This window comes from Rhodospirillaceae bacterium, from assembly GCA_040219235.1.
In the GTDB taxonomy this organism is placed as follows: Bacteria; Pseudomonadota; Alphaproteobacteria; order Rhodospirillales; family Rhodospirillaceae; genus WLXB01.
Map to the genome: position 1 here is coordinate 170,092 of JAVJSV010000016.1, position 424,719 is coordinate 594,810.

Consider the following 424,719-nt stretch of genomic DNA (forward strand, 5'->3'; position numbering starts at 1 on the left):
CATCGCGTTACGCTGGATCGGTTGCATATCTCCGGGTTTTCCGAGGATCAAACTCCTGCAAAGGTTCGTGTTCGCATTCCAGGCAGCCATGGGGTGCCGCGCGTTGGTCAGAACATCGAGGTTCGCTCAATACTACGTCCTCCTGGACGTCCAGTTGCGCCCGGTGCGTTTGATTTCCAGCGGTACAGCTATTTTCGCCAGCTTGGCGGCGTTGGTTTTGCAGTTGGCCAATGGCAGTCCGTGTCTGACTTGGGGGCAACGACGTCTGTTTGGAAAGACCGTGTCTTAGAGTTGCGCGCCGACGTCGGGGGCAGGCTCTCAAAGAGCTTGCCGGATGAATCTGGTGCTGTGGCCCGTGCGCTCATAACTGGCGAAAGAAACGCCGTGCCAGAAGATCTACAGGAAGCCTACCGTCAGGCTGGGCTGGCTCATATGCTTGCGATCTCCGGGCTACATATGAGTCTTCTAACGGGGCTGGCTTTTCTGTTTTTCCGTTATGGACTGGCCCTCGTGCTCCCCATAGCGGAACGCTTTGATATCAAGAAGCTTTCAGCCGTAATTGCCCTTGGCGCGGCATTGTTTTACCTGGTGCTGTCGGGGTCGAATATTCCCGCGCAACGGGCGTTTATTATGGTGAGTGTTGTCCTGGGTGCCATCCTTATAGATCGCACAGCTTTGTCATTACGAACGTTAGCCTGGGCGGCGATGCTTGTTTTGCTGCTTCAACCTGAGGCATTAGTCGGCGCAAGCTTTCAGCTCTCTTTTGCGGCTGTTGTTGCGCTGATCGCCGTTTACGAGCGGGTCCATTTGAGAAGTCGACTTTGGAATCGATATGGAAACTTTCAGCCTCTCAAAGCTTTGGCGCTTTATGCTCTGGCGGTGTTGGTGACAGACTTGATTGCAACGAGCGCAACTGCGCCATTTACAGCTTTTCATTTTCATGAAATCCCGAGCTACTCGTTATTGGCAAACCTTTTGGCTGGACCCGTTATGGGATTGTTGATTATGCCTTTTGGCTTGATCGCGCTCTTGCTCATGCCTTTTGGGTTAGAATCTATCGCCCTTATCCCCATGGGATTTGGTATTGATCTTGTTGACTCCATAGCCCGCTTTGTATCTTCTCTCCCAGGCTCAATCCTTGTTACTCCACAAGCAGAGCTCTGGGCGCTTATCGCTGTCTCTGTTGGTGCTCTCTTTCTCGCCTTGTGGCAGGGGCACCTGAGATGGTTAGGCACAATTGCTATGGTAATTGGATTATTGCAACCCTGGAATTCTGTGGGGCCAGATATCGTGATCGATGAAGACGCTCAGCTGATTGCCTTTAAAGGGGAAGATGGAAAATTGAGCCTCCCATCAGGTCGTGCGGACGGTTTTACGCGCGGCGTATGGAGCGAAATGTGGGGAAGATCGAACGTTGCTCAGAAGGACATCGACGGGCTGAACTGTGATGCCATCGGCTGTCGATATGCCAAGGGTGGTCTTATTATTTCTATTGCCAACACAGAAGCGGCGGTGTTTGAAGACTGTGGTCAGTCAGATGTATTAGTTGCGCGTGTTCCAACGTGGCAGATTTGCAAACAAGATCAGAGCATTGATCGCTTCGATGTCTGGAGGCATGGCGCTCATGCAATTTGGCTAAATGGGGGCGAAGTTAAGGTCGAACGGGTGTCAGATAAAACTGGCCGCAGGATTTGGAACAGATCCACTTGGCGTTAATTTCCTTGCCAGATGACTTTACGCTCTTAGTACTGCCTTAAAAGACCAACCAGTTTACCTTGGACCTTTACCCGATCAGGCCCAAAAATACGGGTTTCATACGCCGGGTTGGCAGGCTCTAAGGCTATGGATTCACCCTTGCGGCGTAGTCGCTTCAAGGTTGCCTCTTCGCCATCAACTAGGGCAACCACAATGGTTCCGTTTTCGGCCCGATCACTGTGCTGGATGATCACGGTGTCTCCATCCAGAATTCCAGCATCAATCATGGAATCACCTTCAATCGTGAGGGCGTAATGGTCGCCGCTTCCGCCCAACATGGAGGGGGGGACGCCAATGTGCGACGCGGGATCACTCAAGGCTTCAATGGGCATACCGGCAGCGATCTTGCCATACAGAGGAACCTGCATGTGACCATCCGCATCGTTGGCCGGGACGGGGTCTGCTTTACCAAAATGGGCAGAAACGACATTCGAGGAAGCTGGTTGGACTCCTGTGATTGTGGTGTTCTCAGGCAGTTTCATAATTTCCAGAGCGCGGGCGCGATGGGGAAGACGTCGCAAGAACCCCCGTTCTTCCAAGGCCGTAATGAGACGATGAATCCCAGATTTTGACTTCAAATCCAGAGCGTTTTTCATTTCATCAAAGGACGGTGCAACGCCGTCACTTTGCATTCTGTCATGAATAAACATCAGCAGTTGGTGTTGTTTTTTCGTCAGCATGCCAGCCTCAGTGTAAGGAACAAAGGGTAAACACAAATGTTCTACTTTAGTTCTAATTCACCGTCAAGTTGTCTTAAAGCGACCATAAATTGTACGCAGGGCTATTTACTTTCTCTGAGTGGACACGCGCAGTGTTATGAGGGCATTTGTAGTTGATAGATACGCGTTTTAGATGTATCGCAAAACGTGATTTAACTCTATTTCTTGGGGAAACCATGGGGCCTTTATTCTCTAATAAACTATCATTTTCTGTATCAATATTTGCACTCACAATCGCTGTCACTTCTGTTTCAGGCACAGCTGAGGCGCAGATGAAAGCTAAGTATTACAAAGAATGTTATGCGCCGGTTGAGCAGGCGCGCGCAATGATTCCGGAGCCAAAAGCTGATGTTGGTGATTCTGCAGGTAAACTCGGGTCGGCAGCGGGTGCGCTCGGGAAAATTGGTGGGTTCGGGGGCTTTGGTGGTCTAGGCAAAGTGGCTCAAACGGCAGCGACGATTGAGCAGTATTCTGGATATGTCGCATCTGCCGCAGCGCTGACTGAAAAAATGCAGTCCGATTATCCTGATCCGGCAGACCGGATTTTGGCCTATGGCGAGCAGCTTGGGGAAGACGCGAATAAGATTCAAACAGGCGCGGAAACTCTAGAGGCTGCGCAAACCTGCTATGACGACGCTTACACCAAACTTGTCGCGGATTTTGAAGCGGGTGAGATCAAAAAGAAGGAGGCCAAAAATCAGCATCGCGAAATCCAAAAAGGGATGATTGAGATCAATGCCGTTCTGGCAGATGCGCAACAAGTAATGGATACAAACCTGCAAAATTACAATGAAGCCTTGACCACAGAAACAACCGGCATGGGGCTCAACCTTGGTGACATGGCGCAAGCCGCGTCCCTGGCCCAAGGTGCAGCCGGATCTGCAGGGATCGGCAGCGTCGGTTCTTTTGGTGGGACTGTCACAAGCCGAACGGCTGGATCACAGGCCATCCTTCGTCAAGGTGCCGCGTATCGCGCACGCGCCATGGGCAACCTCGGAGCCATGCAGGCGTCACAAGGTGCGGTGCCAGCGGCAGCGAACGTTTCGCCAGCCTCTTTCGGTATCATGAACGACTTCGCAATGATGGGGAATATCAGTGCGCTGTCCAATATGAGCGGCACTGGTGGGGCGATTGTCGGCAGCCAGATTGGCATCGGCGCAATACAATCCGCGATAAACAATCGCAACGATGCTCAAGCAACGTCCGGAGTTGCTCCGACTGCTCAGCCGGTACTAGAAGAGCAACCTGCGCCACCACAAATTTCACAAGAGATGATGGCCAGTCTTCAGGCGGCGGGTGTCAGTAGTGCAAAATTCATGGAAAGTTACGGACAGGTTGCGTTAACAACTGAGCGCCAATTTGAAGTCACCGGCAAAGTCGGACAAAGCGCGGGCTGGTAGTCTTCGCGGCGAAAAGACTTAAAGGAGGCCGTCCAGGAGCAACACCGGGACGGCCTCGCCTGTTTTGGTTGCCAGGGCGTTTACCGGTCGGATAATCAAAGCATCTGAATTCGCCAATGCACCGATCATACTCGAGTCCTGGGTAAATATTGGCGTGACGGTGAGGGTACCGTCATCATTGCGAGAGGTGACAGCCCGCATGTAATCCTGTCGGCCTCCATTACTTGAGAGGTCTGCACCAAGGGTTAGAAGATGAGACTGTGGTGATGCTCCTGGAAGTCCAAGCAAGCGGTCAAGAGCAGGACCCAAGAATAGTAGCGCGCAGACCAAAGCGGAGACCGGATTGCCGGGCAGGCCGAGCATGGGCGTGCCATCCAGTGTGCCGAACATCAAGGGCTTGCCGGGGCGCATCGCAATCTTATGGAAACCGACGTCTAAACCGGCGTCACCGAAGGCTGTTCTGACGAGGTCTTTATCACCGACAGAGACTCCGCCTGAGGTCACCACCAAATCGCAATCTTTTGCGGCGGTGGCGATGGCGGTAAGGGCATCTTTATCGTCTTCAACCACACCTAGGTGAACAGGAACACCGCCTTTCGCAGCAACGAAGGCCGCGAGGGCGGGACCATTGGCGCTGACAATCTGATTGGGGCCACGGGGTTCGCCTGGCAGAACAATCTCATCGCCGGTGGACAGAATCGCGACGCGTGGTTTGCGGTATACCTGAATCCAAGGTTTATCCGCTGCGGAAAGCAAGCCGATATGCCTGGGCGAGAGTCGTAACGGAGGCATAAGGATTGTATCGCCTTCGGCAAAGTCCTGCGCTTTTGGACGAATATGACGACCGGGTTCGATTTCCCGGATGCTAATTTTATTCCCCTCCCGATCCACATTCTCTTGCAGGACGATTGTGTCTGCGTTTGCGGGGACATGGGCACCAGTGAAAATACGGACGGCTTGCCCTTTACGAAGCTCGCCTTGAAAGGGATGCCCGGCGGCTGACTCACCGATGACGGTTAATTCACTGGGAATAGTGGGCACATCATCAGATCGCACGGCGTAGCCGTCCATGGCGGAGACGGTATGCGCGGGATGGGCAATGCGTGCTTTCGGTGTTTCGGCTAGTACACGCCGCAGGGCCTGGGACAGAGAAATCGTTTCAGTGCCAAGCGGTTGGATGCCCTCGCGAATAATCTTTTGGGCCTGTTCTACGGGAATCATCACTCGGACTCAAAGGTGCCAGACTTCCCACCGGTCTTTTTGACAAGACGAATGTCAGTCAGATGCATGCCTTTGTCGATGGCTTTGCACATATCGTAAACGGTCAGCGCTGCCACAGAAACGGCTGTCAAAGCTTCCATTTCCACACCTGTTTTGCCCGTAATTTTTGCCGTTGCCGTGATATCGACAGCCTTGCGGTCTGTGTCACAGGTCAGTTCGACTTTCACCGACGATAGCGCAAGAGGGTGGCAGAGCGGGATCAGGTCTGCGGTCTTTTTTGCGCCCATAATGCCGGCAAGTTGTGCAACGGAGAGCACATCGCCTTTCTTGATGCCATGCCCCATAATTGCACTGATGGTTTCCGGCTGCATCAGGACAGACCCCTTGGCCGTTGCCTCGCGCGTGGTTTCCGTTTTGTCGGTAACGTCGACCATCACGGCATTGCCGTCATCATCAAAATGGGTGAGCTTGTCGGTCATGTTTTATGCTGCTTCCGGCGCTGGATTTGCGAGAAGGGCGGAGGTGGCCGCAGCAACATCAGGCTGACGCATCAACGATTCCCCTACCAAGAATCTTCGGGCACCTGACTGCGCAAGTTGCGCTAAATCGCCTGGTGTTTTTAAGCCACTCTCAGCAACCAAAGCACGATCAGCTGGGAGGCGCTTGGCCAAGCGCTCTGTCGTGCTGATATCAACTTCTAAGGTTTTCAAGTTGCGATTGTTAACGCCGATGAGCGGCGAACGCAGCGCAAAAGCGCGGTCTAATTCTGCTTCATCGTGGACTTCAATGAGCACATCCATCTCATGATCCAGAGCACAGGCTTCAAGCTCCAGCGCCTGGGTGTCTGACAAACAGGCTAAAATGAGCAGGATGCAATCCGCCCCTATGGCGCGGGCTTCAACCACTTGATAGGGATCAAGCATGAAGTCTTTGCGCAAAACGGGCAGGGTGCAGGCCGCGCGGGCCGTCTTCAGATAGTCATCAGAACCTTGAAAATTGTCCTGCTCGGTCAGAATTGAGAGGCATGCCGCGCCGCCCGCTTCATAGGCTTTGGCGAGTGCAGGTGGATCAAAGTCAGGCCGGATCAAGCCGGCTGAGGGTGAGGCTTTTTTAATCTCGGCAATGAGGCCGTAGCCGGTTTCTGCGGCACGCGCCAACGCGAGACCAAAGCCACGCACGGGGGATGCGTTGCGCGCTTCGGCTTCGATTGCGCTGAAAGGCCGTTGTGATTTGATCCTCACGTAATGTTCCAGGCGGGCCGCACAGATGGCATCTAAGACATTACCCATCAGGACTCACCGCGCGTAATGGCAGCGAATTTTCCCAAAGTCGCTTTTGCTGCGCCGTCATCAATGGCGGCTGCCGCCAAGGTTACGCCCGATTTTAGATCCGGCGCTTTATCAGCGATGACCAACGCTGCGGCTGCATTCAGAAGCACGATGTCGCGATAGGCTCCGGGAGCACCATCCAAAAGTGCGTTGAGCGCTTTGGCATTGTGTTCTGGTTCGCCACCTTTAAGAGACTCTGGCGTGTGACGTGACAGGCCAGCATCTTCCGGTGTGATCTCAAAGGATGAGACAAGTCCATCCTTGAGTTCAGCAACGTGAGACGGGCCAGTGATGGTTAACTCGTCTAACCCGTCTGATCCGTGAACCACCCAGGCGCGTTCGGACCCAAGCGCTTTGAGTGTTTCTGCCATTGGCACGACCCAAGCCTCTGAGAAGACTCCCAGCAACTGGCGCTTCGCACTTGCTGGATTCGAGAGGGGACCAAGCAGATTGAACAGGGTGCGTATACCGAGTTCGGCCCGCACAGGGCCGACATGCTTCATGGCGCTGTGATGCTTTTGGGCGAATAGAAAGCCGATGTTTGCTTGTGCGAGTGCTTTCTCAACACTGTCGGGTGTTGCATCTAGATTGATGCCCAAAACTTCCAGAACATCTGCGGTGCCTGATTTAGAGGAGGCCTTGCGATTGCCGTGCTTAGCGACCGGCACACCACAGGCCGCAACTACAATGGCGACGGCGGTTGAGACGTTGAATTTCCCCGAGCCGCTCCCGCCCGTGCCGCAGGTATCGATGGTGCCGTTGGGCGCTTTTACGGTTAGGGCCTTAGATCGCATGATGCGCGCGGCACCGGTAATTTCAGCTACGGTTTCACCACGCACGGCCAGGGCGGTGAGGAGGCTGGATATCTGAACCGGAGAGGCTTGACCCGACATGATCAGTTCAAATGCCTCTTCGGCTTGCTGCTCCGTCAGGGAGGTGCCACTGGCGGCAATAGCGATAAAGGGTTTGAGATCTGACATGCGGACGATGCCTTATGCCGCGACAGAGCGGTCGGGAATATCAGGCGCATCTAAGCCAGCTGAGCGCAGAAAATTGCGTAAAACACGATGGCCGAACTGAGAGGCGATGCTTTCAGGATGGAACTGAACACTGGTGATGGGCAGAGACTTATGGGCAAACGCCATGATCACGCCGTCGTCGGTTTCAGCCGTGATTTCCAGATCATCTGGCACAGAGTCACGCGCGACGATCAACGAATGATAGCGGGTGGCTGTAAACGGTGAGGGGATATCTTCGAACATCTTGTGATTTGTATGGCGTAGGGCGCTGACCTTGCCGTGCATGGGTTCTGCCGCACGGATAACCTGACCGCCAAAGGCTTGCCCGATGCTTTGATGACCCAGGCAGACCCCAAACAGCGGCAGGCTTGATTGCGCGGCAGCTTCCACAAGACCAAGGCAAATGCCCGCGCGATCCGGGTCGCAGGGACCGGGGGAGAGAATAATGCCTTGGGGTTTCCGCGCCAAAGCCTCTGCCACCGTAAGCTGATCATTGCGCTCAACCTCAACGTCCGCGCCCAGTTCACCCAGGTAGTGCCACAGGTTGTAGGTAAAGCTGTCGTAGTTATCGATGAGCAGAAACATGCGGAGTACTCAGGTTGTTCGGGTCAATATTTAAGGCGCGCATTGTGACCAGTGTTTGAGGCAGGAAAATGCCCTTTTCCGGGGTTGCAGGTCAAGGATCGTAGGCAAAACCCATCACGTTGTTATACTACGTTGCACAACAGGGAGATACAGATGTTCCGCAACACACTCACCGCAGGTTTTTTGAGTTTAACATTGATGACGCCTGTGTTGGCCGATCACCCGTCGACCTATGCCGGTGTGGCTGGCGCAAAGGTGCTGGACAGCGGCGTGATGGTGGTGACAGGAAACCCAGATTTTGCGCGCGAAGAAGCCTTTGAATATGTGCAACGGCCCGATGGCGGGATCACGCTGCTGAACACAATTTCTGCCGGAAATGGCAGCTTTCGGGTGCGCGCCCGGTTTGATCTGGATGCGGATTGGCAGTCGTTAAGCGCCAGCGGTTTAGGGCTGTACGCCGGTGTGCCGGTGGTGAGTTATATGGAGCGGGTTGGAAGTCAGGTGGAGATACAGGTCCACAGCCTGAGCGAGGGTGACGGCGTGCATCTTGCGTCCACAGCGGTGTGCGACCCGGATTGCTTTATCAACATGAGCCCCAGTTCCGTGGCGATGTTTGTCATGACCCGGCACTACGATTTGGAAAAAGGCGGCGTGCAGACGTTTCAATGGGCGGGGCAAGACCTGGACAAGGTAAGAACGTTATCCGGCGGCAAAGCGAACTTGGTTTATCAGGGCGAGCAGGCGGTGAAGCGCGCCGCCTTGCCAGAGGCAGAGGCCGAAACTGTGATGCTGCGGCACTTCACGTTTGTTGAAGAACTGCCCATGCCGAACGGCGGTGTGTTCAAACTGGACTTTGATTTGTGGACGGACCTGGATCACTGGCCCATGGGCTTTCAGGTCAGAACGCCCGGCACAGCCGGTGCCACTCTGGGCTTTCGTAAGGGCTGGGACGACGTGCGGGGGCAGGTGGCGCAGTAAACACTTGTTCTGTCTCGAAACCTAATAATTCTGCTGTTTTAACGTTTGATTCAGAGAAAACGGGTCAGGTTCTTCTCAACGTTCGACGTGAGATCGGACGAGTTGAGATGAGGTGACAAGTTATGTTTCAGCCCGACAATAAGACCGCCGCAGATCTGATGGCTGAGGTGGTTAAGACAGGTAAAGCCGAAAAGGCAAAAGGTCCACAGATTGCTATGCGGTCTGTGGTGGCCAATGAGAATCGGCCTCTCCCGTCTCAAGCCCTAAAAATCCCCACCTATGATGCCCCAGAAGCCCGCAATATTGCCTGGGAAGACGACGACTATTTTTACGTCGTTCAGGATTAAATCCCGGAATTCTTGGCTCGACCTCGGTTCGAGATTTTTTGATTTGGGCGCCCCCCTCGGAACGAGATTTTATTTTCCGGGCTCGACCTCGGTTCGAGCCCATGCACGCCACCCTGTTTTCAATAAAATCAATGGGTTAAGGGGACGTGAAACGAGCCCATGCACAACATTATTGCAGAAAGCCGTAATTTTCTTTCGCACTGAAACCCCTATATAGATCAAATGCTTAAGAGGTGTGGCGCGGCGTGGTTGTGACGGTCGCCCGTGTTTTAAGCCAATTTTTGGATTCTGGGAACGTCGATCCGCTCATGCGCTTCTTTCTTGCGTTTCAGTCCTGGCTTGCCGGGACCTTTATTGGTCCGCGTGGCTACACGGTCTATGCGGATGGTCGGCTGGAGCGCGGCAGGGCGCCGGGCCGGGACCAAGACCTCCGCGCGGCAGAGATCGACACAGCCCAGTTTAACGCGTTGTTTGGTCCCGGCAGCAGCAAAGATGGCCGCACATTCTTTGTGCCCCGCTTGCCCGCACGGCATGCGAACGCGAGCCAAGACGATAACGTCATCCCAACAGAGGGGGCCGGCGAGGCCGAAAGTTTCGGCGGTATGCAGGGCTCCTTCCATCGTGAGGCGGGCGAACTGGTCGCCGTGGCCGAGTTCGTGTGGAACCGCGCCGGGGTAAGGCTCTCCCTGACGTATGTGTGGATCTGCCTGGGTGCGGCGATGCTGGACGTCCTTGCGGGGCTGATCACCCTGGCGCAAGGCGATATGACGATCGGGCGGGCGATTGTGATCGGACTCACCTTGATGATGATCGTGCTGTTTATGTTTGCACCCCGGTTGCTGAACGAGGGGCGTGAACACCTCAGCAAAACGCACCGCGCACCGTTGTTGGCAAAACTCTCGGCCTTCGTGCAGTTTGCCGGACGGAGTACCTAAGCACCCTAGTCCTGTGGCGTATCGCCAACGGCATTCAAGGTTTTGCCATAGCAGGCCGGGTTGAGAATGCAGGGCTGGGTGATGCGCGCCAGATCAGAGCGCGTCATGGTGGTGTCGATGGAGAGATCATCCGACAGTGCGCCGGTGCCGGTGGGGGCGGCAGGCTCGGGTGTCACGCTGGCGTTAAGGACGATGGTGTATTCCAAATCTGAGTTGGCGGCAGCTGTTTCCAAAGCAATTTCGGCCCGGGCAAGATCGCGCATGTAATTGATAACGCGGGGTTCATCCGCGAACATGGCCGGGGGTTGGGTGAGAATTGGCCGTGCACCGCGCCCGCTGTGGCGGATGATTTGGGTGACCTCAGCCGCCTGGGCGGCTTCAACCAGAGTGCGCATGTAGCGCCAATAGAAGCTGTCGCCATCATCCAAGCGAATGCCGGACAGGTTAGACGCATCGATGATCACGGCGGGCTTGGCCTCCAGCACGGCGGCCTTTACGGCGGCGGCGTCCATGAGATCGGCGATCATCACTTCATAGGTGCTGCCTTCGAGGCGCTCGAAGGTCGAGGAGGGCCGCGCCAGCACAATCACCCGCTCGCCTGCGGCGGACAGCTGGTTGACGTGATAGGAGCCCAGTTGCCCGGTGCCGCCGATGATGAGAATGCCCGTGTTGGCCGCCAAGGCGTTGGGGAACGGCAGGGCGGCAACGAATAGTGCTAAAGCGAACAATGTACGGAGCAGAGTCATATTAGTCCTCATAGAGAAGTGTCATGGCTGAGATTATCCGTGACGTCAGCGCGGTTTAATCCGCCGCGAAGCAATAGAACTGCCCCGCACCGCCGGTGGCCACCAGATTTTCCTGACTGCACCCAACGCTGGCGTGGGCATCGTTCCACGACATGCTGGTGAAGGTGGTCAGGCGATCATGGTGGCCGACGTTGACGCTGCCGTCCGGGCTGTTGCTGGTGTAGTTGCGGCAGGTGCGATCGAGCGTATCGGTAAAGGCCGTGCCGTCGATGCGCGTGCCGGTGATGATGTCATGCTGATTGCGACCTTCTTGTCCCACGACTTTGATTTCTCCGGGAACGCGTTCGCCGGTTTCGTCCAGCGCCGTGTTGATGTTGAGGATGTTGCCATGACGCGCTTCGTCCAGCGTGTCGCCATGCAGATCACTGAGGTTGCGCGCAATGCGCACGCCTTTGAAGTTGTACCACGGGCCATTGCCAATGCGGTCGCGCGCGTTAATGCCGGGGGCGTCCGTATAGGTTTGTGTGCTGAGATACGCGCGCCAGGTTTTACCGGCGGCCCCTTCTGCGCCCGAGGCTGCGGCAAGGGATTGGCAATGGGCATCTGCCCCAGCCAGACCGCCCAAGTTTGCCCCATCGCCTAGGCCGACACTGGTGATGAAGAAACTCATCTGGCCTTTATCCGGGCGCGGTGGAATTTCCGGCACGCCGGTGGGAGATTGCGCGAGGGCGAAAGCAGAGGAGGTCAGAAGAAAGAGCGCGGCGAGGGGGGTGGTTGTTGCGGTTTTCATGTGGTCGGTTCTCCGTTCAGCGTACAAACTGATGTTCATCTCATGCCATAAGGCCATATTTTTGAGAGCAGGTCACTTAGGAAAAAACACTGTGAAGGTTAGGCGGGGGCCTGTAAACGGTTTAGGGTTTTGGCCGCGAACAGAGGCCCAAAGTCAGAGAGCGCAGATATGAGTGATAATCCCAACTACGTCCCGGCGCCGCCGCTGCCCGATGGCACGCGCAATCAAAATCCGGCAGAGGGCAAACTCAAAGGCACCACCTTGCGCATTAAACGCGCACTGGTGTTTGTGACCGACCTCAAACGCTCGATCGATTTTTATGAAAATGTGATCGGCCTGGAAGTGTATGCGGTGGACCAGGTGTACAGCCTGGATCAAAGCACCATGGGCAACAGGTTGTTTAACACGACCGAGGGCACGCGGCGGCGCATTGCGCAATTGAACACCTCGAACGAGACACGCGGCATTGCCCTGCGCGAAGTGGATACGCCCTTTGAGGTGCCGCAAAACCCGCGCGTGAGTACGGTGCTGTTTGAAGCCAGCGACATACTGGGTATTGGCGAACGTGCGACCGCCTATGGCAGTGAAGTGATCGGACCGATTTTGGCCCAAAAAGAAGCGACGACAAAAGCAGGGGATGACGGCGAAGTGAAAACGCCGCGCCTGCGCTATATGGAACTAGGTGTGGTCGACCCCGACGGCCATGTGATCGCGTTTTTTAAATACTATGAAGACAACCCCGAAGACGACGCGGAGTGGGACAAGGCGGCGGAGCGGTACCGGGTGGAAGTGGAGTTGTAGGGGGGAATCCTTTTGGGAAGTGTGGGCGGTGTAATGGAATTATGTCGCGTTCTTGAATAGGTGACAGGCGTCGCTTGGGTGTTTGCATGAAATTCGTTTTAAATGCTGAAGGCGACCTAAAAGGATAAGTCTATTTAGTGCAATTCAGCTCACTTTATGGTATACGTATTGGTGTATATACCATCCTGAGTTATGGTTTAGGCGAGTAAACTAATTTAAAGTTTGGATTTCATATTGTCAGACAGCACATACTCTAAAGCTTGTGAGAATTTATCGAATATAATTGAAGATTATAGGCAGGATGAATTAGCCACGCTAACGCCTGAGCATGTGGAGCGCTGGGCCAATCAATTCGAGGAAATGGATCGACATCAGATCGTAACAGAAACCGCTAATATCCTTAATAAGACATACGTAAGTGAGAAAAAAGTCGATGGTTTTCTGAAGAGTGTGCTGAATGATTCAAATTTTACTGCTGGGGATCCCAAGAAATTTTGGCAGAATGTAGGATTACTTGATATCCAACCTAATAGTCGTAGCCAAAAAGAGTTAAATAGAAAGCTATGCGAGCTTTGCAAACAAGAATATGGCGTTGATATTGCTGTTAATTCCTCAAAGAACAATGTTTGGATTTACTTAGACGATGGAATTTTTACAGGCCATCAGATGACGGTCGATTTAAGTAATTGGATCGAAGCCAATAACGTTGAAAACGTAGAAATTCGAACTGTGGTTATTGGCGCTCATAAATTTGGAGAATATGAATTAAGTAAACTGGGTATTAAGGTACAGAAAGAAAGAAGCATAACTGTAAAACCTTGGGCAGTTATTAGACTAGAAAATAGAAAAACTTACCGTGCTAATTCCGACGTTCTCTGGCCGACATTTATACCAGATGGTGGTATGGTGGAAGAATGGCTTACCAAAAGAGAAATGAAGCTTGATCATTTCCATAGCCGGAGCGGCGAAAATCTTGGAGATGCTAATTTATTTTCAACTTCTTCTGCAAGAGCAAAGCTAGAATATGCATTTATGGAACGCGGTGCATATATTTGTACTTTAGGAGCTTCAAATAATCGAATGATGAAACCTTTGGGATATTCAACATTTCGAAGTGTAGGTTTTGGTACACTTTTCTGCACCTACCGCAATTGCCCAAATAACGCCCCCTTAGTTCTTTGGTGGGGCGATCCAAATGGCAACCAGACGCTTCGTAGATGGTACCCATTAATCCAACGAGCTTCACGTGAGTTTGCAAACTAACACACTATGGAACATGTAATTTTAAATTCCGATGCTAAATCAAAGCCTAAACTTGAAGAACGTGTTTACGAACGTAAGAAGTCTGTAATTTTTAAGAAAACGCGTGAAAAATGGGGTGGCTTATCGAATATGGCTGCTGGTTATCCTATAGAAATTTCAGGTATCAGACTGCGGACATCTGAGGCGTTGTATCAATCTTGTAGGTATCCCCACCTTCCAGAGGTTCAGGGAAGTATAATATCTGAAAAAAGCCCAATGACGGCCAAAATGAGAGGCAAGCCGTTTCGTGATTCAACCAGACCAAAATGGGACCAGATAAGAATTCCAATTATGAAATGGTGCTTAAAGGTTAAGCTAGTTCAAAATTGGGATAAATTTGGAAACTTGCTATTAGAAACTGGCGATAGTCCGATCGTAGAAGAGTCTAATAAAGACCCATTTTGGAGTGCAAGACCGGAGAGCGCTGAAATACTAAAGGGAACAAATGCTCTTGGGCGCTTATTGATGGAGTTGAGACAACAACTTATTGAAACTCCTAACTCTCTTGAGATGGTTGAACCTCTGCCGCTTGAAAAATTTTTACTATTAAATAAACCAATTGAGACTATTTATCGTGATTCAAATAATTATGCTTTAGATCACGATAAAACGGAGTCTAATTTGGAAAGTGAGACAGAATCTAAAAGAAATATGGCATTTGGATTTTAACTAGCTCACTTCCCCAAATGAAGCCAAGAACCCTTGTCGGCCAGTGCGTCCGCGTCGTCGATCTGGGATTCCTCGCCGAAGGCGTCTAGCAAGATGCGATGGATGTGAGGAAGGTCCGTCTGTTCGAACGGACGAATTGCCAGTCGGTCTGTTGTCAGGATCATTGCTCGTGCCGGACCTCTCTCTGACGTGTCACTTCCCCGGCACGCCCTTCAAATACTGCCCCGTGTAACTTGCTTTGATTTGTGCGATCTCTTCTGGGATGAGGATGGCGCGCTTGCTTTTTTTCGTTCGGATCAGTCACGCCTCAAAAAAGTGACAGAGATTATGGATTCGCCGGTCAAGCCGGCGAATGACAAAAATAATGCATGAGATATTATGACATAAGAAATAGGGTATGACCCGCAGCGTTGCGAAACGGTTATCGTTTTTACGCCGCACTTTTAACAGGGCGGGCGCGCTCGATCCGTTTGCGCCGCTCCGGTGTGTTTAAGGCTTTCCAGAGGTCTGTTCGGGTTTGAGAATTCAGCCAGAATACGGGCGTGTTACCAAACACGCGCGCGAGCATCAGGGCTGTATCGGCGGTTACGGCGCGGCGGTCGTTGCACAGTTCATTGACCAATCGTCGCTCGACGCCGCTCGATATTCATGGGGTGGCCTCGGCCAGGGCTGTCTGAGTCAGGGCCGTCTGAGTCAAGCCCAGCGGTTTGATAAACTCTTCGCGCAGCATTTCACCGGGCGTTGCGCGCCTGCGTTGTGTTGTTCGCATCAGTCACACCTCAGAGATTAGCGGACACTGCTTTCTCCAGAACTTCTCTGATAAGGCGTTGATACGGAATGCCGCGTGCGGCAGCTTTCGCTTTAACCGCCTTGAGGAGCGAGTCCGGCAGCCGCATGTTGACGCGTGCGGCCTTGGTTTCAAACTCGAAACGCATGGGCGTCGCGCCGGACAGGTCGTACTCTGACAGATCGGCTTTATCGACGAAGTCTTCTGCGGCCTTGTCGGTCTTAAAGGTTGGAATTTTCTTTTTCATAACGGTGAATTTCTTTCCGGTGCATGTAGCGGGCAGAGATGGGGCGAATGTAAGTTTGTCCGTTGCGGTTCCTCAACGTGAAAACAACGAAGACATAGCGATTGGCCACGGCCGGCTGAATATTGGTTTTACCAATGGCGCGGAACCGCTGCTCGCCAATCGAATGATCGGGGTCCGGCAGAACCATGACCGTTCCATGAAACACGCTTTCAATCTCTTCTAGCGTTAGCCCGTGTTTGCGGCATTTTTCGCGGTTGGCATCGTCCCACTCAAAGCCGGTCACGGGGCTTGTCATATCCCCTGTCTCACAAAACCAGTATGTATAAATGTATGTACATTTGTCAACATTATTGGTGTGCGTATTGTCCCTGGATTCGCCGGTCAAGCCGGCGAATGACAGGGGTGGGAGATGGCTTGGCGCGTTCGTATGTTACCGCTTCCCCAAATACCCTTTGAGATACTGCCCCGTATAACTCGCTTTGATTTTGGCAATCTCTTCCGGTGTACCGGTGCCGACAATGTGGCCGCCGCCGGCGCCGCCTTCGGGGCCGATGTCGATAAGGTGGTCGGCGGTTTTGATGACCTCTAAATTATGCTCAATCACGATGACCGTGTTGCCCTGATCGACCAGGTGATGCAGCACTTCTAATAACTTGCGCACGTCTTCAAAGTGCAGGCCGGTGGTCGGCTCGTCGAGGATATAGAGCGTGCGCCCGGTGGCGCGCTTGGAGAGTTCTTTCGCCAGCTTGACGCGCTGCGCTTCGCCGCCGGAGAGGGTGGTGGCCTGCTGGCCGAGGCGGATGTAATCGAGCCCGACCTGTTGCAGCAGCACCATTTTATCGCGGATGGCAGGAACGGCCTTGAAGAAGGTCACGGCTTCCTCGACGGTCATGTCCAGAATGTCGGCGATGGATTTACCTTTGAACTTCACGTCGAGGGTTTCGCGGTTGTAGCGCTGGCCGTTGCAGACATCGCAGGTGACATAAACATCGGGCAGGAAGTGCATTTCGATTTTGATCAGGCCGTCGCCCTGGCAGGCTTCACACCTGCCGCCCTTGACGTTGAAGGAAAAACGCCCCGGCTTGTAGCCGCGGGCCTTGGCTTCGGGCAGTTCGGCAAACCAATCGCGGATCGGCGTGAACGCCTGGGTGTAGGTGGCGGGGTTGGAGCGCGGGGTGCGGCCAATGGGGCTTTGATCAATGTCGACGATTTTGTCGATATAGGTGAGACCGTCGATCTTTTTGTGGGGGCCGGGCAGATCGCGTGCGCCATGCAGGGTTTTGGCCAGCGCTTTATAGAGAGTCTCCAGCACCAGTGACGACTTGCCGCCACCGGACACGCCGGTGACGCAGGTGAAGGTGCCGAGCGGGAAGCTGGCATCGACCTTTTGCAGGTTGTTGGTTTCCGCACCGATGACCTTGATGGCCTTGCCATTGCCGGTGCGGCGCTGTTTGGGCACGTCGATCTTTTTGACGCCGGTGAGATAGGCGGCGGTGAGGGAGTCCTTATTCATCATCACCTGGGACGGCGTGCCCTGGGCGACCACATGGCCGCCGTGGACGCCCGCGCCCGGACCCATATCAATCAGGTGATCGGCGGTGCGGATGGCGTCTTCATCATGCTCGACCACAATGACGGTGTTGCCGATGTCGCGCAATCGACGCAGGGTTTGCAGCAGGCGTTCGTTGTCGCGCTGGTGCAGGCCGATGGACGGTTCATCGAGAACGTACAACACGCCGGTGAGGCCGGAACCGATTTGCGAGGCGAGGCGGATGCGCTGGCTTTCGCCGCCGGACAAGGTGCCGGAGTTGCGCGCGAGGGTGAGGTATTCCAGGCCGACGTTGTTGAGGAAGCCGAGGCGTTCGTCGATCTCGCGCAGGATGCGGCGGGCGATTTCGGTGTCTTTGGCGGAGAGTTTTGTCTCCAGCGCCTGGAACCAGGTGTGGGCGTCGGAGATGGACAGCTCGGACACTTCGCTGACGTGCTTGCCATCAATTTTGACCGCCAGGGCTTCGGGCTTGAGACGGTGGCCGTCGCAGGCTTCGCACTTCTGGCTGGTTTGATACTTGGACAGTTCTTCGCGGATCCAGGCGGAATCGGTCTCGCGCCAGCGGCGGGCGAGGTTGTTGATGACGCCTTCAAAGGGTTTGCGGGTTTCATACTTGCGGTTGCCATCGTCGAACTTAATCAGGATGGGCTCGTCGCCGCTGCCGAAGAAGATAGCCTGCTGTACTTTCTTGGGCAGTTTGCTCCATGGGGTGTCAACATTGGCACCGTTGATCTTTGCCACGCCACGCAGCGCCTGGAGATAATAGGGTGACGGCGGTGAGGCGCTCGACCAGGGGGCGACCGCGCCTTGGGCCAGGGTTTTGCTCTGATCTGGCACGACGAGATCGGGATCGAAGGTCATGCGCACGCCGAGACCATCGCACGAAGGACACGCGCCAAAGGGATTGTTGAAGGAGAACAGCCGGGGCTCGATTTCATCAATGGTGAAGCCGGACACCGGGCAGGCGAACTTGGCGGAAAAGACGGTGCGGCTGCTTTCGTCGCTTGCTTCAGCATCTGCATTTTCAGCAAAGGCGATGCCATCGGTCAGCGACAGCGCGGCTTCCAGGCTTTCGGCCAGGCGGCTTTCCAGCCCTTCGCGGACGACCACACGATCGACCACCACTTCAATATCGTGCTTGAGCTTTTTGTTGAGCGGCGGCACGTCATCGATTTCATGCAGCGTGCCATCGACTTTAACGCGCTGAAAGCCCTTCTTTTGCAGGTCGGCCAGCTCTTTGCGGTATTCGCCCTTACGCCCCCGGACGATGGGGGCGAGCAGATAGAGCCGGGTGCCGTCGCCCATGGCCATGATGCGGTCGACCATCTGGGACACGGTTTGGGCCTCAATGGGCAGGCCGGTGGCGGGGGAATAGGGCACACCGACCCGCGCCCACAGCAGGCGCATATAGTCGTGAATTTCCGTGACCGTGCCGACGGTGGAGCGGGGGTTGCGGCTGGTGGTTTTCTGCTCAATGGAAATGGCGGGCGAGAGGCCATCTATAGAGTCCACATCGGGCTTCTGCATCAGTTCCAGGAACTGACGAGCATAGGCGGACAGGCTTTCAACATAGCGACGCTGGCCCTCGGCGTAGATGGTATCGAACGCCAGCGAGCTTTTACCCGAACCGGACAGACCGGTGATCACAACCAATTGATCGCGCGGCAGCTCAACCGTGATGTTTTGCAGGTTGTGCTCGCGCGCGCCGCGCACGCTGATGACAGAGCTGAGGCCCGTCCGCGCTGGCGGTGTGGCGGTCTTTTTAGAAACGCTGGCTTTTGCTGTTGTTTTTGAGGCTGATTTTGGCGTGGTTTTGGCTTTTGCGGGCACAGTATGTTCTTCTTATGTTCTTGTTTAGGTTCGGTTTAAACCCTTTGTACGGTCGAGGCAATCTCGGGGATGTGTTGATGGGCGAACTTGATACCTGAATCAGGCGGCGAATGGCATGTGAAAATGCCGTGAACGTCCTGCTTTGGCCTGGGTGGCTCAGAAATTTAAGGGCGCGTGAAATTGAGAGTAATTTTAGGGACACCGTTAGCTCATATTCCGAGCATTTGCTGCAATCCCCTGACCGATATGTGGTCATGCCTTTAAACATGGTTTCCGATTTATGACGTAAGCACAGATTGTATGCAGGGTTATTACTAAATCTATTCGTATAATTTATATCAGTTTTACTTATCGGTTCTCGCAATCGGTTTTCCTGGGGAGGATACGCCAATGGCCTACGGGTCACATTCATCACTTAAAAGAACTGCTGCGTCTTTAGCCGTTATTGGGGCGTTGACCGCTGTTGATGCCGCGCCGGTTTTGTCACAGGTTTCTCTTGAAGAAATCGTGGTGACCACGCGTAAGCGATCAGAGAACCTGCAGGATATTCCGCTGGTGATTAAAGCCTTTACGGCAGACACGCTTGAGCGCAAGGGTCTGAACAGCATTGAAGACATCGCCCGCCTGACTTCGGGTGTGACGGTTGACCAAGGGACTTTTCCGCAGGATGTGCGGGTGACCATTCGTGGTTTGGCCCCGTCTCGTGGCCGTCCGAACGTGGCGTTGCTGTTAGATGGTGTCGATGTGTCCAGTGAGTCCGTGCAATCCGCCGGTGGCTCACTGCTGATTAACTCGCGCCTGTTTGACCTTGAGCGCGTTGAAATCGTCAAGGGGCCGCAAAGTGCGTTGTATGGCCGCTCGGCGTTTGCTGGCGCGATCAACTATGTGACCAAGAAGCCCACCAATGAATGGGAAGGCAAGGTCTCGATCAATGGCGGACAGCGTAACCAGGCGGAAGCGTCTGTCGGTCTGTATGGTCCGATTGTGGAAGACAAATTCCTGATTGGCGTTAATGCCTCGGTGTGGAACTTTGATGGCTTCTACGACAACACGGTGACCGGCGCAGATGTGGGCGACAGTGATGGCTACGGCCTAGCGTTGTCTTCGATCTGGAACTTTAACGAAGATGTTTCCTTCACGACGCGTGCGGAATACACCGACGATCATCTGGGTCAGTCCGCCTTTGCTTTTGTCGGGCAAAATACGCAACTGCCGATTCCAACCTCGGCCTTCCCGACGATTCCTTTTTCCGGGAATGGCGTTATTAGTCCGGCTGTGGTCTCTGTTGGGGGCTTTGCAGGTGTCGTGCCGGATGCGGCAGATATTCCAGGTCTTACCATTTCCGAGGACCCGATTACGGGCGAAGAGTTCCGCGGCAGTGAGCGACAAATTTTCCGCATTGCTGGTACCCTCGATTGGGACCTCGGCTTTGGCTCCTTCACCTCGGTGACGCATTACGCCACCGCTGATGTGTCTCAAGCCAGTGAAAATACGCGACAAGGCAGCTTCGCAACTCGGACGAACGGCACATTGTTCCGGGTGGCATCAGAGACGGTGTTGTTTAGCGAAGAAATCCGGTTGCAGTCCAACGACGAAGACCGCTTCCGTTGGATGGTCGGCGGCCTATATTGGGACGAAGATGTTGATCAGGATTCAAACAATATCGCCTGTACCAACAATCAATTGTTCCCAGGCTTGCCGTTTCTGCCATGTGGAACTTTCTTCGGTATCATCGGGGATAGTGATCCCAATAAATGGGTGAGGGACACCAAACACCTGTCTGCTTTTGGTATGCTGGAGTATGACATCACCGAGCAACTGACGTTGCATGTTGAAGGCCGTTATACGGACGAAGAACAGTTTATTTCTGGTCCATCCGGTCCGCGCATTGTTGATGCCTTTGGCTTCTCTGGTCCGCCAGGCACATTGCCATCATCTTCACCGAACATTGATGCAGAATCTTCGGACAGTTTTTTCACGCCGCGGTTCTCGCTTGAGTACACCACCAAGAACGACATGCTGGTCTACGGCTCTGTTGCAAAGGGCGCGAAGCCAGGAGGGATCAGCACCGTGGGTGCCGGAGCCTCCGGATTTGATCCAGACGGGTTTGCTTTTGATCGTGAAAGCATGTGGGTCTACGAGCTAGGCACCAAGACGACCTGGGCTGACGGCAAGGTTCTCTTGAATGCGGCTGTCTACTACGAAGATTTCTCGGGTAAGCAGACGTCTTCTCAGATTCAGCTCCCAAATGGCCTGGTGGGCACCCGCACCGTCAACGCCTCTTCGGCTGAGGTCAAGGGGCTTGAAATCGATGCCGCATGGGCACCGGTAGAAGGCATGAACCTCTCCGCCGGCTATTCCTACATTGATGCCACCTACGGTGACTTCAAGACCAATAGCAGTGGCGCTGCCACAATTGCTGCGGTTGGCAACTGTACGGTGGTTACGGTTGGTACGTCACTAAGCTGTGAGGTTGATCGTACGGGCAATCGTTTGGAAGACGTCTCCAAGCACTCTCTGGTTCTCGGCGCCAGTTATGAGCGTCCTCTCGTTGATGATATCAATTGGACGATTAGCACGGATGTTCAATACCAAAGCAATCGCTTTGACACGGCAGATAACATTGCCGAGTTGCAGGGTTATTGGATGGTTGATCTGCGTTTAGGTCTGGTGTCTGATAATTGGAGCGTCCTGGCATTTGCTGACAATTTGTTTAATGATGACACCGTGAAGCAGGCGTTTAACACGACGGACTTTGGCACGATTAACTTGGCCTTCTTCCCGCCACCGACCACCTTCATTCTGGAAAACGCGTTGCAGGCTCAATTGCCCAACAAGCGCCAGATTGGTGTGCGGACATCATTTAATTTCTAAGCTAGGTAACTTCTAAGCTTTCTTGGTTTAGCCGAAACAGAAAAGGGCGTCCTGCTGGACGCCCTTTTTTAATATCTGGAAAGTGAAATTTAGTTTGTCAGACGATGATGGTCTGATTGCCAATGTCGTGGATCGGTTCGCTGCCGTCTTCGGTGATGAGGGTCAGGTCTTCCAGATGGGCCGAACCTCCAACGCCCGCTTCGAGCAGCGGGCAATCGACGCTCAGAATCATGCCTTTTTCCAACACCGGATTTTCTCGGAACGCTGCTGCGCCCGCGTTGCCAACATGGTCGGTGTGATAGAGGCCAACACTGTGTGGTGTGAACGATATGGTGTAATCCGCGTCGATCTTTTTCAGGGCGTCTTTTCCGGTTTGCATGATGTCGCGGAAGGTGATGCCCGGGCGTAAAGACTCGCGCACGATATCCCATGCCTGTCCCATAGCGGTGGTGGCTTTGGCCATGGCGCGGGTAGGTTCGCCAAGAAAGACCGTGCGTCCGTAATCGCCATGGTATCCGTGTTGTTCGCTGACGGCGTCAATGAGAAATGCCTGACCGTCTTGGAAGGGGGCGTCGTACAGTTCTGAACTGACCCGGTCGATGACCATGAACACACCGCGATTTCCGCGGCGGGCGGCTTCGGCATAAAACACAGACCGCAGATCCCGATAGGTGGCACCGGCGCGCACCGCACGGACGGCAGCGAGCGCGGCGTCCGTATTGGCGGCAGACGCTTGCCGCATGAGGTCAATCTCGAGCGCAGATTTGACAGGCCGGATGCGGCGCAAAGCTGTGTCGGCGTCGATCAGTGTCGCCTGCGGTGCGGCCTCGGACAGCAGGGCTAGCACGTTGGGGTGATCCGTGGCGATGGTTCCTTTGTCGACGCCAAAATCTTTGAGGGCTTTCGTCATCGCATACTTGGCACCGGCCTGCGCCGCAATTTCTTTAGCCGCAGCGGCCGCGAGGCTGGTGCGGCGTATTTCAACGCGGTCCAGCTCAGCTTGTTGCAGATCGCGAAAGCCTTGGACCGGAGCCGCGATGGGGTTGCCGTTGTCATCCACTTCACCGGTTGGCGCGGTGAAGAGATAGACCGCAAAGTCGTCGCTGCTGTGCACGTCCGACAACTGATAATAATAGTTGAAGGCCGACATCACTGTTGCCACAGGCTGGCTATCGTTGCGCGTGACAATGGCGAAGGCGGCGGGCGCGTGGCCCATGCGCTGGGTGAGGGGCCAAAAGCCTGTCGCGTGATAAAAGTTTATCCCTTCACCGAGGACGAGGGCGTCGATGTTCAGCTGGTCCATCACTTTATAAGCGTGGGCCATGTTCATGCGTGGCCCGAGCCCCGGAACCGTTCTATCAACAGCGGTAATTGAGCTGGCTGCTCCGGCAGTGTTTGTCGCCGCGACAGCGGCTGATGTTTTACCAAAGGTGGCAGCGCCAGCGGCAGCCGCGAGCCCCGTAAGTGCAAAACGGCGGTCAATCATGGCATTTATTCCTCAAGGTGTTGGGAAGTTTACTCTTGGTTCTCAATAAAACTGACCAGTGGCACCCAGTCGGTGGTGATGAGTTCATTATAGGTGGCTGCGCGATCAAAAATCGAGAGGCCCTGGCACGCCATTTCGCTGTAGGCGCTGCGGTCTGCGAGGCGTGCAACCACTGGATGTCCGGCGTTATCAAGGAACTCTTCCAGGCGGGCGGCGGCACGGGTGTTTGAGCGCATGCGGTTGCCAACGATGGCCACTTGCTTACGGCCTTTGCGAATGGGTTTTAGGGTATCGATTTTTTTAAGAAACGCGCCGGTTGCGCGTTCGTCAAACACGGACGGAAGGACCGGCATGACGACGACATCAGCCGCTTTGAGCAGCATGTCGAAGCTCTTTTTATCAATTCCAGCACTGACATCAATGACCAGACGTTGCAGACCTTTGACGGTCTCGCCTTCATTTTTGAGCCAGTTTAATCCGTATATTTTTGCTTCTTCTGCCGGGCGGAGTTTGAGCCAGGTGAGCGAACTCTTTTGCGGGTCAACATCGGCGATGGCTGTTTTGAGTCCGCCGTTGGCAAAGGCGGCGGCCAGATTGGTGGTGATCGTGGATTTGCCGCATCCGCCTTTGGGGTTGGCGACCAGAACTGACAACATCAGGTGTGTTTCCCGTGCATCTAAGCGGGCAGCCAGAAGGGCTGGCTTTTGGCAAAGGCTGTCCAGAGTTCAACGACATTTTCGTTTGCATCAGTGGCCGCGCGCGTATGCCAGCCGAGGACTTTGCCGGCCCCCATGCGCAACGTTTCGCTTTGCTTTGTTCCGCTTTTGGCAGTGGTGACAAGCGTGGCGGTTAAGGTTTCTGCTGTCGCGACATCATTCAACGCGCCGAGGGCATTTTGCAAACCACGCATGGCTGAAATGTAGGGGCGGGTGAGGGCCGTTGGGTAAAGGGTAGAGAAAAACTCAGCCGTGTAACGAACTTTCTTCAAGGCGATGCGGACTTCATGGCGTTGATCTGTACTCAAGGTTTTGAAGTTTTTGCCCAGTTTCATGACTTTGCGATGGCGCTTGGCAAGGAGCGTGCACGACACGTCTTTTATGCGCGCATCAAGATCATGAGTCCTATCTTGTTCACGCCAAGCACGATTTTCAATCCAGGTTGCTGTGGCGAGCATGGCATCGGTATAGCGCCGGGAGGTGAGGGCTGATTTTACTTTTCGATAGGCTGCGGTGCGCGCTTTTTCTGCGGCCAGAAGAACGGCTGATAAGTCTTTGTCATCAGGCCGGTCTTTTGTAACAGCGGGCAAGACCTCATCAATAAAGACGTCGAGGTCGCGAGCTTCTCCCAACACATTGATCAGCCAGCGTGTTTCGTTTTTTATTTTTTCAGCATCGGGGCATGTCAGGTAATCCTTAAAGACCGACAGCGCAGATCGAATGCGGCGAATGGCAACGCGGGCTTGGTGCACCCCTTCGATGTCCTGCCCAAGCGCTGCAGCAGCGCGATTGGCGAGAAGGTGGCCTTGTGAGGATTTAAGAATTTCAACAATGGCTTCTTCAACGGAAGCCGCATTGGGCAGCTTGATTTTTGGGGCCATCACCGCTTGCGGATGTGTCCCGTAACATAAGTCAAAACCGCGACTGACTTTACTGTGTAGGTTGAGCACCGTGGGAGCAATTCTGGAAATGACCTTCGCCAGATCCAACAAAGCTTTAGGTGAGCCAGACACGAGCTCAAGTTCGAGCTCTGAGATCTCATCGGTTTTTTTTCCGGCAACGATACGCCCTTGATCAAAGGCCAGTTCTATTTGAGCGGTTTTACCCAAGGGTGTTGTGTGATCAATGATCAGGGTGGTGCGTTTGACGTCCGTTTTAAACAGGGGGCTGAGTTCTTGCGGCAGAATCAGGCCCATGCGATTGCGTACTGAGGACGATTCAATGGCGCTCAGGTCGGGTTTTTTACCCTCCAGCGGCGTTGTCCATTCCTGCCGGGCAAACATGCCGGAGGATTCGGTCCCCGCGCTTTTAACGGTCTGTACGCGTTTGCCGTTTTTTTGACGCACGCGCAAGGTGAGGCCACGGTTACGCAACCGGCGATCAGGGGTATCGAAATAGGTTGAGACAATGCGCGTTATCTTGCGGCTAGATTTAACAGCTTCAGAAGATGCGCTGAGTTGGGTGAGCAGTTTGGATAGATTCTTCGGATTCGTGGTGAGCTTGAGTTCAATCTCAACCACGCCATTGGGATCGTCTTCCAGACTCAAGGAGGCGTGCGCATTTTCCTGCGGAGACGTCATATCCACGTTAGCTGCATCCCTATAATAGTTTTTTAGCGGTTGGTTTTTACCAACTCTGTCTCCGTGCGACTTTGATCAGGATTAAACACCAGTGGCGAATAGTTGAGCAACCATTATCGGAGCGAAAACAATGTAAAAACAATAAGTTATCCACATTATCCACAGGCAGATGCCGGCTTCAGGCCAAACTTATCGTTTGAGCCGCAGCATAATGCTTGCCTCGCGTGCCGCGCTGAGTATCGTGTGGCATCACTAGTTCATAGGAGTTCCGGCATGGCTGGCAGCGTAAATAAGGTCATTCTCATTGGTAATCTGGGGCGTGACCCTGAAGTCCGTTCAATGCAAAACGGCGGTAAAGTTGCCAACCTCAGCATTGCGACGTCTGAGAACTGGAAAGACAAGAACACCGGGGAGCGTAAAGAAAAGACGGAATGGCATCGGGTCGTCATTTTTGGAAGCCTGGCAGACATTGCGGAGCGCTATCTCAAAAAGGGTTCTAAAGTATATGTCAGCGGGCAATTGCAGACCCGCAAATGGACCGACCAGAGCGGCACAGAGAAATACACCACGGAAGTGGTGCTGCAGGGGTATGGCGGCGAATTGACCATGCTGGATGGCCGTGGTGACGGTGCTGGCGGCGGCGGCGGTTATGGCGCATCCGAACCTTCTGGCGCTGGCGGTGGAGATGGCGGCGGATGGGATTCAGGTCCGTCCGGCGGCGATATGGACGACGATATTCCGTTTTAAGTTATCTCAACACCTACGCTAAATAGCACGCTATTTATACTGTATTTTAGGTCTCAGAGACCCCGAGTCTGTCCACTATATGTAGTGGATGACGGCGTGTGCGTGTTTTCAGCTGACCATGCAATTTCCGGCCAGACTCAGGTGCAGGGAAAAGTGTTGTTAAGTATCTGTAATATATAGATTAATTATAATACTGCGGTGTCGAAAAGCCGGTCGCCCAATCCGCGCGGCCCAGGGGTTATGATGGTTGGATTTATGTCACGCTGTCTGGTACATTTTGGGATCGGAAATTAACAATACCAACGTTTTAGACCCTCTGAGCAGGGCACCAATTCTTGAGCATGGATAGGCTGATATGCTGAGCGGCATAGACGCCCCGGATATTGGTCAGAATTGGCTTACCTTTACCACCGAGTAGTATTTTGAGCGAACCCACAGAAGACCCCCCCATCTACGATATTTCCACCGTCACCATCGAAGACGAAATGAAGCGGTCCTACCTGGATTACGCCATGAGCGTGATTGTCAGCCGGGCTTTGCCAGATGTGCGGGACGGCCTGAAGCCGGTTCATCGCCGTATTTTGTTTGCGATGAAAGAAAGCGGCTACGAATACAACAAGCCCTTCCGCAAATCAGCGCGCATCGTCGGGGATGTGATGGGTAAGTATCACCCCCATGGTGACCAAGCGATTTACGACGCCATGGTGCGTATGGCGCAGACCTTCTCGATGCGGCTGCCTTTAATCAACGGTCAGGGCAACTTTGGGTCCATGGATGGCGATCCCCCGGCGGCCATGCGTTACACCGAGGCGCGGCTGCAAAAGGCAGCGCACAGCCTGATTGACGACATCGACAAAGAAACTGTTGATTTTCAGCCCAACTATGACGAAACCGTTTATGAGCCTGTTGTTTTGCCAGCCCGGTTCCCGAATTTGCTGGTCAACGGCGCGGGCGGCATCGCTGTGGGTATGGCGACCAATATTCCGCCCCATAATCTGGGCGAGGTGATCAACGCCTGTTGTGCGTTGATTGATGACCCGAACACCACTGATGAAGCCTTGATTGACTTGGTGCCAGGGCCAGATTTTCCCACCGGGGCGATTATTTTAGGCCAAACCGGCGCGCGGGCGGCTTATGCCACGGGCCGGGGGTCGGTGCTGATCCGTGGCCGGGCCGAAATCGAAGACATGGGCAAGGACCGCGAAGCCATTGTCATCACCGAGGTGCCATATCAGGTCAACAAAGCCTCCATGGTTGAGAAAATCGCCGAGTTGGTGCGCGAAAAACGCATTGAGGGCATTTCTGACCTGCGCGATGAATCCGACCGCAATGGCGTGCGGGTTGTGGTCGAGGTCAAACGCGACACGCAAGCCGATGTGGTGTTGAACCAGCTTTATAGATTTACACCGCTGCAAACCAGTTTTGGCATGAACATGCTGGCCATTAATGGTGGCCGCCCAGAACTGCTGAATCTGCGGCAAATTCTGACGGCGTTTATCACCTTCCGCGAGGAAGTCATTCGCCGCCGGACGGTGTTTGAATTGGGCCAGGCCCGCGACCGGGCACACGTATTGGTTGGCTTGGCCATCGCGGTTGCCAATCTGGATGAAGTGATTGCGTTGATCCGGGCGGCGCCTGATGCACAAACCGCCCGTGAAGGCTTGATGGCAAAGGCCTGGCCAGCGGCTGATGTTGAGCCATTGATCGAAATTATTGATGAGCCGGACCGCAAAGTTATTGATGGGGCGTATACCCTCTCTGAAACCCAGGCCAAGGCGATTTTGGATCTGCGTCTGCACCGTTTGACGGGGCTGGAGCGCGAAAAGATTCACAATGAACTGCGCGAGTTAGGCGATCAGATCGTTGATTTCCTCGATATTCTGCGGTCCCGTGAGCGCCTTTACAGCATCATGCGCCAAGAATTGGTTGATATGAAAGAAGAGTACGCCACCCCGCGGCGCACTGAGATTTCGTACAACGAGTTTGAGACTGACATCGAGGACTTAATTCAGCGCGAAGATATGGTCTGTACGGTCACCAACGCCGGCTACATCAAACGTGTGCCGCTCTCGACCTATCGCGCCCAGCGGCGCGGCGGCAAGGGGCGAGCCGGGATGTCCACCAAGGACGAGGATTTCGTGACGTCCTTGTATGTGGTGAACACTCATACCCCGCTGTTGTTTTTCTCGACCACAGGCATGGTGTACACGCTTAAGGTTTACAAACTTCCCCTGGGTACGCCGCAAGCCCGCGGTAAGGCGATGGTGAATTTGCTGCCTCTGAGTGAGGGGGAAACGATTTCCACCGTGATGCCATTGCCGGAGGATGAGTCCGCCTGGGCTGATTTGAATGTGATGTTTGCCACCACATCGGGCAATGTCCGGCGCAACGCGCTGTCTGATTTTACCAATGTGATGCGCAACGGCAAGATTGCCATGAAGTTGAACGACGGTGACCGATTGGTCGGCGTTGCGGTGTGTGACGACTCAAAAGACGTGCTGCTCTCAACCCAATCCGGCAAGGCCATTCGGTTCCCGGTTGGCGATGTGCGGGTGTTTGCCGGACGGTCTTCGGTTGGGGTGCGCGGTGTGCGCCTGGGCAAAGACGACACCGTGATTTCCATGACGATCCTGCATCACATGGAGTTCGACACGGAAACCCGCGATGCCTACCTCAAGCAGTCGCGAAAATTGCGGGGTATGGACGAGGACGAAGCTGAAGCCGCCGAAGAGGCAGGTGACGCGCCGAACATCAGCGACGAAGATTTCGCGCGTATGTCAGAGGGCGAGGAGTTTATCCTCACAGTCACGCGCAAAGGCTACGGCAAGCGGACATCCGCGTATGAGTACCGCATCACCAAACGTGGCGGGCAGGGTGTGACCGCCATTGCCACCAATGCCCGCAACGGCAATGTGGTGGCTGCGTTTCCCGTTGAGTCTGACGATGAAGCCATGATGATTACGGATGCGGGCAAAGTTATTCGTATTCCGGTTGGGGATATCCGGATCGCCGGACGGGCGACGCAGGGGGTGACCTTGTTCTCAACAGCGGCTGATGAAGAGGTTATGTCGGTCGCACATCTGCGCAAGGACGAAGACGAAGAAGAAGAAGACGAAGAGGACTCGGCTGGTGATGCTGCTGAGGCTGAGGCTGGCGAACAAGGTAGCCCGGACGATGAGTGATCCTGAGGCGCAACTTTTAATTGGCGTTTATCCCGGCACCTTCGATCCCATCACGAATGGGCACCTGGATATCATCACCCGTGCAACAAAGGTGGTTGATAAGCTGGTCGTCGGCGTTGCGGCCAATGCGGGGAAGGGGCCGCTGTTCACGCTGGAAGAGCGCGTGGAGATGTGCCGCACACAAATTGCGGCGTTGCCCTCCGAAATAGTCCGTGTGCCTGTAGAGGTGGTCTCGTTCGATATGCTGCTGATGGATTTTGTTACGAAAATTGGCGGGCGGGTTATCGTACGTGGTCTGCGCGCTGTGTCTGACTTTGAATATGAGTTTCAGATGGCGGGCATGAACGCGCGACTGAATCCGGCTGTTGAAACGACCTTCTTGATGGCGTCTGAGCGCAATCAGTTTATCTCGTCGCGCTTTGTTAAAGAGATCGGCAGATTTGGCGGCGATATTACTCATTTTGTACCGAAGGTGGTGGCCGAGCAGGTGGCCAAAGCCTTCAAGGACAAATAGCCGCCACACTTTATCCTATAATCGAGACTTGAGCGCCGCAGCGCGATTGGGTAAACCGGCATCGGAAGCCGAACTTCCTCAGGAAAATTTTGGAGACTTTGGCATGAAATCTTTGATCAGTTGGGTAGCGGGGGCCCTTTTTGCAATGACAACAGCAGCAAATGCGCAACCGACAGACCTGGATCCGGAAAACACAATTTATATGGACCTGGAATATGGCCGCGTGGTTATTGCGCTGCGCCCGGATTTGGCGCCCAACCATGTGGAGCGTTTTAAAGAGCTCTCCCGCTCCGGTTTTTATGATGGTCTAACCTGGCACCGCGTGATTGAGGGCTTTATGGCTCAAACCGGTGATCCTGTTGGTGACGGAACGGGGGGGTCAAACCTGCCCAACTTGAAAGCTGAGTTTAACGACGAAAAGCATACGCGCGGTGCGCTTTCCATGGCCCGGGCGTCTGATATCAACTCGGCCAACAGCCAATTTTATGTGGTTTTGGATGATGCAAATCACCTGGATGGTCAATATACCTATTTTGGCCATGTGGTTGAGGGCATGGAATTCGTTGATCAGATCCGCAAGGGAAATCCGGCGCGGAATGGCACAGTCACCTATCCCGACCGCATTATTCAGATGCAGATCATGGCCGACGCCGAGTAACAGACCTAAGTTTTTAGCAGGCATTCCCCACAGAATGTCTTAGATGCTTGACCGGCCCGAGGGTGCTGCCTATGGTGCGCCGCACTTGGGGCCGGATCAAGCTGGTTATACAAGTTAAGAGCCCATAGCTCAGGTGGTAGAGCAGCTGACTTTTAATCAGCGGGTCGCAGGTTCGAGTCCTGCTGGGCTCACCAATACTTTTATATCCGATCAGTACGATGGCAGGACGGCGTTATTCACCCTGAACCTGCGTCTGTTTTTTGCTCGGCTTCGCGCAGAGGCGGTTCGAGTCCGGCTGGGTTCACCAATTCCTTTATATCCGATCAGTACGATGGCAGGGCGTCGTTATTCACCCTGAACCTGCTATTTATGTTTGCTCGGCTTCGCGCCGAGGCGGTTCGAGTCCGTCTGGGTTCACCAATTTCCTCATATGTGATCAGCGCTGTAATCGTCCACCTGCGCTGGGATAATTCGCCAATGGTGGACCTACCGTGCCACTTTCACCCGTTGCGTCTGCCTCAGCTCGTCATCAAAGTCACCCGCCAGAAACTTGGCGATATCGGTGTTAACAGGGTCTGGGGCTTCGATGTAGGGGTAGTGGCCCAGACCTTCATACTTCTTGAGAACGGTGGGCGCGCCGGTCATCCAATGCTCAATAACATCGGCTTCCAGATGTACGACGGTTGGGTTGCTCATGCCCCATATCAAAAGGGTTGGGGCGTTGATTTTAGACAGGATTGTTTGCGGGTCGCCGGTTTCAAAAAAGTACTTTGAGGCGGGCGTCGTGTTGCCACGTCGATTGATGTCGAAGGCAAGTTCAAGAAACCAATCCGGGGCATCGGCGTCGGATGGAAAGTTGCGATTGACGTTATAGGACCAGTACTCAAGCGGTTTGACCGGCATATCGTCCCACTGGGCGGTATCGCCACGGTCGCGGTTAGGGTCGGTCGAAGCGGTGCGCGGCATGCCCGCGGAATTGATGAGGACGAGGCGTGTTACCTTTTCGGGATGTTGGGCGGCGTACCGGAACCCAACACTGCCGCCGCTGGAGGTTGCGATCAGGTCAAAAGTGTCGAGGTTCAGTTTTTCAACGAAGCCTTCCACAATCTCGACGTTGCGCCCGATGAGGTCAAACTTGCCGCCTGGGGGGTCTTTCGTTTCAGGACCGCTGAGTCCGACATTTGGAAAATCCAGGCGGATGACCCTGTAATTCGGGATCAGAGTTTCAGCCAACAGATCCCACGCTTTCAGATTAAAGAACGAGGCATGAAGCAGCAGGACCACTGGCCCTTGTCCTTCATCGCGATAATGAATCTCCGCCCCGTCAACGTCGATATAGCGGGTGCCTTCGTCGGCGTATTTTTCGCGAAGGTCAGACAGACTTATTTGCGTTAAATCGTCTGCGATCACCGAGAAGTTGGTCACGAGTAAAGCAAGGACGAGGGCGAGATGTTTCATTTAACCACCTTTAGTGAACCGTAGAGCTAATGCTTTGGTAGGCACAATCATGAACGAGTGCAAGGGTGATCGTCATTTACTGCTGTTCAGATTTTGCCATACCTAGCCATAATTCCTTACAGTCTTGAAATGATGTGGTTTCTGGCGAAATTTTGCCTTCTTTCCTGTGCCCATGGGGCTTGAAATCGTTTATGACTGCTGCCAAATCTTCCGCTGTATTCCGGTTTTCGGGCTGTCGGCGGCAGGCTTAAAGGAGGCACGCAGCATGGAAAGCATGGTCGAACTAGACCAGATCTCAAAACACTTCGGATCGTTCGTTGCGGTTGATGGTATCAGCTTGAACGTGCAGCGCGGCGAGGTGCTTGGATTTCTGGGGCCAAACGGGGCTGGAAAATCAACCACCATGCGCATGGTGGCGGGGTTTCTAACGCCAACCTCCGGTACGGCTAAAGTCTGCGGCTATGATGTTGCGCTTGAACCGGTCAAAGTGAAATCAATGCTGGGGTATATGGCGGAAGGCTCGCCATCATACGACGACATGACGGTGCGCGCGTTTTTGACCTTTATTGCCGATGTGCGGGGGCTGACCGGCGCTGCGGCGCGATCACAGATTGATGATGTGATTACCAAAGTAAGTTTAGAGCCGGTGATTGACCGGCCCATTGATGTGCTGTCCAAGGGTTTCAAGCGGCGCGTTGGTTTGGCACAGGCGATTTTGCATGATCCACCGGTGCTCATTTTGGATGAGCCGACCGATGGCTTGGACCCTAATCAGAAGCACCAAGTGCGCTCATTGATTCAAGACATGGCCGCCGAGAAGGCGATTATTGTCTCGACGCATATCCTGGAAGAAGTTGAAGCTGTGTGCACCCGCGCGGTGATTATCGGCAGTGGGAGGTTATTGGCGGACGGCACGTCGGACCAGTTATTAAGCATGTTACCTGAACATAACGCGATTTGTGTAGTGCTGCCGTCAGGGACAGCTGAGATTGCGACGCACCAGTTAAAGACCTTGGCCGGTGTGGCTGATGTGACGCAAGTCCCGTTGACCAATGGCGAGGTTGAGTTGCGCTGCTTACCCCAAAACGGTGCGGTCCTCATTGAAGGCGTTGTCGGTAATTTGCGCGCCAACGGCGTTGCCTATTCGCAACTCTATGTCCATCGCGGCGACCTTGATGCCGTCTTCCGGCAAATCACAGCGGGAGGATCGCACCATGCGTAATCTTTGGATCATTGCGAAACGTGAACTCTATGGCTACTTCACAACGCCGATGGCGTTTGTTTTTATCGCGATCTTTGTGGCCTTGACGGGTGCGTTTACATTTTACATCGGGCGTTTCTTTGACAGGGGGCAGGCCTCGTTAGAAACATTTTTCAGCTTTCACCCCTGGCTCTATTTATTGTTGGTGCCGGCAGTGGCGATGCGGCTGTGGTCGGAAGAGCGCAAGAGCGGCACGATTGAGCAATTGCTGACACTACCCATCACCACAGCAGATGCGGTGCTTGGTAAATTTCTGGCCGCTTGGATTTTTTGCGGCATCGCCTTGGCGTTAACGTTCCCCTTGTGGATTACAGTGTCCTACTTGGGTCAACCGGATCATGGCGTGATTGCGCTGAGCTATGTGGGCAGCTTTTTGATGGCGGGCGCTTTTTTGTCTATCGGGGCCTGCATGTCCGCCTTAACCCGAAATCAAATCATCGCCTTCATTGCGGCGGCGGCGGTGTGCTTCGTGTTCACCATGAGCGGGTTGGACCTGGTGTTGAACTTCTTCCGCGCTTGGGCCCCAAGTTTCTTGGTCGATGTGATTGCAGCGTCGAGCTTCCTGGTGCGATTTGAATCCGTCACCCGGGGCGTTATGGAATTTCGCGATGCCGTGTTCTTTATATCGATGATGGCGTTTTGGCTGTTTGCAACCACGGTTGCGGTCGACGCCAAGAAAGCGGCTTAGGGAGGGCATGATGACAAATACAGATAAAAGCCGTTTGGCCATTTTCGCAGTCATCGTCGCGGCAGTGTTGTTCCTGGCCGTCAATATTATTGCCCAAACCACGTTCAGTGCGGTGCGCTTGGACGTTACGGAGGGTCAGGTTTATACGCTGACGGAAGAAACCATCCCGGTTTTTCAGGACATCAAAGAGCCGATTATCGTGCGAGTCTACTTTTCGCAAAATTTGGCGGAAGCAAGCCCGCGTCATGGTGTTTACTTTCAGCGCGTGCGCGATCTGTTGAGTCAATACCAAGCCTTGTCGGGGGGCATGTTACAAGTGCAATACTTTGACCCCGAGCCTTTTTCAGACGTGGAAGACCGGGCCGTCGGCTTTGGGTTGCAAGCGGTTCCGTTAGGGAACCTGGGCGAGGTCGGTTACTTCGGGTTGGCGGCGACAAATTCGACGGACGACCAGGAAGTGATTTCGTTTTTTAACCTCGAGCGCGAAGCATTCATCGAATACGACCTGACCAAGTTGGTTTATACGCTGTCTAATCCTGAGCAGCCAAAAATTGGCCTCATCACCTCACTGCCCGTTGAAGGGGGCATGAGTCCCGGTATGGGGGGGATGGGCGGTACGCCAACACCACCGTGGCAGATTATGGATCAGATGCGGGACTTCTTTGAAGTGGAACGTCTGGACCTGACCCTGGATCAAATTTCAGAGGACATTGATGTGCTGGTGTTGGCGCAGCCGGACGGATTGAGTGACACGGCGGCTTACACCATTGATCAATGGGTTCTGGCAGGTGGTAAGGCAATTGTCTTTGCGGACCCGAACTTAGAGTCCGGAAACCCGCCCGCAGGCGGTATGCCGGCTCCGGCAGATTTGGCGGGCATCAAAACCCTGCTGGGAGCTTGGGGCCTGTCCCTCGAAGAGGGGGTGCTTGCGGCAGATATCAAAGCAGCGGTGCGGGTGAACACGGCGGCTGGTGGACGGCCAGAGATTTCTGATTACCCGGCGTGGATGAATCTGCAAGCTGATGCCTTAAACCAGGAAGACGCCATTACAGGCGATTTGAAGAACCTGACCATTGCGACGGCGGGGGTGTTGTCTGTGTCTGAGGACTCGGGGCTTGATATTAGACCGCTGATTCAAACCGGCACGGAGTCCATGGAAATTGACGCCGACAAAGTGATCGGTCTGCCGGATGTGGTCGCGATGTTCCGCGAGTTTGTGCCGTCAGGTGAGAGACTGCTGCTAGGCGCACGGGTGAGCGGGTTAGCAAAAACCGCTTTTCCTGATGGCCGCCCGGATGATGATATCACGCCAATGGACGGTGAAGCGCAGGCTGAGCATAGGGGTGAGGCGACTGATCCAATCCAGGTGATTGTGGTGTCAGACGCGGACATGCTGGCGGACCGGTTTTGGGTTCAGGAAAGCAATTTCTTCGGACAGCGTATGGTGGTTCCCACAGCAGACAATGCCGCGTTTCTGATTAATGCCTTGGAAAACCTGACCGGAACACCGGCCTTGTCGTCCTTGCGGGGCAGGGGCCAGATCAGTCGTCCGTTTACGGTGGTTGAGGAATTGCAACTGAGTGCCGAGCAGCAGTTCCGCGCCAAAGAAACAGAATTGCTGTCTCGATTGGAGACCCTGGAAAGTGACATCAGCGCCATTCAACTAAACCAGAATGGACAGGGTGAGGCGGCGATCTCCGAAGATGATCAACTCACCATCACCAACTATCGATCCGAAATTCTAGCCACGCGCAAAGAATTGCGTGAGGTGCAGCGCGGCCTTCGGGAAGACATTGATCGTCTTGAAGGCACATTGAAGTTCCTGAATATCGCCGGGGTGCCGATTGTGTTTGGGGCTTTGATGATTTTGGTGGCGGTGTGGCGGCGCAAGCGTGCGGCGGCCTCCACCACATCAACAGCTTCAGCTTAGAAAGGAGGAGCGATTATGAAGTCTTCTCGATTTACAGCGCTCGTCGGTGTGACCGCTGTTGCCGTTGTGCTTGCAGGGTGGGCCATATTGAGCCGCCCGGCCATGGAATCCTCTGACTTTGATGGCGCGGTTGTGTTCCCTGATCTGTTGGACTCGCTCAGTGATCTGGATCAGATTGTGGTGCGTCACAAAGACGGTGTGGAAACACTGGAGGCCACAGATGATGGTTGGGTTTATGTGGAGCGCGATAACTATCCGGTGCAAAGTGACAAGGTTGGCGAATTGGTGGTGAAGCTCTCGCGTCTTGAGAAAATTGAGCCCAAGACCAAGCTTGCGGAACGCTATGATCGCCTCGACCTGGCTGATCCCGACATGAAAGAAGATACACGCGCTAAAGAAGTCACGCTGACCGATTCAGAGGGTGCAGAAATGGCGCAACTGGTGGTCGGGAAGCGCAAGTTTACCTTGGGTAGCACTGAAGGTGGCACTTATATTCTATTGCCCGATGATCCACAGGCGTGGCTTGTCACCGGCGAGCTCAACCCAGGCTCGCGCGCGCGCGACTGGTTGGTCCGCGAGATCACCGATATTAAAGATAAGGATATTCAACGCATTCGGATCGTGCATCCCGATGGCGAGGAACTGGTGGTTTACAAAGAAACACCGGGACAGGCCAATTATGCGGTTGAGAATGTTCCGGAAGATATGGTGTTGCGCCGTGATAGCATTGCGGATGATATGGGACGGGTTCTGTCCAACTTGCTGCTTGACGATGTAAAAAAAGCGGCTGACGTAGATTTCCCGGCTGATCAAACCATTACAGCAACTTTTGAAGGGTTTGACGGTTTCACGATTAACGTGGATCTGATTGAAAACGGCGATGAGAACTGGCTGCGCTTCCGTGGCACGGTAAATCAGAATGCGCTGGCACCTGAAGAGACTGGAGAAGACGCTAGACCGAACTGGGCCAACGTCATCGCAGAGCTTAACGCAAAGACGGATGGTTGGGTCTATCAATTGCCCGGCTACGAAGTTGCACCCTTGAAAAAACGCATGACAGACTTGGTGCGAGAACCTGATGAAGACGGCGCATAGACGTTAGTCTTAAATCCGCATTTTTTATGCGGCAGAACAGGACTATAGTTTTGCGGCGTTTCGCGCCATGATGCGGAAGCGAAGCGAGATAAGCCGGGGGGCGTCATGATCAATTTTTGGACGATTCAAGCCTTTTACTGCATCAGCGGCATTGGGTTCTTTATTCAGGATTTGTTTTCTGAGGTGCCGATGGGCGATGCCATGGTCCGGGCCTTTATCTGGCCCTATGCCCAATGGGATCGTATTTCAGCCTTTTTCACTGAGACGATGATGGGCTATCTGCAAAGCGGATGGGCGTCTGTGATGGGACTGTTTTAACTTTTACCCGGTTCTTTATTCCTCATTTTCTCGAGGGCGCGGGCGATCCGTTCCCGTCTCAAACGGCACCCCTCGCAGGGAAGAATTGAGGCAAGAATAAACAATACCAGTGGAACGCCGATAATAAGAGCCGCAAAGACTTGCCACTGCGTCACTGTTCTGTCTGTGCCTCTGTTTTCCGGCGGGCAACTTCGGCTTCGATTGCGGCGATAATGTCTGGAATCTGTTCATCGCTGAGATTGTTGTAAAGACCGGCCGCCTGGATTTTTAGATTTGGACCAACTTTACAATTGTTCATGCAGGGGCTGCGGATGAGCTTTGCAGGAATCGATTTCTCCAAGAGAAGCGCTTCAATTTTGTCAGCAAGCTCGCGGCTGCCGCGTCCACCGCAAGATGGCATTTTATCTGTGTTCAACCGTTTATTGGTGCACAGGCGCACATTAAACAGCGGTTTCTCAGATGGAATGTAGTCAACTTCAAACATAGGACTATGTAGGCAGATTATCAGGAAAACTCAATCATGCTGTGCGAGCTTAGTCATCGCTTCTTTGACGATCCGAATGGTTTCCGCCCATTCTACATGGTCTGAGATATCTGCTGCAGGCACCCATTTGATGGCATCGGCATCGCCGCCAGGCACAAGAGCGCCAGCTACATACCGTGCGCCATAATCAATCAGGGTATAATGACGGGTCAGGGTTCCATGTGAGTCACGGCGGATCAGGTCCACGACATCGACAAGGGTCAGGTCGGCTATTGTTACACCCGTTTCTTCCAGGATTTCGCGATGCGCTGTTTCGGCTAGTGTTTCGCCGGCTTCCTGCCGGCCTCCGGGAATCGTCCAAAGACCTTTGTTGGGTTCTTGGCCACGCCGTATCAGCAAGACCTCGTTCTGTTTATTGATGACCACAACGCCGACCCCCACCTGCGGTAGATTGGACATGGATACATCTGTCATAGTCTGTGCATAGGTTATCGCCGGTAAATGAGGTATCTAAGTCGAGTCCAGGCTTTATAGGGGTCGAACATGAATGACGCTAATGATCAATCAGGTGCAAACGAGGGCTTAGGTCTGATTACGCCAACGATGGGTCCGGCCGCGCGGTTACGCAACTATTTTCTGACCGGCATCCTGGTCACGGCGCCGCTGGTTATTACTTTTTACGCTGCCTATGTGGTGGTGTCGTTCATCGATAACACGGTGACCGGGTTACTGCCGGACACTTATAACCCCAACACCTACTTGCCGTTCAGTGTGCCCGGTGTTGGATTGATCGTTCTGTTCACGACGCTGGTGGTCATCGGGTTTCTGACCGCTAATTTCTTAGGGCGTCTCCTCATTAAATGGGGAGAAATGTTGCTGGAGCGTATGCCGGTCATTCGCAATGTCTATAGCGCGATCAAGCAAATATTTGAAACAATACTGAAAAGCCAGTCGACGGCGTTTCGTGATGTTGTTTTGGTGGAATACCCTCGCAAAGGGTTGTGGTGTATTGGCTTTGTTTCAGGCACAACCAAAGGCGAAGTGCAAAATCTGACAGCGGATGAAATGGTCAATGTGTTTTTGCCCACAACACCGAACCCAACGTCGGGATTTCTATTGTTTGTGCCGCGCAAAGATATGACCAAGCTTCACATGACGGTCGAAGAAGGCATTAAAATGGTTGTCTCCGGAGGTATCATTACACCGCCAGATAAGCGCGTTCCTTCTGAACGACAGGATGACGTGATTAAACCGGCCTAAAAGGCTTAGCCTGATCTCAGGGTTTGGATGGCGGCATCTTGCTCGAAAAGATAAAGCAGCGTTCTGAGGGCTTTGCCACGTTCGGTTTTTAAATCAGGGTCGCGTTCCAAAATGAGTTTGGTATCATCCCGTGCCATTGTTAGCAGGTCGGCATGTGTGGCTAAGTCGGCAATACGAAATTCGGGCAAGCCACTTTGTCTTTTGCCCAGAACTTCACCCGCCCCACGCAGGCGCAAATCTTCTTCAGCGATCAGAAATCCATCTTCCGTGTCGCGCATAATGTTAAGGCGCGCTTTTGCCGTTTCCGTCAGCGGGGCGTTATAGAGCAGCAGACACGTTGAGGGTTTGTCGCCCCGGCCAATGCGCCCGCGCAGTTGATGCAGTTGAGCCAGGCCAAAACGCTCAGCATGTTCAATGATCATAACTGTGGCTTCAGGCACGTCGACACCAACTTCGATGACGGTTGTCGCCACCAGCACCTTTGGGCCATTTGGGTTTTGCGTGTCGGCAAAGGCCGCCATGGCCGCGTCCTTCTCGGGGCCTTTTAAACGGCCATGAACCAGAGCAACGGTCTCGCCAAGAATTTGAGTGAGATGCCGGTGGCGTTCCTCGGCGGCGGCCAGATCGGAGGTTTCAGACTCCTCGACGAGGGGGCAAACCCAATACACCTTAGCACCTGATGCGATTGCCCGTTGCACCGCTGCTATGGTTTCAGCAAGGCGCTCCAGATTTACCAGGCGCGTATCAACGGGCTTACGGCCTGGCGGTTTTTCATCCAAACGCGATACGTCCATATCGCCATAGGCTGTGAGTGTGAGGGTGCGTGGAATGGGCGTGGCGGTCATCACCAGCATATCGATAGCGCGGCCTTTTTGAGCCAACTCCAAACGTTGATGGACACCGAAACGGTGCTGTTCATCGACAATAGCGAGCATCAGATCCTTAAACGCAACGTCTTTTTGGAACAACGCGTGAGTGCCAATCAAGATAGACGTGGTGCCATTGGCGACATCGTTCAGCACCTCATCGCGGGCTTTGCCTTTGACACGTCCACTCAGGAAGGCAATGGAGACACCGCAGGCCGCGCATAGAGGTTTCAGCGTGGCCAAATGCTGTTGTGCGAGCAACTCTGTTGGCGCCATCAGCGCGGCTTGTCCACCGGCCTCAACAGCAGAGAGCATGGCCATCAGCGCAACCACGGTTTTGCCGCTGCCCACGTCACCCTGGAGTAACCGCAGCATTCTGTGCTCGGACGCCAGGTCTTTATCAATCTCGCCAAGGGTTCTGGTTTGTGCGCCTGTGAGAGTAAAGGGCAGGGCAGCACTGGCTTTTTGTCGAAGCTGGCCGTCGCCCTTAATCATTCGACCTGCCAATCGACGCGCTTTGCTTCGGACGATCGCCAGCGCCAACTGGTTGGAGAGCAGTTCATCATAGGCCAACCGTTGCCGCAGGGGGCTGGTGAGGTCGAGTTCTGCACCGGTGTCTGGATGGTGGATCGCGCGCAAAGCATCTGCCCAGTTGGACCAGTTGTCGCGTTTAACTTGTGCCGGGTCGAGCCATTCAGCGAGCTCCGGTAGTTTGTCTAAAGCGCCATGAATTGCTTTAACGAGGGTTTTTGGGGAAAGTCCAGCGGTTAACGGATACAACGCTTCTACACGCTGTATGGCTGATTTTTGATTTTCGGTGACGATATGATCTGGGTGCGCCATCTGGCGTTGGCCATCGTAGACTTCAACCTTGCCGCTGATGACGCGGTTTTCACCAACGGGGAGGGTGTGGCTGAGATAATCTCCTTTGGCATGAAAGAACGTCAGGGTGATCCGGCCTGTGTCATCGCCACAGATCACTTTGTAGGGCAGACGGGAGTTGCGATTTGGCGGTGGGCTGTGCGACAGAACTTTCACTGTTAGCGTGCAAATGCGGCCAGCTGGCGCATCCCCCACTTTAGGGGCAAAGCGGCGATCGATAATGCCGTTTGGCAGATGCCAAATGAGATCAATGAGCCGGTTGCCTGCTAGCTTTTCTAATAACTTGGCGATGCGGGACCCGACGCCGGCGAGGGTCTCGACGGACGCAAACAGTGGATTCAAAATGGTGGGGCGTAAGGCCATGGTATGGGATGAATATCCGAGATTTGCTCAATTGCGAAGCTGTTCATAGACGGTTATACCCTGCCTCGGACCGGCAGCCTTGGGAATCTATACCTCATATGGCTTGAGCCGGAGTTTTGGATTCTGAGGCTGTGATTCAGGTATGGACCGCGCAATACAACGGAAACGCCTGATCTATCGTGCCACACATCGTGGCACCAAGGAGGCTGATGCGATTATCGGCGGTTTTGTTGCACAAAATGTCGCAGCGATGGCTGGTGAGGAGCTTGATCAGCTGGAAGACCTTTTGAACCAGACCGATACGGATGTGATGGACTGGCTGCAGGACCGCAAACCGCTGCCAACCGGAAAGATGGCGGCTGTCCTGAAACGCCTGAAAGCCTATCACCAAAGCTTGTTAGCGGATTGATATAATGAACGACGTTGCAGCCCTCACCCGTCGCGTCATTGCCGGAGTGCCAGAAGGCGTCGATGCCTTGGTTTTGGCCGGTTTGGCGCGTAAGAGCGACAAGGGTCATTTACATGTGGTGAGCGACGACATTCGTTTGGCCACCTTAAAAGATAGCCTGCAATTCTTTGCTCCGGATGTCACGGTCTACGATTTTCCGGCTTGGGATTGTGTGCCCTATGACCGCGTCTCACCGCATGCGGACGTTGTGGCGCGACGTATGGATGTTTTGTTGCGTCTCGCGGCGGTTGGTCAGGACGCGGAGATTGGACCCAAACTGCTGATCACAACAGCAAGCGCCATGTTGCAGCGTGTCCCCCCCGTGTCTGCTTTTCGGGGCATGGTCCGGGAGATCAAAGCCGGCTCCAAGCTGGATGTGAATGCGTTAGCGGGTGAACTCACCAGCACAGGCTACCAGCGGGCTGAACAGGTTATGGAGCCGGGAGAATTCGCCATTCGTGGTGGCTTAGTGGACCTGTTTCCGCCGGGTCATGATGATCCGGTGCGGATTGATCTGTTCGGTGATGAGGTAGACAGCCTGAGACTTTTTGAGGCCGTGAGTCAGCGTACAACAGGGACTCTCAAGATACTGCGACTTAAGCCGATGAGTGAGGCGGTGCTCTCTCGTGAGGCCATTGAGCGCTTCCGCACGGGATATCGGCAATTGTTCGGTGCTGTTTCCAGCTCTGACTCACTCTATGAGGCAATATCGAATGGTCAGAGCTATCCGGGTATGGAACATTGGCTGCCATTATTTCATCCTGGTTTAGATACGTTATTTGCCTATCTTCCGGGGGCCACTGTGTCCTTAGATCATCAGGTGGGAGAAGCCGTTGCTGGTCGTCTCGACCTGATCAGGGATTACTATGAGAGCCGTCGCATGGCTGATCCGGCCAGCGGTGGGACCAAAATTGGCTTGGAAGAGGGTGGGTTTGCTTATCATCCCGTACCGCCCGCACGTTTGTTTTTAGATGAGGCAGAGTGGTCACGTGAACTGACTGCTCATGTGGCGATTGATCTGCGACCCTTTACGCGCGCTGACGCGGATACAACAGCCACGGATGCGGGCGGGCAGCCGGGGCGGGATTTCGCCGATATCCGGGCCTTGCCTGAAGGCAATGTTTATAATGCCTTAAAGAAATACACTGTTGAACAACGCGCGGCTGGCCGCAAAGTGATCTTGGCGGCGCAGTCTGACGGATCGCGACGCCGGCTGCTTGGGCTGATGCATGAGCATGGTCTCGCCACCGCAAAAAGTATCGACAGCTTTGCAGAGATTTCAGAGAACGATATCGCGTTAGCCATTGTTGTTCTGCCATTGAGTCGCGGTTTTAAAACGGACTCCTTAGCCCTGGTCACAGAGCAAGACCTTCTTGGTGAACGTATGGTGCAACGTGTGCGCCGTCGTCGTAAGGCAGAAGCGTTTATCGCAGATGCTTCTCAGTTGGGAGAAGGTGATCTGGTCGTTCATTTGGAGCATGGCATCGGACGTTATGGCGGCTTGGAGACTCTTGATGTTGGCGGCGCGCCGCACGACTGCCTGAAAGTCTTCTATCATGGCGATAATCGACTCTATGTTCCGGTTGAAAATATCGACGTGCTGTCGCGCTTTGGCGCGGAGCAAGAGGGCGCGGTGCTTGATCGCCTTGGCGGCGTAGCCTGGCAAGCGCGCAAGGCCAAGCTGAAAGAACGCATCCGTGAAATGGCGGAGCAATTGATTCAAATTGCTGCGCAACGGGAATTAAAAGCCGCAGAAGTTTTTGCCCCGGCAGAAGGAGCTTACGATGAGTTTTGCGCGCGCTTTCCCTTTTCCGAAACCGATGATCAATTGCGTGCCATTGCCGATGTGATGGATGATTTCGCAAAAGGCCGCCCCATGGACCGGCTGATCTGCGGAGATGTGGGTTTCGGCAAAACGGAAGTTGCATTGCGTGCTGCGTTCGTTGCGGCGCTGACGGGCGTTCAGGTCGCCGTGGTTGTACCGACAACCTTATTGGCCAGACAGCACCATGCTAACTTTAAGGCACGATTTGAAGGGTTCCCGGTCAAAGTAAAGCAACTTTCGCGCCTTGTTTCAGCTAACGACGCCAAGGCCGTCAAGGAAGGTTTAAAAGATGGCAGCGTTGATATTGTCATCGGAACTCATGCGTTGTTGGCTAAGTCCGTCGCGTTCGCCAATCTTGGCCTACTCATTGTTGATGAAGAACAACACTTTGGTGTGGGCCACAAAGAGACATTGAAGCAATTGAAGGCCGATGTGCATGTGCTGACTCTGACCGCGACACCGATTCCAAGAACACTGCAAATGGCACTCACCGGTGTCAGAGATTTGAGTTTGATTGCCACACCCCCGGTTGACCGCTTGGCCGTGCGGACCTTTCTTTTACCCTATGACCGGGTGGTAATTCGCGAAGCCCTGATGCGGGAGAGATTTCGCGGAGGGCAGTCTTTTTATGTGTGCCCACGCTTAGTTGATTTAGATAAAGTTGCGTCTGAACTCCGCAAGCTCGTGCCTGAAATCACCTTCACAATGGCCCATGGGCAAATGGCACCCGCAGCACTTGAAGACGTCATGACCGACTTTGCCGATGGTAAATATGATGTGTTGCTGGCCACAAATATCATTGAATCCGGCTTGGATCTGCCACGTGTGAACACCATCATCATTCATCGCTCTGATATGTTTGGCTTGTCTCAATTGTATCAACTGCGCGGTCGTGTGGGCCGTTCCAAAACCCGGGCATACGCTTATTTAACCGTACCGGCGAATAAAAAGCTGACCGCCTCGGCAGAGAAACGCCTGGACGTGATGCAGACATTGGACAGCTTGGGCGCAGGTTTCTCCTTGGCCAGTCATGACTTGGATATTCGCGGGGCGGGGAATCTGTTGGGCGACGAACAATCCGGCCACATCAAGGAAGTTGGCATCGAACTTTACCAGCAGCTTCTGGAAGAGGCTGTGAGTGCAGCACGTGATGGTACTTCTGGGGAACCAATTGAAACTGAGACGCGTTTTTCACCACAGATCACACTTGGCGCGCCGGTCTTTATTCCGGAGACGTATGTGAAAGATCTGGGCGCCCGTTTAGCATTGTATCGCCGCGCTGCTGATTTGGCGGATCAGGCAGAGGTTGATGACTTTGCTGCCGAGTTGGCCGATCGCTTCGGTAAAATTCCGGATGAAGTTGAGAACCTTCTGACGGTTGTTGCGATCAAAGCACTGTGCCGCTCAGCTCATGTTGAGAAGATTGATGCTGGACCAAAAGGTGCAGTTTTGACCTTGTTTAAGAACGAGTTTCCCAATCCGGCTGGATTGGTTGAATTCATCAGTCAACAAGCCGGATCAGTTAAAGTGCGGCCCGATCATAAAATTGTCATCATTCGCACATGGTATGGTGTCGATGAACGAATGTCTGGCCTTAAGCAGATGTTGGCACGATTGGCGGAGTTGGCGGCTATTCCAGAGTAGGTAAACAATAGACTAAATTTTAGTTGCGGGTTTCACTTGCGTTGTCCTTGGAAATGCGCTCATTTTGTAGCGGGTGGGACGCTTTTAAAAGTGTTCTAAGGAAGGTTACCGTTCGTGTTGAAGTGTCTTTTTGTTAAAGCTAGACGCCGGTTAAGTAGATGCAGCGGCCTCTTTGTAGCAACGAGTATTTTTGTTCTTACGACAGTTTCGAGCAACGCTCAGGCGCAAGGTTGGAACCTTGATGCGCTAGAGTCAGCTTACGACGATTTTTCTGATTACCTTTCGGAAATGGGAAAATTCTCGGATGAGGATTGGCGTGTAAGAGTTGGTGCAGCGATCGGAACGACACCAGATTTCTCTGGTTCTGATCGCTACGAAATAAGAGCGCTGCCGGTATTTCAGATTCGCTATAAAGATGATGTGTGGATTGATCCGCTGGGTGTTCGCGTCAAAGTTTGGAGCAATGAGTGTTGTCGGCTTCTTGCCCAAGCCGGAATCTCTACGGGGCGGAATCCGCGTGTAGACAGCAAGGCTTTCCGGCTTCCAGATATCTCGACGGGCGCAGATGTGGGGGTCACCTTTGAAGGTCGTGTTGCCCGATTTGTAGCCTTCAGACTTCGAGCCCGGCACGAAGTCGCTGGGGGGCATGGGGGTATGGGCTTATCAGCCGCAGTCGGAACCATTATCCGGACAGGTCCTTTTGAGTTTATTCCAGAGATCGCAACGGAATGGAAAAACGGAACATATATGAACGCCTACTATGGCGTTCCTTTGAGTGCCACCGCGGCGACAGGGTATAACGCATATAGTCCAGGGGCGGGCTTTGAAGAAGCGGCGGTGCGGTTGACCAGTTTTTACGACCTGTCCGAGAAGTGGCAGTTGGTGGTGCGTGGAGAGGCAAAACTATTGCTTAGTGAGGCGAAGAACGCTCCTTTTGTTGAGCAGGATGGCGACGATTTTCAAGGTTTGTTTGGTATGGGTATTCTGTACACTTTTTAATTTGTGTTCAGGCCGCGCTCTCGCATTGTAGGAAGTGTCTTAAAATACGTATTTGATAAGTTGGACGCTGGTATCATTTAGGCGCTCATGACGGTGGGCGGTTGCACCTAGGGATTCAAAATAGGCTGTCGTCTTTGCTTCACGATCATTGCCGACATCTAACAAGGCGTAGCTGCCAGGTTTCATCTTTCTAAATAACACATCGTAAGTGTCGGCGTCGTAGAGATAGCTGCAAGAGCGAACTGATACAACTAAGCTCGGCGTCTCCATCTCGCCTGAATAATGGTCCACGAACACAGCACTGGAGAGACCGTTCTCTAATATTAATTGCTCAACTGTGCTTTTAACGCTTGGATCTATATCTATAAAACGGGCCGGAATATTGCTCCTTGAACCCTTGAGGTAGGTGCTGTCGAATAAACCGCACCCACACCCAAGGTTTACATAACCATCGACTGTGTCTGGCAGATAACGTTCAAAGTCAATGAGATCGGTCGCAACCCACATAGCGGCATATACATCTCCTGGCACAACATCAGGACAGGGCATCCCATTCAGTTTTGTTTCGCACAGATGCTGATAGCGCTCAATTGCCGTTTTCATGTTGGCTTGAAAAGTCGGTGATGCATCTTTCCAATTTTTAAGAAACGAGCAGGTGCTTGGGCCGTAAGTAATGGAGAGCGGTAAGTTTTTTGTAAACAGAGAAAGATCAATGGTAATGACATCATCGCCTTGGATGCGTCGGATCAGTGTTTTTTGAAGTCCGTATTGTATCGCCATCTCGCTGTGCACCAGACGAGCCGCAGCGCTGTTGTCCAGTATTTCGAGGATGCGATTCTTAGCCGTTTCAAGCAGATCAAGATATGTGTTTGTGGCATCAACATAGGCTTTTGCATCAAAGGCTTTGGTCGCGGCGAGATATTGCGTTTCAAAATTCATAATAAAAACAGACCATCGATAAATCAGTGAGACATGCTCTTAATTTTGCACTGCACCCTAAGCTATACTGCGATCTCTTAACAGTCATTTGGAAGCCGTTTTCCTTTCACCACTGCGTCTTGTCGAAAGGGGCTTTGGGCTGGAAAAATATTATCGTAGGCTCTGTCTATAGCAGATGTGAGCGATCGGGAGACGCGGCATGTTCATTAACTTTTGGTACGCAGCAGGGCGGAGCGACGAGATCACCAATCAAGCGCCAACCAAGGTGCGGATGCTAGGGCTTGATTTCGTTCTCTTTCGGGACTCAAAAGGCCAAGTCCACTGCCTGAATGACACTTGTGTCCATCGGGGTGGCTCGTTAGGAAACGGCAAAATCAAAGGCGATTGCGTCCAGTGTCCCTATCATGGCTGGGAATTTGATGGTGCAGGCACCTGTCAGAAAGTGCCGTCACTTGGTCCAGGCGGTAAGCCGCCAGCACGGGCGCGCACGGACACCTATCCGGTTGAAGAACGCTATGGTTTAGTGCACGTCTTCCTCGGTGATCTGCCAGAGGCGGAACGGCCTCCGATTATGGAGATTCCAGAATATGGAGCGCAGGGGTGGCGCGCCACCATCCAGCACTACGATTGGGTGATAGATTATCAACGTTCGGTCGAGAATGCGCTTGATCCGGCCCACAATGAATTCGTGCACCCCACCCATGGCTTTTCAGGCGAAGACCCGGACTACCACGTGCCGCCTTTGAATATTGAAGATACGGAATGGGGGACCGGCTTTTTAGTGGAGTACAAAGCGCCGCCACTCAAAGACGATAAGATGCGCGAAGGCACGGGCCGGGATCATGTGGCGCAAATTACGGCCGGCACCTGGACTCATGGGCCGACGTGTAACGTGACGCGCATTAATCCTATGCCCGACAAACATATTCATCAGTACAGTTTTAAGACGCCGGTTGATGACACTCATTCGCGTTCGTATCTGGTCAATCTGCGCAATTTTGTGATCGAACCAGAGAACGATCAGCGCATGATGGGCCGCAATGATGTGGTGGCCGGGCAGGACGGCGTGATTCTGGAAGCCATGAACCCGTTGGTAACACCGCCGACCAATACCAAAGAAATCTTCGTACCGGCCGACGGGGCGATTGCCCGCTACCGCGAAATCTTAAAAGGCTGGGAAGCGAAAGGCTGGAAGATCGACCTTGATAAGGTCGAAGCCGACCGGAAAAAGATCGCCTACGCCATTCCAAGCCCCGCGCGACGTGATGCTAAAGGTTGGGTTATAGACGAAGTGCCGATGATTGACCCGACGGATGCTGTGGGGAAAGTAAAACGGGCCGCAGAATAGACAGTGAACGGTTGATTTTAGAATAACTTAAAACAGCACTTCACAAAACTTTCTGCACTCAATTGTTGCATTGCAGCATAAGTCCTTTATGACTGCGCATCACATCTGACACGACCTCCACTCCCATCAAGCACGACACTGGAATTTACGTGACGCGAGCGACACTGGCCTCCTTAATGGAGCGCCTACCTCTTGGCGATTGGAAAACCAATGGCCTTTCAACTTTTACACCCATCCTTATTAAGACCGAGGTTCTGGCCGGTTTAACCGTGGCGCTGGCCTTGGTGCCTGAAGCCGTGGCCTTTGCCTTTGTGGCGGGGGTTCATCCGCTGGTGGGACTTTATGCGGCCTTTATTGTGGGGCTGATTACAGCCATTGCGGGCGGACGACCGGGTATGATTTCCGGTGCCACTGGAGCTTTAGCCGTAGTTATGGTTGCGCTGGTCGCCCAGCATGGCGTGGAATATCTGTTTGCCACGGTAGTGTTGATGGGCATTCTTCAGCTGCTGGCTGGTGTTTTCCGGTTGGGCAAGTTCATTCGCTTGGTGCCCCATCCGGTGATGCTGGGTTTCGTCAATGGCTTAGCCATTGTCATTTTTCTGGCGCAGTTGAGTCAGTTTCAGGTGGCAGGAGAAGTTGCCGGGGAAGCGAAAGTTTGGATGAGCGGCTTGCCGTTGATGATGATGCTTGGGTTGGTGGCTCTGACTATGGCGATTATCTGGCTGATTCCTAAAGTCACAACGGCCATTCCAGCACCGCTTGCCGGGATCGGCATTGTGGCGGCTGTGGTGATCGGCTTTGGGCTTGATGTGCCGCGTGTCGGTGATTTGGCGTCGATCGAGGGTGGATTGCCTTTATTCCACGTCCCGATGGTGCCGCTAACCTTAGATACCATGGAGATCATTTTTCCTTACGCCGTTATTCTGGCTGCCATTGGTTTGATTGAAAGCCTTCTCACCCTCAACATTGTCGGTGAAATGACCGGTAAACGGGGCGGGGCGTCGCAAGAATGCGTGGCTCAAGGTGTAGCCAATACCGTGACTGGTTTTTTTGGCGGCATGGGTGGCTGTGCCATGATCGGACAGTCGATGATTAACGTGAAGTCTGGTGGGCGCACACGCTTGTCTGCCTTATCCGCCGCTCTGTTTTTGCTGGCCTTTATCCTCGTGGCCTCGAACCTCATTGAACAAATTCCATTGGCGGCCCTTGTGGGCGTAATGTTCATGGTGGTGATCGGTACTTTTGCCTGGCAGAGCTTGCGGATTATGCGGAAGATTCCGCTCAATGATGCCATGGTGATCGTCTTGGTGACCGCTGTTACCGTGATGTACGATCTAGCAATTGCTGTTGTGGTTGGCGTTATTGTGTCGGCTTTGACCTATGCCTGGAACAATGCCCGGCGGATTCATGCCCGTATTGATGAAACGACTGAGGGCGTGAAGGTCTACGAAATTGACGGTCCTTTGTTTTTCGGTTCGACCGATGGTTTTGCGGAACTGTTTAAACCAGAGACAGACCCGGACATCGTGATCGTTGATTTTCTGGACAGCCGGGTGGTGGATCAGTCTGCCCTACAGGCCATCGAAGATGTGGCCTCCAAGTATCAGACCAGAGGCAAGACTCTCCAGCTTCGGCACCTATCGCGCGACTGCCACCGGCTATTGAACCGGGCCGGGCAACTTATGGTCGATTCAGATGATGATCCTGATTATGGCATCGCGGTCGATTACTCTGTTCAAACAGGAATACTGGGTGGTGATCATTAGCTGTATTTATTGCCTAAAAATAAGGCATAAATTACTTTTGCCTATATTTTATGCATTAATACGAGCGATTCTTCCAAAAACAATTGAGACCCTTACGATGCTTAGTCCTACACCATTGTTTTTATTGTGTAATCTAGCGTAATCGCATCCCTGTTGCGTCGCAGCAATTTGGCACGTGGTTTGCATTGCTCCCTATCAAAGAAGGGTAATGCTGGCTTCATGCCGGTCGAGGGAGTGATGGCAATGACAAATTTAATGCGCAACGGAACGGTTTTTGGGGCTTCTGCCGGTATTGCTGTGCTGGCTGTTACACCTGCATTTGCTGCTGTGTCGGAAGAAACCGCATACGTGTTGAACACGTTTTCGTTTTTGGTTCATGGGGTTTTGGTCATGCTCATGGCCGCCGGTTTCGCAATGTTAGAGTCAGGCTTAGTGCGGACTAAAAACACCGCCTCCATTTGCCTCAAGAATATCGGACTGTATTCAATCGCTGGATTGGTCTTCTACCTTATCGGCTACAACATCATGTACACGGATGTCGGCAGTTACTTTGGTAGTTTTAGTTTTCTATATAACTCTTCAGGGGCGGAACTTGCTCTGATCAATTTAGAAACCGCGACAGATGAGCAAATCGCAGACGTCGTTGGCAATGGCTATTCTGTCATGTCTGACTGGTTCTTCCAGATGGTGTTCGTAGCGACAACGGCCTCAATTGTGTCTGGGACGTTGGCCGAGCGCATTAAGATCTGGCCGTTCATGATCTTTGTGGTTCTTTTGAGCGCCCTCATTTATCCGATCCAAGCGTCTTGGACCTGGGGTGGCGGCTGGCTTTCTGAAATAGGCTTCTCTGACTTTGCCGGTTCAACCCTTGTTCACAGTTGTGGCGGGTGGGCTGCGTTGGTGGGCGCGCTTATTTTGGGGGCGCGTAAAGGCCGGTTTACGGCAACCGGTGTCCGGCCCATACCAGGCGCGAACCTGCCTTTGGCTACGTTGGGGACGTTTGTTTTGTGGTTTGGTTGGTTTGGATTTAACGGCGGGTCGCAATTGGCCATGGGTAGTGCTTTGGATGCGACCGCGATTTCGATTGTGTACGTGAACACAAACCTGGCAGCGGCTGCCGGAGTTGTAACGGCCATGGTTTTGACGCAAGTGCTATACGGTAAAATTGATCTGACCATGTGTCTTAACGGCGCATTGGCCGGTTTGGTCGCTATTACAGCTGGGCCTGACTTGCAAAACCATATGTTGGCGATTGTGGTAGGGGCCATTGGTTCTGCGTTGGCGATCTTTAGTGTTCCATTGCTGGACAAAGCCAAGATCGATGATGTGGTTGGTGCGATTCCGGTTCACTTGGTTGCAGGTATATGGGGCACCTTAGCTGTCGGTATCTTTGGCTCGGGAAGCATTGTGACCCAGGCGATTGGTATCATTTCTGTCGCTGCTTTCGTCTGCTTCGTAAGCGCCATCGTTTGGTTTGCGCTGAAAATGACGATAGGCATTCGTGTCTCTGAGGAAGACGAAGAAATGGGCCTCGATAGGGCTGAACTCGGTTTGGAAGCTTATCCAGAATTCGGACGCGGTTCTCAGAAACTCTAAACTTACACTAAAGATTTATAGTCCAGTCCAACTCACCCGGTGGTGCATCGCATCACCGGGTTTTTTCAGAGTTTATATCACGTCGGTGTTCCGCCGGTTCCATCCGCAGCCTGCTTGAAGCGCTTCAAATAGCCTTCGATATTGTACCAAGCAGGCTTTTCACTGGTCCATGCATGCGAATTGGGTTTGACCTTGGCTGCGTTATCAAGGCCCCCAAGTCGCACACGGATATGATCAGGCTTTGCCCTCTTTTTACCGTTTACAGGAGAGCCGCATTCAGAGCAAAACGCCCGAACGTTTCCAGGAGAAGATTCATATGCCGTGATCAAGTCTTGTCCAGTGAGCACTGTGTAGCTGCTTGAGGGAACCGCAACATTGGCTGAAAAAGCTGTACCGTTAGCGCGCCTGCATTCATTGCAGTAGCAATAATTGGTTTCGCCGAGATGATCGTCTGGCACATCAATTTGATAGGTGACTTTGCCACACAGGCATTGGCCGTGGATCATATTGGACGCTCCTAGGATTGAAATGCTTTCATCATATCTGCCCCAGGTACAACAGGGCGGATGAAGAAGTCTACTAGATCCGTCCAGTTGTCCATCCAGGATTGAAGCTGCGCTTCATCTTGGCACTCTACGATTTGGTAACAGCGGGAGAGGTCAACCGTGACCCAACTGTCTAAATAGGTCATGCCTTCTGGCATCATGCGGCCCTGATCGAAGTACCGCTCGTATACCGCTTTTGCATTATCGTCTTTGAACTGCTCGACCACCATATACAGCATACCCACTCCTGCATTTTAATTCGCAAGCGCAATCCTACGCTAGAGAGGGCTCCGAGTAGTGTTACAGAACGACGACAATCGTCCCTGAGCATATGACTTTGGCGGTTGGAGTGATCTTTTGAGATACGAGGACGAGTCATCAATGATGACCCATCAATGATGACTCATGTATGCGGGTGAGAAGGGGATTGCGAACTGGGGTGTTGCAGTGACAGGATGATCAGGGGGCACACATGCTTCGGAAAGTACTGTTTCAAGTGCACTTATGGTGCGGTCTGGTCATTGGCCTGTTTTTGGCCTTTCAGGGACTTACAGGTGCGGCTGTAGCCTACCGGCATGCGGGAAACCATTGGCTGCATGCAGAAGAAATGCTGATTGAACCGCAGAATAAGCCGTTTCTGGCCATCTCGGCTGTTCTGAAGTCCTTCAGTCAAACTTTTCCAGAGATTCCCCATAATGTACTGAGCATCGTTTTTCCGCAAAAGCCTAACGAAGCCTATTTTATTCGTGTGTGGGACAACGCGCCGGCACCAAATATGTATGTCAGCATGAATTCCTACACAGGTGAAATTACAGGATGGGGGAGTAAATATGAGTATCCTTTTGAGCTGATGTTCAGACTTCATGAGCAAGTTTCTGCCGGAACACCGGGCATCAATGCCGTTCATGCGGGTGCGTTGATCATGATGCTAATGAGTGCGTCGGGATTGTATTTATGGTGGCCTCGCCGTGCAACTTTCAAGCAGGCGTTTGCCATAAAGAGAAGGCCGCTACGCCGTTTTTTATTCGGCCTCCATCGCGTCAGTGGCGCGTATGCATTTCTCTTACTGTTTGTGGTGGCCTTGTCAGGAAAGATGATTTTCGGATTGCTGACGATGCCTTCGATTGCATCCGATGACTCTGCCGGATTTGGTGTTTTCGCGGCAACAGGCGCATCGGAAAATTCTTCAGGGGAACCTGTTCCCATTGATTCCTTAATTGAAATTGCGCGTGAAAGATTCCCCAATGACCCCATTCGCGACTTAAGTTATATCCGCTTAGCAAGGAGCATTGTAGTTGTGACCTTTTTGGATACGGATAATGCCAACGTCCGTGCCTTGAACCGTGTTTTCTTCGAGCGCCATACGGGCCGCGTGACTGCGATCAGGAACTCCGATGAGTTGGTTGGGTTAGCCCTTGCGGAGGATTGGGCTTTTCCCATTCATTCCGGAGAAGTATTGGGGAACTTTGGGCGGTTTATCGTTTTGTTGTCTGGATTGATTATGCCGTTTTTGTTTGTGACCGGAGCTTGGCTGTGGTGGAAGAAGCTGGCCTTGAACAAAACTAAACCGGCTCCATAGCCCGATGCGGTTCAACTGGTAATTCAACGCGAATAGTATCGTTCAGAAATACGTCGCCTCCAGCAATGACAGTCGACATAACACCCGACTTGCGGACGATTGTGCCATCGGGCTTCTTTTCGATAGTCGCTTGCATCAGCCTATCTTGAATGGTGTTGAGTTGTTTACATGGATTTCTAAGACCGGTCAGTTCAACAATGGCGTCATTGCCAAGATGCAGGCGCGTGCCAACGGGAAGGGATAAGAGGTCAACACCGCGGGTCGTAATGTTTTCACCCATTTGGCCTGGTCCTACGTTAAACCCTTTTGTTTTCAACTCATCATGCAATTCCGCGTGAATGAGGTGAACCTGCCTCAGATTCGGTGCCTCTGGATTGCGTGCAGCATGAGAGCGGTGTTGATCTGTTTTTCCAGCATGGGTGTCTCCCTCAACTCCCAAGCCTTCCAGCAGGCGGATAGAATGCTCTGGGGTTTTAGTAAACGTATGAGCCGGGCATTTAGATAGGGCGATGATGGTTTGTGACATAGCTTGGTTTCCAAAGGTCATTGAATTTTTCATGCCTGAAATGGCGCTTTAACGCCAGTACTTAAGGTCGCGGCTATGTTGAGCGTGGATTTATGGGCTTTAGAACGCGCCCGGCAGCTGGGTATTTAACTATTATTTATCTGTTGGGGGACTCGAATTGGGGCCGTATTCTAAATCTTGAGACTATCACGACAGTCTATAACTTTGACTCGGGAGTATGAGGATGCAGTTTGGTTTAGGGATTTTAGTATCGACGACAATAGCACTTGTCGCCACCTCAGCAACGGCTCAACCCGCGTTCATTGAACCGGCTGATCGTAAACCCGGCATTGTAAAAATTCTTCGTGGCACGACCGAGTGCCGGGAACCGATGAAGAATAATGCGCCATGCGCCTCGGAGTATTGGTCGATGTACGTCCATGATGATGGATCCCGGTACATGCATGTCGTTTCCGACAACATTCGAGCCGGTGAAGCACGCCACGCCGTGATTTGGGTCGATGCCGACGGAACTGCTCGAGAGGCTTACATGAACAATTGGTCGCGCAAAGGTGTGCTTGGCTCTGCTTATGTTGTGAAGCGGGAAGAGTCAGCGTCGGTCGCAGCTTCCGACCTCATGTTCAAACGCGCGGGTGAGGGGATTATTGTTGAAGAGGTCGAGGCGTTTGACGGCTTGGACTCGTTGGCGACGGGGCCAGCGTCAGCAGATGGCTTGCACTTCCTGAAATACGATTTCGACGCCCCTGGTGAACAGCCACACGGTGTGTATTGGATGGGTGGTTCGCGGCACGAGACGATGATTGGAAATATCGTTACATCTGAATACACATACTTAGGTGAGGAAGAGTTCACCTTACCTGATGGCACAAAGCTGATGGCAGACAAGTTTCAGATGCTCAGCGGTACGGAGGTGTTGTTAACTAAGAAAGACCGGGCCTTGCTGAGGATGAATCTTAAATTTGGCGATGTGACAGGGTCTATATTTGAAACCGTGAGTTTGGATATTGTTGAGATAGGGCAATAAGTATGGTCTCGCGACGAGATGCGGCGACACTCATTGGCGCGTTAGGGCTTGGCGCAAGCTCCATTCCCAGTTGGTCTCAAACTGCGACCGCAAAAGTCTCGGTGCTGCCAGAGTCACCGGAGAATCAAGTTAAAGCCAAAGTGCGTATTTTGGGCCGTACGGATGAGGGTGAAAGTGTTTGGCAATCTTCAAGCAGGTTGTTTGCGTTAACCAATGACGGCGTTGTTCCCCTGTTGCAGACACGTGGTGCTCAAAGATCGTGGTGGCGCAACGAGGGTGAAGGCGTGTATCGGCGTTTTCCATCGTCATTGAATTATTTTGTTGATCCGGTGACGGGTGAGTTTATCGATGAGTTCATCAATCCCATCACCGGCCGGACAACGCCATTGGTATCTACAATGCAGCGGCGCCAAGATGGTGAGGTTTTTACGCCCATGGGCAGTTACTTTCCGATCTCGCGCCAGCGGTTTCCAGAGATGTACGAGGAAAAACCGGTTTCGCTGGATTGGCGTTTGGACAACGAGACCATTCGTCTGTTTCTCACGGAAAATTTTGCGCCTGTGGCACCCAAACCAATTTATGAAGTTCACACTTACTTCGCGCCGGCAGAAGAAGCTCTCAGCGAGGCTCATAAAAGTGCGCGCGCGACATCATCGGGCTGGTATACGGGTAAGTTTAGCCGGTGGCTCGATATGGCCGATGTGGATGGTTATTTGATCTGGCATTTTGAAGGCACAAAGCTGAATTCTATCGATGATTTAGATGATGGTTATATTGAGCGGGCCCAGACCTTGAGTGATGTATTCGATGTTTCTCCAGAGTTTGATCAGGGACTGAGTTATATCGATTCGGTTCAGAAGCCGGTTAAGACTGAAAACTAAGACCGTCAATGTTCATAATGTGAGCTTTCTAAGGTGAACGTTCACACTGTTATCGTAGAGATGGTTACGCTTGAAAACGAGTACACTTTTAAAAGCTGCTGGGGGCACGTCATTGAAATTATTACATTTGGGCGTTGCCCTTCTTATGCTTCTAACGTCAACGGCAGCTGCGGAAACTGTCCTCATTACTGGCGCAAACAGTGGGATCGGTCTTGAGTTTGCAAAACAATATGCGGCGAGGGGCGCGAATGTGATTGCGACGCACCGCCGGATGACGACACCAGAAACCCTAGCAAGCTTGAAACAAAGCTACCCAAATACCGTAACGGTGGAGCGTATTGACGTTCGTGATTTGGATATGATTCAGGAAGTCGCCGATAAGTACCGCGGTACAGCCATTGATATTTTGATCAGCAACGCCGCAATTGTTGCAGACTTGGCCGATCCAACTCCACAGATGTTTGGGTCATTAGATTACGAACTCTTTAATGTGTTTATGGAGACGAATGTTCGCGGTCCTCTTAAGATGGCTGAAGCGTTTCATGAGCATGTCAAACAAAGCGATATGAGGCGGATGATTGCGATCTCGTCATTATCTGGATCGTTATCTGAACCGCCAACACGACTTGGTGGGCGCGTGTATTACAAGACCAGCAAGGCCGCCTTGAACATGGCAATGATTACCGTCGCCCGCGCAACTGCAGCAGACGGTGTAATTGTCGCAAGTCTTCACCCGGGTGGTGTAAAAGTTGAGAAACTAGAAGAATTTAATGTTCCGGGCTTTATGTCGCCATCGGAGAGTGTTGATGGCATGATCACTGTTATTGACGAATTGATCCCGGAGCAGAGTGGAGCTTTCCTCGATTGGAAAGGGCGTGTTCAGTCATGGTAGTTCTGAGAATCCTTTTTCGTTCAATTTTAGGCGCTGGTTTGCTTTTCTTCGTTATGGGGGACGTGCCCATTGTCGCGGCTGAAGTAAATACCTTCAAAGACTGCGAAACGTGCCCGGTGATGATTGAGCTGCCACCGGGCAGTGTGACCATAGGGGCCGATCAAGAGGAAGGCCGACGATGGCAAATGCTTGATCGGATGTCTGCGAACGAAGGCCCACGGGTTGAGGTGGTTTTTGCATCGCCATTCGCCTTAGGGCAAATGGAAGTGACCTATGGTCAGTTTGCAGAGTTTATTGAAGACACTGGTTATAATGTTAAGCCTGGATGCTTTCATCTGACAAGTTCAGGTTGGTCGGTACAACCAAAGTTAAATTGGCAGGATCCAGGCTTCGAGGTGACTGATGATCATCCTGTTGCCTGTGTGCGCAGGGCTGCCGTTCTCGCCTATATCAACTGGTTGTCCAAGAAGACGGGACAGTCTTATCGTCTTCCCAGCGAGGCTGAGTATGAATACGCCGCGCGTGCCGGACAAACATCGGCAACCCAGGCCACGTTTTGGGGTGAGGAATGGACGAATGCTTGCACCTATCAGAATGGTGCTGATTTGAGCTTTGTTCCCAATGTCCCAGATATTCCATATGGTCAATATGCAGATTGCGATGATGGCTATGTCTTCACATCACCGACAGCAAGCTTCGCGCCAAATCCATTTGGTTTCTATGACTTGGCAGGCAATGTCTCTGAGTGGACCGCAGACTGTTATGAAGAAACGCATGAAGATATTCCCCGCGATGGCCAACCCTCTTCAAAGCGCAGTTGCCGCGCTTGGGTTGCTAAAGGCGGTTCTTGGGCGGGCTTTCCTGGATTGCTGAGACCTGCGACGCGTCTGCGTATTTTAGCCACCACCACTGGAACTGGCTTTGGCTTCCGTGTGGCACGAGATATCGAAGACTAGTCTTCAAAGCTTTCTGGGCTGCGATCTAAGGATGAGACAGGGTCAGAAGCTATCTCAGGGTGATAGCGGTGCATGATCTGCTGCAGTTCATCCGGAATATCCTCAAATTGAAATGCCTTGCGCGCCACCAATCGTGTCACCTGACTGCCTGGATACCCCTCCATGACGAGCCAGCCTTGCCAGCTTGAGATAAGATGGAGTGTTGCACTGGCCGGCGCGCTTATTACATCTGAGTCAAGAATATCGCTGACCTTAGCATTAAAGGTTTCCAGGTCATTGATCCGGAATCGTTTTTCTTCTCCGTCTCGTGACCGCGTGACGATGGCAGATGAGTCAAATGAAAACCAAAGATCATCACCAACAATAGTCGCGGGGCCGAGTGTATGTTTACGTTTAATGTCGAGCCCGGGCAGGGGGCTGGATGCAATGCTGCTGCCATCACTCAGAAAAGTTTGTGTTTCTGGCCCCATGAGTTGACCTGGAACGGGCAGTCTTTGATCCGTGTAGAAATTGTACCAATTTTCCAATACGTCACCGGTGTCAGGATCGGTGAGGTAGACGGCTTCGAGTGAGGTTACATCAAAACGATCTGAACGATGCTCAAGAACGCGCTGAACAAAAAACACCCACATATTCCACATAGCCTTGGCTTCGCCATTGACCACGCCATATTTTGTGCCCCGTTTCCACCAATAGACCGGGCGATCATCTAGCGCGTACAGAATTTTGCGGTGAAGAAAATCCAGGTGGGCCGGATTTTCTGTCTCGATCACTTTCGGGGTGGGCAAAAGTATCATATGTTGTCTCTTTGGTTAGCAGCCAACTATCTGAAACTTATCAGTTTTTCTTGTTTGAGGTCGTGAATTGAGGTGTTGATTATTCGCGCGTTCACACTATGTACGTTTGTCCATCCAGATTGGTCGCGCAAGACTATAAATGGCGCTATACTAGGAAAAACGTGAATAGGGAGATTTCTTATGTTGGAACGCCGCACTTTGTTTGGTGCCGCCGCTGGCTTGACGACAGCCATTAGCACCGCGCTAACGGGCCGGAAAGCCGCTGCTAAAACGTCATCATCAGTGACCTTACCGGATGTTGAAAAGCGTGGAGCTCTGGGTCGTTTAGAGCGCCTTCCGACTTTGGATGCTGAAGGGCGTGATGACTTTCTCACAGGGTTTCGCAATTGGCGGGGTTCGACGGTACAACGTGCCGCAAAAGAACGATTTGAGAAGGTTCTTGCTGCCAGTGGACATGATCCTAGCGAAGAACTGCCGATGGAGAAAATTCACGAGATCATCGGGGATGATCATGTGGTCGGCACTGAAGGGTTAATACGGGTTTATAGCCAGCGCTTCGCGCATAAGAATTTCTATAACGCCTTTGCCGATGATGCGGATACCTATCTGGATGAGATGGCAGATTACGACAAGATTGGACCGGGTTCTTTAGAGCTTAATCCTAATCTCGATATTCCCACTTACGCTAAGCATGAGATCCACATGCAACCGGGAGGTTATGTAGGGAACCCTTTCGCCGGGCATTTGTACCACTATGGAACGAATGCCTTTTATTCAGCTCGGGCCACAGACAATTATCAAGACCAGCATCATGCACGCCTGGCTGAGCAACTGCCCGTTCCTGAAGACGGTAAAGAGGTGAAACGTATTCTAGATATTGGCTGTGGCTTAGGGCAATTCGCCGTGGCTCTGGCTGAGCGGTTCCCGAATGCAGAAGTCTGGGGCGTTGATGTCGGAGGGCCGATGTTGCGCTATGGACATATGCGCGCCGTTGATCAGGGTGTTGCGGTTAACTTTGCTCAACGTCTGGCAGAAGATACCAAATTTCCTGAAGGGCACTTTGATATTGTGGCGAGTTACATTGTTCACCATGAAGTGCCTGCTGACGTGTCCCGTGCGATTTTCAAGGAAGCCAATCGTATACTTCGCCCAGGCGGGATATATTTCCCCATTGATTTTTACACAGGCGGCCGCCGAGGCGTGCCTGGGGCTTACTCACAGTATCAAGAATGGAAAGACCACCGCTGGAATAACGAGGTCTGGCGGATCGAATATAAAGATATGGATTTCGCTGGTGATATGGAGCGGGCAGGCTTTGACGTGAACAAAGAGGGCTCACCCGCTTGGTACAGCAATCGCAATATTTATGGCACCAAGCCTGTATAAACCGGAGACTAGATATGACTGACCGCCGCACTGTGTTTTCTGCGCTTGCTGGGTTAGGGGGCATTGCGTCCTCAATGCTGAAAGGTCGATCCGCATCCGCCGCATCAGGTGCTTTTGACTTCGATAACGAACCTCGAGGCACGCGCGGCCGGCTGGAGCGCCTCGCGAACTTAGATGTCGAGAGCCGAGATGACTTTCTCACGGGCTATAGAACCTGGGGTACTGCTCGAGCTCTACCCGCCGCAAGAAAGCGCTTCGATGACTTGATGCTTAAGGCCGGAATCGATCCGGAGTCTCCTGATACACCCATGGAAGATATCTTTGCCGCCATTGAAGGCGATCATATTTTAGGCATGGAGGCTCGCTATAGAACTGGTGTGCATGATGTCATGCATCGCAACTTTGATACTGAGTTTAAGAGTAATGCTGAAGTCTACTTGGCAGAAATGGAAGCCTTTGATGGGCACGGTCCAGGGACCTTGGAATTGAACCCGGACATGGATATCCCAGATTACGCCCGCTATGAAATTCACACGCAGCCCGGTGGTTATGTCGGTAATCCGTTTGCGGGCCATATTTATCACTACAGCACGAATAATTTCTATAACGGCCGTAAGCTGACAAATTATCAGGATGAATTGCATACCCGGTTAGGCAGTCAAGTGCCGGAACCCCCAGACGGTAAAGTGATGCGCATCCTTGATATTGGATGTGGTATTGGGCAGTTGGCTGTCGCACTCAAAGAGCGTTTTCCAAACGCTGAGGTGTGGGGCATTGATGCCGGCGGGCCTATGGTCCGCTACGGACACATGCGCGCCGCAGAGTTAGGCATTGATGTAAATTTTGCACAACGCATGGCAGAGGATTCAAAATTCCCCGACAATCATTTTGACATTGTGGCATCTTACATTCTTCATCATGAGTTGCCGGAACAAATATCAAAATTAGTCACGACCGAAGTCCATCGTATTTTAAGACCCGGTGGCGTTTTCTTTCCCATTGATTTTCTGACTGGTTCTGCGTCTCCTGCCAACTCAGCTTACATTCGTTACTCGCAGTGGAAAGATCATCGCTGGAATGAGGAAGTCTGGCGTGAAGAGTATGCCCGCTTTGATTTCCCCAAAGTTATGGCTGATGCGGGTTTCGAGGTCACACGCGAAGGACCGCCTGCCTGGCGTAGTCGTTATAATTTGATGGGCGTTAAGAAAGCCTAGGCCATCAAAATTTAAAGGCGTCTCCTATGCCGGATCAAGGTGTAGCTGTTCTGAGTGATATTTCTGCCTTGGTCCGGACGACTCAAGGGGAAGAGTCTCGCCAAGCGTTCGTGAGTGCCCTACGAAAACACGTCATGGTGACTATGTCCGCCACCATGCGGCAGGATTACGAAGATCATATAAAACCGCGCTATTTTAAAGAATATGGCGAGGAGCCCTCGACGCTCCGTGACGTGAAGAAAGCGATGGGCCAAAACATGCTTTACCGCATGTGGAGTTCTATTCGATATAATGCGCAAGAAATGGTCTGGGCATCTGTCCAAGACAGTGTTGAACGGGCTTTGCCGGAGATGATTGAGGTGGCACGTGTTGCCGCCGATATAAACCCCGCAGGTGGTTCCCTCAGACTCAATCCCAACCTTGAAATACCCAGATACGTTTCTGCGATGGATGTTCACCTCATGCCAGGCTGTTTTCATACGGAGCACACGTCAGACGACGTGGCGCAAGGTGCCGTGCAAGTCCTCGGCGGAGATGTCTTTCGCGGTGGCTTTCGGCACCGTAAAGGAAATCCAGGCGGTGTCGGACAGTCCATCGCCCGCTATCTCAAACTGAAACACCCAGAGTTCGCGCCAAAGCATATTCTTGATCTAGGCTGCAACACGGGGAAGAACCTGTTTCCATACTTAGATGAGTATCCTGATATTGAAGCCTATGGCATTGATGTCGGTGCACCGCTTTTGCGTTTCGGACATGCTGTCGCCTCCTACGAAGGGCGAGCTGTACACTTTTCTCAGCAGGATGCCGAGCATCTAGAGTTTGATGACAACAGCTTCGACATCGTCACCTCAAGTTTTTTTCTACATGAGTTGCCTGTTAAATCGACCAAGGCCATTTTTGCAGAGGCCCGCCGTGTCTTACGCCCAGGTGGACTGATGATACATATGGAATTGCCACCTAACTCTGAAGTCGACCCGTATTATGGGTTTTATTTGGATTGGGATACTGGTTCTAACAACAACGAGCCGTTTTATGCGGAATTCCGCAATCAAGATATCAAGGCCCTATGTGTAGGTGCTGGATTTCAATCAGATAAATATGTTCAGGCATTTATTCCGAATTACAGTTCATTCGGTGCAGATAAGTTTGCAGCGTTTATAGACGGTAGGGTTGATGCGCCTAAGCACGGTAATGGCGCAAGCTGGTTTGTCTTTGGAGCTTGGGTTTAGACCAGCCGTTATCTTGGTTTTGGCACTGCGGCGACCATGACTGTGAAGTCCATAGCTTCTTCACGCAAAGCGTTCACTTTTGTGAATTCTGGATCAGATAAATAAGATTTAATCGCCGCTACGCTCGGCCATGAGGTGATCTCAATCGAATACTCAGGCTTTGGCCCTTCCAGAACAGACATATCGTCTGGTCGTGCGAGGGCGATTAAACGCCCTGGAGCATTTGAAGAAAAGTCTGATGTTGCTTCCATATAAGCCTGCGTTTTCTCAGGGTCTTTAACGGTCACCAAGGTAAACATAAAAGCTGGTTGAGTGCCGCCTTCGGCCGTATATGGTTGTTCTCCGGTGCCGGCGAGGCCCACCACGTCAAAGGTGCCGGCGCCTTCGCGTAAGGGAAATACGGCCCGATAATCGTCCGACCACCAGAACGTTTCGACGTCTTTCAAACTTTTGAATTCTGCGAATATCACAGACTCATGCTTGGCGGAGCCAGCCAGAACCTCTACGCCACGACCGATGCCACCAAAGATTCTATAAACACCATCGTATTTTGCATAAACGGGGGGGAGAGCACGGCCATAAACGCCCAGCTTTTCAAAGTCGGTAACTGTGGCGTTGACGAATAGAAAGCCAGGCTTTTCCTGAGCTTGTGCCAGAGTGGAGAGACCGAGCAGGATACTGCAAATGGTGACGAGGAAAATGTGACTTAAATTCTTCATAGCTCAGGTGTCCATCAGCGTTAAATACGCCCTGACCATGGAACAAGTATGTTTAAAAGCCAAACCCAAAATCCCTTCTTTTGAGCTTTCGCTGCGGCTTTGGCTTTGATCGAGTTACGTTTTTCTTTGAGTTCTTCTTCATCAACGTCATCTAACCATGACTTGGGCTGACTAAAGGGTTGCTCAACGACGTCGCCACGCAAGGCCGCTTCAATCCCTTTTTTTAACCCTTCTGTAGACACAGGCTTACGCAGAAAGGCACCGACTTTCTGACGCGCCGCCCGTCGAAAAATGCTGGGGCTATCCAGCATTGTAATGACCACCGCCGGCAGGTTTTGGAGTCTCTTGTTCTTGTGCGCACGAAGTTGAGCCAGAAACTGAATCCCATCCATGCCGACAAGAGCCAATTCAAGGACGACGACATCTGGAAACATTTCTTTATCTGTTGCGAGCAAGTTCAGTGCGCCCTCTGCATTGGTTGCGACATTCACTTTGGTAATGCCGAGCGTTTGGAGATTCTGTTTCAGGATTTCAGTGGTATCATCATCATCTTCAATCAATAAGACTCGTTTGTTTGCAACAGAAACCGGAATCGTATCACCGTTCTCTTCAAGCAGGCACTCGTGTTCATCAAGACCTTGCTCGATTGAATATTCATACTCAGTTGGGGAGTGGTTTTCAGCCAAGGGCTCATTTTCAGTATGAGATGAGTCAGAGACCACATGATTTGACTCAGGTGAATGTTGAGCGCGGTATGCCTCCGTAACTTCATCGGCATCAAGTTTTTCTGAAAACGGGTTTGTCTCGGAGTCAGAGACAGGCGCATCAGCGGATGAACCGGCCATATGAGCATTTTGCTCATCGGCGACATCAGGTGTTCTGGGATTTTGTTGCATTATAAAAATATCTGATCTGATTGATCAGCGTATATTGGCCGATAGAGAGATAGCAGATCAAGATAGATCCGGGTTAGTAATTCCAACGCGATTCAATTTCGTCTGAAAACGATTTGTCTTGATCGAGCCGGCTGATCACTTAAAGTTCTGTCACATAAATTAACCCGTTATGAATGAGACGACAGCTTCTACCCATTCTTCTGGCTTTTGATCCGTAATATCGATCATGCCACCTTCAATCTCTTTAAATTCAAAATCTGGTCTCATGGTGTGTGCTTTTTTTGCGTGCTCGTAGACAAGATCGCCTGTGTTAATCAGAATTAATGTTCGATGCGTAATTTTGAGTAGCGTGACATTATGGTCGTAAGCGAAAGCTGCATTATGGCCGTACCAGAAAGGACCATAGCCTTGTAGTTGCTCGACCACATAACGAGTGACCAATGCGGGATCCGTTCCTGGTAATGCCCACTGCCACCGACGTGCAAAGAGTTCCTGCAAATGTGAACCATCTTCCTTATGGACGAAGCCTTTTTCATGCTCGTCGACAAAGGCATTCCATTGCACAACTTCCTCAGGCGTGAAGGGCGAGGGGCCATTGAGAATTAGATTTTTGATACGATCAGGAAATTGCAAGGCTACTTCAGTGGCGATCATTGCCCCGGTGTGATGGCCAACGATATTCGCTTTTGGAATACTTAAGGCATCCATTACAGCAGGGATTGCTGTGGCGTATTCTTCAATCGTTGGAACATGATCTGGTTCATCGGACAGTCCGAAGCCTGGTGTATCAATACCAACGGCACGTAGGCCCTTCGCCGCGAGCAGCGGATAGACTGTGTCGTACTGTCTTGAGGTGATTGGCGCTTGATGACAAAGGATTAAAGGTTCGCCATCTCCCCCTGTATCTTGATAGTGAATCTGACCAAAGGGTCCATCTGTATATCCGCGGCGAGGTCGGGTCATCATACTATCTCCAGTTATCACTTCTCTTTCTGATGGCCACTATACCCATTTTCTTGTAAGCGTCAGCAGATGATGGAGGGTTTTGTATATCTCTAAGCGTAATATTTGTGTGAGATGACTTCCGATCACTCACCGCTCTTGTGATTTGATCTGTTAAGCGTTCAAATCATTTTATAATAAGCGATAGCTAGGTTGCCCGTGACGTCTCCCATCCCAAGTCCGCCATTGAATTTACCCACCAGCGGCGTATTGCCCCTAAAAGTCAGCGTAACTTTATTTTACGCGGTGATGATCATGACCGTCGGGCAGGCTTTTCTCTTTACGATACTGCCCCCCATCGGCCGGCAAGTTGGCATGGCTGACTATCAAATTGGCTTGGTCATGTCCGTTCATGGTTTTTTTATGCTGTTTACTGGGCCGATGTGGGGCGCGCTGAGTGAAAGCTGGGGCCGTCGGCGCGTTATTGTTATTGGTGGTACTGTTTTTGTGGTCTCCGTGGTGATGTTTGGTCTGATTGTGGATGCCGCGATTAGTGGACTAATCACCGGCATAACGATGCTGTGGTTGCTCGTTGGATCCAGAGCTTTATTTGCCTTGGGAGCAGGGGCTGTGACGCCGTCTGCCATGGCGTTGGCGGCGGATATGTCGTCCCGGGAACGCCGGCTCCGTGCCATTTCAATGTTAACGGCAGCCACCAGCACCGGCGCAATTATCGGCCCTTCTGTATCGGCCTTTTTTACTGGATTTGGTTTGTCGGCACCCTTTTACATCATTGCAGGCGCCGGATGCGTCGCTTTAATATCATCCCGAATATTTTTACCGAAAACCCGGTCCAGTGCTGCCAACATAGCCGTAAAATACCGCCATCTTCTTAAGGGGCCTATTCTGCGGATTGCAATCAGTTCTGTGTGTTTCATGTGCGGAACCTACGGTACATTCTCTGTCATTGGTTTTTTTGTTCAGGACAGATTTAGTCTTGAACCCATTGCGGCGGCTCAGGCCATGGGGTTGGGGTTGATGTGCGCTGCGGCTTCAAACGTATTCGTGCAGGCATTTCTTATACGGCGGCTGAAACAGAGCGCTAAAACCTACATTGTCATGGGCGTGAGTATTACGCTTGTCTCGATCGGGCTTGTTTGGTTTGGAACAACTCAAACCATGTTCGTGTTTGCGATGATCTGTAATGGATTAGGACAGGGGTTTTCTATGCCAGCAATTAATACATCGCTATCTTTAGCAGCTGGCCCAGAGGCACAAGGACGATTGGCTGGTATATCGACCTCTAGTCAAGCGATAGCCTTTCTATTAGCGCCAGCAACCGGGGCGGCTCTGTATCAATTTATACCTTGGCTTCCCTTTGCCTTTGGGGCCACAGTGACGGTGACGGCACTTGTGTTGTTTCTCCGCACACCCATTACGGACGTAAGACAAGCACTGGCTGATAACTAGATGATGACGGCATCGTTATGACAGAGACTGGGGCCAGCTTGCCTGGTCACGCGGGGCCACCAACGACAAAAAGTGTCAAGGTGACTGGATTGGTGAGTTTTGCGCATCTTTACAGCCATTTTTTCTTTTTTGTGCTGCCGCCTTTGTTTCCGCTTCTTCGCGATGACTTATCGGTGACGTATACCGAATTGGGCGTTCTGATTGTGGTTTTTAACCTTGTCAGTGCCGCAACCCAGTTGCCAATGGGGATGCTCGTTGACCGGCTTGATGCGCCAAAGCTGTTGACCGGAGCAGTCGCCTTGCAAGGTCTGACCTTGATCGTGATGGGGCTAGTGCCATCGTATTGGGTATTACTTGCCATGATGGTTCCAGCCGGCCTGGCGAACGCAGTTTATCATCCGGCAGACTACTCCATCCTTAACCGCGCTGTTGCGCCTCATATGATGGGGCGGGCCTTTAGCATGCATACGTTATCGGGATTTGGGGGCAGCGCGCTAGCGCCACTGACTATGGTGGCTTTGGCTGCATCGTTAGGATGGAACTTCGCTGTGATTTATGTCGGCGTCGCGGGGCTTCTGGTGGCTGGTGTATTACAGATGAATAGGGCTTTGCTTGCGGAGGAGATTGTAGAACATGAAAACGGCAAGCCCTCTGTGAAAACAATTCCGTCTCTGAAAAGCACAGCGATCCTGTTGCTATCGCTTCCGATCCTGATGGGCTTTGTCTTTTGGCTTTTCATCTCTGTGGCCCATGTCGGCGTGTCCTATTTCTCTGTTTCGGCATTTGACCAAATGTATGAGATGCCTTTGGCAACAGCTAATCTAGCGCTTACGGCGTTTCTTGCTGCAAGCAGCGCCGGTATTCTGATTGGCGGAATTCTAAGCGATAAAACCTCCCGTCATGATTTAATCGCGATCTGGGGTACTATCGCGGCTGGCATAGCGATTCTATCTATGGGCTTCTTTGACATGACGATTGTCATGATCATTTTCGCGATGTGCGTCGCTGGTTTGGCTTCAGGCGTAACGGCGCCGTCGCGGGACCTGCTCGTACGTTCGGTGACGCCGAAGGATGCGATGGGGACTGTCTTTGGGTTCGTGTCTACAGGGCTTAATGTTGGTGGTGTTATCGCGCCATTTGTATTTGGCTGGTTATTGGATGGAGGCCAAGCAGCTCAAGTCTTCTTGATAGCAGGTGTATTCCAAATTGCGATTATTGTGACGGTCATTGGCATGAAAAAGACTTCACGATTTTAAGCAATGCGCCTAAAACTATTCAGGCGCTGACCCAGCCTTTAAGAACGAGCGGCAGATACCTAGTTCACTAAATTTCTTGATCTTTTCAATGAGAGAGTCGTTTAAAACAGTTCCCGTTGCGAGGAGAAGTTCTTTATTCTCTCCCTGTATCTCTTCCGCCAGCACCATACCTGGCAGCAGATCCTTGAGCCAAAAGGATCGAATATTGTCTATTTGAGCTGGCTGTACTGGCGGGGCAGAGGCATCTGCGGCGACTCCGTCTTTTAAAGAGCGGATCAGTTCCGCTTTCTCTTTTTCTTTTGCACTCCACACAACTTTTGCATTTGGCGTTGCGTGCTTTTGTTCAACAGGCAGTTTTTTCTTTACCGGTTGCGGCAATTTTACGTCGGCATAAACGCCCGGCTCTTGAGCTTCCCGTTGCCGTTTTAGAGCTGCCGACAGCGTGTTGTTTACGCTGGAAACGGTTACAGGAATAGCGATGAAACCATCCAGGTCCAAAGCTTTGGCGAGAGTTAACATGGCCCGATTGGGCGGTGGGGAGACGAGAATCACACGGGTATTTCTTGGCGTGCGGGGCACGCCACCAATTCTAATATCTTGCAGAAAATGAAAGCCGCTGGTGGGTGGGTTTTTAACACCCAAAATCACACAATCAAATTGTTCCACGCGGTCAGACATGGCCGAACGGGCTTCAGCCAATGATTTTGCGATCATAAAACGCTCTGGCCGCAATTCCTCAATCAAACTGGCGAGCAATGACCGGTTGGTCTTGTCCGGTTCAACCAGCAAGATTTTAGAACTCGATGCGAACGAGTTAGATTTCAGCATAGAGTTAGAGGGCATATGCTTCTATTGGCCAATCGCAAGAATCTATGACGTTTAAGCACACTAACCGCAATTATGTAATGGATTATTAATTAAGGCCACAATCAACCATTGGTCTAAAATTAATCCACTTTTCTAATTTATATAGTGAACCTTGTATTATCCATCAATTCTTGATTGAGGATCAGCGAACTCTTTTGGGTATTGTTCCTTCATAAGCTTTTGCCATGATTCTGGCATCGCTGACATGCTTGCGACTTTTCGGCCAAAACCACGAGAAACGTAGTTGCCTGGATGATCTCCCATGTTGAGCCAGGCGGGCCAAGTATTGATGTCATTGAAGTTTTGAGTTGCCTGTGCACTTTGTACGTCAGGGTTTGACACCTCAGAGATCGAACCATGGTAGGTGAACCAGTCGTTCACTTGTGTCGGTTGCGGACGCTCATCATTTGCCTCGATACGAAACCCGGTGTCTGCCTGACACCAGACATCATCGCCAATCACCCAAGCCGGTCCGATATCACCATATTCTTTCATATCCACACCGGGGCGCGGGGGGCGCGCTTCGAGTCCGGTTTTGTTGTGCGCTCGGGCTGAAACGCTAAGAGTTGGTTGGCGAACGGGAATCTTTTGACCGGTATAAGGATTATCGAAGCTATCGATGAGTTTGCCGGTTTCGAGATCTGTATAAAAAATAGCACTCATGGTTTTGACTTCGTATCGCCTGTCATCTAAGTCGCGCACAGATGCAATAAAACCGACGTCCATTTTCCAGAATGGTGTGAACTCGCTGTCGACCAAACCATTACGAACAGCTTGTATATACCAAAACACTAAACCGTTATCGAACCTATAGTTCAACTTGCGATGAATGACGTAGAGATCATCAGGATTGTTCGGATCGAGAAGAGTGTGTGTTGCAGCTGCGGGAAGGCGTGAATGAAGCAAAGTTGCAGAAGCCCCTATAATAACTGGGGCTACCATAGACTTTAGCAATGTTCTTCTTTTCATTTTGGTATTCCTTCCTGTAGCGCAGTCTGACGTTGAATAATTGCAACGCAATTTATCAGGTTATAGATTTTTTGGGTGCGAAATGAGCTGTGTTATCGCCTCATTCGTGGCTGGCTGATTGGCTGGCGGACGCTTTCCGAATGCTAGGGTATTCTGGTTATAAGATATCGTATCTCTAGGGAGAGCAATATCCTCTCGTCTTCCGCTCAAGCTATTCAGGAGTATTAAACAGTGATCGATCCATGGCGCGCAACCTGCATGCAAGTCTACACTCACATCCTCAACCGCGTATCCACTCGCGATGACGCGATGGCGATTGTCCACAAAAGTCTGGATCGTTGGACCGAGCTTGTGGATGCCGCCGGTCGCAGTGGAGAAAAGCAACTCATGCTTTTTCCTGAATTCGCGCTTCAGGGATTTCCGATTAAGGAAAGCGCCGAAGAATGGATTTCTAAAGCGTGTTTTGAAATACCTGGACCGGAAACTGAGCGGCTTCAAAAACTTGCGCAGGAGAAGAAATGTTACATCGGTGCTAACAGTTATGAGAAAGACCCTGACTGGCCCGGGCGCTACTTCAACTGTTCGTACCTAATAGATGACAGCGGAGAGATTATTCTCAAGTACCGCCGCATTAATACAGCGCATGCTGCGTCCCCGCATGACTTTCTCGATAAGTACATGGAGAAACATGGCTTAGAGGGGCTATTCCCTGTGGCCAAAACGCCGCTTGGAAACATCGGTATGATGCCGTGTGGGGAGATCATGTATCCAGAAGCTGCGCGGGCACTGGCGTTTAGAGGTGCCGAGGTGATTTTGCATCCTACGTCAGATTATGGCGCAGATGACAACTGGAGTTGGCAGTCAGCGAAAAAGGTCCGCGCTTCAGAGAACATGGTTTATCTGATCTCGGCCAACGCCGGTGGCATGCCAGAGGCATATCGCGGGATCAATGACATAGCAGGGCAATCTCGCATTTTCGACTGGGAAGGTCGTGTTTTAACGCAAGGCCCAAGCCCAGGTGAGTCCTTGCGCTGTTCGTCACTGATTGACGTTGAGGCTTTACGGCGTGTTCGTTCAACACGGGGTGGATTTAACAGGCTTGCTCAGTCTCGTCCTGAAGCCTATGCGGCGCTTTACGCTTCCACCAGTTTGTATCCGGTTAATCGCTTTGCTGATAAGCCCATGGAATCCAAAAGTATGATCAAAGATCTCTTAGATGAAGCCTTAGATAACATGGCCAAACAAGACATGATTCCGCCACGCAATAAAAAATTGAACTGAAATTAGAATTAGGAGTTCCTTTCATGGTGCAGCCTTGGACCGCAACGTGCATGCAGGTTTACACATATACGGTAAATAGCGCGACCACGCGTTTAGAAGCGATGGAAATTGTTCACAAGAGCCTTGACCGTTGGGTCACATTGGCTAAAGCCGCAGCGCGAGGAAACGGTCCTCACTTACTGCTCTTTCCTGAGTTTGCCTTAACAGGCTTTCCACTCACAGAAAGCGCCGACGAATGGATTGAGAAAGCGTGCATTCAGATACCAGGCCCTGAAACAGAAAAGCTTCAAAAAGCGGCACAGGAGATGAAGTGTTACATCGGAGCAAACAGTTATGAGACAGATCCTGACTGGCCAGGGCGTTATTTTAATTGCAGTTATTTGATTGATCCGTCGGGAGACGTGATTCTCAAGTATCGCCGCATCAACACGGTTCATACAGCTTCGCCTCATGATTTTATGGATGCCTATCTCGACAAATACGGCTTAGAGGGCACGTTCCCGGTTGCCAAGACACCGCTTGGAAATCTGGCGATGATGCCGTGCGGCGAGATCATGTACCCTGAAGCGGCTCGCATGTTCATGTTCCGCGGCGCTGAGGTGCTATTGCACCCCACATCCGATCATGGGGCTGCTGATAAATGGGCCTGGGAGTCGGCTAAAAAGGTGAGGGCATCCGAGAACATGATGTACCTCATCTCAACAAATGCAACTGGCCAAATCGGCACGTTTATCCCAGAAGGTCAAACACTCGGCCATTCCAAGATTATCGACTTCCATGGTCGTATCTTGGCCGACGTTGGCGGGCCAGGCGAAAGCACGGTCGCATCTGCTACGATTGATGTTGAAGCCTTGCGCCGGGAGCGGCGTATACCTGGCGCTGGTAATCGTTTGCTGCGTCAACGGATTGAAATGTATCGACCGCTTTACAACGAAACCTCTTTTTATCCGCCAAACGCATTTGCAGATGCACCGATGGACTCCAAAGCTAGGATAATGGAACTACAACAGGAAGCTTTAGAGAAAATGGCGAAAGCCGGAGTCGTCAACTAGGGGCTTACCTTAGCGAAAGAAACGCGTTCAGCCCGTACTTTGCAGTGTGGGCTGTTCCGCTTCCTCTGCCGCGGTCATATCTAACAAACGCAGAATGATATCTGGTTCCTGCGCTCCAGAGATCGCCTTGCTTTCATTAAAGATGTAGCAAGGCACACCTGTTACCCCAAGCCGATGCATGCGTGCATTTTCATTGAATACTGAATTGAGGTCCCCATCACTCAGCATATGTGTCGTCGCAGCTTGCTTATCCAAGCCGATTTCAACAGCAAGCCGAATTAGAACTTCAGGGTCTCCAATATCCAGGCCACGCTCGAAGTAAGCCGCAAATATAGCATCTACGGCCTTGCTTTGTGCCCCGATGGTTTGGGCGAGGCGCACTAGACGATGGGAATTAGCGGAGTTGGGCGTGCGGTCAATTTTTTCCAACGCAAAGTCTATACCTTCGCCTTTGCCGGTATGCACTAAGGCCTCAACAACACGATCATACTGTTGTGAGGACCCAAATTTACGCTCTAGGAACTCACGCCGATTAACCCCGCCGGCGGGAAGATCTGGGTTGAGAAGAAAAGAGCGGTATTGAATCTCTGGAACAATATTTGGCCGCTGAGCTAAAGCCCGGTCAAACCGGCGCTTACCCACATAACACCATGGACAAACGGTGTCGAAAACAATGTCTATACGCATTGTGATGCTCCATCGTTGAGATTGCTCATAAGCTTATAGCATAGGGGCCGTTTAGCGCGATGATTTGAATTGTCACTCAGAGGCCCATACGAGTTGAAAGACCTTGCCATTGATATTTCGCAATCATCCTTAAAAGCCGAACCTATATGCTCGATTTTCACCAACAGGATAGCGATCTTTCAGGTAATATGTTGGAACGGCTATTGCGGAAGCGCTAACAGCACGTTTAGGCTGCGACTATATTAGGATTGCAAGCGTTTGGACACGCACTCATGCAACCCAGGCGTTTGTACCAGGAGGAATAAATGAAATTTTCGGTGATACTTTGGGGCTTGGTACAGGCGCTAAGAATAGCCACCCGCGTTTATCCTAAATTTGCAGCGCGTGTGAAAGAGAAAAATATCATCGCGCAGTTCAAATTGCAGGATAACTCGGCGGGCCGTTGGATCCAGTTTGAGAACGGAAAAATTAAGTCGGAAAGTGGCATTCATGATAATCCGGACGTTGCCATCTTCTTTCAGAACGCCGCAATTGCCGCAGAGTTTTTAACCCCCCCATTCGACCAGTTAACGCGAATTGATGCCGCAAAGAACTTCAAAGTTGGCATGCAAGGGAATGACGCACTTGTTGTGTGGTTTGCATCCACCCTGACGTACATGACAACCGTAGGCTGGAAGGCTGGCACTGATATGGGCAACGGTGTCACGCGTTACACTAACGGCACCAACGGTGGCCCAATCTTCGTCTACGTTAAGGACGGTAAGATAGTAAGAATTACGCCTATGGAGTTTGATGATGATGATGCTGAGTCCTGGTCCATAGAAGCCCGAGGCAAGACATTTACACCACCACGTAAAACAACTTTAGCGGCGCACGGCCTGGCGCTTAAATCGATGGTCTATTCAGAAGACCGTATTTTGTCGCCCATGAAGCGTGTTGATTTTGACGTTGATGGCGAACGTAATATTCAAAACCGTGGGAAGTCTGAGTTTGTCCCCATCAGTTGGGACGAAGCGCTTGATATCGTCGTTAAAGAAATAAAGCGCGCTAAGGCTAAAGGCCGTGGCGCGATCTTCGCCAATTCAGGGTCACATCACCAATGGGGAAACTTTGGGCACTATTTAAGTGCCTTTGGCCGTTTCACCAATCTCCTGGGCTGCACCAAGATGATGGGCAGTCCTGATAGTTGGGAAGGCTGGTTCTGGGGCGCAATGCACCATTGGGGCAATAGTATGCGCCTTGGGACGCCAGAATTTTACGGGACTGTAGAAGACTGCCTTAAAGAAACTGAGATGATGGTGTTCTGGTCGAGTGACCCAGATAAGACCTATGGGTATGAGGGAACCATCCGCCGCGCGTGGGCCAAAGAACTTGGCATCAAGATGGTGCATATTGATCCATATCTAAACCACACAGCTGCGCTTATGGGGGGAAAATGGTTTGCCCCTAAGCCCGGCACTGATGCGGCGTTCGCGCAAGCGTTATGCCATGTCTGGATCACGGAAGAAACATACGACAAGGAGTTTGTGGAAAAGAGAACCCAGGGTTTTGAGGAATGGAAAGATTACATCCTCGGCCTCTCGGATAACACACCGAAGTCCCCTGAGTGGCAAGAAGCAGAGACTGGTATTCCCGCACGTGAAGTGCGGGCACTTGCCCGTGAATGGGGGCGAAAGAAGACGTATCTTGGTGCCGGCAGCTGGGGCTGTGGCCTCGGCGGTGCAGGGCGTGGCCCAATGGGCGCGCAGTGGGCACGGATGATGGCGATTCTCGGCGCGATGCAAGGATACGGTCGTCCCGGTGTGAATTTCGGCAACCTGCAATTCGGGGCGCCGTTGGATTTTTCCTTCTATTTCCCTGGTTATGCGGAAGGCGGCATGTCGGGCGAGCTTACACAGAGCGCAAATGCAGCGAACAACTATCAGCGTATGCCGCATATTGTCACGATGAGTACAGTGCGCCAGGCCATTCCACGGAAGTTTATTCCTGAGGCTATTCTTGAAGGTAAGGCATTTGGTCACTTGACTGATGTGTCGACAGTTCAAGGCCAGTTTATGAAGGTCGGTTACCCGGCACCCGGGCACGCCAAAATTGAGATGATGTACAAATACGGCAGTTCATCCATGGGCACTCAGATGGACTCCAACAGATATGTAAAGATGTATCAATCTGAGAAACTCCCCTTTGTCGTTAATCAATCGATCTGGTGGGAAGGGGAGACAAAGTACGCTGATATCATATTACCTGCCTGCACTGTATTTGAGCACGATGATATCGGGGAATGGTACAATGTGGGTGCCGGTTATGTGCATCATATGTATTCCATGAACAATCACCGCGTCATATCTATGCAGCACAAATGCATTGAGCCTCGGGGTGAGTCAAAATCTGATCACGACATCTTCCTTGAAATAATGAAGCGCCTCGACATGGGGGCAATGTACTCCGAAGGTGGAAATACCGAACTTGATTGGTGCAAGCGCGCTTTTGATTCCTCGGATATGTCAAAGCACATTACGTGGAAGCATTTCCTCAAGAAGGGCTATTATGTGGTACCACCTGTTTCCGAGGGTGCACGGGCAAAAACAGGAAACCGCTGGTTCTACGAAGGTCGCAAGAAGGACACACCGGAACCCTACCCACTCCCGGCGGATTACACGGGTAACTTTGGCGAAGGTTTGCAAACCCCGTCCGGTAAATTCGAGTTTGTTGCCACGACGTTGAACAACATTGATGACTCTGGACGTCCGCCCCTCAATAAATACATGCCAACATATGAGAGTCACGAGAGAGACCCTCATCTGGCTGACTACCCCCTTCAGCTTCTCACACCTCACACCCGTTATCCGTTCCATATCATGGGGGATGAGAAGGGCTGCACCATTAGAGATATTAAGGATCACCGCGTCCGTGTGGATGGTCACGAGTATCTTGTGGCCGTAATCAGCGGATTAGATGCAGAAGAACGCGGCATTAAGAGCGATGATCTCATTCGCCTCTGGAACCATCGAGGCTCGGTTGTCTGCGCGGCTTATGTGACTGACCGGGTTCAGCCTGGTGTTGTTAGCGCGCCAACAGCCTCGGCTGAATATCGGCCCGCTGGCGAACCTGGGAACTCAACGGACCTGGGTGGATGCGTGAATATGCTCAATTCGAGTGACAATATGACAGAGCAGACCCACAGCATTAAACCCAATACAACACTGATCCAGATGGAAAAATGGACGGGCGTTGATACCTGGCAGCGCGCGGAGGCCGTGTGATGAGTAAGAAATGGAATCTAATCGTCGATGTTGCGCGCTGTGATAATTGTCGAAACTGTTTTCTAGCGACAAAAGACGAGCACATCGGCAATGACTTTCCGGGCTATGCGGCGCCGCAACCCGAGAAAGAACACAGTTGGGTTGATATTAAACAGAAAGAACGTGGGCATTATCCCATCGTAGAGGCTAACTTTATGCCAGTGATGTGTAATCACTGTGATGACGCGCCCTGCATGAAAGCCGCAAAAGACGGCGCTATTACGAAACGTGAGGATGGCATTGTCATCATTGATCCAGAGAAATCCAAGGGGCAGAAAGCAATTGTCGACGCATGTCCCTACGGTGCTGTGTATTGGAACGAAAAACTGCAGATTCCACAGGCATGGATTTTTGATGCTCATCTTCTCGATACCGGCTGGAACAAACCCCGTGTTGAGCAAAGTTGCCCGACTGATGTATTCCGGGCGCTGAAAATTGAAGATTCAGAAATGCAGCAGATGGTGGAAGACGAAGAACTAGAGGTTTTAAACCCTGAGCTCGAAACAAAACCGCGCGTTTACTATAAAAATCTGCATTTGATGTCTATGTGCTTCGTTAGTGGATCAGTTGTGGAAATGATCAATGGAATTGATGAATGTGCAGAAGGGGCCGATGTTGTTCTAAAGCAGAATGGCACCGAGCTTGCCCGCACCACAACGGATGTCTTTGGAGAGTTTAAAATAGATAAACTTATGCCCGGGAGTGGGGCCTATGAAATCAGCGTAAGCTCAACTCGCGGCGGAAGTTACGCAACGCAATTAACTGTTGAGAACGACAGCCTGTATCTTGGGGTGATGAACCTGACGCGCTAAAAGAATGGCGGATGGGGTGGGATTCGAACCCACGAGACGCTTTCACGCCTGCTGGTTTTCAAGACCAGTGCCTTCAACCGCTCGGCCACCCATCCGCATGAAGTGTTGCGATTTAAGTCAGAGCACGCGGGATACTAGAGGGCACCCGATAGGTCAAGATAGCTTTCCGTGTTTTGAGGGCTGTGGCACACTTCTGCCTCACATTTAGGAGCAAAGCATGGCGCATCCTGGGACTTCGCCTATCATTGGCATATTAGGCGGATCTGGCTTGTACGACATTGATGGCCTGACAGAAACGGCATGGACGTCAGTTGATACGCCGTTCGGAGCGCCTTCCGACAAGTTGCTGACAGGGATTCTTGAGGGGCAGAAAGTGGTTTTTCTCCCGCGCCATGGGCGCGGTCATAAGCTGTCTCCGACAGACATTAACTTTCGTGCCAACATCTACGCTCTTAAGTCCGTGGGCGTAACTGAAATTCTATCTCTTAGTGCATGTGGCTCTTTCAAAGAGAATCTCGCACCGGGTACTTTCGTGCTGGTTGATCAGTTTATTGATCGCACGTTTGCCCGTAAAAAGTCGTTTTTTGGGGATGGCTTTGTCGCTCACGTCTCAATGGCTCATCCTACGTGTAGCCGCCTCGCAGAGGATTTGGAAACTGCGATAAAGAAACTTCGCATACCTTTTCAGCGTGGCGGTTGTTACCTCACCATGGAAGGGCCGCAGTTTTCGACCTTGGCAGAATCTAAACTCTACCAATCTTGGGGCTGTGACATTATTGGCATGACCAACATGCCGGAGGCCAAGTTAGCTCGCGAAGCTGAGATGTGTTACGCGACAGTTGGCATGGTGACCGACTATGACTGCTGGCACCCTGACCATGATGCTGTCACAGTGGAACAGATTATTCAGACGCTGATGTCAAACGCTGATAACGCACGATCTCTGGTCAAGGCCGTTATCCCGCTGTTAACGGACCGCCAGGAAAACTGCGCGGCGGGATGTCATACCGCACTTGAGCATTCCATTATTACATCACCCGATGCGCAAGACGCAGAAAAGATCAAAGCGCTTGGCCCAATACTTGAGCGGGTATTAGGATAAATCAGAAAGCGTGATTATGAACGTCGATGGCAAATCATACAGGTCAATTTGGACAGCTGAAGACGATCGAACAGTCCGTATTATTGATCAGACCAAACTGCCCTATGAATTTGTTATTGAAGAGCTAACGTCATTAGAAGATACGGCATTAGCGATTAAAGACATGCTAGTGCGCGGCGCTCCTCTCATTGGTGCGACAGGCGCCTATGGTATGGCATTGGCCATGCGACAAGACCCTCGCGATGCAAACATTGATCGAGCGTTTGATTGTCTTATTGCGACACGTCCCACCGCCAGTAATCTTGCTTGGGCTTTAAAGCAGATGGCAGCGGCGCTCAGAGCTCAAACCAATTCAAACCGTGAAGTAATCGCGTATGCTTTAGCCGCACAGATCTGTGAAGATGACATAGCAACGTGCCGTACTATCGGGCAACATGGCGCCGGAGTCATGTCGCAGATATGGCAGCAAAAGGGGAAGCCTGACTGTTTCAATGTACTAACACATTGCAATGCCGGGTGGCTCGCGACCGTTGATTGGGGAACGGCATTGTCCGCAGTTTACGCGGCTCATGATGATGGAATGCCAGTCCACGTGTGGGTTGATGAAACCCGACCCCGAAACCAAGGAGCGAGCTTAACGGCCTGGGAACTGGGTAAACATGGCGTCCCTCACACCCTCATCGTCGATAACGCTGGCGGTTATCTCATGCAGCATGGGCAAGTCGATATGTGCATTGTCGGGACAGACCGAACCACTGCAACTGGCGATGTTTGCAATAAGGTGGGAACCTATCTGAAAGCGCTGGCAGCTCACGCTAACGACGTGCCATTTTATGTCGCATTACCTTACTCGACCATAGACTGGGGGGTCTCAGATGGGGTTCAGGAGATTCCGATTGAAATACGTGCGCCGACCGAAGTAACTGAGATTAGGGGGGTGAATGCCACCGGTTTAGTCGAGACGGTGCGTATTGCCCCAGAGGGAACTAAGGCATTGAATGTCGCGTTTGATGTTACGCCAGCGCGCTATGTGACGGGACTCATTACAGAACGTGGCGTGTGCGAAGCATCGAAAGAGGGATTGCTCGGCCTTTATCCAGAAAGAATGGCATGAGCAGCAATCATGAGTTAGAACTTCGGTGTGCGCTTATCGAAACCTGCCAAGAGATATCGAGAACAGGTTTATCTTTTGGCACATCGGGCAATGCCAGTGTGCGGCTTGATCGTAATTCTCTTCTCATCACACCAAGTGGTATGAGTTACCACACGCTAAAACCTCAAGACATCGTGACACTAAAATTTGACGGTTCCTACGCAGGTCAGAGTCTTCCCTCATCTGAATGGCGTATTCATCGTGATATTCTCCAGGCGCGTTTAGACGTAAACGCTGTTGTCCATGTGCATTCACAATCGGCAACTGCGCTTGCCTGTCAGAACAGGTCGATCCCAGCGTTTCATTACATGGTTGCGGTTGTAGGCGGGAACTCAATTCGATGCGGGGCTTATGCAACGTTTGGAACCCAGGAATTGTCAGACGCCACGCTTATTGCACTAGAGGCTCGTCAGGCATGTCTGATGGCAAACCATGGCCAAGTTGCACTTGGAACTGACTTACGGTCAGCATTCAACTTGGCAGGAGAGGTTGAAAACCTGGCAGCTATGTATCTGTTAAGTTGCCAAGGGCAAGAGCCAATACTTCTCAGCGATGGTGAAATGGCTATCGTGGCAGAGAAATTCAAAAGCTACGGACAGGGATAAAAAGCTAAGCCGTGGTTTCTGAATCGATTGCACTTTCATGCCAATCGCACAGCAGGCGATGGGAAACCCAATTGAGAATCATATAAATTCCATAACCGGCAATGCTGAGTAAGACAAAACAGGCCAATGCCCGGGAAAGTTCAAGGCGATAACTGGCTTCCAGCAGGCGGGATGCTAAACCGGAACTTTCTCCGCTGGTCCCGGCCACCATTTCAGCAACAACCGTTCCAATGAGAGCAAGCCCCCCGCTGATTCTGAGACCTCCCAAGAAATAGGGCAGCGCTGTGGGGATAAGGAGGTGCCGTAAAACCTGCCAGCGACTGGCATTGTAAAGCCTGAAGAGGTCTTTCAGGTTCTGATCCGCGCTTTTCAGCCCCAATAGCGTGTTCGAAATGATCGGAAAAACTGCGGCCATCCATGCCAAAATCAATAGCACGATAAAAACACTATCAACCCAAATGATGATAAATGGCGCCACGGTCACAATGGGTGTGACTTGAAGAAATACGGCGTAGGGAAACACCATACGTTCAAGCACCGCCGACTGAGCCATCGCAACGGCTAAGCCAACGCCGGTAACACAGGCCAACAAAAGCGCCAATACTGTAACTTGCAACGTAACAGCAAGCGCAGACAACAGGTCTGGCCCATCAATCCACAAAGCCAGTGCAATCGCACTAGGACCTGGCAGGATGTATTCGGGTATTTCCCTAAAGGTGACAGTGAGTTCCCAGAGACCAAGTACGATAATTCCAAATAAAATTGGCAAGACGGCGCGGTTAAAAAACCGGATCATATCTGTGCCGCCATGGCATGCCTCAGATAATTTGAAACGGATGCGCTGAAATCAGTAAAATTATGCTGATCGCGCAGCTCTGCATTTCGAGGATATGCAAAGGGTACAGCAACATCTGCAACGACGCGGCCTGGACGAGGGGACATCACAATAACGCGCTCAGAGAGAAACGCCGCTTCGCGAATGCTGTGTGTAACAAAAACGACCGTCCATTTCTGATCTTCCCATAACCTTAACAGATCTTCATTCAATTGGGCCCGCGTAAACTCGTCGAGCGCCGCAAAAGGCTCATCAAGCAGCAGAAGATTTGGCTCAGTTATGAGGGCTCTCGCGATAGAAACCCTCATTTTCATTCCACCGGACAATTCGCGTGGATAAGTTTGGTGAAACTCTTCTAATCCGACCCAAGCTAAGACGGTCTCGATACGGTCATGATCACCGCGCGCCCACCCTTGAAGGCGCAAGGGTAGAGAAACATTTTCATAGACGGTGGCCCAAGGCATTAGGGTCGCTTCCTGAAACACGAACCCAACATCTCTTTTTTGGTCATGGTGTTGATGGTCAATGTGTCCTGATGTTGGTGTAATCAGGCCAGACATGAGACGCAGCAGAGTCGATTTCCCGCAACCCGAGGGGCCGACTAATGAGACAAACTCGCCGTGCTGTATTTTTAGGGTCGTTGGCGCGAGTGCAACTGTTCCAGACCGGTACGTCTTTTCGACCAGGTTTAGATTTAGCGAAAATTGAGAATCTGAAGCCGACATAGAACGTTAGTCGGCACCTTGCCGAACAGCCTCCATGCCAACTTGCCGACCAACAAAACTTGGCGAGAAGGCTTTGGTGTAATCCAAATCAGCTGGGTAGACGTTGTCTTGAACCATTACGTCAAAAAAGGTCTTCCATCGTGCTGGTGTCATAGCGCCAATGCCATATTTTGCTGCGTCACCACTATCCACAAGACCATACCGTCTCAACATTTCGTGTCCATAATTCAGTAACTCATCCGTCATATCTGGGTTATCTTTTTTGATAAGGGCGTAAGCGGGTGAGGGGTCTGAATACAAAAAGCTGTACCAACCTCGAATACTAGCGTCGACAAAGCGTTGAACGAGGTCTGGATTACTGTTCACCAACCTCTGTGAGGTTTGGATGATAGCCGCATAACTGGCGTAGCCTGAGTCAGCCAGTAAAAAAACATTCGGTTCGATGCCTGTTTCTCGAATGATGAACGGTTCACTTGTCAGATATCCCTGCTGAACAGCAGTTGGGTCTGCGAGAAAAGGGGCAATGTTAAATGTATACGGCGCGATTTGCTGATCCTCAAAGCCGTAGCGCACTTTTAGAAAGCGCCAAAAGCCGATCCGCGTATCGGGAGAAATCATGATTTTTTCAGAACGCAAATCCGCTAATGATTTATGACCCCGTGCCGCATGTGAAATAAGAACGGCAGGATCCTTTTGAAACATCGCCGCGACAGCAACCACGGGAATGTCTTGGTAGGCAAAGTTAAGAGGAATGAAGGAATTGGGTGCCATACTAAAGTCGAGCCTGCCTGCGGCAAGCAGTTGCGCATGATTAACCTGCGGGCCGCCTTGCCGGATGGTAACGTCAAGCCCAGCATCTTCGTATAGGCCGAGCGCCTGTGCTTGATAAAAGCCACCATGTTCCGCCTGAGCGCGCCAATCTGTGCCAAAGCTAATCTGATCAGCAGCGTATATTGGCAGGGAAGGGAAATAGGCGAGCAGTAAAGTCAACCCGATCAACGTCACTTTGGCGAGGGCCGACCGTCGCTCCCAAGTCATTTTTATCTCGCCTGATCCGTTAAATCTTGAAGGTATTTCCACCGCCGCCCGTATTGCCACCACCCGCCGCAGGGGCTTTGGCTTTTGTGCCGCCGCCACTACTTCCACCAGCGCTCGGTGTTGAAGCCCCCTCAAGTGGGAAGACTTTAAACAACTCGGGCGGTTGAGCGATATTTTTCATGGGTAAACGCCCGACACTGACGAAGTGAGCCGGAACATTATTTTTTGCTTCTGACTGGATCGCGTCGGAGACCATAATTCCATCCGCATCGGCCTTTGGCTCAATGCGGGCGGCAATATTCACACCATCACCAAACACATCGTTCCCGGTAACCATAACTTCCCCCATATGGCAACCGATACGAACGTGAAACTGGTCATCAGGGGTTTTTGTTTTGTTGTAATCGCCAATCGCTTTCTGGATATCCATAGCGCACTGGACAGTATTGTTGGCTGAGCGGAACTTCACCATGAAGGCATCACCGATTGTCTTAATCACAGTGCCACGATTGCGGACAATTTGATTTCGCACGATGTCGTTATGGATTTGCAGCTTTTTGTACATGCCAGCTTCATCGGCCCCCATGGCCTTACTAAAACCAACAATATCCGTCATCATAATCGCGGTCTTTTGTCGTTTGGGGTCTTTTGCCGTGCCAACTCCAAACGCGTCGTCAATTTCTTCAAGTTCAGAGTCGCTTTTTCTCAGTAAATTCAGGAGTTTAAGCGGGTTTATGTAGGCCAACGCTGAACCAAGACCGACGGTGAGCAAGGTGGTGTATATGGCTTGGAGTACCTTAGACATCCCCCAGACCAAGATCACCGCGAACAAGAAGGCGAACCACATGGCCTTGCCCGTCATCAGCCAACCTTGCTCCGTTGTCTCAATCACATAAGCAGAGTCAGAGAACAAAGCATACGATTGAATAACGGAGTAGATGTACAGGCCAGCGACGGCGAGCGTTTTGATGGGATCATCAAAGTAGATACGAACGATAACCAAGCCAGCCAGAACACCAAGATACAGCAATAGGAACGTCGGTGATTGAATCTGAAGATCCATGGTCGCCGCGAACATATTGAAAAACCAATCGTTCAAGACCCCGCTGCTTTCAATGGTTTGAACAGCGACCTCTTCTTGACCTTCCATTAGATATCTTCCCCTTACCGCTCAAAAATCCGAAATAGAATTCAGACTGTGATTTCCACTTTAAAACCCCTGTCATGGGCCGAGTTGACCCGCAACGTTCTGAAATAGAAGCGATTTTGCGCGACGACGCAACACTGAACAGTGTATCTCAGAGGTTAATTCAATGCCACGCGGAAGACCCCAGATGGAGACGTTCTGGTGATGGCTTTTAAGATGAGAGATTTGAATGGCGAAACAAAAAATAAATCTAATCATTTCAATACCTTGGCTGCACTTTTCGCGGACAGTGTTTGTTTTTCTGATGCTTGGGTTCAGTCCTTTTGCCTCCGCGCAAGAAATAGCCCCCGAGATTGAAAAAGAATCATTCGATGAATGGCTTGAAGCCGTCTCAAACGAAGCAAAGTCATTAGGGCTCAAAGACTCCGTTGTCGATGAAGCCCTCGAGGGCGTTGAGCCAGTTCCCAGAGTCATTGAATTGGACCGCCAACAGCCGGAATTTACTCAGAGTTTTTGGGCGTATCTCGATGGACGAGTGTCAGAAAACCGTATTTCAGAGGGAAAGAGACTGTTATCGGAGCATGCCCAGCTTCTGCGAGAGATTGAACTGAAACACGGTGTCCAAGCTAGATTCTTAATCGCCTTTTGGGGACTTGAAACAAACTTTGGTAAGTTCCTTGGCGGTTTTCCGGTCATAGAGTCCCTTGCGACACTGGCTTACGACGATCGCAGGAGTGCATTTTTCAGGTCTGAATTGTTTGACGCGCTTCGAATCTTAAATGGTGGTCATATTGAGCGGAAAAACATGATGGGGTCTTGGGCCGGAGCTATGGGACAGCCTCAATTCATGCCATCGACCTTTACCCGTCACGCGATTGATGAAAATGGCGATGGCCGCATCGATATATGGGGCTCTCTGCCCGATGTCTTTGGCTCGGCTGCCAATTACCTCAGTAACGTCGGCTGGAATAATGAATATACCTGGGGCAGGGAAGTAAGCTTGCCATCTGATTTCGATCTGGACCTTGTGGATCTCAGCAAAAAGCGACCTTTGGCCGCATGGCAAGAGGCCGGTGTAAGACGGATTGATGGGCGAGACTTGCCTCAAGCCGACATTACAGGGGCTCTTGTTCTGCCTGCTGGGCATAAAGGCCCCGCTTTTCTGGTCTACGGCAATTTTGATGCCATCATGAATTGGAACAGGTCTTTACTTTACGCGATTTCTGTCGGTCATCTTGCTGACCGTCTCATAGGTATGGGGCCTCTAAAGTCGGACAGACACACGGAGCGCCCGCTTTCCCGTGACCAAGTACTTGAATTGCAGGCTATTCTAAATAGGCTGGGCCATGAGTCAGGTGAACCTGATGGTCAAGTTGGCCCCAGAACACGAAGTGCAGTCCAAGCCTTCCAAAAAGAAAATGGTTTACCTGCCGATGGCTACCCGGATGGCTTTGTCTTTGAAACCATTCTGTCTAAGGCTGATATACCCCCTGGTTGAACTATGAGCAATTGTTGCGGATAGATGATTAGCCTCATAAAATACGATATACTGTGTCATTGGGTCGAGGAATATACCATATGCTGAGTTCAACTGGGCAAACGCGGCTTGTCGCCCTGACTATGATGAGTGTGCTGCTCGCTGGATGCGCTGGTCGACCGCAGCAGACTCAGAGCGTTGACCAAGATTTTCCATCATATATGGAGCTTGGTCGCGATACCCGCGGTAATCTGGTCACGAGCTACAAAATCGGTAATCCCTATCAGGTTGCTGGAACTTGGTACTATCCCGCCGAAGACTATGGGTATCGGGAGGAAGGCATTGCCTCGTGGTATGGACCGGGCTTTAACGGCAAACGTACGGCCAACGGCGAAGTTTACGATATGAATGCCCTGACGGCAGCTCATAAAACTCTGCCGATACCAAGCGTCGTACAAGTCACGAACCTAGAAAATGGGCGAACGATAAAGCTCAGGATTAATGATCGCGGCCCTTTCGTTGAAGGACGAATTATCGACCTATCAAAACGAGCGGCGCAATTGCTGGACGTCGAGCGGGCTGGCATAGCACGGGTGCGTGTAGAACTTGTTCCGGAAGATTCTTTGACCCTGCGGAACATCGCCCTTGATGCAGGAGGCCAGCCAACTCTTTCAGAAATGCCTGGCGTGATAGCCTCTCCTCGTGTTGCTGTCGTTTCGGAAGCCTTAGCCCCCCCCTCAGTATTGTCGGCACCACTATCGTCAGCACCAGCACCTCCAACTGCAATTGCCTCAACGGCTTTGCCGCCTCCAGTCACTCCACAGCCAATTGGCACGGCCGGTATAGCAACCGCCAGTACAATAGAGAGTGGCGTCTTCATACAAGCAGGCGCCTTTGCGGATGTAAGCAATGCCCGGCGCCTTGAAGCGCAGCTCTCCAGCATGGGAGAGGTTAGCGTTGCCATGGCTGATATTGAAGGTAGCGTGTTCCATCGTGTGCGCATTGGTCCCTTGGCCAATCGCAGTGCTGCAGAACGGTTACTTTCTGATATGCTGGACCAAGGATTTGAAGGTGCCCGTATTGTTGAAGACTAAGTGATCTTGCCATCCTTGTACTTGCCATGCTTGGGCCGCATTGTGAGGCATACAATTGAATGATGACCCTAAATATGAAGAATTCTATCGCGAAACTCTTTGCTGTTTTTATATGTATCGTTGTGTCTGCGCCAGCAGCCAATGCAATCGATATTGCAGCCCGAGAATTCATACTCGTTGATTTTCAAACGGGGACGGTGCTGAACAGTCAAAACAGTGATGAGGCTATGCCACCGTCGTCGATGTCCAAATTGATGACCGCCTATATGGTTTTTGAAGCCATTCATTCAGGCGCTTTGTCCTTAGATGACGAATTTATGGTTAGCGAGAACGCCTGGCGCGAGGGCGGAGCTGCCTCTGGTGGCTCAACAATGTTTCTGGAGCCAAACTCTCGGGTGCGAGTAGAAGATCTTCTGCGAGGGATCGTCATTCAATCCGGCAATGACGCCTGCATTGTCGTGGCAGAAAATATGTCTGGTAGTGAAGAGGCTTTCGCTCAACAAATGACGGAGCGAGCCAAAGAACTGGGGATCACGGGCAGTAACTTTACCAACGCCACGGGATTACCAGACCCCAATCACTACATGACTGCAGATGACCTTGCTTTGCTAGCGCGACGCATCATCACTGACTTTCCGGAATATTACTCACTCTATGCAGAGACCGAGTTTAGCTACAACGATATTAAGCAATTTAATCGCAATCCCCTGCTTTATCGACCGGGTGGTGCAGATGGCCTAAAGACCGGCCATACGGACATTGCAGGCTACGGTTTAACAGCTTCTGCAATGCGTGATGGCCGCAGGCTTATTTTAGTGGCAAACGGGATGGCCAGCACTCAAGCTCGCTCCGAAGAGACGGCTAAGCTGATGGATTGGGGCTTCCGGAATTTCACAAACAAGGACCTTTTCCGCGCAGGAGAGCAGGTCTCAGATGCCGAGGTCTGGTTGGGCTTAGAGCTTACAGTCCCATTGATTATTGAACAGGACGTGACGGTAACAATACCGCGTCAGGCATGGCGGACACTTGAGGTGAAGGCCGTCTATGACGGACCGATCGCCGCACCAATTGAACAAGGCACGCAAATTGCGAAGCTTGTTATCAATGGTGAAGGTATGGATCCTATCGAATATAATCTCGTCTCGGGTGCTTCAGTCAAACAGCTCGGTTTTGCGGGTCGTATACAAGCTGCCGCTTCACAGATTCTGTTCGGCTTTTCCAGCGCAAATTAAAATCTGACTACGTCCAACAAGAAGGACACATCTGTGTCAGCAGGGTTATTTATTACGCTTGAAGGTGGCGAGGGGAGTGGTAAGTCGACCCAAGCGAAGCATCTTAAGCTGCGTCTAGAACAAGCTGGGCATGCCGTCGTGCAAACTCGTGAGCCCGGCGGCTCGGAAGGCGCTGAGGATATCAGAGCTCTGCTTGTCACCGGCGAGCCTGACCGCTGGGATGGGATGACAGAGGCGCTTCTTCTATTTGCTGCGAGACACGACCATTTAGAGCGCATTATTAAACCAGCGCTAAAAGCCGGAAAAATTGTGCTCTGTGACCGTTTTACAGACTCAACCATGGCCTACCAAGGGTATGGTCATAATCTCGGGCGGGAAACTATTGAAAAGCTAAACGCAGTCGCACTCGACGGTTTTGGACCTGACCTGACTTTGATCCTTGATCTGCCTGTGGATACAGGCTTGTCACGGGCCATGTCTCGTGGCGATGGAGAACAGCGCTATGAAGATATGGATATCGCATTTCATCAGCGCCTGAGAGACGGCTTTCTTGATATCGCCAAACGTGAACCGGATCGATGCAAAGTGGTTGATGCCTCAGGGTCGGAAGAGGATGTTGCAGAAAAAATTTCAGGCGTCGTAATGCCGTTGTTGGCCACAGGCAAAGCCTGTGGCTAAGAAACCGGCTAAAATTGAAGAAGACCTTGTCCCGCATCCGCGCGCGAATGCGTATTTCACCGGACACGATGCAGCCGAAGCCTCGTTTCTGGAGGCATGGTCCTCAGGACGATTGGCCCATGCCTGGCTGATTTGTGGGCCACGTGGGATCGGAAAAGCGACGTTCGCCTATCGCCTGGCGCGCTTTGCGCTCTCTCAGCCGACCGCTGGAGCATCAGAAAGCAGTCTATTTGGCGCTGCAGCACCGACTGAGATGTCCTTACAGATATCTAAGGAACATCCGGTCTTCAAGCGAATTGCGGCCTTGGGCCATGGCGATTTTCGCGCCATTGAGCGTGCGTGGACGGACAACAAGCAAAGCAAAAAAAAGGCATCCATCACCGTTGGCGAAGTCCGCGGCATTGGCAGCTTCTTAAGGTTAACGCCGGCAGAAGGTGGTTGGCGTGTAGTGATTATCGATGCCGCCGACGAGATGAACCGTAATGCGGAGAATGCGGTTCTGAAGGTACTTGAGGAGCCGCCAGAAAAAGCTCTTATTTTCCTGGTCGCGCACAATCCGGCCAGGCTTTTGCCGACTATTCGTTCCCGCTGCCGCAAAATTGATTTATCGCCACTGCCGTCAAATACAGTCTTAGCCTTGGTAAATCGCTACCGACCGGACATCACAAGTAAGGATATTAAGGCATTGTCAGTCCTGGCAGATGGCTCGATTGGCCGCGCCATAGAATTGGCCGATGCTGGTGGATTAACCTTATTCCGAAATCTTATCGGTGTTCTAGCATCCATGCCTAAAATGGATATTGGGATGGCCCATAGCTTGTCTGATGCTGCGTTGAAGGGGGACGGATTCCGCACCATTGCTGATCTATTAAGCTGGTGGCTGGCACGGATGGTGTCTGTGACAGCCCGGGAGGGATGGGCCCAGACAGAGGAAATCATACCTGGGGAACACGCCATTGCGGATCGCCTGTGCGCCTCGGCTGGCCTTGATCAATGGGTGGAGGTATGGGAAAAGATCGCCCGCCTGTTCGAACGCGCTGACGCAGTGCATCTCGATAAAAAGCGGACCGTTCTCAACGCGCTTCTTGCCATCGAACAACGGGCTGCAAGTTAGTCTTCAGATCCGAGCCATGGCATCGCGCCGGAGTTATTATGTCAGCCGGATCAGATAAGACCTATTACGTTACGACGCCGATTTATTACGTTAATGACAAGCCGCATACCGGGCATGCGTACACAACCATAGCCTGCGATGTAATGGCGCGTTTTAAGCGACTGGACGGCTATGACGTTAAGTTCCTGACCGGAACCGATGAGCACGGCCAGAAGGTCGCAAAGGCAGCAGCCGAGAAGGGGGTGACACCACAGGCATTTACTGACGAAGTATCTCAGACCTTTAATGATCTGACCGATACGCTTGATGTCACCAACGATGATTTTATCCGTACGACGGAAGAGCGCCATACAAAAGCCTGCCAGGCGTTGTGGACACGGATTGCCGGGAAAATCGCCCCGGACGGCAAACCCTGGATTGTTCTGGATACCTATGCGGGTTGGTACTCCGTGCGTGATGAGGCCTATCACACGGAAGACGAGTTAACGGCTGGTCCCGACGGCATCAAACTCGCCCCCAATGGTAATCCGGTCGAATGGGTCGAGGAAGAAAGCTACTTTTTCCGCCTGTCAGCTGCGGCGCCACTGCTCATAGAGTATTACGACGCTCATCCCGATTTCATCGCCCCGAATAGCCGCCGCAACGAAGTGACCAGCTTTGTCAAAGGTGGGCTCAGGGATCTTTCCATCTCTCGCACAACGTTTGATTGGGGGGTGCCCGTTCCGGGTGATGATAAACATGTGATGTATGTGTGGATTGACGCGCTCACCAATTACCTGACGGCGACCGGCTACCCTGATGAAAACGCCAAGGAATACAAAGCCTTCTGGCCTGCTGATCTGCATATGATTGGTAAGGATATTATCCGTTTTCACTGCGTCTATTGGCCTGCTTTTCTGCTCGCGGCCGATCTGCCACTGCCAAAGCGGATATTTGCCCATGGGTGGTGGACCATTGAAGGCCAGAAAATGTCCAAGTCCCTGGGCAATGCCATTGATCCGAACGCTTTGATTGAAGATTACGGCTTGGATCAATTGCGTTACTTCCTGCTGCGGGAGGTTCCGTTTGGGAACGACGGCGATTTCTCCAAAGTCGCTTTGATCCAACGGGCAAATGGCGAATTGGCCAATGAATTCGGCAACTTATCCCAGCGTGTTCTGTCGATGATTCATAAGAACTGCGACGCAAAAGTCCCGAGCCCCGAAGAATTCAACGAAGATGACGCTGAAATCCTAGGCATGGCAGCGGCTCTGTTGGAGCCTGTGCGTGACGTGATCGACCGTCAGGCATTTCATGAGGCGCTCGAGATCATCTGGACCGTTGTCAGAGGCGCCAACGCCTATGTCGATCATCAGGCACCCTGGGTGCTGCGCAAGGAAAACCCCGCGCGTATGGCGACAGTGTTGTACGTGCTGACGGACGTGATCCGCATGATCTCGTTGATTATGCAGCCGTTTACGCCCCATGCAGCCGAGGACATCCTCAATCAGCTATCCATTCCAGACTCACAACGGGACTTTGAGGCGTTTGCGCCAGGTCATGCGCCGGTGCCGGGTGAGGATTTGCCGAAGCCAGAACCTGTGTTCCAAAAGCTGGAACTGCCCGAAGAGAACAAAACGGAGTAGGGGCATGTTGGTCGACAGTCATTGCCATTTGGACTTTCCTGACTTTCAAGATGACTTAGAGGGCGTGGTCGGCCGCGCCAGGGAGGCTGGCGTAGGGCACTTCCTGACCATCTGCACCCATATCACTAAGTTTGATCAGGTTCGCGCGGTTGCGGCACGTTTTGATGATATGCACTGCACCGTTGGGATTCACCCCCATGAAGCTGAACACGAACCGGAGGTTGATCAGGCGCGGCTTCTAGAGATCGCGACAAATGACCCAAAAGTCGTGGCGTTTGGTGAAACCGGCTTGGACTTCTTTTACGATCATAGTCCGCGTGAGATTCAAGAACGGCAGTTCCGCACGCATATTGCCGCAGCCCGTGAGGCCCAACTTCCGATCGTCATCCATACGCGCGATGCGGACCCGGAAATGACGCGTATTCTGGAAGAGGAAATGGCTTCTGGCGCGTTTCCGGGGGTGATACATTGCTTTAGCTCTGGCCCGGAACTTGCTGAAAAAGCAGTAGAATTAGGTCTTTATATTTCCCTGTCCGGCATCGTGACGTTCAAAAAAGCCGAAGACCTCCGTGAAACCGCCAGGCGTGTGCCTTTGGACAGACTGTTGGTCGAAACAGATTCTCCCTACCTGGCACCTGTGCCTAAGCGCGGTAAACGCAACGAGCCTGCCTTTGTGGCCCATACGGCCGCCTGCGTGGCTGAATTGCATGGCCTAACCGCCGCGGACTTAGCCACCAAAACCACTGAGAACTTCTTCACCCTATTCAGCAAAGCAAAAGCCTGATCTGACAAGGTGATATCGTAAGAAGTATTCTTGTAACTCTCTAACTACTGATGATGAATACCGCAGACTTGGGTCATATTAACCAGTGAATTAAAACTGGAGTTTTGGATGCCCTGTCCAACAATTGCTGTGTAGGTACTGCCTTGAATTAGCGGCTCAAAGATAAGGTTGGCATGTTGTTGATTGTTGGACGGAATCCAATCTACTAGGTCTTCAAAAAATGACATAGGTGAGGCATAGGATGTGTTCGCGGTTGTCGCAATATTGACTACACCCTGCACGACGCCAGTGCGAGAGTCAGTTATTGTGACTTGGTAGTCCCTATCACTATTTGCGTAGTTATGTAGAAAAACGAGTGTCGGATAGCCCGAGAGAACGGACGTATGCACGTTGACGAGAGCTGAGTTGATGATTGAGTAATCGAACGTAGGGTCGAAAGTGCAAACGCTCATATTCTCAAAAAAGCCATTGGTTCCGTTGTAAATGACGTGCTGGTAGCCAACGTAATTCCCTGCACTTGGACTTTTGACATAAAATGAGTACCCCGTGTCACCAGTCAACAACGAGCCGGCTCCTGCCTCACTCAGTATCTCGTCCATCGAATATTGAGGCGACGCCTTGTCCGGAATATTGAACGTGGCAGTGCCATATGTGATGGCAGAAACAGAACCGACTACTGACAGATCTATAGTGGTCGGCGCTCCGCTCATATTGATAAATCGGAAGTACGATAAGTTACCGTCAGATCCATCAAACGTCGGTGCAATGACCGTGTAAACTGTTCCGTTGAGAGCTTGTTCGCCCTCCCGGTTTCTCTCTGCGTTAGGGGGTGGGGCTAGCTGTAAGGCTTGCGGTGCATTGAACCCGGCTGGCGCACGGCCAGTCACATATTCTTCAGGCATTTGCACAACAGAGGTATCCGCAAGGGTGGCGTTTTCTAGAGCGAAAAAGCCAAACACGGATAGAGCAATGCTAAGGCTTGCGTATAATTTAACTTTAGAATTCAATGCCATAGCAGTACTCATCGTGGAATTAAGAGAGCAACCCATAATACAAATCATAAAATTTCATTTAGTGTAACTAGAAAATATAACAATTTTAACGAGCTAATTTCTACTTTGACCTAATTTTGAGCTTGGATTTAGCATTTGCCAGCAGCCTCAGACCTCAGTGACCGCACTTCCCGCGACCTAACCGTAACGATCCTGGGCTGCGGTGGAGCAGGGGGCGTGCCCACGGTTTCAGGAGGGTGGGGCGCCTGCAACCCCACCAACCCGCGCAATGACAGGCTGCGCGCCTCGGTGCTGGTTGAGCAGGGAGAGACACGCCTGCTCATTGATGCTTCGCCAGATTTACGCGCCCAATGCCTTATCAATAACATTATAACGTTGGATGGCGTTCTGTTTACCCATGACCACGCGGACCATACCCATGGGCTCGATGATCTAAGGGAGATCAACCGTGTCATTCATGGCCCGCTGGATATCTGGGCCGATCAAGACACCCTAAACGGTCTTATGAGCCGCTATGCTTATGCTTTTGAAGGTATACCCGAAGGGCAGCCTATTTTCCGCCCCTGGCTCTCACCACATCTGATTACAGCACCCAAAGCGTTCGACTGCGCCGGAGTAACAATAACGCCGTTCCTTCAGGATCATGGCTTTATGGACACGCTGGGCTTTCGCATCGGGAGTTTCGCGTACTCCACAGACTTGGTGCATCTGCCGGATGCCGCAAAGGATACGTTGCAAAACCTCGATCTTTGGGTTGTCGGAGCCCTGACCAATGACAGTAACCATCAGACCCATGTCAGCTTGGACACGGCCTTTGAGTGGATCTCAGAACTGAAACCAAAACGCGCGATCATCACGCATATGGGGCCGAGCCTGGATTACGAGGCCGTAATGGCCAAATGCCCGGTTGGCGTTGAGCCCGCCTATGATGGATTAATGACGCAGATCAAGAGCGCGATATGAGTGCCCTTAACCTTGCTGATAGGTCTTCTTCAGCGATTGAGACTGGACGGTTTGGAGATAAACCCCTTGCCATGCTTTCCGTCGCGTCCACCGAACCATAAAAACAACCATTTGTACTTATTCGCGACCGCAATGTCTGAAAACAGAGTTGGGTAATAATTATAAAATCCATGGTTCAGGTAAGGGGTCATGGGAAGCACATGAAGCATCGCCCCATTCACCTTGCAGTGGTGTGCGCATTCTCAAAAACAGAGCGCTGGTCAAAGATATGCTCACTGGTGCCATTGTTCACGACGAGATCAAACGTTTCGTCGAGCCCTTGATCCGCTGCCAGTGATTGATTGAGGTCGTAAATTTCGGCACCCAGGTGCGTGTTTACGTCGATGGCGAGATAGCGCTCAAAATTCAACCATCGAATATCTGACTTCCAAAGTCGAGAATACTTTTGTGGTCTTTCAGATTTTTTACCACTTCTGACGCCGCCAAGGCGGTTAAGGGATTAAACATGCTCTGCGTATCTCCGTCTGGGCGTTTGCCAGCTTAGTCTGATGAACTGAACATGGCGAATATCTCAGGCCCGGTCATGTTCTGCGTTTCATTGGCAAAGCTATAATAACTGGGTTTTTCATCGACAAAGACTTGCGTGGTAAAGGCGAGGGTGCCCTCGTCGCACTCAAATAAGCCAACAGGCATCATGTGTTCTTTCGTTTCTTTGATGCGATAGAACAAATGCGTGCCGCATTTCGCGCAAAAACCGCGCTCGGCCCAATCCGACGAACTAAAGACGGAGATATTCTCCTGGCCCGCAAATGAGACCTCTGTGCCACAGTTAATCTCGACGTAAGGTCCGCCACTCCAGCGTCGGCACATGCGGCAATGACACGCACCAACATGATTGCTGGCGGCCTTGGCGGTTATGCTGACAGCACCACACAGGCATTTGCCGTATTTTTCTGAAACGTCTGACATGGTGGTGATCTCCTGTGACATAAAATTATTCTCCTAGTGCCGATATCATATCGTGCATTGGGATGTGCCGTAATTATAGAATTGTGATTCTGAATATTATTAATCTAAACAGAGACTTAGGAGCACTTTCATGACTAAAAACCTTAAGTCTATTGCTATAGCTAACGTATGATATAGAAATTCAAACTTGAACGGACCAAGCGTAATTTTAAGATAGATATACTTAGGGATCATGACGCTGCACACCCGAAAAAGCGCTAAAGCTGCCATATAAATAAACATCAAAAATACCCATAATATACATTATGCGACAAATGGGTTTCAGATGTTCTCAATACGGGTCACTTCGCCTCTAACCAATTAAGTGACCTGATACCCAGTTTTAACTGGTGCGCTCAAACAAAAGGACGACCGTCATGAACGGCCGTCCTCCAAACCCAGACCAGAACATCTGTCGTGTGACACTCGATCTTCCATGGGAGATCGCAGAAGTACTCGCTGAGCATGGACCACAGCTCATAGCCGTGATCCAGGAAGCTGTTGGGCAAAGGTCTAAAGAAACTGAGCGCTGTGCACAGGTCGCTGAAAAGGTTTCTGAGACCGCAGAAGCTAACAAAGCCCGTTGGGCCGCCCTCGCCGATATTTGCCATCGTGAGATCGACAGACGCTCTAACGGTCCAGGTCAGAAAGATTCAATCTTAAAGGCTTTGGCCTCTGAGCTTGGTCACGACTTTCAGTTCCTGAAATCTGTATGTCGCATTTACGGAACCAAAATTAAGAAAAACCTTAAGGCTGACCGCGATGCATCGGTCATCGAGCTTTACTTCGATGGTCTTTCAAACAGCCAAATTGCTGAAAAATTGGCAATAGCGCCTGGGTCCGTTTCTCGCATTCTCAGTGGTCAGAAGAAAAAAATAGCGGAAATTAGGGCCCAAAGACCGCCTCCAGGCCGATCTGGTCCGGTGAACGGCGGTGTATCGTGAAACACCAGGTAAAGCCGGTCCCGGCGAATGAGGGACGCCAAGCCCCTTCCTTGCCGAGCAATGAAGGTTCTTTTCCGGAAAAACACAGAAAGTGTTCGACTGATCAGTCACCAAGTCGGGGTCGGGAGCGTATCGGCAGGAGCGGAAACGCGCCGGAGGCGCGTACCGCCCTGCCCGATAGCGACGGCCCCTCTTCTAGACTTGATAAGGGGACGATTTGTGACCTGAGGGATATCAAACCGCAGTATGAAGCATTTCGGCTCCTGCTACGTGACTACGGTCAAGGATTAGTAGAAGCCACGATAACCGTAAATACGAGTTCTAGACCCAATACTGATCTAGTCGGTGACCCGCCAAAGAAAACGCCAGAACAGGTGCAGGAAAATAAAGCCCGCGCTTATCGAAGAGCCAAAACAGCTGTGCGGCAATCAATTATGGCGGCAAAGCTAGATCACCTTTTGACACTTACGTATCGGGAAAACCAAACAGACCATGCGTTAGCGTGGAAACACTTTGGACGATTCATGCGCCTTGTCAGAAAGCATCATCCTAAAGGTTATCCGTTTGTGGCAGTTTTAGAGCGCCAGAAACGAGGTGCAATGCATGTCCATGCAGCAGTCCATGGTCGCCAGAATGTAAAACTTTTGAGGCGTTTATGGCATCAAGCCATTGGTACAACGGATGGAAATATTGACGTTAAGTACTTCCGGGGAAAATTATCCACCCTCTCCCGCTATCTGAGTAAATACATCACTAAAGACTTGGATACTGAGCACACAGAAGGCCAGCACCGTTATAAACGTTCACGCGGAATAGAGGTCCCTGCCCTGATCGTCATGTTACCTTTCAACGTTGCAGTAGAAGCTGAAATAACTCAGCTTTTTCAAAGCTGCTCAGCCACTGTCGAGTACTTAGATAATCATCTTGATGACGAAGGCCCTAAGTGGCTTTGGGCTTGTAGTTGGTAATTGAATAACAACATCTATAAAACCCTCAATCCGTTACTAAGTCTGGGTTCCGTATAACTTTTCTTCAATCTTTGCCAACTCTTCAAGAGTAATATTAGGGTTGTTTTTAGACATGGAGAGAAAGAGTTCGCCATGTCTAAGTATTACGTTAGCGAATGCGCCTTTTGTAAGACCTGAAGAACTTAGACCGATATCCTTCCTGATGGCACGAATAAAGTCATCCATAAGATAGAGTGTCCTCGCATCTGGAACGCCTTTTTTCATGTGGTTTGACCAAGCAAAATATGTTTTTAGTACATTGCTTCCACCCCAAATGATCAACTTTTGCTGCCAATTTCTTAGGAATTTGACAAGTTCTTCATCTGCTACTGTCTCGTCAGTATTATTTTCCGTGTCAGTAGAATTGGTCGGAGCCATTAACTTGAAGAATTCAGTTAAGAATGCTTCATACATCTCAAGCTTGTCGGCTCTAAAATGTGATTCTATCTCTTTTTTTCGCTCGTAATATCTACCGAGCATTACTGTCAACGTGGCAGCAAATATAGTTGTAATAGCAGTTAATGCGCCAACAGCAAGTGTTTCATTGGTACTTGATAGAGCACCCCAGATACCAACTATCGCTTCATACACAAGCCATAGAATTCCGCCCATAATGGCTAGGAATAAAATGCTAGAAAAAAAGACCTTAGCTTTTTGCCTCATAAGTTTCAGATGCCAAATGTAATGAATGATCAGCAAATCTACTTTAGATAGTAATTAACGCATAGCGCTATTATTCATTAATATATTTTTTAGTAGACTTTGATAATCTACTAGGTCATGGTATTTCAAATACTACTGATTGGCTGGTTATGACAGAACGACTCACCGATAAAGAACTACACGATAAAATACAGAGTTCGATTAAGGACTTTTCCGGTTTCACACCAAGCCTGGAAACCGCTATTGGCGCACTTTTTATCGGAAAGGCCATGGGTTGGGAGGTGCTCTACCTTATCCATAGCCAAGCCACGATACGCAAATACGAAAAAATTCTTGGCATTAGATACAAAGATCAGATGGACGCGAGCACCGAATTGTCACGCAAGAGTTATGTGTGGGGATGGACTAAAAAATTTAATGCTTTTTGGAACGTCGTCCGCGGTCAAGAGAAACGAGTGGATAGGACCAGACTCGAAGAAAAACCGGTCGATGAGTCTGATATTCACGAGGAAGGAAACAAAAAATGAGCATCAGGTACTTCGTGGCTTTTTATAACTGGGATGACCCAGAGGTAAACAACGAACATACGCCCGACACTTTTCAAGATGAAGGACCGCAAGAATCTGAGGTTGCTAGAGCTCGTGTTGAAAAAGAGGCATTTAACTTGCTCTCACAGTGCCAAGAAATATGGAGCGTTGGTTTGCTCGAATTATTGATTTCACCAAACGGCTATGACGAAGCGGAGGAGACGGGAACGGTTACATCACTTGAAAAACACTATGATTTTAACGGCGATTTTAAAGAATTAAAAATTCGCTTGAGCAAGGAGATCAACGCATACCTATCTCGTCGATCCCGAACAGAAGAGATGCGGCTAACAATAAGAGATACAAGATTTCCTAAATATGAAACGGCTCAGATCGAAATGACCTGAGCCGTCTGCATTTGAGATAACCGTAAAGCTGTTGGAGCAGCTTTCACCGAGGCATAGGAGGTGCCATATCGATGACGTCATCTAATGATGGTAATGATAATGACTCAGGTGGACCTGAGCAACTACCGCAAGTCCGTCGAGACAAAACAAATCCTGTCCATGATATCCAAGCTTCGATAGCTGGCGAGGAAAGCGTCGATGTGTGGCGTCAAGCCTGTGCTGTATTTCAAGGCAACCCTTCAAGGCAGATATTGGTTTTTGGCTTAACTCACTCAGACGGTCTAGAGCCGTTTATGGAAGAGTTCGCTTTTGCGATCGCAAAAAAAGTCGTCGCGATACAGGACAACAAATTGCCTTTGCCCCCAGAGCCAAAGAGCTTTGCAGAAGCCTCAGATAACAAACAGATCAACAGGATAAAGAGCCGCAACTTGGTTACAGGATTGTTGTTCGCTTCCTTTGTTCGTCGTTGGAAAAAAAGCGGTCTTGAAGAGGTGATTGCACTCACCAATCTCGCCCAGCTTTATTCACGCCCAAAATCAGAAATCAAACTGCTAATCAAATACGCTGCAAGTCTTCGATGGAAGCGCATCGAACAAATGAGGGCGACGCTAGTGCCGAAATGGGAAGCCCAAGGTTGGACAGCCCGGGAGATCGGTCGACGGTTAAACGTGACACGGCAATATGCCAAGCGATTGATGAACGAGCTTAAATGGGAAATGGAGGAAGCAAAGTGAATACCTACCCTCACCTGCTTAGTTATGAAACTGAGCGGTCAAGATTTTATACATTATGCGACAAATGGGTTTCAGAAATGAAGCAATCGTAAGGGGCTGGATTTGGATTAAGAGAATATCAAAAGACCTAAAGCAATCAGGAGGCCAAGGCCGATCTGAACAGCAGCTAAGATCGAGCGTGTGTTCCCCCGGCCAAATCTCTCCCGTAATTGCTGCAAATGCGCCTTCCTGATTTCCTTAAGGTCAACGACATACTGGGCTTGAGCGATCGCGACAAAGGCCCTCAACCCAGATCGGGCCTGATCAGGATCAAGGGCCTGGCTTCTGTAATCCTTAAGGGTATCTGCGAGTTCCCTCAGAAAAACGACACCCTCTGGCTTGCCTTTGGGAAATTCAGCCTCCCCAACAAAACAGATCAATGATTGAATTGATGCTCTGGGAAAAAGGTCCTGGGCAATCCGGATATGCAGTTTGTTCTGCATAATTGGATTCTGAAATTTGAACTTAAAACGACCAAGTTTCTGGGTCCAACGCCCCTCACCAGCCTGACCAAAAATTGCGCCCGCGTAATTCTTAGTCTCGATTATCACGAGATGACCTGCGATGAGGACAGCATGGTCGATCTGAGTGAGACGATCATTTTCATCCTGAAGATAGGCATCATCGACACATTCAAACCCGTGGCGCTTAATTACCGACTTAACGAGACGCTCGCCAAACCACCCTTTAATTTTTGGTTTGAGATATTGAGCAATGCCCGATCCGATGAGCATGAACGGAATAAGCCAGAAGAGGTTTTGAAGCGCGGCAAACAAGGGCGCAAAAATAGTCACAAAAACCCCACCACACATAATTGTATGATGGGGAGAATAAACCTAAAAAGAGGTTCGGCAAGCAAGAGAGCGCGAGGTAAATCTCGTTGGAGGCATTACCAAGTGCCCTGCTCCATTTGATTTGCTAGTCTCAAAAAACCAGCTTAATCACATTGGAAATTTGCTATGTCCCTCGGTGCTTTCTCGCTCAGCCTTTCGGTCAAAGATCTCGCTGCGTCGAAAGACTTTTATGCCAAGCTCGGGTTCAGCCCGTTTGGCGGCGATGAAGCCCAAGGCTGGTTGATTATGAAATCGGATAGCTGCGTAATCGGTTTATTCCAGGGCATGTTTGAAAAGAACATGCTGACGTTTAATCCGGGCTGGGGCGAAAATGCACAGCCTCTCGGTAACTTTACCGATGTGCGTGACCTTCAGAAGCAACTTAAAGCCGCTGGAATTGCTTTAGAAACGGAAGCCGATGAAACCACATCAGGCCCGGCCAGTTTTGTGGTTCATGACCCTGATGGAAACCCAATATTGGTGGATCAGCACGTTTAAGTCGGACTGAACTCGACGCTCTCAAACGTTGTTCTCGTCCTTATACCGCCAAACTGAGTTGGTTTTTATCGACCGCCTTGGGCCGGTCAAACAACGACTTGGCCACTGGCTCGATCACCAGATCATCCCAGTCATAGGGCTTGCAGATGTTCCGAAGATCCGCAGGGCCCGCTTCAGCTGACAACCACGTTTTAAGGCTCGCATCGTTTAATATGACGGGCATGCGGTCGTGAATTTCAGCCGCCACTTCATTTGGCTCGGTTGTGACCACCACAAAATGACACTGTTTGGTCTTAGAGTTGAACGTGTGCAGGCCGGCGATGGCCATAAAGCAGCTAGCGCTATCATTTTTTCGCGAGATCTTCCACGGGGTGCGGGTGCCGTCAACCGCCCTCTTCCACTCGTAGTATCCAGATACCGGCACCGCACAGCGTCGCGATTGGAACGCATCACTGAACATAGGCATCACATCCAAGGTTTCGCATCTGGCGTTTGTGACCGGGGTGATCCGGCCCTTAGAACTGGGAAAGCCCCAAATTGCCAAATCTAGAAACCGGCCGCCTACTCCTTGGCGAAGTATCGGGTGGACGGCGTTTGACCGGATGACCGCAGAGGGGGTGAAGGCCGGATGAGTTCCGGTATCAGGGCTATCGGCATCAGAATGAAGGCCGTAATACTCCCGCACTTCCTGCCAGGTTTTATAAGCGGCCAATGCAACGCACATGGTGTTTCAGATTCTTTCCGGTGCGGGCCGGGTAAATGGCATATCCGATTACGGCAAGCAGGCCGCACTCCAGCAGATCACGACACGCCCGGGAGAGCCGGCTGCTCCGATCGCTCCGCCCGTCGCTGCAGTTCCACGATCTGTATCTCCGCTGTTACCTGGTGTAGCACCGTTGCCAGTGTTCTGTGATGTGGAAGTAAGATCAGAACCTAAAAATCCAGAACCACCACCGCCGCCACCTACGTTATTACATGGGGCCGTTCCGCAGTTAACATCCTTACCGCCGCCGCCGCCGCCGGTGTAGCCGCCGCCGCCGCCGCCGCCGCCAGTCGTAGCCGCTCTAAGTCCACCGCGACCGCCATTGCCGTAACCATTACCAGCCGGACCGCCAGTGCCGTCTGCGGCCTCGCCATCACCACCGTTGGCTCCTCCTGCTGTCACTCCTTGACCAGCACTACCACCACAAGCACCACCTGTGCCGCCGCCAGCTTGAGTACCAGATAAGGGATCACATGGCCCGACCGCTGGTGTTGTTCCACCATTGCGGACTTCACCTGTGGTGCCGCCTCCTCCATATCCAATTGTCGAATTGGTGCGAGCAGAGCCGCCTCCACCGCCACCGCCAGCAACTGCGATGAGCGTGGTAGATCCATTGTCAAACTCAACGGCAGAACCGCCGCCACCACCACCGGGCGCATTATCGTTTGTTCCAACTTGACCTGCGCCTGCAGCGCTAATTATGAGGTCGTGGCCAGAAATACTAGCAGCGCTCACTGTGGATAAACGACCCGACACGTAACCCCCACCACCTCCAGCTTTACCATCAACGCCTGTCCCTGCGTTTTGTCTTCCACCGCTGCCACCGGCGCCCCAAACCTTAATCTGCACTTCAGTAATATCCAGGGGCAAATTAATGGTATCAGACGTTTCTGCAGATCCGGTGCCATCCCAGACGCACTTGAACGGGTCCGGTGGGACTGAGGTGTCTTCATTGCCCGGGCAGATATCCGCCGCAAGGCTTTTGAACGGTGATTTAAAGCCAACGAAACGCCCATCGGTTATGGCGTAGTTTTCAGCGGGGGTGTGAGAGTCCGTAGCGGTTGCACTGGCAAAGTTATCTTCATCTAGGCGCAGCTGGAGATCCAAACCGGTTGAATCGTTAGCCACGCGCGCATTGAAACTGCTGGCGATGTTCGAGCTGCCCCGGGCCGCATCCCATAACCGCATTTCCGAAAGTAAAATCCGCCCGCCGGTGTTGTTGACGATGGCAACGGTTTCAGTGGCAGTCGCAATGTCTGTGCCGGGCAGAATGTCGCAGGCCACAGTATCTGCGGTGCCGGTTAACGAGCCAAAGGCGTAAAGGCTTCTGTCAGAGCCCGAATTACAGTTGAAAGATTGATGCCGCCAGAATGTGGTGCCGTAGGTCTGGCTGGTGGCAACTTTGCTGCCGGTTGATGTGTCGAAATCAACGAACGAGAACTCAAACTCTGAATTGACGACGTCTGCCTGAATAAGAGATTCACTAGAAGAAACTCCATCATCAACCGAAAAGAGAGAGGTCGTCCCTGCGTTTGTATCCCGCAGATAAAGCCAGCCCTCGCCGGTAAAACTGGTTTCACTAGCGAAATTAGCCAACGGGGCAGTCGTGTTTGCCAACTGGCCACCGTTGTCCAGTTCCAGCGCAATGCCGCCCTTGGCAACGAGCAAATTATCGAGCCTGCTGACGGCGCCGGCTGCTGCCGTGTGGAGAAAGATAACCTGATTGGGCGTCGAGAGATCAGACGTATCTGTGGTGAAAACTGTCGCTTGATTGGAGGTATCTCCAACTTCCGTGATGCGTGCCCATAAATTATCACCGTCGTCAAAGCATTCCAGCTCATAGGTTTCACCCAGCGTAAGTGTGTAAGTACCCGCACTTGTTGCCAGGGTGCCAGAGCTATCATTGATTTCGATGGTCTGCGCATTGGCGGGCAACCCATCACTAAAGAATTCGCAGGTGATGCCATCAGTATAGTTGGTTGTGCTGCCGGCACGCGTGGTTCGATCTGCCCGGGTGATAATCGAAAAGCCGGTGCTTGTTGCAGCCGCTGTCGGCGTCCACTCAATTCTGTTGTAGAGCGGCGTCACATCCGGTGTGAATATCGTCGATGAGGTGGAGAGCTCAACATCGGCGGTGACGGTTAAGGTTCCACCACCGAGCGAGGAGGACCCGCCGCCGCCTCCACCGTTATTCGTGACAACCAAATCAGAGGTGACCGAGGTCCCGCCAAAGCCTTCTTCAACGAACTCGAGTTCACTTTTTTCATTTTCTGCAAAACGCTCGCATTCAGTCTGAAAGTCAGCGGATGAAGATAACAATACTTTATCGTCGAAATGGCTCGTCCCTCCGCCATCATCTTCAAAGGGTCCGGTATCAATAAAATTTGCAGTCGGAATTGTGCAGCCAGCTCCGTTGGCGCAGTTGTCACTTTCTTCTGTGCTCGTTGGGTTACTTTTTACATTGCCGTTGCTGTCAAAAGCTCCGAGCCCATTTTGGCCCTGACTCACGAGTGCATATAGATATGTAGAGCCTGGCGTTGTTTCACCCGCAAACAATGTGCCCGCATTTACAGATCCGGTGGGAACACCGTCTAATTCGTGGCACGCTCCTATAGGACCGGCACTAACCGCATATACAATCTGGTTGCCGTAGGGGTCTGTTGCATCTTCTTCGCTCAATCCAAGTGTCTGCCACGGCACAGTGCCGACATTGTTTGTTGTGTTGTTACAGGCCCCAATGGAAACGCCGTCGCCGGCCGCGCCTGAGGCCGGGCATGGCAACAGATAACTCGCATCCCGAATAGCGTGCAGAACAATCGCATCTCGTATTTTTTGAAGTTTGGTGCTGTTCCCCTGAATGTTCCTGATCTCCGGGCGGGGGCCGACTACATCTAGCAGCATCGCACCCGCCACAGCCGCGGCGAGCGCGGCAGTTGCGACCACAGTGATCAGAAGAATAACGCCTGACTCGTCGTCTCGCGCACCTCTGAAAATATTGATTAGATACTTCTGCAAGCGGCCTAACACGAAAGTCATCCCCCGTTGCCAACTGCAACTATGGTATTAGCCTGTGCATATCAGCGTAAAATATAACACTGTCAGGTTATCCAAAGTTATTCGGGCCTCACATACCGATACGTTACTACTGATAGACGAGGAACGCTATAATCTAGCGTTGAGCGGATAAGTCTTTGCTTATCCCTGGTTTTTATACAATTTATTGATCCCAATGCCTGCACAAGGTAAGTCCTTAGCTATGGAAAAACGACCGTCTGTTAGCGATTTACTCGATATTATGGCGCAACTCAGGCATCCGGACACCGGTTGTCCGTGGGATGTTGAGCAGGATTTTAAATCTATAGCGCCCTACACCATCGAAGAAGCTTACGAGGTGGCCGACGCGATTGCGCGTGGCGACATGCCCTCCTTGAAAGATGAACTGGGCGATTTGCTGTTCCAGGCCGTGTTTCATGCCCGTATGGCCGAAGAGCAGAAACTCTTTGACTTCGGCGATGTTGTCGAGGCGGTGTGTCGCAAGATGATCCGGCGGCATCCCCATGTCTTTGCGGATGCAGTGATTAGGGATTCAGACGCCCAGACGGAGTCCTGGGAGGCCATCAAAGCTAAAGAGCGGGCCGACAAAAAAGCGGCTGATTCTGGTCACAGTGCGCCAAGCATTCTCGACGATGTTCCGACGGCCCTGCCCGCACTGAAGCGCGCGGAAAAACTTCAGAAACGCGCTGCGCGGGTTGGGTTTGATTGGCCCGATGCGACGCCTGTGTTTGATAAAATCCGAGAAGAACTCGACGAACTCGAAGCTGAAGTGAAGGCCGGAGCAACGCCGCAGCGTGTTGAGGATGAATTAGGTGACCTGCTCTTTGCTGTGGTCAATCTTGCACGCAAGGTAAATGTTGAGCCTGGCTCTGCATTGCGCCAGACCAACCTGAAATTCGAACGGCGTTTTCACTTTATTGAAGGCATGCTAGCCGAACAGGGCAAAATGCCTCAAGATGCGACCTTGGATGAAATGGAAACCCTCTGGCAGCGCGCCAAAACGGAAGCGGTTAAATGACGGTGTTTGTAAAAAACGTGAAGCGCTTCATTGCAGTGGTGATGGTGCTCCCTCTGGCATCCTGCTTCGTGCCGGATGAATACAGCGCCGAAATTCGCCTGACTAAAAGTGGCGGCTATGGCATTTCCTATGTCGGCCAACTTACGTGGGCTCCTCTTTATGGCCAACTGACCCGCGGAGAGATCGATAGAGAAGCCGCCTCGGAACAGGCTGCGGCCTTTCTGGCCGGTTTAAAAGCAGATCGCTATTTTGAGTCGGTCACCAGCCTTGGCTCTGGTCGCTATCAAGTGCGGTATGATCGTCAGGGTCAATTTACAGAAACACAGCTATTAAGTTTTGTGCGGCGGAACGCACGCATTTTCCAAATTCGCGCAGGGGAAGACGGCACAGTTAACTTCTTTGGTACGGGGGCTGGGAAAAACCAGGCGGACCAACTTGAGGCCATTGGGTTAAGAACAAAAGGTCTTGTGCGCGTCGTCACCGATGCTGAGGTTTTGAGTCATAACGCTATGTCGGTCCGGCGAGCACCGACGCCTGGATACACAATCTATGATTGGAATATGACCTCGTTCCGTCAGCCGGTGCCTAAGCTAACTTTACAACTGACGGCCAAGAGTTTGCCAACATCGCCCGGTGTCTAATCATGTTAGGCTAGGTTTTCTCCTAAGTTTTAGACTCATCGGCTAAAGCCCGTACGGTGTTCCAAATCTCTCGTGACGGTGCACTGAGAACACCTCGATGTTTCCATTCTGTTGGCTTGTAGGCTGTTCCATCTAGCAGGGCTGAATGACCACCTGCCTCCTGATGGATAAGAACGCCTGCCGCGTGATCCCACGGCATCAACCTGCTGAAACTCGAGACATGCGTCGTACCGGTGGCAACGCCCCAGTATACGTGAGCCGCGCTGCCGATCAGCGTGGTTGAGCCAAAGTCGGAGACAGCGGATCGAAAGGCTCGATGGTACAACGCTGCTGTCATCGACGACACGTCAGCAGGCGACTCCGTCATCGCAACGGTCACGTTCTGAGAGTCCACCCAAGCGCCCTGCCCTTGCGCGGCCCAAAGGGTTTTAGATTCAAGTGGATTATGAATCCAGCCCATGACGGTCTCGCCATTCTGCATTAGGGCTATGATCACACCAAATGCGGGCTTACCTGCAACAAAGTTTGCGGTGCCATCAATTGGGTCAATGACCCAGGTCAGCCCTGGGCGGGTTAAGCGCTCTAACACAGAGGGGTCAGCTGCAACGGCTTCTTCACCAACTACGGCAGACCCTGGCAACAATTCTTTTAAACCCGCTGTCAGATGCAGCTCAGCTTCTTCATCAGCAATGGTGACCAAATCACCTGGACTGGATTTGGTCTTAATCTGATCTTCGGAAAGAGTCTGGTAACGTGGCAGAATTGTCTTTTCAGAAACCGATCTCAGCAGCTCATCAACGGCGTTTCGATGATGAAGAAGGTCTACTACAGCCGTCACAGAACTCGCACAGCGTTGTTGGCCGAGAGCCGGTCCGCATCTGCGTGATCAAGAAGAACCGTTAGGGTTGTTTCATCATCACCGTCTTTACGAGCGATAACTTCTCCTTTGCGATACAGCCAGGCGAGGGTTTTGCCATCGGCGACGGGTACCGCAACGCCAAGCTCACGACGCCCGCTCGATATAATGCGATCAATCGCGGCCAATACATCATCCGTCCCCTCACCGGTTAAACCAGACACAAACAACGGCGCAGACGTGCTTTTTTCTTCGGTTTCGATCAGGCTGCGGGCAGAAGCATTAACTAAGTCAACCTTATTCAAAACTTCAAGAATGGGGTGATCATCGCTCGATACAATATCCATGCGGGACAAGACTTCTTCCACATCCCGCTTTTGATCTTCGCTTTCTGCATGAGAGATATCGCGTACATGCACAATAACATCTGCCTCAGTGACTTCTTCCAGGGTTGCCCTAAACGCGGCGACCAACTCGTGCGGCAGATCAGAAACAAATCCCACCGTGTCAGACAAAATCACACGACGACCTGAGGGTAAGACAACGGCGCGCATGGTTGGGTCCAATGTCGCAAACAGTTGATCCTTGGCATAGACTTGAGCATTTGTGAGTGTGTTGAAAAGTGTCGACTTACCAGCGTTGGTATAGCCAACCAAGGCAACAATCGGATACGGCACCCGTTTGCGCGCTGCCCGGTGCAGGTCACGTGTGCGTACAACTTTCTCGAGTTCTTTTTTGAGACGCGTGATCCGATCCCCAATAAGTCGCCGGTCAATTTCGATTTGGGTTTCACCAGGGCCACCAAGAAACCCAGAACCACCGCGTTGGCGCTCCAAGTGAGTCCAACTGCGGACCAGGCGGCTTTTCTGATAGGTCAGATGCGCCAGTTCCACCTGAAGTTGACCTTCGCGGGTTCTCGCCCGCTCGCCAAAGATCTCTAGGATCAATCCAGTCCGATCAATAACTTTGGTTTTCCAGGCGCGCTCTAGGTTACGTTGTTGACCCGGCGACAGACTGTGGTCGGCAATAACAAGGTCAACTTCCAAACCCTCTATTAGATCAGCAAAGCGCTCAACCACGCCTTTGCCGAACAACGTCGAAGGGCGCGGTTTTGAGACAGCCAAGTGTTCAGCGTGAACAATCTCCAAGTTAATTGCGAGCGCGAGACCGCAGGCTTCATCCAGACGCGCCCGCGCATCCTCAGCGCCCGCTCCTTTTGAAAAATCTGGATGAAGGATGATGGTCCGTGTTTTAGCAATCTCAGTTGAGTAGGTGTCTGACTTTTGATCGTTTGTGGTCACTTAAATCTGCAAGCCTATTCGGCTGCCTCTTCTGACTTGCCGGTCTCGTCGTCGGTCTCAGGTTCAAATAACTGAAGAGGACCAGACGGCATTACGGTCGATATGGCGTGTTTATAAACAAGTTGGGTGTGTCCATCCCGTCGCAGAAGCATCGAGAAGTTATCAAACCATGTAACAATTCCCTGAAGTTTGACGCCATTGATCAAAAATACAGTGACTGGGATCTTATTCTTGCGAATTGTGTTGAGAAAGACGTCCTGAACGTTTTGTGATTTTTCGCCAGACATTGTTAAGCCCTTGTTTTAATTTATTTATTGTCCAGTGGCGTTGTCGCTGCACGGACTTGCCCCCGTATCTAGAAGGTTTCGCGCGATCGGGTCAACCACAGTTGGAACCCAAGTATACTCTACCTTGGGTTAAGAGAGCTGAGAATCAAGTATTTCAAGGCTTTTAAGTCGGCAACGCGATGGTCTGGAGATGAGTCTGGATAGCCATCTCCGACCAATATTGTGGTGCAATTTGCAGCACGCCCACAGGCCACATCGATATCATTATCCCCGATAAACCAGATGTTTGGGTTGGGCCTGAGGTTTGCTGGCCGCAGGGCATCATACACCGGATCCGTTGCTGGTTTGTCCTGGGCGCTATCACCGGAACCGATCACAGCTCCAAAGTTATTTTGCCAACCGAAGTGAGTGACTTCTGTTCTCAGGTAGTGTCCCGTCTTGTTGCTGACCAAAGCCATATAAACAGGCTGAAGATTTAACGAGACCAGTAATTCTTCAGCGCATTCCTTTTCTTTAATGCGTTCAAGGTGCAACGTGCCATAAGACTTAAGATAAATGTCCCGGGCCGCTTCCCAGTTATCGCCAAACTCTTTCGGAAAGGCATCGCGCGCAGACAGTCCTAACCAGTTTTCCCATTGTTCATAGGTCCAAGGAGTTCGCCCAAAAGCTTCAAGCGTATGGTTCATTGCTGCCGCTAATACCGGGTGCGTATCAACCAACGTGCCGTCCCAATCGAACAACAATGCTAAGGGTTTAGGTAAGGGGTTAGGTGACGGCTGCACGTTGAGTTCACACACCCGACCAACTGGTAACGCGATCCAATGTAAATAAAAAAGACTGATAGCGATCTCGCAGGTCGCGGGCGATTTCACCAGGATGACCATTGGCCACGATGCTGTCATCAATTTGAACCACAGGGAGCACGAAGGTGGTCGTCCCTGTTAAGAAAACCTCTCGTGCTTGCAGGACGTCGGCAAGGGTGAAGACAGCTTCTTTGACTGGATAGCCGGCTTCTTCGGCCAGTTGCATGACGCGCAATCTGGTTACCCCACCCAGAATCTCAGGCCCAAGGGGCCGTGTCACTAAAACGCCCTCTTTATCGACGATCCACACATTGGCAGCACTGGCTTCCGTAACCGTGCCATCTGGGTCAATCAAAAGCGCCTCAAACGCTTTGGCCTGTTTTGCTGCTTGTTTTGTGAGAACATTGGGCAGCAGACCGACAGACTTGATATCCCGCCGTTTCCATCGCAGGTCGTCTTGAACCGTAAGGGAGACCCCCTGCTCTGCCTGAGCATTACTTGGCCCCAGGCCATGGCGGACGGTCATCACAACTGAGCATTTTACGTGATCACCCGGAAATGGGTGATTGCGCGGTGCCGTTCCACGATTGATCTGTATATAAAGTATGCCGTTCGTCACTTTATTGCGCCGCAGGATTTCCCGGCTCACAACAGTCAGTGCCCGTGTAGAGGGAGGGTTGGGAAAGAGCAGTTCTGCCATAGACCGTTCCAGACGGTCCATGTGCGGTTTGAAATCAACAGCGCAGCCGTTCCATATGGCGACAACTTCATACACGCCATCAGCGAATTGGAAACCACGATCTTCAATGGAGACAGACGCGCTATTTTGCGGTTCGTATCTTCCGTTTACATAAGCGAGACGAGTCATAGCGTTCTAAAAATATTCCAGCTGAACGGAAAATAGTTTCTCGATCCTTCTAACAGCTTCAGTCGCCGCAAAGAGAATGATGCGATCACCACCTTCGACCACAGTTTGCGGGCGTGGCACGATGATTTGACCATCCCGAATAATGGCACCAAATCTCGCCTTACCCGGAAGATCAACGTCCTTCAGCGGCTTACCAACAAGCGTTGACGTTTCCATAGCGTCTGCGACGATAAGTTCACCAAAGTTTTCCTGTACGGAATACGCCGCATGCACCCTCCCCCGCCGCACGTGAGACAGGATTTGAGAGACAGTAATTGAGCGAGGATTTACAACAACATCAATGCCAAGCGGCCCCATTAAAGGGTTATAGGTCGACTTATTTACCAATGTAATAACGCGCTGTGCTCCGAATTTCTTAGCCAGAAGCGAAGACAATACGTTGGTCTCATCATCTTCAGTAACGGCAATAACCGTTTCCGCTTTATCGACACCTGCCTCGTAAAGAATTTCAGGTTCCAGAATACTCCCGTTCAGCACGACAGTATTCTTAAGGTGAGAGGAAATGACCGATGCTCTATTTTTGTTTAACTCAATAATTTTGAGATTGATTTCAGGGTGGGCACGCTCCAATTCCTGAGCCAGAAAAAGGCCAATGTTACCGCCGCCAAAAATAACTGCGCGTCTTGTTTCTGGCTCCTCATGACCAAAAGCAGCCATGGCGCGCTCACATTGATCAGAAGCCACCACAAAATACACATCATCTCCGGGGAACATTTCGTCCTCGGCGTGCGGTATGATTGACGTATCGCCGCGCTTAATCCCGACAACGATGATTTGCATTTCAGGAAACAAACTTGTGAGCTGTCGGAGCGGTGTGTTGATCAGCGGGGTGTCTTCGGTCATGCGCACACCGATCAGTCGCACTTTATCGTCGGCTAAGGGAATAACGTCCATAGCGCCAGGAACTTCCAGGCGGCGTGTGACGGCTCGTGCAATCTCAATTTCAGGGGAAATCACGACATCGATTGGAAGGTTGTCCCGAGAAAAGAGGCTGGACCACATCGGCGCGAGATAACTTTGACTGCGAATGCGTGCAATCTTTGTCGGCACTTCAAACAAAGAGTGGGCCACCTGGCAGGCGACCATATTCACTTCATCCATCAGGGTGACAGCAATAATCATGTCAGCATCTTTGATACCGGCTCGTTCCAGAACATCTGGATGAGCGGCATGGCCCACCATGCCCTTCACATCAAGAGATTCTGATAACTGTCGAATGAGTTCGGGGCTGCGGTCTACAACCGTAACATCGTTTGCTTCAGTTGCGAGATAACGGGCAATGTTAGAGCCAACTTCGCCAGCACCACAAATGACCACTTTCATTGTTTGTCTCCGTCCTTGTGCTGGGTGTCACCTGACTCAGCTTCGGTGACGTTCACATCGCGGCGGAGGCGCACCTCGGTCGTAACCCCAAGAGACTTAAGTTTGCGGTGCAATGCGGAGCGTTCCATGCCAACAAATTCTGCGGTTCTGGATATATTTCCGCCATACCGGATGACTTGCGCCATAAGGTATTCCCGTTCAAACATTTCGCGCGCTTCTCTTAACGGCAACATCATGATTTCGTCGGAACGTTCCAGGCGCAGCATTTGTGGTGCGTCAGTTGACAGATCAGCCGGCAACATATCCGCACGAATGGCATCGTCCGATGTCCCTGGAGCCATAATAAGCAACCAGTCAATGACGTTGCGAAGCTGGCGTGCATTTCCAGGCCACGGGTGTGTTTGCAAGGCGGCAATAGCGTCTTCAGCTAAACTGCGAGGAGGAATACCTGCCGTGTGAGCGCCTTTCTCCATAAAATATCGAGCCAGTGCGGGAATATCTTCTCTTCTGTCCGATAACGACGGGACTTCAATAGGGACGACAGCCAATCGATAATAGAGTTCTTCGCGAAACCGTCCTTCTTTTATTTCGCGCTTTAGATCTCTGTTCGTGGTGGCAATAACCCGCACATCGACTTCAACTGCCCCTTGTCCATTCCCGCGCTCCAAGCGTTGGTCTTGTAAAATTCTTATAATGCGGCTTTGGGTTTCAAGCGGCATATCCGCGACTTCATCAAGAAGAAGTGTCCCGCCGTCTGCTTGATCAAACAGTCCGCCACCCGTGTCACCCGCTCCAGCACCAAACAGAAACTCGTTCAGGCGATCAGGTTGCAAAGATGCACAATTGACAACAACGAACGGGGCAGCAGATCTCTTTGAGTTTCTATGGATGAGTCGCGCTACAATTTCTTTGCCTGCGCCTGCAGCGCCGGTGATTAAGACCCGTGATCCCGTCGGACCAACGCGCTCTATTGTACGACTAAGATGAGCGATTGCATTGCATTTACCAATAAGGTCTTCGGGTTTTCCAGCCCGCGTTTTTAGTTCAATGTTTTCGCGGCGAAGTTTGGCTGACTCTATGGCACGTTCAACGAACAGCAAAAGCCGGTCAGATTGGAACGGTTTTTCAATAAACTCATAAGCACCGAATTTCATAGCTTTAACAGCCGTTTCAATGGTGCCGTGTCCACTAATCATAATCACTTGAGTTTGTGGACGGAGCGTTTTTATAGCTTTGAGCAAATCCATTCCATCCATGGAGCTGCCTTCCAACCATATATCCAGCAATACGACTGCGGGAGACCGTGATCGTACTTCTGACAAGGCTTGATCAGCAGTGCTAGCCTGGCGGGTCGCATACCCTTCATCTTCAAGTATGCCCGATATCATGACCCGGATATCAGGCTCATCATCAACTATGAGAATATCTGCTGACATATTTACTTAAGCACTTTCTGCAATTGAGGCTGAACTAGAGATAGGTGGACTCACCTTTTCATCTATTGGATTTTTCTTGCCCCTGTTTGCGGTGTCTATGACCAGCGGAAAGTGGAACACAATCCTGGCGCCACCATTGGCCGCATCTTCCATTAACAACCGTCCCTTGTGATCCTCTACGATTTTCCAAACAATCGCCAAACCAAGTCCGGTGCCTTTCGCGCGGGTCGTTATATAGGGCTCAGTCAATCTCTGGCGGACCTCATCTTTAGGCAAACCGACACCGTTATCAGTAATCTCAAGGAAGCACGTATTATCATCAACCCCTATAGACACATCGATCGTGCCTGCCCCCTTATCGCGTCTCCCACCGGTTTTTGCGTCAATGGCTTCAACAGCATTCTTTAACACGTTAGAGAGCGCCTGCCGGATTTGCGAAGCATCACAGTTAATCAGCACCGGGTCTTTAGGAGCCGCATAATTTATCGTAATGTGGGGATAGGCTGTCTTGGGCAACACAATTGCACCTGAAGTCAGTTCAACCAGATTTGTAACGGCCATGTTTGGCTGTGGCATACGTGCAAAGGATGAAAATTCATCGACCATTTGTCCGATGTCGCTAACGTGACGGATAATCGTATCCGTACAAAGTTCAAAAGCGCCCGTATCGTCTCCCACTTTAGAGAGGTAACGCTTTTTCAATCGCTCAGCGGAAAGTTGGATAGGTGTGAGAGGATTCTTAATTTCATGCGCAATGCGTCGCGCCACATCTGCCCAAGCCGCTTTGCGCTGTGCGGTCTGAAGCTCGGTGATGTCGTCAAAGGTGAAGACAAATCCGAGAATTTCACCCTCATTTTGTTCTGCTGTTAGACGTACCAGAAAAACACGACTGTGCCCTTTAGCTGTGACCCTGGTTTCTTGCTCTATGGTCCGGTCCGGATACGATTTAACTTCCTCTATTAACGGGGCAAACTCTGGGACGTAATTTATCAATGGCTTGCCAACACTGTCTAACAAGGCGACGTTCAAAAGGTCGGAAGCGGCGCGATTTGGTAATGTTATGTTTCCATCTGGATCCAAACCGATAACGCCTGCAGTCACTCCAGATAAAACGGCTTCCGTAAAACGCCGACGCTCGTCCAATTGCGCATTTGCTTCCACGAGAGCCTCGCGCTGCGTGGCCAAACGACTGGTCATACGGTTAAAGGCGCGGCCCAAAGAGGCCACTTCATCACTCGCCGCTTTTTCCTCAACACGAACGGTGAAGTCTCCCTGACGCACCCGCTCAGAGGCAGAAATTAAATCCACAATTGGTTTTGCTAAACGCGTTGCCAGCGTCAATCCGAACCACACCGATGTCATTAGAAGCAGCAACGCCACAACAATAAAGAGCAGTGTAAAGCTAATCTCGATCTCAGAGCGGCGGCCTTCCAGCATCAGATATTCATCTACCGCGTCTTGCGTACGGGAAACGCGGTTTAAAACCTTGGCATCTATGAACCGCCCGACATACAGGTAACTGCCAGGTAAGCCTTCCAGCCTCACCAGAGCGCGGACACGGTCTCCAGCCTCGCCGGTGACCACGCCGACCTCCCCCATGTTTGCCTGGGCGATAACGCGCATCGGAATTTGTTCACCGGACTGCAGAGCAAAGGTGTATCCCGCTTTCGCAATCACCTGCATATCATCGCGGAAGATAACCGCCTCTGTTAGCCCCCTCAGTGCAGCTTGAGTTGATAAAAAGCGATCTAAAACACCTTCCGATCGGTTGAGTTGTGGCCATTGACGATTGATATCACTGGCCACGGATAAAGCATCTGCGCGGATAACCTGGATGTGTTCAGCAAGGTAAGCTTCTGCGACTTCCGTTGACTCTACCAACGCGGTTCTCACGCGCTCACTGAACCAGCTTTCAACACCCAATGTGAATAAAAGTGCGGCGAAAATCATCATCACGATGGCAGGCGTTATAGCGACGACGCCAAACAGCAACGCCAATCTCACATGAAGGCGGCTTCCGCTGACCCCGGACCGGCGGTTACTCCATAACTTTGCAACGTGACGCGTAATTAAAACGCCAAGCGCTAATAATAAGAACAGGTCGATGTTCAGAAGAATCAGAACCGTATTTGCACTTGGTCCGCTCTCGCCCCAGGATGAGAGAGCTGCAAACGTCGCAACCCCAGAGACAATCGCCGCTAGCGATAGAATCATCACTAACGCGTTCACCAGTCTCATACGGCGCGCCCACACAAAGAAGCGAAGCGTAAGCCGCCGCAAAGACAATGGGCGATGCACTATATCCATATGCCCTCGACCGCATGCAACACCGGTAAAATTGACGACAATTCTGCCGGTTGATTAACGAAGGCCACGGACAACATTGATATCCAATTCCTTGATTTTCTTCCGCAACGTGTTGCGGTTCAGTCCTAGGACTCTCGCGGCCTTGAGTTGGTTACCCGCGGTCGCGTTTAAAGTTAAAGAAACCAATGGGCGTTCCATCTCATGGAGCATGCGATCATAAAGGCCTTCCGGAGGCAGCGCTCCGCCATGTTGTGAGAAGTAGCGTAGGAGATGTTTTTCAATCGCCTCACTAAGATTTTCCGATGCATCTTCATTATGAATAGCTTCAGTCGAAACCGTATTCAGTTCCATTTCCACGGCTTCTACACCGATTGTTTCTTCAGCATAAAGCGCGGCAAGCCTTTTAACCAAATTCTCAAGCTCTCTGACGTTGCCGGGCCAGCGATAAGCTTTCATCTTGTCGATCGCAGAGGGCTCTATCCTTTTCTCTGGCAGTCCCTCTTCTACAGCTTGATCGAGAAAATGCTGAACCAATTCCGGAATATCTTCCACGCGCTGCCGTAAAGCTGGAAGCCTGACCGGCACAACGTTCAACCGGTAGTATAGGTCTTCTCGAAAAAGGCCCATTTTTATCATGTCGGCCAAGTTTCTATGAGTTGCCGCGATGATTCTCACATTTGCTTTAACAGAGGTCTGACCTCCGACACTGGTGTACTCGCCTTCCTGTAAGACGCGCAGCAGTCGTGTTTGAGCTTCTGCGGGCATATCGCCAATCTCATCAAGAAACAACGTACCGCCAGCCGCCTGTTCAAATTTTCCAGATGTTCTTTGGGAAGCTCCTGTGAATGCCCCCTTTTCATGACCAAAGAGTTCGCTTTCAATCAACTCCCTCGGAATAGCCGCCATGTTAACAGCGACAAAGGGGCCAGAGCGCCGCTGTCCATAATCATGCAATGCGCGGGCGACTAGTTCTTTCCCAGTCCCAGACTCCCCTGTGATCATCACAGTCAGGTCAGATTTAATCAATCGGGCGACGGAACGGTAGACTTCTTGCATGGCTGGCGAACGGCCAATAAGGGGAAGGTCTTCTTCATCAGGCGTAGCCGTTCTTATTTGTGCGCCAACTGAAGTTGTATCCAGGGCACGTTTGACTACGGACACCAATTCGTCAAGATCGAAAGGCTTCGGTAGGTATTCAAAGGCGCCTCGCTCAGCAGCCTTCACAGCCGTTAATAAAGTGTTCTGAGCACTCATCACAATAATGCGTAGGTCGGGACGCTTTTTTCTGATGCGGGGGATCAAGTCCAGCCCATTTTCATCTGGCATAACGACATCTGTGATCACGAGATCACCATCGCCGGCCTCAATCCAATTCCACAGCGTTGAGGCGTTATCGGTCGCGCGAACAGTATAACCCGCTCGCCCCAAAGCCTGATTAAGGACAGTGCGGATACCTGTGTCGTCATCAGCGATAAGAATAGAGGCTTCGGCCATCAGTCCTCCCCTTCGCTGAGTATTGGTAGCATAATCCGAAAGACCGTGCCGCGCCGGTCAGATTCAAACTCTATAACACCGCCATGGTCTGAAACAATTTTAGACACCAGCGCTAATCCTAAGCCGGTGCCATTTAACTTGGTTGTGACAAAAGGGTCAAAAAGGTGCGCTTTTAAGTCTTCCGGCACACCTGAACCATTATCGGCAACAGAAACAACGAGTGGCAGTTGAAGTCGCTTGTTAGACCCAGCGACTTTCAAACGCACGCCCGGTTGGTATGATGTCGAGAGAGTGATCTCGCCACCTTGCTCAGGAGATGCTTCTGCCGCATTTTTTATCAGATTAAGCAATACCTGAATCAACTGGTCTTTATTTCCGAAAACCGGCGGCAAGGAAGGATCATATTTTTCAACGTACTTGATCCCCTTCCCGAACCCATTTTCAGAAATGCGCCGTACATGTTCGAGAATCGTATGAATATTAACACCTTCGCGCGCAAGCGGACGGTCATCTGAAAAGACCTCCATGCGATCGACCAAGGCAACAATGCGATCAGCCTCTGCACAAATCAGTTTTGTCAAAGTAACGTCATCTGGGTCAGCATTTTGCTCTAAAAGTTGTGCGGCACCGCGAATACCCGACAATGGATTTTTAATCTCATGGGCCAGCAAGGTCGCCATAGCCGTTACAGAACGCACGCTGTTACGATTTTCTAACTGTTGGCCAATTTTTAGCGCGCGCGTGTGCTCTTGTAACGACACAACAACCACGTCTTCCCGGTCAATCAAGGGGGCTCCGTACGCCGACATCACGCGTATTCCGGTCTTCGGCGTGTCCAAAGTGAGTCCATACTCAGAAACAGGAGCACCATCTCTCAAGACCTGACCAATGAGAGCGTAAACAGCCCCATCAAAAGGCAACACTTCAGCGAGATCATGCCCGATAAGGCCACTTGAACTGGTTTGAAAAAGCTGTTCAGCAGCTCCATTCGCATAACGAATTTGATAGGTGCGGTCGACCACAAGCGTTGCCGCTGCCAGCGCGGACAATACTTCGTCAGGTTGTATTGGGTACTCTAGCTTAATGACCGAGGAGAATTGCGCCATCAGGCTGCTTCCGCGATGGTTAAATCATCCGCCTCAAACAGCTCAGTGATCAATTTGATAACGCGATCAGGATCAGACTCAGTATTGATGGCTGTCCGGAATTGATTTGCGCCATTGAGACCGTATGCAGACCAAGCCAAATGTTTACGCGCGACGCGAACGCCTTTACCAGAACCGTAATGACTTAAGAGAGAGTCATAGTGAGACAACAAAGCCTCTCTGCGCTCCTCTCGTGTGGGGTCGGAAAGCTTTGATCCGGTTGCCAGGAAATGTGCGACTTGCGACGGAAACCAAGGCTTGCCGTAACAGCCTCGTCCAACCATCACACCATCCGCCCCAGATTTTTCAAGCGCAACGACCGCGTCCTCTTCTGATGTAATGTCACCATTAACTATGACAGGTACAGTGACAGCATCTTTAACCGGTGCAACGGCACCCCAATCCGCCGATCCGTTATACATTTGCATACGCGTACGACCATGCACTGTAATCAGTTGAATTCCAGCGGCTTCAGCTTTACGTGCAAGTGACGGCGCATTTTGGTTGTCGTGATCCCACCCAAGGCGCATCTTCAGTGTGACAGGAACATCGACGGCCTCAACCACAGCTTCGATAATGCGTAAAGCGTGATCTTCGTCCCTCATGAGGGCGGACCCTGCCCAGCCTTTAACAACTTTCTTTACGGGGCACCCCATATTGATATCGATGAGCATTGCGCCACGTTGCTGATTCAGCAGAGCCGCTTCGGCCATCACATCTGGGTCACAGCCTGCAAGTTGCACAGCCATAGGGCCTTCGTCGTCACAAGAGGTGCTCATGCGTAAAGTATCGCGATGAGCACGAACCATTTGCTGACTGGCAATCATTTCAGAGAAGACTAACCCAGCGCCGAACCCGCGCACCAAAGCCCGAAACGGTTGATCTGACACTCCTGACATGGGGGCCAGAAGTACAGGGCTATCAAAAACAATGCCGCCGATGGCGAGGGCCATGAGAATCCGATGATCAGAGGTGCCTAATTCTTAGGCATTTGCGACTCAAAAAGCTTATAAATCAAGATGTTTTATTACTGAAAAACATCACTAAATCACCTAACCCCATGAAATCTGCCATTTTGCAAGAACACGCTGTGATGCAAAAGGGCAACTCTGGTTGCTCATAATACCACATGCTATGGCACGTCTGACAAAATGAATCCTGCCGAACGGAATCTCAGCCAAGCTATGACAACGATTGCAGCCCTTATTGTCGCCGCTGGCCGTGGCACACGGTTTAGATCGGTTTTACCCAAGCAGTACGCAATGCTGGCTGGAAAGCCTGTGATACGGCACGCGGTTGATGCGTTTAAAGCCAATTCTCAAATAGACTTCGTGGTAGCTGTTATTCACCCTGATGATCATCTCGAATATGCAACAGCGACCGACGGAGCTGAGATGCTTCCCCCTGTTTATGGGGGAGCGACCCGCCAAGAGTCCGTCAAGCGAGGACTAGAAGCGCTTGCCGAACTCAAACCCGATTTTGTTCTGGTCCACGATGGGGCGCGACCAATCGTGAGCAATGAGATTAATGAACGGGTCATCGGCGCGCTTCTCAATGGTGCAGATGCTGTTTTACCTGTGCTGCCGATTGCTGAGACTTTGAAACGCATAGATGAAACGGGTCACGTCACAAATACCATTGATCGAACAAATGTAACTCGCGCGCAAACCCCTCAAGGGTTCAATTTTCAAAAGCTTTTCGACGCGCACCAGAAATACCAAGGCCAATCTCTGACCGATGATGCCGCCGTCTTAGAACAGGCTGGACTTCGCATCGCCACCGTTGCGGGAGACCCACAAAACATCAAAATCACGGAGCAACACGACTTGTACGCAACAGCCCAACTCCTCATGGAAACACGCATCGGCTCAGGCTTCGATGTCCACCGGTTTGGCGAGGGTGATGGCGTGACCTTAGGCGGCGTTTTGATTCCAATGGATAAGTCGTTACTCGGTCATTCAGATGCCGATGTTGTACTTCATGCGGCGACAGACGCCATACTAGGGGCCTTAAGTGATGGCGATATTGGCGTTCATTTTCCACCTACGAATGTTGCATACAAAGATGCCTCTTCCGACCGCTTTTTAGCGTTTGCTATAGATCGTTTGGATCAGCGTGGAGGTTCGCTCGTCCATCTCGACATAACCGTCATCTGTGAAATCCCAAAGCTGTCCCCCCATCGCGATAAACTTCAGAAGTCCATTGCCGCCATTGCTCGTGTGCCCGTGTCACGGGTCAGCATTAAAGCCACAACAACTGAAGGGCTTGGATTTACCGGTCGTAAAGAGGGGATTGCCTGTCAGGTAACCGCGACACTCAAAGTACCTGCAACTTGATCTTTGATTACTGCGTTTGTTCGACAATCCAACTTAAATAAGCGGGTAACCCTCCCGACATATCGTAAGACACAACACATGGGATGTCATAGGAATGACAGTCCTTGAGACGTGACATTGCTGCGTCCCGCTGTCCAAGGGTCGTCTTAGCGATCAAAATAGTCTCTTTCGCTGACTCTATCTTATCATTCCATCGATACACGGATGTTGCGTTTTGAATAATGTTTACGCACGCCACCAGACGTTCGTTGACCAGTATTTCAGCCAAGGTCTTGGCTTCTGCTTCATCACTTGCTGTCGCGTAAATCATGCAGGTTTCCATGCGTTTTAACCTCTCAACAACGGTGCTATGGATTTGTTAACCAGGACCCTACATTATAATTGTAAAAACAAGTCCAATGGACTGGGGATATCCCATGGACGCTAAGTTACCAAAAGCACAACGCCTTTCTTTGGCGCAACGTAAGTGGCTGAACCGCGGGTTAACCCAACCCGGCGGAAAACTTCCGTTGTTTGACGAAAATGGCAAGAAAATCAGCCCGCAAGTTGTCAAAAAATGTGTCGAAGCGGGATGGGCTGAGCCATGGTTCTCAAACCAGCTTAAGCCCAACTGGCTGGTGTGTAAGCTCACGCCCGATGGACGCAGCATTTTAAATCAATCGGACAACTAAAAAATTAGGCTTGCAGTTCCAGCGTTTCGCCACGGCTAGCAAGAACGTTTGAAGCGGCTACGGCCAGTTCTGCGTAGCGGGAAGTGGCTGTCACAAAGTCTTGGGGAAGTGGTGTCACGCGAGCAGTCTCAGTCTTGTTTTGAGCCGCTTCAGCATTTCGCCGGCTTGTGGCGAGATATGCAAAATTCGCGTCTGAATTGGCGATAACCGATGCTGACTGATGATCTGGCGTTTTTTCAAGGCGAACAAATTGTTCCGCGCTAACTGCCGCTGGAGTTCCAGACAGTGTTTCAGCAGACTTAAATGGTTTAGAGTTTGCCTGGTTTAGGCCAGCAAGCGTGCTTTCCGAAAGCAATGTCTTAAAAAGAGACTTGGTCTCTCTTTGAGAAGCTTGACTGTTTTGCTGCTGGCGCTGATCGTCTTGTTGGCGTTCGGCTTGACGTGCTGGAGCCACAGCAGGTTTCTTGGTCACTGGCCCTATAGGGGGCAGACCAATCTGCTGTATGCCAGAATAATCAGCTTGCACGAACACGGCGTTGCGTACTTTCTCAGCCAAAAAGAATGTTTACACTTTATAAACTTTTTGGGCGCCCGGCAACACTAACTGAATCACACCTCGTGCAAGACGTGAGTAAAAAGACCTAAGTTTCTGTTATTTATGGAAAAATGGTCGGAGCGGCGGGATTCGAACCCACGACCCCCACACCCCCAGTATGGTGCGCTACCTGACTGCGCTACGCTCCGACCGGCATAGCCTGGGTGAGTTTTATTTGGGGTGCCCCAGGCTAAGAGGCGCGGACTATAACGGCGCGCTTCGTTCAACACAATGAACAAGAATTAGGAATTAAACCAGCCGTATTATCTGGCTGCCAGGGCCGTTCTTAACGTATCGCGAAGACTTTTTAGGTCGGACAAAACGGCAGAGAGGTCAATGGAAGACGACCCAGAGCTTTTCGGTTCCCCCGCAGCCTTATCAGCCGGTGTTACCGGTCCGCCTTCTCCCTCAAGAACAGTCTTAAGACCATGGTCCTTGAACAGTTTTTGAACGCCCTTAATCGTCAGTCCGTCGTCATATAACAGAGCCCGAATCCGTTTGAGAAGAACGATGTCCTCCGGGCGGTAGTAGCGCCGCCCTCCACCCCGCTTGAGTGGTCGAACTTGGCTAAATTTTGATTCCCAAAATCGAAGAACGTGCTGTGGCACGTCCAGTTCTGAAGCGACTTCACTAATGGTTCTGAATGCGGCTTCTGACTTGCCCGACCGCGAGGCTGATGCATCGCTCATGTCTCTGAGGAGCTAAACCCGGCGGGGCCAACAGGTGGCTTTTGCGGTGCAGGTACGTCTTCGTCTTCGTCCGTCATCCCGGAAACGTCTTCACCACGAATACGCGCCTTGAGTAATTGCGATGGCCGGAACACAAGAACTTTGCGCGGCAAAATTGGGACCTCGTCGCCCGTCTTCGGGTTGCGCCCGATCCGCTCACCTTTTTGACGAACAGAAAAACTACCAAACGAAGAAATTTTAACCGTTTCCGAATGGACAAGGGCTGTTGAAATTTCTGCGAGAACCATTTCGAGAAGTTCAGCGGACTCGTTACGCGACAAGCCAACTTCTTGATAGATTGATTCGCTCAATTGAGCGCGGGTCATGGTGCGGGTCATGTCGCACTGTCCCCCTATTCTGCGGTGCGCTGATCAATGACGTTAGCCCGGTTTTCGTAACCAGGTCAATACAGGTTTCTTTTCAATTGCAATGCGTTAGAGGCTGTTTCGGAGAGGCTATCAAAGCCTGACGAGCGCGGACCCCCAGGTAAAGCCGCCGCCCATAGCCTCCATTAAAACCAGATGTCCCGGTTTGATCCGTCCATCATCGACCCCATCTGCCAACGCAAGCGGAATGGAGGCCGCAGAGGTATTGGCATGGCGGTCAACGGTCACAATGACTTTATCACTCGAGATCTTCAGCTTCTTCGCAGTTGAATCGAGAATCCGGCGGTTGGCTTGGTGGGGCACGAGCCAATCCACTTCATCTATACTGATTTCATTTGCGGATAAGGCTTCCTTCACGGCATCTGCCAGATTGACGACCGCGTGGCGGAAGACTTCCCGTCCTTCCATCCGGACATGCCCGGTGGTTTGGGTGCTGGACGCACCACCATCCACATATAACAGGTCGTGGTGACGGCCATCAGAATGTAAATGGGTTGAGAGTACGCCCTGATCCTCGATGGTTCCCTGCCCCGTTTCCGCCGTCAGTGCGATCGCGCCAGCTCCATCGCCAAACAGCACACAGGTGGCGCGGTCATTCCAATCCAGAATACGAGAAAAGGTCTCCGCACCAATAAACAGGGCAGATTTAACCTGTCCACATTTCATAAAATTATCGACGGTTGCGAGGCCATAAACAAAGCCGGAACAGACCGCTTGAATATCGAAAGAAGGCACACCAGGCCGCCCCAGCGCCGCTTGGACCTTGGCGGCAGTTGCTGGAAAGGTGTTATCGGGCGTGGCCGTGGCAACGACGAAAAGATCGATATCCTCGCCCTTCAAGCCGGCGCGTTCCAAAGCCTGACGACCGGCGGCAATGGCTAAGTCCGAGGTGTTTTCACCTTCGGCTGCAACATGCCGCTGTTTGATACCTGTTCTTTCCTGAATCCATTGGTCGGATGTATCTACTTTTTTGGCCAACTCATCGTTGGTAACGACGTTTGACGGCAGATAGGATCCTACGCCTCTGATCACGGATCTTATAGTCATAGGGTCGTCGCTACCTGTTCAGGTTCAGCAACGTCGAAATTTAGGTGCGTCAGTTGCTCTCCGATACTGCTGTTCAGGTCGCGATCAACCATATCGACGGCCACGCCAATGGCATTGGCAAATCCAAGGGCGTCCGTTCCACCATGGCTTTTCACAGCCACCCCATTGAGCCCTACAAATAAAGCGCCGTTGTATTTTCGTGGGTCCGTGCGGGCCATCACTTGGCTGAGTACAGGCTTTATAAGCAAATAGCCAAGCTTCGCCATCATCGAACTCTTGAATGCTGACTTAAGAAACTGCGTGTAGAGCTTAGCCGTTCCTTCTGCTGTTTTTAAGGAGACGTTGCCGGTAAAACCGTCTGTGACCACCACATCAACCGTTCCAAGAGTAATATCGTCGCCCTCAACAAATCCTATAAAGTCCATATCCAGGTCTGACTCTCTTAGGAGTGCGGCCGCTTCCCGCAATACATCCGTGCCCTTCAAATCCTCGGACCCAATATTGAGCAAACCAACCCTAGGAATCTCTAATCCTGTGATTGCACGGGTGAAGCAGGCCCCCATCACGGCGAACTCGACCAAGTTGCGCACATCACATTGCGCGTTGGCCCCAAGATCCAACATCACAGTCTCGCCAACCTGATTGGGAAATAGTGAGCAAATGGCCGGTCGATCTATGCCTGGGAGTGTGCGCATGCTCAATTTCGCCATGGCCATCAGCGCGCCTGTATTGCCGGCAGAGACAACGCCATCAGCTTCACCGGTCTTCACGGCGTTGATCGCGTTCCACATACTCGAATTACGGCCCTGGCGTATGGCCTGCGAGACCTTTTGCTCACCGGTGACAACATCATCGCAATGGCGAATGTCGCAACAGTCTTGAAGGAGGGCGTTTTCGTCGAGATATGGCTGAATTTCGTCGCTACGGCCAAAGAGGAGATAACGGGTGTTTGGATATCGCAGACGCGCCTCTGCTATGCCATTCATGACAATGGCTGGGGCGGCATCGCCACCCATAGCGTCCACAGATAGGGTGATTTCTTTTGTCACCAACAGCCCCCGATCCCTTCACGGACGGCGCAAACAGCCCCACTTTGTGCGGGAAACGGGTTTATCCCGTTCAGCCATTAAGCCTGTAAATGCGCCTTTATTTGGCGCAAAGACCTTATAATACGGCGTCTGCGGGTTCTACCACATCACGGTCATTATAGGATCCACAAGCCTGACAGACATGGTGAGGACGCTTCAGTTCCCCACAATTTGGGCATTCCTGATGAACGCTGACACTCAGCGCATCATGAGCGCGGCGCATATTCCGCTTGGATTTTGAGGTTTTCTTCTTAGGTACGGCCATTGTTCTTACTTTCTAGGAATCTCGGGGTTTGGACCGCTCCGAGTAACCGGGCACCAAACGACGGCGTGTACATACCCAATACAAGGCCCCGGGGCAAGACCTGAGAGCATTAGTCTCAAGTCTTCATTTGCCTTTTTTGAGACGAGATAAGGCGGCAAATGGGTTGGCTGGTGTTAAGTCCTCATCATCCGGGTCATTATCAGACCATTCTTGCTCATTAAAACTGGCTCCATCCGCTCTCGGATAAGGATTCAGATTCAGAATGAGGTATTCCGCAACCAAAGCGCCAAAGTCGATCTGCCCGTCCTCGATAGGCTCGGGAAGATCCTCATCGTCCGGGACGAGATCTATTTCTTTACCTAAATCCGAAGGCTTTAAAGTGTATGTTAACGCAATATCTGCCTCAACGGACTCGGTCACTGGATCTAATGTTACACTGCAGGCTTGGCTCACATCTGCCGATATATGTCCCTGAACCGCGATCAGTGCACCGGCGCCTTTGGTGACGTGGAAGGACGCTTCTAAACGGCTGATGCTTAGAATACCGGCTTGTTCTGATAGAGCCACCTTCTCTGCATCGGTTGCGATGATGCGAACTTCCCTGCCTTTACCCGACAGCGAAGTAACTGGAAGCAGATGAGATAGGGTCGGCATCGAAATTAAGCCGCAGGAGCCTGCAATTCTGCCACCGTAAAGCTGATGTCCCCCGTCAAAAGGCGGTCAATGTCTTGTGCATTCAGAGCTTGATCTAAGGTCAACGCATAGTCTGCCAAACGTGAAACCTGCTCGGGGGACTGTTCAACAGAGCGATATACCGTCTCTTCAAAGGCGCTCATAAGTTGAACTCGGCCAGAGTCCATGCCCTCTTCCCAGGACTCAGAGCGCCCATAAAATGCTTTTGCCATTTTCTTCACTTGTTTACCGACGCTTAAATCCCCGACCCCCATCTCACGCAGGTTCCGATCCATGTCAGAGAACATATGATTCAGAACCGATTGGCTCATCTCCGCTGCCGCTTTGCCGTTCCCGCGCAATCGACGTATCAATAGCATGATATGTAGTATGATGAGGTCGAAGCGCCCATCGACCGAATCAGGCACGCCAAACTGGGTAAAAAAAGCGGGGCTGCGGGCTTGTTCAACAGCTTGAACGTAGAGTCTATTTGAAACATCGTTGGCGCGACGCGCCTCCCGAAATCTGTCGAATAGTCCCATAATTCTGCCACTCTTCTCTGCGATGTCTGCCAAGGTGTTATTTGGCCCGGATCATGTTTGAAGTCAACGTGACACCCCACCAGATCATATCCCGTCTACCACCCTTCAAACTGTTCTGATATAAATCCGGCCATGATGAAATTCAAAACACACTCCTTTGCTCTCAAGTCGGCCCTGGCTCTTGCTGTGTGCGCTATTGCTATGGCTCTTGGCGGCTGCGCTAAAGACATCAACGCCAGGGGCAATCTGCCGCCAGAAGAGGCCCTCGCCCAACTGATTCCGGGTCAGCAGACCAGGCAAGATGTGCAGCTGATTCTCGGCACCCCCTCTACAGTGTCCTTGGCTGGAGAAGAAACCTGGTATTACATCAGCGCGCTCACCACGCAGTATGCCTTTTACTCCGTTGAAGAGCTTGAACGGGATATCTACGCGCTCAAATTCGATGAACGCGGTATTTTGCAAGAGGTTGGTAAGCTCGGGCTTCTAGATGGCGAAGACCTGCAGATTGTTCAGCGGGAAACGCCAACCATGGGACGTGATTTCAGCCTCATAGAACAGCTCATTGGCAACCTTGGGCGCTTCGACCGTGGCGCACCTGAAGCCGGTCCGTAACACTAATTTACGCTCCTTTTAAGAACTGATCTTCGCGCGCTCAATCGCTTCACTAATGCTCTTGCGCGCGGCGTCAGCGTCCATCCAATCGCCAATCTTAACCCACTTCCCCGGCTCTAAGTCTTTGTAGTGCTCAAAAAAGTGCGCAATCTGCTTCAGTGTGATCTCAGGCAGATGCTTATAGTTCGTCACACCGTCATATCGCTGTGTAAGATGAGCAGAGGGCACGGCGATCACCTTTTCATCAATACCTGAGTCATCTTCCATCATCAGCACACCAACGGGACGCACGTTGATGACACATCCAGGAACCAACTGCCGCGTATTACAGACCAAAACGTCGATGGGATCACCGTCTTCCGACAAGGTGTGCGGCACGAAGCCATAGTTGCCTGGGTACGTCATCGGGGTATGAAGAAAGCGATCAACCACCAAAGTCCCGGCGTCTTTATCCAGTTCATATTTGATAGGTTGGGCTCCAACTGAAACCTCAATGATAACGTTCACGTCCTCTGGCGGCTTATGACCAATGGATATGGCTTCGATACGCATTCAGAATTTCCTTGAGCAAAGATGAAATATTTATTGAGGATATAAAAAAGCCCCGGCTCTGTGCCGGGGCTTTTTAACTTATATGCCTTGCGGATTAACCAGCAAGGATGGCCAGCAACAAAATGGCAACAATGTTGGCAATTTTGATCATCGGGTTGATGGCTGGACCAGCGGTATCTTTGTAGGGGTCACCAACGGTATCGCCCGTCACAGCCGCTTTGTGAGCTTCTGAGCCCTTACCGCCGTGGTTGCCATCTTCGATGTACTTCTTGGCATTATCCCAAGCGCCGCCGCCGGAGGTCATTGAGATGGCAACAAACAAGCCAGTCACAATGGTTCCCAACAACATAGCACCAAGTGCGATGAAGCCTTGGGCTTGGCCAGCCGTGAGGGCGACCACAAAATACAAGGCGATAGGCGCCAAGATTGGCAGCAAAGAAGGAAGAACCATTTCTTTAATGGCTGCCTTGGTCAGCATATCAACCAATACACCGTATTCAGGCTTTTCCGTGCCCTGCATGATGCCTGGCTTTTCTTTGAACTGACGGCGCACTTCAACCACAACAGCGCCCCCAGCACGGCCTACAGCTTGCATACCCATTGACCCGAACAGGTATGGCAGCATGCCACCGATGAACAAGCCGATCACGACGTAGGGATCTTTCAGAGAGAAAGCGATCCCTGCAAGTTCTGGGAAGTAGAACTCAAGATCAGACGTGTAGGCTGCGAACAGCACTAAAGAGGCCAAACCGGCTGAGCCAATGGCATAGCCTTTGGTCACGGCTTTTGTGGTGTTACCCACGGCATCCAGAGTATCTGTGATGTTTCGCACTTCTTCAGGCAACTCGGCCATTTCAGCGATGCCACCGGCGTTATCGGTAACCGGACCATAGGCATCCAGGGCGACAACCATGCCGGCCAAAGCCAACATCGTCGTTGCTGAAATCGCGATGCCGAACAGGCCCGCTTGGATAAACGCCGCAATGATGGCTGCGGAGATCAAAAGCACAGGAAGCGCTGTCGATTCCATTGAAACCGCCAAGCCTTGAATGACGTTTGTGCCATGACCTGTTGTCGAGGCTGCGGCAACACTCTTCACGGGGCGATAGTCTGTGCCCGTGTAGTATTCCGTAATCCAGATGATCAGGCCCGTGACGATCAAACCGATAAAGGCACACACAATCATCTGGGTACCCGTGATCACACGACCGTCATTCATCACAATATCTTCAGCAAACATGACGTTCGTGATGACAACGATCAGGACTGCAGAAATCACAGCACAGACGATGAAACCGCGATATAGCGCGGCCATCACTTTGCCGCCGTCCTTAACGCCGGCAAAAAACATGCCGACGATGGAACCGGCGATACAAACGCCGCCAATGACCAGCGGATAGAGCATCGCAGTTGTTTGCGCTGCCCCATCAAAGAAGATGGTGCCGAGAAGCATGGTTGCGACAACGGTGACGGCATAGGTTTCGAACAAGTCAGCAGCCATACCCGCGCAGTCGCCGACGTTGTCACCAACGTTGTCAGCAATGGTTGCCGGGTTACGTGGATCATCTTCAGGGATGCCAGCTTCGACCTTACCGACCAAGTCGGCTCCAACATCAGCACCTTTGGTAAAGATCCCGCCGCCGAGACGGGCAAAGATAGAGATCAGAGACGCCCCGAAGGACAAGGCGATCAGCGCTTCGATCAAGTGGCGTTCCCCAACACCCATGGCTTGAAGTGTGAAGTAATACCCGGCAACTGCAAGAAGGCCGAGACCAACCACAAGCATTCCGGTCACGCCGCCTGACTTAAAAGCAACATCGTGTGCGGCACTCATGCCGACAGACCGTGCAGCTTCTGCGGTTCGCACATTCGCGCGGACCGAGACATTCATGCCGACATAACCAGCTATGCCGGAGCAAACCGCCCCGATGACAAAACCGATGGCGGATAAGGCGCCAAGTGTTAAAGCCAGAATGATCGTTACGATCACGCCCACAACTGCGACCGTCTTATACTGGCGATTGAGGTAAGCTGCTGCGCCTTCCTGAATGGCGGTGGCAATCTCGACCATGCGGTCTGTGCCAGTGCCAGTCTTCATAAGGCTTTGGATAGCGAAAATTCCATAAGCGATAGCGATAACGCCGCTGCCCAGGACAATGTATTCGAGAGTGCTCATACCCGTTCCATTCGATTCGTTGATAAGACCCTATTTCAGGGCCACCCAACCGGCAAAAAAGCATTGCAGGTCAATGAGATACGTCTTTTCAGCGCTCCCCCGCCCGGGAAAGCGAACGGAAAGTGCCAGAATGGGCCTTGTCGTGCAACAACAGAGTCACAAAGAGTGAGGTAAACCCTGGGTTTGGCCTTCAGACAAGCGGTCTTTCTACTGCTCGAATACGGTGATGAGCAAAACATCTGAGACCATTTCGCCATAAACTTGCTGCGCCGCCGCCACCATTTCACGCTTAATACCTCGCAAGTCGGGACGCCGATATCTGGCAAAATGGGTTTGGAAGTAGACGATAAGGCGCTCATTCAGAGCACTCTCCATACGCGGCATGCCATTTTCCACGGCCGAACGATTCCCTTGAGCAATCTCTATGCGTGCCGTGATGTAAATGCGTTTAGCAATTCGAGCGTCTAAAATGACGGGTATAACTAGGTCTTCCAATGGATAGAGGATGGGTGCTCTTTCCGGCGGGATAAACCCAGAATTGCCTTGAGACTCTTTGCCGCCCGCTTCGCCTTCAGCCACCTCTTCGGGTTCAGCAAAGGGATTGGGCACAATATCGAGCACCATGAGCCCGGAAATCGCGCTTCCGGCCACCAACAGCATGATCGTAACAATGACAATAACGCGCTTCATAAGTAATAGCCTGCACCTAAATTACTGTGGGGTAAACAGCCCATACGTGGCTCTAAACGTGCTGATATCCCTGCCGATGGAACTCTAAAGCTATACCGTTGTTATCGACCACATGAACACCAGTCCCTGTGGTGAACTCACCAATGCGGGACACACTAATGCCCGCCTGCTTTGCCACAGCTAGAATTTTATCATCTGCGTCTGACGGCGCGGCAAACAGTAATTCGTAATCATCACCACCTGTGAGTATCGTCTCTATATGTTGATAGTTGATTAGCAAGTCAGTCCGAGCAGCCGAGGAAAGCGGAACAGCAGGTTGCAGAATATGACAGGCCAAACCAGAAGCTTGTGCAAGATGCGCGGCATCAGAAATCAATCCATCGGAAACATCGATACAAGCACTCGCAACACCAACAAGCGCCTTGCCAAGTGCAAGTCTTGGTTCAGGCACGCGATACCGGGCGATAATGTGACTTTGTTCCTTAGTGGATAAATGCTCCAGCTCGCCACGCGCCGCTAATAACCCAAGGGCTCCATCGCCAATTGTGCCAGAAACCCAAAGGTGATGACCGGCTTCAGCCCCATTCCGGCGCAAGACGCTTCCATCTTTCACTTTGCCAACGGCTGTTATACTGACGATGAATGGCCCTGGATGGCGGATGATATCGCCACCCATGAGGGGCACATCAAAATGCTCAACGTCGGTTGTTAAACCTTCGATAAAGTCTCTTAAAAACCCCTCAGACGTCTCCTGCCCTAAACATAACGCCATAAAAAAGCCGACCGATTCGGCCCCCATTGCCGCCAAGTCTGACAAGTTGGTGCGCAGTGCTTTGCGCGCCATATCTCCCGGCGGATCATCTGATAAAAAATGCACGCCTGCAGCCAAAGCATCTTTAGTGATGACCAAAACTTCACCCGAGGATACAGCTGGCAGAACCGCCGCATCATCCGTCAGCGCGAATGCTCCGGGCGCTTTGCGTGCGAGCGGCTTTAGCAGTGTATCAATTAGCGCGAATTCAGAGAGACCGGACATTACAAACTCCGGGCGTGGGTTATGAAGTAAGTTATAGCTTGGGTCAGGATGCTGCCAGGTCTTGGCCGTGCAAAGCCCGAGCAATTTTATCTAGAACGGCATTCACCATTTTAGGTTCCGTTCCACTATAAAATGCGTGTGTAATATCAACATATTCTGAGATGGTGACTTTCGCTGGCACCTCAATCGCCCCCAGCAGCTCTGCAATCGCGGCACGTAAAATAGAACGCACAATCAATTCCAAACGCTCTTTCGGCCAGCCCGCACTCAAATTGGCGTCAATCATATCATCGATATCGTCCTGCCGGGCAATCGCTTCTGACACAACACTTGTGAATGTCGCTTGATGCATCTCCGCGAGCTTAACAGGAGTTTCAACTTCAGTGTCCGGATCTTCCGAGATCGCAACTCCGCCCAACCGGCCATGCAAAAAGTCGCGGACCACTTTGGTATAATCCGCCTCACTTGACGCAACCTGGTACAGCGCCTGGACCGCAGCTAATCGCGCGGCGCTGCGCTCCTGTTTCAGATTGCCGGGGCGTTGGTCTCTGGTCCCATCAGATGCGGTCACGCTTCCACCCCGAGTTGTGCGCGAACTTCAATCAATCGAAGACAAGCTTCAGCCGCCTTCCCACCGAAGTTTTTTCGCTTTACGTCTGCACGCTCCTCAGCCAGGGGCCGGGTCGGACATGTCAGAATACCGTTGCCAACTGGAAAACCATGAGCCAATGCAACGTCTTGGGTTCCGCGCATGGATTCCGTGCACACGTGCTCGTAGTGGTCGGTCTCGCCTTTAATGGCGCAGCCTAAAACAACGCCCCCGTCAAACATGCGGCCCGTGTCAGGATTCCCTTTGCCTTCAATTGCAAATTGCAGGGTTGCTGGAATCTCAAGGATGCCCGGCACAACAATGCGATGAACCACACCGCCCGCGGCTTCAATGGCAGCGATAGCGCCTTGGGCAAGCTGATCAGAGATGTCTTCGTAAAAGCGCGCTTCGATCAGCACAATATTTGGTGTGTCAGTCATATCTATAATGTTCAATCTTCCAGAGGAATGGCGCGTTGTTCGGTTACTTTCAGTCCATAACCGTCAAGTCCGATAATTGTGCGTGGCGTATTGCTGAGGAGGACCATGTCTTTGATTCCAAGATCAACAAGTATTTGTGCCCCAACACCATAATCGATAAGCCGCGCCGGTGGCTCATCACCATTCACCTGCGCTTTGATCCGTTCAGAGACGTCTGGAGATCCCATTTCTCTTAAAACAACTACCGCGCCATGACCATGGGCCGCTACGGCAGACATTGCCCGGTGCAACTCACCAGTCTTGGTGCTGTCCGCATCCCAAAACATATCACTGAGAACATTGACCTGATGCATCCGCACCAGAACAGGGTCTGGTCCGCTCAAGTTACCTTTAATCAACGCAAGGTGCTCAACCCCAGACAACAGATTTTTATAAATACGAAGCGTCCAACCGCTGCCAAACTTGGAATTAAATAGCCGCTCAGCCGTCATCTCAACGTACTTTTCCGTGCGGCGGCGATAAGCAATCAAATCAGCAATGGTCGCAATTTTAAGGCCATGTTTCTGTGCGAAGGGAATTAAGTCTGGCATGCGCGCCATATTGCCATCGTCGTTCATGATCTCGCAGATTACACCTGAGGCCGTTAGTCCCGCCATGCGGCTAATATCAACTGCGGCTTCCGTATGACCGGCCCGCACCAACACACCGCCATCACGCGCCATCAAGGGGAAAACATGTCCCGGTGTTGCCAAGTCTGATTTGCCTTTCGTCGGATCAATAGCGACTGAAATCGTATGGGCACGGTCCGAGGCCGATATGCCCGTCGTCACCCCTTCCCGTGCCTCAATGCTAACCGTAAAAGCCGTCGCCAGCCGAGATTGGTTGTGCGCTTCCATCAACGGTAAATTGAGTTCTTCACAGCGTTGTTGCGACAACGCCAGACAAATCAAACCCCGGCCGAACTTTGCCATAAAATTAACGGCATCCGGCGTGGCCATTTGCGCTGGGATAATAAGATCACCCTCATTTTCACGATCTTCATCATCCACCAAGATGAACATCCGACCGTTCCGGGCATCTTCAATGATGTCCTCAATTGGCGATAAGTATTTGGAATGTGGCACGGACGCTCTCAGGTTTGGTTTAGAAGGCGCGCAACATACCGCGCGAGCATATCGATTTCTATGTTCACGATATCGCCAGGTCTCAGTACCCCAAAAGTCGTAACAGCACAGGTATGGGGAATGATGTTTACGCCAAAGTTGTCTGGCCCCACTTCATTGACCGTTAATGAGACACCATCGACAGCTACCGAGCCTTTTTCAGCGATAAACCGGGCGAAATCCTTGGGAACTCTAAAAGTGAACCTTACAGAGTCTCCGTCTTCACGCCTCTCAGCCACCTCGGCAACGCAATCAACATGGCCGGATACCAAGTGCCCGCCCATTTCATCACCCAATTTGAGGGACCGCTCAAGATTGATCCGCCGGCCAACCGACCACTGGCCCAGGGTCGTGCGATCCAAGCTCTCGCGGGACACATCCACCAAGAACATGTTGGCATCCATTTCTACCGCCGTAAGGCAACATCCATTGCAGGCTATAGAAGCTCCAATGTCGACCGTTTTCAGATCATAGCTAGTCTTTATTTTTAGGCGAGCACCACCATGATGCGCATCAACAGCAGCAACCTCACCCAAATCGGTAATGAGTCCTGTAAACATGATTAAACAGTGGGCTCACGATCAAGAATTTCAAGAATATCCGGGCCAAAATAACGCGTTTCAACCCGCTGAAAACGCGGTGCATCTGACAGCTGGCTCAGTTCTAACCCTGCCATCGCTGGTTTGCCATCCCCCCCAATAATCATCGGAGCTCTGATTGCATAAATGCGGTCGACCAAATTATCATGTAAAAATGAGGCCGCAATATGCCCACCGCCCTCAACCAGCACCCGGGTCAAACCCCGTTCTGCCAATACGGATGCTGCCGCGCGGGCAAAAGCATAATCGCTAGGATCAGCAGCGGTCAGGACAAAAACGCCATAGCTTTCTAGTATTCCGACCTTATCCGCATCCGCAGCTGCACTGGTCACCACCCATGTTGGTGTCTCGTGCGCTGTCTGCGCCAGCGTGCATTCTGGATCTATGCGTAAACGCCGGTCCAGAACAACGCGAACAGGCTGTAAACTCGCCTGGCCTTCATACCCTGGTAAACGACAGGTCAAACTCGGGTTGTCCGCAACAACTGTGCCTGATCCGACAACAATCGCATCATGAGTAGAGCGCAGATAATGGCCATAGCGACGGGACGCTTCCCCAGAAATCCACTGACTTTCGCCACTCTTTAAGGCAATACGGCCATCCAGGCTGGTTGCCGACTTCAGCGCAATGAACGGCAGTCCGTGGCGCTTAGCTTTAAAAAATCCAGCATTACTTATTCGCGCCTTATCTTCTAAAACGCCGGTAATAACCTCTATGCCAGCGTCCTCAAGAGCAGCGAGTCCGCCCCCATCAACGCGGTCGTCAGGATCAGACGTTGCGACGACGACCCGCGCAACACCGGCAGCAATCAATGCGTCTGTGCAAGGTGGCGTTTTACCGTGATGACAGCAGGGCTCCAAAGTGACATAGGCTGTCGCGCCCCTGGCAGACTCGCCAGCGACAGATAAGGCCGCAGTCTCCGCATGTGGCCTGCCACCCGGCTGAGTCCAACCCCGTCCAATAACAACCTCATTATTAACCAGGATGCACCCAACGCTGGGATTAGGGGCTGTCGTGCCCAAACCCCGCGATGCTAAATCGAGGGCATTTTGCATGAACGCCAAATCTTGCGCCGTAATGGCCGTCATGTGTCTCCGTCCGCGACAGCGGTCATGTCTCTAAACCCGCAGCAGCGGTCATTCGTGTTGTTCCTGATCATCAGAAATAGTCTCAACAAAGCTCTCGAAGTCTTTGGTTTCTCGAAAGTTTTTGTAAACCGAGGCAAATCGGATATAGGCCACTTTATCAAGACCTTCCAAGGCCTCCATGACCATTTCCCCGATAACGTCTGAGGGGATTTCGCTCTCCCCCATACTCTCCAAACGGCGCTGAATGCCGTTGACCACCCGTTCTATCCGTTCTTCTTCAACCGGTCGTTTGCGACAGGCGATGTGAAGCGACCGCGCCAGCTTATCGCGATCAAACGGAACTTTCTGACCATCCTTTTTGGTGATGACCAGATCTCTTAACTGAACCCGCTCAAACGTCGTAAAACGCGCAGCGCAGGCCGGACAAAAACGACGTCGGCGAATAGCCGCGTTATCTTCAGTCGGCCGTGAGTCTTTAACTTGGGTATCAACACCCCCGCAGTAGGGACAGCGCATGGTTCCCCCTCCTCTAAGCCGTCATGAATAAATTGGGAATTTGCGGCACAGAGCTTCCGCGCGTCCCCTCACATCTGCTTCAACCGCAGCTGTATCGTCAGGATTGGCCGCCATGGCGTCCAAAACTTCACAAATCAGCTCGCCAACATGACGAAACTCATCAACCCCAAATCCACGAGTGGTGCCAGCCGGCGTGCCGAGACGAACGCCTGAAGTGACCATAGGTTTTTCACTGTCAAAGGGGATGCCGTTCTTGTTGCAGGTGATCCCGGCACGTTCTAGGGCCTTCTCAACCGCATTACCCTTCAAGCCTTTGGGGCGAAGATCCACGAGCATGAGGTGCGTATCGGTGCCGCCAGACACAATATCCACGCCACCTTTAACCAAAGTCTCAGCCAAAGCTTTTGCATTTTCAACAACTTGGGTGGCATAGGCTTTAAATTCCGGCTTGAGCGCCTCACCGAAGGCAACGGCCTTGCCAGCGATCACATGCATCAGCGGACCACCTTGCAATCCTGGGAAAATGGCCGAATTCAGCTTTTTAGCCAGAACTTCGTTGTTGGATAAAATCATACCGCCGCGTGGGCCGCGCAGCGTTTTATGGGTTGTTGTTGTGACCACGTCAGCAATGGGCAAGGGGCTGGGATGAATCCCTGCGGCAACCAATCCTGCGAAGTGGGCCATATCGACCATCAGATAGGCGCCAACACTATCAGCAATCTTGCGGAATTTTTCGAAGTCTATAATCCGGGGATACGCAGATCCCCCCGCCACAATCAGCTTTGGCTTATGCTCTTTGGCCAGGCTCTCGATCTCGTCGAAGTCCAGCAGGTAGTCTTGCCGGCGCACCCCATACTGAACAGCGTTAAACCACTTACCGGACATGTTTGGCGGCGCACCATGGGTCAAATGACCACCTGCGTCCAAGGACATCCCCATAATGGTATCGCCGGGCTTAATGAGAGCGAGGAAGACGGCCTCATTAGCCTGCGCCCCGGCATGGGGCTGAACATTGGCGTAACTGCAGTTAAACAAGGCTTTTGCCCGGTCTATCGCCAAGTTTTCAGCAATATCAACGGCTTCACAGCCGCCGTAATAGCGTTTTCCCGGATATCCCTCGGCATATTTGTTGGTCAGAACCGTACCGACAGCTTCCAGGACCGCCTTAGAAACAATGTTCTCAGACGCAATAAGCTCAATTTGATCTTGCTGCCGCTTAAGTTCCTGGTTGATCGCGTCCATAACATCGGGATCGCTCTGGTTCAGAGACTCTCCAAAAAAGGACGGTTGGACGGCGTAGTTCATCGCTCAATAACCTTTCTCATGCGTATGCCCTGGGGTTTTAGCCCAGATTAAAAGGAGCTTAGCCCCTGATTAGACAAGCCCCAACTTCTCAACACGCCGGGTGTGACGCCCCTCTGCAAACGGAGTGGCAAAAAACGTCTTTAAACAGGCTCGAGCCGTGTCCTCGTCCACAACGCGCGCGCCAATGGCCATGACATTGGCATTGTTATGCTCTCGCGCCATCTCAGCCGTCATTTCATTATGGACCAAAGCCGCTCTAACGCTCGGGATGCGATTTGCGGCGATGCTAATACCGATGCCTGTGCCGCAGACCAGCACGCCTGCTTTAACCTTACCGCTATCAACCACCTCAGCCAGCGCGCGCCCGAAATCCGGGTAATCAACAGAATTCTCGTTGTCGGTTCCCAAATCAACGACGTGGAATCCCATATCCTTGAGATCATTTTTAAGGACTGTTTTAAGCGCAAATCCGGCGTGATCGCTTGCGATAGCGACACTTTCGCCCTTTGCTACAAAAGAACTGTCCGGCATTTGGAATCCGCCCGGGAATAGGTCTGCGCACGGCGCAAACTTTGGTACTCAATTAATACGTCTCGGATACCACATATGGCAGAGCCTTGCCAATGGACCACAAGCCCTTTGGTTGAGCTTAGCGCACTGTGAAATGCGCTATTTACCCTTAAGCGTTGCCAAAACGGGCGTATTGAGACCCAAGACCTCAAAAGCGGCCTCGCTGTGGGGCGGTGCACTCAGAAAAATAGCCGGATCATTCGAGATTCCATAGGGTTCAGACGGCAAGCCAAGAAAGTTCTTGTCAAAGTCACCGTCCATATCCTTGTCGTGATAAATCGCGATCGCATAAACGCCTGGGTGCTCAATGGGGATGCAGATGTTGGTTATCTCAGCTTCCGCAGGGGCTCGAACGCGCCCAATGCGTCCTAGCCTTTTTAGAAAACCTTCCGGATTATCATCATGCAGATCGACCGTGATTTGGCCCCGGGACTTCCTTACATTATGGACCTCAAGCGCGATTGAATACGTTTCGTTGCCATTGCACACCGCAATGATCGGCGTGGGTGTACCCTCTCTGGTTTCAGGTTCGGACTCTGCTACGGGCCCCCTAATCGGCAAGAGCAACATCACAGCAGAGAAGAAAATCATCGATTTCAGATATTGCACGTCTACCTTCTCCCGATCCGTATTAAAACGCACGCAACTTAAGACATGTAAACTCGAGACGTTATCAAAACATCTTCACCTCTAACCCTCAATCTACTATCAGAAAAAAGTTAACGCAGCCTGTTACCGTTATTTGGCACATCCTTCTTCAGAGTCGTTCAACATAATCAGCCAACATCCATCTTTGCTGCAATCAGCAATGGAGGCTCTGCCGACTCAGTATCGTCTTCCCGGTACAACCAACATTTACTCACAACATGAGGTTTACCATGAATATCCCGTATCTGCTCGAGATGACGGCAGTTAGTTTAATCGCACTGCACACAATAGCGGTCGAAGCGCGGGATGTTGCGACGCCATACGCTCAGCTCTCTCAGGCATCATCGACACGTATCACCATTGGCCAGGCCATCTCCATCGCCGAAAAAGAAGCCAACGGCGAGGCCGTTGAAGCCGAGCTGGAAAAAGAAGATGGCCGGATGGTTTACGACATCGACGTGTTAACGCCTTCTGGGAAGATGGAAGTTTTCATCGATCCAGAGACCGGCAGAGTATTGAGCGTCCACCCTGACGATTAGAGAATTGAGTCAGTCATGCTCAATCGGTTTACTCAAAGACTATTTGCTCAATGCTTATGTTTTCTGCTGCCGTCCATACCATTGCACGCCGGTGTCATTGAAACACGCGACCTCACAGTTCTAAGCCTGAATGTGGCTGGCCTACCGTGGCCTGTCATGACGGAAAGACGGTTAGCCCTCGAACAGATCGGAGCGCAAATCGCGCTCTTGTCAAAAGCAGGACCAGCAATTGATATCGTGCTTGTTCAAGAAGGTTTTAATGATGGGGTACTCAATCTGAAAGAATCCTTAGGCTTCGCAGAGCATGTCGCTGGCCCGGCCAGGGCGCTACGGCATAACTTAGGGAAAACAGAAACATCTGATGTAAGCCGAAAATGGTGGAAAGGGGAAGGCGTCGGCACATGGCTCGGCAGCGGTCTTCATATTTTCAGTGCACATCCCATTATCGGTATAAAACGTCATGCATTTGGCAGCGCCGCCTGCGCTGGCTACGATTGTCTCGCCAATAAAGGCGCTCTAATGGCCCGCGTATTAATCCCGACTCTACCCACGCCGATCGACGTGATCACAACCCATCTCAATTCAACACGATCTGCACAAGTGCCAGAAATTGAAACCCATAAAGCGCATCAACGGCAAACGGCACAGCTTGCCGGTTTTTGGCGAAACAGCACCGTCGCTGAGTTCCCCACCATCCTCGCCGGGGATCTTAACGTGCGCAATTCACATGAGCGTTTCATCCCCTTAGCAAAGCAATTCAAAGAGGCCACGTTTGTTAAGAATGAATGCGCCCTGAACCCGGTGACCGTCGATTGTCACTTACAGTTGCACACCCATACACCATGGCTGAGCAGTCAGGACATCCATGCCTATAAGTCCGGAACAAAAGTCCGCATCTCAGTGCTTGAAGCCCGCAGCGTACTGAATGAGCCAATCAACGGAAAAAAACTCTCTGACCATGATGGCTATCTGGTGCGGTATCAACTGATTTGGGTATCAGAACCGGCTATCGAGACCCTCGCTCTGAAATTCAATCGCAACGGCGAGTTTATCCCCGCTTCAGCAAGGCCATAAAACCGAAAGCACGAAAACGCCGCCGCAGCACGGTTTCGAATTCCTGAAACGGCGTTTGCCCCGAAGCTTGATCGGTCTTGATAAAAAGAAAGACAGAAAGTCCGAAGAAAATCGCGTAACTGCCCCATAAAAAAAGTCCGGCTGGTAACTGAGAGACAGCCGCGACTTTCGTCCCGAACTCGATTGTTTTTTGATAGGCAAGAATGCCAATCAAGCCGAGTACAAGCCCCACGTATTTGTTTGAACGTGGCGACCCGATCGCCAGAGGGATTGCCAAAAAGGGCATGACCAATATTGAAAGCGCGTAAATAACGCGCCCATGAAATTCGGCGGCCAAAGCCGAAAAAGGAATGGTATCGGCCAAAATTAAAACCGCAGACTCAACCTCTCCCGGGTCAAAACCCATGGAACGCATCACCCCCCGTCCATAGGCGATCATCAATTCGTGCAATGTGAGTTCCAACTCTTCGCTGCCTCGGTCCGGGTATGGAAGACTGCCATTGATTTCCAGGGGCAACTCTAGCTTTGTAAAGCCGACGCTGACTCTCTGAGCGCGCTGATCTTCCCATGACACCTGCTCCCCATCGAACAAAACGACTTTGCGGTCGCCACCTGCTGTCACCTCCATGATTTCGCCTCGACGCGCGGTAAGTGTTTCGACTTTGCCATCAGTGCGTTCGCGGTAACCAAAAAAACCGTAAAATTCCATGCCAGCATTTACGGACCGATCCACACGCACCGTAAAACCACTCGGTGTATCTATAAAAATGCCCTCGCCGATTCCCGCTTCAATTACGCCGTTTGTCACCTGATGATGAAGCGTGTGATAGACGTACCGCCCCAGAGGTTCGATATATCCGGTAAGCCCCAACCCCATAATGGTTACGGTTATGGCCAACATGCGCGCCGGAGCTGCGAGGCGAAACAAACTAAACCCACCGGAGAAAAAAGCATGGAGCTCAGATTGTGTTGAAAGGCGCCGGAAGGTAATAAATACTCCAAGAAACAGCCCCAGCGGCAAAACGAGCCGTATATAGTTAGGAAATAGGCTGACAATCATCTGCAAAACAACAAAGGACGACACCCCAGAGCCCACGGTTAGGTTGAGGAGCTGCAGCATTTTTTCAAGCAGAAGAACAACAACGCTGATAAACAGCGTAATCAACATAATTGGCACAATCTGCTTTAGAATGTAGAGGTCTATGCGTCCCATGACGTCATCCTAGTGAAACCGGCTTCGTGAGGAAGACGGCGCAGAAACTAGGAAGCCTCTATCACGCATTTCTAGTTTGCATATGCGGCAATCACATCTCTGGCAAAGGTTTGCTGGTTTAAAACACGCCACTGTGAGATATTCGGCGACTGGGGGGAACAAATGAATATGATTAAAGAAGTAAGAAGCGAAGAAATTCGCGTCGCTGTGATTGGCGTTGGAAACTGTGCGAGTTCTCTGATCCAGGGCATACATTACTATAAAGACCGTCCCTTAGATGACTGCTCCGGCGTCCTCCATGAAAAAATTGGACCCTACAGCATTTCAGATATCAAAATCGTTGCGGCGTTTGATATCGACGACCGCAAGGTCGGTCAGGATGTCACAACAGCAATCTTTGCACCACCTAATTGCACAACAGTATTTGCCCCAGACCTCCCGCCCAGTGGCGTTAAAGTCAGCATGGGGCGTCTGCTAGATGGTGTCGCGGATCATATGGCCGAGTATCAACCCGCCAGAACCTTTGTTCCGGCTGACCTGCCCGAGCCAACTGAAGAGGATGTCGTCGCACTATTAAAATCCTCACGAACACAAGTCTTGATCAATTATCTTCCAGTTGGGTCTCAAGACGCCACAGAGTTCTATGCCCGATGCGCCATAAAGGCCGGTGTCGGTTTCGTGAATTGTATTCCAGTCTTTATTGCGAGTAACCCTGAGTGGCGCGCCAAATTTGAAGCCCGCAAACTCCCGATCATCGGCGATGACATTAAGGCCCAAGTTGGTGCCACCATTGTGCATCGTGTGCTGACTAATCTCTTTCACAAGCGCGGCGTCAAACTCGACCGTACCTATCAAATCAACACCGGCGGCAACACAGACTTCTTGAATATGCTGAATCGCAAGCGTCTGGCCTCAAAGAAGATTTCCAAAACAGAGGCCGTTCAGTCAGTTGCCGGCACGCGTCTGGATGAAGACAATATTCATATTGGCCCGAGTGACTACGTGGCCTGGCAGAACGACAACAAAGTCTGTTTCTTGCGCGCCGAGGGGCGTCTGTTCGGCGACGTTCCAATGAACATCGAGCTACGCCTGTCTGTTGAGGATTCCCCCAATTCAGCCGGTGTGGCCATTGATATGATTCGCTGTTGCAAAGTCGCCTTAGATTGCGGCGTCGGTGGTGTCTTGGAAGGCCCTTCGGCCTACTTCTGTAAGCACCCCCCCAACCAGCACGAAGACGATATTGCTTATGAGATGACGGAAACGTTTATTGCAGATATGAAGCTGCAAGGCGTCGCTTAATGAGAGCCATCATTCTGGCTGCCGGCCAAGGCACCAGAATGCGCGCCATCGGCCCCAGCAAACCAATGGTCTCTGTTGAAGGCACCGCCCTCCTCGAGCGCGTGATCATCAATGCGATGCACGGTGGCGTCAGTCATTTTACAATCGTCACCGGCTACAATAGCGCCCCCTTACAGCGTTACATTCAAAACCTTGCCCCACAATTAGACTGCAAGATTGAATGTGTTGAAAATAGCGAGTGGCATCTTGGCAATGGACGCTCCGTGCTTGCGGCTAAGCCATTGATCGACGAACCGTTCCACATTCTCATGGCGGATCATTTGGTTGATCCGCAAATTCTTCCCATCGTCCGTCATGCCCCCCTACCCAACAACGGGGCGCGGTTGGGCTTGGATTTGCGATTGCAAAACCCCCATGTCGATATTGACGATGTCACCAAGGTGTTTGTGAAGGACGGCCTCATTACCGACATCGGAAAAACAATCACGGGTTTCAATGCGTTCGATACGGGTGTGTTCTGGAGCACACCGGGATTATTTGACGCCTTGGAAAAAAGCATTGCGGAAAATCATGACGACTCTCTCTCCGGCGGAATTCGCGTTCTGGCGGCCGCAGGGCTCATGACGGGCTGCGATATCGGCAATCGCACCTGGATTGATGTCGATACGCCCGCGTTACTCTCACTCGCCCAAGAAGCCATGGTCGAGAAACACAATACGGCGCGATAACAAAAAATGCCGCCCCACCAGTCACACGAAACACCTCATGACTGAAGCACCTGAAACAACGGCTGCAACCGCACTCCGAAAGTTAGACATCGAAGAAGCCACCAACCGGCTTTTTATCCATCGCATCAGCATGGCTCTGATTCCCTTTTTTATTCATTTGGGCATCACACCGAACACTGTTTCAATCATGGGGGCGCTCTCGGGGGTCACCGCAGCCTGGTTTTACTTCGAGTACCAAAGCACCCTCGCCTGCATTCTCGGCTTTGTCTGCATGGTCGGGTGGCATATTTTTGATGGCGCAGATGGGCAACTGGCCCGACAAACGGGGCAAGTCTCTGCCACTGGTTTTGTTATTGATGGTGTGTGCGACTACGTCACATTTGTTTGCGTCTACGTGGCTCTCGGAATCGCCCTCAGCACCTCTTTTGGCAATGAAGTTTGGTTCGCGGTCTTTGGGGCGGGTGCGTGCCACGCCGTTCAAGCCGCGGCATTTGAGATGCAACGCGAATTTTACATCCGCTGGACTCGCGAAGGTGGTGTTGCGACAAGCACCCAAGTTTTAGACTCAAAGGCTGAAGAGTTAAAGCAACCCGGTATCGCCGGTCTTGTCGCCCGTGGGTATAAAGCCGTCCAGGAACCATTCCGCCCGATCCCTTATGCGTTGGAGCGCGAACTTATTTTAGAGCATACCGAGCAAGTCGCATCTGGTTCAGTATCCCGCGCCTATCGAGCGCACTTTCGCAGCCTGGTTCTGAATTGGTCGATCCTCAGTGCCAATAACCGCACCATTGGTATTTTCATCTTCTGTCTTTTGGGCGCACCCGTCGCCTATTTTATGTACGAGATCATTGTCCTTAATCTTGTCCTGTTCTGGCTCTTGAAGCGCAATCGCAATGCTGCGATGGCTTTCAAAACACAAATCAAAGCATAAGCTGTGCTGCCGTTCAGCATACGAGTTCACCAATGACCCAGTTTGATGATACCCCGGTGCCATCGGGCTTGGAGCGTCTTGACCAGGACAAAAAAGACATCAAACGCGGCTCAACCCTCAGTATTCTAGGGTTTCTTGTCAGGCTGTCGGCGCGCGTCCCTTTTCTTTTGATCGCGGGACGCCTCTACGGCACATCCACCTATGGCGAATATGTTCTGCTGACAGCGATTGTTGAAACCGTCGCGCTGTTGTCGACCTTTGGTCTTAAAAGAACCATTTTTCATTTCATGTCAGAAGGTGACGACCAAAAAGGCACTGCAATAAAAGACAATGCAATAATTGTGCGCCACGCCCTGATTCTCGGCTTCGGACTCTCCCTGAGCCTGGTGGCTTTGGTCCAAATATTTGCGCTTCCTATTCTGTCTTTTTTTGATGCTGAAGATATTCTCTCAAGCCTGATCCTCTTATCTTGGGCCATCCCGTTCATTTCGCTGACCGACATCTGCCTCTCGGCAACCTTGTCCAAGAGACTGATGCGGTACGAAATAATTGTGCGTAGTTTTGTTGAACCCATCGCGCTCACGGTTCTCAGCCTCTTCTTTTTCTATGCTGGATTTAAAGAATCAGGTCTGGTCTACGCGTTCTTTTGTGCGTTCGGATTGGCCGCTCTTTGTTCGCTCATGTTTTGCCATTTTGTGTTCACCTGGCGCAGTATCGTTCTTGGCCCCATCGCCCTCTCTCGCCTTATCATGATGGCTAAAAGTTCGGCCTATACCTGTCTCCATGATCTGGTCCGTGTTTTAGTCAGTCGTATTGATACTTTTGCGGTTGGGTATTTCTTTTCAACCTCTGCCGTCGGAATTTACGGCATGGCACAACAATTCCTCACTATTGTCGAGAAGATTGCGCTCAGCTTCTACCCCATGCTCATGCCCGTTGTTGCGTCAGCGGTCCGTGACGGCGACCGACACAGATTGCTGCAACAACTGTGGTCTGCTGCCAAACGCTTAATCATGCTTCAACTTCCCATCGTCGGGCTCTTTTTCTTTTTAGGAAAAGAGATCTTGGCACTCATCGAGCCGGAGTTTGTGAGTGCATGGCCTGTCCTGATGATTTTATCGCTGGGCTGCTTGATCAACGCCCTATTGCAATTGGTTGAGGTCCCGTTGACCTACATGCGCCCCCACATCAATGTCATCGCAGGTGTTGGAGGAATCATCCTCTATCTTCTGGCAATCACAAAGATGCAAACGGCCTTTGGGGTCAACGGCATCGCCTTAACGTCCGTCACTGCCACGTTTATGGCAAATATAGGATTGATGATCTTGTTCGCGCGGTCGCGCTTGAAAGAAAAAAACGGACCCCAAGGGAAACGCTAAGCCCAGCCAAGCTTAAGCCCAGTTTGAATGCGACGCTTTGTATTCTTTTTCTTTTTTGGCGATGACATACTTCAGTTTGCGAACCGCATTCATCTTGAGCGAAAACAGACTCATCTGAGGCGACCCCACCACAACAATCTCTATGCCAGTGTAGGGATCAATAACGGTAACCCGCATGATATTACCCACTTCGCGAATCTCGAAGAGGTATTCCTCGACATCGCGTCCGTCATCGATTTCATTTTTCATGGATGGAGTCTCTTCATTCACAACAGTGTCACGATATCATGGGGTAAAACGGCTTAAGAAATCCTATATAGGAACGCTTTTCTGGCGCAAGGACACTAAATAATTATGATCTGGCTGAAGCGCATAACCCTACTTTTTATATGCCTGGTTGTCCTTGTCATCGGATCAGCCGCCTGGTTGACGTGGCAATCCCTTCCCCGTGTTTCGGGCGACGTCACACTTCCCGGACCCGAGGCCAGCATAGACATTACGCGCGCGCGCAATGGGATTCCTTACATTCAGGCCCAGAATGAAGGGGATGCCTATTTTGCCCTGGGTTACGTTCATGCCCAAGACCGCCTGTTTCAAATGGAATTCATGCGCCGGCTTGGCGCCGGGCGTCTTGCTGAAATACTGGGGAAACAGGCCCTAGGCTCGGATCAATTCATGCGAACCCTTGGCTTATATGGCTATGCTGAACAAAACGTCACAGCCCTGTCCCCTGAAACACACATGGTCCTTGAACGCTATGCGGCGGGCGTAAATGCGTGGCTTGCAACGCGCCAGCAACCGCTACCGCCAGAATTTCAGCTTTTGCACTTCACGCCCGAGCCGTGGCGTCCCGCAGACAGCATGGTCTGGCAAAAACTGATGAGCCTTTCCTTGGCGGGAAACTGGCGTGATGAATTACTCCGCGCCAGATTGCTAAAACTTCTGCCGCCGGAACGGGTGGCAGAACTGTGGCCGGATTTGGTGGCAGGCTCACCAACCACCCTTGCCGCTCACGATTTTAATCCGGCGCAGGTTGCCAGCACTTTAATCGAACTTATTGATGCCTATGCCCCGCCCACTTTAGCTTCAAATATCTGGGCGTTGAGCGGCGAACATACGAGCAGTGGAAAACCGTTGCTCGCCAGCGATCCGCACCTTGGCTATCAGGCCCCAATCATTTGGTACTTGGCCCGCTTGGAGTGGCCCGGTCAGTTCAGGGGTGAGCTTGGGCGCGAGGTCAGAAGCGGAGCCACAACGCCAGGTGTCCCGTTTACGATTATCGGTCACAACATGCACACGGCTTGGGGCATGACCACCACCCATGCTGATCTGCAAGATCTGTTTATAGAAAAACTCACAGCCGATGGCGGATATGAAACCCCTTCCGGCAGCGCTAAGTTTGAGGAACGAACTGAAGTCATAAACGTGAGGTTCTCAGATCCGGTGACCCTTCGCGTCAGACGCACTCGCCACGGCCCCGTTGTGAGCGATCTAGCCGCCTTTCAAAACGCTGACGGCTCGCAAGATACAGTGCTCGCCCTGGCGGCAACCATGCTCAGAGACGACGACCGCACCGCCAACGCTGTCTATGACATGTCGAAAAGCAGGTCTGTTGGCGACACCAAAGAGGCTTTGCGCCAATTCGAAGGTCCACAACAGAACTTCATGTATGCTGATCGCTTTGGCGGGATCGGCTTCAGCGCTCCGGCCCTCGTCCCCATCCGCGCCTCAGGAGACGGCACCGTGCCGGTTCCTGGCTGGTCAGGAGATTATGATTGGCAAGGCTGGGTGCCTTATGAAGAACTGCCCCATAGCATGAACCCAGCCTCTGGGCGTTTGGTCAATGCCAACAATCGGCCCGTGCCTGAAGACTATCCGCATTTGATTGCGGCCAGTTTCCCGGTCGGGTATCGCGCCGAGCGCATTGACCGGCGGTTGAATGAACTCGCTCAAAAACAAGCCAACTGGCAGGATATGCTTTCTATTCAAACCGATGCCGTATCCACCGCGGTTCATGATATTCTGCCGCGTCTGCTAACTGTAACGAGTTCAGAAAACCAGACCACAAACGCTGTTCTTACGGCCCTTCACGCCTGGGACGGCACCATGGATCGCGCCCGACCTGAGCCATTGATCTTCTTAAGCTGGATCGATTTCCTCAAAGAAGGATTGCTCAAAGACGACCTGGGCGAAGCCTATGCGTCTTTTAGAGGTGTCAATCCTGTTCTCTTGCGCAACATCCTAACAGGGCAATCAAACTGGTGTGACGATGTCTTGTCGGCACCAACGGAAGACTGCGGACAGATTGCGTCTCAAGCACTGGAAAAGGCGCTCAGGTGGCTGTCTGATAGAGACGAAACAACAGGCGCTGATCCGCTCACTTGGCGTTGGGGCGACTTTCACCGGGCTCAGTTTGCTCACCCGCTCTTTGGCAGGGTGCCCGGACTCTCCGCGCTCACCACCGTCGAAATTGAGGCCGATGGCTCGGATAATACGGTCAATCGTGGCGGTTACCGGTCTGCCCGTGGTCGCGCACCGTTTCTCAACACCCATGGTGCCGGGTTGCGCGCCATTTTTGACCTGGAAAATTTGGATCAATCCCGGTTCATAACGGCGGTCGGGCAATCTGGGCATCCGGCGTCTCCCCATTATGATGATTTGAATGACTCCTGGCGCGATGGGGGCATGCTGACCTTACCTCCGGCACACACCCTCACCAACGCAGAAAAGCTAACATTGTTGCCACTGGCCAAAGCAATTGAATAACCTTAGTATTCAGGCTCTTAGTTCAGAGTTGAAGGCACTTTATACTCCATGTCAGATCGCCCGGAGTTCGGCTCGGGTGGTGGTGGTGGCGCCGGCGGCGGCAATATCATCATCGTCAAGCGCATCAAGAAAGGTGGCCATGGCCACCATGGTGGCGCGTGGAAGGTGGCCTACGCTGACTTTGTAACGGCCATGATGGCCTTTTTTCTTCTGCTCTGGCTGCTCAATTCTGTGTCTGAAGACACCTTGAGCGGCATTTCAAATTACTTCACGCCCATTGCAGCCTCCAGCAACAGCAGTGGTGCAGGTGGTATGCTTGGCGGGTTGACCATCGGCGAAGGCTCCCAGCAAAGCCAATCCGGCAGTGTTGCTGTCGTCCCGCTTCCCCCGCCCACTGTTGGCGCGGGCGGCCAAGACCTCACTGATCCCGGTGAAGGTCCCTCACGTGACCCGACGGAAGAAGATATTGATGAAGCTTTGAGGGAACGCCAGGAAGCACAATTTGAACAAGCCGCTGATGAACTTGAGCAACTTATTCAAGGTATCCCTGAATTGGCGGAGCTCTCAGAGAGCCTATTGATTGATTACACACCCGAAGGTCTGCGCATCCAGATCGTCGATCAAGATGGCCTGCCCTTATTCCCTTCGGGCAGTGCGGCCATGTATGGCTACACCCGGCAGATCATCAGTCTGGTGGCCCGTGTTGTCGCAAAGCTGCCGAACGAACTGAGCATCACCGGGCACACCGATGCCACACCGTTCAGCGATCCGTCTGGCTACAGTAACTGGGAACTCAGTGCTGACCGTGCCCTTGCTACGCGCCGTGTATTGGAAGACTTTGGCGTGGTCGAACAACGGGTTGCTAAGGTCACTGGTCAAGCTGCCAATGAGCCGCTGTTAGAAGACGACCCCACAGCCCCGCAAAACCGCCGCATCAGTATTGTGCTGCTGCGCGACGATGGTTCTGCGGCAGAAGCCTTTGATCGTTTGCCTGACTTTCTGCAGCCGCGTGCACCAAACTAGTTCAATCCGCCTGCGCCCTAACCGCCACACACCGCGCAAATTATAGCTTTTCCAGAAATTCCCCCCTTGCTAACCCTCTCTGGGCTATGCAATGTGGAGCATAGTCCTGTTACACAAGATTTAGTGGTTCATGGAATATACAGCCCTTACGCGTCCGCAGTTCTTCTTCACCACCGCTCCCTTGCCGTGTCCCTATCTGCCTGACCGGTTAGAGCGTAAAATTGTCACCGAATTAAACGGCCCAAAATCAGACACCCTTCACGAGATGCTGGCCAAGGGCGGTTTCCGTCGCAGTCATTCCATTGCCTATGCGCCTGCCTGCCCTGGCTGTAAGGCTTGCGTGCCGGTCCGGGTGAACGTTGCTGATTTCAAATTGCGCCGTAGTCTCGCCCGCACCTGGAAAGCCAATGCAGACATCACAGCCCATGTGGTTCCTGCCCGAGCCACCACAGAACAATTCGAACTGTTCAACCACTATCAGCGCTCCCGGCATGCGTCCAGCGATATGGCACACATGGGGTTTTACGAATACAGTGCGATGATCGAAGACAGCCCTATAGAGACCTATCTGGTAGAGTTCAGAACACCAGAGAGTGAATTGATCGCGGTCTGTCTGACCGATCAAACCAATGACGGCTTATCAGCCGTCTACAGTTTCTTCTCGGCAGATCCAGAATATGCCGGTTTAGGTAACTTCGTGGTGCTGTGGTTGATTGAACACGCCCGCGCGCTCAGTTTGCCCTATATTTATCTCGGCTATTGGATCGAGCAGAGCCCCAAGATGGCCTATAAGAAACGCTTCAAGCCACTAGAAATTCTTGGCCCAAATGGCTGGGAATCACTTACCTGACTGCCGGGCGTGAACGCTACACGTTATATCTGCGTGAACGCCATAACCTTGCCCATCACGCGCCTCTAGAACCAAAAAATGCAGACAAAAAAAGCCCCGCCGAAGCGGGGCTTTCTCTATTTCAGTCTAAGACCTCAAACTACATGCTGTATTTCAGAGTGAGTTTGTAGGTCTGTGGCGGACGGGCCACGAAGCCACCCAATCCACGCGAGCCAGTTGCGAACAGTTCGTTGTCTTCCAGATTGGAAACCGAGAAGCGTGCGGCCCAGGTTTGATTGTATTCAATCTCGGCATAGGCATTGATGCGATCATAGGACGCCGACAGCACTTCGTTGGTTGCCGAAGTAATGAAGTCATCGGTGTAGTACATATCTGCACCCACCTTGATCGCGGCATCAACACCACCCATGACGAAATCACGCGTGTAATCAAAGCCAATCGCAAAGGCATAATCAGCTGTTTGCGGTGTCTGTGCGACTACTCCAAAAGCAGTCAGCGAATTTGCCGGCGCTGATGTTGGATCCAAATCACGGAACTTGCCGTCCAGAAGTGTGACGGTTGTGAACGCATTGAAGCCTTCAAACAACGCGGCATTGGCTTCAATTTCGATCCCTTGAATGGTGGCCGAGCCCGCGTTCTGCACGGGGAACGTCAGGTTGCCATTCACCAACACCTGGGCGTTGAGCGTCAGGTCACTGATGCGGTTGTGGAAGTAGTTGGCATTGAAGCGCAAGCGGTTATCGAACAACTCGCTTTTAATACCGGCTTCATAGGTCCAGTTGGTTTCAGCCCCGTAGTTGGATTGCGCAACGCTGGTATCGAAGATGTTGATGCCGTTAAACCCACCCGCCTTGAAACCCTTGGCGGCTGAAACAAACAGCATCACGTCGTCATTGACGGCATAATCCAGGCCGACCTTAGGCGTCCAGGAATTCTCTTCAATTGCATCGACAATGTTTTCAGAGGGGACTGGGGCAAAGAAATAATCAATGTTGAAGTCCCAGTCTTTTTCGTCGCGGGTCCAGCGCAGACCAGCGGTCATGCTCAGTTGATCCGTAATCGCATAATCAGCCTGACCGAACACTGAATAGGAGTCTGTGCCTGTGTCATAGCCACTGCGTGAGGTTGGGCCAAAGAAGTACCAGTTGATATCTTGGGTGGCGCGTTCATTGAGATAGAACGCACCTACGATGTAGTTAAGTTTATCGTCAAAGCCCGTACCCGTCAGTTGCAGCTCCTGCGTCCATTGATCCGAGTCCGTTTCAATGGCCCCTACAATTACGCCGGCACCCGAGAAGTCCGTGGTGAAATAGTCTTTGGTGTTCACAAATGCGGTGATGGATTTCAACGTCGCAGTGTCAAAATCATAAGACATGGTCCACGAAGCAATAAGCTGCTCGGTATCGCCGCGCGGTTGGTCGGTGATGTTCAGCACCCCACCGCCGCTGTAGTCCTGGTTGGGCACAAAGTTGTCGTAGAGTCCGCCAAACGTCGGAACCAGGTCTTTCGTTGTGTATTGGGCGTTGTTCGGAATGCCAGGTGTTGTTGCATTGACCATTACGTTGGAATCGTTGCGGCTGTCTGCGTAAGAGACATGAGCAATGGCATCAAAGTTCTCACCGCCGGTGTAGCGCAATTTCACGCGACCGGCCCAGTTCTCTTCTTCACCGATGTTTTCACCGGTGGCAAGATTGGTGCCGTATCCATCGCGGCCGTTTAACTGCAACGCAACAGAGCCTGAAATCGTATCACTCAGGGGTCCACCTGTGCTGACGGACGCTTCATAGGCATCGTAATTGCCATAACCTACGGAGCCGTCCAGCCACATTTCATCGCCTGGGGTCTTACTGATGAACTTCAACGCACCGGCCAGGGTGTTCCGACCGTACAGTGTGCCTTGCGGGCCACGCAGAACTTCGATGCGCTCGACGTCAGCCAAGCGTGTGTTGTTGCCGTTCAAGCGGCCAACGTAAACGTCATCCACGTAAATCCCGAACGGAGACTCAGCCACCGCCAAAGACGCATCCTGCTGCAACGAGCCGCGCATGGACGGTGACAGGTTGGTCGGCTGGGTGATGTTGTTGGTCATTTTCAGGCTGGGAACATAACGCTCCAGATCCTGGCCTTCAGAAATCTGACGATTTTCGAGCTGCTCAACGCTGAACGCGGAAACCGGAACGGGAACCGTCTGCAGGTCCTGCTCACGGCGCTGTGCCGTTACAACAATTTCTTCGAGGGTAATGTTTTGGGCCAACACATCATTGGCGGACATCAGACCAACCACCATCCCTGAGGCGATGATTGACGTTGTGTAAAGCGTGCGCTTCAGCATGAACTCTCTCTCCAGATATCTAAATAATAGATTTTTGTCGACTTGATTAAGGATCAAGTCATCCCCTTGTAATTCCAACGGAATATAAGTGTCACAGAGCTGACAACAAGCGAAATCGGTACTAAAACGGTCCGGGATAGAGTTTTAATACGGTAGTGATGCACCGCTGCATCACCCACACCATAAAAACACAGACAAAAAATGGGATTTGTCCGTTACAGCGGACACTCTTTGGTATGAAAACTAAGGCGTGTTGATGTTGGGGTTATGATTGCGTGGCGCATAGCCGAAGATATTATTTTCCCAGTCAGCTATGTAATAGATTGAGACATCCGCCTGAGACGACGTCCATTTCTCAATAAGGGGGCTGTTTGCTTCACGTGCACGCCGCACCACGTCTTCCAGGTCCGTGGTTTCAAAAATTGCGACCACCCCCTGTTGTGTCCGTGACTCTTTCGGGCCGCCCGGCTGCGTGTTCGGATCCATACGCACAATCTCAAGGGAGCCGCCGCCGTCTTCATGGTAAAAGATGACACTGCCACGGGAATTGACACGATTCACTTTCATGCCCAGCGCAATGTAAAATTCAGACAGCGTGCCAGGATCCGGTGTTCGCAACAGAATTGTCGGTGTCGCCGTAAAGAGCGGCGCTGTTGTATTCTCTTCCGCCCGAACGGGCATAGATGTTGCAATCACGCAGGCAATCGCCAGTCCTGTAAGTCCGTGTAAGAGTCGCATCTTCACCTCCTAGGGCACTTTAACGTTTGGGTTGTGATAACGTGGGGCAAACCCGAAAATATTGTTTTCCCAATCCCCAACGTAATAAATCGAGTGGCCGCGCTGAGACGACGTCCAGCGCTCAATCAGCGTCGCCCCCGCTTCTTTTGCGCGCCGCACCAACTCCGCTTGATCCGTGACTTCAAAAATGGCCACGACCCCTTGCTGGGTGCGCGTTGTTTTAGGGCCACCAGGCTTGGTGTTCGGGTCCATTTTCAGAATCTCTAATGAGCCTTGCCCGTTTTCCAGATAAATGAACGAACCGTTTTCACTGCGTCGCGCGACCTTCATGCCAAGCGCTTCATAGAACTTGGTTAGGTTTTCGGGGTCTGGCGTGCGCAACAAAATCGTCGGCGTTGCCGTAAATAAGGGCGGTGATGTGTTTTCTTCGGCCCGCACCACAGAGTGACCCGCCCCACCAACAGAAATGCCCGTTGCCAACAGCGTCAGCACCAATAGTTTTTTCAGCATCTTTATACGCCCTCTCATAATCAACACCGATTTCCTATGATGACTGTGACCTATTCTTTGCGTTTAAAAAAGCCTGCCGCGCACATCTTCCGGGGTCATGTTCGCCTGACGCATGGCCCGCAGCGACAACGCTCCATCGCGTTTTGACAGCCGTTCGCCCTGGTCATTCACAATCAACTTATGATGCTGATAGACCGGCGGCTCCAAATCAAACAGCGCATAGAGCACCGCATGCAGTCCTGCCGCCTCGCGCAGGTCGTCACCCCGAATGACATGCGTTACGCCTTGGGCCGCATCATCCAGAACCGATGACAAATGATAACTGGTGCCGATGTCTTTACGGCCCAACACCACGTCGCCAAACTGTGTGGCATTTGCAGGGCGTTCCTGCACACCGTCCTCAGTCACCTCTTGATAGGTCAGCGTTTCAAATGTAGGGCCAAGTTCAGCCTCAACCGCCTCTAAGGACAACCGCCAGGCAAAAGGTTGACCCTCTGCTAGGTTGTCGCGTTCCTTCGAGGCCGCCAGAGGCCCGCTGCGAAACACGGGTGCATCAACCTCTGAGCGCTGATGCGGCGCACCCATCGCCTCTTCAATGTCTTTGCGGGTTTTAAAACAGCGGTAAACCAAGCCGCGCGCGGCTAAGTTTTCCAGATGCTCGGTATAAATTTCAAAACGGTCTGACTGTCGCCAAACGTCAGCATCCCAATGCAGACCAAGCCACTCTAAATCTTCGTAGATCGCAGCCTCAAATGCAGCTTTACATCGCGTCACATCAATGTCTTCGATGCGTAAAAGAAAGCGCCCCCTCGCCTTTACAGCAGCGTCAAAATTCAGGAGTGCCGAATAGGCATGACCAAGATGAAGCAGCCCCGTGGGTGACGGCGCAAACCGTGTGATGAGCGTGGACTTGGCAGATATAGACGTGGCAGATGGAGTGAGCATGGCGCAAAGATAACGCATTTAGGCAAAGCATACGTATTCAAATTCACACTCTTCATGCGTCCAAAAAAACTTACTTCATTTTTTGATACCCATCATCATTTGCCTCTATAAGCCGCAAGGTCATCCCAAACTCGAATACAGCGTTGAAAACACAATCCCTAAAACACAATCCCTAAAACACAATCGCACCAGGCTTAAACAATAACCTTTCGGTAAAGATGCCACGTCGCATGGGCCAACACAGGCATCACCACGACCAAGCCAACCAAAGCCATCAGCGCGCCAACCATCATGCTCCCGACCACAATCAAACCCCAGACCGACATCGTTACGGGGTTTTTACGAACGGCCTCGACGGATGAAGCGACGGCCTTGCCCGTGCTCACGTGGCGGTCCAGCAACATCGGAAATGAGACAGCGCTGATCGATAAAACAACGACAGCAAAAATAAAACCAATCCCATTCCCGGCCACAATCATGGTCCAGCCCGCTTTGGTGGTAAACACGCGGTCTATAAAATCGCCGAGCGATAAAATCGGCTCGCCTCCGACCGTCAATAAAAACAGAATAGCGGCGGCGCTCATCCACAACAGGAACAACGCCAGCAGTATCCCGCCTAATTTCAAAATTTCTGGCCAGGCCGGCGAGGCCGTAACGGCAAAGGCATCGCGCCAAGAAATATCTTCGCCTAATTCACGCTTACGGCTCAATTCGTACAAACCAATCGCGACGAACGGGCCAAGCAAGGCAAAGCCAGACACTAAGGGAAAAGCAAACGGCAACAGCTTCTCATTCAATGTCACACCCAGCGCCAGCAGCATTGCAAAAGGATAAATCAATCCAATAAAAAGCGGATGACTTGGTTTTGCATTAAAATCTTCAAGACCTTTGGCGATGGCATCGGTCAGGTCTGTAAAATTGATAAACCGGACACTTGGGCCAAGAGACGCCCGCGCCGGCGCAGTGCCTTCATCTGATACTGAAAAGTTAGAATTTGTGGCTTCATGTTGCATGGTCGGTCCCTCACCTTGGGGCCAGCCGCCGCAGTTCAACGTTTCTCAAACTTATCTGGCAACACACATGAGCGGTGGCCGGCGAATGATTCGAAACGGGTTAAGTGTACACTTTTAACCCGCGCATATCCATGCCGTAGCTCTGCTATTTCTAAGACCCACTCCTCATGTGTCACCCTCGGATTTATTCCGAGGGTCCAGGGTTCTTGGCAAAAGAAGGGGCGTCCCCCTGGATGCTCGGGATAAACCCGAGCATGACGGCATGTGTTTTGCCCGAGGTGGCTAGTAAGGGGGACCAAAGCTCTGCTCTTAGCAGCAAGCCCCCTAACCTGCCACGTTCAGAGCCAAGTCAAACCCCAAATGTATCACTGCCACCAAAGGAGCCGCCCTACATCAGGCTATCTTCACCAGGAAATCGATTTCCACTCACCTAAACGTATTGGTGGTTGAAAACCCGCGTGGCGCGATGCGTCCCGCCTGAGCCCGCTTGCCAACCCACGCCCGCAGGTCTTCCTCGGTGCGCTGGCGACCGCCGGTCATCCAGGTCAACCCGTCTTTCAAGACAAAAGTTTTCACGTCCGACAAACCGCCGTCTTTATAGCGCTGCAAAAACACGCCACGGCCGCGGGTCATCTCGGGCACTTCATCCAATGGGAAAATAATCAGCTTGCGGTTCTTGCCCACCACAGCCACGTGGTCATCATTTTCTTCAACAATAAAACAGGCCGCCCCCTTTTCGCCTTTGCCGAGGTTCAACACCTGTTTCCCGTTCTTGGTTTGGCCGGACACATGCTCTTCGGGCACAACAAACCCGCGCCCCGCACTGGAGGCCACCAACAGCTTGCCCTCTTTCTCCCACACCTTCATCTCAAGCACGTTGGCATCGTTGGGCAGATCGACAATCAATCGCAGCGGCTCGCCAAAGCCGCGCCCTTGGGGCAAGCGGTCTCCGGGTATCGTATAAAATCGCCCATCCGAGCCAAAGAACAACAGCTTGTCGACCGTGGTGGCCTGCAAGGAAAAGGCCCAGTCATCGCCGTCTTTGAATTTCAGATCAGAAATATCTTCGCGATGGCCTTTCAGCGCCCTGATCCAGCCTTTGTTGGACAGCACAACGGTAATCGGTTCTTTCTCAACCAGCGCTTCGATCGGCACAATCACGGCGGACGGTGCATCGCCCAATTCGGTCCGGCGTTTCCCCAAAGGCGTACCCTGGCCGAATTCCTTTTTGGCCTCGCGCAATTGCTCGCCGACGCTGGCCCATTGCTTGGACTCATCTTTCAACAGCGCCGTCAGCGCTTTTTTTTCCGTGCTCAGGGTATCGTGTTCCCCTTTGAGCTGCATCTCTTCCAGCTTGCGCAAAGAGCGCAGACGCATGTTTAAAATGGCTTCCGCCTGCACATCCGTCAGCTTAAAGCGCTTCATCAAAACCGGCTTGGGTTCATCTTCTTCGCGAATGATCTTGATCACTTCATCCAGGTTCAGGAAGGCGATCAAATAACCTTCCAGTACCTCTAGCCGGTGATTGATTTTCTCAAGGCGATGGTTCGACCGGCGCACCAGAACAACTTGACGGTGGTCCAAATAGGCTTGCAGCACCTCGCGCAGGTTTTGCACACGCGGCACGCCATCGGCACACAGCACATTCAGGTTGAGGCCAAAGCGGACTTCCAAATCGGTCTGCTTGAACAGTTGCTCCATCAGCATTTCAGGATCAACCGTGCGGCTTTTCGGCTCCAGCACCAAGCGCACATCTTCTGCGGACTCATCGCGCACATCCGCCAGGAAGGGCAACTTGCGTGCTTCCATCAGCTCGGCAATGCGTTCGATCAGTTTTGCCTTCTGCACCTGGTAAGGCATTTCGGTGACAATGATATCGAACTGCCCGCGTCCCTGTTCCTCGACTTCCCAGCGTGCCCGCACCCGGAAGCTGCCCCGACCGGTGCGATAGGATTCCGCAATGGACTCTTTGTTCTCGGCCAGAATACCGCCCGTAGGGAAATCTGGTCCCGGAATATATTTCAGCAGCGTGGCGTCCAGAATTTCAGGGCGTCCACCCTCTTGCTTGGCCTTACTGGGGTCTTTCTTGCGCACATCGCACATGTGAATCAGCGCATCGCATAGCTCGCCCACATTATGCGGTGGAATGTTGGTGGCCATGCCCACCGCAATCCCGGACGAGCCATTGGCCAGCAGATTGGGTACCGCCGCCGGCATCACGATCGGCTCGTGTTCTTCGCCGTCATAGGTGGGGCGGAAGTCAGAGGCATCTTCATCCAGGCCATCCATCAGGGCAATGGCGTATTTGGTCAGCCGCGCTTCCGTGTAGCGCATGGCGGCGGCGTTATCGCCGTCGATGTTACCGAAGTTGCCCTGCCCCTCGACCAGCGGATAGCGCACGGCAAAATCCTGCGCCAGCCGCACCATGGCGTCATACACGGCCACATCTCCATGGGGGTGATACTTACCGATGACATCCCCAACAACCCGGGCGCACTTTTTAAAGCCCTGATCCGGGTTCAGCTTCAGTTCCCGCATGGCAAACAGTAAGCGTCGATGCACCGGCTTCAGGCCATCGCGGATGTCGGGCAGCGAGCGCGACACAATGGTCGACATGGCATAGGCCAGATACCGCTGGGACAAAGCTTCCCCAAAGGGCGCTTCGACAATGGTCTCCACAACATTGGATTTTTTCGGGGTACGGGATCGAGCCATAGGTGTTTCTAACCAGGAAGCTTAGGGTGCGGCACGCCGCGAAAAAAGGTGCAGCGCAAGACGCTACGGCCTCGCAAGATGCAGGGTGTTGGTGCCCCTGTAAACCCCAATATGTGGTGTTTTGAGGCCAAAATTCACGCCTTGAACCCGAAAAGACACTCGTTCCTAGGGGAGCAAAACCCGTGGTCCATGGGCTCGTTCCACGGAACGCTCTTTTTGGGGCGTGCATGGGCTCGTTTGAGCGGAACCAGTCGTGCATGGGCTCGTTCCACGGACGAGCCCCAACAAGAAATTCTCAATCCGGCATTTTTATCAATAAAAGCCTTCTTTTTTTCAAATCAGACTCTTCTCTGTCCCGCAGAAAACCTGGAACTCAGCACGCAAAAAGCGAGATTACAGTTCTATTTACAACGCAACCACAACCTATTTTGTCGCGTTGTTCCTGTGCAGAGTCGCATCAAGAAAAGCCGCTTTTGCCTATCGCTGCGTGCGCTAATCCGAGCAGAGCAGCAGCGTGAGGACGTGTCCCGTTTTTCCCTTGCCCGGGAGCGGGGCACGTCTGACGCTTTATCAGATTTCAGCTTTGTACCAAGGCCCTCAGTCTTTGCCGGGCATCAGGGAGTGTTTTTTGATGCGGCTTAAAAACGTATTGCTCTAGAAAGTAGCCGGTCAGGTCTAGCCCGGCGGCCACATCATTGTTTCCCGGCTGAGGGGTATCATCCGCTTTCAGGAACGGGGGCAACACCAGCAGCTTGCCTTTGTAGGGCAGCCCAGCTTCACGACTGACCGCCCGGCCGCTTTTGGGTGACACGTAAATCAGATCGTCTGTTACCCCTGTCGCGGCGCAGGAGGTCAGATCCAACCCAAACCCGAGATCGTTCAGCAGATGCATTTCCCACAGCACATAGTCCGCCGCCCAATGAGGCTCACCGAGCGTTCCAAGCAGGTGACATGCCTGTTCATAGGCCAGAGGATGCGCTTCCCGTTCCGGCAGGACGGCTTCGGCCATCGCGCACAAGGCGGTCATTGCAATCAGCATATTACGATCATGCAAAGCACCCGCGGCAAACATACGGTCCGGTTCACAAACAAAGGTTCCCAGATGATCCGCGAGCCTGGCCCGCCAGCGCATGTGCAGGCGGTTTCCCGGCTGATACAGCCCCCGGCCCTTGCGTCCACCGCCGCCTTTGACCACGCCCGCATGATGCCCGTGCTGTTCGGTCAGGGCATGCAATATGACATCGTGCTCACCGTACTTACGCACGGAGAGGACCAAACCAAGATCGGTCCATTCAACAGCCATGAAAGAGGTTTACCTGAAGTCGGGCAGAAAGATGAGCGCCAATCCGGCAATCATGGCGGCAATGCCGCTGAACAACAGCACATGGTCGGGCCAACGCCGCCGCGTGTTGGTTCCACGCCGCCATACGACAACGAAGAGCGCCATGGCGCCCCCCCAAAAAAGAACCACACCCCAACGGTCTAAGTCCAAACCAAGAACCTCGCCTAATACGCGAATTTGACGCTAATAAAGCTTACTCAGGCGTCGAAGTCGAGCCCCCAAGCCGTATAATTTGAACGGCGTTCCCGCCATTTTGGCTCTACTTTCACGTGTAAAAATAAATGCAGGCGGCGCTCGAGAAGGTTTTCCAGCTCGCGCCGGGCCTGTTCGCCGACCGATTTGATTCCAGCACCCTTTTTTCCCAGAACAATCGGCTTCTGACTGTCACGGGTCACATAGATCGTCTGATCAACACGGGCGCTCCCGTCTTTATTTTCTTTCCAGGACTCGGTTGCGACCATGCAGTCATAGGGCAGTTCCTGACGCAGGGCCATGAACAGCTTTTCCCGGGTGATTTCTGCGGCCAGCAAACGCTGCGGCATGTCAGAGACATCATCCTCCGGAAACAGCCACGGGCTTAGCGGCATCATGCCCGCCAGGATATCCAGAATGCGATCCGTGCCGTCGCTGGTGAGGGCAGAGACCATAAAAGTGTCCGTGAATTTAACCACGTCATTGAGATTGGTGGTCAGGCTCAGCAATTTTTCCTTATCGGCGACATCCACTTTATTCACCACCAGCATCACTGGCGTTGACCTGGTTTCCTGACGTTTCGCCAAGGACTTTAGGAGTGCTCTGGTATCCGCCTCCAAACTGCGGGCACCATCCACCACCAGCAGCACGGCATCAGCGTCTTCCGCACCGGACCACGCCACCGAGATCATGGCCCGTTCTAGACGCCGTTTTGCCCCTTCAAAGATACCAGGTGTATCGACGAAGACGATCTGACTCTGTTCTTTCAACGCGATCCCGCGCACGATGGTCCGAGTAGTCTGTACTTTTGGCGACACAATCGAGACTTTGGTGCCCACCAAAGCATTGACCAGAGTCGACTTCCCAGCATTGGGAGCCCCGAGCACAGCAACAAACCCGCACCGCGTGTTTTCAGCTTCAGAATTCAAATCTGTCATGTAATGACCTTTAGCCCTGTCATAAAATGACCCTCAGCATGGCTTCGGCAGCCGCTTGGGTGGCAATGCGCTTCGACGCGCCGACGCCTTGGACCCTATCATACCCCTCAACGTGTACTGTCATTGTAAACTCAGGCGCATGTGCTGGCCCGGTGCGTTCCAGCAGCGTGTAAACCGGCAACGGCAAGCCTTGGCCTTGCACCAGTTCTTGTAAGGTCGTTTTTGCATCTTTAGGGGCTGTGACAGCCGCCTCCATGTGCGCCTGCCAATGATTCACAACAACGCGCTTAGCCTCGTCGAACCCCGCATCCAGATAAATTGCCCCAATCAGAGCTTCACAGGCGTTCGCAGCAATACTATCTGTCTTTTGGGCCTGATCTTCGCCCCCACCACCAACTTCTATGTAATTTTGCAAATTAAGTGAGGCTGCCACTTTGGCCAAAGTCTCCCGGCTGACCAGGGTGGCAAGCCTGCGGGCTAAATTGCCTTCTGGCTCATGTGGAAAGTTTGTGTAGAGCAAATCAGCAACGGAAAGCCCTAAAACACGATCTCCCAAAAACTCAAGGCGCTCGTTCGTGACTTCAGGGACAACAGCCGCGCTATCGACTGTCGCACTACGATGAGTCAACGCGAGATCTCTCAGTGCGGGGGTACGAAAACGATGCAGAAGACTGTCGTCTAACGGACTGCGGTCTTTCATGGGAAGACTCAACGCAGAGAGTCTAACAGCCGACTAAAACGAATGGCCGTCGGCCACTTCCAAAATTCAAAAATAGAAGCTGTGCCGTCAGTCGAGAAAAACAGCACTTCTGCACGACCAACCAAATTCTCAGCTGGCACAAAACCTACTTGGCTGCGGCTATCCTCTGAATTATCGCGATTATCACCCATCATAAAATAGTGACCGTCGGGGACTTTGAATTCTCGCGTGTTATCAAAACGACGGTTATCGCCCTCTTCAAGAATGAAGTGCTGTTTGCCACCTGGCAGCGTTTCAATGAATTGCGCCACTCTGACTTGGCTGCCATAGGGTGTGCTGTAGGTGAAGTCGTCAATACGCTCCCGTGGCACCAGCTCACCATTGATGAATAACCGGCCATCTTGAACCTGGATGCTATCGCCAGGGAGCCCAATCACGCGCTTGATATAATCAGTCTTATTGTCACGGGGCAGTTTAAAGACGGCAACATCCCCTCGCTCTGGTGGATCAAACATCATCCGACCGGAAAAAGGCATAAAGCTTAATGGAAAAGAATGCCGACTGTAGCCATAGGAAAACTTGGATACGAAAAGATAATCTCCAATTAACAGTGTCGGGCGCATAGACCCGGATGGAATGTTAAATGGCTCAAAAGCAAAGGTTCGAATAACCAGGGCGACCAGAATGGCGTAGAAAACGGTACGAATGGTTTCCCAGAACCCATCGTTTTTCTTTTTTGACACGGTTCCAGTATTTTCAAGCACGATGGTCCGCCTAAGCAATTTCAACAAAAAGAACCGGTTATACCAGGAAGGCGCGACCGAATGCGGGGATAAAACCGGGCCGCTTCCCCGCTGTCAACCTACAGACCTGTAAGATTAACCAGAAACATCTATTTTGGGTACTGCGGTTATGATCACCATGGCCTCGGCAATCGGGTATTCATCTGTTATCGTGAGGTCAACGCGGGCTTCCATACCCGCTGGAACCAGGCTGCTTAGGTGCTTTGCAGCACCGCCAGTCATTTTTACGGTCGGTTGCCCAGACGGTAAATTTACAACGCCAAGATCACGCCAATAAACCCCCCGTCGAAACCCCGTCCCCAAGGCTTTTGAAGCCGCTTCTTTAGCAGCATAGCGCTTGGCATAGGTCGCGGCATAGGCGGAGCCAGCACCTTTACGACGCTCAGCCTTGGCCACTTCAACGTCTGTAAAAATACGAACAATGAAGCGCTCACCGAAGCGCGCCAGGGTCTTTTCAATGCGACGAATATCAATAAGGTCTGTGCCTATCCCTAAAATCATGCAGAAGCCCTCGGCGCAATCGCTCTTGGCACAATGTCTGGTTCACCCTGGCCGCGAGCTTGATCCATGAGGTGCCGCATGTGTTGAATAGAATTGGCAAAACCCGAGAAAATCGCCTCCCCGACCAAAAAGTGTCCAATGTTTAGTTCTTTTAAGGTTAAAATAGCCGCTATAGGACCAACAGTGTCAAACGTAATTCCGTGACCCGCGTGACATTCTAATCCGATTTTTTCTGCATGGGCAGCAGCAGCAATGATCCTGTTGTAGTGATGCTGTCTCTCATCCTCATTTCTGGCCTCACAATAGGCCCCAACATGCAATTCAATGACTGGTGCTCCCAGTTGGGCAGCCGCATCAACTTGTCGCAAGTCTGGCTCGATAAATAACGAGACACGAATATCGGCACTCCCCATTTCACGCACAAATCGTGCCAAGTGATTGTGACCTCCTGCGGCATCCAACCCCCCTTCTGTTGTGCGTTCTTCTCGCTTCTCTGGAACGATACAAGCCGCAAAAGGGCGATGACGTAATGCTATGGCTAGCATCTCATCTGTTGCCGCCATCTCAAGGTTTACAGGCAAATCAATTTCGCGGGCCAATCGTTCGATATCAGAATCCGATATATGTCTGCGGTCTTCGCGCAGGTGAGCGGTGATGCCATCAGCACCAGCCTCAGCCGCCATCACTGCAGCACGGATCGGATCAGGGTGCAGCCCACCACGCGCGTTTCTGATCGTAGCCACGTGATCGATATTCACCCCGAGGCGTAGTGTATTTGCCATAGTCATGCCTGCCCAGCCGAATCAGAAGTCGCACCCAACTTTGATTTATTTGCATTGGCGATCGCAAGAGCTTTAGCCAGTCTGCGCATGTTCCGACGCCGTTGGTAGACTTCAACCAAGCGGTAGAACACACCATAAACCAAAGCCCAGGTAAGTAATGCCGACGGAATACTGCCAACGATCATTGGCCACAATACGGGCCAAACGCGATCTATAAACAAGGCCCCATCCATTTCGATCATGGACTTAACCAGACCACCGAACATATCGCTGAAATTCAGAACCGTTTCACCTGTGGGCATTCCGTTTCCAATGAGAACATTGCCAATATAGTACGTGGTGATCCAAATCACCGGGAACGTCCAAGGGTTGCCAACAAGAGTACCGAACGTTGAGGCAAGAACGTTACCGCCTATAAGCCAAGACAGAGCACCGGCAATAAAGAAATGTGTGCCGATAAAGGGTGTAACAGACACTGCCGCCCCACTGGCCAACCCGGCGGCAATCGAGTGCGGCGTACCAGGAAGCCGGTTCAATCTATGCCAAAAGTAATGACCTGCCCGACTCCAGCCGGACTTAGGCCATAAAAATATTTTGATCAGGGCAAGTGTGCTGGGACGGACGCGACGGCGGAACATTATATAGTTGCTCTTTAGCCGCGCGCGCGCTCAACGGAATTAACCGCTGAAGACGCCCGAAGCGCAGCAATGATATTCGTCAAGTGCTTCACGCTCGTCACTTCAATATCAAGGTCCATCTCAAAAAAGTCACTAGAGCGGTTGACCATCTTTAGGTTCGAAATATTTCCTTTGTTCTGTGCAATCACCATAGAGAGTGCACCAAGACTGCCAGGCTCATTAAGGACAATAAGATTAATGCGCCCCAAATGCATTTCTTCCACGCCACTCAAATCCCATGCAATATCAAGCCAGCGGTCAGGCTCGTTAGTAAGTTCAATAAGCGCTTCACAGTCTATTGTATGAACATCAACGCCTTTGCCATGTTGAAGTATTCCAACGATACGATCCCCGGGCAAAGGGTGGCAACATTCCGACAAATGAACAGCTAATCCTGGTGTTAGACCTTTAATTAAGATCGCAGTGTCTTGCTGTCCTGATGCTTTTTCCCGAGCACGAGAAATATTCACTACTTTGGAATCAAACTCAGTCTTTACACCTGGGTAAATTGCTTCAAGCACTTGTCGTGCCGCAAGGCGCCCTTCGCCGATCGCTGCCTTCACATCCGCAGAATCTTCAAATCCCAGCTTTTCGCAAGCTTCGTGCAAGCCTTCAGGTGTAAGGTCATAGCCTTCTTTGGTAAACATTTTAGCTAAAATCTCGCCGCCCAGCTTGGCATATTCCGCGTGGGCCTCAGACCGGATGCGCCTGCGAATATGAGCGCGGGCCTTCCCCGTAGTAACAAAGCCCTCCCATTCAGGGGATGGTTTCTGAGCCTTAGACACAACAATCTCAACCTGATCCCCTGTGTGCAGTTCAACGCGTAGCGGAACAATCCGCCCATTTACTTTCGCTCCAACACAGGTGTTTCCAATCTCGGTATGCACAGCGTAAGCAAAATCGACCGGGCTCGCTCCTTTCGGCAGGGGAACCAATTCCCCTTTCGGGGTAAAACAGAACACCTGATCTTGGAACATTTCCAATTTGGTGTGCTCAAGGAATTCTTCAGGTGACTGTGCGTGCTCCATGATATCCAAGAGTTCTCTTAGCCAGTTGTAATGGCTATCTGCCATATCGCCCAACTCGCCCTTATAATGCCAATGGGCGGCGACACCGAGTTCAGCAATATCGTGCATTTTCTGTGTTCGAATCTGGACCTCGATACGGTGCTTTGCAGGTCCGATCACGCTGGTATGAATAGACTGATATCCATTGCGCTTGGGGGTGGAGATGTAGTCTTTAAAGCGCTCGGGCACCATCCGGTATTTACCATGTATGATACCTAGCGCCCGATAACAGTCTTCCGGCTGATCGACCATAATCCGGAACGCCATAATGTCAGAAAGCTGTTCGAAACTAACGTTCTTCCTCTGCATTTTATACCAAATCGAATACGGTGTTTTCTCACGACCAGACACGTACCCTTTCAAGTCAGCATCTTTAAGGGTTTGGTCTAATTCATCCATGATTCGACCGACCAAATCTCCGCCTTCGCGTTCCAAAAACCGAAGGCGCATTAAAATCGATGCTCTGGCTTCAGGATGAAGCTCAGCAAACGACAGGTCTTCAAGTTCGGTCTTGATTTCTTGCATGCCCAGACGCTCTGCCAGTGGCGCGTAAATCTCCATAGTTTCCAGAGCAATGCGTTTGCGCTTTTCAGGCTTAGGGACATAATTCAGCGTGCGCATGTTATGAAGACGGTCTGCGAGTTTCACCAACAGAACGCGAATGTCTTCCGACATGGCCAGAACTAACTTACGGAAATTTTCGGCTTGCTTGGATTCAACATTCTGGACTTGAATGCGAGTCAGCTTTGTCACGCCATCGACAAGCTTACCGACTTCATCTCCAAACAGGCTCGTGATCTCTGCAATCGTTGCACCGGTATCTTCAACAGTGTCGTGAAGCAAAGCAGTGACAATAGACGCCGTGTCTAACCGGTAGTTTGTAAGAATACCGGCGACTTCAATAGGATGCGAAAAGTAAGGATCACCCGACGCTCGCATTTGCGAGCCATGCATCTTCATTGCATAAACGTAGGCGCGATTGATGGCCTCTTCGTCCGCATTCGGATCGTAAGATCTTACCCGTTCAACCAATTCAAATTGGCGAAGCATCGCGCAAACCGTCTCCTATGTTACTTTACACATAGTATCATAAGGCGATTACGAAAAGAGCGTGTTGAAAACAAAAACCGCGCCTCAACAGATCCTGGGCGCGGTTTAAAGCTGTAGTCTCTCTAAATTTTGAAACTAGCTGCCCTTTTGAAACACACCAGCTTCTTCGCTGGTGACGTCTTCATAACTGACCTGTGGGTGCGGGTCATCACCATCGCTGCTTTCAATACTCATGCCTGAAGCAGCGGCAACTTCGTCGGTATACTCTTGACCATCACCGGAAAGATTGCGGCCATCAGCAATAGCATCAAAGCCATCTTCTTCTGGCTCATCCACTTCAACGTGGCGCTGCATCCCCTGGATAACGCTGTTTACAAGTTCATCGGCAACGACTTTTTCTTCAGCGATTTCCCGCAAGGCCACCACCGGATTTTTGTCATTATCCCGGTCAAGCAGAGGTTCTCCGCCAGCAGAGATTTCCCGAGACCGTTGAGATGCCACAACCACCAACTCGAAGCGGTTACGGACCTTATCAATGCAATCTTCAACAGTGACGCGTGCCATAGTGAATTCCTGTACTTTTAAAGCTGACGGAGGGCACTTTGGAAACGCAAAATGCTGCTATCGTCAAAGAGTGTGATTCGATTGATAGTGTATTTAGTGAGGAAAGGACTGAAAAACAAGGCTTTTCCTCGCCCGCGTTGCTTCTCTTTTGTGAATTTTACGCCAATTCCTCGGTTATCTTCTTGACCGTCGAGACATTTGAAACAGCGGAAATGAGATCATCAATCCCCTGCCCCGTCACAGGATGACGCCACTTTGGGGCCACATCACGCAAAGGCAGAAGAACAAAACCGCGATCCTGAAGCCTGGGATGCGGCAAAATTGGGCTATTTTCAGAAACTTCACCGTTAAAATCCAGGATATCAAGATCCAGAGTTCTTGCCGCATTTCTCTCAAGTCGTTCGCGACCAAATTCATCCTCAATAGATAGCAAGGTATTTAGAAGGCTAATGGGGTCTTGTTGGGTTGAAACCAGCGCCACAGCGTTAACGTAATGCGGTTGATCTGAAACAGGCACAGGGGTCGTCTCATACCAATTGGAGAGCGCCTCGACTTTAATCCCCTTTATCGGAAAACGTTCAAGCGCTTTATTCAACGTCACCAGCGGTTCGCCGACATGACTTGGCAGATTTGCGCCTAGAGCAATGTAAATCACCCGCTCAACGCCACTGTTAAATCCCATTTTGCTGTGGTCATAATGATTATCTTTATATGACTGATAATAGCCATAAATCACTCGCGTTGCATTACAACGCATCCCAAATTCTAACTTTTACACAAAATCCATTTTCCAGGAGACCAGCATGTTATTTTATCCTCACGAACGTATGGCGTTATTTATTGATGGTGCAAATCTTTATGCCGCAGCAAAAGCGCTGGGTTTCGACATTGATTACAGGCGCTTGCTAGAGCTTTTCATAGACAAGGGCCAATTGGTTCGCGCACTGTACTACACAGCGCTCATGGAGGATCAAGATTATTCCCCCATACGCCCCCTGGTCGATTGGCTAGATTACAATGGTTTTACCATGGTCACAAAACCCGCAAAGGAGTTTACAGACCCACAAGGCCGCAGAAAAATTAAAGGCAATATGGACATTGAGCTTGCCGTTGATGTGATGGAAATGGCTGACCATGTTCAACACGTTGTTATTTTTTCTGGAGATGGTGATTTTCGAAGCTTAATTGAAGCCGTTCAGAGGAAGGGAGTCCGTGTCTCAATTGTGAGTACCACCAAATCACAGCCGCCGATGGTGGCAGACGAACTGCGCCGACAAGCTGATAATTTTATCGAACTTGCCACGCTGAAAGACGTGCTCGCGCGCAAATCTCAGCATTCATCAGACAGTGATTCCCCTCCAACCAGCGGTTATGATGATGACTTTGATGAAGACAGCAACTGATTATGACATCCGAATTTGTTGACCCACCCCACGATTGTAACAAATGCCCCAGACTGACGGATTTTCGCACTGCCAACAGAAAGGCTCACCCTGATTGGTTCAACGGACCTGTGCCCGCATTCGGACCAACTGATTGTAAATTGCTGGTTGTCGGGCTTGCGCCGGGACTCCAGGGTGCAAATCGCACAGGCCGGCCTTTTACGGGCGATCATGCCGGCGATCTTCTCTATCCCACACTTATTAAATTTGGATGGGCTAAGGGCATCTATGGTCAATCCATAGATGACGGACTATCTCTAAAGGGGTGTAGAATAACCAATGCTGTTCGGTGCGTGCCACCGCAAAACAAACCCGTCGGCGCAGAGCAAAAAGCCTGCCGGTCTTTTCTGGTTGATGAACTGAACAACTTGCCCGAGTTAACAACCCTCCTTGCCCTTGGCCGTATTGCGCACGAGGCTGTGCTCACGACTTTAGGATTTAAAAAATCTGCATACGCTTTCGCTCATGCAGCACATCATGATCTCGGTGATGGACTTACTTTGGTCGATAGTTATCACTGTTCCAGATACAACCTGAACACGCGCCGACTTACCCCCAAGATGTTTGAGGACGTGTTCAGGTCGATCAGTTAAAGCCGATTCTTTTGAAGCGGTTAGTTGAGGAGTGCAGCTTCGACTGCTCCAATCAACTCTTTGCTCATAGGCTCGACACGACTTGGAAACGCCTCAACCAAAGTCCCGTCCGGTCCGACAAGATACTTATGAAAGTTCCAGCGTGGTACATTTTCATCGCCCTTTACGTCTGCGGCCCACTTGTAAAATGCATGCGCATCACTGCCTTTTACGACTTCTTTTGCAGCCAAGGGAAAGTCGACATCAAAATTGGTTTCACAGAAATCTTTAATTTCTTCCGCAGTGCCGGGTTCTTGCGCACCAAAGTCATTAGACGGCACGCCAAGAACAACCAGTCCTTTGTCTTTATATTCGCTCCACAACGACTGCAGTCCCTCGTACTGTGGCGTATATCCGCAAAATGAGGCTGTGTTCACGATCAGAACCGCTTTGCCTTTGTAGTCAGACAGTGGCAAGGCTCCGCCATCGATAGATGAAAAAGAAAAATCATGTGCCGTCTCAGCCATCGCTGCGACACTCCCAAGTACTGTAAAAAATGAAGTCACAATTGCTGCAAGTGAGATTTTCTTCATGGCTGCCCTGCTCCGTTTCTAATCTGCTGAGGTGTTCGTCTATGATGTTTTTCAATATCGCGGTTTAGAATTAGATACACACTACGTTAGTATGGTCTATCCTGGTTACGGAAAAAAGAGTGGGAGTAGATCACACGATGGATGTTCAAGCTGCTCAATCGACAATCTTGCGCATCACGGGTCAAATTCTCCCGGCACGCTGTATCGCAATCGCAGCAGAACTGGGCATTTCAGACAAACTAGCGCAAAAGCCCATGACGGCAGAAGAACTAGCCAATGCGTGCGGCGTGCACGCTCCCTCGCTTTTTAGATTGCTCAGATTTCTTGCCTCAATTGAGATTTATCACCAAGACAAAACAGGCCATTTTCGGAATACCGACGCTTCTGAAGTGCTGCGGGATGATGTGGCTGGTTCTGTGAGATCTCTGGTCAGAACTGCATGGCAAGATGTCATATGGGAGACCTACAAAGAATTGCCAAAGGCCATGGAAACAGGCCAAACCGCCTTCACACTTGCGCATGGCTCAGCCTTTTTCGACAAGCTAGCCGCCGAGCCAGATTTAGGAACTTTGTTTGATGCGTCTATGGCACTCATGTCGAACGCGGAAAATACCATCATCGCGAATGCTTATCCCTTCGGCGAGTCAACAGATGTGATCGACATCGGGGGTGGACGGGGCGGACTGCTTGCTGAAATTCTCAAACAACACACTAACCTTAAAGGCATCCTGTTCGATCAAAGTCATGTGCTCTCTGACCCACAGTTTATCAGAGATGCAAATTTGATGGACCGCTGCGCCCTAGTCGCTGGAAATTTTTTTAATGACGTTCCTGCTGGCCATGACATTTATCTACTTAAACGCATTTTGCACGACTGGAGTGACAAGGATGCTGTGCGAATTCTGAAGAAAGTGAAAGCCGCGCTTAAACCTGAATCGCGTATCGCTGTAATTGACGCCGTCATTGAGCCCGGAAATGCATCAGATCCAAATAAATATTTGGACGTCGGTATTATGGCATTGCTTGACGGTCGGGAACGAACGGCTGAAGATTTTGAATCTTTGTTTACGCAGGCAGGTTTGCAGGTTCTTAGAATTCTTCCCCCAGTTTCACCATCAACGATGTCTGTTGTTGAGGGGGCGTTGGCTTAAGCGTAACGCTCTTCTTTCCAGGGGTCTCCCACATCGTGATAGCCCCGTGCTTCCCAATAGCCTGGGGCATCTTTATCCATAAAGGTCAGATGCCGAAGCCATTTGGCTGACTTCCAAAAATAAAGTTTGGGAATCACCAAGCGAACAGGGCCGCCATGCTCTCGGCTTAACGGCGTTCCATTCCAGGTATGCGCCAGTAAAACGCCATCATCATCCAGCCAGTTTAAAGGAACATTTGTGGCATACCCGTCATAACTTCTAATCATTACAAAAGCTGCTGTCGCACGCGGTTCAATCTCGGCCAGCAAATGCTTTACACTTACGCCCTTCCATCTGTTGTCATATCTAGACCAGGTGGTGACGCAGTGAATGTCAGACGTAAATTCCACCTGGGGCTGCGCCATTAAATCATCGAAGGTCCATTTAATTGGTCGATCAACCTGCCCCGCAACGGTGAACGACCAATCTTTCGGCAGCATGTTTGGTTGCGAACCAAGATCAAGGACCGGAAAGTCTTTAACCAACCTTTGTCCTGGCGGTAGTCGGTCTTGTTTTGGGCTAGAAACTGAGCCTGTTAACGCCCGTTCGTCACGCGCCCATTGCTCTTTGGTGCGGATCAATTTTTCGTTTTTTGAAGACCTATCCGACACTTTAGCCCCGGTCTCGAAGCACACGCGACTTCTGACGATTCCAATCGCGTTCCTTAATCGTCTGGCGTCGATCTATATCGGTCTTCCCTTTGGCTAGACCAAGTTTAAGTTTCGCGATTCCACGGTCATTAAAATATACCGACAGCGGAACCAACGTCATGCCCTTGCGCGAAACACCTGCCGTCAGCTTGTCAATCTCACGCGCATGCAACAACAACTTCCGTTTCCGACGGGCTTCGTGGCCAAAATGCTTGGCACCTTCATACTCCGGAATATAGGAATTTATCAGGTAGACGCCACCGTCCTCAACTGAGGCATAAGACTCTTGGATGTTGCCTCTTCCCAGACGCAAGGATTTAACCTCTGTCCCCATGAGCATCATTCCCGCTTCAAAAGTTTCCTCGATTTGGTAATCGTGGCGTGCCTTGCGGTTTTGGGCAACTGTGCCCGTGGAGATCCAACCCAACTTTGTCATGAAGCTTTCTATCTATTCAAAAAGACCAGCATCGCGCATGGCTTCTTCAACGCGGGCCCCCCCTTTAGGCGAAAGCGGCACCATAGGAAGACGAACATCGGGGAGACATTTACCAATCAAGCTGCAACCATACTTAACAGGCACTGGATTGGGTTCACAAAAAATGGCTTCGTTTAAAGGATATAAAATATCGCGAATGCGCCAGACATCTTCATACTTTTCATTGCGCCATGCGTCGTGCATCTCGGCATTCAGACGCGGTGCAACGTTGGAAGAAACCGAAATACAACCAAAACCACCCTGGGCCAAATAGGCAACGGCCGATCCATCATCACCAGACAACAAGCAGAATTCTCGCCCTATTTCTATGCGCGTCGCAAGCGGACGGCCCAGATCACCGGTGGCGTCTTTAACCCCGACGATATTAGGGTGCTCTGCCAGCTTAGCCATGGTTTCGACGGTCATGTCGACAACACTCCGCGGCGGAATATTGTAAATAATGATTGGCAGGTCTGCGGAATCTGCAACCGCTTGAAAATGCGCCAACATGCCCGCTTGACTGGGTTTATTATAATACGGCGTCACCACCAAAGCGGCATCAGCCCCCGCTGACGCGGCATGCCTTGTCAGGGCAATCGCCTCTTCGGTCGAATTCGACCCGCTGCCAGCAATAACGGGGATTTTCTCTTTGGCAACTTCGATGCACAGTTCAACCACCCTCTTATGCTCTTCATGACTTAGAGTTGGCGATTCACCCGTGGTTCCGCACGGTACAACCGCATGAGTTCCCTCATCAATTTGCCATTGAACAAAGTCCTGAAACGCCTTCTCATCAATACCACCATCTCTAAATGGGGTAATGAGTGCGGTGATCGAACCAGTAAACATGAAAGCGTACTCCAAGGATGCACGGGACTAGGGCCATATCGTTTATGGTATGCATCAGGCCATCATAAGTGTGGGAACATACCGCCGACATGCAATAGCGGCAAGCAAAGGACTTTAGTTCCGGGACAAGACTTGATAAATTATTGTTTTACAGTCGTTTATGGTGTTTCACGCTAATGACTCTGGTGCTCTATCGTCACATCGCTTTGGCCGCTGGAATGCTCGTCGCTTTAGCCTTGCCCTCTGCCAATTCCTTAAATGCCACCCCTGTTCTCCCGGAGGTCAAGCCGCTTGTTGTAAAACTTACGGTATCCGGGCCCCCAACCGTCCTCCCAACGCGAAAACCCCGCTATTATGGTCCATTCGGTAATGACTATGCGTATCTTCTAAGTCTTGAAGACCGGTCATTATTTGCTCAGGCCCTGTCAGCCGCAAAGTCCCGGCGATGGTCACAAGCAGTCGATTTTGCCAAAAAAATTAAAGAGCCACTAGCTGAGAGCGTCGTAGCCTGGCTGTATTTGCGTCAAACGGGCGCTCGCACTCCGTTCAAGGCTCGAACAGAATTCATTCGTCAGAATTATAATTGGCCGCAAATCGAGAGTATTCGCAGGCGCGCTGAAGAGGTCGCAGACGACGAATCATTATCCACGGCGGAAATTATTAAGTGGTTTGAAGAGTTTCCGGCTCAAACCGGACCAGGGCTAGCGACTCTCGCCATAGCTTACCGAAATGCTGGGCAAGAAAAAAAAGCGATCGAAACCGCCCGTCAAGCATGGCTGACAGGCACCTTCAATCGGTCGCAAGAACGCACTTTTCTGTCAGAATTTGAAGACCTCTTTAAGCAACAAGATCATGCCGCGCGATTGGAACGCCTCCTGTGGGATGGTCACACTAATGGCGCGCAGCGCATGCTTAGGCGTGTGGGTTCAGATTATAGAAGGCTGGCAGAAGCGCGTATCGCGCTCATCGACGATTCGTACGGTGTTGATTCATTTATTGCAAAAGTCCCGGCCGCGCTTCGTGATAACCCAGGGCTCATCTATGACCGCTTGAAATGGCGCCGTAACCGTGGACGTTACGAAAGCGCAGCCGAGCTTATTCATGAGCCGCATCAAGATGCAGAGCGCCCAGAGTTATGGTGGAAGGAACGCCACATTCTGGCACGAGAAGCCTTATCAAATGGTGATGTTACCGAAGCCTATAAAATCGCGTCAGAGCACAAGGCTAGCGATGCTCTGTCAGTCTTTGAGGCGGAATGGCTGGCAGGTTGGATTCAACTCCAGTTTTTAAAAAACCCTGAAGCCGCACTGCCGCACTTTTATCGGGTCTACGACGCTGTCGCTTTTCCTGTCAGTCTGTCACGCGGTGCCTATTGGGTTGGCCGTGCCTTAGAAGATGGCGGAGATATAGAATTAGCAAAAACCTGGTACCAAAAAGCAGCTCTCCATATAACCACCTATTATGGCCAGTTGGCATTAGCAAAATTAACTGGCGACACCTTGCCTCAATTGCCGCTTGACCCTCTTCCGACAACCAGCGAGCGCAATTCTTTCCACGAGAGCCGATTGGCGCGTGTTGCCCGGATGATGGCGGAAGTAGATAATCTTGATTATCTGAGAACATTTGTCCTCGCTGCTGCCAGCGCATCAGACTTTGCCACGGAGCGCCATTTGGCAGCCGAAATGGCCAGCAAATTCAATCGTGAAGACTATGGGGTCTGGGTAGCCAGACGCGCAGCCCAGGATCATATCACCCTGGTTAAGTATGGTTTCCCCGTTCCTAGATTCGAATATCCCAACGTTCCGGAGAAACCCCTACTATTGGCCATCAGCCGACAAGAGAGTAACTTCGATGTTTCGGCGCAAAGCCACGCTGGAGCTCGTGGTTTAATGCAACTCATGCCGGCGACCGCGCGTGCGGTTTCTCGGCAAATCCGCGCGCCTTATGACCGCGATGCACTCACGATTAATCCGGCCTACAATATCGCTTTGGGATCTAAGTATTTGGGGGATCTCATCAATGATTTTGAAGGCTCCTACATTATGGCTATTGCTGGCTATAACGCAGGCCCTAATAGGGTGAAACGATGGGTCAGAGAGTTCGGAGACCCTCGCACAGGAGAAGTGGATCCAATTGATTGGATTGAGCAGATCCCCTTTAATGAAACACGCAACTACGTTCAGCGTGTTATGGAAAACTTGCAAGTTTATCGCGCCGTTCTAGCCAATCAGCAGCAACTGGCACAAACTCTTCCTGATGACCTCAGCCGCTCAGAAAATTAGAACGAAACAAGTCTTACCAAAAAATAAAAAAAGGCAGCGTTTTCTCTGCCCTAATTATTTCGCTATGACTACAGCGCCTTAATCATATCTCAGTAGTATAATTATGAGGCCGCAGCCTGGGGTACGATCTCTGCGTCATGACTTGAGCCATTGGCAGACGTTTTAACGGCGACGGGTTCTGGCTTAGCCGCAGGAGACGGGTCTGCAACAATGCGCTTGCAGTGCCCTTCCATGAAAGCGCCAGGTTCAATAGCCAAACTCTCGTGCTCAATGTCTCCAGACATCTGCGCGGTTGACGCCAAAAACACTGACTTCGCTTTCACTTGGCCTTTAATAGCCCCGTGAATACGAACTGTTTGCGCTGTTACCTCGCCACTGACAGACCCCTTAGTGCCAACAATCAGCGCTTTGCAATTGATGTCACCTTCGACATTGCCATCCACTTGTATCTCTCCATTGCTAGAGAGATTTCCGTGAACGTTAAGGTCGATGCTGATGATCGACGGTACAGATTTCACCTGGCCTTCAGTCATACGTGCGACCTGCCCTTGGGGTTGTCCGTTATTCTTGCTCGAGAACATCGCTTCCCGCTCTCATAAATTTTAACGGGTTCAACTGCTTACCGTTGTGCAGAACCTCCAAATGCAAATGAGGTCCCGTGCTACGTCCACTGTTGCCGAGAAGGCCGATCTCGGTCCCACGACCGATATACTCACCCTTCTCTACCGATATTTTTGCCATATGACCAAAGCGAGACGTGAGCCCCATTCCATGATCAATCTCTACAAACCGACCATAGCGCCCTCGCCAGCCAGCGTAAACAACCTTTCCTTCACCAGGACTGTAGACGGGTGATTTATAAGGTGCCCCAAAATCGAGGCCCAAATGGCGTGCATACGTCCCCGTAAACGGGTCCTTACGGACCCCAAAACCACTGGTAATCCGGTACTTTCTGAGAGGTTTATCAAGCGGCATAACGTCCGTTAAGTTTTGAAGCTCGGTCAAACGCTCCACTTGAAGATTTAATGACACCAAAGAATCATGGAGTGGCCCTTCATCTCCGGCTACTGAATTCAAAGGAATGAACGGTCCACCACTACCAGATTCAGTACGCCGAAACGCCAAGAGTTCGTCCACATCAAGGCCCGTGCTGGAAAGTGATGTTTGAATATGATCGATTTTTTCATCAGCCACTTCAGCAAATCGATGGAAAAGAAGAAGCTGAGTGCTCTCCATTTCGCTCAATTGATCTTCCAATTCAGAAACACGGTTTAAGAGTCCGTCTCGCTCAACAGAAGCCAAATCGCGTTCAATGACCAATTGCCGCAGTTCTAAACTCTTTGGATCAATAAAATCCGTATTCTGGTGGACCTCAGTAACATCTGTCATATCGGACTTGAGATTATCCAACTGATTATGCAGCTCAGTCCGCGCTTCAGCGACACGATGGCGTTCGAGCTCAATGCGTCCGATCGCAACTTCAATTTGCTCTGGATCAGAGGCGAGCCTTTGCTCCTGGCGAGTGAGTTCAGCGTCGGGTTTGCGCTGGCGAGCAGCGGAGGCCAAAGCGCCTTCTGGCGTTTTCAGATCAACGAGAGAAACCTGACGGTCAGCAAGCCCAATCATACGTTCTGTATTCTCGTTCAGTTCATCAGTGATTTCATCTATGCGACGCTTGTAGACCGTCAACTGCGCCAGGAGCTGTTCGTAACCTGAGCGCGCATCTGTAACTTCAATATTCTTGGCGCGAATGCGATCACTATGGCTAACAACGAGGCCAGAACTGACCAGAAGCCATCCACCAACGACTGTGATTAACGAGGCCGTAACAGCCTGACGCATCGTCGTGAGGCGCAGCGTCCGCATGCGTTCTTCAGTACGCAAAATAATTTGACGTTCTGGAAAAAAGCGCTGCAGCCACCTTTGAGCTTTCGAAAGACTTCGATCATGCGGATCAAACTTTGACATGTGCTTCCCCGAGACACGAAAAAAAAATTACGCAGGCCCGACCCCAAGCTCACCGGCCCCGCGTATTTAAGACAAACAACCTCTTAGCCAATACCTGGTTTGCCGCAGGTTTTATATCGGCTTTTCATTAACTCACTATTCTTTTTAATCATAACCGTCTGGTCAAAAAAATCTTAACCAAAGGGCGTAGAAGTAATATCGAATTGGATTGTGGCGATTTTTTCTAGGTTTTTCAAACAGAAAGACGCCTTTTAACCTCAAAAGAACAGTTTGACTCTCAGCTGAATTTTAAGCTTTCTGGTCATTGTCGCGATGTTAAAAGCTGAAATAACCTCGCCAAATGAACCTAAAACTTGAACAGCACCTACATTTAGGCGACCAAGAATGAGAAATATCAACTTAGCGTTGCTATCTTGGTTTGGTTCAGGATACAGCCCAAAAGCCCCTGGAACGGCGGGGTCCTTGGCCGCACTGCCCTTCGCATGGGTTATATCATCATACTTCGGTGCGACTGGTCTGGTGATCGCAGCCATTTTGATAACCCTGGTTGGCTGGGCTGCCGCCGCGGCCACAGAAGAAGCTAAAAAGGATCCGGGCTGGGTTGTCATTGACGAAGTTGCTGGCCAATGGCTGACTCTCTCGATCGTGCCACCTGATATAATACTTTATATCATTGGATTTTTAGCATTTCGGTTTTTTGACATTTTAAAACCTTGGCCTATTCGCACCCTGGAACAGCGTATTCGTGGCGCATTAGGCGTTATGGTAGATGATATCGCTGCCGCGGTTTACGCTGGTATGGTTTTGTACGCGGCGGCTCAGTTAATAGGTGCATCATGACGGCTACGCTGCCCGACGACCTAACCTCGCTTGCAAAAACTGTCATTCAGGAAGCCATTGCTCAAGGTAAAACACTTGCAACAGCAGAATCATGCACAGGTGGACTGATCTCCAGTTGCTTGACGGCGTCTTCAGGATCATCTGCCGCATTTCTCGCCGGCTTTGTAACCTATGCCGATGAGTCTAAATCAAAACTGTTGGGCGTTCCTGCGGATGCGATTAATGAATTCGGAGCTGTCAGTGACGTGGTAGCCGCTGCGATGGCTGAAGGTGCAATCGCGTATACAGATGCTGATCTCGCCGTCGCTGTCACCGGTATTGCGGGCCCCGGTGGTGGCAGTAAAGAAAAACCCGTTGGATTAGTGTTCTTATCGCTCGCGGAGCGCGGCCAAGATGCTGTAATCAAACGGTATGTATTCGCAGGAACTCGCGATGACGTCCGGAGATCTACAATCGGTGCTGCCCTCGAATTGGTTTTAAGCCGACTGCGAGAGATTGAGGAAAAAGAGCCTCCTGACTCAGCAAACTAAAACCGCAAATTGGCGTTTACTTTTTGCTGTAGAGGTCTTCAGCACGTGCCTCGAACGCAGATACCATGCGCCGAACCGCCTCCTCGAACAAAACACCAATGATTTTTTGTAGCATTAGAGAGCGGAATTCAAAGTCGAGATAAAAGTCGACCACACATCCTTTACCGTCCTCGGTCGCACTAAAAGTCCACGAATTTGACAAGTGTTTGAACGGACCATCCTTATAAACAACTTCAACTTTATCTATTGGATTTAAGACCACCCGCGATGAAAACTTTTCGCGGACCATTTTAAACCCAATGGCGAGATCGGCATCGAAACCGTTCTCATAAATTTGCGTTTTTCGACAGGCCACACACCATGGCAAAAATTCAGGGTAGCGTTCTACATCCGCAACAAGCTTATAAACCTGCTCAGGTGAGTAAGGCAGTATACGTTTTTCAGTATGAACGGGCATGGCGAAACGTTGCGTCCAAGCCTTAAACCGCTCGTGCGAGCTTCTTTTCACGGGCCTCGCGCAGACGCTCAAAATCAGCATCCGCATGATAGGAAGAGCGCGTGAGTGGACTCGCCGATACCATCATGAAGCCCTTGGCCCTCGCCATTCTCTCATAGTCGGCAAATTCATCAGGGGTTACAAATCGATCAACGGCAGCATGTCTTGGGGTTGGCTGCAAATACTGACCAATGGTTAGAAAATCAACGTCAGCCGCGCGCAAGTCATCCATCACCTGGAGCACTTCTTCTTTCGCCTCACCCAAGCCAACCATAATACCGGACTTTGTAAAGACGGTCGGCACGACTTCCTTTACACGCTCTAACAACCGTAAGCTGGTGAAGTATCGTGCCCCGGGCCGAATGGTCCGGTATAATCGCGGCACCGTCTCGAGATTATGATTGAAAACGTCAGGATGCGCTTTCGCCACCAAATCAGTTGAACCAAGTTTCTTGCGGAAGTCCGGTGTTAAAACTTCAATGGTTGTTTCCGGGCAAGCTGATTTAATTGCTTCAATAACAGCGACCCAGTGCGCAGCCCCGCCGTCTTCAAGGTCATCACGGTCAACAGACGTAATCACAACATGACGTAGTCCTAATTTGGCGACAGCCTCACCCACGTGCGCTGGTTCATCGGCATCAATCTTGCCGGGCTTACCAGTCTTAATATTGCAGAAGGCACAGGCCCGCGTGCAAATATCGCCAAGGATCATCATGGTCGCATGTTTTTGCGTCCAGCATTCCCCGATGTTGGGACAGGCGGCTTCTTCACAAACGGTGTTTAAGTTCAAGTCTCGCATCAGTTTGCGTGTCTCGGCATAGGCCGGAGACGTCGGGGCCTTTACCCGCAACCAATCTGGTTTCGGGACACGGGGTTGCGGCGTTTTTAGGGGCGTGATCTTGGTCATAACTTAGATATGGATAACCCGGTCGTAAGCATCAAGAACTGATTCATGCATCATCTCAGAAAGAGTTGGATGCGGGAATACGGTTTCCATAAGCTCTTTCTCGGTCGTCTCCAAGGTTTTTGCAATCGCATATCCCTGAATCAGCTCGGTTACTTCAGCGCCAATCATATGCGCCCCAAGCAGTTCGCCCGTGTCCGCATCAAAAACCGTTTTAATCAGGCCCTGGTCATCACCCAGGGCAATGGCTTTACCATTCCCGATAAAGGGGAAGCGGCCGACACGAACCTTGTGTCCCGCCTCTTTGGCTTTCGCCTCCGTCAGACCAACGCTGGCCACTTGCGGATGACAGTACGTGCAGCCCGGAATGCGCGATGTATCAAGCGGGTGCGGAGACATCCCGGCGATTTTCTCAACACAGATCACACCTTCATGACTGGCTTTATGCGCCAACCAGGGTGGCCCGGTAAGATCGCCGATGGCATACACACCTGGCTCATCCGTCTCGCTGTATGGACCGGTCACCACGTGCGTTTTTTCGACTTTGACGTTTGATTTCTCCAAACCAAGGTCTTCAACATTGCCGACAATACCAACAGCTAAAATCACGCGATCAACCGTCAGAGATTCCGTTTTTCCACCAGCCTCAATACTGGCCGTCACGTTGCCCTTGCCCGTCTTTAGGCTTTTAACTGATGCGCCGGTCATGATCTTCATGCCCTGCTTCTTAAACGCCTTAAGTGCAAACGCTGAAATCTCTTCATCTTCCACCGGCAGCACACGGTCCATGACCTCGACCACCGTCACATCGACACCCAAGGTGCGATAGAAACTGGCAAACTCAATGCCAATTGCGCCAGAGCCAATCACCAGCATCGACTTTGGCATACTTTCCGGAATCATTGCCTCTTTATAAGTCCAAATCAGTTTCCCGTCCGACTCTAATCCCGGCAATGTCCGCGCGCGCGCGCCGGTTGCCAGCACGATATGCTTTGCGCTCAAAGTTGCGGAAAGCTTACCGTCTTTCGTCACGCTGATTTTGCCTTTTCCAGCCAAGGCACCTTGCCCGTCAAAGACCTCTATCTTATTCTTCTTCATCAGCATACCGACGCCACCGGATAGCTTGCCGGCCACTTTACGTGAACGCTCGACGATCTTTTTTACATCGAAGCTGACATCTTTGACCGAAAGGCCAAAATCCTCGGCATGCTTGATCAGATGATAAACCTCTGAGGTCCGCAACAACGCCTTTGTTGGAATACAACCCCAATTGAGGCAGATGCCGCCAAGGTGCTCGCGTTCAACGACAGCGGTCTTCAGGCCAAGTTGTGCACCACGAATTGCCGTGACATAACCACCAGGGCCACCACCAACGACAACCAGATCAAAGTTTTTATCAGCCATATCAATCGCCCTCTACAGCAACAATTTCAGGGGATCTTCAATTAGCGGCTTAAAGGCTGCGAGGAACTCAGCACCAACCGCGCCATCAACAATGCGGTGGTCGCACGACAACGTGCACGACATAACAGTTGCCACGGCCAACGCACCATCTTTAACAACTGGGCGCTGCTCTCCGGCCCCAACAGCCAGGATTGCGCTTTGTGGTGGATTGATGATCGCGGAAAATTCCTTGATGCCATACATACCCAGATTAGAAATTGAGAACCCGCCCCCTTGGAATTCTTCAGGTTTGAGCTTGTTGTCACGCGCCCGGGCCGCCAATTCCTTCATCTCGTTAGACAAAGTCGATAAGCCTTTTTGATCGGCATTGCGGATGATCGGGGTGATTAAACCGCCATCAGTGGCAACAGCAACAGACACATCAACATTATCGTAGAGACGGATAGCTTCATCTGTCCACGTACCATTCACCATGGGTACTTTACTCATGGCCATCGCGCTGGCCTTGATCACAAAGTCATTCACCGACAGTTTATAATCTGCGCCATCGCGCCCATTCAGATCTTTACGCAAGGCCAGCAAGTCATCAATGATGCACTCAATTGTCAGATAGAAATGCGGAACCGATTGCTTAGACTGCAGCAGACGCTTGGCGATGATCTTGCGCACCGATGAATTTTCTTTGGTCGTGTAAGATTGACCGTAATCAGGCACGTCGCCAGCTGCAGAAGAAATACTGGTTGGCGCGGCTGGTGCTTTGGCACTCGATTTTTCTGCTCCGCCGGACATAGCTTTCTCAACATCCGTCTTCACAATACGCCCGTTTGGACCACTCCCGGAAATTGACGACAGTTCGATGCCTGCATTTTCTGCAATACGCTTGGCCAACGGACTCGCGAACACCCTGTCGCCCGATTTATCATGATCCGATTTTGGTTTTTTCGACGGAACCTCAGATTTGGCTGACTGTTTGCTCTTTGTTGGTTCTGAGTCTTTTTCCTCAGACTCTTTCTTGGCGGGTTTAGAGGAGGAGTCTGACGACTTATCTGACGACTTATCTGACGACTTAGAGGATGCATCAGAAGACGAATCATCCATGTTACTTTCATCTTCTCCTTCTTCTAGGAGAATACCAATAGGCTTGTTCACTTCGACGTTTTCAGCACCAGCCTCTACAAGGATTTTACCAATCTTACCCTCGTCGACGGCTTCGAGCTCCATCGTTGCTTTGTCTGTTTCAATCTCGGCGATGATGTCACCTGATGAAACTTCGTCGCCTTCTTTAACCAACCATTTGGCAAGCTTGCCCTCGGTCATTGTTGGCGACAAAGCCGGCATTAAAATCTGAATAGGCATATCTTATGTCCTCTTTCGCGCTACGTTATTCTAGTCGCGATAACATGCGGCTTTCGCCGCTTCTACAATGTGCTCAACTTGTGGCAGGGCGAGCTTTTCCAAATTAGCAGCATAGGGCATCGGCACATCGACACCTGTGACACGCGCCACAGGTGCATCCAACCAGTCGAAAGCTTGCTCCATAATCTGCGCTGAAATCTCCGCACCAATTCCCGAAAACGGGAAGCCTTCTTCACAAGACACACAGCGATTCGTTTTCTGGACCGACTTAATAATCGCCTCCGTATCAAGCGGCCGCAGACTGCGTAGATTAATCACTTCAGCAGAAATACCATCTGCCGCGAGTTGTTCCGCCGCTTCCAAAGCTTTGCCAACCATAATGCTAAACGCCGTGATCGTGACATCAGAACCTTCACGTTCAATTTTCGCTTTGCCAATTGGCAGTACATAGTCATCGCTGGTCGGCACGTCGAATTTCGTTCCGTACAGCAGTTCATTTTCGAGCACAATGACTGGATTTGGATCTCTAATTGCAGATTTCAACAAGCCCTTTGCATCTGCGCCAGACCAAGGGGCAACAACCTTATGGCCTGGAATATGCGAGTACCACGCGCCATAACACTGGGAGTGCTGGGCTCCAACTCTCGAGGCTGCTCCGTTGGGCCCACGGAAAACTATCGAGCATCCCATCTGACCACCAGACATATACAGCGTCTTAGCAGCAGAGTTGATAATTTGGTCAATTGCCTGCATCGCAAAGTTAAAGGTCATGAACTCAATTATGGGCTTGAGCTTACCAAAGGCCGCACCCACACCAAGCCCTGCGAAACCTTGCTCCGTAATTGGCGTATCAATGACGCGCTTGCTGCTGAACTCTTCCAGCAACCCTTGGCTGACCTTATATGCTCCCTGATATTCAGCGACCTCTTCGCCCATTAAGAAAACGCTTTTGTCTTTGCGCATTTCTTCAGCCATGGCGTCGCGCAAAGCTTCTCTGACGGTAATTTCTGCTGTTTCACCAAGCTCAGGCTCGTCTGCATCAATCACGGCCTTTGGCTTTGCAGGACGATCAGGCTTCGCCGCTTCTTCATCAGGTTTTTCATCGGACGATTTAGACTCGTCATCGGCTTCTTGCGTCGATGTATCGTCAGTTTGTGGTTCTTCAGGTGACGAGGTTTCTGCGATGTCGTCTGCGCTTTCCCCCTCTTCCATGATTACAGCTATGGGCTTGTTGACCTTAACACCTTCCGTGCCGGCGCTAACGAGTATCTTGCCCACCGTGCCTTCATCCACGGCTTCAAGTTCCATGGTCGCTTTATCTGTTTCAATTTCAGCGATGATATCACCGGCTGAAACCTTATCGCCCTCTTTGACCAACCACTTCGACAGAGTGCCCTCTGTCATAGTTGGCGAAAGCGCAGGCATTAGAACTTTCGTTGACAAGGATAGAGTCTCCCTAAATTGTCCCGTTGCCGGGCTTCGCGATGTCAGGCATGACAACCATGCGAGACACTTGGATTATGAATTCGCAGTTTATGAATTATGCTACGTCGCGAAGGACGTCTGTATATAGCTCGCTTGGATCAGGTTCAGGTGACTCCTGGGCAAACTCTGCCGCTTCCGTGACCCGCGCCTTGATCGCCTTATCCATTTCTTTGAAACCGTCTTCGTCAAGCACGCCCTCTTCGATTAACTTATGGCGCAGGCGATCAATAGGGTCATGTTCACCACGCATTTTTGCTAATTCTTCTTTGGATCGATATTTAGCCGGGTCAGACATGGAGTGACCGCGATAACGATAGGTTTTCATTTCCAAAATAATCGGACCTTTACCACCGCGCACATGGGCAACAGCGTCTTGTCCAGCCTGATAAACTGCGTTCACATCCATGCCATCTACCACCGTACCTGGAATGCCATAAGCTTCGCCTCGGCGATATAAATCAGCTGAAGCCGAGGCCCGCTCGACAGACGTTCCCATACCGTACTTATTGTTTTCGATAACGTAGATAACAGGGAGCTTCCATAACGCAGCCATATTGAAAGCCTCATACACCTGGCCTTGGTTGGCGGCACCATCGCCGAAGTAACAGAAGTTTACGCCGCCATCCTCATTGTACTTATGAGAAAAGGCTAAGCCTGTCCCGATGGGGACAGAGGCACCAACAATACCGTGGCCGCCGAAAAACCCTTTTTCTCGACTAAACATATGCATTGAGCCGCCCTTGCCGCGGGAATATCCATCAATGCGGCCCGTCAATTCAGCCATCACCCCTTTTGGGTCCATACCACAGGCGAGCATATGGCCGTGATCCCGATATGTTGTGATCACCGTATCAGCATCAATCATATTGCCCTGGAGACCGACGACGACAGCTTCCTGTCCAATATAAAGATGACAAAAACCGCCGATAAGCCCCATGCCATAAAGCTGACCCGCGCGCTCTTCGAAGCGACGGATCAAAAGCATGTCTTTATAAAACTGAACCTGCTGCTCTGTACTTGGAGGCTTAGCGTTAGATGATTTCTTTTGAGCCGATTTGGCTGAAGATGATTTAGCGGTGGCAGACTTCCGAGCAGCCATGCGAGATCCCCATTCATAAGTTCTGTGCCATTTATAAAAGATGGCTTATTCGGTCTATCTACAGACCGAGTTATCGCAGCGACGCGAAAATGACGCAAGTGAAACAACAGTTAAGCCTTTGTTTGCACTGCACAAATTATTGATAAACCAAAAAGCAGTTAAACCTTTGAAAGCAAGCCATTTACCCGTAATGCTCTTTCGTAAAATCGGCTTATTATTTCAAAATATAAGTCATTTAAGATATATTTATGAAATCAAGGTCACAAAAAAGACGTTTCATTAGCGCCAATTAAAACGCCAAAACATCAGTAATACTCTGGTATATTAATCGCATCGAGGGCTGACCAGGCTGTCGCCTAGTTGGTCGGAATAATCAGCAACTCATTGGGTTGTATAAATGCAAGCACGCGCCGTGTCTGTTCGTCCAGCATATCCCGGTCCAAACTGCCGGGCTGGAGAAGTGCTATTTTATGTTCAATATTGACCCGTTCGCCCTGGATGACAGCCAAATCAGTCTGAGCTGCTTCCAATTGATGCCGAAGTTGCCACCACGCAAGCAACCCGCGATCACCCTGAACAGCGTGGTAGGCAAAATACGTCACCAGAGCGACACCTAAGAGTGGCGCAAGGATTTGTTTTGCCTTCTTGCTATGTTCTGAACCTCTCTTCATAAACAGATGGAATCACGCCCGAGTCTTATGGTCAAGCCTTCTAAACGAGATTCCTTCAATAGATTCAAGGATGTGGCAAATCCGACTCACTTTGATTCGGATCGAATCATTAGCCAATAGCAAAATATGAAAAACGTGATGGATGCCTTTAAAGTGGGCCTTTGTCCGCCAGGAAGTCCGAAGCGACCTCCTGGTTTACGGCTTGCACCAACATCAGGCACTGTCCCATCCGATGAAACGCTAGATGAAGGTCGAAACCAATGATCACAATTGGGTATCTGATAATCGCCGCAGCTGCATTTGCCTGTCTGATCTGGTGTTTAAGGGCGTATATGGCGCAAAAGACAACCGTGCTGTTGCTCACGCTTATCCCCTTGTTATTCCTGTGGTTTGACTCTTTTGCAGTCGCAACCGGTCGTTTTATAGGTGAAGGTCCGATTATGCTGGGCGTCACATACCTACGGTATGCGTGGCACTGGGGCACCCTGCCCCTACTGATCATCGTTGCCGGCATACTGTTAAGACGCGCGGGCTTTCAGTTTGCCCAGAACAAAATCGTCATGGGCCTGTTCTGTGCCCTCGCTGTATTCTTTATCGTGTATGATTTCAGATACATCTTTATCGTTGATTTCTATCCGGCCTGTTTCGCTGAAACGCTGCGCTACGTCACCAAAGTTTCTGAAACCCAAGCTTGCTCGCCTGACATAGCTGGTGTCGGCATGAGCGTTTCCCCGGCTGCAGCTATTCTGACAAACCTCATTCTTATGGCCGTCGGCATTGCCATCTGGATCCGGCACAAATGGCCCTGGCTGGCCGTTGGCTGCATGATCATGTTTGCGGCGGCGGCAGTTCCTCAAAGCCTCGTCGGACCGATCGTTGGAAATATGGGTGAACCCATCTTTAACTTTGCCGTCGTTGCTGCCGCCATTCGCTATGGGGGTCGTAAGCAACAAGATTCCCCTGAGCAGGAAGGTTTAGCCGCCTAACGCTTAGGAGCAGAGATCGGTCGCAGATGATCACAAGCGGGGCCAAGTTCAGCGAGCGGGGCAAATCTGCGACAGCGCCAATGGTTGTACTCAGGCCAAAGCGTGTCATCCGTCGCATGATAAATCTTGCCGTAGCACCCACTGGTGCCAACACAGCGAGTCATCAGGACGGCGAGGTCGTCATAGGTAATGGGTCCAGTCACATCCTGATTCTCAGTGAAGTACCCCCGGCCAGTACCCGGCGGCGGCTCACGTCCAAATTCAACCAAAATCGAGCCACTGCGAATGATCGTGTAATTGAGTTTGCTGCTGCGTAGCGCCGTTTCAACGAGGGCCTTCTCTGCCAATCCCTCAGCAAAGAGATCAAAATTGATATCTGGATAACGCGTCCGCTGAGCCACAGTATCCGGCCCGGCACCGACTGAACTGAGATAGATGAATTGAGACACCCCGCTTTGTTCAGCCAATCTTACAATTGCCACTTCGGGCTCTCCGTGTGGGCTTGGTTGCCCCCGGCGGCTTTGCAAAACGGCAAAAACAACATCTGGCTTAGCCTGTTCAAATGCGGCTTCCACGCTCTCAAAATCAAGCACGTCTCCTAAGGCATATTGTAAATCAACTCCTGTCAGCCTCTCTCGCTTAGAGGACGGACGCACAAAGGCGGTCACCTGATGTCCTTCGGCAGCCAACATTTTGCTGATGCGTGACCCAGTATGACCGGTCGCACCGAGCACAAGTACGTTCTCCGCCTGAACCTCACTTGACGGGCTAAACATCAAAGCAATGGCAAGGAATACGTGAAACCGTTTCATTATGCCCCCTTTCTCGTCTCTTAGAAATGCACCTAAGCCCTCTATAATGAGGCATATTCGCCAAAATCAGCATTTAAAATGACCAACTGGCGGGAGGGGTTGATTATTCCCCTCGTCCACGGCCATGCTGACTTTTATACCAGAGGTTGGGTCGAATTTAGTAAGGGGAACGTCATGTCCGCACTGATAAAGGGCTTGGCCGTGTTGGTCATTATTACTGCTGGTGGATTTGGCATCTGGCTTTGGATGCTCACATCTGGTGGGTTTGACATTTCACTGGAAGACCTCCGTGCCAAATACGAAATTCCTGAATCTAAATACATCATGCTTGATGGCATCGAAGTCCATTACACGGATGAAGGCACTGGGCCTGTTGTTGTTCTTTCTCATGCTTCCTTTCACAGCTTACGAGCATGGGACGGGATGGTCGAAGACCTAAAGAAAGACTTCCGCATCATCCGGTTCGATTTTCCAAATGCGGGACTAACAGGTTTCGATCCTCAGCAACGCTATTCCGTAGAGCAAAATCAAGAGATGATCACGCAGCTCACAGAAGCGCTAGGCGTCGACCGATTCCATCTCATCGGCACATCGTCAGGCGGCACAGTGGCGTTCAGATACGCGGCCAACTACCCTGAAAAACTTGACCGCCTCATTCTTATCAATTCGGCTGGTATGCCCAGAACAGCACTTACCAACCCCAACCGGGAACGTGGCACAGCTTTTGGTCGATGGGTGCGATCTTACCACCAATCTAAAGATTGGTGGCGGCAATCTCTAACACTAAACGTCACCTCAAAGCCTCCTTCTGAAGCGCATATCGAAATGAACTACGATATGAATCGCCGCGCAGACCGGGCGGAACCAGCACGTATTTTTAGACGGAACTATATTACAGGCGACCCATCTGTTGTTCTCGATGATATTGAAGCGCCAACGCTCATCTTGTGGGGCATGGAAAATCCGACCGTGATGCACTTGGAAGCAAACATCATTCAATTGTGGATGACCGGAGCGCCGACCATTGTCAAAAAGTATGACCGCCTTGGTCACTATCCTTATATTGAAGAACCAAAATTGGTTGCTGATGATGTGCGTGCGTTTTTATCGGGTGACTGGGATGACCAGTTACGCCAAACACAGCGGGTCAAATCAGAAGATCTCGTTTTGTTAAAAAAGAACTGAGATAAATACCTAAGCGTTCTCACCATTAAGGCGTTTGCGATTCACCCGCACCAAACGCTTGCCAATGTTCGTGCCTTTAAATAGCCCGATAAAAGCATCAGGTGCGTTTTCTAAACCGTCGATAATATCGTCACGGTATTGCAGTTTGCCATCGTTCATCCAGGCGCTCATCGCGGTGCGTCCAGCATCGTACTCTTCGATATAGTCGTGAATAATGAACATGGGCTTATCCATCTTCCACGTCCACGGCGTGCCATCCTCTTCTAACGTATTATATTGCTCAGTTGACCCCACATAGGTGACTCGCCCGCCCGGATTTAACTGAGTCAGAATCGCCTCGGCCATCGGGCCGCCGACGTTATCGTAATAGATATCTACGCCGTTTGGACACGCGCGCTTCACGGCCGCTTTAATGTCATTCACTGCCTTATAATTAATGCCTGCGTCAAACCCCATCTCTTCAGTAAGGAAGCTAATTTTTTCTTCCGATGATGTAATACCAATAACTGTCGCCCCGTGGATTTTGCCAATCTGACCGGCCAAATGCCCAACGGCGCCAGCAGCAGTGGACACCACCATCACATCTCCCGGTTTGGGCATACACTCGCGCATCACAGAGAAATACGCAGTCATACCAGGGCGACCCAACACACTTGCAGCCGTATTGAGAGGACCAAGACTTTCATCAACAACCCGCAAGCCAGAGCGATTGTGGATATAATGCCCAGTCCCTCTGGTCAGGGCATAATTTTGCCAGCCCAAAACACCGTTCACCACATCGCCATCTTTAAAATCTGGATGATGTGATTTTACAACCTCTCCAACAATGTCGCCGAGCATCACGCCATACAACGGCACGACTTCAACATTACGCGGCGTCGCATTCATAATCAGGCGCTGAAAGGGGTCAACAGACAGATAGAGGCTGCGCACCAGCAATTGACCTGGCGCAGGGGCAGGCACGACATCTTCGACCATCATGAAATCATCAACCGATGGCGCGCCACTTGGGTGATTGGCCAACAACCATCGCTGATGCGTTTCTTCCGTCTCGGGTTGCCACCCTTTAACGATGACATCACTAACCGGCTTTTGCATGACTCCTCCCTAAACCTGTTAAGGTGAGACTCTTGCCGTACCCGTAACAACTGGCAACCCTCTGGGATAAAAAAACGCCGGCCACTAAGGCCGGCGTTTTGGTAAGTCATTATCTGTTAGTGTTGAATTAGGTTACTCAGCCGCCTCTCTTACTGGCTCGGCCTCTGGCAGTGCCCGATAGACCGGTGCGGGATCAAGCACCCAGGCTTTGCTGTCGCGACGATAAGGACAAGGTATCGCTGTTACAACATCACCCTTCGCTGTCAGCGCATTGATCGCTTCATGATCCAGGCGCCAGCCTTTTTGTTCCCATTCTTTGAGTTTGCCGCGGTACTGAACAACCACGCGGTCATGGGGCATAAGCACTTCTTTAGTCGTGGTTGGCGGAGTCATTTTTGGCTCCAGCTTTTCAACAACAACGATGTCTTCACTGGCCACAAACATATTCCGCTCTTTGATTTTCTTATCGAGAAATTTATTGAGCCACTCACGCTTAGTGATCGCCATGTTACGCAAATTAACCAAGAAAATACGTGTTTTAGCCTCATCAATAGGGGCTTCAAACATGTACTGATGCATGTGCATTTTTTCGGACAGATGGATATAGGTCCACATGTGGTTAGGGCCGTAGGTGCCGGAGCCCGCCTGCATTTTTCCGCCTTCTTTACGGAACCGTTTCATCAACCAGTTCTTCAAAGGAGGCGCATCAAAGGTATGCATAAACCCAAAACCCCAGTCATTGTTTTTGTAGGGCTCCAACTCATTGACTTGGTACTCTTCTTCTCTCTCACCCTTATAACCGTGGGTAGAGTGCACATACTCGTTGTGGGCTGGGTCTAAGCCGTTCTCAATGGACCGCTCGTAGTTGTAATCAACATCAAAAGTTTGAATGGTGGCCCGCCAGCCGTCAGTGTCGTATTCATCAATCGGCATGATGGGCGGACGCTCCGCTTCGGGAAGATCCCCAATAAAGGCAAAAACCAATCCGTACTTATCCACTGTGGGATAGGCATCAACACGCGCCCGGGCAGGAATTTTACCGTTAATCCCTAGCGATGGTATGCGTGTGCACACGCCATCTTTGGTAAAGCGCCAACCATGATACGGACACTGAACAGTGCCATCTTCTTTGCAGTTTCCGCCCGAGAGCGCACCGCCACGATGCACACAGGTATCCGACAACAAAGCCGGGTTTCCCTCGTTATCGCGAAAAGCCACAAAATTGTGTTTCAAAATTCGAACGCGGACGGGCTTGTCTGTCAGGTCATCGCTCACACAAACCGGATACCAGAAATTCACATACATGCCTTTTGTCTCCCACTCTCGCTGCTGGCCAATCATAGCCTATTCGAAAATTATACGTCATCTATGAGACGATTAGATGCTTTCCGGTTTGATCCGGATCAATTTTATCTCCGTTTATTGTTGGCAGAGTGAATAACCGCAGTATATTTTATAACCCACTGTTTTTAATAGGTTTTCAGATCAAATTAGACGCCCAACACCTAAACCGAAACCACAACTATTGAGAAGAAATTCAATTCACACACCATCTCATAAACGCGCAAAAGGCCGCAAATAATCGCTGTTTTCTGTCTTTTTTCCTGTACATCCGCAGTCATCAGCACTCATAACACGCCGGTGGCCATTCTACGGTCAGCAACAGCCATCCCCCCCGAATTGGTGATCGGACCTACTTATTAAAACCGTAAGCATCACGTTACCGACACAGAAAGTTTTCGAATGACAGAGACAACCAGCCCCGTCACACCTGCTGTTCCTCCATCAGCGACATTACCCAGAATCACTGGCTTGGTCCTCGCCTATGGCATGCTGATCAGCGCCATCGGTAACAACTTTCTCATCACCATCCTGCCTCCTTTGGGCCGGGATATGGGCTTCTTGGAATGGCAAGTTGGCGTGATTCTCGCCGTCGGTGGCGCTTTCATGCTGATCACGGGGCCGGTGTGGGGCCGCATCAGCGAAGACTGGGGACGCAAGAATGTGATTCTGGTTGGTGCTGTGGGCTACGTCATTATGACGGCAGCTTTCGCCTTCACAATTGATCTGCGCCTTGCTGGAACAATGAGCGCATTCACATGCTTCCTTCTCCTGGTCGCTGTGCGTGGCTTGTACACGTTGTCGTCTGGCGCAATCTACCCAGCAACAATGGCCATGGTTGCAGATATGACCAGCAAGGAGAACCGTGCCGGTGGCTTGGCCATGATCACCGCAGCTTGGGGTTTTGGGTCTGTTGTCGGCCCCGCTATTGCAGCCATGTTTTCATCTCTGTCGCCAACCGCCCCCTTTTATATTGTCACCGTGATGGGCTTCGCGGCTGTCGCGTTATACATTTACTGCCTGCATGAGCCAGAACGCCACAAGCGATCGGACAAAGTCGGTTTCCGCCACATTATGACCCCGGCGGTGCTCAGCATCGCCGGGGGTTTTATGGTCCTTATCCTCGGTAACGTGACCATGGTTGTTATCCTCGGCTTTCACTTCCAGGACACATTCGGACTCAGCACGGCAGAAACAGCGCGTGGCGTTGGCATTGCCCTGTTTGTCTCAGCCATTGCACAGATCATCATTCAAATTGGAGTTATTCCGCGTCTAAAATGGTCGCCGCGCCGGATGATAAATGTCGGCATGCCAGTCGCTTTTGTCGCGGTTCTACTCATTATGGTCGCTCCCAGCTATTGGGCGCTCATTGGTGCTATGGGCCTCTTTGGATTGGGCGGCGGCGTTGGTTGGCCAGCCTATATGACGGCGGCTTCTCTGGCTGCCGGACCAGAAAACCAGGGCAGCATGGCTGGTCTGACCGGGGCCTTCCAAGCGGTAGGCTTTATGATCGGACCTATTGTTGGCACCATCGCCTATCAAATCGCCCCCGCCTCTCCCTTTATTATTTGTGCATCCTTGCTCGTTATCTCAGTATTGATGGCCAACTTCTTACCAATGCCCGCACCGCATGAAGATTAGCTGACACAGGAAGGTAATCTATGAACCGCTCAGGTCTTTTTTCCATATCGCTGTTTGGTCTTCTCGTTTCCGTAACGGGCGCCGATGCCGCAGACGGCCAAACCGAGATTACAGACACCTTCTGCACTAAGGTTCAGACAACGATCATGAGCAACACCATTCCAGCGCAAACAATGGTGCACCCGGACTTTGACGCCTTCGTGCTCTCTAAAGCCTCTGTCGATCCGCTCCGCAATGAGCAGTTCACCACCACCGGTCCAGATGGCGCCCCCCGCATGGTCTCGTGTAAAATGAAGACGCCGGATCACATTGCCGAAGTCTATGGCGAAGACAAAGTGAACCCAGAGGCACTTTCCTGTGAAGCCATTAACCGGGCCAATGTGTCAGCAGTTATTGCTGCGCTGACGCCAGAAGAAGCGGCCAACCGCGTCTTGTCAGATGCCCAAATTATATTTGATGAAGATATCTCGGTTATGATGGGCACATCTTGGACCAAACCCTTTGATTTCGCCTATCGCGGCAAGTCAGGCGCGCTGCATATACAAAGCAAACGCATGCAAATTGATTGGACCAGTCTGCTGTTTAAAATGGCGCCCGACCGTTTCAAAGGGGCATTGTATTGTCACCTCATCGCACCGGAATACGCAAAAGCGCTCATCTTGGGGACCGAGCAAATACCTGCGCCGACAGATGGTTAGCCCCTTTGCTACCGTAAGCTAGAAACGGCGAGAAATCTCTAAACCGAAGGTCCTGGGTCTCAGCGGCGTAAACTGTGATGTCGCGCTCAGGCTAAAGCTATTGCCGTACGCAAAGGTATTGCCGCGATTATTAAAGAGATTAGAGACGCTGATCTGCGCCTGCCACTGTTCAAATCCTAAACCAGTCCGCAATCCGACCCGATGGAACTCGCCCATTTCAGGCGACACATCCTGATCAAAGAACAATCGAGAGGCCCCGACATACCGGTAATCTCCACTCATATTGAAAGACATACGAGCATTTATTGGCTTCGAATAGTAGAACCCCAGACTTGCCGTGAAAGCTGAAACAGCCGGCAAACGATCCCCCTTCTCTGCATTCAAGAACGCATTGGCTTGTGACAATGTCGGGTCATTCCATATGCCAACGGCTGTCACAGTGAGATGATCGGAAACCTTTGCAGTGAGTTGCATTTCAACACCAAAGTTCGTGGCGTTTCCGGCGTTGGTTACAAATAAGAACCCTGTCGGAAGAATCTGGTCTGACTGAATATCATCCCAACGCACATAAAATGCAGAGACATCAATGCTCAGACGATCTTCGAACAACCGTGATTTGAAACCAAGTTCGTAGTTCCACAACGAGTCATCCGTAAATGTTTGCGTTTGAATCGCTTCGTCCGGGTCTAGACCAGGGTCAAACAAGGCAGAAATCGGCGTGTTGATATTGACGCCGCCAACACGGTATCCCTTGGCCGCTTGTGCATAAATCTGTGTCGACGCGGATAGTTCATAACGAAGTGAAGCCCTCGGGGTGACTGCATTCTCTTTATTAGGCAAATCGGTCTCTTCAGCGCGCCCGCTCAACAGTCCCGTTGTGAGCGATGATACGTCTAATGTCGCGCGATTCCATCTCATCCCCAAGGACAGTTCAAGCCTTGGCGTAAGACGGAACGACACATCGCCAAAGGCGGCGATCTGTTGAACATCATCATCCCTGTCCTCGGCAAAAACCACGTCATTTGGGAACCCGTCTTCAGCAAACGCAGCTCCAGCCCCAGGCACAGAGAAAGTTGTTTTGACGTTTTCATTCCGATCCAGATAGAAGCCACCAACAAGCCAATCAAAACGGCGACCGTCGGAATACAGCCGCACCTCTTGCGCAAGAGTTGCGATCTTGTTGCGCGATGTGAAAGGGCTCGACCGAAGCGACAAGTTGAGAAGATCAGGCACGGCAAGAGACGCATCTGATTGGTTTTGAATGCGTCGCCGAATATGCGTTGTCGCTGATAGAAACTTCGCCCAGCCAAAATCTCCATCGATAACCAAACCAGCCTGATAGAACTGATCTTGGCGGGGTTCCGCGATATAGTTATTACGCACCAGCAAGCCTACATCGGGCGCGTAATATTGCGTGTCGTCGAGGCTGATCTTTTGCGCATTTCCCGTCAGCAGGGCTGACCAACGTTGTCCAATATCGGTTTGAAGGGAGACCCGCCCGCCAAAAATATGAGCTTCATTGACATCCTCTTCGTCCAAACGCACGTCATCAATAAAGCCGCCGTATAAGTCATTAAACACGGCGAGCCGGAGTGCAGAGCGCCCCGCAACTAAGGGCACATTGATCATCCCATCCGCCCGATAACTGGGACTGCCGCTGTTCGTAAATGACCCACCCAGACTGACCTCTCCCAGAGTTTCAAAGGAATCAGGTTTTTGTGTGATAATGCGAAAGGTGCCGCCTAAAGACCCGGCCCCAAAAAGGGTGCCCTGCGGACCCCGCAAGACTTCTATACGCTCCACATCCACCAACCTGAAATCAGGATTGGTGTCACTGAACACCAGCGGGGATTCATCAATGTAAAGACCAACGGTCGACTGGGTTCGGTCGGCCAACGGGCCATCCGATTGACCGCGTAAAAAGACCTTGTTCCGCCCTGGCCCTTGATTGGTCGAACTCAAACCAGCCACAAGGCCGATCAAGTCTTCCGTATCACGCACCGCCATGGCCTCAAGCTGCTCTGCCCCAACGGTTGCGACACTAACGGCAATATCTTGGGGGACACGCCTTCTCTTCGTCGAGGTCACAATAACCTCCTCCAACCCCGAGCGCGCATCCCGCGTTCTGCTATTGATCGGTCGTCGGCTCGGCGTGACAGCTGCTTTTTGAGCCCGCGGTCCAAGGTCAGGAAACACACGCACGGTCTGCGAGTCTATGAACGCATATGTTAAACCACTGTCGCGGAGCAAAATACGCAACCCGTCGCCTGCGGAATACAACCCACTCACCCGTGGTGCGATGTAAAACACACCCTCTGGGTTCGACACACCGACAGACACGTTGCCTTGTAAGGCCAACGTAATGAGCGCCTCTTCAATCGGTGCCGACGCAATTTCAAAAAATGTCAGTCTGGGGCGTGCTGGCACTTCAGAAGAAACGACAGCCGCGCTTTGATCTTGCGCCCGAAGAACATCTGTATAGCTGGTCAGACAGACTACAAATGCGGCAAACAGCAAGCCTCCTAGACGAACCACTACGGACGTGCTTGAAGGCGAAGACCGCCCCCCTCTTCTGTAACAACCGACAGTTCCAATAGACCCGCCAACCGCTGCGTCATAATGTCAGCGGATTCTATGGCGAGAACACCAGTAAACGTGAGAGCTTCAAGGTCAGGTGATTGAACAGAGATTGTGGTTTCAGAATACCGGTTGAGGTCTTCAAGAACTTTGCCGAGGCTTGCATCCTTGTAAATCAGCTGTCCTCGCCGCCAGGATGCTGCTTCAGCGGCATCAACCGCATAGGACGTAATCGCCACGACCTCAGTGTTGACGTTTGCCCCTTGATTGGGCGTTAAGACCACCGCTTTGTTCGGCACCGGCCCATCAACATCCGCGCTTACGGAGACCCGCCCTTCCAGAACCGTGACCGCAAATCCGTTTTGTTGGCGTAGCACATCAAAGATCGTGCCCAACACTTCCACCGCGCCGCCATCCATACGCACAATAAAAGGTCGGGCGGAATCTGGCTGAACATCAAACAACGCCCCGCCACGCGACAAAGACACAATCCGCCTGGTCTTTTGAAAGGAGACGTCAATCATCGATCCCGTATTCAAGGTTACAGTTGAACCGTCCTCAAGAGTAACATCACGGCGTTCCCCAATCGCCGTCGCAAACTGAATACTGTCAATGTTCACGTCCTCGACTGGTAGCAAGAACAACACAGCAAGCAATAAAACGCCGCAGACAACAACCACCTGTGCTCTCCAAGCCGGCGCTAAGGTCGACGGCCAGAAAGATTTCGACACCCCGTTTTCTCGAGCTTCGGGACCAAAGCGGGCGCGAATGGAGTCCCTGGCATCCCCGGCCGCAATCCAGGCCGCATCAAGGTCTCTGAACGCTTGCGCGTTCATGGTATCCGCCTCCATCCACGACAAATAGGCGTCCATTTCCTCATCAGACACAGACTCAGCGTTCAGCACTTGGACCCAGGCCAAGGCTTCCCGTTCCCGTCTCTCTTCTGCTGTTTCAAACATCTGTCGTCGCCCGTAGTAATTCAGCATAAAAGCGCTTCATCACAGCGCAATCTGCCTCACAGGTGAGACGACACCAGGTCAGCCCCACCTCCACAGGTTTCAACACTTTTATGTGACCCCGCTTCATTTCAACGCCTCAGCCAGTAACCGCAAAGCTTTGATCATGTGTTTTTCGACAGTGCTTTTGGATAAGCCCATTAATCTGGCGACCTCAGCATAAGAGTGGCCGTCGATCTTATGCAAAACAAAGGCTTGCCTTACTTTGGGCGTCAAAGTCTCCAACGCATTGAGCAAGCATGCAAGGTCTTGGCGACCAGCCAATTGCCGCTCCGCGTCTGGCGTTCGATCAACAAAATCCTCCCCAGCGGTGTCCGTGCGCAAGCCACCGTAGGCGGAGTCCCTGGCTTTGGCACGTGTGTTCCGCCGAATGAGATCAACAGACAGATTCCGCGCGATGCTAAACGCCAATGCTTTTACATTTTCGATGTTTTCTGACTGTGCAACGTGATGGAGCTTGATAAACGTCTCTTGCACAACGTCATCCGCATCGGCTTCATTGCCAAAACGTGCAGTCAGGAACCGCCGCAATTGCGGCTGCACGGCTATAAAAAATCTCTGAACCTCTCGCTCATCATTCATGCGCGGAGTAACCCCACCCCATAAGCCTTGTCCGTAACTATAGGACAGAGCGTCGTCTTGCGCGAGGCCCGCTATGTGATGGAGGTACGACGGCGTCCGAGACGTCTTATCCGGAGAGCAGAACTCTTCAAAGGGACAATGACAATGATGGCTTTATGGTCAGAAATTTGCGCTAAACAGAGGGGCTGGTGCTCATTGAAAGAAGGATACCTTCTGGCCATTGCGCTTAATCTCAGCGGCATTTCAGTTATTGTGGCGGCAATTATCGCTCTCATTCTGAAAGCACAGATCAGCCTGACCTAATTCGGCTCGAGCACATTCAGATGGTCATGAGTGAATCGGATTTCTCCTCCTCCGTTACTTCATTTAAAACAAAAAAAGAGCCCCGTCACGGTGGCGGGGCTCTTTAATCATTTCAGGGTATTTAGAATCTCTTACGCAGGTTTGGTCGCCATAATTGCACCATGACCGCGCCGCGCCGGACGAATACTTTCGTCTACGTCAAAGCCGTGGGCCCTAATCACATCGCCAAAATCACGCGAGGCATATTCAACACGCCACGGCTCGCCGTTAAATTTATGGTCCTGCCAAATTGAGAACGAACGGTACACATTGCTCTTCGGAGCCTGCTTACCGGTTTGGAAATCCATCGGGAAGAACACGCCGCCAGGCCGCAGAATACGTTTCGCTTCAGCGATAATTTTATCCTGGGCTTCCGACGTGACCTCATGGAACATGATGTACGCCGTGATCAGATCAAAGTGGTTGTCCGGAAACTTAGTATCTTCCGCCAGACGCTGAACATAATGAACGTCTTTGCCCAAATCGACGCCACGCGTATGAGCAAAGCGCACCATCGGTCCGCCAACATCCAGGCCCCAAACTTCGGCCTCAGGGAAACGATCCTTCATGGCAAAGGTCAAACGACCAGTGGCACAGCCAAGGTCGAGAATACGCTCAACCTTCTTGCCGTCGCGTGGGGTTTGCACACGTTCCGCAATAGCGGCCTGGACTTCATCGTCGTAATTGCTGCCGCCGTAGAAGTTATTGACGCCGTAGTAGTTGATGTACCCGGCAAACGGGTCTCCCACGTAGCCACCAGGCTGAATATGAATTTCATGCTTGGTGTACTCAGGTATATCCAGATCAGGGTTTAGCTCCAATGATCCAGGTCCGATGTTGTCCGCTGATTCCATTTCCGCCAGATACAAATCCGCGTTGGCATGAAAATGATCTTGCACCTGCTTCCAGGTCAGTTGCTGGTTGGAGACCCAGCCCCGCACACTGCCCATGATAATGTGATCATCTTCAACCATCTCCAAAATCTCTGACATCGGCAGATCATCGTCCGCCGTCAGGCCGCGTTCTTCCATCAAAACCGCAAAACGCTTTTGCGCCGCCTGGCGCATGTCACGGTTTACGAAGTTGCGAAAGCCGGTCAGAAAATCCTGGCTGCTTTCCAGATCAAGCTCGGGAAGACGCTCTAAGCGTCCGCGTGTACCGCGCCACTCCACATCCTGAAATGCTCCGTCAGTGGATGTTTTGGCTTGAGCCGAACGCCCCTTCACCAAGGATGACAAAAAAGCTGTTGTCGCGGCTGTGGCACCAAATAAAGTACGGCGGTCAATCATGTGAAGCCTCCCAGGAGGTTGGTCAAAGGTATTACACGTATGACCTTATGATGAACCCATGGGAGCAAAAAATCAAAGGCTTTGCAGATTTTGGATGCTAAGCGAACGGCAGAAATCTGCCGAAAAAACCTAGGCCGGTTTGAGTCCCATAAGGTTTTTTCGGCCAATCCAGGCCGCTGGGCCATCCTCTGTGGTGTCAAAACCGGCGGTTTCCATGACCCCGAAGAGGTCGAGGTCATCGTATTCATCCCACCAGACTTCGTTGTTCCAGCGATGATCCCACCAATGGCGGAACTTTTGATTTGCACTGGGAGTCGGCTTGTTTTCTCCCGTATAGAAGTCAATCGGGAAGAACACGCCGCCCGGCCTCAAAACACGGAACGTCTCAGCCACGGTCTGCTTGGAAATTTCAGCGGGCATCTCGTGATGCAAAATATAGGACGTGACGATATCAAAGTAGCCGTCCTCAAACTTAGTATCTTCCGCCAGACGTTGGGCAAAGTTCACATCAACGCCCAAATCAACCGCACGCATATGGGCATACCGAAGCATCGGCGCGCCGGCATCAATGCCCCACACTTCGGCATCGGGGAACCGTTCTTTCAGCGCGATAGAGTACTGCCCGGTGGTGCATCCGACTTCCAGAATGCGAAGTGGCCGTCCGCCGGGCTGTGGTGAGGTTGGAACCGGCACTCTGCTGGCAAAATCAACCTGCACCTCATCCTGATCATTGCGACCGCCGTAAAAATTATTGTTGCCGTAGTGATAAACGTAACCACCCAGGGGGTCGCCAACATAGCCGCCCGGCATGATGTGAATTTCATGCTTTACGTGATCCGGCAGCACCATATCCGGGTTTAATTCCAGAGTACCGGGTCCGGCAGAGTCAGCGGCTTCCAGTTCCGCCAGATATTTGTCGGCGTCCTGATACAGGTGGGATTGAATGGTCCCCCACGTCATTTGCTGAAGACTGACCCATGTGCGGCAGTGCATGCCCAACACCGGATCGTTCTCAGCAATCTCCAGGATGGTTTCCATGGGCGGATCGCCATGAGGGTCCAGGCCCCTGGCTTCAAACAACTTGGCCATGCGCTGCGCGGACGCGCGGCGAAACCCCTGTCCGGTAAAGGTTCGAAACCCAGTCAGAAAATCCTGCTGGCTTTCCAGATCCAAGTTCGGCAGACGCTCAAGCCGGCCCACGGTGCCGCGCGGATCAAGATCACCTTTAAAGCTTGGTGGCGCCGCTTCAGCCTTACGTCCCCCGATTAAAGCCCCAGCTGTGGCTCCAACTGCAGCACCAAGTCCGGTTAAAGCAGGAAAAAGGGTTCTGCGATCAAGCATAGCGAAGCTCCAGTCAGTATGGACGTTAAAGCTATTAAGGCCCGTATTAGGCGGGTTTGATTCCTAACAGGTTTTTCCGCCCAATCCAGGCAGCCGGACCATCTTCGGTGGTCTCAAATCCGGCAGATTCCATTTCCCCGAAGAGATCCAAATCATCATATTCGTCCCACCAGACTTCGTTGTTCCAGCGGTGATCCCACCAGTGGCGGAACTTCTGCCCGGCACTGACACTCGGTTTGTTTTCACCGGTGTAAAAATCAATCGGGAAAAACACACCACCGGGGCGCAGAATACGGAAGGTTTCTTTTACCGTCTGTTTTGAAATCTCAGCGGGCATCTCGTGATGCAAAATATAAGACGTGACGATATCGAAATAGCCGTCTTCAAACTTAGTGTCTTCCGCCAGGCGTTGTGCAAAGTTCACATCGACGCCAAGGTCGACGGCCCGCATATGTCCATAACGGACCATTGGTCCGCCAGCATCGATGCCCCAAACCTCAGCATCCGGAAAACGCTCTTTCAGGGCAACTGTCATCTGTCCAATGGTGCAGCCCATTTCCAATATACGCAGAGGACGACCGCCCGGCTGTGGTGTCGTGGGAACTGGCACGGAATCCGCATAAGAGATATGCAATTCATCCTGATGATTATTGCCACCATAGAAATTGTTGGTCCCGTAATGGAAAACATACCCGCCAAGAGGGTCACCCACATAACCGCCCGGCATGATGTGAATTTCATGCTTCACATGATCGGGCAGATCCATATCCGGATTCAGTTCCAGCGTTCCTGGTCCGGCTTTATCAGCGGCTTCCAACTCGGCGAGATATTTATCAGGATCGCGATACACCAGTTCTTGCACCGTGCTCCAGGTCAGCTGCTGCATGCTGACCCAACTGCGGCAATGCATGCCCAGAACTGGGTCATCACCAGCGATTTCAAGCACTGTCTCGATTGATGGGTCACCATGCGGGTCCAAACCCTTAGCTTCAAACAATTCAGCCAAACGCTTCGACGCGATGCGATTGAAACCGCGCCCCGTGAACCGCCGAAACCCCGTCAGGAAGTCCTGCTGGCTCTCAAGATCAAGCTCAGGAATGCGTTCTAATCGACCTTGTGTACCGCGTGGTTCAAGATCACCGGCAAAGCCGCCTTTGGTATTTGTCGCAGCTGTGGCCTTGCGTCCACCAAAGAAAGCGCTGGCAGCTCCGCCAAGAGCTGTGAGCGCTGGAAACAACGTGCGACGATCAATCATCTTTAAAACCCTTCAAATACACAGTAACGAAACTGCCACCGTGATTGGTTACTCAGATAGCTTTAATTTATTTATAGAATATCTGGCGTATAGGCTAAGCGTCCAATACCACCGATGACACTAGCAATAAATTTTACGCATACCTATGTGGTCTTGTTTGAGCTTGAGATTAAGCTCAGGCTTGCTTCACACCCATCATACTCCCTCTAAACGCGCCCCGCTCCTGGGGTGTTTTATCATCAACTTCAAAGCCCGCCTCGGCCAGCAACTTAGGATAATTGTTGCTGCGATGGTCTTTCTGCCAGACCTCATGATTCCAGCGCCAAATCCAAAATCTCTGATACTGCTGAAACGGCGTTTGCTGGGGCATCTTATCCCAGTCCAACTGATCCCGCGCAAAAAACACCCCCCCCGGGCGCAGCACACGATGACCCTCGGCGATAATCTGCGCGGCGGCCTCAGCACTCACCTCATGGAACAGCAGGAAGGATGTCACCAAATCAAAGTGACCGTCCGGGAATTTGGTATCCTCGGCCAAGCGCTGCGCGAAATGAACGTCTACGCCTAAATCCACGGCCCGCATATGTGCATAGCGAACCATGGGTCCGCCGACATCGATGCCCCAAACCTCGGCATCCGGGTACTTTTCTTTCAGGCGTAAGGTCAACTGTCCGGCACTGCATCCCATATGCAGAATGCGTTTTACCTTGCCGTCCTTGGGTGTCGGAATAGTATCCACCAGCTTGGCGTGCATTTCATCCTGGTAGTTACGACCCTCCCAGAAGTTATTCGTACCATAGTGATACATATGGCCTGCAAAAGCGTCTCCCACATAGCCGCCCGGCTGCATGTGAATTTCGTGTTTGGTATATTTTGGTAACACCATATCTGGGTTGAGTTCCAAGGTGCCCGGCCCCGCATTATCTGCGGCTTCCATTTCCGCCAGATAGGCATCGGCGTTGCCATGAAATTCGTCGTACAGATTTTTCCACATGATTTGCTGAGCGCTGATCCACGCCCGACCACTGAGACCAACAATATGATCGCCGCCAATCAGTTCAATGGCCGCTTCGTCAGACATCTGGGCGCGCTTATCAAGCCCGGCGGCCTCTAAGATCCGGTCCGCGCGTTGCGCCCCAGCGCGGCGGACATCGCGGTTTACCCAAATCCGGAATTGGGTCAGGAAGTCTTCGCGGCTTTCAACATCCAGCTTTGGTAAACGCTCAAGGCGGCGATCCGTCCCACGTGGCTCAACATCAACGCTTTTCGGCAATTTGGCTTGGACTGCGCGCCCACCGACTAGGGACGAAAGAGCAGCACCAATCGCTGTCGTCGCTTTGAACACCGTTCTACGATCCAACATAGCTGTCCCTCCCCAGAATTTCAGATGACTTGCTATAGTGAGCCGACCTTAACAGCCTGGCAACAGCAACCCGATTAGCGGTCGCGATGCGGGCATACCTCTTAAAATACAGAGAAACCGCGCTAGGCTAAGCGCCTCGGGTGCGTTAATGTTTCATAAAATAGATGCTCAGGGAGGTCTTAATGACCAGGAAAACCAAGTTTCACAGCCCATTGTCACAGAACATCAGCAAGCGGCAGTTCTTGTCCGCCGCAGGTGCCGCAGCCGCCAGCGCGACGCTAACCACTTCGCAACCGAGCAAAGCCGCAGACGATGCCTGGGATGCCATTATCATCGGCGGCGGAACGGCCGGCCTTCCCGCAGCGATTTTTGCCGGTCAGCGGGGCGCTAAAGTCCTTATTATCGAAGCCGCGCCGGTGATTGGTGGCACCATGTTCCTCTCGTCTGGCCAAATGAGCGCCGCCGGCACCAAGCTGCAGAAATCAAAGGGAATCACCGGCGACAGCCCGCAATCCCATTACGACGACGTCATGCGCATCAGCAATAATACCGCGGATCCTTATATCCTGCGTCTGGCCACTGAAAACGCCGCCCCCGCCTTTGATTGGCTGACTGATAATGGCTTTGAGGTCTATCCTCATCATCCCGTGACCGGCACGACCCACGAGCCCTACAGTCACGCTCGCTACGCCTGGCACAAGGAAGGCGCCATGGGCATTCTTGCGGTTTTCGAGAAGCTTCTTGAGCCTCTCACCGCGTCCGGTGCCGTCACCATCATGACCAGCACCGAAGCGTCTGAGCTTATTCAAGACGATAATGGCAACGTGATCGGCGTCGTCACCGTCAATGCCGATGGAAAGACAGCACGCTATATGGGTAAGAATGTGGTTCTCACCAGTGGCGGCTATGCCTCCAACCCAGAAATGTTTGAAGAACTCGAGGGCGCACCAGATTATTCTGACGTGTCTTATCCCTACAGCCAGGGCGCGGGTATCACCCTCGGCACCTCGGTTGGCGGCTATGTCCGCTATGGCGAACACCACTTGCCACTGTTCGGTGCCATCCTTGCCGACGAAGATTATCCAGCCCCTATGGTCGCGGTCGCCCGCCACTTCCCTGGGGACAGACCCCCATGGGAAATCATCGTCGATGCGCAAGGAAAGCGCTTCCTGCAGGAAGATATTTTAAGTCACGCCGCCTATGAAGAAGCGCTGGTCGAACAACCTGGCGAACAGTGCTGGACGGTCTGGGATCATGAAATACATACCCAGGCTCCACGCCTCATTTCAGGCGGCTTCATGGGTATGATGGAGCCAGATGACATCGCTGAAGCTTTCAACGAGGGCTATCATAACTTCTTTAAGGCCGACTCCCTTGAGGAACTGGCCGTGAAGATGGGCGTCGATAAAACGGGCCTGTCCAGAACTGTTGCTGAGTACAATAAAGCCCAAGCCGGAGAGACCAAGGATCCGCTGGGCCGGACCCATATGCCCTTACCGATCGAAAAAGGACCGTTCTATGGTGTGCGTCTGCAAAGCTGGTTCCTGACCACCTTCGCGGGCATCGCCGTTGGCGAGGGCTTGCAGGTCATTCGCCAGGATGGGTCAAAAATCGGCGGGCTTTACGCCGCTGGCGAAATCCTCGGGACAGGCGCTACAAGTGGTCGCGCCATCTGCGGCGGCATGCTCGTAACCCCAGCTATTGCTTTCGGTAAGCTATTGGGTGAACAGTTTTTACAGTTCGACGCCTAATATGACTTAATGGACGTCCTCGATCTGCGCTTCAAGATCGAGGAACGTCTGTTGACTCACCTGAAACAGTCCACGCCTTGGACGATCCAGGTCAGTGATCAGCATGATCACCACTGAGATGAGCACAATCATCACCAAGGTTGGAACGAAATTGCGTTTTTTTGCCAGTCCACATCCGTACCCGATGAGACCGAAAGCAAAAATTGCAACGATATAAAGCACAAAAAAAACGATTTCCGGAACCCGGTGCTCTAAGGCAGCCTTGCGCGTGGCTTGAAGATCAATCACATCGTTTAAGCTCTGGGCAAATAAGCTCATTGTCACCGTGGGAGGTAAAGAGCCTGTCATATCAGCCGTAAGGGCCCACAAAGCATTTTGTAAATCGACTGAATTTTGGTCTGACTGACTCAGGGCATTTTCATCAATTCCCGCTTCTTGAAACGCCACCCGCGCACCAACGTATTGTTTAAGCAGGTCTTCTGCCTCATCTGCATAGGGCGGTGGCAGCAACTGAGCGCGCAGCAATGCCGTGCCAATGGCGTTGGTTTCCTGAACCACCAAATCCCGCCGCTCATCGAAACGGCCTGCCGCCATGGAAAATGTAAAACCAAGCAATAGCGCCAGCATACCAAGGGAAGCCGCTTGGAATGATGTAACTTGAGAAAACCCATGCTCTTGCTCGTCATCGGGATAACGGACACCAAATCTAAAAGCGATGGCGTTGATAGCGATGAGCATCAAAACAAGGGCAACAAAGATTTGCCATTCGTCGATCGTGTAGAGAAAAGTTTGGCTTATCATAATGATAAAATCACTAATCATGTGGCGTGTAATATGAGTAAGAGAAAAACAACGCTATGCCACTATTGGCAAAAGGTCGCGGTGTATACGCCCAAAGCTGATGAACGAAAAGGGTTTTTACTTCGGACAATGGCTTTCACAACATTCAGCTTATACTGAGCTTATGGTCATAAAAACGCGAATAAATCTGAGCTAGATCAACCCTAGATGTTAACCACAATAGGAACCATAACATGCCCCGTCTGATCAGAGGTAAAGTCAGTTATTGCCACAATCCAGTCGGAAAACAGGTTACTGAATTTGGTCGTGAATTCTTTAGCGTCAGTATCCAAGCCAATGGCTTGCGCACGTTGCGCGCCGTGTGTGAATTTGACGATCTTGGGCTCACCCGCGATGTCACCTACACCGTAGGACCGGATTGGCGACCGGTTGAATGTTATGTGCGTCTTGCCGAAGAAGGTAAAGCGCTCGGCAGCGGCTGGTTCCGGTTCAGTCCGTCTTTGGCAGAAGGTGAATCCCAAACCGTTAACGAAGGCCGATTAAGCCAGCGGATTGCGCTAGACGCTCCGCTGAATGCTTTTGGCACCCACCCCATCTGTTGCGATATCTGGAAACTGGCTCATATGAAACGTCAGCACACAGACAGCCCTCAGATTTTAGAGAATTGTTTGAATTCATCCCCCCTGCCCGCCGGGGAGTCAGGCCCCATTATGGCGCGGCGCACCTACAGCTACATCTACCAGGGGGAGGAAAATCTCACCGTAGACGCCGGAACCTTTGCCTGCCACCGGTTTGACTGGCCCGTGCGAGCAGGCAAAACGCTGTGCATGTGGACCACCGAAGACGACTTTCTGCCCGTCCGGATGACCTTTCCGGAAGGAGACAAAATCTATGATCTGGTGGACCTTGAGGTCAGAGCATAATGAGGGCCTGATCCATATGAATCCTATATGCAAAATCAGAAGGGAGTTGTATAGGCCCTGAAAAAACACCTGATCATATGGGTGGTGCGCCCGGAGTTTTAGGTCAATAGTCAAATGATTAAAAGTAATTGCAAAAAATAAGGTCAGGCTTTTGGCAGATCCGGTGCAGAGTCAAAATCAAACACGTTACGTTCAGCATCTTCACGCGTTTCGCGGCTTTGCAATCATCAACATTGCTGCGATCCATTGCTGGGGTAACGTTATTCACTACACTGGGCTTAACCCATGGTCACCGTCAGACAACTATGTAGATGCGCTGAACGAGGTCATTTTTCATGATTCAACGCTCTATTTCACATTGATCTCGGGGCTGTTGTTTTCCGTTATCCAGACCGGCCGGTCTTGGACCAACTTCTTTCAACGGAAACTCAGTAATGTGGTCGTGCCCTATCTCATAATTACCATTATTTTTTCACTGTTTTTCCAGCGCTTTGGCCTGTTCGATACGGACCGGCTTTTTTCCGACAGGGTCATGGAGTTCGCAGACCGCTTGGTCTCTAATTTCCTGCACGGCAGTACGGTGTATCACCTGTGGTACATCCCTGTTCTGGCATTGCTTTTCCTTGCGACGCCTTTCATCGTCTTTGTGCTTAAGTCACCGAAGACACGCTGGCTTATCATTCCCCTTATATTGGCTCCATTGATCTCACCACGCGCATGGCCGGAGTTTAGTTGGAACACGGTTGTATACTTTCTCGGTGCTTACAGCGCCGGTATTTATCTCGGCCAGGACTACCATCAAAAGCTGCGCCGGATCGCCGCATGGAAGGTCCCTCTAATGGCCGCCGTTGCGGTAACCACCGCCATTCTCATCTATGCGTACATAACAGAGACCGGAAGAGTGGCAGGACTCCCCTTCCGTGAAACACTGTTTTACATCCAAAAGATGTCCTTCGCCCTGCTCGTTCTGCTTTTTCTAAAAGCCAACGAAGCCCGTCTGCCGCGCTGGCTCGACCCCTTGGCGACCTATGCGCTGACCATCTATTTCCTGCATGCTGCGGTGCTGATTGCTCTCATTTCCTCGTTTAACGCTTTGGCTGTGCCAGCCCCAAGCGCACTAGGAACAGTTGCCCTCGGCGGCTTATTTCTCATCATTGCCATCGGCGTAAGCCTCGGCATCGGTATCGCCGTTAAGCGGCTGACAGGAAAATGGTCACGCTTCCTTATTGGGACATAATGAAGGACATGAAAGAGACATAGAAATGGGCCAACTCGTTGCAGAGCTGGCCCACCAACATTGTTATGAAGAACGTGCTGTTAGGACATCTTGCCCAGAATACGTTCGACCTCAGCCATCACATCTTCCAGCGGTGGGCGATCACGATAACCTTCGAGGGCCAGTTTGCCCTGCACGGTTCCAGCTGGATCAATAATGAAGATCACGGGTTGCGGCACACCGTAGGCCATAGACTCTTCACCATACTGCGGATCACGCACGTCAAAGGCATCAATAACCTTGGAGCCTTCGTCCGACAGCAAGGTATACGTAATGCCCTGCTTCTTCGCGAATTGATCCAGCACCTTCGGCTCGTCATAACTTAAAACGGCCAGTTCATATCCGCGTTCTTTGAGATCAGCGGCGATGTTCTGCAGGTCTTTCATCTGTGACTGGCAAAACGGGCACCAGCTGGCGGATCGTACGAAAGCCAAAACCAAGCCCTGCGCGCCTGCAACGTCCGCATAAGTCCGTTCAGTGCCATTTGCATCGCGCACATTGAAAGCATCAGGAATGGCTGAGCCGATTGCCGGGCCAACATCAATTATTTCCGTTGCTGAAGCCGGGCCTGAAGCCCAGACGCCCAAACCGGATAAGATAACCAAGCTCGATAAAATGGCGCGCACTGCGGCCTCCTCAGTGGTGACAGATCACGCACTGTACCACGCTCAAACATCTGGTTAATGCCCCGCCTGATCACATCAACGCGAGGTCAGACCAACGCGAGACAAAAGATTTCAACCACGCCCCTCATGAAAGGGGCTTTAAATTTAAACTTAAGTGGAGGGTTTACAGGTATTGATGCCCAGCATGTTGTAAACCCAGCAGTAAGCGAGAACGCCAGACGCAACTAGAGATAGACCCAGTAATCCCGCCACAATTTCCATCAATTGACGTACCCAATCGCCGTTTGTGGGAATGGTAAATGGAATGGCGACCAAGGCGGCCCCTACAAGGATGCGGATTATGCGGTCAACGGCACTGACATTCGGTTCCATCCTGATATTCTCCTTAAACGCTTAAGTGATGAGGTATTAAACACGTATACGTAACGACGCACCAAATCGTATCACTGAAACGAAGGTGATTACAGATGTGTCTAAAAACCAACCTAAACATCCCGCTTTACGTTGACCCTCCTCACGCGCGGTTCTACTGTGAAAACACCAAAGGGGAGCCCCACCATACGGGGTTGAGAGGTTAAAGGGCGCCAGCTAAGCAGCAGATAGGCGCGGTTTAACGACCCTAAGAACCTGATCCAGGTTGTACTGGCGTAGGGAATGGTCTCCGGCATAAACCCCGCAACACCTTTCCCTCAAAAAACCGCCAGACGCAGGATCATCATAATTCACGCGCCTTAGCGTGTGTAGGAAAGGCCGCCATGAACCACGTCAGCCCATCAGCAAAACCTAAAGTCAGCACTGGCCCTTTGCCCGCCTCTCAGAAGGTCTACAAATCTGGGATTTTGCATCCTGAAATCCGCGTGCCCATGCGTGAGATTGGCCTTCACCCCACCGCGAATGAGCCGCCGGTTACGGTTTACGACTGCTCTGGTCCTTACACGGACCCAGCGGTCGAAACAGACATCTCCGCCGGACTGCCGCGCCTCCGTGAATCCTGGGTCACCGCGCGCGGCGACGTCGAACAGTATGATGGCCGCCCTGTGACGCCTGCCGACAATGGCTTTGTTTCAAAAGACAAAATGGCGCCAGAATTTCCGAATTTGAACCGTCCGTATCGAGCCAAAGACGGTAAAGCCGTCACCCAAATCGCTTATGCCCGCGCCGGTATCATCACACCGGAAATGGAATTCATTGCCATCCGCGAAAACCAAGGCCGGACTCAAGCCGCTGAAGCTTTGGCCCGCGATGGCGAAGACTTCGGCGCCGAGATTCCCGATTACTGCACACCAGAATTCGTCCGTGACGAAATCGCCCGCGGCCGCGCCATCATTCCGTCCAATATCAATCACCCAGAAGCCGAGCCGATGATTATTGGCCGAAACTTCCTGGTCAAAATAAACGCCAATATTGGCAATTCCGCCGTCACCTCGTCGATGGAGGAAGAAGTTGAAAAGCTGGTCTGGGCCACGCGTTGGGGGGCCGATAATGTTATGGACCTCTCAACCGGTCGCAACATTCACAATATTCGCGAATGGATCATTCGCAACAGCCCCGTCCCCATCGGCACCGTTCCCATTTATCAGGCTTTGGAAAAGGTCAACGGCGTCGCCGAAGATCTCAACTGGGACGTCTTCCGCGAAACGCTGATTGAGCAAGCTGAACAAGGTGTTGATTACTTTACCATTCACGCCGGTGTGCGCCTGCCCTATGTGCCGCTCACAGCAGAGCGTACAACTGGCATTGTGTCACGCGGTGGATCGATCATGGCGAAGTGGTGCCTGGCTCATCACAAAGAGTCCTTCCTCTACGAGCACTTCGAGGACATTTGCGACATCATGCGCATGTACGATGTCAGCTTCTCTCTTGGCGACGGTCTGCGCCCGGGCTCGATTGCGGACGCCAACGACAAAGCTCAATTTGCAGAGTTGGAAACCCTTGGCGAACTGACCGAAGTCGCGTGGAAAAAAGACTGCCAGGTCATGATCGAAGGCCCGGGCCATGTGCCCATGCACAAAATCAAGATCAACATGGAGAAGCAGCTCAAGGAATGCGGCGAAGCGCCCTTCTATACCTTAGGTCCACTGACCACTGATATCGCTCCTGGTTACGATCACATCACCTCTGGCATTGGTGCGGCTATGATCGGCTGGTTCGGCACCGCCATGCTTTGCTACGTCACGCCAAAAGAGCACCTAGGCTTGCCAGATCGTGAAGACGTCAAAGTCGGCGTAATCACCTATAAAATCGCTGCCCATGCCGCTGATCTGGCCAAGGGGCATCCCGGTGCGCAAGACCGCGATGATGCCTTGTCTCGCGCCCGCTTTGAGTTCCGTTGGGAAGATCAGTTCAACCTCTCGCTTGATCCGGAAACAGCGCGGCTATACCACGATCAGACCTTGCCAAAAGAAGCGCACAAAGTGGCGCACTTCTGCTCTATGTGCGGACCTAAGTTCTGTTCCATGAAAATCTCTCAGGATATCCGTGATGAAGCCGCCAAGGGTGGCTTCGGAGATGCTGAAAAAGGCATGGCAGAAATGGCGGAAAAATATCGCGCCGGCGGCTCACTTTATATGCCAGCAGAGGACGTTAAAGTCGAAGCCGCAGAGTAAACGCTGCACGAAAGGCTGTCCGACGCCCCTTTGCGGGGGATGAAGAAACTGGTGTACCCTCGGACTCACGTTAACCATGTGACTGTCCGGGGGACCACACCATGCTGAAACATCTCACACTCGCTACCGCCTTATTCATTACGCCAATTGCAGCACAGGCTGTCGATCTCAACGGCGGCACAGAAGCCCAATACGCCGCCGTACAAAAATTCCACGATGACACTGTGGCGCGCTTTAATGCCGGTGATCTTGAGGGATCCGTCAACGACTATCTGGAGCGCTTGGTTGTTGCCCACACCAAACGCATGGAACTCACCGGCCGGGATGGCCTGGAGGAAAGTTGGGGTAAAGCTTTCGCGTCCTCTACCAAACCCTATCTGGTGTCTGAGATCATCGCCATGGAAGTCAACGGCGACGACATCGGCGACTGGTCCTACATCATTTGCGACTATGCCTCTGTTGGTGTCGATAAAGAATCCGGCAAGCAGGTTGGCGAACCTTCCAATGGCCGCTACATCGCGCTGCTGGAAATGACAGCCGACGGCTGGAAAGTCCTGCTGGATATCGACAATGGAGCCGCCGGTGCGGCCCCACACCTTGAGGAACAACTCCTCAAACAGTTAAACCTGTGATGCGCGCAGCAGGCACCCTCGCCCTGCTGTTCAGTCTGGCGGGCTGTGCCTCAGGCCCTCCCCAGGTTGGAGACAGTTTCAAGGACTGTTCAGACTGCCCAGAAATGGTGGTTATCCCGGCTGGCCAGTTCGAGATGGGCGCACCGGACGATGAACAACATCGCGGCAGTGATGAGGGACCTGTCCGCACCGTCACACATTCAAAACCCTTCGCCATTGGCAAATACGAAATCACGCGCAAAGAATTTGCGACCTTCGTTAATGCAACAGGCCACTGGGGCAACGCCCGCTGTCTGATCTGGAATGGCACACAACTTGCCTTTGAAGACGCCAACTCCTGGCTCGATCCAGACTACAGTGTGAGTGACGACCACCCGATGGTGTGTGTCTCTTGGTGGGATGCCGTTGCTTACGCGGACTGGCTCACAGAAGTAACGGGCTACACCTATCGTCTTCCAGCAGAAGCCGAGTGGGAATACGCCGTGCGCGGGGGCACCCAAACCGCTTACTCTTTCCCCGGCGGTGAAGATAATGCCTGCGAATACGCTAATATCTCCGATCTCAGCGCCAAGGCCGACGTGCCAGCGTGGAATGCGGTAAATTGCGATGATGGTGTCGGCTTCGGCACCGCCCCTGTCGGCTCATACCTGCCCAATGGCTTTGGCCTGTATGACACCATCGGTAATGTTTGGGAGTGGCAGGCCGATTGCTATCGTGACTCTTTTGAAGGCGCACCCACAGACGGGTCTGCCTGGGGCGATGGTGGCCTATGCAACGCGGTGCTCGATCGTGGTGGCGGCTTCAGCAATATCTTTCCGGGACACCTCCGCGCGGCCAATCGCAGCAAGGCGCCTTCACCACATGTTGCCGTGTATTCTCTTGGCTTTAGACTTGTGCGCGAGCTGGAGTCAGCGGAGTAATATCGTCAGAGACTAAAGCCCCCAGCGCAGCTTCAACTCTGGACCAGCAAACCGCGCCGATTGATCAAGCCCCTCGGCAATGCGGATCAACTGGTTGTACTTGGCCAACCGGTCAGACCGCGACAATGACCCGGTTTTGATTTGACCACAGTTTGTGGCCACCGCGAGATCAGCAATGGTTGAATCTTCTGTTTCGCCCGAGCGATGCGACATCACCGCCGTATAACTCGCCTTGTGAGCCATCTCGACGGCTTCCAGGGTTTCCGTCAGTGTGCCGATCTGATTGACCTTCACCAGTATGGAGTTGGCCACCCCCTTCGTAATGCCATCACGCAAGCGATCCGGATTCGTGACAAACAAATCGTCGCCCACCAACTGCACCCGGCGCCCAATGGCATCGGTCAAAGCTTTCCAGCCGTCCCAGTCGTCTTCGGCCATGCCATCTTCAATCGAGACAATAGGATAGCGTGAGATCAGATCTTCATAGAACTTCACCATGCCACCGGCGTCGAGCTTCTTGCCTTCACCCGCCATGTTGTACACGCCGTCTTTGTAGAACTCCGTAGAGGCGGAATCCAACGCCAGCACGACATCCTCACCTGGCTTGTATCCAGCAGACTCAATCGCTTTCATAATGAAACTCAAAGCAGACTCCGCGCTGTCGATGTTCGGCGCAAAACCGCCTTCATCGCCGACATTGGTGTTGTGGCCAGCTTCAGTCAGTTGCTTTTTCAGCGCATGAAACACTTCGGCGCCAACGCGAATGGCGTCAACACCATCATCCGCGCCAACCGGCATCACCATAAATTCCTGAATATCGATAGGATTGTCCGCGTGCTCTCCGCCATTGATGATGTTCATCATCGGCACCGGCAACACATGCGCCGCCGCACCGCCGACATAGCGGTATAAATCCAGTCCGGCATCATCCGCCGCCGCTTTCGCCACCGCCAACGACACCCCTAGGATCGCATTGGCCCCGAGCCGCGCTTTGTTCGGCGTGCCATCCAGATCAATCAGTGTTTGATCGATATGGCGTTGTTCATCGGCATCGAAACCAGACAGCGCCTGGAAAATTTCACCGTTCACGGCTTCAACAGCTTTGATTACACCCTTGCCGTTGTAGCGTGATTTATCGCCATCGCGCAGCTCAACCGCTTCATGCGCCCCCGTTGATGCACCCGACGGCACCGCCGCGCGGCCACTGGCACCCGTGTCGAGAATAACATCCACCTCAACAGTTGGATTGCCACGGCTATCCAAAATTTCACGAGCAGCAATATCAATAATGGAACTCATGGGAATCCTCTTCGTACACAGCTAATTTAAATAACGACGGGTCTGGCCTTGGCGATTTCATCAAACGCTTTCAGGGTCGCCAAAATCTCAGGCATGTCGTGTAGGTGAATCATATTTGGCCCGTCAGAGGGGGCATTGTCTGGGTCCGCATGTGTTTCCATAAACACCGCTGCGACCCCAACCGCGACAGCAGCGCGGGCAATCACCGGCGCAAACTCGCGTTTGCCGCCCGAGCTTGTGCCCTGACCGCCAGGCTGCTGCACCGAATGTGTGGCATCAATCACCACGGGATAGCCGGTTTGTGCCATCTGCGGCAGAGCGCGCATGTCGGTTACTAACGTATTGTAGCCAAAGGATACACCGCGCTCCGTGAGTAGAATTTTCTCGTTACCTGTTGAGGCCACCTTGGCGGCCACGTTTTTCATATCCCAGGGCGCAAGAAACTGGCCTTTCTTGACATTGATCACAGCCCCCGTTTCACCTGCCGCGATCAGCAAGTCTGTCTGACGACAGAGGAACGCCGGAATCTGCAACACGTCAGCGACCTCCGCCACAAGGGCGCAATGGTCTTTTTCATGCACGTCTGTCAGTGTTGGCAATCCCGTTGCTTCACGTACATCCGCAAAAACCTGTAAGGATTTCTCAAGTCCCAAGCCGCGCTGACCAGCAACGCTGGTGCGATTGGCTTTGTCGTAGGAGCTTTTGTAGATGATCGGGACGCCCGCTTTCTCACCCATCTCTTTGAGTGCACTGGCGGTTTCCAAGGCGTGTTCCCGGCTCTCGATCTGGCATGGCCCGGCAATCACCACAAACGGCAAATCATTCCCGACAAAATACGAGCCAACGGCAACATGCTTCGGAGGGAAAGCGGATTGGTTCATGACAACACGACTCTTCCGGTGAGCGGCTAAACCAGCCGCGATTGGGCCACAGCGGCAGCGATGAACGAGGTAAACAAAGGATGTGGATCAAAGGGCTTGGATTTCAATTCCGGATGGAACTGCACGCCAATAAACCACGGATGATTTTCATACTCGACGATCTCAGGCAACACACCGTCTGGTGACAACCCTGAGAACGTCAAGCCCGCCGCCTCAAGTTTGTCACGATAGGTAATGTTAACTTCATAGCGATGACGATGGCGCTCTGAAATTGACGACGATCGGTAAATATCTGCAACGCGTGTGCCCGGCACCAAATCACAGGGATACGCCCCCAGTCTCATGGTGCCCCCCAGATCATCCTCCTCACCGCGCTGCTCAACTGAGTTGCCTTTGGCCCATTCCGTCATCAGGCCAACCACCGGTTCTTTGGCATGACCAAATTCCGTCGAGGTCGCGCCAGTAAGGCCGGCAATATTGCGTGCGGCTTCAATCACCGCCATCTGCATCCCAAAGCAGATTCCGAAATACGGCACATCACGTTCACGGGCGAACTGAGCCGATTTAATTTTGCCCTCAGCGCCGCGCTCGCCAAAACCACCCGGCACCAAAATGCCATGGACATGTTCCAGGTGCTGCACCACATCTTCGCGTTCGAAGATTTCAGCATCAATCCAGTCCAGCTTAACACTGACATTGTTGGCGATGCCACCATGGGTCAGGGCCTCGGACAGCGACTTATAAGCATCCGGCAACTGTACATATTTTCCAACCACCGCAATGGTCACCTCGCCCTCTGGGCGTCGCACTGCACTGACAATGTCGTTCCAGATTGTCAGGCTTGGTTTTTTATCGATCGGTAAGCGGAAATGACGGCAGACGACCGTATCCAAGCCCTGCTCGTGATAAGCCATGGGCACCGCATAGATGGAGTCAACATCCATCGCCGGAATGACGCAGTCTTTTCTGACGTTACAGAACAACGAGATTTTGCGCCGTTCGGCATCGGGCATTGGCTGTTCCATCCGGCAGATCAGCACTTGTGGTTGAATGCCGAGGCCCAGAAGTTCTTTCACCGAATGCTGCGTTGGCTTGGTTTTTAACTCACCCGCGGCCGCGATATACGGCACCAAGGTCAGATGCAGAAACATCGACCGTTCAGGCCCCAATTCATTGCCCAATTGACGAATGGCCTCCAAAAACGGCAGGCTCTCGATATCACCCACTGTGCCGCCAATCTCGCACAGCACGAAGTCCTCACCACTCAAATCAGCTTGCACAAACTCTTTAATGGCATCGGTGACGTGCGGAATAACTTGAACGGTTGCGCCCAGATAGTCGCCGCGACGTTCCTTGGCGATCACATCAGAGTACAACCGCCCGGTCGTAACGTTATCGCTCTGGCGAGATGGCACCCCGGTAAAGCGCTCATAGTGGCCAAGATCCAGGTCGGTCTCAGCGCCATCATCCGTGACATACACTTCACCGTGCTGAAACGGGCTCATCGTCCCGGGATCAACATTCAAATAGGGGTCTAGTTTGCGCAGCCGAACAGAATAGCCCCGCGCCTGCAACAGCGCTCCAAGCGCAGCGGATGCGAGACCTTTTCCAAGGGAAGAAACCACGCCGCCGGTGATAAATATAAACCGCGTCATGGAGCGCTAATGTATCTAGATTTTCCTGCGCTGCAAGCACAGAGGTCGCTGTTCCGGCTATTTATCATAGTCCGGTCAGTCCTGGGGACATCCATGATGCAAAATACGCTAGTTTTCGTTGGGAACAGATGGAATGGAGGGAACGCTCGGCACACTTGGCACCATAGGCACTTGAGCACCACCCTCTTGTACCGGCGTGGTCTCAAAGATGGAGGTTGGCGCATCTTGAGGCTTGGCTAACAGCGCGAGGCCCAGGCTTGTGCCAAAGAAAACAATACCCAAAATTGTCGTCCCGCGAGTCAGAGGGGTCGCACGAGACCGCGCCTGGCTCATCCCCGTCACAGAGGCACCACCGGTCAACCCACCGCCCATGGCACCGCCTTCGCTCTTTTGCAGCAAAATCATGCCAATCATAACAATGGCAATAATCAAATGTATGACGAGAAGTACAGTAGCCATGGAATCTCTGATCTTTATGAATGATGGAGCAGACTTAAAACCAATCGTCTACCCCGTTCTATTGAAAGGGGTTTTAGTCATCTTTGCGGCCTTTCGCTAGGGGCAACTTGCAATAATTCCCCAGAAGTCACTCACGGTCAGACTTGCGCCGCCCACCAGGGCCCCATCGACGCCATCAATCGCTAGGATATCCGCCGCATTGCCGGGTTTAACCGACCCCCCATAGAGAATTTTAAGCTCATTCCCTAATCCATGGCTGGCCTTGGCTCTGGCCCGAATAAAACCATGAATGTCTGCAATATCCTCTAAAGATGGGGTTTTTCCGGTACCAATTGCCCACACAGGCTCGTACGCAATCACCACGGTCTCAGGAGAACCACCAGGTGGCAGAGAGTCATCAATTTGCGCCCCCACAATAACCTCAGTCTGCCCGGTATCGCGCTCAGCCTCAGTCTCTCCCACACAAACAATAGCGGTCAGTCCAGCCGCCAAAGCCGCACTCGCTTTGGCCTGAACTTGGGCATCGGTCTCGCCGTGATCGGCGCGACGCTCGGAATGCCCGACAATAACATAGTGGCAACCGAGGTCAGCGAGTAAGGCCGCACTCACGTCTCCTGTGTGAGCGCCGGCCTCCTGGGCATGACAATCTTGCCCGCCGACGCTAATGCCACGTGATCTAACGGCCTCAAGAACAATCGGAATCAAAGGTGCGGGCGGGCAAATCGCGACATCAGCCAATCCCCTATGCGACGCCACCTTATCGGCGAGCTCGTCGGCAAACGCTATTGCGCCATCCCTGAGCCCGTTCATTTTCCAATTGCCTGCTATGAGTTTACTCATATGTGCCTCGATTATCCGCCGCTGAACCAGATAACTTAGCTAACATAGGCCAGAGGGGGTTTCCAGGCAGACTCGCCCGCCCCATATTCCCTCAAGCGTTTCCTTATGTGGGTCCCAAGCAAGCCACAGTTAAGTCACGGTTAAATCATGGGCAGATCAGTGGCAAAGGCTTGCCCGCCTTGGGTTTGACGCGTAAAACGCGCACAAGATATCCATGCGTGAAACGCGCAAACGATATGCAAACAATATACAAGCGTGGCGGACCGCCCGAAAACCGAGGTTATGAGATGATTCAAGGACTAACCAACGCCATCAAAGAGAGCTGGATCCTGAAAGGCTTCCTCGGAGTCCTGATGATGAGCTTTGCTGTCTGGGGCGTTGGCGATGCCATTAATCCAGCCGTTGATCCCAACGTGGTGATTAAGGTGGATCAGGTTGAAATCAGCACCAATGAGTTGCAGCGCCGCTTTACATCAGAAGTCGATAAATTGCGTAACGCTGTCGGGCCTGACTTCACGGCACGCGATGCTGTCGATCTGGGCATCATGGAAAATCTGGTGGCCCAACTCAGCCAGCAAGCGGCTCTTGATATGGCGGCGCGTGACATGGGCGTCTCGATTCCCGACGAGACTTTGCGCCGGGCTGTACTCGAACAAGATTCCTTTAAAGATGAAACCGGCAATTTCAGCCGGATGATGCTGAATTCGGTCTTGGCCAGCAACAATCTGACAGAACAAGGTTTTGTTGATCTTTTGCGCAGCGACGTGACGCGTCAGTTCCTGCTCCGTCCGATCGCCACCAGTTCCGGTGCGCCTGATATTATGGTCGATGCGCTGTTTCAATATCGCGCTGAACAGCGGATCGCAGATGTTCTTTACATTGCCGATGAAACGGTTGAACTGACAGAGGAACCAACAGAAGAGCAACTCCGCAGCGTTTATGACGAGAACATAGATCGCTTTACGGCCCCTGAATCACGCAGTGTCGAAGCCATCGTCATCCGGCCAAGAGACCTCGTCCCAGAGGACAGCATTACTGACGCAGAAATTCAGACCTTCTACGACCAGAATATAGACCGTTACCGCACTCAGGCCACCCGCACCGTTCGGCAGATTATTTTCCCCACGGAACTGGATGCGCAATCCGCTTACGACTCCCTTGAAGGGTCAGATTCTCTTGTTGAACTGGGTGAGCGCACAGGCATGGGTGCCCCGATCGACTTAGGAGAACTCAAGGCCAATGATAACTTAGGCTTTGATCTTTCAGCCATTTTTGACCTCACCCAGAAAGGCATTACAGAACCTGTACAGTCTGATTTTGGCTGGCACTTGTTTGAAGTCACAGACCTTACTGTCGGCAGCATCAGCGCCCTTCCTGTCGTGCGAGACGACATTGTCGAATTTATCATCTCTGACCGGGCCTTCGACGAAATCTACGAAGCGACCATCTTTCTTGAAGATCAGCTTGCGGGCGGTATTTCCATGGAAGAGATCGCTCAGACACCAGGATACACGCGGATCTACTTTGAAAACGTTGATCGCGATGGACGCGACAGCAATGGGTCTCGTTTAACGTTCCCTGTCGAGCGCGAACGCTTCCTGCGGCTGGCCTTTGCCACTCAGCCAGGGTTGGAATCTCAACTGGTTGAAACCAACGACTACGCTTATATCCTGCGTGTCATCTCAATCACTGAGCCTGCACCCAAGCCTTACGCCCTGGTTGAAGCGGATGTGCGCGCGCTGTGGGAAGCACAAACCCGCTCGGCGGCCACTCAAGCCAAAGCGCTGGAACTGATCAACGACATCGGCCCTGGCAGTGATTTTCCAGCGATTGCAGAAACCTCAAGCGATGTCGAGTTCGCGAACCTCGGTCCGGTCACCCGCTTCGGGAACAGCCTGCGGATCGACAATATTGTCGCAGCGCGTCTGGTAAGCCCAGCCCTGATGGACCTGATGTTCCAGGCGAATATTGGCGACGTTGTCGAAGCCCGGGTTGCGGCTGGCTATGTGATTGCGCGTTTAAAAGAAATTCTGCCGCCGGATGAAACCGACTTGGCAGAAGTCAGACAGCAGGTGGTCACAGCCGTCAAAAATGCGCTCGCGGATGATCTGATTGCAGGCTTCACACAATCCATTACCCGGGAGTTTGATGTTGTCCTCAACCGCGAGGCCGTCAATCAACTCACCCCCGAGCAATAAGGGTGTGAACCGGTAACTGTGCCATGGATGTTTTTCCACCTCTTCCTGCCTTTAGCCAAACCTATGCTTCAGGCAAAGCCCAAGTTGCCTGGACCTCGCTGGTCGCTGACTTAGACACGCCGGTCTCTGCCGCCATTAAACTCGGCACAGAAGAGAACTTTGTGTCCCTGCTTGAGTCCGTCGAAGGCGGCGCAACCCGTGGGCGCTATTCCTTTATCTCCTTAAAACCAGACCTGGTCTGGCGCTGCAACGGCCAGACCGCTGAGATCAGTCGCGATCCAACCGGCGCGCATACAAGCTATGAAAAAGCAGACACACAGACGCTCGACTCTCTGCGCGCACTGGTCGACGAATCGCGCATCGACTTACCGCCAGAACTTCCGCCCATGGCCGCTGGTCTCATTGGGTATATGGGCTACGACACCATTCGTTTGATCGAAGACATTCCGGATGACAATCCTGATACGATTGGCATTCCGGAAGGTCTATTCATGCGGCCAACAGCGATGGTCATTTTCGACAACATTGCCGACACCATGACAATTGTCACCCCGGTCCGCCCGGCGGCAGATATCTCTGCCAAACAAGCCTACGCTGCCGCCCAGAGCAGATTAAAATCCGTAATAGACGCGCTTGATCGCCCCCTGCCCCGGCGTCCAATTTCCGGGGCCAGTCAGGCCGATGATATGGTTGAAGCGGTCTCCAATGTCGGTCGCACGGGCTATCATCAGATGGTCGAGAAAGCCAAAGAGTACATCCTGGCCGGTGATATCTTTCAGGTGGTCCCGTCACAACGTTTGCGGCGGCCCTTTGCATACCCGGCGTTTTCTTTGTACCGCGCGTTGCGACGATTAAACCCGTCACCGTTTCTATTCTATTTAAACTTTGACGGCTTTGCCATCGTCGGTTCCAGTCCGGAAATTCTGGTCCGTGTGCGTGATGGTAAAGTGACGATCCGGCCCATCGCTGGCACGCGTCCACGCGGCGCGACCAAAGCTGAAGATGAACAGCACGCCCGCGATTTGCTGCACGACCCTAAAGAACTGTCCGAGCACCTGATGCTGCTGGACCTCGGCCGCAACGATGTCGGTCGCGTCACCAAAACCGGTACCGTTAAAGTGACCGAACAAATGGTCATCGAATACTACAGCCATGTCATGCACATTGTGTCCAACGTCGACGGCATGTTGAGCCCCGACTATGACGCCATGGATGCGCTTATGGCGGGCTTCCCAGCGGGCACGGTCTCTGGCGCGCCCAAGGTCCGCGCGATGGAAATCATTGATGAATTAGAACCGGAACGGCGTAGCTTTTACGGTGGTGCCATCGGCTACATCGCCGCCAATGGCGACCTCGACACCTGCATCGCCCTGCGCACGGCGTTGGTCAAAGATGGTGAACTCATTGCCCAGGCTGGCGGTGGCATTGTTGCGGACTCAGACCCGGAATATGAATTCCAGGAAAGCCAGAACAAAGCGATGGCCTTACTCCGCGCGGCGGATGAAGCCGGTCGCTATGGTGGCAACGGATAACGGCGGGAACGGATAACGACGCAACCAAAGTCGAGTGCGTTTATCCCCGTCCGGCAAGTCTATTTTTTGCAGCTTGACGTCTTAGCACTTCCGTAATCGGTACCAGCCCAATTTGCTTTGCCTCGAGTGTCGCCAGCCAGGCTTCCAGGGCTTGACGCGTTGCGTCCCTGGGATGGCCAATGGCAATCGCATAGCCCTGGCGGCGCGCCACCGCTTCAACCTCAGACAGTTGCTTGGCAATCGCTGTCACATCGTCTTCGTTGTCTAAAAATACATCACGGCCAAGATGAGGCACACCCATGGCGGCGGCTGACTCTTCCCCAACGGTGGTGGCAACGGTGCGTGAATCCAGCCACATCAACCCCCGTTCTTTGAGTTCTAGCATCACCACGTCCATAGCCGCGCGGTTTGCCGTCAGCTTGCTGCCCATATGATTGTTAATGCCCACATATCCTGTCCACCCGTTGAGGAACCGGTCCAACTGTTCACGCAAATCTGCGGGACTGGCGTCAGTCATCAGCGCCCCCGGCCCTGGATCGGCAGCGCCCACTGGCTCCATAGGAATATGCGCCATCACTTCATGACCCGCGTCGATAGCGTCCTGCGCTTGACCATTCAGATCATCCGCATAGGTCAGATAAGACAACGTCAGGGGGCCAACTGTGGCAACCATCTTTTCTGACCGCGCTTTATCCAGCCCCATGTCATCAATCACGATCGCAACCACAGGCCAATCCAACGGCACATCAACGGGCGCGGCATTCAGTGCGAGCGGCGCTAAAGCTGGTACGGCGTCCATACCCACAGTTTCCGCTTCTGAAAGCGCGTCTTCCTCAGGGCGATCAAAGAAGGACTGTTGCTTGGGCACGTCGATGCGCGGTGGTGCAACATTCGGGTCTGGCCGCGCAGGCCCTTGTGGCTGTGTTTGAACTGGAACGGGGTCAGGACGACTGACCACGTCAATCACGACCCCAACGGTAAGACCCAGCATCAACAACACAATACCAATGATAATCAGCACCGCAGGCCGTGGAATCGAGGACGTTTCCTCAATTGGCGCATCAACCTTCTGGGTTGGCGTTCTCGAGCTTGCACTCTTCTGTTTACGGGGCTTTTTGGCCATTCGCGTGATGCCTAAGAGTTGATACGTGATGCAGGGCGTTTACCGCGCCCCTGGCAATAGATCAACACATAGTGGTTAAAGTGAGGTCGTCATGATGTGGCGGTCAGGGCGTGGCGGTCAACCGCCGCGATCACTTCACCCGTTTTGAGACGTCCAGCATCCGCTCGCTCAGAAACTCAATCCAGAATTTCAGAAACGGGTCCGCAGCGTCCAGCTTTTCCTTCAGCACCGCTTGGCTGATAATCAGCACTTCGCAGCCCTCTTTGGTCAAGGCGTGAGCCGAGCGGCGGTCTCCGTTGAGCAAGCTCATCTCGCCGAACAGCTCGCCTTCCTTGAGTTCCCGGAGCTTCTTGTACTTTCCATCGACGGTTTTGGTAACGATATCGACTTTGCCGCGGGTAATCACATAAGCCTTGTTGCCATGATCGCCCTCTTTAAAAATGACCGAATCAGGCCCAAAAGACTCACGGTTTAAAACCTTCTGGTAGGTTTTACTGGACAACATGCTCGACGTGCTCATGCGTTATAGTCCCATATCTGGAAAATGAGTTGCGCCATAGAAACGTTAACTGATCTGTTTACTGCTCTACCTATAATATTCAACGAAGTGCGATAATAAATCTAGCTTGCCTTGTGTAGCGAGCCAAAACCAGTCAAATTTAGGTATAGCAATACGATACAGCCGCCCAGAAAACTCTATTAACGAGATCATCGCGCGGACGCCAGTATCAATATTGCAGTGATGCGAGTGGGATAAATTGGGGGAGACGTCAACGTGACGTCTGGGAACCAACACTTCAGGGCTTTCATTAGCTATAGCCATCGCGACAAACGATGGGCAGCTTGGCTTCACCGCGCCTTGGAAACCTATCGCGTTCCAAAACATCTGATCGGTCAGGAAACCGCGTTTGGCCCTGTCACCGCCCGGATTGGCAAGGTTTTCCGTGACCGTGACGACTTGCCCGTCTCCGCTGATCTGTCGGGCGAAATCAATGAAGCCCTCAAAGCCACACAGTTTCTTGTGGTGTTGTGTTCCCCCTCCTCGGCCAAGTCCCAATGGGTCAATCAGGAGATCATCAACTTTAAACGGTTGAAGGGTGAAGCCAGCATCATCTGCATCATTGTAGATGGGGAACCTTTTGGCAGCCTAAAACCCAGTCAGGGGGATCAGGAGTGCTTTGCCCCAGCGCTTCGCTTTCAGGTCAAAGCCGATGGCACGCTGTCCGATGATCCAGCGGAACCCATTGCCGCAGACCTCAGGCCGCATGCCGACGGAAAGCGCCTCGCCAAACTCAAAATCATTGCCGGACTGCTCGGCGTTAAACTTGACGATTTGGTTCAGCGTGAAAATCAACGTCGGCAACACCGCCTCACCTGCCTCGCCGCAGCCTCCGTTGTCGGCATGATGGTGATGAGCGCCCTCACCTATCAGGCCATTACAGCGCAAAATCTCGCCGAAGATAGACGGGTAAGTGCGGAGGGGTTGGTTGAATTTATGATCGAAGACTTAAGGCACCCACTTGAGGAAGTGGGCCGCCTCGATGCCTTTGAAAAAGTGATCGATAAAACTGTCGCATACTATGAAAGCCAAAACCTACACAGCGCGCCCGATGATACACTTGGGCGGTGGGCAAGAGCTTTGCACTTTGCCGCAAACACTCGTTTTCAATTGGGAGACAACGTAGCCGCGCGAAAGGATGCAGCTGAAGCGCACACAATCACGGCGGAACTGGTGGCACGGGCTCCAGATAGCCATGAGCGGAAAAGTGAACACGCTCAGAGCAAATTCTGGCTCGGACAAATAGAATACGCCCAAGGTGACTACCAAAACGCAGCGATATCAATGTGGAGTTACCTCAACATCACCAAAGAACTCGCGGATTTAGAACCCAAAAACATGACCTATCTCACCAACGCCAGTCGCTCTGCCTACAGCTATGGCGCAGTCCTAACAAAATTAGGACAAACCGAAGATGCGATTGATCAATTTAGATTGGCGCAATCCTATTTTCAAAATTTGGATGCACTCGTACCTGGTAATGAAGACGTCGCGTTAGACCGCGCTTATACGAACAGATGGCTTGCTGATGCCTATGAGGCAATAGGTCAGACAAGGGATGCTTTGGCTCTTCGACGAAAGAACGTGGACGAGTTTAGGCAGTTTCATGAAGCCTACCCGGCAGACAAACATTTTGAATTCGACTTGGTGAAAGCCCTGCGACTGCTCTATGAAACTGAAATAAGTATCGAGAGTTCAATCGCAGCATTTTCTTATATCGAGGAAGCCCAAACCAGAATCAAAAGCTTAATCGCCTTTGATAAAACCAACCAAAGTTGGAGCGAAGAAGCACTTAACTTATCAAAGCACACTTTAGCAAAAAGTAATTCCGTAAACATTTCTGCCGAAATGACAGGCAACGAATAATAAAGCAGTCTGCATTGATCCACTTAAAAAAGGACTTAAGGATATGGCTAAAAAGATATTTGTCTTTGTTGAAGATGAAGGCGGTGCATATCTGCCCATATTGTCGCCGGAACATATGGATGGAATCATGCCATGCTACAAATGCAAAAAACAAAAAAGGGTCGTCTTTAAGATGGCTGATCCCGATTATGTATTTGTCGGCGCATCATGGGACTATGAGTCCAATCTGGGAGGCAACTACTCTGGACATTATGCCAATGCCGTTGCCACTAAACCAAATGGCAAAAAGATCGTTATCGATTTTGGCACAGCGCCGACCGAGAATGTGGTTTTCAGTATTGTCGTTAATCGGGATCCAAATGCAGACCCAGACCCCGCCGACCCTCCTGAAATTAAAGCAGACTTTCCACAGGCGCCTTTTCACCCCGGCCATGGCGGCGGTCGACTGCGCTATTAAACACCAGCAAAATGAGCACACACCTTTTAAGCTTTCAGGAACTTTCAAGATCAAGGCACAAAAAAATTATGGCCCTATCAATTGAAAATTTATTGTGTGCTCAGAAGTTTGAACGCAACGCGTGTCCAGTACGATTCTAAGCACATCCCGCACTGCTGAAAAAAGCGGTGACCTGCTCAAGGCCTATGACATCCTCATGGACGGTTTGGCGGAAGACCCAGACAATCGGGTTTTCCGCTACCGTGCGGTGCTGGTTTTAGCACGGGCCGGAGCAACAGCGCGCGCGCTCCAAGAATATGAGCGGCTTGGGCTCAATCAAATTGCCGATGATGACCAAATCATCTCTCTCGGCGGACGGCTCTTAAAAGACCTCAGTCAGTCCTCTGCGGACCGGCACGCGCGGCAGCGCTACGCCCTACAGTCTCAAACCCGTTATGGTGAAGCTTACGCTTTGCACGGTGCGCCCTACCCAGGCATCAACACCGCGACCATGGCTTGTGCCGCTGGCGATAACGCCACAGCCACAACCATTGCCAAAGAAATTCTCGAAACACTGGTCCCGACAGATGAATCAACGGCCGAGGGTGCCTATTACGCCTATGCCACCAAAGCAGAAGCGTTGCTGTTGTTAGATGACATTGAAAAGTCTTCTACGGCGCTCGGAAAAGCGCTGGCCCAAGACCCAAAAAACTACACCGCGCACGCCACGACCCTGCGCCAGTTCGATCTGATTTGCACTGTCCAGAACAGATCACCCGATTGGCTAGCGCCTTACCGGCCTCCCATTGCCCTGCACTATTGTGGACACATGTTCGATGATGTCGCCCCTGACTCTGAAGTCGCTGCGCTCACCACAGCGCTCACCGGCGCGGTAACGGCCTTAAACCCCGGCGCAGGCTTCGGGGCCCTGGCGGCTGGGTGTGATATCCTGATGGCCGAGGCCCTGCTGACCCATGGCGCGGAATTGCACGTGGTATTGCCTCTGCTCGAAGAGGAATTCCTTGATCAATCCGTACGCCCCTTCGGTCCATCCTGGGAGCAGCGCTATCGGGCCTGCCGCGATCAGGCCACCTCGCTGCGCTTCGCCACTCTGGAATCAAATATTAAAGATGAGTCCGTCTTCGCGTTTTCCTCTGAATTCGCTATGGGGTTGGCCATTGCCCATGCCGGTCGCCTGACAACATCAGCCGCACAATTGGTTGCCTGGGATGGTGTCGAAACGCAGGGACGCGCTGGCACTGGAGCCGATGTTGTGCGTGGCCGGTCCTTTGGCCTGCCGCAAACCCTGATCGACTTCCCGGTCGCCCTGAGACGTAAGACGAGCGCCTCTAAGGCACACCCGGAAACAGCAGCGACGACCATCGCCATGCCGCGTCTCCTCAAAGCAATGCTGTTTGCCGATGTGCGCGGGTTCAGCAAAATCAAAGAGCAACACATCGGCCCCTTTGTGCACTCAATCCTCACGCCACTTGCGGCCGCGAACGAGGCTCTTCCGGTTCCGCCAGATTTAGTCAACACGTGGGGCGACGGTCTGCACTATGTTTATCCACAAGTTGAGGATGCCGCCGAAGCTGCACTTGCCCTATTGAACGCTTTTGAGGCAATCGACTTAGAAGCTGCTGGATTGCCAAGCCACCTGGCTTTGCGGATCGGCGGCCACTATGGGCCCGTCTCGCCCTATGCTGACCCTTTCCTGCATGCGGACAGTTTTTTTGGCACGCATATCACCATCGCGGCCCGCATCGAGCCTGTCGCCGTGCCCGGCACGATTTACATCAGCGAGCCCTTCGCAGCCTTGTTAGCCCTGCGTGCGAATGAGCGGTTTGCGTCAGACTATGTGGGACAGACTGAGCTTTCCAAAAAATTTGGCCGCATACCGCTCTTTAACGTAAGGCGACGTTAACATGAGACGGCGTTAATCCAACTCTTTCACCAAACGCACGCCCAACGTCGTCGCACGGTAATCCGGATATTCCCGGCTGCGGCCCGCCGGACGCATAAACCAGTTGCGGGCGTACCATCCGCCCCCACGCACAATCAGCCGGTCACAATTATTGGCGTCATACCGCGCTGAGCCATCGGTCGGCGCCCCCTCATAACCAACAATGAAGCAGTCCTCGACCCATTCCCAGATGTTGCCGACCATGTCGTGCAGGCCATAGGCATTGGGCGGAAACGCGCCCACGGGCGACGTGTACACAAAACCATCCCGGCAGTTGAAATAACGCGTCGGGTTTTCGACAAAACCGCCATGCACGTCCGCCCGGGTCAGGTCAGATGTGTTGGTAAAGCGGCACATATCCTCCATGGTATCGCCCCAGGTGTTCAGCGTGGCCGTGCCACCGCGCGCGGCATATTCCCATTCCGCTTCGGTGGGCAAGCGATAGCGATCGCCTGTCAGCTCGGATAGCCACGTGCTGTAGTCGCGCACATCCTGCAAGTCTAAACAGCCTGCGGGGTGATCTTCTCCCTGATAAAATCCCGCATTGTGCCAGGACGCGCCTTCAACCACACCCCAGGTGTTGGTGGATTCCGTCCAGGTCGTGCAACTCTGAGGGTCTGGGCGATGGGTCGCCTCCACAAACGCACGCCACTCGCCAATGGTGACCTCGTATTTCCCGATCGCAAACGGTTGAGACAGCGTCACCGTGCGCTGGGGCCATTCCCGCCCTGCATCCTGATGCCGCACCTTGGCCATGGTCGTCTCATCCGGGCTCGAGCCCATCACAAAAGACCCTGCGGGGAGCACCACCATCTCTGGGCAGTGCTCACAGTCTTTAAAATTCGTGCCGGGGTGCACGGCGTCTTCAGCTTTCACAGGGGCCACGACACCAGCAGCGAGCCCCAAAGCAAACCATGCACCAAGCGCAGAATGAGACAACTTTACAGCCATAAATTTTCTCCTCCCAATTTTAGGGCGACAGTGTAATGGGTCGCCAGTCCATAAACAAACCATGTCCTGTAAGCTCACTCGGCTGGCGGCTATATGTTCATTCTTCTATGCCTTGCATGCGACCGTGAATGTCCGTCCGGCGATTAAGCAATATGATAAGGCATAGGCGCTGCAGCCATTTCTGCGCTAGGCTCCAGAGCAATTATTCATCGGGGGATTTCCTATGACTCGTCTCATCATCGCTCTGTTGTTTTTGATGCCATCTCTGGCGTTCGCCCAATCCCTGGCTCCCGGTGCTGAATTTTCAGACTGCGCCACCTGTCCCCAAATGGTGGTTATTCCGCCTGGCACGTTCCAAATGGGCTCAGACGAAACCGACGTCATGCGCGGCGACATACCACGCACCCGCGGCCCCATTCGGACCGTCACCCTTGCCGAGCCCTTCGCCGCTGGCAAATACGAAGTCACCACCGCCGAATGGCGCGCCTTTGTCGACGCCACAGGGCACGAGGCTTCTGACTGCCGCGTCTGGGGTGGCGAACGCCGTCAGATGGGCTTCACCTGGGAAGACCCGGACTACGGCCGCCCGGTCGCCGACAACGACCCCGTAGTTTGTGTCTACTGGACCGAAGCCGTCGCTTATGTGAACTGGCTCAGTGCTGAAACCGGCGAGATGTATCGTCTGCTGTCCGAAGCCGAGTGGGAATACGTCGCCCGTGGTGGCGTCACCAGCACCTGGTTCTGGGGCGAAGACGAAAACCAAATCTGTGAGTACGGCAACGTGCTCGATCGAACCGCCGCCGCCGATCCCGCCCTCATTGCCGGCAGTGGCACCGACATGTCTATGGCCGCCACCTGCTCAGACGGCTACGCTTTGGTCGCCCCGGTCGGGCAATTCAAACCCAACGGATTTGGCCTCTACGATACCATCGGCAATGTCTGGGAATGGGTGCAGGATTGCTCGCTCGAAGATTACCCCGCAACGCCGGTTGATGGCAGTGCGGTTGAAGTCGATGGCCCCTGCGATAAGCGCGCGGTGCGCAGTGGCAGTTGGCGCAGCCGTGTCATCCGCCAGCACCCCAGCTTCCGTGGCCGTGACCCCGAGGCCACGTCCTACCACCTTTTCGGCTTTCGGGTAGCGCGGGAGTTGGAATAACGTCTGTTTCCTAGACAAAAGTTATTTTCTTATATGACTTCCGGTCCAATATCTTTCCGGATACTCCTACACAAGCGAACTATTGCTTCAATTGTTTCTTTGCTGTCATCGGCACAGTTTTTGATAGACGCATTATCCAGCGATAACTCAGACAAAAAATCAGCAATGAGAAGTGCGACTATTTCTATAGAATCAACAATCAATCTTTGTGTGAATCCGTTAACGCCCGGTACTGGATGCTCCAGTTGATTCCTTATACTGCTTAGGTCTGTGATTGTTTCTCTAACAGCCCGCATCTTTGCCTTCAAATCGCTATGATTTTTACCATCCTCTGCGAGAAAATCTTCAAGTAGAAGACTAAACACTTTTACACGGACGCCCTCGTGAACAATATGCGGGTCGGCCTCAACCCTTTTTCTCGATCTTTTATCGAGTACCGATGTATCAGATTCTGAATACGCAGAAATCATTAGAACTGTATGCAGAGCAAGATGTGCGGTAGACGCTGCATACAATAAACGCACTTTATTTGATTTTGACTCTTCAAGGTGCTTGCAGCATTGACGGATGTGGGCAATCGCTAGCTGCTCAATAGTGAATACGATCACACTAAAACGTCCTGATCATTCCCCAACCGCTTTTTGGTAAGGGGCGACGCTAATCTCATCCGCGCGGGATCGCATGGCATGACTGTCAAATAGCGCCTGCATACGCAGCATCGTCTCCATATTCAAGCCAAAGGCTTTTTCAAGCCGCAAGGCCATCTCAGGTGAAAGCGCGGCTTTCTCATTCACCAAATCAGAAACCGTTGCCCGACGCACACCTAAAACTTCTGCCGTTTTCGCGACTGACAAATTGAGTTCTTCCATGATCTCTGCCCGAATAAATTCGCCGGGATGACTGGGCCGCATACCTATGCTGCTGGGTGTTATAGTCATCAGTGATAATCCTCATAATCCAGATCGTGTATGTCTTGCTCGTTCAGTCGAAAGGTCAGACGCCAATTTCCTGACACTGAAATCGACCACGCACCGGCTCTGACTCCCTTGAGCTGATGGATGCGCCACCCCGGAGGACCGGCAACGGCTCCCATATCCGGGGCTGACAACAGCACGGATATTATATTGCGGAGCCTTGGAACATGATCGGACGGCAAACCACGTGCGTCATCCGTTTCAAGAAACCGCAGCAATGCCTTATGGCGAACCGACCGGATATTCATAGAATTAACTGTACGGCATAACCGTACGGATTTCAACTAGCACTCGCCTTTGTGAAGAGGATTTAATTCAGGAAACTACATCAGACTTATATCTAGCAAAGCGAGGGCTCTCACACACTTTCTCGTCAGTCACCACGCCCCCATGGACAATCTCCAAATTCCGACACACGTAGCATTTAGGTTACTTTCTTGATTCTAATGATACGTCAGCGACCAATCAGTCGTTTTCACCCAACATTCGTCTTTTGGAATATCATCGGAACGATGCAAACGTCTCACGTTTTTCCAGCCACCACCTTTAAAACCTGCCACCAAAGCCGCCTCAGACTCTGCATCGCGCAGACCCATGCATGGATAAATTTGGGTGGGAGACACCCATGTCGCAGAAAAATATTTTCCGTTTCTTTGAATTAAAAATATTGCGCCTTTTGTCATCGCGTGACCGTCATCGGTTGTGAAACTTACAGTCAACGGCAGCACAAGACGTCCACCATCTTTGAGTGCGTCCAGCCAGACATTTGCCGGTCGGGTCGCTCCAGCATTCACGAGAATAACATCTGCCGGGTCAAAAGCGATCAAAGATCCATCCCCCTGCATCACATCTACATAGCAATAACCTGCAAGATTATTTTTCGCACGGCTTGCTAAATCTTTCTCAAACTCAACGGCGCAGACATGCCCAGTATTGCCCACCACTTCAGCCATGATTGCCGTATAATAGCCGACACCTGCTCCAACGTGGACAACCCTGTCACCAGGATTCAGCCGTCCTAACGAAATGAGAAAACAGAGGAAAGAAGGTTGCCCATTGTTTAAGCCTTTATCCGAGTTTAATGCGCACAGCTTATCTTGATACAGATAAACAGGATCATCTGAAGGCGTTTCATAATAGCCATCAGGAAATCTAAAAAGTTTCCATGGACCTGGCCCAACAAAATCTTCCCGACGGAGCGTGGCGAATGCTTGCTCAAGACTTCTATCGCTGACACCAGCTTCAGCTAGAATCTGTTTGGCATAAGCCCTGCGGACCGGATCAAGCTTTGAGTCGTTCATTCACCCTCACTGCCTCAATCTATTAGCTATAAGAAAATTAGCGCCCCCTCTTCTTCACCAACGGCAACATCCGGTGCAGCACATTGTCTTTGACAACAAAGTGGTGATACAGCGCCGCCAGCACGTGCAGGCCCAAAACAAAGCCGCCCACATACCAACAGTAAATGTGGATGTCGCGGTACAGGCGGAAGGTATTAAACGGCGGATCGAGCGACCGTAGAAAATCCAGTCCAACCATTTCCAGGCCGAAGAAGTTAATCGGCACGGGAAACTGTTCGCTGCCGATCAAACTTGAGCCCGCCCAGCCCGACAGCGGAAATACAATCATCAAAGCATACAGCGTAATGTGAGTCAGATGCGCCAGTGCTGTTTGATACGCCGGTGCGGGTGGCGCATCGGGGCTGATGTGCGATAACCGCCACGACATACGCACGGCGGCCACAAACAGAATCACAAAGCCCATGCTGTGATGGATTTGTTCCAGCCACAGCAACAGCCAGTCATCGCCAGTGATGCGCGCCTGCGGTGCCGCGCGAGACAACCAGAACCCAATCGGCACCTGCACCGCCACCAGGGCGGCGAACATCCAGTGCAGGGTGATGGAGACTGTGCCCCAACGCTCAGACGTATTCTGTCGCAATTTTGGACTGCCCGTATTCGAGACGTTAACCGCCCGCCTGTTCTTTGTAATAGGCGTTCATGGCCTGGAACTGCGCCAGGGTCGCGGCATCATGCTCGCCGCCACTGGCCAAGCGGTTCACAAAAATACCGAAAATACGTTGACCGTCTTTATCGTAGAACGCCACTTGGCGGCTGACGCCACCTTCGCGGGACGGCTCTTCGATGATGTAAATTGCTTCCATATTCTTGGGCTGAAAATGTCCGCTCAGGCCCTCCATGCTGTTCAGATTATAAAACCCTTGCGAATATTCTCCCATGGGAATTTTGGAGTGCACTTCAATCACCGTTCCAGCAACAATGGTAATGAACAGCGGGTTCTCCCACTCGGTTAATTTTCCCCAGACTTCGTCAAACTTATCCGCATCAATCGGCACCCGGTAGTTGGCCAGCAAGGCCGCCGTTACTTCGTCTTCTGAAGCGCCTGTGGCCTCAGACAACCACTCAACTGAATGACCGCTGTGTTTTTTAATCGCCTCTTCCAGGCTCATGCCTTGAGCATTGGCAGTGAACGGCAGGACCAGAAAAACCAACATTGAGAAGGATGCAAAGGAAATGGACGTAAAGGAAATAGATACAACGGGTTTCCGCATGGTTCGTCTCCAATGTTAGGGAAGTTGCATCACATTTAATGCCCCTTGAAATATTAAGGCTTAGTTTAGTGTAGTGAAAGGGCTTTTAAAAGCACTTCAGGCCCCAAACTCACTTCGGGCGGACCGGCACGCCCGACCCGACATCAATCCAGCGGACAAGTTCTAGGCCCCCAATCTGCGCGGTTTCTTCACCGTATCCATAGGCTTTGTCGATCTGATTTAACCACACAATGCATTGCGCATCTGGCGTATTCCGCCTTAGGGGAAATCCTAAACTGCGCGACCGCATCAGAGCCCCACTGGCCGAAACAACCTGACCTTTCATTTCAACGCCACAAGGTTGCGCGATCATCTTAAACACCAGGTCAGACAATATTTGGCCATCTGACGCTGACATAAAATCGAGAATGTTTTCACCGGTCGGGTCCGTGCCGAAATTCTCAGCCAGAGCGGTTCCAATCAGACGGCTTCTGATGTCGCTGGGCGAGATCGCATCGACAATGTTCACGTGTGGCTGCAGGCTCGAAATTGGGCGGTTCAAAAATGTCGACAGTCGTGGAACACCCTTGTCTACCTGCATCAGCCGCCAATGATCTTCAAAAGTTTTGAACATATCGCGCGGCGCAACCACTTCAACTTGCTCATCGAAGGGCTTGGGCGCCATTTCTATAGCCGGAACCCCTGCCCCAATATCAATCCAACTGCTCTCCGTATACCCGGTGAGTTGATAGACATAATCATCATCATCGAGTTCAGAAATGCAGCGATGAAAACCAACAATGCACGGGGGACTGCTGGTGCCCGATTGCAACGGCAGAGAAATGGACTCGATATCAATCGTTTTCCCTTTTGCGGTTGAGGCCGTCTTCATGTTGTAGGTGCCGCAGGGGTGCGCCAGCAGAACCTTAGAAAGTTCCAGAAAGCTGCTTGTGCTGCGCGGAATGGTAAACGCCTGCAACACATCGTTGCCGGTCTGATCAGAGCGAAACAGATCAACCAGGGCCGTGCCGAACAATCGGATCGGCATACGCGACGTTCCAACAATGTCGGTCAGCATCACGTTGGGCTGAAACTCTGGGGCCGGGTTCTCCAGAAAGGCTTGTATGCTTGGCAACAGGCCCCCGTCGCGCAGAGACTCCCAATGTTTCAGAAAGGCGCGACAGCGTTCAGAGGTGACTTTGGACATGAGTTACCGAAACCGGAAGAGAAGAAAAACGGCGAAAGTTCTGCGGATCATAGTCCCTCCCGGCCAGCCAGTATTGAAGGACTTAAAGGACTATAATTTCCATCTTAGGTGGTAATACCTAAGAGTGCAAAAGCTCCATATAAGACGAAAATAATAACAATTTATTTTGTATTTGTCAATCTAGACATAAGTCTAACTCTTATGAACAGGGGCTTTAAGAGGTTTTAGGCCCAGAAGACCTTGCATGCATGGGCTCGTTCCAAGGGGGGGCGTCGAGGCGGTTCCATGGGCTCGTTCCTCCGATCATACGTGCATGGCCTCGAATGATTGGAACCAGTCGTGCATGGGCTCGTTCCACGGACGAGCCCACAAACAATAGTTCTCGAATCAAGGTGAGAGCCCACCAACGTAAATCTCGAACCGAAATACACTCTGACCAAAAAGCGAGTCTGGGGATCTTGACGCCCCCGTCTTTCTCTAGCCAACATCCTTAGATCACCTGGAGATACTTATGTTCCGATCACTTCTGGCCCTGTGCCTTTTTACAACGCTTTCCGGTGGGGCGTTTGATGCTGTTCACGCTCAATCTGTGCCTGGGACGGTATTTCGTGACTGTGCCAACTGTCCCGAGATGATCGTTATCCCGCCCGGCAGTTACACTAAAGGCTCGCCTCCCGGCCAGGCGGTCAGCATCGGCACACCCGAGCGCGATGCCCGCAACGAAACACCTCAAAAAGAAGTGACGGTAACCAATGCCTTCGCGGTCTCAATTCATGAAGTCAGCCGCGCGCAGTTCGCAGCTTTCGTTGCGGATGCCGGTTATGATCCAGACTGGGAATGCATCACCTGGAACTTCGAAGACAACGTCTGGGGGGCGCGAGACACCATTTGGTCCTGGGATAATCCCGGTTTTGAACAAGGCTTTGATCATCCCGTTGTGTGTGTCAGTTTCACCGATGCCAGTGCCTATGTTGACTGGCTTTCACAGCAAACCGGACAGTCCTATCGCCTGCTAACCGATATCGAATGGGAACTGATCGCCCGTGACTCCACTCAAAGCATGCGCCCCTGGCCCAACGGTGAAGATGTCAGCGCGGCCTGCGCCTATGCCAACGTCACCGATTTAGACGCCGCAGACATTTTGAAAATTGATGCCGGCGATCCGGAAAACTATGTCTTTCCTTGCCGCGATGGTTTTGCCCTGACAGCACCCGTCGGCAGCTTTCCGGCCAACGGGTATGGTGTCCACGACATCATTGGCAACGCTTGGGAATGGGTCGAGGGCTGCATGTACACGGTTCCAGAGGATGGCAGTGAAGCTTTTGAAAACTGTGATGAACGACTCATCCGGGGGGGAGCCTGGCAAGCCAAATCCTGGTATGTTCGGCCGGCCAAAAGGGATTGGGCCCCCTTCTGGCTGCGCAGCGCCAGAGTGGGTCTGCGCATCGCCCGAGACCTCTCGCCGCTTTAACAGTTTTGTTGCACTGCCTGTTTAATGTTTTTTGTGCACTGCCTGTTTAATGTTTTTTGTGCACTGCACAGTCATTCATTGACTTTCATGCGGAAACCACTCATATAACGGCCATCCTTCCAGTCGGCTTGTTTTTGCCAGCGTTGGTCCCACACTTGGTTGACCCGCACTATCACCACAATCCGATAGAAGATGACGCTGTTTTTATGGCGCTCACCTTGATGCCCGGCTTCGCCGGTGTGTTCGCGTGTGCGCGCGATTCAAATCAGGTCACCTATCACTTCATGGTCTGTCCGGCGGAAGGCGGTACGGGCCAAAACACATAGAAAGTTATTGTTTTGACATCACCTATTAAATCGTTTTCCGATCTTCCGTTAGTTGAGCCGTTACAACGCGCCATCGCGGCGGACGGCTACACAACTCCAACCCCTATTCAGGCTCAAGCCATCCCAATGCTGCTGCAAGGCCGCGATCTGATTGGCTGCGCCCAAACCGGCACTGGCAAAACCGCAGCCTTTGCGCTGCCGCTGCTCCAGCGTCTGTATGACAACCCCACCGCCGTTTCATCAAAATGCGCGCGCATTCTGGTGCTCAGCCCCACCCGGGAACTGGCGACCCAAATTCATGAGTCCTTTGGCTCCTATGGCCGTTTTCTGAACCTGCGCCGCACCACAATCTTTGGCGGTGTTAGTTCTCAAGGCCAGATCAAAGCCATGGCACGCGGTGTTGATGTGCTTGTCGCCACCCCTGGCCGTTTACTCGACCTGATGAACCAGGGCCGCGTCTGCCTCGATGAAGTCGAAGCCTTCGTGCTTGATGAAGCCGACCGCATGCTCGATATGGGCTTTATCCCAGACATTCGTAAAATTGCGGCCAAAGTGCCGGAAATCCGCCAAACGCTGATGTTCTCCGCGACCATGGAACCGCGCATTGCCAAGCTGGCCAAATCGTTATTGCGTAATCCAGCCCGTGTCGATGTCGCCCCTGAGTCCACGACAGCGGAAACCGTTGAGCAAAAAATCATGTTCGTCGACCGGGCCAACAAAGTTGGCACGCTGCTCGAGCTGCTCGACAACGGCATCTACAAAGCCATGGTATTTACCCGTACGAAACACGGTGCCAACCGGCTTGATGCACAGCTTCACAAAAGTGGCGTTAAAGCCATGGCCATCCACGGCAACAAATCCATGAATGCCCGTAAGAAAGCACTGGAAGCGTTCCAGAAGGGTCATTTGCAAGTGCTCGTGGCAACAGACGTTGCCGCACGTGGTCTCGATATCGACGATGTGACTCATGTCATCAACTACGACATGCCGGACCAACCTGATGCCTATGTGCACCGCATTGGCCGCACCGGCCGCGCCGGGGCTGATGGTATCGCCATCTCCCTTGTTGATGGCAGTGAACGGCATTTGCTGCGCGCGATTGAGCGCACCATTAACCAGAAACTTTCGAGCGAAGTTGCACCTACTCCGAAGCAACGGCCCAAGCCACAGCATATTGCGCCCCGTGACGTGAGCCCGGAAGACGACATCGTTCAGAACCAAAGATCAAACAGTCAAAGAGACGGAAAACCGTTTCACGCCAAGAAAAAGCCCCATCGTGGGCCTAAGGGACCGAATGGTCGTCGCCCCGATGAGCAAAAATCCGGTGACCGGAAGCCTTATGGCGATAAAAAGCCATGGCATGCCGCTGGTAAGGGAGATGGCAAAAGTGATGGTTTCAATAAGGGAAAAAGTGACGGCGCTGATCAACAAAAGCGTCACCGCAAACGCCGTAGAAAACCGACAACTCAGCCAGACCTGCGTAGGGCTGCAGCCTAACCAATACCTCGCGTGAGCAACCAAGCGGACCCTGAAAAGGGTCCGCTTTTGCACGTTTGAATTAGTCTTCTAAGTCGAGATCAAGGTCTAGGTCGAGATCGACTGGCCGACCCAGCGCATAGTTGAAGTCTTCAGCTTCAAGTTTGATTTCATCGTCAAAATCAAAGCTATCCAAGGTGGCGTCAATATCGACGTATGCCCGTCCCGGGCCATCTTCGCTGTTGAAACGATCCAACATGACTTTAGCTCCCAAAAGAAAACGATACCTCACGTTCAGGAGCCTGCGTGGCGAAAGTAAACAGTCCGTTAACTCCGCCTATAATTTTATTTCAAAATTGAATTGTCTGACCTCACCTAACGGTCGAAAGCTTCGGGCGGTCCTTCCAAGCGGGCTATAAAGTCCTTCGCGACCGCAGGGTGATTTACCTTCAAGAGCGACAATATACGCGGGTGAATATCGTCGACATCAAAGCACTTCGCCCCACTGATCCGGGTGATCAATGTGCCTTCCCGGTCCCCCATGTTCATCCACGGATGCCAGCTTTGAACGATGTGAACCGTAATTGTGGCCGGCGCACTCACCACGTCAGGATTTAAAACGTCCGAGACCTTGCCGTGATAAGTAGAAAGATCATTTGCTCTAAACTGTTGCTGCCCCGGACGATCCACAAGCACATGTGAATCGGATAAGAGCCAGACATCGTCGCCCGCAACCTCTGCAGGCCCTAAAGCTCCTCTTCTTAGAATTTCCGCCCCGGGTAGAGCAGACTGACTGACAGCACCTTCATCGGTAAACCGGCGGGTCAGAGGCCCCATAATCACCGGCTCTTCCTCATAAACCTCACCGTTGTAGGGGTTACGCCAAGTCGTTAAAGGCTCATCCGTTTCAACATCAGTCTTATAAACAACCTCCATAGACTTAGCATCAAAACTGCCGTCTTGATTATGTTTCACAGACTTGAAGAGAATGACATTCAGAGTCCACAGTGGCGTTAACTCACCGTTGATCGAGCCATACTTATTGCCGCGGATCCACCAAATCAGGGGGCGGTCGTCCATCGCATAAATGAGCTTTTTCTGCAGTAACCCAAGATGAGACCGATCCGCTGGGTTTAACTTTATTGGTAGCACTTCAGAAGCTCTGGACGGGCGAACAAGTGAAGCGGATAGCGTCGTTGCTGCTAATCCGCCAAGTAACGTGCGTCTCTTCATCATCGCTCTCCCAACTGATTACGTTTGGTGCTGCTCAACTGCCCCACAGATCGTAACCTTCAAGGGCTTGGCCTTTGGACGGTGGATTAAGAATACCGTCATCGACCTTCTTTTTGATAACCTCAATCAGCGCATCCTGAATGCGTTGTTTCGAGTCCATGGGTTTGTCGGCCCACAAATTGACCGGATAAAACGCCGCCTCATTAAACACAGGCGCATACGCTTCCGCTCTGAGACGCGCGAGGCGGTTCACGCCGAACGGACCTGTCGGCGTACAGCGTGCCCGGCGCAAAGCATCCATATCAATCACCGCCGAGGCATTAATGCTTTCGCCCGCGACACCGCTTTCGACCATCAACTGGCCTTGGAAATCGATAATTTTTGAATTACCGGCGTGGGTATCATTTGGGGGAGAGCCAATAATCTTACCCGCATTTGCGGATACAAAATAAACCATGTTCTCGGCCGCCCTCACTCGTTTGGAGGACTCCCAGGCCATTTTATCGGAGCATCCATGATCAGAGGTCGGATGCAAAATCACTTCAGCCCCACGCAGCATGAGGCAGCGCGCTGTTTCAGGCCACAGAATTTCCCCACAGGGCATCATCGCAATATTGCCGATTTCGGTCTTGGCGACAGGCCATAAGCCTTCAATCCCGTGTTTATCGAGATATTCGTCGAGTACATCGTGGGGCGATGCGGCTTGGGCCGTTGAGACGCGTCTATACTTGAGGATCACCTCACCCGATGGATCAATCAGGAAGGAACAGTTGAAATAGCGGCCTGGCCACTCTGGCGGTGCTTCATACGCATTGGCGCCGAGGTAGATTCCGAATTTCTGGGCAATTTTTTGCAGGCGTTCCACCGGGGCACAGCCTGGGATTTGGAAGCAGGCTTTTTCAATCCATTCATCTGCCGTTTCGCCCAAAGGAAACCCTTGCAAATTAAACTCAGGGAAAACGACCAGGTTTTTCATGCCACCACCACGTCCCGCGGCCCACATGATTAGCTCTTCCCAACGATCAATGCTCTTATTCACAATCGCCATCGCGTCTTCACGGGTTTTAGCCGCGTTAACGATCACGTTATTTGTCTGCATAGCAGTCGCTTTCCAAAGCAGAGCCATCGGGGGTATCCTTCCTCTTCTCAAAACAGATTGATCATTGCACTATAAGGGTGGGAGGAGGACTGAGCCATGACCTGTTGGACTCGTACGATCACAGCTTGGACGTTTGCAGCGTCTGTGTTGTTATATTCACCGGCCTCTATCGCCGTTGCTCAACAACCATCAGACCCTCTGGCCACACCAGATTGGGGTGATTACCCTCTTCTGATGAGCCAGTTTGGCGAACTATGCACCATGTGCGAAGCCTATGTTCGTTGCACTCCGAATGCAGACCAAGAAATCAGCTCGAAGCTCTACTATTTCAAAAACAAGACCTTCTGGGGACAGATCGCGACCATCTGGTTCTATTTTGCAAAATGGTTTGCGCCGATTACAAACGAAGGCAGGCCCGCAGCCATTTACACCTTTAATCCTGATGGTTCCGCAGAGAGCATGATGCCAGCAGAGGCTTACCTGGATGTCGCAGAGGCCAAGATAGAAATTGGTGGCACTTGGATTGACCGCGATACAAACACCTGGTTCGCTCTGGACAATACGACACTGGGGCAATGTGTTCGCCTCGGCATTCCCGAATCCATGAAAGCAATCGAAGATGCCGCCCCTTGGCAAATAAAAGCAAATATGGGGGATGCAACCCAATGACAGATGAAGTGATTAAAACCCAGAATGAGTTTTCTTGGTCGAGGTCCTGGATCAAACAAAACCCTCTAAGGTTTACCGGGATTATCTTGAACATTCTTTTCCGTTTTCTATTCGGCCTCTTCTTCCTGCTCGCAGGTGTAAATAAAATCATCAAGGGCTGGCTCACCACAGATCTTCTTGAAGCTGTTTTTTTACAACGACTGACAGAATTAAACCCCTCCTCTTTTGCATATAGCTACTTAACCGAATTCGCCCTGCCGCTTTATCCGTTGATATCTTGGATTGTCACGGTGGGTGAAGTTATCGTCGGCCTTGGCTTAATTCTTGGCATCGCAACTCGCCTCTCAAGTATCGGTGGATTTTTCATTCTGTTTAATCTCGCCATTGGTGGTTATTACGATGCATCGCTTCTGCCATTCTTCATTCTCAATATTATTTTCATCATCTACCCTTCAGGACACTGGCTTGGGTTCGATGGCATGCTGAAGCGCCGCTATTCAAAGCATGGTTGGGCACTCAGCTAGGGAGTAACTCTTAGGTGCTGATAAACTGGCTGCACAGCCTTTCAGGACTTGGCGGCCTGATCGCGCTCGCCTGGCTATTCAGTGAAGACCGCAAGGGCGTCGCCTGGAAATGGGTCTTCACAGCCCTCGCCATACAAATCGGGCTCGCTCTGATCATTCTCAACGTCCCGATCATATGGTCTGTGCTTGGCTTTCTCAGCAAAGGAGTCGCAGCCCTGGAACAGGCCGCACGAGATGGCTCTGCCTTCGTGTTTGGCTACGTTGGTGGTGGCCCCGCGCCTTTCCCGCTCCCGGGAGATGGCACCTCTGTTGTGGTCGCCTTTCAAATCCTTCCCATCGTGATCGTGACTTCAGCTTTGGCCGCCTTGCTCTGGCATTGGAAGGTGTTGCCCACCCTCATTCTCTGGTTGTCTGCGGCACTGCGCAAAAGCCTTGGCATCAGCGGTGGGGCAGGCTTAGGCGCAGCCTCAAACTTATTTTTTGGCGTAGTCGAAGCGCCGCTTTTCATCCGGGGCGTTTTGAAATCCTTGAGCCGCGCGGATTTGTTCATGGTCATGACCGCGGGATTAGCCACAGTCTCAGGCGTCGTGTTAGTCCTTTACGCAACAATCTTGGAGCCAATTGTACCAGGTGCCACGAGCCATATTATCACCGCCTCTGTGATCTCGCTCCCCGCCGCGCTACTGATCGCACGTGTGATGGTTCCAAGTGTTGCGTCTACTGAGACTCTAAATGATGACATGTCAACGCTGTCCTATGACAGCAGTATGGATGCGATTGTTCAGGGTACAATGGACGGTCTAAAACTGTTTCTGGCCATTATCGCCATTCTCATTGTGGTGTTTGCTTTTGTTTCTCTAGCCAATCAGATGTTAGGCATTTTTCCAGATGTTCGGGGCACAACGCTGACGGTTGATCGCATCTTTGGTTGGGTCTTTTCCCCCCTTGTTATCCTGTTCGGCATTCCGCCAAGCGAAGCACTCGTCGCAGGGCAGTTGATGGGCACCAAAGCTGTTCTCAATGAGTTTGTCGCTTACCAGGCCCTCGCAGGTTTAGAGCCCGAACTCCTTTCGACCCGCTCAACGTTGATCATGACTTACGCGCTGTGCGGATTTGCCAACCTCGCCAGCGTTGGGATGCTGGTTTCCGTCATTGCCACACTCGCACCGGATCGCAAAAGCGATGCATTGGGCTTAGGCATGAAAGCTTGGCTTGCTGGCAACCTAGCAACGGGTATGACAGGCGCGGTCATTGGTCTTGTCGGGTAACTGAGCTAAAGCTTGTTAGGAAACCGAATTAAAGTTGTCTGATCAATTTTGATTAGGCCAATCTTACGCGTCTTTCCAATGCTTGCGAATGTCATAGCGTATGAGTGCGTTATCGACGGATTTAGACGTGATGCCACGCCAAAACCCTAGAGCTTCCCATTTTTCAAAGGGCCCAAAAACTTCTAAGTCTTGACCAAGTGCCAGATCCTCAAACTTTGTGTCGGCATATTCTCCACCCACAACCCAATAGACCTTGCCATTGATTTCATCCTCGGCTTTAAGGACATACCGGACCATCGCATTGTCGATCGTCTTGCCCGTAATAGAGCGCCAAAACTCCTTAGCCTGCCGCTCTGGAAATGGGCCATGGACTTCTGGCTCTCCGCCGCCGACAATCTGTTCAAAGGACGTATCGGCATACTCCCCGCCAACCACATAAAAATTCTGATCTGACATTCCTAATCCTTCACAATGCGCCCGTACATACTAACACCCGAGTCCTCGACTGTTGAGTACTATTGAAGACTCTGGACAGACGTCCCGGACCCCGCTATCCCCCACAGCATGATAGAAAATCCAAAACCGATTCATATTGTTGGCGGCGGTCTCGCAGGCTCTGAAGCCGCTTGGCAGATTGCTCAAGCCGGCATTCCGGTTGTCCTGCACGAAATGCGGCCTGTACGCATGACCGATGCCCATTCCTCAGATCGCCTGGCAGAATTGGTCTGCTCTAATTCATTTCGATCAGACGACTCTGACTTCAACGCGGTGGGGCTGCTCCACCACGAACTGCGGGCACTCGAGTCCTTGATTTTGAAGTGCGGAGATACCCATAAAGTCCCGGCAGGCTCTGCCCTTGCGGTTGATCGTGACGGCTTTTCTGAGGCCGTGCACCGGGCAATTGAGAATAGCCCCCTGATCACCATCGCCAGAGAAGAGATTGCTGGCCTCCCGCCTGAAGACTGGGACAGTGTTATTATCGCCACCGGCCCCCTCACCTCACCAGCCTTAAGTGAGGCGATCTGTGGTCTGACCGGGGAAGACTCTCTCGCCTTTTTCGATGCTATCGCACCCATCGTCACCAAGGATAGCATCGACTTTGAGAAAGCTTGGTTTCAATCCCGCTACGATAAAGGCGAAGGCTCTGATTACATCAACTGTCCGATGGATCAGGCGCAATACAACACTTTCCTCGACGCTCTGATCGAAGGTGAAAAGACCGAATTTAAAGAATGGGAAAAAGACACACCCTACTTTGAAGGTTGCCTGCCCATTGAGGTAATGGCGGAGCGCGGCCGTGAAACACTGCGTTATGGCCCGATGAAGCCAGTGGGCCTGACCAATCCTCACCAACCCGATGTAAAAGCCTGGGCCGTCGTTCAGCTGCGTCAGGATAATGCCCTCGGCACGCTCTATAACATGGTCGGCTTCCAGACGAAGTTGAAGTATGGCGCGCAGAAAGAGGTTTTCCAGTCTATCCCCGGGCTAGAGAAAGCTGAGTTTGTCCGCCTGGGTGGCATCCACCGCAACACCTTCCTCAATGCACCGCGCCTGTTGGACGATACCTTTCGTCTCAAGGCCATGCCCCGTATTCGTTTCGCCGGCCAAATTACCGGGTGCGAAGGGTATATCGAGAGTGCGGCGGTCGGTCTTTTGGTCGGACGCTTTGCCGCCGCCGAACGGTTAGGGCAAACCTTTACCCCTCCGCCCCTGACAACCGCGCTTGGGGCTCTAAAAGGGCATATCACAGGCGGCGCTTTGGAAGAGACGTATCAACCCATGAACATCAATTTTGGTTTGTTCCCCGATCTGGAAGGAACCGAAGGACTAAAAGAAAACGGACGCAAACTTAAAGGGCGGGATCGTAAGGGTGCTTATGCCGCCCGAGGGAAAAGAGATCTGCAATCCTGGTTGAATATTCCAGCAGAAGCTGCCGAATAACGCTCAGTAAGTTTTCCGCCACGCATTCCACCACAGCCTTGCGACCGGCGCCTTTTGTAATGCCACGCGAGGATCGGCAATCTTGTATTCCGCGTCTTTCAAGGTCTTCAGATAAGCCGTTGAAATCGTCGCGGGTAATAAAACCGGTAGACCGCGCAAATCAATCGCCCGGCTTTTCTCACGCGCGATCTGCAGGTGATGATGGGCCAGTGCGCAAATATCACGTATGATACCCTGGGCCGGGCCAAAGGTCTTCGGGTCTTGCAGGTCCTGGATGGCCAAACCATGCGCTGTTAAGGCTTCTCCTGGTAAAAAGGTCCGTCCCGCCGCCGCATAAAAATGAACGGCGCGCGCTATGCCCGTTAGCGCCCAGGCAATACCAACATTTTCTGCCGCAAAGTGGGTTTTTTCATCCTTCACGTCCAGCGCTTCCAGCGCCAAGTGGGACAGAGTTGCAGACGTTCCCCGGCAATACTCCACCAGATCATCGAGGGTGCCGGGCGGCTCATCCGCCATATCCTGTTCCCGGGCTGCCAATAAATCATGAAAGTAAGTGGCAGAGAGCTTCATCCCCTCAACTAAGTCCGCCAAGGATTCCGCGACAGGGTGCCCCTTTGGCGGTCCTTTTCCCTCTGAAATGGCCGTCAAGGTGTCCCGCCACCACTGCAGACGCATCTGGCCGATCATGGGCTCGGTCACGGTTTCGCGGATGCGCGCTATCTCCACATTAAAGGCATAGAGCGTCATTAAGCGCTCCCGCACAGTGATCGGGGCAAATAAGGCCGTCAGGAATCTATCGCGGTTATGGCGCTCTACAAGTTGCGCACAGTAAGAAAGTGTCTTGGTCGCTGGCATCGATCTCTATTCCCTGCTCATATCCTCGCCTACACTACAGGCTCACCTTCGTCTACAACGCATCCATGGCCCAAACTAAAACACGACAGACAGAGAACTTCCCGGTCGGCAGCCTGCTCATCCCCAAGGACCTGAGAACAGACGTGCACGCCTATTATCGTTTCGCTCGCCGGGCGGATGATATTGCTGACTCCCCGACCATTGAGGCCGCAGAAAAAATGGCCCGTTTGACCGCAATGGAACAGGTGTTTCGAAGCAAAGCCAATCCAGTAACAGCTCCCAGCCCTGATCAACAAGAGGATTTGAACAGCGCAAATCATCTAAAAGATCACATAGAAAACCGTGGCCTGGACTGCAACCTGGCGACTGATTTGTTAGAGGCATTCAAACACGATGCGCTAAATAAGCCCTGCCGTACCTGGGGTGACTTGCTAAACTATTGCCGCTTTTCTGCTTGCCCTGTCGGTCGGTTCCTCATCGCGTTACATGGCGAAGAGATCGATACAGCCAGCAGTGATGCACTTTGCAGCGCCCTGCAAATCACCAATCATATCCAAGATGCAAAGCAAGATTGGACCAGTCTCAGGCGCCTTTATCTTCCGAACGATTGGATGACCACAGACGGCACCTCAGCAAATGATCTAGAAAAGCCGTCCATAACTGCTGGACTGCGGACCACACTGGACCGCATGCTCGATCACACCGACATTCTGCTCGAACGCGCTCTGGAACTACCTATCGCTCTGCGCCATCGAGGACTGGCAGCCGAAGCCGCCATCTGTATTAAACTTGCGCGCCAACTGTCGTATCGCCTTCGGCATAACGACCCCATCGCCGCCAAAGTGTCCCTCACCAAGGGAGACTGGATGCTGGCTGGTGGCGCTGGCGTAAAAAGGTTTCTGCGACTGTGAACTTAGACTTGGCCCATGCAGAAATTGCCAAACGCGTCCGCACGGCCAGAAGTTCGTTCTATTGGCCCATGCTCCTGCAGTCTAAATCTCGTCGCCAAGCGTTATTCGCACTTTATGCCTATAGCAAAGCGCTGGATGACATTGCCGATGGATGTTTAAGTAAGACTGCTAAACTTTCTGCCCTGGATGAGTGGCGGATGGTTGTCGAGAAAAGCTTCAGCAAAGACCAAGACGAATTGCCCAAGAAGGACCCACTGGTCCTTGGATTAATGGACGTAATCCAGCGCTGCCATCTCTCCAAGGATTCTCTTATTGCGTTAATCGATGGGATGGAAGCCGATGCAAACGGACCTATAGTCGCGCCAACATGGGCAGAACTGACGGCCTATGCAGATCAAGTCGCAACGGCGGTCGGGGTCCTTTGCTTACAGATTTGGGGTTGGCGTGGACCAGAGTCTGCCGCCTTCGCCCATGCCACAGGACAAGCCCTGCAATTAACAAATATTCTAAGGGATTTGGAAGAAGATGCGGAAAATGGACGCCTTTACGTTCCCAATGAGGCTTTAGTCGCTGCAGGTATCACTGAGCGAAAGCCTATGGACGTCATCCGGCATCCCAGTTTTCCAAAGGCTTGCAGTCTTATTGCTGCGCGCATTCAAAATCACTTCGCCACAGCAAAGAAACTTTGGTCTCACAATCCGCCAAAGTCAGCGCGCCCAGCATGGATTATGCTTCGATCCTATGAAGCCCTGTTCGATAAAATTCTTCGATATGGCCTAGGAAGACAGGGGGCGCGCATTCGACTTACGCGCATACAAAAAGTCACAACACTCTGCCGTGCATACCTGAGTGCGCGATGACGGGCACAACGCATATTGTTGGCGCTGGACTTGCCGGGTTGGCGGCGGCGGTCTCGCTGGCAAAGGCCGGCAAAAAAGTCGTCGTCTATGAAGCGACGAAGCACGCCGGCGGACGGTGCCGGTCTTTCTTTGACGCATCCCTTGATCAGACAATCGACAACGGCAGCCACGCCGTGCTCGGCGGAAATCCGAATGTGTTTAAATATCTTGACCTTATTGGTGCGGAAGATGAATTGGTGCCTGTCCATACGTCAGGCCATATTCCATTTGTTGACCTAACAACTAATGATCGGTGGACACTTCAGCCAGGCGCAAATCGCTTGCCCAATTGGATTTTTAGTCCGTCACGCAGAGCGCGTGACACCTCAGCCTGGGACTACCTGCGCGGCCTTATTTTAATATTTGCAGGACCGGCAAAAAGCGTTGCTGACTGCCTGCCTCAGACTGGAAATGGATGGCGTAACTTTTGGGAGCCCTTGTCGACCGCAGTTATGAATGCGCCGTCTTCATCGGCATCCGCCCATCTCCTCGGTCGTTCGCTAAGTAATATACTTTTGTCGCCAACTGGAGGATTGCGCACCTATATCCCGAGATCGACCTTAGGCCAGACCTTCGTCAGCCCCGCCCTAACGCGTCTCGAAAAGTTGGGAATGGCAGTCTTGTTCGGGTCCCCCCTACTCAGAGTGAGAGGCGGGACTCGGGCAGAACACCTTGAATTTCGCGGATTAGCAGTCAGTCTGAAACCCGAAGACACAGTCATCCTTGCCATCACACCCTGGTCACCCGCCGTTCAGTGCTTTCTGCCACAACGTTTTTCACCTTCACCGTCTCCCATCGTGAACGCCCATTTTCACTTTGATACAGGGGAAAAAGCTACAAGTATGACCGGAGTCATCCGGGGATGTGCACAATGGGTTTTCACTCGGCCAAATTTGGTAAGCGTCACGGTGAGTGGCGATACCGCACTCGCCGCTCAATCACAGGAAGACATTGCTGAGACCCTATGGGCGGACGCACAAAAGTCCTTAAACATCGCAAATGAACCTCTCCCCCTGGGGCGCATCATTATCGAACGGCGCGCAACACCAATTCAGGATGCCGCCTTCGTCAAACATCGGCCAAGCGCAGAAACCAGTCTTAAAAACGTCTTTCTCGCTGGAGACTGGGTCAATACCGGACTGCCGTGCACGTTAGAGAGTGCAATTAAGAGTGGATTTAGGGCCGCGGAGCTAGCCGCTAAGGGCCACTAAACCCTTGATTCGCTTTCGGTCTTCGTTGCGGAGATGGCAAAAATCAGTAAGATAAGGTTGGACGACAAATCTGTAGGACGGTTGCGTCCGTCTATCACAACATAAGGGGAGACAGATGGCTTCTATTCTTCAATCATTGCCCAAGACAATTATTGCCGGTTTCATACTGACAATCCTGGTCTTTCTACTCAACGGATACACCACGCCAGATATTATCTTCTGGCAATTCCTTTTCCGCTGGCTCCACGTTTTGAGTGGCATCATGTGGATCGGCTTACTTTGGTATTTTAACTTCGTACAAATTCCGAATATGCCGAACATTCCAGATGAGCAAAAACCAGCCATTGGCAAGGTTATTGCACCAGCTGCCCTATTCTGGTTCCGCTGGGGTGCAATGGCCACCATCATTACCGGCCTCATCCTGGCCATGATCAGTGGCTACCTCATTGACGCGATTATGGTAAGTGGTGAGTCAACAATCATCGGAATTGGCATGTGGCTTGGAGCCATCATGTGGTTCAACGTTTGGTTTGTAATTTGGCCAAACCAAAAGAAAGCTCTTGGGATGGTTGAAGTTGATGCAGAAACCAAAGCAAAGGCCGCACGGACGGCAATGCTGTTCTCACGCACCAACACATTGCTTTCAATCCCAATGTTGTTCTGCATGGTTGCCGCACAGAACTTCGTGTTCTAGCAACACTTAGATATTATGAGGAAAGGGACCGGCTTGCCGGTCCCTTTTTTTATCTCGCATACGGGCCTGATGTGGGCGGAATCAAAGCCGCCATAACCGCTCGTCCTTCGGCCAGTAGAACATTAAAGGTGCGGCAAGCGGCCCCCGTATCCATAGGTTCAATACCGATCCCTAGCCGACGAACAGCTTCCCGGATATCCGCTGGCACCATAGCCATACGGTCTCCACAGCCCAGCAAACAGAGATCAATCTGACCAGAATGAGCCATGATCGGCTCAAAGTCACCGAGAGTCAGGGCATCGAATGAGGTGACAGGCCAGCTTAGAGATTCTTGTGAGAACACCAAGACAGCGCCAGGAAACACAACACCAGAAACGGTAAAACCATCAGCGCTGTACTTCTGAATATGCTGACGGTCCGTCGGCTCCATGCGTGTTAGGTCCATGACAGCGCTCAGTTTTAAAACTGCATAAAGAGGTTAGGCTCGTTCGCTTTCTGGCACCTGGGACAGATTGCGGTCTGTACTGCCATCGAGGTCTTCATGTCGCAGATCAAAGTAGATCAGCACAGGCATGGCCACATAAATCGATGAATAGGTTCCGATAATAACGCCCCACATCAAAGCCGTACTGAATCCCCGCAGAACCTCGCCACCGAATATGGAGAGCGCCGTTACAGCCAAGAGGGTCGTGAAACTTGTCATCAAGGTACGTGACAACACTTTATTGAGCGCCAAATTCACCAAATCCGGTAAGGCTAACTTCTTATACTTCCTCAGCTTTTCTCGCACACGGTCATAAGCCACCACAGTATCATTGATGGAATACCCAGCTATGGTCAGCACCGCTGCCACAGTGGTCAGATTAAAGTCCAACTGAAAGATCGAAAACAAGCCAAGCGTAGCAATAACATCATGGGTCAAAGCCAATGTGGCACCCACAGCGAACTGCCACTCAAATCGCAACCAGATATAAACGCAGATCGCGAGCAGCGCTAAGCCAACAGCTAACGCACCATCAACCACCAGTTCTTGACCGACTTTCGGTCCAACCAGTTCTGTGCGTCGATACTCATATCCGTCGCCTAATGTTTCCTGAACCAAGGCAAGAGCAGCCGTCTGAGCATCCTCTTCGCCATCTTGACGCTGAATACGGATCAACAGGTCACGTCCCTCATCCCCGAATGTGGTTATAGACACATCACCAAGTCCCAGCCCGCCAACCTGGTTGCGCACAGTGCTCACTTCAACAGGCTGCTCAGCTCGAACTTCCATCAAGATACCGCCAGCAAAATCGATGCCGAAATTCAGTTTCTGAGTCGCCAAGGAACCTAGCGAGGCAACAATCAGGAGTGCTGAAAACACGATTGCAATCGAACGCTTGCCAATGAAGTCGAAGCCAAATTCCTGCGGCATAGACAAAATTAACGGCTTGAACGGGCCCGTTTTTGCATGCTCACCGGGAGACATTGGTAAGGTGGTTGGTTTCTTGCGTCTCACCCACAATACGATGATAAGCCTTGAAACCATTGTCGCCGTAAACAACGTTGACAAAATGCCCAGACCAAGCGTTACAGCAAAGCCCTTCACCGGACCACTGCCGAACCAAAACAGCAACATCGCCGCGATCAGTGTTGTTAAGTTTGAGTCGATAATGGTCTTGAAAGCTTGTTTAAAACCAGAATCTAGAGCGTTGAACAGTGTGCGTCCGGTCTTAATCTCCTCGCGCATCCGTTCATAGATCAACACATTGGCATCGACCGCCATACCAACGGTCAAAACGATTCCTGCGATGCCTGGCAAGGTCAGTGTCGCTCCAATCGCACTCAGCGCCCCCAAGATAAGCAGGAGGTTCGCCCCCAGTGCAATGACCGAAAATGCGCCGAACATGCCGTAGACCATCACCATGAAGATGGCGACCAGGATAAGCCCTAGTACACTTGCAAATTCACCAGCCTCGATAGAGTCAGCGCCAAGTCCTGGCCCAATAGTGCGCTCTTCCAGAATGGTAAGCGGTGCAGGTAAAGCACCAGCGCGCAGCAGCAACGCTAAGTCTTGCGCGCCTTGAACGGTAAAGCCCCCCTCAATAATGCCGCTCCCACCCGGAATCGCACTTCGAATGTTTGGCGCGCTGATCACTTCGTCATCAAGCAGAATTGCTAGGTTTTGCCCTACATTCTGTGATGTGATGGCCCCAAAGCGTCGCCCACCCTGGGTGTTGAATCTAAATGAAACAACGGGTTGTCCTTCTTGGAAACTAGGTTGGGAATCAACCAGCATCTCTCCTGGGACCGACACCCGGCGCTGAACCACATAAACACCGCCAGACCCTGCAGCGTCAGGGACAGCCATAGCACCTGCCGGAATATCAGTGGCTGATGGGACCGGGCCGGAATATCCAGGTGCCATGAGATGGAAATTTAACTTGGCTGTCCGACCAATGATGTCTTTGACCCGCTCAGGATTATCAATACCCGGCAGTTCAATAATAATGCGGTCCTGACCCTGACGTTGAATGCTTGCTTCCGATGTTCCAAATTCATCAACCCGCCGACGCACAATCTCGATGGATTGCGTCACAGCCGCCAATTGGCGGTCCAACAGCACTTGGTCGGACAAGGTGATGCGAAGACGCCCGCCTTCTTGGTTTTCGAACTCGACATCCTCAGAACCTGCCGCAATGGCCCGTCGCGCATCGGCTATGCGGCTAGGGTCTGGCAAGGCGACGGTCACGGCGTCTTCCCTAACCGCCAGATTACGATACCCAATCTTGGCGTCTCTCAGAGCTTGCCGCGTGGCTTCTTGTAGGTCGGTAAACTGCTCTTCACGGACCGCGTTGATATCAACTTCCATCAACAGGTATGACCCGCCACGTAGATCAAGACCTAAGTTGACCGGTTGCCACCAGCTCGGCAGGTCTTCTTTCAGATCACCCTGCAGCACGTTGGGTACTGCAAAGAAGGCACCCAAGAGCACCACAAAAATGACGGTTATGATTTTTCCGCGGCCAAAATCCAGCATGCGAGTTCTTCAAGAGGGGCAGCGTTTAAATTGCCACCATGCCTCCTGACCTTTTCAGTGTTTGAAGTGACTAGTCTTTATCTTTGTCGTCATTAGCAGGAACCGGGTCTGTCTTACTGACAACGCTCGACAGCATGTCTTGCTTGACACGGATTCGAACATTTTCTGCGATCTCAACTTGCAGTTCACGCTCCTCTGTCAGCACCTTCGTCACCGTGCCAACGATGCCGCCGTTGGTCACAACTTTATCACCACGACGCACAGCATTCAGCATGGCCTGATGATCTTTCATCCGCTTCTGCTGAGGGCGAATAAGCAGAAAATAAAAGACCACAAAAATCAGGATAATTGGAATGAAAGCCGTAAATGCACTTCCGGCACCGGCTGCACCGGCGGCCTGAGCGTAGGCTGGAGTAATTAACATGCAGAAATCCCTCGGTTTTAATTGAATTGCCGGGACTATACCCACGCCCAACAGGGATGCAAATGATCTTCGACCCTTGCAGCCTTGAAATGAGTTGGTAACGTTTTCACGAGAAACAAGATTCTCATAGCAGATCAGGTAAAAAATATGACAGATGACGCGCTTTTGGCCCAAATCACGCGCCTTGCCGATGCCCTAGACCGCCTCTCGCCGCCCAAAAAAGAAAGTGAAAGCTTGCAAGACGGTGACGCCTTTGTTTGGGATCCAAACAATGGGACTCTCAAACCTGTTGCAAAGGTGAATCGGGTACCGCTGGCGCTGCTTCAGGGCATCGACTCCCAGCGGGAGACACTTTTAAAAAATACCCACAATCACGCTGCGGGACTTCCCTCCAATAACGCGCTGCTATGGGGCGCGCGCGGCACCGGCAAGAGTTCCATCGTCAAAGCCATACATGCCGAAGTAAACAGTCTGCTATCTAAAAATCACGCACTGGTCCTGATCGAGATTCATAGGGAAGATATTCCGACCCTTCCGAAATTACTGGATATCGTGCGCCTGCAATCCCGGAGGTTTATCGTTTTTTGCGATGATCTGACGTTTGAGGGCCTGGACGACGGATACAAGGCGCTCAAAGCCGTTCTCGAGGGCGGATTAGAAGGGCGACCAGATAATGTGGTCTTCTACGCCACATCCAACCGTCGCCACATGATGGCCCGGGATATGATCGAAAATGAACAGGCGGTCTCAATTCATCGAGGCGAAGCCGTTGAGGAAAAAGTGTCCCTGTCAGATCGGTTTGGTCTGTGGCTCGGTTTTCATCACCTGGACCAGGACACCTATTTCAAAATCGTGTCAGAATATGCGAGGGCTTTTAGGATCAACATCGCATCAGACGACTTAATCGCCCAGGCAAAAGAATGGAGCGTCACGAGGGGTTCCCGCTCGGGCCGGGTCGCCTGGCAGTTCATTCAACATTTGGCCGGTGAACAGGGTATTCCTATTACCCTTCCAGACTAGACCTTAAGCGGAATCATCCGCTGACCAAGCAACCGACCAAAGGTCAGCGCGGGGGTAACCCCCATTCCGTTGGTTAAGGCATTCCCAGCAGTGGTTGCATTCCCAGTGACCTCACCTGCAGCATAAAGGTTAGGAATAGGCGTACCGTCTTCGCGGGTGACCCGAAGCTGGGCATCAACGCCCAATCCCGCATAGGACATCACGTTCCAGCCCTGCAGCCGAATGGCGTAATACGGCGCTGTTCCAACCGCAAGCGGACGGTGCTCACGGCCCATGGGGTCCGTCGTACCCGCCGATAGGCTTGCATTATATGCGTTGATATCGCGCTCAAGATTGTAAGGGTTGATCCCAGACTTGACGCCCAACTCGCCTAAAGTCTCCGCTTTGGCAAACATGGGATGATCAACAAAAGCGTCATCTAACTGTTCGCGAGACCAGCTTGGGATAAGCGGCGGCGCCGTATCAAGAATTTGCTGGTCAAAAACAGCCCAATGGCGGTGACCCGGTTGTTGACCGAGCACATACTCGCGGTGGGCGACGCTAGGATGATCTTCCCGAACGAACCGCTCGCCATGCATATTAACAAAAACCTCCCAGGGTGGACGACGCTCAACCCCAAGAGCTGCACCAGCAGCAGCCGGTGCTGGGTAATAATCACTCTCCAAAATGGTGCCAAATAGTGTTGCGTACTTTTCTCCTCCACGGACATAGCCGCCAGCGCCAAGACCTAACGTAATACCCTGGCCCTGACTAAAGGGGTACGCAATCTCCCGGAATAAGGGCACGCCATGGAGATCTTGGAACATCCGGGGGTTGGCCATGCAGCCACCACTGGTCAGCAGCACGAATTTGGCCCGGTAATCAACGCGTTCGCCGGTATCATTCTCGGTGACAACGCCGCGCACAGCGCCAGTTTCGTCTTGAATCAAATCCACCGCACCGGTGTCGAGCAGCACTTTAAGGTCTTTTGACGCCTGCGCTTCCACCATCATCGGGTCCATGATGTTTTGAAAGGCTTTCGCACGATCCTTGCTCCACTGATAACGGCGCGTCGTGAATGGCTCATGGCCGCCACCCATCACCGGATGGTTGTCCATGATCGTGTAGCCCCGAGCAGCGAACCAATTGAGGGTATCGCCTGCATGATCGACCAACAGCCGCGTCAGAGCCGGGTCAGAGGTATTGCGGTTGATCCGCATGACATCATCATAATGAGCGTCCGGGGAATCTTCGATCCCCTGTTCTTTTTGCCAGACGGTTCCTGATGCGGCGACCTGTCCGGTTGAACGGTCCATGGTGCCACCGAGTTGTGGCGCCTTGTCGATCACCAAAACCTTGGCTCCACGATCTGCGGCAAATAGAGCTGCTGGCATCCCTGCGGTTCCACCACCAACAATAATTAGATCCCACTCGCTGTTTTGCGCCATGGCACTGCGCATTCCAAAAGTCTGAGTGCTTAAAGCCGCGATTGCTGCCGTGCCGGCCAAAAATGTCCGCTTAGATATGCTTGTATTAAACATCACACCTTTTGAACCACTGCCCATGAGAAGCCTCCTCTCCAGAATTCCTATGTTGCCACCGTGACACTAAAACATCTGAAAGTCAGGCCAAACGGTACACAGCCGGTTAAGACGCGAACACTTAGCTTCCAAACGTTGAAAGATATTCCAAGGGATTAACAGCCTTTGTCCCGCGCCTTAATTCAAAGTGTAATTGCGGTGAACGCACATTCCCACTGCTGCCCGCTCTGGAGATAACCTGGCCTCGGCCAACCGTATCGCCGCGCCGGACGAGCAACTCGTCGTTGTGCGCATATGCTGTCATCCAACCGTCAGCATGTTTTAACAGCAGTAAATTACCAAATCCTTGGAGTTCGTTCCCGGAATAGGCCACCACACCGTTTTCGGCCGCACGCACCGGCGCACCGCGCTCTGTCTCAATATTGATTCCATCGTTATGTAGACCCTGACCGCTGGGACCGAACTTCGAGAGCAGCCTGCCTTCTAACGGCCAAACAAAACGGCTGCCGGCGCGCACGGGCGGCGCTGGTGGGGCTACGGGTGGCGGTGCTGAAGCCACTGGCGCAGGGCTCGACGGACCACGACGAGACTGATCAGATGAACCCGAAGAGCTTGTAGGCATTGATGCTGAACTGGCAATCACTGTTGAACTGCCAGGCATTGCCAACTGCTGTCCTGGATAAATTGTATAAGGAGATACTAGTCCGTTCTTTTGCGCCAAGGCCCGCATGTCTACGCCATACTGACGTGAAATCCCATACAAGTTATCGCCCTGTCGAACGGTGTGTAACCTCGGTTGATCTAATTTGAGAACCTGTCCGGGATACAAAACGTAAGGCGGCTGAAGACCGTTTCGCTCAATGATGGACTTCATCGGGACATTAAAACGCCGCGCAATGAGATACACACTATCGCCGCGCTGAACCGTGACGGTTTCCGGTACCCCCTGACCAAGCAGAAGGCCACCGCGATAGCCAGGCGGCGGGGTCCAACTTGGGGCACAAGCGACCAATCCCAGAAAAATCAGGGCTATTTGGGTGATTCTAAATAAAACGTTTCTCATGGCGGGGAACGATACGAACGGAACTCGCCTTTCGCAAGATAATCAATTCTCGCGGCGACTGCGGCCATCGGGTACACCTTCAACCAAAGGCACAAACCTGACTGGAAAGAGCGGCTCTGACTCCAATCGTCCTTGGTTCTTAGTAACCCTGACCACCATTTGATCGTCCGCAGACTCACCGCCGACCGGCAGTATCATGATGCCGCCCTTGTCAGACAATTGGGCCACCAAGTCCTGGGGCACCACAGGCGCAGCGGCAGTCACAAGAATGCGGTCAAAGGGGGCCTGTCGTGGCCAGCCTTTCCAGCCGTCGCCAGACTGCGTGGTAATGTTGTGCAGAGACATGGCTGTAAAACGTTCTTCGGCGATAGCCAATAAGTCACTATGCCGTTCAATCGTATAAAGGCGACGGCACAAGCGCGAGAGAATGGCTGCCTGGTAGCCAGAACCGGTTCCAATCTCAAGCACTTTATGTCGATCAGACAGTTTGAGCGCCTGCGTCATTAACCCGACCACAAGCGGCTGGCTTATGGTCTGACCACAAGAAATCGGTAAGGCGCGATTGGCCCAAGCTTGGTCTAAAAAGGACTCTTCCACGAAATTTTCGCGAGGAATACGTTCCATCGCTGAAAGCACAGCCGTATCCGTGACTCCAGAATTACGGAGGTCCATGATCAAACGAATGCGGCGGGAGTCCTGGCTCACTCGAGAACCCGCTTCAAAGCTGACAGGGTGTCGCGATCCGTCAGATCCACAGACAGGGGCGTAACCGCAATGTACCCGGCGGCTGTCAAACTCAAGTCTGTGGTTTCATCCTGGGTGTCATGCACACGCGGCGGGCCTATCCAGATATAGGGCCGACCCCTGGGGTCTTCGCGAACGATCAATTCATCACCCAGCTTGTGTTTGCCCTGAATGGCGAGTTTAACGCCTTTCACATCATCAACCGCTAAGTCCGGAAAATTAATATTAATCAATGTATTACGACCCCAACTTGCCTTGCAAACTGAGCGGATCAGGTCGGCCGCATAATGCTCCGCTGTCTCCCAGTTGGGGCTGCCGTTCATGATTTGGCTAAAGGCAATGGCCGGGATATCCTGCAACGTCGCTTCCAGAGCCGCAGCCACCGTGCCGGAGTAATGAACATCTTCGCCCAGGTTTGCGCCCATGTTGATGCCGGACAGCACCAAATCGGGTGGAAAGTCCGTCATGATGTGTTGAGCGGCCACCAGAACGCAATCAGTCGGCGTACCGTCTATCATGAAACGTTTTTCGCCCAATTGCGTGGGCCGCAAAGGGTGATGCAGAGTTAAGGAGTGCCCGGCTCCGCTTTGCTCTCTTGCGGGCGCAACCACCCAGACATCATCCGTAAGCGTGCGGGCTATTTTCTCTAAAATTGCCAGACCTGGTGCGTCTATACCGTCGTCATTGGACAGAAGTATTCTGCTGCCCGAAAGATCATCGACCGGCGTAAACATAACTCTAACTACCCCTGAACTGGCGGTATGACCTCTAAACCGCCCATATAACGCTTAAGGACCTCTGGTATATGAACGCTACCGTCTTGGTGTTGATAATTCTCTAAGACAGCCACCAGGGTCCGGCCGACGGCCAGACCAGAGCCATTTAAGGTGTGTACCGGGCGCGTTCCCTTGGCACCCTCTTCCGGCTTATAGCGCGCGCCCATGCGCAGCGCCTGAAAGTCCAGGCAGTTCGAACACGATGAAATCTCGCGGTACAGATTTTGACCAGGCAGCCAGACTTCGAGATCATAAGTCCGGTTTGCTCCAAATCCCATGTCACCGGTCGATAACGCCATGACTCTGTAAGGAAGCGCCAACTTTTGCAGAATTCCCTCAGCACAGGCCGTCATGCGGTCCAGCTCATCCGCGGATTGCTCCGGCTCAACGATCGAGACCAGCTCGACTTTTTCAAACTGATGTTGCCGGATCATCCCCCGGGTGTCTTTGCCCGCAGCGCCAGCTTCCCGGCGGAAACATTGTGTGAAGGCTGTAAACCTGAGCGGCAATTCGCTGGCCGTTAAAATGCTGTCGGCAACAAGATTGGTTAGAGAGACCTCGGCTGTTGGGATCAACCATAAATCATCCTGGGTCTTGTAAAGGTCATCAGAAAATTTCGGCAGTTGGCCGGTGCCAATCAAAGCTGGGTCTTTCACCAACAACGGCGGAATAACCTCAGTATAGCCGTTCTGTTCTGTGTGCGTGTCCAGCATGAATTGAGCAATCGCCCGCTCTAATCTGGCCAGTGGCCCCGTCAAAACCACAAAGCGCGCGCCGGACATTTTAGCTGCGGCATCAAATTTCATCCCACCCAGGCCCTCACCCAGGGCGACGTGGTCTTTAACCTCAAAGTTAAAAGCGCGGGGTTCTCCGACTTTACGCAGTTCAACGTTGTCGTCTTCGCTTAGGCCGTCTGGAACGTCATCATGCGGCAAGTTTGGAATCCCAAGCAGAAGGGATCGGAGATCGTCCGAAACATGCTTCTGCTCTTCTTCCAGCCGGATCATTTCATCTTTAAGTGCTGCCACGGCGGCCATAATCTCAGAAGCGTCTCCCCCCTGTTTCTTGACCTGGCCGATCTTCTTGGAACTCTCATTGCGCTCTGTTTGCAGCGTTTGGAGCTTGGTCACAGCCTCACGGTTGCGCTCGTCCAACGCCAAGATATTACCAGACAAGGGGTCTAGGCCACGACGTTTGAGGCCGCTGTCAAAGGCTTCTGGATTGTCTCTAATCCACTTTAAATCATGCATGGGAGGTCTAGCCGCTGAGGTGAAGTATTATGGACGCGGGTTATACGGAACCCAAGCCGCAGCGTCCACTGGCATATCCAGATGGCATAACCAGACGGGCGCCGGGCTATCTGAGATCAGGCCTCGTTGAAGTCCGTATCTTCGAACTCATCGTCTTCTGCATCTTCCGCCCAAGCCTCTTCGCGTTTTCGCTCGATAATGCGGCAGGCATAGATGCTGATTTCATAAAGAACCATCATCGGTACAGCCAAGCCGATCTGGCTGATCACATCAGGCGGCGTGACAATGGCGGCAAAAACAAACACCCCGACAATGGCGTACTTGCGTTTCTCGGCCAGTCCATCTGCTGAAACAATGCCGACCCGGGCTAGCAGAACCAGCAAGACAGGCATTTGGAAGCTAATCCCAAAAGCCAGGATCAACTTCATCACCAGCCCAAGGTATTCCCCCACCCTGGCTTCCAGCTCAATCGGCAGCACACTCTCGTCCGCGCCGGTCTGGAACTGCAGTAAGAAACGCCAGGCCATCGGCATGATGAAGTAGTAAACGAAGGAGGCTCCGGCCAAAAACAGGACCGGGCTGGCCACAAGAAACGGCGCAAGCGCGCCCTTCTCGTGCTTGTAAAGCCCGGGCGCGATAAATAACCATAGCTGGCTGGCTATAATTGGAAAGCTGACAAACGCCGCTGCAAAAAAGCCAACCTTAATCTGGGTAAAGAAGGCTTCCGTCAGTGCTGTGTAGATCATGCGGTTGGTGCCGCCGACCTCCAACATAACCTCGGCCAAAGGCTTGACCAAAAAGCCATAGATCGGTTGCGCGAAATAGAAGCACACAAAAAAGGTGATCAGAAACCCCAGGATGGTCCAGATCAGACGGTTCCGTAGCTCCATCAAGTGATCGAGCAACGGCATCGTATGGGAATCAGGATCCTCTGCCATGGGAGCTAGGCGTTACCCGCAGACGCAGAAGATTCTGAAACTTTGGCTGTGTTTGCTGGCGCTGTGTTTGCTGGCGCTGTGTTTGCTGTCACTTCTGTTTTGGCTGCTGGCGGCTCGATAGCTGCAGGGGCCGGTGTGGTGGTGGCCGGTGTGGTGGTGGCCGGAGTCACCTTGGACGGTCCCGGCAGGGACGCCGGGGTTGGCCCGGCTTCGGTTTTGATATGTGAAACCTGCTGTTTGGCATCATCCAGGGTCGATTTCAGGTCCGACTGAAGCTCACCCTTTGGATCAACGGCCTGACTAATCGCGGCTCCGATATCATGGTTTTTAATGGAATTTACTGTTTTTCTGACGTCGTCTAGGTCCGCTTCCCGAACCAAATCATCCATATGGCCCTGGAATTCAGAAGCCAGCCGTCGCGCTTTTCTCATCATGCGGGCCATTGTGCGCATGGCATGAGGAAGTTCCTTAGGCCCAAGCACAAGGATCATCATCAAACCCACAATAGAAAGTTCCCACCAGCTCATTCCGAACACGGTGTTCCTACCTTACTCGTCGCGACAGAAAAATTGCCTGCATAGTGACCAAAAGGTCTAAAAAGTTAGGCGCGCGAAGACGCTTCGTCTTTCTCCTTGGCCATAGCGGTATCGTCCGAAGAGTTTTCGTCGATGGCCTTCTTTACATCTGCTTTTTCGTCATCATCGTCTTTAAGGCCCGATTTGAAAGACTTTATGCCTTTTGCCACATCGCCCATCAGCGCCGGGATTTTACCCTTACCAAAGAGCAGTAATACGACGACAAGAACGACGACCCAGTGCCAAATACTAAATGATCCCATGTCTTTGATTCTCCATGCTTTTTTGCATAAGTTGTTGCTATATCATCGCAGAAACTACGGCTTGCTGCAATGGCACCGAAGCTAAAGTAACTTTCATTCAAGTACTTAGGGCTGAATATCACCCTTCGCAAGGGAAACCAGCTTTCGACCAACAGCTATTAACCTCGATTTGCTTCTTCATCCTCTTGCTGGTTGTCAGCTTCAGAGCCTGTATCTCTAACATTTTCAGCGGCATCTTCGTCTTCATCAATAGAACCATCTTGAAGTTCTTCATTAGCAGCTTGAGGGCTCTCATCAATGCCGTTTTCGACATTTTCTCCGATCTCAACGGCAGCGTCCTTTTCCTCACTCTCTTCGGCGAAATCCTCTGCCATAGCCTCTTCTGAAGATGGCGTTTCGTCGCCTCCCTCAAGAGGCTCAAGCATTTCGTCAGACTCCTCAGTATCAAAGAGTAAAGTGTCGCTGTCATTGGCGCGGGCATTGTATGCCGCAAGGCCCTGCCGACTATCCAGCAGACCCGCTGCTTTTAACTCATCGATCCCCGGCAAATCATTTAGCGATTCCAGACCAAAGTGGTCGAGGAACGCGTCTGAGGTTCCCCATGTGACGGGACGACCTGGTGTATGACGTCGGCCTTTCGGCTTAATCCAGCCTTCTTCCAAAAGGATGTCTATGGTCCCCTTGCTGATCACAACACCGCGGATTTCTTCAATTTCCGCGCGGGTGACTGGCTGGTGATACGCGATAATGGCCAGGGTTTCAGTACCAGCACGAGTGAGCTTTCTCGGCACCATTTTCTCTAGCTTTAAGCGATCGCCAAGATCGGGCGCTGTCCTAAAAAACCAGCGGTTTCCGGCCCGGGTTAACTCGACGCCACGGCCTTTATACAGTGCCTTCAACTTGCCGAGAATACTGGTCACATCGGCAGACTCATCAAGGCGTTCCTTGATGCTGCGCTCAGTCACCGCTGTTGCAGAGGCAAAAATCAGAGCCTCAACCAGACGCATATCTTCATCAACGGTGATCTGCTCAAGTTCATCATTGATGACTGCCTCAAGTTCATCATTATTGGCAACCAACTCGACCACGTTCTCATCAGATGCAGCTTCGGAAACAGTCATTCGGACTCCACAAGTTCAGGCCGGTTTGCCGGCTTCAGAAAAATTGGCGAAAATGCCCCACCGTCTTGACGAACGTCGGCTTTACCCTGCCGAACCAGTTCTAATATCGCCAGCAAAGTGGTGCTAATCGCAGATCTACGTTTAAACGGTGACATACCTTCTTTTGGCAGAAAGGCGGCAAGATTGGTCCAGTCGGGCACATTCGGAAGGATATTGCGCAGGCGTTCGATCGCATCATCAATCGAATACAGGTCAATGGGTTCTATTTCCAGCGCCTTAGGCGGCCCTTCTTGACGCGACCGCGCATAGCCGCGGAGCAAGTCGTAGAGTGAGATATCGTAGACTGAGGTGTACGACACTGGCAGCCCTTCCGGATCTCCACGTGTGAAGAACGCCTGCCCCTTACGCGGCAGTTCCATGAGCTTTTTGCCCGCTTCCTGCATGGATTGCAGACGCAGAAGTTGCCAGCGCAAGGCATCGGCCATTTCTGATGCAGAGGGCTCATCTTCCTCCTCACGCGGCAGGAGAATCTTGGATTTGAGATAGGCCAGCCACGCCGCCATAACCAAATAATCTGCAGCCAATTCCAGGTTATGGATGCGCGCAGCATCCACAAAAACCAGATATTGCTCGGCCAGTTCCAAAATCGAAATGTGGATCAAATCCACTTTCTGATCGCGCGCCAGCGTCAACAGAACATCGATCGGCCCTTCAAAGCCGCCAAGGTTCAACACCAAATCATCCGGATTGGTGGCCGTTTCTGCGGCTATCGACCGCTCATCTTCTTGAAAAGGTGGACGTTCGTCCATGATTAGGGCGATCTCCTCAGATCAATCCAGCGAGATATGCAATTCCGGTGATGACGGCCTCTACGATGGGCATAATCACCCACTCGAAAGGCCGTATCGGAACATCGATCATAGATCCCAGCCAAGGCAGTCCGAGAAGCAAACCGATGATCAGGAACATGCCGTATTTTTCTAGCTGCGCCAAGCGTCGTGCGAGGGGTATTGGAAGTAATCCGACTGCGATCCGTCCACCATCTAAAGGCGGCAAAGGAATTAGGTTAAAAACAAACAGTATCACATTGAGAAATAAGCTATTTCTCAATGTATCGAACGTCCATTGGCCGGCACCATCTGGCACTTCAGGGACCAGATAAATCAACCGTGCGGAGAGCAGCGCCAGAAACAAATTAATCGCAGGCCCAGCCGCCGCCACCCAGACCATATCCCGACGTGGATTCCTTAACCGGCCAAAGTTCACCGGAACCGGCTTTGCCCAGCCAAAAACAAACGGGGCGCGGCTTAAAATGAGAAGGGCGGGTAATAAAAAGGTACCAACCGGGTCAACATGGCGAAACGGGTTTAAAGACACCCGGCCCTGATCCTTGGCCGTTGGGTCGCCAAAATACATGGCCGCATAACCATGCGCTGCTTCGTGCAGTGTTATCGCCAGCAAAGCAGGCAGAATCCAGGTTGAGGCTGTATAGAGCATATCTTCTGCTTTAGGCTGCGGCGTCTAGGAGAGACGCGACCTCGAAAGAGACCGTATTCTTATCAATACTGAGTTGCGGCTGACCACGATAAGCATCCAGCTTTTCCACAGCCTGGTGTGTATTCTCAGAGAGCGCAGAAACGCCTGGAGCCATTTCTTCCATTTCTGAGAGAACGCCGCTGCAATGAAGCGCCACGTCACAGCCCGCTTTAAGACAGGCGTCAGCAAGATCTGCAAACGAACCGCTGAGAGCCTTCATCCCCAGATCATCGCTAAACAAAAGACCTTCAAAGCCGAAGTCTTTGCGGATCACGTCAGAAATGACCTGCTGAGACAATGTTGCAGGCTGGGACTCATCCAGGGCGGAATAGACCACATGGGCAGTCATTGCAGTCACAGGAAGTCTTGAGACCGCCCGAAACGGCACAAAATCAGAAGTTTGGAGATCGATCACCGGCGTATCAACAACCGGCAACGCAGCGTGACTGTCGACCCCTGCCCGACCATGGCCAGGCAAATGCTTAATCACGGGCACAACACCAACGTCCATCAGGCCCTGACAAGCCACCTCTGCCATCGCGGCGACAACACTGGGGTCATCAGATAACGCGCGATTGCCAATCACATCATGGGCCCCAGGTACAGGCACATCCAAACAGGGCGCACAATCGACATCAATGCCTAATTCTGCAAGTTCAGCCCCGATCAACTGCATGTTAATCCTCAGGGCCTTGAGTGCGCGCTCAGGATTCTGAGTATAAACATCGCCAAACACTCTGAACGGCGGTGCAGATCGCCAGTGAGGTGGCCTTAAACGCTGAACGCGGCCACCTTCCTGATCAATCAAAACCAGGGCATTTCTGCCCACACTCTCCCTGAACTCAGTCACCAGACGTCGAACCTGCTCAGGCGACTCAACGTTTCTGGCAAACAGAATAAAGCCAAGCGGATTAGCCGTTTTAAAAAAAACACGCTCTGCGTCCGTCAGCGTGAGCCCTGAACATCCATAGACTGCAGCGGATATAGGGCCGACTGGACTACTCATTGCGAACGACAAGGCAGCCGATGTTTTCCGCCGCCAAAGCCGCACATAGTTCATCCGCTGCTGGGCGTCCGTTTACGGGGCCTGCGCGTAATCTGAAGAAAATGCCCCGCTCGCCAAGATCGGCGCGCACGATTACAGGCCGGTATGCCGCGAGCAAACTGGCATAGCGGCTGCTGATGCGCTGCCATTCCGCTTGGGCCGCTTCTTCTGACCTCAAGGCTGCAATCTGAATAAGATGATCTCCCGACAGCGGATCACGTGTTGCGGATGATGAAGCGGCTGTTGTTGGTTCTGCTTGTGGTTCTACTTGTGGTTCTACTGGTGATGCTGGCGTGGCTGTTGCAACAGGCGCAGCAGGTGTCTCAGCCGCAGGAGCGGGCGGAGGGGGTTGCAGTGAGTCAGACTCCGCCGGAACAGTCGCAGGCTCTGCAATAGGCGCGGCTGCAGACGGCGTTGGCACCGCAATCGGAGCCGTTACACTTTCTGGTGCCGTGTCAGGTGCAGATTCTGGCACAGGCTCTGGGGCAGGCGCTTTGGGCGCTTCAGGGGGTGGTAAAATGTTTTCAGCCCCTGCCGGTGGTGTCGCACCGCCGACACGCTCGTAGACCAACTTGTCTTGGTTCTCGACCTGCATTCCGCCTGGGTCTTCTGGGCGGGCTTTGTAGGGCTCAGGATTGGCGACAATCAGAGGTGTTCGTGCCGTGTCCTGATTTGCCCCAGGACCAAATACGGTCCACGCCGCCGCGCCGGCAATGATCGCGCCAACGACGACACCGACAACCAAACCAATGGTGCGGCCTTTACCACCGGCCTGGTCCCGACCGTAATAGTCATCGTCGAACACCGGGTCCGTAAATGACCCGCGCTCGTCTTTACCGTCCGATTGACGCAACGGGTGTCTTAATAACTGCCCCTGGTGAGACATCATCTCATCTCCTCTACGGGCTCAACGCCAAACACATCCAAACCTGACGCTATCACCACAGCAACAGCGCGGACAAGCGCCAGCCGTGCGACTGACTTATCAGGTTGATCCGGTAATAAAAATCTCAGTTCTGCATTTTCGTTGCCACGGTTCCATAAGGCATGGAGTTGCGACGCTAAGTCATACAAATAGAACGCTATACGATGTGGCTCGTGAGCGATCGCTGCCGCCTCGATGATGCGCGGCCAGGACGCCACCATGCGCATCACGGCCAATTCATCGTCGTCACTGCAAAGGGACAAGTCAGCCCCCGCCAAGGCACCGTCTGAAATATCGACGCCCGGCAAAGCCTCGGCGGCATGACGGAACACCGAGTGAATCCGTGCATGGGCGTATTGGACGTAAAAGACCGGGTTGTCTTTAGATTTCTCAGTCACTTTGGCAAAGTCGAAGTCGAGCGGCGCGTCATTCTTGCGGGTCAGCATAATGAAGCGCACAACATCTTTACCAACGGCGTCGATAAGATCGCGCAGTGTGACAAACGTGCCGGCCCGCTTGGACATACGGACCGGCTCGCCGTTGTCGAACAACTTGACCAGCTGGCAAAGCTTAACGTCCAGCGCTGCTTTGCCCTGAGAGAGAGCTTTGACGCCAGCTTGCATACGCTTTACATAGCCGCCGTGATCTGCGCCCCAGACATCAATCATATCTGTAAAACCACGGTCAAACTTGTCGCGATGATAGGCGACATCTGAAGCAAAATAGGTCCATGAGCCATCAGACTTCTTGAAGGGCCGGTCAATATCGTCGCCAAATTCTGTTGACTTAAACAGGAGTTGCGGCCTTGGTTCCCAGTCTTCCGGGACCTTCCCCTTTGGCGGCTCCAGAACGCCGGTGTAAACCAAGCCTTCTTTTTCCAAGTCCGCTATCGCGGCCTCAACCTGCCCGGCTTCAACAAGCCCTCTCTCAGAGGTGAAGACGCTCTGTTCAATGCCAAGGGCAACTAAGTCATCGCGGATCATGTCCATCATAGCTTTAATGGCAAAAGCCCGGACCGGCATCAGCCAGGTCTCTTCCGATGCATCGGCCCATTTGTCACCATCGCGCGCGGCCAATGCAGAGGCGGCATCTTTCAAATACTCACCGGCGTATTCCACCTCACCGGCCTCAAACGCGGCATCAAAATCCGCCTCGGTTTTATGCCCCAGCGCCACGAGATATCTAAGGTGAACAGCGCGTGCGAGGGAGTCCACCTGCGCCCCGGCATCATTGACGTAGTATTCTTTGGTGACGGCATAGCCGGCTTTTTGCAACAGCGCCGCCAGCGCGTCGCCAAAGACAGCGCCCCGGGCGTGGCCCACATGCAGCGGCCCGGTGGGATTGGCAGAGACATACTCGACATTCACCGGCTGCCCCTGCCCCAACGCACTGCTGCCAAAAGCAATCCCGGTTTTCAGAACGTCACGGACCACGGACTGCCACAGGCTTGGCTCAAGTTTGAGGTTGATAAATCCAGGCCCCGCAATGTCAGCCGATGTGATGCCGTCCAAGCCTGAGAGTCGGACGACGATCTTTTCAGCCACATCACGCGGTTTCATGTGCGCCGGTTTGGCCAGCACCATGGCTGCGTTGGTAGAGACATCGCCATGGCTGGGGTCACGCGGAGGCTCAGCCGTGATGGCATCCAGCGTTAAGCCGGCAGGCAAACCACCGGCAGAAATCTCCGCCTCGATGACCGCCAGAATTTTCGTCCTAATCTCTGCAAAAACATTCATATCAACAAACCGGGGCCAAATAGTCGTGTGTGTTCTGCCAAGGCAAACCGGTCGGTCATGCCTGCAATGTAATCCGCCACCCGCCGCGCTGTTTTTACTCCACGAGGACCGTCCATCTGCCCCTGCCAATCCAATGGCAGCTTATCTGGCTCCTGATGGAGGAGCTCAAAAAGGTCGTGAACAACGCGTACAGCTTGGTCCGCCATCCGGGTGACGCGGTGGTGCCGGTACATATTGGGAAAAAGAAATCCCTTCAAGGCTTTATCGTTGTGCGTCATATCTACGGAGAACCCCACCAACGCGGCCTTAAGACTATGAACGTCTTCTGGCCGCTCAGGTTTTAGGTCTGCCATGCGACGCTGGGACTCAAAAATAACGTCATTCACCATCGCACCGATCAGCCGGCGGACGATTTCATGGACACGCCTTGCGTCGTCCAGGTCGGGATATTCGTGCGCCACATCTTCAACAATAGGGCCAATCAGAGGGACCGATGTGAGGTCAGAGAGGGAAAACAGCCCGGCTTGAAGGCCGTCGTCGATGTCATGGGCATTATAAGCAATATCATCAGCAACAGCTGCGACCTGCGCCTCAGCGGAGGCAAACCGGTCCAACTCCAGGTCGTGCCCGGCGACATATTCCAGGATGGCCAGGGGCACAGCCTCAGTCACACCTCCGCCCGACAGCGGTCCATTGTGCTTGACCAGACCTTCCAAAGTTTCCCAGGTCAGGTTGAGCCCATCAAAACCCGGATAGCGTTGTTCAAGCTTGGTCAAAATACGTAGCCCCTGGGCATTGTGATCAAAACCATTGAAGGGCGCCATACACTCTTGTAGCGCGCCCTCTCCAGCATGGCCAAAGCAGGTGTGGCCCAGGTCATGCGCCAGAGCCAGCGTTTCGGCAAGATCCTCGTTCAGGCCCGTAAAACGGCTGATGGACCGGGCAATTTGAGCAACTTCCAGGCTATGAGATAGCCGTGTCCGGTAGTTGTCGCCTTCATGATAAACAAACACTTGAGTCTTGTATTTCAGGCGGCGAAAGGCGCTGGAATGAATGATTCTGTCCCGATCACGTTGGAATGCGGTGCGCGTTGCCGCTTCCGGTTCCGGATGCAAGCGCCCCCGGGAGTGCGCCGGGTCCGCCGCAACGGGCCCCATACAGTCTCGATATGTGGACAAGTTCGTGATCATGCCGGGCAACCTACCGGAGGCCACAGTTGCAAGCAATCTGAGGCTTAGAGCATTTTCAAAGATTCATTTAAAAGATAGCCGTGAAAATGCTGTAGCTTGAAGGTTGGATGTAAGAGCCCTAGATTAGACACAGTATTGAATTTATAAGGTCATATGGACCCACAGCTATGAATAACATCAGCCCAGAAGCAGGCGTCATTTTGACAGAGCGTGCCGCCGCGAAAGTTGAGAGCCTCATTGCCGAAGAAGGCAATGACAGCCTGATGCTGCGTCTTAACGTGTCTGGTGGCGGGTGTTCTGGCTTTTCCTACGGCTTCAGTCTCGATGCCGACACCACAGCCGACGATAAAGTCTACGAATTCCATGGTGTGAAGCTGGTGGTGGATGAAATGTCGCTTGATCTGCTCGGCGGATCTCAAATCGACTATGTGGAAGATATGATGGCGTCGTCCTTCCGGATCAGTAATCCAAACGCCACGTCTACTTGCGGCTGCGGCACGTCGTTCTCCCTCTAACGCACGCGATAGCGATCCCACTCTAAACACAGCTCCTGCAACGCACCGTAGTTGTGGTCCGTGTCTATGGCGCCATTTCTGCGCCGCTGTTCCTGCTTTAACGCATCCATCATGGGTTGAACCCGCTGCTGCAGGTCCGCAACAGCTCGCCTTGCCCCCATATTAACTGATGGTGCAAACAGGGGCGCAATACGTCGCAATTCATTCTCCAGGGATTGACGCAGGCGCGGCCCATAATCCTTGACGATCTCGAGGTTGATGGCCACATGCTCATTCTCATGATCCAGGATGGTGCGAAACTCGCAACTGCCACGCGGGTATTCCCGCCCCACATAGACAGACAGACGATCCAGGCCAAACTTGGCATTCACCTCATCCAGATAGACACAGTAGCCACCGCCTGGGCGCGGCAACGAGCGTGTGGACGCAGACAACCCCAATGAAATTTCGGCGTAGGTCAAGCCGATGGCATTTTCATGGGCACGGCTGATGCGCTGCCCGCGCACCGTGTAGAGCTGACGTACATCTTGAATTGAGAGGTCTGTATTGTAGGTGGGCTCGATCAACTGAGTATCGAAACGCAATCGCACAGCGTTTGAATAAGGCTCACAGAGATCACCTTGGGCGCGCACGACTTGGGCGACAGCAGAACCAGCATGAAAGGCAAGCAAACAAACAAGAATGCGAAACAACATGCCTCAGATCGTAAACGCTGATCTCTGTTAAGCCTAGTACACAAAAAAGTCCTGAAACCATAAGGCTCCAGGACATAAAAAGCGGGCCCGAAACCTTGCGGCTTCGGGCCCAGGGATCCCCTCCCCTGTGACAGGATCCTAGAACTCTAAGTTGGTACGAATACCAAATGTCCGCTTCTGTTGCGGCACCAAGCCAATACCCTGAAGACTAAAGGACAGGTCGCCTTGTGACGAGAAATCGACGCCCCTTGAGCCGTTAACCCAGGAATCATCGTCGAACAGATTGCGCACGAACACTTCAACTCTCAAGCCCTCGCGCTGGACACCCAAAAAGGCATCAATCAGAAAGTAATCTTCGATGCTTGCTAGGTTCTCGAAATCAACCCATTGCTCGCCCATGTAAGAGACGTTGCCGCGGACGTACCAATTCCATTCATTGATGAGGATGTCTTCATACGTCGTCGTCAAGTTACCCATCCATTCAGGGTAGCGCGCCTGCTCAAGACCCTTGTAGTTGTTGGATGGATAGAACGGAGCTGACGTCGAACGGAACTCGCTCCACTCGTTTTGGTTCCAACTGGCATTGAACTGCATTGAGAGGTTCTCAGTCGCTTGCCACCCGCTCTCAAGTTCCAGGCCCCACAGCTTCTGCTTACCAGAAACGCTAACCCCTAAAGTGTTCGGGAACTGATTTGGCAGTCTGTCACGCAGGTTCGGGTCATCGGCATCACGCACATAGCGAACCTGAACACCTGACGGTAGATTTTTCCAAGTGTAGTAGTAGCCTGTTAGATTAAAGTTCAAAGTATTATCGAAAGCAGACTGCTTCCAGCCGATCTCCAACGCATCAAGTTTCTGAGACGGCGTAGACCCCTGCGATTCACCACTTGGGAACTGACGCGCCAACTGGTCACACTCAGAAATAGAGATAAATGTGCCTGGGTTTAGAGGATCTTCATAAGGTTGGAGGAATGTCTCGTCGGAACAAATCGCCACCAGACCGTTGGTAACTCCTGGCAAACTGCCGCGTGAGACTTGCGCGTAAACTGTGGTCTCGTCGGTAGGACGATAGGTCAGGATAAAACGCGGTGTCCACTGCTTATATGTTGCTGCAAAACCTTGGACAAATGATCCGGCACGAATTTCGGACGTACGTTCGTCCTCAAGATAGCGCACTTCAGCATCGAAAGTGAGTTCTTCAGTGATGTCGTAAGACACTGAACCGTACACACCCCAGACCTCTGCAAGATTACCGCCCGTGGCTGGCAAACCAAACAATCCGGGACCAACAGCGCAAGTGCCAAAGCAAGAATTAATTGCTAACCCGCCGGCACCCGACGTTACAAACTTCTGATTATAGTAGGTCGCTCCGCCCAACCAGCGAAGCCGTTCTTCGCCGGGCGAGGAAATACGTGCCTCGACTGAGTAATCTCGGCTGACTTGCGGATCGTTCGTGTACCAACTCTCAATCGGGGTCCGGTCAAAGTCGAGAATATAGTTAAGATCGGAGTCATTGTAGCCCCCGGTCATATTGAAGTTGTATCCGTCGGCAAACTCCCAATCGAGATTCAGAGATGTCCGGAAGGTTTTCCGCACCAGCCCCATATGATCGATAGATGGCGCACCTTCTACAAATGGAGGGCCATTTACAAACGTATCGATTAGATAGTCAGGACGAGCTGCAGGGGGCAAAAAACCGCCGTTAACACCGTCGAAAGCTGGACGAACAAGCGCGAAGAGTCCAGGTCTGAGACTCGTATTCAAGTCCACCGGCGGCGCACCCGTTTCTCCTACACCAGGGACCACACCGCAATAGTAAGCACCAAGAGTGAGTGTCGCAGGATTACCATCATCGTCAAGACGGTCACGGGTTTGCCCCAAACACGTCGGCGACAAGGTTTGCGCACGGAAAAACGCACTTACCGGATGACCATCGTCATCCTCTTGGTAAAAGACGCGCGCTTTAATTTTAATATCCTCATTAGGCTCCGCATAGATGACGCCGCTAATAGAATTAGATTCTTCTTCACCCAAGCCGCCTCCATCAGTTGCGGTATACTGGGCCCCACGTGCATACATACGCGCGGCAAGCTGAACCGCCATCTTGCCTTCCACGAGAGGTGCGCTTGCGATCGTGCTGAAATCGAATATTCCTCGCGTGGCTGCAGTCGCATCGATGACCATCTCATATTCTTCGAGGCTGGGTGTGCGCGTGATGTAGTTGATAGCACCCGCAAACGTGTTGCGGCCGAAGAACGCAGACTGTGGGCCTTTAATGATTTCAACGCGTTCAAGCTCGTTCAGGGGGAGCACGTTTGCACCACCCAGAGAATAAACACCGTCAACAAACAGTGAGACCGGTTGAATATGCGGAAGTGACCCGCCCGTCGCAACGCCGCGAATTCGAATCTGTGAATTAATGCGGCCACCGGTCCCGCTGGAAGCACGGGGGTCGAATGTAACACCACTAGTCTGCATCACGATGTCGCCAAGATCCCGGAACCCTTGCTCGCGGATATCTGCAGCGCTGAAGGCTGCGATTGATAACGGAATGTCCTGCAAGCGCTCTTCACGTTGCCGCGCTGTTACGACAATTTCTTCAACAGCGAGCTGCTGGGCTGACGCCGGTGAAACGACAGATTGCCCGCCGAGCATGGTGGTTGCGGCGACCGTGCCGAGCAGTAAGGTTCTGGCAGATATAAAACGCATTGATGTGTTCTCCCCCAAGAATGATAGCAGTAGTCTTCATGCAAACGTGAGGGAAGGAAAGCTTCATGAAACCGCAATCACAGAAATAACCCTAGTTTCTTTTTGTTTGTTGCAGATTTACAACGTGGCTCCGCTTCCACCGGGTGCACACTTAGGCTAAGACAAATGCGGTATGACCTTTCCCAGACTTCCCCTCGCTTCACAGCACACTTCGCAGCAGATAGGCATCGCCTAACATGATCAAAATTGCGACCTGGAACGTCAATTCCGTGAAAGCCCGTCTGCCAAACGTCTTGGCCTGGCTGAAGGACTTCGCCCCTGACGTGGTGCTGCTGCAGGAAATCAAAACTGTCGATGAAGCCTTCCCCCGCATGGAAATTGAAGACCTGGGCTACAACGTCGAAACCCACGGGCAGAAGACCTACAACGGCGTTGCGATCCTCTCAAAATCCCCCATCGAAGATGTATCCTGCGGCCTGCCGGGTGATGAGGAGGATGTTCAGGCGCGCTATATGGAAGGCACAGTGTATGGCTGGCTGCGCGTGGCCAGCATCTACCTGCCCAACGGAAATCCTATCAATACCGAGAAATTCCCGTACAAGCTGGGCTGGATGGATCGCCTGGTCACGCACGTCCAAAGCCGCTTGGAGACAGAAGAGGCGTATGTGTTTGGCGGCGATTACAACGTCATCCCTAAAGACGACGATGTTTATGATGCCGCCGCCTTCGCCAAGGATGCCCTGACCCAGCCAGAAAGCCGGGCGCGGTTTCAAGCCCTTAAACACCTTGGACTGACGGACGCCTTCAGGAGCTTCAATCATGCGCCGCATCAATATTCCTACTGGGATTACCAGCGTGGGGCCTGGCAAAAGAACAACGGCCTGCTGATTGATCACCTGCTGTTATCGCCCCAGGCCGCGGATCACCTGAAGGATGCCGGCATAGATAAAGACCCCCGGGGCAAGGAAAAAGCCTCGGATCATACGCCGGTCTGGTGTGTGCTCGACGAGAGCTAAAAAACTCATAAGGGGCCCCCTTGGGTCGAGGTTTTCCTAGAGGGCTCTCACTTTGGTTCGAGATTTTTCTAGAGGGCTCTCACTTTGGTTCGAGCCCATGCACACCCACATTTTTATTAATGTGCTTTGTTATAAATTAATAACAAGTAATTGATATATATTGTTTTATTTAATTTATAAATATTGAAATGGTGGACTATACGCCAATGGCGTATACTTGGGGTTAGAGGGGTTGTTTAAACGCGCCGGAGAACCGTTATGCGCCGTCCTGCATCGCCTCAAAAATCCCCTAAAACGCCGGACCCACAACTTGCCTTCATCACCTCAGCCATCCGCAAGGCCGACAAGATGCTGCATTGTTATCACCCCTTCCAGGTGAGACAGGTCCGGCAGTCTGTTGGCGGCAGCCAGCGGGAGTTCGCCACACGTTTTAGCCTCAGCCCGCGCACCCTGGCGAGCTGGGAAAGCGGACGGCGCGGCCCTGACCGGGCGGCCACGGCCCTGCTGAAAGTCATCGCCTATGCGCCGGAGGTGGTGGACGCGGCCCTGAAAGCCGACCCGGACCTGGTTGGCCGGGCTGCTGAGCAGGCTGAGCACCCTGAAAGCGATGAACGCGATTAAATCGCCGTAATCGTCGCACGCTTGAGATTGACGCCTAAGCGAACCACGTACAGAGTCTGAGAACGAGATCACAGTTCAGGACATGCCGCTATGCCAGCACCATCTATGCCAAAAAAGCCTCTCACGCGCCGGGCTTTCAGCGCCCTCACCGTTGCCGCAACGGCGGCAGCCGCTATAACAACGCGCCCTACCGCCTTGAAAGCACAAGAAAAAATGATGACGCGGCCAATCCCTTCGTCGGGCGAAGCCCTGCCGGTGATCGGCCTTGGCACGTCCAGCTCGTTTATTGTGGACCGCAGCGATGCCGAGGCCATGGCGCAACGCAAGGCGGTGATTCAAACCCTTCTGGACAACGGTGGCGCGCTGATTGACACCGCGCCCTCCTATCGCGGCTCCGAAGCCATTGTGGGCGATCTGGTGAAAGACCTGGGCGTACGGGACGCTGCGTTTCTGGCCACCAAAGTCCGGGTGGAAGGCGAGCAGGACGGTCTGGAGGAGCTGGAAGCCTCGTTTGATCTGCTGCACAGCGACAGCATCGACCTCATTCAGGTTCATAACCTGGTCGACACCGACCGCAAGCTCGGCACCATGCGGGAATGGCGCGCAGATGGCCGCTATAAGTACATCGGCATCACCCACTGGCGGCCCGAAGCCCAAGAGGCCCTTGTGCCTGTTATGGAGCAGGAAAAGATCGATTTCTGCCAGTTTCAGTACAACATCGAGGAACGCAGCGCGGAAAACCGCCTGCTGCCGATCGCCGCTGAGCTTGGCGTCGCCACCCTGATCAATGTGCCGTTTGGCCGGGGCAGCCTGTTTGAGCAGACAGCAGGCCGGGACATCCCGGACTGGGCCGCAGAGTTCGCCTCAAGCTGGGGACAGTTTTACCTGAAATTTATTCTGTCTCACCCCGCCGTCACCTGCATCATTCCGGCCACCAGCAAGCCCAAGCATATGGTCGACAACGCGGGCGCAGGCATGGGGCGCTTGCCCGATGCCAAAGAACGCCAGCGGATGATTGAGTACGTGGAGCGTATTTAAACGTTTAGAGCCTGTCGTCAGGACGCATGTTTGTCCCGACCATGCTCCCCCGCTGGCACAAGACGCTGGCACAAGCGGCCTAAACGTTAAGCCGCTGAATGCGGGTAATGAGACTATCGCTTTTGAAAAGAAAAAATAGCAGGCTTTTGAATTACGCCCGCATCAATGTTAATGGCTTTTCGGATGGTTCATTTTTTGCCAACTGGCAAGGTCGTCCATGACCGTTGGTAAATGGACAATGAGGGCCGCCGAGATGGCCCGCGATGTGCTTTCCCATCATGTTCAACCTGAAAAATAACTTTAAACGTAATACAATACGTATTACGTTTAAAGCATGGAATCAGCAATGTCGTTTGAATGGGATGCGGATAAAAACCGTGAAAACGTCACAAAGCACGGAGTTCGCTTTGAAGATGCTGTGAAAATTTTTGACGGTTTTACGGTCAATCACCTCGATGTTCGGTCTGAATATGGCGAAGACCGCGAAATTAGCATTGGGATGATTAGCGGCGTGGCCATCTTGGTTGTTGTTCACACAGACAGGAACGGCGTTTGCAGAATTATCTCTGCCCGCCCTGCAATTAAATCAGAAAGGAGAAGATATGAGCAAGCGATACGAGAAACCTTTGACACTTGAGCAGATAGCCAACGTGCCAGATAATCAAATAGACACAAGCGACATTCCCGAACTGGATGAAGCCTTTTGGGCTAATGCGAAGGTCACTCCACCCCGCACAAAACCGAACGTCAGCTTGCGGGTTGATGAGGCTGTCGTGGCCTATTTCAAAGCAGAAAATCCAAAGGGATATACGGCCCGAATGTCTGCTGTATTGGCGGCCTACGTTCAGGCACACCAGCCAAAATAATCAACTTTAAAATATTATTGTGGTGTCCATGGCTCAAAAACAATTTAAGGCGTGAACCTTTAGCGGCAGCATATCTTTTGAGTGCCTTCATTGTGGGGCGGGTTGTGCAGCCTTCCAGTTTGGCAATATAAGATTGGGATGTTCCCATTTTTTTGGCCACATCTTCTTGCGCCATGTCCTCATGAGCGCAGGCACGGGCCGCTTGCCCGATGCCAAAGAACGCCAGCGGATGATTGAGTACGTGGAGCGTATTTAAACGTTTAGAGCCTGTCGTCAGGACGCTAAATGGCAGGTGCCTTACTTCCGCAGGCCTTGCTTCCAGGTCATCTTTTTCTTGCAGTTGCTGCACACCCTTTCCCCGGCCCATTCACTCGGGAATGAGTCTTTACACACCAGGCAATCGCGGTTTTTTGGATTGTGTAAAGGGTCTATGGCAGGAGACCGTTTCGGCTTCGTGATGTAGCTCATGATTGTTTTTCCGCCGCGTCAGATAAGCGATGAAGATCCGCAAACACGCTTGCTATCAGCAAATTGCACTGAGGGGCTTGCACTTGCGCCAACTTCGCGTAGAGCTCCAGATGGTGTTTCACCTTACGCATTACGCTTTCCAGGGAGTCTGCTTGCGAATTCAGAAGGAGGCTTTCGAATTCATCTTCGCGTGTGCGATGCGTTGCCGCCCCTAATTCACAGTCAAGTTCATGTTCATTTTCATGATGACGCGCGCGGCGGCTTTTTATCGCGGCCCGATTGGAGTTAGAGCGGTAACTGTCGAGATCAATTGGAAAAAGCAAAACTTGAACCTTCTTTTAGACGTCAAACCATGCGTTCGGCTTTTGGACGGCAAAACGTGCTTTTAGATATCAATCCCGCGCTAAAACTTTGCCATTAGCCCTATCGGAGGTCGGCTATAACGGCGTATCTCGTTCCAACGCTGCGTCCAGATCCTGTGGTAAAATGATCAACGTCCGGCTCCTGCCTTTTTTAACAGTCCCGGTTGGAACATGAAGGCGGATCTCTGTTCGCCGATAAGCTGGAAAAGACATACCCAACAGAAGTTCTTCGTCGGTTTCTACATCGTACGTGCCGGCCGGAAGCTCGTGTTTAGAGTCTCCCAGAAAAAAAGGACTTGCAAAGGTAACCGTCGTCTGAGTTGTGCGTGTCATCACAGGCCCTCGCGGACTGATCCAACGCTAGACTGAAGTGAAGAGACTCAAGACCAGCGTCGGATACTGGTGGGGCCAGCGGCTAGTCTTTTTTAGCCGGTGGCTTTTCTGGTTGTTTTGCTTCAGACGGTTTTGGAGCTGGTGCTTGGCCTGCAACAGAGGTTGGTTTTTTAGGACCATCACCTTGATCTGTCTTTTCAATAGAATCTTGTTTTGTGGAGAATGATTTGTAGGACATCAAATATCCTTAATATGTCACAGGAATAATCTCCTGCTGTTTATTACGTGGTGTCTCAATAGATGATAATCAATAGATCAGTGATTATTATAAATATAAGAAATTTTATTATCCTTATATATCAAGGTACTCGCTTTTTACTTGCAAAATACTATAATTTGTTTATACTCTAGAAAATTGAGGACCATTGCTAAGTGAATTCCTGGCCCTCCATAATGAAGACTTGCGCACCACACGCAGGGCTTGGTTAGAACGAGAACCAACGCTGCACTTGCACTTAGATTCTTGCAGCCCCCAGATCCTGCGCTGCAGTGGACCTGGCTTCCGCGCTACTGCTGATCCTGTGGAAACAACAGCAGCTGTAACCATGATCAGTTTGGATCGTTTTTATAAAACGCCGGTCATCTGGACTACTTGGCCAAAATACGAGCGCTCATTCAGCGCAAACCAACATAGAAATAGAGAGATTAAGTCTTATGACTTCACCCGCGCATAGCTTCAGAGCAACCTTCTTTATTCTGATATCCGGGCTATTTGTTGCAAACACCCTTGGGACCGCGCACGCGCAGCCTGCTGCAAACACAATCCCTGAGAATGCGGTTGAGAGAAGCTACGGACGCGGGTGGGACTGCAGTCCAGGTTTTAAAGCCAACGAAGAAAGCTGCGTTAAGGTTGTCGCCCCGGACAATGGGTATCTCACCGGTAGCCTCTCTGGCACACAATGGAACTGCCAGATTGGATATAAGAAAGCTCAAGACTCTTGCGTTTTCATCGACCTTCCGGACAACGCCTACCTCACAAACAAATCATACGACAACGGTTGGGAGTGCGGTCGCGGATATCGTAAGTCCGGTGACACTTGCGCTGCCATCGTATTGCCTGACAACGCCTACCTTACCAATGCCGCCTACGGCAGTGGCTGGAAATGTGAGCGAGGGTATAATGAAAATGCTGAGGGGTGTGCCGCGTTAACGCCCCCCGCCAACGCCACGCTGACCGGCACATCTTATGGGCGCGGTTGGGAGTGCATGCGCGGTTATCGCCGCACGGGAGAGTCCTGCGCGCCTATTGAGGTGCCGGCCAACGGCTATGCAACAGATACGTCATACGGCACTGGCTGGCAGTGTGATCGGGGCTATAAATCCAACAACGACAGTTGCGATGCCGTTATACTGCCTGCAAATGCCAATCTGGATTACTCAGGCAACAATTGGGAATGCAGCCCGCCGTACCTTCGGGAAAATGATCAATGCACCTTAACGCGTTAAGACCGCTAAATCAGAGAGCCTAAATATCCGCGTACATATGGGTTTCAGCCTTGCCGCCCGGATGCGTGACCGCACCGTCCTTGGCATCACCAACGGTTTGGGCGTATTTCCAGATCGCGCCCGACTGATAGTCATGGGCACGGGGCGCCCAGGCTGAGCGGCGTTTGGCCAACTCTTCCGGATCCACTTCCAGATCAATGATGCCTTCAACCGCGTCCAGGGTGATCATGTCGCCATCCTGAACCAAGGCGATGGGACCGCCAACTGCGGCTTCCGGCCCGACATGGCCGATACAGAACCCACGGGTTGCGCCAGAAAAGCGGCCATCGGTGATCAGGGCGACTTTGTCACCCATGCCCTGCCCGTACAACGCCGCCGTGGTGGACAGCATTTCGCGCATGCCCGGGCCACCGCGCGGGCCTTCATAGCGGATGATCAACACATCGCCTTCTTTGTATTCACCCTTTTCAACCGCCTTAAAGGCGTCTTCTTCACAGTCGAAGCAGCGCGCCGGACCCCGGAATTTCTGGTTTGCCATCCCCGCAACCTTAACAATAGCCCCATGAGGCGCCAGCGTGCCTTTCAGGCCCACCACGCCACCCGTGGCTGTGAGTGGGTTAGAGGTCGGGCGGATGACGTCCTGGTCTTCCGGGAATTTCACATCGGCCAGGTTCTCCGCCAGAGTTTTGCCACTGACGGTCATGCAATCGCCGTGCAGATAGCCGCCATCCAGTAGCGCCTTCAGCAGCACAGGCACACCGCCGATATCGTAGACATCCTTGGCCACATAGCGCCCGCCGGGCTTAAGATCGGCGATGTAAGGCGTTTTCTTGAAGATTTCGCAGACGTCATCCAGATCGAACTTGATGCCCGCCTCATGGGCGATGGCCGGAAGATGCAGCCCGGCATTGGTGGAACCGCCCGAGGCCGCGACCACAACAGCGGCGTTTTCCAGAGATTTGCGGGTCACGATATCGCGTGGGCGCAGGCCAGAGGCGATCAAGCGCATCACGGCCTTGCCGGACTCTTCGCCATAGTGATCGCGGGATTCATAAGGCGCAGGCGCTCCGGCCGAGCCGGGCAGCGCCAGGCCCATAGCTTCTGACACACAGGCCATGGTGTTGGCCGTAAACTGGCCACCACAGGAGCCCGCCGACGGACAGGCCACACATTCCAGCTCAAACAGGTCTTCGTCCGACATATTGCCCGCCGAGTGTTGGCCAACGGCCTCAAAAACATCGGCGACGGTGACGTCTTTGCCTTTAAACGTGCCGGGCAGGATGGAGCCGCCATACATAAAGACAGACGGCACATTCAAACGCACCATGACCATCATCATGCCGGGTAAGGACTTATCGCAGCCCGCCAAACCAACAAGCGCGTCATAGCTGTGGCCGCGCATGGTCAGTTCAACAGAGTCCGCAATCACATCCCGGGACACCAGAGACGACTTCATCCCGGCATGGCCCATCGCGATCCCATCCGTCACGGTGATGGTGGTGAATTCACGCGGACTGCCGCCCGCTTCGGCGACGCCCTTTTTAACGGCCTGAGCCTGACGGTTCAGCGAGATGTTGCAGGGGGCCGCTTCGTTCCAGCAGGTGGCGACCCCGACAAACGGACGATGAATCTCTTCTTCGGTCATGCCCATGGCGTAATAGTAAGACCGGTGCGGCGCGCGCTCCGGGCCTTCCGTCACATGGCGTGAGGGCAGCTTGGATTTATCGAATGTGAGTTTTTGACCGTCGTCAGGCATGGAAACGTCCCTTAAGAAATCGAGTGGTTTATGGCTTCTTCATAGGGCGACAGCCGCCAAAACGCCAGGATTTTGGGCGGCTCACCGCTTGTTTTGGGCGGTTCACCTCTGGCTTAGAAAACCTAGGTCAGATAGCCTTTAAACGCTCTAGGGCCTCAAGCACCTTGGCTTTGGCGTCTTCCGCCGCTTTCAGCCGGTCCTGATTTTCTTCCACCACCTCCGGCGGGGCTTTGGCGACGAACCCAGCATTTCCTAGCTTTTTGGAGATTTTAGTGATCTCGCCGTCGTGTTTGGCGATCTCTTTCGTCAAACGGGCGCGCTCCTGGTCGAGATCGATGACATCGGCCAAGGGCAGAACCAGCGTCATCGCACCGAATACCGCTTGCACTGCGCCTTTAATGCTGAGATCACCCTCCACGGCGGTAATGGAATTCAGCCGGGCATTGGCCTGAATCAGAGCGCGATGGGCCTCTAAACGGCCCCGCGCCTCAGCGTCCGCATCTTTGACGCTGATGTCCAGCTTCGCCCCGGGCGGCACGTTCATCTCGGCGCGGACCGACCGAACCGCTGAGATCAGGTCCACGACCCAATCTATGTCCTTTATGGCCATTTCCGCTTCCGCATCGGGGGCAGACAGACCGGCATAGTCGGGCCAGTGCCCGTTGATCAGCGCACTGCCCCGGTTTTCATCGGTCCGGCGCCATAGGTCTTCGGTGACGAACGGCATGAGTGGATGGGCGAAGATGAGAATTTGATCCAGCACCCAGGCGGCGGTGGCGCGGGTTTCCGCTTTGGCGGCTTCGTCCTCGCCCATAAACACGGGCTTGGCGAATTCCAGATACCAGTCGCAGAAGCTGTGCCAGGTGAAGTGATACAGCGCATCGGCGCTTTCATTGAAACGATACGCCTCAATGGATGCCCCGACCGCGTTGCCGGCCTCTGCGGCTTTGGCGACAATCCAGCGGTTGAGCGTGCTGGTGACCGACTTGGGATCAAAAGCTGCCGAAGACACACATTCGTTCATCTCGCAGAAGCGGGCCGCGTTCCAGATTTTGGTGATGAAGTTGCGATAGCCCGCAATGCGCTGCTCCGACAGCTTAATGTCGCGCCCCTGGGCGGCCATAGCCGTGAGGGTAAAGCGCACAGAGTCCGTGCCGTATTTGTCGCACAGCTCCAAGGGGTCCATGACGTTGCCCTTGGACTTGGACATCTTCTGGCCCTTCTCGTCGCGGACCAGAGCATGGATGTAGACCTCGCGGAACGGTACTTCGCCCATAAAGTGGATGCCCATCATCATCATGCGGGCGACCCAGAAGAAAATGATATCGAAGCCGGTGACCAGCACATCACCAGGATAATAGCGGTCCAGTTCCGGTGTTTTATCGGGCCAGCCGAGGGTCGAAAACGGCCACAGACCGGAGGAGAACCAGGTGTCCAGAACATCTGGGTCTTGAACCAGGTCTACGTCTTTGCCGTAATGTTTGGCAGCAGCGGCTTTGGCGGCGTCCTCGGTTTCTTCCACAAACACTGCGCCATCTGGGCCGTACCAGGCGGGAATGCGATGGCCCCACCACAGTTGCCGGGACACACACCACGGCTGGATGTTGCGCATCCATTCGAAATAGGTGTTTTCCCACTGCTTGGGCACGAACTTGGTTTTGCCTTCTTCCACCGCTTTAATGGCGGGCTGGGCCAGGGTGTGGGCATCGGCGTACCATTGGTCTGTCAGCCAGGGCTCGACCACAACGCCAGAGCGGTCGCCATAGGGAATGACCATCTGGTTGTCTTCAATCTTGTCCAGCAGGCCCAATTCTTCCATGGCCGCGACGATGGCCTTGCGGGCCTCGAAGCGGTCCAGGCCCTGATAGGGCTCGGGTGCGTTTTCATTCAGCGCCGCGTTCTCATCGAGCACGTTAATACGTTCCAGATCGTGCCGTCTGCCGACTTCAAAATCGTTGAAGTCATGGGCCGGGGTGATTTTCACCGCGCCGGTGCCCTTCTCCGGATCGGCATACTCATCCGCAACGATCGGAATTTTGCGACCGACCAAAGGCAGCACACAGTTTTTGCCCACCAAATCCGTATAGCGCTCGTCCTCGGGGTGCACGGCCACGGCGGTATCACCCAGCATAGTTTCAGGCCGGGTGGTGCCGACCGTGATGAACACGCCGTCCTGGCCTTCGACCGGATATTTGAAGAACCACATCTTACCCGTGGTTTCGCGCTGCTCGACCTCCAGGTCGGAGATGGCGGTGTGGAGTTTGGGATCCCAGTTAACCAGGCGCTTGTCGCGGTAGATCAGACCTTCTTTATGGAGGTGCACGAACACCTTGGCGACGGCCTTGGACAGACCGTCATCCAGGGTAAAGCGTTCCTTCTCCCAGTCTGCCGACGCGCCAAGACGGCGCAGCTGACGGATGATGGTGCCGCCGGACTCAGCCTTCCAGTCCCAGACTTTTTCAATGAATTTCTCTCGACCCAAATCCCGGCGATGAATCCCCTGTTCGGCCAGCTGGCGCTCGACCACCATTTGGGTGGCGATACCGGCATGATCGGTGCCCGGCTGCCACAGAGCGTCGCGATCTTTCATGCGGCGATAGCGGATCAGCACATCCTGCAGGGTGAAGGTCAGCGCGTGGCCGATGTGCAGGCTGCCGGTCACATTCGGCGGCGGCATCATGATGGTGTACGGCGCTTTGTTGGACTCGGTATCGGCGGCAAAGGCACCGGAGCGTTCCCACTCCTCGTAGAGCTTTTCTTCAACGTCGGCGGGATTGTAGGTTTTCTCTAATTCTTGAGCGGGCATAGGTCTGAACTTTATGTGTAGAAGTGTGGGAGTGGGTTTACCGTTGCCGGGCTTGAAGCGCAATGTTTGCCGCGTTTTCAACCCTAAGGCCAGGGTTCACGCGGATGTGTTCTCTGCTGTCCGGTTTTCGTTGTTTATACGCTTGAGCCAAGGCAAACTCTGGCGAATTTAAAACCAAATAGGTGCATTCATGACCAACTTGAAGTCGACTGTGACAGCCGGACTGGCTTTCGTGCTGGCCACTTTTTCCGCCCCCACGCTCTCCAGCGCCAACGAAGGCGTGCTGGTGTTTGGCGGCACCGGCCAGCTGGGCAAAGAAGTTGTGATGGATTTGGTCGAGGCGGGAGAAGACGTGACCGTGTTTGTGCGCCCAACGTCCAACCGCTCTGAACTCGAGACAATGGGCGTGTCTTTTGTCACCGGCGATGTACTGACTGAAAGCGATGTGGAAGCGGCGCTGAAATCCGGACCGTACAAAGTGGTGATTGACGCCCTGGCCCGTGACGGCGATGTCAACCCGGACTTCTACATCGACAGCATGATTTACATGGCCAAGTGGGCCAAGGAAACGGGTGTCGCGCAATTCATCCTACATGGCTCGGTGGGCGCCGGGCTGAGTCGCCCGATTTATCCTGAAGACAATTGGAGCCGGATGGGCAACACAATCACTGCCAAAGATTTTGGCGAGCGGCACTTAATGGAAAGCGGCGTGCCCTACACCATCATCCGGAACCTGGTGCTGTTGCCGGCGGACCTGAAAGAGTCGGGCAAGGCCGCCATCACCACCGATCAAACCAAGCGCGGCGGCGTGACCCGGGATGCCCTCGCCCGGCTGACCTTGGAATGCATGGGACAAGACCGCTGCCTCAACGAAATCTTCCACGCCTATGATGACGAGGTTGAGGTGCCGGAAGGCCGGTATCGCGACACGCTGGATGAATTCAAGCGTATGGAACAAGCCGCTCAATGAGGTCTTTTCTCTCAAGCCTAAAACTTGGCCTGCTGCTGCTGACACTTGCAGCGCCAGCCTCTGCCCAAAATGGCGTGCTGGTGTTTGGCGGGACCGGTCAGTTGGGGCGGGAGATTGTATCGGCCCTGGTTGAGGCGGGTGAAGACGTGACCGTGTTTGTGCGGCCAACGTCGGACAGATCAGCGCTGGACCCTTTGGGCGTGACATTCGTGACCGGCGATGTGTTGACCCAAGCCGACGTGAACGCGGCGCTGAAATCTGGGCCTTACAAAGTGGTGATTGACGCCCTCGCCCGTGACGGCGGGGTTAAGCCTGGGTTCTATATCGACAGCATGAAGTACATTGCCGCAGCCGCCAAAGAGACCGGCGTTAAACAGGTCATTTTGCATGGCTCCGTCGGCGCGGGCCTCAGTCATCTGAGTGACCGCGACCCGGGAGGTGAGTTCAGCGACCTGATGCTCGCCAAGGGTCTAGGCGAGCGTTACCTGATGGAAAGCGGCGTGCCGTACACCATTATTCGCAACTGGGCGCTGCTGCCCGCGCGTTTGAAAGAAACCGGCGCGGCCTTTCTGACCGAGGATCAATCGGCGCGTGGGCTGATCACCCGCGATGCCCTGGCCCGGCTGACGTTGGAGTGCATGGATCAAGCGCACTGCCTGAATGAAATTTTTCATGCCGTAGATGATGCCACAGATTTCCCAGAGCCGTTTAAAAGCCGGCTAAAAGCCCAACGCGATTGGGAAGCCCAGAACCAAAAGGATCGGGAGGCCCAAAACAGATGACGCGTTACTTAATCGCTTATGCGGCAACGGCTGCTGTGTTTCTGATCCTTGATGCGGTGTGGTTGGGTGTTATTGCGACGGACTTTTTCCAATCCCAACTCGGGCATTTGTTGAAAGACGAGATTGATCTCGGTGTTGCCGCTCTCTTTTATTTATTTTACGCCATTGGCATTGTGATCTTCGGAATCCGCCCGGCCCTGACCACAGGCCGTTGGCAAACCGCCGCCCTGTTTGGTGGGCTGTTCGGCTTCTTTGCCTACGCCACTTATGACATGACCAATTACATCACCCTGCCCGACTGGCCGCTGAGTGTGATTGCGGTGGACGTGAGTTGGGGCACGGTTGCGTCAGGGATTTCGGCGGTGTGCGGGTTTATCGCGTGCACGAGAATGAAGAATGGGGTCGCCGCCCTTCAGTGAAACCCACTTCTCAAGAAACGTCTTTGCCGCCTATGATTTCATTTACGTCACGATCAAAGCTACGCCATTGTGGGAACGTACATGTCACCACAGTGCCCGCACCGAAGACACTATCAATCCTAAGTTCCCCACAGTGCAGAGTCATGAATTCCCGTGCAATGGATAATCCTAGGCCGGTGCCATCAGCTCTTGTTGAACGGCTTTGACGGGATTGGAAAAACGGCTCAGTCACCTTTTTCAAATCCTGCTCCGGAATGCCCTCACCTGTATCTCTGACAATGATGCTCATTGCTCCTGCGCTATCAACAGTCGCGGAGATCGTCACTTTGCCGCCTTCACCGGTGAATTTCATAGCATTTACGAGCAGGTTAATGAGCACTTGTTTGATTGCGCGTGGATCGGCAGAGAGTAACGGGAGATTTTCTTCAAATTCTTCTTCTAGGGATAGAAACTCTACCTCTGGCCGAAACCTGACCTGTTTTATGACGTCATGAACAATCGCACGAACATCAATAAGAGTGGCTTTAATTCTATACTTGCCGACATCGAGTTGAGAATAACTGAGGGTATCATCAATCAGTTCTAACAAGTGTCGTGAACTGCTGTTGATGTCCGCGATGTATTCCAAGTATTTCGCGTTGCCAATCGGGCCCAGCTTTTCCTGTTGGACAAGATCTGAGAAGCCGATAATCGCGTTGAGCGGCGTGCGGAATTCGTGGCTCATGTTAGCGAGAAATTGAGTCTTCGCGGTGTTGGCCGCTTCCGCTTCAAATTGCTTCCCTTGAGCGAGCGTCTTCGCAGCTTTTAGATTCAAATAAGACTGACGAGACAGTGTCGTGAAGACGTGGGTGATCGAGCCGATGAATATTATGGCGAATAGTGCTGACCCAAAATAAACCATAGGGAGCTGATCTTCCGGGATCGGTGACGCGATGGGATAACCGCCCACGACCAAACCAACCATGGCGAGCAAGCCGAAGACCAGTGCGCCCAAGACTATGATGCGGTCACTCCCTCGTAAGTAATAGTATGAGAGAATTGGTACCGCACCGAACCACGGCCAGACAGGAGATGAGAAGCCACCAAAATTGACGGCTGTGGTGAACAAAATCAATTCCATCCACAAGAAACAGATAACCGCTAGCGTCGTAAGGGCGAGTTTAGTTTTGAGGAGCAGCGGAAAAGGAAAGTACATGGCCGTTAGGCACATGAGGGTAATAAGAGGCGCCGTGAACGGAACGCCGTGAGCATAATAAAACCCGAAGGCCAACAGTCCGCATGTCCCACCGGAAAAACATATTATGGTGAAATTTCTGCGGCGGACGGCGTCGTTATCATCAAATTGGTAAATCTTATCGTTCAAGGTCCAACACCGCATATAACTTATAGATGGGTCTCATTTTTCTATTACGATTATTAGACATAATAAACACAACTATTAATAGTGAGCGACCAACTAACGAATGTCCCCCAAGCCTACCCCTCGTCCATCACGATGCTGGGCTCGACTTAAAAAATATCACCCTGCCCGACTGGCCGCTGATTGTGATTGCGGTGGACCTGAGTTGGGGCACGGCTGCGTCAGGCGTATCGGCAGTGTGGGTTTCTCGTCTGCAGCAAACACAAGCGCATGAGTTGATCTTCCGACAATAAAAAAACCCCAGACCGAGGTCTGGGGTTTTCTAATTAGCGAGATGTGACAGCTTAATAGCTGTAGCTGATGTTCACACCGAAGTTGCGACCGCGATTCAGGTTCGCAAGCTGAGCGTAGGGGAACGAAAAGCTGTTGTCGGTTTGATCAAAGCGGGTGAACCTCCGCAGATCGCGGAAGCGGAAGGACCCCGCCAAAGACCGGTCATCCAGCACGTTGTTGACGTACGCGGTGAGCTTCCAGTTGTCGTCTTGGATACCGGTGCGCAGGTTCAGTTTATATTCCCAGCCGATGTACGACAGGTTGTAAATTTCTGACCAGCGCTTGCCGGTCATATTCATGTCGGCCCGGGCGAAGAAGTCCCAGTCGTTCATAACATCAGGCTGAACAAAATCAGCTCCGATTTGAATTTGCCAATCCGGATAACGATACGGCTCGTTGCCAGAAAGATCAGACGGAACCCCCAACTGAGGGGCAAAGGTCGGCTCTAAGAATGTTTTGAATTCAGGATCAGCATACGCCACCGAGCCCGAGAAGGTCAGGTTTTCTGTGACCACAAAGGTGCTTTCCAATTCAACACCATACACTTCCGTCGCACCGGCGTTGGTCGAGATGGTTGAATCTTGGCCTTGGGCATCCAGGAAGGTCTGACGGATTTGCTGGTTGGTCCAATCGATATAGAAAGCCGCGACGTTCAACAGAAAACGGCCGTCCAGCCACAAGGTCTTGGCCCCCAACTCGTAGTTCCACGCGGTTTCTTCAAGAACTTCAGGCGCCACACCAAGGTTGGCGGAAACCACCGCATTGTTGAAGAAGCCCGGCTTGTTGCCACGTGAGACAACACCATACAGCGTCATGTCATCATTGGGTTTGTAATCCAAAATCAAACGCGGCAGGAAACGCTTGAAGCTGGCGGTATCAAAAGCCAGGGCCGCGATGTCCTCATTGCTGCCCAGCTCCGGGACTTCCGCGAGCGTTTGGGGTTCAAACTCAGCTGTCGACTCCCGCACGTTATCTTGCTGATAACGCGCATCAAAGCCGATGGCGAACTGCTCATTCAAGTTATACGTGATGGACCCAAAGACGGAGTAGTTATCAATGTGACGGGACGAGCCCACTTGCCCAAAAGGACGCGCTGCGGTTTCGCGCAGGTTGCGGCCAAGAATATCATGCTCGTAGTAGGCCACTCCGGCGAACGCATTGAGGGTCTCTGACGCAGGGGATGTTATTTTAAACTGCGCACTCTTGTCCTGAAACTCATCGGTTGAACGGTTAGCTTCAACCAATCCGGTTGTGCCAAAAACCAATCCCCCGGTACCACCGAGTCCGTTCGACAGACCAATACTTTCGCCATAGCTGGCATCGACAATGGAGTCTGTCGACTGCTTGTTCATGCCGCCACGGAGTTCGAGGCCCCAGTCATTGCTGGTGGTGTAGTTGACATCAGCCGTATACCGTTCGCTGATTTGAAATTGACCAACAGCCTCACCAAAGCGCTGAGCGACGCGCACGTTATTTTGCTGCACAGTTTCCACTTCCGGCAACTTTCCGCAGGTGTAGCCGAGCGGTGTTGTAGAATTATAGAACAGGCAGTTGTTCAAGTCTGACGGCAAGCTGGTGGTCGGTGGTGCACCGTCGTCGTCTTCTGCATAAGACGCAGACAGGCTCACCGACAGGCTTTCGGTTGGATCCCAAACCAATTTACCAGAAATGGCCTTGGTTTCTTCCTGGCCAATGGTCGCGCCGTTCTCACCGATGGCCGTATTGGTCCATTCCCCACCAAACTCATAATAGCGGGCGCTCACCAACCCTTTAACTTTATCCGAGCCAAAGAGCGGACCCGACACCGTCACCGCCGCGTCATAGCGGCTGTGCTCAGAGATATCGACATCCACATCGGCCTGGAATTCATTTGTGGGGGACTTGGTGATGTAGTTCACCGCGCCGCCAAAGGTCGCGCGCCCAAACAGGGCAGACTGCGGGCCTTTCAAGACCTCGACGCGCTCGATGTTGTTGAACCCGAAAGTGGCGGCTGAGCCCAGAACATAATGCCCGTCAACGAAGACGGAGGAGTTCTGACGGTCAACTTGCCCGGTGTTCACAACCAAGCCACGGAAGTATGGGTTGGAGGAACGGCCTGCAACGGTTTCCGTGTAAAAGCCCGGTGTAAAGTCCGCCAGGTCATTCAAGTTATCGACACCACGATCATAAATGTCGTCGCTGGTCAGCGCCGTCACGGTGAGTGGCATGGATTGCAGGTTTTCCTCACGCTTACGGGAGGTCACCGTAATTTCTTCAATGGCGAGCTGCTGCGCATAAGCACCCTCTGCCATTGTGAAGCTGGCTAGGGCCGTAAAGGCCATAAGTGAACGCCGAAATGACATAGGTCTCTCCCCAAATAAATTAACGTTTACGCCTGAATTCCTAAACGTCATATCACCATAACCAATCTGAAACGCGCAAGATGTGATTCAGATCAAGGGTCTCTATCGGCAATATCTGTGGGGAAAATGCAACAGTGAGCCGCTTGAACGGGCGTCCACAAAAGAAAAGGCCGGCCCCTTCGCAGGGACCGGCCTTCACTGTGAGTTAGAGTAACTCGTGTTTAGAAAGAAGCATTCAAGCGAATACCAACTTCACGCTTTTGTGGAAGTTCGGTAAAGACCTTACGGCTCAAGCTTGGACCGAACGTCGTGCCACCGTTGGTGGTGAGCGTCTTGTCTTTGGTCAAGTTCTTGGCCCACAGTTCAATGGTCGCCGTTTCAGTGACATCAACACCAACACGGGCATTGATTTTGAAGGCGCTTCCGGCCCGATTGTATTCGGAGTAATCGGCCCAGTATCCATCGGTGTAGATGAAGTCTGTGCGGAAGAACCATTCACGATCGCCAAACTCACCTGTGATTGTCGGGCTTAATGAGGCCGTCCATTCCGGTGTGTTTCTGGAGTCATTGCCGTCGTTCAGAACAGACAGCGAGCCAGAACCGAGCAAGAAGGATTCGTTAGACCCACGTGAAGCATAGCGGATCGATTTTGCTTTGGTGTAAGCCAATGTACCGTTCAGGTTTAACCAATCGGTTGGGGCCGCATTGAATTCAAAATCGAAACCCTTGTAGTCGGAGTTACCGTTGCTGGCGAGTGAGGTTGTGCCCACTGGCAAGACGATAACAGCCGCAAACGGTTGGTTGATCCACTCGGCATAGAACACGGCCAAGGTGAAGTTCCACCAATCAGCCTGCTGTTTCCAGCCCCATTCGTACTGGGTGTTTTCTTGGATCCCGGTGAAGAACCCAATATCTGCCAGCGCAGAGGCAGGAAGCACGTCCGGGGCCACACTGTTCACGAAGCCAGCCTGGGTTGGAATACCCAACAAAGAACTTTCCGAATAACTGGCGTAGGTGGAAGCCCCTTCAAAGACGTCATAGCTCAAAATCACGCGAGGAATGAAGTCGTTATAGGAGTTCTCTTGTTGGCAAACCGGCGTGAATACACCGCAGCCAAGGCTTGGATTGCCCTGAAAGATCTGCGTTGACGTTTCATCGGTATACCGGCCTTCAACAGACAGGGTCAGCTCTTCGGTGATGTCATAATCAATAGAACCGAACACGGCTGTTGTCGTGTTGTCCTGGAAGTCCAGAGTCGCCGTTGACGTTGCCAAAGTGGCTTGAGCTGGCGATGTCGGTGAGTTGGCCTGACGATAGCGCTGGGTGTAGTCGCTAACCCCAATCAAATAGCGCAGGCGATTGTCTTGCGGCGACGCGATACGGGCTTCGTAGTAGCTTTCCCGCATGTAGGTGCTGCTGCCGGTAATACCGACTTGGCCAAGAGGCAAACCGTAGGAGAAGTCACGCACGTTGTTGGTGCCGGTTTTGGCACGTGAAGCCTGGAACGACAGGGTATGATCTGCAATATCATAGTCGCCGCTTAACTGCAGACGCCCAGTTTGGTTATTCGAACCCAACTGGCCATCCGGATCGCGAACAAAGCCATATTTGGCGATGAAGGGGTTCAAACTCTCAAGCGCGACGAGGGCTTGATCACCCTGCGTATTGTCACCAGGACCAGGACGGACTGTGAATGGCGTTTGAACATTCTCACCATCTGGGAATTCTCCACACCATGTGGCAAAGCCGAGCTGGCTAAAGTCACGTGTAAACGGTGTGGTTTCCATGGTCGCGTTGTTGTAATACAGGCCCTCATAGACGAGGTTACATTGCCCCGCTGGGACACCGTAAACGCTGGCATCAATGCCGGCATAAAGACCGTTATCATCAGCCTTAGTATAGTAGCCGGTGACTTTAAGGCTGAGATCTTCCGTGGGTTGGAAGGTCATTGTGCCGCTGACCGAGGTGTCTTTGGTCACGCCATAGGGGTCTTGTTCACGCACGGTGTTGTAGTCGCCACCGTCTCTTTCGTAGGACGCCCAGACACGCACACCAACTTTATCGTTGATCGGACCGCCAACACCAGCTTCGATGGTGTATTCGTCACTCTGTGAAGGAGAGTAATCAAGTGTGACATCGCCTTCCCACTCGTCGCCAGGCAGCTTAGGAATAATGTTCACAGCGCCGGAGAAGGTGTTACGACCAAAGTAAGCCGTCTGTGGGCCTTTGATAACTTCAACACGCTCAACATCGCCGAGCGGCAAGAAGCCCGTACCGGAGCCAATATAGGAGCCATCCCAGAATACAGCGCCAACCTGCGTGGCTGGTGTAATGATCTGCTGGTTAATCCCACGGAAGCGGATGGTTGGGTTTTCACGGCCACCGGTTGAGGTGGAGCCCTGGAAATCAAGACCCGCAACAAGATCAGACAGTTCTTCGGCATTATCGATGCCGGCACGGTCCAGTGTTGTTTGCGAAACGGAAGATACGGAAACTGGAATTTCAAAAATGCTTTCGTCGCGCTTACGAGCAGTGACGACGATTTCTTCAAGCGCAAGGCTTTGCGCAAAGGCGGCATGATACTGTGGTGCAGCCACTGGCAGGGCCACTGACGCCATAAGCGACGCCAGCATAATATTACGGGTTTTCATTTAGTTACTCCCCTAGAGCAAATTAAACCAAGAACCGATGAGCGGTTCCGGGTTGGGCGAAAAAAGTTCCAAAAAATGCTGCTTAAACCCCTTTAGGCAGCACTTAATTTGGCAAATTGCCTCTGAACACTTTGATTTACAACGGTTAAGAGACTCTCCTGTGACGCTTTATGGACATGCGGTGCAAATTTGCATCATTTAAGATTTTAGGCGCTCACTGTATGGGCAAGGCATGCGGCGACCGCGCGCTCTGGGACTACGGAAGGATATATTGAAGTGCGTATGCCTCAAGGCATCAAAAACAAAGTGAACACAACAGAAACATTATGCAATCCGGCAACTCCATACGGTCTTTAGAGCGCGGCTTAAGTGTATTGCGCACTCTCAGCCGACTGGGTCCGTTGACCATTTCGGAAGCCGCCCAACATACGAAACTGCCGCGTCAGACCGTCTCTAGAATACTGTTTTTCCTCACAGACCTTGGTTACACAAGCCGCCGGGATTTAGATAAACGGTTTGAGGTGGCTGAAGCCGCTTTGCGTCTGACAGATCGTGTCCATCAATCCAGTTGGCTGCGTGGGACAGTCGTTCCCATTATGGAAAAGCTCTGCCGGCATGTTCTCTGGCCAGTCTCCATTGCGCAGCCACGTCGTTTAGAGATGGAAATTCTATGGGAGACGGATGCCATAAGCCCGCTTGTCATGCACCCTGCCCCTGTTGGCCTGCGCTTCCCGTTGGTGACTTCCATAGACGGCAGAGTGTTTCTCGCCTTTTGCGATACAGAACAGCGTGAGACTCTACTCCAGGCGCTACTTGCGGAAAGACCCGAAGCCCTGAATGATATCGATCTCAGCCAGGACATGCTTGAGAAACAATTGCAGGCTATTAAAGTACAAGGGTTTTATTGTGACAGCATGCCCCACAAAGGTCATGGCAGTCTAGCCGCCCCGGTGTTCGACCAAAACGGCCTGCGCGGCGTGTTAGATATACGCTTTCCGTCACGCGCTTTAAGCCTCAAAGATGCCGTTGCAAAGTTTGCTGACCCCGTCATGCAAAGCGCCGCTGAAATCAGCGGCGCTTTTTCATAAAAAATAATAAAATCAGTTACTTATAAATACACTCTAAGACTTTACATCTTCTCAGACCGGCTCACAATCCGTTCGATTTCTTGTCTGACAATACGTTCCACCATGTACGGCAGATTATGGTCGAGCCAATGCTTGAGAATTGGCGTGCAAATCTCGCGGACGAGCTGCTCAATGGTAATGCCCTGGTTGCCCATGGTCAGCGCACGCTCTTGGGCGACGGCTTGGGCCAACTGAGAAATGTGAACACCCGCGACTTGCTCGACCTGATCCGCAACTAGACCTTCCTGCCCATAAGGCTGGTACTTCTGTTCTTCGGGAGCCTGTTGCTGGGGGCGAGCTGGCTGAGCGGCCATGGTAGAGGCAGCGGCGGCGGCCGCTGCAGCGAGTTCTGGCGCAGGTTCCGGCTCAAATTCTTCTTCCTCCCCTTCAACCAGCATCTCATCTGTCAGCTCTAAAGCTGCATTGACAGGCTCTGGTTCAGGGTCCTCGAACGCGGCTTCGTCTTCTTCATCACTTTCTGCCAGGAGCGCAGCGAGATCCGGACCGTCATCCTCTTCAGGCTCGGGTGCCGGTTCTGGCTCAGGATCGGAAACGGGTTCAGGGGCATCGTCCGCAGCTGTTTCGGCTGCGTCGCCGCCTTCTTCTTCGTCTTCCGATAGAATCTTTCGAATAGAGGCTAGAATGTCCTCCATCGAAGGTTCTTGTTGACCTTCTTCACTCATAGCGATTGGTCCGCTCTTATTCCCCACGACAATGAGGAAGAAGGTACCCTAAAAGGTTAAAGAATTCTATAACATCATAAAAATCTGAGGGTTAGGAGATATTTTTTAGCCCTGTGAAAGTGCTCTAGCGCCCAGATGCGTCGGCATTGGCCGCCTTGGAACTGCCAAAAAACTTGCCCTTAACGTCATCATAGTGCCCTTCAGCGTCGTAAACATTGACGTTGAGGTCTATGTTTTCAGCGGTTAAACGACCGATGGAAGAGAGAACCTGCAACGTCGCAACCAGCTGATCCCGTTGCGCCGTGACCAAACTCACCCGGGCATCCAGCAGCTCCTGCTCGGCGTCCAAAACGTCAAGAACAGTCCGCGCCCCTACCTCGGCCTCACGCTGAACCCCTTCAAGGGCGATTTCTGAGGCCACAATTTGGGTCTCAATAGAGGCAATGCTAGCCTTTGCTGACTGATAAATCTCCCATGTGGATGTTGCAGCTTCTTTGGCATCAAGCCGGGCTTGATCGGCTTCCAGACGGCGCTGCCCAGCTGTGTGCTTGGCTTGACGCAGACGCGCATAGACCACACCACCCTGATACAGCGGCACGGTCAGAACCGCGCGCGCAGAGGCGGCCTCAGATGTGGATTGGTCGGCAATTGTGTCCCAGCCCTTAGAAAGCTGCCCCTCAAGGCTCACGCTTGGTAAGAGATCACCGCGGGTCGACTTGATGTTTTCAAGCGCCGCTTCGGCGGTAAAGAGCGCTGCGACCAATGTTGGGTTCGCTTCAGCAGCCGCGGCCAAAGCCTCATCGCGCGTTGCGGGCAAACTGCCGAGTGGCTCTGGAGTCACGAGATTTTCGGGTTCTTTGCCAATCACGCTGACATACGCCGCACGAGATTGTTGCAGATTGCCTTCGGCCAAAATACGGGCCGATACAGACGCGGAGCGACGGGCTTCTGCTTGGGCAACGTCGGTACGGGTGATCTCACCGACACGAAAACGATCCTGTGTTGCTTCAAGCTGCCGCGACAACACTTGAACGTTGTTGGTTCTGAGTTCCACCACCGCGATATCGCGCAAGACATCAAAGTAGGCCGTTGCAGCAGCCAAAAGGACCTGCTGTTCAGACGATTTCAGGCGTGCCCGCTGCGCTTTGACACTGGCTTTTGCTGAAGCCGTATCGGCCATCGTGCTAAAACCCCTGAACAAAGGCTGGGAAATACCGATCGACGCTGATTGAGAGGTTCTCAGCGTCGTGCCGCCTGTAAACTGGGCACCACCGGTAATCGGACTTTCAATCACACTTTCGTTGCGCGCACGGGTCACGTTGCCATTGACCGTGACACTCGGACGCCATCCGGAAAGGGCGATGGGAACGGTCTCGTCTGTCGCCCGGAGTTGAGCACGCGCTGCAAGAAGCCCGGGATTGTTGGCATAGGCCAGGGCCAGCGCCTCTTTAAGAGTGTCCGCCTGAACAGCCTGCGTGGTTGACAAGAGGCCAACGACAGCGGTTGTCGCCCATAACCATTTCAAACGCTTCATTGTATTTTATCCTCGACACAGTGCTACTCGAGCTTTTGACGCTGTTTACCTAACCGAATCACGGTTAGATTGCCACCGCAAAAGGTGTAACGGAAGGTAACTAAAACTGCAGGGCTTCAGGAACGCTTCGTATTCTAAAGACACAACTCGTCTACGAAAACTGAGCCTGTTTGGTTTGCTTTGTATGCGACCGCGAGAACCTCACAAGCCTTAAAAAACAAAAGAGGGCTTTGCTGTAAATTCAGGAAGTGTTGGCACACTGGCGTCAAACTCCGTCCGCCGTCCAAATGCCGCGCCGGTGCGTTGAATGAGCGTGGCCCGCCCAACTGGCCCGGATTGAACCACAGCAACACAGCGTCCGCCATCAGCCAACTGCTCCATAATAGACACAGGCACATCTGAAACTGCCCCGTCGAAGACAATAACATCAAACGGAGCCTGGCCTGGGCATCCATCGGCAACCGTTCCAGAGACAACGGCAACGGTATCAGCGCCTAAGTCCGAAAGCAGCTTAACCGCACCATCTTTAACCGGACCATCTGCTTCGACAGCAACAACAGACCCCGCCATGTGCGCAAGAACTGCGGCGATATAGCCGCTGCCGCAGGGGAGCACCAGCACATGATCGCTGGGCTGGATATCAGCGAGTTGTAGCAACCGTGCCGCAACCATGGGCTCCATGAGCCAACGCCCGGACGTAATCTCGAAGTCTTCATCAATATAGGCAAGATACTGACGGGCCGTCGGCAAAAACCGCTCCCGTGGCACCTTGCCAATCGCGTCAATAACAAGTGGATCAGTGACTTCATTGGTCCTGACTTGACTGGCAACCATGTTGCGCCGTGCGAGTTCAAAATCCATAGGGGATCTCTTTCAATTAGGAAGGACAAAGCCCGCAGCTCACGAAGGATGTCCGGTGCCCGCTTATACCCAACCGCAGTCCTCAACTCAATCATGCTAAACACAGCAAACGACAGAAGAAACCTAGGAACTAGGCCGCACGGCCGATTTGTTTATACTCCAGGGTCTATGGGCGCTTGACCGACATAGCAGGCGCTTCTATAAAACGCCGCTTCGCGGTACGTTAAACCGCGATGAGGCTAAGCGAAATTAGGTGGTCTCGGGCCGAGTGGCAGAGTGGTGATGCAGCGGACTGCAAATCCGTGTACGTCGGTTCGATTCCGGCCTCGGCCTCCAAGCAGTGGTCCGGCGTAGCTCAATGGTAGAGCATTCGACTGTTAATCGAAGGGTTGTAGGTTCGAATCCTACCGCCGGAGCCATATTTCTGGTCCTGATCATCAACACCTGCGCGGGTAGGCCGCAGCTTAATTCCCGAGGCTTTCATACAGCCCAAACAAACCCGTTTCGACCGAAATCTATAACTATAGAAGTTTGACCGGTCGCCATTCAGCAGGATATAAAGCTAGTCGAAAGTTCGGGTCTATCGTTCGCGTTTTGCGAGCGGTCTTGGGGAAGTTTTAAGTGATCTACAGAAAAGTTATGTTCATGGCCACGGCTGCTGTGGCGTTGGTTTCTCTTCAATCGCCAACCGTGGCGGCGCCACTGATTGATGAGCTCTCGGATCTGGTCGCAAACCACCCCCTGATTCAATCAAACCGGTTTCAAGTAAAATCCGCAGAACAAAATGTGCGGGCTGCGTTTTCACCTTACCTGCCCCAGCTCGACCTGACCGCAGATGCGGGCCAGCAACGTGTCAGCACTGCCGCATTGCGGTCTACGCCAGACGGACCACTTGAGAGCGGCACGGAAACATGGGGACTGTCCCTCACTCAAAATGTCTACGATGGTGGTCTGAAGTCGTCTAACCGCATTTCGTCCAAACTGCAGCGTGATATTGCCGACATCACCCTCACCAGTGTTCGCCAATCCATCATGTTTGAAGGGGTGACCTCTTACCTGGATGTGCTGCGCCAATCTCAATTGTTAGATCTGTCGAGTCAAAATGAAGACAACATCCGCCGGCAGTTGCAGTTAGAAGACGAGCGTGTTCAACGCGGTTCTGGGATTGCGGTAGATGTCCTGCAAGCCAAATCGCGATTACAGATCGCCTTAGAGCGTAAAGTATCCGTTCAGGGTGCGCTTCAAGATGCCCTTAGCCGATACTTGCAGGTCTTCAATCACCCGCCTCAACAGGCGGCGATGAATTTACCGGCACCACCGAATGCGCTGTTGCCGAAATCTTTAGACGATGCCATTGGCATTGCTCTGGCAGAAAACCCGGCGGTGAAATCTGGCCAGCGTCAGATCGAGATTGCCGATCAAAACCGTGAAGGTGTTCAGTCAGAGTACTTGCCAACCGTTGATGTCGTCGCCGAAGGAAACTACGAGGACGACTTTAACGGGGTGCCTGGCATTCGCCGCGACTACTCCCTCAAGCTGCGCGCCAACTGGAACCTGTTTAACGGGTTAAGCACCAAGTCTCGCACCAAAGGCGCAGCATACACCTATCAGGCGCGCCAAGCGGATTATGTACAGACCCGGCGTAAGATTGAAGAACAAACCCGCCTTGCTTGGCAGTCCTTGATGACGGCCCGAGAGCGCGTCGCGTTACTCGATAATGCGGTGAATATTGCCGCCGAAGTTTTTGATGCGCGTGAACGCTTGCGGGAAAATGGTCAAGAAACAGCGCTCAATGTGTTGGATGCGGAGAACGAAGTGTTCAACGCCCGGATCAACTATACATCAGCACTTTTTGATGCGCGGGTTGCGGCGTATCAGTTGTTGATCGCGATGGGACGTCTTGATCAAGTCATCCCGAACTCCTAAGCGCTTCAACCTGAGCGGCCACGGAAACCTGATATATTTTTAGCCGCCAGCGCGGATTTGCAACGATAATTCTATTTGCTGGTGGCAACGAAGACGCCGTCCCAATCTGCTGGTGGTGGGTCTAATTTGTACTCTTCAATCCGCGATTCATACAGAGCATAGAGTCCGGTCAGCTCATGAATATAGCCCTGCCCTGAGGCCCCAGAAATCAGCTGCCGCGCCTCGTCCATTGCGGCCTTGGCACCGTCCCAGTTTTGTTTGCGGTACTCAACCAGGACCCGGTCATGAATTTTCTTAAGGGCTTTAAATTCTTCGCTCTTGGCAAACGCCGGATCGCCCATCAAAGCAAAGATGCGAACCGCTTCTGTTTTACCCTTCACTTTGATCAAGTCGAGTTCAACAGACGCATAATCTGATGCCAATCGCACCGTGTTATCGCCCAGCACAATCGTAACACCGTAAGCCTTCGATTGCCCTTCCAAGCGCGATGCAAGGTTCACATTATCGCCGAGAACGGAATAGTCGAAGCGCTGTTCAGACCCCATATTCCCAACACACGCTTCGCCAGAATTGAGACCAATCCCAATTTTGATAGGCCGATGCTCACGCGCTTCTGCTTCAGCTTCCAAGCGCAACTCTTCGTTTAATACTTTTAGACCTTCGACCATCAACAAGGCCGACTTGCAGGAATCTCTGGAGTGATCTTCGTCCAACAATGGCGCATTCCAAAACGCCATAATGCAGTCGCCCATGTACTTATCGATGGTGCCGCTGTTGGCCAGGATAATATTGGTCATGGGGGTCAGGAATCGGTTGATCAGGCGCGTCAAACCCTGCGCATCAAACAGTTCTGAGATCGACGTAAAGCCACGGATGTCGCAGAACATAAATGTCATCTCACGCATCTCGCCGCCGAGGGCAAGCTGATCGGGATCATCGGCCAGTTTCTTAACGAGATCGGGAGACAAATATTGTCCAAATGCGGAGCGCACCTGCTTTTTCTGGGCCTCTTCCCGAATGAACGCTGCGTAGGTCAAAAAGCCGTAAAAAATGATCGCAACCATAACCGGGAAACCGGGATCCCAGAGTTCGAGGCGCGTGGAAAATGCGTTCCAAGAGAACCAGATCGCGAAAGAGGTTCCCGCCAGGAAAAACAGCATCGAAATACGCGCACCCAGAAGCGGCGTAACGATAATCATCACCAAGCCGATGGCGATGGCCGCCAGAACTTCATAACCATCTGCAACCGCCGGACGGGTCAGCTGGGTACTATTTAAAATGTTTTCGATCAGATTCGCGTGGACTTCTACTCCAGGTAAAACAGGATCAAGCGGCGTCGCACGAACATCGAACAGGCCCTGGGATGAGGTTCCGATGAGGGCAATCTTGCCTTCGAATCTATTGTCTGCAACGCGCCCGCCCAGCACGTCCGCCGCAGCGACGTAGTTGGCGCGATACTCGCTGTTCGGTGTGTAGTAAACCCAGATCCGGGCCGTGCGGTCGACGGGAATCTCGATGTTCTCTCGTACCGGACGCAGTTTTTGAAGAATGATGCGTTGCAGTCCATCGATTTCATCAGTTTCAACAATGACGTTGCGGGCACCGAGATGAACCCGGATGGCCTCCAGGGACAGCGACGGAAAGATTCCGTTAGGACTAGCCACGATCATGGAGACGCGCCTGACAATGCCATCAATCCGGTCTTCCGCCACGCTGAACACACCCCGCCCTTCTGCGGCCCGGTCCAGAACTTCAACGTTGCGGAGAATAAAGGGGTGATCTTCCAACCACGGTCGGGGATCCGACCCCAATTCGCCACGGATCGAAGACCGCGTATATCCGGGATCAGAGCGCACCACAGACAAAGGCGTGTGCCCCATCACCACGCGCCCACTCTCCTTGATGGCCGCCGCAAAGAGGCCGTCATTTGTCGGTACGGCTTTCAGCGTGTTGCGGGTTTCTTCCGTAATCCCCGGAATACCGTCCGCCAACCCGGCGATAGAGGTTGTGTCCTCTTCAGGAAACACGATATCGAAAACGACGGCACTTGCCCCAAGTTCGGTTAACTTTGTAACCAGCTCCGCCCAACGGGTGCGGGGCCAGGGCCACTGACCATATTCATCAAGGCTTTTTTCATCAAGATCGACGATCACAACCTGTGACGCGCCGCCCATAAACTCTCTTGGTTTTATCTGCTGATAGGTATCGAATGTCTTGGCACGAATAAGACGCAACAATTCCGGATCTTCATTTCGGATCCAGATCAGGCCGACAAGCCCGAGCAGCGTGGTCAAACGGCCGGTTTGAATAAGTGATTTATTGAACCACCGCCACCACCAACGGATTGAGATAAAACGGCCAAGTTCCATGCGCGCAAGCAGACGCCGCCCCCTCGCCTTTGGCGTGGCACCATCTTTCCGAGAGGTGTCATCTTCCTCAATGACCGTATCGTCGCGCACGGCAGCCCCCAAGACGCCCCATTAAACTTATAGAGTCACCACACTAACCGGTCCGTGCACGACAGAACAGGAAATTTCCACATTCCCTTTCACATCCTTCTGGCAACATCTTCCTGGTCACATCTTAATAACGGCCTGCTATGCTTCACCCCAGAAAAGGGATAAATATCAGGCATGTCTGAGACAAAAGATACTGCACCCACGTTTCTGGGTGGCCCCAACCGCGTGTGGCTTAAGGAGTTCATTACTCCGCTGCGGCCTATGTTTAAAGAGGTTCTGGCGGTTTCTTTGTTCGTGAACCTGCTGGCCGTCGCGGTCCCAGTATTCGTCCTTCAAGTCTATGATCGCGTCGTTTTTCATGCCGGAATGACGACTTTGCAGGGCTTGGTCATTGGCATGGCTGTGGTCATTGCCTTTGACTTTGTCCTGCGTCAGACGCGCGCGAAGGTGATGCAGAACGTCGCCTTGCGCCTTGACGTGGCTGTCGGCCGACGCCTTTTTGAAAAGGTCATGGCGCTTCCCCTGCGCAGCCTCGAAAGCCGCCCAGCTTCCTATTGGCAACTGCTATTTCGGGATGTCGAGGCGGTCAGGTCAACGTTGTCTGGGGCCTCAGCCATTTTATGTGCTGACCTGCCGTTCGCGATTCTCTTTCTCACCGTTGTCTTTCTCATCGCCTGGCCTGTGGCCTGGGTGCTGGTCATTGCCTTTGTCATTTTTGTTGTGCTGGCCTGGCGCTCCGGAAAGATCGTCGCCGCGGCAGCCGAAGATGAAAAAACAAAAATGCTAAGTCGTGATGCGCTGGTGTCTGAAATGATAATGGGACGCGGCACGGTCAAAGCGTTGGCCATGTCAGATCACCTGCGCCCCATGTGGGAAGATCGTCAAGCCGACACCATTCAGCAGTCCATCATTCGTGGAACCAAAACAGATTCCTTTGTCAACGCCGGGCATGGACTCACAATGTTCACAACCGTCGCGATGACCACAGTTGGCGCAGTCGCGATTATGAACCAGGAACTGACCATTGGCGGCCTGATCGCTGCGAATATGTTGAGTGGTCGGCTTCTTGGGCCACTCAATCAGCTGGTCGGCGCTTGGCGCAATTATGTCTCCTTTGGTCAGTCTGTTGATCGGCTTGGGAGTTTGTTTGCCGAGGCAGATGATAAACAACACAGCAGCATCACAATGGACCGCCCGAAAGGACGGATCACGCTCGAGGATACGTCGTTCAGATATGGTGAGCGGACGCCGCCCGTTGTTGATGCCATCAAACTGGATATTAACCCCGGCGGTGTAACCGCAATCATGGGCGCCAACGGCAGTGGTAAATCGACACTGCTGAAGTTGATTCTGGGGCTTTACACACCGGTCGAAGGCCGTGTCCTGCTCGACGGTGCAGACGTCAAACAATTTGCCCGTAAGGACCTGGCCGGTTGGATCGGCTACGTCCCACAAGAGTGTGTGCTGTTCAATGGAACCATTCGGGAAAACATCGCCCAATCTCATCCGCACGCCACGGATGCTGAGATCATTCATGCCTCCAAGCTGGGTCAAGCGCATGCTTTGGTTGTCGATCTTCCTGAGGGCTACGGTACGGCTGTCGGCGAAAGCGGCACGTTGTTATCTGGCGGTATGCGCCAGCGCATCGCCATTGCCAGAGCCCTCGTCGGCGACCCGCCCGTGATCGTTATGGACGAGCCCTCCGGCAGCCTCGACAAAGACGCGGAGACAAACTTGCGCAACACGCTGGCTGAGCTTGGTAAGAATCATACGGTCATCGTTGTTACACACAGCCCGGTTCTGCTGCAGGCCTGTAACAATGTCGTTATCATGGACCATGGCCGCATTCAGGCGGCTGGACCAACACGACAGGTTATGGAAGCGATGGCAAAAATACGCGCTGAGGCTGCATCCCAAGACACGACCACTCCGCCAGCGACACGCGGCAAAGCGGCCCACCTCAAAGCTGTTCAGCCCCTTACGGAACCCAAAGACTGATATGAGCCAACTCGACGATCTTATAGAGCATAGTGAAGCCCCAAACTGGCGCCTCGTAACCTATTTAATTATGGGTCTTCTTGGCCTGTTCTTGCTGTGGTCTGCCTTTGCCAATTTAGATGAAGTGGCCATTGCCCCAGGTGAGGTTGTCCCCCAAGGCCGCATTAAAACCATTCAACATTTGGAAGGCGGATTGATAGATGACCTGTTCGTCAGAGACGGAGACACCGTGCGCGAAGGCGCACCGCTGGTTCAGCTCGACCTCGCTGGCACTGTCACCAATCTCGAAGAACTCCAAATCAGACGCGATGGGCTTTTGATACGCAAAGCCAGGCTTGAAGCAGAGGCCAACGGCACACCTCTCACACTGCCATCCAATATGGCGGGTGGCATGGACAATATTATCGAAGCCGAACGCCAAGCCTATGATGCGCGGCTACGCGAACTGAACAGCACGCGATCCGTGTTGGAAGGTCAAGCGGTGCAACGCACCCAAGACGTGCGCGAAGTTGAGGCGAGACTCAACGCCTTTCGTACAAACCTTGGTCTCGCGCGACAACGCCTGACCATGTCGGCTGATCTCCTAAAAGATAAGCTGCAATCGCCGATGGAACACTTGCAAATCGAAAGCGAAGTCGAGAGTTTTGAAGGCGAAATTGCCTCGCTGAACGAAGCCTTACCCCGTGCCCAGGCCGCATTGGACGAAGCTTTGGAACGCATACAGGAGCTTGATTTACGGTTTGCACGGGAAGCCCGCGAACTCTTGGGCGAGACTGAAATGAGCATTGCCCGCACGCGGGAATTGCTAACCACCGCCGATGATCAACAGACACGGACGACAATCCGCAGTCCAATTACGGGCGTTGTGAAAAACATGCGCTACACCACAATCGGTGGCGTTGTCCGGCCTGGTGAACCAATTCTGGATATCGTGCCCTCGGAAGACACACTTGTGGTGGAAGTCAGGCTCAACCCAATGGATCGCGGTTTTGTGCAAGAAGGGCAAGCGGCAACCATCAAAATAGATACCTACGATTTTGTCCGTTACGGTGGCATCGAAGGAGAAGTTATTTCCGTTGCTCCGGACTCCACAGTGCCTGAGAACGCGCCACCGTATTTCAAAGTCATCGTGAAGACCGCACAACCTTGGCTCGGAGAAGAAGAAGACGGGTACCTGATTTCACCAGGGATGGGCGCAACGGTCGATATCCACACCGGAACCAAATCCGTCCTGGACTATCTCATCAAACCGGTTCTGAAATTAAAGCACGAAGCTTTTAGAGAACGCTGAATTGCTTAAAAGCTGGTAATTGAGTCTCGCTCAGGTTCCGGGCGTTAAAATCATATGTTCGCGGGCAACCAGAGTACCATCCCACATTTCGCGCGCCTTGATTTCAATGTCCCTCATGAAATCATCATTATGGTCTGGGTCGTGATGGAAAATCGCCAGTTGTTTGACACCGGCCATTTTACAGAGCCGCACACCTTCTTCCCAGGTTGAATGACCCCATCCAATTTTTGCTGGGAACTCTTCATCCGTATAGGTGCAGTCATAAATCACCAGATCCGCCCCTTCGATCAGGGCCAGAACGGTCTCATCTGGTTTACCAACCACATGTTCCGTATCGGTAACGTAGCAGATCGATTTACCATCATGCTCGATGCGGTAGCCGGTGGCTCCATTGGGATGGTTCAAAGGTTTGGTGACCAGCTTAATGCCCGGATAGGGCTCCCAGTTTTCGCCCGCATGAAAATCGATAAACTCAAGCTCGGCTTGCAAAGCCTCCAGCGGAACCGGAAACGTCGGGTTTGCCATTTGATTGGCTAAGACATTCTCGATCCCGCCATGATCCGACAAATGCCCGGCATGAATAGAAAAATGATTGTTGGGCATAAACGTCGGACCAAAAAACGGGAAGCCGTTGATGTGGTCCCAGTGGGTGTGCGTGAGCAAAATTATGCCCTCTTTGACACCATCCCGAATAAAATCTGAGCCGAGCTGGCGGATGCCTGTGCCCGCATCAAGAATGATACGCTTATCTCCAGCGAAGACTTCAAGGCAACTTGTATTACCGCCATACACCACATGCTGTGGTGATGGACATGCAATGCTGCCGCGAACCCCCCAAAACTTTACAGCCAATGTCATTCGTTATCGATCCAGTCAGGCTTGCGTTTTCTGCCCGTTGGGTTTCACTATGCCTTACCTGGCGCTCTTACCCTATCCGCAATGTGTAACACTTTGAGGTCATTCACCAATAGATAAATACTGATAAGATTTCGACTCAATAGTCAATTAAATCATTACGTGTATTTTTCAACCATAAATTATATTGTAAGAAAATATCTCTCATATAATCTCAGGCGCATGTTATTGTGAAGGATCAAGCAGCTTTATGCTGCTCCTGTGCCGGACCTTAGCGGACCAGCTTCAGTCTGATCGCGCACTTTAAATCACGAGAATTTTAGGAGGACGCGCTCTCACCACGGTTTTTATTCGAGCCGACATAGGCTTGCGCGCAATGTTCTGCACAATAAGGCTTGGTCTGAAAGATCGGCTTTCCGCAGAAGTGAAAATCTTCTTCTTTTGGGTCGCCATGGGGCCAGCGGCAGGTCTGGCTGTTTAAAGTCGCCAAGGTATAGACCTGTGTTTCTTCCTTCTTGACCTCTGGCTTCTTGCCCGCACGGCGAATGGGGGATGGCCTGCTTTTGAGACCAAGGCGATGGGCCTTGCCAACAACCGCATTCTTAGAGACGCCTAAGCGCTTTCCAATTTCGCCTGTGGTTAACCCATCAGACCAGAGCTTCTTGAGTTTTCCGATACGGTCATCTGTCCAGACTTCAGGCATGAGAATCCTCAGAGTTAGCGGGTCAAAAAAAGGTAACACCATGGAAGGCCCGGGAACATACATATCCCGCGGACTTGTGTCTAGAATAGGAACGCATAAGATCGCAGTTGGTTCGCTCGTATCGGAGATAGGGTGTGAATAGACGACCTGCGCTTGGTTTAATCCTGTTATTCTGTTTTACACTTTTAGGCCCGGTCCAAGACGCCCAAAGCACTGAAACGAAACGCATTATTGTCCTTGCCGCCGCCAGCACCACAACCGCCCTGAATGACATTGCAGAAAAATACCAGAGTGAAACAGGAATAAGCGTTCGCGTGTCGATTAGCAGTTCAGGCACTCTTGCCCGGCAGATCATGCAAGGTGCCCCTGCTGATATCTACATTGCAGCCGCACAAGACTGGATCCGCACGCTCACCGCCGCAGGCTATATCGAACCAGATTATACGCGAATTCTAGCCCGAAACCGCTTGGTTATTGTGAGTCCAAAAACTGAAAATGCGACCCGGTTGCTGAATACGTCGAAGCCTGTGGAGGTCTTGCGCCGGCTGGATGGTGGGCGTCTAGCCATTGGCGATCCAGCACACGTACCCGCTGGACGTTACGCGCAACAGGCGCTTGAAAATCTCGGTCTATGGGCGGCGGTCCGTGACCGCTTGGCACGCCAGGTTAATGTGCGCGCTGTGCTCGCAATGGTCGAACGTGGCGAAACGCCGCTTGGTATTGTTTACGCAACCGACGCGGCCTTAAGCCAAAAAGTAAGGCTGGCGGCGATCATTCCACCTGAGTCTCACACCCCGATTATTTACACAGCAGCGGTGATAACCGGGCGCGCCTTGCCTCCGGTATTAGATTTTTACAACTATCTTTCCACTGCAGCAGCCCAGAGCATCCTTGAATCGCATGGATTTGCCGTGATGCGCGATGTTGCCGCTGATCCGGGTTCCGCAGATCAGACGCTCATAAATCAAGAGCCCACAGATCAAACCGCCACAACAGGGCCTGAGAGACCATAATTCGCTTTAGGGTCTTCAACCTCAACCACCCATAGGTCCGCGTCATAATGGGCTTGGCGCTGAATATAAGCATCCGCCTCGGATTCAGGCACCAGATCGGATCCCGTCCCCGCAAACCACGCCAACTGCCCGTGTTCATCTCGAATCTGGCTATAGACTTGGCAGCCCAGCTCTAACCGATTCACCTTAATCAAAACCGCTCCGGCATCTTCATCGCCACGCCGGATCAGAACAGCCATATACCCCTGCCCTTCGGTCCGTCGCAGGAAAGCTTGTATCCAGATGCGCGTTTTAACCCGAGTTTCCAAAGCTCTACCCTTGCCAGCACGAAAGAATTGACCTTTGATAAGCCATTGAAATGGTATAGGTAAACTGACGTCTCTTGCTCAATCTGGGCGGCGACGGGCCGAAAACCGGCAGAGGGGGAACAGGACAGTTCATGCGTGGGATTATTGGCATCGTTGTCGTCTTGGTCTGTGTTTTCGGTGGCTACACGGCCTCCGGTGGTAAATTTGACGTTATCCTTAAAGCACTTCCGTTCGAGATGACTATTATTTTTGGTGGGGCCATGGGGGCGCTCATCATCGGTAACACTGGCAAGGTCATCAAAGGCACATTCAGCGGCATTAAAAAGACCTTCGGTGGCCCAAAGTGGAAGCAGCAAGACTTTCTGGATATTCTCTGCCTGCTCTTCACCATCACCAAGATGATCAAATCAAAGGGCATTTTGGTGATCGAAAGCCATATCGAGAACCCAAAAGAAAGCGATATCTTCCAAAAGTATCCCCGTATTCTTGCAGATCACTTTGCTGTCGACTTTATTTGCGACACCCTGCGCATGTTGTCGATGAATCTGGACGACCCGCATCAAGTCTATGATGCGATGGAATCTCAGCTTGAGAAGCACCATCACGAAGCCATGAAGCCGCAAGAAGCGCTACAGACCATGGCAGATGGTCTTCCGGCCATCGGGATCGTTGCCGCCGTGCTGGGCGTGATTAAGACCATGGCCTCGGTCACAGAACCCCCTGAGGTATTGGGAAAACTCATTGGTGGTGCCCTCACGGGGACATTCCTGGGTGTGTTCTTGGCTTATCTCCTGGTCGGCCCTTTTGCGACACGGTTGAGCCAGATTTTGGATGAAGAACACCATTTCTATCTCATCATCCGCGATGTGCTCGTGTCACACCTCAACGGCAATGCCCCTCAAGTTTCTGTGGAAATTGGGCGTGGCAACGTGCCTTCAAGCATGCAACCGACCTTTTTCGAGTTGGAAGAGGCCCTCAACGCCGAACCAGCTCCAGCTTAAAAGCCTATAAAACTAAGGCTTTACAGCCGGTTCATGCTTTGAGTGGCAATCCCGCTAACACCTTGTTTGCAGTGGTACAATTGTGCGGGTCGTAATAGTATTGAGACGAATAGAATGCGCCCGGCGTAGGCAACTTCGCGCGTGCATACAACTACTGTTGGTTGATGTTTGATCCGTGTGCTCGCAGATTCTTAGCCCGATTGTTGATACCGACATGGACTCCCTGTTCGTGTTGCCGCTCAGCATTCTACCGTTCAAAACCAATGGACTGCATCGTGCCCGGTTGATTAAAAACCATCATTTAATGGGCGTGATCGAGCTTTTTTCAGAACGGGAGACTGGCAGTGGTCAGATCAACGTTGAGGATTTGCCTGAGCATTTCCATTGGAAGGAAGGTCTTGGCCATCCGGACCTGCAAATCCTCAGTAAGATCGCCCCTCTTCCCAGCTTCGATGTGTACAGCCTGCGCCGCTCTTTTCGCGAACTAGGAATCGCTCTCGCTCCGGATTCAGAATTACAACTGTCAGAGCAAAAGAACAAAGAACTGACAGCCTACATGTCGAAGTTTACGCTGCCTCTGATCAAGCAAATCTATGGCAGTGATGACCTCGAAGTGAGCAACTTCGGCGACCTCGTGGGTCTGTTCAAAGACCCCGATGTCAAAAAAGCCCTCGGGAAACTCAAGACCATGGCTGAAACACTCAACATCAAGTTAGACCAAATCCCGAGATTCCTGGAAGACTACGGCGACATCTTTTTATCGCTGTCTTACTACCGCAACTGCCTTGATCGTTTACAGCCTCTGCTCGACAGTTTCGTGCATTCAATGAATGAACTGAAAAAGAACTATCAGCTCCGACAGGACAAAAACCTCATAGAACAAATCGACCGCATTGAAAAAATGATGCTCGGCTTTGTCGAATTCTTGCGGCGTCTCTTTCTGGATTTCGACAAACAAACTCAAAATCTATGGGATAATTTGTCGGCCAAGCGCTTCGAAGAAGTCAAAAAACTGATCTCGGATTATCACACAACCATCGGCGGCGTGCTCTGCGGTCTCACTGTTAAAATGAACGCTTGGGCCACGCGCTACCCCAATCCAAGGTCAGGCAGCCCGATCAGCAAAGGTGAGTTTCTGATGACTGATATTCGCCAAGGTCTCGCCAGTATTCGCGCGGTTGCATCAGGGAGAGCGACCTAAAAACTGTTGATTAAGCCGCCTGGGCTTCAGGTGTGCCGACTAAGTCTTCTTCCTGTTTTATGGTGCGTTTAATCCAAACATACGCCAGTGCAGACACCAAAACAGTCGAAAGTGACATGGACAAAAAGACACCTTGAATACCGCCAAGCGCAGCCCCCGCATAGGCCAGGGGGACTTGGAGTAGCATTGATTTCGCCGCGCCTATCACCATCGCAGGCATGGGCTTGGCCAGAGAATTAAAGGTTTGCGAACTGATCGCGATCACCGACAAAACCGGGTAGCTGAGCGGGACAACCAACAGGTAAAAGGCCGCCAGCCTGACAACATCTGCATCATCGCTGAAAATTCGACCCACTTGCTCGCCAAACGCCGCCAGTACAACCGCCATCATCAGGCCATACGCCGCACTTGCCTGGAACGTGAAGCGCAGCGCTTGCCGCACGCGATCTATGCGCCCCGCCCCGGCGTTTTGGCCCACGAATGGCCCCATCGCAATTGAAGCTGCCATCATGAAGATCAAAGCAAACATCTCGACCCGAGTGGCGACACCGAAGGCTGCGACGGCAACAGCGCCAAAGGAAGCAATCAACGCCGTCAAAACGCCTGATGAGACTGGTACAATGAGTTGTGTTGCGGTGGATGGTAAGCCGATATTGAGAATTTGACTCCAGTTGTTGCGCAGCCGGTTCAGCGTAGGGAACTCATACGTCAACGCGTTCATCCGGAAATGCAGCACGCTCAAGGCCGCCACAAACGTCACACCACGCGCCAACACGGTCGCCAAGGCTGCCCCTTCTAATTCCATGCGTGGCGCGCCAAACAATCCGAAAATCAAAATCGGATCCAAGATCATATTCAAAATCGCAGCCGTCATCATGATCATACTGGGGAATTTCGCATCGCCATGGGCGCGGATCACCGCGTTCCCGATCAAGGGCACGATCATAAACGCGATGCCCATATACCAGATGTCCATGTAATCATGGATCAACAGCAATACTTCACCTTCCGCACCAAGCAACGTGAATACGGGGTCAATGGTCATAAAACCGATGATGGAAAAAACGCCCGTAATCAGAACGGCAAGTATTAGGCTGTCGGTGGCAATGGCTTTTGAATCCTGGCCTGCGCTTGAGTCTCTGCTCCCGCCACCGACAAAACGGGACACAACTGCGGTCACACCTGTGCCCAATCCGATCGCTATGGCGTGGAGAATCATCACCACCGGAAAGGTGAAGGCCATGGCCGCAAGCTCGGCGGTTCCCAATTGCGCCACAAAATAAGTATCGACGACCTGAAAGGTCATTGAGGCCACAGCCCCCATCGCCATATAGGCTGAAAGCTTAAGGATATGCCGGTGAACCGAGCCGGTTGTCAGGTCTTTGCCGTTGCGAGAACCGTGGTGGCCAGGACCACCCTGTCCGGGCGCTTGCAGTCCGGGTTCTTGCTGGCCGAGGCCCTGTGTCGGGCTTGAACGTTTATCGCTCGATCGGTTTTGTGTCTCACTCACAGCTTGCCAAATACCTGTATTAATCTCTTTGCGACTTGATCCGCATCAATGCACGGCTCCAATACAAAATTATCACCGTTATATGTCAGCACATTAGCGTTATAGTGCCATTGCGGTATTTGGTTTAATACCTTTGTTATATCTCTCCAAAGGAATGCCCGACAGATGCCTGACGGTCTTCAAGATGGAACACGTGTCAAAGAGACCTTCCGCGCGAAGGGCATAACCAAGGTTTATGAGACTGGTGGCCTGCGTGTCGAAGCCTTACGCGGCGTCGATCTGACGCTGTACGAAGGCGAGTTGGTGGTCTTATTGGGGCCGTCCGGCAGTGGTAAATCGACCCTGTTGAACATCCTGGGTGGCCTTGACCTCCCTACGGACGGCACACTTTTTTTCAAGGATTTGGAGTTAACCGCCTGCTCGGCCCATGACCTAACCATGTATCGCCGGGACCATGTCGGCTTTGTCTTCCAGTTTTATAATCTGATCCCGAGTCTCACCGCCCGCGAGAATGTCGCGCTGGTGACCGAAATCGCCGTAAATCCGATGAGCGCGGCCGAAGCACTGGAAATGGTTGGCCTGGAACATCGCCTGGATCACTTTCCCTCTCAGCTTTCAGGTGGGGAACAACAGCGTGTAGCCATTGCCCGGGCCATTGCCAAACGTCCTGATGTGTTGTTGTGCGACGAACCCACTGGCGCGCTGGACAGCAACACCGGCGTGATTGTTCTCGAAGCGCTGGAACGCGCCAACAGGGAACTGGGAACAACCACGGCCCTCATTACGCACAATGCCGGCATCAAAGACATGTCTGACCGCGTTGTCCGGTTTGCCGACGGTCAGATCATCAGCGTTGAAGAGAACCCCGTAAAAAAACCACCGCAGGAGCTGACATGGTAATCCATGTCAGTGCCCTTAATCGCAAACTGATGCGAGATCTGTGGCGGATCAAAGGTCAGGCCGTGGCGATCTCAGCGGTTGTTGCCTGTGGGATCGCGCTCATGATCTCTTCTTTTGGTACTGTCAACGTGCTGGAAGAAAGCATGGAGGCTTTTTACGATCGCACCCGATTTGCCGATGTGTTTGCCGCGCTCAAGCGCGCACCCGACAGTCTGAAAGCCGACATTGAACGCATCCCAGGCGTTTCCATTGCAGAGACGCGCATCACCGCCGCCGTCAACCTCGACCTGCCGAACATGGCCGAACCGGCGACCGGTCAGTTGATCTCTTTGCCAGAGCGCGGCACGCCACTGCTCAACGATGTCATCATTTTATCGGGCCGTTATCCCTCGCCTCTGCGGCCTAATGAAGTCGCCGTTACTGACTCTTTTGCAACGGCCCATGGCCTGAACATCGGGGATAGTTTTAAAGCCATTATCAATGGCAACAAACGCAGCCTTGAGGTGGTCGGTCTCGCCCTCACGCCCGAATACATTTATGCCCTCGGCCCTGGCTCCCTCATGCCAGACGACCGCCGCTTCGGTGTGATGTGGATGGGCCGCAAAGCCCTCGCCGCCGCCTTTGATCTGGATGGCGCGTTTAACAACGTCACTCTGGCTTTGCAGTTAGGCGCGTCTGAAGACGAAGTCATCCGCCGCCTGGATACCCTGTTGGAACCCTATGGAGGGGTCGGCTCCTATGCCCGCAAAGATCAGCTCTCGCATTTTTTCCTGACCAATGAGCTGGTTCAACTCAGAGCCATGGGGGCGATCTTTCCACCCGTGTTTCTGTTGGTTGCGGCTTTTCTCTTGAACGTCGTTGTCTCCCGCATCGTCGCAACCGAACGCGAACAGATCGGGCTTCTCAAAGCCTTTGGCTATAACGATCTGGAAGTCGGCTGGATTTATCTCAAGCTCGTGATGGTCCTGGTGCTGGGTGGTTTGGCCATTGGCGTCGCGCTTGGCTTGTGGATGGGCGGCGGCATGATCACCATGTACACCACCTACTACAAGTTCCCCTTGCTTGACCTGGGCATTGACCCTGCTGTGTTTACGGCTGCCGCTGGGGTAAGCCTGATGGCCGGATTGGCGGGCGGCCTTGGCGCGGTCCAACAAGCCATCAAGCTTTCTCCGGCAGTGGCCATGGCACCGCCGGTTCCCACATCCTACAAAGAGGGAGCCCTGACGCGCTTTCTGGCGCAGTTTACGATCAGCCAGCCGACGCGCATGATCTTTCGCCACGTCACACGCTTTCCGGTGCGTGCCGGACTCACCATTATTGGGGTCGCCTTCTCGGTGGCCTTGATGATTATGTCGTTGTTCTTTCTCGACTCTGTTGAACGGGTCATCTCCGTTTATTTTTTCCAGGCGGAGCGTCAAACGCTGACCGTCGCATTTGTCGAACCGCGTCCCGCCACCATCGAACACGAAATCCAAAACCTTCCCGGAGTTTTGAAAACTCAGCCGGTGCGCAGCGTCGCCGTGCGCCTGCGCAATGGCCATCTGTCAGACCGTAAATCCATTCAAGGCATTGTCTCAAATGCCGATCTCGCCCGGCTGCTTGATAGTAATCAAAAGGTTATCGAGCCGCCGCCCGGTGGCCTCGCGCTTTCAGCTCATATTGCGAAAGACCTGGACTTAAAGGTGGGCGACATGGTCACAGTCGAAGTGCTGCAAGAGCGCCGACCTGTTGTGCAAATTCCAGTCGTGCGATTGGTTGAGGAATATCTGGGCTTTCAGGCGTACATGCATATCGACGCCGTCAACCGCCTGATGAAAGAAGGCCCGACCGTGACCAGCGTGCATGTCCTGGTCGACAGCCGCTATGCGGATGAATTGTACGCCACCTTGAAAGACACCCCCGCGGTTGCCGGCATTGCGCAACAAACCGCGACCTTGACCAGCTTTAGAGAAACCATGGACAACACGATGAATGTGATGATCGGATTCTATGTTGCTTTGGCCAGCCTGATTTCCTTCGGTGTTGCCTATAACGCCGCGCGCATTGCCCTTTCGGAACGGTCCCGGGCCTTAGCGAGTTTGCGCGTGCTCGGGTTTACCCGTGAGGAGGTCACTTACATTCTGCTGGGCGAGTTGGGCATTTTGACCCTGGTGTCCCTGCCGGTCGGCTGCATCCTCGGCTACTTCATGGCCTTGGCCATGTCGCCCATGCTGGCCACCGATATGTATAATTTCCCGTTCGTGATCGAAAATGCCACCTATGGATACGCGGTCATCGTTGTGTGCGTGTCTGCCCTTATCTGTGGGGTCATCACCCGTCATCGGATTTTTGGGCTCGACCTGGTGTCAGCTTTAAAGACACGCGAGTAAGGTAAAAGGAGTTGTTGAGTGCCTAAGTTGTCCCGCCGAACGCTGGTGATCGGAGCCATTGTCCTTGTGGTTGCCGCCCTCATCGGCCTGTCCCTGCAACCGCAACCGGTTGGCGTGGATGCTGCCGCTGTCGTGCGGGGAGACTTGCTGGTCACCATCGACGACGAAGGTCAAACCCGTCTGAAAGATGTCTATGTTGTGTCCGCCCCCGTGGCAGGACGCGTACGCCGTATTGATATCGAAGCCGGTGATACGGCCATTGCAGGTGACACGGTTCTTGCCCTGTTTGAACCCTCCGATCCCGCCATGCTGGATGTCCGCAGCCGCACCGAAGCGGAAGCCTTTGTTAAAGCGGCTGAGGCCGCTGTCGGATTGGCAGAAGCTGAACAAAACCGCGCCCAGGCCCAGTTGGATTTCGCAGACGCGGAACTGAGGCGCGCCATTCCCCTGGCCGAGCGTGGCACCATTTCGCAAGCCACCCTTGATCAACGCCAACTGTCGCGGCGCACAGCCCAAGCTCAGTTGGCCCAGGCCACCGCCAGTTTGCGCAAAACCCGCGCTGATCTCGAGTCCGCCCGTGCCACCCTGATCACAGCGCGGCAAGTGGACAGCGGCGATGACGCCGACAACAAAGACCTCATCCCTGTGCGTGCTCCCATCAACGGGCGTGTCCTGCGCGTGCTGCAAGAAAGCGAAGGCGTTCTGGCGGCGGGCACCCCGCTGCTGGAACTGGGAGACCCGGCAAAGCTTGAAATTGTCGTCGATCTTCTGTCCACCGATGCCGTTAAAATCAAGCCGGGCGACCGCGTGATCATCGATGACTGGGGCGGTGAAACCCCCTTGGAAGGCCGCGTGCGTTTGGTTGAGCCCTTTGGCTTCACGAAAATCTCAGCGCTGGGAATCGAAGAACAGCGCGTCAATGTGGTGATTGATTTTGTCTCCCCGCAGCTTGAATGGCAAAGTCTGGGCCATGGCTACCGGGTTGAAACCCGGGTTGTCGTGCAAGATCGAAAGGACGTGCTCAAGCTTCCCATCAGCGCCCTGTTCAGGTCGGGAGAAAGCTGGGCCGTCTTCGTGAATGAGGACAGCACCGCCCGATTGCGCAAAATCTCCCTAGGACAACGCAACACCCTTGAAGCCGAAGTGACAGAAGGTTTGTCAGAGAATGAGCTGATCATCCTGCATCCGTCCGATGCGATTGTTGACGGCGTCAGCGTAATGCAGCGCGGTGCGGGTTAAAGTACTTTTCCAGGATTCAAGATGCCCTTGGGATCGAGTGTCCGCTTGAGGGCGCGCATCACTTCAACTTCAGCCCCGGTGCGGCTCCAGTCCAGGTAGTCCCGCTTCTCGGTACCGATGCCGTGTTCGGCAGACACCGACCCGCCAAGCTCGCGGATGATGCCATACAAAATATCATTCACCTTGCGGTGGGCCTCATCGGAGCCATCGCCGACCGCGACCACCGCATGCAAATTGCCGTCGCCGAGATGACCTAACACCAACGTCTTCGCGCCGGGAAACACGGCTGCAATGTCCGCCATCGCGCGCGTGCCGAAACCTTCCATGGTTAAAATGGGCATGGAGACATCGTAGGTGAACATGGGCGAGAGGGTGCGAAAACCCTCACCAGCCCCTTCCCGAATGGCCCAGAGGTCACTGCGGTCGACCTCCGATTGAGCAATTACCCCGTCCTGGACTAAACCCTGGGCATGGGCAATTTCCATGATATTTTCAAAGCGCTCGGCATCGCCGTCCGGGTCAGCCCCCAGAGCATCGGTCACCACGTAGAAGTTATACTTTGGCTCCAAGGGCGGCTTCAGCGATGGGCAACGCTCACAGACGAAGTCGTAGTATTCGCGCCACATTACTTCAAAGGCTCCAAGCCCCCCGCTGAGCTTTGAATCCAATAGCGAGAGAAAACCGATCACCGACTTAAAATCGTTGATGCCAACAAACGCGGTTGACGTGGTCAGCGGCTTGGCTTGTAAGCGCATCACACAGCGCGTGACCAGACCGAGCGTGCCTTCCGAGCCGATAAACAACTGTTTGAGATCGTAGCCCGCGTTGTTTTTCAACATCCGATTCATCGAACTCAAGACGGTGCCATCGGCCAGCACGGCCTCCAGACCCAGCACCGACTGACGCGTCATGCCGTAACGAATGACCCGGTTACCGCCCGCATTGGTGCTGATCAGCCCGCCAAGGGTCGCACTGCCCCGCGCACCTAAATCCACAGGCAACACAAAGCCAGCCTCATCAGCCGCGCCATGGGCGGTTTCCAGCACAACCCCGGCCCCCGCCACCATGGTCCGGCCATGGGGGTCAATCTCTTCGATCCCATTCATACGCTCAAGAGACAGAACAACGTCGCCATCGCCCGGTGCACCGCCGCCCACCAAGCCCGTCATACCGCCCTGAGGCACAACAGCGCGCCCGGCATCATGGCATAGCTTGAGAATGGCCGACACTTGCGCGGTGGTGGTCGGGCGCATCACACAGGCCGGAACACCTGCCGCGCCATGCCCGCGTGTATCCGTATAGCGGTGACCAATATCATCGCCCGTGAGCATACCCGAGGCATCAACTGTCTTGGCCAAGTCCGCCAGCAAATCGGCCATCTTAATTCCTAACCGGAAACCGTTTTGGGCAATACGTCCGCCAGATCGTTCCAGACCTGTTGATCCACAATCAATCCATCGCGAAAAACAAAACGGTCAATGTAACGCACTTCGCTGATGGCCGACCCATCAAGAGCTTCACCGTTGAGCATGCCGGTATTGTAGACCACGGTCTCATCACCTGCTTCAAACACATCGAAGCCCTCAAAGGTTTTGGTGACGGATTTATAACGGCCTTTTGACCACGCGATCAGTTCCTCCAGAGACGTCATAGTTCTGCCGCCCGGGAAGGTCATTTTAAAATCCGGTGCGAGAAACTGGTGGGCGCGTTCTAAATCACGCTCCTCCATGGCCCGCAGGTACTCTTTAACTTTATCTGCACTCATCAGGCCACCTCGGCATCTTCTGTTACGGCTGCATAAACCTCCGGCGCAATCGTTATGTCGCCATGGGCGTTATCCACCACGCACGGACAGTCAAAATACTCGATGCGCAAGTCCCTGCCATAGGTGCCGGTGATAAACGCTTCCCACGCGGGCGTGTAATAGGCTTTGGCATGGTCCATGGATTCCCACTCGTACCAGCCGCCCGCACGATTTTCATTTCCCATAAAATATTTACGGATCAGACCCGGAATTTTTTGATACTTCGGTGCTGTCGCTTCATATAACGCGAGCTTTTCCGACGGAGTCATTTCGGCCCGGCCTGGGTTAGGGACAAATGTAACGAGCGCCGTAATCATCGCGGTTTCCTCCTAGGACAACACGCCGTCTTTGCTCAGGCGTTCCAGCACCTCCTGCTGACGGCGGACGAAGAACGCACGGTCCGGCGTGACCACCTTGCCGTCCTCCATCATGGCGTTGGGCTCAACAAAGGTATGACTGCCGTACTCGCCGGCGTAAATACCGAACGGCTGGCGCGACAACAGGTTGGTCATGCCGGAGTGTTTACGCACTTTACGCAGGCTGTCCATGTCCAACATGGCGCTGGCGCAGAACGTCTCGCCGGTATAAGCCTCGGCCAGCACCAGACCCTTGTAGTCGACAATCTTCGACATGCCGCCCGTGGACTCAGCCGGAATAGAAATGCCCTTGATGCTCGCCGTGTTGGACGACACCACGTAGCACATGTTTTCAACGGCCCGGGCGCGGCGGCAGATTTCCTTCGGCGTCAGCATGGGCGCGCCCACTTCAGATGTGGAGTGACATAAAATCTCCATGCCCCGCATGGCCAGACAGCGCGCAATTTCCGGGTACAGAATTTCCTCGGAGGCGACACAGCCGATCTTGCCAATCTCGGTTTCTGCGACCGGAAACACCCCATCCGCACCATACAGGTCTAAGTACTTATCCCATACGTCATAGGGACTTGGGGCAAACAACGACACCAACCGGCGATAGCGCAGAATGACATCGCCGTTAGGGCCGATGACAAAGCAGGTTTGAAAATAGAGTTCTGGAAAGTTCGGGTCATTCTCATACACATTGCCCGACAAAAAGCATTTGCGGCTTTGCGCAATCTTGCCCATCGCCTCGTATTCCGGCCCATCCATATCAATCGCGCCCAGTTCCTTCCAACGGGGAATGGACTCCCCCATGGGGAAGCTGGAGAGAAAATACTCGGGCAGTACAAACAACTGAGTTTTGGTGCCGCTGAAGCCCATGGTGAACAGATCAATGCTGGTGATGTTGGTGCCCAGATGTTCGATCTGTTTGAGCATCTGCGCCGAGGCTTCCGCGCGGTCGGCACAATGATTGACCGCGTGGCAATCCACTTGCAGGGCCGTTGCTGTAAACGTCGTGTTTGGATCCGACATGCGCGGCCCCTTTGTTCTTCTATGGGTGTGTTCGCCCTATGGGTTCGATCGCCTATGGGTTTGATCGCCTTTGGGTTTGATCTCCTTTGGGGTTTTACGTCCCAGAGTGTACCCTCCGGTGTAACAAGGGAAAGAAAGGCGGGCAAGAGGCCCGGCCTTTGAAAACCGCGGGAGCGTGCCATGAAACGACTTTTCATCCCTCTGCTGTGCAGTTTTTTCATGACCACTCACGCATTTGGCCAAGCGCCACAAACCACCTGCGACCGTTTGGCCGCGCATCCCTCGGATACTCAAAAAGCCGCCGCGGGTGTGGAGCAAGAGGATTTCGACATTCCCGCCGCCCGCGCCGCCTGCAAACAAGCTTTGGACGCCTACCCCGGCGAGGCGCGGTTTTCCTATCAGTATGGCCGTTCTTTTTTCTATGAAGATAACTACGACGACGCTATGCCTCACTTCGAACGCGCCGCCGCTTTGGGCTCGGCGCAAGGGCAATTGGTGTTGGGGCTGGTGGTCATGGGCGGCTTTGTGGGGGAGCCTGACGTCTGCCGCGCCGGAGACCTCTGGCTCACCGCCGCTCGTCAAAACCATCTCTATGGCAAAATTTATCTGCTGCAAAACTGGCTGGATGGCATGTTTGAAGATTGTGGCTTAGATCTGAGCACCGCCGAAGCGGAAGCGATGGTTGAGTCCGCCATGGCTTTGGCCAACACGCCACAAGCCCAAGATCAGGCCAAAGATGATGTGGCCCAACTGCAAGACAGCTGGACCCAGCGGGCACAGAATTAAGTTTTGCGCTGCGCGCCGACAACCACCACCAGCAGCACCGCCACTTCATCCGTTCGGTTCTGCCAGGTGTGATTGTTTCCCGTTTGCACCAGGGTATCGCCGGACTTGAGCACAACCTCATCCTTATCGGTGACCAACACGATCTCACCGCGCAGAACAGCGATGTAATCAATGCTGTTGGACGTGTGCATAGGGATCTGTGGTGCGTTGGCCCCACCCGGTAGTTCCGCCGTGTAGAACCGCGTGCCGCCAAACTCAGCCGCCGGCAGCCGGCCCAGGCCGCCATCGGTAACATCAGTGCGCACGGGAATCTCCGCCGGCACGTCATCGGTCTGCCACAGCCGCACCATGCGCGCGCCGTTCAAAATCAGCACATCATCCGGCTCGCCATCTTCCAGCACAAACGACGTGCCTTCCTCATTCTCAACGGTCAGAACGCGGCGGGTGGTGTGCACAAAGGGATCGTTGTCGGAGTCCACGACTAAATCCCCATAATCTCGAAGGCCGCGCGTTCGCCGGATTCCATTGCGCCTTCCATGCCCCGGTTCGACAGGGCTGTATGTTCGCCACAGAAATGCACCCGGCCATGGACTTTGCTGGTGGCATGGAGAAATTCGGTCACCTGGCCCGGTTGCCACACCGCATAGTCGCCACCCGCAAAGGGGTCACGCAGCCACGACTTAATATGCGGCGCCTCCAGCTTGCCTTTGGCGGCGGGGCGCATACGTTCCATTTCAGAAATCACCCAAGCCTTGGCCTCCTCCGGATCAATTTGATCCAGCCTGTGGGCCATGAACCCGCGCGACCACGCCGTCAGACTGGTGACGTCGGTGTTGTCGATGTTGTGCCGGTTGGCGATGATATGCCCGGCCACCGTGTCGGTCCACATGTCGGGCGACCATTCATCGTCTTCCCAGAACGGCTCTTTGGCCACCAAATGCACCTGAGTCATGGGGAAATAGGGTACCAGAGCAATAGCCTTGGCCTGCACCGAAGACAAGAACGGATCAAACTTGATGTAGCGCATCACCGGCAGCGGCAGCGAGCACACCACGCGGTCGGCTTTGTAGGTTGAGCCATCCTGGCAGACGACCTCGGCCGCGTTGTCGCCGCTGCGGATACCAACGACTTCCTTGTTAAGATGGACTTCGCGCGCGAGAGTCTTGGCCATCATCTCCGGCATCGACATATTGCCACCGAGGGCCGAGAGTTGCGTCGGCTCCCCGCCCTGCATGGAGGCAACCCAGCCATCATTGAACCACATCATCAGCGCCGAGATATCGTGCGCCGACGTGCCATAGGGCACATTCAGATTATAGGTCAGATCAATCTGTTCATCGGTAAACCCGGCGTCTTTGAACACCTTGTAGACAGAGATGTCATAAGGTGCTGACTTGGCGTCGTACCAGTCCTCAAACGACTCCAGCGGATTGGTCCGGTTCAGGAGAACCAGCGGCACCAAACGCGGGCTGAAACTTTTCCAGTCGTCCGGCAGGATGTTTTTCGGATGCGTCGGCCAAGCCTCGTTGGAGATTCGCTCGCCATCCAAATACAACTCAAACGGGGTCAACCGCTCCCGGCCTGCGGAATTCAAGACCGGAATGTTCAGCCGGTCGATGACATCAATCATGCGGCCATACCCGGCGCCGATGCCGTTGCCACCCGCTTCCGGGTTGCCAGGGATATCCCTGAGCGAGAGTAAGCGGCCGCCAATGCGGTCCCGGCCTTCGATGACCTGCACCGAATAGCCCTGCTCCTCCAGCAGCATCGCCGCATTCAGACCCGACAGCCCGGCCCCGATGACAATAACATCTGTCTTATTTTGGGCTCTGAGCGGACGGGGTTTCAGTCCGGTCGCGGCTACCGCTGCGCCGGTGACAGCTAAAGCTGTGCGCCTTGAAACAAAGGCACTTGAAACAATGGGACTTGAAACAAAGGTATTCGCAACCGAATTAGATGGCATCCATCACCTCAAAAGCCACGCGTTCACCAGACTCCATGGCGCCTTCCATACCCCGGTTCGACAGCGCGGTATGCTCGCCACAGAAATGCAGGTTACCATGGGGTTGCGACATTTTAACGATGAATTGTTTGATTTGGCCCGGTTCCCACACCGCCCAGTCGCCCGACGAGAACGGATCGTTGTACCAGGATTTAAAGCCCGCCACCTCAAGCTTGCCCTTGGAGGCGGGGCGTTGCTCGGCCCAGGTGTCCAGAATCATCTGCTTAGCGTCGTCTTCCGGCAGTTGGTCGACCTGCTGGGCCTTCCAGCCACGATGCCAACAGGTGATGCTGGTGACCTCTTCCGGCGTCTCGCCAAAATGCTGCGCCATGACGTTGCCCAGAACCGTGTCCGAGAACATGCCGATGGGCATGCCGTCTTCTTCCCAGAACGGGTCTTTCGCGACCAGATGCGATTGTGTCAGCAATTGCTTGCCCAGCGTCTGCACGGCATGAGCCTGCGCGCCTCGCAAGCCCGGCTCAATTTTCATCGTCCGCAACACAGAAAACGGAATCGACGAGACAATGCGTTTGGCACGATAGACTGTGCCGTCTGCGCAATGCGCCTCGGCCCCGGTTGCATCACTAGAAATACCGATCACTTTGCGGCCCAAGTGCACTTCGTTGTTCAGCGCAGCGGCCATGGCTTCCGGAATACGCTGGTTGCCGCCGACTGCGGCATAGGTGGCACGCGGCTGAATGGACCGCTGCATCATGCCCCAGGCATAGGTAAACATCAGCATCAGGGCCGACACATCATACGACGAATTGCCGAAATCTGAATTGATGTTGTAGGCCAGATTGATCTGTTCGTCGGTGACGCCCCTGGATTTGAACCAGTCATGGACGGATATATCCAACGGCGCACTTTTGGGGTCGTACCAGTCTTCGTACGACTCAAGGGGCATGTTCTGGATGATGAAGATGGGCACGAAGGACCACGGCATCATCGCCTTGTATTTTTCGTCAAAGACGTTGCGCGGATGCGCGGGCCAGTCTTCAGCGCTGATCATTTTGCCGTCCAGGAACAGGCTCCTGTTCAGAATAAGCGGCGCGCGATCCAAAATATTGTTCAGTTTGGCGCCAAACCGCTCGGCCGCATCAATCACCCGGCCATAGCCAGCCCCGATGCCGTTGCCGCCCGCTTCCGGGTTTCCCGGAATATCACTCAGCGATAAAATCCGGCCCCCGATGCGGTCCCGTCCTTCAATCACTTGGACGGAATAACCCTGATCTTGAAGCACATGCGCCGCCGAGAGGCCGGACAAACCCGCACCGATGATCAAAACATCAGACTGTGTCTGAGACCTTACGGGCTTGGAAGGCATGCCAACGCTGACACTGGTTGCCACAGCCGCAGCTCCGGCACTTTTTAGGGCTGTCCGTCGGCTAAAATGGTGTTTGGTCATGGTCTGAAGTTCCCCTTGTGCGGTCCCGATCGGTACCCGTTTGAGCATCACAGTTTGCGGCGAATGGTGAGCCACCGTAAAGCCCCACGATTCTTGCGGAAACCGTGGGTTGCCCAATGTCCACGGTGCGGTAGGATGCGGCAGATTCGCACTTACTCACAGAAGACACGACAGGCTAGCCATATGACTCAGACCGTACACCGCAAAATTGTTCTCAACGCCTATCCCGAAGGCATGCCCAAGCGCAGCGACTTCCGCATGGAAGAAGGCCCCATCCCTGAGCCTGGCGAAAATGAAATGCTCATTCGCACGCTCTTCATTGGCTTGGAGCCGCGCATTCGCCTGATGCTGAACCCAACTGACGATGAAAACAAAGCCATGCGGCCCCACGGTCCGATGACCGATATCGGCAAGGTCATTCCAGGCACGGTTCTTGGTGTGGTCGTGAAATCCAACAATCCAAAGTACAAAACCGGCGATGTGGTTGAGGGCTTCCTCGGCTGGCAAAACTATGTTGTGACCGATGGCGAACCCCACCCCACCAACAATCCGGAAGGCGTGGCGATCTGCGATACGGACCTGGCAGAGCCCATCGACTTTATTGGGCCGATGGGTGCCCCGGGGTTGACCGCCATTCTGGCCCTCAAACACGAAGGCAAACTGCAACAGGAAGAGTCCGTCGTCATCACCAGCGCCGCCGGCATGGTGGGCTCTCTCGCCGGTCAGCTGGCGCTGCTATTGGATGCCTGGGTGGTTGGCGTCACCAGCACCGATGAAAAATGCGCTTATCTGATGGACGAACTCGGGTTTGATGCGGCCATCAACTACAAGAAAACCAAAGACCTGGCGGCTGACATCAAAAAGGCTTGCCCGGACGGGGTCGATTACTTTTTCGACAATACGGGCGGCGTGATGGCCGACATCATTTCAACGCAGATGTCTAAAAATGGCCGCATCACCCGCTGCGGCATCATCTCAAATTATAACAAGCGCGGCTGGAACCAATCGCAACAATTCGACGGCCAGTTCTCAGTGCATAATCACGTCAGCGAATATGCCGAAGCGCGCCAAACCATCAGTGACCTCCTCAAAGACGAAGGACTGGTTTACGAACGCAAAGTATTTGAGGGATTGGAAACCGCGCCCATGGCCTTTATTGGCCTGCTCAACGGCGAGAACATCGGCAAGTGGATTGTTCAGGTGTCATAACCTGAACAATCCAGCCGCGGCTTTATTCGCTTAGCCTTATCACCCTTGAAAGAGCGCTTTGTGCTCTTCAATGAACTGTTCCAGAGAGGTCGCCGGACGCCCTAACAGCTCGCTCATGGTGTCGGTCTTATAATCCAGGCCACCTTCTTCAGACATTTCCTGCATCAGTTCCACCACACCCTCAATGTGCCAGTCGCTTTTCAGCACCCGTGCCAGGAAGTCATGGAAGTCTTGTAACGGCTGCGGGGTATAGGTGATCTCACGACCCAAGGTTTTGCTGAGCTGCTTGGCCACATCATACATCGAGAGAATATCAGGCCCGGTCAGATCATAGGTTTTACCAATGTGTGGCGCACCCTCGGTCAAAATAATCGCAGCAACTTCACCCACATCACGCACATCACACATAGAGGCTGTGCCGTCCCCGGCTGGGAAGGTAAAGGAGTCGTTGGCTTTGACCTGAGCGGCAAAGCCCAGCACATTCTGCATAAAGAAGTTGGGCCGCATGATCGTCGATCCAACCGGTGAAGCTTCTGCCGCTTCCGCGACTTTTACATGGACCTGGGGAATCCGGCGTGGATTCTCAGGATTGGATTCCGTCGATGACATGTAAACCAGATGCTTTACGCCAGCCGCTTCCGCCGCTTTGATGATATCCAGCTCCCATTTGAGTTGATTGGGGCCATTCGGCAAGGTCAGCATCACGCCTTCAATGCCTTTCATGGCCTTGGCAACAACATCGGCATCGCCGATATCACCAACCACCAACTCAACGCCCTGCTCTTTCAAGGGAGCTGCTTTTTCTTCATTGCGCACAATCGCGCGCACTTTGGCGCCCCGCGCCAACAAGTGTTTAACGGTTTGTCCGCCGGTTTTTCCGGTCGCGCCAGTGACAAGAAACATCAGGAGATCTCCAATTCAGATAATATTTGAGACACCCGCAAAATGCACAGAGGTGAGGATATCTCTTCTGCCGACACATGCCAGGGTTAAACAGCTGGCGCAACCCCCAGACACACCAGACGAGTCCCCTAAAAACTGTTGCGCCTCAAAAAGACTTGTCGCAGGCTGAGACTATGATTGATTTTACATCGGCTTCTTGCCGTAAGTTTTATGACCACTGGGCGTCCCTGCGCGGCGCATCAGACATACCTGAAAACTCCGTCTTTTTTGACAACGCGCACCCAGATTACGCCCCTGGCACGTTCATGCTCGAACTCATTAATGAAACGGCGGTCGTCCGTCTCATGGGGACCGGACTGGTCGAGCAATGGGGCCATGACCAGACCGGTACAATCATTGGCACTGCGCAAAGTGAAGGGCTGGAGAAAGCCTGGTACGACAATGCCTTCACTATCGTGACACATCCGTGTGGCATGCTCGTCAATTCATACTTCAAATCGACACAGGGGCGACTGTCTATGATTGAGACCATTGCTCTGCCCCTGGTATCGCCCAAGAGTTCAAACAAACGAGTGGTCTCGTATACTGAGATGATCGATGATCTTGGGTATAAAGAATTTCCCGAGGTCTGGCTGGAAACGCCGAAAATACTCTGGGTGGATATCGGCCATAGCTGCCCAAAAGAGCCGCCGCTGTCACAGTGAAACAACAGCAATTTTTATATTGATGGGATGAGCATGGCATGGTTTGGGGTTGCCCGGGTGGGCAGACCGTCCCAGACTGAGTCATCCCGCCTTGAGGATTGGTCCCGGCTACAGGCCAGCTAAAGGAAAGTGTCTCGCCGTGTCTCAGCATCACTCCATCAGCGCCAGCACGCTTGCCAGAAAAATCGTCCGCAGAGAGATCACCTCTGAAGCCTTATGCGAAGATCTGTGCAACCGGATTGAAGCTCACGCTGATCTGAACGCCTTTGCCACTTATGATCGCGCAGCGCTGCTGGCGCAAGCCAAAGAAGCTGATGTGGCGATGTCCCTCGGCAAGAACCGTGGACCCTTGCACGGTGTGCCCGTGCTTTTAAAAGACAACATCAACACCTCCGCCATGGCCACCAGCGGCGGCACCCCGGCGCTCGTCGGAAATATCCCAAACGTCAATGCGCCCATCGCTGCGCGTCTGTTTGAGGCTGGGGCCTTGCTGGCCGGCAAAGCCAACATGCATGAACTGTCATCCGGCGGCACCAGCGCCAATCATGTCTTTGGTCCCGTGCGGAACCCCTTTGATAAAATGCTGGTGCCGGGCGGGTCTTCTGGTGGCACCGCCGCCGCCATCGCCGCCGGATTGGCCCCCGCGGGTTTAGGCACTGACACCGCAGGGTCCGTGCGTGTTCCTGCCGCGCTTTGCGGTGTTTTTGGCTTCCGGCCTTCAACGGGGCGCTATAGCGATGCTGGGATTGTGCCGCTCTCCCGCACGCAGGACACGGCAGGCCCGCTGGCAGCAGCCATGGAAGACATCATTCTCCTAGACAGCCTTTTGGCTGTCGGCGGCGCACACCCCATAAGGCACAAAGGCACAAACTTGCGCATTGGGGTCGCCGAACATTTGATTGAAACTGCCAGCTCTCAAATCAGCCGTACCATTGACGACACCCTGCAGCGGTTGGCGAAAGCCGGGGTTACTTTGGTGCCTGTCGACTTATCTGCTCATACCGACGTGCGCCGTGCTGCCACGGTCGGTGTCATCGACAGCGAGTTTCCAGGCGTGATGCAGGCGTACTTAACAGCGCATGCCCCTCATCTCACCTTAGAAAGCTTGACCGCGCAGATCGCTTCGCCCTCGGTGAAAGCCTTCACCGAAGACCGGTTGCGTAAAGTCCACGACCAGGCAGCCTATGCCTACGCCATAGGAGACGGGCTCAAGGCTTATCAGGCCGTATGGGCAAGTCTCTTCACCGACCACACCCTGGATGCGATCGCCTTTCCAACCACACCAGAGGTCGCGCTGCCTTTAGCGGAAGATGACAATGTCATGCGCAACGGAGAGTCTGTTTTATCTTGGTTTTATTTTAGCAACACCGGTCCCGGCAGCGCCGGACAACGGCCGGGGATCAGCCTGCCGGTCGGGCTGAGTAAACCTGGGCCGGACCAATCTGGATTACCCGTTGGCTTGGAACTGGATGGACTCCCGGGAGAAGACGAACACTTGCTGGGCGTCGCTCAAACCGTCTCTAACATTTTAGATATCTAGCTATTAAAATAGCGAAGATGGTTAAGCGGCTGGCCCAGTGTAGAGGCAGCCTTCGCCGCAAGAGCCGCGCCGGATGACAACTTTACTCAAGGCCGGAAACTTTGTGGCCAGCTTATCCCAGACCCACACAGCGATGTTTTCCAGTGTTGGATGGTCGAGCCCTTCAAGGTCATTGAGATAGCCATGATCCAAGTCCGCTTTAAGGACCGCAATGGCCTCATCGACGTCCGCGAAATCCACAATCCAGCCCGTATTTTTGTCTGGGTCTCCCGCCAAATAGACTTCAGCTGAAAAGGAATGCCCATGCAGGCGCGCATAGCGGTGGTCTGGCGAGACATTAGGCGCCAGATGGTGAGCGGCTTCGAATGTAAAACTCTTAAAGATTTCCATGGATCGTCTTAATTATTTGTCGGTTGAACGGCGCGGACTATGCCATCAACGCCACAAAAAAGCACGGCCTGATAAACCACTCTTGTTTTGTTCATCGTATTTTCAATTATCATATGAATATCAATTACTTAAAATTCTTTCTTGACCTATTCTCTCGACTGGTCAAAGTGCGCCCATTATGATCAAGACCGCCTCAACTCCGTCTGCGTTGGTCCTCTTTTCGGGAGGACAGGATTCCACAGCCTGCCTGGCCTGGGCCTTGGACCGCTACGACACTGTAGAAACCATCGGCTTCGACTATGGCCAGCGCCACCATATTGAACTGACCTGCCGGACTACGGTCCTCGACCAGCTGCGCACCAAATTCCCAGCCTGGGGCAACCACCTGGGCGCAGATCATACCGTTGATCTCGGCTATCTCAGCGCCTTGGGAGAAACGGCCATGACCCATGATACGGCGATCGAAATGGGAGACGCCGGGCTGCCCACCACTTTTGTACCGGGGCGCAATCTGGCGTTTCTGACTGCTGCGGCGGCCCTGGCCTATCGGCGCGGGATCAGCGTCTTGGTGGGCGGTATGTGCGAAACCGACTATTCCGGCTACCCGGATTGCCGCAGAGACACCCTGGATGCCATGGAACTGGCGCTCAGCCGTGGCTTGGATCGACCGGTCTCCATCGTAACACCGCTGATGAAACTGGATAAAGCGGCCACCTGGGGCCTTACAGAGACCCTCGGCGGTGATACCCTCACCGACCTGATCATCGAGCACACGCACACCTGCTATCGCGGCGACCGCACGCACCGGCACGCCTGGGGCTATGGCTGTGATGACTGCTTTGCCTGCGACCTCCGATCAGCAGGTTATGCCAAGTACAAGGCCACACCATGACCTACGCACCATGACATACGCCGTTAAAGAGATTCATTACACCCTGCAGGGCGAAGGCGCTCATACCGGACGTGCGGCTGTATTTTGCCGCTTCACGGGCTGCAACTTATGGTCTGGCCGGGAAGAAGATCGCGCCACGGCCCAATGCCAGTTCTGCGATACAGATTTCGTCGGTACCGATGGCGCAGGCGGCGGGTCGTTTAAACAAGCAGATGCCCTTGCCAATAAAATAGCTGGCTATTGGCCTAACACTCAAAACGGCACACGCTATGTGGTGTTCACCGGCGGCGAACCTCTGCTGCAGCTCGACGCCCCGCTGATTACAGCCCTGCACGCCCGGAACTTCGAGATCGCCATTGAAACCAACGGCACCCTGCCAGCGCCCGAAGGCATTGATTGGATTTGTGTCAGCCCGAAAGCCGGGACAGCGCAGGTTCAACGCAGCGGCAACGAACTCAAAATCGTCCACCCGCAAGAGGGGCTCGACCCCCGGGACTTAGAAAGCCAGGATTTCCAGCATCGCTTTGTGCAGCCCATGGATGGCCCCACCTATCAGGAAAGCCTGAGCGCCTGCATTGCCTTTTGCCGGACCAATCCCGCCTGGCGGCTGAGCCTGCAAACCCACAAAGTGCTGGGGATTCCTTAACCGAAAAACGCTTACCACAAATCCTTAAATGGATAAGGCTTGGCATAGTCTTTCAGGTGCTCGGGCAACGCCGGATTGTGCGCTGGCGTGTAGGAAAACGGGGACGGTTCCGATGAAAACGTATTTTTCAGCGCGCCGCCGTAAATGCGGATGAACAGGTTATAACCAATCTCACTGCCCGCCGGGCCATGCATTTCGTTCTCGCGCCACCACGCATACCCGCCCGGACCCATTTTCCCCACGTCGCCGAACACGTACTCGCCAGACAGCACAAAGACTTCCTCAATCATCGGATGGCCAAACTTGCCCTTCATAATCGGCGGCGGCGCATGATGCGGCAGTGCCGCGTAAAGGAACGTCTGTTCCTGGGTATCCGCGTCCACCCGCAGCTTTTTGGTAAAAATGGTGGGCGACAACGGCTTACCGGTCACCGAGCCCGCCGCGCCCGTCTGCCAGTCCATGTCATACACATTCAACTTACGGATCAACTTGTCTTCGCGGAAATGCCCGTCTGCTGCCGCACCCAAAATAGGGTGGTGAAAGCCCCCAAACAACGCCAACAAAACACATCCATGCGCTGAGGCAGTTGTATCGCGCACATAGCCCGACGGCCAATAACCATAGGTGTCTTTTCCGTAAATCTCGCCGTTGACTTCCAACGCGCCCTCGAGCAAGAAAATTTCAACATCGCAGCGAAAATGCACCGGCCCTGGCCGCGAAAAACCCGGCTCTATTTTCAGAATGGCCGTGAAGGCACCGGTCTCTTTGTCATGGCTAAGCGCTTTGCTTTGTAAAGGAATTTCCGGATTTCCAGGCACGCCATCCGCCCACGGAATGTCCTGGGCCTGAACAAAACAGGTATGCGGTCGTGCCATGTGTTTCCCCTTTGCCTCTTAGTCCTCAACCGGCCGGAACTCAGCCATGTCACTCCACACCCGCATATCGACAATTTTGTCATGGGCGATCTCAAAGCGATCAATGTAACGCACGCCTTCGTACGTGGTGTCGTCATTCCACGTGCCCGCCATCGAACCGATGGCATAGACCACCGTGCAATCGTCGCCCGGCATGGCCTCGTAGGTATCCGTTGTTTTGCGCGCGCTTTTGTGGCGTCCCTTGGAAAAGGCGGCAAAGTCCGCCGGTGTGGTAAACACATGACCGCCGCTGACGGTCATACGGAATCCAGGACCGAGCAACGTGTTGACCGCGTCCATATCGCGCCGCCCCAAAGCCTCCAGGAATGTTTTAACGGTCTCTACAGCGTCGGACACGCCTTTCTCCTCATTCTTATCTCAGTAAAGCGTACGCCGAACCGGGGCCTTGGCGTAAGGCTTTAATGCATCGGGCACGACAGGCTTATAGGGCGCATCGTAATCAATCGCGAGGCCCTCCTCGCCAAAGGCGTTGGCCAATTTACCGCCGACCGTGCGAATAAACATCATAAAACCGGTGTGCGATCCGTAGGGCCCATGAAAGTTATTGGGCTCCCACCAGGCATAAGAGCCCGGGCACATCACGCCCACATCGTTGATGGCGTACTCCCCGGACAACACAAACATCTCCTGCACGGTCGGATGGGTCCACTGTTTTTCCATGTATCGGAATGGCAGCGCCGCATACAAAATACTGATTTCGCCCGTATAGGGGTCTTCGCGCAACGGCCGCACGCCGGTGCCCATGAGATAACGGGTGTACGGATTTTCCGTCCAACCTTCCAAGCCATCGGGGGCCACGTCGATCTGCTCGACCAGCAGCTTGTGATCGAACATCGCGCCCGGTGCGGCGGCCTCAACCTCCATCGGCGCTGCTGACACCATGGTCAGCACAACAGCCCCACGCGGCGCAGAAAAGGACTCACGCACATACCCTGCCGGAAGATTGGCATAGGCATAGGGTCCGTAATCTTTGCCGTTGAGATGCAGGGTGCCTTCCAGCACCAGAAATTCTTCATGGCAGGACAGATAGCGCGCGCCACTTTGCTGCCAGCCTGCGGGATAACGCACAATGGTTGAACTGCCCCCAGTCTCGGGATCAACGCTCAAAACTTTAATGTCGAGGCTTTGGCGCTCCCCCGCTGCCCCCGCACCCGGGAAGCCCTGCCGCCAGGGCTGATCTTGCGCCTGGATAAACATGCAATGTGGTCGTGGCACCAAAGTCTCTCCTGAATAATAGCCTGAAGTTTAGCCAGCAACGTTAACGAAGAACACCCCAACCAATTCACGCCCTCTGACATTACCCCTCACATTACCCCTCACATTGCCCCTGGCGTTGCACCTCGCACTCTGGTCGGTCATGATCAGGCCACAAAAAGCACTCAAGGGGGACTTCCATTATGGCGCGGCCACATATTCTTTTCATTCAGGCGCAGGATATTCATTGGCAAAAAGGGCTCTATGCGCCCGGGCGCGATGACGTGGATATGAAAATCCTGTCCATTGATGACGCCGGCACCGACTCAACCACTGTCATCCGCTACCCCGCAGGCTGGTCGCGCACCGAGCCGGAGTTCGTCACCGCCCATGAAGAATTCCTGGTGCTGGAAGGCGCCATCACCATCAACGGCCAGACCTACACCACCCATCAGTATGGCTTTCTGCCCGCAGGCTATACGCGCCAACAGGCATCATCCGAGCTTGGCGCGGTGTTGCTCACCACCTTCGCTGATCGGCCCGAAGTGAAACCCGGCGCAGGCCCGGACTATGACGAGAAACTGCTGATTCCGTTTGTCGATCCGCTCACCATGGACTGGGACGAAGGACTGACCGATCCCAAGTTCGCCAGCGGCACCGCCATCAAGCCGCTGCGCAATGACCCCTATACCCAGGAAAGCTCGTTCCTGTATTGCACCCGCCCCCATCGTGTGCCGGCGGGCATGATGAAGCCGCAATGGACTCATCCGATGATTGAAGAAATTTACGCCATCGATGGCGAATACGTATGGGGCGATTGCGGTCGCATGGGGCCGGGCGGTTACGCCTGGTGGATCGACGGCGTGTATCACGGCCCGGCCGGCTCAGAAGTCGGCTATCACCTGTGGGTGCGCACGGTGAATGGTCCATTGGCCAACGACATCGGCGAGGAGAAAAAACCCTTCACCTGGGAGCCCCCGTTTAATCCGTCCCTGCCCGATGATCTGAAAAAAATCGCCAAGCCCTATGTGCGGCCACCGAATTATTGAGGCTGTATAGGCGGCCTGCCGTTGCCAACCGCCAAAGACTCAAAGCAACGTTTTAATTTTATGTTTCATTAAAATGTCCAACAATCGTCCAAATCCCGATGATGATAAATCCAGCACCGGCAATCAGCTTGATCGGCACGGTCGTCATCAGTCGCTCCGCATAGGTTCCCGCCAGTACGGCGAGTCCCGTTGAGCAGATCAACGCTAAAGACGCGGCAGCGAACACAGCCCAGGGTCCAAGTTTTTTATCGGCTGCAAAGAGCACAGTTGCAAGCTGGGTTTTATCGCCGAGTTCAGCAAGAAAAACCGTGAAGAATACCGCAATCATATCCATGATGTGATGACCCGCCTTTTATTCTCATTTCAACTTGGTAATCCAGAGCGACCTTTAAATGGCACGCGCTTTGTAATAAGTCAGCCAGTGAAATGATCAAACGGTAAATGACGGACGAGCTCATGCACACCACAGACCTCAGCAAATGGCAGCACGATCACACCTTCGGCCAGGATGAAGTCAAAGCCGGGGAACGGGCGACAATTCTCGTCATTCTCATAACCAGCATCATGATGGTTGCCGAAATCGTGACCGGAACCCTGTTCGGTTCAATGGCATTGCTGGCGGATGGCCTGCATATGGCCTCTCATACGGTGGCTCTGGGCATTTCCGTATTCGCTTATATCTATGCCCGGAAATTTTCGTCAGACCGGCGCTACAGTTTCGGCACCGGTAAAGTGAATGCCTTGGCCGGGTTTAGCAGTGCGATTTTGTTATTAGGATTTGCCTTAACCATGGCCGTGGAAAGCATCGACCGTTTTCTGAATCCGGTTGAGATTGCCTTTAACCAAGCCTTGTTTGTGGCAGGCATCGGCTTGGTTGTAAATGTGGCCAGCGCCTGGATTCTTGCTTCTTCCGGCACTCATTCTCACGATCATGGTCACGCGCATGATCACGAACACGCGCCAGAGAATGACCTCGCACACGAGCACACCCATCACGCTGGGGAAGAAGATCACAATCTCAAGTCAGCGTATTTTCATGTCGTGGCTGATGCCCTTACCTCTATTTTGGCAATTGTCGCCCTCATGGCCGGCAAATGGTACGGCTTGAATTGGATGGACCCCGCAATGGGAATCGTCGGCGCACTGCTTGTTTCTCAGTGGTCCATCGGATTGATACGGAACTCAAGCCGCACACTGTTGGACTGGCAGGCTTCAGACTCAACACTTGCCCACTTACATGACGCCATAGAAAACGACAGCGATGACAAGGTCGCCGACGTTCACATGTGGAGCATTGCTCCCGGCAAATATGCGGCCGAGATCGTTGTTGTCAGCCATGAAACCCATGAGCCCGATTACTATCGCGCGCGTATTCCAAAAAGCCTGAACATCGCGCACGCGATCATCGAAATCCGGAAATGCCACGCCTCATAACGTTGATCTAGGTTATGAGGCGCAACATAACCACGCAAAAAGTAGTTTGGTTTCTGCGGTCAAACTACTTAGTCCTTGCAGAGTGCTCTAAACCACTTCCGGTAAGGCGCGATTGATGGATAGCGGCTCAGTTAACCGCGCATCGGTCTGACATATTGGCCGTGAGTTCTGGCAAGTCGTGCTGTAGGGCTTGCCCGACTGTACCTTCAAACCCGGGTTCGAGAACCATGTTGAAGTAAAATTCGGTACTCTCAGGCTCATATCCGAGCCTTTCAAATATCTCTGCCGACTCTAATACGATTGTCGTTGCGGGTAGAATGGGGGTTTCTGTAGTCACCTGGCCAAGAAATGTCCCATCCCTAAACGAATATGCCGACAACGTAGGTGATGCCTCCCGATCCCCACCATTGTGTACGAGAACTAAGGGCTGGTACCCAGCAATGAATCGGGTTGTGGGAACATTCATCAAAACCCTCTGATCGGAAGTCACGCCTGCAACACAGTTTGTTGCATCCATCCAAATTCCACTGATCTCATTCCGAATTATATGCGAGACAAAACCTGCAAATCTAGAATTCACTATTGTTGTGTACGTTGATTCTCCAGGTGTCATTATTCCCATTACGTTTTCTAAATCCGGAACACCAAATTCGAATGAGGCTTTGCCTCTGACATTGGTGGTGTAGCGGCCTAATTCTTCACCTGTTAAATCATCTACAAATGTGAACGTCACTTCTGCAGATTCATCCTCGGCGTTGAACACACGCAGGAGAGATATATTCCCTAGTCCATTGTTTGATGTTTGCACACCTAATAGCCGCGTGCCTGAAGGTGCAACATAATCATCAACCAGGTTCAATACTTCTCCTAATTTTAGATTAGGAGTTTCCCATGACCAGGCAGCATTGGTGACTGGTTCTGATGAATACCGCAGTGCATATTCAATTTGCTCAACGGTTGCGTTCGGTCTGGCCTCACGGATGAGTGCGATGGCGCCAGCCACAAATGGTGCCGCCATGGATGTGCCGGAAGAAAATGAATAAGTAGATGGTGGAAAGGTAGCTGAGAAAACTATGTCACCCGGCGCTAAGAAATCTACAATTTCAGCGTGATTAGCGAAGCTTGATGGCACACCAAAAGAAATCGAGGACACGGCGATTGCCGCTTCCACGCAAGCTGGTTGAGAAACGGCTCCTATTTCTCCTCCATTTCCAGCAGCAATGGTTGTAAGGACACCTAAATCCTTAAGGTCTTCGATAGGCCCGACAAGCAAATCATCGTAACAATAATTTGAGTATGACCCACCACCCAAGCTCATGTTGACAGAGACTATATTGTGCTGGCTGGTCGCAGTCTTGAGCCATTCCAAGGCTTCAAATTGATCAAGGGAAGAACTGCGATAGCATGGCGGAGTTTCGTCGCCGCAGATTATTGAATTGGTTATTCTTACAAAGACTTGCACAGGAATAATCGACGCATTGTAAGCAACCCCGTCAAGTTCGAGTACCCCGCCTACTGGATCATTCCCAGCAGCGATGCCAGCAACATGCGTTCCATGCCAGCATACTGAAGTGCTGGTTTCTCCATTACAAACAGATGCAGCTCCTGAACCTACAAATCCAGATAGTCCTTGTGGACATAAGGATTGAACACCAATTGAACTGACAGAGGTCGAAAAGCATGCCTCTTCAACGATTTTACCACCGGAAAACGCTTCATGACTGGCAAAAATTCCGTCATCAAGAACAGCAATAACCTGGCCAGTTCCAGTATAGCCCGTATCCCAGAGCGTATCTGCCTCCACTACACCCGTGTCAATAAAAAGGCTTTTACCTTCTCGGTCTTGCTGGATTTTATCAAAGCGCTCAACGTGCACATCCCGAATTTCTTTATCGCTGATAAGCTGGTTTATATCATCCGGGCCAACTCGTGCACGTAAAGCATTGGAGCTGTTGAGCGCTCTTACAACTTCAATTCCTGCCGATGACAAGCTCGAGGCTTTGGTTGATAGTCTCTCAGTGCTGGAAAGCTCAGTTGAAGATTTGCCCTCACGTTTTGTAATTGAGGACTCAGGAGTTCGATAAAAGATCAGCACGCCAACTTTATTGATTAGGTTTGAGTCTGCTCCGCTGCTCTGTGTCTCCTCAAGGCTGTTCGCATAGCTGGTTAAGGTGTCACGCAGTCTGGACGCCCATTCCGGCTCTTTTTCCTTCTGATCTATTCCCCCGACCCTTACTAATCGAAAGTCCTGAGCAAGGGACTGTTGTGTAGCTTGAACCAAAAAAAGAGCGGTCACGCCCAAAGTCAGCCGTTGTAAAAACTTAGAATAGTTTGCGTTTAAAAGCCCACTGATTGCCACTGACAATGCCCCCGACCGAGTCCGAAAATGACTTATGGGTGAACATTGAAGCATTCACACTTTTTATGTCAACTCTGTATGCGGGATTATTTAGTCATTCACACCTTTAACGAAAATAATTATGAGCGACAGTGTGTGCCCAACCATAACAAAACCCCCGTCCGGAAACCCCGGGCGGGGGTTGAGCTTCTTTAGTAAGGCGGCTGATAAAACCAGGTCGAAATTTGCCCCGATTTTATCTCACCCCGACTTTACGCTGCGTCGAAGCGGTCCGCCGTCATCACCTTGTTCCATGCGGCGACGAAGTCAGTGACGAACTTTTCTTTGGTGTCGCTCTGGGCATAGACTTCACTGATCGCCCGCAGTTGTGAGTTTGACCCGAAGATCAAATCCACACGGGTGCCGGTCCATTTGACCTCGCCCTTTTCACGGTCCACACCTTCGAAGGTATCGCCCGCATCCGACGTCGGACGCCACACGGTATCCATGTCCAACAGGTTGACAAAGAAGTCGTTGGTCAATTGCCCCTGACGTTGGGTGAACACACCGTGCTTGGTGTTGCCAGCACCCAACACACGCAAGCCACCAACAAGGGCCGTCATCTCTGGCGCACTGAGTTTTAACAACTGGGCTTTATCGACCAGCATTTTCTCTGCCCTCACCGTGTAGTTTGCTTTCTGGTAGTTGCGGAAACCATCCGCTTCCGGCTCCAGCACGGCGAAGTTTTCAATGTCGGTTTGCGCTTGGGTCGCGTCCATGCGGCCGGGCGTAAACGGCACCTCAATGTCTTGACCGGCATCCTTGGCCGCCTTTTCAATGGCCGCAGCGCCACCCAACACAATGAGATCAGCCATGGAGACTTTCTTGCCACCACGGGCGCTGTCATTGAAGTCTGTCTGAATCTCTTCCAGCTTCGACACCACTTTGGCCAATTGGGCCGGTTGATTGGCCGCCCAATCTTTCTGAGGCGCCAAACGCACACGCGCGCCATTGGCACCGCCGCGGTTGTCAGAGCCACGGAACGTCGAGGCCGAAGCCCAGGCCGTGCTGACCAGTTCAGACACCGACAGGCCGCTATCCAGAATTTCCTTTTTCAGGTTGGCAATGTCCCGGTCACTGATCAGCTTGTGATCAACGGCGGGGATTGGATCCTGCCAGATCAAATCTTCCTCCGGCACTTCCGGCCCGAGGTAACGGGTTTTCGGTCCCATGTCGCGGTGCAGAAGCTTAAACCAAGCCCGGGCAAACGCATCGGCAAACTGGTCTGGGTTTTCGTAGAAGCGGCGTGAGATTTTTTCGTACACCGGATCAAACTTCAACGACAGATCGGCCGTCGTCATCATCGGCGGGGCCAGTTTGGACGGATCATGGGCATCCGGAATCAGGTTCTCGGGTTTTGGATTGATCGGCACCCACTGTTGCGCACCGGCGGGGCTTTTGGTCAGCTCCCAATCGTAGGTGAACAGCATTTCAAAGTAGCCGTTGTCCCACTGGGTCGGGTTTGGTTTCCAAGCGCCTTCGATGCCACTGGTTGTGGTGTGCACGCCCTTGCCACTTTCGAATCTGTTGGTCCAGCCAAGGCCCTGCTCTTCAATTGAGGCCCCTTCAGGCGCGGGACCAACGAGCGACGGATCACCCGCACCATGGGCTTTACCGAACGTGTGACCACCAGCCACCAGAGCAACGGTTTCTTCGTCGTTCATGCCCATGCGACCGAAGGTCTCACGCACATCACGGCCAGACGCCACCGGATCAGGGTTACCGTCCGGACCTTCCGGGTTCACATAGATCAAACCCATTTGCACGGCGGCCAGCGGGTTCTCGAGGTCGCGATCACCACTGTAGCGGTTGTTGGCCAGCCACTCGGTTTCCGCACCCCAGTAAATGTCTTCCTCAGGCTGCCAGATATCGGCACGGCCGCCGCCAAAGCCAAAGGTTTTGAAGCCCATGGACTCCATGGCCACGTTGCCCGCCAGGAGCATCAGATCGGCCCAGGAAATCTGGTTGCCGTATTTCTGTTTGATCGGCCACAGCAAACGACGCGCTTTGTCCAGGTTGCCGTTGTCGGGCCAGCTGTTGACCGGGGAAAAGCGTTGATTGCCAGTGCCGCCACCACCACGGCCATCGCCGGTGCGGTAGGTGCCTGCACTGTGCCAGGCCATACGGATAAACAGACCGCCGTAGTGACCCCAGTCCGCCGGCCACCAGTCTTGGGAGTCGGTCATCAAATCGCGCAAGTCTTGCTTCAGCGCGTCATAGTCGAGTTTGCCAAACGCTTCGGCGTAGTTGAAGTCTTCGCCCAGGGGGTCGGATGCTGGCGCATGCTGATGCAGAATGCTCAGATTGAGCTGCCCAGGCCACCACTCATGGCCGGTCAGCGCGCCGCCAACGGTTGACCCCGTGGCATCGTCCATTGTGGCAGCGTGTGCCGAGCCGGATGTGGCTGCAGCTGCGGCCAGGGCCGTTCCGGCCGCCAGCATAGTGCGGCGGCTGGTACCGGTGTGCCCAAGTGGGCATTTAGATTGATTAGACATGCGATTTTCCTTCCCTCGGTCTCATGACCCTATATTTATACGAAAAACGTCTTAGTCGTTTATTGATCTGCCTCAACAAACACTATGCGGCAGCTTTAACTTTCTCGAGCACATTCTGCGGAGAGGATTCACCGTAAGGATCTTCACCACAGTTATCTTCGTAGCCGGGCTCCTCGAACCAGTGTTTGACCACACCGTTTTCAATCACGGCGGCATAGCGCCAGGAGCGCATGCCAAAGCCGAGGTTATCTTTACACACCAGCATACCCATTTTGCGGGTAAACTCGCCGGAACCGTCGGGAATGAGTTTGATGTTCTTCAGGCCCTGTTGCTTGCCCCAGGCGTTCATCACAAAGGCATCATTCACGGACACGCAGTAAATGTCGTCGATGCCCTGCGCTTTAAACTCAGGAAATAATTTCTCAAAATCTGGCAGCTGATACGTCGAGCATGTGGGCGTGAAGGCCCCGGGCAGTGAAAATACAATCACGGTCTTTTTGTCGAACAATTCATCGCTGGTCACGTCCTGCCACCGGAACGGATTAGGCCCCTCAATACTTTCATCACGTACACGGGTCCGGAAGGTCACTTTAGGGGCTTTCTTGCCAATCATCATTTCGTCCTTTTGCAGTCTGATCTTAAAAACTTGTTTTAAAGCGGGGCTGTGATCACCACCGCTCTGTTGAGCAGTGATCCACTTTCACCTCACTGATAACAGTTTAGAACTGTTATAGATTAGAATTATTATAGTTTGGAATGATTGTAAAGTAGATAAAGGCGGATATTGAGATCGGCGGGACACATCTTGCATGGGCTCGTTCCAAGGAGGGTCACCATACGCGGTCCATGGGCTCGTTCCCCTAATCATACGTGCATAGGCTCGTTAATAAGGAACCAGTCGTGCATGGGCTCGAACCAAGGGGAGAGCCCCAACAAGAAAATCTCGAACCAAGGGGAGAGCCCCCACAAGAAAATCTCGAATCGTGGTCGAGCCTGAAAAGGACATTAAAAAAGCGGGCCCCGGAAGGTCCCGCTTTTTATATTTGTGTTGAGAGATTTTTACTCGGCGGCAGAGGTCTCTGCTTTGAGGTAGGCGATCAGAGCATCCCGATCAGACTCTTTCCTGACCCCGGCAAAAGCCATCTTGTTTCCGGGCAGGAAGTCCTTCGGCTTGACCAGCCATTCCTCTAGAGTTTCCGCAGACCAGATGATGCCAGACTCCAGAACCGCATCAGAATAGCGGAAACCGTCTTTAACTCCGGCCTTGCTGCCGAACATGCCATGCAAGTTGGGTCCAACCTTGTGGCGGCCATCCGCTTCAAGGGTATGGCATGACCGGCACAGCACAAAAACGCGCTTGCCGCGGTTCATCAATTCTTCGTCTGTCATCTCCTGGGCAGCACTTGGCATAGACGATCCAGCGACCAGCGCTGCGATGGCAAAAAATAGGCTAATCAAACGCGTCATTATCAGTCCTCGTGTGGCGAAAAATCGAGAGAAAAACTAGTCACTTTCATGGCGTTGTAAAGTAGCAATATGTCTAACTCAGGGCATTTTTGGGCAGAAATATACCTTCTCCTGCTTCCGGCCCCTTCACGACAGACTATATAGTGCCGTCACAAACCGTTACCAAACTTCAATAGCGCTGTCCCCGTATGTGTGGCATCGACCCCTTTAAGATCATTTTTTGGCCCTAAGAGTGCTTTGATTTGGGACAATTCCAGAGGCAGTTAAAACGTATAGCCATAAAAGATATACGAAGGACTCAAGCGAAAGACTGATCCACCCAGAGATTGTGGGCGTATCAGCAAGTACATAAGTTCGGTCACGTTAAATTATTAGGCATTGAGCATGAACAAGGCGCAAATCGCAGCTATTGCAATCTTCCTGGCCGGAGTGGCTTGGATTGGATCTGGTATGCTCACCGGGCGCGGTACTGACACCCCAAACGCCAGCGCTGATCAGCAGGCCGCGGAGGCTGAAGCCGCCATCCCCTCGGTTCGTGTTGAAGAGTCCGTGGCTCAATCCTTTCAGAGCGATATCATTCTGCAAGGCCGCACAGCTGCTTCGCGGATGGTTGAACTGCGGGCTGAGGTGTCTGGCCGGGCCGAAGAAATTATGGTCATGGAGGGCCAGCCAGTTAAGGATCAGGCGGCCATCTTAAAAATTGCGATCAATGATCGTGCTGCGCGGCTGGATCAAGCCCGCGCCGCCCTTGAGCAGCGCCGCATTCAGGTGGAAGCCGCCCGCCAGCTCGCCAAGCAGAGTTTTGGCACACAGGTGCGGCTGGCCGAGGCTGAAGCCCAGTTTCAGCAGGCCAAAGCTGATGTGGTGCGTTTTGAGTTAGATTTGGCAAACACAACAATCCGCGCGCCCTTTGATGGCATCTTTGATACCCGCAACACCGATGTTGGTGCCGTTCTCAACGTTGGCGATATAATCGGTACCGTGGTCGACCTCGATCCTCTGAAAGTAACCGGTCAGATTTCCGAGCGTAATGTCAGAGACGTTAAAATCGGCATGCTTGGCAAAATGGTGCTGTCTGACGGCATGGAAATACAAGGCGAAATTAGTTATGTCGCCTCTGTCTCTGACCCAAGCACACGAACATTCAAAATAGAGCTTTTGGTGCCCAATCCTGACTCAGATGTCCTCGCAGGGCTTGCGGCCCAGCTGCGCCTGCCCGCTGGACAGCAAATGGCCCATAGCGTTTCGCCCTCGGTTCTGACCCTTTCCGATAATGGCCAAATTGGCATCAAAACCGTTGATGGCGATAACCGGATTAAATTCTGGCCTGTCGAAATTCTGGATGATGGCCCGCAAGGCACGTGGGTTGCAGGTTTGCCGGACCGCGCGACAATCATTGTCGTTGGTCAGGATTACGTCGGTGTTGGCCAGAAAGTCACTCCTGTAACCGTTACCCTGGGTGCTGATCAGTCGTAAAACCCTATCCTAGAGCCAATAGAGGCCTGGAAATCACCTGACCACCAAATGGACGTGTTACGCTCCGTTACCAGTGCTTGCTTGTTGTAAAGCTGGCATCACGCCACTCTTTCTATTGAATTTATTGGCCTCCGTCATAGCCCAGTTTGATGCTGACTTAGACGCTCGCGCCATTCGTCATAGAAGAGTTGATTTGTCGTCATGAACACAATTATTTCAGCCGCACTCAGCAGATCCCGCATGGTGATCTCCGCCTTCGTTGTGTTGTTTCTCGCAGGCACCGTCTCCTACATTGAGATTCCCAAGGAGGCTGAGCCGGAAATCACGTTTCCCCTCATCTTTATCTCCGTGGTGCTCGACGGCGTGTCCCCAACAGACGCGGAACGCCTTCTCATCCGGCCTGTCGAAGAGGAAGTACAGTCCCTTGCCGGCATCAAAGAAATCCGCGCCACGGGATTTCAGGGCGGTGCCAGCATCACCCTAGAGTTCGAGGTCGACATTGATTTGCAAGACGCGCTGGCTGATACCCGCGCCGCTGTGGATCGCGCCAAACCCGAGCTTCCGGTAGATGCGGAAGAGCCATCGGTCAGAGAGTTTGATAGCTCTGGCTTCCCCATTATGTCGGTCACCGTGTCTGGCCCCCTGCCCGAGCGGACACTGCTACAGTTATCGCGTGATCTCAGAGATCGTGTTGCGCAATCTGGTAATGTTTTGGAAGCCACGATCTCCGGCACCCGCGAAGAGCAGGTTGAAATCGTGATTAACCCGCTCATGGTCGAGCACTATGGCCTCAACAACACCGAGTTGTTCCAGTTGTTCAGCCGCTCCAACCGGTTGGTGGCAGCGGGGAGTCTCGACACCGGACAGGGTAAATTTGCGGTCACCTTGCCCGGGCTTTTTGAAAATATTGATGACATTCTAACGCTGCCGGTGAAAGCCGATGCCAATGGTATTGTGCTGTTCTCAGACATCGGGGAAGTGCGGCGCACCTTCAAAGATGCGACGACATTGGTGCGCGTCAATGGCAATCCAGCCATCACGCTAGACATTAAAAACCGCCGTGGCACAAACGTGTTTAATACTGCCACAGACGTCCGCCGTATTGTCGACAATGAAATCAAAGATTGGCCGACAGGTGTAGATGTACGGTTCATTACCGACCGCTCGATCAATGTACGCGCGCAACTCGACAGCATTCAAAACGGAGTTGTGCTGGCGATCTTCCTGGTGATGACGCTGTGTATGGCTCTGCTTGGGATTCGTTCTGGTCTGCTTGTTGGATTATCAATTCCAGGAGCTTTTCTGACCGGAATTTTCCTCATGTATCTCCTGGGTATGTCCATCAACTTCGTGGCGATCTTTGGATTAATTCTGTCCGTTGGTTTGCTGGTTGATGGCGCGATTGTTGTTGTTGAGAACGCCGACCGGCGCATTGCCGCAGGACAGAAACCGTCCCTCGCCTACAAGGATGCCGCCAAACGCATGGCGTGGCCGATCATCACATCTACGGGTACGACAATGGCGGCTTTTGTACCCCTGCTCTTCTGGCCGGGCATGATTGGACAGTGGATGGGCTTGCTGCCCACAACCATCATTCTGGTCCTTAGCGCATCCTTGGTGATGGCGTTGATTTTTGTTCCCACCATTGGGGCTGCCACACGGCGTAATGACATCGGCTCAGAAACCGTCGACGATGAATCCTCAATGATCAATCCGGAGACACAAACCGGCATCACTGCGTTTTACGTAACCCTTCTTCGCCACGCTCTAAATCATCCTAGCAAGGTTATACTCGCAACGTTTGCATTGCTATTCATCGTGCCCGCAACATTTATGACGTTTGGCCCTGGCATGACGCTCAATCCGCCCGAGGAGCCAAGGGCCGCGATGCTGGAAGTCAAAGCACTCGGCAACCTTTCCATTGAAGAGCAAGACAAACTGGTCGGTGAAGTCGAGCGCCGTATTCTTGACCTGGATGACTTTGAGAATGTCTATGTGCGCACGGGAAAACCACCTGGCAGCAGCAATAGCGATGCCGACCTCATTGGCGAAATTCGCTTGATCTTCAAGCAATGGGGAGATCGTCGCCCCGCTGATGCCGTACTCGCAGACGTCACACGCCGCACACAAGATATTGCTGGCGTCAAAATTGAAGCCAAGAAGCAGCTTCACATGACGAACGATACTGCGATTGAGCTGATTCTGAGCTCAAAATCCTCAGCCGCACTGATCAGCGCCGCCACACAAATTCGTCAAATTTTCGACAACGTCGAGGGTTTGCGAAATGTCGATGACACGCTGCCCCCGCCCGGCATTGAATGGCAACTGTCCGTGGATCGCAGTGAGGCTGCAAAATATGGTGCCGATATTACTTTGGTAGGGGAATCAATCCGCCTGATCACCAATGGACTCCGCCTCGGCACGTACCGGCCCGATGACAGTGAGGACGAAATTGACATCGTTGTGCGATATCCCTCTGAGTACCGCACGGTACGGCAATTAGATGACATTCGCATTGAAACCCAACGCGGTCTTATTCCGATCAGCAACTTTGTCAGTCGCGAGCCTGTTCAGAAAGTGGCTGAGATTGAACGCACAGATGCCCGGCGCACCATCACCCTGACCGCCGGCGTTCTGCCAGGGGTTTTGCCCGGTAACAAGGTGCAAGAGATCAAAGCTGAGATCGCCAAGCTTGAGCTGGATCGAAGTGTTGAGGTCACCTTTAAGGGCGAAGAATTGGATGCTCAGGAGAACTCAAACTTCCTGGTCAACGCCTTTGCTCTGGCGATGTTCTTGATGGCGATGATTCTGCTGGCACAGTTTAACAGCTTCTATGCCGTCGCTTTAATTCTAAGCTCCGTGATTTTGTCGACTATTGGCGTGTTCTTGGGTCTGCTGATTACTGGAAGTCCCTTCATCATCACCCAGTCTGGCGTTGGGATCATCGCCCTGGCCGGGATTGTGGTGAACAACAACATCGTACTCCTCGACACGTACTTCCTGTTTCGAGGTAAAGCGGTGTCCGCTTACGACGCGATCTTGCGAACGGGCGTCGAGCGCTTGCGACCTGTGTTTTTAACGACCGCGACCACAGTGCTTGGTCTTGTCCCTATGGCACTTCAAATAGGGGTGGATTTCTTTGATCGATCCATTGAACTCGGCTCCCCTGCCCTGCAATTTTGGCGGCACCTGGCCATCGCCATCGTCTTTGGGTTGATTTTTGCAACCCTTTTGACCCTGTTCGTTACCCCCGCAGCCCTGATGGCTCAGCGTAATTTTCTTACGTGGTATAGGGGTTTAATGAATAAAGATGACTCAGAGCCAAGAAATGCGCCCTTAAGCCCGGCAGAGTAAGGCAAAGCCTGATCTAACGGCGGCTCAGTAACGTAAACACACTAATAGCGCCATATAGGCGGTTCTTTATTTGTTTCAATGAGTTGGGGCGAGAAACGCCATTATGAATACCTTGATTGCTGTCGCCGCGCGGCGTTCTAAAATTGTCTTCTCTGCTTTTGTCGTGCTGATCCTAAGCGGCGTCACAGCCTACATGAGCGTTCCGCGTGAATCTCTGCCTCAGCTGGCGATTACGGTGATCTTCACGTCTGTTATTTTGGAAGGTGTCTCTCCGGAAGACTCTGAACGCCTGCTGATCCGCCCCCTTGAAGAAGAACTTCAAAACCTTGAAGGCGTCAAAGAACTACGTGCAACCGCTTATCAAGGTGGGGCCAATGTGGTGCTTGAATTTGATGCGGGCGTTGGCGAAGAGGAAGCCCTGCAAGACGTGCGCGCGGCCGTTGACCGGGTTAAACCAGATCTGCCTGAAGAAGCTTTGGAACCCCAAATCAGCCAGGTTGATTTTACCCGCCGGCCGGTTCTAACTGTTGCCCTTTCTGGTGATCTACCTGAGCGCACGTTGTTAACCCTCGCGCGTGGACTGCGCGACGAGGTTCGCCAAATCCCATCTGTCTTGGATGCCACCATCTCTGGAGCGCGCGAAGAGCAAGTCGAAATCATCATTGATCCGCTCTTGGTCGAGTACTATGGCCTTAATAAAGACGAACTTTTCCGTGTCTTTAGCCGCTCAAACCGCCTGGTCGCTGCAGGTAATTTGGATACCGGGAGCGGTCGTTTTGCCGTTACTGTGCCTGGATTGTTTGAAACCTCACAGGACATTTATAATTTACCCGTAAAGTCTACAGAGGATGCTGTCGTTACTCTTGGTGATATTGCGGACATACGCAGAACTTTTAAAGACCGTCAGACGTTCGTTAGCATTAACGGCAAGCCGGCTGTCACCGTCGATATCAGCCGTCGTCCCGAAGCCAATGTGGTCGATACGATTGCAACGGCCCGTGCTCTGGTCGAGCGTCTTCAACCAGCGTGGCCGGAAGGTTTATCTGTGTCGTTCCCTGTTGATGATACCGAAAATATCACATCGCGGTTCGACAGCCTGCAAAACAGCGTTATCTCCGCCGTTATCATCGTTATGGCCATTTGTATGGCCGTCCTTGGGTTCCGCTCAGGACTTCTGGTGGGCATCGCCATACCCGGCTCGTTTCTGACCGGCATTTTAGTGCTGGCGACAATGGGCGTCACACTCAACGCACTCGCCCTTATTGGCTTAATCTTATCTGTGGGGATTTTGGTCGATGGCGCGATCGTCGTCGTTGAGAATGCAGAGAGTCTAAAAGAAGAAGGTGTTTCTCCCAAAGACGCTTATGTTATGGCTGCCCAGCGGATGGCTTGGCCTATTACGTCTTCAACTGCGACGACCTTGGTCGTGTTTCTGCCCTTGCTGTTCTGGCCAGGCAATACGGGTGCCTTCTTTAAGTACCTTCCGATCACATTGATCAGTGTTTTATCAGCCGCTCTTGTGATGGCCTTGATTTTCGTCCCAGCCATAGGTGCGAATTTAAAATCATCATTGCAAAGCACCAATAAGAAGCCACGGGCTTCAACTGCACTTTCAGTCTGGTATTCAAGTGTTCTCAATAAGTGCCTAGACAACCCAGGCAAGATCATCGTCGGGACCATAGTTTCTTTGATATTGGTTCAAGTTCTCTATTCTAACTATGGCAAAGGCGTTTATTTTTTCCCGCCTCAAGAACCTGATTCTGCCACTTTATCCATCCATGCGCGCGGCAACCTCTCCTTGGAAGAGCAACACCGCCTTGTCGGTGAAGTTGAGAACCAAGTTCTTGGTTTGGATGGAATTAAGTTTATTTACGCCACGACTGGTCGTCCACCTGGTGCAGGCGCAAATGCGCCAGCACCTGATTTTATCGGCGATATCAAAGTCGAGATGATGCCCTGGAACGAGCGCCGTCCAGCAGTTGAAATTCTGGCAGATATCGAAAATCGCGTCAGCACAATTGCTGGTATTCAAGTCGTACTAAAAAAAGAGGGGCATGGACCAACAACAGGGCAAGCCATTCAGATTGAAGTCGCGTCAAAAGACTCTGCAGCGCTCATTAATACAGTCGACCTTATCCGGCGCGGCATGGAAGACGTCGGTGGATTTACGAGTGAGTCCGATAACCGGCCCCTGCCAGGAATTGAATGGCAGCTCAAAGTAGATCGTGCCGAAGCGTCAAAATATGACGCAGACGTCACAGTTATTGGTCAATCGATTCAATTGATTACCAACGGCCTTAAACTTGGGGAATACCGGCCCGATGATAGCGAAGAAGAAATTGATATTGTCGTTCGCTACCCCGAAAACCTGAGGTCTATCCGCAGTCTTGATCAGGTTAGAATTGAAACAGGTCGCGACCCGGTACCTATCAGCAACTTCGTCGACCGTGTACCCGTTCAACAGGCTGGCGAGATTGCCCGTGTCGATGGCGTGCGAACCATGAAAGTTGCCGCCGATGCAAAGCCGGGGTTCTACTCTGGACTGCAGGTGGTGCGTCTAAAGCAATGGCTGGCCACTCAGCAGGTTCCAGACAGTGTGGCGGTGAACTTTAAAGGCGAACAAGCTGACTCGGAAGCCAGCAGCAGTTTCCTGACAAACGCCTTTCTCCTTGCCATCTTCATGATGGGTATCATTCTGCTTGCACAGTTCAACAGTTTTTATTCTGTGTTTGTTGTGCTGACAGCTGTGTTGTTCTCAACGTCAGGTGTGTTCCTAGGGCTGCTGGTTACAGGTTCTAGTTTCAGCATTGTGATGTCAGGAATTGGAACGATTGCCTTGGCCGGGATCGTGGTCAACAACAACATCGTGTTGATCGATACCTTTAATTCGTTCAACGATGGCACCAGATCACTCAGAGAGGCTGTAATGAAGACCGGTATAGACCGCCTTCGCCCGGTGCTCTTAACGACTGGTACAACTGTTCTCGGGTTGGTGCCAACGGCGACACAGTTCAATGTCGACTTTTTCAATCGGACGGTTACCATTGGTGATCCGGCAACAGAGTGGTGGGCCTATATGTCTCAGGCCATCATTTATGGTTTGGTGTTCTCCACCGCCCTCACCCTTGTATTTACGCCGTGCATGCTGATGGCCAGAGAGCGTGTGTCTCTATGGCGAACAGAAAAAGTTGTGATGGTTAAGCGTCTTGTGCGTAAAGCGCGGGGACAAAAAGACCCGGAAGTTGTGCCACCGCTTCCCGCCGAGTAAAAATCTAGAAAGCGATCACGCAGATTCAGTTTCGAATTTGCGTGACCGTTCTTTCAGATTATCTCTCAGATTAGACAACAGGCCGCACGCAAACAGACCTTCTACGACAAGAAATCCAGGCGCCATAAAAATTTGTAGGATATTGTCCGTCAGTGCTGGCCGCCGACCTTCAAACATATGACCGATCAGTTGTAAGACCCAACCACTGACGAAACATGACCCAGTGACAACCCATGCAAAGCCTGCCTCTCCTTGCGCAAGACTTTCTGCATACCAGAGCATGGGGATATGGATAACTGTAGCCACAATGCCCATCATCGGAACAGCCACCAGATACACCAGCATGACGAAGGCAAGAAACACAACCGCCAGCGTTACGTTTATGCTTCCGATCTGACCAAACGAAATAAACGAAAATGCGATAAGAATAGAAAAGACGATTAACGGGACGCCGAAGAAATGCGTCGCACAGTTTCTCGTATCTTGGTGATAAGCTGTATACATCGCCATCTGTTCATAGAACCAGCTCCGCATAACAGACTCCTCGCCGCCATTGATAACAGCAAACAGTATGCAGCATGCTCCCAGCGACACAAAGCTGAACTCAAACTCAACTTCGCGATGGGGGTAGCTCTGCAGACAAATTGCCCGCTATGCTGGGCTGATTAGAACAATTTCTAAGCGTCTTTCGGAACATCAGCCAATGCAGAGCGCCAGCCGTTCACCGGCAGCGAGGCATCATTGACGATCCGAAGCGTCTTCATCAACGCAGCAGAGTTTCTGACCGCTTCCGCCATAACCGCGCCGACATCTTCACGAGATATAACACCGGTTTTAATCTCGGTTTCAGGCTGGAATTGAATACCCTGGGTGCCGCCTTCATAGTCGCGCAGTCCACCTGGGCCAACAATGGTGTACGCTAGGCCGCTATCGCGGAGGTAATGTTCAGCCTTATTCTTCCATCCCATACCTCGAAAGCGCTCGGCCAGCTCGGGTTCTGAATCCACGCGTCCCGCTGACAACGAGGTGATCATCACCAGTTGCTGAGCACCTGTGGATTTTGCCAAGTCGATGAGATTCACATTGCCCTGATACTCAACCGCCTCAGGGCTATTGGGACCAGTCGTCTCAGTCGCTCCTAAAACGGATATCACACGGTCAATACCCTTAAATGCCTCAATAAGGCTAGAAGGATCACGTACATCACCCTCGACCCATTCGGCATCGGGCGCACGCTCTTTGGCACGGTCAGGACTGCGGGTTAATCCGCGCACCTGCGTGCCAGAGCGGATTAAATCTGCGACAACAAAACGACCGGTTCGCCCCGTTCCGCCGGCAACCAGTACTCTTTCACGCGATTGGGCAGCCCCATATTTTGGGGCCGCCCCGGTCGCCGTCAGTCCAATCGCTATAGTGGCTTGGACAAACCGTCTGCGTGTTGTCATTCGCCCTGACCAGGAGCCAATGGCGGCGCTTGTGCTGCGTCGGCCGGTAAAGCGGCAAAATCATCACGCCAACCATCAACTTCACCTTCTGGATCGCCTGCAATCTCAATAGTTTTGTTGGCCGCGTCCTTGTTACCGACTGCGGCAACCAAAACTTTGGCAACGTCAGCCCGTTGAATAAAACCGGTTTCTAGACCGCGTGGTCCGGCCATCTTGATCCCTTGCTTACCGCCTTCGTCTGTACCTAGTCCTCCAGGGCGCACAATGGTATAGGGCAAGTCGCCGTCACGGAGGTAGTCTTCTCCAAGCCACTTCCACATCTGGACATTGTCACAAAACTGGTTCAACGGTTGGTCCGGTAAGCCAGCCCCTATGGAGGATGTCAGAACAAAGTGCTTTATGCCTTTGTCCTTAGAGATGCCGGCCATATTGACCACACCCTGAAAGTCTACGTGACGCGCAGAACTCGGGCCACCTGGATCAAAGCAGGATCCGCCTAACGTAGAGATCACATAATCCGCACCATCAAAGGCTGCCCGAATATCATCAAGAATACGAGCATCCATCTTGATCCAGGTGAAACCATCTTCGCCTTTACTCTCTGTTGCGCGTTCGACGTTCGTTGTGGTGGCGCGCACTTCATACCCTTGGGCAACGGCTTCTTTAACCGTTTCCCAGCCGGTCGCTCCGGTCCCGCCAACAACAACCACCAAATCAGCGGCCCAGCTGGACGTTGTCATGGCCACGGCAGCCAATGCCGATACTGAAAGTGTTTTAAACATGTGTTTCTCCATCCCTTTACTTAGTTGAACTTACTCTCGTAGTTTGAAAATAGACCATAATTTACTGAGCCGCAGCGGGCTGTGTAATGCCGTCCGGGTTGTCGGATTGGCGCTTTTCTGCCGTCTTGCCAAGCCAGATGGAAACACCACACCACACCGCGGCGACACCGGACCCAACCAGCGCGATTTGCGCCAGCCCAAAGCCGGCCGACCTCAAGCCATTCTCAATCCAGATATTAACCAGATCAGCACCCCGGTAAACGGAGGTATCGATCACGTTCTTGGCTTTATACTTGCGGTCGCGATCAACCACCGTCCACAACATTTCGCGGCCCGGACGTGTCAGCGCGAAGTTGCCTGCCCTGCGAATAACCTGGAGTGACAGGATCATCATTAAGACCGGGAACGCGCTGAGCGAGAAGAAGGCAAAAATCATAAACGCGGGCATGCAAGCCAAAAGGAAGACCAGGCCCCAACGCCCGGCTAGTCGAGACGTGACAAACAACTGGGTAAAGATCGCGAGGCCGTTGACAACCCCATCCACAATGGCATTTACGGCATAGCGTGCTTCGCGTGTTTCAAACGCGGCCCGCACCAAATCAACCTGTGCCACGTAGAAGATGGTCGAGATGAACGTATACAGACAGATAAAGACTGCAATCGCCAATAAGTAAGGGTCTTTTATCAGTGTGGAGAACCCAGACCAGGATGAGCCGCCAAGCTTTTCCTTGGATGCTTTTTGGCTGAGGTCTTCGGTATGTCCGCTATCGGTGTGATGGGTTAAGTCGCGGATGCAAATGAGGGTAATGGACAGAACAATTGCCGCAATGAGCAGCATGTTATCTACGCCGACATTGCTCACGATTGCCGCCGTTGCCAGCGGACCGAGTGCTGCACCGGCGCTGCCACCAGCGGCAACAAAACCAAACAGGCGTTTTGATTGCTCTTTGCTGTAACGATCTGCAAGGAAACTCCAGAACACTGAGACAACAAACATGTTAAAGACGCTGAGCCACACGTAATAGACACAGGCCACGACGGTACTAACCTTGACCTCTCCGAGAACGACCGGCCAAACATTCATTATCGGGGCCGTCATTGTGTCCGCGCTGCCAAGCGGATATTCGCGCATCAAAACGTAGAAAATGCCAATATTGAAGATGAAAAATGCGTAGATCCACGGCAAACAGGAAGAAATTTTATATCGTGAGACAACCCAGCCGAAAATGACCGCGGCAAGCGTGGATGCGATAAATGTACCCGTCCACAACCACTTCAAATCCTCAGACGCGACCTCGGAGGCCAGCGCATCGCGCAACGGCCGCATGGTGTAGTAGCTGGCCATGAGACAGAACAGGTACACAAAAGAAACGAGAACTGCCCGTAGCTCGTGGCTTTCAATTTTGGCAGTCTTCTTGAAAAAGTTATCTAAGGCTGAAGTCATTGGAAAGGCCCAAACAGTCTGAAAAGTTCGTTCGAACTATAGACAGATTGAGCCCCTCAGCACGAGCCCCTTTTGAGCACAACCATGGCGTGGTCGCGCTTTTTTTGATCCAGCTTTGGAGGCCCTTTTTAGGCTTTTGCGCGGTCTTTGCCCGAAAGCCGGGCCAGCGCCCATATTCCGGCCCATACAATACCCCCAATTAAGAAAACCAGGAGATACTCGACCAGAGGCACGCGCGGGACTTCTTCAATGGTTTGCCATCCGCGGCTGCCATAAACGACCCCGATCGCCCCCAGATAGGCCGCAATAAAAGCCCACCTAAGCCAGCGGCTGAGACCTAAACCATGCATCTGAGTGATGATAAACATGGCCAGGAACCCAAACATAAACTGCCCCCACTGGCCGTTGGCATTCATCAGAGCGACAATTGTGCCGTGAATGACGACAAAAAATTCCAGGCTTGTCGTCCAGTATTTGTTCACATGAGCTCGGGTAAACATCAGGCTGCCCTGCAGCATGATCATGCAAGTGTAAAACGTACCTACGAGATGCCCCACACTGGTTTCCATGGGGTGATACCAGAACGTGTAAATGGCAGCCCATGCAAAAATATAGCCGTGATACTTGCGCATCGCCCGGCCCGGCTCATTCAAAAAACTGACTGATTTTCCAAAGGCGATGCCGCGGCGCTTGTTTTCCATGATGAGAACCATCACTAGCAGGAGAATGACTGATCCTTGGGACGACATGATGTGAGTGTCTTGTGCTGTGCCATCATACCAAATGTGCGTCTGCAACAGATGCAACAACACAAAGCCAGCGTTGGCCGCCATCGCGATCACATTAATGGGGTGCAGACCTTTGGTGTAAGAGAGCTTATTATTTTGGGCGTAATAAATCATGCCCCAGATCGTTACTTGATGGAGAATGTAACCGCCCCAAGCCGTCGCCCGTGACCAAAACGTTGGGTCTGGAAGTTTCCAATAATAATGAGCAAATCCTGTATCAGGGGCAAAATCAATCTCGGGTAACAAGGGCTTTAGGATATAAATCAGAGCCGTATACGCGACACAAAAAGCGATACCCAGTGGCAAACCCCAAGAACTATTTAAAAGGCCACTTGATTTGCCCGGAAGTTGATCTGGCGTGGTTTCAGTCATCGTCCAACCTTAATGTCAGCCCATACAGCCCTCAGTGTTGCTCGGGCGGGTTCAGAATTCTGAATTCTATACTAACCCACAGCAAGGGGTCGTTGCAGGGACGCTAACGAAAACCTAACCATCAGGCGGCTAAGATGGCGTCAGGCCACACAGAGGCAACCGTGCCACCTCGCCGCTCACAGCGCATACCCGGCTCAGAGCCAAGCACATAACCTAGAATTCAAGCCGGGCGCGTTATTCTATCGATCTCTTGGTCCACCTCTGGTGTTGGACGCCATTCAGCTGCTTTCACGTTCGCCTCAAGTTGCTCCGGACGCGAGGCTCCGGCAATGACGCTGGCGATATAAGGTTTGCTCAACAACCACCCGAAGGCAAAGTCGAGCAACTCGGCACCAGACGACTCAGCAAGGTCGCTCAGTTGCTCAATCTTGGTAAAGCGCTCGTCGTTCAAAAACCGCTCAGCGAGATCTGGTGACCGGGCTGAAAACGCCGCCATGCGCGTACCCTCTGCGGGAGCCTCGCCGCGCGTGTACTTGCCGGTGAGCGTTCCGCTTTCAAGGGGGAAATAAGGAAGCACGGTTTGGCCAAGCTCCACACAAGCCGGAACCAGTTCAGCTTCAATACCACGGGTCAGCAGGCTGTAATGGTTTTGCGCCGTGACATAGCCGGCCAATCCTTCGTCTGCTGAAATTTTGGCGCACGCGCGGGCCTCTGACGCATTGAAATTTGAGTGGCCGATATAACGCACTTTGCCCTGTTGAACGAGATCATCCAAGGCCCGCAACGTCTCCTCCATCGGGGTTACGCCGTCAGGGCGGTGATACTGATAAAGATCAATAACATCCGTGTTGAGACGGCGCAGGGATTGTTCGGCGGCATACATGATCGCTGCACGTGAGCCACCGCCGTCTGGCGCCGGGCCACTGCCCATTGCCCCGCCGAACTTGGTAGCAATGAGCACGTTGCTACGTCGCGCGCCCAATGCCTGTCCGAGGTATTCCTCCGAGGCCCCGCCACTATAAACATCAGCCGTGTCAAACAAGGTGATTCCCAGATCGACCGCTGCATGCACAACCCGTTCCGTGGCCACAGCGTCGAGCCGCCCGCCGAAATTATTACAACCAAGCCCAACGGCTGAGACCACAGGTCCGCCTTTTCCCAGTGTCCGGTTTGTTTCAGCCGCACGAGGGGCTTTACTAAACGCGGGGATAACGGCAGCAGCGGCGGCAATTTTGATAATCTGACGTCGTGATGTACGGGGCATGGTGAACCTCTCCTGAATTACATTTATGGCAGTTTATCGCGATTGAGCCACCCTGTAACGAATTTTAGAAGCTGTGTGCACGCTAATGCCTATGCGGAAATGCTTCCACGAAAAGCACTAGGGCAGATTGCAAATTGCCCGCAGACAATGGCAAGTTAAAGGGATATCAAACTGATAGATTGAGTTTCATCATGATGACTTTCTGGAAAACCTGTAGCCAGATAGCTTTCGCCGGCTCGGCTTTATCTATGCTTCTGTTCCTATCTGGGCACTCAGTTCTTGCCAGCAACAACTCACCTGAGGAGGTTTATGAGGGGCGTTCGAATAACCTCCAAAGTCTTCCCGAGAGTGCGATCAGCACAAAACAGATCACACTGGTCGTCTCCTTCAATCTTGAATACGACCCCAATAGCATTGAAGCCGAGCAGTTTCTGAGAACCTGGTATGAAGCGATCTCCGCCCTTCCCGACGATGTTGATCTTGAAGTCTTCAGACAGGTCGCTCCGAGCCAATTTCAATACGCCGTATCACTCACATTTAACAATTGGGAAGAGTACAGGGCGTACGAATCCAGACCGGAATTTCTGCAATATTACTACGAGCACTGGAAGCCTCACGTGATCGAAGCGGAGGAACGGGTTTACCTAGGTGAAACACTTAACAACTAGCAAACTATCTCAAATCACTTGGAGCTAATTTGAAGGTTTTAACGCGGTGAACTCTTTACAAACTCAACTAGTTCGCTGTTAAACCGTTCGGCTGACTCAACAAACGGAGAGTGTCCAACACCTTCGAAGCGAGAAATGATTGTCTGTGGCAATGTGGTTTGGAAAGCGGCTGCCATCGGTTCAGTAACCGATCCGTCATTCACGCCATAAGTAAGCAAGATCTCTGTGTCACTTAATGATCTAGCGAGATCCTTATTATCAATCTTTCGTCCAGCAAGCGCCCGGCGTACATAGGACGGTGTTAGCATCGTTACCATCAGGGCATCCTCCTGCCAGGTGTCTCCCAGGTCAGCTTCGGTCAGAAGGGGAACAGAGAATCTTACGGATGCTAGGTTTTCTTCAATATCGGGCGACTGTTGACGAGATTGGTTGGTAATCATTTGCCGCATCAGTTCTACATCGCCTGGTTTTGGATCTTCAATACGGTCAATAAGGGCAGCCGTGTTGGCAACCAAATTGATGGCAGGGATGTTATCCGTGCCGTAGTGACGCACATAATCCAGCAAAACAAGTCCGCCATAAGACCACGCCACGATGACTGGTTTCTTTAGCTTTTTCGCGGCGATAACTGCGGCGACATCATCCGCCCAGAGTTCACTGTCGTTATAGTCTTCGACCGTCCAGGGTTTGGCCGAATTGCCATGGCCGCGCAAGTCGAACGCCACCATACGAAAGCCCTGCATTTCGTCCGCGTTAAGCTGATCCCGCCAGCTCAGGTAGCTTTGGCTGACACCATGAATAAATAGAATTTCTGTGCCGTCCTTAGACCCGGCTTCGACAACATTGAGAGGTATACCTCCACCGCCAGTAACTTCGGAAAAAACCAGGTCTGCCGCCTGTGCCAAGGCCGCATGGGTGACGAAAAAAAATGTGACAAGAATGGAAATCATGTACGTCATAGGTCTTCGTTTTCCTGGCTCAGGCTTAGGCCCATGCCCATGCCCATGCCGCGTATGAGTGTGTTGGGGATGAACGAATGGTCCCACTTGTCGGTTGTAAGTCCCAGCCGCAGGATCACGAGGTCGAGCGCGGGGCTGACCCACATGACACGGTTGCTGCCGCCTTCCATAAAAAACATGTCCTTGGCCAGAAACGGCTCTGATTGAAAATGACCAATGCCCGTGCCTTCGTAAACTTCACGAATGCCTGCGCCATTGTTGCCGGTCCAGATATGCAAGCCATACGGCGGATAGTGTTGTCCTGCCGCTGTCATTTCTTTAACCCAGCCCGCAGGGAGAATCTGCTGTCCCTGGAATGCGCCGTCGTGTGCCAGCATGTACCCCAAGCGCGCCCAGTCTCTGGGGGTGGCACGGAAACAACACTCCATGTGTGCCCGGCCGCCAGCATGTTCGGCATAAAAACTACTGAATGTCGCACCCAATGGCTGCCAGAGGCGTTGATCAAAATACTCATGGGGTGGCACGCCCGTGGCGCGCTCCAAAACAAGCGCCAATACAATCGAATTAGCGTTTGAGATATTGAAAATCGTTCCCGGTTCATCGGCCAATTGAAACGACACGGCTGTGGCCGCGATATTCGGCCCCCATGCCAGCCGGGTTTGTTTGTTGAGTGGGCTCGGACCAAAGGGCGGATTTTCCAAGCCGCTTGTGTTTTCCAGCAGATGGCGTACCAGAATGCCGGAGCGGGCATCATTTCGCCATTCCGGCACGTATGTGCTCACCGGCTCATCAAGGGAAACATCACCGTTCCCGACCGCAAAGCCGTACAGTATGCCGATCAAAGACTTAGTCATGCCCCGTCCGCTGTAGGGTGTGTTTTCATCAATGCCGTTCCAGTACTGCTCAAGCAGAACACGGCCTTGGTGCACCACCACCAACGCTTCAGTGTTTCTCATCCCGGCCCAGGCCGACACGTCTTCTAAAGCGCGCTCAGTTTCAGGTGACAGGTTTGGCGGAATGGGAGGAAAAAAGTCAGTCGGCTCACGCTGAACGTCGTACGTCGGGGTGTAGAAAGAATCAGGCCACTCCCCAGCATTCTCTGGCTGATTGAGAAACCGGTCGATATAAACCCATTCATCAGATGCAACGAGCGCAATCCCGAGAACGGAGAGAAGTATACCTACTGGCAGCAGGACGTACTTTTTCATTAATTGTTGGTCTCGCCCCTTAAAACGCCTTCGGGATTGTCCAGAATGTCAGGGTGATGAATGCTGGTAAGGCGCAACCATTCTTCGGGCATCTCGCTCAAACTGTTGCAGGTGGCGCCGATCCCACTGGACATAGTGTGTCCTTGAACGTCGCCCATTTCCATCCAGGGGCGCCAGCTGGTCGCCGCGGTATAAGATAGCTTTGCAGAGGCGGCGGTGACCTCAGGGTCTAAGAGTTCATCCAGTTCACCCTGCCATATGGCTGATTCTTTATAGAAAATCCGGGCTGCATTAGGGTCTGTGGGGAAAACCCGGCCATATTCTTCTGTCTGTATCCAAACGGTGTTGCCGTCGATCACGGCAGGTCCGACGGATCGCTCAAGCTTGACGTCTCCCTTAGGGGCGAAGGCGGCAGTGGTTTCTTCGCCCTCTTCACTGACAACGCCTTCTTCACCGGTCGCCAATTCTGATATGGCGGTTTTCGCACCGATTGTCACAACGGCCGGCCCCGCCCGGTAAAGCGGCACTTTGACAATCTTGCCGGTTGCCGGCATCGCCAAGGTGTCGAGAAGTTTACCGGTTTCCACGTCAAGGTAATAAGTGATCTCAACAAGATTGATATCGAAGGTGCCGTCGCCGTTGTCGCGTGATGTGCTGATGCTTCCCGCCAACAGAATAAGCAGCGGCGTGATCTCTCCGTCAATGTACGAAAATCGTTTGGCTTCAAGCCAGCCGCTTCTCAGCCCGCCGTCCGTACTGGATCGCATCTTTCTTACTGCTTTGACGAGTTCAGCATCACTGCTCAACATATCTGGGTTAGGCATTTGTGCAGACGCTTGATTTGAAACGCCGACTAAGCCTGAACCCGCGAGACTTAATGCGCCGAAAGCCCGTCTGCTAAAGGGTTTGTTTGGGGGGAATTCACTCATCGTTTTGGCGCCCTTCTAGACAGCTGTCGACCAAGAAGGCAGCACGCTTTTTTAACGATAGCGTTTTCTTTATGCCAGCCGCGGCCGGTGATGGGAGGGAAAGTGGGTGTGGAAGAGATGGCCTCTTCCACACCCGTGTTCCAAGTTTTTGTGCGTACTTCTGGTTTTAGAAGTTCGCGGACAACGTCACACCGAAGGTGCGTGGCTCTGGCAAGGTAAACTGGAAGCCCAGTGTACCCGTCAAGAAGCTGCCGGTGGTGCGCTGTGCAGCCAGCACAGAGTCATCATTGGTGGCGTTCTCAACCCAAGCGGTAACGCTGTAGCGATCATTGCGCCAGCCACCGCGAAGATTGTGCAGCACTGCAGACTCTGTTTTGGCCAGGTTGACCGTCCACGTGTAGGTTGAAGACTGATACCACGCATCCCAGCGTGCGAACCACTCGCCATCCCCACTACCTAAGTTGTCGGCAGGCATATTGAAGTCCACAGCAAATGTCGCCGAATGTTTCGGTGAACGCGGCACTTTGAACCCACTTGCATCGGCATCGCCGAAGACTCTGGCATTAACAGCATCTTGATACACTTTGATATCGGTATCGAGATAATTATAGGTCGCGCTGACAAGCCAGTTGTCGGTAAGCGCATAGTTTGAGGCTAACTCAAAACCTTTAATATCGGTGCTGCCGTTGCTGTCGTAGTCAATCTGCCCACCGAGACGGTCAGACCCCAGAATGAACACGCCATCACCGTTACTGTCGACGTTTCTGGTAAAGCCACGGAAGCGTTGATTGCCCCATTCCATGTAGTAGATGGCACCGTTTAAGGTCCCTCTACCATCTGGGAAGCTGTACTTGGCACCGATCTCATAGGCATCAAGAGATGCCTGCTCGACCAGGTAACCAATGCCTTCCGCAGCGAAAAACGCCGGGAAAGCAACAGTGGGCTCCATCTGGATGACTTCAGGATTAAAGCCGCCCGGGTTGTTGCCCTTTGCATAGCTGGCATACAACAAGGTGTCGTCATTCATTTTGTAGTCAACGATCACACGTGGCAGTTCAGCTTTGAATTTGCCTTCCACGTCAATTGAGGCCCCGCCAAACTGCTGACGTGTCCCAATCGGATCATTCGGATCAGTCGGCATCGCTTCCTGAATCAGTGCACCACCGTTCGCAAGCGTTTCTTCTTCATAGCGGAACTCGGCGCTGACGGTCAGCTTTTCGGTAATATCATAGGCCAAGCTGCCAAAGAGGGCTTTATTTTCGACCTCATCGGTCACGCCCGGATTAACGCCAAACAGGCCAGGGCCGCCTCTTCCACTGCCGAGGCAGAATGGTCCGTTACCTGGGCAGGGGAAGCCAGAAACGCCATCCTTGTTGTAGGTCACGTCGAGATAGTAGGCACCGATCATCCAACGCAGACGATCTTCATCAGGCGAAGCCAAACGCAGCTCTTGGGAAAAGGACTCATCCCGCCATTTCAGATACACCAGAATTTCATCTGAGAGGAGTTCACGTAATTCTTCTGTGCTTTCGGTGTATTTGCCCGTTATTGAACTCAAGGTGTAACCAGAGCCACCAAGATCCCATTCGATATTCAGGCTGGTGAAGTTGGTATCGCGATCAAGGCCCAAATCACTCTTAATTGAGGTGTCTTCCAAGGGCGATGTATCGATGGAAATGCCGTTGGTGACCAGGTCACGCGACAGACTTCCGCAGTAGTAGGTAGCCGTACCAGTGCCAAACGGTCCACAATTGTTGCTCTCGCCTTTGGCCAGAAACTGAACAGCCAAACCATCGTCATCTACGGTCGTGATATGGTGCAGTTTGATCGAGATGTCTTCCGTCGGTGTGGCGTACAGCGTGATGCCACCGGCAGTTGTTTGCTGAGCACCCAGGTCACCGCCTGAGGGATGCTCGTTTTTCCAGGCCCCATCGTAGGTGTAGTACCGACCGGACGCGCGGATGAACAGCTTGTCCTCGATGATTGGACCTTCCATGCTCAGCCACGTATCTGATCGGCCATGGTTGCCGAGAATCGTGCTCACTTCGCCGCCCCAGTCATTGCCGGGTGTCTTAGAGATAAAGTTGATGGCACCGCCAAAGGTCGCCCGGCCGAAGAAGGCACTCTGTGGGCCTTTGACCACTTCCACGCGCTCGATGTCATTCATAGATAGCCACTGGCTCGTGCCCGGCAAATAAACGCCGTCGACGAACGCAGAGGATGTTTGCTTGTTACGCTCACTTGACGGTGGGTCGATGCCACGGAAGCGGATCGCCGGATTGTTACGGTTCGCCGTGTGGTTGCTCATCTGCACACCAGGGATGAACTGAATGATGTCTTCAACATCCGTGATCGCTTGGTTTTTCAATTGATTGGCACTGAAAGCCGTGACGCTCAGCGGAATGTCCTGAATTGACTCAGCGCGCTTACGCGCGGTGACCACGATTTCTTCTAGCGCAAGGTTTTGCGCTAATGTTTCTCCGGCAAAGGCCGTTAATGCGACTGCACTTGTAAGTGTAGCGAAAATATTCTTGCTAAGCATGCTTAGCTTCCTCCCCAATGGTTTTTGGTCTTTAAAACAGATCGGCAGTTAACTTTAGTCGTATAACGAACGTAACATAACGTTAAAATCAAAAAAATGTGATTATTTATCCAATGCTTTCTCTAGGACTAACTATACAAGAGTTTTATATTAGATTTCCGCAGCAGTGCGCCAGGCCGCTATAAACGCCAGTTTATATCATATTTTTCATCTATCCTCGGCACAGTACGCACCCCTGGAATTGTAATTTTATTATCGCCGATAAGTATTTCTTATCATTCACTGAAGGTTTAATCAGGGTAACGAACCCTCAGACGCGCAAATGCCTGCCTATTTGGTATTAACCAATCAGGGCGGAGTGCCCCGTTTTGATCGGGAGTGGCGGACCCAGCAGGACTCGAACCTGCAACATCTCGCTTAGAAGGCGAGTGCTCTATCCAGTTGAGCTATGGGTCCGTGATAGTGAAACGCACTCTTTAAGAGCGCCCTAAATTATACGGTCAAAGGCGAAGTTGTCGGCGTAGGTTTTAGCGCGAACAACCCGCTCACGAGGTTCCATAAGGCGATACGTCAAACCCTTACGCTTGGCATAGGCAATCGCGTCTTCCTTTGAGGAAAACCGAAGCTTGAGCTGCCTTGATGTATCGTGGGAACCAGACCATCCCATGAGAGTGTCTGTCTTTAGGCCATCGCTAGGTTCAAACTCAAGCACCCACTTCCGGGTGTTCGAGCGACCAGATTGCATAGCCGTCTTGGCCGGCTTGTAAATGCGAACTGTATGACTCATCGCACTACCCTCGTTGATGCACGGCCTCTAAAATAAAGCCACTTTATATGGTCGGGGCGAGAGGATTCGAACCTCCGACCCCCTGGTCCCAAACCAGGTGCGCTACCAGACTGCGCCACACCCCGACACTGCGTGTTATCTACGGGTCGGAACGAGTTTTGGCAAGCATTCTGGTGAATTTACAGCATCTTTCCTTTCATTGACCCCAAACCACAAACACTGGCAGTGTTTAAGGCAACAATTATCGCGTAAGGATCAAGGCTATGAGGCTTACCAGGCGGCAGATTCTCGCAGGCTCAGCATCTTTAATCGCGGCGGCTGAACTAAGTTTTGGTGACGCCAAGGCGGAATCCGCCGCAGTGCGCACCTGGCGGCACTATGCGCCGGGCGGGTGGGGCCAGATTCACATGTGGATGGCAGAGCCAAGCACGGGGCCCGGCTCCGAACCGCCGCTGATCTGCCTGCATCAGAGCCCGACGTCCGGGGCCTATTACAAGGAATTCCAGGCGGTGATGGCCACCGACAGACTGGTAATCTGCCCGGACACCCCCGGCTATGGCGGATCAACGCCGCCGCCTGAGATCCCGGATATGGAAGATTACGGCCGAGCGATGGTTGAGGCGCTGGAAAACCTTGGTTATGGCGCGAATGGCAAAGGCCCAGTGGATATGCTGGGGTTTCATACCGGGAATTTTGTCGCCATAGAAATGGCAGTTAAGCGGCCCGATCTCGTGCGCAGGTTGGTGATGCCAGGCATTCCCTACTATGTCGCGAGTGAGCGGGGGGACAAGCTGCAACAGTACGCCAAGCCCCGCCCCTACTTCAGCGACCCCGACTATATGGCGCGGGCCTATAAAAGCAGCGTTTACGACCGCGATCTGGGCATCCCCAAAGAGCGTCACCTGGAAATGTTTGTTGAGCGACTGCGCGCTGGGACAAAATCCCATTACGGATTTGATGCGGTGTTCCGTTACAATCCCGACCCCGTTCTGAAAGCCCTCAAACAACCGGTTCTGCTGCCAATCCTCAATGAAACCCTGGCCGAACCAACCCGCGTTGCCGGACAGATGATCGCCGATACATCGGTTGTGGACCTGATGGACTTGGACGGCTGGGCCTGGTTCACCGCGCCAGAGCGAATTGCAGCGGTTGTACGCCCCTTCCTGGATGCGGCGTGATGGCCTCTGGGGTGAAAACCTGGCGGCACTACGCGACGACACGCGACGGGCAAGTTCACCTGCTGTCCGCCGCACCGGCTGTGACGCAACAGCAGACGAAAACACCCCTGGCCTGCCTTCATCAAAGCCCCATGTCGGGCGACGTCTTTGCGGAGTTTTTACCCGTCATCGCAACAGACCGAGTAGTGCACTGCCCAGACACCCCCGGGTTCGGTAGCTCCGACCGTCCCCTGAACGTCAGAAACGGCGGCAAAGCCAACATCAAAAACCTGGGCCTGGGTTTAGCCGATGCGCTGACGGACCTTGGCTATAACGAAGGTAACCCCATTGACCTTTTTGGTTTTCACACCGGGTCTCTCGCCGCCATTGAATTGGCCCGCGCCAGACCGGAGATCGTGCGCAAACTTATTCTGGTCGGCATCCCCTACTATCCCGCCGCAGAACGCCCGGCGATGGAAAAACGGTTTGTCACGCCCTACGCCTTTTTGACCGATCCCACCTATGTGCCGGACATGTACAATCGCATGGTCCTCAAAGCGACCAACGACCTCAGCAATGAGGAGCGTTTTGAGAATTTTCTGGGACGTATGCGCGCCGGCCCGAACGGGCAAGATGGCCCGGACTCAGTGTGGAGCTATGACGCCGACGAAGGTTTGTCTGAGCTCGCGGCGCTGAACAAGCCGGTTTTGTTCTTAGCGTTCAACGAGGTCCTCACCGAACCCCATAAGCACGCTCATCGCCTTTACTTTCCGGATGCACCGCTGATCGAACTCAGCCATCTGCCGATGGAAGGTTTCAAAGCAGGCCCGCAGGATGTAGCCGATGCTGTCAGACCATTTTTTAGATAGCGCTTAGGTAAAGACCAGGGATAAAGGCCTGGTGTAAAAGGCCAGAAATGCCAACCTATGTAGCTTTTTCTTGTAAAAAACAATTTAATTTGTTATAGTGCCTTCATCATATGCAGTGCAGGACTTTAAATAAATGCAGCATTCACACACAGCGCGCCAAAACGAGGAGGCGCTACCAGAAGATATAGAAGAACACGCTTCGCACGACCAACGTGGCGACCCAACTTTGCTTAAACGCGGCGTATCTCTTGACGAGGCTGTGACCTGGATGATCGCTAATGAAGCTGGGCTCAATGGACGAAAATTAGCGTCTTCAGGCGCAGACGGTCAGCATGTTCTAAAGCTGCTCCGCGCAACGAAACGCGCACGCGATCCCTATAAAAGAAGAGACTTGGTGCAGCTTACAAGAACCGCCCTTTCCCGCCTCACCCCAGGGCGGCACTGCGCCCTGATTGAAGATGTCACGGCAAACTTGCAGGCAATGCAGCACCCGCAATCTGGCCCCTCCATCAATCCAGATACCGGTCTTCAAGAGTTCTTCTTTGATGGGCTCAGCCGTAAAGTGCGAAAGTGGTTTGAGCCCCAAGACCATATAACGTCACCGCCCCCCAAACGGACTAAGTCAGCACGCACCCCCCCTGTGCAAGCGACTGAAGGTTTGCTCGCTCCCGGCGGACTATCGCAAACAAGGTCACACCCGCTTAATATCCAACCAATTTTGGTTGAGATGCAACGCCGGGATGATGCTTTGCGGGATCAATCATTTGATGACCCAGTAGAGTTTGGGCAAGGTGCAGGAACTGGTTTACTCAGTCGCGTTGCGACAATCGGGATGGTCTCAGGCACAGGGCGAGAATCATATCGTCAGGAAGTCCATAATTTAAAAAAAGATGACTATGAAAAACGGTCACTCATCAAACGAAAATATGGCGCTTTGACTCCTAAGGAAGTTATGGCTTTCGTTACAGCTGAACGTGGTGACAGTGTGGAGCCTGTTAAAGGGTCAGGAAGAACTGCAAATCAAACTAATCCCGTTTGGAACAAGCGTTTTGAAAGACTAGGAAAAATAGGCAAAGGCGCTGGCGCGTTGGGCCTCGTCACAGCTGGCGCGGATATCGCAACTTCTGAGAACCCGACGCGCTCCTCATACGCAAACACTGGCGCGGCAATAGGTGGAAATCTATTAGGGCTGGGTGGTGCAACCATTGGCAGTTCACTTGGTGTTGGTGGCACGATAGGGGGATCACTTCTGGGGTCAACTGCGGGAGGAAAACTCGGATACAGCGCTGGTGAAAAAATATATAACCTACAAGAAAAACTCGAACCATATTACGTTAATCCGTATCTGAACAATCGATGGACCCCGCTGTATTGAGACCCAAGCGGTATAACTTGGAGGTATTATTGATGCATTTTCTTAAAAGAATTCAGACATTCTTTCTAACGTTATTTGGGAAAATGAATCAGGAATACGTGGAGTTATCAAACGACGGGTTCAAAACTTTTCGCAAAGAACATTTTAAGGAATATTCACATGAAACCGCATGGTCAGATATTGCACAGATCCGATTTGCTATTAAAGACATGGGGATGTGGCACGAACTGTTCGTTTATATAAACCTCGATAATGGACAATCTTTTTGGATTAGCGAAGAATTTGAAAACTTCGATGCCTTTAACGCAGCAATGATAAAGCAGTTCCCAGTTATTCAGAAAAACTGGCATCAAGTTGGCCCCCAAGGCTGGGAAAAGGTTCACACTCTGTATGAATCTACCAATTGAAAAAGACATCATTGGCCCAATCCTTAAAGGGCCACCTTGGACTTCATGCGCGTAAAATATTATTGAGCATGATTTCTGTAGCTCACTTTTCTTTCAGATCAAACTTGATCATCAGCAATGACCCCGCGATGTTGCACAGCGCTGGCCCGACGGAGGCGAGTAACAGGATTGCGAGAAAGGCGGTGTCAGGCTGTGTCTCAGGCCACGCACCTCCTGCGGCACTGATAAATCCAGACGCTTCAAGCAGCAGCCCAACAACCAAGGGACCGAACGCCGCCGTGCCCTTCTCGACCATACTGTAGAGGGCCGCCAGGGTTCCTTCCTGGGCGATGCCTGTGGTCTTAGTGTTGTGCGCCATGGTGTCGGGAAGAATAGAGAAGCCCAGCACCAAAATTCCAGACGCCGCTACACCGACCATGAAAATCCGGATGTTGGTAATCCAGTCGAGTTCTGCGGACGAGGCAAACAACCACGACAACGCGACCAAGGCATAAAAATACCCGGCGCCCATATAGGTCAACCGCTTGCCGTAGCGTTTGGAGATGGCCGACCAAAGCGGAAGCGACAGGATTGTTCCCGCCGTTTGATAAATAACGAAACGTCCGAGAAAACTCTCGTCTAAGCCAAGGATATAACGGCCCAGGTAAAGCAACGAAGCTCCAACCATGGCCCCGGCCATCAACTGGCATAGTTTCACACCGATAAAAATTTTGAACGGCCCATTGCGCATCACAATCCGCAATTGATCAAATATACTGCCGGTCGCGATACTTCCGCTGATGATCACAGGAACGCGTGCGACAATTGCGGCGCAGCCCAACATAGCAACAAGAATAATCACCGCATGGACCGCCCCCATGCCGGCGTAGCCTGCACGCCCTCCCCCGAACTGCGTGATCAGAATTGGGCCAAGGCCAGCGACAATCAGCCCAGCCACGGTCATGAAGAAGACGCGAAAGGACATCATCGTCGTGCGCTGCTGAGGAATGTCAGTAATCTCTGCCGGTACGGTGAGATAGGGCACAACGAACAGGGTATACCCTGTCGCAAAAAGCAGCAGTGTGCCAAGCACGTAAGCGCTCAGCAGCAGGCCATCTAAACCTTCCGGGACAGCGAAGAGCAGAAAGTAGGCGACAGCGATGATGGGGGCACCCACCACGAGAAACGGAACGCGTTTGCCCCAGCGGCTTTGGGTGCGGTCACTCCAATTGCCGATCACAAGCGTGGCCGCAATATCCCAAATGCGGGATATAAAAATCAGCAAACCCGCAAGTGACGGCGACAGCCCGACATATTCCGTGAGATAAAACAGCACGAGCAGGCTCATGGCCCCAAGCGCAGTACTCGACCCTATGGTGCCGCTGGCCCAGCCAACGGAAACAGCTTTTGAAACGCTCACAAAATCACGTGCTATTCAGCAGCGACGGCTGTTTTGGGTATCACTTTACCGTTGAGATGCTCGATGGAGTACATGGGTTTATCGGTGCGCAGCATCACGTAATGCCCGCCCAACTGTCCCAATTGAATACGAATATCGTCATCCATATAGGCGATATGGGACCACAGTTTCGGCGACGGTTTGAGTTGTGATTTCAACTCATCGGCAGACTCCACACCGATCGCTTCACAGTAGTCTTCGATCGACATGTCTGGATCTGTTGGAATGATTTCAAAACCATCGAACTCGACAAAAAAGCGGTCCAGGTTTTCTTCCTTCTTTTTAAACCGGCCATAGGCAAAGTGATGGCTGTCAATTTGGTTCTCACCGATTCTGAAGCGTGAATAGAAGTTATAGCCGCCCGTATCCGGGTCGACTTCCAAACCGCTGTACAATTGTGTCGCCGGCACATCCGGCAGGCGCCCCATGGAGAACACTTTTAAAGAGGTGCTGACGCCCTTGCCCTGGTCCGTCGCGCCATCGCCGCCGACCAAACGGCCAAAGCTGAAATAGCTGCCTTCCCAATGGCCGCGGAATATTTCGGGATGATTGAGCGCGCCAGGATAGGGCGTGAACTCAACCAGTTCGTCGATCAGCGCATCGATGCGAATGGTTTCCGGCGTGCCCGCGCCAAATCCTTCCTTGTGGGTTTCGATCAGGCCCAGCAATTCCTCGCGCAGTTCTTCCCGTTTGGACATCTCAAACCCCTTTCTTATGCGTTCAGTCTGTTCATTCTCTACCGGTGATAGACGGCCTGTCTATAGGCTTACGTAGTCCTCGATCTCTTCAATCACGTCAGGAAAGTGTTTTTGGTTCTTTTCTACCAGGTCGGCAGGCAGGTTCTGATAGTCGGCAATCACGCGCCCGGTCCCACGCGACATGGTGACGCCGTCTACATCATCCATCTCCATCCACGGACGCCAACTGATGACGTTCAGCTTATAAACGGTTGTCGGCACATGAGGAGCTGAGCCGCTTAAGTTTTCAAGCGGCGTGCGGAAGGTAAAGACTTCATGAAACTTCAGAGGTTGTCCACCGTCGGTCATCGGCGGCACGTAGGAATCGATCCGCTCTTCAAAAATCATTTCACCGGCTTCGATAGACTCAGGCTCGAGCCAATGATTATTGACCAATCCCTCCATTGGGAACGGCTCGTTGATCATTTTTAGATCGAGAGAAACTTGTACGCGTGTTGGTCCAAGCACTTGGGCCGGAACCGTCACAGCACGCCCGGTGATAGGATTGTTCCAGGTTTCTTCTGCAATGCCTGTTTTGAGATCGGTGAAGTAGACAATTTCAAAATAAACAGCATCGAAGCTGCCGTCTTCATTCAGCCTATGGCGCGTATAAATTTGCTGGCTGACACCAAGCAGCGGCATAGTTTCTTTATCAATGATGGCCGAGAGCACGCCCTTGGTCCAGCGAATGGCAATACCGCCATCGGTGCGCCCCATCATGCGGATCATTGTATTCAAACGATCTCGCTTGGTCATTTCGCTTTGCGCCCGCGCAGCTTTACCGACCAAGGGCGATGCGCCTAGCACCGAAGCCCCGATCACACCAGCGCCGAAGTGTCTTCTGGTTAAGCCCTTCATCGGTATCTCCCCAGCCACGACTTTTAATGACCCACTCTAAAGTTTAGGTCCAGGCAGCAATATCGCTTATGAGGACAGAACTCTAGAGAAGTGGATCAGACGTCTAAGAGCTCAGGATGGTCTGATTCGATCCGGCGAAGCAACCAATCATCGCTATCCATGTGATCTGGGGACTCAAATTTCCGGCCTTTTAACCGCCAACTGATCACACCGGGGGTCTGGCCCATTTTCATCCACCCCCGCCAACTGTTGATAGTGGTGTAGGACATGGTTGAGGGGACAAAACCAGACTCGGAGTTCTCTAAATCTGACAGCAGAGCCATATGGGTTGCCAGCGATGTCGATGTTCTGAAGGGGCCGCTCCATTCGCGTTCGTCTTCATAACGCTCGCGGGGATTTGGAATTTTGACGAAGAGGTCTTCACTGCACCACACCGTATCACCAATCACCGTCGCCGGTGTAATAACACCCTTATACTCGAGGCCATCGGGCCGTTGCGACAGGATAGGGTTCACAGTCGTCGGCGTAAACACGCTGGATTGACCAGAGCGGTAGTGGGCCGGAACGACAGTTAAACCATTCATAGGGTTAACCCACTCATCAATCACGTCGCGGGCATCAAGGCTGGTGTGATATCCAGCTTCCTGCATTGAATAGAGGTAAGAGCCATCGGGCTGACGTTCACACCGGCCCCAACTCATGCCTTCGATACCCATGATCGGACTGGCGACCTCGCCTTCAATTTTGGCGAAGAAGGTTCCGGAGTAGCGGGTATAGGATTTTTTGCCATCGTCACGATTACGCATCCGGACGTAGGCATCCAGCTTCTGTTGAGGATCGGAGAAATTAATCTTGCTGCTTGTGGCGAGAGTCGGGGCCACGGTTGAGGTTGCGACCAGGGCACCGGCTGTACCTGACAGCGCCTGGCGCCGCGTTAATTTTGGCATGTCTTATCCTTCCGTCTTGCGCGGGGGCGCCGGCGTGCGGTCGCGCTTGAAGCGGACCATGCCGGGGACACTGGGTTTGATTTCAGTAGGTGCGTTTAAAAAATCCGGATTGCGGTCTTTGACCACGGCCACAATATCAGCGGGCATATCGTCTAAGCTTGATGCACTGCCTGTGAAGCACCGGAACATAAAATGGCCCGGCGCATCGCCCATCAGCATGAAAGGCTGCCAGGGGCGCACATGCACCCACTTGCCGGTTTCTGAAATGGTTGTGAGGTCCGGGTTCTGCATATCGGCCAGAGACACCATGTAACTCTGGCTATCGGTAATGCGGATCATGGGACCGGCGCTTTCACGCACCCACACTTCCGGGTCTAAGGGATTCTTGGCATAAAGATGTGCGTGCCGTTCTGCAAACAGCAGATCACCCGCAACTTGCCAATCCAGCAGAAACGGCTCGGCTGCTTTCTCGGCTTCAACCGGATCGTCATACAATTTGGCACCCCGCACAACCGGCTCTAAGGGCGCGTTAATCTGCGGGTTGGCAATGTGAAGGACTTCAACTTCCTCATTGGTATAGGGATTGACCCAGGTGTCCAAAACTTCGCCCGTTTCGAGATCGTAGTAATAGCCACATTCACGGCGGACATTGGTAAATCCAGGTTTGTCTTCCATGGGGATCAGCCGCCCGGTGCCCATGCCCATGACACCAAACAAATCGCGACCGGCCTCGCCGGGGCGAAACCCCATAGCAACACCGCGATACCAGCCGTGCTTTTGTTTGCTGAGGTCTAAATCACCGACAATGCGGGCCATGGCCAGCATGTTGCCTTGACCGGTGGTCAAATCAAGATACGGCCCGGTCAGCGATGGCTTTGCAGTCGCGGCCTGCACCGGTGCAACGACCGTAGCAGCAGATGTTATGGCCCCGGCTCCTGTTGCCAGCACCGCGCGTCGAGAAAAACCTGGTTGCGTGTTTGCTTTTAGAGTTTTCATAACGTGTCCTTCTTCATCATTCATCGTCTTGAATGCTGTGGTTCATCCGGGTGAGTTGACTTTATTATTGGGAGATCAAAGTTTGCCGGATGAAAGACCTGAGCTCATAGGTTTCATCGCCATCATCGTCATCCAGAAAATTGACTTCCTTTGTGTTCTCGATGGTGTCTCCGGTGCGCGTTCTGACATAACGCAGAATTGCGGGTCGATCTTCGTAGATTTCTTCGCCGCCCGGAGACGCAATCACTGTGACCCAATGGGTTTCATCGGTCTTTGAAACCTCCAGCACCGAGAACCGGTAATCGCGTTGGCTGCCATTGGCAAAGTAGGACGTGACGATTTCGCCGCTGGACGGCTCGGACACCATGACCGTGACGGAGCTCATCTGCCGATCAGGCGTTAGAAATGTTTCTATTTTGACTGGCACGCTGCCATCTGGTGTAGGTGCCCAAGTTGTCTTTAAATCAACAGTCTGGGGCTTAGAGTCATCCGGTCCGTAGATATCAATAGTCCCTTCCCAATCGCCAGATTGAGAGGCCCAGAGTTGCAGGGCGTCTGCAGCCGGAGAAGCTTGCGCGGCAACGCTAGTCAATAGTAACGAGGAGACGAATAGAGCTCGCATTAGCACAGGCTGTTAACTCCAAAAAATAACCCGTCGCCTACAGGAGAGGACGACGGGTTATAATATGCGTTTAGATTAAGATCTTAGAAACCAAGAGTATGGGTTACCAAGAGTAGCTCGCCCGCACGCCGAGTTGTGTTTTGGGTGGTGCGTTTAAAGCGTACCCGATGTTGCCGAATGCCGTGAAATCACCGAACCCGGTGCCACCGCGCACTGTATCATCTCCGAGAATGTTTGTGCCGTAAGCGTAGACACTCCAGATTTCATTTTCGACACCAAGACGCGCATCCACATTCCAGTAAGATGGGTAGAAGTGTGCTTCTGCTGTATCGTTGCCACGATTGCTTTGGTATTGGGCATCAATCACACCGAACAGCTCGAGTTCATTTGTGATCGGCGTTCTATACCCGGCGGATAAATTCAAAGCATGTTTTGGCGCCCGTTCAATGCGGCTGCCGGTCGAGTCAATAATACACCCTGGCACACCGTTGAGGGTTGTCGGCGTACAATTCCGGGCTCCGGCAATGGCAAGCGGCGTGTTACTGAATTGCGAGAAGTCTGTGTATTCCGTATCGAGGAAGGTGTAGCCGGCGTTTAGACTAACCCCGTCTGCGGGGGCTGCAGCAAAGTCTACCTCGAAGCCACGCACTTCAGAGTCCGCCGCGTTTGCGGTTCGGCCTGTTAGGCCGTTTGGTGAGGTATCATCTGGAATTTGCTGTTGGAACTGCTTGTCGGTGTATTTCATGAGGAACACCGCGCCGTTGGCGATGAGGCGGCCATCCGCCCAGGATGTTTTTGTACCGACTTCGTAGTTCCACACCGTTTCAGCGGTGTAGCGGGCGTTTTCGATAAGCGGTGCCGCCACGGTGGAGAACCCGCCCGGCTTAACCCCTTTCGACACGGACGCGTAAATCAGAGCATCATCTGTGGTCTGATATTCCAAGGTGAACTTTGGTGCAAAGAAGTTATCGGAGTCAGACGCCATGAATGTTGTAAAGGCTCCCGCATCGGCCGGCGGACCGAAAACAGAAACCGCCGCGCCGCCATTGGGCCAGACATAACTGAACGATTCATCCGAGTACCGTGCTTCAACGGACGCGGCGAGTTTTTCAGAAATATCATATTCAAAGATGCCATAAACCGACCAGTGTTCCGTATCGCGGCGTGTGGGTCTTTCCGGAGACGGCATTGCCAATCGCGTATTCAAAGCCGCCGACGATACCCCGGGAGCCCCAACCACGACGGTAATCAGGTTGCGATCAAGCTGAACGTAGTTTTCATCCCAGTACAATCCACCGACAGCCCAGCGGAAACCATCGGACTCCAGATCACCGATGCGCACTTCCTGGTTGATCTGGCGGACGTTGGTGCTGGCACTGGATTCAAACGTGTTTGGCAGCGGCTCGGCGATGCCGCCGGGGGTCGGGAACAGCACCGGCGCATCGGGCTCGGCGTAAAAGTCTGTGTCGACACGGTAGAAGCCATCGACTTCGCTGTAGCCGGTCCAAGTGTTGAGCTTGACGGTGCCAAAGTCGTATTCGGTGATCAAGCTGGCGTAAATTGCATCGACGTCAGAGCCCTCGTAATCTTCACCGGTGCGGGGGTCGAGGCTGAGCGTAATCAACCCTTCCTGTACCGGGGCGAAGTTACCAAAGGGGGCGAGACGGGTCTGAGCGGGCAAGATACCGGCATCAATGAGCGGCTGCGCCCCCGCCGGTAGGTTAGTTAGGATGGTGCCGCCATTGGCAGCGCCGAGGAAGTATTGTGCAGCGGGTTCATTTTCGTCTTTAGAGTAAGAGGCCCGCACATCAACCGTGAAGTTTTCGCTGGCTTCAAAGGAGGCAGACAAGGCTGCACCATAACTCTCATAGCCGCCAATGCCTTCGCCGGAGATGGCGTTATCATAGAAGCCATTGTGCTGGGCGTACGTGGCATTGAGCCTAAGGCCGACGGTATCGGACACCGGGCCAGCGATTGAGCCAGTGACCTCAGCCTGGCCATGATCACCGACATCGGCAAACAAGCGGCCTTCAAATTCATCGCCGGGCTTCTTGGAGATGTAGTTAATGGCACCGCCAAAGGCGACACGACCGTAAAGTGCACTTTGCGGGCCTTTTACAACCTCAATCCGCTCGGCATCGACCAAGCGGAGGTTCATGCCGATCCCGCCACCGCCGGTGAGCAAGGATTCGGAAGAGATATCGATGCCGTCAAGCAGCACACCGATAGGCTGGCGGCCACGTGTGGCGGACAAGCCGCGAATGACCGGGCGGGTGTCTTGCGGCACGAAAGAGGTTTCAAACACCAGGCTGCTGGTCAGTTTAGCGATATCGCCGACGGAACGGATGCCCGATTTCTCAATCATATCGGACGAAAATGCGGTAATGCTAAGTGGTACATCTTGAAGAGATTCGGCCCGCTTGCGCGCCGTAACAACGATTTCCTCGACAGCGACTTGCTGGGCAAATGCCTCTGGTGCGGCAAAAACCAGCCCAGAAAGCGCGAAAACGCTGGAGCGCAGGGCTAATTTGCTTCTAAGTGATTTGGATTTCGTCATTTTTGTTCCCCTCGTGACGGAAAAGTTACGATGCTATTTGCTATCATCCTGAAAAAGCAGACAATATTTTTTACGTTGTGACGCTCTGAGCTTCATGAACTGGCAGAAAACGGCTTTTTTATACGTTTGTGACCTTCATGATGCGCGAATGGGCGAGGTTTTGGCAAAGAAAATTCCCGTTCTGGCCAAAAAATGGTGCTTGGTCGAAATCGTATCTGCCCGACAATAACACCGGAATGAAGTGATACATGAGTGAAATGACACATAATCACGGCAGATCTGAAACAGAGGATGCGTTTCGCATCACACCTACCCTCCTGCTCGTGTATCTGCTGGCCGTTCCCGTTGTTCTAGGTTTGATTTCCGGCATTAATGAATCTGGCAGTGCGCGCATGGTTTCTAAAGAAGCTTATATAATGCGCTATATATTTCGCGGACTGCTGTCGTGGTGGACGACCATCCTGGCCACATATGTCGTGGCTGTCGCATTGCGCCCGTGGAAACCGCATTTTTTGCTGGTGCTGGTCTTCGGACCGCTAATCAACATATTTGTCAATGCGCCGCTTTCGCTGATCTGGCAGCCCCTGTTTGAGCCCTACCTTGCGGAAGGGTCTCAGTTCTTTCCCTTATGGCCATGGCGTTTTGGCGATCCTGTGTATTTGAAAGAGTCCTTGCTCGCCCTGCTGACAAATGAAATTGTTTGGGTGTCCTTCAATGTCATTTTCTGGCGCGCGTTTTCAGTGCGTCTGTACGGCTTTACGCCACCGTCGCCGCGCCAATCAACGCCCGCTGAGCGTCCTGAAAACGAGACGGCGTTAAATTTACCGGTTGTGGCGGCCTCTTCGCCGTTCATGGATCGTTTGCCCAAAGACATCGGGACGAACATTATTGTTCTGGAGGCGCAGGAACATTACACCAAGGTGCAGACCAATCTTGGAACTGCCATGGTGCTGTATCGGTTTGGTGATGCCGTCAAGGAAATGGCCCGCCACTCTGGCATGCAAGTCCATCGGTCTTTTTGGGTCAACACCAGTGCTATTGAGAGTGTCGACAAAACAGGCCGCACCTATGAATTGACAATGACGGGTGGGGGCAAGGTGCCGGTGAGCCGGTCCTACAAAGTCAAGATTGACGAAATGGGGCTAGGTGACACCAGCGGCCCCTCCCCGCTTAAGTAAGGCCCGCTCACCTAAAGCCCTCTCACCTAAAGCAAGGATACGAGACATGTCGTCATCATCTATGGGGCTCAGTGACTCCGTCCTCGCATACCTGCGGACAGTTGGGCTGCGTGAGGACGCGGACCAAATTGCCTTGCGGGACGCGACAGCGAAACATCCGGACTCCAGCAAGATGGCGATGATGCAAATTTCACCTGAGCAAGGGCAGTTTATGACCCTGCTGGTTGAGCTGTTGGGCGTGAAAAAGTATCTGGAGATTGGCGTCTTTACCGGATATAGCGCGATGACGGTGGCCAAAGCGATGGGCCCTGAGGGCCGCGTTGTGGCCCTGGATGTCAGCGAGACGTTTACAGCCATCGCGCGGGAGCATTGGACGCAAGCGGGCGTGACCAATCAGATCGACCTGCGTCTCGCGCCAGCCCTTGAGAGCCTTGAGGCTTTGCGCCGCGCCGGGGAGCAGAACAGCTTTGATCTGGCCTTTATTGACGCTGATAAAGAGAATTACTTAGCCTACTACGAAGCCGCGTTGGACCTGGTCAGGCCCGGGGGCGTCATCGGGATCGACAATGTGCTGTGGAGCGGCAGCGTCGCTGATCCGATGGATCATAGGCCAGACACGGAGGCAATCCGGGCCGTCAATGCGGCGCTCGCTCAAGATGAACGCGTGACCATCAGCATGGTCCCGATTGGTGATGGGCTCACGTTGGCCCGAAAACGGTAGGACACGACTGTCGCACGCCTCTGCAATAACACGCCGCCATTCTATTCTTGCATACCTGCTGATCAAAAAATGCACGCGTATTGTGTGGACAAAGGAGTACGGTTTTCAAGTTTATCTTTGAACTGCGTCTTCAAGAAAGTCTCTAACAATGACACGTGTTTCTGCTTACATTACCGCGCTGAGCGGTTCTGTTCTGGTGTGCGTTACGCTTGGTGTGCTCGCGCTCATCATGGTCTTCTTTGCGGGGCTTGCGGTCGAAGGTCTGTTGGAAGCCTTTGGCGTGCTTGCGTTAGGTTGGGGTGAGTCGCACCTTTCCCTCTTGATCGGCATTGCCACGCTGACAACCCTCCCCCTTTTCATCATGATGTTTATTGCAACATGGAAGAAAATCCTGGCGGCTGAACTGCTGCTACCATAAGCCGCTAGGGCTGGAACATACCGTGTTGAACCTTGTCGCCAACTTCAACACCAAGCCTCGCCACTGTCCCCGCTGCAAGCTCTAATACGGAGCGCACAGGTACGCGCGAGGAGATGGGTTTCTCTGAATGCGGAACTGTGTTTTCGGCAATGGTCATCACCTCGCCGGTATTGCTGAGAAAAAGCATATCCAGCGGGATGAAGGTGTTCCTCATCCACATACTAACCATGCGATCGGTTTCGAAGTCGAACAACATGCCGCGGTTTTGCGGCAGTTCGGCGCGATGCATCAGACCCGTTGCCCGGGTTGAGTGTGTATCTGCAACCTCAAACTGGAAATCGTAAATCTTCGGACTACCGTTCTCGCCCTGAACCACAATAGAACCCTGTGACAGGGAGAGACTTTGCGCCTTGGTTGCGTCAAAAGGTTCGTAAGGTCGCAGGAACTGCGCCGTGGCGGGCACAACACACAGTAAAAACGGGACGAGCAGTAAAACGCGGAAGACGAATGTTATCATGGGATCACCTTACCCCAATTCATCAACTCACATATAGACGAAGTCTACCAGGAGATATATTGCCAACATCACGATGGCCCAAAACGCCATGCGCCCGGTTGGCATTGTGCGCCCGAGAATTCCTGACGGGCCATGCCGACTCTGCAGGGTTTGTATAGTAGACCGTACCCCCTTTGATAAATCATCAATGATGCTGTCGCGCGCTGATCCAGAATTTTGCGTCAGAGAAAGGGCAATTTTTTTGCCTAAGACCCGGTACAGCCAATCGAAATCCAGTGTCAGGCTATTGACCAAGTGCCAGCCATAATACTTGAGGAACAAGAAGAAAGCCGCGCCGGAGAACAGCAGAATTTGGAACTGGGTGACGATGTGATCGGGTGTGTTCGGCGCGTAATCCTGCTCAAACGGCAGAAGTTGATAGAACTGCTGGGGCAACACGCCAATCGCAACACACAGTATAGCAAAAAACACCATTGCCGTGCGCATATGCAGCGGCGGCTCCGGCGGTCGCAAACCCGAGTCTTTTCCGAAGAACACAAAGTATTGCAACTTGATACCAACGTCCAAGAACACCCCTGCCGTACCGGCCGCGAGCAAATACCAAACCCAATAATATTGTTCGAGGTAGGCCGCTTCTGAGGTCATTGCCTTAGCCGCAAAACCAGAGGTAAACGGAAAGGCCGAGATTGAAAGTCCGCCGATGATGCAACAAATTGCGGTGAGCGGCATTGTCCGAAACAATCCGCCATATTCGGTGAATTTGCGTTTGCCGGTCATGTAAAACACAGACCCCGTCGCCATGATCAACAGCGCCTTATAGATAATGTGCGCAAAGGCATGGGCAACCGCGCCATTGATCGCCAGGGTCGTCCCAATGCCAATTGCCGTGACCATGAAGCCAACTTGGTTGACGATGGAATAGCCAAGCATTTTGCGCGCGTTGTTTTCGCAAAGTCCGTAAATGATGCCGTAGAAAATCATAAACAGACCGACAAAGATCAGAATTTCTGCACCGGGAAAGCCCCGCGCCAGCACGTAAACGGCTGTCTTGGTGGTGAACGCAGACAGGAACACCATCCCGGAATAACTGGCTTCCGGGTAGGAATCCGGTACCCAGGCTGAAAATGGCGGCGCACCAGTATTGAGCAAAAAGCCGGCTAAAATGAGTGCCCGAGGAAGCGTATCCGGCAGCATCGACGTAAACGCAATGGAACCGGTGGACGCGACTTCGCCAGCGATGCCGGCCATCAGCACCACCCCACCAAACAGATGCACCAGAAGGTAGCGCAGACCGGCAGCCCGGGCGGTATCAGTCCCCGCCGAGAAAATAACAGTCGCCGACGCCAAGGCCATCATTTCCCAGAAAATAAAGACGGTGATGAGATCACCGGCAAACACGACGCCGAGTGAAAAAGCAATGTAAACGTTGGCGGCAAACAGTTCCAAAACGCGCTCTTGTTTCAGCGCATACAAATTGCCGGCCAGCGCCATCAAGGCAAACACAGTGGCGAACAGACGGCTGAGTTTATCTGTCTTAAACGGTTCTAGCGTCCACTCCATGTAGGATATGGAAAAGAGCACTCCCTCCGCCGTCATCCAGACAAAGGCTAAGGAAATCAGCGGAGCCCCAAGCAGAACGACGCTGCGGGCGGTTCCGGTCAATCGTAAGACCAGAAGTGCACCAATAAGAATTGGTAAAGAGGGGTGCAGCAAAAGACTACTCATCGTAGTAGGTGTCCTTCCGCTTCAGCACTTTCTTCCAGCCTTTCGAGAGTAAAATTGACACCCCGCCAACCAGGAACCCAAACCACGCACTAAATCCGTAGGTAAACATAAATCCCTTATGGTGATGGGTTACGAACAGCTCAGCAATAAGCAATAAGGCCAGCACGACCGTAAAGCCCAACCATAAGCGTTTGGGGGTCGCAGGATTATCCAGCCAATGCTTGTTGTTTTGCTCGTTCATAAGGTTTGCCCTACCAAGGCTTTGGCTAACGTCAATGGGACTTCTGGGAAAAGGAACAGCGCAAGCGTTCCCGATGCGGTCAAACAGAGCGCCAGTACAATGGGCCACGGCGCTTCACCATGCTCGTGCGACGGTGCAACATCCTCTTTTTTGAAAAAAGCCCGGTAAATAATCGGTACGAAGTAGCCGGTGTTGAGCAATGTACTGACAAAGATGACGAACAGAACGAACCAGTCTTTTAAGTCCATCGCTGCAGATAAAATATACCACTTGCCCAAAAAGCCTGCCGTTGGCGGCACCCCAATCATACTGAGCGCCCCAATTGTAAACGCCGCCATGGTCAAAGGCATACGTTTACCGATGCCGTTTAATTGACTAATCTCGGTTTTATGGGCGGCTGTATAAATTGAGCCAGCTGCAAAGAACAGAGTGATCTTACCAAACGCGTGCGCCGTTATATGCATCGCCGCGCCAATAATTGCCAGCGGCGTTGCCATCGCCGCAGCCAACACCACATAAGACAATTGACTAACGGTAGAATAGGCAAGTCTGCGCTTTAAGTTATCTTGACTAAGGGCGATGATGGACGCCACCAGAACAGTAAACCCGGCGGCATACACCACCCAGCCGGTTGCCTGACCGCTAAAGAGATCCAGGCCAAACACATAGACGATAATTTTTACGACGGAGAACACACCCGCTTTAACAACGGCGACGGCATGAAGGAGTGCGCTGACAGGAGTAGGCGCAACCATCGCTGCTGGCAACCAACGGTGCACCGGCATCACAGCCGCCTTACCTATGCCGTAAATAAACAGAACACTGAGTGCTCCAACAAGAAACGGATTTTCATCTTTTGGAATAATACCACCGACTGTGAAATCACCCGTGCCAGCAATAAAATAAGTGCCAATCACGGCTGGCAGTAAAAACACGACGGATGTCGTTAAGAGAATTCCAAGATAGACACGTCCTCCAGCTTTCGCAGCTTCATTGCCTTTGTGCGTCACAAGCGGGTAGGTCGAAAGCGTCAGGACCTCGTAAAACAAAAACATCGTAAAGAGGTTGCCTGCGAAAGCGATCCCAATGGTCCCCGCAATCGCAAGAGCAAAGCATGTGTAGAATACGGTCTGGTTTTCTTCCTTATTTCCGCGCACATACCCGATGGAATAGATGGAATTGACGATCCAGAGCGAGGAGGCAATCATCGCGAAAAGCATGCCCATTGGCTCAATCTCAAATCGGATTGTTAGCCCAGGCAAGACTGCAAAGCTCTCTGTAGAAGGGCGAGCCCCTTGCATAACTGACGGCACGAGTACAAACACAACCGCAAACAACAGGGCCGCAGTAACAAGTGTATAGGCTTCTCTGATATTTGGTTTTGAGCCGCTGGACGCAATAAAGACAGCCCCAAAACTCGGGATCAGAAGCGCCGCAACAATAAGCAGGGAGAGGTCTGTCATTGACCTGCCCCTAACAAGACGCTGACAATTTGCTCAGCAACACCGACTGTGAACGATGTATCAATCCCAAGATAGATACATGCCAATACAAAAACCCATGATGTTATCAGCATAGACTTAGGCGGGTCTTTTAGAGCTGGTGCACCAGCGGGTCTCTCTCGGAAAAAAGCAACTTCAATCACGCGCCCAATGTAGGCAAGAACGAGCAGTGAGCTCACCATCAGCAGAGCAACCATCCACCACCAACCGTTTTCGAGCGCACCAACTGACAGGTACCACTTAGAGACAAAGCCGACCGTCCCAGGTACGCCGAGCATGCTGAATCCAGCCAAAACAATACCGAACATTGTAAGCGGCATGGCTTTGCCCAGCCCTGCCATATCAGATAGGCGAACTGTGCCGATCTGCAGCGCTATGCCGCCGATCAACATGAATAACGCCCCCTTCATCATCGCGTGGTTCGCGATATGAACTAAACTACCGACCAGTCCAGGAGCATCCGCGAGCGCTATACCAAGCGTGATGTAACCGATCTGCGCGACACTTGAATATGCAAGCATGCGCTTTACGTTTTCCTGGAAAATGGCCGAAAAAGAGCCTGCAAAAATTGCGATAAGGGACAAAATCAAAATCACTTCGGGTATTGGTGTTTGTTCGATGGCAAACCCAAAGCCGAAAACTGAATATAAAAACCGCATCAAAAGATAAATTGCGACCTTCGTCGCCGTTGCGGCAAGAAAAGCTGTGACCGCCGATGGTGCATACGCGTACGCGCTCGGCAACCAAAGGTGCAAGGGAAATAGAGCAATTTTTAACGAGAGCCCGACAAGAATAAAGGCCATTCCTGCAATAGCCGCAGGTGTATCTAGCAAAGGCCGTAAGCGTTCCGCCATATCAACAAGGTTGAGCGTGCCGGTAATCGTAAAGAGCAGTCCAACACCAATAACATACATGGTGGCCCCGATCGTCCCCATGATGAGATATTGGTAGGCTGCTGCAAGAGCTCGGCGATCCTTGCCAAGCGCGATCAATGTATACATTGAGAGCGAGGAGATCTCCATAAAGACAAACGCATTAAACGCATCGCCTGTTATGACAATCCCCATCAAACCGCACATGCACAGCAGATACATCGTATAGTACCAGCCACGCAGGCTCTGCTTTATCTCCGCCTGAACACTCACCCGTCCGTAAACTAGAACCGCGGTTGCAATCAAAGAAACCAAAACAAGAAGGTATCCCGAAAGAATATCAATCCTGTACTCGATACCGACAGGAGGTGCCCACCCCCCCATTTGATATGAAATTGGCCCATAGTCCTGGACCTGAGCCAACATGGCAATGCTGCCAAGCGTGCTAACACCACAGACAACAAGGGCGATCAGCCAGCAGGCCGTCTGCTGACGCACTATCGCACAGACAGCGGCCGCAATGAGCGGAACAGCAACAACAATAGCGGGAAGTTGGTCGAGCACTGTTTAGTCCCAATCCGCACTAGTGTAGACGTCGTCTTCTTCGATTGAGCCATAGGCTTCATTGATTCTGACAACCAGTGCCAGGCCAAGGGCAAGCGTAGCTACGCCGACGACAATTGCAGTGAGAATGAGAACATGGGGCAAGGGATTTGAATAAAGCTGCCCTGGAGCATCCTCAATAATGATTGGTGCCGTGCCCCCCAGAATTTTCCCTGGGGAAACGTACAACAAATAAACTGACGTTTGAAATATGGAGAGCCCGACCAGCTTTTTGATCATGTTTGAACGAGAAACAATGATGTAGAGGCCAGCCATAATTAAGAAGATGGTTATCCAATGATTGATACCACCGATGATAAACGCAAGTTCGTTGAGTCCTTCCATCGCCCGCCCCTAACGCCCGCGGCCAGCAAAAGTATAAAAGATCAACAGCATCGTGGAAGAGACAGTTAGCAATACGCCGGCTTCAACAAGCAATATGCCCAGATGTTGACCATGCGAGGGATCATGTGAATCTAGCAGGCCATAATCCAAGAAATTTCCGCCCATGATCCAGGAGAAAATACCGACGCCAGCGTAAATCAAAACGCCCAAAGGAACGGCAATTTCCAGAACCGAAGACGGAATAATTTTTTGAGTCTCATGGAGGCCAAAAATCAGCGCATACAAAACAAACGCTGCGGCCACAATAACTCCGGCCTGAAAGCCGCCACCCGGACCAAAGTCACCGTGGAACTGCACATACAGAGCGAACAGAAGCAAAAATGGAATCAGCAACTTGGATATAACGCGGAGAACGAGATGGCCTCTCATGTGCGCTCCTCCTCTTCTTCGTCATCCTCTTTGCGACGTCTTCCTTTAAGCAACATCAACACACCAATACCAGCTGTAAAAATCACAGCCGTTTCCCCCAGCGTGTCATAGCCCCGGTAGCTGGCCAGAACTGACGTTACAACGTTAGGCACTGTCGTTTCTGGGATTGAACGCTCTAAATATTCAGCGCCAACATGCGTGTTCATGGGGGTATCCGGATCGCCATAACGAGGAAGCCCCCAGGTTCCATAAATGAGAACCACGCCGATTAAAACGGACAGAGCGATAGGCAAGACATTGGAATGCTTGGCAGGCGCTTCATCTGTTTTGGTAAGGTGAAGCGCAGAGAGTAGGAGAACGGTAGACACCCCTGCCCCGACTGCGGCTTCCGTCATGCCCACGTCCACGGCATCCATAGCGATCAATAGCGTTGCCATTAAAAAACTATACGCACTACCCAGAACAACAACGGCAAACAGATTGCGGACGCCTATAATACCGATAGTCACAGCCGTAAGAAAAAGGAGCAATATCAGATTAATCAGGAATTCCACGTCTAGCGTCCTTCCTTTGTGCGATCTTCGGACAGCACCGGTTCAACATTTCTGTGTTTCATAGCCCTGGCAATGGCATGAGTTGCAACAGGGCTTGTGAAGAACACCAGCGCCAAAATAATTGCCAGACGCGCCGTCGTGAGCGTCAACCCCGACTGCACCATCAATCCGATGATGATCATGCCAACGCCTAAAGTATCAATGACACTGGCTGCATGCATCCGGGTAAACGCGTCAGGCATGCGCACGATACCAATGGCGCCGACAACGCAGAAAAACCCGCCACCAGCCAACAGAGCCCAACTTACAATGTTAAGAAGCAGCTCCATAGTTACAGCCCGGCCTCATCTTCGCCAGCGCCCAGGTCGCCGTAACGGAAAAATTTCAAGACGGCGATGGTGCCGATAACATTAAGCAGCGCATATGTGATTGCGAGGTCAATAAATTCTGGTCGCCCGAAGACGTACCCCATAACCGCTAACAGCAAAACGCATAGAGTGCCCAGCGAGTTACCGGCAACCACCCTGTCAAAAACTGTTGGTCCTTTGAGCACCCGCGTGACGACCAGCCCGAGGGATACAAGAAGGGCAATTGCAGCAACAGCAAACATACTCATGCCGAGCCCTCAAACTTTGCGCATCTTCGATCCATTTCACCGGACTCGACGTCCGTCGCGTTCTCCCGCGTAATGGCATGCACAAGAATTTCGTCATCTTCGATATCGACAGAGATTGTCCCTGGCGTAAGCGTGATCGAATTTGCATACGTCACACGGCCAACATCAGATTTTTGGCTCATTTTCGTTCGTGTCAAAGTCGGACTGATTGGCAAAGACGGATTCAAAATGATTTTCGTTACATTGATGGCTGACAAGATGATTTGCCAGACCAGCCATGGCCAGTAGGTGAAAGCGGATGTTGCAAGGTGAATGGGGTGTCCTTCTTTATCGGACACATTCATCTTTTTTGCCAACAGCGCAATCGCGATGGTACTGATCACTCCGGCGGAGACCAAAAAGAAAGTGTATTTGCCCGACAGAGTGAGCCAGAAAATAAGCAAGACGATAGTCATGCTGATCACTTGCCCCATCGAACCTTTACCCCTTCCTCAGTTACGCTGCCCCAGTGACGATAGCAATGGGCAAAGCGTAGTCTTGATTCCCCCAATTAAACCTTACTATGCACCGCATCGCCCGCAGCGCTCTATTGATAATGCTCAAGGTTTAAGGAGTTTTGGTAGCAGCGCCGATCCGTCGAGGCAATCAAAATAGTATAAACACCTGCCTATTTTGTGACTCGACGTGGTGACCACTGATTAACACTTACAGGTTTCCCCGTATGTGATCTCATCAACTTAGGCCTGAGCACTTGATCAACTGTTGGCGCATCAGCAGGCGATCCAGCACCTTTTCCATCGCGACGGCCAAGGTTATCGCTCAGTGCTGTCATATAAAACTCGACGAGGTCGTCAAAGCCGATCTCTGTACCGACGCCATTATCTTTCGCCTTTACAACCGGTGGATGCGTATTTAGAGCTGTATTGAGGCGCTCCGTAGATTTTGCGCCAAATTGACGCCAAACACTGTCAAGAATGTGCAACACGTCTTCCTCTATAGGGCCAGTGTCAATCATCGGCCGACCCCGCTCCATAGCCCTAAAAACTGTCGGCTCTACCGGCCCTTCGGCACCGACGACAAAAACAGCAGGCATCAGCTTCGCCCCGTTTTTTGCCGAAGCATAATATGCTTGCGCTAAAAACATGAGCCGATGCATTTTTTGAGGCTGGAGATACTCTCCATCATCCAGCGCCCGGTCCAGAAGCCAGAACGCAACATCAAAGCAAGATTCGACAGCAGGCCTGTGCATTCCTAAACTCCAAAAACATTAAGGACGTTCATAGACATCCCGTCTGGGCAGAACCATAGCTTTTGCCGTGATCACCAGACAATACAGCCGAGACTATTCCTACATGGTTAAACGTGCCGCAAAACTTCTTGGGATTACAATCATCCTCGTCCTCACTGCCGCTGTGGTGCTGAGAGCGTCTCTGATTGAATTTATCGCCACATCCGCCTTGGATCAGCAAGGGCTTAGCCCTGCGAGTTTAACTGTCAGCCGGGCAAACTTCAGGGGACTGGAATTTAAAGCTATATCGCTCTCGTCTGGGCAAATTAAGGCGGACACAGCTAGCGTGACTTATGCGTGGTCGCTCTGGCGTGACGGGCGGGTCGAGCACCTAGAACTCTCGGGACTAGATGTCTCCGGAACATGGACAGAAGACGGCGTGAAGTTCGGGGAGCTCGCGTTTCCCCAACAGTTGGAGCAAGAAAACAAGACCGGCGACGACCCAAACAGTTCTGGCGGCCTGCCGTTTCGTTCCGTTGTCATAGACAACGCTAATGTGCATGTGCAACACCCGCAGGGGCAGATAGACCTTATTCTCAGCGCTGAGCTACAGAACAATGATGAGGTGCTAGAGACTGAGATTTTTGCTGCGCTGGCTGGCCCAGACTTAAGTGGCACCGTCGATTTTTCCGGATCTCTGAGTCTTCAGGACATCCTGAGTTCGTCACTTTCAGGGATGGTCAAGCTGACCGCTGAGTCATTTACTGTGCCCGGTTCTGAGAGCACTTTTTCTGCAGACGTTGATCTCAAAGGCTCTATTGAAGACAAATCCGTAACGGTTATGGCCGAAAAAGACATGCGGTTCTCTGCCCCCTGGCCAAGTCAGTTTTTCGGCAGCATCGGCCAAGCGAAAAATCAAACGGTTGAGGTTGTGGTGAGCAAAGGCACAGCCTCCGGTCCACTTTTCAGAATTGAACCTACGGACAGCGGGTATCGCGCAGAAGTCGATATGGTTTTAAGGGGTGAGACGCCACTGGGTCGCGCCGGAGCAAAATCCGCAGCCTGGGCAACATTCGGCACAGATGGCCTACCGCAGGATTTCAGCTTTGAGACGTTCAACGTTGAACTGAGCGGGCTGCCAACGGCATACGGGACTGTCAGCGCGTCGCTTGATGCCTCCGGACTCAGAGGGCCGATCGCCATAGCCGGTGGCCCTGTTTATGCCACCCTTGCCGTCAAAGATGCTGTTTATGGTGATCTGTCTGGTCGCACCCTGACCGTCGATATGGCATCTGATTTTAGACTGGATGGCTTATCGCTGGCCTTTCAATTTCAAAAACTTTCTGCCGCGGTGGAGGCCCTAAAATACGGAACTCAACTTGCCGCTCAAGACACCATTGAGCTGAATTTGGCAGATGGCACTACCGCTGCCCAAACAGCAAATGTCGTGTTTGGTGCCGATGGCAGCGCCACCTTAACCTTCGATACTGCGCTTGCTCTAACATCAAAAACCTTGGAGTTGCGCTTGAATAATAGCCCACTATTGATAAGCGCGTCGGCCCCAGAAATATCCCTCAAAGGATATTGGACGGCACCCGACCAAACTGGTGATCTTCAGGTTGGACTAACGAATGGTCTGATTGAGTCAGAAAGCCTATCGGCTACAGCTTTGAACATTCTGCTCGCCGGTGATCTGGAAAATATGTCCGGCACATATCTCACGACACTTGTAGACCCCAAAGACACGTCCAGCCAGAGCCCTTTATTGCGCTTAAACGGCGATCTTAATAAGACACAAAATAACTATAATATTGAAGGCTCTATACGCCTTCCCTCACGTAGATTAATAGGTACTTACAGCCTCACCTATGCCTTAGATTCCGCCAGTGGATCGGCCTCGGCCTCAAGTGGACCACTGCTGTTCGGAGGGGAAAACCTTGGCCCCTCAGACTTACGTCCGCTCGGATTACCCTTCACTCCTACCGCCGGGGAATTCGCCGCAGATATCGACATCTCCTTTAACGGCAGAGAATTGAAGCAACAGCAAGCTCACATTTATGTCAAAGAGGTGGACGTTGAGGGGAATGATTTTGCGCTCAGGCGACTGAACACGGCGGTCGTTTTTGACTCTGTTGTGCCGCTCCGCACTGATGGCCCGCAGAGTGTTGCGATCGGACTGCTTCAAGCTGGAATTCCGATTACCGATTTCCTTGGAACATTCGCCCTGGACTCTACAGGTATCCTTGAAGTTGATCGGATTTCCATGAATTTCGCCGGGGGCGAAGTCACCGGTGGCCCCCTTTCCTTGCGGCTGGACCAGGAAGAGACTTTAGCTGAACTCTCCGTCACTGCCGTCAGTTTACCTGCACTCGCCTCTATGACGGAATTGGACGGTTTAGAGGCTACGGGAACGCTGTCGGGCCGGATCCCAATTATTATCAGGGGCAGTAACATTTTGATTGAGTCTGGCACGCTCAAAACCTCTGGCCCGGGTGTTGTCAGATACAGAACGTCAAGTTCTGCGGACACCATCGCCGCTGACCAAGGCGGACTTTCTCTGGCCCTTCAGGCCCTTCAAGACTTCCGGTATGACTCTATTGAGGTCACGGTGTCAGGGTCAGTGCAAAAAGAGCTTGAAGCCTCGCTAGCGATTAAGGGGAGGAATCCAGATCTGTATGACGGCTACCCCATAGACTTTAATCTTAATTTAAGTGGCGAACTGGCAAACATCATCAGAGGTAGCATGGCGGGCTATCGGGTTCCAGAAGCCATAAAGCGACAACTGATGGCTTTCCCACCTAGTCCATAACCGCCTATATATTCTCAAACAGCTGCTAGGCTGACATGAATAAGCCTAATTTGTGGTTTATCTTGAATAGTACTGATTCAGGAATTGACGTTTTGCTCTGCGAACCCTAAAGCGTTGAGCGTATATCCGGCTTGGAGTTTGAAAAACGATGTTGCGTTTACATTCAATACTGGAAAACAACGGCTTCAATCGGTTCAAACAGTTAATATCTGTTCTGCTTATTGGCGTTGTTGTGAGTGCCTGCTCGCCCACGGTCAAAGTACAGGCCCCAGATAAGCCCATAGTGATCAACCTAAACGTCAAAATTGAGCAAGAAGTTCGGATTAGGGTCGAGAAAGGTGTTGAAGACTTGCTGACTGAGAATCCAGATATATTCTAGTTTGTTTCCAGAGGAGAATGGCAATGGCTCACTTCCAAAAAACCCGGAGATCCTTTTTAACCGTTTTATCTGTTATAATCGGCCTAGGTATCGCCGGTCCGGCTTACGCCGTTACTTTGGATGAAGCCCGCGACTTAGGATTAGTTGGCGAGAGACCAGACGGCTTGATTGCAGCGGTGTCCCCGCAAGTGGCTGCGGAAGTCAGCACCCTGATTTTAGAAGTTAACGCCGCGCGGCTAGAGAGCTACAAACAACTCGCAGCTAAGGACGGCGCACCTATCCAAGCTGTACAGGCAATAGCCGGTGAAAAGCTCTTACAACGGGCACGCCAAAATGGGTGGTATGTCATGAGCGCTTCAGGAAACTGGTCACGTTAAGGAACGTGCGCAAAGTCATAATATCTAAAACCGGGCAACACCAACCGTTGTAACGACTTCTGGTGTGCCAATGAGAGATTGATTAAATTCGTAGATGCGAATTTGCTTCTCGGCTTCTGGTATTGACGTTGACTTCGGTAATGAGGCCTGAGCTTGAGCCTGCATTATCGTTGTTCCAACTTCACGAGACACGAATATCCCGCCAAACCTGATTGATCTATCGCGATGCTGGCCAAGATTTTGCCGCTTATCGCCATGCAGATCAGACCAGCGCTCATCATACTGTAAGGCTTGGTCGCCTGGTCGGGCTCCAATGGACTGGTCGAGGGCATCTACATAACCTAAGGTCGTTGAGTTCCCGACACGCGTAGTGTCTATCCGCGCCGTGGCGGATGCCAGCGTACTTGAAGAGACTAAAGCGGTACTCATGACCTAATACCTAAGTAATCGGCGCAGGCTTTTATTTTATATTTTCCACGCACTCTCATATAATGCCTGAACAGCTCAAATGTCAATATTTCTGCCCCTTACGTGGCATAACGGCCTATTATGTTGAGCAGTTCTCTAAGGCTAGGTTAATGTACACTTTTCCATCTGAGTTGCAGTCTGACGGCAGAAATATGGTGTGTGCGCCTTTCGGCGCGGACAAGCTGCCACCCGTAGGCTTCAATGATCTAAGTCATGCTTGGGAAATCGCGAGCACCGCAGCTGAACTCGGCCTCACGGCAGATGAGAAAACGCCCAGCGGCGTTATTTTTGATAACCACTCTAGCAACACAATCGAGCTTCAATTCGATGACTATGACGCGATCTGCTGGGCCACAGCAATTCATCGCGCCTTCGACCTTAAAACCGTCAAAGGCCTGTCGGTCTGTCTCAGAATGCTGGGACTATTCAAAATTATGGCTGAAAATATCTGGTCCCGCCAACTCTATAGCTTTGACCGCAGCAAAAAACTCAAAATAAACAAAGCATTACTTGCAGCGGCAGCAGCAGCCCAACTCACTCAAGATGGGCTTTTTGATCCAGAAAGCATTAAGCAAGAAACAGGTGTTAACCAACTCACCAACGCATCAAAATAGACTTAAGCTTGAAGTGCAAACGCGACCACAGCCCACAAGTAAATAACACCAAATAACCCTAGCAGAGCCAAAGAGTCTTTAAGGTATCTAGTAGCATTCATGTTCGATCTCCCGTGTTCCTGTATTGTTCTTTTATTAAAAAGAACATTTAGGGAACATATTGTCAAGGGGGTTTTGCAGAGGTACTACCCCGTCTCTTGAGATTATGAATAGGTTCGATATGGCTGAGGAACGCCAAAATAGTTTTAGTCTGTCACGCCGATTTAGCGTGGCCCCAATGATGGCTTGGACAGACCGGCACGCTAGGTATTTCCTGCGTCTCATAAGCCAGCGCGCCCTTCTTTATACTGAGATGGTGCCGGTTAACGGCCTTCTTTATGGCGATCCAGAACGTTTTCTTGAATTTGATCAAGCCGAACATCCCATCGCACTGCAATTAGGTGGATCAGACCCAAAGCAACTTGCCAGGGGATCCATCATTGGTGAGCAGTGGGGCTACGACGAGATCAACTTAAATGTCGGCTGCCCAAGTGATCGGGTATCAAGTGGAAATTTCGGAGCCTGTCTTATGGCTGAGCCACAACTGGTGGCGGACTGTGTAAGTGCCATGACAGAGGCCACTCGCTTACCCGTAAGCGTGAAATGCCGGATTGGTATTGATGATATGGATACGGATGCTCCCCTGGATTTTTTTGTTGCGGGAATAATTGAGGCGGGCTGTCAGGCCGTTGTCGTTCATGCACGAAAAGCATGGCTAAAAGGCTTGAGCCCTAAGGAAAACAGAGATGTGCCTCCTCTGGACTACAAGAGAGTTCACAGATTAAAGAGCGACTTCCCGGACACTGAGATCATCATAAATGGCGGCATCACAAGCATCGAGGACGGATTAAGCCACCTTCCGTTTGTCGATGGAGTGATGCTCGGCCGTGCTGCCTATGAAAATCCTTATCTTCTTTCAACAGTGGACAGTTTATTTTTCGGCCAAACGACAAACGCTCTATCGCGATTAGATGTTATTGAACGGATTGTCCCTTATTGTGAGCGCGAGATTTCTAAGGGTACACCTTTGCATCGAATGACGCGTCATATTTTAGGTTTGTTTCATGGATACCCTGGTGCAAGGCGCTGGCGCCGCCACTTGTGCACAAACGCTGTGAAGCCTGGTGCATCTGCTTCGCTACTTTACGAGGCATTAGAGTTGATGAATATAGACCGCAAAGCGGCATAAAACTCTTTCTAGGGTCGAAACTACCTCAGAACTAACGTTGGGAACGAAAGCTCTTATTCTGCTATACCCAAAATTAAGGGTTGGTGCTCAGAGTCTATGAGGACCGATAACGCTGCGGGGAAAAGGAATAAAAATGCCGGCTGAACGTTATGCCGTTTATTATGTCCCACCGAGAGACAGTGCTCTTGCTAAGTTTGGGCAAGAATGGCTGGGCATTGATATTGAAACCGGTGCAAGCGTCAAACAACTCGAAATCAACTCTATTTCTTCCTCCCAATTCAAGGCGATAACAAGTACGCCTCGCTTGTATGGCTTTCATGGCACGCTTAAGCCACCTTTTTCACTGGCGAAGAATACGTCGCCCGAGGGCTTATTGGTCGCGACACACATCCTTGCGAGAAGCCTCTCCAAAATAGAGATTCCTCCACTCGAACTTGCTTTCATTGGAAAATTTCTGGCGCTCTCTCCTGAAACATCATCCATGCAGTTGGAAAAACTGGCAAGCAACTGTGTGCGCGCTTTAGAAGGGTTCAGACAACGCCGGTCAGAACAAGAACTTGCAGAGTATAGGCAAGGTAAGCTGACTGTGCATCAGGAACAGATGCTGGAGAACTGGGGGTATCCTTATGTTCTGGAAGAGTTCAGATTTCATATGACCCTGACAGAAAAAACAGAAAGCGACGCCGAGCGTGCGATCCTTATGAAAAGTGCTCAAGAAAAGTGTCGTGATATTATAGGTCAACCAATCAAGATAACTGAGATAGCGGTTTGCCGTCAGAATACTCCGCATGAACCGATGCACGTTGTTGAGCGTGTTCGTTTAGGGCAAAATTAAGAAATCGTGCCTTTGAAAGCCGATGTTTTTGAGCCACAGGCTATATGACAAAACTTAAGAGCTAAGCACGATGAAGATTCCTATCGTATCTGGATTGCTGACGAGGCTTAAGTCTGGCACCAATACGACAAGTCCACAAAGCGTTCGGCGTGTTACAGAAAAAAGCAGCAAATGGTCTGACGACTCCCTTGATCTCGCACTTGGGACATTATTGGCCGATAAAGAAAGTAAGTCATACGGAGTCGTACAGGCGATAACACTGAACCAGTTCAGAGAAGACTTGGGCGACCTCTGGGAGCAGCATCAAAAAAGTATTTTTCTAATCGCAGAAACTACAATTGACCGAATGCTTGGCAAAGGTCAAACGGCCATACAAGAAGATGAGTATTCTTGGCTTTTAATAACTCCAGACTTAACTCAGAGTGAAGCGGCTTCTTTTGCGGAACATATCGCAGCCACCATTGGTGAGAAGTTAGTGGGTGCGCGCTTTGAAGCAAATGATGACTCAGACCTAACCCCTCAAACAAGCGCCATCGACCTCACAACTGCGTTGTCTGTAGATGGATCAATCAATAAAGAAGCAATCCAAAAAGCAGTCGCTCAAGCTAGGGCAATCATAGCTCGACGCGATAAGCGCATCAGACAAACAAAACCACCGACTACGTCCAATGCCATTGACCATGAAAAAAATACTCAGTCAACGCAAAGCCCGAAGTCATCATCCGAAATAGTAACGGCAGAGCACGGGCTAAAATTGCTTTACTGGCCGATGTGGTCAGCCGACTCACAAGCGATAGATATGTTTGTCTGCCGTCCACTCGCCGGTGACCGAGGCGATCCCTTTTCAAGGTCAGACCCCTCTTTGGTTGCTGCTAATTCAACTGCTGTAACCAGAGCATGTACTGTTGCCTTAAACTCAATGATAAAAGACGGCGTTCGAGCAAAGCTTGTTGTTCCTATTCCTTTAGCTGTTGTTTTATCTCCCAACCAAAGATTGGTCTTCCAAGCACTTGAAAAGCTTCAAGACGCACACCGTTTTTTGTACTTAAGAACTGAGATCGTAGCCGTTCCCAAATCAGTGTCGGCGGCCTCTTTACTCACTGCACGAGACTTGCTGAAGCCGCTGGCGCGCGATGTTTCAATACTCACAGATCTGAACGAACCAAACGAAGCTGTGCTAGCTGCCGGCAAGGTCGTCATCGGATGCGACGCATCCGCAATTGCGTCCACGAGCTCTGATATTCTGACCAGAGATTTGATGAAGTTTAAAAATTCAGTTCGAGACAGACCATCTTACGTCTTTGGTCTCACCGAAAAAAGTGACATAACTGTCGCTGCCAAATGTGGGTTCGACGAAATTGGCGGGCCTGGGTTACGCGCCCCTCTCCGGCACACACCAAAGACGACCGAGCCTTTACTGCGTGATGACCTGATTAATAAGACTTGAGCCTGATAGTTATTCGACACCAGCAATGTTTAAAAGGCACCGTGATCTTTTAGGACCTTGCTGACATCTTGGCCCATCATGATGCTGTAGCGAATATCAAACTCTTTTTTCAGCGCAGCCATAGCTTCCTCAACAATAGACGGCCAGATTTCTTTTGGAATTGCGACCACACCGTCATCGTCAGCAAAAACGTAATCTCCATTGTTGATGGTGACTCCCCCGATTTGAATGGGCCGATTCATGGCTGCAACAGTACCTTCGTATTTGATGTCGTGACTGTAAATGCCCTTTGCAAAGACAGAAAATTCCAAATCCTTTACGGCTCGACTATCCCTCGTATAACTATCAACGACTGCGCCGACGGCTCCGGACCGGATAGCAATGTTGGCATTCAGGTCACCAAAATAAGCCGCGTCCTGCACTTCGCTTTGCACAACGATGACGTCACCAGGCCGGACAAAATCGTATGTGGACAGGGCGTCATAGATACCGTGCCAATCATCCCCCTTTCTAAGTCTTTTGAGTTCGAGCGTTTTTGCAACACCCAGCACTGAGCGGCCACTCACACGTTGAAAGCCGGGGGGGAGGAGAGTCGATAACCCTCTGTCTTTTGAGATGTCTGCCAAGAGCGATGAATATAAGTGTGGTCGTATTGCATCTAGGTTCGCATTATGAGCTGCCCGATAGCCGGCACAAATTCTTTCGGCAAAGGCAAGGTCATCTGGCCAGTTTAAGTCAACTGCCTCTTCCTCGGTTAAATCGAATAGAAGTGGTGATTTCCCAAACCTTTGTTTCGGTGGACTCGCCCCATCACGTCGGACCATATACAACCCCATGGACTCAATAACCGACTCAGGTAAATCCACGCTATTTGGAATTTTACCGTCTCCATATTGAGGGCGGCCATCCACCCATTGGTATTGCTTTTTTTTCTGAACAGCGACAAGGGAGTCAGAATTCTCATCTTCTAAAAGGGCCTTAAGCGCTCTTGAAATAGTGTCTTTTGTAATGAAAGGACTAGTACAGAGACTCTGAATGTAGATATCAGCATCAACTTGAGCGCACTCATTGGCAAATAATGCGTGACCATCCGTTGAATTGGATGCCAAATTTGGATCGCGCGTGAGGACTTTAACATCCAAGTCTGATGCAAGGTCGATGAGATCTCTTGATTCAGTATCAAGGTAGACCTCGTCAATTAGGTCACACTCAAGCAGTTGCCTGAGTTTCCGTTTGAACAGGTGTTCACCATCAAGAATGACTGTGTTCTTATTGGCTATTCTATCACTTTGGCCTTTGGCAGGCACAAATGCGACTATTCGCATGACCCCACTCCTTATAAGCACGCCTTATTTAGCAAGTGTACTGTATTTCAATGCGGTTAAGAAAAACTTGTGATTGTGAAATTATTGCAAGGTCTTAGTCTGCGCGACAGTTAGTAAGTTAATAGGCCAAATCCATGAGTACGAACACCTCCCCTCATCAGACCATTCTCCTGAAAGATTATACACCACCGCCTTATTTTGTTGATTCTATCTGCTTAGAGTTTGATCTGGACCCAGTATGCACCAAAGTCATCAGCACAACCGAATACCGCAGAAACCCTGATTCAAATGAACCCTCTGAGCAACTTGAATTGGACGGAGAAGACCTCGAACTGGTTGAAGTATTGGTTGACGGCAAAGTTCTAAACCCAGAACTCTGGTCAAAATCAGCACAAAAGCTCACAATCTCAAACCCAACAGACTCTTTTACGCTTACCGTTACAACACATATTAGACCTAACAAAAATCATGCGCTGGAAGGTCTCTTTATGACGGGAGGCCGGTTTTGCACACAATGTGAAGCACAAGGGTTTCGGCGAATTACATATTGCTTGGACAGACCGGATGTGTTGACGAAGTACCGCGTAAGACTCGTCGCAGATAAAAAAGAATACCCGGTTCTGCTTTCGAACGGTAACTGTATAGAACGCGGCGACTTCAATGAGCAACAACACTACGCAGTTTGGCAGGACCCCTTCCCAAAACCAAGTTATCTGTTTGCGTTAGTTGCCGGAAAATTAGACAAACTAAATGATCAGTTTACGACCAAATCCGGCAAGCCCGTCTCCTTAAACATCTATGCCGAACCTGGGAAAACACCGCAGTGTGAATACGCTATGGACTCCCTGAAACGTGCGATGGCTTGGGACGAAAAAGTTTATGGCCTGGAGTACGACCTAAACGAATTTAACATTGTTGCCGTTTCAGATTTCAATATGGGAGCCATGGAGAATAAGTCACTCAATATCTTCAATGATAAATTCATTCTTGCTGATCCCGAAACAGCAACCGATACCGATTATGCGTGGATCGAATCGGTCGTCGCGCACGAGTATTTTCACAACTGGACAGGCAACAGGGTGACATGCCGAGACTGGTTCCAACTTAGCCTCAAAGAAGGCTTAACTGTATTTCGTGATCAACAGTTTTCTGCTGACCAACGTAATGAAGACGTACAGAGAGTCGATGACGTCCAACGCTTAATCGAAACACAGTTTCCAGAAGATGCTGGGCCTCTCGCGCACCCCGTACGACCGGATCGCTACTCAGAGATAAACAACTTCTATACTTACACCGTATATGAGAAAGGTGCGGAAGTTGTGCGAATGATTCACACACTCATTGGAAAAGATAATTTCCGCAAAGGAATAGACCTATATTTTCAACGGCATGATGGCCAAGCCGTAACATGCGAGGACTTTATAGTTGCAATGCAAGACGCTTCTGGCTGTGACCTGAGTCAGTTTATGATCTGGTACACGCAGGCTGGAACGCCGAGAATCAGCTACGAAAGTCATTATGATGCCTCAAGAAACCAGGTCACACTCAACCTAACCCAATCATGCCTTGGAACACCGGGTCAGCCGATCAAAAAGCCCATGCATATTCCATTAAGTATCGGATTTATCGATCAGGAGCATGGCCCTCTAAAAACAAAGCTTAATGGCTCAAATAACACGGCAGAGCATACACATCTCATCTCGCTGAAGAACGCTAAAGAAACACTCATATTCAAAGGCATTCCTAGCAAAACAAGAGCCCCTGTTGCCTCAATCAACCGGGGCTTTGCGGCACCTGTACATACAATGCCGCCGCAAAGTCATGACGACCTCGCGGTTATCGCAATTCATGACCCGGATGCTGTTTCAAGGTGGCTTGCGATTCAGCACTTATACCTTGGGCTGCTGACAAAAGAATGTAACTCAAAAGCTCTAAGTATAGCACTTAGCGTGATAGCACTCCCATTTGGAAAAATTCTCGATCATGCCATCGATCAACCAGAGATGTCGGCAAAACTATTGACGCTTCCTAGTGAAAACATGATCGCAGACTCTTTGGATCTCGTTGACCCAGCGAAAATACATTCTGTTCGGAAAAATTTTAAAGCCGGGATTGGCAAAACGTATACGAATACCTTGCAAGGTATTCTCGCTCACAATCCAAAGAATGCCTCACAGGCAGATCTTGTTGGTCATAGGGCACTTAAAGGTGTTGTGCTTAGTTATCTTGTTTGTGCCAACACACAGGACAATGCTGAACTTGCATTTAAAGTGTATCAAAATGCGACAAACATGACCGAAAAATGGTCTGCCCTTATCGCTCTCAACGAAACTACAAGTCCTCTAAGGAAACAAGCTTTACGACAATTCTCGGAGCAGTATGCGGACAATCATCTTGTCGTGGATAAGTGGCTCAGTCTTGAAGCAAGACACACGAGCCTTGAAACTCTTGAGAGAGTTAAAACTCTTCTTTCTCATGAATTATATGATCAGAAAAACCCAAACAAGATCAGAGCGCTGTTAGGTACCTTTGCAACTCAAAACCCAACGGCCTTTCATCACTCTTCTGGTGCTGCTTATGATTTTTTAGCCAGCCAAATTCTAGCCATCGACCGGATCAATCCTCAAGTCGCTGCTCGTCTAGCAAGTTCCTTACAGAAATGGCCGCGATATAAACACCCTCTAAGGAGCTTAATGGAAACCCAACTCAAGCGCATAGCTGCAACGAAAGATATCTCAATAGATGTTAAAGAGCTTGTTAGTAAATCTTTGCAAGATGTAACGACTTAGTAATCTATAAATCGACTTGCTAACGCTGGAACAAATGATGGGGTTCGAATTCTAACATTGTACCCAGTCTGCTCTGCCGTTGATAAAATATCAAATAAATCGCGGCAATAGGACCAATACTCTTCTTCATAATTTCTGTTCCAGAAATCCTTATGAACACGATGGGTTACCGACATGCTTTTCGAGTAATCCATCTCGTTCGCATGTTGCCAGGGGTTGGATGCCTCTCTGAAAGGCATCCCGTCACACCCGTAGATATCAATATTTTTCGACAGCGTGCAAACAACCGGCAGCACAAGCATAGTAAAGATATTGGCGGTGGCTGCAGACAGATACTCTGCTTCCAGATTAAGGTTGAATTTCGGTCGCCGGTCATTGCCAATACCAATAATGCGATTATGGCATTCTGGCGGCGTAACGGATCGAAAATACGGAACGTAACCGAGCTGTGTAAACAGAACTCGGTTAGGGTTTTCTAAGGCCTTGGCCATGCCTCTGCGGAAGTCCCCTGCATAACGCGACACGCCGCAATGCTGCACTGGGTCACCGCAAAACAAAAGCTCAGGGTTTAAATACAAAAGTGATTGTTCATCGCAGATTGTTGAATTGCAGACGGCCCGGACCGAGTCACCTAAGTCAACTTTATCGGACATGGTTGCACTTAATGAAGGACCATTTCCAAAAGCACTAATCGACCGCCCCTTCCATTTCGTCGCATGCTCTTGGAATAGCGAATAAGATTCCGCAACTAGGCTATCGAGTTCCTCAATTGACCAAAGTGAATACGCAAATTTTATGACGGCCAGAGTTTCCTGCTGAACCGAATTAGGGTCGACCACCACAACATCTGCTTTTTGCGCCTGGCCTATACCTTGGGCGTCTTTCACGGTCTGTTTTACTGCCGCGTTCCAGACAAAAATGGCATCGACAGACTCACTCGCTTGACGGAGTTCGTTCTCATGAACCAGAGAGATGCGACCCAAAAAATCCGCTGTGAAGTTAACAATGTCCGGGTCAAAATCCGGGCTGATGCGCGACGAGGCCGTAAGCAGGCATTGATCCGCCTCCGGTAAAGCAGCAGCGGGGCCGGAAAAAGCAAAGGTTATCTTATCAATGCGCTCCGCCATCGGCGAGAAATGCCAAATTGAGCGGTACAATTGATCATACAGGCTCTCCAGGTCTGGAAATGCAGGATAAAAGAGAATATGTGCCATAGGGTCGATCAAATTGGCCTGGAATTGGGGGAAAATAGCTCTGAAATTAAGGATAAATGCAGAATATTGGCCAAAAAGAGCCCTTCCAACGACGGTCGAATGTTGTCTTTAATGCAAAACGACAATGTAAAACGATTGCAACCCGAGATGGGACTACAAAATCGACGGCATTAAGTATGCTACTGTGAACATGATAAAATTAAACTTAACATAAGGTACGAATACAAAACGGTAATCTTGCGCAGGTTAGCTGCAGCTATTTTGCGTATATCTTTTAACCCGATCACTCTCAGAAGGAAGTCACTATGCACCTCAAGAACCGATCTATTATTCACGCTGCTGCTGCCGTTTTTCTCGGCTCTGTCGCGTTCTCGGCACCAAGCGCCGCTGATAATACCGATGCCCGTCTCAAACAGGCCATCGCTGGAGAGCACCGGAGCGCAGAAAAAGTCGCCAGAGATGCATATAGAAATCCTTATGAAACGTTGACCTTCTTTGGACTCAAAGAAGATATGACCGTTCTAGAGATTTTCGCGCAAGGTGCTTGGTACACAGAAGTCATCGCGCCTGTTGTGGCAAATACAGGAAAATACTATGCGGCGCTGCCAGACCCCAACGTCAGCGAGCGCTCACAAAACTCCTTCAACAGTTTTGTTGAAACATTAGAAGCCAACAAGTCAATCTACGGCGACGCAGAAGCAACAGGCATAGGCATGGAAGCCACTCAACCTATTGCACCAGGAACGGCAGACCTTGTTTTGACCTTCCGCAATATTCATAACTGGATGGGCAGCGACACAGCCGAGAAAATGTATGAAATCATGTACAACTCGGCAAAACCCGGCGGCTACCTGGGTGTTGTAGAACACCGCGGAGACCCGATGATTAAGCAAGACCCGAAAGCCCGTTCCGGTTATGTCAACGAAGGTTATGCCATCAAGTTGGCCGAGGATGCAGGCTGGCAACTGGTCGCGTCTTCAAGCATCAACGACAACCCAATGGACGACAAAGATTACGAAGGACGCGTGTGGCGGCTTCCACCCACAATGCGCTATTTCGGCAAAGAAGGTTTTCCAAATTTAGAGGGCGCTGATCGCCAGAAGAGTCTCGCCATTGGTGAAAGTGACCGCTTCACGTTGCTGTTTGTAAAACCAAAATCTGAGTAAGGTATTGAGCCCCCTCGTTGACATAGCGAGGGGGCTTTCACTTGGATCGTAAAAATTGAAAATTAAACGCCACTATTACGATTGCTCATTGGGCCAATTGCATGTCCGCAGTGCTGAATCCGACCCCAGTGCAAAGACACCTTTGCTGTGCTTCCATCAAAGCCCTCAGTCCAGCCGCGCATTTACTGAGATTCTAAATACAATAGGGCAAACACGTCTCGTCATTGCCCCTGATACGCCCGGCTTTGGCGAGTCCGACCCGCCCAAGGACATGCCGAGCATCGAAGACTTTGCAAACGTCATGGAGGAGTTAATTGATCAGCTGGGTTGCGATGCGTTTGATATTCTCGGATACCATACCGGGGCGTTGATCGGCAGCGAACTTGCCCTGCGTAGACCAAATCAAATCAGACGCTTGGTTCTCATTGGTATGCCCGTCTTTACGCAGCAGGAAATCGACGCCTTTTTTGAAATTCCCTGGCCGCTCCCAATGAAGGAGGATGGCTCTCATATTTCCGCAGAATGGGAGCGCTCTGTGAAGTGGGCCGGTCCAGGCATGACCCTGCCGCTCATACAGCGCGGATTTGTTGATAAGCTCAAAGCCGGAGATCGCGCGTTTTGGGGTGGCCGTGCTGCAATGCTTTATCCCTACGCCGAAAAACTCCCGCAAATTCATCAGCCGATCCTGGCGCTTGGCCCTAAAGACGATCTTTGGGAAATATCACCACGCGCAGAAGCACTCATTCAAAACGGCCGGTTTGAGAGATGGCCGGACCACGGATTTGGGCTGTTCGATGTCGCTCGAGTTGAAATTAGCGATAAGATTTTATCTCATTTAGACGATTAGTCCGCCGCCACAGCCATTTTTGTGCAGTACCCCCTAATGAGAGCCTTCCAAAATACGGAAGCACTTTGACTGTCTTCCGGATAACGTTAAATTGGGGGCCAACATAGAATTTAGTAAGGTCCCTTTTATGCCTGATGACAGCCCCCGATTGAACACAATCCCGGTTAAAAACCCGCGCACTGGCGAAGTCGATTATCATGTGACGCCCCCGACACGAGACGAGATCATCGCCGAATGTCAATCCTTGCGCAGTGCCCAGGTGGATTGGGCCAATGCGCCGCTGGCAGACCGTATTGGAGTCATGTTGAAGTGGGCCGATGCGGTCGAAGCAAAACGCGATGACATCGTAAAAGCTGAGTCACAAGACACCGGTCGTTGGCGGCTTTCAACAGAAAGTCCCGATGCTGTCATTTGGGGAATACGTGGCTGGTGCGACAAAGCCGAGAGCGTCATCCAGCAGGCTTTAAATGTGGGACAATCCTCCACAATGCCTGCGATCAAACTCCACCAGCAGCTTGTTCCGTATTCTTTACTTGGGGTTATTAGCCCCTGGAACTTCCCGCTCATGCTCAGCAGCATAGACGCTATCCCGGCCCTCATCGCCGGCAGCGCAGCCATTATAAAACCGAGCGAAGTTACGCCGCGCTTCATTGAGCCGCTCAAAGAGTCGATCGCCGCCGTGCCTGAGTTAGACAGAGTCCTCAGTTACGTTGCAGGTGGCGGTCAAACCGGGCAGGACATCATCGATCATGTCGATATCGTGTGCTTCACGGGCTCGGTGCCAACCGGTCGGAAAGTCGCAGAAGCCTGCGCCCGCAATTTCATACCGGCCTTTCTTGAACTGGGCGGCAAAGACCCTGTCATCGTTACAAAATCAGCGGACCTTGATCGAGCGACGGATGCCGTTCTCAGAGGCTCTGTCCACGCCACAGGCCAGATTTGCTTCTCAATCGAGCGTGTCTATGTTGACAACGAAATACATGATGCTTTTGTGGATAAACTGATCGAAAAGACGGCGCAAATCTCTCTCAATGATGCAGACATTCATAAAGGCCATGTTGGCCCTCTTATCTTTGATAAGCAGGCGGCCATCATTGATCGGCAACTTGATGATGCTATTGCAAAAGGCGCAAAGGTACGCGCCGGAGGCAAATCTAAAGAGATTGCTGGCGGCAAGTATATCGAGCCTACCATCCTGACAAATGTTGACCACTCAATGACTCTAATGCGCGACGAAACATTTGGACCAGTCATGCCGGTCATGGGCTTCGACTCAATCGACGAAGCTGTGGCATTGGCAAATGATACCGAGTTTGGTCTATCCGCCGCTGTCATCGCTGGAGATGAAAATGAGGCATTGGAAATTGGTAAAAGAATTAATGCGGGTGGCGTAAGCCTTATGGATACGACGCTGACCGGCGCGATCCTAAGGGACGCGGAAAAGAATTCTTTTAACTTGTCCGGTATTGGAGGCTCTCGCATGGGCGGCGCTTCCATATTGCGCTTCTATCGCAAGAAAGCTCTTATGGCCAACCCAAACATGCCCGCTAAGTTACAAGATTTGCACGAAATATAGAGAACGAACTAGGGCTCACACCTCAAGCCAACCGCTTGATCAGGCTTGACGTATCCCAACGCCCGCCGCCTTCGTTTTGAACGTCCGCATAGAACTGATCAACAATCGCTGTAACAGGCAGTGTTGCCCCGACCCGCCGTGCCTGTTCTAAACAAATGCGTAAGTCTTTTCTCATCCAGTCGACAGCAAAACCGAACTCAAATTCATTGGCAATCATGGTGGAGGCTCTGTTGTCCATTTGCCAGGACTGCGCCGCACCGCGCGAAATAACGTCCGTCACAGCCGCCATATCCAAGCCCGCTTTCATGCCAAAGCGCAACGCTTCTGATAAGCCCTGAATCACACCGGCAATACAAATCTGATTTACCATCTTGGCCTTTTGACCGCTCCCAGGACCGCCGATCAACTTCGCGTGGCTGCCATAAATTGCCAAAAGGTCTGTTACTCGGTCAAACGCCGCCTGATCACCGCCGCACATGATCGTCAGGGTCCCATTCTTGGCCCCGGCTTCACCGCCCGACACCGGCGCATCAATGAAGGCAATACCCTTCGCCTTGGCAGCGGCGTATATATTCTCGGCCAGATGTGCCGACGTTGTCGTATGATCAACCAGCGTGGCGCCGGTCTTCATCGCTTCGAGTATGCCCTCTCGATCCAGCACAATTTGTTCAACATCTGAGTCATCGCCCAAGCAGCAGAACACAATATCGGCTTTGGAACATGCGTCTCTGGCCGAGTCCGCGACAACGCCCTTAAACTGCTCTGACCAGGCTTCAGCTTTCGCTCTCGTTCTATTGAACACAAACAGGTTTTTGCTTTGGGCGGCCAGATGTCCGGCCATGTGAAACCCCATGACGCCCAAACCGATGAATGCCAGTTTCATTTTCTGTCCCCTGCTCCACAAACTAAGTGATATTGAGCGTCACTCTAAAACCTTGCCCAATGCTCGGTCACCATCAGATAACTATAATATTCAGTTTGAATGTATACCTTAGGCAAGACACTCTGTTACCTAACATTGAATCAATGAGTGGTCTCGGAATGAAATCCGTCGTCAAATTCTTGCTGTTCATGACTCTCGGGATCATCGTGACCTTAGGGGCAGTTGCTTCACTTTTCTTGGTCAGAGGCGGAGTTTTTTACAAGAATGAGGCCGTCTCGCCCGGGGCTTGCAAAAACATTGCATTGTCTGGTGGCAGCGCAGAAGATATCCAAACCAACCGGCTCTCAAAAATAGCCTATCTGTCTGTCTTAGATCGAAGGGCAATTGGGAATGGCAAGCACCTGACTGGCACAGTTTTGTCCTTAGACTTGGGAGCAGACAATCCAGTTCCTCAACCTGCCTTAATATCTCAACCGGATGATTTTCGCCCCCACGGTTTGAGCCTGTTTACAAACGTTAGCGGTCGAACATCTCTATTCGTTCTGAACCATGCAGAGGATGGAGAAAAAATAGAACTGTTCATTAAAGATGGCGATGACCCCGCTTTCGAGCACATCAGAACCTTCAGCAGTCCATTGCTGATCAAACCCAACGACATAGTCGCGATAAGTGAGTCGTCTTTTTATGTGGCAAATGACTCGGGTGCATCAAATGCTTTGGAACGGGCAGCAGAGATGCTGTTGGCCATAGGGCTATCGCCTTTGGTCTATTTCGACGGAACTACATTTTCAATACCGGCAGACGATTTGAAATCTGCTGGCGGCATTAACGTAAATCAGGAGAGAACAAAACTTTTCGTCGGCGAAACCCTGGGTAAATCCATAAAAGTCTATGACTTAAATACCGATGGAGCAGTATACGGTGAACCGGAAACCATATCCTTGGCGGGTGGCGTAGATAATATTGATGTCGATGCGAATGGCGTTTTGTGGATTGCCAACCATACCAACACCCTCTCGCTGATAAAGCACTTCACCGATGCCTCATCACCATCTCCAACTCAAATACAAACCATAACGTTTAACGCGTATGACCAAGTTAAGATCACGACTGTTTACGAAGAAGACGGCACAACGTTCTCTGCCGGAAGCGTGGCCAACAGGGTTGGTGATCAGATCTTAATGGGCTCAATTACTGAAAAGCGCGTGCGCATTTGTCAGATGCAGGGAGGCTAAAAAATGAAAGCATTAGAAATCATTGGTAAAGCGCTTGGAATCTTGGCCGGTCTGGGCATCATCTCAATTGCCGCTGCACTTTGGTATTATAGAGACATTCCGATGGAAACCCTGGAGGCGCGCTATGCGGCACCGGAGTCTCAATTTATGACCCTTGATGGTGTGCGAGTGCACTACAGAGATGAAGGCCCCAGAGATGGCCCAACCGTGATGCTGCTCCACGCGCATTGGGGCAGTCTCATCATGTGGGACGAGTGGGCGAGCGTGTTAAAGGATAAATATAGGGTGATCCGTTTTGATATGGCGGGACACGGACTGACAGGAATTGACCCCACCGGCGATTACACACTTGAACGCGGCGTCGCCCTTATGGAGCAGTTTAACGAAGCCTTGGGCATTGACCGCTTCGATATTATCGGCACCTCACTCGGCGGCACACACGCCATTCATTACACGGTCAAGCATCCGTCTCAAATCAACCGCCTCGTGCTGCTGAACCCGGGAGCCTTGAATGCTGGTGTCAGGGGGCGTGACACCCCACGCGGATTGCCCTGGTGGATTAACATTTTGACCTACATCACGCCACAGCAGTTGTTTCAGTTTATGTTGGAAGGCGGTTACGGCTCCGCCAACGAGGTCGACGCAGAGATTGTTCAGCGCTGGCATGATATGCAGATGGGCGAAGGCCACAGACCGGCAGAGTTGGCACGCACAAGTCAGTATATTTCTGGCGATATAGTATCGATGATTAAATCAATACAATCACCAACGCTTATCATGTGGGGCGAGGACAACCCTGTCGTGACCGTAGACCAAGCCTATGAGTTTATGGATTTGCTTGAAAGTGCTCCTGAAAAACAACTCGTCGTGTTTCCAGGTTTGGGGCACATGGCCGTACTTGAAGACCCCGAAGTCACCTCGATCGCGATTAAAGAGTATCTAGAAGGAACGCGCGTTTTTGACGATCATCTTTAAGAGCAAGGATAAAGAGAAATCACACAGAGAAACGATAAGGCCAGCGCAACGCTCACGCCATCTTTGACCACACTTTAACCATCTAGGTTAAGCGGATCACAGTACTGATTTGATCGCTTGAGCTGGTCGCAGATCGACTTGGCACGTTGTTGATCTTGCACTGGCCCGGCAAGAAGCCTGAAAAATGTGCCTTTCCCCTGGCCAAGATTCACCTGGTTGATTTTAGGGTCCAGACCGGAGAGTTGCCCTTTGTATTTGCCGCTTATTGTCTGCCAGCCGGCCTCGGCCGCCTGTTGTGTGCGATACGAAGCGAGATGCAACCCGAGACCCGACTGAGCGGATGCCGCAACAGCAGGCGCACGCTCAGCGGCTTGACCAGAGGTCACTGATGCGACGTCATCAGACGTATCAGGGATCATCCCGGTCATCAAATAGCTGTCAATTGCAGATCTTTCCCGGTCAAATTCTTGATCAGAAATAATGCCCGAGAAACGCAGACTCTCCAATTGCCCAATCAGTGCTGCCGCTTCAATAACATCAGACGGTGGCGGTTCAGGCTGGGCACGCTGCCTTGGCTCAGCAGGCAGTAAAGCATCAAGGATGATACTGCGTTCCAACGCATGTTGGCGCGGCGTTATCGCGCGCATTTCCAAAGAGCGGCGTAACGACGCCAACCGCGCGGAAATTGCATCACCGCTTGGCACTTCACGGCCGAGGAAACGCGCCGGTGACGGTGCAGAGTATGGCAATAAGGCGCCGATGTTCTGGGCGCGGCGTTGATCGCGCTCCTGACGCGTGAGCAGCCCCTCTTCGGTCAAGCGCTCCAAAATAGCAAACCGTTCCAGAATATTTTTTTGCTCACGCGTTAATGCAATGTCACCGGGCAACATGGACTCCGACATCGGCCCGTCCGGCGCAATTGAGGCCGGAATAAACTCTCGTCCCACCAAAGTGGGTTGGGGGTCCACAGATGAAATCACAACCGTTTCGGTTCTAGTGGGGCTTGCCGCCATAATCGGCTGAGGCTGATCTGCTGCGGCTTGCATGGGCTGCGCCCGTTCAAATTGAGTCTGGGGAGATTGAGCCTGCATCGAGGAAGGCTGCACAGAAGACGATCCTACAGACTGAGATGCCGGTGCGTTGACCATAGCTTGCGGCGGTGCCGTCTGCTGAACTTGTGCGGCCTCGAAAACCGGCATTGGCTCACCTGGCGCAGGAACGAGCATCATGGGGCGGCTGGCTGGTGGCATACTCTGCGCTGATGCCGCCTGAGACGATGCCGCCTGAGACGATGCCAGTTGAGAAGTTGTCATTTGGGCAGCTGGGGATGGCTGTGGCGCGACACTTGGGGGCGGAGGTGCGTTGATCGGATCAACAAAAGCTGGCCCGGCCGCTTGTGCACCTATAGCGCTGTCCGTGCTGCGCACCGCCATAACCGGCTGTTGATTTGCCATTGGCGCTGCGCTTGCATCTTGACTACTCGCACCCTGACTGGCCGCGCGCTGCGGAACAAATTCCTGGTTCTGTGAGCGCTCCACAACAACAAATCGTGCAAGCTCACCATCTGTGAGTTCGTTGAGTCCAGCGCAGCCCTGCAGAATCATTAATGATGCAGTCGCGATTACAGCTGGCTTAACAGCCTGCATATCTGAATCCACCCAAACCATTTAGTCTTCAAAATAGACATCGTCCACGAGACGAATCTATTGAAAACCCACTCCATTCCCATTTTGACTATTGTATCAACACTTTAAGAAACAATTAACCGAACGAGTAAGGCCCTCTATTGAAATGAAATTTCGCAAAACAAAGCTAACCTTATTACGGATCCGCTTCGGCAATTATGGCTCGGGATTGGGGATCCAAATTGCCTGACTGGCAATTAAATCTGTTTTACCATCTAACCATGGATTTAGGGCTTGTATAACAGCGGAAGATGTCCCTTCCCTTTGCGCAAGCTTTGAGACCGTATCCCCCTGACGTGCCAATACTCTTGAAATCGGAAATCTTGCGGGACCAGACACGAGTTTTGGCTGCAATAACTCAGCCAGTTGATCATTTAGGTTCTCGACTTCACTGAGTAAGTCAGAGTTCACCTGCTCACTATTTTCTAGGGATTTTTCAAGCCTCATGTTGTTTGAACTGAGGGTAGAAATCGTAGCTTCAAGACTGCCGATGTGCTGAACAACCAAAGTAACCAAGCTGACTGTAAAGACAACAGCAACAATAAAAAGGACAATCGTTTTTCTAGAGTTCGGCATTTCGACACACTATCCAGAATTGCCGTACCTGACCAGTGATTTGCCATGAGCCGCATTACCGGTCTCTAACGTACCAGCATTCGTTCGGCCAACGCCAAAGCCCGAAATCCTGCGTCTCGGATTACTTATTTAAAATTAGCCCCGAAAGACAATGATGACGATTTACTGGAACTGTTCGAAAGCGTCGGAAACGGTGTATTTGAGAGCATATTTGCTCGCCATTCCGCCATATTAAACGGCACGTCCAGATTCGCTTGCTCTTGCTGCTGTTGTTGCAGGCCCGCTTGCGCCAAAAGCTCTGCGTTTTGAAGAATACGCTGATCCGCCAATTGTTGGGCGGTTTGTTTCGCCCCCGCCATGCCCTGCACAGCATTTAATCGCTGGGCATCGTTTTGATACCGCGACGAAATATCCGCTTGCCGTCCCCGCATCATCAAATCGGCATTGGTTGAATTCGCCTGTTGCTGCAATTGAGCTTGCTGGATCGCCCGCTGCAAGTTGACGCTTTGGTTCGATTGGGCAGCCTGTAAAGCTCGATTTTGATCATTTTGAATCAATCCCGCCGCCGTTCCAAATGCTTGATGCCTCAGTTGTGAAGATGTGCTGCCAACGTTGCGTAAATAATCATCCGCCACTTGTGCATCGCGAATGCCATGTCGGCCACCCCCAAAGGCACCACCTGCCGCTTGCTGCAAGTCAGAGGCATTGAGCGTGCGCGCATAATTCGCACCCAAATCTTCGAGAGACGCGTCAACAACTTGGCTGGTGTAAGGATTCATATACGCCGACATATCGGCGTCCGTGAAGGTTTGGGCAGCAACATTCTGAACGTCGCCTATCGCTGCGGCACCCATCTGCGGAATTCCACCTTGGGACTCCAGCGTATACGGTCCCTGTTGCGCCAGCGTGTTGTAATGCGACCAGCCAAGATCATTGGCCGTCAGCGGGCTTTGTTGTGCCGCATAGTTGCGGGTGAGATCAAAACTCTGCAATTGATCGTTGTTAAAACGGGCCACACGTTCTGTCGGCACATCTGCAACAAAAGGCGCGGTGAGCTTATTTGCCAACGCCAGGTTCTGCTGGCCAGCCTCGGCAACCCATGGCACAAGGAATTGCGAAGACTTGCTGCTGCTTTTGCTCTTACTACCATTAAAAATTCCGCCCATGAAATTTATATATCCTTTATGCCTATGCAAAACGCCTCTGTGTATCCCAGCGCACGAGTCCATCCCCGCCGGCCACAGAATTCAACCCGGTCACATCCCAACTCTCGTGCCTTTTTAATTAAATCAGCTTCAAGCCCTGCAATGTCATCAAGCGCACCGCCCGCCAGCAGAAAAACCATGGCACTGGCCATGGGATACTCCGACAACGTATAAACAATGGCTGACGCTGCGCCGCCACGGAGGAAATACTCCCCTCGCACGAGGCCATCGATAACATCAGCTTCGGAAAAAAAGCGCTGACTTCTCTCAAGCGCAGGAGCCAACCAATCCCTGCATCTCACCCATTCCGTTGCCAGGTCTGTCATCGCTTTGCCAGATCCGTCACCGCTTTGATTGCGTCTGCCGGATATCAGCGCGCAGCGCGCCTAAACGCATAAACGCTGGTGCAGATGAGCCTTCGAGCAAGACGGCTAAATCGCGACCCTGTGCCCGGAGATCAATCTTGCCTGTATTTTGAGTGATGCCATACGGCCCATAATCCGCAGGCTGACTGCTCGGATAAGACCAGGACTGCACGGTGAGATTGACTCCGCCTTTTAAATCCTCGAAATCAGGGATTAGCCCATACACATCCTTGTGCACGTTTGAGTTCCCGGCATCCGTTCTGCCACTTTGCAAACGCCAAGAGAGAACACCCCCGTCCGCGGAATTTCCTTTTTCTTGGAAATAGATATTCCCATCTAACCCTGTCGCCATTGGAAATCTCAGCACACCGCTGTCAATCCACGCAGACCGGTCAAACGTTCCTGACGTCCATACATTTTCCACAAAATTATAGGCCACATAGCGGGAGCATTCATTCCCTTCGCGGCTATCAGGATACAACCACCAGACTTCGTTATATGCCGCGACCCGGAACGCGAAGACCTTATCTCCTTGCACCTTCGCCAGGTTCTCAAACACGTCCCGCCTGAGCGTACATTGCAGCGGTTGCGGCACACCGCCCGCGTATCTGAAGAACTCACCCGAATTAGACCACCAGAAAACTTGCCCATCAACCACAACAGCCGCGTTCGGACCAAGCAAGCCACAGCCACTTCCCACATGATCGAAGCGGTAAACCACCGTAGGGTCCGGCACAAACCGCATGGTGTAGAGCCCTTCATCGGTAAAGATGTAGTTCTCTCCACGGCCCGGTTTTCCACCAACAATACGCCCACCTTTCGCAAGCTTGTAGAAGCCCGCGGTATTAGAGGCTGTCGCCGTCCATTGCTGATTGTTTTCCTGGTCTGACCAGCACACCAGCAAAGGATCGAAATTACCATTTGAGTCAGAACACCCCAGCGCCGCCAACATACGTTCTGGCGTCACCAGAATAGAAGTCGCCCTTTTGGGAGCATTTGGAATTTCAGACGCTGTCGAGAAAGCGATTGCGGTTACGTTATCAATCGAAAAAATGCCGGCCGCATCCGCACTAAAATGCAAAACCTGCGCGCCCCCTGAGCCGGAAAAAAATACACGCGTGTAACGCCCGGTCGCCGTAATCGCATCCCCCATCGTATCGGTTCCGACCATAGGCTGAAGTGTACCAGCGCTGTAGGCTGTCACTTCAAACGTCAGCAAACACCATGAGCTTTGCGGCAGCGTCACGTTCTGCGACAAATTGCTCGCTCCCGCACCCGCAACACGAGAGGCTACACCGCCACTGACAGACCAGTCCGTTCCAATTGTCCACGCGCCTCCTGAATCAAACGAACCATCTTCTATTAGGTTAACAGCCCCAATATTCGGGGCCCACTCATAGATCGCGCCGCCTCTCGGATTGGCTATAAGGTTTTGCCCCCAATTCGACATCGACCAGCTGCGCAAGAAGTAATCGATGTCCGATACAATACCGTAATCGCCAACACCGTAAGCACCCGTGCCGTATCCGGCTCCACCTGTGCCATCAATCAAACCTGGCGCGAGATCATATTCATATGAAACTGTGCCACCGTCGCTGGCGGAGGACGTCGCAGCAGCGCTATGCAACACAGCGTAACTGTCCTCATCGAATATCTGTGCAACATTATACGCACCATCCAGCGTCACCCCACCCACCGGCGACGCCCCTGAAAAACGCACAACTTGATCCACATTCAATCCATGCGCTACATGGTTAACCGTGACCGTTGTTGACGCATCAACAGTTGTGAATGGGTCGATTAATGTTCCACGAGAGACAACGGGTGTCATGTCATACACTTCGCCGTCAAAGAAAACCTGAAGCCGTTGATGCGTTCCAAAAGCCGCATAGACTTGTCCCAGGTTATCAAGCCAGGAATGAACACCACGGCAAACACCGGTCAGGGTATCTGTTGACGCCGTTTCCCAGCCGCCGATGGTTTGCGGCTTCCCGCGCACGAACCTGATTTTGTCGGCATCAATAAAAAAGCCCTCTGCGGAGAGAGGGCTGTCATCTTTATAAATACCGGGTTGAAAGGTGAGTTTTGTGTATGTCATTCTGTCATTTAAATAATTATAAAGTTGTTTATTTAGTTTTGCTTTCAATCATATTTTAAAGCTACCAACAATATCATTGCAGCTACAGTTCTAAATTATTAAGGCCAAAATGTGGATAAGCCAGAAGATATCTTACGGAATGTAATTCAGGTCACGCAAAACCAAGATTATTATTCAGCAGTCACAGAATACGACCTCCTGATGAAACAGTATCCCGGCTTTGTAGAGCGCCTGTTTAAGAATCAGCAAAACCGAGAGCTTCATGAATTGCTGGCACGGCACTCACTAATTCAACAAGCTTATGGATCAATATCAGGGTGTGGTTATGAAGTAGATATTTCGACATACCTCGGTGGCCCCGGCAGGATACGTATGCCGCAAGAGTTTTCTAAACCCCTGGCTGATTTCAAAGGAAATCGTGAATCATTCAACACCGACAAAGAGCTTGTTTTGCAACGATATTCGCAAACTCTTCAAGCGGTATTCGGAAAGTTAGCAAAGGTGGATTGGTCTCCCGTTTATCTTGGCTATTGGGTACTAGACGATTTCTTTAAGATTAGAGCCTATTTTCCGCTTAACTTTTCTAAAGTTTTAGATCTTGGATGCGGCATCGGATCCATCAATATATTGATTGACCAAATAGATGGGAACGAAAAAATCTTCACCATTATAGATATAAAAAAAGAATTTCTTGAGGTTGCAGAGGGGTTTTTAACTAGCAATCAAGTATCCGCTTCAACCAAAACTCAATCAGTCTACGACGTGATTATTTCTCTACGTTCTTGTTGCTATCTCTACAGTTACAAAGAGTATGAAAGTGTGTTTCTAGAGCAAACACGAAAAGGTTCTAGTATAATACTAGACATAAGCCCTGAGCTGCTAAGCGAAAGCCTTTCATTTTTTAAATCCTTCTGCGAGTACTCAATACCCATTGAGTCAGGTTCAGCGAACTTTCACAGATACGCTTTTATAAGATGAACCGTACTATCACACCCATAGAAATGAATATTTCTAATTACTCACATAATAAATAACAGCGATATACGGAGAACCTCCGTTACCACTTGAAATTGCTCCAGTTGAAATACCACTTGTGCCACCGCCGCCAGCGGATACACCACCATCGCCTCCCGCACCAGATTGTGTGTTAACACATAGCCCGCCGCCGCCGCCCATGAAGCCGCCATGCGGTGATAAAATCGGTTGACTACCGTTGATGTAGTACCCACCACCTCCGCCAAACCAACCGCCCATGCCACCATGTCTGATATTCCCGGAACCTACGTAAAACATACCTCCGCCTCCACCACCCGGACCTGCTGTAGTATAAAAAGTTGGACCACCTATATTTCCTTGGCAATGCCCACTCAGAGTGAAGTAAAGACCGGACACAGGGTTCAGACCTGTCACCTGATCCGCACCAGAAACCCGATTAAAACTACTGTTAGTATTTGGCATTCCAGCGCCGTATCCGTTAGCAGTATTATCTGGGCTTGATCCCCAAGCTCCGCCACCACCCGTCCCAGCTACTGAGCCATCGTTATCGCCAGATTTACCGCCCTGCCCTCCGCCACCGGTAACGGCTGGAACACTTAACTCACCCGTAACACTACCACTTGGAAAAAATGCAGAAGCACCACCAGTTGCGCCATTCCAGTTACCCAAAATTACGCCCGAAGATGCACCATCACCCCATGGCCCACCTGGACCACCACCACCTGTTACAGTTCGGTGATCTGTTGATACACCTGAAATAGCACCACTAGCACCGCCTAAAGCAGTTTCAATATCACCACCGTCGCTAACTGTCGGAGTACTGCCCATTAACGCCGCCGGAACTGATGTTATAGGGGATACAGCGGCATTTCCTGCACCTCCGCCCGGCACAGTTAAAGTTACAGTGCCATCTGTTAAAGTGGAATTTTGAGCTGAATTTCCAGAAGATGTCGTATCTGAGGAAATCTCAACTCCATTACCTGGTAAGCCAAGCACAGCAGTCAATGAGCTTACACCAGCTAGTAAGGGACGTTTAATATGACCATAGCAACCGCCTGCCCCCCCTGTTGCCTTTGCTGCTGTGCCACGAGCAACGCCACCGGAACCGCCTCCACCGAAAAGCCAGACCTCCCATGAAACACACTCAGCTGGTACAGGTATCATATGCGTGCCGGCACCAATAATCTGAATCGGCGGCAGTGCTCGCAAGTCACGTAAAATACTCATAGATCAATCCATCCTGTAGCTGCATTTGTATATTGGAGAACAATCACACCCTGGGCCGCGGTGGCCGGGCCGGTTGCCGAGCCGTAATATTTGAGCGCGTTGAGTCCGACCGAAAGTAAACCGCTGCCATATTTTCCCAGCACAATGATATCGCCCTTAGCCGGTGATGCAGGCAAGGTAACCGTCACCGCACCGGCGCACTCCACCGTGTATTTTGTGTTTGCTGCGGCGGTAAAATGTGACGCTTTGTCTCCGCCATCAGCCAGACCCAATGACTCCGACGGAATATCAAGACTATCGCCATTGTCTGTCAGCGGGCTTCCGCCAGCCGTCAGCGCATCTATCAGAAATTGCGCAGTGGCCGTGGCGTCGACCTTCACCGTCCCGGTCACGCCCGCAACAGAAGCCCCGGCAATGGCTGCATCAAGCTGAGTTTTGTTAATCGCATCTGCGGCATCAGTTCCGGCAACAACACCCATGACCTTGCCCGCAACGGCGAGAGGACCGGCAATGCTCGTCGCACCGCCCAGCGTTGTCGGCGCACCGTTCAGCACATCCGCGCCGTCACAATACACCAGCGCCGTACGGCCATGCGCAACGGCAACGCCCGCGCCTGCCGCGGTCTTAAGCGTGATCTGCGCTCCGGCTGCATTCACAGCCAGATACCAGTGCTCAACACTTGGTAGGGTCACGACCGCAGCGCCCGTTAGCGTGCCCGTAAATTTTAAAACCCGGTTCAGGCTTTCATCGGCAATCGTGTAATTGCTGGACGACAGCACCTTGTCGCCGGTCAACGCAATCGCTTCAACACCGTCCAGCGCCTGATCAATCGCGTCGATCACCTCGTTGAGCTTATCGTCGCCCCAGGTGTTGGTGTTGGTGCCAAGTTCCTGCTTACGAAGCCGGTTCCTAATCGTTGGAGTATCAACCATCAGCTCACCACCGCACGGTCGGTACACCGCCGCCACTGCGCCCCGTCGCTAAAGGCCGGCACCGCGCCACCCGTGTCATCGCGCACAAAAATCATGCGATACCGAAAACGCCCGGCATCCGGCAAATCAGATTTTTGATAATCCGGCAAATACGCCGGTTGACTCATGTGCACGCCAATTTCCGTTTCAACACGGCGGGCAAAGTCGTGCGCCCACACGGGCGCGTCAGCAGCGATGGGAATCACACGCAACTCCTAAGTCTTATGAATACAGTAAATAAAGGGAAGCTACGGCGTCGCAGCCGTCACCTGCATGGCGATGGGGCTTCCTGCCCACTGCGCGCGATTGTCGGTGGACTCCACCGCGTCCAGCGCCCGCGCATACAACCCCGCCCACACGCCGGCACGCGCGTCGTCCCCCAAATAAGGCGAGGCCTGCACCAACGCGCCGTACAAATACAAATCCGGATGCGCCTGCAGCACCCAGTTGCTTGTCACCGTGTCCGACAACGCCGATATAGACGTATAGTACGTCACTGAAATCGCGTAGGCCGCGTCCGGTGTTGGCCCAAGTTTTAACGTGCGCCCCAGCACACTGTATCCCACAGGCCGACCGGACCCACACAGCGCATACCGCGCCTCCAAAGCCTGCCGGGGCAAAAAGCTCAACACCGCTTTCGGGTTTGCATCAAGCACCACAGTGCGCAGTTCAACAACATCGTCCGGCAAAGTCACACTGCCGTTGCCCGCCACCGTCGCCAACGTGGCCGACGCCACCATGTCTTGTGTTCTCAAGTCGCGGTTCAAACTGGATTCCGTCAGCGCAATAAAATCAGGAATACGCGCCGCCAAGTCGGTCCGGTTCAACCAGTCCGCAATGGCCGATTGCAACTCGGCATAGGTCGTCAGCGCCATAAAGCCACCTTTCTAGAATGTGAAATATGTGTTCATCGCAAGCCCCCGCAGGGCAGGAGCCCAAAAAATGTGACGAGAACGCCGCATAAAGGGTCCGCGCTTAAAGAGTCCGCGCTTCAAGCGCCTGGGGTTAAAGGTTGCCCGGCCAGGTGCGAAACGCCGCATTGTCCGGGTCATTGGCCCAGCGCTTCCAGGCCTCCGGGTCATTCGCCCACCCGTCTCGGATCGCCTGGGCATACACAAAATGCGGCACCACCGCCGCATGGCGCATCTCCTTGCCCGGCGTCTGCGCCGACAACTCTTTCGCCTGCGCCACATAGGGCTCGCAGTCTTCCACCTCATGCACCAAGACTTTGCCATCCAGATGCGTCTCATCAATATACACCTCCGCCCGGTTGGCAGAGGCGCTGAGAAGTTTACGTTTAGTCATGGAACTACCATTCAAGAGTGTTATAATGTTAATGCAATTTCAAAGTGTGACGCAGCGGCATTAAAGTGGTAACTGCTCGCCGCGACAGGAAAGAGGTAACGATGCAGCATATAAGACACGTTATTGCCGTTTTACTGGCATTTGGCATAACTGCATTAATTCAAAACAACACCAGCATTGCGCAAAGTGCAGCAGAAAAGCCCGGTCAGACTCTTACTGAATTCAATACGCAGGTTTTATTAAATCTGCAGGAACAGTTCCGCCTCTATGAAATGACTAGGTTCGTAGGCAACGGCACCCTAAAAGACTTTCTAAAAGTAGCAGAAGAGGGAGACACTACAGCGCAAGTCAACTTAGCCATGCTTTATTGGATGGGCTGGGATGAGTACGATGAAAAAAGTCAGAATGAAGATGTAATTCCAGAAAAAAGAGATGTTTGCCTAACACGATATTGGCTAGCTGTGGCATCCAAGCAGGGAGATTTATCTGCCATTACACAGCATGCATATTTCTATGCTTTAGGTTCCTATAACCGAACGCCCGAGCATGACCAGGACAACATGAAAATGGCCTACCTGTTAAGTTTAGAGTGGGGTTCGCGAAGAGGATTCAGCGTTGACGAATCAAGAAGATACGTCGTCGATTTTGATGAGAAAGCGGATTCTAAGTGGCTTGAGGAATACAAATCATGGTCAGTAGAAGAAATTCAGCTTCCTCCAAAACAGTCCTGTCAGGGTTGCCCCTCAGGACAAATAGACAAATGCCTGGCCGAACAGCGTACCGATTAACTTTTTACTGATTTCTCCTGTTCAGTTCAGATTGAAAGACGTGATGCTTTGGCAATATTTCAATTCATGCAGGGTAGCGACATGAATAGACTCACTCCCTTTAAGTTATTTCTGGCACTAACAGTCTGGATTTTACCGGCCCAAGCAGAGACCACAGCGCAACTCATTCAGCGTATTGAGGATGCCCAATCCAGGGGCGCCGCTTACATGCTGCGTCCGAGTGAAATAACCCAGCTCGAGAGTTCATCAGACCCGGTCGCACACTATTACCTTGGCTTGGTCTATGCAGAAGGCGATACGCCCAATACACCAAGAGACCAATGCAAAGCGGCTGAGCACATCTTCCAGTCCGCGAAGGCCGGCTATCCATATGCACAGCTGTATTTGGCCCATGCAAGTATTTGGGGTATCGGCATAGAGCATGATCTTGAAAATGCTTTTGCCTGGGCAACACAGGCCCAGAAAATCCTCATTAAAACAAACCTGGAGAACGAGACCGAACCACACCAGCCCTACAATTTCCATGACGCTAAAACCGTCTTAGACTCAGCCCTCAAATGTAGCTTGGCCATCAGAACAGCCGTTGGCATTGAAACCGAGGTGACACCAACAATTCCACGGCAGCCAGTTGCCGCTGTACCTTGCCTTTCAGATAACAAAATTGTGTTCGAACAAAACCGCATCCCGACTCTGCTCGACATCGCAGAGACGCGGGCTGGACAAGATAGCATTAAACGCAACCTACTAAATTGCGCGCCATTGAATGCAGCAAAAACGAACTAAACCAGAGAATTCGCTTTAACGCTGGCAATTGTTCTTTTCCATAGACCACTCATGGAATAGAATTATTACGCAAAAACACTTCTAATGAGTATTCAGAGAAGCTTCCTACCTATGTCAAAACTCCTAAGCAATATCCTCTTATTTCTGTTGGTTTTTATTAAGGTCGCCTCTGGTGCTTATCTTGAACAAAAAGAGGAAACGCCCTCGGTGCCAACCTTTAACCCGGGGGAAACAAGAGCCTGGATGGATGACCTTCTAGGGTTGAGCGATGAAGAACGTGTCCAGTTCCAAGTACAACTCTATAAGCAAGACCAAAACAGACACTTCGTCAGAGGTCCTATACACTCATTTTATGATGCCGCAGAGCAAGGCAATGTGGCTGCACAACTCAATTTGGTTTTTCGTTACGACACAGGTCTTGCAGATTTCGAGGGCATGACCGACGAATTCGATTACAGCGCTATTAAACCAGAAAATATAGATTATTGTTTAATGCAGTACTGGCTCAGCAGAGCAGCCACGTCTGGTGATCAGAGCGCCCTCGCCTGGAGTTCATTTACATCTGGTTACTCGTACTTCGATAACTCCAAAGGCTTTTTTGACGAAGCCAATCATAAGCGTGCCTATTTTTATACGCTGAAGTGGGGTGAACACTGGGGGTTTACTCCTAATGATCTCAGCGAGATCTCTATTTTTGTAAAGGGACAAACGATAGATCCTAAATGGCTGGATGATTACGCCTCATGGACCTTAGATGACGTTCCTATTCCACCACGCGTTTCTTGCCGCGGCTGTCCATTCGGGCAAGCTGAACAGTGCCGCAAAGAAATTGTTGAAAGTGACAACAATTAATGTCGTCGTCTATCCAACTCATTCTGATAGATGCCCAGTACATAGTTATACTGATCAACCAGTTCTATCTTGCCTGATTTCAAATGTGGCCCAGGCAGCGGCAATACTTTGAAAAAACCTGCTCCCAATTTTATTTCATTTATCTTTGATTCTAATTCTTCTTCACTCATAGTCTGTAAGTCCTGCCCAGTAGGGCGGGCCGGAGCGAGTTTATAACCAATTATTGGTTTAACACGGTTCTCAGGAAGGCATTCTGGAACGATCTCTTCGGCTGGCAATCCACTCCTCTCCATAATTCCTACACAAGGATCATAAACCGGGGGCTGAAATCTGCCAGCATCGTTAAACAGCGAACTACCGCCAGAGTTTGTTGTATCAGGAAATGCTGGGTATGGATTAATCGGCTCAGCGGGAGCAACCTCATCCGGTGCCTGCCCCGTAACGACAATCTCCTCAATGTCAGGGCGATTTGGTCGACCTCCAACGCGTGGCGCAATCCTTTGATTTCTCCAATCCGTCGGGAGCATGCCCCGCGCCGAACTGCCAGTTGTTCCTCCACCACCGCCAATACCGCGGGATCCAATAACGGTGATCTCCTCCATGAGGCCGTCGCCTCTTGAATTCCTCGCAAACTCTTTCAAACCCGTTTCTGGGTTCAGGCTGTTTTCCCTCGCGCCCACCGTATACCGGTTGACGTCAACACCGGCATTTATTGCAGCCATCTGAAGCGCCGACATCACGTCTGCTGTTTGCAATTGATGTGGGGCCACCACTTCTCCGGGCGTGAGATGAGCGACCTCGGTATCTCCACCGCGCCCCTGCAGTGCAAGAATACGCATTTGCATCGCCTGCGCTAAGTCTGGATGCTCATAGGCATTCACATCGTTGATGTGAGCATGTGCTTTGCGCAAATAACGCGCTTTCGCTTTTACCGTTTTAGCTCGCGCGGCATCGCGGATGTAACTCAGTACATCTTGTGCCGCTTCACCGGCTTGCACTGCAAGGTGCGGATCAATACCCGCATCAGCGGCAATCACACCCGCTACGCCGCCGTCTAAACTATACTCTTTGCTGTGCATTATTCATTCCCATCGGGCGTTAAAAAAGGGGGCGGGAGAAGTGGTTAAACTCCTCCCGCCCACGGCGCAGGGTCACTCACCGTCATCAGCCGTCGTCCCTGGGGGAAGGGGAACCCCAATAGTGGAAGACTGGCATTCGTGAGACTGCGGGGGGCTTTGGCCTCTCCCCGCCTGCCCTGCGGCCGCGTTCTGTTAACAGTTCAACTTGTCTAGGCCACCGTTGTGGTCAGGTCGGCAATCACACCATGTGCGGCTTCGTTCTTCATGCACAGGGTGTACTCAGCGACAATAAACTTCTTCGTCGCATCGCCGGTGGTAGCCAGGTCTTTGCGTTGGAACTTTCTGAGATACGCGATCGAGGCATATTCCGGGTCCAACACAAAGGCGGATCGTTCCCGTTGAAAACGGTTGGGCACCACACGAATGTCGCCAAAGTCAGACGCGTACAAATGCGCCGCTGCTTGGATTTTTTCGTCTTTGACGATTTCGCGCGCTGAACTCCGCCCTGTAAAGCCAGACACATTTTGCTTGTTTGCTGGGCCCACCATCAAAATTTGTGGCGTGGCCCCTTCCGCGTAACAACTTTGAATCACATCTTTCAACAGCGTTTCCGTAATCGCCCGCTGAGTGCCGTCTGTGGCACCAGCCGTCGCAGAGGGTGCATCCGCACCCGTTGCACCGCGATTAGAGTTGGTCGAAAGCCAGCTCTCTAAGGACCTCAACTTGCGCGCCGTGGTGGAGTTGCCAACCACATAGCCTTGGTTGCCGGTCAGAATTTTTTCCATATCGCGTTTCAGTTCGCGGCCACGTTTTAAGAGTTGATACTCCATTTCGTGTTCGCGCCCGGCTTTGTGCACGTAGTTCTGGGTGTTCGACACCACCACATCTTTGCGCGAAATCTGACAATAATTATGTTCGCGTGTGGTTGGGGAAGACGTCGTCCCCGTCACATCATCGCCTTCAATCTGCGCGTTGGTGTCGTCCGCATCGGCAAGGGCATCTATCTGCCATTCGTGCTTGGTTGATTTCGCGGTCGACGACCCAACAGCACTCATAAACGGGCAATCAGTTGGTGAAATATTATAGATGAAGTCTGACAAATCTTCCCGATTGCCAACGGCTTCGTATGTTTTAAAAGTCCCTGTGGGAGCTGCCATGAGAGTTTATCCTCCTAGATAACGCATGAGCTTGGCGGCATCATCAATGCTGCCAGATTTATGAAACTGGTCGCGCAACGCCTTTACGGTGGCGGCATCAACCTCTTGTTTTGAGCGCGCAGCACCGGGGGCTTGCACCTGCGGTACACTGCGCACTTTCTTTTGCGCTAAGTTCCGTTTGCTCATCAGTTTGTCGTATTGCAAAGCTTTATGGGCCAGCACCACGAGTCTGTGATCAGTGAACTCGTTTAAGTCCTCCTGTGTCGCGCCATAGGCCCGCACAAGATAATCTCCGATCTCGGCCTTTCCGGCATGCCGGGCCGTTGGATCGGACCATCCAGGAACGACGGAGGCAAGCAAGCGGTCTTGCTGAGCCTGTTGCTCAGCGCTGCTGGCCGTCTGTTCGGAATCAATCTCCGCTTGAACACGGGCCTGTTCCCGTGCCGCGGCCCCCGCCACTTGTTGTCGCGCCTGCCACTGCTGAGACTGGCGTATGTACTCCGCCGGATCAGCGTCGAGCAAACGTTGGTCAGGCGGTTGTGTCGGGCCAGAAGCGGCTGTTTGCGATATTGTATTTAAAACCTGCTGATACTGGCTGCGCTCTGTTTGCAGTTGGCGCCGTTCTTCAGCAAGGGTTTGCGTTTTGCGGGTATAATCCGCCTGCCGCTGATATCCGGCCTTTAGCTCTCCCAGGGTGACGGGATAGTCCTGACCATCAATTTTTATTGCGTGCTGGTCAGCGTCATTGTTTTCACGTTGATGTGCTGCTTTGTCAGCCTCCACCGCAGCGGGGATAATCGGGTGACCATTCAGATCAATCGAGCCTGTCTCGTCCAGTGAAGCGAGGTCTTCGTCATCATCGAGGCCATCAAACTCATCCAGATCATCTTCACTATCAGGGCCACCATCCCGCAAATCAAGCTCCGCTAATTTTGCCGCCGCATCTTCCATAGACCATGCTTCAGGTTCCGCTGTGTTGGTTTCATCAGAAGACGAGGCCTGTTCAGTCATAGACATATCCTTGATGTTAAACGCACTCGTCCACTGCTCAGTTCCATGAGGCATGAGGGCGTGAACATTGGTCGTTGGTGCGAATAAGTATGAGTGGGACAGAAAACTGTTTTGACAATGCAGCTCTCTGTTGATGCGCCGTGTTTCCGGCATGTCTCCGCCGGTGCGGGTCAACGTGGCGGCATTTCCAACGGTTCGAATTATGTCAAATCCATTTGGTTAAGTCAACAATTATTATTGTTGACTTAACCAAAGACAAAATCACCAAATGCCTTTGCCGCCACGACGCAACTCTTGAATGTCATTCACAGCCAAAGCGCCGGCTTCTACTTGCGCCTCTAATTGACGCTTCACCAACCGCAGCACTTTCATGCCTTCCGAGAGACGAAAGCGCCCCAAATCATCTTCTTTTTTACAGTCCAGTAACGCCTCCACATACGCTTGTTCTAGGTCTGTAAAAGCCTCGGCCAATGCGGGGTGAGACAGAACTGCTTTCGCCTCCTCCGCCCGACGGAGAACGTCATCTTGTGTCATACGAATGTCTTTTTTTGAAGGGAAGAAGTGTCAGTAGAAAATTTATGGTAGAGTGTAAATAACTCGATTAATGGAATTTATGACCATGAATATTTTTACAAATGCGGTGTGCTTTTTAGCCTTAGCAATCGCTTTCTCTACTCACTCAAACGCCGAAGTCGATAAAGAGCCAAGTACCACTACCCTATCCGATTACTCCACCGAAGCAATCATCAAAGAGTACCATCGTAGACTCGATCTAATCTTAGATGTCATTGATCCAATCGATCAGAAACTCGGCGATTACATGGCCAAGCGTTCAACGGATGGCGAAAGCTGGGAAATAACAAAAGATGAGACTTTTGCAGAATTCTATATCGAATTACAGAAAGTGGGCCGCGATCTTATTCCTTTTGCACAAGCAGGTAACATTGATGCTCAAGGTATAATAGGCCCGTTAGGTATGTACGGTCTATTTGGAGAGGAATGGATTTGCCCATCAATACAATTTACATCATCTGCCGCAAAAAAAGGTAGCTATTTAGCAGCACCTGCAATGATCATGAAATATGATGATCTACTGACAGGACGCCGTATCAACGCACCAATAGAAATTAGGAGAAAGAACCAGTTTTGGACTCTTGAGACAGCCCATAAAAATCCAGCATATCATTTCAGGAGAGACAATCTACTCGAAGACCTTGCCACTCTAGAAAAAACGAACCTCATTCAAGAGTGGATGGATTGGAATACCTTCACAGCTGATACAGATGATTTGCTTGAGGGATGCAAAACTGCTCGAGAGTAATCTAACTTAGCAGGCGTACCCGTTAATGCGACAAGCTTCTCTAATACGCGCAAGCTTAGCCTGATAATAAATAGCTTGAATACCAAAGCCTATGCTCGCCCTAGGGTGACCGCCCTTAGTGGTGTTTTCCATATTATTGACCTCACTTCTGGAACCACTCTGGGCTTCATTGAGTTCTTGGCGAAGTTCTCCCTCAGACCAAGTCGAGTACTCTGTGACAGAAGGAGTTTCAGGCGCTATAATAGCTAGAAAATGGTCACGTAGACCCAAATCAGGCTTGGTTGAGTCATTATGGCCATATCCACCTATGACGGGGCCTATACTTGGATCATATCCCCCGCCAATACCTGCCCCGAGGCCTGAACCAGGATAGTTAACACCGGGGTAAACCGTGACCGGTGGCCCAGGTCTAAATGAAGTCGTGCCGTTTGTATTTCCTGTTACGGTATAATCGACCCAAGGTGGATCTGGCACAGGGTTTTCTTTTGTTCCATACTCTGGTTTCTCATCTTCCGGCTCTGGACCATACGGTACTCCGCCACTACCGAAACCGCCACTTCCCGAACCACCTCGTCCGCCAGTCCAGTTATCTGCTGAATACGCATCGTACTGACCCGTAGGACTTGTGCTGGTACCGGTAACGTTGACATACGTTGTGCCGCCATAGTCGTAGATGTTGGGACCTCTGTACCCAACGGGGTCCTGCCGGCAGCCACCTTCATCGGCGCACTCAACCGAATACTCCTCCAACCCCGTCTCTGGGTTCACACTGCTGGCAGGGGAACCTGCGGTATAGCGGCGCAGATCAATGCCCGCGTTTTGTGCGGCCTGTTGCAACGCCTGCACCACCTCTGGCGTTTGCAGTTGCGAGGGCACCACCATTTCGCCAGGGGTTAAGTGTGCTAACTCTGTATCCCCGCCCCGGCCTTGCAACGTCAGAAGTTTGGCCTCAATGTGTTGCACCAATTCACCATGACGGCTGAGCCCAGCTTTGGACAAAAGCACTTTGGCCAAGCGTGTCTTGGTCCGTCGCACCAGTTTGGCCTGACGCCGGGGGGCGGTTGCGCTGGTGGCATCGCGCAGGGATTTCAGAACATCCCATACCTCTTCGCCGGCGTCGGCGGCAAGGTCTGGGTCCAGTCCTGCCTGGGCGGCATATTGTGCGGCCAGGCCTTGGTCCAGGTTCCAGCCATCGGTGGTGGTCTTCCTGCAATGTGAAGCGTGCATGTTTCTATCCTTGTTAAAAAAAGGGAATGATGTGGGCATAAAAAAACCGCCTTTGGTTTTCCAAAAAAGGCGGTGGAAAGGAAATTTTTCCGCTTTATCTTTGACGTGCGAATACACACGCGCTTCAATAGCAAGGTCCTTAGTAAAATAACGACGGGTCCGAAAATATTACTATTGGTTACGGAGCGATAACTGTGAGCACACTCATAAAAACAGCTTTGGTATCTTTTCTCATTATCGGTTTCGGAGCTTGCTCCGAAGAAAGCACGCTTAAAGACTACTCAACGGAAGAGATTGTTCTCGAATACCGCAAGAGATTTAACGATATTGTTAACGGGCCTATGAAGGATTTTGCTAGTTTGTCTGAGCAATCAACACAGGCAAGGTTGAAAAATAACACCGACCTTCTCTCAGAACTCAACCGACCAATGTTAGAGAAACAAGCAGAAACAGCGCGTTTGTTAAGACCTTTTGCTGATCAAGGAGTACAAGTTGCCGAGTTTGTCGTTGGTCATAACTTACTAGCTAACTCAAGCTCAGATTTAGAGCGGTGTAATGGCCTTAGACTCATCTATCGATCCGCACTTGGCGGCCATCCTATGGCCTCCGTCTCTATGTCATTCCATTACCGAGAGATGGCTGGTTTCCCAGTTACAGATAAAGAAAGCCTCAAACTCGCCTATTTTTGGGCGCGAGAAGCTGACCGTCGTGATGGCGGCCCAACAACTATCGCCAAAGATTTATTTTTAACTGTTAAGGACGACCTGATTGCAGAATTTAATGACGATTGGTTTAATTGGTCACCTATAGAAACGCCACTACAAATACCCGGCCTGCCCTGTATGCAAGATTAATCTAGCGAGCTATTGAAGCTATTCGTTAGTCTAACGTCCATTCACCATTTGATTTCCGGCGGTTAATTTCATGCGATATATCAATAAAAGGTTTGTTGATTGCCGCCCAACTAGAGTCCCATATTGCACCGTTACCCTCCTCTATGAAATCACCTTTAGATGCCAACGTACCAACGGTGTTTATCAGGAATAAGCCTCCACCTTCGTTCCAATACCAATCCATCACTATCCTTTCTCGCTGCCTCAACGCCCAAAGCAAATTTTCATCATCTGCTGCCCTTAAATCTCTATTGATAGCGTCAAAACGGTTGGTAGAGACTTCTATTTCTTCTGGCAACCCGTCATTAGAAACCAACCCTGGAGGATCTTGTGTATTAGGGAACACGCCCACACCGCTTCCAGGAAAGCGTCCTGTGCCAGTCTGCCAAGCAGCCCCCGTAAACTGTCCTGGGTAGGTGCTGGTCATACCAGGTTGATTGGGTGAGAGACGGCCAGAACCGTCATATATAAATCTATGAGTCATTGTATTGATGGGATCAGCTATGTTTCCACACGGCCCATTGCGCCCTTCAACACATTCAAAGCGATACTCCTCCAACCCCGTGTCCGGGTTCACGCTGCTGGCAGAGGAGCCTGCGGTGTAACGCCGCAGATCAATGCCGGCAGTGTGCGCCGCTTGGTGCAGCGCCTGCACCACCTCCGGCGTTTGCAGCTGCGCTGGCACAATCATCTCGCCCGGGGTCAGGTGCGCCAGTTCTGTATCTCCGCCCCGGCCCTGTAACGCCAACAGCTTCGCCTCAATGTGCTGCACCAATTCACCATGACGGCTGAGCCCAGCTTTGGACAAAAGCCCTTTGGCCAAACGCGCCTTGGTCCGTCGCACCAGCTTGGCCTGACGGTGCGGGTCGATCTCACTCGTGGCATCGCGCAGGGATTTCAGAACATCCCACACCTCTTCGCCAGCCTCAGCGGCCAGGTCTGGGTCAAGCCCGGCCTGGGCGGCATATTGTGCGGCCAGGCCTTGGTCCAGGGTCCAGCCATCGGTGGTGGTCTTCCTGCAATGTGAAGCGTGCATGTTTCTATCCTTGTTAAAAAAAGGGAATGATGTGGGCATAAAAAAACCGCCGACCTTTAAAAATGGCGGCGGGTCAGGCCAACCCTGAAAGCTCGCAAACAACTACAAGCTTGCATGCGCGCTTAAACACCAAGTTCACAGCAAGACAACTTATGATAAAGTTTGCTCATTACTCACTAGGGAGCTTTAGCTGTGCGCATACTCATAAAGGCAACTGCTGTATCTGTACTTATTCTTGGATTAGGTGGTTGCTCAGAAGACACCCCGCCTCTGCCACCGGCTATTCCCGCCGCAACTCTGGATGTGGTCGATCTCTATGACGAGAGAACCGATCTCGCGCGCGCGTTTAGGGCTGACAACATGTATGGAGTTCCAGAAACCTGGTACGAAACAGCCAAGTCTATTTATGACGCCTATATGTCTGTGGACTTGTAACGGTTTTGCGCCGGTCACCTATCTCATTATGCCACCTTGGCCTCGAATGCGAGCGGGCTGATGCCGCCCAGATATGAATGACGTCTTCGGGTGTTGTAGAACCCGTTGATGTACTTGAAGATTGCGGCT

Annotated in this window: 407 protein-coding genes, 7 tRNA genes, 1 pseudogene and 1 riboswitch (1 of these 416 only partly in view); of the genes and pseudogenes, 166 read left to right on the forward strand and 249 right to left on the reverse strand. The window is 52.2% G+C overall.

Annotated elements, in window-relative coordinates:
- Positions 1–1,716: the 3' portion of a ComEC/Rec2 family competence protein gene (locus RIC29_15380; protein ID MEQ8736306.1), read on the forward strand. It extends 435 nt beyond the left edge of the window; 1,716 of the gene's 2,151 nt are visible here — the last part of the coding sequence; its start codon lies beyond the left edge, outside the window; its stop codon occupies positions 1,714–1,716.
- Positions 1,717–1,742: 26 nt separating this feature from the next.
- On the opposite strand, the gene lexA is transcribed toward RIC29_15380, so the two are convergent.
- Positions 1,743–2,435: a transcriptional repressor LexA gene (gene lexA, locus RIC29_15385; protein ID MEQ8736307.1), complete on the reverse strand. Its 693-nt coding sequence runs from the start codon at positions 2,433–2,435 to the stop codon at positions 1,743–1,745.
- A gap of 311 nt (positions 2,436–2,746) precedes the next feature.
- On the opposite strand from lexA, the gene RIC29_15390 reads away from it, so the two are divergent.
- A complete protein-coding gene (locus tag RIC29_15390; GenBank protein ID MEQ8736308.1) occupies positions 2,747–3,874 on the forward strand; it encodes a hypothetical protein in 1,128 nt (375 codons plus the stop codon).
- Positions 3,875–3,892: 18 nt separating this feature from the next.
- Here the strand turns inward: RIC29_15390 and RIC29_15395 are convergent, their stop codons facing one another.
- Genes RIC29_15395 through RIC29_15415 form a run of 5 tightly spaced genes read right to left on the reverse strand, consistent with a single transcriptional unit; the run spans position 3,893 to position 8,027 of the window.
- Entirely contained in the window at positions 3,893–5,095 is a 1,203-nt protein-coding gene (locus tag RIC29_15395; GenBank protein MEQ8736309.1) for a molybdopterin molybdotransferase MoeA, read from the reverse strand.
- Positions 5,095–5,574, reverse strand: a complete 480-nt coding sequence (gene moaC, locus RIC29_15400; protein MEQ8736310.1) for a cyclic pyranopterin monophosphate synthase MoaC — start codon at positions 5,572–5,574, stop codon at positions 5,095–5,097. Before moaC ends, RIC29_15395 begins: the two co-directional genes overlap by 1 nt.
- A 3-nt stretch (positions 5,575–5,577) precedes the next feature.
- The gene (gene trpC / locus RIC29_15405) at positions 5,578–6,384 is read right to left on the reverse strand and encodes an indole-3-glycerol phosphate synthase TrpC (GenBank protein MEQ8736311.1); all 807 of its coding nucleotides are present in this window, start codon (positions 6,382–6,384) and stop codon (positions 5,578–5,580) included.
- Positions 6,384–7,403 (reverse strand): anthranilate phosphoribosyltransferase, encoded by a 1,020-nt coding sequence (trpD, locus tag RIC29_15410; GenBank protein MEQ8736312.1) that lies wholly within the window; start codon positions 7,401–7,403, stop codon positions 6,384–6,386. Before trpD ends, trpC begins: the two co-directional genes overlap by 1 nt.
- A 12-nt stretch (positions 7,404–7,415) precedes the next feature.
- Positions 7,416–8,027, reverse strand: coding sequence for an aminodeoxychorismate/anthranilate synthase component II (locus RIC29_15415; protein MEQ8736313.1), 612 nt, complete (start codon positions 8,025–8,027; stop codon positions 7,416–7,418).
- A gap of 153 nt (positions 8,028–8,180) precedes the next feature.
- Between RIC29_15415 and RIC29_15420 the strand changes: the two genes are divergently transcribed.
- The 3 genes from RIC29_15420 to RIC29_15430 all read left to right on the forward strand — a co-directional run bounded on the left by RIC29_15420 (position 8,181) and on the right by RIC29_15430 (position 10,287).
- Positions 8,181–9,005 carry a hypothetical protein gene (locus RIC29_15420; protein MEQ8736314.1) on the forward strand — a complete coding sequence of 275 codons (825 nt, stop codon included), beginning with the start codon at positions 8,181–8,183 and terminating at the stop codon, positions 9,003–9,005.
- Between the two features lie 122 nt (positions 9,006–9,127).
- Positions 9,128–9,352, forward strand: a complete 225-nt coding sequence (locus RIC29_15425) for a hypothetical protein (protein MEQ8736315.1) — start codon at positions 9,128–9,130, stop codon at positions 9,350–9,352.
- Between the two features lie 245 nt (positions 9,353–9,597).
- Entirely contained in the window at positions 9,598–10,287 is a 690-nt protein-coding gene (locus RIC29_15430) for a hypothetical protein (GenBank protein MEQ8736316.1), read from the forward strand.
- Between the two features lie 5 nt (positions 10,288–10,292).
- On the opposite strand, the gene RIC29_15435 is transcribed toward RIC29_15430, so the two are convergent.
- Together RIC29_15435 and RIC29_15440 are read right to left on the reverse strand one after the other, a co-directional pair.
- Positions 10,293–11,033 (reverse strand): NAD(P)H-binding protein, encoded by a 741-nt coding sequence (locus RIC29_15435; protein ID MEQ8736317.1) that lies wholly within the window; start codon positions 11,031–11,033, stop codon positions 10,293–10,295.
- Between the two features lie 55 nt (positions 11,034–11,088).
- Positions 11,089–11,823, reverse strand: a complete 735-nt coding sequence (locus tag RIC29_15440; protein ID MEQ8736318.1) for a hypothetical protein — start codon at positions 11,821–11,823, stop codon at positions 11,089–11,091.
- A 168-nt stretch (positions 11,824–11,991) separates the two neighbouring features.
- Here RIC29_15440 and RIC29_15445 point away from each other — a divergent pair, with 168 nt between their 5' ends.
- The 3 genes from RIC29_15445 to RIC29_15455 all read left to right on the forward strand — a co-directional run bounded on the left by RIC29_15445 (position 11,992) and on the right by RIC29_15455 (position 14,595).
- Entirely contained in the window at positions 11,992–12,624 is a 633-nt protein-coding gene (locus RIC29_15445; protein MEQ8736319.1) for a VOC family protein, read from the forward strand.
- A 234-nt stretch (positions 12,625–12,858) separates the two neighbouring features.
- Positions 12,859–13,887 (forward strand): hypothetical protein, encoded by a 1,029-nt coding sequence (locus RIC29_15450; GenBank protein MEQ8736320.1) that lies wholly within the window; start codon positions 12,859–12,861, stop codon positions 13,885–13,887.
- 6 nt (positions 13,888–13,893) lie between these two features.
- Entirely contained in the window at positions 13,894–14,595 is a 702-nt protein-coding gene (locus RIC29_15455) for an NADAR family protein (protein MEQ8736321.1), read from the forward strand.
- A 430-nt stretch (positions 14,596–15,025) separates the two neighbouring features.
- On the opposite strand, the gene RIC29_15460 is transcribed toward RIC29_15455, so the two are convergent.
- From RIC29_15460 to uvrA, 5 genes are all read right to left on the reverse strand, one after another.
- Complete coding sequence (locus tag RIC29_15460) at positions 15,026–15,241, reverse strand: HigA family addiction module antitoxin (protein ID MEQ8736322.1); 216 nt, start codon at positions 15,239–15,241, stop codon at positions 15,026–15,028.
- Positions 15,242–15,364 carry a hypothetical protein gene (locus RIC29_15465; protein MEQ8736323.1) on the reverse strand — a complete coding sequence of 41 codons (123 nt, stop codon included), beginning with the start codon at positions 15,362–15,364 and terminating at the stop codon, positions 15,242–15,244.
- A gap of 10 nt (positions 15,365–15,374) precedes the next feature.
- The gene (locus tag RIC29_15470; protein ID MEQ8736324.1) at positions 15,375–15,629 is read right to left on the reverse strand and encodes a BrnA antitoxin family protein; all 255 of its coding nucleotides are present in this window, start codon (positions 15,627–15,629) and stop codon (positions 15,375–15,377) included.
- Positions 15,604–15,924, reverse strand: a complete 321-nt coding sequence (locus tag RIC29_15475) for a BrnT family toxin (GenBank protein MEQ8736325.1) — start codon at positions 15,922–15,924, stop codon at positions 15,604–15,606. The genes RIC29_15470 and RIC29_15475 overlap by 26 nt, the downstream gene beginning before the upstream one ends.
- 135 nt (positions 15,925–16,059) lie before the next feature.
- Positions 16,060–18,891: an excinuclease ABC subunit UvrA gene (gene uvrA / locus RIC29_15480; GenBank protein ID MEQ8736326.1), complete on the reverse strand. Its 2,832-nt coding sequence runs from the start codon at positions 18,889–18,891 to the stop codon at positions 16,060–16,062.
- A 507-nt stretch (positions 18,892–19,398) separates the two neighbouring features.
- On the opposite strand from uvrA, the gene RIC29_15485 reads away from it, so the two are divergent.
- Positions 19,399–21,882, forward strand: coding sequence for a TonB-dependent receptor (locus RIC29_15485; GenBank protein MEQ8736327.1), 2,484 nt, complete (start codon positions 19,399–19,401; stop codon positions 21,880–21,882).
- Between the two features lie 97 nt (positions 21,883–21,979).
- On the opposite strand, the gene RIC29_15490 is transcribed toward RIC29_15485, so the two are convergent.
- The 3 genes from RIC29_15490 to RIC29_15500 are packed head-to-tail and all read right to left on the reverse strand — an operon-like array spanning position 21,980 to position 25,664.
- Complete coding sequence (locus RIC29_15490) at positions 21,980–23,368, reverse strand: M24 family metallopeptidase (protein ID MEQ8736328.1); 1,389 nt, start codon at positions 23,366–23,368, stop codon at positions 21,980–21,982.
- 29 nt (positions 23,369–23,397) lie between these two features.
- Entirely contained in the window at positions 23,398–24,024 is a 627-nt protein-coding gene (locus RIC29_15495) for a ParA family protein (GenBank protein ID MEQ8736329.1), read from the reverse strand.
- 20 nt (positions 24,025–24,044) lie between these two features.
- Entirely contained in the window at positions 24,045–25,664 is a 1,620-nt protein-coding gene (locus RIC29_15500) for a CHAD domain-containing protein (protein ID MEQ8736330.1), read from the reverse strand.
- A 273-nt stretch (positions 25,665–25,937) separates the two neighbouring features.
- On the opposite strand from RIC29_15500, the gene ssb reads away from it, so the two are divergent.
- From ssb to RIC29_15525, 5 genes are all read left to right on the forward strand, one after another.
- Positions 25,938–26,411: a single-stranded DNA-binding protein gene (gene ssb, locus RIC29_15505; GenBank protein ID MEQ8736331.1), complete on the forward strand. Its 474-nt coding sequence runs from the start codon at positions 25,938–25,940 to the stop codon at positions 26,409–26,411.
- Positions 26,412–26,833: 422 nt separating this feature from the next.
- On the forward strand, positions 26,834–29,593 hold the full coding sequence (gene gyrA / locus RIC29_15510; protein MEQ8736332.1) for a DNA gyrase subunit A: 2,760 nt from the start codon (positions 26,834–26,836) through the stop codon (positions 29,591–29,593).
- Positions 29,586–30,107 (forward strand): pantetheine-phosphate adenylyltransferase, encoded by a 522-nt coding sequence (gene coaD / locus RIC29_15515; protein ID MEQ8736333.1) that lies wholly within the window; start codon positions 29,586–29,588, stop codon positions 30,105–30,107. Before gyrA ends, coaD begins: the two co-directional genes overlap by 8 nt.
- A gap of 145 nt (positions 30,108–30,252) precedes the next feature.
- Positions 30,253–30,765 (forward strand): peptidylprolyl isomerase, encoded by a 513-nt coding sequence (locus tag RIC29_15520; GenBank protein ID MEQ8736334.1) that lies wholly within the window; start codon positions 30,253–30,255, stop codon positions 30,763–30,765.
- Positions 30,766–30,883: 118 nt separating this feature from the next.
- A tRNA-Lys gene (locus tag RIC29_15525) sits at positions 30,884–30,959 on the forward strand.
- Between the two features lie 292 nt (positions 30,960–31,251).
- Here RIC29_15525 and RIC29_15530 read toward each other — a convergent pair.
- Entirely contained in the window at positions 31,252–32,223 is a 972-nt protein-coding gene (locus RIC29_15530) for an alpha/beta hydrolase (GenBank protein ID MEQ8736335.1), read from the reverse strand.
- A 265-nt stretch (positions 32,224–32,488) separates the two neighbouring features.
- On the opposite strand from RIC29_15530, the gene RIC29_15535 reads away from it, so the two are divergent.
- From RIC29_15535 to RIC29_15555, 5 genes are all read left to right on the forward strand, one after another.
- Positions 32,489–33,445 (forward strand): ABC transporter ATP-binding protein, encoded by a 957-nt coding sequence (locus RIC29_15535; GenBank protein MEQ8736336.1) that lies wholly within the window; start codon positions 32,489–32,491, stop codon positions 33,443–33,445.
- Positions 33,438–34,172 carry an ABC transporter permease gene (locus RIC29_15540; protein MEQ8736337.1) on the forward strand — a complete coding sequence of 245 codons (735 nt, stop codon included), beginning with the start codon at positions 33,438–33,440 and terminating at the stop codon, positions 34,170–34,172. Before RIC29_15535 ends, RIC29_15540 begins: the two co-directional genes overlap by 8 nt.
- Before the next feature lie 10 nt (positions 34,173–34,182).
- The gene (locus tag RIC29_15545; GenBank protein MEQ8736338.1) at positions 34,183–36,102 is read left to right on the forward strand and encodes a GldG family protein; all 1,920 of its coding nucleotides are present in this window, start codon (positions 34,183–34,185) and stop codon (positions 36,100–36,102) included.
- 15 nt (positions 36,103–36,117) lie between these two features.
- Positions 36,118–37,197, forward strand: a complete 1,080-nt coding sequence (locus RIC29_15550) for a DUF4340 domain-containing protein (protein ID MEQ8736339.1) — start codon at positions 36,118–36,120, stop codon at positions 37,195–37,197.
- A 105-nt stretch (positions 37,198–37,302) separates the two neighbouring features.
- Positions 37,303–37,515 (forward strand): hypothetical protein, encoded by a 213-nt coding sequence (locus tag RIC29_15555; GenBank protein MEQ8736340.1) that lies wholly within the window; start codon positions 37,303–37,305, stop codon positions 37,513–37,515.
- 151 nt (positions 37,516–37,666) lie between these two features.
- On the opposite strand, the gene RIC29_15560 is transcribed toward RIC29_15555, so the two are convergent.
- Both RIC29_15560 and RIC29_15565 read right to left on the reverse strand, forming a co-directional pair.
- A complete protein-coding gene (locus tag RIC29_15560) occupies positions 37,667–37,999 on the reverse strand; it encodes a (2Fe-2S) ferredoxin domain-containing protein (protein MEQ8736341.1) in 333 nt (110 codons plus the stop codon).
- A 30-nt stretch (positions 38,000–38,029) separates the two neighbouring features.
- A complete protein-coding gene (locus RIC29_15565; GenBank protein ID MEQ8736342.1) occupies positions 38,030–38,473 on the reverse strand; it encodes an NUDIX hydrolase in 444 nt (147 codons plus the stop codon).
- Positions 38,474–38,542: 69 nt separating this feature from the next.
- Between RIC29_15565 and RIC29_15570 the strand changes: the two genes are divergently transcribed.
- Entirely contained in the window at positions 38,543–39,259 is a 717-nt protein-coding gene (locus RIC29_15570) for a DUF502 domain-containing protein (GenBank protein ID MEQ8736343.1), read from the forward strand.
- A gap of 5 nt (positions 39,260–39,264) precedes the next feature.
- Here RIC29_15570 and recG read toward each other — a convergent pair whose 3' ends face one another.
- The gene (gene recG / locus RIC29_15575; protein MEQ8736344.1) at positions 39,265–41,370 is read right to left on the reverse strand and encodes an ATP-dependent DNA helicase RecG; all 2,106 of its coding nucleotides are present in this window, start codon (positions 41,368–41,370) and stop codon (positions 39,265–39,267) included.
- A gap of 142 nt (positions 41,371–41,512) precedes the next feature.
- Between recG and RIC29_15580 the strand changes: the two genes are divergently transcribed.
- The 3 genes from RIC29_15580 (at position 41,513) to RIC29_15590 (ending at position 46,286) form a co-directional block, all read left to right on the forward strand.
- A complete protein-coding gene (locus RIC29_15580) occupies positions 41,513–41,779 on the forward strand; it encodes a succinate dehydrogenase assembly factor 2 (protein ID MEQ8736345.1) in 267 nt (88 codons plus the stop codon).
- A 4-nt stretch (positions 41,780–41,783) separates the two neighbouring features.
- Entirely contained in the window at positions 41,784–45,287 is a 3,504-nt protein-coding gene (mfd, locus tag RIC29_15585; GenBank protein ID MEQ8736346.1) for a transcription-repair coupling factor, read from the forward strand.
- A 114-nt stretch (positions 45,288–45,401) separates the two neighbouring features.
- Positions 45,402–46,286: a MipA/OmpV family protein gene (locus RIC29_15590; GenBank protein ID MEQ8736347.1), complete on the forward strand. Its 885-nt coding sequence runs from the start codon at positions 45,402–45,404 to the stop codon at positions 46,284–46,286.
- A 39-nt stretch (positions 46,287–46,325) separates the two neighbouring features.
- On the opposite strand, the gene RIC29_15595 is transcribed toward RIC29_15590, so the two are convergent.
- Positions 46,326–47,225: a hypothetical protein gene (locus tag RIC29_15595; GenBank protein MEQ8736348.1), complete on the reverse strand. Its 900-nt coding sequence runs from the start codon at positions 47,223–47,225 to the stop codon at positions 46,326–46,328.
- Positions 47,226–47,424: 199 nt separating this feature from the next.
- Here RIC29_15595 and RIC29_15600 point away from each other — a divergent pair, with 199 nt between their 5' ends.
- From RIC29_15600 to amt, 3 genes are all read left to right on the forward strand, one after another.
- Positions 47,425–48,573: an aromatic ring-hydroxylating dioxygenase subunit alpha gene (locus RIC29_15600; GenBank protein ID MEQ8736349.1), complete on the forward strand. Its 1,149-nt coding sequence runs from the start codon at positions 47,425–47,427 to the stop codon at positions 48,571–48,573.
- Positions 48,574–48,722: 149 nt separating this feature from the next.
- On the forward strand, positions 48,723–50,339 hold the full coding sequence (locus RIC29_15605; GenBank protein MEQ8736350.1) for a SulP family inorganic anion transporter: 1,617 nt from the start codon (positions 48,723–48,725) through the stop codon (positions 50,337–50,339).
- Between the two features lie 243 nt (positions 50,340–50,582).
- A complete protein-coding gene (gene amt / locus RIC29_15610) occupies positions 50,583–51,935 on the forward strand; it encodes an ammonium transporter (protein ID MEQ8736351.1) in 1,353 nt (450 codons plus the stop codon).
- A 77-nt stretch (positions 51,936–52,012) separates the two neighbouring features.
- On the opposite strand, the gene RIC29_15615 is transcribed toward amt, so the two are convergent.
- Together RIC29_15615 and RIC29_15620 are read right to left on the reverse strand one after the other, a co-directional pair.
- Positions 52,013–52,441, reverse strand: coding sequence for a GFA family protein (locus RIC29_15615; GenBank protein MEQ8736352.1), 429 nt, complete (start codon positions 52,439–52,441; stop codon positions 52,013–52,015).
- Between the two features lie 11 nt (positions 52,442–52,452).
- On the reverse strand, positions 52,453–52,719 hold the full coding sequence (locus tag RIC29_15620; protein MEQ8736353.1) for a DUF3303 family protein: 267 nt from the start codon (positions 52,717–52,719) through the stop codon (positions 52,453–52,455).
- Between the two features lie 233 nt (positions 52,720–52,952).
- On the opposite strand from RIC29_15620, the gene RIC29_15625 reads away from it, so the two are divergent.
- Positions 52,953–54,059, forward strand: coding sequence for a PepSY-associated TM helix domain-containing protein (locus RIC29_15625; GenBank protein ID MEQ8736354.1), 1,107 nt, complete (start codon positions 52,953–52,955; stop codon positions 54,057–54,059).
- Here the strand turns inward: RIC29_15625 and RIC29_15630 are convergent.
- A complete protein-coding gene (locus tag RIC29_15630; GenBank protein ID MEQ8736355.1) occupies positions 54,043–54,618 on the reverse strand; it encodes an MOSC domain-containing protein in 576 nt (191 codons plus the stop codon). The genes RIC29_15625 and RIC29_15630 overlap by 17 nt on opposite strands.
- Before the next feature lie 190 nt (positions 54,619–54,808).
- Between RIC29_15630 and RIC29_15635 the strand changes: the two genes are divergently transcribed.
- The 4 genes from RIC29_15635 to RIC29_15650 all read left to right on the forward strand — a co-directional run bounded on the left by RIC29_15635 (position 54,809) and on the right by RIC29_15650 (position 58,338).
- A complete protein-coding gene (locus RIC29_15635; protein MEQ8736356.1) occupies positions 54,809–55,609 on the forward strand; it encodes a hypothetical protein in 801 nt (266 codons plus the stop codon).
- 2 nt (positions 55,610–55,611) lie between these two features.
- Positions 55,612–56,490 carry a DUF1838 family protein gene (locus RIC29_15640; GenBank protein MEQ8736357.1) on the forward strand — a complete coding sequence of 293 codons (879 nt, stop codon included), beginning with the start codon at positions 55,612–55,614 and terminating at the stop codon, positions 56,488–56,490.
- Between the two features lie 145 nt (positions 56,491–56,635).
- Positions 56,636–57,382: an SDR family oxidoreductase gene (locus RIC29_15645; protein ID MEQ8736358.1), complete on the forward strand. Its 747-nt coding sequence runs from the start codon at positions 56,636–56,638 to the stop codon at positions 57,380–57,382.
- Positions 57,376–58,338 carry an SUMF1/EgtB/PvdO family nonheme iron enzyme gene (locus RIC29_15650; GenBank protein ID MEQ8736359.1) on the forward strand — a complete coding sequence of 321 codons (963 nt, stop codon included), beginning with the start codon at positions 57,376–57,378 and terminating at the stop codon, positions 58,336–58,338. Before RIC29_15645 ends, RIC29_15650 begins: the two co-directional genes overlap by 7 nt.
- On the opposite strand, the gene RIC29_15655 is transcribed toward RIC29_15650, so the two are convergent.
- Complete coding sequence (locus tag RIC29_15655; GenBank protein ID MEQ8736360.1) at positions 58,335–59,135, reverse strand: DUF1838 family protein; 801 nt, start codon at positions 59,133–59,135, stop codon at positions 58,335–58,337. The genes RIC29_15650 and RIC29_15655 overlap by 4 nt on opposite strands.
- Before the next feature lie 180 nt (positions 59,136–59,315).
- Here RIC29_15655 and RIC29_15660 point away from each other — a divergent pair, with 180 nt between their 5' ends.
- Genes RIC29_15660 through RIC29_15670 form a run of 3 tightly spaced genes read left to right on the forward strand, consistent with a single transcriptional unit; the run spans position 59,316 to position 62,964 of the window.
- Positions 59,316–60,521, forward strand: coding sequence for a class I SAM-dependent methyltransferase (locus RIC29_15660; protein ID MEQ8736361.1), 1,206 nt, complete (start codon positions 59,316–59,318; stop codon positions 60,519–60,521).
- 14 nt (positions 60,522–60,535) lie between these two features.
- Complete coding sequence (locus RIC29_15665; GenBank protein ID MEQ8736362.1) at positions 60,536–61,735, forward strand: class I SAM-dependent methyltransferase; 1,200 nt, start codon at positions 60,536–60,538, stop codon at positions 61,733–61,735.
- Positions 61,736–61,761: 26 nt separating this feature from the next.
- Entirely contained in the window at positions 61,762–62,964 is a 1,203-nt protein-coding gene (locus tag RIC29_15670; protein ID MEQ8736363.1) for a class I SAM-dependent methyltransferase, read from the forward strand.
- An 8-nt stretch (positions 62,965–62,972) separates the two neighbouring features.
- Here RIC29_15670 and RIC29_15675 read toward each other — a convergent pair whose 3' ends face one another.
- The 3 genes from RIC29_15675 to RIC29_15685 form a co-directional block, all read right to left on the reverse strand.
- Positions 62,973–63,683 carry a DUF1330 domain-containing protein gene (locus tag RIC29_15675; GenBank protein MEQ8736364.1) on the reverse strand — a complete coding sequence of 237 codons (711 nt, stop codon included), beginning with the start codon at positions 63,681–63,683 and terminating at the stop codon, positions 62,973–62,975.
- A gap of 20 nt (positions 63,684–63,703) precedes the next feature.
- Positions 63,704–64,579 (reverse strand): response regulator, encoded by an 876-nt coding sequence (locus tag RIC29_15680; GenBank protein ID MEQ8736365.1) that lies wholly within the window; start codon positions 64,577–64,579, stop codon positions 63,704–63,706.
- A 159-nt stretch (positions 64,580–64,738) separates the two neighbouring features.
- Entirely contained in the window at positions 64,739–65,545 is an 807-nt protein-coding gene (locus RIC29_15685; protein MEQ8736366.1) for an alpha/beta hydrolase, read from the reverse strand.
- A gap of 195 nt (positions 65,546–65,740) precedes the next feature.
- On the opposite strand from RIC29_15685, the gene RIC29_15690 reads away from it, so the two are divergent.
- Together RIC29_15690 and RIC29_15695 are read left to right on the forward strand one after the other, a co-directional pair.
- Entirely contained in the window at positions 65,741–66,991 is a 1,251-nt protein-coding gene (locus RIC29_15690; protein MEQ8736367.1) for an MFS transporter, read from the forward strand.
- A 17-nt stretch (positions 66,992–67,008) separates the two neighbouring features.
- The gene (locus RIC29_15695; GenBank protein ID MEQ8736368.1) at positions 67,009–68,247 is read left to right on the forward strand and encodes an MFS transporter; all 1,239 of its coding nucleotides are present in this window, start codon (positions 67,009–67,011) and stop codon (positions 68,245–68,247) included.
- A gap of 15 nt (positions 68,248–68,262) precedes the next feature.
- Here RIC29_15695 and RIC29_15700 read toward each other — a convergent pair whose 3' ends face one another.
- Positions 68,263–69,090 carry a response regulator gene (locus RIC29_15700; protein ID MEQ8736369.1) on the reverse strand — a complete coding sequence of 276 codons (828 nt, stop codon included), beginning with the start codon at positions 69,088–69,090 and terminating at the stop codon, positions 68,263–68,265.
- Between the two features lie 141 nt (positions 69,091–69,231).
- Positions 69,232–70,083 (reverse strand): DUF1838 family protein, encoded by an 852-nt coding sequence (locus RIC29_15705; GenBank protein MEQ8736370.1) that lies wholly within the window; start codon positions 70,081–70,083, stop codon positions 69,232–69,234.
- A 231-nt stretch (positions 70,084–70,314) separates the two neighbouring features.
- Here RIC29_15705 and RIC29_15710 point away from each other — a divergent pair, with 231 nt between their 5' ends.
- Together RIC29_15710 and RIC29_15715 are read left to right on the forward strand one after the other, a co-directional pair.
- Positions 70,315–71,364: a nitrilase-related carbon-nitrogen hydrolase gene (locus tag RIC29_15710; protein ID MEQ8736371.1), complete on the forward strand. Its 1,050-nt coding sequence runs from the start codon at positions 70,315–70,317 to the stop codon at positions 71,362–71,364.
- Positions 71,365–71,387: 23 nt separating this feature from the next.
- Positions 71,388–72,416, forward strand: a complete 1,029-nt coding sequence (locus tag RIC29_15715; protein ID MEQ8736372.1) for a nitrilase-related carbon-nitrogen hydrolase — start codon at positions 71,388–71,390, stop codon at positions 72,414–72,416.
- Between the two features lie 27 nt (positions 72,417–72,443).
- On the opposite strand, the gene RIC29_15720 is transcribed toward RIC29_15715, so the two are convergent.
- Positions 72,444–73,103 (reverse strand): DsbA family oxidoreductase, encoded by a 660-nt coding sequence (locus RIC29_15720; GenBank protein MEQ8736373.1) that lies wholly within the window; start codon positions 73,101–73,103, stop codon positions 72,444–72,446.
- A 305-nt stretch (positions 73,104–73,408) separates the two neighbouring features.
- On the opposite strand from RIC29_15720, the gene RIC29_15725 reads away from it, so the two are divergent.
- Both RIC29_15725 and RIC29_15730 read left to right on the forward strand, forming a co-directional pair.
- Positions 73,409–76,366, forward strand: a complete 2,958-nt coding sequence (locus RIC29_15725) for a molybdopterin-dependent oxidoreductase (GenBank protein MEQ8736374.1) — start codon at positions 73,409–73,411, stop codon at positions 76,364–76,366.
- On the forward strand, positions 76,366–77,217 hold the full coding sequence (locus RIC29_15730) for a 4Fe-4S dicluster domain-containing protein (GenBank protein ID MEQ8736375.1): 852 nt from the start codon (positions 76,366–76,368) through the stop codon (positions 77,215–77,217). The genes RIC29_15725 and RIC29_15730 overlap by 1 nt, the downstream gene beginning before the upstream one ends.
- A gap of 5 nt (positions 77,218–77,222) precedes the next feature.
- On the opposite strand, the gene RIC29_15735 is transcribed toward RIC29_15730, so the two are convergent.
- Positions 77,223–77,312, reverse strand: a tRNA-Ser gene (locus tag RIC29_15735).
- A 122-nt stretch (positions 77,313–77,434) separates the two neighbouring features.
- Between RIC29_15735 and RIC29_15740 the strand changes: the two genes are divergently transcribed.
- From RIC29_15740 to RIC29_15750, 3 genes are read left to right on the forward strand one after another with little or no spacing between them, the layout of a single operon-like run.
- Positions 77,435–78,319, forward strand: a complete 885-nt coding sequence (locus tag RIC29_15740; GenBank protein MEQ8736376.1) for an S-methyl-5'-thioadenosine phosphorylase — start codon at positions 77,435–77,437, stop codon at positions 78,317–78,319.
- Positions 78,320–78,335: 16 nt separating this feature from the next.
- Complete coding sequence (gene mtnA / locus RIC29_15745) at positions 78,336–79,433, forward strand: S-methyl-5-thioribose-1-phosphate isomerase (protein MEQ8736377.1); 1,098 nt, start codon at positions 78,336–78,338, stop codon at positions 79,431–79,433.
- Entirely contained in the window at positions 79,430–80,077 is a 648-nt protein-coding gene (locus RIC29_15750) for a class II aldolase/adducin family protein (GenBank protein ID MEQ8736378.1), read from the forward strand. The genes mtnA and RIC29_15750 overlap by 4 nt, the downstream gene beginning before the upstream one ends.
- Positions 80,078–80,081: 4 nt before the next feature.
- On the opposite strand, the gene RIC29_15755 is transcribed toward RIC29_15750, so the two are convergent.
- The 4 genes from RIC29_15755 to RIC29_15770 are packed head-to-tail and all read right to left on the reverse strand — an operon-like array spanning position 80,082 to position 83,825.
- Positions 80,082–80,873 carry an ABC transporter permease gene (locus RIC29_15755; protein MEQ8736379.1) on the reverse strand — a complete coding sequence of 264 codons (792 nt, stop codon included), beginning with the start codon at positions 80,871–80,873 and terminating at the stop codon, positions 80,082–80,084.
- Positions 80,870–81,637 (reverse strand): ABC transporter ATP-binding protein, encoded by a 768-nt coding sequence (locus RIC29_15760; GenBank protein MEQ8736380.1) that lies wholly within the window; start codon positions 81,635–81,637, stop codon positions 80,870–80,872. The genes RIC29_15755 and RIC29_15760 overlap by 4 nt, the downstream gene beginning before the upstream one ends.
- Positions 81,638–81,643: 6 nt before the next feature.
- Positions 81,644–82,675, reverse strand: a complete 1,032-nt coding sequence (locus tag RIC29_15765) for an ABC transporter substrate-binding protein (protein ID MEQ8736381.1) — start codon at positions 82,673–82,675, stop codon at positions 81,644–81,646.
- Positions 82,676–82,694: 19 nt separating this feature from the next.
- Positions 82,695–83,825: an adenylate/guanylate cyclase domain-containing protein gene (locus RIC29_15770; GenBank protein ID MEQ8736382.1), complete on the reverse strand. Its 1,131-nt coding sequence runs from the start codon at positions 83,823–83,825 to the stop codon at positions 82,695–82,697.
- A gap of 226 nt (positions 83,826–84,051) precedes the next feature.
- On the opposite strand from RIC29_15770, the gene RIC29_15775 reads away from it, so the two are divergent.
- The 7 genes from RIC29_15775 (at position 84,052) to RIC29_15805 (ending at position 91,826) form a co-directional block, all read left to right on the forward strand.
- Positions 84,052–85,320 carry a lytic murein transglycosylase gene (locus tag RIC29_15775; GenBank protein MEQ8736383.1) on the forward strand — a complete coding sequence of 423 codons (1,269 nt, stop codon included), beginning with the start codon at positions 84,052–84,054 and terminating at the stop codon, positions 85,318–85,320.
- A gap of 80 nt (positions 85,321–85,400) precedes the next feature.
- Positions 85,401–86,393: a septal ring lytic transglycosylase RlpA family protein gene (locus tag RIC29_15780; protein ID MEQ8736384.1), complete on the forward strand. Its 993-nt coding sequence runs from the start codon at positions 85,401–85,403 to the stop codon at positions 86,391–86,393.
- 74 nt (positions 86,394–86,467) lie between these two features.
- Positions 86,468–87,625 (forward strand): D-alanyl-D-alanine carboxypeptidase family protein, encoded by a 1,158-nt coding sequence (locus RIC29_15785; protein ID MEQ8736385.1) that lies wholly within the window; start codon positions 86,468–86,470, stop codon positions 87,623–87,625.
- 33 nt (positions 87,626–87,658) lie between these two features.
- Positions 87,659–88,303: a dTMP kinase gene (gene tmk, locus RIC29_15790; protein MEQ8736386.1), complete on the forward strand. Its 645-nt coding sequence runs from the start codon at positions 87,659–87,661 to the stop codon at positions 88,301–88,303.
- Positions 88,296–89,417, forward strand: coding sequence for a DNA polymerase III subunit delta' (locus RIC29_15795; protein MEQ8736387.1), 1,122 nt, complete (start codon positions 88,296–88,298; stop codon positions 89,415–89,417). The genes tmk and RIC29_15795 overlap by 8 nt, the downstream gene beginning before the upstream one ends.
- Before the next feature lie 38 nt (positions 89,418–89,455).
- Complete coding sequence (gene metG, locus RIC29_15800; protein ID MEQ8736388.1) at positions 89,456–91,042, forward strand: methionine--tRNA ligase; 1,587 nt, start codon at positions 89,456–89,458, stop codon at positions 91,040–91,042.
- 4 nt (positions 91,043–91,046) lie between these two features.
- Positions 91,047–91,826: a TatD family hydrolase gene (locus RIC29_15805; protein MEQ8736389.1), complete on the forward strand. Its 780-nt coding sequence runs from the start codon at positions 91,047–91,049 to the stop codon at positions 91,824–91,826.
- Positions 91,827–91,870: 44 nt separating this feature from the next.
- Here RIC29_15805 and RIC29_15810 read toward each other — a convergent pair whose 3' ends face one another.
- Entirely contained in the window at positions 91,871–92,839 is a 969-nt protein-coding gene (locus tag RIC29_15810; GenBank protein ID MEQ8736390.1) for a hypothetical protein, read from the reverse strand.
- Between the two features lie 135 nt (positions 92,840–92,974).
- Here RIC29_15810 and RIC29_15815 point away from each other — a divergent pair, with 135 nt between their 5' ends.
- The gene (locus tag RIC29_15815; protein ID MEQ8736391.1) at positions 92,975–93,802 is read left to right on the forward strand and encodes an MBL fold metallo-hydrolase; all 828 of its coding nucleotides are present in this window, start codon (positions 92,975–92,977) and stop codon (positions 93,800–93,802) included.
- 29 nt (positions 93,803–93,831) lie between these two features.
- Here RIC29_15815 and RIC29_15820 read toward each other — a convergent pair whose 3' ends face one another.
- From RIC29_15820 to RIC29_15830, 3 genes are all read right to left on the reverse strand, one after another.
- Positions 93,832–94,011, reverse strand: a complete 180-nt coding sequence (locus tag RIC29_15820) for a hypothetical protein (GenBank protein ID MEQ8736392.1) — start codon at positions 94,009–94,011, stop codon at positions 93,832–93,834.
- 8 nt (positions 94,012–94,019) lie between these two features.
- Positions 94,020–94,211, reverse strand: a complete 192-nt coding sequence (locus RIC29_15825; protein ID MEQ8736393.1) for a hypothetical protein — start codon at positions 94,209–94,211, stop codon at positions 94,020–94,022.
- A 131-nt stretch (positions 94,212–94,342) separates the two neighbouring features.
- Entirely contained in the window at positions 94,343–94,771 is a 429-nt protein-coding gene (locus RIC29_15830) for a GFA family protein (GenBank protein ID MEQ8736394.1), read from the reverse strand.
- Positions 94,772–95,187: 416 nt separating this feature from the next.
- Between RIC29_15830 and RIC29_15835 the strand changes: the two genes are divergently transcribed.
- Complete coding sequence (locus RIC29_15835; protein ID MEQ8736395.1) at positions 95,188–95,754, forward strand: hypothetical protein; 567 nt, start codon at positions 95,188–95,190, stop codon at positions 95,752–95,754.
- The gene (locus tag RIC29_15840; GenBank protein ID MEQ8736396.1) at positions 95,751–96,722 is read left to right on the forward strand and encodes a hypothetical protein; all 972 of its coding nucleotides are present in this window, start codon (positions 95,751–95,753) and stop codon (positions 96,720–96,722) included. Before RIC29_15835 ends, RIC29_15840 begins: the two co-directional genes overlap by 4 nt.
- Before the next feature lie 36 nt (positions 96,723–96,758).
- Here RIC29_15840 and RIC29_15845 read toward each other — a convergent pair whose 3' ends face one another.
- On the reverse strand, positions 96,759–97,424 hold the full coding sequence (locus tag RIC29_15845) for a hypothetical protein (GenBank protein ID MEQ8736397.1): 666 nt from the start codon (positions 97,422–97,424) through the stop codon (positions 96,759–96,761).
- A 149-nt stretch (positions 97,425–97,573) separates the two neighbouring features.
- On the opposite strand from RIC29_15845, the gene RIC29_15850 reads away from it, so the two are divergent.
- The 3 genes from RIC29_15850 (at position 97,574) to RIC29_15860 (ending at position 99,092) form a co-directional block, all read left to right on the forward strand.
- Positions 97,574–97,951: a hypothetical protein gene (locus RIC29_15850; protein ID MEQ8736398.1), complete on the forward strand. Its 378-nt coding sequence runs from the start codon at positions 97,574–97,576 to the stop codon at positions 97,949–97,951.
- Positions 97,948–98,358, forward strand: coding sequence for a hypothetical protein (locus tag RIC29_15855; protein MEQ8736399.1), 411 nt, complete (start codon positions 97,948–97,950; stop codon positions 98,356–98,358). Before RIC29_15850 ends, RIC29_15855 begins: the two co-directional genes overlap by 4 nt.
- 71 nt (positions 98,359–98,429) lie before the next feature.
- Positions 98,430–99,092 (forward strand): hypothetical protein, encoded by a 663-nt coding sequence (locus RIC29_15860; GenBank protein ID MEQ8736400.1) that lies wholly within the window; start codon positions 98,430–98,432, stop codon positions 99,090–99,092.
- A 107-nt stretch (positions 99,093–99,199) separates the two neighbouring features.
- On the opposite strand, the gene RIC29_15865 is transcribed toward RIC29_15860, so the two are convergent.
- Complete coding sequence (locus RIC29_15865; protein ID MEQ8736401.1) at positions 99,200–99,925, reverse strand: nuclease-related domain-containing protein; 726 nt, start codon at positions 99,923–99,925, stop codon at positions 99,200–99,202.
- A 165-nt stretch (positions 99,926–100,090) separates the two neighbouring features.
- Here RIC29_15865 and RIC29_15870 point away from each other — a divergent pair, with 165 nt between their 5' ends.
- Positions 100,091–100,462, forward strand: a complete 372-nt coding sequence (locus RIC29_15870) for a hypothetical protein (protein ID MEQ8736402.1) — start codon at positions 100,091–100,093, stop codon at positions 100,460–100,462.
- Between the two features lie 40 nt (positions 100,463–100,502).
- On the opposite strand, the gene RIC29_15875 is transcribed toward RIC29_15870, so the two are convergent.
- Together RIC29_15875 and RIC29_15880 are read right to left on the reverse strand one after the other, a co-directional pair.
- On the reverse strand, positions 100,503–101,186 hold the full coding sequence (locus tag RIC29_15875; protein MEQ8736403.1) for an SOS response-associated peptidase: 684 nt from the start codon (positions 101,184–101,186) through the stop codon (positions 100,503–100,505).
- 48 nt (positions 101,187–101,234) lie between these two features.
- Entirely contained in the window at positions 101,235–104,261 is a 3,027-nt protein-coding gene (locus tag RIC29_15880; GenBank protein MEQ8736404.1) for a hypothetical protein, read from the reverse strand.
- A 220-nt stretch (positions 104,262–104,481) separates the two neighbouring features.
- Here RIC29_15880 and mazG point away from each other — a divergent pair, with 220 nt between their 5' ends.
- Complete coding sequence (gene mazG / locus RIC29_15885) at positions 104,482–105,297, forward strand: nucleoside triphosphate pyrophosphohydrolase (protein MEQ8736405.1); 816 nt, start codon at positions 104,482–104,484, stop codon at positions 105,295–105,297.
- A complete protein-coding gene (locus RIC29_15890) occupies positions 105,294–105,938 on the forward strand; it encodes a hypothetical protein (protein MEQ8736406.1) in 645 nt (214 codons plus the stop codon). Before mazG ends, RIC29_15890 begins: the two co-directional genes overlap by 4 nt.
- A 22-nt stretch (positions 105,939–105,960) precedes the next feature.
- On the opposite strand, the gene RIC29_15895 is transcribed toward RIC29_15890, so the two are convergent.
- From RIC29_15895 to dusB, 11 genes are all read right to left on the reverse strand, one after another.
- The gene (locus tag RIC29_15895; GenBank protein ID MEQ8736407.1) at positions 105,961–106,776 is read right to left on the reverse strand and encodes an inositol monophosphatase family protein; all 816 of its coding nucleotides are present in this window, start codon (positions 106,774–106,776) and stop codon (positions 105,961–105,963) included.
- Positions 106,773–108,035: a GTPase HflX gene (gene hflX, locus RIC29_15900; GenBank protein ID MEQ8736408.1), complete on the reverse strand. Its 1,263-nt coding sequence runs from the start codon at positions 108,033–108,035 to the stop codon at positions 106,773–106,775. The genes RIC29_15895 and hflX overlap by 4 nt, the downstream gene beginning before the upstream one ends.
- A 74-nt stretch (positions 108,036–108,109) precedes the next feature.
- Positions 108,110–108,382: an RNA chaperone Hfq gene (gene hfq, locus RIC29_15905; GenBank protein MEQ8736409.1), complete on the reverse strand. Its 273-nt coding sequence runs from the start codon at positions 108,380–108,382 to the stop codon at positions 108,110–108,112.
- Positions 108,383–108,501: 119 nt separating this feature from the next.
- Positions 108,502–109,164 carry an HAD family hydrolase gene (locus RIC29_15910; GenBank protein ID MEQ8736410.1) on the reverse strand — a complete coding sequence of 221 codons (663 nt, stop codon included), beginning with the start codon at positions 109,162–109,164 and terminating at the stop codon, positions 108,502–108,504.
- 7 nt (positions 109,165–109,171) lie between these two features.
- Positions 109,172–110,053: a D-amino-acid transaminase gene (locus tag RIC29_15915; protein ID MEQ8736411.1), complete on the reverse strand. Its 882-nt coding sequence runs from the start codon at positions 110,051–110,053 to the stop codon at positions 109,172–109,174.
- A 6-nt stretch (positions 110,054–110,059) separates the two neighbouring features.
- Positions 110,060–111,436 carry a Trk system potassium transporter TrkA gene (trkA, locus tag RIC29_15920; GenBank protein MEQ8736412.1) on the reverse strand — a complete coding sequence of 459 codons (1,377 nt, stop codon included), beginning with the start codon at positions 111,434–111,436 and terminating at the stop codon, positions 110,060–110,062.
- The gene (locus RIC29_15925; protein MEQ8736413.1) at positions 111,433–112,872 is read right to left on the reverse strand and encodes a sigma-54 dependent transcriptional regulator; all 1,440 of its coding nucleotides are present in this window, start codon (positions 112,870–112,872) and stop codon (positions 111,433–111,435) included. The genes trkA and RIC29_15925 overlap by 4 nt, the downstream gene beginning before the upstream one ends.
- A gap of 6 nt (positions 112,873–112,878) precedes the next feature.
- Positions 112,879–115,179 carry a PAS domain-containing sensor histidine kinase gene (locus RIC29_15930; protein MEQ8736414.1) on the reverse strand — a complete coding sequence of 767 codons (2,301 nt, stop codon included), beginning with the start codon at positions 115,177–115,179 and terminating at the stop codon, positions 112,879–112,881.
- Between the two features lie 54 nt (positions 115,180–115,233).
- The gene (gene ntrC, locus RIC29_15935) at positions 115,234–116,673 is read right to left on the reverse strand and encodes a nitrogen regulation protein NR(I) (GenBank protein ID MEQ8736415.1); all 1,440 of its coding nucleotides are present in this window, start codon (positions 116,671–116,673) and stop codon (positions 115,234–115,236) included.
- Entirely contained in the window at positions 116,673–117,779 is a 1,107-nt protein-coding gene (locus tag RIC29_15940; protein ID MEQ8736416.1) for an ATP-binding protein, read from the reverse strand. Before RIC29_15940 ends, ntrC begins: the two co-directional genes overlap by 1 nt.
- Positions 117,779–118,771 (reverse strand): tRNA dihydrouridine synthase DusB, encoded by a 993-nt coding sequence (dusB, locus tag RIC29_15945; GenBank protein ID MEQ8736417.1) that lies wholly within the window; start codon positions 118,769–118,771, stop codon positions 117,779–117,781. Before dusB ends, RIC29_15940 begins: the two co-directional genes overlap by 1 nt.
- Before the next feature lie 231 nt (positions 118,772–119,002).
- Between dusB and RIC29_15950 the strand changes: the two genes are divergently transcribed.
- Positions 119,003–120,154 carry a bifunctional 2-C-methyl-D-erythritol 4-phosphate cytidylyltransferase/2-C-methyl-D-erythritol 2,4-cyclodiphosphate synthase gene (locus tag RIC29_15950; GenBank protein MEQ8736418.1) on the forward strand — a complete coding sequence of 384 codons (1,152 nt, stop codon included), beginning with the start codon at positions 119,003–119,005 and terminating at the stop codon, positions 120,152–120,154.
- A 7-nt stretch (positions 120,155–120,161) separates the two neighbouring features.
- On the opposite strand, the gene cutA is transcribed toward RIC29_15950, so the two are convergent.
- Positions 120,162–120,464 (reverse strand): divalent-cation tolerance protein CutA, encoded by a 303-nt coding sequence (cutA, locus tag RIC29_15955; GenBank protein ID MEQ8736419.1) that lies wholly within the window; start codon positions 120,462–120,464, stop codon positions 120,162–120,164.
- Positions 120,465–120,570: 106 nt separating this feature from the next.
- On the opposite strand from cutA, the gene RIC29_15960 reads away from it, so the two are divergent.
- The gene (locus RIC29_15960; GenBank protein ID MEQ8736420.1) at positions 120,571–120,825 is read left to right on the forward strand and encodes a hypothetical protein; all 255 of its coding nucleotides are present in this window, start codon (positions 120,571–120,573) and stop codon (positions 120,823–120,825) included.
- Between the two features lie 4 nt (positions 120,826–120,829).
- Here the strand turns inward: RIC29_15960 and RIC29_15965 are convergent, their stop codons facing one another.
- The 9 genes and pseudogenes from RIC29_15965 to RIC29_16005 form a co-directional block, all read right to left on the reverse strand.
- Positions 120,830–121,381 (reverse strand): hypothetical protein, encoded by a 552-nt coding sequence (locus RIC29_15965; protein ID MEQ8736421.1) that lies wholly within the window; start codon positions 121,379–121,381, stop codon positions 120,830–120,832.
- 111 nt (positions 121,382–121,492) lie between these two features.
- A tRNA-Pro gene (locus RIC29_15970) sits at positions 121,493–121,569 on the reverse strand.
- 114 nt (positions 121,570–121,683) lie between these two features.
- Positions 121,684–122,109 carry a MerR family transcriptional regulator gene (locus RIC29_15975; GenBank protein MEQ8736422.1) on the reverse strand — a complete coding sequence of 142 codons (426 nt, stop codon included), beginning with the start codon at positions 122,107–122,109 and terminating at the stop codon, positions 121,684–121,686.
- Between the two features lie 98 nt (positions 122,110–122,207).
- Positions 122,208–122,486, reverse strand: a pseudogene (gene ihfA / locus RIC29_15980) (integration host factor subunit alpha).
- A gap of 120 nt (positions 122,487–122,606) precedes the next feature.
- Positions 122,607–123,581, reverse strand: a complete 975-nt coding sequence (locus RIC29_15985) for a beta-ketoacyl-ACP synthase III (protein MEQ8736423.1) — start codon at positions 123,579–123,581, stop codon at positions 122,607–122,609.
- On the reverse strand, positions 123,578–124,630 hold the full coding sequence (plsX, locus tag RIC29_15990) for a phosphate acyltransferase PlsX (GenBank protein ID MEQ8736424.1): 1,053 nt from the start codon (positions 124,628–124,630) through the stop codon (positions 123,578–123,580). The genes RIC29_15985 and plsX overlap by 4 nt, the downstream gene beginning before the upstream one ends.
- A 115-nt stretch (positions 124,631–124,745) precedes the next feature.
- Complete coding sequence (rpmF, locus tag RIC29_15995; GenBank protein MEQ8736425.1) at positions 124,746–124,934, reverse strand: 50S ribosomal protein L32; 189 nt, start codon at positions 124,932–124,934, stop codon at positions 124,746–124,748.
- A gap of 123 nt (positions 124,935–125,057) precedes the next feature.
- On the reverse strand, positions 125,058–125,588 hold the full coding sequence (locus RIC29_16000; protein ID MEQ8736426.1) for a DUF177 domain-containing protein: 531 nt from the start codon (positions 125,586–125,588) through the stop codon (positions 125,058–125,060).
- Positions 125,589–125,593: 5 nt separating this feature from the next.
- Positions 125,594–126,148, reverse strand: coding sequence for a ubiquinol-cytochrome C chaperone family protein (locus tag RIC29_16005; GenBank protein MEQ8736427.1), 555 nt, complete (start codon positions 126,146–126,148; stop codon positions 125,594–125,596).
- Positions 126,149–126,280: 132 nt separating this feature from the next.
- Here RIC29_16005 and bamE point away from each other — a divergent pair, with 132 nt between their 5' ends.
- Positions 126,281–126,760 (forward strand): outer membrane protein assembly factor BamE, encoded by a 480-nt coding sequence (bamE, locus tag RIC29_16010; protein MEQ8736428.1) that lies wholly within the window; start codon positions 126,281–126,283, stop codon positions 126,758–126,760.
- An 18-nt stretch (positions 126,761–126,778) separates the two neighbouring features.
- On the opposite strand, the gene ppa is transcribed toward bamE, so the two are convergent.
- The 13 genes from ppa to RIC29_16075 all read right to left on the reverse strand — a co-directional run bounded on the left by ppa (position 126,779) and on the right by RIC29_16075 (position 138,093).
- Positions 126,779–127,312, reverse strand: coding sequence for an inorganic diphosphatase (gene ppa / locus RIC29_16015; GenBank protein MEQ8736429.1), 534 nt, complete (start codon positions 127,310–127,312; stop codon positions 126,779–126,781).
- 94 nt (positions 127,313–127,406) lie between these two features.
- Positions 127,407–129,488 (reverse strand): sodium-translocating pyrophosphatase, encoded by a 2,082-nt coding sequence (locus tag RIC29_16020; protein ID MEQ8736430.1) that lies wholly within the window; start codon positions 129,486–129,488, stop codon positions 127,407–127,409.
- A 207-nt stretch (positions 129,489–129,695) separates the two neighbouring features.
- On the reverse strand, positions 129,696–130,178 hold the full coding sequence (locus RIC29_16025) for a hypothetical protein (protein MEQ8736431.1): 483 nt from the start codon (positions 130,176–130,178) through the stop codon (positions 129,696–129,698).
- Positions 130,179–130,230: 52 nt separating this feature from the next.
- Entirely contained in the window at positions 130,231–131,214 is a 984-nt protein-coding gene (gene thiL / locus RIC29_16030) for a thiamine-phosphate kinase (GenBank protein MEQ8736432.1), read from the reverse strand.
- Positions 131,215–131,257: 43 nt separating this feature from the next.
- Positions 131,258–131,785 carry a transcription antitermination factor NusB gene (gene nusB / locus RIC29_16035; protein MEQ8736433.1) on the reverse strand — a complete coding sequence of 176 codons (528 nt, stop codon included), beginning with the start codon at positions 131,783–131,785 and terminating at the stop codon, positions 131,258–131,260.
- Positions 131,782–132,243: a 6,7-dimethyl-8-ribityllumazine synthase gene (gene ribH, locus RIC29_16040; GenBank protein ID MEQ8736434.1), complete on the reverse strand. Its 462-nt coding sequence runs from the start codon at positions 132,241–132,243 to the stop codon at positions 131,782–131,784. The genes nusB and ribH overlap by 4 nt, the downstream gene beginning before the upstream one ends.
- Positions 132,244–132,254: 11 nt before the next feature.
- Positions 132,255–133,367, reverse strand: a complete 1,113-nt coding sequence (ribB, locus tag RIC29_16045) for a 3,4-dihydroxy-2-butanone-4-phosphate synthase (GenBank protein ID MEQ8736435.1) — start codon at positions 133,365–133,367, stop codon at positions 132,255–132,257.
- A gap of 8 nt (positions 133,368–133,375) precedes the next feature.
- The gene (locus RIC29_16050; protein ID MEQ8736436.1) at positions 133,376–133,966 is read right to left on the reverse strand and encodes a riboflavin synthase; all 591 of its coding nucleotides are present in this window, start codon (positions 133,964–133,966) and stop codon (positions 133,376–133,378) included.
- 2 nt (positions 133,967–133,968) lie between these two features.
- Positions 133,969–135,093, reverse strand: a complete 1,125-nt coding sequence (ribD, locus tag RIC29_16055; GenBank protein ID MEQ8736437.1) for a bifunctional diaminohydroxyphosphoribosylaminopyrimidine deaminase/5-amino-6-(5-phosphoribosylamino)uracil reductase RibD — start codon at positions 135,091–135,093, stop codon at positions 133,969–133,971.
- Positions 135,094–135,141: 48 nt separating this feature from the next.
- Positions 135,142–135,609, reverse strand: a complete 468-nt coding sequence (gene nrdR, locus RIC29_16060) for a transcriptional regulator NrdR (GenBank protein MEQ8736438.1) — start codon at positions 135,607–135,609, stop codon at positions 135,142–135,144.
- Between the two features lie 21 nt (positions 135,610–135,630).
- The gene (gene glyA / locus RIC29_16065; protein ID MEQ8736439.1) at positions 135,631–136,914 is read right to left on the reverse strand and encodes a serine hydroxymethyltransferase; all 1,284 of its coding nucleotides are present in this window, start codon (positions 136,912–136,914) and stop codon (positions 135,631–135,633) included.
- A gap of 69 nt (positions 136,915–136,983) precedes the next feature.
- Positions 136,984–137,445, reverse strand: coding sequence for a ribose 5-phosphate isomerase B (rpiB, locus tag RIC29_16070; GenBank protein ID MEQ8736440.1), 462 nt, complete (start codon positions 137,443–137,445; stop codon positions 136,984–136,986).
- Between the two features lie 138 nt (positions 137,446–137,583).
- On the reverse strand, positions 137,584–138,093 hold the full coding sequence (locus RIC29_16075) for a DUF2141 domain-containing protein (protein MEQ8736441.1): 510 nt from the start codon (positions 138,091–138,093) through the stop codon (positions 137,584–137,586).
- A 269-nt stretch (positions 138,094–138,362) separates the two neighbouring features.
- Here RIC29_16075 and RIC29_16080 point away from each other — a divergent pair, with 269 nt between their 5' ends.
- Both RIC29_16080 and RIC29_16085 read left to right on the forward strand, forming a co-directional pair.
- Entirely contained in the window at positions 138,363–138,671 is a 309-nt protein-coding gene (locus RIC29_16080; GenBank protein MEQ8736442.1) for a PepSY domain-containing protein, read from the forward strand.
- A gap of 15 nt (positions 138,672–138,686) precedes the next feature.
- Complete coding sequence (locus tag RIC29_16085; protein ID MEQ8736443.1) at positions 138,687–139,745, forward strand: hypothetical protein; 1,059 nt, start codon at positions 138,687–138,689, stop codon at positions 139,743–139,745.
- On the opposite strand, the gene RIC29_16090 is transcribed toward RIC29_16085, so the two are convergent.
- Positions 139,720–140,958, reverse strand: coding sequence for an LptF/LptG family permease (locus RIC29_16090; protein ID MEQ8736444.1), 1,239 nt, complete (start codon positions 140,956–140,958; stop codon positions 139,720–139,722). The genes RIC29_16085 and RIC29_16090 overlap by 26 nt on opposite strands.
- 162 nt (positions 140,959–141,120) lie before the next feature.
- On the opposite strand from RIC29_16090, the gene RIC29_16095 reads away from it, so the two are divergent.
- The 4 genes from RIC29_16095 to RIC29_16110 are packed head-to-tail and all read left to right on the forward strand — an operon-like array spanning position 141,121 to position 145,295.
- A complete protein-coding gene (locus tag RIC29_16095; protein ID MEQ8736445.1) occupies positions 141,121–142,257 on the forward strand; it encodes an inositol-3-phosphate synthase in 1,137 nt (378 codons plus the stop codon).
- Entirely contained in the window at positions 142,257–142,985 is a 729-nt protein-coding gene (locus RIC29_16100) for an NTP transferase domain-containing protein (protein ID MEQ8736446.1), read from the forward strand. Before RIC29_16095 ends, RIC29_16100 begins: the two co-directional genes overlap by 1 nt.
- A gap of 37 nt (positions 142,986–143,022) precedes the next feature.
- Positions 143,023–143,916, forward strand: a complete 894-nt coding sequence (locus RIC29_16105) for a CDP-alcohol phosphatidyltransferase family protein (GenBank protein MEQ8736447.1) — start codon at positions 143,023–143,025, stop codon at positions 143,914–143,916.
- Between the two features lie 32 nt (positions 143,917–143,948).
- On the forward strand, positions 143,949–145,295 hold the full coding sequence (locus tag RIC29_16110; GenBank protein MEQ8736448.1) for an oligosaccharide flippase family protein: 1,347 nt from the start codon (positions 143,949–143,951) through the stop codon (positions 145,293–145,295).
- A gap of 12 nt (positions 145,296–145,307) precedes the next feature.
- Here the strand turns inward: RIC29_16110 and RIC29_16115 are convergent, their stop codons facing one another.
- Entirely contained in the window at positions 145,308–145,544 is a 237-nt protein-coding gene (locus tag RIC29_16115; GenBank protein ID MEQ8736449.1) for a hypothetical protein, read from the reverse strand.
- A 105-nt stretch (positions 145,545–145,649) separates the two neighbouring features.
- Between RIC29_16115 and RIC29_16120 the strand changes: the two genes are divergently transcribed.
- From RIC29_16120 to RIC29_16130, 3 genes are all read left to right on the forward strand, one after another.
- Positions 145,650–148,061 carry a penicillin acylase family protein gene (locus RIC29_16120; protein ID MEQ8736450.1) on the forward strand — a complete coding sequence of 804 codons (2,412 nt, stop codon included), beginning with the start codon at positions 145,650–145,652 and terminating at the stop codon, positions 148,059–148,061.
- Positions 148,062–148,109: 48 nt separating this feature from the next.
- Positions 148,110–149,084, forward strand: a complete 975-nt coding sequence (locus tag RIC29_16125) for a flagellar motor protein MotB (GenBank protein ID MEQ8736451.1) — start codon at positions 148,110–148,112, stop codon at positions 149,082–149,084.
- 130 nt (positions 149,085–149,214) lie between these two features.
- Positions 149,215–149,934, forward strand: a complete 720-nt coding sequence (locus RIC29_16130; GenBank protein ID MEQ8736452.1) for an arginyltransferase — start codon at positions 149,215–149,217, stop codon at positions 149,932–149,934.
- Positions 149,935–150,073: 139 nt separating this feature from the next.
- On the opposite strand, the gene RIC29_16135 is transcribed toward RIC29_16130, so the two are convergent.
- From RIC29_16135 to folK, 17 genes are all read right to left on the reverse strand, one after another.
- Positions 150,074–152,266 carry a TonB-dependent receptor gene (locus RIC29_16135; protein MEQ8736453.1) on the reverse strand — a complete coding sequence of 731 codons (2,193 nt, stop codon included), beginning with the start codon at positions 152,264–152,266 and terminating at the stop codon, positions 150,074–150,076.
- A gap of 243 nt (positions 152,267–152,509) precedes the next feature.
- A complete protein-coding gene (locus RIC29_16140) occupies positions 152,510–153,004 on the reverse strand; it encodes a VOC family protein (protein ID MEQ8736454.1) in 495 nt (164 codons plus the stop codon).
- A gap of 9 nt (positions 153,005–153,013) precedes the next feature.
- Positions 153,014–153,514 carry a VOC family protein gene (locus tag RIC29_16145; GenBank protein ID MEQ8736455.1) on the reverse strand — a complete coding sequence of 167 codons (501 nt, stop codon included), beginning with the start codon at positions 153,512–153,514 and terminating at the stop codon, positions 153,014–153,016.
- A gap of 63 nt (positions 153,515–153,577) precedes the next feature.
- Positions 153,578–154,459, reverse strand: coding sequence for a tRNA glutamyl-Q(34) synthetase GluQRS (gene gluQRS, locus RIC29_16150; GenBank protein ID MEQ8736456.1), 882 nt, complete (start codon positions 154,457–154,459; stop codon positions 153,578–153,580).
- 194 nt (positions 154,460–154,653) lie between these two features.
- The gene (locus RIC29_16155) at positions 154,654–155,472 is read right to left on the reverse strand and encodes a DUF2189 domain-containing protein (GenBank protein ID MEQ8736457.1); all 819 of its coding nucleotides are present in this window, start codon (positions 155,470–155,472) and stop codon (positions 154,654–154,656) included.
- Between the two features lie 426 nt (positions 155,473–155,898).
- The gene (parC, locus tag RIC29_16160) at positions 155,899–158,187 is read right to left on the reverse strand and encodes a DNA topoisomerase IV subunit A (protein MEQ8736458.1); all 2,289 of its coding nucleotides are present in this window, start codon (positions 158,185–158,187) and stop codon (positions 155,899–155,901) included.
- 577 nt (positions 158,188–158,764) lie between these two features.
- Positions 158,765–159,490: a DNA repair protein RecO gene (gene recO, locus RIC29_16165; GenBank protein ID MEQ8736459.1), complete on the reverse strand. Its 726-nt coding sequence runs from the start codon at positions 159,488–159,490 to the stop codon at positions 158,765–158,767.
- A gap of 9 nt (positions 159,491–159,499) precedes the next feature.
- Entirely contained in the window at positions 159,500–159,634 is a 135-nt protein-coding gene (locus RIC29_16170; GenBank protein ID MEQ8736460.1) for a hypothetical protein, read from the reverse strand.
- A 92-nt stretch (positions 159,635–159,726) separates the two neighbouring features.
- Complete coding sequence (gene era / locus RIC29_16175; GenBank protein ID MEQ8736461.1) at positions 159,727–160,659, reverse strand: GTPase Era; 933 nt, start codon at positions 160,657–160,659, stop codon at positions 159,727–159,729.
- Between the two features lie 19 nt (positions 160,660–160,678).
- A complete protein-coding gene (gene rnc, locus RIC29_16180) occupies positions 160,679–161,359 on the reverse strand; it encodes a ribonuclease III (GenBank protein MEQ8736462.1) in 681 nt (226 codons plus the stop codon).
- 8 nt (positions 161,360–161,367) lie between these two features.
- Positions 161,368–162,102, reverse strand: coding sequence for a signal peptidase I (lepB, locus tag RIC29_16185; GenBank protein MEQ8736463.1), 735 nt, complete (start codon positions 162,100–162,102; stop codon positions 161,368–161,370).
- A gap of 135 nt (positions 162,103–162,237) precedes the next feature.
- Positions 162,238–162,663: a holo-ACP synthase gene (gene acpS, locus RIC29_16190; GenBank protein MEQ8736464.1), complete on the reverse strand. Its 426-nt coding sequence runs from the start codon at positions 162,661–162,663 to the stop codon at positions 162,238–162,240.
- A complete protein-coding gene (locus RIC29_16195; protein ID MEQ8736465.1) occupies positions 162,660–163,445 on the reverse strand; it encodes a pyridoxine 5'-phosphate synthase in 786 nt (261 codons plus the stop codon). The genes acpS and RIC29_16195 overlap by 4 nt, the downstream gene beginning before the upstream one ends.
- Before the next feature lie 2 nt (positions 163,446–163,447).
- Positions 163,448–164,083: a DUF2062 domain-containing protein gene (locus RIC29_16200; GenBank protein ID MEQ8736466.1), complete on the reverse strand. Its 636-nt coding sequence runs from the start codon at positions 164,081–164,083 to the stop codon at positions 163,448–163,450.
- Between the two features lie 14 nt (positions 164,084–164,097).
- Positions 164,098–166,239 (reverse strand): bifunctional (p)ppGpp synthetase/guanosine-3',5'-bis(diphosphate) 3'-pyrophosphohydrolase, encoded by a 2,142-nt coding sequence (locus tag RIC29_16205; protein ID MEQ8736467.1) that lies wholly within the window; start codon positions 166,237–166,239, stop codon positions 164,098–164,100.
- 135 nt (positions 166,240–166,374) lie between these two features.
- Positions 166,375–166,803: a DNA-directed RNA polymerase subunit omega gene (rpoZ, locus tag RIC29_16210; protein MEQ8736468.1), complete on the reverse strand. Its 429-nt coding sequence runs from the start codon at positions 166,801–166,803 to the stop codon at positions 166,375–166,377.
- A gap of 157 nt (positions 166,804–166,960) precedes the next feature.
- Entirely contained in the window at positions 166,961–167,485 is a 525-nt protein-coding gene (gene folK, locus RIC29_16215; protein ID MEQ8736469.1) for a 2-amino-4-hydroxy-6-hydroxymethyldihydropteridine diphosphokinase, read from the reverse strand.
- Between the two features lie 121 nt (positions 167,486–167,606).
- On the opposite strand from folK, the gene RIC29_16220 reads away from it, so the two are divergent.
- Positions 167,607–168,206 (forward strand): NYN domain-containing protein, encoded by a 600-nt coding sequence (locus RIC29_16220; protein ID MEQ8736470.1) that lies wholly within the window; start codon positions 167,607–167,609, stop codon positions 168,204–168,206.
- Positions 168,207–168,208: 2 nt separating this feature from the next.
- Positions 168,209–168,838 (forward strand): uracil-DNA glycosylase, encoded by a 630-nt coding sequence (locus RIC29_16225; protein ID MEQ8736471.1) that lies wholly within the window; start codon positions 168,209–168,211, stop codon positions 168,836–168,838.
- 20 nt (positions 168,839–168,858) lie between these two features.
- Here RIC29_16225 and RIC29_16230 read toward each other — a convergent pair whose 3' ends face one another.
- A complete protein-coding gene (locus RIC29_16230; protein ID MEQ8736472.1) occupies positions 168,859–169,410 on the reverse strand; it encodes a glutathione peroxidase in 552 nt (183 codons plus the stop codon).
- 119 nt (positions 169,411–169,529) lie between these two features.
- Between RIC29_16230 and RIC29_16235 the strand changes: the two genes are divergently transcribed.
- Positions 169,530–170,561, forward strand: a complete 1,032-nt coding sequence (locus tag RIC29_16235) for a methyltransferase (protein MEQ8736473.1) — start codon at positions 169,530–169,532, stop codon at positions 170,559–170,561.
- On the opposite strand, the gene RIC29_16240 is transcribed toward RIC29_16235, so the two are convergent.
- Genes RIC29_16240 through dapA form a run of 3 tightly spaced genes read right to left on the reverse strand, consistent with a single transcriptional unit; the run spans position 170,558 to position 172,574 of the window.
- Positions 170,558–171,211, reverse strand: a complete 654-nt coding sequence (locus RIC29_16240; GenBank protein ID MEQ8736474.1) for a sulfite oxidase-like oxidoreductase — start codon at positions 171,209–171,211, stop codon at positions 170,558–170,560. The two genes, RIC29_16235 and RIC29_16240, sit on opposite strands and share 4 nt — an antisense overlap.
- A 1-nt stretch (position 171,212) precedes the next feature.
- Complete coding sequence (smpB, locus tag RIC29_16245; GenBank protein ID MEQ8736475.1) at positions 171,213–171,686, reverse strand: SsrA-binding protein SmpB; 474 nt, start codon at positions 171,684–171,686, stop codon at positions 171,213–171,215.
- A 12-nt stretch (positions 171,687–171,698) separates the two neighbouring features.
- Positions 171,699–172,574, reverse strand: a complete 876-nt coding sequence (gene dapA / locus RIC29_16250) for a 4-hydroxy-tetrahydrodipicolinate synthase (protein ID MEQ8736476.1) — start codon at positions 172,572–172,574, stop codon at positions 171,699–171,701.
- Between the two features lie 176 nt (positions 172,575–172,750).
- On the opposite strand from dapA, the gene RIC29_16255 reads away from it, so the two are divergent.
- Positions 172,751–174,856, forward strand: coding sequence for a lytic transglycosylase domain-containing protein (locus RIC29_16255; GenBank protein MEQ8736477.1), 2,106 nt, complete (start codon positions 172,751–172,753; stop codon positions 174,854–174,856).
- Between the two features lie 101 nt (positions 174,857–174,957).
- Here RIC29_16255 and RIC29_16260 read toward each other — a convergent pair whose 3' ends face one another.
- Positions 174,958–175,389, reverse strand: a complete 432-nt coding sequence (locus tag RIC29_16260; protein ID MEQ8736478.1) for a polymer-forming cytoskeletal protein — start codon at positions 175,387–175,389, stop codon at positions 174,958–174,960.
- A 28-nt stretch (positions 175,390–175,417) separates the two neighbouring features.
- On the reverse strand, positions 175,418–176,824 hold the full coding sequence (locus tag RIC29_16265; GenBank protein ID MEQ8736479.1) for a peptidoglycan DD-metalloendopeptidase family protein: 1,407 nt from the start codon (positions 176,822–176,824) through the stop codon (positions 175,418–175,420).
- Positions 176,825–177,208: 384 nt separating this feature from the next.
- On the opposite strand from RIC29_16265, the gene RIC29_16270 reads away from it, so the two are divergent.
- A complete protein-coding gene (locus tag RIC29_16270; protein MEQ8736480.1) occupies positions 177,209–177,664 on the forward strand; it encodes a phosphatidylglycerophosphatase A in 456 nt (151 codons plus the stop codon).
- Entirely contained in the window at positions 177,661–178,194 is a 534-nt protein-coding gene (locus RIC29_16275) for a nicotinamide-nucleotide amidohydrolase family protein (GenBank protein MEQ8736481.1), read from the forward strand. Before RIC29_16270 ends, RIC29_16275 begins: the two co-directional genes overlap by 4 nt.
- Positions 178,195–178,210: 16 nt before the next feature.
- Here RIC29_16275 and RIC29_16280 read toward each other — a convergent pair whose 3' ends face one another.
- The 7 genes from RIC29_16280 to RIC29_16310 all read right to left on the reverse strand — a co-directional run bounded on the left by RIC29_16280 (position 178,211) and on the right by RIC29_16310 (position 185,540).
- Positions 178,211–178,651: a type II toxin-antitoxin system RatA family toxin gene (locus tag RIC29_16280; GenBank protein ID MEQ8736482.1), complete on the reverse strand. Its 441-nt coding sequence runs from the start codon at positions 178,649–178,651 to the stop codon at positions 178,211–178,213.
- Between the two features lie 22 nt (positions 178,652–178,673).
- Entirely contained in the window at positions 178,674–179,597 is a 924-nt protein-coding gene (lipA, locus tag RIC29_16285) for a lipoyl synthase (GenBank protein MEQ8736483.1), read from the reverse strand.
- Positions 179,598–179,600: 3 nt separating this feature from the next.
- A complete protein-coding gene (gene lpdA, locus RIC29_16290) occupies positions 179,601–180,998 on the reverse strand; it encodes a dihydrolipoyl dehydrogenase (GenBank protein MEQ8736484.1) in 1,398 nt (465 codons plus the stop codon).
- A gap of 12 nt (positions 180,999–181,010) precedes the next feature.
- Entirely contained in the window at positions 181,011–182,354 is a 1,344-nt protein-coding gene (locus RIC29_16295; protein ID MEQ8736485.1) for a pyruvate dehydrogenase complex dihydrolipoamide acetyltransferase, read from the reverse strand.
- A 30-nt stretch (positions 182,355–182,384) separates the two neighbouring features.
- The gene (locus RIC29_16300) at positions 182,385–183,797 is read right to left on the reverse strand and encodes a pyruvate dehydrogenase complex E1 component subunit beta (protein ID MEQ8736486.1); all 1,413 of its coding nucleotides are present in this window, start codon (positions 183,795–183,797) and stop codon (positions 182,385–182,387) included.
- 97 nt (positions 183,798–183,894) lie between these two features.
- Positions 183,895–184,938, reverse strand: a complete 1,044-nt coding sequence (pdhA, locus tag RIC29_16305) for a pyruvate dehydrogenase (acetyl-transferring) E1 component subunit alpha (GenBank protein ID MEQ8736487.1) — start codon at positions 184,936–184,938, stop codon at positions 183,895–183,897.
- A gap of 356 nt (positions 184,939–185,294) precedes the next feature.
- Entirely contained in the window at positions 185,295–185,540 is a 246-nt protein-coding gene (locus RIC29_16310; GenBank protein ID MEQ8736488.1) for a septum formation initiator family protein, read from the reverse strand.
- Positions 185,541–185,869: 329 nt separating this feature from the next.
- On the opposite strand from RIC29_16310, the gene RIC29_16315 reads away from it, so the two are divergent.
- The gene (locus RIC29_16315) at positions 185,870–186,595 is read left to right on the forward strand and encodes a hypothetical protein (protein MEQ8736489.1); all 726 of its coding nucleotides are present in this window, start codon (positions 185,870–185,872) and stop codon (positions 186,593–186,595) included.
- Here RIC29_16315 and RIC29_16320 read toward each other — a convergent pair.
- Positions 186,592–187,407 carry an NAD(P)H-binding protein gene (locus RIC29_16320; protein MEQ8736490.1) on the reverse strand — a complete coding sequence of 272 codons (816 nt, stop codon included), beginning with the start codon at positions 187,405–187,407 and terminating at the stop codon, positions 186,592–186,594. The genes RIC29_16315 and RIC29_16320 overlap by 4 nt on opposite strands.
- Before the next feature lie 174 nt (positions 187,408–187,581).
- On the opposite strand from RIC29_16320, the gene RIC29_16325 reads away from it, so the two are divergent.
- Entirely contained in the window at positions 187,582–188,592 is a 1,011-nt protein-coding gene (locus RIC29_16325) for an alpha/beta hydrolase (GenBank protein MEQ8736491.1), read from the forward strand.
- 9 nt (positions 188,593–188,601) lie between these two features.
- On the opposite strand, the gene RIC29_16330 is transcribed toward RIC29_16325, so the two are convergent.
- Positions 188,602–189,690, reverse strand: a complete 1,089-nt coding sequence (locus RIC29_16330; GenBank protein ID MEQ8736492.1) for an NADP-dependent oxidoreductase — start codon at positions 189,688–189,690, stop codon at positions 188,602–188,604.
- A gap of 132 nt (positions 189,691–189,822) precedes the next feature.
- Positions 189,823–190,995, reverse strand: coding sequence for an aromatic ring-hydroxylating dioxygenase subunit alpha (locus RIC29_16335; protein MEQ8736493.1), 1,173 nt, complete (start codon positions 190,993–190,995; stop codon positions 189,823–189,825).
- Between the two features lie 438 nt (positions 190,996–191,433).
- On the opposite strand from RIC29_16335, the gene RIC29_16340 reads away from it, so the two are divergent.
- Positions 191,434–192,672, forward strand: coding sequence for an MFS transporter (locus tag RIC29_16340; protein ID MEQ8736494.1), 1,239 nt, complete (start codon positions 191,434–191,436; stop codon positions 192,670–192,672).
- Between the two features lie 20 nt (positions 192,673–192,692).
- Positions 192,693–193,370 (forward strand): hypothetical protein, encoded by a 678-nt coding sequence (locus RIC29_16345; GenBank protein ID MEQ8736495.1) that lies wholly within the window; start codon positions 192,693–192,695, stop codon positions 193,368–193,370.
- Between the two features lie 18 nt (positions 193,371–193,388).
- Here RIC29_16345 and RIC29_16350 read toward each other — a convergent pair whose 3' ends face one another.
- From RIC29_16350 to RIC29_16360, 3 genes are all read right to left on the reverse strand, one after another.
- Positions 193,389–195,905, reverse strand: a complete 2,517-nt coding sequence (locus tag RIC29_16350) for a TonB-dependent receptor (GenBank protein MEQ8736496.1) — start codon at positions 195,903–195,905, stop codon at positions 193,389–193,391.
- The gene (locus RIC29_16355; protein MEQ8736497.1) at positions 195,905–196,906 is read right to left on the reverse strand and encodes a FecR domain-containing protein; all 1,002 of its coding nucleotides are present in this window, start codon (positions 196,904–196,906) and stop codon (positions 195,905–195,907) included. Before RIC29_16355 ends, RIC29_16350 begins: the two co-directional genes overlap by 1 nt.
- A gap of 123 nt (positions 196,907–197,029) precedes the next feature.
- Positions 197,030–197,545, reverse strand: a complete 516-nt coding sequence (locus tag RIC29_16360; protein MEQ8736498.1) for an RNA polymerase sigma factor — start codon at positions 197,543–197,545, stop codon at positions 197,030–197,032.
- 144 nt (positions 197,546–197,689) lie between these two features.
- Here RIC29_16360 and RIC29_16365 point away from each other — a divergent pair, with 144 nt between their 5' ends.
- On the forward strand, positions 197,690–197,848 hold the full coding sequence (locus RIC29_16365) for a hypothetical protein (GenBank protein ID MEQ8736499.1): 159 nt from the start codon (positions 197,690–197,692) through the stop codon (positions 197,846–197,848).
- A gap of 131 nt (positions 197,849–197,979) precedes the next feature.
- Here the strand turns inward: RIC29_16365 and RIC29_16370 are convergent, their stop codons facing one another.
- The 4 genes from RIC29_16370 to RIC29_16385 form a co-directional block, all read right to left on the reverse strand.
- Positions 197,980–199,176 (reverse strand): class I SAM-dependent methyltransferase, encoded by a 1,197-nt coding sequence (locus tag RIC29_16370; GenBank protein MEQ8736500.1) that lies wholly within the window; start codon positions 199,174–199,176, stop codon positions 197,980–197,982.
- 129 nt (positions 199,177–199,305) lie between these two features.
- Positions 199,306–200,517 carry a class I SAM-dependent methyltransferase gene (locus RIC29_16375; GenBank protein MEQ8736501.1) on the reverse strand — a complete coding sequence of 404 codons (1,212 nt, stop codon included), beginning with the start codon at positions 200,515–200,517 and terminating at the stop codon, positions 199,306–199,308.
- 46 nt (positions 200,518–200,563) lie between these two features.
- Positions 200,564–201,772, reverse strand: a complete 1,209-nt coding sequence (locus RIC29_16380) for a class I SAM-dependent methyltransferase (GenBank protein MEQ8736502.1) — start codon at positions 201,770–201,772, stop codon at positions 200,564–200,566.
- Between the two features lie 175 nt (positions 201,773–201,947).
- Positions 201,948–203,135 (reverse strand): class I SAM-dependent methyltransferase, encoded by a 1,188-nt coding sequence (locus RIC29_16385; GenBank protein ID MEQ8736503.1) that lies wholly within the window; start codon positions 203,133–203,135, stop codon positions 201,948–201,950.
- A gap of 182 nt (positions 203,136–203,317) precedes the next feature.
- On the opposite strand from RIC29_16385, the gene RIC29_16390 reads away from it, so the two are divergent.
- Complete coding sequence (locus RIC29_16390; GenBank protein ID MEQ8736504.1) at positions 203,318–204,886, forward strand: FAD-dependent oxidoreductase; 1,569 nt, start codon at positions 203,318–203,320, stop codon at positions 204,884–204,886.
- Positions 204,887–204,892: 6 nt separating this feature from the next.
- Here the strand turns inward: RIC29_16390 and RIC29_16395 are convergent, their stop codons facing one another.
- Positions 204,893–205,687 (reverse strand): hypothetical protein, encoded by a 795-nt coding sequence (locus RIC29_16395; GenBank protein ID MEQ8736505.1) that lies wholly within the window; start codon positions 205,685–205,687, stop codon positions 204,893–204,895.
- A gap of 233 nt (positions 205,688–205,920) precedes the next feature.
- On the opposite strand from RIC29_16395, the gene RIC29_16400 reads away from it, so the two are divergent.
- Complete coding sequence (locus tag RIC29_16400; GenBank protein ID MEQ8736506.1) at positions 205,921–206,610, forward strand: hypothetical protein; 690 nt, start codon at positions 205,921–205,923, stop codon at positions 206,608–206,610.
- 151 nt (positions 206,611–206,761) lie between these two features.
- Positions 206,762–207,847: an acyltransferase gene (locus RIC29_16405; protein MEQ8736507.1), complete on the forward strand. Its 1,086-nt coding sequence runs from the start codon at positions 206,762–206,764 to the stop codon at positions 207,845–207,847.
- An 80-nt stretch (positions 207,848–207,927) separates the two neighbouring features.
- Here the strand turns inward: RIC29_16405 and RIC29_16410 are convergent, their stop codons facing one another.
- Both RIC29_16410 and RIC29_16415 read right to left on the reverse strand, forming a co-directional pair.
- Positions 207,928–208,512: a peroxiredoxin family protein gene (locus RIC29_16410; GenBank protein MEQ8736508.1), complete on the reverse strand. Its 585-nt coding sequence runs from the start codon at positions 208,510–208,512 to the stop codon at positions 207,928–207,930.
- A 150-nt stretch (positions 208,513–208,662) separates the two neighbouring features.
- Positions 208,663–208,884, reverse strand: a complete 222-nt coding sequence (locus tag RIC29_16415) for a DUF2892 domain-containing protein (GenBank protein ID MEQ8736509.1) — start codon at positions 208,882–208,884, stop codon at positions 208,663–208,665.
- A gap of 162 nt (positions 208,885–209,046) precedes the next feature.
- Positions 209,047–209,183, forward strand: a riboswitch (TPP riboswitch).
- An 84-nt stretch (positions 209,184–209,267) separates the two neighbouring features.
- Here RIC29_16415 and thiC point away from each other — a divergent pair.
- From thiC to RIC29_16430, 3 genes are all read left to right on the forward strand, one after another.
- On the forward strand, positions 209,268–211,118 hold the full coding sequence (gene thiC, locus RIC29_16420; GenBank protein ID MEQ8736510.1) for a phosphomethylpyrimidine synthase ThiC: 1,851 nt from the start codon (positions 209,268–209,270) through the stop codon (positions 211,116–211,118).
- Positions 211,119–211,219: 101 nt separating this feature from the next.
- Entirely contained in the window at positions 211,220–211,750 is a 531-nt protein-coding gene (locus RIC29_16425; protein ID MEQ8736511.1) for a hypothetical protein, read from the forward strand.
- Entirely contained in the window at positions 211,750–212,670 is a 921-nt protein-coding gene (locus RIC29_16430) for a formylglycine-generating enzyme family protein (GenBank protein ID MEQ8736512.1), read from the forward strand. The genes RIC29_16425 and RIC29_16430 overlap by 1 nt, the downstream gene beginning before the upstream one ends.
- Before the next feature lie 12 nt (positions 212,671–212,682).
- Here RIC29_16430 and eno read toward each other — a convergent pair whose 3' ends face one another.
- From eno to tpiA, 5 genes are all read right to left on the reverse strand, one after another.
- Positions 212,683–213,969: a phosphopyruvate hydratase gene (eno, locus tag RIC29_16435; GenBank protein ID MEQ8736513.1), complete on the reverse strand. Its 1,287-nt coding sequence runs from the start codon at positions 213,967–213,969 to the stop codon at positions 212,683–212,685.
- A 26-nt stretch (positions 213,970–213,995) separates the two neighbouring features.
- Positions 213,996–214,850 carry a 3-deoxy-8-phosphooctulonate synthase gene (gene kdsA, locus RIC29_16440; protein MEQ8736514.1) on the reverse strand — a complete coding sequence of 285 codons (855 nt, stop codon included), beginning with the start codon at positions 214,848–214,850 and terminating at the stop codon, positions 213,996–213,998.
- Between the two features lie 26 nt (positions 214,851–214,876).
- Positions 214,877–216,505: a CTP synthase gene (locus RIC29_16445; protein MEQ8736515.1), complete on the reverse strand. Its 1,629-nt coding sequence runs from the start codon at positions 216,503–216,505 to the stop codon at positions 214,877–214,879.
- A 108-nt stretch (positions 216,506–216,613) separates the two neighbouring features.
- Positions 216,614–216,964, reverse strand: a complete 351-nt coding sequence (secG, locus tag RIC29_16450; GenBank protein ID MEQ8736516.1) for a preprotein translocase subunit SecG — start codon at positions 216,962–216,964, stop codon at positions 216,614–216,616.
- Positions 216,965–217,060: 96 nt separating this feature from the next.
- Positions 217,061–217,804, reverse strand: a complete 744-nt coding sequence (gene tpiA, locus RIC29_16455) for a triose-phosphate isomerase (GenBank protein ID MEQ8736517.1) — start codon at positions 217,802–217,804, stop codon at positions 217,061–217,063.
- Between the two features lie 218 nt (positions 217,805–218,022).
- Here tpiA and RIC29_16460 point away from each other — a divergent pair, with 218 nt between their 5' ends.
- Positions 218,023–220,002, forward strand: a complete 1,980-nt coding sequence (locus RIC29_16460) for a SurA N-terminal domain-containing protein (GenBank protein MEQ8736518.1) — start codon at positions 218,023–218,025, stop codon at positions 220,000–220,002.
- Between the two features lie 23 nt (positions 220,003–220,025).
- The gene (trpE, locus tag RIC29_16465; protein ID MEQ8736519.1) at positions 220,026–221,534 is read left to right on the forward strand and encodes an anthranilate synthase component I; all 1,509 of its coding nucleotides are present in this window, start codon (positions 220,026–220,028) and stop codon (positions 221,532–221,534) included.
- 40 nt (positions 221,535–221,574) lie between these two features.
- On the opposite strand, the gene RIC29_16470 is transcribed toward trpE, so the two are convergent.
- Positions 221,575–222,657 carry a divergent polysaccharide deacetylase family protein gene (locus RIC29_16470; GenBank protein ID MEQ8736520.1) on the reverse strand — a complete coding sequence of 361 codons (1,083 nt, stop codon included), beginning with the start codon at positions 222,655–222,657 and terminating at the stop codon, positions 221,575–221,577.
- A gap of 130 nt (positions 222,658–222,787) precedes the next feature.
- A complete protein-coding gene (locus RIC29_16475) occupies positions 222,788–223,177 on the reverse strand; it encodes a cyclic nucleotide-binding domain-containing protein (GenBank protein ID MEQ8736521.1) in 390 nt (129 codons plus the stop codon).
- Between the two features lie 255 nt (positions 223,178–223,432).
- Here RIC29_16475 and RIC29_16480 point away from each other — a divergent pair, with 255 nt between their 5' ends.
- The 3 genes from RIC29_16480 to RIC29_16490 all read left to right on the forward strand — a co-directional run bounded on the left by RIC29_16480 (position 223,433) and on the right by RIC29_16490 (position 227,442).
- Positions 223,433–225,082: a TIR domain-containing protein gene (locus tag RIC29_16480; GenBank protein MEQ8736522.1), complete on the forward strand. Its 1,650-nt coding sequence runs from the start codon at positions 223,433–223,435 to the stop codon at positions 225,080–225,082.
- Positions 225,083–225,125: 43 nt separating this feature from the next.
- On the forward strand, positions 225,126–225,539 hold the full coding sequence (locus RIC29_16485; protein MEQ8736523.1) for a hypothetical protein: 414 nt from the start codon (positions 225,126–225,128) through the stop codon (positions 225,537–225,539).
- Between the two features lie 121 nt (positions 225,540–225,660).
- Positions 225,661–227,442, forward strand: coding sequence for a TRAFs-binding domain-containing protein (locus RIC29_16490; GenBank protein ID MEQ8736524.1), 1,782 nt, complete (start codon positions 225,661–225,663; stop codon positions 227,440–227,442).
- A 12-nt stretch (positions 227,443–227,454) separates the two neighbouring features.
- On the opposite strand, the gene RIC29_16495 is transcribed toward RIC29_16490, so the two are convergent.
- Complete coding sequence (locus RIC29_16495) at positions 227,455–228,432, reverse strand: formylglycine-generating enzyme family protein (protein MEQ8736525.1); 978 nt, start codon at positions 228,430–228,432, stop codon at positions 227,455–227,457.
- A 223-nt stretch (positions 228,433–228,655) separates the two neighbouring features.
- Between RIC29_16495 and RIC29_16500 the strand changes: the two genes are divergently transcribed.
- On the forward strand, positions 228,656–229,588 hold the full coding sequence (locus tag RIC29_16500; protein ID MEQ8736526.1) for a formylglycine-generating enzyme family protein: 933 nt from the start codon (positions 228,656–228,658) through the stop codon (positions 229,586–229,588).
- Between the two features lie 29 nt (positions 229,589–229,617).
- Here RIC29_16500 and RIC29_16505 read toward each other — a convergent pair whose 3' ends face one another.
- The 7 genes from RIC29_16505 to RIC29_16535 all read right to left on the reverse strand — a co-directional run bounded on the left by RIC29_16505 (position 229,618) and on the right by RIC29_16535 (position 234,320).
- On the reverse strand, positions 229,618–230,196 hold the full coding sequence (locus RIC29_16505) for a hypothetical protein (GenBank protein MEQ8736527.1): 579 nt from the start codon (positions 230,194–230,196) through the stop codon (positions 229,618–229,620).
- Positions 230,197–230,211: 15 nt separating this feature from the next.
- Entirely contained in the window at positions 230,212–230,526 is a 315-nt protein-coding gene (locus RIC29_16510) for a HigA family addiction module antitoxin (GenBank protein ID MEQ8736528.1), read from the reverse strand.
- Positions 230,526–230,810: a type II toxin-antitoxin system RelE/ParE family toxin gene (locus tag RIC29_16515; protein ID MEQ8736529.1), complete on the reverse strand. Its 285-nt coding sequence runs from the start codon at positions 230,808–230,810 to the stop codon at positions 230,526–230,528. Before RIC29_16515 ends, RIC29_16510 begins: the two co-directional genes overlap by 1 nt.
- 195 nt (positions 230,811–231,005) lie before the next feature.
- Entirely contained in the window at positions 231,006–231,863 is an 858-nt protein-coding gene (locus RIC29_16520; GenBank protein MEQ8736530.1) for a hypothetical protein, read from the reverse strand.
- Between the two features lie 37 nt (positions 231,864–231,900).
- Positions 231,901–232,503, reverse strand: coding sequence for a cytochrome b (locus RIC29_16525; protein MEQ8736531.1), 603 nt, complete (start codon positions 232,501–232,503; stop codon positions 231,901–231,903).
- A gap of 25 nt (positions 232,504–232,528) precedes the next feature.
- Positions 232,529–233,134 carry a ChuX/HutX family heme-like substrate-binding protein gene (locus RIC29_16530; protein ID MEQ8736532.1) on the reverse strand — a complete coding sequence of 202 codons (606 nt, stop codon included), beginning with the start codon at positions 233,132–233,134 and terminating at the stop codon, positions 232,529–232,531.
- A 109-nt stretch (positions 233,135–233,243) separates the two neighbouring features.
- Complete coding sequence (locus tag RIC29_16535; protein ID MEQ8736533.1) at positions 233,244–234,320, reverse strand: PAS domain-containing protein; 1,077 nt, start codon at positions 234,318–234,320, stop codon at positions 233,244–233,246.
- A 511-nt stretch (positions 234,321–234,831) separates the two neighbouring features.
- Between RIC29_16535 and RIC29_16540 the strand changes: the two genes are divergently transcribed.
- From RIC29_16540 to RIC29_16550, 3 genes are all read left to right on the forward strand, one after another.
- Complete coding sequence (locus RIC29_16540; GenBank protein MEQ8736534.1) at positions 234,832–235,791, forward strand: SUMF1/EgtB/PvdO family nonheme iron enzyme; 960 nt, start codon at positions 234,832–234,834, stop codon at positions 235,789–235,791.
- Positions 235,792–235,946: 155 nt separating this feature from the next.
- Positions 235,947–236,117: a hypothetical protein gene (locus RIC29_16545; GenBank protein MEQ8736535.1), complete on the forward strand. Its 171-nt coding sequence runs from the start codon at positions 235,947–235,949 to the stop codon at positions 236,115–236,117.
- A gap of 12 nt (positions 236,118–236,129) precedes the next feature.
- Positions 236,130–237,614, forward strand: a complete 1,485-nt coding sequence (locus RIC29_16550; GenBank protein ID MEQ8736536.1) for a DEAD/DEAH box helicase — start codon at positions 236,130–236,132, stop codon at positions 237,612–237,614.
- 61 nt (positions 237,615–237,675) lie between these two features.
- On the opposite strand, the gene RIC29_16555 is transcribed toward RIC29_16550, so the two are convergent.
- From RIC29_16555 to RIC29_16565, 3 genes are all read right to left on the reverse strand, one after another.
- Positions 237,676–237,852: a hypothetical protein gene (locus RIC29_16555; protein MEQ8736537.1), complete on the reverse strand. Its 177-nt coding sequence runs from the start codon at positions 237,850–237,852 to the stop codon at positions 237,676–237,678.
- A gap of 116 nt (positions 237,853–237,968) precedes the next feature.
- Positions 237,969–238,829 (reverse strand): DUF1838 family protein, encoded by an 861-nt coding sequence (locus RIC29_16560; GenBank protein ID MEQ8736538.1) that lies wholly within the window; start codon positions 238,827–238,829, stop codon positions 237,969–237,971.
- A 31-nt stretch (positions 238,830–238,860) separates the two neighbouring features.
- Positions 238,861–239,952, reverse strand: coding sequence for a nitrilase-related carbon-nitrogen hydrolase (locus RIC29_16565; GenBank protein MEQ8736539.1), 1,092 nt, complete (start codon positions 239,950–239,952; stop codon positions 238,861–238,863).
- Positions 239,953–240,021: 69 nt separating this feature from the next.
- Here RIC29_16565 and RIC29_16570 point away from each other — a divergent pair, with 69 nt between their 5' ends.
- Genes RIC29_16570 through RIC29_16580 form a run of 3 tightly spaced genes read left to right on the forward strand, consistent with a single transcriptional unit; the run spans position 240,022 to position 242,386 of the window.
- Complete coding sequence (locus tag RIC29_16570; GenBank protein ID MEQ8736540.1) at positions 240,022–240,594, forward strand: hypothetical protein; 573 nt, start codon at positions 240,022–240,024, stop codon at positions 240,592–240,594.
- On the forward strand, positions 240,591–241,118 hold the full coding sequence (locus tag RIC29_16575) for a DoxX family protein (GenBank protein MEQ8736541.1): 528 nt from the start codon (positions 240,591–240,593) through the stop codon (positions 241,116–241,118). The genes RIC29_16570 and RIC29_16575 overlap by 4 nt, the downstream gene beginning before the upstream one ends.
- A 14-nt stretch (positions 241,119–241,132) precedes the next feature.
- Complete coding sequence (locus RIC29_16580) at positions 241,133–242,386, forward strand: nucleoside transporter C-terminal domain-containing protein (protein ID MEQ8736542.1); 1,254 nt, start codon at positions 241,133–241,135, stop codon at positions 242,384–242,386.
- Between the two features lie 63 nt (positions 242,387–242,449).
- Here the strand turns inward: RIC29_16580 and RIC29_16585 are convergent, their stop codons facing one another.
- A complete protein-coding gene (locus tag RIC29_16585) occupies positions 242,450–242,842 on the reverse strand; it encodes a DUF4170 domain-containing protein (protein MEQ8736543.1) in 393 nt (130 codons plus the stop codon).
- Between the two features lie 108 nt (positions 242,843–242,950).
- Between RIC29_16585 and trmFO the strand changes: the two genes are divergently transcribed.
- Positions 242,951–244,327, forward strand: a complete 1,377-nt coding sequence (gene trmFO, locus RIC29_16590; protein ID MEQ8736544.1) for a methylenetetrahydrofolate--tRNA-(uracil(54)-C(5))-methyltransferase (FADH(2)-oxidizing) TrmFO — start codon at positions 242,951–242,953, stop codon at positions 244,325–244,327.
- A 3-nt stretch (positions 244,328–244,330) separates the two neighbouring features.
- Here trmFO and RIC29_16595 read toward each other — a convergent pair whose 3' ends face one another.
- Positions 244,331–245,182, reverse strand: coding sequence for a phytoene/squalene synthase family protein (locus tag RIC29_16595; protein MEQ8736545.1), 852 nt, complete (start codon positions 245,180–245,182; stop codon positions 244,331–244,333).
- Between the two features lie 65 nt (positions 245,183–245,247).
- Between RIC29_16595 and RIC29_16600 the strand changes: the two genes are divergently transcribed.
- The 4 genes from RIC29_16600 to RIC29_16615 all read left to right on the forward strand — a co-directional run bounded on the left by RIC29_16600 (position 245,248) and on the right by RIC29_16615 (position 248,897).
- Entirely contained in the window at positions 245,248–246,093 is an 846-nt protein-coding gene (locus RIC29_16600; GenBank protein MEQ8736546.1) for a squalene/phytoene synthase family protein, read from the forward strand.
- Positions 246,090–246,953 carry a squalene/phytoene synthase family protein gene (locus tag RIC29_16605; GenBank protein ID MEQ8736547.1) on the forward strand — a complete coding sequence of 288 codons (864 nt, stop codon included), beginning with the start codon at positions 246,090–246,092 and terminating at the stop codon, positions 246,951–246,953. The genes RIC29_16600 and RIC29_16605 overlap by 4 nt, the downstream gene beginning before the upstream one ends.
- Positions 246,950–248,203 carry a hydroxysqualene dehydroxylase HpnE gene (hpnE, locus tag RIC29_16610; protein MEQ8736548.1) on the forward strand — a complete coding sequence of 418 codons (1,254 nt, stop codon included), beginning with the start codon at positions 246,950–246,952 and terminating at the stop codon, positions 248,201–248,203. The genes RIC29_16605 and hpnE overlap by 4 nt, the downstream gene beginning before the upstream one ends.
- 115 nt (positions 248,204–248,318) lie before the next feature.
- Positions 248,319–248,897, forward strand: a complete 579-nt coding sequence (locus RIC29_16615) for a urate hydroxylase PuuD (GenBank protein ID MEQ8736549.1) — start codon at positions 248,319–248,321, stop codon at positions 248,895–248,897.
- Between the two features lie 49 nt (positions 248,898–248,946).
- Here the strand turns inward: RIC29_16615 and RIC29_16620 are convergent, their stop codons facing one another.
- The 3 genes from RIC29_16620 to yajC form a co-directional block, all read right to left on the reverse strand.
- Positions 248,947–249,342, reverse strand: a complete 396-nt coding sequence (locus RIC29_16620; GenBank protein MEQ8736550.1) for an Mth938-like domain-containing protein — start codon at positions 249,340–249,342, stop codon at positions 248,947–248,949.
- Between the two features lie 33 nt (positions 249,343–249,375).
- On the reverse strand, positions 249,376–251,916 hold the full coding sequence (secD, locus tag RIC29_16625; protein MEQ8736551.1) for a protein translocase subunit SecD: 2,541 nt from the start codon (positions 251,914–251,916) through the stop codon (positions 249,376–249,378).
- A 70-nt stretch (positions 251,917–251,986) separates the two neighbouring features.
- Entirely contained in the window at positions 251,987–252,340 is a 354-nt protein-coding gene (yajC, locus tag RIC29_16630) for a preprotein translocase subunit YajC (GenBank protein MEQ8736552.1), read from the reverse strand.
- Positions 252,341–252,487: 147 nt separating this feature from the next.
- Here yajC and RIC29_16635 point away from each other — a divergent pair, with 147 nt between their 5' ends.
- Positions 252,488–253,360, forward strand: coding sequence for an ATP-binding protein (locus RIC29_16635; protein ID MEQ8736553.1), 873 nt, complete (start codon positions 252,488–252,490; stop codon positions 253,358–253,360).
- Here the strand turns inward: RIC29_16635 and RIC29_16640 are convergent.
- The 15 genes from RIC29_16640 to RIC29_16710 form a co-directional block, all read right to left on the reverse strand.
- Complete coding sequence (locus RIC29_16640) at positions 253,357–254,904, reverse strand: FAD-dependent oxidoreductase (protein ID MEQ8736554.1); 1,548 nt, start codon at positions 254,902–254,904, stop codon at positions 253,357–253,359. The genes RIC29_16635 and RIC29_16640 overlap by 4 nt on opposite strands.
- A 97-nt stretch (positions 254,905–255,001) precedes the next feature.
- A complete protein-coding gene (locus tag RIC29_16645; protein MEQ8736555.1) occupies positions 255,002–255,943 on the reverse strand; it encodes a M23 family metallopeptidase in 942 nt (313 codons plus the stop codon).
- A 42-nt stretch (positions 255,944–255,985) separates the two neighbouring features.
- Positions 255,986–256,648, reverse strand: a complete 663-nt coding sequence (locus tag RIC29_16650) for a protein-L-isoaspartate(D-aspartate) O-methyltransferase (protein ID MEQ8736556.1) — start codon at positions 256,646–256,648, stop codon at positions 255,986–255,988.
- Complete coding sequence (gene surE, locus RIC29_16655) at positions 256,645–257,421, reverse strand: 5'/3'-nucleotidase SurE (GenBank protein MEQ8736557.1); 777 nt, start codon at positions 257,419–257,421, stop codon at positions 256,645–256,647. Before surE ends, RIC29_16650 begins: the two co-directional genes overlap by 4 nt.
- Positions 257,422–257,429: 8 nt before the next feature.
- On the reverse strand, positions 257,430–258,713 hold the full coding sequence (serS, locus tag RIC29_16660; protein MEQ8736558.1) for a serine--tRNA ligase: 1,284 nt from the start codon (positions 258,711–258,713) through the stop codon (positions 257,430–257,432).
- A gap of 116 nt (positions 258,714–258,829) precedes the next feature.
- Positions 258,830–259,651, reverse strand: coding sequence for a twin-arginine translocase subunit TatC (gene tatC / locus RIC29_16665; protein ID MEQ8736559.1), 822 nt, complete (start codon positions 259,649–259,651; stop codon positions 258,830–258,832).
- Positions 259,652–259,656: 5 nt separating this feature from the next.
- Positions 259,657–260,178 (reverse strand): Sec-independent protein translocase protein TatB, encoded by a 522-nt coding sequence (gene tatB, locus RIC29_16670; GenBank protein ID MEQ8736560.1) that lies wholly within the window; start codon positions 260,176–260,178, stop codon positions 259,657–259,659.
- A 74-nt stretch (positions 260,179–260,252) separates the two neighbouring features.
- Positions 260,253–260,489, reverse strand: coding sequence for a twin-arginine translocase TatA/TatE family subunit (locus tag RIC29_16675; GenBank protein ID MEQ8736561.1), 237 nt, complete (start codon positions 260,487–260,489; stop codon positions 260,253–260,255).
- A 158-nt stretch (positions 260,490–260,647) separates the two neighbouring features.
- Positions 260,648–261,610 carry an SMC-Scp complex subunit ScpB gene (gene scpB, locus RIC29_16680; protein MEQ8736562.1) on the reverse strand — a complete coding sequence of 321 codons (963 nt, stop codon included), beginning with the start codon at positions 261,608–261,610 and terminating at the stop codon, positions 260,648–260,650.
- Entirely contained in the window at positions 261,607–262,419 is an 813-nt protein-coding gene (locus tag RIC29_16685; GenBank protein MEQ8736563.1) for a ScpA family protein, read from the reverse strand. The genes scpB and RIC29_16685 overlap by 4 nt, the downstream gene beginning before the upstream one ends.
- Before the next feature lie 16 nt (positions 262,420–262,435).
- Positions 262,436–263,107, reverse strand: coding sequence for a site-2 protease family protein (locus RIC29_16690; GenBank protein MEQ8736564.1), 672 nt, complete (start codon positions 263,105–263,107; stop codon positions 262,436–262,438).
- Positions 263,108–263,117: 10 nt separating this feature from the next.
- On the reverse strand, positions 263,118–264,152 hold the full coding sequence (nagZ, locus tag RIC29_16695; GenBank protein MEQ8736565.1) for a beta-N-acetylhexosaminidase: 1,035 nt from the start codon (positions 264,150–264,152) through the stop codon (positions 263,118–263,120).
- A complete protein-coding gene (locus RIC29_16700) occupies positions 264,145–265,080 on the reverse strand; it encodes an SPOR domain-containing protein (GenBank protein ID MEQ8736566.1) in 936 nt (311 codons plus the stop codon). The genes nagZ and RIC29_16700 overlap by 8 nt, the downstream gene beginning before the upstream one ends.
- Entirely contained in the window at positions 265,077–266,852 is a 1,776-nt protein-coding gene (gene argS / locus RIC29_16705) for an arginine--tRNA ligase (protein ID MEQ8736567.1), read from the reverse strand. Before argS ends, RIC29_16700 begins: the two co-directional genes overlap by 4 nt.
- Positions 266,849–268,042, reverse strand: a complete 1,194-nt coding sequence (locus RIC29_16710) for a deoxyguanosinetriphosphate triphosphohydrolase (protein MEQ8736568.1) — start codon at positions 268,040–268,042, stop codon at positions 266,849–266,851. Before RIC29_16710 ends, argS begins: the two co-directional genes overlap by 4 nt.
- Before the next feature lie 167 nt (positions 268,043–268,209).
- Here RIC29_16710 and erpA point away from each other — a divergent pair, with 167 nt between their 5' ends.
- Positions 268,210–268,557: an iron-sulfur cluster insertion protein ErpA gene (gene erpA / locus RIC29_16715; GenBank protein MEQ8736569.1), complete on the forward strand. Its 348-nt coding sequence runs from the start codon at positions 268,210–268,212 to the stop codon at positions 268,555–268,557.
- Here the strand turns inward: erpA and RIC29_16720 are convergent.
- Together RIC29_16720 and RIC29_16725 are read right to left on the reverse strand one after the other, a co-directional pair.
- Positions 268,554–269,252 carry a hypothetical protein gene (locus tag RIC29_16720; protein MEQ8736570.1) on the reverse strand — a complete coding sequence of 233 codons (699 nt, stop codon included), beginning with the start codon at positions 269,250–269,252 and terminating at the stop codon, positions 268,554–268,556. The two genes, erpA and RIC29_16720, sit on opposite strands and share 4 nt — an antisense overlap.
- A gap of 138 nt (positions 269,253–269,390) precedes the next feature.
- On the reverse strand, positions 269,391–271,961 hold the full coding sequence (locus RIC29_16725; GenBank protein ID MEQ8736571.1) for a TonB-dependent receptor: 2,571 nt from the start codon (positions 271,959–271,961) through the stop codon (positions 269,391–269,393).
- Positions 271,962–272,197: 236 nt separating this feature from the next.
- Here RIC29_16725 and xth point away from each other — a divergent pair, with 236 nt between their 5' ends.
- The 4 genes from xth to RIC29_16745 all read left to right on the forward strand — a co-directional run bounded on the left by xth (position 272,198) and on the right by RIC29_16745 (position 275,273).
- Positions 272,198–272,977 (forward strand): exodeoxyribonuclease III, encoded by a 780-nt coding sequence (gene xth / locus RIC29_16730; GenBank protein MEQ8736572.1) that lies wholly within the window; start codon positions 272,198–272,200, stop codon positions 272,975–272,977.
- A gap of 258 nt (positions 272,978–273,235) precedes the next feature.
- Positions 273,236–273,598 (forward strand): helix-turn-helix domain-containing protein, encoded by a 363-nt coding sequence (locus RIC29_16735; GenBank protein MEQ8736573.1) that lies wholly within the window; start codon positions 273,236–273,238, stop codon positions 273,596–273,598.
- A gap of 90 nt (positions 273,599–273,688) precedes the next feature.
- On the forward strand, positions 273,689–274,636 hold the full coding sequence (locus tag RIC29_16740) for an aldo/keto reductase (protein MEQ8736574.1): 948 nt from the start codon (positions 273,689–273,691) through the stop codon (positions 274,634–274,636).
- 346 nt (positions 274,637–274,982) lie between these two features.
- Complete coding sequence (locus RIC29_16745) at positions 274,983–275,273, forward strand: BrnT family toxin (protein ID MEQ8736575.1); 291 nt, start codon at positions 274,983–274,985, stop codon at positions 275,271–275,273.
- 146 nt (positions 275,274–275,419) lie between these two features.
- On the opposite strand, the gene RIC29_16750 is transcribed toward RIC29_16745, so the two are convergent.
- The 4 genes from RIC29_16750 to RIC29_16765 all read right to left on the reverse strand — a co-directional run bounded on the left by RIC29_16750 (position 275,420) and on the right by RIC29_16765 (position 276,903).
- The gene (locus RIC29_16750; protein ID MEQ8736576.1) at positions 275,420–275,851 is read right to left on the reverse strand and encodes a helix-turn-helix domain-containing protein; all 432 of its coding nucleotides are present in this window, start codon (positions 275,849–275,851) and stop codon (positions 275,420–275,422) included.
- Between the two features lie 115 nt (positions 275,852–275,966).
- Positions 275,967–276,293, reverse strand: a complete 327-nt coding sequence (locus RIC29_16755; protein MEQ8736577.1) for a hypothetical protein — start codon at positions 276,291–276,293, stop codon at positions 275,967–275,969.
- Positions 276,294–276,407: 114 nt separating this feature from the next.
- On the reverse strand, positions 276,408–276,665 hold the full coding sequence (locus tag RIC29_16760; protein ID MEQ8736578.1) for a hypothetical protein: 258 nt from the start codon (positions 276,663–276,665) through the stop codon (positions 276,408–276,410).
- An 82-nt stretch (positions 276,666–276,747) separates the two neighbouring features.
- On the reverse strand, positions 276,748–276,903 hold the full coding sequence (locus tag RIC29_16765; GenBank protein ID MEQ8736579.1) for a hypothetical protein: 156 nt from the start codon (positions 276,901–276,903) through the stop codon (positions 276,748–276,750).
- 476 nt (positions 276,904–277,379) lie between these two features.
- Between RIC29_16765 and RIC29_16770 the strand changes: the two genes are divergently transcribed.
- The gene (locus RIC29_16770; GenBank protein ID MEQ8736580.1) at positions 277,380–278,171 is read left to right on the forward strand and encodes a hypothetical protein; all 792 of its coding nucleotides are present in this window, start codon (positions 277,380–277,382) and stop codon (positions 278,169–278,171) included.
- A gap of 19 nt (positions 278,172–278,190) precedes the next feature.
- Here RIC29_16770 and ilvD read toward each other — a convergent pair whose 3' ends face one another.
- Positions 278,191–279,927: a dihydroxy-acid dehydratase gene (gene ilvD / locus RIC29_16775; protein MEQ8736581.1), complete on the reverse strand. Its 1,737-nt coding sequence runs from the start codon at positions 279,925–279,927 to the stop codon at positions 278,191–278,193.
- A gap of 127 nt (positions 279,928–280,054) precedes the next feature.
- The gene (locus tag RIC29_16780) at positions 280,055–282,733 is read right to left on the reverse strand and encodes a valine--tRNA ligase (GenBank protein MEQ8736582.1); all 2,679 of its coding nucleotides are present in this window, start codon (positions 282,731–282,733) and stop codon (positions 280,055–280,057) included.
- A 190-nt stretch (positions 282,734–282,923) separates the two neighbouring features.
- Here RIC29_16780 and RIC29_16785 point away from each other — a divergent pair, with 190 nt between their 5' ends.
- From RIC29_16785 to RIC29_16795, 3 genes are read left to right on the forward strand one after another with little or no spacing between them, the layout of a single operon-like run.
- Entirely contained in the window at positions 282,924–283,703 is a 780-nt protein-coding gene (locus RIC29_16785) for an NAD(P)H-binding protein (protein MEQ8736583.1), read from the forward strand.
- Positions 283,700–284,485, forward strand: a complete 786-nt coding sequence (locus RIC29_16790; protein MEQ8736584.1) for an NAD(P)H-binding protein — start codon at positions 283,700–283,702, stop codon at positions 284,483–284,485. The genes RIC29_16785 and RIC29_16790 overlap by 4 nt, the downstream gene beginning before the upstream one ends.
- A complete protein-coding gene (locus RIC29_16795; protein ID MEQ8736585.1) occupies positions 284,482–284,904 on the forward strand; it encodes a DUF2177 family protein in 423 nt (140 codons plus the stop codon). Before RIC29_16790 ends, RIC29_16795 begins: the two co-directional genes overlap by 4 nt.
- A gap of 10 nt (positions 284,905–284,914) precedes the next feature.
- Here RIC29_16795 and RIC29_16800 read toward each other — a convergent pair whose 3' ends face one another.
- The 3 genes from RIC29_16800 to RIC29_16810 form a co-directional block, all read right to left on the reverse strand.
- A complete protein-coding gene (locus RIC29_16800; GenBank protein ID MEQ8736586.1) occupies positions 284,915–286,267 on the reverse strand; it encodes a HAMP domain-containing sensor histidine kinase in 1,353 nt (450 codons plus the stop codon).
- A 341-nt stretch (positions 286,268–286,608) separates the two neighbouring features.
- Positions 286,609–288,939: a TonB-dependent receptor gene (locus tag RIC29_16805; GenBank protein ID MEQ8736587.1), complete on the reverse strand. Its 2,331-nt coding sequence runs from the start codon at positions 288,937–288,939 to the stop codon at positions 286,609–286,611.
- A 221-nt stretch (positions 288,940–289,160) separates the two neighbouring features.
- Positions 289,161–291,590, reverse strand: a complete 2,430-nt coding sequence (locus RIC29_16810) for a TonB-dependent receptor (protein MEQ8736588.1) — start codon at positions 291,588–291,590, stop codon at positions 289,161–289,163.
- Between the two features lie 326 nt (positions 291,591–291,916).
- Between RIC29_16810 and RIC29_16815 the strand changes: the two genes are divergently transcribed.
- Complete coding sequence (locus tag RIC29_16815; protein ID MEQ8736589.1) at positions 291,917–292,678, forward strand: IclR family transcriptional regulator C-terminal domain-containing protein; 762 nt, start codon at positions 291,917–291,919, stop codon at positions 292,676–292,678.
- Positions 292,679–292,719: 41 nt separating this feature from the next.
- On the opposite strand, the gene RIC29_16820 is transcribed toward RIC29_16815, so the two are convergent.
- The 3 genes from RIC29_16820 to RIC29_16830 all read right to left on the reverse strand — a co-directional run bounded on the left by RIC29_16820 (position 292,720) and on the right by RIC29_16830 (position 295,795).
- Positions 292,720–293,400, reverse strand: coding sequence for a DUF2497 domain-containing protein (locus RIC29_16820; GenBank protein MEQ8736590.1), 681 nt, complete (start codon positions 293,398–293,400; stop codon positions 292,720–292,722).
- A 124-nt stretch (positions 293,401–293,524) separates the two neighbouring features.
- Positions 293,525–294,934: a TolC family outer membrane protein gene (locus RIC29_16825; GenBank protein MEQ8736591.1), complete on the reverse strand. Its 1,410-nt coding sequence runs from the start codon at positions 294,932–294,934 to the stop codon at positions 293,525–293,527.
- Between the two features lie 210 nt (positions 294,935–295,144).
- Positions 295,145–295,795, reverse strand: a complete 651-nt coding sequence (locus RIC29_16830) for a protein-L-isoaspartate O-methyltransferase (GenBank protein ID MEQ8736592.1) — start codon at positions 295,793–295,795, stop codon at positions 295,145–295,147.
- A gap of 262 nt (positions 295,796–296,057) precedes the next feature.
- On the opposite strand from RIC29_16830, the gene RIC29_16835 reads away from it, so the two are divergent.
- The 3 genes from RIC29_16835 (at position 296,058) to RIC29_16845 (ending at position 297,721) form a co-directional block, all read left to right on the forward strand.
- Positions 296,058–296,131: transfer RNA gene (locus tag RIC29_16835), tRNA-Cys, on the forward strand.
- 8 nt (positions 296,132–296,139) lie between these two features.
- Positions 296,140–296,214, forward strand: a tRNA-Asn gene (locus tag RIC29_16840).
- A 202-nt stretch (positions 296,215–296,416) separates the two neighbouring features.
- On the forward strand, positions 296,417–297,721 hold the full coding sequence (locus tag RIC29_16845) for a TolC family outer membrane protein (GenBank protein MEQ8736593.1): 1,305 nt from the start codon (positions 296,417–296,419) through the stop codon (positions 297,719–297,721).
- A 71-nt stretch (positions 297,722–297,792) separates the two neighbouring features.
- Here RIC29_16845 and RIC29_16850 read toward each other — a convergent pair whose 3' ends face one another.
- Positions 297,793–300,180 (reverse strand): adenylate/guanylate cyclase domain-containing protein, encoded by a 2,388-nt coding sequence (locus tag RIC29_16850; GenBank protein ID MEQ8736594.1) that lies wholly within the window; start codon positions 300,178–300,180, stop codon positions 297,793–297,795.
- 174 nt (positions 300,181–300,354) lie between these two features.
- Between RIC29_16850 and RIC29_16855 the strand changes: the two genes are divergently transcribed.
- Positions 300,355–302,178, forward strand: coding sequence for an ATP-binding cassette domain-containing protein (locus tag RIC29_16855; GenBank protein MEQ8736595.1), 1,824 nt, complete (start codon positions 300,355–300,357; stop codon positions 302,176–302,178).
- Between the two features lies 1 nt (position 302,179).
- The gene (locus tag RIC29_16860) at positions 302,180–303,469 is read left to right on the forward strand and encodes an HlyD family type I secretion periplasmic adaptor subunit (GenBank protein ID MEQ8736596.1); all 1,290 of its coding nucleotides are present in this window, start codon (positions 302,180–302,182) and stop codon (positions 303,467–303,469) included.
- Positions 303,470–303,499: 30 nt separating this feature from the next.
- Here the strand turns inward: RIC29_16860 and RIC29_16865 are convergent, their stop codons facing one another.
- Together RIC29_16865 and RIC29_16870 are read right to left on the reverse strand one after the other, a co-directional pair.
- The gene (locus RIC29_16865) at positions 303,500–304,327 is read right to left on the reverse strand and encodes an MBL fold metallo-hydrolase (protein MEQ8736597.1); all 828 of its coding nucleotides are present in this window, start codon (positions 304,325–304,327) and stop codon (positions 303,500–303,502) included.
- Positions 304,328–304,643: 316 nt separating this feature from the next.
- Positions 304,644–305,027, reverse strand: a complete 384-nt coding sequence (locus RIC29_16870; GenBank protein ID MEQ8736598.1) for a GcrA family cell cycle regulator — start codon at positions 305,025–305,027, stop codon at positions 304,644–304,646.
- Positions 305,028–305,161: 134 nt separating this feature from the next.
- Here RIC29_16870 and modA point away from each other — a divergent pair, with 134 nt between their 5' ends.
- Positions 305,162–306,040, forward strand: coding sequence for a molybdate ABC transporter substrate-binding protein (modA, locus tag RIC29_16875; protein MEQ8736599.1), 879 nt, complete (start codon positions 305,162–305,164; stop codon positions 306,038–306,040).
- On the opposite strand, the gene RIC29_16880 is transcribed toward modA, so the two are convergent.
- Positions 306,007–306,348 (reverse strand): DUF1491 family protein, encoded by a 342-nt coding sequence (locus RIC29_16880; GenBank protein ID MEQ8736600.1) that lies wholly within the window; start codon positions 306,346–306,348, stop codon positions 306,007–306,009. The two genes, modA and RIC29_16880, sit on opposite strands and share 34 nt — an antisense overlap.
- Before the next feature lie 131 nt (positions 306,349–306,479).
- On the opposite strand from RIC29_16880, the gene motA reads away from it, so the two are divergent.
- Positions 306,480–307,349: a flagellar motor stator protein MotA gene (motA, locus tag RIC29_16885; protein MEQ8736601.1), complete on the forward strand. Its 870-nt coding sequence runs from the start codon at positions 306,480–306,482 to the stop codon at positions 307,347–307,349.
- 214 nt (positions 307,350–307,563) lie between these two features.
- Positions 307,564–308,550: a hypothetical protein gene (locus tag RIC29_16890; GenBank protein ID MEQ8736602.1), complete on the forward strand. Its 987-nt coding sequence runs from the start codon at positions 307,564–307,566 to the stop codon at positions 308,548–308,550.
- Positions 308,551–308,560: 10 nt separating this feature from the next.
- On the opposite strand, the gene RIC29_16895 is transcribed toward RIC29_16890, so the two are convergent.
- Positions 308,561–310,060, reverse strand: coding sequence for an MATE family efflux transporter (locus RIC29_16895; protein MEQ8736603.1), 1,500 nt, complete (start codon positions 310,058–310,060; stop codon positions 308,561–308,563).
- A 165-nt stretch (positions 310,061–310,225) separates the two neighbouring features.
- On the opposite strand from RIC29_16895, the gene RIC29_16900 reads away from it, so the two are divergent.
- Genes RIC29_16900 through RIC29_16910 form a run of 3 tightly spaced genes read left to right on the forward strand, consistent with a single transcriptional unit; the run spans position 310,226 to position 314,568 of the window.
- On the forward strand, positions 310,226–310,960 hold the full coding sequence (locus tag RIC29_16900) for an ABC transporter ATP-binding protein (protein ID MEQ8736604.1): 735 nt from the start codon (positions 310,226–310,228) through the stop codon (positions 310,958–310,960).
- Positions 310,954–313,329: an ABC transporter permease gene (locus RIC29_16905; protein MEQ8736605.1), complete on the forward strand. Its 2,376-nt coding sequence runs from the start codon at positions 310,954–310,956 to the stop codon at positions 313,327–313,329. The genes RIC29_16900 and RIC29_16905 overlap by 7 nt, the downstream gene beginning before the upstream one ends.
- Before the next feature lie 18 nt (positions 313,330–313,347).
- On the forward strand, positions 313,348–314,568 hold the full coding sequence (locus tag RIC29_16910; protein MEQ8736606.1) for an HlyD family efflux transporter periplasmic adaptor subunit: 1,221 nt from the start codon (positions 313,348–313,350) through the stop codon (positions 314,566–314,568).
- Here RIC29_16910 and RIC29_16915 read toward each other — a convergent pair.
- The 4 genes from RIC29_16915 to RIC29_16930 are packed head-to-tail and all read right to left on the reverse strand — an operon-like array spanning position 314,565 to position 317,763.
- Complete coding sequence (locus tag RIC29_16915; GenBank protein ID MEQ8736607.1) at positions 314,565–315,947, reverse strand: FAD-binding oxidoreductase; 1,383 nt, start codon at positions 315,945–315,947, stop codon at positions 314,565–314,567. The two genes, RIC29_16910 and RIC29_16915, sit on opposite strands and share 4 nt — an antisense overlap.
- 8 nt (positions 315,948–315,955) lie before the next feature.
- Positions 315,956–316,333: a nuclear transport factor 2 family protein gene (locus RIC29_16920; protein MEQ8736608.1), complete on the reverse strand. Its 378-nt coding sequence runs from the start codon at positions 316,331–316,333 to the stop codon at positions 315,956–315,958.
- Positions 316,333–316,689: a hypothetical protein gene (locus RIC29_16925; GenBank protein MEQ8736609.1), complete on the reverse strand. Its 357-nt coding sequence runs from the start codon at positions 316,687–316,689 to the stop codon at positions 316,333–316,335. Before RIC29_16925 ends, RIC29_16920 begins: the two co-directional genes overlap by 1 nt.
- Before the next feature lie 12 nt (positions 316,690–316,701).
- Positions 316,702–317,763: a nitrilase-related carbon-nitrogen hydrolase gene (locus tag RIC29_16930; GenBank protein ID MEQ8736610.1), complete on the reverse strand. Its 1,062-nt coding sequence runs from the start codon at positions 317,761–317,763 to the stop codon at positions 316,702–316,704.
- 180 nt (positions 317,764–317,943) lie between these two features.
- Here RIC29_16930 and RIC29_16935 point away from each other — a divergent pair, with 180 nt between their 5' ends.
- Positions 317,944–318,549 carry a hypothetical protein gene (locus RIC29_16935; protein MEQ8736611.1) on the forward strand — a complete coding sequence of 202 codons (606 nt, stop codon included), beginning with the start codon at positions 317,944–317,946 and terminating at the stop codon, positions 318,547–318,549.
- On the opposite strand, the gene RIC29_16940 is transcribed toward RIC29_16935, so the two are convergent.
- From RIC29_16940 to RIC29_16950, 3 genes are read right to left on the reverse strand one after another with little or no spacing between them, the layout of a single operon-like run.
- Positions 318,546–319,028 carry a cupin domain-containing protein gene (locus RIC29_16940; protein MEQ8736612.1) on the reverse strand — a complete coding sequence of 161 codons (483 nt, stop codon included), beginning with the start codon at positions 319,026–319,028 and terminating at the stop codon, positions 318,546–318,548. The genes RIC29_16935 and RIC29_16940 overlap by 4 nt on opposite strands.
- A gap of 2 nt (positions 319,029–319,030) precedes the next feature.
- Positions 319,031–320,512 carry an FAD-dependent oxidoreductase gene (locus RIC29_16945; GenBank protein ID MEQ8736613.1) on the reverse strand — a complete coding sequence of 494 codons (1,482 nt, stop codon included), beginning with the start codon at positions 320,510–320,512 and terminating at the stop codon, positions 319,031–319,033.
- Complete coding sequence (locus RIC29_16950; GenBank protein ID MEQ8736614.1) at positions 320,502–321,959, reverse strand: FAD-dependent oxidoreductase; 1,458 nt, start codon at positions 321,957–321,959, stop codon at positions 320,502–320,504. The genes RIC29_16945 and RIC29_16950 overlap by 11 nt, the downstream gene beginning before the upstream one ends.
- Before the next feature lie 183 nt (positions 321,960–322,142).
- Here RIC29_16950 and RIC29_16955 point away from each other — a divergent pair, with 183 nt between their 5' ends.
- A complete protein-coding gene (locus tag RIC29_16955) occupies positions 322,143–323,168 on the forward strand; it encodes an NADP-dependent oxidoreductase (GenBank protein ID MEQ8736615.1) in 1,026 nt (341 codons plus the stop codon).
- Positions 323,169–323,207: 39 nt separating this feature from the next.
- On the opposite strand, the gene RIC29_16960 is transcribed toward RIC29_16955, so the two are convergent.
- On the reverse strand, positions 323,208–324,071 hold the full coding sequence (locus tag RIC29_16960; GenBank protein MEQ8736616.1) for an SDR family oxidoreductase: 864 nt from the start codon (positions 324,069–324,071) through the stop codon (positions 323,208–323,210).
- Between the two features lie 173 nt (positions 324,072–324,244).
- Here RIC29_16960 and RIC29_16965 point away from each other — a divergent pair, with 173 nt between their 5' ends.
- Both RIC29_16965 and RIC29_16970 read left to right on the forward strand, forming a co-directional pair.
- The gene (locus tag RIC29_16965; protein MEQ8736617.1) at positions 324,245–324,775 is read left to right on the forward strand and encodes a hypothetical protein; all 531 of its coding nucleotides are present in this window, start codon (positions 324,245–324,247) and stop codon (positions 324,773–324,775) included.
- 139 nt (positions 324,776–324,914) lie between these two features.
- Positions 324,915–326,315 (forward strand): amidase family protein, encoded by a 1,401-nt coding sequence (locus RIC29_16970; protein MEQ8736618.1) that lies wholly within the window; start codon positions 324,915–324,917, stop codon positions 326,313–326,315.
- 21 nt (positions 326,316–326,336) lie between these two features.
- On the opposite strand, the gene RIC29_16975 is transcribed toward RIC29_16970, so the two are convergent.
- Positions 326,337–326,705 carry a 6-carboxytetrahydropterin synthase gene (locus RIC29_16975; GenBank protein ID MEQ8736619.1) on the reverse strand — a complete coding sequence of 123 codons (369 nt, stop codon included), beginning with the start codon at positions 326,703–326,705 and terminating at the stop codon, positions 326,337–326,339.
- Positions 326,706–326,883: 178 nt separating this feature from the next.
- Between RIC29_16975 and queC the strand changes: the two genes are divergently transcribed.
- Together queC and queE are read left to right on the forward strand one after the other, a co-directional pair.
- Positions 326,884–327,597, forward strand: coding sequence for a 7-cyano-7-deazaguanine synthase QueC (gene queC, locus RIC29_16980; GenBank protein ID MEQ8736620.1), 714 nt, complete (start codon positions 326,884–326,886; stop codon positions 327,595–327,597).
- A gap of 10 nt (positions 327,598–327,607) precedes the next feature.
- On the forward strand, positions 327,608–328,243 hold the full coding sequence (gene queE, locus RIC29_16985; GenBank protein ID MEQ8736621.1) for a 7-carboxy-7-deazaguanine synthase: 636 nt from the start codon (positions 327,608–327,610) through the stop codon (positions 328,241–328,243).
- 11 nt (positions 328,244–328,254) lie between these two features.
- Here the strand turns inward: queE and RIC29_16990 are convergent, their stop codons facing one another.
- The 3 genes from RIC29_16990 to RIC29_17000 are packed head-to-tail and all read right to left on the reverse strand — an operon-like array spanning position 328,255 to position 330,393.
- Positions 328,255–329,118 carry a DUF4437 domain-containing protein gene (locus RIC29_16990; GenBank protein ID MEQ8736622.1) on the reverse strand — a complete coding sequence of 288 codons (864 nt, stop codon included), beginning with the start codon at positions 329,116–329,118 and terminating at the stop codon, positions 328,255–328,257.
- An 18-nt stretch (positions 329,119–329,136) separates the two neighbouring features.
- On the reverse strand, positions 329,137–329,514 hold the full coding sequence (locus tag RIC29_16995) for a nuclear transport factor 2 family protein (GenBank protein ID MEQ8736623.1): 378 nt from the start codon (positions 329,512–329,514) through the stop codon (positions 329,137–329,139).
- Positions 329,515–329,535: 21 nt separating this feature from the next.
- A complete protein-coding gene (locus RIC29_17000; GenBank protein ID MEQ8736624.1) occupies positions 329,536–330,393 on the reverse strand; it encodes a DUF4437 domain-containing protein in 858 nt (285 codons plus the stop codon).
- 182 nt (positions 330,394–330,575) lie between these two features.
- Between RIC29_17000 and RIC29_17005 the strand changes: the two genes are divergently transcribed.
- The gene (locus tag RIC29_17005) at positions 330,576–331,421 is read left to right on the forward strand and encodes a DUF4437 domain-containing protein (GenBank protein ID MEQ8736625.1); all 846 of its coding nucleotides are present in this window, start codon (positions 330,576–330,578) and stop codon (positions 331,419–331,421) included.
- A 58-nt stretch (positions 331,422–331,479) separates the two neighbouring features.
- Here RIC29_17005 and RIC29_17010 read toward each other — a convergent pair whose 3' ends face one another.
- Complete coding sequence (locus RIC29_17010; protein MEQ8736626.1) at positions 331,480–331,755, reverse strand: TMEM165/GDT1 family protein; 276 nt, start codon at positions 331,753–331,755, stop codon at positions 331,480–331,482.
- A gap of 107 nt (positions 331,756–331,862) precedes the next feature.
- Between RIC29_17010 and dmeF the strand changes: the two genes are divergently transcribed.
- A complete protein-coding gene (gene dmeF / locus RIC29_17015; protein ID MEQ8736627.1) occupies positions 331,863–332,855 on the forward strand; it encodes a CDF family Co(II)/Ni(II) efflux transporter DmeF in 993 nt (330 codons plus the stop codon).
- A gap of 127 nt (positions 332,856–332,982) precedes the next feature.
- Here the strand turns inward: dmeF and RIC29_17020 are convergent, their stop codons facing one another.
- From RIC29_17020 to RIC29_17035, 4 genes are all read right to left on the reverse strand, one after another.
- A complete protein-coding gene (locus tag RIC29_17020) occupies positions 332,983–335,214 on the reverse strand; it encodes a S8 family serine peptidase (protein MEQ8736628.1) in 2,232 nt (743 codons plus the stop codon).
- Between the two features lie 251 nt (positions 335,215–335,465).
- A complete protein-coding gene (gene katG, locus RIC29_17025; GenBank protein MEQ8736629.1) occupies positions 335,466–337,628 on the reverse strand; it encodes a catalase/peroxidase HPI in 2,163 nt (720 codons plus the stop codon).
- A 202-nt stretch (positions 337,629–337,830) separates the two neighbouring features.
- Positions 337,831–338,361 carry a peroxiredoxin gene (locus RIC29_17030; GenBank protein MEQ8736630.1) on the reverse strand — a complete coding sequence of 177 codons (531 nt, stop codon included), beginning with the start codon at positions 338,359–338,361 and terminating at the stop codon, positions 337,831–337,833.
- Between the two features lie 446 nt (positions 338,362–338,807).
- On the reverse strand, positions 338,808–339,215 hold the full coding sequence (locus RIC29_17035; protein ID MEQ8736631.1) for a cytochrome c family protein: 408 nt from the start codon (positions 339,213–339,215) through the stop codon (positions 338,808–338,810).
- Between the two features lie 384 nt (positions 339,216–339,599).
- Between RIC29_17035 and RIC29_17040 the strand changes: the two genes are divergently transcribed.
- The 3 genes from RIC29_17040 (at position 339,600) to RIC29_17050 (ending at position 347,313) form a co-directional block, all read left to right on the forward strand.
- Positions 339,600–340,691 carry an efflux RND transporter periplasmic adaptor subunit gene (locus tag RIC29_17040; protein MEQ8736632.1) on the forward strand — a complete coding sequence of 364 codons (1,092 nt, stop codon included), beginning with the start codon at positions 339,600–339,602 and terminating at the stop codon, positions 340,689–340,691.
- Positions 340,692–340,892: 201 nt separating this feature from the next.
- On the forward strand, positions 340,893–344,045 hold the full coding sequence (locus tag RIC29_17045; protein MEQ8736633.1) for an efflux RND transporter permease subunit: 3,153 nt from the start codon (positions 340,893–340,895) through the stop codon (positions 344,043–344,045).
- Between the two features lie 103 nt (positions 344,046–344,148).
- Entirely contained in the window at positions 344,149–347,313 is a 3,165-nt protein-coding gene (locus RIC29_17050; protein ID MEQ8736634.1) for an efflux RND transporter permease subunit, read from the forward strand.
- 15 nt (positions 347,314–347,328) lie between these two features.
- Here RIC29_17050 and RIC29_17055 read toward each other — a convergent pair whose 3' ends face one another.
- The 6 genes from RIC29_17055 to RIC29_17080 form a co-directional block, all read right to left on the reverse strand.
- Positions 347,329–347,847 (reverse strand): DUF962 domain-containing protein, encoded by a 519-nt coding sequence (locus tag RIC29_17055; protein MEQ8736635.1) that lies wholly within the window; start codon positions 347,845–347,847, stop codon positions 347,329–347,331.
- A 143-nt stretch (positions 347,848–347,990) separates the two neighbouring features.
- The gene (locus tag RIC29_17060) at positions 347,991–348,758 is read right to left on the reverse strand and encodes an SDR family oxidoreductase (GenBank protein MEQ8736636.1); all 768 of its coding nucleotides are present in this window, start codon (positions 348,756–348,758) and stop codon (positions 347,991–347,993) included.
- Complete coding sequence (locus RIC29_17065; protein MEQ8736637.1) at positions 348,755–349,540, reverse strand: SDR family oxidoreductase; 786 nt, start codon at positions 349,538–349,540, stop codon at positions 348,755–348,757. Before RIC29_17065 ends, RIC29_17060 begins: the two co-directional genes overlap by 4 nt.
- A gap of 61 nt (positions 349,541–349,601) precedes the next feature.
- The gene (locus tag RIC29_17070; protein ID MEQ8736638.1) at positions 349,602–350,984 is read right to left on the reverse strand and encodes an MFS transporter; all 1,383 of its coding nucleotides are present in this window, start codon (positions 350,982–350,984) and stop codon (positions 349,602–349,604) included.
- 128 nt (positions 350,985–351,112) lie between these two features.
- A complete protein-coding gene (locus tag RIC29_17075) occupies positions 351,113–352,144 on the reverse strand; it encodes a hypothetical protein (GenBank protein MEQ8736639.1) in 1,032 nt (343 codons plus the stop codon).
- Positions 352,145–352,364: 220 nt separating this feature from the next.
- Positions 352,365–353,408: an aldo/keto reductase gene (locus RIC29_17080; GenBank protein MEQ8736640.1), complete on the reverse strand. Its 1,044-nt coding sequence runs from the start codon at positions 353,406–353,408 to the stop codon at positions 352,365–352,367.
- Positions 353,409–353,656: 248 nt separating this feature from the next.
- On the opposite strand from RIC29_17080, the gene RIC29_17085 reads away from it, so the two are divergent.
- The gene (locus RIC29_17085; protein ID MEQ8736641.1) at positions 353,657–354,076 is read left to right on the forward strand and encodes a hypothetical protein; all 420 of its coding nucleotides are present in this window, start codon (positions 353,657–353,659) and stop codon (positions 354,074–354,076) included.
- Positions 354,077–354,114: 38 nt separating this feature from the next.
- On the opposite strand, the gene RIC29_17090 is transcribed toward RIC29_17085, so the two are convergent.
- The 7 genes from RIC29_17090 to RIC29_17120 form a co-directional block, all read right to left on the reverse strand.
- Positions 354,115–355,035 carry an alpha/beta hydrolase gene (locus RIC29_17090; GenBank protein ID MEQ8736642.1) on the reverse strand — a complete coding sequence of 307 codons (921 nt, stop codon included), beginning with the start codon at positions 355,033–355,035 and terminating at the stop codon, positions 354,115–354,117.
- Positions 355,032–356,243 (reverse strand): serine hydrolase, encoded by a 1,212-nt coding sequence (locus RIC29_17095; GenBank protein MEQ8736643.1) that lies wholly within the window; start codon positions 356,241–356,243, stop codon positions 355,032–355,034. The genes RIC29_17090 and RIC29_17095 overlap by 4 nt, the downstream gene beginning before the upstream one ends.
- Entirely contained in the window at positions 356,243–357,172 is a 930-nt protein-coding gene (locus RIC29_17100; protein MEQ8736644.1) for a DUF1838 family protein, read from the reverse strand. The genes RIC29_17095 and RIC29_17100 overlap by 1 nt, the downstream gene beginning before the upstream one ends.
- Positions 357,173–357,338: 166 nt before the next feature.
- Positions 357,339–359,714, reverse strand: a complete 2,376-nt coding sequence (locus tag RIC29_17105) for a TonB-dependent receptor (GenBank protein MEQ8736645.1) — start codon at positions 359,712–359,714, stop codon at positions 357,339–357,341.
- A gap of 379 nt (positions 359,715–360,093) precedes the next feature.
- Positions 360,094–360,170, reverse strand: a tRNA-Arg gene (locus RIC29_17110).
- Between the two features lie 31 nt (positions 360,171–360,201).
- Positions 360,202–360,501 (reverse strand): ETC complex I subunit, encoded by a 300-nt coding sequence (locus RIC29_17115; protein MEQ8736646.1) that lies wholly within the window; start codon positions 360,499–360,501, stop codon positions 360,202–360,204.
- Between the two features lie 48 nt (positions 360,502–360,549).
- Positions 360,550–360,626 (reverse strand) — tRNA-Pro (locus tag RIC29_17120).
- Positions 360,627–360,764: 138 nt separating this feature from the next.
- On the opposite strand from RIC29_17120, the gene RIC29_17125 reads away from it, so the two are divergent.
- The 4 genes from RIC29_17125 to RIC29_17140 all read left to right on the forward strand — a co-directional run bounded on the left by RIC29_17125 (position 360,765) and on the right by RIC29_17140 (position 364,309).
- Complete coding sequence (locus tag RIC29_17125; GenBank protein ID MEQ8736647.1) at positions 360,765–361,679, forward strand: alpha/beta fold hydrolase; 915 nt, start codon at positions 360,765–360,767, stop codon at positions 361,677–361,679.
- A complete protein-coding gene (locus RIC29_17130) occupies positions 361,679–362,527 on the forward strand; it encodes a hypothetical protein (protein ID MEQ8736648.1) in 849 nt (282 codons plus the stop codon). Before RIC29_17125 ends, RIC29_17130 begins: the two co-directional genes overlap by 1 nt.
- A 133-nt stretch (positions 362,528–362,660) precedes the next feature.
- The gene (locus RIC29_17135; protein MEQ8736649.1) at positions 362,661–363,902 is read left to right on the forward strand and encodes a hypothetical protein; all 1,242 of its coding nucleotides are present in this window, start codon (positions 362,661–362,663) and stop codon (positions 363,900–363,902) included.
- 32 nt (positions 363,903–363,934) lie between these two features.
- A complete protein-coding gene (locus RIC29_17140) occupies positions 363,935–364,309 on the forward strand; it encodes a hypothetical protein (GenBank protein MEQ8736650.1) in 375 nt (124 codons plus the stop codon).
- 82 nt (positions 364,310–364,391) lie between these two features.
- On the opposite strand, the gene RIC29_17145 is transcribed toward RIC29_17140, so the two are convergent.
- From RIC29_17145 to RIC29_17175, 7 genes are all read right to left on the reverse strand, one after another.
- Complete coding sequence (locus RIC29_17145) at positions 364,392–365,708, reverse strand: MFS transporter (protein ID MEQ8736651.1); 1,317 nt, start codon at positions 365,706–365,708, stop codon at positions 364,392–364,394.
- Between the two features lie 11 nt (positions 365,709–365,719).
- Complete coding sequence (locus tag RIC29_17150) at positions 365,720–366,445, reverse strand: hypothetical protein (protein ID MEQ8736652.1); 726 nt, start codon at positions 366,443–366,445, stop codon at positions 365,720–365,722.
- 60 nt (positions 366,446–366,505) lie between these two features.
- Positions 366,506–367,342 carry a DUF1838 family protein gene (locus tag RIC29_17155; GenBank protein ID MEQ8736653.1) on the reverse strand — a complete coding sequence of 279 codons (837 nt, stop codon included), beginning with the start codon at positions 367,340–367,342 and terminating at the stop codon, positions 366,506–366,508.
- Positions 367,343–367,437: 95 nt separating this feature from the next.
- Complete coding sequence (locus tag RIC29_17160) at positions 367,438–368,289, reverse strand: DUF1838 family protein (GenBank protein ID MEQ8736654.1); 852 nt, start codon at positions 368,287–368,289, stop codon at positions 367,438–367,440.
- A 3-nt stretch (positions 368,290–368,292) separates the two neighbouring features.
- Positions 368,293–369,285 (reverse strand): DUF1838 family protein, encoded by a 993-nt coding sequence (locus tag RIC29_17165; protein MEQ8736655.1) that lies wholly within the window; start codon positions 369,283–369,285, stop codon positions 368,293–368,295.
- Positions 369,286–369,349: 64 nt separating this feature from the next.
- Positions 369,350–369,907, reverse strand: a complete 558-nt coding sequence (locus tag RIC29_17170; protein ID MEQ8736656.1) for a hypothetical protein — start codon at positions 369,905–369,907, stop codon at positions 369,350–369,352.
- Between the two features lie 103 nt (positions 369,908–370,010).
- Complete coding sequence (locus RIC29_17175; protein ID MEQ8736657.1) at positions 370,011–372,464, reverse strand: TonB-dependent receptor; 2,454 nt, start codon at positions 372,462–372,464, stop codon at positions 370,011–370,013.
- Positions 372,465–372,712: 248 nt separating this feature from the next.
- On the opposite strand from RIC29_17175, the gene RIC29_17180 reads away from it, so the two are divergent.
- The 3 genes from RIC29_17180 to RIC29_17190 all read left to right on the forward strand — a co-directional run bounded on the left by RIC29_17180 (position 372,713) and on the right by RIC29_17190 (position 374,781).
- Positions 372,713–373,642, forward strand: coding sequence for a LytTR family DNA-binding domain-containing protein (locus RIC29_17180; GenBank protein ID MEQ8736658.1), 930 nt, complete (start codon positions 372,713–372,715; stop codon positions 373,640–373,642).
- Positions 373,643–373,688: 46 nt separating this feature from the next.
- Positions 373,689–374,363 (forward strand): class I SAM-dependent methyltransferase, encoded by a 675-nt coding sequence (locus RIC29_17185; GenBank protein MEQ8736659.1) that lies wholly within the window; start codon positions 373,689–373,691, stop codon positions 374,361–374,363.
- Positions 374,364–374,511: 148 nt separating this feature from the next.
- Positions 374,512–374,781, forward strand: a complete 270-nt coding sequence (locus RIC29_17190; protein MEQ8736660.1) for a hypothetical protein — start codon at positions 374,512–374,514, stop codon at positions 374,779–374,781.
- A 4-nt stretch (positions 374,782–374,785) separates the two neighbouring features.
- Here RIC29_17190 and RIC29_17195 read toward each other — a convergent pair whose 3' ends face one another.
- From RIC29_17195 to RIC29_17250, 12 genes are all read right to left on the reverse strand, one after another.
- On the reverse strand, positions 374,786–375,298 hold the full coding sequence (locus RIC29_17195; protein MEQ8736661.1) for a DUF192 domain-containing protein: 513 nt from the start codon (positions 375,296–375,298) through the stop codon (positions 374,786–374,788).
- Between the two features lie 27 nt (positions 375,299–375,325).
- Positions 375,326–377,023 carry a Na(+)/H(+) antiporter subunit D gene (locus RIC29_17200; protein ID MEQ8736662.1) on the reverse strand — a complete coding sequence of 566 codons (1,698 nt, stop codon included), beginning with the start codon at positions 377,021–377,023 and terminating at the stop codon, positions 375,326–375,328.
- Positions 377,016–377,264 carry a hypothetical protein gene (locus RIC29_17205; GenBank protein MEQ8736663.1) on the reverse strand — a complete coding sequence of 83 codons (249 nt, stop codon included), beginning with the start codon at positions 377,262–377,264 and terminating at the stop codon, positions 377,016–377,018. Before RIC29_17205 ends, RIC29_17200 begins: the two co-directional genes overlap by 8 nt.
- Entirely contained in the window at positions 377,261–378,727 is a 1,467-nt protein-coding gene (locus tag RIC29_17210) for a monovalent cation/H+ antiporter subunit D family protein (protein MEQ8736664.1), read from the reverse strand. The genes RIC29_17205 and RIC29_17210 overlap by 4 nt, the downstream gene beginning before the upstream one ends.
- Positions 378,724–380,202 (reverse strand): monovalent cation/H+ antiporter subunit D family protein, encoded by a 1,479-nt coding sequence (locus RIC29_17215; protein ID MEQ8736665.1) that lies wholly within the window; start codon positions 380,200–380,202, stop codon positions 378,724–378,726. The genes RIC29_17210 and RIC29_17215 overlap by 4 nt, the downstream gene beginning before the upstream one ends.
- Positions 380,203–380,205: 3 nt before the next feature.
- Positions 380,206–380,586 (reverse strand): cation:proton antiporter subunit C, encoded by a 381-nt coding sequence (locus RIC29_17220; protein MEQ8736666.1) that lies wholly within the window; start codon positions 380,584–380,586, stop codon positions 380,206–380,208.
- 9 nt (positions 380,587–380,595) lie between these two features.
- Positions 380,596–381,015, reverse strand: a complete 420-nt coding sequence (locus RIC29_17225; protein MEQ8736667.1) for a Na(+)/H(+) antiporter subunit B — start codon at positions 381,013–381,015, stop codon at positions 380,596–380,598.
- A complete protein-coding gene (locus RIC29_17230; GenBank protein MEQ8736668.1) occupies positions 381,012–381,569 on the reverse strand; it encodes a DUF4040 domain-containing protein in 558 nt (185 codons plus the stop codon). The genes RIC29_17225 and RIC29_17230 overlap by 4 nt, the downstream gene beginning before the upstream one ends.
- A gap of 2 nt (positions 381,570–381,571) precedes the next feature.
- Positions 381,572–381,898, reverse strand: a complete 327-nt coding sequence (gene mnhG, locus RIC29_17235; GenBank protein MEQ8736669.1) for a monovalent cation/H(+) antiporter subunit G — start codon at positions 381,896–381,898, stop codon at positions 381,572–381,574.
- 2 nt (positions 381,899–381,900) lie between these two features.
- A complete protein-coding gene (locus tag RIC29_17240) occupies positions 381,901–382,185 on the reverse strand; it encodes a monovalent cation/H+ antiporter complex subunit F (protein ID MEQ8736670.1) in 285 nt (94 codons plus the stop codon).
- Entirely contained in the window at positions 382,182–382,640 is a 459-nt protein-coding gene (locus RIC29_17245; GenBank protein MEQ8736671.1) for a Na+/H+ antiporter subunit E, read from the reverse strand. The genes RIC29_17240 and RIC29_17245 overlap by 4 nt, the downstream gene beginning before the upstream one ends.
- A gap of 212 nt (positions 382,641–382,852) precedes the next feature.
- Complete coding sequence (locus tag RIC29_17250; GenBank protein MEQ8736672.1) at positions 382,853–383,434, reverse strand: hypothetical protein; 582 nt, start codon at positions 383,432–383,434, stop codon at positions 382,853–382,855.
- A gap of 103 nt (positions 383,435–383,537) precedes the next feature.
- Here RIC29_17250 and RIC29_17255 point away from each other — a divergent pair, with 103 nt between their 5' ends.
- The 3 genes from RIC29_17255 to RIC29_17265 all read left to right on the forward strand — a co-directional run bounded on the left by RIC29_17255 (position 383,538) and on the right by RIC29_17265 (position 386,978).
- The gene (locus RIC29_17255; protein MEQ8736673.1) at positions 383,538–386,222 is read left to right on the forward strand and encodes a YdbH domain-containing protein; all 2,685 of its coding nucleotides are present in this window, start codon (positions 383,538–383,540) and stop codon (positions 386,220–386,222) included.
- Between the two features lie 148 nt (positions 386,223–386,370).
- Positions 386,371–386,601: a YnbE family lipoprotein gene (locus tag RIC29_17260; protein MEQ8736674.1), complete on the forward strand. Its 231-nt coding sequence runs from the start codon at positions 386,371–386,373 to the stop codon at positions 386,599–386,601.
- 23 nt (positions 386,602–386,624) lie between these two features.
- Positions 386,625–386,978 (forward strand): YdbL family protein, encoded by a 354-nt coding sequence (locus RIC29_17265; GenBank protein ID MEQ8736675.1) that lies wholly within the window; start codon positions 386,625–386,627, stop codon positions 386,976–386,978.
- A 24-nt stretch (positions 386,979–387,002) separates the two neighbouring features.
- Here the strand turns inward: RIC29_17265 and RIC29_17270 are convergent, their stop codons facing one another.
- Positions 387,003–387,407 (reverse strand): hypothetical protein, encoded by a 405-nt coding sequence (locus RIC29_17270; GenBank protein MEQ8736676.1) that lies wholly within the window; start codon positions 387,405–387,407, stop codon positions 387,003–387,005.
- Between the two features lie 149 nt (positions 387,408–387,556).
- On the opposite strand from RIC29_17270, the gene RIC29_17275 reads away from it, so the two are divergent.
- The 4 genes from RIC29_17275 to RIC29_17290 all read left to right on the forward strand — a co-directional run bounded on the left by RIC29_17275 (position 387,557) and on the right by RIC29_17290 (position 391,570).
- Positions 387,557–388,060: a hypothetical protein gene (locus RIC29_17275; protein ID MEQ8736677.1), complete on the forward strand. Its 504-nt coding sequence runs from the start codon at positions 387,557–387,559 to the stop codon at positions 388,058–388,060.
- Between the two features lie 220 nt (positions 388,061–388,280).
- The gene (dusA, locus tag RIC29_17280) at positions 388,281–389,288 is read left to right on the forward strand and encodes a tRNA dihydrouridine(20/20a) synthase DusA (GenBank protein MEQ8736678.1); all 1,008 of its coding nucleotides are present in this window, start codon (positions 388,281–388,283) and stop codon (positions 389,286–389,288) included.
- Between the two features lie 133 nt (positions 389,289–389,421).
- Entirely contained in the window at positions 389,422–390,123 is a 702-nt protein-coding gene (locus RIC29_17285; GenBank protein ID MEQ8736679.1) for a DUF1045 domain-containing protein, read from the forward strand.
- 211 nt (positions 390,124–390,334) lie between these two features.
- A complete protein-coding gene (locus RIC29_17290) occupies positions 390,335–391,570 on the forward strand; it encodes a hypothetical protein (protein ID MEQ8736680.1) in 1,236 nt (411 codons plus the stop codon).
- A gap of 29 nt (positions 391,571–391,599) precedes the next feature.
- On the opposite strand, the gene RIC29_17295 is transcribed toward RIC29_17290, so the two are convergent.
- Entirely contained in the window at positions 391,600–392,895 is a 1,296-nt protein-coding gene (locus RIC29_17295) for a hypothetical protein (protein ID MEQ8736681.1), read from the reverse strand.
- Between the two features lie 134 nt (positions 392,896–393,029).
- Between RIC29_17295 and pepN the strand changes: the two genes are divergently transcribed.
- Positions 393,030–395,684 carry an aminopeptidase N gene (gene pepN, locus RIC29_17300; GenBank protein ID MEQ8736682.1) on the forward strand — a complete coding sequence of 885 codons (2,655 nt, stop codon included), beginning with the start codon at positions 393,030–393,032 and terminating at the stop codon, positions 395,682–395,684.
- Here the strand turns inward: pepN and RIC29_17305 are convergent.
- On the reverse strand, positions 395,681–396,898 hold the full coding sequence (locus RIC29_17305) for a hypothetical protein (protein MEQ8736683.1): 1,218 nt from the start codon (positions 396,896–396,898) through the stop codon (positions 395,681–395,683). The two genes, pepN and RIC29_17305, sit on opposite strands and share 4 nt — an antisense overlap.
- A gap of 305 nt (positions 396,899–397,203) precedes the next feature.
- Between RIC29_17305 and RIC29_17310 the strand changes: the two genes are divergently transcribed.
- The 3 genes from RIC29_17310 (at position 397,204) to RIC29_17320 (ending at position 400,487) form a co-directional block, all read left to right on the forward strand.
- Positions 397,204–398,064: a methyltransferase gene (locus RIC29_17310; GenBank protein MEQ8736684.1), complete on the forward strand. Its 861-nt coding sequence runs from the start codon at positions 397,204–397,206 to the stop codon at positions 398,062–398,064.
- A 55-nt stretch (positions 398,065–398,119) separates the two neighbouring features.
- Positions 398,120–398,911 (forward strand): alpha/beta hydrolase, encoded by a 792-nt coding sequence (locus tag RIC29_17315; protein ID MEQ8736685.1) that lies wholly within the window; start codon positions 398,120–398,122, stop codon positions 398,909–398,911.
- Between the two features lie 127 nt (positions 398,912–399,038).
- The gene (locus RIC29_17320; GenBank protein MEQ8736686.1) at positions 399,039–400,487 is read left to right on the forward strand and encodes an aldehyde dehydrogenase family protein; all 1,449 of its coding nucleotides are present in this window, start codon (positions 399,039–399,041) and stop codon (positions 400,485–400,487) included.
- A 22-nt stretch (positions 400,488–400,509) separates the two neighbouring features.
- On the opposite strand, the gene RIC29_17325 is transcribed toward RIC29_17320, so the two are convergent.
- Entirely contained in the window at positions 400,510–401,370 is an 861-nt protein-coding gene (locus RIC29_17325) for an NAD(P)-dependent oxidoreductase (GenBank protein ID MEQ8736687.1), read from the reverse strand.
- A 158-nt stretch (positions 401,371–401,528) separates the two neighbouring features.
- Here RIC29_17325 and RIC29_17330 point away from each other — a divergent pair, with 158 nt between their 5' ends.
- The gene (locus RIC29_17330) at positions 401,529–402,605 is read left to right on the forward strand and encodes an SMP-30/gluconolactonase/LRE family protein (protein MEQ8736688.1); all 1,077 of its coding nucleotides are present in this window, start codon (positions 401,529–401,531) and stop codon (positions 402,603–402,605) included.
- Positions 402,606–402,608: 3 nt separating this feature from the next.
- Positions 402,609–403,580: an alpha/beta hydrolase gene (locus RIC29_17335; GenBank protein MEQ8736689.1), complete on the forward strand. Its 972-nt coding sequence runs from the start codon at positions 402,609–402,611 to the stop codon at positions 403,578–403,580.
- Between the two features lie 74 nt (positions 403,581–403,654).
- Here the strand turns inward: RIC29_17335 and RIC29_17340 are convergent, their stop codons facing one another.
- The 5 genes from RIC29_17340 to RIC29_17360 all read right to left on the reverse strand — a co-directional run bounded on the left by RIC29_17340 (position 403,655) and on the right by RIC29_17360 (position 409,509).
- Positions 403,655–405,226: an SPOR domain-containing protein gene (locus RIC29_17340; GenBank protein MEQ8736690.1), complete on the reverse strand. Its 1,572-nt coding sequence runs from the start codon at positions 405,224–405,226 to the stop codon at positions 403,655–403,657.
- Between the two features lie 195 nt (positions 405,227–405,421).
- On the reverse strand, positions 405,422–405,841 hold the full coding sequence (locus RIC29_17345; GenBank protein ID MEQ8736691.1) for a LysM domain-containing protein: 420 nt from the start codon (positions 405,839–405,841) through the stop codon (positions 405,422–405,424).
- Between the two features lie 125 nt (positions 405,842–405,966).
- Positions 405,967–407,007 carry a hypothetical protein gene (locus RIC29_17350; protein MEQ8736692.1) on the reverse strand — a complete coding sequence of 347 codons (1,041 nt, stop codon included), beginning with the start codon at positions 407,005–407,007 and terminating at the stop codon, positions 405,967–405,969.
- A gap of 5 nt (positions 407,008–407,012) precedes the next feature.
- Entirely contained in the window at positions 407,013–407,372 is a 360-nt protein-coding gene (locus tag RIC29_17355) for a hypothetical protein (GenBank protein MEQ8736693.1), read from the reverse strand.
- 16 nt (positions 407,373–407,388) lie between these two features.
- Positions 407,389–409,509, reverse strand: coding sequence for a hypothetical protein (locus RIC29_17360; protein ID MEQ8736694.1), 2,121 nt, complete (start codon positions 409,507–409,509; stop codon positions 407,389–407,391).
- A gap of 111 nt (positions 409,510–409,620) precedes the next feature.
- On the opposite strand from RIC29_17360, the gene RIC29_17365 reads away from it, so the two are divergent.
- Positions 409,621–410,487: a methyltransferase gene (locus tag RIC29_17365; protein ID MEQ8736695.1), complete on the forward strand. Its 867-nt coding sequence runs from the start codon at positions 409,621–409,623 to the stop codon at positions 410,485–410,487.
- A 33-nt stretch (positions 410,488–410,520) separates the two neighbouring features.
- On the opposite strand, the gene RIC29_17370 is transcribed toward RIC29_17365, so the two are convergent.
- The 5 genes from RIC29_17370 to RIC29_17390 form a co-directional block, all read right to left on the reverse strand.
- On the reverse strand, positions 410,521–411,732 hold the full coding sequence (locus RIC29_17370) for a hypothetical protein (protein ID MEQ8736696.1): 1,212 nt from the start codon (positions 411,730–411,732) through the stop codon (positions 410,521–410,523).
- Positions 411,729–412,664: a hypothetical protein gene (locus RIC29_17375; protein ID MEQ8736697.1), complete on the reverse strand. Its 936-nt coding sequence runs from the start codon at positions 412,662–412,664 to the stop codon at positions 411,729–411,731. The genes RIC29_17370 and RIC29_17375 overlap by 4 nt, the downstream gene beginning before the upstream one ends.
- A complete protein-coding gene (locus RIC29_17380) occupies positions 412,664–412,909 on the reverse strand; it encodes a hypothetical protein (GenBank protein MEQ8736698.1) in 246 nt (81 codons plus the stop codon). Before RIC29_17380 ends, RIC29_17375 begins: the two co-directional genes overlap by 1 nt.
- 42 nt (positions 412,910–412,951) lie before the next feature.
- On the reverse strand, positions 412,952–413,578 hold the full coding sequence (locus RIC29_17385) for a hypothetical protein (protein ID MEQ8736699.1): 627 nt from the start codon (positions 413,576–413,578) through the stop codon (positions 412,952–412,954).
- A 130-nt stretch (positions 413,579–413,708) separates the two neighbouring features.
- Positions 413,709–414,008: a hypothetical protein gene (locus RIC29_17390; GenBank protein ID MEQ8736700.1), complete on the reverse strand. Its 300-nt coding sequence runs from the start codon at positions 414,006–414,008 to the stop codon at positions 413,709–413,711.
- 101 nt (positions 414,009–414,109) lie between these two features.
- On the opposite strand from RIC29_17390, the gene RIC29_17395 reads away from it, so the two are divergent.
- The 3 genes from RIC29_17395 to RIC29_17405 all read left to right on the forward strand — a co-directional run bounded on the left by RIC29_17395 (position 414,110) and on the right by RIC29_17405 (position 416,431).
- Positions 414,110–414,796: a hypothetical protein gene (locus RIC29_17395; protein MEQ8736701.1), complete on the forward strand. Its 687-nt coding sequence runs from the start codon at positions 414,110–414,112 to the stop codon at positions 414,794–414,796.
- A gap of 81 nt (positions 414,797–414,877) precedes the next feature.
- Entirely contained in the window at positions 414,878–415,579 is a 702-nt protein-coding gene (locus tag RIC29_17400) for a hypothetical protein (GenBank protein ID MEQ8736702.1), read from the forward strand.
- A gap of 111 nt (positions 415,580–415,690) precedes the next feature.
- On the forward strand, positions 415,691–416,431 hold the full coding sequence (locus RIC29_17405; protein ID MEQ8736703.1) for a hypothetical protein: 741 nt from the start codon (positions 415,691–415,693) through the stop codon (positions 416,429–416,431).
- Here RIC29_17405 and RIC29_17410 read toward each other — a convergent pair.
- The 4 genes from RIC29_17410 to RIC29_17425 all read right to left on the reverse strand — a co-directional run bounded on the left by RIC29_17410 (position 416,428) and on the right by RIC29_17425 (position 420,212).
- On the reverse strand, positions 416,428–417,510 hold the full coding sequence (locus tag RIC29_17410; protein ID MEQ8736704.1) for a hypothetical protein: 1,083 nt from the start codon (positions 417,508–417,510) through the stop codon (positions 416,428–416,430). The genes RIC29_17405 and RIC29_17410 overlap by 4 nt on opposite strands.
- Before the next feature lie 209 nt (positions 417,511–417,719).
- Positions 417,720–418,667, reverse strand: a complete 948-nt coding sequence (locus tag RIC29_17415; GenBank protein MEQ8736705.1) for a DUF5309 domain-containing protein — start codon at positions 418,665–418,667, stop codon at positions 417,720–417,722.
- Positions 418,668–418,673: 6 nt separating this feature from the next.
- On the reverse strand, positions 418,674–419,678 hold the full coding sequence (locus tag RIC29_17420) for a hypothetical protein (protein ID MEQ8736706.1): 1,005 nt from the start codon (positions 419,676–419,678) through the stop codon (positions 418,674–418,676).
- A 261-nt stretch (positions 419,679–419,939) separates the two neighbouring features.
- Entirely contained in the window at positions 419,940–420,212 is a 273-nt protein-coding gene (locus tag RIC29_17425; protein MEQ8736707.1) for a hypothetical protein, read from the reverse strand.
- An 85-nt stretch (positions 420,213–420,297) separates the two neighbouring features.
- Between RIC29_17425 and RIC29_17430 the strand changes: the two genes are divergently transcribed.
- On the forward strand, positions 420,298–420,999 hold the full coding sequence (locus RIC29_17430; GenBank protein MEQ8736708.1) for a hypothetical protein: 702 nt from the start codon (positions 420,298–420,300) through the stop codon (positions 420,997–420,999).
- A gap of 6 nt (positions 421,000–421,005) precedes the next feature.
- Here RIC29_17430 and RIC29_17435 read toward each other — a convergent pair whose 3' ends face one another.
- Positions 421,006–422,226, reverse strand: coding sequence for a hypothetical protein (locus RIC29_17435; protein ID MEQ8736709.1), 1,221 nt, complete (start codon positions 422,224–422,226; stop codon positions 421,006–421,008).
- Between the two features lie 194 nt (positions 422,227–422,420).
- On the opposite strand from RIC29_17435, the gene RIC29_17440 reads away from it, so the two are divergent.
- On the forward strand, positions 422,421–423,080 hold the full coding sequence (locus RIC29_17440) for a hypothetical protein (GenBank protein ID MEQ8736710.1): 660 nt from the start codon (positions 422,421–422,423) through the stop codon (positions 423,078–423,080).
- Positions 423,081–423,105: 25 nt separating this feature from the next.
- Here RIC29_17440 and RIC29_17445 read toward each other — a convergent pair whose 3' ends face one another.
- On the reverse strand, positions 423,106–424,155 hold the full coding sequence (locus RIC29_17445; protein MEQ8736711.1) for a hypothetical protein: 1,050 nt from the start codon (positions 424,153–424,155) through the stop codon (positions 423,106–423,108).
- Between the two features lie 192 nt (positions 424,156–424,347).
- Here RIC29_17445 and RIC29_17450 point away from each other — a divergent pair, with 192 nt between their 5' ends.
- Positions 424,348–424,590 (forward strand): hypothetical protein, encoded by a 243-nt coding sequence (locus RIC29_17450; GenBank protein ID MEQ8736712.1) that lies wholly within the window; start codon positions 424,348–424,350, stop codon positions 424,588–424,590.
- Positions 424,591–424,719: the final 129 nt, after the last annotated feature.

Excerpts from the sequence above, each read along its gene's own strand:
- RIC29_15960 (MEQ8736420.1), top strand. The coding sequence starts at position 120,571 with ATGGACGCTAAGTTACCAAAAGCACAACGCCTTTCTTTGGCGCAACGT.
- RIC29_15540 (MEQ8736337.1), top strand. The coding sequence starts at position 33,438 with ATGCGTAATCTTTGGATCATTGCGAAACGTGAACTCTATGGCTACTTC.
- RIC29_16100 (MEQ8736446.1), top strand. The coding sequence starts at position 142,257 with ATGAGAGCCATCATTCTGGCTGCCGGCCAAGGCACCAGAATGCGCGCC.
- tatC (MEQ8736559.1), bottom strand. The coding sequence starts at position 259,651 with ATGGCAGAGGATCCTGATTCCCATACGATGCCGTTGCTCGATCACTTG.
- RIC29_16025 (MEQ8736431.1), bottom strand. The coding sequence starts at position 130,178 with ATGAAGCGCGTTATTGTCATTGTTACGATCATGCTGTTGGTGGCCGGA.
- RIC29_16865 (MEQ8736597.1), bottom strand. The coding sequence starts at position 304,327 with ATGACATTGGCTGTAAAGTTTTGGGGGGTTCGCGGCAGCATTGCATGT.
- dusA (MEQ8736678.1), top strand. The coding sequence starts at position 388,281 with ATGGCTGAGGAACGCCAAAATAGTTTTAGTCTGTCACGCCGATTTAGC.
- RIC29_15390 (MEQ8736308.1), top strand. The coding sequence starts at position 2,747 with ATGAAAGCTAAGTATTACAAAGAATGTTATGCGCCGGTTGAGCAGGCG.
- RIC29_16510 (MEQ8736528.1), bottom strand. The coding sequence starts at position 230,526 with ATGACTATAACACCCAGCAGCATAGGTATGCGGCCCAGTCATCCCGGC.
- RIC29_16720 (MEQ8736570.1), bottom strand. The coding sequence starts at position 269,252 with ATGTTGTTTCGCATTCTTGTTTGTTTGCTTGCCTTTCATGCTGGTTCT.
- RIC29_17445 (MEQ8736711.1), bottom strand. The coding sequence starts at position 424,155 with ATGCACGCTTCACATTGCAGGAAGACCACCACCGATGGCTGGACCCTG.
- RIC29_16225 (MEQ8736471.1), top strand. The coding sequence starts at position 168,209 with ATGACATCCGAATTTGTTGACCCACCCCACGATTGTAACAAATGCCCC.
- RIC29_15785 (MEQ8736385.1), top strand. The coding sequence starts at position 86,468 with ATGAAGAATTCTATCGCGAAACTCTTTGCTGTTTTTATATGTATCGTT.
- RIC29_15570 (MEQ8736343.1), top strand. The coding sequence starts at position 38,543 with ATGAATGACGCTAATGATCAATCAGGTGCAAACGAGGGCTTAGGTCTG.
- eno (MEQ8736513.1), bottom strand. The coding sequence starts at position 213,969 with ATGAGTTCCATTATTGATATTGCTGCTCGTGAAATTTTGGATAGCCGT.
- RIC29_17295 (MEQ8736681.1), bottom strand. The coding sequence starts at position 392,895 with ATGCGAATAGTCGCATTTGTGCCTGCCAAAGGCCAAAGTGATAGAATA.
- RIC29_15770 (MEQ8736382.1), bottom strand. The coding sequence starts at position 83,825 with ATGGAAGGTCAAGAAGAGGTCGCTGTTCAAACCATTGAAAGCAGCGGG.
- RIC29_16095 (MEQ8736445.1), top strand. The coding sequence starts at position 141,121 with ATGAATATGATTAAAGAAGTAAGAAGCGAAGAAATTCGCGTCGCTGTG.
- RIC29_16740 (MEQ8736574.1), top strand. The coding sequence starts at position 273,689 with ATGCCAGCACCATCTATGCCAAAAAAGCCTCTCACGCGCCGGGCTTTC.
- RIC29_15830 (MEQ8736394.1), bottom strand. The coding sequence starts at position 94,771 with ATGTCAGACGTTTCAGAAAAATACGGCAAATGCCTGTGTGGTGCTGTC.
- queC (MEQ8736620.1), top strand. The coding sequence starts at position 326,884 with ATGATCAAGACCGCCTCAACTCCGTCTGCGTTGGTCCTCTTTTCGGGA.
- RIC29_15930 (MEQ8736414.1), bottom strand. The coding sequence starts at position 115,179 with ATGGATATAGTGCATCGCCCATTGTCTTTGCGGCGGCTTACGCTTCGC.
- RIC29_17090 (MEQ8736642.1), bottom strand. The coding sequence starts at position 355,035 with ATGACGTACATGATTTCCATTCTTGTCACATTTTTTTTCGTCACCCAT.
- RIC29_15435 (MEQ8736317.1), bottom strand. The coding sequence starts at position 11,033 with ATGACTCTGCTCCGTACATTGTTCGCTTTAGCACTATTCGTTGCCGCC.
- RIC29_15580 (MEQ8736345.1), top strand. The coding sequence starts at position 41,513 with ATGGACCGCGCAATACAACGGAAACGCCTGATCTATCGTGCCACACAT.
- RIC29_16710 (MEQ8736568.1), bottom strand. The coding sequence starts at position 268,042 with ATGATCACGAACTTGTCCACATATCGAGACTGTATGGGGCCCGTTGCG.
- RIC29_17425 (MEQ8736707.1), bottom strand. The coding sequence starts at position 420,212 with ATGACACAAGATGACGTTCTCCGTCGGGCGGAGGAGGCGAAAGCAGTT.
- RIC29_16570 (MEQ8736540.1), top strand. The coding sequence starts at position 240,022 with ATGACCTGTTGGACTCGTACGATCACAGCTTGGACGTTTGCAGCGTCT.
- RIC29_15850 (MEQ8736398.1), top strand. The coding sequence starts at position 97,574 with ATGACAGAACGACTCACCGATAAAGAACTACACGATAAAATACAGAGT.
- RIC29_16400 (MEQ8736506.1), top strand. The coding sequence starts at position 205,921 with ATGCCCCGTCTGATCAGAGGTAAAGTCAGTTATTGCCACAATCCAGTC.
- RIC29_16205 (MEQ8736467.1), bottom strand. The coding sequence starts at position 166,239 with ATGCTTCGCCAATTTGAATTGGTTGAACGGGTAAGATCTTACGATCCG.
- RIC29_15725 (MEQ8736374.1), top strand. The coding sequence starts at position 73,409 with ATGAAATTTTCGGTGATACTTTGGGGCTTGGTACAGGCGCTAAGAATA.
- RIC29_17115 (MEQ8736646.1), bottom strand. The coding sequence starts at position 360,501 with ATGAGTCATACAGTTCGCATTTACAAGCCGGCCAAGACGGCTATGCAA.
- RIC29_16795 (MEQ8736585.1), top strand. The coding sequence starts at position 284,482 with ATGACGCGTTACTTAATCGCTTATGCGGCAACGGCTGCTGTGTTTCTG.
- RIC29_15565 (MEQ8736342.1), bottom strand. The coding sequence starts at position 38,473 with ATGACAGATGTATCCATGTCCAATCTACCGCAGGTGGGGGTCGGCGTT.
- tpiA (MEQ8736517.1), bottom strand. The coding sequence starts at position 217,804 with ATGAGTAAACTCATAGCAGGCAATTGGAAAATGAACGGGCTCAGGGAT.
- RIC29_16595 (MEQ8736545.1), bottom strand. The coding sequence starts at position 245,182 with ATGCCAGCGACCAAGACACTTTCTTACTGTGCGCAACTTGTAGAGCGC.
- RIC29_16330 (MEQ8736492.1), bottom strand. The coding sequence starts at position 189,690 with ATGCAAAAGCCGGTTAGTGATGTCATCGTTAAAGGGTGGCAACCCGAG.
- RIC29_15855 (MEQ8736399.1), top strand. The coding sequence starts at position 97,948 with ATGAGCATCAGGTACTTCGTGGCTTTTTATAACTGGGATGACCCAGAG.
- RIC29_16925 (MEQ8736609.1), bottom strand. The coding sequence starts at position 316,689 with ATGATTACGGCGCTCGTTACATTTGTCCCTAACCCAGGCCGGGCCGAA.
- parC (MEQ8736458.1), bottom strand. The coding sequence starts at position 158,187 with ATGGCTCGATCCCGTACCCCGAAAAAATCCAATGTTGTGGAGACCATT.
- RIC29_16020 (MEQ8736430.1), bottom strand. The coding sequence starts at position 129,488 with ATGAGCACTCTCGAATACATTGTCCTGGGCAGCGGCGTTATCGCTATC.
- recO (MEQ8736459.1), bottom strand. The coding sequence starts at position 159,490 with ATGGCTGTTGAATGGACCGATCTTGGTTTGGTCCTCTCCGTGCGTAAG.
- RIC29_16900 (MEQ8736604.1), top strand. The coding sequence starts at position 310,226 with ATGCCTGACGGTCTTCAAGATGGAACACGTGTCAAAGAGACCTTCCGC.
- RIC29_17135 (MEQ8736649.1), top strand. The coding sequence starts at position 362,661 with ATGCAGCATTCACACACAGCGCGCCAAAACGAGGAGGCGCTACCAGAA.
- RIC29_15985 (MEQ8736423.1), bottom strand. The coding sequence starts at position 123,581 with ATGACTATAAGATCCGTGATCAGAGGCGTAGGATCCTATCTGCCGTCA.
- RIC29_17270 (MEQ8736676.1), bottom strand. The coding sequence starts at position 387,407 with ATGAGTACCGCTTTAGTCTCTTCAAGTACGCTGGCATCCGCCACGGCG.
- RIC29_17305 (MEQ8736683.1), bottom strand. The coding sequence starts at position 396,898 with ATGGCACATATTCTCTTTTATCCTGCATTTCCAGACCTGGAGAGCCTG.
- RIC29_16375 (MEQ8736501.1), bottom strand. The coding sequence starts at position 200,517 with ATGCTTGATCGCAGAACCCTTTTTCCTGCTTTAACCGGACTTGGTGCT.
- RIC29_16935 (MEQ8736611.1), top strand. The coding sequence starts at position 317,944 with ATGAAACGACTTTTCATCCCTCTGCTGTGCAGTTTTTTCATGACCACT.
- RIC29_16355 (MEQ8736497.1), bottom strand. The coding sequence starts at position 196,906 with ATGTTTGAAACAGCAGAAGAGAGACGGGAACGGGAAGCCTTGGCCTGG.
- RIC29_16200 (MEQ8736466.1), bottom strand. The coding sequence starts at position 164,083 with ATGTTCCGCCGTCGCGTCCGTCCCAGCACACTTGCCCTGATCAAAATA.
- rpiB (MEQ8736440.1), bottom strand. The coding sequence starts at position 137,445 with ATGCCGGACAGTTCTTTTGTAGCAAAGGGCGAAAGTGTCGCTATCGCA.
- RIC29_17065 (MEQ8736637.1), bottom strand. The coding sequence starts at position 349,540 with ATGTTTAAAACACTTTCAGTATCGGCATTGGCTGCCGTGGCCATGACA.
- RIC29_15810 (MEQ8736390.1), bottom strand. The coding sequence starts at position 92,839 with ATGGCATTGAATTCTAAAGTTAAATTATACGCAAGCCTTAGCATTGCT.
- RIC29_15475 (MEQ8736325.1), bottom strand. The coding sequence starts at position 15,924 with ATGACAAGCCCCGTGACCGGCTTTGAGTGGGACGATGCCAACCGCGAA.
- RIC29_15630 (MEQ8736355.1), bottom strand. The coding sequence starts at position 54,618 with ATGAAAAATTCAATGACCTTTGGAAACCAAGCTATGTCACAAACCATC.
- yajC (MEQ8736552.1), bottom strand. The coding sequence starts at position 252,340 with ATGTTAATTACTCCAGCCTACGCTCAGGCCGCCGGTGCAGCCGGTGCC.
- RIC29_16520 (MEQ8736530.1), bottom strand. The coding sequence starts at position 231,863 with ATGAACGACTCAAAGCTTGATCCGGTCCGCAGGGCTTATGCCAAACAG.
- RIC29_16930 (MEQ8736610.1), bottom strand. The coding sequence starts at position 317,763 with ATGTCGGATCCAAACACGACGTTTACAGCAACGGCCCTGCAAGTGGAT.
- RIC29_17175 (MEQ8736657.1), bottom strand. The coding sequence starts at position 372,464 with ATGACGAAATCCAAATCACTTAGAAGCAAATTAGCCCTGCGCTCCAGC.
- RIC29_16380 (MEQ8736502.1), bottom strand. The coding sequence starts at position 201,772 with ATGATTGATCGTCGCACGTTGTTTCCAGCGCTCACAGCTCTTGGCGGA.
- RIC29_17195 (MEQ8736661.1), bottom strand. The coding sequence starts at position 375,298 with ATGATAACATTCGTCTTCCGCGTTTTACTGCTCGTCCCGTTTTTACTG.
- RIC29_16675 (MEQ8736561.1), bottom strand. The coding sequence starts at position 260,489 with ATGGGATCATTTAGTATTTGGCACTGGGTCGTCGTTCTTGTCGTCGTA.
- serS (MEQ8736558.1), bottom strand. The coding sequence starts at position 258,713 with ATGCATGATTTAAAGTGGATTAGAGACAATCCAGAAGCCTTTGACAGC.
- RIC29_16830 (MEQ8736592.1), bottom strand. The coding sequence starts at position 295,795 with ATGGATTTTGAACTCGCACGGCGCAACATGGTTGCCAGTCAAGTCAGG.
- RIC29_15730 (MEQ8736375.1), top strand. The coding sequence starts at position 76,366 with ATGAGTAAGAAATGGAATCTAATCGTCGATGTTGCGCGCTGTGATAAT.
- amt (MEQ8736351.1), top strand. The coding sequence starts at position 50,583 with ATGACAAATTTAATGCGCAACGGAACGGTTTTTGGGGCTTCTGCCGGT.
- RIC29_16905 (MEQ8736605.1), top strand. The coding sequence starts at position 310,954 with ATGGTAATCCATGTCAGTGCCCTTAATCGCAAACTGATGCGAGATCTG.
- RIC29_16725 (MEQ8736571.1), bottom strand. The coding sequence starts at position 271,961 with ATGCGTTTTATATCTGCCAGAACCTTACTGCTCGGCACGGTCGCCGCA.
- RIC29_16790 (MEQ8736584.1), top strand. The coding sequence starts at position 283,700 with ATGAGGTCTTTTCTCTCAAGCCTAAAACTTGGCCTGCTGCTGCTGACA.
- RIC29_15415 (MEQ8736313.1), bottom strand. The coding sequence starts at position 8,027 with ATGTTTCTGCTCATCGATAACTACGACAGCTTTACCTACAACCTGTGG.
- RIC29_16870 (MEQ8736598.1), bottom strand. The coding sequence starts at position 305,027 with ATGCCTGAAGTCTGGACAGATGACCGTATCGGAAAACTCAAGAAGCTC.
- RIC29_16370 (MEQ8736500.1), bottom strand. The coding sequence starts at position 199,176 with ATGATTGACCGCCGTACTTTATTTGGTGCCACAGCCGCGACAACAGCT.
- RIC29_16445 (MEQ8736515.1), bottom strand. The coding sequence starts at position 216,505 with ATGACGCGGTTTATATTTATCACCGGCGGCGTGGTTTCTTCCCTTGGA.
- RIC29_17320 (MEQ8736686.1), top strand. The coding sequence starts at position 399,039 with ATGCCTGATGACAGCCCCCGATTGAACACAATCCCGGTTAAAAACCCG.
- RIC29_17355 (MEQ8736693.1), bottom strand. The coding sequence starts at position 407,372 with ATGACAGACCTGGCAACGGAATGGGTGAGATGCAGGGATTGGTTGGCT.
- RIC29_16345 (MEQ8736495.1), top strand. The coding sequence starts at position 192,693 with ATGAACCGCTCAGGTCTTTTTTCCATATCGCTGTTTGGTCTTCTCGTT.
- mazG (MEQ8736405.1), top strand. The coding sequence starts at position 104,482 with ATGGAAAAACGACCGTCTGTTAGCGATTTACTCGATATTATGGCGCAA.
- RIC29_16960 (MEQ8736616.1), bottom strand. The coding sequence starts at position 324,071 with ATGTTTCTTGTCACTGGCGCGACCGGAAAAACCGGCGGACAAACCGTT.
- era (MEQ8736461.1), bottom strand. The coding sequence starts at position 160,659 with ATGACAGATTTGAATTCTGAAGCTGAAAACACGCGGTGCGGGTTTGTT.
- RIC29_15975 (MEQ8736422.1), bottom strand. The coding sequence starts at position 122,109 with ATGAGCGATGCATCAGCCTCGCGGTCGGGCAAGTCAGAAGCCGCATTC.
- rpoZ (MEQ8736468.1), bottom strand. The coding sequence starts at position 166,803 with ATGGCACGCGTCACTGTTGAAGATTGCATTGATAAGGTCCGTAACCGC.
- RIC29_16195 (MEQ8736465.1), bottom strand. The coding sequence starts at position 163,445 with ATGGCAAATACACTACGCCTCGGGGTGAATATCGATCACGTGGCTACG.
- xth (MEQ8736572.1), top strand. The coding sequence starts at position 272,198 with ATGATCAAAATTGCGACCTGGAACGTCAATTCCGTGAAAGCCCGTCTG.
- RIC29_17250 (MEQ8736672.1), bottom strand. The coding sequence starts at position 383,434 with ATGCACAGGCCTGCTGTCGAATCTTGCTTTGATGTTGCGTTCTGGCTT.
- RIC29_16500 (MEQ8736526.1), top strand. The coding sequence starts at position 228,656 with ATGACTCGTCTCATCATCGCTCTGTTGTTTTTGATGCCATCTCTGGCG.
- RIC29_15470 (MEQ8736324.1), bottom strand. The coding sequence starts at position 15,629 with ATGAAAAAGAAAATTCCAACCTTTAAGACCGACAAGGCCGCAGAAGAC.
- RIC29_16600 (MEQ8736546.1), top strand. The coding sequence starts at position 245,248 with ATGGCCCAAACTAAAACACGACAGACAGAGAACTTCCCGGTCGGCAGC.
- RIC29_15835 (MEQ8736395.1), top strand. The coding sequence starts at position 95,188 with ATGAACGGCCGTCCTCCAAACCCAGACCAGAACATCTGTCGTGTGACA.
- RIC29_16920 (MEQ8736608.1), bottom strand. The coding sequence starts at position 316,333 with ATGAGTGCAGATAAAGTTAAAGAGTACCTGCGGGCCATGGAGGAGCGT.
- coaD (MEQ8736333.1), top strand. The coding sequence starts at position 29,586 with ATGAGTGATCCTGAGGCGCAACTTTTAATTGGCGTTTATCCCGGCACC.
- RIC29_17375 (MEQ8736697.1), bottom strand. The coding sequence starts at position 412,664 with ATGGTTGATACTCCAACGATTAGGAACCGGCTTCGTAAGCAGGAACTT.
- RIC29_16105 (MEQ8736447.1), top strand. The coding sequence starts at position 143,023 with ATGACTGAAGCACCTGAAACAACGGCTGCAACCGCACTCCGAAAGTTA.
- RIC29_17245 (MEQ8736671.1), bottom strand. The coding sequence starts at position 382,640 with ATGACTATCGTCTTGCTTATTTTCTGGCTCACTCTGTCGGGCAAATAC.
- metG (MEQ8736388.1), top strand. The coding sequence starts at position 89,456 with ATGTCAGCCGGATCAGATAAGACCTATTACGTTACGACGCCGATTTAT.
- RIC29_15680 (MEQ8736365.1), bottom strand. The coding sequence starts at position 64,579 with ATGCAACAAAATCCCAGAACACCTGATGTCGCCGATGAGCAAAATGCT.
- RIC29_15950 (MEQ8736418.1), top strand. The coding sequence starts at position 119,003 with ATGACAACGATTGCAGCCCTTATTGTCGCCGCTGGCCGTGGCACACGG.
- RIC29_16635 (MEQ8736553.1), top strand. The coding sequence starts at position 252,488 with ATGACAGATGACGCGCTTTTGGCCCAAATCACGCGCCTTGCCGATGCC.
- bamE (MEQ8736428.1), top strand. The coding sequence starts at position 126,281 with ATGATGAAATTCAAAACACACTCCTTTGCTCTCAAGTCGGCCCTGGCT.
- RIC29_15780 (MEQ8736384.1), top strand. The coding sequence starts at position 85,401 with ATGCTGAGTTCAACTGGGCAAACGCGGCTTGTCGCCCTGACTATGATG.
- RIC29_16005 (MEQ8736427.1), bottom strand. The coding sequence starts at position 126,148 with ATGGGACTATTCGACAGATTTCGGGAGGCGCGTCGCGCCAACGATGTT.
- smpB (MEQ8736475.1), bottom strand. The coding sequence starts at position 171,686 with ATGACAAAGTTGGGTTGGATCTCCACGGGCACAGTTGCCCAAAACCGC.
- RIC29_16270 (MEQ8736480.1), top strand. The coding sequence starts at position 177,209 with ATGAGAAATATCAACTTAGCGTTGCTATCTTGGTTTGGTTCAGGATAC.
- RIC29_17060 (MEQ8736636.1), bottom strand. The coding sequence starts at position 348,758 with ATGACAACACGCAGACGGTTTGTCCAAGCCACTATAGCGATTGGACTG.
- RIC29_15555 (MEQ8736340.1), top strand. The coding sequence starts at position 37,303 with ATGATCAATTTTTGGACGATTCAAGCCTTTTACTGCATCAGCGGCATT.
- RIC29_15870 (MEQ8736402.1), top strand. The coding sequence starts at position 100,091 with ATGTCCCTCGGTGCTTTCTCGCTCAGCCTTTCGGTCAAAGATCTCGCT.
- RIC29_16945 (MEQ8736613.1), bottom strand. The coding sequence starts at position 320,512 with ATGCCATCTAATTCGGTTGCGAATACCTTTGTTTCAAGTCCCATTGTT.
- RIC29_17045 (MEQ8736633.1), top strand. The coding sequence starts at position 340,893 with ATGAACACAATTATTTCAGCCGCACTCAGCAGATCCCGCATGGTGATC.
- thiL (MEQ8736432.1), bottom strand. The coding sequence starts at position 131,214 with ATGTCCGGTCTCTCTGAATTCGCGCTAATTGATACACTGCTAAAGCCG.
- RIC29_16130 (MEQ8736452.1), top strand. The coding sequence starts at position 149,215 with ATGGAATATACAGCCCTTACGCGTCCGCAGTTCTTCTTCACCACCGCT.
- RIC29_17260 (MEQ8736674.1), top strand. The coding sequence starts at position 386,371 with ATGTTGCGTTTACATTCAATACTGGAAAACAACGGCTTCAATCGGTTC.
- RIC29_15675 (MEQ8736364.1), bottom strand. The coding sequence starts at position 63,683 with ATGAAGAATTTAAGTCACATTTTCCTCGTCACCATTTGCAGTATCCTG.
- RIC29_16485 (MEQ8736523.1), top strand. The coding sequence starts at position 225,126 with ATGGCTAAAAAGATATTTGTCTTTGTTGAAGATGAAGGCGGTGCATAT.
- RIC29_17370 (MEQ8736696.1), bottom strand. The coding sequence starts at position 411,732 with ATGAGTATTTTACGTGACTTGCGAGCACTGCCGCCGATTCAGATTATT.
- RIC29_15740 (MEQ8736376.1), top strand. The coding sequence starts at position 77,435 with ATGGCGCATCCTGGGACTTCGCCTATCATTGGCATATTAGGCGGATCT.
- RIC29_17385 (MEQ8736699.1), bottom strand. The coding sequence starts at position 413,578 with ATGGCGCTGACGACCTATGCCGAGTTGCAATCGGCCATTGCGGACTGG.
- RIC29_17185 (MEQ8736659.1), top strand. The coding sequence starts at position 373,689 with ATGTCGTCATCATCTATGGGGCTCAGTGACTCCGTCCTCGCATACCTG.
- RIC29_16325 (MEQ8736491.1), top strand. The coding sequence starts at position 187,582 with ATGTCCGCACTGATAAAGGGCTTGGCCGTGTTGGTCATTATTACTGCT.
- RIC29_15535 (MEQ8736336.1), top strand. The coding sequence starts at position 32,489 with ATGGAAAGCATGGTCGAACTAGACCAGATCTCAAAACACTTCGGATCG.
- RIC29_15670 (MEQ8736363.1), top strand. The coding sequence starts at position 61,762 with ATGCCGGATCAAGGTGTAGCTGTTCTGAGTGATATTTCTGCCTTGGTC.
- RIC29_16640 (MEQ8736554.1), bottom strand. The coding sequence starts at position 254,904 with ATGGGCAGTGGTTCAAAAGGTGTGATGTTTAATACAAGCATATCTAAG.
- rpmF (MEQ8736425.1), bottom strand. The coding sequence starts at position 124,934 with ATGGCCGTACCTAAGAAGAAAACCTCAAAATCCAAGCGGAATATGCGC.
- RIC29_15685 (MEQ8736366.1), bottom strand. The coding sequence starts at position 65,545 with ATGATGACCCGACCTCGCCGCGGATATACAGATGGACCCTTTGGTCAG.
- dapA (MEQ8736476.1), bottom strand. The coding sequence starts at position 172,574 with ATGTTTACTGGTTCGATCACCGCACTCATTACCCCATTTAGAGATGGT.
- RIC29_16860 (MEQ8736596.1), top strand. The coding sequence starts at position 302,180 with ATGAGCCAACTCGACGATCTTATAGAGCATAGTGAAGCCCCAAACTGG.
- RIC29_17125 (MEQ8736647.1), top strand. The coding sequence starts at position 360,765 with ATGAGGCTTACCAGGCGGCAGATTCTCGCAGGCTCAGCATCTTTAATC.
- RIC29_16735 (MEQ8736573.1), top strand. The coding sequence starts at position 273,236 with ATGCGCCGTCCTGCATCGCCTCAAAAATCCCCTAAAACGCCGGACCCA.
- RIC29_17390 (MEQ8736700.1), bottom strand. The coding sequence starts at position 414,008 with ATGACTAAACGTAAACTTCTCAGCGCCTCTGCCAACCGGGCGGAGGTG.
- RIC29_16690 (MEQ8736564.1), bottom strand. The coding sequence starts at position 263,107 with ATGCTCTATACAGCCTCAACCTGGATTCTGCCTGCTTTGCTGGCGATA.
- RIC29_17160 (MEQ8736654.1), bottom strand. The coding sequence starts at position 368,289 with ATGCCAAAATTAACGCGGCGCCAGGCGCTGTCAGGTACAGCCGGTGCC.
- RIC29_17265 (MEQ8736675.1), top strand. The coding sequence starts at position 386,625 with ATGGCTCACTTCCAAAAAACCCGGAGATCCTTTTTAACCGTTTTATCT.
- RIC29_16140 (MEQ8736454.1), bottom strand. The coding sequence starts at position 153,004 with ATGCGACTCTTACACGGACTTACAGGACTGGCGATTGCCTGCGTGATT.
- RIC29_17080 (MEQ8736640.1), bottom strand. The coding sequence starts at position 353,408 with ATGCCCCGTACATCACGACGTCAGATTATCAAAATTGCCGCCGCTGCT.
- RIC29_16415 (MEQ8736509.1), bottom strand. The coding sequence starts at position 208,884 with ATGGAACCGAATGTCAGTGCCGTTGACCGCATAATCCGCATCCTTGTA.
- RIC29_16950 (MEQ8736614.1), bottom strand. The coding sequence starts at position 321,959 with ATGACCAAACACCATTTTAGCCGACGGACAGCCCTAAAAAGTGCCGGA.
- RIC29_16620 (MEQ8736550.1), bottom strand. The coding sequence starts at position 249,342 with ATGGACCTAACACGCATGGAGCCGACGGACCGTCAGCATATTCAGAAG.
- RIC29_16220 (MEQ8736470.1), top strand. The coding sequence starts at position 167,607 with ATGTTATTTTATCCTCACGAACGTATGGCGTTATTTATTGATGGTGCA.
- RIC29_15550 (MEQ8736339.1), top strand. The coding sequence starts at position 36,118 with ATGAAGTCTTCTCGATTTACAGCGCTCGTCGGTGTGACCGCTGTTGCC.
- RIC29_16700 (MEQ8736566.1), bottom strand. The coding sequence starts at position 265,080 with ATGATGTCTCACCAGGGGCAGTTATTAAGACACCCGTTGCGTCAATCG.
- RIC29_17345 (MEQ8736691.1), bottom strand. The coding sequence starts at position 405,841 with ATGCCGAACTCTAGAAAAACGATTGTCCTTTTTATTGTTGCTGTTGTC.
- RIC29_16810 (MEQ8736588.1), bottom strand. The coding sequence starts at position 291,590 with ATGAAAACCCGTAATATTATGCTGGCGTCGCTTATGGCGTCAGTGGCC.
- RIC29_15440 (MEQ8736318.1), bottom strand. The coding sequence starts at position 11,823 with ATGAAAACCGCAACAACCACCCCCCTCGCCGCGCTCTTTCTTCTGACC.
- RIC29_16555 (MEQ8736537.1), bottom strand. The coding sequence starts at position 237,852 with ATGTTGGATCGTTTCAACAGCGAAGATGGCCCGGGACGGGCATACGTC.
- RIC29_16385 (MEQ8736503.1), bottom strand. The coding sequence starts at position 203,135 with ATGTTGGATCGTAGAACGGTGTTCAAAGCGACGACAGCGATTGGTGCT.
- RIC29_16050 (MEQ8736436.1), bottom strand. The coding sequence starts at position 133,966 with ATGTTTACAGGACTCATTACCGATTTGGGTGAGGTTGCTGCTGTTGAT.
- RIC29_16360 (MEQ8736498.1), bottom strand. The coding sequence starts at position 197,545 with ATGAATGATGAGCGAGAGGTTCAGAGATTTTTTATAGCCGTGCAGCCG.
- RIC29_16315 (MEQ8736489.1), top strand. The coding sequence starts at position 185,870 with ATGATCACAATTGGGTATCTGATAATCGCCGCAGCTGCATTTGCCTGT.
- folK (MEQ8736469.1), bottom strand. The coding sequence starts at position 167,485 with ATGGGATTTAACAGTGGCGTTGAGCGGGTGATTTACATTGCTCTAGGC.
- RIC29_15820 (MEQ8736392.1), bottom strand. The coding sequence starts at position 94,011 with ATGCTTCATGTGCTTCCCATGACCCCTTACCTGAACCATGGATTTTAT.
- trpD (MEQ8736312.1), bottom strand. The coding sequence starts at position 7,403 with ATGTCAGATCTCAAACCCTTTATCGCTATTGCCGCCAGTGGCACCTCC.
- RIC29_16120 (MEQ8736450.1), top strand. The coding sequence starts at position 145,650 with ATGATCTGGCTGAAGCGCATAACCCTACTTTTTATATGCCTGGTTGTC.
- cutA (MEQ8736419.1), bottom strand. The coding sequence starts at position 120,464 with ATGATTTACGCGACAGCAAGTGATGAAGCAGAAGCCAAGACCTTGGCT.
- glyA (MEQ8736439.1), bottom strand. The coding sequence starts at position 136,914 with ATGAACTACGCCGTCCAACCGTCCTTTTTTGGAGAGTCTCTGAACCAG.
- RIC29_17205 (MEQ8736663.1), bottom strand. The coding sequence starts at position 377,264 with ATGAACGAGCAAAACAACAAGCATTGGCTGGATAATCCTGCGACCCCC.
- RIC29_15545 (MEQ8736338.1), top strand. The coding sequence starts at position 34,183 with ATGACAAATACAGATAAAAGCCGTTTGGCCATTTTCGCAGTCATCGTC.
- RIC29_15715 (MEQ8736372.1), top strand. The coding sequence starts at position 71,388 with ATGGTGCAGCCTTGGACCGCAACGTGCATGCAGGTTTACACATATACG.
- RIC29_15465 (MEQ8736323.1), bottom strand. The coding sequence starts at position 15,364 with ATGCGAACAACACAACGCAGGCGCGCAACGCCCGGTGAAATGCTGCGC.
- RIC29_16785 (MEQ8736583.1), top strand. The coding sequence starts at position 282,924 with ATGACCAACTTGAAGTCGACTGTGACAGCCGGACTGGCTTTCGTGCTG.
- RIC29_15925 (MEQ8736413.1), bottom strand. The coding sequence starts at position 112,872 with ATGTCAGCAGATATTCTCATAGTTGATGATGAGCCTGATATCCGGGTC.
- RIC29_16475 (MEQ8736521.1), bottom strand. The coding sequence starts at position 223,177 with ATGAGCACGTCGAGCATGTTGTCCAGTAAAACCTACCAGAAGGTTTTA.
- ntrC (MEQ8736415.1), bottom strand. The coding sequence starts at position 116,673 with ATGGCCGAAGCCTCTATTCTTATCGCTGATGACGACACAGGTATCCGC.
- pdhA (MEQ8736487.1), bottom strand. The coding sequence starts at position 184,938 with ATGGCTGCTCGGAAGTCTGCCACCGCTAAATCATCTTCAGCCAAATCG.
- RIC29_16765 (MEQ8736579.1), bottom strand. The coding sequence starts at position 276,903 with ATGTCCTACAAATCATTCTCCACAAAACAAGATTCTATTGAAAAGACA.
- RIC29_15765 (MEQ8736381.1), bottom strand. The coding sequence starts at position 82,675 with ATGACTTGGGAGCGACGGTCGGCCCTCGCCAAAGTGACGTTGATCGGG.
- trmFO (MEQ8736544.1), top strand. The coding sequence starts at position 242,951 with ATGATAGAAAATCCAAAACCGATTCATATTGTTGGCGGCGGTCTCGCA.
- RIC29_15640 (MEQ8736357.1), top strand. The coding sequence starts at position 55,612 with ATGGTCTCGCGACGAGATGCGGCGACACTCATTGGCGCGTTAGGGCTT.
- RIC29_16365 (MEQ8736499.1), top strand. The coding sequence starts at position 197,690 with ATGATGGCTTTATGGTCAGAAATTTGCGCTAAACAGAGGGGCTGGTGC.
- RIC29_16965 (MEQ8736617.1), top strand. The coding sequence starts at position 324,245 with ATGATTGATTTTACATCGGCTTCTTGCCGTAAGTTTTATGACCACTGG.
- RIC29_17335 (MEQ8736689.1), top strand. The coding sequence starts at position 402,609 with ATGAAAGCATTAGAAATCATTGGTAAAGCGCTTGGAATCTTGGCCGGT.
- RIC29_15750 (MEQ8736378.1), top strand. The coding sequence starts at position 79,430 with ATGAGCAGCAATCATGAGTTAGAACTTCGGTGTGCGCTTATCGAAACC.
- RIC29_16745 (MEQ8736575.1), top strand. The coding sequence starts at position 274,983 with ATGTCGTTTGAATGGGATGCGGATAAAAACCGTGAAAACGTCACAAAG.
- RIC29_15760 (MEQ8736380.1), bottom strand. The coding sequence starts at position 81,637 with ATGTCGGCTTCAGATTCTCAATTTTCGCTAAATCTAAACCTGGTCGAA.
- RIC29_16280 (MEQ8736482.1), bottom strand. The coding sequence starts at position 178,651 with ATGCCCGTTCATACTGAAAAACGTATACTGCCTTACTCACCTGAGCAG.
- lipA (MEQ8736483.1), bottom strand. The coding sequence starts at position 179,597 with ATGACCAAGATCACGCCCCTAAAAACGCCGCAACCCCGTGTCCCGAAA.
- RIC29_17360 (MEQ8736694.1), bottom strand. The coding sequence starts at position 409,509 with ATGACATACACAAAACTCACCTTTCAACCCGGTATTTATAAAGATGAC.
- mfd (MEQ8736346.1), top strand. The coding sequence starts at position 41,784 with ATGAACGACGTTGCAGCCCTCACCCGTCGCGTCATTGCCGGAGTGCCA.
- RIC29_17415 (MEQ8736705.1), bottom strand. The coding sequence starts at position 418,667 with ATGGCAGCTCCCACAGGGACTTTTAAAACATACGAAGCCGTTGGCAAT.
- RIC29_16890 (MEQ8736602.1), top strand. The coding sequence starts at position 307,564 with ATGGACTCCCTGTTCGTGTTGCCGCTCAGCATTCTACCGTTCAAAACC.
- RIC29_17100 (MEQ8736644.1), bottom strand. The coding sequence starts at position 357,172 with ATGAGTGAATTCCCCCCAAACAAACCCTTTAGCAGACGGGCTTTCGGC.
- RIC29_16820 (MEQ8736590.1), bottom strand. The coding sequence starts at position 293,400 with ATGAGTGAAGAAGGTCAACAAGAACCTTCGATGGAGGACATTCTAGCC.
- RIC29_17005 (MEQ8736625.1), top strand. The coding sequence starts at position 330,576 with ATGGCGCGGCCACATATTCTTTTCATTCAGGCGCAGGATATTCATTGG.
- RIC29_17400 (MEQ8736702.1), top strand. The coding sequence starts at position 414,878 with ATGAATAGACTCACTCCCTTTAAGTTATTTCTGGCACTAACAGTCTGG.
- RIC29_16760 (MEQ8736578.1), bottom strand. The coding sequence starts at position 276,665 with ATGACACGCACAACTCAGACGACGGTTACCTTTGCAAGTCCTTTTTTT.
- RIC29_15485 (MEQ8736327.1), top strand. The coding sequence starts at position 19,399 with ATGGCCTACGGGTCACATTCATCACTTAAAAGAACTGCTGCGTCTTTA.
- RIC29_17070 (MEQ8736638.1), bottom strand. The coding sequence starts at position 350,984 with ATGACTTCAGCCTTAGATAACTTTTTCAAGAAGACTGCCAAAATTGAA.
- RIC29_16645 (MEQ8736555.1), bottom strand. The coding sequence starts at position 255,943 with ATGAGAAACGTTTTATTTAGAATCACCCAAATAGCCCTGATTTTTCTG.
- secD (MEQ8736551.1), bottom strand. The coding sequence starts at position 251,916 with ATGCTGGATTTTGGCCGCGGAAAAATCATAACCGTCATTTTTGTGGTG.
- RIC29_17410 (MEQ8736704.1), bottom strand. The coding sequence starts at position 417,510 with ATGCACAGCAAAGAGTATAGTTTAGACGGCGGCGTAGCGGGTGTGATT.
- scpB (MEQ8736562.1), bottom strand. The coding sequence starts at position 261,610 with ATGACTGTTTCCGAAGCTGCATCTGATGAGAACGTGGTCGAGTTGGTT.
- RIC29_17225 (MEQ8736667.1), bottom strand. The coding sequence starts at position 381,015 with ATGAGAGGCCATCTCGTTCTCCGCGTTATATCCAAGTTGCTGATTCCA.
- RIC29_15560 (MEQ8736341.1), bottom strand. The coding sequence starts at position 37,999 with ATGTTTGAAGTTGACTACATTCCATCTGAGAAACCGCTGTTTAATGTG.
- RIC29_15420 (MEQ8736314.1), top strand. The coding sequence starts at position 8,181 with ATGTTCCGCAACACACTCACCGCAGGTTTTTTGAGTTTAACATTGATG.
- RIC29_16085 (MEQ8736443.1), top strand. The coding sequence starts at position 138,687 with ATGCTCAATCGGTTTACTCAAAGACTATTTGCTCAATGCTTATGTTTT.
- RIC29_16780 (MEQ8736582.1), bottom strand. The coding sequence starts at position 282,733 with ATGCCCGCTCAAGAATTAGAGAAAACCTACAATCCCGCCGACGTTGAA.
- RIC29_16125 (MEQ8736451.1), top strand. The coding sequence starts at position 148,110 with ATGTCAGATCGCCCGGAGTTCGGCTCGGGTGGTGGTGGTGGCGCCGGC.
- RIC29_16265 (MEQ8736479.1), bottom strand. The coding sequence starts at position 176,824 with ATGTCAAAGTTTGATCCGCATGATCGAAGTCTTTCGAAAGCTCAAAGG.
- mtnA (MEQ8736377.1), top strand. The coding sequence starts at position 78,336 with ATGAACGTCGATGGCAAATCATACAGGTCAATTTGGACAGCTGAAGAC.
- RIC29_15595 (MEQ8736348.1), bottom strand. The coding sequence starts at position 47,225 with ATGAATTTTGAAACGCAATATCTCGCCGCGACCAAAGCCTTTGATGCA.
- RIC29_17330 (MEQ8736688.1), top strand. The coding sequence starts at position 401,529 with ATGAAATCCGTCGTCAAATTCTTGCTGTTCATGACTCTCGGGATCATC.
- RIC29_16145 (MEQ8736455.1), bottom strand. The coding sequence starts at position 153,514 with ATGCTGAAAAAACTATTGGTGCTGACGCTGTTGGCAACGGGCATTTCT.
- RIC29_15600 (MEQ8736349.1), top strand. The coding sequence starts at position 47,425 with ATGTTCATTAACTTTTGGTACGCAGCAGGGCGGAGCGACGAGATCACC.
- RIC29_17085 (MEQ8736641.1), top strand. The coding sequence starts at position 353,657 with ATGCTTCTGTTCCTATCTGGGCACTCAGTTCTTGCCAGCAACAACTCA.
- RIC29_16540 (MEQ8736534.1), top strand. The coding sequence starts at position 234,832 with ATGTTCCGATCACTTCTGGCCCTGTGCCTTTTTACAACGCTTTCCGGT.
- secG (MEQ8736516.1), bottom strand. The coding sequence starts at position 216,964 with ATGGCTACTGTACTTCTCGTCATACATTTGATTATTGCCATTGTTATG.
- RIC29_17210 (MEQ8736664.1), bottom strand. The coding sequence starts at position 378,727 with ATGACAGACCTCTCCCTGCTTATTGTTGCGGCGCTTCTGATCCCGAGT.
- thiC (MEQ8736510.1), top strand. The coding sequence starts at position 209,268 with ATGAACCACGTCAGCCCATCAGCAAAACCTAAAGTCAGCACTGGCCCT.
- kdsA (MEQ8736514.1), bottom strand. The coding sequence starts at position 214,850 with ATGAACCAATCCGCTTTCCCTCCGAAGCATGTTGCCGTTGGCTCGTAT.
- RIC29_16535 (MEQ8736533.1), bottom strand. The coding sequence starts at position 234,320 with ATGTCCAAAGTCACCTCTGAACGCTGTCGCGCCTTTCTGAAACATTGG.
- lpdA (MEQ8736484.1), bottom strand. The coding sequence starts at position 180,998 with ATGGCTGATAAAAACTTTGATCTGGTTGTCGTTGGTGGTGGCCCTGGT.
- RIC29_16770 (MEQ8736580.1), top strand. The coding sequence starts at position 277,380 with ATGACTTCACCCGCGCATAGCTTCAGAGCAACCTTCTTTATTCTGATA.
- RIC29_16565 (MEQ8736539.1), bottom strand. The coding sequence starts at position 239,952 with ATGGCTCTGCTTTGGAAAGCGACTGCTATGCAGACAAATAACGTGATC.
- RIC29_15720 (MEQ8736373.1), bottom strand. The coding sequence starts at position 73,103 with ATGCGTATAGACATTGTTTTCGACACCGTTTGTCCATGGTGTTATGTG.
- RIC29_17395 (MEQ8736701.1), top strand. The coding sequence starts at position 414,110 with ATGCAGCATATAAGACACGTTATTGCCGTTTTACTGGCATTTGGCATA.
- RIC29_17340 (MEQ8736690.1), bottom strand. The coding sequence starts at position 405,226 with ATGCAGGCTGTTAAGCCAGCTGTAATCGCGACTGCATCATTAATGATT.
- RIC29_16230 (MEQ8736472.1), bottom strand. The coding sequence starts at position 169,410 with ATGAAGAAAATCTCACTTGCAGCAATTGTGACTTCATTTTTTACAGTA.
- RIC29_16560 (MEQ8736538.1), bottom strand. The coding sequence starts at position 238,829 with ATGATGAAGAGACGCACGTTACTTGGCGGATTAGCAGCAACGACGCTA.
- RIC29_17170 (MEQ8736656.1), bottom strand. The coding sequence starts at position 369,907 with ATGCGAGCTCTATTCGTCTCCTCGTTACTATTGACTAGCGTTGCCGCG.
- RIC29_16395 (MEQ8736505.1), bottom strand. The coding sequence starts at position 205,687 with ATGATAAGCCAAACTTTTCTCTACACGATCGACGAATGGCAAATCTTT.
- moaC (MEQ8736310.1), bottom strand. The coding sequence starts at position 5,574 with ATGACCGACAAGCTCACCCATTTTGATGATGACGGCAATGCCGTGATG.
- RIC29_16340 (MEQ8736494.1), top strand. The coding sequence starts at position 191,434 with ATGACAGAGACAACCAGCCCCGTCACACCTGCTGTTCCTCCATCAGCG.
- RIC29_16530 (MEQ8736532.1), bottom strand. The coding sequence starts at position 233,134 with ATGCGGAAACCCGTTGTATCTATTTCCTTTACGTCCATTTCCTTTGCA.
- acpS (MEQ8736464.1), bottom strand. The coding sequence starts at position 162,663 with ATGATTTTAGGGATAGGCACAGACCTTATTGATATTCGTCGCATTGAA.
- mnhG (MEQ8736669.1), bottom strand. The coding sequence starts at position 381,898 with ATGGAGCTGCTTCTTAACATTGTAAGTTGGGCTCTGTTGGCTGGTGGC.
- RIC29_16135 (MEQ8736453.1), bottom strand. The coding sequence starts at position 152,266 with ATGCTGAAGCGCACGCTTTACACAACGTCAATCATCGCCTCAGGGATG.
- RIC29_17240 (MEQ8736670.1), bottom strand. The coding sequence starts at position 382,185 with ATGAGTATGTTTGCTGTTGCTGCAATTGCCCTTCTTGTATCCCTCGGG.
- RIC29_16585 (MEQ8736543.1), bottom strand. The coding sequence starts at position 242,842 with ATGTCAGATCAGAATTTTTATGTGGTTGGCGGGGAGTATGCCGATACG.
- lexA (MEQ8736307.1), bottom strand. The coding sequence starts at position 2,435 with ATGCTGACGAAAAAACAACACCAACTGCTGATGTTTATTCATGACAGA.
- RIC29_16685 (MEQ8736563.1), bottom strand. The coding sequence starts at position 262,419 with ATGGACGAACGTCCACCTTTTCAAGAAGATGAGCGGTCGATAGCCGCA.
- RIC29_16115 (MEQ8736449.1), bottom strand. The coding sequence starts at position 145,544 with ATGAAAAATGAAATCGATGACGGACGCGATGTCGAGGAATACCTCTTC.
- argS (MEQ8736567.1), bottom strand. The coding sequence starts at position 266,852 with ATGAATGTTTTTGCAGAGATTAGGACGAAAATTCTGGCGGTCATCGAG.
- ribH (MEQ8736434.1), bottom strand. The coding sequence starts at position 132,243 with ATGACTGACACACCAAATATTGTGCTGATCGAAGCGCGCTTTTACGAA.
- RIC29_15655 (MEQ8736360.1), bottom strand. The coding sequence starts at position 59,135 with ATGATACTTTTGCCCACCCCGAAAGTGATCGAGACAGAAAATCCGGCC.
- hfq (MEQ8736409.1), bottom strand. The coding sequence starts at position 108,382 with ATGTCTGGCGAAAAATCACAAAACGTTCAGGACGTCTTTCTCAACACA.
- RIC29_16390 (MEQ8736504.1), top strand. The coding sequence starts at position 203,318 with ATGACCAGGAAAACCAAGTTTCACAGCCCATTGTCACAGAACATCAGC.
- RIC29_17430 (MEQ8736708.1), top strand. The coding sequence starts at position 420,298 with ATGAATATTTTTACAAATGCGGTGTGCTTTTTAGCCTTAGCAATCGCT.
- RIC29_16470 (MEQ8736520.1), bottom strand. The coding sequence starts at position 222,657 with ATGGCCAAAAAGCCCCGTAAACAGAAGAGTGCAAGCTCGAGAACGCCA.
- katG (MEQ8736629.1), bottom strand. The coding sequence starts at position 337,628 with ATGGACGATGCCACGGGGTCAACCGTTGGCGGCGCGCTGACCGGCCAT.
- RIC29_17275 (MEQ8736677.1), top strand. The coding sequence starts at position 387,557 with ATGTACACTTTTCCATCTGAGTTGCAGTCTGACGGCAGAAATATGGTG.
- RIC29_17055 (MEQ8736635.1), bottom strand. The coding sequence starts at position 347,847 with ATGCGGAGCTGGTTCTATGAACAGATGGCGATGTATACAGCTTATCAC.
- RIC29_15915 (MEQ8736411.1), bottom strand. The coding sequence starts at position 110,053 with ATGACTCGTCTCGCTTATGTAAACGGAAGATACGAACCGCAAAATAGC.
- RIC29_17220 (MEQ8736666.1), bottom strand. The coding sequence starts at position 380,586 with ATGGAAGGACTCAACGAACTTGCGTTTATCATCGGTGGTATCAATCAT.
- ssb (MEQ8736331.1), top strand. The coding sequence starts at position 25,938 with ATGGCTGGCAGCGTAAATAAGGTCATTCTCATTGGTAATCTGGGGCGT.
- RIC29_15625 (MEQ8736354.1), top strand. The coding sequence starts at position 52,953 with ATGCTTCGGAAAGTACTGTTTCAAGTGCACTTATGGTGCGGTCTGGTC.
- RIC29_16815 (MEQ8736589.1), top strand. The coding sequence starts at position 291,917 with ATGCAATCCGGCAACTCCATACGGTCTTTAGAGCGCGGCTTAAGTGTA.
- hpnE (MEQ8736548.1), top strand. The coding sequence starts at position 246,950 with ATGACGGGCACAACGCATATTGTTGGCGCTGGACTTGCCGGGTTGGCG.
- RIC29_15860 (MEQ8736400.1), top strand. The coding sequence starts at position 98,430 with ATGACGTCATCTAATGATGGTAATGATAATGACTCAGGTGGACCTGAG.
- RIC29_17285 (MEQ8736679.1), top strand. The coding sequence starts at position 389,422 with ATGCCGGCTGAACGTTATGCCGTTTATTATGTCCCACCGAGAGACAGT.
- RIC29_17255 (MEQ8736673.1), top strand. The coding sequence starts at position 383,538 with ATGGTTAAACGTGCCGCAAAACTTCTTGGGATTACAATCATCCTCGTC.
- RIC29_17165 (MEQ8736655.1), bottom strand. The coding sequence starts at position 369,285 with ATGAAAACTCTAAAAGCAAACACGCAACCAGGTTTTTCTCGACGCGCG.
- RIC29_15520 (MEQ8736334.1), top strand. The coding sequence starts at position 30,253 with ATGACAACAGCAGCAAATGCGCAACCGACAGACCTGGATCCGGAAAAC.
- RIC29_17325 (MEQ8736687.1), bottom strand. The coding sequence starts at position 401,370 with ATGAAACTGGCATTCATCGGTTTGGGCGTCATGGGGTTTCACATGGCC.
- RIC29_16855 (MEQ8736595.1), top strand. The coding sequence starts at position 300,355 with ATGTCTGAGACAAAAGATACTGCACCCACGTTTCTGGGTGGCCCCAAC.
- ribD (MEQ8736437.1), bottom strand. The coding sequence starts at position 135,093 with ATGACGGCCATTACGGCGCAAGATTTGGCGTTCATGCAAAATGCCCTC.
- motA (MEQ8736601.1), top strand. The coding sequence starts at position 306,480 with ATGCGTGGGATTATTGGCATCGTTGTCGTCTTGGTCTGTGTTTTCGGT.
- nrdR (MEQ8736438.1), bottom strand. The coding sequence starts at position 135,609 with ATGCGCTGTCCCTACTGCGGGGGTGTTGATACCCAAGTTAAAGACTCA.
- RIC29_17130 (MEQ8736648.1), top strand. The coding sequence starts at position 361,679 with ATGGCCTCTGGGGTGAAAACCTGGCGGCACTACGCGACGACACGCGAC.
- dusB (MEQ8736417.1), bottom strand. The coding sequence starts at position 118,771 with ATGGCCCTCGCCATCGGCGGCATTGTTTTTGATAGCCCTGTACTTCTG.
- recG (MEQ8736344.1), bottom strand. The coding sequence starts at position 41,370 with ATGGCCTTACGCCCCACCATTTTGAATCCACTGTTTGCGTCCGTCGAG.
- RIC29_16090 (MEQ8736444.1), bottom strand. The coding sequence starts at position 140,958 with ATGGGACGCATAGACCTCTACATTCTAAAGCAGATTGTGCCAATTATG.
- RIC29_17035 (MEQ8736631.1), bottom strand. The coding sequence starts at position 339,215 with ATGACGCGTTTGATTAGCCTATTTTTTGCCATCGCAGCGCTGGTCGCT.
- RIC29_15635 (MEQ8736356.1), top strand. The coding sequence starts at position 54,809 with ATGCAGTTTGGTTTAGGGATTTTAGTATCGACGACAATAGCACTTGTC.
- trpE (MEQ8736519.1), top strand. The coding sequence starts at position 220,026 with ATGGATGTTTTTCCACCTCTTCCTGCCTTTAGCCAAACCTATGCTTCA.
- RIC29_16295 (MEQ8736485.1), bottom strand. The coding sequence starts at position 182,354 with ATGCCTATTCAGATTTTAATGCCGGCTTTGTCGCCAACAATGACCGAG.
- RIC29_15700 (MEQ8736369.1), bottom strand. The coding sequence starts at position 69,090 with ATGCCCTCTAACTCTATGCTGAAATCTAACTCGTTCGCATCGAGTTCT.
- RIC29_15445 (MEQ8736319.1), top strand. The coding sequence starts at position 11,992 with ATGAGTGATAATCCCAACTACGTCCCGGCGCCGCCGCTGCCCGATGGC.
- RIC29_17140 (MEQ8736650.1), top strand. The coding sequence starts at position 363,935 with ATGCATTTTCTTAAAAGAATTCAGACATTCTTTCTAACGTTATTTGGG.
- RIC29_15665 (MEQ8736362.1), top strand. The coding sequence starts at position 60,536 with ATGACTGACCGCCGCACTGTGTTTTCTGCGCTTGCTGGGTTAGGGGGC.
- RIC29_16975 (MEQ8736619.1), bottom strand. The coding sequence starts at position 326,705 with ATGGAAATCTTTAAGAGTTTTACATTCGAAGCCGCTCACCATCTGGCG.
- rnc (MEQ8736462.1), bottom strand. The coding sequence starts at position 161,359 with ATGAAAGACCGCAGTCCGTTAGACGACAGTCTTCTGCATCGTTTTCGT.
- RIC29_16260 (MEQ8736478.1), bottom strand. The coding sequence starts at position 175,389 with ATGACTGAAGGCCAGGTGAAATCTGTACCGTCGATCATCAGCATCGAC.
- trpC (MEQ8736311.1), bottom strand. The coding sequence starts at position 6,384 with ATGGGTAATGTCTTAGATGCCATCTGTGCGGCCCGCCTGGAACATTAC.
- RIC29_16170 (MEQ8736460.1), bottom strand. The coding sequence starts at position 159,634 with ATGGCGCTCTTCGTTGTCGTATGGCGGCGTGGAACCAACACGCGGCGG.
- RIC29_15530 (MEQ8736335.1), bottom strand. The coding sequence starts at position 32,223 with ATGAAACATCTCGCCCTCGTCCTTGCTTTACTCGTGACCAACTTCTCG.
- RIC29_15805 (MEQ8736389.1), top strand. The coding sequence starts at position 91,047 with ATGTTGGTCGACAGTCATTGCCATTTGGACTTTCCTGACTTTCAAGAT.
- RIC29_16915 (MEQ8736607.1), bottom strand. The coding sequence starts at position 315,947 with ATGGCCGATTTGCTGGCGGACTTGGCCAAGACAGTTGATGCCTCGGGT.
- ppa (MEQ8736429.1), bottom strand. The coding sequence starts at position 127,312 with ATGCGTATCGAAGCCATATCCATTGGTCATAAGCCGCCAGAGGACGTG.
- RIC29_16990 (MEQ8736622.1), bottom strand. The coding sequence starts at position 329,118 with ATGGCACGACCGCATACCTGTTTTGTTCAGGCCCAGGACATTCCGTGG.
- RIC29_17420 (MEQ8736706.1), bottom strand. The coding sequence starts at position 419,678 with ATGACTGAACAGGCCTCGTCTTCTGATGAAACCAACACAGCGGAACCT.
- RIC29_17310 (MEQ8736684.1), top strand. The coding sequence starts at position 397,204 with ATGCACCTCAAGAACCGATCTATTATTCACGCTGCTGCTGCCGTTTTT.
- RIC29_17105 (MEQ8736645.1), bottom strand. The coding sequence starts at position 359,714 with ATGCTTAGCAAGAATATTTTCGCTACACTTACAAGTGCAGTCGCATTA.
- RIC29_17075 (MEQ8736639.1), bottom strand. The coding sequence starts at position 352,144 with ATGACTGAAACCACGCCAGATCAACTTCCGGGCAAATCAAGTGGCCTT.
- RIC29_15395 (MEQ8736309.1), bottom strand. The coding sequence starts at position 5,095 with ATGATTCCCGTAGAACAGGCCCAAAAGATTATTCGCGAGGGCATCCAA.
- RIC29_16335 (MEQ8736493.1), bottom strand. The coding sequence starts at position 190,995 with ATGTATGTGAATTTCTGGTATCCGGTTTGTGTGAGCGATGACCTGACA.
- nagZ (MEQ8736565.1), bottom strand. The coding sequence starts at position 264,152 with ATGAGTAGTCCAGTCGGCCCTATATCCGCTGCAGTCTATGGATGTTCA.
- tatB (MEQ8736560.1), bottom strand. The coding sequence starts at position 260,178 with ATGAGCTGGTGGGAACTTTCTATTGTGGGTTTGATGATGATCCTTGTG.
- ilvD (MEQ8736581.1), bottom strand. The coding sequence starts at position 279,927 with ATGCCTGACGACGGTCAAAAACTCACATTCGATAAATCCAAGCTGCCC.
- RIC29_16615 (MEQ8736549.1), top strand. The coding sequence starts at position 248,319 with ATGGCTTCTATTCTTCAATCATTGCCCAAGACAATTATTGCCGGTTTC.
- RIC29_16575 (MEQ8736541.1), top strand. The coding sequence starts at position 240,591 with ATGACAGATGAAGTGATTAAAACCCAGAATGAGTTTTCTTGGTCGAGG.
- RIC29_15425 (MEQ8736315.1), top strand. The coding sequence starts at position 9,128 with ATGTTTCAGCCCGACAATAAGACCGCCGCAGATCTGATGGCTGAGGTG.
- erpA (MEQ8736569.1), top strand. The coding sequence starts at position 268,210 with ATGAATAACATCAGCCCAGAAGCAGGCGTCATTTTGACAGAGCGTGCC.
- trkA (MEQ8736412.1), bottom strand. The coding sequence starts at position 111,436 with ATGAAAGTGGTCATTTGTGGTGCTGGCGAAGTTGGCTCTAACATTGCC.
- RIC29_15880 (MEQ8736404.1), bottom strand. The coding sequence starts at position 104,261 with ATGACTTTCGTGTTAGGCCGCTTGCAGAAGTATCTAATCAATATTTTC.
- RIC29_17180 (MEQ8736658.1), top strand. The coding sequence starts at position 372,713 with ATGAGTGAAATGACACATAATCACGGCAGATCTGAAACAGAGGATGCG.
- RIC29_16000 (MEQ8736426.1), bottom strand. The coding sequence starts at position 125,588 with ATGCCGACCCTATCTCATCTGCTTCCAGTTACTTCGCTGTCGGGTAAA.
- RIC29_17050 (MEQ8736634.1), top strand. The coding sequence starts at position 344,149 with ATGAATACCTTGATTGCTGTCGCCGCGCGGCGTTCTAAAATTGTCTTC.
- RIC29_16110 (MEQ8736448.1), top strand. The coding sequence starts at position 143,949 with ATGACCCAGTTTGATGATACCCCGGTGCCATCGGGCTTGGAGCGTCTT.
- RIC29_15660 (MEQ8736361.1), top strand. The coding sequence starts at position 59,316 with ATGTTGGAACGCCGCACTTTGTTTGGTGCCGCCGCTGGCTTGACGACA.
- RIC29_17350 (MEQ8736692.1), bottom strand. The coding sequence starts at position 407,007 with ATGGGCGGAATTTTTAATGGTAGTAAGAGCAAAAGCAGCAGCAAGTCT.
- RIC29_15890 (MEQ8736406.1), top strand. The coding sequence starts at position 105,294 with ATGACGGTGTTTGTAAAAAACGTGAAGCGCTTCATTGCAGTGGTGATG.
- RIC29_15775 (MEQ8736383.1), top strand. The coding sequence starts at position 84,052 with ATGGCGAAACAAAAAATAAATCTAATCATTTCAATACCTTGGCTGCAC.
- RIC29_15845 (MEQ8736397.1), bottom strand. The coding sequence starts at position 97,424 with ATGAGGCAAAAAGCTAAGGTCTTTTTTTCTAGCATTTTATTCCTAGCC.
- RIC29_15645 (MEQ8736358.1), top strand. The coding sequence starts at position 56,636 with ATGCTTCTAACGTCAACGGCAGCTGCGGAAACTGTCCTCATTACTGGC.
- RIC29_16825 (MEQ8736591.1), bottom strand. The coding sequence starts at position 294,934 with ATGAAGCGTTTGAAATGGTTATGGGCGACAACCGCTGTCGTTGGCCTC.
- RIC29_16320 (MEQ8736490.1), bottom strand. The coding sequence starts at position 187,407 with ATGAAACGGTTTCACGTATTCCTTGCCATTGCTTTGATGTTTAGCCCG.
- RIC29_15875 (MEQ8736403.1), bottom strand. The coding sequence starts at position 101,186 with ATGTGCGTTGCATTGGCCGCTTATAAAACCTGGCAGGAAGTGCGGGAG.
- RIC29_15615 (MEQ8736352.1), bottom strand. The coding sequence starts at position 52,441 with ATGATCCACGGCCAATGCCTGTGTGGCAAAGTCACCTATCAAATTGAT.
- RIC29_17200 (MEQ8736662.1), bottom strand. The coding sequence starts at position 377,023 with ATGAGTAGTCTTTTGCTGCACCCCTCTTTACCAATTCTTATTGGTGCA.
- RIC29_15650 (MEQ8736359.1), top strand. The coding sequence starts at position 57,376 with ATGGTAGTTCTGAGAATCCTTTTTCGTTCAATTTTAGGCGCTGGTTTG.
- RIC29_17155 (MEQ8736653.1), bottom strand. The coding sequence starts at position 367,342 with ATGAAGGGCTTAACCAGAAGACACTTCGGCGCTGGTGTGATCGGGGCT.
- RIC29_15705 (MEQ8736370.1), bottom strand. The coding sequence starts at position 70,083 with ATGAAAAGAAGAACATTGCTAAAGTCTATGGTAGCCCCAGTTATTATA.
- RIC29_15490 (MEQ8736328.1), bottom strand. The coding sequence starts at position 23,368 with ATGATTGACCGCCGTTTTGCACTTACGGGGCTCGCGGCTGCCGCTGGC.
- RIC29_15755 (MEQ8736379.1), bottom strand. The coding sequence starts at position 80,873 with ATGATCCGGTTTTTTAACCGCGCCGTCTTGCCAATTTTATTTGGAATT.
- RIC29_17040 (MEQ8736632.1), top strand. The coding sequence starts at position 339,600 with ATGAACAAGGCGCAAATCGCAGCTATTGCAATCTTCCTGGCCGGAGTG.
- dmeF (MEQ8736627.1), top strand. The coding sequence starts at position 331,863 with ATGACGGACGAGCTCATGCACACCACAGACCTCAGCAAATGGCAGCAC.
- surE (MEQ8736557.1), bottom strand. The coding sequence starts at position 257,421 with ATGTTTACGCCGGTCGATGATCTTTCGGGCAGCAGAATACTTCTGTCC.
- RIC29_16515 (MEQ8736529.1), bottom strand. The coding sequence starts at position 230,810 with ATGAATATCCGGTCGGTTCGCCATAAGGCATTGCTGCGGTTTCTTGAA.
- RIC29_15620 (MEQ8736353.1), bottom strand. The coding sequence starts at position 52,719 with ATGCTGTATATGGTGGTCGAGCAGTTCAAAGACGATAATGCAAAAGCG.
- RIC29_17150 (MEQ8736652.1), bottom strand. The coding sequence starts at position 366,445 with ATGTCCAAACGGGAAGAACTGCGCGAGGAATTGCTGGGCCTGATCGAA.
- RIC29_15500 (MEQ8736330.1), bottom strand. The coding sequence starts at position 25,664 with ATGACGTCTCCGCAGGAAAATGCGCACGCCTCCTTGAGTCTGGAAGAC.
- RIC29_16255 (MEQ8736477.1), top strand. The coding sequence starts at position 172,751 with ATGACTCTGGTGCTCTATCGTCACATCGCTTTGGCCGCTGGAATGCTC.
- RIC29_15940 (MEQ8736416.1), bottom strand. The coding sequence starts at position 117,779 with ATGGCGCAATTCTCCTCGGTCATTAAGCTAGAGTACCCAATACAACCT.
- RIC29_15695 (MEQ8736368.1), top strand. The coding sequence starts at position 67,009 with ATGACAGAGACTGGGGCCAGCTTGCCTGGTCACGCGGGGCCACCAACG.
- RIC29_17435 (MEQ8736709.1), bottom strand. The coding sequence starts at position 422,226 with ATGCACGCTTCACATTGCAGGAAGACCACCACCGATGGCTGGAACCTG.
- queE (MEQ8736621.1), top strand. The coding sequence starts at position 327,608 with ATGACATACGCCGTTAAAGAGATTCATTACACCCTGCAGGGCGAAGGC.
- RIC29_16080 (MEQ8736442.1), top strand. The coding sequence starts at position 138,363 with ATGAATATCCCGTATCTGCTCGAGATGACGGCAGTTAGTTTAATCGCA.
- RIC29_16275 (MEQ8736481.1), top strand. The coding sequence starts at position 177,661 with ATGACGGCTACGCTGCCCGACGACCTAACCTCGCTTGCAAAAACTGTC.
- RIC29_15495 (MEQ8736329.1), bottom strand. The coding sequence starts at position 24,024 with ATGTTGTCAGTTCTGGTCGCCAACCCCAAAGGCGGATGCGGCAAATCC.
- RIC29_17095 (MEQ8736643.1), bottom strand. The coding sequence starts at position 356,243 with ATGAAAAAGTACGTCCTGCTGCCAGTAGGTATACTTCTCTCCGTTCTC.
- RIC29_16430 (MEQ8736512.1), top strand. The coding sequence starts at position 211,750 with ATGCGCGCAGCAGGCACCCTCGCCCTGCTGTTCAGTCTGGCGGGCTGT.
- RIC29_17190 (MEQ8736660.1), top strand. The coding sequence starts at position 374,512 with ATGACACGTGTTTCTGCTTACATTACCGCGCTGAGCGGTTCTGTTCTG.
- RIC29_16425 (MEQ8736511.1), top strand. The coding sequence starts at position 211,220 with ATGCTGAAACATCTCACACTCGCTACCGCCTTATTCATTACGCCAATT.
- RIC29_15455 (MEQ8736321.1), top strand. The coding sequence starts at position 13,894 with ATGGAACATGTAATTTTAAATTCCGATGCTAAATCAAAGCCTAAACTT.
- gluQRS (MEQ8736456.1), bottom strand. The coding sequence starts at position 154,459 with ATGCTCACTCCATCTGCCACGTCTATATCTGCCAAGTCCACGCTCATC.
- RIC29_16805 (MEQ8736587.1), bottom strand. The coding sequence starts at position 288,939 with ATGTCATTTCGGCGTTCACTTATGGCCTTTACGGCCCTAGCCAGCTTC.
- pepN (MEQ8736682.1), top strand. The coding sequence starts at position 393,030 with ATGAGTACGAACACCTCCCCTCATCAGACCATTCTCCTGAAAGATTAT.
- RIC29_17405 (MEQ8736703.1), top strand. The coding sequence starts at position 415,691 with ATGTCAAAACTCCTAAGCAATATCCTCTTATTTCTGTTGGTTTTTATT.
- RIC29_16955 (MEQ8736615.1), top strand. The coding sequence starts at position 322,143 with ATGACTCAGACCGTACACCGCAAAATTGTTCTCAACGCCTATCCCGAA.
- RIC29_16495 (MEQ8736525.1), bottom strand. The coding sequence starts at position 228,432 with ATGGCTGTAAAGTTGTCTCATTCTGCGCTTGGTGCATGGTTTGCTTTG.
- RIC29_17030 (MEQ8736630.1), bottom strand. The coding sequence starts at position 338,361 with ATGATTGGCAAGAAAGCCCCTAAAGTGACCTTCCGGACCCGTGTACGT.
- RIC29_17010 (MEQ8736626.1), bottom strand. The coding sequence starts at position 331,755 with ATGGATATGATTGCGGTATTCTTCACGGTTTTTCTTGCTGAACTCGGC.
- RIC29_16155 (MEQ8736457.1), bottom strand. The coding sequence starts at position 155,472 with ATGCAACATGAAGCCACAAATTCTAACTTTTCAGTATCAGATGAAGGC.